Origin of the sequence: Martinezella multihospitum, assembly GCF_900094585.1 — a bacterium.
Taxonomy (GTDB): Bacteria; Pseudomonadota; Alphaproteobacteria; order Rhizobiales; family Rhizobiaceae; genus Rhizobium; species Rhizobium multihospitium.
This window is the reverse complement of sequence record NZ_FMAG01000001.1, coordinates 113742-572057: the sequence shown is the minus strand read 5'-3', so window position 1 is coordinate 572057 and position 458316 is coordinate 113742. Positions and strand designations below refer to the sequence as shown.

Genomic DNA, 458316 nt, shown 5'->3' with positions numbered 1-458316 from the left:
GATCGCGTCTGGGCATCGGAGAGGTGCGCGAGGCGCGACGGATTCGAGAGCACTTCTCGAGGGAGATCGACCGATTGTTCCGCAACGACGTAGTTGTGGTTCTTCCGACATTGGCAACAAGCCCGCCAAAGCGGGATGCCGGACCGCAAAGCTTCGCAGCGTTTCGTTCCGCCTGCATCAAGTTTCTCTGTCTGTCAGGCTTAAGCGGTTGTCCGCAACTGACGTTTCCGCTCGCCAATTGCGATGGGAATAGTTCATCGTCGTTGCTGGGCGCAAGAAGTGCAGACAGGATGCTAATGGCAGTCGGGAAACGATTACATATTGGGTGAAAAGCAAATATCGCCTCAGAAAACGGACGGGTTGCTGTTCGTTTGAAAACATTGAAAACTTGAGAATAGTCAAATTGGTGCGTGGATGCCTCATTGATATCGCGGTGCGACAGCAAGATATATTGGCATTTCGAATCCGTGGGCCGTCGGTTCTGAATTCTTCAAGAGTTATTGATATTTCCAGTCATCCGAAGCGAGCTGTTATCCAAAAAGCCCATTGCGTTAGAACTAACAAATATAGTGACTGATGAGAGCCAGTTTCGGAAAAAACCTCTGACAATTGACACATTGGTTCCGCCATTGTGGCTGTGGCATCGTAAAGTTGGCTTAGCTCACATACTGCTTATATGGGAATTTACTCAGCTTGAGGCTGGCACCATTCTTTCTGTCGACAATTATTTGAAGGAGGATGTCACAATGGCTGTTGATCGTGAGCTTTTTGAAACGTCGGCCGGCGGATATATTGTTTCGACGACCATGATCTCATTAAATCATCCGTCTGCAGCCATGATGAGACGCAAATCCGAAAACGTTCTGCGTTTAAAAGCTGATGGAAAATCAACCGATGACATAGCACGAGAGGCTGGCGTTAGCCGATCGACGGTAACGAGAATCCTCCGCTATGTTGAAAGAGCGGCCGCTAGTTAGCTGACGTCTAGCCCAGCGAAAGATGGCTGAAGGTCCCGAGGAGTGTTGTCATATAAACCTGCCGTCAGTGAGTGGGGTGTTCATTTGTGCCGCTGTTCCCCCCAGCTTCGCGTTTCGTCGTAACCCTCCTTCGATATCGATAAAGCAAGTTCGTCTTTGGGTTCTTGGGCACCCGAACGGATCAACGTCAAATGGAAATACGGGTCAGAATGTTGTAAAACTTGACAGTACAACCCGTTCAACTGCCAAATGACATGTCCATCGGTCCGCGCGAAGGAGCTCAGTGGTCATGATCGGTGCTTGCTGGTATTGGCAGCCGTATGTTCCGATCCCGCAGAGACTGTCGGTCTCTGCGGACGAGCATGAAGTGGGGTAACGTTTCAGCGTGCGACGCCTGGTGTTGTGTGTGCCCTCACGATGGCGTCCGCTTCCTTTCCGTATAGCTCCTCGAAATGATCGAAGGTCCTGGAAAAATAACCAATGCCCTGCGTCGCCGAGCGCAACGCTCGCGCCAGATCGTCAAGTGCGCCGCCGGGAACGAGCGCCCGGAAGATGTCCCATCCCTTGGCGGTCTCATCGCGGTCGAAGCCGAGAACCTGGCCGTTGAGAGAAGAGACGATCTGGACGAGGCTGCCCGAACAGACCGACGGAATGTGAATCTCGCTGCGGAAGACCGGCTGCATCAAGACGGTCGATCCTTCGGAAAGCGCCTGACGCACCCCCATTTTCGACGCAGTGCGGAAGGCGTGTTCCGAACTGTCGACGGTATGGTGCTGACCATCTGACAGCATTACGCCGACATCGATGACCTCGAAGCCGAGCGGTCCTTTCTCCATCGCTTCGCGCGCGCCCGCTTCGACGGCAGGGATGTAATTGCGCGGAACGGTGCCGCCCTTGACGGTTTCGCCAAAGGTGAAACCCTGGCCGCGCCCGTTGGGGTGAATGCTCAGCTTCACATCCGCGAATTGCCCGGCACCGCCGGTCTGTTTGCGATGGCGGTAATGAACCTCCGATGGCTTCGTGATCGTCTCGCGATAGATCGGGCTGGGCGTTCGGTCCGTCACTGAGATATGAAAGACATCGGACAGCGTTCGGCAGAGGTCACGCAGATGTACGGGCCCTTGGGCGCGGACGAGTTGTGCGCCCGTGCCTTCCTCATGCAGGACCTTCAGACCGCGGTCCGTCTCGGAGAGTTTTGTCAGCGTTTCGGAAAGCTTGTTTTCATCGCGCTCGCTGCCTGGAATTAGGATCCTTTCGAACATCGGCGTGGGCGGTTCCGTCCATTCAGGCGGGGCGACCACCGCGCCGGGGGTCAACAGCGAAGGGACGGGCAGATGGTCGGACTTGACCGTCGCGAAGACATCCCCAGGCGCAGGCACAACCGCCGAATTGGAGTGCCCGTTTGCGAGATTTTGCACGGCGCCGAGGTTGGAGCCGCCCAGCGATGCGCCCTGCCGCAGTCCATCACCAAAAGCGCGCAGGAGCACCGTCTTGCCGACATTCTGGCGATAATAGGCATGAAAACTCACGGCCGTCAGCTTGCCTTCATCGACAGTTCCAGCATGAGCGAGACGCTGGCGAAGAACCTCTACCGGCGGCGCCTCGTGGCGTAGCGCCTTCATCAGCCTCTTCATGCCGTTGCCGTGACTTGCAGCACCGAACAAGACCGGGATAATCCTGTTTTCCCTGAGAACCCGTGATAAAATGGCGTAGAGCGCGTCGCTGGGTGGCTCGCGGTCTTCGATCAGTTCCTCGAGAAGCCAGTCATCCAATTCGGATAGGTGTTCCAGGAGCTCGGTACGCGCTTCGCGTTCGCGTTCGGCGGTGCTTTCAGGGATCGCGATCAGCGCCGAAGTCTGCCCTTCCCGGTAGCGCCACGCCCGTTCCGAAATCAGATCGCAACTGCCTACGATCCTGTCCCCCTCTCGGATCGGGACCTGACGAAGCAAAAGGGTGTGGTTGGCGTAGTCCTGAAGTGCGGCGATCAGGTCCCTCAGCCGCCCTCTCGGTTCGTCCATCCGGTTGACAAAGAGGATGCAAGGCGTCCCCGAGGCTTCGATTATCCGCAGATAGGGCGCGGCGAGCACAGCCTCTTCGGGTGCTGATGAAACACACAGAATGCAGGCGTCGCTGGCAAGAAGCGCGTGCTGTGCATGAGCCAACGCTTCGTTGGGTCCTGGCGCGTCCAGCGCACACCACGCCTCGTTTCCGAAGGTGAATTCTGTGAGGTTCAATCCATAGGGAGAACTGGATTTTCTCGGCACCCCCTCCAAGGAGCCGAGCTTTTCAACGACTGTCGATTTTCCGGTCTGCGAAGGTCCAAGCACGGTAAAGCAGCGCATCGGTATTCCTCCAGCTGCGCAAACACAACTTTCAGCCATCATAGGATGCCCTGAACTGCGGCAAGGCGCCAGAGTATTGATTTCCGTGGCGATTTAACCCGGTTTCGCGTTTGGCTATGACCCAACCGAAAATTCAAACCCTCAATCTTTTCAAGGCATTGCCTCTGCCGAGGCGGGTTAGCGCAAAATGACAATCAGGGTCAAGAGCTCGCCGAGCTCAACACCCTCAGGGCTCAATCTCGGAAATTCGAAACTCGGTACCTGTATCGCGGACGATGTGGAGATCACGGATCATCTCGGCTGCATGCAAAAGGCCGTGGTGCCACTTCTCGTGCGGTACCCTCGTAGCTCCCGCTGAAACCGTGCGTATATAAATCAACGCATCCTTGCCTGGCACCGGCACGATGCCGAGTTCTTGCCGAAGCTGCCGGATCGCATCGACCGACCGATCCAGCAGATCGCTGACCTCGTTCGGAGACAGCTTCTCGACTTCATTTGCGGCTCGCACAAGATTGGCAATAAAATCTGTCGTGGCGCTCACAGTGATCCTAAGAATCGTAGCGAAATCTTCGCGTCAAAGTTGGCAGCCCGTCGAACAGAGTCAAGCCAAACTCTTCCGCAGTTGAGCCTAGATGAGGCGCGACCGAGGCATCGTACAATGCTGCGGAGCGATCAATTTCGACGGCGTCGCCAGATATATGGCGGCTATGCAAAAACTCCTAAGCACCCTGACGCTACCCAAGCCAAGCATGCACTGTCGCCAAGACGCTTTGTTTCATCTCGGCGATCCAGTTTCGAACTGTCTCGACGCGATCCATAATCCATCGGAGCCAGCGGTATGTCAGCAGTTTCTCGCGGCCCGCGTGAAACAGGCGCTCGACCAGCAGAAAGCTCATCAGATAGGCCAAGGCGATTATGACCAGTCCCGAGATCACATGGCCCCGGGCGATCACGACCAATGCACAAATCTTCAGGGGTTCGGCAATCGCCAGCGGAACGACAAACAGAACGAGTATAACGCCTCGCGGCAAAGAACCGACAAACTCGCCAAAATGCTTGACGATGGGGAGGGCGGCGAACCAGTTCACGAGCGGCCGGTACACCGGTCGGGCGACTTCGCTGATGATGACGAGTACAGCTATGATGAACCGCAAGGGCAGTAAAAGGACCTGCCAAGCAGATTGGCGTTGGTGTTTCATGACCATTTTCGAATGCCTGGAACCGCCATCAATCCGTTGACGCTATGCCGCCTGTTTGTTTTTCGCGAAAATTTGCCGTGTCATCTCAAATGCTTTCTTCCTATGAAGGATAGATCAGGTCGATCTTCTCAAAACAAGCTATTTGACACGCCACGGCGGGTTGATGCGATTTTGCCCGGCAAAATACAGCAGGACGCGATTTCCACCAGGATCAAACAACTCGGCTTCCCGCCAGAGCCAACTTTTATCTTCCGGCGGGCTTGTGAATTGAAGTCCTTTCTTCTACAGGTGGCTAACCGTCTCGTCCAAATTGTCACATTCAAAATATACCGTTGTCCCACCACCATTGCTCTCGCCTTGATGCAACGAGAACGTGCTATCGTCGTCTGGGCATAAGAAGCGGGCATAGTAAGGACGTGCGTTGACCACGGGCTTGAGACCAAGAGTGCAACAAAAGTTCCAGCCTGCATCGAGGTCAGGCATCGTTACCGTCACTTGATTCTATCGCATCATCTATGGCCTCCAGAACTAGCCGCTTGTTGCCGTAATATATAGGCAAAGGGCACTGCGTCATGCAGCCACCGTGAGCAACCAAGTTCAAGGGGAGCGCAGGGATATTTCGATCGTGGACATACGCGCTCCTGCGACCATTACCAGGCACCAATCAGGGGGTTGCCGATGAGCGAGCGGTACGACGCTGGATTTGCCATCCTGATGCCGCACTGTGATAGATGTCTGCATCTTCCTGGGAGATTTCCGGAACCAGTTCGCGGCGAGGCTGGCAAGATCTCCAATCATCGGATTCTTGCGCCAATCTGCGAAGCGTCGGCTCGTTGCATCAGGTTCGGAACGGTAGAAGAAGTCGCCGGACTGACTCAAATCATTGATGGACGGGCGCATGGATGAGAGCGGCCGCTGAAACATCTTCGGCAGTATCACCAAACCTGGCATGCTCTGTGAGAAAGCGGGGGCCATGAAATCGATCGCCCAATCGTCAGCCTCGACCCAGCAGTGGAAATTCTCGCCAGCGCCAGAGACGTAACCATCCTCGCGCTGGTCTGCGAAAAGGATGTACTTTCCGTCGAGATTGTAAGCTGCCAGCCCGCTTTTTGCCTTTGCCTTGACCTTGAAGTGGTGTTCCAAGATGAAGGCTCCGAAAGTGCTGAAATACATCGAAGCGGTGGCGGGATTGGCGTTTTCGTTGACCAGCAGGCTGTTGATGACCCGGTAGATCCGATTGTAGTCGCTTTGCGTGATCAACATGATCTTTCACCCTAAACCCATGACTTGTGTCGTCCCCTAAGTGACGGCGGCGATCATGTAAACAGAACATGTGACTGCATCGTCATTTATGAGCAAGCCCCATTGCAGGCACCGGGTTGAATGTCAGATGCGGCGCTCAATATCCCTAACCGCATAGACGGCAGGACGGGACAGAATACTATGAACGGAAAGACTTTTTCGTGCCTCTTTTGTGACATTGCGCACGAATCGGATTTCGTGCGCTCCCGTTTTTGAAAGTACCGAACTGATTGCGTTCCTCGATTCCTCGCCGATCCGTCGCGGTCATGTTCAGATCATCCCTCGCGGTCACTTCAATTATTTCGACGATCTGCCAGTCGATCTTGCAAGCGAGATCGTTCGCACGGGACAGAGGATTGCTCGCGCCCAAAAGAAACTTTACGGCGTGGATCGTGCCGCTTTCCTTTTTTCTGGAGGCGATATTCCTCATGCCCACGCCCACGTTGTACCCATGCATGAGAAAACTGACCTAACATCCAGGCTATACATCGCCGAGGAGGCGCTCACGTTCAGGCCAATGCCAACAGCTTCATTAGGGGAACTGGAAGCTGTAGCCGAAGAACTGAGGCCGATAGTCGAGTTGCTGTGAGCATCGAATGCGATGCGAAAGGTCCTTAGCTGCAGCACCAAGGGCCGCTTTAAGAGGAATGATCACCTCTGCAGGATTCTCATGCTCATTGTTATCGCCATTTTGATTGTAAGCACTTCCCTTGACGGTTGACGTGCATGGCGTTGCTTGCACACGCAGGCCGAGAATAGCCCGGAGCTCTAGCACTTAATGAGGCTCATCTATCGGTATGTGCAGTGGGGCGCCCGCTTTTTCGGCCGCTGCTCGCAGCCGCTTGTCTCTTGTCCACAAGGCTGCTTTCTGCTCAAGGAGAACGGACGCTAGCAGATGGGCATCTGTGTAGCCAATACCCATGCTGAAAATGCCATATCGGTCGATCATCGTCATGACTTCGTCGTGCGTGGCGACAACAGCTCCGCGCTGAGCTGCCAAAAAAGCCATGACGCTGCTGCGATCCAGAAGGCTGCCAAGGGCCAGCTCGCCGATCACGCTCGGATGGCAAAGTAGTCGATCGTCTTCGATTATCCTTCGTAACTCGGCATCGCCATGTCGGAAATGATCAATCCAGATCGAGGTGTCTATTAATATCACTTAACCGCCGGGCTCCGACGGCGCGGGGCTGCCTCGGCATCCGGCATGGTTCCCCCAAGAGCGATGAGGCGTTTTCCAGACTCCACGCGAACCAGCGTCTCCAACGCCTGGCGGACGAGTGCTGCGGTTTCCTTGGTGCCGGTCAATGATCTAGCCCTGTCGATGAGGGCGTCGTCGAGATTGATGGTTGAGCGCATCAGCTGGCTTCCTTGTTGCAGCACTAGAAATAGCACCATTTGGTGATTAAATCTACGCCTGCCTCTGCTTCTGTGCACGGAACTGGTTTACAACTGTAAGGTAGCGCGACGCTCTCATCTCATAGGATATTGGAATTGAGCGGTGAAGTTGAAGCCAGTGCCATCGGTACCAGGGCTCGAAAACATTGCGAGCCCACGGTTCGAATCTCATCACCTCCAAATTATCCCTTTACCGTGATCAGCAGCCGAAATACGCCAGCGATAGTGAACGTCGACCTCACCGCCGATATGGGCCGAATGGACGGGAAAGGGCCTCCAATCGACAGCTTTGCGTCTTCACTACGGCTAGGCTAGCGTAGGGTACGAGCCATTAGGTACTTTATTGGAGATGAAAGCATGTTCACTCACATCATGATTGGAAGTAATGATTTGGAGCGAGCGAGACGCTTCTACGACGCCACTTTCGCTGCATTAGGGGGCAATTCCGGCGAGATGGATGCGAGAGGCAGACTGATCTATACCCATGAGGACGGTCGGCTGATGATCACGAAACCGATCGACGGCAAGCTGGCGACCGCTGCTAACGGCGGGACTATTGGAATAGCCGCCGCGACCCCCGATCATGTTCTCGCATGGCATGCCGCCGGTATCGCCCATGGCGGCACGGCGATCGAGAGCCCGCCCACGGAGCGTCCAAACGGGTCATTCGTCGCATATCTTCGCGACCCGGACGGAAACAAATTGACCGCGCGGACTCAGCCGACGACGTGAAATAGGCGCGTCAAGCGGCGCGCAGCAAACGGCGTGCTCGATGCTCAAGAGCCGAATGGGCGTGAGAATGCCGCCTTCGGGCGGGCCTCCGACATGGCAGTATCGTGCCCACCTTTTGCTGTTGCGACCTCTGCCGCTGCTTCCCAAAAGCTGCCATTCGATCATATCCGCAGGTGCTGACCGAAATGCCGCCGTTAAGGGACGCACGCTTCCAGGCTCATCATATTGTAAGCTGCCGCTTCTCACGGTCGAACATAAGCTTTTGGAGGCGAGCCGAAGGCAGACCTGAAAGCATGGCCGAATGCACTCTGCGACGTATAGCCAACCTTGCGCGAGATATTGGCGACTGTCTCATCACTGCGAGTCAGCGCCGCGCGAGCGATAGTGAGACGCCACGCTCGCACATAGGCGAGTGGTGGCTGTCCCACACGGCGCGTGAACTCTGCAGAAAAGGCAGCTCGCGACATACCCGCTACACTTGCGAGCTCGGCCACCGTCCACGGCTGAGCGACATCTCCGTGAATGAGGCGAAGCACCCGACCAAGCCGAGGATCCGACAGCGCGCCAAGCCATCCGATGTCGATCCGAGCGATACTGCCCGCATAGGTGCGGATTGCCTCCACCACCAAGACATCGGCGAGCCGCGCATTGACGATTTCGCTGCCGATGATATCGCGCTCGCCCTCATCATTGATCAGCCCAAGGATTGTCGCCATCGCGCCAGATGCAGCCGAGGATCGCGGGACGAAAAGGAAATCCGGCAGCATGTCGAGCAGGAAGTCTACATTTCCGGGGTCGAACGTGACGGTTCCCCCGATCGCAATTGTCTCGTCACCCCCAAGACGCGCAACATCGTTGCTCGTGCCATAGAAGGTTTGGCCATCGAGGGGCGGCACCTCCGGATCGCTGGCGACGGCATATGCCGTGCGCCCCAACAGGCAGACATCCCCTGCGCTCATGAGCTGGGGCGCCTGCGCCGGCAGCATCATCCAGCCGCTTCCCCGCAACAGCGCCACGAACTTGAGCCGGTCCAGCGCAGGAAATGTGAGAGCCCATCGTCCTGCCGCCTCCAGCCGGGTGCGGCGGCTCACCCTTGCGCCAAGAACGTTGAGGACATCCGAGAGAGGATCAGTCATAGTTTTAGACGATCGCGATAAACTGATGGATATTCAAGCATAGATCATCTTGAACCGAGTGCCTATCTTTGTCGATGACTTCAATGAAGGAGAACGACTTTGGGTATCGAAGGCAAGGTTGTCGCCATAACAGGCGCAAGTAGCGGGATCGGACGTGCGACGGCGAAACTGCTTGCGGAGCGAGGCGCTTTTGTCGTGCTTGGTGCGCGCCGCGAGGAAGCGCTCGCAGCGATCGTAGAGGAAATTACCGATGCAGGCGGCAAGGCCGTGCACAAGACGACCGACGTCCGCCAACGGAGCGACCTTGAAGCGCTTGTAGCCTTGGCAATTGCGCATGCCGGTAAGCTCGACGTCATTGTGAACAATGCCGGGATTGGCCCCATATCGCGTTTCGATGCACTCCGCGTCGAGGATTGGGACGCCATGATCGACGTCAATCTGCGTGGCACGCTCTACGGCGTGGCTGCGGCATTGCCGGTCTTCCAGCGTCAACAGTCGGGCCACGTCATCAACATCGTTTCGACCGCAGGCATCAAGATCCTGCCCACCATGGGCGTGTATGCTGCGACCAAGAACGCAGTACGGACCATCAGCGAAGCCTTGAGGCAGGAAGCGGGACCGCACCTGAGGGTTACCGAGATTTCGCCAGGGATGATCTCGACCGACTTTGCAAGCTCGATAACCGATCCAGCCGTGAAGTCTACAATTGAAGAACGTGCATCTAGTGTAGCTATCCCACCGGCTTCGATCGCTCGGGGCATCGCTTATGCTATCGAGCAACCGGCCGATGTGGACGTCGGCAGTATTGTCATACGACCGACAGCCCAGGATTGAATGTCTGATTTCGAATGAATCTCCGGCCTGGCCAATAGCCGTCTCTAGTCGGAGGCCGCTCTTTGCAGATGTGCTGCTGAACGGCAGCTATCTCTGATCGGGGCCTCGAAGCAGCCCGTCAGCTTCCAGCCCCAAATCGATCGTTCCAGCAAGCTCAAGTTCTTGAACTCGCATAATGAAAATATTGCAAAGGGAATTTTGTGATAACGGGATCGGCGGTTCGATTCCTTTCAAGAGCGCGGTAGTCAGAATTATCCATATGGACGAGATTGTGGGCTTGACCGTTTGTCGACTTTCAAACTCGCGTTCAACAGTAATGATATCTGTCGGAAAGTAACCGACGTCAGGCTTCCGACCAGAATCACTTCGCCTGCCGGTATCAATTGCGCATCCTAACGGCGGAATTGAACAATGCAGTCACTGTCTTCGTTTGCCACATACAAATATTGCTCGTTCGGATCGAGCGCAAAGAAGCGCGGTGTGCGGCCTTGCGATGCTTCCCAACCTCTGATGGCAAGCGCACCATCTTCGCCGACATCGAAGGCGGTGATGGAATCGTGCCCACGGTTAGAGGCGTAGAGAAAGCGTCCATCTCTGCTGATCTCGATCTCGGAAGCCCGGCTGTTGCCGACATAGGTCCGTGGCAGGGCGGATACGATGTCGCGGGGACCCATCCTGCCGGTCGCATCCTCGAAGTCATAGGTCGTAACTGTCGAGTCGAGTTCGTTCAGTACATAGGCAAGCGGTAGCTTGGGATGAAAGACAACGTGGCGCGGACCGGCATTTTCACGGCAGGGAGTCCGGTGCACCACCTCGAGCCTTCCGGTTTCGCAGTCGATCCTTGCAACCGAGATCTGATCGTTTCCCTTTTCGGGAACGACGATCCATCGTCCCGACGGAGAAAAGGGCGCATGATGCGGCCGTCCGTAATCCTGTTCGATCCTGTGCGGACCGAGCGTTCCCGGCAGTTCGCAGAGATCCGCCAGCGCAAGTAACTCGCCGTTCGATGAGATCGGCAGGCTGGCGAGGCTGTCGGTCCTGTAGTTCGGGACGACAAGCCAGCGCTGGGTAGGGTCTATCGCGAGGTGAACGGGGTTGCGTCCATGGGTCGATTGTTTGCAGAAAGGCACGATGTGGCCGCTTCCTGGCAAAATCCTGTAGGCGGTGACGAGGTCGAAATCGCCATGTACCGAATAAAGCACGTCAAGATATGGATGAAGCGCGAGGAAGGACGGATTTTCTTCCGTTGCCAGCACCTGGATCCTGGTCCATGCATCCGTCGCGCCATCCACCACATAGACGCTGATGCCTTCCCCGCGTGCGTTCCGCGCGCGGGTCGTCCGGCAACCGACATAGGCAAAGAGTGTCATATGGTCCTCGATGAGAGTGTTTCATTGCTTTCGGCAGCCGCCATGTCAGTGCCGGCGTCCTTGCCGGCAAGCACCAAGCGCGCCTGCGCTCGGTCAAGCTTGCCTTCCCATTGGGCGACGAAGACAGTGGCGACGGCATTGCCGATGAAGGATGTGACCGCACGCGCCTCGCCCATGAAGCGGTCGACGCCGATCAGAAGGCCGATGGCGGGGAGCGGGATCGTTCCGACGCTGGCGAGCGTCGCCGCAAGAGCGACGAAACCGCCTCCCGGCACGCCGCTCATGCCCTTCGACGTGAACGAGCCTATGAGCAGGATGACGATCTGCTGTGTCAAGGACAGCTCGATGTTCAAGGCTTGCGACAGAAACACGACGGCCATCGTCAGATAGATGCAGACGCCATCGATGTTGAAGGCATATCCCGTCGGCGCGACCAGCCCGACGATGGTCTTGTCGCATCCCAGGCGCTCGAGCTTCTGGAGAAGGCGCGGAAGAGCAGGCTCAGCGCTGCCGGCGCCAAGGACGATGACGATCTCATCCTTGAGGTAGACGACGAGACGCCAGATGCTGACGCCGGCGTAGCGGCTGATCGCCCCCAGCACGACGAAGATGAAGATCGCGCATGTGAGATAGAACGCGGCCATCAGCTTCAGATAGGGAATGAGGCTGGCCGCGCCGAATTTGCCGGTGGTGAACGCCATAGCCCCGAAAGCGCCGATCGGTGCAAGATACATCAGGAAGCTGACCATCTTGAAGAACAGGTCGGAGACTTGCTCGATGACGACGGTGAGCTGTTCGCTCGCGCGGCCGGCACGGGCAAGCGCGCATCCCGTCAGAACGGCGATGAATACGACCGGAAGAATTTCGCCGTTCACGAAGGCCGCAACGAAGGTATCCGGAATGATCTTGAGGAAGAAATCGACCAGATGCTGGGATTCTGCCGTTTTCGCAAAGCCCGCTACGGCGTCCGCCTTCAACGACGACGGATCGATGTTCATTCCGGCACCTGGCTCGATGATATGCGCAACGACAAGTCCGATGAACAATGCTGCGGTCGTCACGATCTCGAAGTAGAGGACCGTCGTCAGCCCGACCCGACCGAGTGCTTTCATATCGGACATCCTGGCGATGCCGATGACGATGATCGTGAAGATTACCGGCGCGACGACCATTTTCAGGAGCTTGATGAAGCCGTCGCCGAGTGGCTTCATATCGATGCCGAGGTCGGGGAAGAAATGTCCGACAAGAATACCGAGCACCGCGCCGATGATGACCTGAACGTATAACGGTTTGAGATATTTGCTGATGGCCATCTCTGCATCCTCCCATGCTCATATGCCAATAATTGGTTTTTATAGCATATAAAAGCAATATGGAAGAGTGGTTTTGAATTGAATCTGCGGGTCTACTTTGGTTTTTTAAATTATGATAACCTTTTCATACGGTTCGCCGCGCCAGCAATCGGCCAGCACTTTTCAAACCCTTGCGGATCGATTTCAGGATTGACGATTGGTCGCCGCCGCATGCCGGCAACATGTGACGGCAGGTGAGGTGCCGGTCGCGCTGACTGCGCGAAATGGTTCGGTCAGCGCAGGTGATGATCTTAGCGGGAGGCGACGATGAACAGCCGGGGAAACGGCAAAAGCACCGTGCCGTCAGGCATCACCGGATAGCTGTCTGCAAGGAGGCCCTTGTAGATCCCGAGATATTCGGCCTGTTCTTCGACCGACAGGCGGCTGAGGTAAGGCAGGAGCCCCGAACCCTTGAACCAGTCGACGATTCCATCCAGTGCGGTCAAGGGATGATTGTACGTCGTCCGCCAGATATCGATCTTTGCCGCATGCGGCTTCAGGATCGACCAATAGTCGGATGCGGACAAGATCGTCGTGCGCTCGCTATCGGCAGCCCGAAGACGGTCGACCCAGCGTCCGTCGGCGGCGGCGGTCCTCATGCCGACATGGGTCGGCTCGTTTAGATTATCAGGCATCTGGACGGCGAGCGTGCCGCCATCCCTCAGGAAGGTCATCAGGGTCGGAAGCAGCGTTTCATGATCGGGCAGCCATTGTAGGACGGCATTCGCAAACAGTAGGTCCTGCGATACAGCCGGCTTCCAGGAGGCGATGTCGGCGAGTTCGAAACGGCAAGAGGCAAGCCGCTTCCTGGCCGCTTCGATCATCTTCGGCGCCGCATCCATCCCGAGGATATCGGCCTGTGGAAAGCGCTCGATCAGCAGCTCGGTCGAATTGCCGGGACCGCAGCCGATATCGGTTATTCTGGTCGCATCCGCTACCGTCACGCGGGCCAGGAGATCCATGGCCGGACGGGTGCGATGATCTTCGAACTTGAGATATTGGGACGGCGACCAGGTGGCGGACATGGCGATGCTCCTTTTTCCATAGCCAATAAATTTGCATTTCTATATTTATAAATGCAATAATGCATCATCGAAATGCGGCAGGATATCCCATGCAAGCCAATCCCTTCGAACTATCCGAACAAGAACGCAACGAACTCGCCCCGAATGGTAGTATGCTTGCGGGTATCGCCGTTGGCCCGGCCGCCTCGGCGGTATGGTGCGTGCGCGATGCAGTCGGCGGGGAGCCGCGCGGCGTGACCGTCATGCTGGCGCGTGAGATCGCCCGGCGCTGCCTTCTTTCGCTGCAACTGGTGGAATTCGCCAGCTCGGGCGATATCGTCGCCAATGCCGACAAAGGCTCATGGACGCTTTCCTTCGTGCCGATCGACGATGAGCGGCGCAGGCTGGTTGCTGTTGGCCCGAACTATTATCTGGGTGTGAGCACCTATCTCACGCGCGCCGATGAGTTTCGCAGCGTGGCGGATGTCGACGCGAGCGGTGTCCGGGTCGCCGGAATTGCCGGAACCGCAACATTTCGCAGCGCCCAGAAGTCACTTCACCGCGCCTCCATAGAAGCGATCGTATCGCTCGACGAGGCGGTTGCCAGGTTTCGAAATCGCGAAATCGAAGCGCTTGCTCTCGGAAAAGAGTCTATTCTCAGTCTGCTTGCCGACTTGAAGGACTGCCACGCGGTGGAAGGCCATTTCCACGAAGCCGGAACCGCAGTCGTGGTGCCGAAGTCACATACTCACGCCCTGGTGGCAACCACGCGAATGATCGAGGCGATGAAAGTCGACGGCACGATCAGAAGAGTGTTCGATGAGAACGGGATGCCGCATGCAGCTGTTGCACCATGACGGTTTTCTTGTCTGTCAAATCCACCGAGGCCAGACTTTGCGCTACTCAGATATCGGATAAGGCCTTATTCTGATGGTGATTCAAGGATAACGAGTGCACCATAGATGCGAAGCAGCCAGCTCACGACGAATATTGCAAAGGAGATCGCTCAGTTGATCCGGTCCGGCGAGCTCAGGCCGGAGGAACATCTGAGTACCCAGGGGCTGGCGGACAAGTTCGGCGTATCCCGTTCGCCCGTGCGCGAGGCCATGCAGGTCCTGTTCGAGCAGGGGCTGCTGGAACAGAAACTGAATCGCGGCTTCTTCGTCTCGGCAACGGTGACCATCGAAGAGAACGATGCTCCCGACGATCAGCTCCCTGAAACGATGAGCGATTACCATCGGCTGGCCGAGGACTGGCTTACCGACCGCATTCCGGCTGATGTGACCGAGCAGATGCTTCGCGAGCGCTACGATCTGACCAAGGCGCAGCTCAACGACATTCTGGTGCGTGCCACCAGAGAGGGATGGGCCGAACGGAAACAGGGCTACGGCTGGCGATTGCTTCCTGTCGCCAAGACCGCGGAAGCTTTCGAGCAGATCTATCGCTTCCGCATGCTGATCGAACCGGCGGCAATGCTGGAGCCCACATTTGGGCCCGATCGCAAGATCATCGAGGAGCAGCGCCGCATCCAGGAGCGCATGTTGGCAACCGACATCAGGAACTTGCCGGCCGAACGGCTCCTGTACAATGGCTCGCTGTTTCATGAAGAGCTGATCAAGATGTCCGGCAATCCGTTCTTCCACATTTCACTGGTCCGGGTAAACCGGATGCGCCGCCTGCTCGAATATCGATCCAATGTCGATCGCGACCGATTGCACGTCCAGTGCCAGGAGCATCTCGCAATCCTGTCCCTACTGGAAAAAGGCGAAATCGTTGAGGCCTCTTATGCCATGCGCCGTCATCTCGGCGGCGCGCTGTCCCGCAAGTCTCCACTGCAATGGTCGCAGGGAGTGGCCGAGAGCCGCCGCGTGGAACTCGTAAAGTAGTCCACACCACGAAGAACCGGCTCGCGAGCGCTCCGATTGCACACCATTAACCGGTGATGACAAAATCCGTCAGCCCGCTCACAAGCGGTGTCGGCTCCTTCGTGACACTTGAGACGGATGCGCCCGCCGGCCCCTGCCAGAAGCGCGTCATCATGGCTGAGACCGCTACATCCGGTCCCGTGATCAAGGCAAGGACCGATCCATCCGCCTCATTGCGGACCCAGCCTTTCAATCCGAGCCGCGCCGCCTCGTTGCGGGTCCAGATGCGGAAGCCAACTCCCTGCACCTTGCCGACGATTCGCACCAAAGCGACAACGCGCTCGTCACGCATGACCGTCTCCTATCCGGCAACAAGAGTGAGGGCGGAAAGCGCTATGGCCGACGCAGGAAGTGCCGGCCCTCGGGCGGCATGAGTCATCAGATGCGTCGGTTGGCTTTATGAAAACATAAAACCAATAATTTGGTAGCTGATCCATCGTCGTCACTGTGTTCACTGGCTTTGCATAAAACTCTAATCCATTCTCTCGCCTAAAGGAAGAATGGGAATCTAGTTGGGCGAGGTAAGGGGGGAAGAATTAGAAAATTTGGTCGCCGCACAATAATAGTTTGCATTTATACATCTTAAAAGCCAATATGTCTCCGTAGTGATGGGCGGCGAGGAACGCTGTTGCCTTCCAGGGAGATTGATCACATGAAAATTATGGTTACGCCGTGCGACGGCATCGGGCCGGAGATCACCGCGGCAACTATGGAGGTCCTGCAGGCGACCGACAAAGCCTACGGGCTCGGGTTGACATACGACTACGAGGACACCGGTTTCGTCAGCCTCGAAAAGTACGGTACGACCTTGCGCGACGAGGTTCTGGAGCGTGCGCGTGGTTACGATGGCATCATTCTCGGGCCGCAGTCGCACATGGATTATCCGGCGCGCGACAAGGGTGGCGTCAATGTTTCCGCTGGCTTCCGCGTCAAGCTGGACCTTTATGCGAATGTTCGTCCGGCTCGCTCGCGTGACTTTCTGAACAATGCCAAGAAAATGGATCTCGTGATCATGCGCGAGGCGACCGAAGGGTTCTATCCGGATCGCAACATGGTTGCCGGCACGGGTGAGTTCATGCCGACGCCGGACGTCGCGCTTTCGGTGCGCAAGATCACGGCGCAAGCCTGCGAACGCATCGCTCGCCAGGCCTTCATCTTGGCGATGAAGCGAGACAAGCGCGTCACCGCCGTCCACAAGGCGAACAATTTCATCCTGACGGACGGCTTGTTCATGAAGCAGGTTCGCAAGGTCGCGGAGGAGTTTCCGGAGGTCAAGCTCAACGATTTCATCATCGATGCCATGGCCGCGCATCTGGTGCGCGATCCCTCACGCTTCGACGTGATCGTTACGACCAACTTCTATGCCGATATCCTGTCCGATCTCGCCAGCGAGCTATCCGGCAGTCTTGGGCTCGCCGGCTCGATCAATGCGAATGCCGAACTCGGTCTCGTCTGCGCACAGGCTCAACATGGGTCTGCTCCGGATATCCAGAACAAGAATATCGCCAATCCGACCTCGCTGATCCTGTCTGTTGGCATGATGCTGAGCTGGCTCGGGGAACAGCGCAAGCTCGCGAATTTCGAGGCAGCCGGCGCCGAGATCGAACGTGCGGTCGACGCGGTCCTGGCAAATCCTGCTAGCCGCACCCGTGACCTGGGCGGCACGGTCAATACCGACGCGTTCGGTACGCTGGTCGCACAGGCAATCCGCAATGACAGCGGTGCGAGGAAAGTCGCGAACGCATAGCGGCAATTGGTTTTCTGGCTGCATGCAGCCAGTCGAGCTGTTGAGGGGCGCGGAGTGTGCCCTTCAAACCGTCGCCCGGGGGAGACAGGTGTTCGGGCACATTCTTGGGAGAAGAAAATCATGAAAAACTATATGTCCCCGAAGGGGATCGCCATCACGGCTGCAGTCGTTTCGCTGCTGACATCGGCGGCATTGGCACAGGACGTTCCCGCAGGCTATCCGGCAGATTACGCCTCCATTATCGCGGCGGCGAAAAAAGAGGGAACCGTCTCGGTCTACACATCGACCGATGCCGCGCAGTCGCAAAAGCTGCAGGATGCATTCAGCAAGAAATACGGCATCAAGATAGCCTATAACGATCTTGGCACGAACGGTGCCTATAATCAGGTCATCTCGGAAGCGGCGGCAAAGCAGACCACGGCCGATGTCGTCTGGAGCTCCGCAATGGATCTTCAGATGACGCTCGTGCAGGACGGATATGCGGACGAATACGTCTCTCCGGAAGCGTCAAAACTGCCGGCCTGGGCCGACTACAAGAATCTGCTCTATGCAACGACCGTCGAACCGATCGGCGTTATTTTCAACACAAAGGCCTTGAGCGAGGACAAGCTTCCCAAGACCTACGCAGATATGATCACCTTTCTGAAGGCCAACAAGTCGACGCTGCAGGGCAAGGTGGCTACCTTCGATCCGGAAAAGAGCGGCTCGGGTTTTCTCCATCATTCGAACGACGCTCGCAACCGCAAGGATTTCTGGGATCTTGCCAAGGCAATGGGCGACGATGGCGCGAAGATCTACTCCAGCTCCGGTGGCATGAAGGAAACCGTCGTTTCCGGCGAAAACGTCATCGCCATCAATATCATCGGCAGCTATGCGCTGGATTGGGTCAAGGAAAGCCCGAACCTCGGCGTTCATTTCGCTACCGACTATACCCCGGCCTTTTCTCGCCTGATCCTGAAGACGAAGGATGCTCCGCATCCGAACGCGGCGAAACTATTCATCGACTTCATGCTTTCGTCCGAAGGCCAGTCGCTGCTGGCCGAAAGCGGTCTGCCGTCGGTTCGCCAAGACGTGACGAGCGGCCTCAATATCAAGACGCTCAATGACCGTGTCGGCGGCGGCCTGAAGCCTATCGCAGTCGATGAAGGCGTGCTGGAATACATGGATCAGATGAAGCGCGTCAAATTCCTCAACGACTGGAAGGCAGCCCTCGGCCGCTAATGCTTAACGGCTGCGGCGCTGATGGTGCCGCAGCCCCTCAGATGGATTCGAGAGGCACTGATGTCTACACAAGCACAGGCTCCGAGCGCGATTGCGGTCTCCGCAAAGTCCGCGCCAGCCGAAAAGAAGTATCCTCCGAAGATGCCGCGCGTGGGGAATGCCAACGCGTACCGGGTTATCGTGATTACGCTATTGGCGATTGCAGTGCTCACGCCGGTCGGCCTTATCGTCTACCAGAGCTTTCTCACGGCGCCGTTCTTCAGCCCTCGCGCCCGCTTCGGTCTCGATGCCTACCAATATGTCTTCACCGACAAGGCATTCTATCGGGCGCTCGGCACAACCGCTCTGTTTTCATTTGGGATGGTCGCAATCGCCGTTCCGCTCGGAGGTGTTCTCGCTTTCCTGATCACGCGTACGGACATCCGGCTCAGGCGTCTGCTGGAAATCCTCGTCCTGGTGCCGATGTTCATTTCGTCGATCGTACTCGCTTTCGGCTATACCGTTTCGGTCGGTCCCGCCGGTTTCGTTTCGATCTTCGTCCGCGATCTCGTCGGTTTCGTTCCGTGGAACATCTACAGTATCTGGGGCATGATCCTGATCGCCGGCCTCAGCCACGTTCCGAACGTCTATCTCTACGTTTCGGCGGCCATGCGCAATCTTCCGTCCGATCTTGAGGAAGCGGCGCGGACGACCGGCGCATCAATCTGGCGTGTATCGCGAGATGTCACCTTGCCGATGGTTCTGCCATCGCTGATCTTTGCTGCAGCTCTCAATATCCTGTTGGGTTTCGAAACCTTCGGCATCCCGCTCGTTCTCGGCGACCCGAACGGCATCATGGTGCTGACAACCTACATCTACAAACTGACGACCCTGTTCGGGACACCGACATATCAACTGATGGCCGTCGTTGCCGTGGTCCTCGTCCTGATCACCCTTCCGCTGGTCTGGATGCAACGCCGTCTGCTTCGCAACGCTCGCCGTTACGCGGCTCTCGGCGGTAAGGGGGCTCGTGTCGCAACCCTCAAGCTTGGGGCCAGCGGTCAGGCGATCGCCCTTGGCATCATCGGCTTCTGGCTATTCGTCTCGGTCGTTCTTCCAATCGGCGGCATCCTTGTGCGTGCGTTCGTCGATGCCTGGGGCGAGGGGGTAAACCTCTTCGATCATTTGACCGTTGCCAACTTCGCGCATCTGCTCGACGTACCCGCCTTGAAGAACGGTATCATCAACACGATCCTGCTTTCGGTTGTCGGCGGCGCTGTCGCCGTCGGAATCTATCTTCTCGTTGGGCTCGCAGGCCACCGGAACTGGGGCATGTCCAATACGGTTCTGGACTACATCGTCCTGCTGCCGCGTGCGCTTCCGGGTCTGGTCGTTGGCCTGGCGTTCTTCTGGGTGTTTCTGTTCGTGCCGTTCCTGACGCCGCTGCGTCCGACACTGGTCAGCCTGTTCGTTGCCTATGTCGTGGTCGGGCTTTCGTACGGCCTGCGTCTTCTTCAGGGAACGCTCCTGCAGGTCGCCCCGGAACTGGAAGAATCCGCCCGCACGACCGGTGCGACGATCGGACGGACCTGGAAGGATGTCGTCATTCCGATCGTTCGACCGGGCCTGGCCGGCGCCTGGGCCTTGATCATGATCATCTTTCTGCGGGAATACGCAACAGGTGTCTATCTCATGGGTGCTGGGACCGAGGTTATCGGTTCCCTCATGGTCTCACTGCTGCAGACCGGTGCAATGAACACTATCGCTGCGCTTTCCCTCATCAGCATCGTATTGACGGGTGCAGGCCTTGCCCTGGCACTCCGTCTGGGAGCAAAAATCCATGACTGAACTCGTCGTCAACAATGTCCAGAAATGGCTGGGCGGTCTGCAAATCCTGAAGGGTGCTTCGTTTACGGCGGAGCGGGGCAGCATCGTGGCACTGCTCGGCGCATCGGGCAGCGGCAAGACCACGCTTCTTCGCTGCGTCGCGGGCCTGGAGCAGCCGGAGGTCGGTACCATCGTCATCGGCGGCAAGACCGTGCTTGATGGCGAAAAGAAACTGGCTCTGCCACCCGAGCAACGCAATATCGGCTTGGTTTTTCAGTCCTATGCGCTATGGCCGCATCGCACTGTCAAAGAAAATGTCGGCTATGGTCTGAAGCTTCGCGGCGTGAACCCGACCGATATCGGCAATCGCGTTCGGGCAATCCTCGACCGCCTTGGCCTCGGTCATCTCGCAGACCGCTATCCGTCGCAGCTGTCCGGTGGCCAGCAGCAGCGCGTCGCGATTTGCCGCGCTCTGGTGTACGAACCGCGCGTGCTGCTCCTCGACGAGCCGCTGTCAAACCTCGATGCCAAGCTTCGCGAGGAGGCACGGTACTGGATTCGCAAGCTGATCCTCGATCTCGAAATCTGCGCGATCCTGGTGACGCATGACCAGAGCGAAGCACTGGCGGCTGCCGACAACATTCTTCTGCTGCAGGACGGCCGGATCGTCCAGCAGGGGGGACCGCAAGAAATTTATTCGAACCCGAACAGCTTCTACTCCGCGGATTTCCTTGGCGCGAACAACGTCGTCAAGGGCAAGATCCAGACGGTTACCGGCAAGGCGGCCACTATCGGCGGCAAGGGGTGGTCGCTGAACGGCATCGTCCGCGAAGCTTCCGGCCTCGCCCCGACTGAGGAGGCCCGGGCTGTTATCCGCGTTGAACAGATCAAGGTCACGGACGTTCCAGCAAATGACGGGATCGAAATGGATCTCGATGACAGCATCTATCTGGGCGACCGCTGGGAATACCGGCTCCGCCGCGGAGATTTCGTGGCAAAGGCGCATGGAACGAAACAGATGGCGACGGGCAGGGTGTGGGCACAGATCTCACCCGAAAGCGTCTGGGTCTTCGCTGACGCCCGGAAATAGGTCACGTCGAAGGCGGCCGCTTCTCCTCTCAAGGCGGCCGCCAGTTCCCCGGCAAAATAGCCAGAAAATCAGAGGTCATCATGCCCGCCACTCCTCGCATCGCGCTCATTCATGCGACACACATCGCCATGGAGCCGATCCATGCTTGTTTCGTGTCTGCGTGGCCTGAGGCAGACACGATCAATATTCTGGAGGACAGTCTGTCTCCTGATCGGGCAAAGGTTGCGGAGCTGACTGAGGCGCTGACGAAGCGGATCGTGGCACTTGCCGCCTATGGCGTTCAGGCGGGGAGCGATGCGGTTCTGTTTACCTGTTCCGCCTTCGGAAAAGCGATCGAAAAAGCGGCCGCTGAACTTCCCGTTCCCGTCCTGAAGCCAAATGAAGCAATGTTCGAAGCCGCGATCAGTCAGGGCGGGCGAACTGCGATGCTCTATACCTTTCCGCCGGCGCGCAAGGGCATGGAGGAGGAGTTTCTTGAGGAGGCCGCACGCTTGAAACCTTCGGCCAGGATCGAAAGCTTCCTGGTCGATGGTGCAATCGAGGCAATCCGTGGTGGCGATGTCGAAACCCATAACCGACTGGTCGCGAATGCCGCTGCCCGATTGCGGGGATTCGACGCGATCATGCTCGCCCATTTCTCGACTGCACGCGCGTTGGAGTCCGTGCGAGCCGTGACCAAAATTCCTGTGTTCAGCAGCCCGGATGCTGCTGTCGCAAAGCTACGGAAGCTCCTCGCTTAGCTTGGGAAGCTGCGCCGCATAATCGAAGGAGGAGGCCATGGCCATGATGGTGGGAAGACGTAAATTCGTTATCGGGGCACTGGGAGGAGCTGCGGTTCTTTGCTCGGGGCTTGACGTTCGCAGCGACGAGGCCACGCAGCTTTCGGCAGGTACTGAGCGGCCGAAATTCAGGGTGCTGGCAAATAGCTGCGACGCTCATTTTCATATTTATGACAGCCGTTTTCCGGCTGCGCCGAATGCCAGCCTCATCCCGCCCGACGCGACTGTGGAGGCCTATTCGAAGCTTCGCGACAGGCTGGGATTCGAGCGCAGCGTCATCGTGCAGCCCTCCACCTACGGCACCGACAATTCCTGTATGTTGTCGGCTCTCGGCAAGCTCGGTGCGAGAGCGAGGGGGATTGCCGTGGTCGACACGTCGGTAACCGACGAGACACTGAAACAGTTGGACAAGGCGGGCGTTCGCGGCATTCGCTTCAATCTCGGCCGCGCAGGCGCCACGACCGTGGCCATGATCGAACCCTTGTCCCGGCGGGTCGCCGAACTGGGATGGCATATTCAGCTCCACATGCCGGGAGACGATATCGCCGCCAATGCCGACCTTCTGACGCGATTGCCGGTGGCCGTGGTTTTTGATCATCTGGGGCGTATTCCCCAGCCCGCCGGCACTGGGCATCCCGCATTCGCGCTCATCGTCGCCATGCTGGAGAAAGAGAAAGCTTATGTGAAGCTTTCGAGCATCTACCAGGACACGAAGGTGGGGCCGCCATCCTACGAGGATATGGGCGTGCTGGCCCGCGCATATCTCAAAATGGCACCGGACAGAGTGCTCTGGGCTTCCGACTGGCCACATCCCTCACCGGGAAAATTCGGCAAGCCTGACGATGCGCTTCTGGTGGATCTCTGCGCGCAGTGGGCGTCCGACGATGCGATGCGCCAGAAGATCTTCGTCGATAACGCGGCCAAGCTCTACGGCTTCTGATCCGGCCGAAAGAAAGGAACTTCAATGCTATTAGGTGTGATTGCCGACGACTTCACGGGCGCAAGCGACATTGCGAATACCATCGCCAAGGGCTTGCAACCGCATGGCGGCCTGAAGACGGCGCAATTTCTGGGCATCCCGACGCAGCCGTCGCCGCAGGATGTTGAAGCGGGTGTGGTTGCGCTCAAGAGCCGGTCGATTCCCGTCGAAGAGGCCGTCGCCCAGTCCCTTGCGGCCCTCGACTGGCTGCTTGCCCAAGGATGCCAGCAGATTGTCTTCAAATATTGCTCGACGTTCGATTCGACCAAAGAGGGGAACATTGGGCCGGTCGCGGAAGCGCTTGCTACGGCGCTCGGAGTGCGTGGCGTCGTCGCATGCCCGGCGTTCCCGGGGGCCGGCCGAACCGTTTATATGGGACATTTGTTCGTCCAGGACCGCCTTCTGAATGAGTCTGGCCTGCAAAACCATCCTTTGACGCCAATGACCGACCCGGACATCCGCCGCTGGCTGGGCTATCAAACCAAATCGCCGGTCGGATTGGTCTCACACGGTGTCGTCAGGCAGGGAGATTTGGCGATCCGGGCGGCCCTCGCAACTGCCGAGAATACCGTGGTCATCGTCGACGCCATCTCGGACGAGGATCTCGTCAACATCGGTTCGGCTGTGCTTGGTCATCGGCTCGTCACCGGAGGATCGGGAATTGCACTGGGGCTGCCGGCAAATTTCATCAAGCGTGGCTTGGCCAAGGGAAATCTCGGTGCGGCAAATGGCGTCGACGGTCCCGAAGCGATTCTGGCGGGCAGTTGTTCCGGAGCGACGAGAGGCCAAATCGAACTGCACAAAGCAGATCATCCGGCATTTGCCATTGATGTCGACAAGGTTATGAGAGGAGAAACCACTTCGGAACATATCGTCGACTTTATCCGGTTGAATCAGGGTCGGGCGCCCTTGGCCTATTCCTCGGCTACACCTGAGGATGTGCGAGACATACAAGCTAAATATGGCCGGGAAATCGTAGCGGAAAAGCTCGATAGGCTATTTGCCGAAACCGCCCGAAAACTTGTCGCCTCCGGCGTCACCCGTTTGGTGATGGCGGGCGGCGAAACATCGGGCGCCGTGGTGTCGGCACTGGATCTCGGCGCTTTGACTATCGGGCAAGAAATCGATCCCGGAGTGCCTGTTCTGCTTTCTCACGGTGAAAAGCCCATCGCACTTGCGCTGAAGTCGGGAAATTTTGGCTCGCCTGACTTCTTCGCCAAAGCATTGAGGAGGTTGTCTGGCCGATGAGTTCTGAAAGCAAAGTCCGTGAGGATATTGTCCGCCTTTCCCGATCGCTTTTTGAGCGGGGTTTTTCTGTGGGATCGGCGGGAAACGTCAGCGCTGCCGTCGACGACGGCATATTGATGACACCGACGAACTCCTGCCTCGGCTTTCTGGATCCGGCGCAGATAAGCAAGGTCAGCCGTGATGGACGACATATGTCCGGCGACAAGCCATCGAAGGAGATCTTTCTCCATAATGCCTTCTACGAAACGCGGTCCGGAACCGGTGCGGTCGTACATTTGCATTCGACATTCGCGACGGCATTGTCCTGCCTGGAGGACACAAACCCGGACGACTGCATTCCGCCGTTGACACCCTATGTCGTGATGCGCGTCGGGCAGGTGAAGCTGATCCCCTACATCAGACCGGGAGATGAGAAGGCCGGTCAATTGATTCGCGAGCTCGGCGGACGCTACGCGGCAGTCTTGCTCGAAAATCACGGCCCCGTCGTCACGGGGAAGGACATTTGCTCGGCTGTTTATGCCGCCGAAGAACTCGAAGAGACAGCGAAGCTGCTTGTGCTATTGCGTGGTGCGCCAGCCAGGTTTCTCAGCGACGCGAATGTGGCCGAGCTGAAGGCTGTTTTCGCCGCGTATTAAATCGGCCGCGACACAGGGCCGGCAGTTTTGTTATGGAGGATTGGATGGATCGCGATGTTCCCATTCAGGCAGCGATATTCCGGCCGAAGGGCATGAAGGCCAATGACCGGGGCGGAGGCGCCCGCACCATTCCGCTTGTCACACGAAAGTGCGGGTCGGCGGACATGATCAACGGCATTACTGAGTTTGATCCTGGCGCCTCAATTCCCCTCCACAAGCACAATTGCGAGGAGAGTGTCATGGTACTGAATGGCGAAGCGATCGTTGAAATCGACGGTCAGCAACATCGTCTCGGCACCGATGACACGACCTGGATACCTGCACATGTGCCTCACCGCTTCATAAATGCATCCGACAGCCAAGCCATGCGGATATTCTGGACATATGCTTCGATAGATGCCACGCGAACGATGATCGCTACCGGCGAGGAACGTGCCATCGATGCTGAGCATGCCGCCAAAACTTCAAGAAGCTAAACATCGCATGGGCACGGATTTTGCAGGAAACCTTCGTTCTGTTCAAAATGGCTTAGGGCAGATCTCGCTTCGGCGCTCGTGGGATCATTTGGAAGCCAAGCTTGATTAATATAACCATAAAATGCAAATTCGTTCCATTTTCCGCTTTCGACGTTGGAATTTCCGTGCAGACACGTGAATAACGGCGAGGCGCTGCGAATTACGAGCTCGATCCTTCAGTATGACTGGGCAGCAATCGTGGGGTGATGACGACGCCATGTCACTGGCATTTTTGCCAGCCGGCAGACTTGCTCTCATGATGGGCGACCGTGATATAGGAGGCAACAGGCGTTGAATAGAAATCGATGGCAAGAAGTAGTTTAACACCGCAAATCAGCGGCAACATTATCGAGTTCGTGAAGACGAACGGCATGCGCAAGGGCCAGCATCTGCCCCTTCAGATGCTGGCCGATACTTTCCGCGTCTCGCGGGCGCCGATCATGAGCGCGCTACGCAGTCTTGAAAGCCGTGGCATCGTGCGCGCGGAGCCGAACCGCGGTTATTTTCTGGCAGTTGACGGTGAAAACCTCGACGCGCTCAGATCGGATAATGCGAAAGATGGCGATGGTGACGAAGCTATCTATTTCCGGATTGCCGAAGATCGCTTTTCGGGCAAGCTCGACGAACGCGTCAGCGAAAACGAGATGATGCGCCTGTATGATCTGCCGCGAAGCCGGTTGTTGAAAATCTTGCACCGAATTGCCGACGAAGGTTGGATCGAGCGGCTGCCCGGCAACGGCTGGTCGTTCCGCCAGACATTGACGTCGAGGCAGAGCTACGAGGACGGCTATGCTTTCCGCGCCGTCATCGAGCAGCAGGCCATGTTGTTACCAAGCTTCGAGCCCGATCCCGAAGGGTTCAGGCGTGCCCGCCAGATTCAGTCGGAGCTTGGTCAGGGTGGATATCAGACCTGGTCCCGTGCTGATATTTTCAAGGCGAACAACGAGTTTCACGAAATGCTCGTGGCTTGCTCGCGCAATGAGTTCTTCCTCGATGCGATCAAGCGCATAAATCGGCTTCGCCGGCTGATCGAGTATCATATCACGATCGACAGAAGCCGGCTGCCGCGGCAAACGGCCGAGCATTTGCATATTCTCGATCTGGTCGAAAATGGCCGCCGCAATGAGGCGGCGGCGTTTCTCTTCACCCACATCATGGGGGCAAGCCGCATCAAAACGCCTCAGGTGTGATCTAGATCCTTGAAAAGGATGCAGACGGGACTGCCGACGGCAAGGATGATCGATGCAGGCAAGAGATGTCCGGTTGCCTTGTCGATGCTGCAGGCAGTGATCGTATCGGTGTCCTCATTGGCGATCAGCAATGTCCGACCCTCCGGGAGCACGGCAAAGAAGCGCGGCGTCCTTCCTGCCGTGGCCCACGAGCCCAGGGGCGCCATGCGTCCTTCTTCGCCGATCGAGAAGGCTGCGATCGTGTCGCTGCCGCGATTTGAGACGTAGACGAAGCGACCGTCGTCGGAAACCGCGATTTCGGCACCGCGGCTGTTGCCGGTAAAGCTGTCGGCAAGCGAAGAGAGGATTTGGAACGGCTCGATGCTGCCCGTTGCCGGGTCGAAGCGATACGCCGCGACGGTCGAGTCCAGTTCGTTGATCACATAGGCAAGGCGTCCTTGCGGGTGAAAGGCGATGTGACGCGGGCCTGCGCCTTCCCGGGACTGGCAGGACGCCACTTCGGTCAGCATACCGGAGGCGTGGTCCAAACGATAAACGAGGATCTTATCCAATCCCTTGTCCGGCACTGCAATCCAGTTTCCCGACGGATCGAATTCCACCTGATGCGGTTTGGCGAAAGGCTGTTCGATCCGATGCGGGCCGATCTCCCCTTCGATGGTGGTCAGGTTCTCGACCGAATCAAGTCGCCCATCTTCCTGGCGGCGAAGAACGGCGAGCGTGGACGTGACGTGGTTTGCGACGATCAGGAACCGGTTCGATGGATCGAACGAGAGATGCACAGGGTTGCGTCCATTGGTCGATTGCTCATTCAGGAAGCTCAGGCACCCTGATGACGGATCGATGGAGAAAGCGCTGACGCGATCGGAATCGCCGTGAACCGTATAGAGGGAACGCCCTGTTCGATCGAAGGCGAGGAAGGAAGGGTTTTCCATCTCCAGGAGCTGACAATGCTCCCAGCTCAAATCCTGCGCCAGCCGATAGACGTTCAGCCCGTTGCCGCGCGCATTGCGAGCCTTGGTCGTGCGGGCGCCGACATAAGCGATCCTCGTCCTTTCTCCAGTCATGCGGACATCCTCCCTGAATGATGTGTCTAAAATCATAGCGCGGCACGCACATTGTCGCAATTGCATTTTATAATCATATTGTGTAAATAGGCCCATGTGCTTGGGTCGACCTCGAGCCGCCATCGATGCTTCTGGGAGGTAGCAATGACCGATACAGCGACAAGCGCGCTAGAAAAGACGACGATGCGGAAAGTCTTCTGGAGGATCGTCCCTTATACGTTCCTGCTTTATGTCATCTCGTATCTTGATCGCGCCAATCTCGGCTACGCGGCATTGCAGATGAATAAGGATCTCGCGCTGTCTGCCGAAGCCTTTGGCTTTGCGGGCGGCATCTTCTTCATCGGCTATTTCCTCTTCGAGGTGCCGAGCAATGTCGCCCTGCAGAAATACGGATCGCGCATCTGGATTTCGCGCATCCTGCTGACCTGGGGCGCGGTTGCCGTGCTGACCGGCTTTGCCCAGAACGCCATGCAGCTTTATATCCTGCGTTTTCTCCTCGGCGTAGCCGAAGCCGGTTTCTTTCCCGGCATCATCATCTATCTGACCTATTGGTTCCGTTCGAAAGAGCAGGCGACGACGGTGGCGTTCTTCACGGCCGCCATTCCCGTTTCCTATCTGATGGGTGCGCCACTCAGCACCTGGATCATGGACAATGTCAGCGGCTTCGGCCTTCCCGGATGGCGATGGATGCTCATCCTCGAAGGAGTTCCCGCAGTTGCAGCCGGCATCGTCAATTATTTCTACATGACCGACCGCCCCGAAAAGGCGAGATGGCTGACCGCAGAGGAGCGCGACTGGTTGACGAAGGAGCTGGCCGCCGATCATGCCAGCCGCAAGAACGTCAAGCATCTCGGGTTGTGGCAGGCGATTTCGAATCCGAAAGTGCTTTTCCTCTCGGCCATCTATTTCATCTATCAGGTCGGCAATCTCGGTATCGGGCTGTGGATGCCGCAGATCATCCAGAGCTTCGGCGCTGACCTCAGCCATTTCCAGATCGGCCTCGTGGCCATGGTTCCCTATGCGGTGGCCACTATCGCCATGGTCTTGTGGTCACGCAGTTCGGATCGCACCGGCGAACGTCAGAAGCACACCGCTGTGCCGCTGCTGATTGCCGGCATCGCGCTCGCGGCCACGGGTCTGACCCGCGATCCCTATATCGCAGTTACCCTCATTTCCGTGGCGCTTGCCGGTATCTATGCCTTCAAGTCGCCATTCTGGTCGTTGCCCGGCTTGTTCCTCAGCCGTTCGACTGCGGCGGTCTCGATTGCCGCCATCAATTCCATCGGCAATCTCGGAGGCTTCGTCGGGCCTTATGCCATGGGCGCGGCCAAGACATGGACCGGCAGTGCGCTTGGCGGCCTCATGTTTCTTGCGGCGCTTTTGCTGCTGTCCTTCCTGATGACCTGGTTCATGCGCGTCTCCAATGTGGAGGCGGCAGGCGAAGGCGATCCGTCCGGGCAATTCCATATCGGGCGCGCCAGGCAGCCCAAGGCGTGAGGCAGGGTTTTAGAGAATGACGACGATCAGCAAATTCGACGTGAACGGCATCGGGTACGATATCATCGATTTGCCGAAGGTGGCGGGCGATCTCCTCAAGCGGATGCCCTATATCCATCGCATCCTGCTGGAGAATGCGCTCCGGACGGGGGGAGACGACGCCGAACGTGCGAAATCGGCGATCATCGGCTGGCTCGACGAGGGCAGGAGCGAGGTCGAAATTCCCTTCCTGCCGAACCGTGTGCTGATGCATGATACGACCTGCGGGCCGGCACTCGTCGATATCGCGGGCATGCGCTCGACATTGGCCGAGGCCGGCAATGATCCGTCTCTGCTCAATCCGGTGGTGCCGGTGGATGTTTCGACGGATCATTCCGTCGCCGTCGACGCATTCGGCACGTCCGCCTCTCTCGAGCGGAACATGGTGCGGGAATATGAGCGCAATGCAGAGCGCTACAGCTTCATGAAATGGGCCACCAATACGCTCTCGGGCTTCAGGGTCCACCCCCCAGGTACGGGCATCATGCACACCCTCAATCTGGAGCGGCTTGCAACGGTCGTGACCGAGCAGCAGAAAGACGGCCGGCGCTGGGCCGTTCCCGATACGCTGATCGGCACGGACAGCCATACCCCGATGATCAACGGCATCGGCGTGCTTGCCTGGGGCGTCGGCGGCCTGGAGGCGGAAAGCGTCTTCTTCGGCATGCCGGTGACGCTGCGCGTACCGGATGTCGTCGGTGTCCGGCTGAGCGGTGGCCTGCGCGAAGGTGTGCTTGCCACCGATCTCGCTTTGGTGATCACACATCTGCTGCGCCAGATCGACCTGCAGGACAAGTTCGTCGAATTCTACGGGCCGGGCGTTTCGACGCTGACAGCAGGCGATCGTGCCGTCGTTGCCAACATGACGCCGGAGTTCGGCGGCAATAGCGGCTATTTCCCGATCGACGGCCACACGACACAATATTTGCGGGCGACGGGGCGAAGCGAGGATCACGTGGCTTTGGTCGAGCGATATGCCAGACGCGTTGGAATCTGGTTCGATCCGTCGTGCGAGCCACGATATACCTCCACACTCGAAATCGATCTCGCAAGCATCGAGCCGAGTCTTGCCGGTCCCCGGCGCCCCCAGGACCGCATCCCCGTCAGCGGGACGGTGCAAGCCATCGCCGGCATGAAGAAGGGATCGGTCGAGGTCGAGGGGCAGCCAAACAACGGCGCCGTCGCGATCGCCGCGATCACGAGCTGCACCAATACTTCCGATCCCCGGCTGCTTGTTGCCGCAGGGCTGCTTGCGCGCAAGGCGCGCGCCTATGGCTTACGTCCGCCGCATTGGGTGAAGACATCGCTGGCACCGGGCTCGCCGACCGCCGGGCGCTATCTCGAGCGCGCGGGTCTGCTTGAAGATCTTGAGGCGGTCGGCTTCGGCATCGTTGGTTATGGCTGCACCACATGCATCGGCAATTCCGGGCCGCTGACGGAGCCGGTCGCAAAAGCCATGGCCGAGCGCGGCATCTTGCCCGTGGCGGTGTTGTCGGGAAATCGGAATTTCCCCGGGCGCGTGCATCCGCAGCTGGAGGCAGGTTTTCTCGCATCTCCGCCGATGGTCGTCGCCTTCGCTCTGGCCGGTACCGTTGAACTTGACATATTGATGGACCCTCTCGGCCATTCCCGCGAAGGAAAGCCGGTCACGCTTTCGATGCTCTGGCCGAAGGCATCGGAGATCGACGCCGCCCTGGCACAGGCCGCGGACATCGCCGATTTCGCGCCCGCCTATGAAAAGGCCGAGGCCAGCAGGGCCTGGCAGGATTTGGATGCGCCGAACACGACGATTTTCCCATGGGATGAAAAATCGACCTATATTCGCCGGCCGCCCTTTGCGAGCTTCGGCAAGGGCACGTTGCTCGGCAATTATCAGGCCCATCCCATCCTGATCGTCGGCGACGACATCACCACCGATCATATCTCTCCGGCCGGGGCGGTCGCTGCTAAAAGCGACGCCGGGACCTATCTTGTCGAAAGGGGAGAGAACCCGACCGATCTTAACGTCTTCGCTTCCCGCCGCGGAAACTGGGAGGCCATGGTCCGCGGTCTGTTTACCAACAAGACCGTCCGCAACCTGATCGGTGTGGATATACCGCCGGGTTCGACCATCCATAACTCCTCAGGCAAGACAATGTCCCTATGGGAAGCGGCGCAACGTTATTCGCAGGAGGATCGATCCGTCGTCATCGTCGCCGGCGAGCGATACGGCATGGGATCATCGCGCGACTGGGCGGCGAAGGGTGTCGCCTTGCTCGGGACAAGGGCGGTTCTCGCTCTGAGCTTCGAGCGGATACATAGGTGGAACCTGATCGGCATGGGCGTCCTGCCGCTGCGGCTGCCGGATGGCTATGGTCCAAAGACGCTGGCGCTTGCGGCGAGTGATCTCATCGAGATCAATGCCGATCTGGCGTGCATAAAGCCGCGCTGCGATGTGAAGATCGTCGTAAAGCGGAAGGACGGACAGGACATTTGCCTGACGGCAACTGCTGCGATCGAAACCAGCGTCGAGGTCGATATTCTCCGGGCCGGGGGCATCCTGCCGCTGATGTTGAATAAGGCCGTTCGGAAGGCATCATAAACCGACGATCCCGAGGGAAGCGGAGATGCCGGGTTCTGCAGAGGGTCATGGTGTCGATTGCCAGCTGAAAATAACTCATTTGGCGCATTTGCGATCACCCGTTGCGCGCTCCCAACTTGTTGAAAGCATTGGTTTTGTTTGCTTTTGTAAGTTCGGATTGAAGTGTCCGACCGTGTCGAATCGAGGCGATAATCAACAGTGTTCTCTTCATTTCTCCTCGCTACGATTCGAGTAAGACCAACGGGCTTGTGGCATGAAACGAAGCGTCGGCATTTTATGTCCGATTGCGCAATGCAAACGAAATCTTTGCCCTATTAGCACGGCCTACAATTCAGGTCGGCCGCTGTCGGCTCAAACGATCATCAGACGAGTGCACCCTTAGGGAAACCAGCAGCTAGACAGTCGATAAACCTGCGAACGGCCGGAGGAAGACCACGGCGGGTGGTGAATACGAGGTGGACGAGACCCTTCATCCCATGCCAGGCGGGAAGGACCCGTACGAGCTTTCCCTCTTCCAGCGCCTGCCTGCATGTGTGATCGGGAAGAAGAGCGATACCCAGACCCGCCAGTGCGGCTGCCCTCACGGCCGTAAAGTCTGCACAGCCCATCCTCGGTTCATGCCTGAGCGTATGGGTTCGGCCATCATCCGTCTCGAGAAACCAGTTCACCTCGCCCTGGTCATCTGTGGTTGAAAGGGTAGGCTCGCTTGCCAAAGCTTCTATGTCTGCGATACGGCCGGCAATTCGCGGGCTTGCGACTAGGATGCGGATCGAGTTGCCTAGCGAGCGCATCGTTAGTGAGGCATCGCCATCTAACGAGGTTCGGACGCGCAATGCGACGTCGATCCGTTCATCGATGAGATTGACCGGACGGTCGATCGCCACGAGTTGCAGCCGCACCCTTGGATGCTGGGCCAAGAATTGCATTAGGAGGGATGAGATCGGTTCGACCAGCCCTGTCGGGCAACTCATCCGGATCAAACCATGCGGCTCTGATTGTGCCTCTGCGACGAGCGCTTCCGCGCGCTCGGCTTCCGCCAGCATTGCCTTGCAGCGTTCATAGAAGGATTGGCCGATGTCCGTCACCCGAAAGCGACGGCTCGACCGTTCGATCAGTCGTACTCCGAGCCGTTCCTCAAGCCCCGCTATCCGCCGGCTAAGCTTCGATTTCGGTTCGCGCAAAGCGCGCCCGGCGGCTGCGAACCCGCCGTAGGCGACGACCTCGGCAAAATAGACCAGATCATTCAGGTCAGATCTCATCATCGTTCTCCATTTGGAACGATGAGTATCAAATTTGCTGGCTATTGGCAGCATCGTTCTGCTGTCATGTTCCTTTCAACGGCAACGGGCCGCAACAAAGGAACATGACAGTGAGCAAGAAGTTTGAAAACAAGGTCGTAATCGTAACGGGCGGCACGAGCGGTATTGGTCTCGCAACGGCGAAGGCGTTATCGGTCGAAGGTGCATCCGTATTCATCACCGGACGCCGCAGAGAAGCACTCGATGCTGCCATCCAGGAGATCGGTGGGCGTGTCACTGGCGTGCAGGCTGACATGAGCAAGCTCGTCGATATCGATTGTCTATATGACGCCGTACAACAGAAGCACTCGCACATCGATGTGATTTTCGCGAATGCCGGCGGCGGCGAGATGGTACCTCTCGGCGCGATCACCGAAGAACACTACCAGAAGACATTCGACACCAACGTGAAAGGCACTCTGTTCACCGTTCAAAAGGCGCTCCCGCTCCTGCGTGATGGCGGCTCGATCGTTCTCACCTCATCGACGACGAGCATTTCCGGCACGCCTGCCTTCAGCGTCTACTCGGCAACCAAGGCTGCCGTGCGCAACTTTGCCCGCAACTGGATCCTCGATCTCAAGGATCGCCATATTCGCGTCAATGCAGTTAGTCCCGGCGTGACCGAGACAGCCGGTCTCAACGAACTCTTCGGCAATGGTGAGAGGGCGGAGAACACGAAAAATTATCTGGCGAGCCTCGTTCCTGCAGGCCGCATCGGGCAACCGGAAGAGATTGCCAAGGCCGTTCTCTTCCTGGCCTCCGACGACGCCAGTTTCATCAATGGCGTCGAGCTCTTCGTCGATGGGGGCCAGGTCCAGATCTGAGGCATGATCGCAAGGAGAATGACCATGGCGGATATTGCAACACTTCTCGATCGGAATCTGCAGGGAATCTTTGGGGAGGGCGACGCTGCCCTCCGCCGAAAAGTGGCCGACGAAATCCTTCACGAAGACGCCATATTCGTTGAACCGCACGGGACCTGCCGCGGCCGCGACGATATTGTCCGTATCGCCGGAATTATTCGCGCCATGCATCCGACATTCGCATACACCACAATCGCCGCGCCGGACGTTCTCCATGATCAGGCCGGGCGCGTGCAATGGGTGGCCGGTACGCCCGGCGAACTACCAGCATACGCAGGCACGGATTTCATCCTTGCGAAGGATGGCAAGATCGCAGCGATCTATCTGTTCTTCGACGGTGATCCGGATCCGACCGGCTCACCTATCGTGGCTTGAGGGTTCTCAATATACCCAAGAACGATCGCCGGGCGGGCTGCTTGGCGATCTTTTCACAAGAACGCTCTTTCGGATCGAGATCTAGTGAACACCCTCTCATAGCCAATCTGCGGCGCCAACTAGATGCAGCGATGGTCTGGTGCTCGAGGAAGCTACATCCACGGGGGCGAACGCAAAGCAACGCCTGCTCGCAAAGCTGACAAAACGCCTGGTGGGAAATCGCCCCTTGCTTCCGTCACGCGTACAGTTCACCGATCACGACGCTATTCACTCCTTGGAGTCACCTGGAATGAGATCCTTCCGCGGCGTAGAGGGAAGCGGTGGACGTCGTCGGAAAAAAGGGTCGAAAAACTTCTCGATAAGAGATTTCTTAGACTTGCTTGGCAATGTAATCGCCGACCTTGAAGGCACGCTTTTGTGTCCGATACAGATGACTAACCACACTCGATTAACGGGCCGCCGGTTCGGATCACATCAAGAGGTTACGAATATCGTTCCTATGGCGCGCAGCGGCCGGTTAGGTTTTCGAACAATGTGCCTGCTGGCTCGATGGGCTGTGCCGAATGAGACAGTCAGGCACGGCTGGTCGTGTCCATTTGATTGGTCCGTCATTAGTGGGTCTCTCCCGAAGGCTCAGTCTTCGGGAGAGACGGCCGGCAAGTCGCCAACGACGATCTCTTTCAGGCTGTGCCGGAGCGTTGCAACCTTGGTGGCACCATTTAGTCGCTCAAATTCTCGCTGCGCATCCTGCCAAAGAGGAGCCGCTCTCTCATGCAAGCGTCGGCCTTCGTCCGTGAGTTCAATGATACGAAGCCGCCCGTCCGCAGGTGACGGTTTGATCATGACGAAGCCATCGCGTTCCAGGAAGCCAACCATCTTTCCCATCGCAGTCCGTTCGATATCGAGCCGTTCGGCTAGAGCGTTGACAGCAGCACCTCCCGCTTCATCGAGAGCCGCCAGTGTCAGGAATTGCGTGATACGCAGTCCGACGGGCTCAAGATGGCTGTCGTAGAAGCGCGTAATCTGGCGGCTGGCCCTTCTCATGGCAAAGCAATTGCATTGATCGATTCCAAGCGGTTGGCTCTCCGACAACATGTCGTTTTCCTTTCGATTTCTAGTCGTCGCCTGTACCATAAAGCGCGAAGCCTGGGGATCGTGCCTTATGGTACGCGGTGTCTCCGCCGTCGTCGCGTTTAGATCAACCCGACTGGTGGGATGATGTAGCCAGGCACATCGGCTGCAAGCGTGCTCTTCAGAAGCGCGGTTCCCTGGTCGGCCATGACCTCGCTCTTGCCGGCGGCGAGTGCGTCATAGGTCTTGCGCACCACATCCTGTGGACTGGACTTCGGCACGTCGATGCCATTGGTCAGATCGGTATCGACGAAACCGACATGTAGTCCGAGTACCTCAATGCCGCGGTCGCGTAAGTGAAAGCGAAGCTGATTTGTATAGCTCCACGCCGCCGCCTTCGATGCGGCATAGGGTGTGAGATAGGGACGCGGCAACCACACGATGTCGGATAGAACATTGATGATGGCAGCATGCTGCTTGGACGACAGGATCCGGTCGAAGGCTTGCGTCACACGGGCCACGCCATAGTAATTGATATCGAACAACTGTTTCGACTGCACCTCGAAGTCACTGGCAAGAGGTCCGTCGATCAAAGCCGCGGTGCCTGCGTTGTTGATCAGGAGTGTCGTATCCCCAGCAATTTCGGCTGCGGCGGCAATCGAGACCGGGTCCGTGACGTCAATCCTGACGGGTGAGACTCCCGGCTCATCGAAGCCGCTTGTGTTGCGCATGCCTGCGTAGACCTTCTTTGCTCCGCGGCGAAGGGCTTCGCGCGCAAAGGCCAGGCCCAGGCCGCGATTAGCTCCGGTAATGAAGACGGTGGCGTTGTTGACGTCCATGACACAATACCTCTCTAAAGCCGCGGACCAGTGGATCTTGGCCCCATGCTGCCGCGGATGTTGGTTTAAAGAAAAAGGTCTTCCGATAGCTGGTCGGATAACGCCTCGCGAAGTCCTTTGGCGAGAGACAATGCAGCACCAAGCGGGCTCATCCGCACGCTGACGCGTGGCACCGAACCATCCTGGTTGCGGTCGACGACGACAGTCGCGTTCAGTTTCTCCCCGCTTGTCAGCACCGCCTCGTATTCGAGAAAGAGCCGCGAGCCGGCACTCTCCATAAAGATGGGATTCTGCGACGTGTAAAAGGTTCCAACCGTGTTTACGGCGAGCTTGATCTTGTCGCGTCCGGTGACCGCACCTCGCAGCACTGAGCTAGTAAGTTCCGCGTCGGCGGCTAGGTCGTCCAGAAACGGGTGACGTTCGCCTTGAATATTCGACATAGTTCAAACTCCTTGCCTCGACGACCGTCACGCAAAGGCTGTGCGATTGTTGGCGATGAATTGCTGGATCGAGAGTGCTGGCGCTCCCGTGATTTTCTCAACGGCATCGTTTGTGCCGGCGAAGATGCCATCACGATAGTTCTGGGCGACTTCGACCAGGTGCTGCACGAGGAAAGGTGGAAACTTGTAGAGATTTTCCATCTTATCCTTAAACACCTCGATCGAAGTCGGCGCATAGTCGATCTTTGCGCCAAGCACTTCGCTCATGGCGGCGGCGATCTCGGTATGGTTCATCTCGATCGGTCCATAGAGGGGATAAATCTTGCCTCCGTGCCCCGAAGGATTAGCCAGGAGATGGGCAATCACCCGGCCCTGATCGCCGCTGGCGATCGGTGCGTGGCGCCCGTCGGCAAAGGGAAACGCAATCCTTTTCGTGGCCCATATCTCCTTGGCAAAATGCGGATAGACAAGCCAGTCCGCAAAGAAGGTCGGGCGGAGATGCATTGTCGGAACATCGGACCAGTCGAAGACCCGCTCGGAAACCCAATGGTCTTGCGCCGCCTGGCTCGCCGATTCACGACGGGCCGAAATCTGCGACATGTTGACGATCGCGGCGACGCCGGCCTCTTTTGCTGCCTGTGCGAAGTAGGTGGCAGCACCAAGGATGCCCGGTGCGATCGGATGCAGGAAATAGGCCGATCGAACGCCTTCCATGGCAGCTCGGATGTCATCGATGTCGGTGAAGTCGCCGAAGGCGATATCAACTCCCCGCTGCCTAAGGGTCGCCGCCCGCTCATCGTCCGAACGCACATAGGCGCGCACCGACTTGCCCATCTTAAGTAATTCATCGATTGCGGCACCGCCGGTCCGTCCGGTCGCTCCGCTTACAAGTACCTTAGCCTCGCTCATAGCTTCTCTTCTTTCGCAAATAAGAGCATATGCTCGTACAAAGAAAAAAATAAGAGCATATACTCATATCGTCAATAGGGAGTATTTGCATTTTTGCAGAGGATCGTTTTTGGATCGGGTGTGAACCGGCGCCAAAGGCGCCGAATGACCGGGGTGGCGGGTTCGTTTCCGTTCAAGAGCGGAAGCCAATTTTCCGACATTACTCATCAAATTGCTAAGGACGATTTTGCCGAACACTCTGCCGGCTTCCATTCGGCGATGGGCATCCGAGGTGGTAGAGAGCGGATACCGCGCTCTAACGACGGGCTGAAGCTCTTTGCCCATCATTGGCAGTAAGCGAAACGTCTCGACAACGTTCCGCGCGCCGGCCTTAGGCCTATCCGCTTTCTTGGCAGACCATTTCTCAGTAAAATCCGTCACAATGATATGCTCTATAGCTTTGAGATGCATTGTGTTGGCCGCGACGCTATAAGCGCGGGGCGGGGATGAACTATGTCGTCGTCGGGACTGCAAAGGAAGTCGCCGAGTTTCTTGACGACCTCGCCCAGCATGCTGAACAAGATCTCGCTTTCCAGAAAGCGCTCGAGGAAAACCGTGCCCGCCGTGCCGCGGTGTTGACTGCAGCCAAGTCCACGTCGGTGAACTCTCCCGCCAAGGCCCCGCGGGCAAAGCCTGGTCCGAGAACAGCTAAGGTTAAAGTGGACGAATAAGGCGCGTCACCGACGCTTTTATCAGGAAGCGTGACGATTTCACCTTTCAGGCCAATCGCTTTTAATGGGATATCGATGTCCCAGTGCCGGTCAGAACTCCTCCCAGGTGCTGTTGCTGACAGCCACGGCAGCGGAGCCCTGAGCCTGGAATTGCGGCCGAACGCGTCGGCCCGGGGCCTGAGGCGTGGAATGGGCTTGGCGATTGATTGGCTTGGACGGCTCGGCGGTTCGCGCCGATCCGCCATAATTGAACTGCTCGAGCAACTGAAACAATGCGGCCGCTTCGCGTGCAAGACTATGACTAGCCGCCGTCTGCTCTTCCACCATGGCGGCATTCTTCTGCGTGCCTTGATCGACCGTGTCGACCGCGTGGCTGATCTCGTCCAGAGCCGTCGATTGCTCCCGTGCCGCTTCCACGATCGCCACGACGTTAGCGTCGATGTCCTGCACCTGGCTAGCGATCTCCTGCAGCGCTCCAGCCGCGTTGGTAACCAGAGCAACGCCATTGGCGACCTGGGCACCGGATGCGTTGATCAGCGTCTTGATCTCCTTTGCCGCCTTTGCCGATCGTTGTGCTAGTTCGCGGACCTCTTGCGCCACAACAGCAAAACCTTTGCCGGCGTCTCCAGCCCTTGCTGCCTCGACCCCGGCATTCAGCGCCAGAAGGTTCGTCTGGAATGCGATTTCATCGATGACTCCGATGATGCTCGAAATTTCGCGTGACGACGCCTCGATCTGATCCATGGCACCGATGGCATTGCGAACGACATCACCCGAATGCTCGGCATGATTGCGGGCCTGCGCAACAAGCTTGCCGGCTTCTTCGGCCCTGTTGCTGGATTTCTTTACAGTCGTCGTGATCTCGTCGAGCGCTGCCGCGGTCTCCTCGATAGAGGCCGCCTGCTGTTCAGTTCGCTTCGCGAGATCATCCGCGGCAACCCGCACCTCATTCGAACCAGAGGCAATCGCATGGGCATTTTCAGCGACCGTCGCCATGGCATGCTTCAGCTTTTCGGAGGCGCTGTTGAAGTCCGTTCGCAGCCGCTCGAGCGAAGGAATGAAAGCTTTCTCGATCTCTTGCGACAGGTCCCCCTCGGCGAGGTTGGTCAAACATCCGGCGAGTTGATTGACATTATCCACGCGGCTGGTCACGTCGGTGGCGAACTTGACAACTTTGAAAACCTTGCCGTTGAGGTCGAAAATCGGATTGTATGACGCCTGGATATAAACCTTCCGACCGCCTTTCCCCAGCCGCATGAATTCGTCGGCGACCAGTTCACCAGCGGCCAACTGCTTCCAGAAGTCGTGGTATGCGCTGGATTGGACATAGGACGGATCGCAGAATATCGAATGATGCTTGCCTTGAATGTCCGCAAGCGAATAGCCGAGCGCTGACAGGAAGTTTTCGTTGGCGGTCAGAATTTCTCCGGCCGTCGTGAATTCGATGACGGCCTGTGCTCGCGAGAGGGCCTCGATCTTACCGGAGTCCTCGGCCGTTTTCAGCTTACTCGCCGTGATATCGGTGGCGATCTTGACGACCTTGATCGGCTTGCCTCGACGGAAGACCGGATTATAAGAGGCTTCGATCCAGACCTCCTTGCCGCCTTTGCCAATACGCTTATACTGTTGCTGGTCGTAGTTTCCGGCCGCAAGTTTCGACCAAAATGCCTTGTATTCCGGTGATCGCGCATGTTCCGGCTCGACGAACATGCTGTGGTGCTTGCCTTTGATTTCCGAGAGTTCGTAGCCAAGAGTTCGACAAAATCGGTCGTTGGCGGTGAGAATTTTACCACTAAGATCGAATTCAATCACAGCCTGCGATTTCGATATTGCCGCAAGAACAGCGATAGCATCTGCGCCGCGATCGAAAATAATCACCGCGTTTCTCCTCACGATAATTCGGAATATATCAAGTTAAAATCTAATAGAAATTTACATTGTACCCATTAAATCAAGGTTAATCATAATTTAAATTGTTCTAATATTACTTTGATTTTTTAATACTCAATTATGGCCTGAGAGGGAATCCCCATCTGTCAAGGAGAGCCAATGCGGGGAAACCGCTACGCATTCATGAAGAATCGGGCCTCTCCGCAATTTGTGTAATTTAATCCGCTGTCGCCGATGGCATTGCTACAGGCACGTCCGCGTGCGAAATTGAAACAGTTTTCCGGTCTAGGGAGTTGATGATGCTACGCTCACTCATGACGATGGCTGGCTTGTTCACTTGCGTGACTTGCGAGCAGTATGTTTTCCGCCTGCGGTCGGAGCGACTGAAGTCGAAGTCGCTGGCAAATCCGCACTTGACGGGGATAACTCTTCGCTACTGAGAAAGATGCTGCAGGCGGGGCTGTCATTTTTGCAACACCTGCCAATTGCTTTAGTTTTCGAGCTTCTAATAGATGGACAGCCAGCGGGTTGGCAGTGTTACGGGATCGTAAGCTCAGTTTCGATAGGAGGCAATGCTTGTGGCTGTTCAGGATGCTTGGATCGCATTGCCTGCGCCGCAATGACGACGTCTTTGAGCCTTACGGGCCTTGGATCTGTGACGCCTTCGATCGCTTTGAGCGTGAGATTGAAGCGTTCTGCCGACGGTCCCGTTTTTCGGTGGCAATTTGAAGTCAAACCTGCAAGGCTCGGTCCAATCGTCTTAGCGCTGGACCAATCGTTCCAATTCTATATCTCGTCTGGCATCGGTGGTGTAGCATTGGTTCGAATCTATCAAGAGCAAAGCCTACTTTGCTACCGCAGCTGGAAGCGCGTCGATGAACGAACGGCGATCGCCGTGCTCACTGTCGCGACGTCCATGCGAGAGATTTTACAAAAGGCCAAGATCAATCAAGATAATACTGATAAGGCGGCGGGCGACGGCATTACCCACAAGACCGCACGTCATTTCCTTGAGCGCTGCTATAATGGCAATCTGCTGCGCTTCCCTGCGTAGGAAACTTCGGCGCTCAGGCGGCACGCAATGGCTCTTCATTGAACCCGGCAACACCAATGGCGTCGCAGACATCGTGCTTGCCGGTATAGGCTGTGAACCCCATGATAGTGTAGCTTGAGATCTTGAAGACAGGAGCTTCGAGGAATTGCACATGGCTGATGAGGAGACAGTCATAATCGGTGCAGGCCCCGCGGGTTTGGCATGCGCTGCGGCACTCCGGTCAAGAGGCTGCCGTTCTCTTATCCTTGAAGCGACGAACAGGCCCGGCGCGTCGTGGCGACGGCACTACGATCGTCTTCATCTCCATACTAACAAACATCACTCAGGGCTTCCGGGAAGACCGATGCCCGCCGGTTTTCCAAAATATCCGTCGCGACTGCAGGTTATCGAGTATCTTGAAAACTATGCGCGGGCAAACGACCTTCGAATTCTCATCGACAAAACCGTCGCGCGCGTGGCTAGAAAGACTGACTGGATTGTCGAGACCACCGATGGCGATGTGTTCGAAGCGAAAACTGTCGTGATCGCGACCGGTCTCTCGAGGGCTCCTGTCAGACCGCATTGGACCGGTCAGAACAGTTTTCCAGGAAACATTATTCACTCTTCCGAATACCGGAATGCTTCTGCCCTCGGCGCAGACCGGATCCTGGTCGTGGGATTCGGAAACTCGGCAGGAGAGATTGCGCTGGAATGTGCCGAGGCGGGTCTTGATGTTGCCATGTCGGTCCGCGGTCCGATCAATGTCGTTCCGAGGGAGATATTAGGTGTGACAAGCGCGACGATCGCGATCGTTCAACAACGCTTTCCGCACAGAATGGTCGATGCAGTTAACGCGCCTTTTCTACGTTTGCGCTACCGCGATATCGAGGACCTTGGTCTCAAGCGCTCCCAGAAAGGCCCTCTGACCACGATGATAGAGCAAGGCCGGACTCCCTTGATCGATATTGGTACCATCGCGAAAATCAGGGATGGTCGGATCAAGGTGTTCCCGGGCATCGAAATGTCGGACGGTGCGAGCGTGCTCTTCGCCGATGATCGATCGGCGAGGTTCGATGCGATTGTGCTGGCGACCGGCTATAGGCCATCTCTCGAAACATTTCTGCCGGATTTGGCGGACCGATTTTCGGATGCCGGGAAGCCGGCCAGGAATGAGCTTCAACCGGGAAAGGACAATCTGTACTTCTGCGGCTTCAATCCTGCCACGACAGGCCTGCTACGCCAGATCGGGATCGAGGCATTGCAAATCGCAAAGTCGATCGCAGCGACGGCCCGCGCGCAAATCGTTCCATCTGACGGAACTGAGGTGGCCCAAAACATATAGGTTGGCGCTGCTCAGCGGTCTCGGTCAGGATGGTCCGAAAACTCAGTTTAAATGCGCGGCGATCACAGCTTGATTGCTTGTCCAAGAAGACGGCAGCGCCAGTCAGGATGTGAATGAGCCTTTGCCCAGTGCTCGGCACTCGCGCGAGCAGATTGGAACATTATTCCACTTTGGCAGTTGATGATGGAGGATATTAAGGAGGATGCGCAAATGCGAAAGATAATTATTGCCTGCGCGGCCGCCATCACCATTGGTGCTTCCTTGCCTGTGGCTGCGGCAGCGGAGGAGGTAATCGTCGACGGGCCTTCCTACGATCAAGGCTATCGTCATCATCGCCATCACCATCCGTATGTTGCGCTAAGCGTTCGTGGCATCGCGGTCGGATCGGTTCGCGATCGTGACCGTTACGATCGCTACAGTGATCGCGGCCGATGCACGACAAGGAGCGTCACCCGCACAGATGAAAACGGCGATCAGGTCACCAAAACCATGAGGCGCTGTGAATAAATAGCCCCGACGCGGGGTTCCGGACCCAAGAACGTTGTTCGTGCGAAGACGCGGGCGCTTGCTCTGTACCCTATTGGCTTTATGGATGGGCCCCAGTGACGGCCGCATTCAACAGGATGCTACTGGAGCCTATCGACATTGACCTGGCGGGCTTCGGGAGGATGGTATTTTTCGCGTCCCCGACCTGAAGAGTTTTGCCAAACCGTTCAATCAGTCGACGCGGAGCATGCGGAGTAATCACTATAATCGCCCGCACTGCCGCCAGCGTTGAAATGCATTAATCGCACCTTATTTAGGTGCGCGTCCGCCTTTAAACGCTGGATGAGAACTAGACTGGACAGCCCATTAAAGCCGAGCGCCTCGTTCGTCGGCGGACGAGCGACCCGAATCCCGCCGAACGCCTTGCGGATTTCCTCCAACTGTCGGAACTCAGGCCGAGGTTGCAATCGCGGTCGCAAAGTCGCGGTAGGAGTGCAGCGGACGTCCGAGGATCGTGGTCAGCCGTTCGACGTCGCCGATCTCGGGGATCATGCCGTCGCTGACATAGCGCTCGGCCATCAGGCGCATCTCATAGGTAGTCCACTTCGGCATGAAGCTCGCCATGTTCTGCTCGAACCCGCTGGGGTCGTCGCCTCCATAAATAACCGGGCGGCCCAGCAGGTCCGACCAGATTTTGGCCACGTCCAGGCCTGTCAGCGTGTCGGGGCCGACCAAATTGATCGTCTCGATCGGCAGCTTGCCGGGAGCTTGAGTTGGTCCTGTATGGTCTCACCAGCATCAGGGGTGGCGGCCGCGATATAGATAAGACCAACTACGCGGGCGTCACGCCGGCGGCCGTATTGGTCGCGCCACCATAGGAATGACCAACGAGGATGGCGGGACTGCCGACGTAGCTGAGCGTACGCTTGATCTGTTGCTTGATCGCACATTTCAATTATGGCCGGACCTCGTTCCATTCATTCGGTCTGGAGCAAATTTGGGTCAGAACCGATTTTGCGAGCGATTGCTCCATCGCCCCTAATCCGATCAAATGAGAGTATAATGATGGCTGTGGAAGGCGAAGAGCTGGGAAGCGGTCAAGCACTTGATAATATTGCCGTGACTGCCTGTCTTGCCAGCGCCCAGCTCCCTATTACTTTTAGTAGAAAACGCATGCCGCTGGTAGCGGGTTCTATTGGAGGGACCGGAAATGATGCTCGAAGATCTATACCGCTTGTTACGCACCGGGCATGTTCAGGCGCAAGGTGTGGTCGATACGATGACGCAGCCGATCGTTGTCCTCGATCAGAGCCTTTGCGTCTCCACGGTGAACAACGCTTTCCTGAAAACGTTCAAGGTCGAGCGGGAGGATATTCTCGGCAACAATTTTTTTGACCTGGGCAATGGTCAGTGGGATATCCACGAGCTTCGACAGCTGATTGCCGCAGTCATTCCAAAAGCGGCTGCCGTGATCGGTTTCGAAGTGATGCATAATTTCCCGACGATTGGCCAGCGCACCTTCCTGGTCGATGCACGCCGTCTGGTTCATCCGGATGACAATAGCACCAACATCCTTGTCCTCTTCGACGATGTGACGGAAAGGCAGCGCCACGATGCCGAGAAGGATTTCATCATCTCGGAGACGCGACACCGCATGCGGAATCTTTTCGCGGTGGTTCGGTCTCTTGCGATGCGGATGAATGCGGAAGGTCTGACAGGCGTCGACTACCGCAACCGATTTCTGGATCGCCTCGAGGTCACTCTTCATGCCCAGGAGATTGCCGCCATCAATGAGACGACTGATTTTGAAACTATGCTGCAGCGATCGGTCGGCGAGTCTGGAAGGGGCCGTCTCCATTGTGAGGGCGCCGCCACCCCGGTCCCGGGTTCGAAGATCGTACCAATCAGTATGATGTTTCACGAGCTGGCGACCAATGCATTGAAATACGGCGCGCTATCGGCCCCGACGGGGGCATTGCATGTCAAATGGTGGCTGGAGGATGGACCGGAGAGCCGACCCCACTTCGTATGCCAATGGTGCGAAACGGGCGGCCCACCAGTCGTGCTGCCAAAGCAAAGTGGGTACGGCACCGAGCTGATTGAAGGCACCTGCCGACATCTTGGCGGAGCTGTGGAACTTAACTTCGCCCCAGAGGGTTTGGTTGCCATAATCAAGCTCCCCTGGGAAACTTCATGACCAAAGCTGAAAAAGGCGAAGTTGTAGGCAAGATCGTTCTTGTCGTGGAGGACGAGTTCTTTATTGCAATAGAGCTGGAAAGTGCGTTGACCAAGGCAGGATTCAAGGTCTTAGGCCCGGCGAGCTCCGTCAACCAAGCCCTTGGTCTGCTAAGAAAGCAACGTCCGGATGCTGCTGTCCTGGATGTCACACTCGGTAGCGAGAAAGTTACGCCTGTCGCTCAGCTTTTGAAGTCGTGGGGCGTACCGTTCATCCTCGCCAGTGCAAGCGATCCGGCGGAACTTGCAAGGTATACTGTTTTGGCTGGGGTTCTCAATCTCGGCAAGCCAACGGACATGAAGCACCTTGTCGAGGTGGTTCGTTCCCTGTGAGTTCTGCTACTCACGATGCTCAGGGATTACCTTCGCTATCTTTTGTCTGTTAAGGACACGTTGTGGACCAAGTTTCGACCAGGATCAGGCCAGTAGGAAAGATCTCTATCGTCGAGCGCGGCGGTTGCGATCCGCGCGCAGCCGATCATTTAAAGCAAGCCAGTTCCTGCATTGGAAACACGCCTCTCGCAATCGACGCGGCTCGCCGATTATCGCAACCAGACGGCCAGATCACGCAAAGCGAACCAATACTAATCCGGTTTTTCAAATCGAGAAAGTTATAGGTTGCATGCTGATTGATGAGATGACGGGTTTTTCTTCTCTCGGAATGCAGCTGACGTGCATGCGCATTCACGAAAAGGGCCTGGCTCATCTACCTACTCGGAGGAAGGGCGTCCCAAACGACACCTAGTGGATAAAGTCTCATGATCACCACCGATAGAGAGAACGCGCTGTGGGAAAAAGACGGCTGATCTCCGCCTTACGCCACATCAAACCGTCAAGGTGCGGGAAGACCTCATTCGTCCACTGCGATGACTGCCGAAGTCGGACTTGAAACGATTGGTAGGACGCTTCGCTGGTAAATCCTGCAAACCAAACAAAGACCGGCTCGCCCTCCCGGACAGGCAGTCGAGGAAAAGTGTTGGCGTTTTCTTCAGTAACGAACGTCGCTTCGATCCGTGCTCCTAACGTTTCGAGAAGTGGGCGCGCATCGCTATTGAAATAGGCGGCAAATGCGTTGGCTCCCTTCGGGGCCAGCGAACATGTGGTCGCTACGAGGATTCCCTCGCATGGCCGTTCGTCACCTAGCTCTTCCCGTCTCGGATTTGAGGAAAACGCGCTCGGGCCGATCGCCTTGAGAAGCAGAACATTGTCGGAATTCACCATCGTTGCATTGGCTGCATCCCCATATTCTTTCCACACAGGTCCATTGTAGAATGCCGCAAGCGCCTCGGCGCGAGCCTCCATGTTTGCAAATGAGCGAAGCCAAACAAAGGCATCGGGATCATCTGCGTCGCGGAATTGCCCCGCCAGCCCGATGCCTAGGACTTCCTGGGTTTCCACGAATTCCCGTTCGAATAAGTCGATCAATGTTTCGCGGGCGCCGGGGCGAAGGCGATATCGGCGTAGCTCGAAGAGAAAATGAGGCATGACTGCGATCTCCAAAACAGTTTAACTGACCTGTTCTTATTAACAGGTTGATTGACCTGTTTTGTCAAGCGACTATAAGGACACAAAGCGAGGAAAATATTTTGGCTGCCACACACCGCATCAATGACCCAGTCGGGACGCGCCGCAAGATCGTCGAAACGGCGTTTGAGTGCTTCTCCAGGAATGGCTATGGCGAAACGACGACACTTGATATCAAGCACGTGGCCGGGGTGACCGGCGGCGCTTTCTCGCATCATTTTCAGACCAAGAAGGAGCTTTGCCTTGCAGTTATTCGCGGTCCGCTGCGGGCTGCGATCGAAATCACCTGGATCAACCCCGTCGTTGGAGCCCCCGACACACTGGTTGGGATAGAGGACGCCTTTAGAGCCATAATCGCTGATCTGGGATCAACAATTTCGGGTTGCCCCTTAAACAATCTTGTTCTGGAACTTTCGGCGCAGGACGATGATTTGAGATCGGAAATGGCGATGATTTTCGATGAATGGCGGCAGGCAATTGCTCGGAAGTTCTCTCTCGATTTTGCGAGGATCGGTATTCTCGACGCTCAGCCAGATCATCTTGCAAGCCTTGTGATTGCTACCTATTCCGGGGCTATGACGATGGCAAAGGCCAGCCAGAACCCCGAGCCACTTCGCGATTGCTTGCAGCAACTTTCAAGCTTTCTGAAGCTAATCTATCGACCGCAAGGATGAGAGCGCGGGTAGTCGCGTCGCTTAATAACTGGTAGCCGGTGGTATCTCGCGACAAAACGTCAAAGGGAATTCGTCTGACGACGAACATAACACGTTAAATTTACTTGAGAAACTGGAGCTGGCGAAGGGATTCGAACCCTCGACCACAACCTTGGCAAGGGCTTTGAATCTCGGCGACTTCGAACTCGTTGCAATCATTGAGGAGATCCAGGACGAGTTGCCCTGTTATGGATATCGCCGCGGACCCACGAGCTTTTCCGAAACGATCTGCGCCTTGACCTCATCTTCGCGACGATAAGCCCTGCGAACGACGGGACGGTCTGGCCGCCGATATCTTGATGTCTACAGGGATAGTGCCAAAGGAGTGGATGGAACCTAATTTCGGTGGTATCTCGGGCGAGATTTGGAAAGTTGTTCTGATCTGAATTTCTCATTAAGCTTCTGAATTATTTAAATAAAATTCGATGATGATTCGCTAAATCTTCTGGGATATCATTCGCTCGGAAAATCATGTGTGTTAAGTCGAAACCGGATTACCGGCCAGCTGGAGCGCCTGGAGCCCGAGATATCTCCTTCTGCAGGTTTTCGTCGGTAAGCCGCTCGTCAGCGACGCCAAGGGATGTGGAAACATCCTTGCCGGTGTCGGTCCTGCCGTTATCGAACGCGGACTGGTGCCTATCGCTGGGTCTTCCCAGCCCCTACCAGGTGGATTGTAACCCCATGGGTTCGGTTCCCATTAGGAGCGTTCATTCGAGGTTTGCGTGGGGTGGGCGACCGGTCATTGTCCGAAACGGCCAGGTAGAAAGGGGTATGCGTTGTCGCTGATGCGACGTTCCAGTGCGTCGAGTACCAGATCCGCGGTTTTGGGAGCCGCCGCGATGCCGACATGCCCGTGGCCGAATGCGGCGATCAGGCCGGGATGGCGCGATAGCGGGCCGATTACCGGGAGCCCGTCGGGCGTGGATGGGCGATGTCCCATCCAGAGACGAAGGTTGGGTGTCTTGTCGGCGGCCAGATAGGGGTAGCTCGCCAGGGCATGCCGTTGCAGCACCTGCGCGCGCTCCCAATTCGGAGGCTTGTTCACGGTTGCAAGCTCGACCTGGCCCGAAAGGCGCAGGCCCATGTCGGTCGGCGTGTTGGCCATCCGACCCGTGCTCGGCATCACGGGAATTTCAAAGGGTGTTTGCCCTGATGTTACGGTCACATGATAGCCCCGTTCGCTCTGCATCGGAATGCGCACGCCGAGCGGGCGAAGCAGGCGGCCGGAATGTATGCCCGCGGCCACGACGATGCGGTCGGCAGATAGCGTCTCGCCACCCTCAAGTACCGCCTGCGGCATCACACCGTCCAGGATGGCTGTCACGGCGGACTGGTGGAATTGTACACCCCTTAGTCGCGCGGCTTCCACAATGCCGGCGACATAGCGTCCGGTGTCGCGGCAATGGGCACCGTTGACCACATGGACGGCGAACCGAAAGGGCGGACCGAGAGCCGGGAGCCTTTGCCGGATTTCGGTCTCGTCCCACTCCACATATGCAACGCCGTTTTCTCGGCGCAGCTCCCAGCTCAGCGCTTCCGCCTCGAAGGAAGCCCGGTCGGGATAGGCGTAGAGCAACCCTTTTTGAAGAACGAGCTGCTCCTGTCCGGTCTTTCGCGCGAGTTCCAGATGTCGCTCAGGGCCATCGTGCAGCAGGAAGTTCAGCAACTTTGCCGTCCGGCGCACACGGGTCTTGCTGGCGCCAGCCCATAAAAACCGCAGGAGCCATGGCGTCAGCTGCGGCAGCGATCTCCAATCGATCGTCAGCGGCCCATTTCGATCGAGGAGGAAGCCGGGAACCTTCCTCCACAGGCCGGGCATGCTCATCGGAATGATCGACGCCGGGCTGATCCAGCCGCCATTGCCGTAGCTTGCCCCGGCTTCGCTGCCCGGTGAGTTGCCGTCGCAAAGCGCGACATCCCAGCCCGCCTCCGCCAATCTCAACGCAGCGGTGGCACCGATAATGCCCGCGCCGACCACGATTACCTTGCCTGTCATTGCCGTTTTCGTCCTGCTCTCAGGAAAGTCCGCCATGGAAATGGCTGAGGAATTCTCGTGTTCGCGTCTCGCGAGGCTCGTTAATGACCTGGCGCGCATCTCCCGTCTCGACGACGAAACCGTCCTGCATGAAGATGACCGTATCGGCGACATCGCGAGCGAAGGCCATTTCGTGCGTGACGAGGATCATCGTCATGCCTTGCTCGGCAAGCTGACGGATGACCGCCAGAACCTCGCCGACCAGTGCAGGGTCGAGCGCAGAGGTGGCCTCATCAAACAGCATGACTTCCGGTTTCATGGCGAGCGCGCGCGCAATCGCCACGCGCTGCTTCTGCCCGCCCGAGAGCTGCTCCGGGCGCGCGTCGGCCTTCGCGACCAGGCCGACCTTGGCGAGAAGCTCCATCGCGACGGCCCGCGCGGAGTTCCTGTCCTGTTTCAACACGCTCACCGGTCCGACCATCACATTATCGATGACGCTCATATGCGGGAACAGATTGAAGTTCTGAAACACCATTCCTGTATTGGCACGGAAGGCCGCCAGATCGCGGTCGCGCATGGCAACCCGGCCTGCGGAAAAATCCATCCGCCTTCCGCCGATGGTGATGCAGCCTGCATCCGGCAATGACAGCAGATTGAGGCTGCGCAACAGGGTCGACTTTCCCGAGCCGCTTGGCCCGATCATCGCCACCACATGACCGCGCGGTACGGAAAGGTTGATGTCCTTCAAGACGTCGAGAGGACCGAAGGATTTCTTCAGGCCGACGACCTCGATCATCGCTTCTTCTGTGCCCGTTCTCTCTACCTTGCCATTCATGCCTTACGACCCTCCAGCCAGTGCGCCAGGCGTGTCATGGGGAATAGGACCGCCAGATAGACGAATGCAATCAAAGTGTAGGTTTCAAGCGGCCGGTAGGTAGCCGACGTTACGAGCTGACCTTGATAGAGCAGGTCGGGCACGGCAAGCACGGAGAGGAGCGAGGTGTTCTTGAGCTGCAGGACAGACTGGTTGACCAGCGGCGGCACCATGCGGCGCAATGCCTGCGGCAGGATGATCTTGGCCATCAACTGGCCTCGACGCATGCCGATCGCGCGGCCGGCATCCCATTGCCCGGCGTCGATCGAGACGATGCCGCCCCGAATGATCTCGGCATAGAATGCAGCGCCGTACATGGTAAGCGTGATGAAGGCTGCCATCGCAGGGGAGATCTGAATTCCGACCAGCATGGGCAAGGCATAATAACACCAGACCAGCTGCACGAGGACGGGCGTACAGCGAAACAGCTCCACGATCGTCATGATCGGAACGGTGACGATTTTCAGACCCGAAAGCCGGGCTAGAGCGAAGACCGTGCCGACAAGGATTCCGGAGATGATGGTCAGAACGGTAAAGCCGACCGTGTAACCCAAGCCTTGAAGAAACAGGCCGCGGTACTGCCAAAGGCTGGAAAAGTCCCATTGATATTGCATCACAGCGCGCTTTGTTCGGCCCGGTGGAAAGTCCGGGGAGAGGTTGAGGTGAAAAGCCACTCGCCCAATGTCAGGATGTCGAAGACGGGAAGGCCGAGAGCCGTCGCGATCGCCTGCGCAAAGGGCGGCATGTTGGTGCATTCCAGCACGATAGCGCCGACGGACGGATGCTCGGCGACGAGCTTGCGTGCAGCATCGACCACTTCGGCCTCCAGCGCCGCATGATCGTATGCCGCCGAGCCCTCGATGAGAGCGTGAAATGCCCCGTTGGCAGGCACGCCGCGCACGGGCACGGATGGATCGGCCCCGCAGGCTTCGAACACCTCGGGACCGAGGCTGGCTGCGTCATATGTTATCACGCCAGGACGTAGCCTCGCACCAAGTGCCATTTCGACCATGGGCAGTTGCATGAGGCTGGAGGCAGCGACCGGAACGCCCAGCGCCTCGGCCAGTTTTCGTTGGTGTCGCGCCATGAAGCCGCAGGAGGTGATAATCGCGCTGCAGCCCTCCGAGATCAGCTCTCGTCCGGCGGCGATGAAGTCTTCGACGAGACCCTCGCCGCCGGCACGGACGACGAGGGAAACGGACGCGCCGCGCACCTGGCGGAACCTGACCGGAAAGCGCCACGACCCAGCATGGCCGACATCGCCCTGCGGTCGCTCGAACGTCGTATCCAGCATGATGATGCCCAAGGCACCCGGAGAGACGGACATGGTCGAGCCTGTCAGAAGGTCAGGCTTGCAGGCAGCGTAGCCTTGTCGACACCCACGAGCGCGAGGCTATCGACAATCCAGCCCGAGACTTTGCCTTGGCCGCGGCGTTCCGCAAGCCAGGCATCGACATAGTCGCGGAATTCGCCATTCGGATCGCGGCGCACGCCGATCGTGGTCGGCTGACTTCCGTGAGGGTCCGGAATGATGAGTTTGACGTTTGGAGCGAGGTGTTTCGTCGTCACGACGGCAAGGAGCGCGACCTGAATGATGGCATCGGCGCGACCCGACTGAAGCGCCAGAATGGTCTCATCGGCAGATTTGAGCGCGACCAGCGTGCAGTTCGGCAGGTTCTTGCGGGCGAAGTTATCCTGCGTCGAGCCGAGGTCGACGGCCACCCGCATCTCCGGCTTGTTCATCTCTTCCCACTTCGTCACCTCCAGATCCTTGCGGGCAACGAGTGTGAAGGTATTGTCCATCAGCGCCTTGGTGAAGTCGACAACCTTGGCGCGCTCCGGACTGTTGCTGAGCCCGAACATGATGTCGATCTTGTTGCTCTGCAGATCGATCACGGAGTTGCCCCAGGTCGTCTCTACCAGTTCCAGCTTGACGCCGATATATTGCGCGAGGTCGTGTCCCATCGCGACGCAGAAACCTTCCCACTCTCCGGTTGCGAGATTCTTGTGATAATAAGGTTCGGTGCCTGCAAACACGCCGATCCGCAGCGCGCCACGCGCGCGGATCGCTTCGAGCGTCGGACCTTCGGTCGCTGCAAGAAGTGCGGAGGATGGAAGTAGCGCAGCAGCGCCGGCAAGCAGCACTGTCCTTCCGAAGTCACGTCTGTTCATGGTCATATCCCAGTTGATTGCTCGTTCCCTATTGCGCCTTGCGGGCGATCAATGCGTTTTCGCGATTGATTTTGTTGGAAAGCACGACCGAATAGGTCACGCTTTCGATTTCCTCGATCCGCGCAAGCTCGTCGATGAGCGCTTCCAGATCTTCCAAAAAATTGACGTTCACGCGGCAGAGAATGTTGGCCGGGCCGCTGATCGCGTCGGCGGTCAGGATCTCGGGATAGCCGCGCAATACCGCAAACAGCCTTTGCGTCGTGCGGAGGGCGGTGGTGATGAAGATGTAGGCCGAAACGCTTTGATCAATCTCGCGGCGGCCCACGATCGCACGATAGCCAAGGATGACGCCGCGACGTTCCAGCCGCTCGATACGCTCCTGGACACTTGAGCGTGCGAGACCGACGCGTCGCGCCAATTCGCTGGCCGTCACGCGTGCGTTTTCCTCCAGGATACTGAGCAGATTGCGGTCAATGCTGTCGCCGTAGTCCATGTCGTTCCCACTTTCTTTTGTGGGAAGACTGGGGCCAAATTTTCCCAAAGAAAAGCATTGAAAAATGGGTTCTTCATGACTTTTATTCATGCTGATCAACAGGAGCTTCGTCATGCGCCGTTTTCTGCCGTCCTTGAGCGCCCTGCATGCTTTCGATGCATCCGTGCGTCACTTGAGCTTTACCAAGGCTGCCGAGGACATGGGGATCACGCAAAGCGGCATCAGCCGGCAGATAAAAAACCTTGAGGATTTTCTTGGTCTTACCCTGTTCGAGCGAGCCGGCCCGAAGCTGATCCTGACGGAGGAGGGCGCGCGCTATTACGATGAGATTTCGCGTCTCCTCGACAAGTTGGAAGATGTCTCCATCGATGCCGTCCGCGGCCGAAAGGCGCAGAGCATGCTGAAGATCGGCTTTCCGCCGACATTGATGCGGCGCTGGGGCGCGGCGATGCTGACCGCCTTTGCAGCCGCGCATCCTCAAACATGGTTCGAGGTCTATCCCTGCCGTCATGATCTCGATTTCGCGGCATCCGAACTGGATCTTGCATTCGTGCGGGGCACGGGCAATTGGAGCGGAGCGCGCAGCCAGTTGCTCTTCGACGAGGAGTTGATCGTTGTGGGAGCGCCGAATGTGGTGCCGTTGCAAGGCCTGCCGAACGACGAGGCGCTGCTGGAATACCCGCTGATCCAGAATTCCAGCCGCCCGAGCCTGTGGCTGCACTGGCTGCGCGGGGCGGGCGTGCACTACAAGAGCCGCATTTATGGTCCGCGCTTGCCGAACTTCGATATGATCCTCGAATGTGCCATCGGCGGCATGGGGCTGGCGGTCGTTCCCGAGCTCCATGTGCGCACTGAACTTGCCGCAGGAATTCTGAAGCCCGCTCTAGGCAGGCTCCAGACATCGGGGGAAGGCTTTTATCTCTGCTTCCCGCAGGCGCGGATGAATTCGGCCAATGTCAGGATCTTCCGCGATTGGTTTGCTACCGAATTCACGCGCCGGCGGCAATTCCTGCCTCTGGCGTATCCCTTGGATCAAAAATAGGCCTTCTCCACCGGCTTTAGCTCGAGCGGATCCTCTCCGCGCTTCAGTAGCCAGGAATAGACCGGCGGTACCCGGTCCGCGATGGATTCGACATGAACGTCGATGAAACATGGTCCGTCGTCGTGAGCAAAGGCGGCCGCCAACGCGGCATCGAGTTCCGAAGCCGTTTTGGCCGTCCATGCCTTGAGACCATAGGCTTCCGCGATTGCCTGACCGCGCGGCGCCAGAAAATCCACGCCAAAGCACTGATTATGGCCTTTGAGCCGGTGGAGGCCCTTGATCCAGCCGAATGTCCCATTGTTGAAGAGGATAAGGATCGCCGGCACCTGCAGGCGCACCAGCGTTTCCAGTTCGCCGACCGTCATGCCGAACGATCCGTCACCGAAGAGACCGATCGGCCTCTTGGATGGATCGGCCCGCCAGGCGCCGACTGTGGCGGGAAGCGCTGAACCCAGGCCGCCAAAGGCACGTGGTATGGCAAAGCGGGTCTCACGATCATTGATTTTGAGGAAGCGCGTCATGTATGGGGTCGGCGTTCCTGCATCGGAGTAGATGAGTGCGGGCTTGCCGGAAGATTGCAGGGCTTGATTGAAAGCACGCACGGCACGCTCGGGCCGCAACGGAACCCGCTCGTCGCAAAGCGCCTCCTCCGCATGCTCCCAAAAGACTTGCCGGCGCCGGTTGAGCTCGCTGACCCAAGCTTCATGCCGGGCAGGCTCGATGCTTGCTTTCAGCTCCAGCAACTCCTTGAGGACCAGCAGGGCATCCCCCTGGATGGACAGCAGATTCTCATAGTTGTTTGCCATGATCTCCGGCGAGATGTCGATCTGCGCCAGCCGCCGGTTGAGCGTGATCCGCGGGAAGGTCCAGCCGATGGTGACGACCGAGCCGATGCGCGAGCCCACGAACAGCGTGAAATCGGAATGTTCAAGCGCCCAGTTCGCATGGGGATGATATCCGTTGTCGCCGATGACGCCGATCGCGAGGCGATGGTCATCATCGATTGCACCCTGGCCAGTCATCGTCGTGCACATCGGCACGTTGAATTTTTCGGCAAGCCGGGTGATCTCATCACCTGCGCGGGAGCGGTTCACCCCACCTCCCGCCACGATCAGCGGCCGCTCGGCCCTGGAGAGGAGCTCCAGCAGCTCTTGGAGTTTCGAGCATGGCGGCAGCGTTGGATAGGCAGGGAACGTGCGGCATTCCTCCTCGACATGCAGGGATATCCGGGTCAAGTCTATCTCGGCCAGCAGCATGTCCTCGGGAATCTGCAGATGCACCGCGCCAGGTTTGCCGGAGCAGGCGACACGGAAGGCGCGGCGGATGATTTCGGGCAGCTTTTCCGGCGTCTTTACCTGCACGGACAGCTTTGTGACAGGTTCGAACAGTTTCGCGCAGTCCAATTCCGTCAGGACGCCGCGCCCTTCGCCCGGCAGTGGGATGTCGATGGTCAGCAGGATTACCGGCACCGACGATCCGTTCGATTCAGCGACCGGCGGCAAGGAATACATCGCGCCCGCGCCCGATGGGCATTCAAACACGCCTGGCTTGTTGGTGAAGCGCCCATAAGCATCCGCCATGAAGCCGGCCGAGCGCTCATCGCGGGCCATCACATGCCGTATTTCGTCTTCGCGGTGCTGGAGTGCTTCATAGAGCGGTACGTTGGTATCTCCGGGGACGCCAAAGATCGTATCAACGCCGTATCCGATGAGCATGTCTACCAGAATGTCCGCACCGCGCATTCGTCTCTCCTGTGTCTCGCTGCGACGATCAGGATAATGAAGCAGAGGTTTGCCGGGGACCGGCAAATCGGCGGCTTGAAGCGGCGGTCGCCGGCAATCTGCCGGTCCCGTCCTTGAGATCGCATGGGGCTGCCCTGCGCCAAGCGCATCGCAATCATGAATCTGTTGAACGAAGGCAAGATGTTACGAAAGCATCCACCTCTCCATCATGAGCTGATTGCCAACTTGTTCCACTTGCTGCGCGAGGCGTTATTGATTGTTGTCGCGAAACGGTGAGGCGACCGATCCGCGCTTGATCAGGCCTGTTTTGATGGCAGTTCGCTCGACGGGCAGATCCTTGCCGTTCAGCCGCGAGATCAGACGCTCGGCCGCCTTCTTTCCCATCTCGTAGACGGGCTGGTCGACGACGGTGATCGGCGGTGTCGTGACGGTCGTCCAGTCCGCGTCCAGGAAGGAGATCATCGATATATCGCGCGGCATGGACAATCCCAGTTTTTGCAAGGTCTTGAAGACCCTGAGCCCGACGAGACTGTCTGACGAGATGATGGCGGTCGGGGGTGCCGCATCGTGCAGCAGGCTCTTGACGACATCATCCGTCCTTGGCTGATCGGTCGCGCCGAGCCGCACGTAATATCGCGCGTTCTCGATGCCCGCATCGGCCTGCTCCTTCAGCATGCCATCCACGCGTTCGCGCACGGCAGAATTGGAAATGCTGCGGCTATCGCCAAGGGGTTCGCTCCTGGCATCCATCGCCGATATATAGGCGATCCGCCTATGCCCCATGTCGAGAAGATGGCGGGTCGCGATCATGGCGGCATCGAAATCATCACCCGTCACGGCGTCGACGCCGAGCTCTGGAATGTTTCGGTCAAAGAGGACGAGAGGCACGCCGACGCGGCGTATGTCCTGAAGATGCTCCATCCGGTCGCAGCGTGCCGGTGTCACGATCAATCCATCGGCGCGCTTGCCGATGAGCAGGTCGACGGCCGACTTTTCCGCATCGAGTTCTTCACCGGAATTGGCAATGATCACATTGAAGCCGGCCATGCGCGCGGCATCGCTGATTCCTCGCACGGCAAGGCTGAAGAAGGCATTTTCGATATCGCCGACCACGACTCCGATGATGCCGGATTTGCCTGTCGTCATGCTACGGGCAAGTTCGTTCGGCCGGTATTCGAGTGCCGCCGCTGCGGCAAGCACCTGCTCGCGAACCTTGTCGCTGACGACGCCATAGCCGCCGAGCACGCGGGCAGCAGTTGCCTTCGAGACTTTAGCGACCCTGGCAACATCGGCGACGGTTACGGAGCGTTTCGAGGTGAGGGGCTCTTCCATGGGATGACGATTACAAGAGTTGTTGACGGACGGTCAATCTGAAGTTAACAAATAGCATTGAGACCGGTCTCTTTTTGCATGATACCGGTCTCTTGTCCAGAAAATCTCTTGCTGCCGTAAGGGGTGGAGATGCGGACGCGCATGCATGAATGCCGATAAGAGCATCCTTCAGAGCGGAGAACGAACATGAAATTATCCAGCATTTTCTCGGCAATCGCCGCGCCTCTGCGCGCCGGCGTGCTCGCCTATATCGTCGCGGCAAGCGTCGGCCCGGCGGTCGCCGCCGATAATCCCTATAATCTGATCGATCCGAACGTCATCAGCGTCGGCACGATGGGAGATTCCAAGCCCTACACCTTCACGACAGCCGATGGCCAATTCACCGGCTTCGATATCGAACTCTTTCTGAACGTCGTTTCCCGCATGGGCTTTCCCAAGGACAAGGTGACTTTCACCGGCCAGGAGTTCTCGGCTTTGCTGCCCTCCGTTGCCAATCAGCGTTTCGACGTCGCCGTCGCCGCAATCGGAACGACCGAGGCACGCAAGAAGACGGTCGATTTCTCCGATGGTTATCTCGCCGGCTATCTCTCGGTTCTGACATCGGATGCCTCGATCAAGGATGCAGCCGGCCTCAAAGGCAAGCGCCTCGGCGTCGTGCAGGGTACCTTGCAGGAGATCTATGCCACGAAGAATTTCGCGGGTACCGATCTCGTCAAATTTCCGGACAACAATTCTGCCGTGGCGGCGCTGAACAACGGCACCGTCGACGCGCATTTCCTCGATTATGAAGCAGCCAAACAATATGGCGAGCGCTATCCGGCATTGAAGATTGCCGTGAATATCCCATCCTTCGACGCACCAGCGGGCTTCGTCGTCCACAAGGGCAATGACGCCTTCCGTCTGGCGCTCAACAAGGCGTTGCACGAAGCGATGCAGGACGGCACCTGGAAGACGCTCTATGAGAAGTGGTTCCCCGGTTCGCCGATGCCTGATCAATATCTTCCCAAGAAGTAAGGCCGCGCCTCCGCCCGGCTTGCCGGGCGGAGGCATTAACCTGCCTGACGAATTTCATGGGGAATTGAATGGATTGGCTTGAAAATCTCCGTCGCAGCTTCCTCGATTGGGATGCGATGGCAGAAGTCCTGCCGAGCATGATCGCGGTCGGACTGAAGAACACACTGATTCTGGCGGCAGCCTCCACTGTGCTCGGCGTCATCATCGGCATGGTGCTGGCCGTCATGGGCATTTCGCAGTCGCGTTGGCTGCGCCTGCCGGCGCGCATCTACACCGATATCTTTCGCGGCCTGCCGGCGATCGTGACGATCCTCATCATCGGCCAGGGCTTTGCCCGCATCGGCCGCGAGATCTTCGGACCGTCGCCTTTTCCGCTTGGCATCATCGCGCTCAGCCTGATCGCAGGTGCCTATATCGGCGAGATCTTTCGATCTGGCATTCAAAGCGTCGAGCGGGGGCAGATGGAAGCCTGCCGCGCGCTGAGCATGAGCTACGGGCAGGGGATGCGGCTGATCGTCATTCCGCAAGGTGTGCGGCGCGTCCTGCCCGCCCTCGTCAATCAATTCATCGGCAACGTCAAGGATTCGAGCCTTGTCTACTTCCTGGGGCTGCTGGCATCAGAGCGCGAAATCTTTCGCGTCGGCCAGGATCAGGCTGTCGTGACGGGCAATCTCTCGCCTCTGCTGCTGGCCGGCATCTTCTATCTGGTCATCACCGTGCCGCTGACGCATCTCGTCAACTATATCGACGCGCGTCTGCGCCTCGGACGGCAGGGCCACAGTTCCGGCGCCACCAGCGGCCTTGTCGAGGTCGGCGAACTGGAAGCGGCGTCGGGTGCGGCGGCGCCCGATACTTCACGCTTCAAGGGCGGGGCCGTCAAGATCCGCGATCTCAGCATGTCCTATGGCGATCTCGAAGTGCTGAAGGGCATCGATCTCGATATAGCGAGGGGCACGGTGACCTGCATCATCGGGCCGTCCGGCTCAGGCAAGTCGACGCTGCTCCGGTGCCTCAATCGGCTGGTGGAGCCGAAGCGCGGTGACATCGAGCTCGATGGCGAAAGCATCCTGTCCATGAAGCCTGAAAGCTTGCGCCGCCGCGTCGGCATGGTATTCCAGCACTTCAATCTCTTTCCGGATCATACCGCGCTTGAAAACGTCATGCTGTCGCTGACGAAGATCAAGAGGATGCCGAAAGGCGAGGCGCGGCGGATTGCCGAGACCCGCCTGGCGGAAGTGGGACTTGCCGGGCGCAAGGACCACCGCCCTGCCGGTCTTTCCGGCGGCCAGCAGCAGCGCGTTGCCATTGCCCGCGCCCTTGCCATGGATCCGGAAGTCGTCCTCTTCGACGAGGTCACGAGTGCGCTCGATCCCGAGCTGGTCAAGGGCGTGCTCGACCTGATGGCCAATCTCGGGCGCCAGGGCATGACCATGGCCGTCGTTACCCACGAAATGGGATTTGCCCGCAGGGTCGCCGATCAGGTCGTCTTCATGGACGAAGGTCGCATCGTTGAAGCCGGTCTGCCGCAACAGATCTTCGACAATCCGCAAAGCGAACGGCTGAAACGCTTCCTCGCCGAGGTCCTCTGACAAACAAGGCCGGCGAGAAATCAGACGGCCCTTCGATCGTAACATTCCCTACTGACAAGGTTTTCCAACATGCATGCTCCCACTCGTTCTTCAAAAGTCGTTGTTGTCGGCGGCGGTATCTTCGGGGTTTCCACGGCCGTTCATCTGGCGCGGCTTGGCGTTCAGACAACGCTGATCAACGACGGCCCGCTGGCGAATGGCGCATCGGGCCGTTCGCTCGCCTGGCTCAATTCCGCAAGGCGTCGCTCCGATGCCTATCATCGGCTGCGTCTGGCCGGCATCGACCGCTATCGCACGATGTCCGCCAGATATCCGGATGCGGCATGGCTACGCTTTGACGGCGGCCTGACCTGGGATGCCGACGAAGCCGATAACGACATTGCCGCCGTCTTCGACTACGAGCGTGACCTTGGCTATCATGCCCAATTGCTGACGCCGAGTCAGATTGCGAAAGTGACGCCGGGCGTCGATGCAAGCGCCGTCACGCAGCAGGGCGCAATCTTCAATCCGGGCGAGGGCTGGGTCGATCTACCGTCCTTGATCGGCGTTCTTGCCGAAGAGTTTCGGGCATTGGGCGGCGAAATCGTCACCGATGCCGGCCGGGCAGCCGTCAAGGTAGAGGATGGCCGTGCCCAGGGCGTCACGACTGCGAATGGCGCCCGCTGGGCGGCCGATGCCGTATTGTTGGCGGCCGGCGGCGAGGTGCCGGCGATCGTTGCGGAAGCCGGCCCGCATATCGGCGACGATACGCCGATCGCTCTTCTCGTTCGGACGAAGCCGATCAAGCATCCCCTGAAGGCCGTGCTGAATACGCCGAAGGTTGCCATCCGTCCCACTCCTGACGGCGCTTTTGCGCTGGATTCGGCCTGGTCGGAAGAAGAGGTTATCGTAAAGGCCGACGGCAGCTATGAAATCAAGCCTTCGACGCTTGAAGGTCTGCTGCAGGAAGCCTCAAAGGTTTTGGAAGGGAACCCAAAGCTTGAAATCGGCGATTATGGCGTCGGTCCCAAGCCCATTCCGGGCGATGGCGAGCCGGTTTTCGGCGAGTTGCAGACGATCCCGGGCTATTTCGTTGCCTTCAGCCATAGTGGTGCCACTCTTGGCCTGATCGCCGGCGAACTGCTTGCCGACGAGATCGCCACCGGCAAGCGTCATCCGCTTCTGGCTGCTTTCCGGCCGGAACGCTTCGCCAGATAGTTTGATCGGAACGGCAGCCGACACGTTCACGAGTGTCCGTGACTGCCGTGAAAACATAGAGACAGAGCGGTTCAGAGATTCCGTGAAAAACTGAACCGCTCCCAGATATTGCAATCTGGCTCGGGCCTCGATTCCTGCCTTCTCCTGATACCGAGGATGTGGGCGGCGGTCAGGCATGCGGCGGCAGGGGAGCGCCGGCCAGTTTGGTCTTGATCCAATCCGAAATGCGGTAATAGCGGAGCGTCAGCTTCGGGCCGTAATTCATATAGAAGGGAGCCGCCGAAAGTGGCTCCAGCTTCAGCGACAGGTCTTTTTCCGGCACGCCTCTGGCCCATTCCGAGAGGATGCCGCCGAGCATGCTGCCTGTTGGCACGCCGCGGCCGGACAGGCCGGTCAGGGCCACGACGCCCGGCGCCAGATCGTAGAGGCGGGGGATGGTGCGGTACTGCATGTCCAGCTCACCAAACCAGAAATACTCCCAGCGGATCTCCTGTTTGATCTGCGGATGCAGCCATTTGAGCCGGTCGCTCATGACCTGCCGCGTATACTCCATGTCCCGGCCGCGCCGTCCCATCGGGAACATGGAGGCGACGATCCGGCCTTCGGCATTGTATTTGTAGACATAGATATCGCCACGTCCATCATGGATGGTGGTGTTGCGCGGCAGCACCGATAGCCGCTCGTCGTCGGAAAGCGGCTGGGTAGCGGCGACGAAGACCCTCTGGATCTTGAAGGTCTGGTCCAATTTCGGCCAGCCGCCGACGGTATAGGCGCCTGTCGCGAAGATCACCTTGTCGGCAATGACTTTCCCTTTTGGCGTGCTGATCGCCCAGCCGCCCGCCTCGCGCTTGCATCCGGTCACCGGTGAACCGGTGTGAATGACGCCACCTTCCTGGATGACCGCGCGTGCGAGACCGCGGGAATAACCGAGGGGGTTGAGATGCCCAGCTTCCTCATGCAGCCAACCGCCATGGAAGCGCGGGCTGCCGGTGATCGCGGCAACCTCGTCCCTGCCGATGGCCCGCGTTTTCGCGCCGACGGCATTGTAGGTGCGAACCTTCTCCTCCATCGTCTTCATCAGGCCGGGGTAAAGCGCGCCCATGACATAGCCGTTCTGCTGCCATTCGCATTGGATCTGGTACTGCCGGATCATGCTGGAGACGCGGTCGTTGGCGCGCGTCTGCCGGGCGATCAATCGCTCGGCCCAGGGCTCGCCCAGCATGGAGCGCAGTTCCGGCAGGCTGTAATGGGTGAAGGTCGGTGTGCAGTGTCCGGCGTTGCGGCCGGAGCCGCCGAAGCCGATTTCCTCCCTTTCGAGAAGCACGACGCTTGTGCCGCTCTTCGCGAGCTCAAGAGCGGTGGTCAGGCCCGTATAGCCACCGCCAACAATGCAGACATCTGCCTTGATCGTGCCCAGCAGCTCCGTTGTATCGGGCGCGGGGGCCGCCGTGGCATACCACAGGGTTGTTTTGAACGGCGAAAATTTCGTCATCCCGCATCCTCAGTGCAGATCGCTGCGGGCATCGAGCGCATCGCGCAGGCCGTCGCCGATGAAGTTGAAGCTGGTGACGGCGAGCGTGATGGCAACGCCCGGGACGATGGCCAGCCATGGTGCGCTGGCCAGATATTGCTGCGCGCCGTTCAGCATATTGCCCCAGCTCGGGAGCGGCGGTTGAATGCCGTAGCCGAGGAAGCTGACATAGGCTTCGAGCAGGATGGCGCGGGCGACTGTCAGCGTGGCGGCGACGATGATCGGGCCGATGGCGTTCGGCAGCAGTTCGCGAAACATGATCCATCTGTTGGAGAGGCCGAGCATGCGTGCGGCGAGTACGAAATCGCGTTCGCGCAAAGATCGCACCTCCGCCTCGACAATGCGTGCGGTCTCCATCCAGCTCGTCACCGCGATGATGACGGTGATCATGAAAGGGCTCGGTTTGATGAAGGCGGCCAGCGCCAGCAGCAGGAAGATGCCGGGAAAGGACAGAAAGGCATCCACGAAGCGCATCAGCACTGTCCCGATGCGCCCGCCGTAATAGCCGGCGACCACGCCGATCACCGTGCCGATCAGGGTGCTGAGCACCATCGCGAAGAAACCGACGAGCAGCGAAATCCGGCCTGCCATGAACAGGCGCACGGCAACGTCGCGTCCGAGCGGGTCGGTGCCGAAAATATGGTAGCCGGCCGTAAAGGGCGGTGCGAAACGAGCGCGGAGGTCGATATAGAGCTCGTCATAGGGAAGCAGCGACGGCCCCAGCAGGCAGGCAAGGACAATGAGCGTGATCATGGCCACGCCAAGGAGCGCGAGCCTATGGCGGACGAAACGCCGCAAGGTGCGATTTTGCCACCAGCGCGAATGCGAGAGCAGTGATTGCGAAAGGGTTGCGGGGGAGGAGGAAGACATGGCGTTTCTCCTAACCAAGCCGGACGCGCGGATCGACGAAGGCGACGAGCAGATCCGCAAGCAGATTGCCGATCAGCACGAAGATTGCCGAAAACATCAGGAGGCCCATGACGACCGGGTAGTCGCTGTAGCCGAGGCTATCGAGGAAAAGCCGCCCCATCCCCGGCCAGGTGAAGACGGTCTCCGCCACCAGAGCACCGCCGAGGATGGTCGGCAATTGCAGGCCGGCAAGCGTGATCATCGGCAATAGCGCGTTGCCGACGACATGGCGCATCAGGACGCGTCGAGGCGAGAGGCCCTTGGCCTTGGCGGTGCGCACGAAATCCTGGTTGATGACCTCGAGCGTGGCGGTGCGCATGTAGCGGCTCCAGACCGCGATATTGACGAGCGCAAGCACGAGGCTCGGCATGATCAGATGGATCGCATAGTCACCGAGCGAGCCATTGCCGACCGTATACATGTTACCGGCCGGCAGCCATTTCAGCTTCAGCGAGAAAATATAGATGGCAACGAGACCGAACCAGAAGGTCGGTATCGACAGCGCCACCATGGCGCCGACGGTGGCACTGTAATCGAAGATCGAATAGCGGCGGGTTGCCCCCTTGATGCCGATCCAGGTGCCGACCGCGATCGAGATCACCATCGATGTGCCCATCAGCAGCAGCGTGGCGAAGAGATGACCGAAAATAATCGACAGTACCGGCTGGTTGTCGCGGTAGGAGCGACCCCAGTCGCCCATCAGCAGATGTCTCAGCCAGTCGAGATATTGGATCGGCAGCGGCCGGTCGAGGCCCATCTGTGCGGCGATCCTGTCGAGCGCTTCCTTGGTCATGCCTGGCGTCAGCGTATATTGCGACAGCGGACCGCCGGGAGCGAGGGTAAGAACGGCAAAGCCGATCATCGATACGAGGAGCAGCAGCACCAGGCTCTGCCACAGGCGGCTCAGGAGATAGCGCAACATGGCATTCGTCTCCGATGGTTGCGGAATGGGAAGCGGCCAGCCCTTCGACGCTTCGGTCGAAGGGCTGGAACAAGCAGCCTATGCCTTGGCCCAATACCAGGTGGCCACATTCCAGCTGTCGATGCGCACGTTGATGTTGGGAGTGACGTTTTCGACCCCCACCTTATGGCCACGCACGGTCGCATACTGGAATAGCGGCAGGAAGGGCAGGTCGTGGCGCATGATCTCCTGGATCTTCTGGTAGACCTTCTTGCGTTCCTCCGGCACGAAGATCTGGCCGCCTTCCGCCAGGAGCTTGTCGACCTCCGGATTGGCGTATTGCCAGGAATTCTGGCCGGCCCCGCCCTTGGCGGTGATCGCCGTGGAGCGGAAATAATCCGAGGTGTCGGGATCGGAGCCGGTCTGGAAGTTGATGCCGACGATGACGGAATCGAACTTCGACATTGTCCAATAGTCGCCCCACATGACCGCCGGCGGCAGGTTGGAAATGGTGAGCTCCACGCCGATATCCTTGAAGGTCTGCTGCATGAACTGCTGCACCTGTTCACGGATATGATTGCCGGCGGTGGTGGAGTTTGTGAAGGAAAGCTTGACGCCGTCCTTCACGCGAATACCGTCGGGACCGGGCTTCCACCCGGCGTCGTCGAGGATCTTCTTGGCCTTGTCGGTGCTGAATTCCTGCTTCGGCAGGTCTGGATTGTAATAGAAGGACTGCTGCGGGATGTAGCTCTCGGTCGGTGTCGGCAGGCCGTAATAGAGCGCGTCGATGATCGTCTGCTTGTCGATCGCGTAATAGAGCGCCTCGCGCACCGCCGGGTCCTTGAATTGCGGCTTCTCCATGTTGAAGCCGACGGATTCGACCGTGGCGGCCGGAACGACGGCAACGGCCTTCCCATCCAGCCCCTTGGCCTCGTCATAGTGATCCGGGGTGATCCATTGCAGGCCGACGACGTCGATATCGCCGGTCTTGAACTGCGTATACAGCACCGTCAGGTCGGGAACATATTTGTAGACCAGCGTTTCGAGATAAGGGCCGGTGCCGAAATAGTCGGTATTGGCCGCGAGCGTGATGTGATCGCCGGGGACGCGCTCGACCCATTTGAACGGGCCGGTGCCGATAGGCGCATTGTTGAAAGGGGCGGTGTTCTTGTCCTTCTCCGCACCAAGGATATGCTTTGGCACGATGAAGGTCATGGCGAGGATCGACGGGTAGGGCGCAAACGGCTTTTCCATCCGCCAGGTGATTTCCGTCGGCGAGACGACGGTCAGGTCGCGCACCAGCTCGTGGCCGGTCTTGCGCCAGCTGCGGAAGTTCGGATCGACCATGAGTTCGAGGGTGAACTTGACGTCCTCGGCGCTGAACGGCGTGCCGTCATGCCACTTCACGCCATCGCGCAGCTTGATCTTCCAATGAAGGCCGTCGGCTGAGATGCCGCCGTTTTCGACCGTCGGGACTTCGGTTGCAAGCGAAGGGGTAAACTTGCCCTCCGGTGTGACGGTAAAGAGCGGATCGAAGACGCTGAAATGGATGCCCTCATCGACTTCGATGTGGATCAGGTGCGGATTGAAGACGGTCGGCTCCTGCGAGAAGCCGATGACAAGCTGGCCAGTCGGCTTGGCGGGCGGTGCCGCGAAAGCCTCGCCGCGACCGAGGATATTGGGCATGATCAACCCGGAGGCGCCGAGCGCCATCATGGTCAATGCCTGGCGGCGGGTTGGTTTCAGGAGGATGGTGTCATTTGCATTGGACATGATCGTTCCCCTTTTTGTTGGTAGGATTTCGGCTGTTCTTCTCTTTCGTCGTTGTACTGTCTGCTTGGTTCGGGCAGGTCAGAAACCACTGATCAGTTCGATCTTCGAACCGTCGTGGAAGCGGGAAAAGCGGAAGTTCTTGCGGTCGACCACCGGCGGCTTGCCAGTGACGATGTCGGCCATCAGCCGTCCGGCCGCTGGCCCGATGCCGAAGCCATGGCCGGAAAAGCCGGTGGCGATATGGAAGCCCGGAATGCTGTCGATCGCATCGATCACCGGCACGGCATCCGGCGTCACGTCGATATAGCCTGCCCAGCGCTGGGCGATCTCGGCCTTCTCGAAAACCGGAAAGGCCTTCTTGAGATTGACGAGTGCCGTGTTCGAAAGTTTGGTAGAGGGTTTGGGATCGAGGACGCGGCAATATTCGAAGGGACTTGCCTCATCCATCGCCCAACGATTGGGAATGCGCGCCTCGTCGAAGAACCGGCCGGAAACGCGGAAGTTCAGCGATCGCCATTCCTTCTTCAGCGCCGGCAGGAACTTGCTGGCGTAGCGGAAGGAATTCGGCACGATATCCACGATGTTTTCGTGGCCTGAAGCGATCGTGTAGCCGCCATCCTGACGCTTGCGCAGGGCAAAGCCGCTCGCCCAGATGGCTTGCTCGGGGCCGCCTTCCAGCGGCTTGGTGCGCAAGACCGAATTCATCACCTTCAACTGCGGCAGATCGAGCCCGAACATGCCGGCAAACAGGCTGGACCAGGCGCCGCCGGCAAGCACGACGGCCTTGCAGGCGATGGGGCCTCGCTCGGTGATCACACCGGAGATACGGCCGCCGGCCGTCTCGATGCCGCGTACGGCGCATTCGGTCAGAATGGAGGCCCCCTTGTCGCGGGCGGCCTCGGCAATGGCGGGGGCCGCTCGCTGCGGCTCGGCGCGGCCGTCGGCGGCGGTAAAGAGCGCACCCTTGAGGTCCATCTGCGCGCCGGGAAAGAGGTTCTTGAATTCGGCGCCGCTGATCATGCGGCTTTCCAGCTGGTAGCCTTCCAGATTGCGGTTCCAGCGCTCATGATCGGCATATTGCTTGTCGTCGGCGCAGGTGAAGATGATGCCGGCGCGCTTGTAGCCGGTGTCGCGGCCGGTACGTTTGTCGAGCGTGCTCCAGATGCGCAGGGCCTCCGCCATGAGAGGCACTTCGCGCGGATCGCGCCTGGAAATGCGCACCCAGCCCCAGTTGCGGCTCGATTGTTCCTGGCCGATGCCACCCTTCTCGCAAAGCGCGACCCGCAGGCCCCGCTCGGCCAGTTCCAGCGTCGTCGAGGTGCCGATGATGCCACCGCCGATGACGACGACGTCGACTTCCTTGGGCAGTTCCGCATCCCCGTGAACGGGGACGACATAGGGACCGGGCATGGTCAGAAAGACTCCTCTAACTGGCAATTGATAGTAAATTCGGCAACGCTTGCCTCGTTCGGCAGCTCGATCAGCATGGAAATGATGCGGGCGAGGTCGCGCGGATCGATCATCTCGCTATCAGGCTTGCTCGTAAGCCCGCGCGCCATGTCGGTCGCGACGAAGCCGGGGCAGATGGCGGTGGAGCGGATGCCAAGGTCAAAGCCGGTGTGGCGTATGGCATGGGCCAGCGCGACGGCCGCGAATTTGGAGACGGCATAAAGACCGGAGTTCGCGGACTTCACCCGCTTTCCCGAAAGCGAAGCGACGATGATGACCCGGCCGCGACCGCTTGAAGCAAGGGCGCTCCATGCGGATTTTGCAAGTCTTCGCGGTGCCTTGACGTTCACCTCGAGCAGATCGTCGAGGTCGGCGTCATCGGCTTCGATCACGGTCTTCGCGATGCCAATGCCGGCATTGGCGACGACGGCGTCGATGCGCCCGAAGGTGCGAAGCGTTTCTCCCGTCCAGCGATCGGATGCGTCCGCATCCGCAGCGTCATAGGCAAAGACGCCAACGCGGGTCGGGTCCGCCCAGGCGGGCATTTCAGGACGGCGCATGCCGAGCGAGAGCCGCCAGCCCCTGGCGCCCAGTTCCTCGGCGAGTGCGGCGCCGATCCCCCGGCTGGCACCGGATATCATTGCGACCCGTTCCTCACTCATGCTCATACCCGCTCTCCCATGGTGCGCCGGCTCACGATTGCGCGACGATGCGCCGATAGGTCCTGCGAAGGATGTCGATCAGCAGCCTGTGTTCGTCGTCGGTGATGTCGGAAAAGAATTCGCGTGATTGTTTGGTGACGATGGTGCGCACGCGTTTTGCCAGTTCGTGGCCCTTTTCCGTGATGTAGAGTTCCTGGGCGCGGCTGTCGTCCGCCGACGTCTCGCGCGTAAGGAGACCATGGGCTTCCATCTGCTCGATCAGCCTGCCGGTTGCGGAGCGGTCTTTCAGGATGATTTGGGCAATGGTGGAGGGCCGGATTCCCGGATTGTCGTCGACCAGGAACAGCGTGGTGATCTTTCCCGTTCCGCGGGCGACGTCCAGGCCTTCCAGCTTCTCATCCAGATCGCGTGAAACGGCGAGATTGATGCTGCGGATATAAAAGCTCAGCGTATCCTCAAGGACGTCTATATCGATGTCCTTCACGGAGGTCGGCGGGGCCTTGGTCGGCGGCATGGCTCGGAACCTTTGAAAGGCAACGAAACACGTTTCCCGCCACCTTCATGCCGTGGCAGGTTCATGATCGTCTGCGGCGGATCGTCGCTTGAAATCTCATGCTCATGAAAGGGCGGATAGTGGATAAATGCAACTATTTTTTCGCCCAATCAGATAAAAAATAATCAGCGCGGAAGGTTGCCTGTTTCTCAGGCATCAAACGTCGCTGGAACGTGCACGAATGGTGGTTATTGGGCAGAAGCGGGCCGCATCCGGCGCGGCTTGCGCCTCGTTCGGTGGAAGTTTCAGCCGACTGCTTCCCAGTCGCTGCCGGGGATGGCAGCCAACAGGCGTTGGGTATAGGCATGCGACGGCGCGCGGAAGATTTGCGAAGGCGGACCGCATTCGACGATCTCGCCCTTGAACATGACGGCGACTTCGTCGCAGATCTGGCTGGCGACGCGCAGATCGTGGGTAATGAAGATCATCGCCACCTTGGTATCCTGCTGGATTTCCGCAAGAAGCTTGAGGATTTGCGCCTGGATCGAGACATCGAGAGCGGAAACCGCCTCGTCGGCCACCAGCAGCACGGGGTCGAACATCAAGGCACGGGCGATGCCGACGCGCTGGCGCTGGCCACCGGAGAATTCATGGGGAAAGCGGTCAAAGGCACCTTCGTCGAGGCCGACGCGCTTGAGAAGACGCAGCGCCTTCGCCTTGGCCTCATGCATCGGCAGGCCGTGCGCCATCGGTCCGACGGTGAGAATGCGGCCGATCGTATGGCGCGGGTTTAGCGAGGCGAATGGATCTTGAAAGATCATCTGGATGTAAGGCCGCAATGGCCGGAACTCATCGTCTGACAGCGGAGCGATATCGCGGCCATCGAAGAGAATCCGACCGCTGTCCGAGCTCAGAAGCTTCAGCAGGACGCGGCCGAGCGAGGATTTTCCGGAGCCGGATTCACCGACCACTCCTAATGTGCGTCCTTTGCGGATCGAGAAGCTGACGTCGTTGACCGCCTGCACCGTCCGCGATTTCGACAGGAAGCCGCTTCCCGATCGATAGGTCTTGTTGAGTTTGTCGACTTCCAGCACCACGGGTGCTTCGGCAACGGTTTCGCGGCCGGCGGTCGTCATGCGGGGAACGGCTGCGATGAGACGCTGCGTGTAGGGATGAACAGGCGCATTCAGCACCTGTGCCGCCGGTCCCTGTTCGACGAGGTGCCCCTTCTCCATGACGATAACCCTGTCGGCAATCTCGGCGACCACGCCGAAATCATGGGTGATGAACATGACACTCATCTTCTTGCGCGCCTGTATCTTGCGGATCAATTCGAGGATCTGAGCCTGTGTCGTCACATCCAATGCCGTGGTCGGTTCGTCGGCGATCAGCACATCCGGATCGAGCGCCAGCGCCATGGCGATCATCACGCGCTGCCGCTGCCCGCCGGATAGCCGGAAGGGATATTGATGCTGGAGAAGATCCGGATCGGGCAGGCCGACTTCGCTGAGCAGCTCCTTCACCTTCTGTCGCCGGCTTTCCGGCGTGCCGATCTTATGGGCATCGAGAACCTCGATGATCTGGTCGCCGATCGTCATCAGTGGATTGAGTGCAGAGAGCGGGTCCTGGAAAATGATCGAAACCGCCCGTCCCCTGAGACTTCGAAGGATGGCGTCGTCAGCGCTTACAAGGTCCGCGCCCTTGAAGCAGATCGTACCGGCCGTTACCTTTATGATGGATGGCAGCAGGCCCATGATCGCGTTCGCAGTCACCGATTTCCCCGAACCGGATTCACCGATGATGCAAAGGATCTCGCCTTGCATCAGGTCGAAGGAGATATCCTGCACCGCATGCACGCGTTCCATGTTTTTCGGAAGGCTGACAGTCAGGCCGCGTACAGACAGTACCGGGTCGCTCGGCAGGACTATATTTTGAGTATCGGATGGGGTCATGGAAGGCCTCCTTGCTCTGAACCGGCGAACACGCCCTCTCAGTGAGAGCTCATGAATTGTCAGAAGCAAGAAGAATGCCGGTATTGCTGCCCGTAAGGCAAGCGAAGGAAATTAATCGGCGGACTTTTGCAGTCCATCACCCGCGCTTCAAGCGATCGGTCACAGCAACCTGCGGATATGGAAATCTCCCTCTATGCACATTTGCTATCGTTCAAACGGTTCGCCGAGTGAGGCTACACCATTGAGCTTCAGGAGCCGGCGATCTACGGAGATGATGCCAAGGACGATGATCGTCACGAGATAGGGCAGGCATGCGAGCAATTGCGAGGAAATTGCGAGCCCGCTGGCCTGTGCGGCAAGACCCATCAACGACACCGCACCAAACAGGCAGGCGCCTAAGAAAATCCTGGATGTCAGCCAGGTTCCAAAGACCACGAGGGCAATGGCAATCCAGCCCCGCCCGGCGATCATGCCGTCAGCCCAGAGCGGTGTATAGATCGTCGAGGCATATGCGCCGGCAAAGCCGGCCATCATGCCGCCAAATGCAACTGCCGCGAAGCGGATCGAGACAATGGGATAGCCGATGGCATGCGCGGCTTTCGGATTTTCGCCGACGGCGCGAAGAATAAGACCGACCTTGCTATAGGCAAACATCGCCCATATGCCGATCGTCACGACAAGCGAGATCCAGACGACGATATCCTGGCTGAAAAGGCCCCCGACGACCGGAATTTGTGAAAGCCCGGGAATTGCGATCTTTGGCAAGGTGGTGACGGTCAGGCTCTCATAACTCTTGCCAAACAGCGCGGAGAGGCCCTGGCCGAGAATGCCGAGGGCAAGACCGGCTGCAACCTGGTTCGCGTTGAAGCCCAGTGTGATACCGGCAAAAATCATGGAGAGGAGCACACTTCCGAGACCGGCCGCAAGAAAGGCGAGAAGATGACCGCCGCCATGATAAACGACAATGAACGCGATGACGGCGCCAATGGCCATCAAGCCCTCTACGCCAAGGTTCAAGACGCCCGCGCGCTCAGCAACAAGCTCGCCCAGGGCTGCCAGCAGAAACGGCGTTGCAGCGGCCAGCATGCCGGCAAGAATGAAATCGACGGCGCTCATGATGCGCTCCGGGCTGACGTGGGGCGCCAGACGATGCGATAGCGCACGAAGGCGACGGCGATAAGATAGATGAGGAGCAGGCTGCCCTGGAACACACGGACGGCTGCGATCGGTAGATTGGCGGAGACCATGGCGTTATCGCCACCGATATAGAGCGCTGCCATGATGATCGCGGAGACGACGATGCCGATTGGATTGAGGCCGCCAAGATAGGCAACGATGATTGCCGCATATCCATATCCGGTCGAGATCGAACGCTGCAGCTGGCCAAGCGGGCCGGCAACTTCGGCCGCGCCCGCAAGCCCGGCTGCCGCTCCGCCAATGATCAGCGACAGCCAGATTGCCCAGCTCTCCTTGAAGCCGGAATAGCTCGCCGCCCGGGGAGCAAGGCCGCCGACCTGCAATTTATACCCTGCGAAGCTCTTCTGCATGAAGACCCACGCCGCGATCGACAGTCCAGCAGCGAGGATAAGCGAGACATTGACGCGGGTTCCCTCGAACAGGATCGGCACCATCGCATCGTACTGGAACATGACCGATTGTGGGAAATTGAAGCCGCCCGGATCTTTCCATGGGCCGAGAAGAAGATAGTTGAGCAATTGCGCGGCAACGAAGCTCAGCATCAATGAGACGAGGATTTCATTGGCGTTGAGCCTGACGCGCCAGAAGGCAGTGAGAGACGCCCACAGAGCGCCGCCGAGAGTGCCGAGCAACAGCATTGCGGGCCACATCCATTGGCCCGTTGCCTGTGGCATCCAGATGGGTATGGCGGAGGCGAAGATTGCGCCGAGAATGAATTGGCCTTCGGCGCCGATATTGAAGACCTTCGCGCGAAAGCCGATTGCGAGACCCTGTGCGATCAGAAGCAGAGGGCCGGTCTTCAGCAATACCTCCGAGAATGAGGCCCACGAGACGAATGGTTCGATCAGCATGGCATAGACCACGGCTGCCGGATCGCGGCCCATCGCGACATAGAGGCCGAGATTGAGTGCGATGGTGACGACGAGAGCAATCGGCGGCGCAAGCAGCTTTGCGGCGAACGAGGCTCGATCGCGGCGGACCATGCTGGGGAGGATTGCAGAAAAGGGACGGCTCATGCGGATGCCTTTTCGCGCTGGGGCTGTGCGCCGATCATGTATCGGCCGATTTCTTCAGCTTTTGTATCGCGGGTGACGAGTGGCAGGCTCAGCGTGCCGTGGTAAAGGACCTGGATGACGTCGCTGAGCTCGAACAATTCCTCGAGCTCTTCCGATATGACGAGAATTGCCATGCCTTGATTGCGCAGCTCGATCAGCCGCTTGCGAATGGCGGAGGCCGCGCCGACATCGACGCCCCAGGTTGGTTGCGCAAGAAACAGCAATCTCGGGGCGAGCATGATTTCGCGGCCGACGATGAACTTCTGCAGGTTTCCTCCGGAAAGCGATCCGGCTTCAGCATCCGGACCGCGCGTGCGAACGTCATAATCCCGGATGCACTCGTTTGCGAAGTCCGTTGCCTTCGCCTTGTCGATGAGGCCATGCTTGACGAGCCTCATGGGATGGGCCGTCAGCAGGCTATTGAGCGTCAGCGACATTTCGGGAACGGCGCCATGGCCGAGCCGATCCTCCGGGACAAAGGCAAAGCCAAGCTTTCGACGGCTGGCGGCGTCGAGGTTGCCGACATCCTGCCCCATCATGAAGACCTGGTCGCGCTTGTCCCGGGGCAGTGGCGTTTCCCCTGAAATCAGGGCGGCAAGTTCCTTTTGCCCATTCCCGGAAATGCCGGCAATGCCGACAATCTCACCGCTGCGCACCGTCAGGCTGATGGTGGAGAGCGGCATGCCAAAAGGATCGTCCGGTCGGTAATCGAGACCGATGATTTCCAGGCGCTTTTCGCCCTCGGCCAAAGTCAAGGCCGGTATCGCTTCCGGCATGTCGCGGCCGATCATCATGCGGGCAAGATCATGGGCGTCATGCTCGCGCGGATCCACGTGCCCGGTCACGCGTCCGCCGCGCAGGATCGTGGCCCGGTCGCACAGGGATTGGATTTCTTCCAGCTTGTGCGAGATAAAGAGGATCGATACGCCGCCGTCGCGCAGCCGGCGCAGTGTGTGGAACAACTTCTCGACTGCTTGCGGCGGCAGGACCGATGTCGGCTCGTCGAGGATCAGCAGCTTCGGATCGGTCATCAGGCATCGGATGATTTCCACCCGTTGCCGCTCGCCGACCGACAGTTCGTGCACATGGGCCAGCGGATCGACTTCAAGTCCGAATTCATCGCCCAGCGTGCGGATGCGCCGCGCAAGGTCAGCCCTGCGGCCGGAGACGATCAGGCGGATATTTTCGACAACCGTCAGGCTCTCGAACAGGGAGAAATGCTGAAAGACCATCCCGATACCGGTACGCCGCGCCTCCGCGGGGGAGGCAAGGCTGAGCGGCTTCCCATGCCAGGCGATGGTTCCGTCGTCAGGTTGTTCGACGCCATAGATCAGCTTCATCAGGGTCGATTTGCCGGCGCCGTTTTCCCCGAGGATGGCATGGATCGAGCCCGGGGCTACGTCCAGATCGATATGCTCGTTGGCATGGACCTGGCCGTAGCTTTTGGAGATGCCGCGCAGCGACAGCAGCGGGATGGTCATGACTTGATTACTTCGGCAAAGGCGTCTTCACACCTTTGACATGCCAGTCCATCGCAACGATCTGCGCATCCGTCATTGTGGCGCCCGAAGCCGCTCCTTCGCTGCCATCGGCCTTGGTGATCGGGCCGGTGAATGGCGAAAAACTGCCGCCGGCGATCTTCGCTTCGACTTCCTTGATCTTCGCCATGGTCTCGGCCGGAATCGCCGGGCTCCAGTCGACGACTTCAACGACCTTGTCCGCGACGCCGAGGAACGCGTTGGCGCCCTTGAAGGTGCCGGCCAGATGGGCATCGACCGATGCCTTGAAGAATGGCGACCAGTCCGTGGAGATACAGCCGAGATAGGTTTTCGGCGCATATTTCTTCATCGAGGAGTTCAGATTGAAGGCGTAGACACCGGCAGCCTCGCAGGCGGATATGACCGAAGGCGTATCCTGTGCGTTCGAGAAGATCACGTCGCAACCCTGCGAGATCAAAGCCTTGGCCGCTTCCTGTTCCTTGGCCGGATCGAACCAGGAATTGACCCAGACGACCGATACTTCGATGTCCGGCTTCACTGCCTGCGCTCCGAGCGTGAAGGCGTTGATTGACGTGATCAGTTCGGGAATGGCGAAGGCGGAGACGGAACCGAGCTTGCCGGTCTTGGAAACGGCGGCTGCCGCCATGCCGAGGAGGTAGGTTCCCTGGAAATACTTGGCGGCGAAGGGCGAAAAGTTCGGCGCGACCTGGAAGCCGGAGGCATGCAGAACGGTCACCTTCGGGTTGCGGCGGGCAATCTGCAGCGCGCCGTTCTGATAACCGAACGAGCCGGCGATCAGGAAATGGTTTCCGTCGGCGACGGTCTTGTTCATGATGCGGTCCGCATCCGGGCCTTCGGCAATGTTCTCGATTACCGTGACCTTGACCTTGTCGCCATAGGCGGTCTTGATCGGATCAAGGCCCGCGGCCAGCGCATGTCCCCAGCCGACATCGCCGATCGGCGAGGGTACGACGAGCGTGATGCCGAGCGGTTCGGCGGCGGCGAAGGCGGAGCGGCCGGTGAAGGCCGTTGCGAGGCCTGCGACAGCCGCGCTCTTCATCAATGTTCTGCGGGTCAGATTTTTCTGCATCCCAGTTCCCCTTTTTGGTTTTTCAGAATTCTACTGTTGCAAGTGCCGCCTCGGCCGCGGCAAAGAGCGCGGCTTCGTCCAGTCCGGTGAATTCGCCGCCCTGCCAGACGATACGTCCGTTGATCATGGTCAGATCGGTGGGCATGCCGATCCCGACCTTGGCAATCAGGCTCAGCGGGTCATGCCGCGTCCCGACATAATCCATCCGTCGCGTATCGATCGCGAAGAGATCGGCCGCCATACCCGGAGCGAGACGGCCGATATCGGTGCGCCCGAGCAGGCTTGCGCCTCCGCTTGTCGCATATTGCAGGAAGGCGAGCGGGGTCGGAACCGCATGCGCGCGCGTCGAGGCCGTCAGGCACTGCAGCATGTAGGCGGAATGGATGCAGTGCATGAGATTCGAGTTGTCGTTCGATGCAGCTCCATCGCAGCCGAGGCCGATGCGCAGGCCGAAAGCCTGCATCGCCGGGATATCGGTCACTTCGGCGCCGACCAGATAGACCGGCTCCGGGCAATGGGAAACGCCGGTGCCGCTCGTCGCCATCTTGCGCAGCTCGTCATGCGTCAGTTCCCAGCAATGGGCGTAGAAGGCGTCGGGGCCGGCAAAGCCCAGTTCAGCGCAGTAGTCGACCGTGCGCATGCCATGCCGCGCCTCGATGACAGGGCTTTCGCCTTCGCCGACATGCGTGTGCATCTGCACGCCGCGATCGCGCGCCAGCGCAACCGACTCGACGAAGGTTTCGCGATAACAATTGACCGGCTGGCAGGGTGCGACCACCACCTGACGCATGCTGAAGGGTCCGGCATCGTGATAGCTGTCGATCAGCCGGGCGCAATCGGCGATGAATTCGTCCGTGGTTTCGAGCATGGCATCGGGGATGGTCGAGCCCTCGGACTTCGGCAGGGTGTTGCCGCCGCGGCCCGCGTGAAAGCGCATTCCGAGCAATTCCGCCGCCGCGAACTGGCGATCGATCAGGCGCTTGCCCGCATGGCGGGGAAAGCAATATTGATGGTCGAAAGCGGTCGTGCAGCCGTGCTTGATCATCTCGGCCATGGCGGTGACCGAAGAATGATAGAAGCAATCCTCCGTCAGTCGCGAGAAGATCGGATAGATCCGGTCGAGCCATTCGATGACCGAAAGCTTCGTCCAGTCGAGGTCGGCCCGGTTGCGCACGAAGCACTGAAAGAAGTGGTGATGGGTGTTGACGAGCCCCGGATAGACGAACCAGCCTGATGCGTCCCGTACGACGGTGCCCTCGGGTAACGCGTTCAGCGACAGGTTCTCACCGATCGCCTGGATCGCAGGGCCTTTGGTGAGCAGATCCACGTTCCGGCGCACGCTCGGCCCGTTGCCCTCATCGACGATAACAGCCGCACAATTCTTCAGGAGATAGCCGGTCATTCCATCATATCTCCCCTGCCGGATGCGGATCGGGTTTCAGCTCATGCAGGCGGTGAATGCCGGGCATTTCGATGAAGCCGGGCAGGCTGCGGATGGCGCGCATCCAGAGCCGGATCAAGGGATAGGGATCAAGCGGGATGCCGCCGTCAGGTGCAAGCGCCACATACGGAAAGCAGGCGATATCGGCGATCGTCGGCTCACTTGCTGCAAGGAACTGCAAGCCGCGCTCGCCCTGCGCGAAGAGGCCTGCCTCCAGCTCGCGCAATGCCGCGATCCCTTGAACCTGCAAAGCCTTGATGTCCCCAGGGCGCAGAAGCATTTCGTGAAGCCGCGCGCCGCCAAGGTTGGCGGTCAGGCGATGCGAAAAGGAGAGCCATTGCTGCACGCTCGCCATTTCTTGCGGCGAACCTTGGCCCAGCCATTCCGGTGCACCATTGGCAGCGAGATAGGCAAGCATTGCCGAGGATTCGGTCAGCACAAGATCGCCATCCTCGAGGATTGGGATGGAACCCGCCGGATTGAGCGCCACAAGCTCCGGCCCGCGATGCTCCGCGCCGGGATGGAAGTCGACCGGCCGGATTTCGAGCTTGATGCCCAGGATGGCGGCCATCAGCCGTACCTTGTAGCAACTCGGCGATAGAACATAATCGTAGAGCTTCATTGTGCGACCAACTGTGCGCCGTAGGTATAGTTATGGCGCTTGAGCCATCGCCGATAGGCGACCGAGGTTAGGTCGGCCCTTGTCGGAATTTCCATGCCGGGATCAAGCGGAAGAAGCGCGGGTATCTGGTTCTCGAGGATCGAGCGATCCTGCAGGAAGATCGTCTGTTGAAAGTGGATGAGGTCCGTCATCGGCGTTTCGTCGTCGAAGAGCGCCATCCACGGCCATACGTCGCACACGTCTTCGGCAAGAGGCTGGACGAACAGGGTTATCACGTCCCATTCGCTGGGGCGCGGAGGACAGGTCTTGTAGAGCACGGAACAGGTCGGGGCCGGTACGCGATACATGTACTCGGTCGTAATGCCGCCGGTCGCGGATTTCGCAGCCTGCGGCTGGTAGAATTTTACCTGCGTTGCCCAGACTTCATCGATGCTCTCGCGAATCTCGACCTTGTAGTTTTCAACTTCCGTATGCGGTTCCGCGCCAAGGATGTCGGTGTGGACGAAGGGAAAATGCGCGATGTCGAGAAAGTTTTCGACGGCGCGAAGCGGCGAGCAGCGCACGCGGACCACGCCGACATCGACGAAGCGCCGGCCCGGCTGATCGGCCTCCGGAATGGCGAAAAGCTCCTTATCCGGGTTCCCGAGGGAGGACCAGACATGGCCATACCGGACGCGGATGGGGAGGGCTCTTCCCTCGACAGTCGTCACCCTGGCCTTCCCGTCGTGATCGCGGCCGACCTTGATGGCCTCGCCCATTAAATAGGTCCTGGTTCCTTTTTCGCTGAGCTGGCTGAAGAGGCCGACCGGATACCATTCATCGATCATCGCGCCGCCTTTCATCGTGCACTCTCCTTTTGGCGCTCCTCCGCCGCGCGGCGGAGGGATTCGACAATCCTGGATGCCGCAAGGCGGTCTGCCGGGCCACGATCCGTTTCGATCATGAGAAGAATGAGCGTATGCTTTTCCTGAGGCGCCAGCAGCAGCGCGATCCATGGGAGTTCAGGCAGGCGGATCAGACTGTTCGCATCGATCTCTGCTCCCGCCGCAGCCTCGATCGCCGCGACATCCGTTTCCACGGTCAGGGAGCGCAGTGGCGTGAACTCGCCGAGTTGCGGAGGCTGCGTTGCCGGTTGTCCGACGGCTACCCATAAGATGCCGCCCGCGTCTTCGACTTGCTGGACGGCGACACGGATGGTTTCCGGGGGAACCAGATCGGGATGGGCGGGAATGCGAATGCATCCGCCTGACAGCGAATAGCTCCATCCGTGATAGATGCAGGACAGTGCCTCGCCGCGGACGAAGCCGTGCGACAATCTCATTCCGCGATGCGGACAGCGATCGGAAGATGCGGTTGCGCGGCCCGACTGACTGCGCCACAGGGCAATCGGGCCAACCGATGTCCAGGCCGGTATGACGGTTCCTGGTGGCAGATCAGAGGAAAGGGCGACTGGCGCCCAGGATCCGATCCCATCAAATGGCATAGCCTTAACTCTCTTAATTTCACCAATGGCTTAGCGCCGCTGGTCATAGGCAGGCGCCGATGCCCGCATCCCCGTAGTGTTTAAAGGTTTTGCATAAATAATTCGCATTGGCAACAATGATTAAATAAAAGGCAATAGATCAGGAATTCCTAAGATGCGACGGTTCGGCACTATCCATGACCCTGCGCTGAATCTCCTCGACCCAGACGTCGATCGGACCGAGTGAGCAGCCCATTTCCAGCATGTCGATCAATTCCACAGGTCCGGTGACCTCAAGCTCGATCCGGTCCGCATCAGAATGGAAGAATGTCTGCGAAAGTCCGAGCTTGCTGGCATGCCGCTGGATCCACGGAACGAATGAGGCTGCGTCGAGGTTGCCCAGTATCGTCATGCGTTCTCGAAATTCACCATGCAGTGTCTGCATCCGTCAACGACCCTCGCTTCATATCACGGTGGCAGAATAGCCGCTTCGTGCGTTTGCGAAAGGGGTCGCCTCATACAACAATGCTCCGCTGTCTTTACGACAGCGGAGTTTGGGTACGCATGAGGCTGTCAATTCTTGACCGTATCTTCCAGGAAGAAGCGACCGAGCGGGTTCTGATGGAAATTCTCGATGTTCTTGCGTGAGACGTTGATATAGGGGCTGTAGTAGAGGTCGATCCAGTTGACGTCGTCCTTCGCCATCTTCTGCAGATCGATATACATCTGCTCGCGCTTCTTCGGATCCAGCTCCAGCCGCGCCTTGGCGACGAGATCCTTTACCGCATCATTCTTGTAGTTGGTCATATAGTTGTTGTTGGAGTCGTGGCCGAGGACGAATGTCGTCTTCTGGTCCGGGTCGAGAATATCGTTGGTCCAGTAGTTGACGGAAATGTCGTAGTCGCCAGCGATAGTCATGTCCCATTCCTGGCTGGGGTCCACCTTTTGCAGGTCGGCGGTAATGCCAGCCTTGGCGAGTTGCTGTTGGACCAGCACGGCCGTCTGCTCATCCACTTCATCGCCGGCGCGAATGAGGTACTTTACGGTGAGATTGGAGACGCCTGCTGCCGAAAGCATCTGCTTGGCCTTCTCCGGATCGTAGGGGCGTTGCAGATTATCCGCATAGTAATACAAGGCGCCCTTTGGAATGTAGGAATTGGCGACGGTGCCCTGATGGAAGGTAACGGCATCGACGATCGCCTTCTTGTCGATCGCCATGTCCAGGGCCTGACGGACTTCCTTCTTGCCGAGGTCGCCATGGGCGTGGTTGATCAGCAGGTGATCCTCACGCGTGGAAGGATCGATCAGCACGTTGAGGTTCGGGTCCTTTTTCAGCTCCTCGACGCGCGAGAACGGCACGAAAATGGCGGTATCGAGCTGGCCGGCCTGCACGTTCAGCATCCGGGTGTTGTCGTCCGGTACCGAGATCCATTCGACGCCGTCGAGCTTCACGCGGTCGGCCTGCCAGAAATTCGGGTTCTTTTTCAGGATGATGCGATCGCCGCGCCGCCATTCCTCGACGAAGAAGGCCCCCGAAGCGATCGGCTTTTCGGCATAGGCGTCCGGCCCCATCGATTCCATCCCGGCCTTCGAGATCACCGATGCGTTCGGCAAGGCGAGTGTTGAAAGGAAAGGCGCCGAGGCGTGCTTGAGCTTGATCGTCAGAGTATGCGGATCGGTCGCAACCGCCGTATCGATCACCTTGTATGAGTCGCTCCACAGCGATGCCTTGTCGTCGCGGATGCGCAGCAGGCTGAAGGCTGCATCTTCCGCCGTCAGCGGCGAACCGTCCGAGAACTTGGCGTCACGCATCTTGAAGACATAGGTCAAGCCGTCAGCCGAGGCTGTCCAGCTCTCCGCGAGGCCCGGCTCCAGCTTCGTGCCCGTCTTGTCGACGCGCACCAGCACGTCGTAGACGTTGGAGAATACCCAGTTGTCGATATTCTGCGCCGTCTTGATCGGATCGAACGTCGTTGAATCCTCGCGGCGGCCGATGGTCAGCACGCCCGCAGCTTCGGCAAAGCTCGCGCTCAGCGTCAGGCCGGCGAGAATGGCGGCAAGCCCGATTGTCTTCCATTTGTTGGTCATGAATTCGTTCCCTTCGTTGTTATCGCATGCGTTTGGCTGATGGGGTCTGCCCGGCGGGTGCCGTATCGCGTTCGCCATGCAAGGGCTTGTCCGGATCGATATCGGGAATGGCTGCAATGAGCGCTGCGGTATAGGCATGCTTCGGGCGAGAGAAGATCTCCTGCGAGAGGCCTTCCTCGACGATCTCGCCGCGATACATCACGACGGTCCGCTCGCAAAGATCGCGCACGATGGCGAGGTCGTGAGCGATGAAGATCAAGGTCAGGTTCATTCTGCGCGTCAATTCGCGAAAGAGATCGATGATCTGCGCCTGGATGGTGACATCGAGGGCTGCCACGCATTCGTCGGCGATGATGAGCTTCGGGTCGACCGCAAGCGCCCTTGCAATGCCGGCGCGCTGGCATTGGCCGCCGCTCATGCTGCGCGGCTTGCGATCGGCGAATTCGCGCTCCAACCCGACGAGGTCGAGTAACTCGCCGATGCGTGCGGGGATGTCGGCCTTTGCAACCTTGCCATGGACCTTCAGCACTTCGGCAAGCGTCTGGCCGATCGTCAGCCGCGGGTTGAGCGCGTTGAACGGGTCCTGGAAGACCATGGCGGTTTCGCGCCGCAACCTGGCGAGGCCGGCGCTTTTCTGCTGAGTGAGATCGACACCGTCGAAAGTGACGTGACCGGAGGAAATCGGGGTAAGACCGAGAACGGCGCGCGCGAGCGTGCTCTTGCCGCTGCCGGACTCTCCGACAATGCCGACGGTCTCGCCCGGCATGACCTGCAGGCTGACGCCGGAAACGGCGCTGACAGTCTTTGCGCCGTTGCCCTTGAAGAGACCGCCGCCGACCTTGAAGCGTACATGCAGGTCATCGATTTCGAGCAGCGGCTTGGCTGATCTCTCCGGCCGGGTTGGCTCAGGCTGCGTCATCGCCGCTTCGTCGAGCAGGGAAGGGTGGCTGTTGATCAGATCGATCGTATAGGGATTTTCAGGTCGGCCGAGGATCGTCCTTTTGGGACCCTGTTCGAGCAGCTGGCCGCCGCGCATGACGGCGATCCTGTCGCAGGTCTGAGCGACGATGCCGAGATCATGGGTGATGAGGATGATCGAAAGTCCGCGCTTGTCGCGAATGTCGATCAGGAGCCGCAGGATCTGCGCCTGGATGGTGACATCGAGGGCCGTCGTCGGCTCATCGGCAATCAGGATCTTAGGGTTGCAGGAGAGTGCGACGCCGATCATGGCACGCTGCCGCATTCCGCCGGAAAACTCGTGCGGATAGCTGTCATACTGTCTTTTGGGATCGGGAAAGCCGACCTGCGCCAGGATCTCGGTCGCAGCTGCGCGGGCCTCGCGCGCCTTGAGACCCTGATGGTAGCGGATACCTTCGGCGATTTGGTCGCCGATGCGCATGACAGGGTCGAGATGGCTCGTCGGATTCTGGAAGATCATGCCGATCTCTCCGCCGCGCACCTCAAGCATCTCGGCATCGCTGATTTCCGTGAGCTCCCGCCCTTCGAGCCGGATGGAGCCGCTGTCGATCTTCAGAAGCGACGACGGCAGCAGCCGCACCAGCGAACGGCAGAGCAGGCTCTTGCCCGAGCCACTCTCGCCGACAAGGCCCAGAATCTCGCCCTTGCCGAGATCGAGCGAAACGCCGTCGATCAGCGTGCGTGCGCCACCGTCGAGACGGGCCTTGACCACCAGATCGCGAATGGAAAGGACAGGTGCGCTCATTCATGCACCCCGAGCAGTTCGCCGAGCGCATCGCCCAGCATGCTGAAGCCGAAGGCGAGGCAGACGATGGAAAGGCCGGGAAACAGCGTGATCCACCAGGCCGTGGTAATGAAGCTCTGGCCTTCCGCGACCATGACGCCCCATTCGGCAAGCGGCGGCTGAACGCCGAGGCCGAGATAGCTGACGGCCGCACCGCTCAGGAGCACGAGCACGGCATCCGACATGGAAAAGACAATCGAGCCGGCAATGGCGTTCGGCAGCAGGTGGCGGAACATGATCCTAGGCCGGCTGAAGCCGAGGCTGACGGCAGCAACGGCATAGTCGCTGTCCTTCAGCACAAGCATCTGCGCCCGGATCAGGCGCGCATAGGAGACCCAGCCGACCAGGGCCATGGCGATATAGAAGCTGCTCAGTCCTGGTCCCAGAATGGCGATGATCGACAGCATCAGCACCAGGAAGGGAAAGGCGAGAATGATATCGACGATGCGCATGAAGAGCGCATCGACAATGCCGCCGAAAAAGCCGGCGATGGTGCCGACCGTGGTGCCGATCAGAAACGGGAAGAGCACACCGATGACGGCGATCTGCAGATCGATGCGCACTCCCCATACGACGCGCGAAAGAATATCACGTCCGAAATTGTCCGTGCCGAACGGATGCAGGAACGACGGCGCCTGCAGGCGCATGTCGGCATTCTGGAAGATCGGATCATAGGGCGCGATGATTGGCGCTGAAATCGCCAGAAGAAGGAAGAACAGAAGGATGCCGCCGCCGAGCGTCAGCGTCAGGTGTTTTCCGAAGAGCCTGTTCCAGCCGGGGGAGGCGATAGCTGTCGTGTCGATGCTCATAGCTTCACCCGCGGATCGACGGCGACCGTAACGATATCGGCGAGGAAGCTGACCAGCACCGTGGCGCAGGCAAAGACCATCGCAACACCCTGAACGACCATGTAGTCGCGCGAGAAGATGGCGCGCACCAGCAACTGGCCCATGCCGGGTAGGGCAAAGACGCTTTCGACGACGACCGTACCGCCGATCAGCCAGCCGATGTTGACGGCGAGCAGATTGATTGTCGGCACCAGCGAGTTCGGTACGACATGCCGCCAGAAGACGATGCCCTCTGGCATGCCGCGGGCACGGGCCGCAGTCGCCACATCCGATTTCAAGGATTCGATCATCGCGGCCCGCAGGCTGCGGGTCAGCACGGTCGAAAGCGACAGCGCAACCGTCAGGGCCGGCAGGATGAGATGGGCAATCTTCTCGCCGATCGTCGAGCCGTAGCCCGAGACCGGCAGGATCCCGAGCTGGACGCTGAACAGGATGATCAGCATCAGCCCCAGCCAGAAGGGCGGAAAGCCGATGCCGAAGGTCGAGACGACGCGCACGATATGATCCGGCGCACGGCCGGCATTGCGCGCGGCAATCGCCGACATCGGCACTGCAATCAGGATCGACAGGATGACGCTCGAGACGACCAGCGCGATGGTCGGCTCGATCCGCGTCGAAATCAGCGGCAGCACGTCGATCTTGTAGAGAATCGATTTGCCCATCTCGCCATTGCCGAGATTCTTGATGAAATAGAAATATTGCAGCCACATCGGCTGATCGAGGCCGTATTGCGCACGAATGCTGGCAAGTGCCGCTGGTGTCGCGCGCGTGCCGAGAATATTGCGCGCGGGATCGCCGGGAATGAGGCGGACCAGAACGAAGGTGATGACGCTGATGCCGAAGAGGACAGGCAGGAACTGCAGCGGTCGCGTCAGTACGAATTTATAGCGATGCATGGCGGCGATCGCCCCCTTGTCGTCGGTGGGATTGGATCACCTTAGCTTGCATCAGCTTGTCCTATGCCGCGACAGGAAATCGAGGAGTGCCGGATAGTAGTCCTGCGGGTTCTCATAGAAGGGCATGTGGCTGGCATTGGCGAAGACCTTGAGTTCGGCATCCTTCAAGGCAAGCTTCATCCGGAGCGCACAGGCCGGCGTCAATTCGTCATGTTCGCCCGCCGTGATCAGTACCGGCATGGCAAGTTGCGGAAGGTCGGGAATGCGGTTCCAGTCCTTGAGATTGCCGATGTAGAGAAATTCGTTCGGCCCCTGCATCGTCTCGTAGGGACCCATGTTCCAATCGTCGAGCGAGCGGCGGACAGGTGCCGGCCATTCCGGCAGACGGCAGACATGGCGGTAGTTGAGGATGGTGACGGCGGCGAGATATTCGGGGTGATTATAGGTGCCTTGCGCCTCGTGCTTCTGCATCATCGCGACCGTTTCCGGCCCGAGTGCCGCGCGTAGCCGCTCCAGCTCGGAAATCAGATGCGGCATGTCGGCGACGGTATCTTCGAGGATCAGCGTCTCAAGGTTCTCGGGATAGGTCAGCGCATAGTCGATCGCCAGCCAGCCGCCCCAGGAGTGACCGAGCATATGAACCTTGCCGAGGTCGAGCGCCTTGCGGACGGTTTCAGTCTCCTCGACATAGCGGCCGATGGTCCAGAGGCTCTTGTCTGTGGGACGGTCGGAGGAGCCGGTGCCGAGCTGGTCGAAGGCAACGACCCTGTAACCCCTATCGATCAGGCAGGAGTGTGCCTCGCGCAGATAGTCGCAGGGCAGCCCGGGGCCGCCGTTCAGGCAGAAGACCGTCTCAGGCCCGCCGCCAAAGCTGTAGGCGACCACCTTGTAGCCATCGACCTCGACGACGTGCCGTGCCTCGGGCTGGATTTCACGCCACATTGACAACTCCGGCGAAAGATTCTGCTTGCTCAATATTTGAGCATGGCTAAATTTTTACCTTAAACCGCGCTCGGCACCAGCTATAAGAAGTGATAGGTTGGGAGGTCGCAGCCACAGACGGGAACCGCTGCATGTTCGATCAAATCGGGACCATCAGGCGCCAGTTCACGGCGCATCAGACGCTGGACGGCCGCATCGACCATATTTTCGAGGGCATGAAGGCAATCGGTTTCGAGGCCTTGATCTACGATTATACGCCGGTGCCTTACGATCTTGACGGCAAGATCATGATCCCGTCGCTTCTGAAGCTCAGGAACATCTCCGACGACATGTATGAATATTGGTTCGATCGCGGTTATTTCCGTATCGATCCTGTCCAGCAGGTGGCGCTACGCACTTCGGCGCCGTTTTTCTGGAACTATGATTCCGATGCCGATACGCTGATCAAGCGCTTCATGAGCGAGGATACGGTTCCTGTTGCGCGCTATTTGAGCGAGCGTGACATGTCGACGGGTGTGACTGTGCCGGTGCACATGCCGCGGGGCGATTATGCGACGGTCACCGGAATTCGTTTCGGCGCCAACAAGGAGTTCGAGCGTGATGCCCTGCGCTATATCGCTGATTTCAATCTGCTCGCCCATGTCTTTCACGAGACGGCCTATTCGCTCTTCGATGCCGCCGCGCTCAGTGTCGGCAAAATCCGGCTGACGGAGCGGGAGAGGGAGTGCCTGCGCTATTCCGCCGAGGGCTATTCCGCCAAGGAGATCTCGCGCATCATCGACCGCTCGGTGCCGACGGTCGTCATGCATCTCAATGCCGCGGCCAAGAAGCTCGGCGCCAAGAACCGCACGCAGGCCGTCGTTCGCGCCACGCATTATCGCCTGCTGGACGCGCAGCCATCCTATAACTTCTGATAGCTGCCGCACGCGTTGCGGTCACGTTATGGTCTCCACCGTCAAAGGCTGGAGATGGAGAGACACGTGGCCGCAATCCCGACGCAGGAAGCCTTTCTGCCCTTTCGCGAATACCGGACATGGTACCGCATCACCGGATCGCTCGCCTCCGGCAAGCTGCCGCTCGTCGTCGCCCATGGCGGGCCTGGCTGCACTCATGACTATGTCGATAGCTTCAAGGACATTGCCGAAATCGATGGCCGTGCCGTCATCCACTACGATCAGCTTGGCAACGGCAAGTCCACGCGACTGCCGGAGAAAGGACCTGACTTCTGGACGCCGGCCCTGTTCCTTGATGAACTGGATACGCTGCTGAAGCATCTCGGCATTCAGGATCGCTACGCTTTTCTCGGGCAGTCCTGGGGCGGTATGCTGGGTGCCGAACATGCGGTGCGTCGACCGAAAGGGCTGAAGGCGCTGGTGATCGCCAATTCGCCGGCCAACATGCACACCTGGGTCGCGGAAGCGAACCGGCTTCGCGAGGAGTTGCCACAAGATGTGCAGGACACGCTGCTGAGGCACGAAGAGGCCGGCACGATTACCGATCCGGAATATATCGCCGGTTCTCGCGTCTTCTACGATCGCCATGTCTGCCGCGTCGTGCCCTGGCCGGCGGAGGTCGCCCGCACCTTCGCCACCATGGACGAGGATAATACCGTTTACCGCAACATGAACGGCCCGACTGAGTTTCACGTCATCGGCACCATGAAGGACTGGACGATCGAAGACAGACTTTCCCTCATCGAGGCGCCGACCCTGCTGATCTCAGGCAAATACGACGAGGCGACCCCGCTGGTGGTCAAGCCCTATCTTGACCGCGTCAGGGGTTGCGAATGGGTGCTCTTCGAAAATTCAAGCCATATGCCGCATGTCGAAGAGAAGGATCTTTGCCTGAAGACGGTCTCGGGATTCCTGGAACGGCATGATTGATCGTTCTGCCTTAACGGCGCGTCCAACAGCGATCTCAGCTTCGCTTCTGCTCGCGCGGACCACTTCGCTCCTCAATGGAATAACGCGGCGTTCTAGATCGCTTTGTGGAGCATAGGACGGCCGTTGTCGAAACTCTTGCGTCCCCTTTTCCAGCCGGCAATCACCCGGGCGATCTCGCGCACGGCAGCGCGGGGGCCGGGGCTGTCGAGGAGCACGATCGTCGCTTCGCCGCCGGCCTGCAGACGCGCGCTGCCGTTAAGTTGGCTTGCTGCCATTTCGCTCACCATGTCGAAGACCAGGGCCATCTCGTCGTCGCGCGCGAGTTGAGCGACATTGGCATACAGATTGGCCATGCGGATTAGTGAAGCGTCGCCATAGGGCGTGAAAGGATTGAGAATATTGTTGGTCGCAATGGAGGTTACAACGCCCCTTTTTGCCAGCAGATGGGCTGGCGCGACGCCACGCGGGACCAGCCGGTCATGGCCGCGGCCCATCAGGAACAAATCGGTTGCCGGAAGCACCGACAGCGCAATCCTGGCTTCTGCGAGATTATCGGCGATGGCAAGGATCCGGGCGCTGGGCATGGCCGACAGATTGGTGACATGGCCGATCGATACGCGACCCTGCCAGCCATGGCGGAGCGTGGCGTCGATCACCTCGGGCAGATCGGTTCGATCCGGATCGAGACTGAAATCGAGATGAAAGTCGACCGGGACATTGTGTTTTGATGCCAGTGCGAAAATCATGTCCACGTGCCGGCTGGGGGATGAGTCCGTGTAAGGACAGCCGCCCACCAGATCCGCACCATCGGCAAGTGCCGTGTCGAGCATGTCGTATGTTTGCGGCTCGTTCGTGAGCCCATCCTGAGCGAAGGCGCAGATTTCGATATCGACCGCGAAGGCGTAATCCCTTCGGATGCGCTTGATTGCCTCGAAGGAACGGAAACCGGCGCGGGGATCGATCTCGACAAAGGTTCGCATTCTCGTCGTGCCGTGGGAAATCGCTTTCTCGACAATGCGTGCGGCTCGGGCATAAACGTCGCTTTCTTCGAAGCCCGCCTTGGCTTTGGCCGTTTCCCGTACGGCTTCGGCAAGCATGCCCTCGCAAATCGTGCAGCGATCGAGAATGCAGGCCTTGTCGAGATGAATATGTGTGTCGGCAAATCCGCCGAAAGCGAAGCTTCCCTTACCGTCGACGTCTGATATTGCATCGCACCGAATGTCGGGACCGATGGCTACAATCCGCTCACCCCGTACGGCTATGTCGACGAGATTGCCATCTTCCTCGACACGGATATTTCGGATGACGAGATCGAGCGGCGGCTCCACGGTATTCACAGCAGGATCGCGCCTCCGTCGCTGCGTGGATCATGCGCGCCGTCGAGCGCGCCATCTTCGCCAATGCGGATCACGCCGGCCTGGCCCCCAAGCGGGCTGACCGCGTCGATGGTCGAGATCTCATGACCCATGGCCGCGAGCGTGGAGACTGCTTCAATGCCGATATTTTCCTCGATCTTGAGGCTGTCGCGGCCGTCCGAGAAGGTGCGGCCGAGCAAGAACCGCGGGCGCGCGAGCGCTGCAGCCGGATCAAGGCCGTGGTCGATAAGCAGGCTGAGCAGCAGCGACAGCGTCTGCGGCTGACCGTCCGCGCCCTGTGTGCCGTAGATCAGATGCGGACGCCCGTCCTTCAGCGCAAGGCCTGGGTTGAGCGTATAGAAAGGACGTTTCCCCGGTTGGATGCAATTGGGATTTGCCGGATCGGTACTGAAAGCCGCCCCCCTGTTTTGCCAGAGGAGGCCGGTGTCGCCGATCACCACGCCACTGCCCCAGTCGAAATAGAGGCTTTGCAGCAGCGACGCACATCGTCCATCGGCGTCCACGGCGGCAAGCAGCGAGGTGTCTCCGTGTCGATAATCTTGTGGCCAGGGCAGGGCTCTTGCCGGATCGATCGCCGCAGCCTTGGCGGCAAGGCGCCGCGGATCGAGGAGGTGTTTCGAGATGTCCTCGGCGAAGCGTGGATCGGCGATCGCATGCCGATCGAGGAACGCCTGTTTCACGGCTTCGACCAGCGCATGATAATAGGCCGGGCTGTCGGGCCGGAAATCCGCCATCGGCAGATGGTCGAGCACACCCATGATGCCGAGGGTGGTTATTCCTTGCGTCGGTGGGGGTGGAGCAAGAAGTATCGTATCGCGATACGCCTGCTGGAGAGGAGCCGCGACATCAGTCCGCGTGGCGGCAAGATCCGCGGCCGAAAGCGGAGAGCCGGCCTCGGCAAGCCCGTTCACAATTCGACGGGCGAGAGCACCCTCATAAAATTCGCGGGTGCCGTGACGCGCTATGGCTTTGAGTGTTTGCGCAAGGGCGGGTTGATGCTGAATGCCGCCGGACCGGAAGAGCCCGGTGAAGCCGGGCCAGCCGTTTAGTTCATCGCGCCGGAATTCGTACCAGAACGCTTGCGACCTGCTAACTTCGAAGCCGTCGTCCGCCATTGCGATCGCGTCGTCGAGAAGGGCCGGCAATCGCTCCGTGCCGCCCCATGCCTCGGCGGAATAGGCAAGCGCTTTCTCCCAGCTATCCACGAGGCAGGCCGTCGTCAGGGTAGAGGCGGCGCCCCGTAAAGGTATGTCTCCACGAGGAATGGCCGCAGCCGCCTGCCCGATGCCAAGGAAAGTCTGTGCATTGCCTGTTTCGTCCGCCACCAGCCAGACCGCGTCGCCGCCGAGCCCGCAGAAATGGGGGTAGGTGACCGATAGGGCAGCTCCGGCGGCAATCAGCGCCTCAATCGCATTGCCGCCGCGTCTGAGCACTTTCGCGCCTGCTTCGCTGGCCTGCCAATGCGGTGTCGCAATCATGGCACGGGACGATGGCGAATTGGTTCGAGCGGTCTGTCTGGTGGAGGGAGTCATGAAATCGGCGGTCGCACCGATGGCGATGATGTTTTATTCGGCATTGGTAAATCCTGACGGCATGGTCTCGAACGCTAAGCATGCAATACCGATGCCATAAGGCGCAGCAGCTGCACGAGAATGACTTAAGCTATTGTATCTAATGAGAGTAAATCGGTTTCTTGTTGTTAGGGCGGCAAAGATGCCAAAGGCCGATCTTGCGCTCATACCCCAGCGAGTGCCTAGGAATTCGCGTGCTCTTGTATAGATGATGGAAAAAGTGGCGGTTCAGTCCCCAATGCAATCCGGAACACGCTGCTGTCGTTAGATGATGTGCTGGGCTATCTGCGAGTGCCATCCCCACTCTCCATCGCTGCGTATTACATCGTTATCTGCGCCGAAGTGATGCTCGGATGCATTTATCTTCGCCTCCTGCAATGAAGACGGTGATGAATGACTTTTTCAGCCATGAGAGGGGATGACAAAGCCGCCTGCTCTCCTATTCTCACGGCAGATCATTTCTTGGATATCGGCCAGCCGCCGATTTCGATCTTGACCGTTGGGAGGACGTCATGACGCGCACGGTGATTATCGGTGCAACGGGCCATATCGGCACCTATCTCGTGCCGCGGCTCGTGGAAGCGGGGCATAAGGTCGTGGCGATCAGCCGCGGTCAGGCTGAACCCTATTCGCCGAACAAGGCCTGGAATGATGTGGAGATGCAGGCGATGGATCGCGCTGCGATGGAGAAGGAGGGCAGCTTCGGTCCAGCCATTCGCGCCTTGAAGCCGGATATCGTCATCGACATGATCTGCTTCACGCTCGACAGCGCAAGGCATCTGACCGAGGCGCTCACCGATCATGTCGGCCATTTCCTGCATACGGGCACGATCTGGACTCATGGATTTTCGACCGTCGTGCCGACGCCGGAAGAGGCGCCGAAGCGGCCCTTCGGCGATTATGGCATCCAGAAAGCCGCGATCGAAGCGCATCTGCTTGAGGAAGCGCGCCGCAGGGGATTTCCCGCAACCCTGATCCATCCCGGCCATATTGTCGGCCCCGGCTGGGCGCCCCTCAATCCGGCCGGGCATTTCAATCTATCCGCCTTCGCGACTTTGGCTCGGGGTGAAACCCTCGTCCTGCCGAATTTCGGTCTGGAGACAGTCCACCACGTTCATGCCGACGACGTCGCGCAGATGTTCATGGGCGCCATCGCTAACTGGCGGGCCTCGACGGGAGAGGCTTTCCATGCGGTTTCAAGCGGTGCGCTGACGCTCAGAGGTTATGCAGAGGCCATGTCGCGCTGGTTCGGGCATGAGCCGCAGCTGGAATTCCTGCCCTATAGGGCATGGGCCGAAGGCCAGTCGGCGGAAGATGCGCAAGCGACCTGGGAGCATATTGCCAGAAGCCCGAATTGCTCGATCGCGAAGGCTGAAAGGCTGCTCGGCTACCGGCCCCGCTACACCTCGTTGCAGGCTGTTCAGGAAGCGGTTGCCTGGCTGATGGAAAAGGGCCGGATCGGCTGAAGCTCAGGCGCTCAGGCTTAAATCAGCTGGCCTTAAGCCAGGAATCGATGCCCCTGGCGGCCGCACGCCCGGTCGCAAAGCAGGCTGTTAGAAGATAGCCGCCGGTCGGCGCCTCCCAATCGATCATTTCTCCGGCAGCAAACATGCCGGGAAGTTTCTTCAGCATGTATCTCTCGTCGAGCTCATCCCAACGAATGCCGCCGGCAGACGAGATGGCCTCGGCAATGGGCCTTGGTCTCAACAACGGAATCGGCAAAGCCTTGATCAGGCGGGCAAGGGGTTCCGGATGCGAGAGAACGGTGGGATCGTCGAGCTCGCGCAAAAGGCCCGCCTTGACGCCCTCGATGCCGGCGCCTTTGCGCAGGCGATTGGAGAAACTGGCCTTGGGATCTTGCCGTGTCAGATCGCGCGCCAAGCGCTCCTCATCGCGTCCGGGTGCCAGATCGACAATGAGCGACGCCTCGCCCTTTTTTGCCAACCGGTCACGCAGGGCGGCGGCATGGGTGTAGACCAGGCTGCCCTCGATCCCCGTTTTCGAGATCACGAATTCGCCGGGAAAAGTTCCTACCTCCGACGTTGCTGTTACGGCTTTCAGTGGTTCGCCGGCAAAGCGCTCGCTGAAGGTCGCGCTCCAGGTGACGTCGAAACCGCAATTGGCCGGCTGGAACGTGGCGATGTCGATCCCTTTGTCGTGAAGCCAGCTGACCCATGCCGCATCCGATCCGAGCCGGGCATAGCTTGCACCGCCGAGTGCGAGCAAAACGGCGTCATGGTGCACGAGTTCGCGCCCCGTCGGTGTTTCAAAGACCAGACCATCATCCTCGAAGCCACACCAGCGATGCCGCGTCATAATGCTGACATCACGCGTCTCCAGCCTCGCCAGCCAGGCGCGCAGCAGCGGCGACGCCTTCATGACTTTCGGGAAGACGCGGCCGGAAGAGCCGACGAAGGTTTCCGTTCCCAGGCCTTCCGCCCAGGCTCTGATGTCATCGGGCTGGAAATCGTCAAGCGCTGTGCGCAATCGGGCCGAGGCAGCGCCGAAACGAGTGGCAAAAACGCTGTAGTCTTCCGAATGCGTGATGTTGAGACCGGATTTTCCGGCCAGCAGAAACTTGCGCGCCACCGTCGGCATGCTGTCATAGACCGCGATGCGATGGCCGAGCAGGGACAAGGTCTCTGCCGCCATCAATCCGGCAGGGCCGCCGCCAATGATTGCGATTTGCTTTTTGGTCATGCTCACCTGGTGCCGCTTGCCTAATGCTCTCTAGGGCCGGATGGGGTTCAAACGCAAGATCGTTGCCGTGTCCCGACTCACTCTCACCCTCATTCAGACGGTTACGGTGGCAGCGGGAATCCCGCATTTCCCGCCAGCATCCTTCGCCATATGCACATTTAAATCGATATAACCATATAGTTACTATCGCCCTCGATTTACCGGGGGCTGTCAACTTATGCGATGATCGGTTACTTATCGGCGTGGGGATGGGCTGCATAAGCCCCCATGAAATGCCGCCGGGAGCCATGATGTCAGAAGCCAAGACCGTGAAGCGCAGCGCAAAGAGTGCAGACCTTGCGAATGCAGAGCAAACCCCCTCGCGCGCAGCTTCGGAACGGCCCCGTCTCAGGGATGCGGAACGCACCAGCAAGGCGATTTTGGCTGCCGCAACCAAGGAATTTGCCGAGCGCGGCTATGGTGGTGCTCGCGTGGATGCCATCGCTGAACGAGCGAAAATCAACAAGCGGATGCTCTATCACTATTTCGGCGGCAAGGATGCGCTCTATGTCGCCGTTTTGGAAGGCAGCTATATCGCCATCCGCTCGGCGGAGGCGCGGCTCGATCTCTCGCATCGCTCGCCTGCCGACGGCATGCGGGAGCTGGTCGTCTTCACCTGGCAATATTTTCTGGATCACCCGGAATTCCTGGGAATCCTCAGCACGGAGAATATGCACAAGGCCCGCTTCCTGAAGCGTTCGGCACGTATTTTCGAGCTGCATTCGCCGCTGGTATCGGAGATCTCCGGCCTGCTCGACCGCGGCGCGGCAGCGGGCGTATTCCGCAATGACTGCGATCCGGTGAAGATCTATATGAGCATTGCGGCACTCGGCTCGTTCTTCCTGACGAACCGTTGGACGCTCTCGACGATCTTCCGCCGCAACCTCTCGGACAAGAGCGAAATCGACGCCTGGGGCGAGCATATCGTCGACGTGATTTTCACCTATCTGCGTCCCTAAAATCCCCCCGGCAACAAGCTCAGCAACGATAGATGATTGCCGCGGCGGCCATTGACGATGGCCGTTGACAGCATCGCCTCGCCGTGTCAGTTATGTAACTATATAGTTATTTACGGGAGGAATGACTTATGGCAACGAAGCCGATCGGCATCATCATGCACGGCATCACCGGTCGCATGGGCTACAATCAGCACCTCGTGCGCTCCATCCTGGCGATCCGCGAGCAGGGCGGTGTCCAGCTGTCGAACGGCGACAGGTTGATGCCCGAGCCGGTGCTCGTCGGCCGCAACGCCGAAAAGATCGAGGCGATCGCCCGCAAGCACGGCCTGTCGAAGACGACGACCGATCTCGACGCTGCTCTTGCCGATCCCAGCAATACGATCTTCTTCGATGCCGGTTCGACGCAGATGCGCGTTGAGCTTCTCGAAAAGGCGATTGCCGCCGGCAAGCATGTCTATTGCGAAAAGCCGATCTCCGAGACTCTTGAAGAGGCGTTGTCGGTAGCGGCTTCCGCCGAGCGTCGCGGCGTCAAGAACGGTGTCGTCCAGGACAAGCTGTTCCTGCCGGGGCTGCGCAAGATCGCCATGCTGCGCGACAGCGGCTTCTTCGGCAAGATCCTCTCCGTGCGCGGTGAATTCGGCTACTGGGTCTTCGAAGGCGATTGGGGGGTGAAGGCACAGCGCCCCTCGTGGAATTACCGCAAACGAGATGGCGGCGGCATGATCCTCGATATGCTGCCGCATTGGCGCTATGTGCTTGACAATCTGTTCGGCGAGGTCAAATCCGTCAGCTGCCTCGGCGCGACGCATATTCCAAGCCGCGTCGACGAGAACGGCAAGACCTATGTCGCCGATGCCGACGATGCCGCCTATGCTACCTTCGAGCTCGAAGGCGGCGTTATCGCGCATATCAACTCCTCATGGGCGGTCAGGGTTCGTCGTGACGATCTCGTCACCTTCCAGGTCGACGGCACCCATGGATCGGCCGTCTGCGGTCTGATGCGCTGCTGGACGCAGCATCGCGTCAATACGCCAAAACCTGTCTGGAACCCCGATCAGCCGCAGCCGATCAATTTCTTCGATACCTGGGAAGAGGTGCCGGATACGCAGGCCTTCGACAATGGCTTCAAGGCGCAGTGGGAGCAGTTCCTGTGCCATGTGGCCGAGGATGCGCCGTGGAAGTTCACGCTTCGCGAGGGTGCCAAGGGCGTGCAGCTTGCGGAGCTGGCACAGAAGAGCTGGGCGGAGCGTCGCTGGGTTGACGTGCCTTCCCTTTCGGCACGCTAGGAGGCTGATCTCATGGAGAGAAGCCTTCACCTGCCGAGGGCAGACGGCACCATTGCTGCCTTCACACCCGCCAACGAGCCTTTGACTGCGCCTGTGAGGCCGGCGGGCGGCCATCACTTCAATCGTGTGGCCTATGCGGCGGCGCATGTGGTGGTCGATGCGCTTGCGGACAACGATCCCTGGCTTGACCGCAATATCGACTGGGAGCGCACCATCGCCTTTCGCGAATATCTCTGGGGTCTCGGCCTCGGCGTAGCGGAAGCGATGGATACCGCGCAGCGCGGCATGGGTCTGGACTGGGCCGGCGCAAAAGAGCTGATTGCGCACGCGCAATCGGCTGCTCGCGGCCGGCCGGATGCCGTGATCGCGTATGGCGCCGGCACCGATCATCTTCAGCCTAGCCCTGATGTCACTATCGACGACGTCATCCGCGCCTATGAGGAACAGATCGCCTATGTGGAAGGGCAGGGCGGCCGCGTCATCCTGATGGCGAGCCGGGCGCTTGCCGCCGCCGCCAAGAGCCCGGACGATTATGTCAGGGTTTACGACCGCATCCTCGGTCAGGTCAAAGAACCCGTCATCATTCACTGGCTCGGTTCGATGTTCGACCCGGCGCTGGCGGGCTATTGGGGCTCGACCGACGACATGCTGGCCATGGAGACGGCGACAGCGATCATCAACCAGAACGCGGCCAAGGTCGATGGCGTAAAGATTTCGCTGCTTTCGGCGGAGAAGGAAATCGTCATGCGCCGCCGGCTCGATCCGTCGGTCAAGATGTATACCGGCGACGATTTCAACTACGCAGAACTGATCGCCGGTGACGAACAGGGCTACTCGCATGCGCTGCTCGGCATCTTCGATGCCATTGCGCCGGCGGCAAGCGCTGCTCTCGCGAAACTCGCCCAGAACGACCTCGACGCCTTCCATGCTATCCTGGCGCCGACCGTGCCGCTGTCACGCCATATCTTCAAGGCACCGACACGCTTCTATAAGACCGGCGTCGTCTTCCTCGCCTATCTCAACGGCTTCCAGGATCATTTCCAGATGCTCGGCGGTCAGCAGAGCGCCCGCTCGATACAGCATCTTTCGGAACTGTTCCGTCTGGCGGATACGGCGCGGGTGCTGCGCGATCCGGATCTGGCGACATATCGCATGAAGACGATCCTTGCGACCGTCGGCATCGATTAGCAGATAAGATCGGGGGAGGATCATCACGATGGCCATAGAGGGTCTGTCCATCAATCTGGCAACGGTGCGCCAGCAATATGACATGCGCCAGGCGGTGGAGGCCTGTTTGAAGCAGGATATCGTCGCGATCGCGCCCTGGCGCGATCAGGTGCACAAGATCGGGCTTTCGGAAGCTGCCCGCATCGTCGCCGATAATAAGCTGAAGGTGACCGGCCTTTGCCGCGGCGGCATGTTTCCCGCGGCAAGCGCCGAGGGCAGGGCGGCGGCGATCGACGACAACAAACGTGCGATCGACGAAGCGGCGGCGCTGAACGCCGATTGCCTCGTCCTTGTCGTCGGTGGCCTGCCGGAGGGATCGAAGGATATCGCCCATGCCCGCGAAATGGTGGCGGACGGCATCGCCGCGATCCTGCCGCATGCACGCAGCTCCGGAATTCCGATCGCGATCGAGCCGCTGCACCCGATGTATGCAGCCGACCGTGCCTGTGTGAACACACTGGAGCAGGCGCTGGATATCTGCGATCTGCTGGGTGAGGGCATCGGTGTCGCCATCGATGTCTATCATGTCTGGTGGGACCCGAAGCTTGACGAACAGATCGCGCGCGCCGGCGCCGGCGGACGTATTCTGGCACATCATATCTGCGACTGGCTGGTGCCGACCACGGATCTGCTGCTCGACCGCGGTATGATGGGCGATGGCGTCATCGACTTGAAGCGCATTCGCGCGGAGATCGAGAAGGCCGGCTTTTTCGGCCTGCAGGAAGTCGAGATTTTCTCCCAGAATAATTGGTGGAAGCGGCCGGGCGAGGAGGTTCTCTCCACCTGCATCGAGCGTTTTCGCACCGTTTGCTGAGCGGCAGTACTCCAGGATCGACAACAAAAAAACCGGGCCAGCAAGTGGCCCGGCTCTCTTTCGAAGTGATGACGTGACGGCTTATTCGGCCGAAACGATCTTGCCGCCTTCCCACTTGTAGAGCGAGAAGCTCTGCGAGGTGAGGTCGCCGGTTTCGCCATAGGTGACCTTGCCGATGGCAGTGTCGATCGGTTCGCCCTTCTTCAGGGCGGTGCCGACAGCTTCGGCGTCATCTGCCTTGCCGGCCTTTTCGATGCCGGCCTTCAGCACCTGCACGGCGGCATAGGCGTTCAGCGTGAAGGCTTCGGCCGGGATGTTGCGTGCCTTGAGAGCTGCGACGGCGCCCTGCGAATCCGGGTTCTTCAGCGCGTCGGATGCGTTGGTGAAGAGCGTGCCGGCAGCGGAATCGTTGGCGATTGCCCAGTATTCGGTGTTGGAAAGGCCGTCGCCGCCGATGATTTGCGCCTTGACGGAGATATCGTGCAGCTGGCGGGCCAGCAGACCTGCTTCCGGATGGTAACCGCCGAAGTAGATGACTTCGACACCAGCCTGCTTCAGCTTCGTCGTCAGGGCGCTGTAGTCCTTTTCGCCGGGGGTCAGCGAGTCATTGACGACTTCAGTGACGCCGCCCTTGTTGATCGCTGCTTTGAAGGCGTCCGCCAGACCCTTGCCGTAGGCACCCTTGTCGTTGAGGATGGCGATCTTCTTGTCCTTGAAGTTCTTCACGACATATTCGCCGGCAACCACGGCCTGCTGGTCATCGCGGCCACAGGTGCGGAAGATGTTCGTGAGACCGCGATTGGTCAGGTCCGGAGCGGTTGCGGTCGGCGTGACCATCAGGATGCCGTTTTCGCCAAGCGCGTCGGAAACCGGAATGGCAACGCCCGAGGTAACCGGGCCGACGACGAAGCGGATGCTGTCGCCGACGAAGCCGTTGGCGACGGACACGCCCTGCTTCGGATCGCCGGCATCATCGCCGAGCTTCAGGACGAGCTTCTGGCCGAGAACGCCGCCGCTCTTGTTGATTTCGTCGATGGCGGTCTGCGCGCCATTCTTGACCTGCTCGCCATAGGCCGCGACCGGGCCGGTCAGCGGCGCGATGAGGCCGATGGTGATGTCCGCATGCGCGAGAGGTGCGAAGGCCAGCGAAGCGACGAAGGTCGCGGCCGTCAATGTCTTCAGACTCATGGTAGCTCTCCTTGGATGGGCGCGGCAGCGCCCTTTGAACCCGCCCGCAATCACCTGTCTCGACGCGCAAACTGCCGTGAGGCGTTCTTTTTAAAGAGACAAAGCTGATATCGAAGCCGATGATCGCTTTCGGACATTTTTTGATCTCGAAAGCGCTCATGAGGGTATTTTCTGTAGGAATATTGCGACGATTCCGCAAGAAAATAACCGTCGCAAAGACAATTTTGACGATTTTTCGTGAATTTTCGTCGAGGGATGGTTGTTGTATCTCCGTCGCCAAAGCCTAAGTGATATGACGGCCCGATGGGTGTATCTAAAAGTGGAATCTTCCCCAGGGTCTATTCGCACGGGTTGTGTCGCGTGTTGTGGCATAGCACATGCTTGAGGGAGCCGGATGCCGCATGACGAAGAATGACGATGCAAAGATCTATTTCGACCTCTGGCGTCTGATCCCGGATGGCGATCCGATCGTCACCCATTCCAGCCGGCTTTTCCCCGTGCGTCGGGATGGCGAGCCGGCCATGCTCAAGCTCGCCGTCGCGCCCGAGGAAAAATGGGGTGCCGAGCTGATGGTCTGGTGGAATGGTGTTGGCGCCGCGCGCGTTCTTGAGCACAAGGACGATGCCATCCTGCTTGAGCGGGCGACAGGCCGTCTTTCCCTTGCAGACATGGCAAGGAATGGCCGGGACGACGAAGCGAGCTGCATCATCTGCGAGGCAGTTGCTAAGCTTCACGCACCTCGCGGGATATCCTTGCCGCCACTCATTCCTCTGTCCGATCGTTTCCGCGCGCTCGAAGCTGCGGTTCAGCGCGAAGGTGGTTCCTTCGTGCGGTCCGCGGTCGCGGCCCGCATGCTGCTATCGGAACCGCGTGACGTCGTGCCTTTGCATGGCGATATTCATCACGGCAATATTCTGGATTTCGCGGAGCGTGGCTGGCTTGCGATCGATCCCAAGGGCCTGGTGGGCGAGCGTTACTTCGACTACGCCAATCTGTTCTGCAATCCCGACCATGCCGTCGCGACGGCTCCCGGCCGCCTTGCGCGCCAGGTCAATGTCGTGTCGGCGGCGGCGGGGCTGAACCGCTTCCGCCTGTTGCAATGGATCGTCGCCTGGACGGGGCTGTCGGCTGCGTGGCTGATCGAGGACGGTCTCGACCAGCACGTTCCGGCCGCAATTCAGAGGGGACAGATCGCGGCGGCGGAACTCGACGGGGTCGGCATTGCATAAGAGCGAACGAATGGCGTCGTCTGGCGATCCTTTGAAACGCCGAGCCGCTCTAGTCGCCTAAGGCTCGACGCCAGGCTTGCCTATAGTGCCGCAATCCCCGCAAATCCGCGCGGATCGGCACATTTTCCATGGCGGAAGGTGGACGAATTCCCGTCAGCAGGGCCGCACCCTGGCTTGTCCCCGTCGAGCCCGGCAAGGCAATGACGTCCTTGCCGGTGACCGCAGCCAGTGCGAGGAGATAGGCACGGTTGAGAGCAAAGGGACCCTCGACGAAGATCGACCCCTTCGCGCCGATCAGGTCGAGACAGGCTTCCGTCATCATGGCGAGGTAGAGGCTGACGGCGGCAAGACGCTCGGTGGTATCCGTCGCGACATCGCCGACCCATTGCATTTTCCTGCCCGGAAAAGGGCCGGACCCATCGACCACGTTGGGCAGCAGCATGAGGTCTTTCTCGATCACCGCTTCAAGAGCGGCTTCAACCGCATCGGATGATGCGGGGCCGATTTCGACAGCCAGAATCTCGAATTCGCGGCCACCCATGAAGCGGGCTGATGGCACGGCACGGCCATAGGCATCGACATTGGCAAGCGCATCGCGCCGGGGATCGAGATGCTCCAGATCGCCGCCAACGCCAAAACTGATCACCCAGGTTCCCGTCGAGACGACGGCAAAGGGGGCTTCGTTTTCGACCAGATGGGGCAGAAGCGAGGCGTTGGAGTCGTGAATGCCGCAATAGACCGGCACCGGTTTCGTGAGACCCATATCCGCAGCGAGTGCCGGCAGGACCGGTCCAAGCGCGTCGAAAGCCGAACGGACCGGCGCCATCAGCCCGCGAATGCCAAGTGTGTCGACCAGAGATGAATAGCTTTGCGTCGTCGGGTTCCAGAGATCGGTATGGCAGCCAAGCGACGTCACCTCGTTGGCGGCGATGCCGGTCAGGCGGAATGCCCAGTATTGCGGATAGGTAAGGATCGTCGCGGCGCGGGCGAAATCGGCCGGAAAGGTGCTTTTCAGATAGTGGATTTGCGCGCCGACATTGAGGCCGACCGACAATCCAGGCGAAAATGTCTCGGCGAAGCCCGGGCGCAACCGCGCATAGGTGTCCTGAACTGCCTGGGGATAGCCGTGCTCATAGTCGAGAACCGGCATGGCGAGGCTGCCATCGGCTGAAAGCATCACAGCGGATGCGCCATGGGTGGTGATCGAAATGGCATCGAAGCCTGGCGCGCGGACAAAGCCCTTCAGTGCCGAGATGATGAAATCCCACAGCCCGTCAATATCGTAGTGCGGATAGGGGGCAGACTTCAGGACGCTGTTTGCGGTCCTGACGGCTGCAATCTCGGCACCCGTCCCCGCATCCAGCACAACGACCTTGGCGTTGGTCTTGCCGATGTCGATCACGGCGATATGACGGTAGGCTTTTTCGCTGTTCATGGCAGATGGAAGACCGTAATCAGATCGCTCTGAACCGGCGAGTTATCGGGGTTGGTCGCCATGATATCGGCCATATGTGCCCACCATCTCTTCATGACGGGGTGGTCCGGCAGGCTCGCCATGGCGTGATCCCTCGGCCGTGTCAGAACGCCGAAAAGCGTGTTCGTCTCGCGATCGAGGTGGATCGAATAGTCGCTGACGCCCGTCTGATGCAGCAGATCAACAAGCTCGGGCCAGATTTCGTCATGCCGCTTGCGGTATTCCGCTTCCATGCCTGGATTGAGCATCATCTTGAAGGCATGGCGTTCGAGAGCTGATGTCATTTGGAGCTCATGGTCCTGATGCGCCGGGCGACGATCGGCAGCGCGATGGTGATGATGAGGAGGAGGCCGATGAAGATCGACATGACGATGCCGGGGACATTGAGCAGGCCGAGGCCGAAGGTCACCAAGCCCATGACGAAGGCGGCGATGACGACGCCGCCGATCGTGCCTGAGCCGCCGAGGATCGATACGCCGCCGAGCACGACCATGGTGACGACTTCAAGCTCCCAGCCGAGCGCGATCGAGGGGCGCGTCGAGCCGAGGCGGGAGGTGAGGCAGACGGCGGCGATGCCGCTCATGATGCCGGTCAGCAGGAACAGGATGAATTTGACCCGTTCCACCGGAATGCCGGAAAAGCGCGCGGCAAAATCATTGTTGCCGATCGTATAGACCTGCCGGCCGAAGTTCGTCGCATGCAGCAGGATTGCAAAAGCGATCGCGAGCACGATGAAGAGCACGAATTCAAATGAGAAGACCCAGACGACATAGCCCTGGCCGAAATAGGCAAAGCTATCCGGATAGTTGCCATAGGCCTGATCGCCAAGCACGATGTAGGAAATGCCGCGAAACAGGCTCATCGTGCCGATGGTGACGACGATAGACGGCAATTTCAGCACGGAAACCAGGAAGCCGTTGAAGATGCCGCAGACAAGCCCGACGCCGATGCCGATCGCGACGAGGCCGGGCGTGTCGACACCCATTTGCGCGGCAGCGCCCATGGCCGTCGAGGCGAGCGCGATGATGGCTGCGACAGAGAGGTCGATTTCACCAGCAATCACGAGCAGCGCCATGGCAAAGGCGATCATCGCCTTTTCGGTGAAGTTGAAGGTCGCGTCCGAGAGATTGTAGGGGTCGAGGAAATAGGGCGAGGCCAGCGAATTGAAGATGAAGATCGCGACCGCGACGCCGAAGAGCAGTGTTTCCCAGCTCGCCATGATGCGCTTGAAGGGCGTGCCGAGACGATCCGGAATGGCGCGTTTTTCCGCAGTTGCCGCTTGCGAACCGTTGCTCATGCGCTTGCTCCCTGGCTGGCGGTGTCCTTTGCGGCCTGATCGCGCAAGATGATGCGGCCGCGATTGCGTTCGCGCCGGGCATTGAAGACGACGGCAAGGATGATGACGGTGCCCGAGATCGCCATCTGGGTGAACGGGGAGATACCGATGACCGGAAGCGCGTTCTTGATGACACCGAGGAAGAGGGCGCCGAGCACCGCGCCGGCGACCGAGCCGACACCGCCTGCGATCGAAATGCCGCCGATGACGCAGGCAGCCACACTATCGAGCTCGAAGCCGTTGGCGATATCGACATAGGCAACGGCATAGCGCGACACCCAGAGATAGCCGCTGAGCCCGGCAAGCGCGCCGGAGAGAACGAAGGCCAGGAAGCGTGTCCAGCCGACATCGATGCCGGCGTAAACCGCCGCCACCGGATTGCCGCCGCTCGCATAGGCCGAGCGGCCGAACTGCGTATAGCGCAACACCAGATACATCATCAGCACGATCGCGATGCCGATCCAGGCAAGCACAGGCAGGCCGAGAAGCGGCGTGCGCGGCACGTTCAGGAAGATCGGCGTGAACTGGTGCGCATTGACCCAGGCGCCACCCGACAGCACGAAGGCCATGCCGCGATAGATCGTCAGGGTGCCGAGCGTGACGACGATCGGCGGGATTTCCAAAGCCCAGACGAGATAGCCGTTGATGGCGCCGAGAACTGCACCCATCAGGATTGCCGTGATGACGAGGGCGATCAGCGGAATATCGGGATAGGCGGCGTTCAGCATCGCGACCGCCATGCCCGTCAGCGCCAGATTGGCGGCGACGGACAGGTCGATCGACTTCGTCAGGATGACCGTCATCTGGGCGAGCGCCAGGATGATGAGGATCGAGGTGTCGTTGAAGATATTGGCGAGATTGGCGGGCTCGGCAAAGCCGGCCGCGCGCGTCGCAAAACCGGCGATCATCACGACGATGATGATGGCAAGCAGTGTTTCGCGCTTTTTGAGGATGCGTGGCATCCCGTCCTCCCTATGCATTTCCCGTGGCGGCGCGCACCAGCGTTTCCGGCGTCAACCCTTCGCGCTCGAAAAGGCCAGCGGACAGGCCTTCCTTCATGACGAGCACACGATCCGACATGCCGAGGATCTCGGGCAGTTCGGAGGAGATCATGATGATGCTGAGGCCTTCGGCCGCCAGCTCGCTGATGAAGCCATGGACGGCGGCCTTCGAGCCGATGTCGATCCCCTTGGTGGGCTCGTCGAGAATGATGATCTTCGGCTGCGTCGCGAGCCACTTGCCGATGACCACCTTCTGCTGGTTGCCGCCGGAGAGCGTGCCGACCGGTACGGAAAGCGCGGCCGCGCGCAGGTCGAGCCGTTCGGCATATTTACGGGCAAGCGCGAACTCATTGGCCGCCTTCAGGAAGCCCTTGCGCGAGGTGCGGCCGAGCGAGGGCAGCGACATGTTCTGATAGATCGGCATCGGCAGCGCCAGGCCATGGCGGCCGCGCTCTTCCGGCACGTAGACGATGCCGGCGCCAATGGCGTCCTGCGGCGAGCGCACCTGGATTTCGCGGCCATCGAGCGCCAGGCGTCCGGACAGTGGTTTGGTGATGCCGAAGAGCGATTGGCAAAGCTCCGAGCGCCCGGCGCCGATCAGGCCGTAAACGCCGAGGATCTCGCCGCGCTTCAGCTTGAAGGAAATGTCGCGGAATTCCGTGCGGTGACAGTATTTGTCGACCTCGAGAACGGTATCGCCGATGGTAACGGGCACCTTCGGAAAGGCGTCCTTGACGTCGCGCCCAACCATCATGCGGACGATCTCGTCCTGTGGAGTCGACTTCAATTCGCCATGGCCGACGTCGCGGCCGTCGCGGAAGACGACGAAATTGTCGGCGATTTCATAGAGTTCGTCGAACTTGTGGCTGATGAACAGGATAGCCTTGCCCTTCGCCTTCAACCCCTCGACGATGCGGAAGAGATCGTCGATTTCCTTGCGGGACAGGGCGGCGGTGGGCTCGTCCATGATGACGATGCGGGCCTCGATCGACAAGGCGCGGGCGATTGCTACGAGATGGCGCTGCGCGATGGAGAGGTCTTTCAATCGGATTGTCGGATCGATGGCGCTTTCGAGGGATTGCAGAAGCTCTTTCGAGCGGCTGTTCATCGTCTTCCAGTCGATCGTGCGCCAGGATGTGCGCGGCGCGTGGCCGAGGAAGATGTTTTCGGCGACGGTCAATTCATCGAAGAGCACAGTTTCCTGATGAATGGCGGTAACGCCGGCATCGATGGCGGCCTGCGCATTGGCAAATGCCGTCGGCTTGCCGTCGACGAGGATCTCGCCCTCGTTCGGGCGGTAGATACCTGTCAAAATCTTGACGAGGGTGGATTTGCCGGCGCCGTTTTCGCCGATCAGGGCGGTCACCTTGCCGGGATAGAGCGAAATGCTGACGCCATCCAGCGCTTTGACGCCCGGAAAGATCTGGGAAATGCCGCGCATTTCCAGAATGGCCTGATTGTTCGCGGCTGGTGCGTCCGCGATGGAGCGTTGAAGGACTGTGGTCATCAGCAATGTACCGGATCAGTGAAACCAGGTCCGGCGGCTGATGCCGCCGGAGTGCTGCGAATGCTGGTATCGATCAGAAAACCTTGGAGAACTGATCGATGTTCGAGGCGTTGTAGACGAACGGATCGGCCATGGCGGCTTCGCCGTTTGCGTCGACCTTGATCTTGCCCATGCGGCCGGCATTGATCTCGCTGCCCGGCTTGCCGTCGGTCTCGCCCTTGACCAGGCGATAGGCGATCTGCGTTGCGGAATAGCCGAGATCGATCGGGTTCCAGATCGCAAATTCCTTCGTCGCGCCAGACTTGATCGCGCCCGCCATTTCGGACGGCAGTCCGAGACCGGTCACATAGACCTGGCCGATCTTGCCGGCATCCTTGACGGCCTGCGAAGCGGCGAGCACGCCGACGGTCGTCGGGGCGACGATGACTTTGACTTCCGGATGCGAGGTCAGGAGGCCCTGGGCTTCACGATAGCTCTTGTCGGAGAGATCGTCACCATAGACGGTCGTGACGAGGTTGAGGCCCGGGAAATCCTTGAGCTGCTTCTTCATCTCGCCGATCCAGATGTTCTGGTTGGTCGAGGTGGTCGTTGCCGACAGGATGGCGAAATTGCCCTTGCCGCCATCGAGATGATCCTTGGCGAGCGTCAGGCACATCTTGCCGATCAGCTCGTTGGACGAAGGGTTCAGCTGTAGGATGCGGCCGGCCTTGGCGACGCCGGAATCCCAGGAGATGACCTTGATGCCGCGCTGCGCCGCCTTCTTGAGCGCCGGGACGACTGCATCGGGATCATTGGCCGAAATCGCGATGGCATCGACACCCTGTGCGATCAGCGAATTGATCACTTCGATCTGGCCTTCGGCCGTGGTCGAGGTCGGGCCGGTATAGATCACTTGCACGCCGCCAAGATCCTTGGCGGCTTCCTGTGCGCCCTTGTTGGCGGCCTCGAAGAAGCCGTTGCCCAGCGACTTCACCACGAGACCGATCTTAATGTCCTTTGCGCTTGCAGCACCTGCGAAAAGCGTGGCCGCGAGTGCCACGCCGATCGCCAGTTTCTTTGCTATGTTCATGTCACTTCCTCCCAAAGTTGATAGGCTATGCTCACCCCATCGCCGCGTATTTTATGCGACCGACGGGGAATCCTCCTCGTCGGCCTCGGCCGAAACGTTTGCTATTACAAGCGATACGCCTGCATCCTCGATCATACGCACGGTCTCGGCGGTCACGCCGTCATCGGTGATGATGGTCGAAACCTGCTCGAGCGGGCAAAGGATCAGGCTGGAGCGCTGCCGGAACTTGCTGGAATCGACCATGAGGATGAGTTCGTCCGCCTGGCGCATCAGCTTCTGCTCGCTCTGGATCAGCAGGCCATCCGCTTCCATGATTCCAAGAGGGCCGACGCCCTGTGCGCCGAGAAACATCCGTCGTGCATAGAAATTGCGCGTGGTATCGTTGTCGAAAGGCGAAAGGATCAGGCTCTGCTCGCGATAGATCGCGCCGCCCGGCACCGTCACCGTATTTTTCGAGTGCTTGACCAGGTGTTCGGCGATCGCGAAGGAGTTGGTCATCACCTGCAGGCGGAAAGCCGAGATATAATGGACCAGCTGGAATGTCGTCGTGCCGCCATTGATAATGATGGCATCACCGGGGCTGCATAATTCTGCCGCCTTGCGCGCAATTGCGCGTTTCTTATCGATGTTGACGGATTCTGAGACGCGGAAGGGTCGACCGACGAGATTGCCGAGCTGCGGAGGATGGATCGATTCCGCTCCGCCACGTACGCGCCGGATCTTTCCCTGCACGTGCAGGGCAGCGATATCACGGCGTATGGTCGCCTCCGAAGCCTCGGTCAGCTCGGAAATATCCTGAATCGTCACGACGGACTTCTCCTGTACGGCGCTCAGAATAATGCGATGGCGTTCACGTTCGTGCATCGGCTCCTCCTTGATGGCGGTTATTTCGCAAATATGACAATGTGTCAATCACAAACGATCATAAACTTTCATATTGCATCGCAACATTATCGAATTTGATCGTTTTCGATTGACAAGGTGACTATACGTGAGCGATACCCTGCTCACAAAGGGCGGCTCCACTCATGATCCGATCCGCCCGCAAGACTTGATTCTTAAGGGAGGACGACATGGCGGCTGGTGTTCAGCTTCTGAAAAACCGTTGGGATGATGCATATGCAGCCGGTCTCGATGAACCGGGCAAGCTGCTCTATCGGTCGAATCTGCTCGGTGCCGACAAGCGTATCACCAATTACGGCGGCGGCAACACATCGGCCAAGGTCATGGAAACCGATCCGCTCTCCGGCGAAAAGGCTAGGGTGTTGTGGGTCAAGGGCTCCGGCGGCGATGTCGGCACCATCAAGCTCGATGGTTTCGCGACGCTCTATCAGGACAAGCTCGACAGCCTGAAGAACATCTACCAGGGCGTTGCCGACGAGGATCGCATGGTCGGCTTCCTGCCGCATTGCACCTTCAACCTCAACGCCCGCGCCGCTTCGATCGACACGCCACTGCATGGCTTCGTGCCGTTTACCCATGTCGACCACATGCACCCCGACGCCATCATCGCCATCGCCGCCTCGAAGAACTCGCGCGAGCTGACCCGTGAAATCTTCGGTGACGATATCGGCTGGCTACCCTGGCGCCGTCCGGGTTTCCAGCTCGGCCTCGACCTTGAAGCCTTCGTCAAGGCGCATCCGAACGCCAAGGGCGTCGTGCTCGAAAGCCACGGCCTCTTCACTTGGGCCAACGATGCCAAGGAATGCTACGAGCTGACGCTTGCCATCATCAACAAGGCGATCGAATGGTTCGCAGCCAAGACCGAAGGCAAGACCATTTTCGGCGGTGCTGTCACCCAGAGCCTGCCACAAGCGGAGCGCCGCGCGATCGCCGCCCGGCTGATGCCCGAGATCCGCGGCCGCATCGGCAAGGCCGAGCGCAAGCTCGGTGATTTCGATGATCAGGATGCCGTGCTGGAATTCGTCAACTCGAAGAACCTTCGGCCGCTCGGAGCGCTCGGCACCAGCTGCCCGGATCACTTCCTGCGCACCAAGATCCGCCCGTTGATCGTCGATTTCGATCCGGCCAAGCCCGATGTGGATGCAGTGATTGCCGGTCTGGACAAGGCGCTGGAAGACTACCGCGCCGACTACGCGCGCTACTATAATGATTGCAAGCATGACAATTCGCCCGCCATGCGCGACCCGAACCCCGTGATCTTCCTCGTTCCCGGCGTCGGCATGCTTTCGTTTGCGCGCGACAAGGCGACTGCCCGCATTGCCGGCGAGTTCTATGTCAACGCCATCAATGTCATGCGTGGGGCATCCACGGTTTCCGAATATCAGGGCCTGCCGGAACAGGAAGCCTTCGATATCGAATATTGGCTGCTGGAAGAGGCAAAGCTGCAGCGCATGCCGAAGCCGAAGAGTCTTGCCGGCAAGGTGGCCTTCGTCACCGGCGGCGCCGGCGGCATCGGCCGCGCCACGGCGGCACGCCTGGTGGGCGAGGGCGCTTGTGTCGTTCTGGCTGACATCGACCAGGCGGCGCTTGAGAGCACACAGGCCGATTTCGCCAAGAGATACGGCGCGGATGCGGTGCGTAGCGTCAAGCTCGACGTGACGAAGGAAGATGCCGTCATCTCCTCCTTTGCCGAGGCCTGCGTCGAATTCGGCGGCGTAGATATTCTGGTGTCCAACGCCGGCATCGCCTCGTCCGCACCGATCGAAAGCACCGAGCTTTCGATGTGGAACCGCAACATCGATATCCTCGCGACCGGCTATTTCCTCGTGTCGCGCGAAGCCTTCCGGCTGTTCCGCCGTCAGAATCTCGGTGGCAACGTCGTCTTCGTCGCTTCGAAGAACGGTCTGGCATCCTCGCCGAATGCCGCCGCCTATTGCACGGCAAAGGCTGCCGAGATTCATCTCGCCCGCTGCCTGGCGCTGGAAGGTGCTGAAGCCGGCATCCGCGTCAATACGGTCAATCCCGACGCCGTCCTGCGCGGCTCGAAGATCTGGAACGGCGAGTGGCGCGAACAGCGCGCTGCCTCCTCGAAGATCGAGGTGGACGAGCTGGAGGAACATTACCGCAAGCGCTCGATGCTGAAGCTTAATGTCTTCCCCGAGGACATTGCCGAGGCGATCTATTTCCTGGCTTCGGATCTTTCCGCGAAGTCGACAGGTAACATCATCAACGTCGACGCCGGTAACGCGCAGAGTTTTACGCGCTGATTGGCGGGGAGGCGGTAGCTTCAGGGCCATCCTCGTGGTTCGAGGCCCTGCCGCCTTCGCTTCGCTCTTGCGGCAGCGCACCTCACCATGAGGGTGGAGTAGCGATAGCGCAAACTGACGGGGAGATCAGCCCTCACCCTGAGGTGGCCCGTAGGGCCCTCGAAGGGCGAGGGCGGGTGATGGCCAGCAGGGTCATCGCACAGTAATGTTTCGAATGACGTATCTGGGAGGAATAAATGGCCGAATACAGGATTGCGCCGGATCTGGTCGCTGCGGAAAACGACAAGCGTGCCGCTGCGCTGAAATCCGATTATGAGGCGCTCGGCGCCTCGCTTGCCCGTCGCGGCGTAGACATAGAAGCCGTGACCAAGAAGGTTTCCGAATTCTTCGTTGCTGTTCCGTCCTGGGGCGTCGGCACCGGCGGCACGCGCTTTGCCCGTTTCCCGGGCACCGGCGAGCCGCGCGGCATCTTCGACAAGCTTGATGATTGCGCCGTCATTCAGCAGCTGACGCGGGCAACACCAAGGGTTTCGCTGCATATCCCCTGGGACAAGGCCGATCCGCGCGAACTGAAGGCGAAAGGCGATGCGCTCGGCCTCGGCTTCGACGCCATGAACTCCAACACCTTTTCCGATGCGCCCGGTCAGGCGCATTCCTACAAGTTCGGTTCGCTGAGCCATGTCGATGCGGCAACCCGCGCCCAGGCCGTCGAGCACAACATCGAATGCATCGAAATCGGCAAGGCGCTCGGCTCGAAGGTGCTGACGGTGTGGATCGGCGACGGCTCGAACTTCCCCGGCCAGACCAATTTCACCAAGGCGTTCGAGCGCTATCTTGCGGCCATGGCCGATATCTATAAGGCGCTGCCGGACGACTGGCGGCTTTTCTCCGAGCACAAGATGTACGAGCCGGCCTTCTATTCGACGGTCGTTCAGGATTGGGGCACCAACTACCTGATTGCGCAGACGCTCGGCCCCAAGGCGCATTGCCTCGTCGATCTCGGCCATCACGCGCCGAATACCAATATCGAAATGATCGTCGCGCGCCTCATCCAGTTCGGCAAGCTCGGCGGCTTCCACTTCAACGATTCCAAGTATGGCGACGACGATCTCGATGCCGGCGCCATCGAGCCCTATCGCCTGTTCCTCGTCTTCAATGAGCTTGTCGATGCCGAACGGCGCGGGATCAACGACTTCAACCCGGCGCATATGATCGACCAGTCGCACAATGTCACGGATCCGATCGAAAGCCTGATCTCCAGTGCCAACGAGATCCGCCGCGCCTATGCGCAGGCGCTGATCGTCGATCGAAAAGCACTGGACGGCTATCAGGATGCGAATGACGCGCTGATGGCGTCGGAGACGCTGAAGCGCGCTTATCGCGCCGATGTCGAACCGATCCTGGCCGAAGCACGCCGCCGCGCCGGCGGTGCCATCGATCCCGTCGCGACCTATAGGGCGAGTGGCTATCGCCGCAAGGTTGCCGGCGAACGCCCGGCCTCCGTCGCCGGCGGTGGCGGGATCATCTGAGGTTAGCGGGTGCCGCCACGCAATTACGTCGGCACCCGAGACTTACTTTTGCCGCGCTGGTTGCCGGAGTTCTGCCTCTCGCCAGGCAGACCAGCGGCGCCGCAATTCGCCTGGCCGAAGACCGTAACTTTCATCGAGCATATCGGCCTTAACAATCCGATCCGTGCGGAAATGCCGGAAGCCCTGGCGTAGCTCACACCATGCCACCAGAATGCGGCTCGTGTCGGAATAGCCGAGGATAACCGGCCACACGATCCTTGCAGTTTCCTCATCCGCATCGGAGCGGTAGCGCATCCGAAGTTTTCGCCCTTCGCGCACGGCGGTCCGCAGCATCTGCAGATCGACGCTCTCCTCTTCCATGTCCGGAATCACGGGTCTGGCGCCAACGCTTGGCTCAAGGACCAAGGGTCGCAAATGTGCGGGCACAATCGCGGTGATCTTGGCAACCACGTCGCGGGCGGCATTGGCGAGGATCTCGTCGCCACGCCCCGCAACCCACTGCGTGCCAAGGACGACCGCCTCGATCTCCTCGCGCGTCAACATCAACGGCGGCATGTCGTAATCGGGAGAGAGGAGATATCCGAAGCCCGCTTCGCCCTCGATCGGAACCCGCTGGCCCATCAAGTCGGCGACGTCGCGATAGACCGTGCGCTTGGAGACTTCGAGTTCATCCGCCAGCGCGGCAGCGGTCACCGGCCGGCTCGACCGGCGCAATATCTGTATGATCTGAAACAAACGGTCGGCGCGACGCATTCCTGCTGACTCCTGCTGCCAGTATGGTGGCAACAGGACTATGCGACAAGAGCCTTCGAGCCGCCAGCGACACAGCGGGCGGGACTTTTGAAGGAGTATTTAATGAAACTGGCATCCACGCGTCTGATCGCCTCAGACATCAAGAAAATGGTCGGCTTTTATGAGTTGGTCATAGGTCACCCGGCCGAGTGGCTGGCGCCCGTCTTTGCCGAGATCGTCACCCCCTCGGCGACGCTTGCGATCGGAAGTGCGGAGACCGTCGCGCTGTTCAAGGAAGGCAGCGCGGAACCCTGCGCCAATCGCTCAGTCATCATCGAATTCGAGGTTGACGATGTCGATGTCGAATTCGCAAGGCTGAAGGACAAGGTGGAGATCGTGCACGAACCGAAGCTGATGCCATGGGGCAATCGGGCAGGGCAGATCCGCGATCCCGAGGGAACGCTCATCAGCCTCTACACGCCTGTCACGGACTTTGCAAAGCAGCGCTTTGCGGGGCGCTGAGCGGAAAGGAGCCGCCGAAATCTTATGGTCGGGCAATGCCGTCTGTCTGCCGGCATTGCTCGTCTTCAGTCACGCCTTGGTGCCTTGTAAGGGCTGCTAACCGACGAAAATAGCTGCACATCTGTCATGGTCGTCAGGCAGATTGAAAATCACCTTCATGCACGGCAAGCGACGACGGTCGAAGCTGTGTTTTGTCGATTTGTGTCTATCGCATGCGCACTTTCGAGTGGCCCGGCGATGGGAATTGAGTATTGTCGATTGCAACGGCTCGCCATGATTTGGCGTTCGAGGCTGGCTTGAAAAGACAGAGCCCGTTGATAGGTGAGGAAAGACGATGACGACTGACATTAACGGTTTTGCCGGACGCCTGAAGCGCCGCGAGAACGGCGGCATGATCTCCGGCTGGGTCGGCATACCCGATCCGATGCTCGTCAACCATCTGGCGCAGGAAGATTTCGATACCGTTGTGCTCGATATGCAGCATGGCATGTGGAACATGGAATCTGCCGCCAACGGGATTGCCTATGTACGTCTGGCCGGCAAGCCGGCGATTGCCCGCATTCCCGTCGGCGATTTCGCCTCCGCCTCGCGGCTTCTCGATGCCGGCGCCTCTGCCATCATCGCGCCGATGATCAACTCTGCCGATGATGCGCGCGCCCTGGTGCAAGCGACGAAGTATCCGCCGCTCGGCGAGCGCAGCTGGGGGCCATCGCTGGCGCTCAATCATTTCGGCCTGCCTGCCGAAGACTATCTGCAGAACGCCAACAGCCTGACCGTCACCATCGCCATGGTCGAAACCCGCATGGCGCTTGATGCGATCGACGAGATCCTCGCCGTCGACGGCATCGACGGCATCTTCGTTGGCCCGTCGGATCTTTCGATCGCGCTGTCTAACGGCGCGCGGCTGGCACCGGACAGCGCTGCGATCGATCAGGCGCTTGCAACCGCGCTGGCACGCTGCCGCGCCCATGGCAAACTGATCTGCGCCTTCGGCGGCGATGGTGCACGCGCTGGAGAATATCTGAAGCTCGGCCTCGATCTGGTCATCGCCGGCACGGAAACGGCGCAGCTGCGCGCCGGCGCACGCACGGCCATTCAGGCTGCGCGAAAAGGCGCTGGTTCATAATCGGCTGGGATAAAAGCTGCCCGAGGTATTCCACGGGCAGCGGTGGTTGCGCTAGGGCCGGATGATTTTAGGTCTGTTCGACCTAAAATCTGAATCCGCTCTAGTTCACCAGCTTGACATAGCAGGGCCGGTAGGTCTCCGTACCGCAGCCGCCACCGACGGCTTGCGCCGGCGTAATTGTGTTTTGGATGGCGATTGCCGCGAGTGCGACGGCAATGACGGTCAATACGGTCTTGGTATATTTGTCCATGAGCTTCCCCTAACGATAGAATTCCTAACGACATGCACCTTAAAATTGCCTTCCTGAATGCTGGCTGAATATCGATGCTTAAGGTTGTGTCCTGATGTCGCGTGACACTATCGGATAACAGCCCAAACACGCACGTCTCCCCTCGTCGACTTTGATCGCAGCCTGTGCTTGCATCGTCACCCGCCTGCGGGCATTCTCGCGCCGATATGGCGGAGCGGAATGATTTGGCGAAGGTGCAGGGATTGGCGGTAGGACGCGGCTTGCGTCGCGATGTAGGTCAGCGCGTGACCTTGCGAACCGTGGCTACGGCTCTCGGTCTTTCGGTCACGACAGTCAGCCGTGCCCTCAAGGAAGGCCCAGAGGTCAATCGCGAGACCATCGAGCTGGTCAAGCGTGTGGCCGGTGAACTCGGTTATCGCCCCAATCTCGGCGGCATCAACCTGCGCACCGGCAAGACCCATGCGATCGGCATCGTGCTGCCTTTCGGCCGCGAGGGCGAGATGAACATCGTCGTCGCCTCGCTGATCGAGGGCGCTTCACGCTATATGAAGGCACGCGGGTATCGGACCACCATCGTCCCGCAGCTCCAGGCCGACGATCCGCTGGCGACCGTGCGCGATATCGTCGAGGAGGGATCGGTCGACGGCATCGTCATCACCCATACGACCCCGCAGGACGATCGCGTCAAATATCTGCTCGAGGTCGGCATGCCCTTTGTCACCTTCGGGCGAACCGAACTCCTGAGTGTTCACCCGAGCATCGATCTCGATCATGAAGTGATCGGCGCGGAGGCTGCGCGTCTTCTGCTTGATGCCGGCCACGACAAGCCGCTGCTGATCGCGCCCAGCCAGCAATTCACTTACAGCCTGCAATTCGTAAGGGGCTGGCGCAGGACTTTTGCCGAGCGTCACCTCGATGTGCCTGATGATGGCATCCATTTCACCACGGCCACACCCGACAATGGTCGCGAGATGGCAAAGCACATAGCAGCGCAGAATCCGGCAGCGACGGCCGCCTTCGTCGCCAGCGAAGAGGCTGCTCTCGGTTTCCTCGCAGGCCTGCGCGATGCCGGGCGGCAGGCCGGCAAGGACTTCGCGCTGATCACCTATGGCGGCACCGCGCTGCCCGATTTCTTCAACCCGCCTTTGAGTACCTTCCACTATTCGAACCATGCCATAGGCGAGCGATTGGCCGCCTTCCTGCATCGGGCAATTGCCGGCGAAAATCCGGCCGATCTGCGCGAAGTCGTCCGAGCCGCTTTCGTCGATCACCAGAGCCAGTCACGTCACGTTTGAAGAATGTTGATGCTTGCCGGATGAGCAGGCGCCGAGAAAGTATTCGTAACGTTACGAATTTGTAGATTGAGCAATATTGAACATTAATCGACCAGAAAATAGTCGATTGACAGTCTCCCTTTTTTCCATAATCGTAACGTTACGAATTGCCGGTTTCGAGCGAGGAGGCTCGTCGGCAAGGCTCATTTGTTCAGGTGCGGGAGGCTCTGCTCAGGGCAGGTCCGTATTGCAAGGGAGGATGACGTGAGCGAAGGATCGCTTTTTTTCGGATCGCCTATTTGGACCTTCAATTGGAATCCGCCGTATCAGGCGCCGTTGCGGCGCCTCGCTGCCACGGGCTGCAAGGGTTTCGAGCTCACTGCCTGGTCGGTGGAGATGCTGAGCTACTACACGCCCGAAACGATCCGCGAGTTGAAGGGGATTGCAGACGGAGAGGGGCTGGTGCTCACCAACTTCTTCTTCAACCTGCCGTTCAGCCGTGCCCCTGGTGCTGCCGTCTCGACTGTCGATCTCGAAGGTTACAAGCGCGGCATGGATGTCGCGGCTGCCATCGGCACGCCGATCGTCACCAGCATGACGCCCTATCCGTTTCAATCCGACGTCAAGCCGATCCTGCAGCGACCGATTTCGCAGGAATGGAGTGCGGCCGTCGAACCGCAATGGGATTGGACGGGCGAATATGATGCCGTGGTCGAAGGTTTTGCCCGAGCTTGCGAGATTGCCGCCGCGGCGGGTCTCAAGGTCGCGATCGAGCCGCATCCCTATCGCTGGGTCAGCTCCGGTCAGGGCATGCTGCGCCTGATCGAACGCACAGGTGTTGCCAATCTCGGCCTGAACTTCGATCCGAGCCACCTCTTTCCGGCCGGCGACATGCCGCATTATGTCGTGCTGGCGCTCGGCGATAGGATCTTCAACACGCACTTTTCCGACAATGAGGGCCACACCAACGCCCATTGGCGGCCCGGACGCGGCAAGATCGACTGGAAGGCGATCTTCGCGGCGCTCAAGGCCATCGGCTATTCCGGCCCGATCACGCTGGAGCTGGAAGATGCGCCGGGTGCGTCGCATTGGACCCATTTCCGCGAAGCGACGGCTGAATTCGACGACGAAATGCGGCGCGGCATGAACTATCTGCGCACTGCTGCCGCCGAACTCGATATCACCATCTCCTAGAGGCAAGCCAATGAGCAACGAACCCATGAAAGTCGGCATTGTCGGCGCCGGCAATATCAGCGCCACCTATGTCGCGACCCTGCATATGTTTGATTTCATTCGCGTGAAGTCGGTCTATGATCTCTATCGCGAGCCTGCCCGCAAACTTGCCGAGCAGTTCGGCATCGAAGCCGTTGCGCTCGATGCGATGCTTTCCGATCCGGAAATCGGCCTGATCATCAACCTGACGACGCCCGTCTCGCATTATGCCATCAGCAAGAAGGCGCTGCTTGCCGGCAAGCATGTCTATTCGGAGAAGCCGCTTGGCGTCTCCATGGCGGAAGCCGAAGAGCTGATGTCGATCGCGCGGGCAGGGGACCTGCGGCTCGGCTGCGCGCCCGACACCTTCCTCGGTGGCGGCCATCAGTTGACGCGGCGGCTGCTGGATGAGGGCCGCATCGGCAAGACGATTTCGGCCACCGCCATGCTGTTGTTGCCAGGCCACGAGCATTGGCATCCCAATCCAGCCTTCTTCTACGGTCGCGGCGGCGGGCCGATGCTCGATGTCGGCCCCTATTACGTCACGAACCTCATCGCCTTGCTCGGTCCCGTGCGTGAGGTCTTCGGCACCGCGAAGATCACCCGCATCGAACGTACGGTGAAGACCGATCCTCGGCGTGGCGAGACGATCAAGGTATTGGTGCCGACGCATCTGACCGGCGTCATGGAATTCCATAGCGGCGCGACCGTTACCATCGCCACCAGCTTCGATGTTATCAAGCACAAGCACAATCAGATCGAGCTTTACGGCTCCGAAGGGACCATGGTGACGCCGGATCCGAACAATTTCAGCGGCAAGGTCGACATTTTTCGCGATGGCGACGATGCGTGGAGGGAGATCCCCGTCGATCACCCTTATACGGAGGGCGTGCCCGGCCATCTCGGTCTGCGCGGATTGGGCGCGGCGGAGATGGTGGATTCCCTTCGCTCGGGACGCCAGCATCGGGTATCGTCGGAACTGGCTTTCCATGCCCTCGAGGTGATGACGGCATTCGAGCGTTCGGCGCAATCGCGTTCTGCGGTTGCAATCCACAGTAGTTGCGGTCGCCCCGACCCAATACCGCGCACAATAAATGAGGGACGTTTCTCATTGAGTGCGCTATAGAGTTGAGAAAATGCGGTCCTTTTGGACTGCGGGCTTGACGAAGGGGCAATGCCTGAGGAAGCATTGCTCACTTGCTGCAGGGAACGGAGGCCTTGCCGCACAGTTTGGAGGATCAGGAGATTCGGCATCCGATGTCTGGAGACGGCGGCGGCTGAAGAAAGGCGTTTGAAGAACGCCGTCAAAGGAGGAGGAACGCATGCGCAAATTGATGATGGCATTGGTCGGCGCCACGGCGCTGGTCGCGGCGAGCGTGACCGGCGCTCTGGCCGAAGGCAAGAAGGCCGAAGTTCTGCATTGGTGGACTTCGGGCGGTGAAGCCGCAGCCGTGAAGGAACTGGCCAAGGCCTTCAACGCTGCTGGCGGCGAATGGGTCGATACCGCAATTGCCGGCTCCGGCTCGACTGCTCGTCCGATCGGCATCAACCGCATCATCGGCGGCAATCCGCCGACGGCCATGCAGTTCAACACCGGCACGCAGATGAACGAACTGGCCCAGCAGGGTCTGCTGCGGCCCCTCGACGATCTTGCCAAGGAGCAGGATTGGAAATCCGTCCTGACACCATCCTTCTATCAGGCCATCCAGTTCCAGGGCCATATCTACGGCGCTCCCATCAACGACCACGGCCAGAACTGGGTCTTCTATTCCAAGGCCGTCTTCACCAAGGCCGGCGTGACGGAAGAGCCGAAGACCTGGGATGAAATGTTTGCCGCGCTCGACAAGATCAAGGCCGCCGGCCTGATCCCGGTCGCTGTCGGCGGCCAGCCCTGGCAGCTGCAGTCGATGTTCAACGCCATCCTGCTCGGCGAGGGCGGCAAGGATCTTTATGCCAAGGTCTGGAAGGATCTCGACACCGATGCCGTCAAGTCCGACAAGTTCAAGCATGTGGCGGAAGTTTTCGCCAAGCTGCGCAACTATCAGGACGCAGGCAGCCCGAACCGAGACTGGAACGTCGCGACCGGCATGCTGATCGACGGCAAGGCCGGTATCCAGTTCATGGGCGACTGGGCCAAGGGTGAATTCATCCATGCCGGTCTCGTCGCCGACAAGGATTTCGGCTGCATTCTCGGACCGGGCGAATCCAACTTCATGATGGGTGGCGACATCTTCGTCTTCCCTGTCCTTAAGGATAAGACGGCCACCGACGCCCAGACCCTGCTCGCAACGGTCATTATGTCGAAGGAGGGCCAGCTCGCCTTCAACTCCAAGAAGGGTTCCGTACCCGTGCGTCTCGACGTCGATACGTCGAAGCTCGACGCCTGCGCCCAGAAGGGCCTGAACGCGCTCAAGGACCCGAGCCGCCAGATCCTGGCGCCCGACGTGCTGACCCCGCAGGACATCGTCCAGACCGAAGGCGATCTCATTGCTCAATACTGGACGACGCCCAGCATGACGGCGGACCAGTTCGCCACGCAGTTTGCGCAGGTCATCGAACAGGCGAAGTAAGCTTCGATCGACATCCATGCGGCGGCAGGCTCGCCTGCCGCCGGCTTCCATGAATGCTGAGGAGGAGCGCGCCCATGAGCAGCCCAGATACAAGCGCCACCGCCGTAAAGGCGGCTGTCGCGCCTGCGAGCGTCAGCCGCAGGAAGATGCATATTTCGCCCTATGTGGCCCTGTTTCCGGCTTTCGCCATCGTGCTTCTCGCCTATGTCGTCACGGTCGTCTGGAACATCTGGATATCGTTCACGGACAGCAAGGTGCTGCCGGTCAACATATTCGTCGGGACCAAGCAGTATGAGCGGCTTTTCTCGACGGCGCGCTGGCTACTGTCGCTGCAGAACGTCGTCGTCTTCGGTATTCTCTTCATCGCCGGCTGTCTGATCCTCGGCTTCCTTCTAGCCGTCGCGCTCGATCAGAAGGTTCGCTTCGAAAATACCTTCCGGACGATCTTCCTCTATCCCTTTGCCATGTCCTTCATCGTGACCGGGCTCGTATGGCAATGGATCATGAATCCGACGCTCGGCCTGCAAAAGGTTGCCGACAGTGTCGGCTTCACCTGGTTCCGCTTCGACTGGATCGTCCAGAGCGATCTCGCGCTTTATGTCATCGTGCTTGCCGGCATCTGGCAATCGTCCGGGCTTGTCATGGCGATCATGCTCGCGGGCCTGCGCGGCGTCGACCGGGAATTATGGAAGGCGACGCGCATCGACGGCATACCGAGCTGGCGGGTCTATCTTCATATCGTCATCCCGATTCTGAGACCGACCATCATCACCGCCAGCGTGCTTCTGGCGATTGCCGTCGTCAGGGTCTACGAATTGGTTCTGGCGACCACCGGCGGCGGTCCGGGGATCTCGACCGAAGTGCCCGGGAAATTCATCATGGATTACCTGTTCGGGCGCGGCAATATTGGCCTTGCAACCGGGGCATCGACCGTCATGTTCGTCACCGTGGTCATTCTGGTGACGCCGTGGCTCTATTATGAATATTTCCGCGAAAAGCCGAGGGGGAACTGATGACGACGCCATCTTCCGTCACTGGTGCTATGCAGGGTCCGACCGGCCGCAAGCCGCAGCATCTGACCCCTGGACGCATCGGCCTTTATCTCTTTCTCGTCCTCGCGGCCCTGTTCTTCCTGCTGCCGCTTTACGTGATGCTCGTCACCTCGTTCAAATCCATGCCGGAGATCCGCCAGGGCAACATCTTCGCCTTTCCGCAAATGTGGACGGCGGATGCCTGGGTGCAGGCATGGAGCACGGCCTGTACCGGGCTTGAATGCGGCGGTATCAGCGTCGGCTTCTGGAACTCGGTGAAGATCCTGATTCCGAGCATGATCCTGTCGATCCTGATCTCGTCGCTCACCGGCTACGCTCTGTCATTCTGGCGGGTCAAAGGGGCAAACGTGCTCTTTGCCATCCTGCTGCTCGGTGCTTTCATCCCCTACCAGGTCTTCATCTACCCGCTGGTCCTGATCTATCGCGACGTCGGCATCTATTCGACGCTGCCCTGCATCATCATCACCCACACGGTCTTCGGCCTGCCGGTGCTGACGCTGCTGTTCCGCAACTATTATTCGAGCCTGCCGATGGAGCTCTTCAAGGCAGCTCGCATCGATGGCGCGGGGCTGTGGCAGATCTTCTTCCGGCTGATGATTCCGATGTCGATCCCGATCCTGGTGGTTGCAGCGATCCTGCAGGTGACCGGCATTTGGAACGACTTCCTCTTCGGCGTGGTTTTCGCCGGCCGGGAAAACTTCCCCATGACCGTGCAGCTCAACAACATCGTCAACTCCACCCAGGGCGAGAAGCTCTACAACGTCAACATGGCGGCGACCATCCTCACCGCTCTGGTTCCGCTGATCGTCTATTTCGGCTCGGGCCGCTGGTTCGTGCGCGGCATCACCGCCGGCGCAGTCAAGGGATAGTTCATGGCCAATGTTTCCATTCGCGAACTTGCAATCGATTTCGGCAGCGTCAGCGTCCTGAAATCGCTCAATCTCGAGATACAATCCGGCGAGTTCATCGTGCTGCTTGGCCCTTCCGGCTGCGGCAAGTCGACCTTGCTCAACGCCATTGCCGGGCTGACCGATATTACCGACGGCCAGATCTGGATCGGTGACAAGAACGTGACCTGGGAAGAGCCGAAGGATCGCGGTATCGGCATGGTGTTCCAGTCCTATGCGCTTTATCCGACGATGACCGTCGAAGGAAATCTCTCCTTCGGGCTGCGCATTGCCGGCATGGCGAAGGGCGAGATCGCCCAGCGTGTCGACCGCGCCGTGCAGATCCTGCAGATCGACCCCTTGCGCAAGCGGCGACCGGGAGAGCTTTCCGGCGGCCAGCGCCAGCGCGTCGCCATCGGCCGTGCGCTCGTGCGTGACGTCGATGTCTTCCTGTTCGACGAGCCGCTCTCCAACCTCGACGCCAAGCTCAGGACCGAGCTGCGCGTCGAGCTGAAGCGCCTGCATAGCGGCCTCGGTTCCACCATGATCTATGTCACGCACGACCAGATCGAGGCGCTGACGCTCGCGGATCGCATCGCCGTCATGAGCGGCGGCGTCATCCAGCAATTCGCCACGCCGAAGGAGATCTATCGCCGCCCGGTCAATCGCTTCGTTGCCGGTTTCGTCGGTTCGCCGTCGATGAATTTCCTGTCCGGGCAGGTGACAAGCAATGGCGGCGTTCCGGCTTTCACCTTACCCGATGGCCGGACGATCGATCTTAACGGCTACGATTTTTCCGGCACACCCGGTGAAGGCCGCAAGGCGACGCTTGGTGTCCGGCCCGAACAAATGCAGTTCCAGCCTGCGGGCGGGCGGGCCGCCAGCCTGCCGGCGACCTTCACCATCGTCGAGCCCATGGGCTCGGACAATCTGATCTGGGGTCAGGTGGGCAGTGAGACGCTGTCGGTCCGCATCGATGCCGATGAGGATGTCACGCTCGACACCGAGCAGCCGGTTTATTTCCAGCCGGCGCTCGCATCATTGTTCGGTGAAGACGGGCAGCGTCTATAAGATGCGGTGCCGCGCGTTGGACGAAACGCGCGGCACAATCTTCATGCCCTGACTTCGAAGACCATGTTGAATGGCGTTTCAGTCGCCTTGCGGAAATGCGAATAGCCTGCATCCATGGCGACCTTGCGCAGTTTCAGCTCGCCAGCCTGCGCGCCCAGGCCCAGCCCGACTTCCTGCGACAGCGAGGCCGGTGTGCAGATCATCGTTGAAGCGCCGTAGTAGACGCGGCCGACGGGGTTGAGATTGTCCTTCAGGCAATCATGCGCGAAGGGCTCGACGATCATCCACGTGCCGTCATCGGCGAGGGTTTCCTTGATGTGTTTGCCGGCGCCGACGGGATCGCCCATGTCGTGCAGGCAATCGAACATCGCCACAAGATCGTAGTCGGCAGCCGGGAAGTCCTTGGCGGTCGCCTGCTCGAAAGTGATGCGGCCCGCAACGCCTGCTTCTTGCGCCGCAGCTTTCGCTCGTTCGATGGACGGGAGATGGTAGTCGAAGCCGAAGAAGGTCGAGTTCGGATAGGCTTCCGCCATCAGGATGGTCGAGGCGCCGTGGCCGCAGCCGACATCGGCGACGATCGCGCCGGCCTCGAGCTTTTCCTGCATGCCGTCGAGCGCCGGTATCCATTCCGCAATGAGATGGCTGTTGTAGCCAGGCCGGAAAAAACGCTCGGTGCCGCGGAACAGGCAGGCGCTGTGCTCATGCCAGCCGAGGCCGCTGCCGGTCTTGAAGGCGTTGACGACCTTCGGTTCGTCGATCCACATGGACTGGACGACATCGAAGGCGCCTGCGAAGAAGGCAGGGCTGTTTTCCTCCGCAAATACCATCGCCTGTTCCGGCGTCAGGTAGAAGCGCTCGGTCTTGTCGTCATAACTGACATAGTCGGCGGCTGCCTGGGCTGACAGCCATTCGCGCACATAGCGCTCTTTCACACCGACTTTGTCGGCCAAATCAGCCGAAGTTCTCGGCGTTCCGTCAGCCATGGCCTTGAACAGGCCCAAATGGTCTCCGAGCGTCACCAGCACGCCGGAGACCGCCGCGCCGAGATCGCCGACCAGGCGCCCGACAAGGGTATCGAGTTTCTGCATATCAGGTTCGCGCATGACATCCTCCCATCAGAATTGATGCAGCGTTCCGTCACGATGTATTCGGATTGGGAAAGATACTCCCAGGCTGGAGGGCAGGCAATTACGCCATCCGGCTGAACACGCCAGGCCCTCGCCTTGAAAGATGGCGCAACCTATTGATGTGATGCGTTATTTTGGAGACCTAAAAGGTACCGGGCGCCTCAGCCGGCGCGCGCCAGTTCCTTTTCCAGAACCGAGAGTAGGCGCGGATCGTCGGCGGTTACGTCGGGCGCAAAGCGGGCTGCAACCTTGCCGTCGCGGCCGATCAGGAATTTCTCGAAATTCCAGACGATGCCGCCGTTTTCGCCGGTGTGCAGGCCGCGTTCGGCCAGGCGGACGCGCATCGGACCGTCGCCGGTCGTCTCGACGCCTGAGGCGATGAGATTGTTATAGAGCGGATGGCGCGCTTCGCCTGTGACGGCGATCTTGGAGAACATCGGGAACTGCACGTCGTAGGTCAGCGTGCAGAAGTCCAGAATCTCTTTGTCGGTACCCGGCTCCTGGCCCTTGAAATCATTGGCCGGGAAGCCGGCGATGACGAGGCCTTCGCCGCGCTTGTCCTCATAGAGCTTTTCCAGCCCTTCGTACTGCACCGTCAGGCCGCATTTGGACGCGACATTGACGACCATGATGACCTTGCCGCGATAGTCGGCAAGCGTCGTATCGCTACCGTCGATCCTCTTTACCGGAATATCGAGCACGTTATCGGTCATATCATTCACTCCAGATGAGATGGAAAACAGGATGCCGATATTTGCCCGGAATTCGGTGGCGTCAAGGTCAGAATGCGCCTCAGGCGGCCTCTTCCATTCGAACCAGATGGCCCTGCGAGACTTCGCGGTAGTGTCGCGCAGGTGGCTGATAGCCGACGGGGCGCACTGGGCTCTTCAACTCGTCGACTGCGAGGTTGCGCCGGATGCCGCGCCGTGACGGATCCGGCACCGGAACTGCCGCCATCAGCTTCTTGGTGTAGGGGTGCTGCGGATTTTCGAACACGGAAGCGCGGGGGCCGATCTCGACGATTTCGCCAAGATACATGACCGCAACGCGATGGCTGACACGCTCCACCACGGCCATGTCGTGCGAGATGAAGAGATAGGAGAGATTGAGACTCTGCTGCAGATCCATCAGCAGATTGCAGACCTGCGCCTTGATCGACACGTCGAGCGCCGAAACGCTTTCGTCGGCAACGATCACCTTCGGATCAAGGGCAAGTGCGCGGGCGATGCAGATGCGCTGGCGCTGACCGCCCGAAAATTCGTGCGGATAACGGCTCATCATATCGGCTTTCAGGCCGACGCGTTCCAGAAGATCGGCCGCCTTTTCCCGCGCTTCGGCACGTGAGCCCAAGCGATGTTCGATGAAGGGCTCGGCGACTGCCGCCCCGATCGTCATGCGCGGATTAAGGCTCGCGAACGGGTCCTGGAAAATCATCTGGATGCTGCGGCGCATCCGGCGCAGATCGGGCGTATTGAGCTTCATCACGTCATAACCGTCGAGGCGAACCTCGCCGGATTTGGGGTTGATGAGGCGCATGATGGAGCGCCCCGTCGTCGACTTCCCACAGCCGGATTCGCCGACCAGCGACAGCGTTTCCCCCTGGGCGAGATCGAAGGAGACATTTTCGACCGCATGGATGGCGCCTGTAGGGCGGGCAAGCAGGCCGCCGCGGAGGTCGAACCGCGTAACGAGGTTTTTCACTTCAAGGACCGGCGTTTTGCCGTGATCGACGGTATCCGCGAGCGCCTTCGGTTCGCTGCGTTCGCCGGTGCTCGCGTCCAAGACCGGGAAGCGCAGCGGCTGCGGCTGGTCCTTCATCGAACCGAGACGCGGCACGGCTGACAGCAGGGCGCGAGTATAGGGATGCTGGCCGCGATGGAAGATATCGTCGGTCTTGCCGGTCTCCACCGCCTCGCCGCGATACATGACGATGGTGCGATCGGAAATTTCAGCGACGACGCCCATGTCGTGGGTGATGAAGAGGACGGACATACCTTCCTCTTCCTGCAGCACCTTGATGAGGTCGAGAATCTGCCCTTGGATGGTCACGTCGAGCGCGGTCGTCGGCTCGTCGGCGATCAGGAGTTTCGGGCGACTAGCAAGCGCCATCGCGATCATCACACGCTGGCGCATGCCGCCGGAAAACTGGTGCGGATATTCGTCGAAGCGCGAGGACGCGTTGGGGATGCGCACCTTCTCGAGCAGACGGATCGTTTCCGCCTTCGCCTCGGCCCTGGAAATGTTGCCGTGGCAGGTGAGCGCCTCGGAAATCTGCCGGCCGATGGTGAAGATCGGATTGAGAGAAGTCATCGGCTCCTGGAAGATCATGGCGACATCCTTGCCGCGCACCTTGCGCATCTCGGCCTCCGGCAATGTCAGCAGATCGCGGCCGTTGAGCCTGACTGCGCCCTCGATGCGGCTGTTGGCCCTTGCAAGCAGCCGCATGATCGAAAGCGACGTCACGCTCTTGCCCGAACCGCTTTCGCCGACGATGGCGACCGTTTCCCCCGGCATGACATCGAAGGAAATGTCCTTCACGACCTCACGCCACTCGCCATCGACGAGAAACGACGTGGTGAGATTGGAGACAGAAAGAACAGGCTGGGAGCCTGGGTTGGTCGTTCGAGCTGCAATGGTCGGCATGAAGTTCCCTTTTATGATTTTACCATTGGTCAGGCTTCAATTGAGGTTACTCACGATAGAGCTGCCATCGTCGCACGGGAAGCCGAGGGTCGGCCTTCGGCCACCCTTTTGGCCTCAAGTGCAGCAATCTTCTCGTCTATCTCGCGGCGGTCGATCATGCCGCTTGGATTCTGGCGCGTCGGCATGGTCTCGGCGACATGGAGATAACGCTCCTGCGCGACCGCATAGAGCCGCTCCAACTCGGCAAGCGGATCGGCGTTGTCGTCGACGCGGATGTTCAGCCAAGCGTAATCCTGATCGCGGTGGATGACGAGTGCGGCCGATTGTTTGCCGCGCTTGTCGCCGCCGGCATATTCGCCAGCGCGCATGGCTTCGAGCAGCCGTTCAGCCAGCGGCTTTCCTTCGGTCTTCTTGAAGGTTGCAAGCGTTTCTGCAATCACCTGCGGTCCGGCGAGCATATTGCCGGCGACCGACACGTTGTCATCGACCAGATGGCCCGCCCAATCGATGCACTTGGCGCCGGTGAAGGCAGCGTTGTTGCCCTTGCCGTCGATCAGATGGAACTGACGCTGCTCGCGGCCCTCGTCACGGGCGCTCAGTGTTTCGAGAATCTCGCCGGGTGCATGGCCTGATGCCAGCATCGCCAGTCCATCGATGCCATAGAGCGGGCTGGCAAAGGCCTGCGTCGCAACCGCGCCGATGCCGCCACGGATATGCGGCACAATGCTGCCGACCGCAAAGAAGCGCGTGGCGACGGCGATGGCGAGATGTCCGGTTTCCGGCTCTCGGGCAACGATCGACCAGGTCATCGGCTCTATCTCCCAACGGCGTAGGCTTGCATCAAACGCGGAGTTGCTGCAGCGCGCAAGAGACCATCCGCGTCACGCCGCGCTGCGGTAAGCCGCCCCACGGTCCATTCCGGCGCGACGGTCAACTGGTGGCCCTTCTTTCGGAGCTTATCCAGCACATCGGCGCTGAAATTCGCCTCTGCTGTCAGGCCGCCCGGTTCGCGGGTGCGCGGATAAAAGGAGCTCGGGAAATGCGTGCTGTGGAACAGCGGCTTGTCGATCGCTTCCTGCAGGTTCAGCCCGTGATGGACATAGCGCAGGAAGAAGGCGAGCTGCCATTGTTCCTGCTGATCGCCGCCGGGCGTGCCGAAGGCGAGGGTCGGGCGCCCCTCATGCAGTGCCATCGTCGGGGTCAGCGTCGTGCGCGGCCGTTTGCCTGGTGCGAGCGAGGAGGGCAGGCCCTGCTGCAGCCAGAACATCTGGGCGCGAGAATTGAGGCAGAAGCCGAGGCCGGGAATGATCGGCGAGGATTGCAGCCAGCCGCCCGATGGCGTCACCGACACCATGTTGCCCTCGCGGTCGATGACATCGATATGCACGGTGTCGCCGCGCTTTTCGGTGAGATGCGACATGGTCGGCTCATAGACCGGGCCGCTCTTGGCCTCCGGCGCTTCGAGCATCTTCATGGTGAGATCGTATTGGCTCTCGAAGCCCGACAGCTTGCCGGGCCGCAAGGCAAGCGACGCCTCTGGCGAAATCAGCCCGCGGCGCTCGTCGGCATAGGCATCCGACAGCAGGGCTTCCAGCGGTACACGCGTGAAATTCGGGTCGCCGTAATAGACCTCGCGGTCGGCAAAGGCGAGCTTCATGGCTTCGGTGACCGTATGGACGAAGTCCGCACCGGCGGGGTCCATGCTGGCGAGATCAAAGCCCTTGAGCAGCGACAGCGTCTGCAGGAAGACAGGACCTTGACCCCAGGGGCCGATCTTGGCGACCGTCCAGCCATGATAGTCATAGGTTCGCGGCTCTTCGATGGTGGCGCGCCAGTTGGCCATGTCCTCGGCGGTCAGCACGCCCTTGTGGCGGGCGCCGCTCGCATCCATGACCTCGGTCTTGCTGACATAGCTGTCGATCGCTTCTGCAACGAAACCGCGGTAATAGGCATCGCGCGCCGCCTCGATTTGGGCTTCGCGGTCGCTCTTGCTTTCGGCTTCCGCGACGACGCGCTTCCAGGTTTCGGCGAGAACCGGGTTCTTGAAGTTGGACCAGGGTTCCGGGGCGGAGCCTCCGGGGAGCCAGGTCTCGTAGGATGTCGGCCATTCCTTGCGATAGAAATCGGCAAGCCCTGCGATGGTGGCGGAAACGCGCGGCAGGACGGGATGGCCCTTTTCGGCATAATGGATCGCCGGTTCCAGCACGTCGCGGACGGTCAGCCGGCCGTAATCGCGCAGCATCAGCATCCAGCCGTCGAAGGCTCCGGGGATGACGGTCGCAAGCAGGCCATCGCCGGGGATCAGCTTCAATCCCTCGCGCGTGTAATGCTCGATCGTTGCGCCTGCCGGCGCCGGTGCCTGGGCGCAGATGACCTCGATCTTGTCCTTCTTCTTCGAATAGAGGATGGCCGGCATGTCGCCGCCCGGCCCACAGAGATGCGGCTCGACGATCTGCAGCACGAAGCCGGTCGCAACGGCGGCGTCGAAGGCATTGCCGCCCTTTTCGAGAATGCTCATGCCGACGGCGGAGGCGATCCAGTGCGTCGAGGTGACGACGCCGAAGGTGCCGAGGATTTCGGGGCGGGTGGTGAATGCGGTCATTGGGGGCATCCTTTTCAGTTTATTCATGCTTCGCGCGGGTCGAGCGCATCGCGCAGACCGTCGCCGAGGAGATTGAAGCCGATTACGACGAGGAAAATGGCGGCACCCGGCCACATGGCCATCCAGGGCGCCTGTTCGAGATAGTTCTTGGCGACATTGAGCATCGAGCCCCAGCTGGGAGCCGGCGGCTGCTGGCCGAGCCCGAGGAAGGAGAGGCTGGCCTCGGCAATGATGGCGGTCGCGATGGTGAGCGTCGCCTGCACGAGGATCGGAGCAAAGACGTTCGGCAGGATATAGCGGGTGATGATGCTGAAGTGGCGCAGACCGATCGAGCGGGCGCCCTCGACATAATCCTCCGTCTTGACCGCCAGCACCTGGCCGCGCGTCAGCCGCACGAAGACTGGCGTTGCCGAAAGCCCGATCGCGATCATCGCGTTGGTGAGGCTCGGGCCGAGGAAGGCGGCAAGCGCAATGGCGGTGATGAGGAACGGCATCGCCAGAAAGGCTTCGGTGATGCGTGAGATGATCTGGTCGATCCAGCCGCCGTAATAGCCGGAGATCAGGCCGAAGGGTACGCCGATCGCGACCGCGATGGCGACCGAGAAGATACCGGCCATCAGCGATGCCCGCGCGCCCCAGATCATGCGGGAAAGAATGTCCCGGCCGAGGTCGTCGGTGCCGAGCCAGTGGGCGGCCGACGGTGCCTTGCGGATTGCCGACCAGCTGGTCGCGACCGGATCAGGGATCGGCAGCAGCGGCGCGAGCGCAGCAAGCACGGTAAAGAACAGAATGATGGCAAGCCCGACCAGTGCCCCCTTGTTGGCCTTCAGCTTTCGCCAGGCCCGATTGGGAGCGCGTTTGGCGGAGGGGGGCGCCGCGGCCGTCTGAACGATCGTGCTCATAGGGCTGCCCTCATGCGCGGATTGAGGAGGACATAGAGAATGTCGGCAATGAGGTTCATGGCGATGAAGCCGATCGCCGTGCAAAGCACCACGCCCTGGACGACGGCGTAATCCCGGTTGAAGACCGCATCGACGATCAGCTTGCCGAAGCCGGGAATGGTGAAGATCTGCTCGGTGAGCACGGCACCGGCGAGGAGTTCGCCGAACAGCAGAGCGCTGACTGTCACGATGGGCAGGACGGCATTGCGGAAGCTGTGCTGCAGCACCACGACTGCTTCCGGCAGGCCCTTGGCACGGGCGGTGCGGATATAGTCGGCGCTGAGCACGCTCAGCATCGAGGAACGGGTATGGCGCATCAACGTTGCAGCCAGCGCATTGCCAAGCACGAATGACGGCATCAGCATCGTCTGGATCGAACGCCAGGGATCTTCGAAGAACGGCTGATATCCCGAGGCCGGCAGCCAATGGAGCTTCACCGAAACCAGCAGGATCAGCATGATGCCGAGCCAGAAGTTCGGCACGGACAGACCGCAGAGGGCGACAATATTGGCGAGAAAGTCGATGAAGCTATTCTTCTTCACTGCCGCCAATATGCCCATGGGAATGCCGATGGCGAAGGCGAAGATCATCGACATGACGGCGAGCTGGATGGTGACCGGCAGCTTTTCGGCGACAAGCGTCAGCACCGGTTGGTTGGTGCGCAGCGAAACGCCGAGATCGCCCTTCGCGACACCCTGCAGCCAGTAGCCATATTGATAGATGACCGGGTCGTTCAGGCGATATTTCTCGCGCAGCAACTCCAGCACCTGCGGGTCGCGCTCCTCGCCTGCCATGGCGAGCACCGGATCGCCAGGCAGAAGCTTCTGTAGCGAGAAGACGAAGATCGAAATGATCAGCAGCGTCGGTATGGCGACGAGCAGCCTCTTTCCGATATAGCTATACATGGGCAGTTCCTTGCCGCGATGTCGAATGTGAAAGCGCCATGCGGGAAGGAGCCCGCACGGCACTCGTAGCTCAGCCGCTCTTCTTTACGCCAACAAGGCGGATCATGCCGTCCGGAGAAGGCACGAAGCCGGAGATTTTCTTGTTGTAGGCCCAGATCCAGGCCTGATGCCCGAGGAAGATGATCGGCAGATCCTGGTTGAGGATGGCCTCGGCCGCATCGTATTTCTGCTTGCGCACGGCATTGTCCTGCGACTGGCGCGCTTCAAGCAGCAGCTTGTCGACCTCCGGATTGCTGTATTTGGAATCGTTGAGGCCGGCGCCCGTCGTCACGAACTGCTGGATGTTGCCGTCTGGATCGGAGCGGCCGGACCAGTCGGATCGGCTGAGCTGGTAGTTGCCGCTCGACTGCGCGTCGAGCAGCGTCGCGAATTCGGTCGTCTTCAGCGTCACGTCGAAGCCCGCTTCTGCGACCATCGACTGGATGATCTGCATCATCTGCATCGAGACAGGATTGTTGGCGACGGCAAGCTCGACCGGGATGCGGTCGAAGCCCGCCTCCTTGATCAGGGCCTTGGCCTTGTCGACATCGCGGGCGGGCACCGGAACATCCTTGTCGAACCAGGGGCTGTTGGGTGCGAATGGCTGGTTGCCGGCAAGCCCGGTACCGTCAAAGACGATCTGCATGGCCGCCTCGCGGTCGATCGCCAGCGAAAAGGCCTGACGCAGGCGCTTGTCCTTGCCCATCGGATTGTCAGCGCGAGCGCCGTTGCCGACATTGGCGTAGACGCCGAGCCAGCCGGTGCCGACAGCATCGGCATAGACGAGATTGGGATCGCCCTTGACCGTGCCGGCATCGGACGCCGCGACACGCTCGATCATGTCGAGATCGCCGGAGCGCAGGTTTGCGAGGCGAACGGTCGTGTCGGGGATAGGCAAGTATGTCACCTTGTCGATGAAGATCTTGTCCTTGTTCCAGTAATCCTGGAATTTTTCGAGCACGATGCGGTCCTGCTGCACGCGCTCGACGAATTTGAACGGGCCGGAGCAGACGGGATGATCGCCGAATTTCGCGCCGGCAGCCTTTGCCGCAGTCGGTGAGACCATCATGCCGGAGCGGTCGGAAAGCTGCGCAAGCAGCGTAACGTCGGGCGCTTTCAAGGTGAAGGTGACTTCGTACTCGCCTGTGGCGTCAACCTTGGCGACGGAGGAAAGTTCGCTCTTGCGACGTGACTCCGGCATGGTCTGATAGCGCTGGATATTGTCGACGACAGCTTGAGCGTTGAATGGCGTCTCATCCTGGAATTTGACACCCTGGCGCAGCTCCATGACGAGCTGCTTGCCGTCCGCAGACCATTTCCAGGATGTGGCAAGCTGCGGCACGAATTGCAGGTCCGGCGTCACGTCGACGAGCTTGTCGCAGAGCGCGGTATAGACGATGCGGCCGACGAAGGTGCGGGATTGTGCGGGATCCAGCGCATCCGCATCGTCCTGCAGGCCGATCTTCAGTTCGACGGCTAGGGACGGTAGCGCGATGAGGGCGCCGGCGGCAAGCGATGCCATGAATTTGGCGATCTTCATTCTGTTCTCCTGTTTATAGTTTTCGTTCTTTGCAGTCTCGACCGGTTTCCTCTCCGGTCGTGATCTGGCGTGGGCGGGACTTTTGGTTAGCCCACTTCCTCAGTCAGCGGTTCCTCAACTTGCCGCGCATCCAGCGAGGTGACGCGGATCAGGCTTTCCTGCAGCATCAGTAAATGTTCGCGCATGGCCTCGGCCGCCTTCATCGGATTGCGCGCCGCGATCGCGTCGATGATCGTCCTATGCTGGGCATAGGACACAGGGCGTGTCTTGTTGATGCTGCGGGCCAATTCGCGAATGGTTTGCCAGGCCTCGTCCTGACGAACGTGGTTGATGACGTCGAAAATGGTCAAGAAGAACTGGTTGCCGGCGCTTTGCGCGATCAGCCGATGCAGCGCGCCGTCCCAAAGCTCACGGCTGTCTGCGTCGTCGCTGGCGGTGATTTTCTTTGCCAGCTCATACATGCGTTCGATGTCGTCGGGCTTGGCGCGCATGGCGGCGAGCTGGGCCAGCTGCGGCTCGATGCGCAGACGGACTTCCATGACCTCCATGAGATCCGTGCCGGCGACAAGCGTGCTGACATGCTGGCTCCAGTCGTCCGGGCGCTGGCCGACATAGGTTCCGGACCCCTGGCGTCGCCAGACGCGGCCTTCCGCTTCCAGCACCTCAAGCGCCCGCCGGATCGCGCGCCGGCTGACACCCAGCGTCTCCGACAGAGCTCGCTCGGTCGGCAGCTTTCCGTCCGCCGGGAGATCGGCCGAATTCAAAAGCCCACGGAGCCTTTCCAGGGCATGAACCGAATTCTCCGGAAGGCTGTTGATTGCCATATCGAGAGGTGAACCAATTTGAAATTGGTCCAATAGAAGTTGAACTCGCTCGCCTCGTCAAGCGCTTTTTTGTGCAACTTCGGCAATGCACAATGTTTGTGCGCGGCGCGAAAAGGCGGCCCGTGAAACCTGGTCGCCTTTCTGGAATGATGAAACAATCAAAGTCGAGTTTCTCAACCCTTGCCGGGCTGTTCAGCGACCGGTGGCGCGTGCCGAAAGCATCGTCTCGGGCATGAAATCGAAATCCTTGTCGAAGGGATAAGTCGGTTTCGTCTTGCGCAGCCGCGGCAGGCGCTCGACGAACTGATCGACGACACCGGGGGACAGCGCCATCAGGTTCGGATTGGCGATCGGCGCCAGCTCCGGCGAGAGGTAACCCGATTTGACGACGATGATCTTCGCCTTCAGCGGATCGAGGCCGAGGCGGGTGAAATCGACGATGTTGTGATAGGGGCGGCGCCTGGCCGACAGGACGAGGTTGATGCCGCCGATGGAGACGACGGCCTGCCTGTCGCTCGCTTCCGTAGTATCCAGCAGATGCCTGACCGTGAAGTTGCCTTTGACTGGCTTGCTGCCTTTGGTGTCGAGCGATGCGCCGACCGATAGATCAAGGGTGGCGCCAAGGCCGGCGGTATAGCAGGCTTCCGTCGCGGTCTTGTCGGCTATGCCGGCGAAAATGACGCCTTCTGCACCCTTGGCAATCAGTTCCGCCAGCACATCGGCGCGATCACCGACGCCGCCGCCCGTCGGATTGTCTCCGGATTCCGCCAGAACCACGGGTGCAGTCGCGCTTGCAACGGATCTTTCGACGCATTCCTCGATCGAGCCGGTCTCGCAGCCGAAAACGAAATCCTCGCGGGCATCCCAGTAGGCTTGCGCCAGTCGTTTCGCCTCGCGTTCGAGCGCGGCGCGATCCGTGCCGGTCATGATGGCGGCAGCAGTTGCGCGAGGCTCGTCGGCCCAGACATAGCCGACCATCAGCGATGCATCCCAGACGCCGTCGATGGCGTCGATGCCGGGCAGCATGTCGTAAAGGCTCTTGGCCGGCTCGTCGACGGTGCTGGTACGTTCGCCGGGCAAGACTACGGGGATCGGTGCCCAGAGCAGGATCGGCTTCACCCCGGTCTTCAGGCTTTCCGTCAGCATCTTGACGGCGCGGCGCATGGTCTCCTCGACATCGATATGCGGCGCCGTGCGATAGGTGGAATACATGTCGAGCGCATCAATGATGCGCTGGGTGACATTGCCATGCAGGTCGTAGCTGGCAGAAACCATGCAGTCGTCGCCGACGATGGCGCGGGCAGCGCTGATCCAGTCGCCTTCGGCATCTTCCATGCCTTCGACATACATGGCGCCGTGCATGGCGAGATAGAGCCCATCGAGCGGCAGCAGCGTCTTCAGGCCTTCCAGAAACTCGGCCTTGAACGCCTCGTAGGTATGGCGGGCGACTGGACCGCCGGCGATCGCTCGCGCATGGATGGTCGGCAGAAATTCGCCGTCATAGTCTTTGAGGAAGGCGAAGTAGGGTGCTGCGGTCATCTCCGCGCCGCGCAGGACGCGAAAATCCTTCTCTTCGTTCAGGACGGGATTGTAGGTGCTGCATTCGATGTGAATGCCTCCGACGGCGATGCGCATGGGAACCTCAATAGGGGTTGGGACCAATCAGAAAATTATGGGCGGCAATGCTGGCAGCGCCTCGTGCCCAGACATCGCTATCGACACGCTGCGTGCGGATCGGCGTCTGGCCGGCATAGCGCGGCAATACGTTCGCCTCGACCGCCTGCCGCATGACGGTGCCGAAGAGGCTATCAAACCGGCCTTCGACATGGGTGATCAGGATCAGGCCGGGATCGTTGAACTGGATGAGATGCGCAATCGCAAGCCCAAGCGCGCTGCCGGCGCGATGCAGGATGCGGATCGCGGCAGCATTGCCGAGTGATGCCTCCGTCTCCAGGTCATCGAGGGATTGGCAGGCGAGACCCTCCGACTTTGCCATTTCCTTGATCGCCTTCAGCGAGGCCACGGTATCGAGGCAGCCGCGCTTGCCGCAGCGGCAGGGCGAGCCATTGGGCTCGATGGTGCAATGAGCGATCTCGCCGGCGCCGCCGTGATTGCCGCGGTAGAGCTTGCCGCCGACGAAATGGGCACAGCCGATACCGTCATCGAAGGAAACGACGCTGAAGTTCTGTACGTCGCGCGCGCTGCCGAACAGCTTTTCGCTGACGGCGACCGCCTTGGCGTCGTTTTCGATAAACGTGTCGATGCCGGTTTTCTGCCTAATGATACCGGCAAGCGGCACGTCCTGCCAGCCGAGCAGCGTGGATTTGACACAGCTCGCCTGCTTTTCATCGACGAAGCCGGAAAGTGCGATGCCGAGGCCGGAAAGCTTTCGTCCGGCATCGTTGCATTCGGCAAGCAATTTCGGCAGCGTGTCGGCGATCATCGCGGCAATGACATCAGGATCACGCGACAGCGGCATCGTCTGGCGAGCGACGATATTGCCGTTGAAATCGCTGAGCACCAGCGGTGCCGGGTCTTCGAGCAGCGAAATTCCACCGAAGAAGGCGCCTTCCGGATGCAAGTCCAGCAGGATCGACGGGCGGCCCTGTCCGTAAATCGTTTCCGTCTCCCGCAAGACGCCGAGGGAAATCAGATCGCGCGCAATCCCGCTCATCGCAGCCTTGCTCAGCCCCATGGACGCTGCCAGAACCGTGCGGCTGGAAGGGCCTGATTGGCTGATGACCCGCAAAAGCTGCTGCTGGGAGGACGTTAGCAATTCGACGTACCACCTGGATTCGTGCTTGTTTTGCGGAGAATAAGTTCAGAAAATAAACAAAGCAACCATATTTGGTTTCGTCGCAGACCTAATTATGCCGCGCCGCAATATATTGGAAGAGCGCACCGATTGCTCGATCTGTTTTGTGAAAGGCGGCAGTCCAGGCGCCGCCCTTGGGTGATTTGGTGAAATATGTTCGCGTTTAAGCAGTTGACATCGACCTGCATCAATATGCAAAGCTTATCATAACGATTCAGCCGGCGCTCGCCCTCCAATCGTCTCGTCCCTAGACTTTGATCCCAGAAGTTAAGCGCTCGACCATGGCCGTTATGGCGGCATGTGCATTTTTCCGATCCCGGGTGCAGCAGTCAGAAAGGAATGCCATGTCCAGCACGGTCGATCATTCGAGACGCCCGTTGGTCATCGTCTCGATCATGCTTGCGACCTTCATGGTCGCCATCGAAGCGACCATCGTCGCGACCGCCATGCCGCGCATCGTCGGCCAGCTCGGCGGCTTCACCTATTATAGCTGGGTCTTTTCCGCCTTTCTGCTGGCGCAATCCACCACCACCGTCATCTATGGCAAGCTTTCCGATATTTTCGGCCGCAAACCCATGCTGATCGGCGGCATCATCATCTTTCTCATCGGCTCGACGCTCGCCGGCTTCGCCTGGTCGATGGCTTCCCTGATCGTTTTCAGGCTGCTGCAGGGCCTCGGCGCCGGCGCTATCCAGCCTGTCACGATGACCGTCGTCGGCGATCTCTACAAGCTCGAAGAGCGAGCCAAAGTGCAAGGCGCGCTTGCCAGCGTCTGGGCGATCTCCGCTGTCATCGGCCCGCTTGCCGGCGGCATCATCGTCGACAATCTTTCCTGGGCCTGGATCTTTTGGATCAATCTGCCGCTTGGCGTCCTTGCCATCGCCGGGTTCATGATCTTTCTGCACGAGTCCATCACGCCGCGCGAGGCGAAGATCGATTATCTCGGCACGATCCTGTTCTCGATATCGATCGTATCGCTGCTCGTCATCCTGACGGAGACCGATGCAGGTTTTGCGGTTCTCTGTCCGCTGGCGATCGTCTTTATCGTTACCGGCATCCTGTTCCTGTGGCAGGAGCGTCGCGCGCCGGAGCCGATCATCTCGATCGCATTATGGAGCAGACGTCTGATCGCGACCAGCAACGCCGCCACCCTGCTTGCCGGCATGGCCCTGATCGGCTTGACGACCGTTCTGCCGATCTATGTTCAGGGTGTCCTTGGTCGTTCGCCGCTTGAGGCCGGCTTTACGCTGACGATGCTGATCGTCGGCTGGCCGCTGGCCGTGATGCTGGCGAGCCGGTTCTTCCGCACCTTCGGCATCCGCAACACCCTGCGCGCCGGCAGTCTCATGTTTCCGTTCGGCTCGCTCTTCCTGCTGTTCCTGACGCCGGAGAGCAGCCCGGTGATCGCCGGCATCGGCTCATTCCTGATGGGCTTTGGCATGGGTCTCATCAGCCTTACGAGCGTCGTGCTGGTGCAGGAAAGCGTCGAATGGTCGATGCGCGGCAGCGCCACGGCCTCGATCATCTTCTCGCGCAGCCTCGGCAACACGCTTGGCGCAACCGCGCTCGGCGCGATCATGAATGTCGGCATCGCGCATTATGGCAGCGGCGAGCTTGCAACGAGGCTGCACGATATCCTCAATCAGCCCACTGGCCTTTCCGATCTCGGCACCGATCCCGCGATCAGAAGCGTCTTCGATGCGGCATTGCACTGGAGCTTCTGGGGTGTCGTCATCGTCGCCCTGACGACCTGCGTGACCATCTGGCTGATCCCGGTCACGCGAGATGCGGGTCGCGGATCGTCGGCGCCCAAGGCGGATGCACAGGAGGCGATGACCCATTAGCGCAAATCCAGTGTAGCCGGGACAGTGCGTGATCTGTCAGAAGCCGTAGTCGCGCGCGAGCCAGGCTTCCAGCAGGTTTCGCGATGCCTTGATTGCGGCGTCCGTATCCTGCGCGACGATGGCGTTGAGGATCGCCTTGTGAAGGGGCAGGGAGCGTTTTTGGCCCTCGGCTATGTCCTCATGGCCGGAAAGTGTGCGATTGGCGTAGATCCCGACGGCGATCAGATCGATCAGCTGCGAATAGATCATGTTGTGGGTGGCAGCGAAGATCGCCGTATGGAAGCGCAGGTCGGCATCGGCATTGCTGTTGACGTCGCCGATGGTGGACGCCATCTCCTCGTAGGCGGAATTGATCGCCGCAATGTCGCTCTCGGTGCGGCGCAGCGCTGCGCGTGCGGTTGCCTCCGGCTCGAGCGCCAGGCGCAGGTCCTTGATCGAACGCATGATCTCCACGGAGGGGCCGGTCTCGTAGTACCAGACCATGACATCCGTATCGAGATGATGCCAGTTGGAGCGCTCCTTGACGCGCGTGCCGACGCGGGTCTTGATCTCGACCAATCCCTTGCCGGCAAGGCACTTCATCGCTTCGCGGATGACCGTGCGGCTGATGCCGAATTGCTCGACCAGGTCCGGCTCGTTCGGCAGTGTCGCGCCGACCGGATAGTCTCCGCCGACGATGCGGCGGCCGAGTTCGTGGACGAAATAGCCGAAGACGCCGCGCCGCGGGATCGTACCGTATTTTCGCACAAAGGCATCGAAAGGCGACTGCGTTACGATCAGTTTCGACTCCGGGGTAGCCCTAGAGGTCATTGCGTCCTGGCCATGTTTCATTATGCGGGGCTCTCGTTCCTTATTGATGCGCCGTTCGTAAGAACAATCATCAGCCTACGTCGATTTGTGAGGCTTCTTGCTGGTATCTCGGCCAGTTTGGGGCTGTTCCATATTGATGTTGTATCGATCCCATTGTTCTTCCCGCGGCATTTTCCAGCGAAAACCCTAGCATGTCTTGCGTATGCATGCCTACTGGCGCCGAATTGATCGATCTGTTCACCAATTTGAACATGCTGCTGCGTTTCGCCTCGGGCCTATTGGGATCGGCAGCGGTGATCAAATTGCGCACCAGCCGCTAAGCGAAACGTGATCGCTTAATCGATTGATGGGACAATTTCGGCTATCGTAAACGTTATCGAACCGGTTAAATGCAGGCGGGATGCGAGGCGGATTCGGAGTTGCTGATCCATGAATGACATGTCCACACCTGGGCAAAGGGAGAAGGTGCGGGAGGCGGGCTCGCGCTCGCTGTTGATCGCATTGCTTGTGGCCGGTGCCTTCTTCATGGAAAATCTGGACGGTACGGTCATCGCGACTGCCTTGCCGCAAATGGCCGTTTCGTTCGGTGCGCGCCCAGTCGACCTCAATATCGGCATGAGTGCCTATCTTCTGACCCTCGGCGTCTTCATTCCAATCAGCGGCTGGATCAGCGATCGTTTCGGCGCGCGTCTTGTCTTCACGACGGCTGTTATCATCTTCACGCTCGCCTCCGTCCTCTGTGGTTTTGCCAATGGCGTCGGCTCCTTCGTTGCCATGCGTATCCTGCAGGGCATTGGTGGGGCGATGATGGTGCCGGTGGGCCGTCTTGTGGTCTTGAACAATACGCCGAAGGACAAGCTGATCTCGGCCATTGCGACGATCACCTGGCCGGCGCTGGTGGCGCCGATCCTTGGGCCGCCGCTCGGCGGCTTCATCACCGACCATGCAAGCTGGCGCTGGATCTTCTTCCTCAACCTTCCGCTCGGCATTCTGGCATTCATCTTCGCGCTCATGCTCATTCCGGAAACGAAAAGCACGGCGCGCCCGCCTTTCGACTGGATCGGCTTCGTCGTCAGCGGCATTGGCCTTGCGAGCCTGATGTATGGGTTGGAACTGATCGGGCGCCCTGATCCTGTCTGGCTGGAAGCCTGGGCCTATGTGATCGTCGGCTTTGTCCTGCTGGCCATCGCCGTCTTTCATTTTCTCCGCACGGAACATCCGCTCATCGATCTCTCGGGGCTGAAGCTGCCGACGTTCGCCATCACCATCTCTGGCGGATCGCTGTTCCGCACCGCCATCGGCGCAGTGCCCTTTCTGCTGCCGCTGATGTTTCAGGTCGGCTTCGGGCTCAGCGCCTTCCATGCCGGCATGCTGACGCTCGCCGTTTTTGCCGGCAATCTGGCGATGAAGCCGGCAACAACGCCCATTCTGCGACGTTTCGGTTTCAAGCCGGTGCTGATCGTCAATGGTCTTCTGAATGCCGTTTTCATCGCTGCCTGTGCGCTGTTTTCGCCCGACACGCCTCTCTGGTTCATCGTGCCGGTGCTGTTCATCGGCGGCATGTGCCGGTCGATGCATTTTACCGCACTCAACACGATCGCTTTTGCCGATATCCCGCCGGGGCAGATGACGGGTGCCAACACGCTGTTCAGCACCGTCTTTCAGCTGACGATGGGCATGGGCATCGCTGTTGGCGCGATCGGCATCCGCATCGGGCAGGCGATCAGCGCGCCGCTCGGAGTAGGGGGCATCGTCGCCATCGAGTTCCGTCTGGCTTTCGTGCTGCTCGGTATCATCGCGCTACTCGCCGTGCTGGATTGCTTGCCGCTTGACCGCAAGGCAGGCGATAACGTGTCGCGCAAGCCGAAGCAGGGCGCGAGGAAGGCGGCGTAGCGATGTCTTTTTCCGATGCGTTCAGTGCGGATATTGGATGAGATTGTAGTGCAGCAATATCGCGGGTATCGCCATCAGGATGATCAGAAGCATTGCCACGCTTGCGGCGCGCACCATCTTCATCCGGCGGGCGCGCTGACCGGTCCAATCATATACTGCCATAATGAGCCCCTCCTTCTCCTTGATTATTAGAAAGGCAAGAAATGGAACGCCAGTCAATATCGGCAATAGCGAGCTAAATAATAAGCATTATCTAATATATTGCAGATGAAGAGTGTTTATTGACCTTAAGAGGGCCATCGAACTTCATCTGCGGGGCCTAAAGATCGTTTTATGATGCCGGCCCACACGATATAACGGACAAGGATTTCGTCCCTGTGTCAGCGGGACGCCGGCTGCTTTGGAAAAGAGGAAAAGGCAATGAGCAAGATGCGTGCCCTGGTTTTGGAGCGTCAGCATGAACTGGCGATCCGTGATATCGATCTGCCGCAGGAGGTCGGGCCGGGTGAGGTGAAGATCAAGATCCATACGGTCGGCGTTTGCGGGTCGGATGTGCACTATTACACCCACGGAAAGATCGGCCCCTTCATCGTCAACGAGCCGATGGTGCTCGGGCACGAGGCGGCAGGGATCGTGGTGGAAGTCGGCACAGGCGTGACGCATCTGAAGGTCGGTGACCGGGTCTGCATGGAGCCCGGCATTCCCGATGCCAATTCCAAGGCCAGCCGTCTCGGCATGTACAATGTCGATCCGGCCGTCACCTTCTGGGCGACGCCACCGATTCATGGCGTGCTGACCCCATTCGTCGTGCATCCGGCCAACTACACCTTCAAGCTGCCCGATAATGTCAGCTTTGCGGAAGGGGCGATGGTCGAGCCCTTTGCCGTCGGCATGCAGGCGGCCACTAAGGCCCGCATCACGCCGGGCGACACTGCTGTCGTGCTTGGTGCCGGCCCGATCGGCATCATGGTTGCGGTTGCAGCCCTTGCCGGTGGTTGCGCGCGGGCGATCGTCGCTGATCTCGCCCAGCCGAAGCTCGATATCGCCGCGCAGTATCAGGGTGTCATTCCGGTCAATATCCGAGAGAAGAACCTCGTCGAGGAAGTCGATCGCCTGACCGATGGCTGGGGTGCGGATGTCGTCTTCGAATGCTCAGGCTCGCCAAAGGCCTGGGAAACGGTCATGGCGCTGCCGCGTCCCGGCGGCGTCATCGTCGCGGTCGGCCTGCCGGTCAATCCGGTCGGCTTCGATGTTTCCACGGCGTCGACCAAGGAGATCCGCATCGAGACGGTCTTCCGCTATGCGCATCAATATGAGCGTTCCATCGCGCTGATTGCTTCCGGCCGCGTCGATCTCAAGCCCTTGATCTCTGAGACCTTCACTTTCGAGGATTCCATCAAGGCCTTCGATCGCGCCGTCGAAGCCAGGCCGACAGACGTCAAATTGCAGATCGTTCTCGAGCAGTAAGCTCCGGTCTTCAGATCGCCTTGCCATGGGTTCGAGATCGTATCCCGTCTCGGCAAGGCGATGTTTTCCCTCAGTTTCACATCCCCCATAGACGGCCCAGCGGAAGCGATGCTAGTAGCCTTAAACAAAGGGAATAGGCTTTAACGCCGTGAAACGGGAAGGACTGCCGTGCCGCACGACGTTGCATTGATCGCATTGATTGCCGCCGGCTTCGTGTTCGCGGCTATTTTCGGCTATCTGGCCGACAGGCTGCATCTGCCGCCGCTGGTCGGCTATCTGGTGGCCGGCGTCATCATAGGCTCGTCCACCCCAGGTTTCGTCGCCGATGTTTCGCTGGCATCGCAGTTGGCGGAGATTGGCGTCATCCTGCTGATGTTCGGCGTGGGCCTGCATTTCTCCGCCGCGGATTTGCTGGCGGTACGCGGCGTCGCCATCCCCGGCGCCATCGGTCAGATAGCGATCGCGACGCTGCTCGGCGTGGGCTTGACCTCGCTATGGGGCTGGAGTGTGGGTGCCGGCGTGGTCTTTGGCCTCAGCCTTGCCGTTGCCAGTACGGTCGTGCTTTTGAAGGCGCTGGAGGAGCGCAATCTCGTGAGTTCGACCAATGGCCGTGTCGCCGTCGGCTGGTTGATCGTCGAGGACCTGGCCATGGTGCTTGCGCTCGTGCTCCTGCCGGCCTTTGCCGGTGTTCTGGGCGGTCATGCGGATGCCGGCGGCCATGCCGCTTCCGGCTCGATCTGGCTGACGATCGGCATGACGCTTCTCAAGGTCGCAGCCTTTGCGGCTGTCGCGATCTTCCTCGGCCCGCGTGTGGTGCCATGGCTCCTGACCTCGGTTGCGCGCACGGGTTCGCGCGAACTGTTCACGCTGTCGGTTCTGGCCATCGCGCTCGGCATCGCCTTTGGTGCGGCAGAAATCTTCGGTGTGTCCTTTGCGCTCGGCGCCTTCTTTGCCGGCCTTGTGATGAGTGAATCCCATCTCAGCCACAGGGCGGCGGCCGACTCGCTACCGCTGCAGAATGCCTTTTCGGTTCTGTTCTTCGTGTCCGTCGGCATGCTCTTCGATCCGACGGTTCTGATCCGCGAACCGTTGATGATTATCGGCGTGCTTGCGCTGATCATGCTTGGCAAGGCGTTGATCGCCTTCGGCGTCGTGCTGCTGCTGCGCTATCCCGCCAGCATCGGCTTTGCGGTTGCGGCGGGACTGGCGCAGATCGGCGAATTCTCCTTTATTCTCGCCGGACTTGGTGTCTCGCTCGGGCTGCTGACGCGGGAAGGACAGGATCTCATCCTTGCCGGCGCGATCCTGTCGATCACGCTCAATCCGCTCGCCTTTTACGCCACCGAGAAGCTGGAGAAATGGGCCTTCGCCCGCTGGCCGTTCCTGGCGAACAAGTACGGCATGGCGAAGCAGGAGGGCTTGCGCCGCGAACTGACCGCCATCAACAAGCAGCGCGAGGAGCGGGATCGCCAGCATCATCTCGAGATCGAGCAGCTCATCGAAACCTTCCCGATGTTTGCCGAGCTTGATGACAACGCGCATGAGGAGCTGCTGCTGCTCTTCCGGCCGCGGTCGGCTTCGCCCGGCGACAGGGTTATCCGCACCGGCGATCGTGGCGACAGCATGTTCTTCATCGCTTCGGGTGCTGTCGAAGTGCAGCTGGAAGACGACGAGATTCCGCTCGGCGCCGGCGCCTTCTTCGGTGAAATGGCGCTGTTGACGGGCGCACGCCGAACCGCGGATGTGGTCGCTGTCGACTTCTGTCAGCTTTTCGTGCTGGAGCGCCGCGACTTCAACCTTTTCATGTCGCGGCATCCGCAACTGCGTGCGGCCGTGAGCCGCATGGCGCGGGAGCGACAGGAGAGCAACGTATCGCGCCAGCGGCGCGACCTCTCGCAGGATGCAAGTTGATCGCAGGTTGATGTCTTATTTGCGCTTCAACCAGCTTTTCGAAACGCGGCAGGCCATGGTGTAGGCGGGGTCGAAGACGTTGCCGACATCATAGCGTACGACCTGGCCGAGCAGGTGGCTGGCTGCGGTCTTGTCGAGACCGTAATCGGAGCCGAGCCAGCGCAGCATTTCGCTGGTGGCATGCTGCAGGGCCTGGTCGAGGGGCCGGGCATTGCCGATGGTGAAGATATCCTCCGCCGTCTCGCCGCGCGGCCAGATGATCGCCCTTTTCTTTTCGACGCTGAGGCGCACCGTCACTTCGAAAGTGGTCTCGATACCGGTACCGACGATCTCGCCATCTCCTTGCACCGCATGGCAATCGCCGAGGAAAAAGAGCGCGCCAGGCGTCGATACCGGAAACCAGATGGTCGTCCCTGGCCCAAGCAGTCGATAATCCATGTTGCCGCCGAATTCGCCGCTGGTGGCGGTCGATATGGCCTGGCCGAGCGATGGCGCGACCCCGAAGCAGCCGATCATCGGCGACAGTGGCAGAACAAGCGCTTCGAGGCCCGCGACGGGTTCGGCAAGTCGTGCCGTCAGGGCTTCTCGATCGATCTGCCAGTACACCTTCTTGCTCGCCGGCAAGTCGCGCACGTCATGCGGGTCGACGACGTTGCTCGCCACCACACTGCGGGTAAAACCGGTGTCGCGTATCGGCACCATGGCGAGAATCTCGACCTTGAGACTGTCGCCCGGCTCTGCTCCCTCGACGAAGATCGGCCCGTTCATCGGGTTCGGCCCCGAGATGCGGTTGATATCGTGCTTGTCATATCCGGCGGCATCAAGGGTTTCGGTGACGACGGTATCGCCATCGGCGACATGCAGGGCCGGCGGCAGTGTGCCGATGACGTTGTGATAGGTGTCGGGAACGAAACGATGAGTCGCCATTGCCTTGTCAGCCTTCCGAGCAAATTGAGTCGTCCGACCTTAAGCTGCTCTTATGCCAACGAAAAGACGGACGACTACGGATAAGCCCAGGCTTGTTCAGTTAGCCGGAAGGCCGCCGAGATAGACCACGCTGCGCGATTGCAGCTTCCCAAGCAGAGCGGCGAGAGCAGGATCTGGAAAACGGCGCTCGAAAGGGGCCGCCCACGCGATGTCGTCAGCGTGAAGATGCATGGGCTCCTGCTTGGCGCCGGCCTTCTCCGTGAAGAAAGACGGATCGTCGAGGCCGGAGACCACTCTTTTCATCAGGCGGGCAAGGGCATCGTGGTCAACGGCGTAGAGATCGATGCCGTTGGCGGAGGCCATTTCCGCCATTGTGACGAGCGGAGCGGCAGCAAATATGTGATAGTGGAGCGCCCGGGAGCGGCGGGCCATCTCTAGCGGCAGGGTTCCATCCGGCTGGATCTGCTTTGCGCCGATCCTGAAGCTCTCCACCCCCCAATCGAACAGGTCTTTCCGGTTGGCGGCAATTCCGGCCGCTGTGGCGGTAAATCCCGCCCAGTAGCGATGGTTGTTGCGAGCGTCGCTTTTGTCGCTTCGCTGTTCATAATAGGCGATGTTGTAGGAGGCGACATCGGCAAGCCAGCCCGAAATCCTGGATCGTTCGTCGGAAGGGATTGCCTCATCGCTGTGGATCTTGAGCCAAGCAACGGCGAAGGAGCCGAGCATCCAGTCCTGCACATAGACGGCCTGGTTCGTGGAGGCGCCGTCAGACAGGGCCTTCGCAAAGGCAAAACTGTCTAGAAAGTGCGCCGCGCAACCGGCAACGGCCGTATCGCCGGTGCTTCTATAGCGGTCGGCCATCTCGATGACAGCGCCGGCTGCTGAGCGCAGATTGCTGGTTGCATCGTCATAGGCCTGCTTGCGCTTGGGATCGATGATCGAATGGGCGGCATCCGTGTAGTAGTCGGACATGGTAAGGGTTGCAGGCAATTGCGGCGGCATGGGGCATGGGAATGCTGCCTGTGCCTTGACGGCAGAAACCGGCTCGTCCCATGGGCTGCGCAAGGCTGCGGCCGCCTGTCCTTGGGTTACAGTCGCGAACATCAGGACTGTTGCGAGAATGATGGGCTTCTTGAAAAGATTTCGGAGGCGAGACATTGGACACCATGCGTGTGAGTGTTCGTCCTATGCATGGAGCACTATTGCGCGATTGATGGCGATTTTGCGTTGCGCGCGACCTTGTTTATACGCCTGCTCGCAGCTGCTGATCGCGGCCGTAGCTAAGCAAAATGATCGCGAAATGCCTGTGGCGTCGTCCCGAATTTCCGCATGAAATTGCGCCGCATGGTTTCTTCCGAACTGAAGCCGCAGCGCATGCGCGCCTGGTACACGCTCAGGCCCTCTTCCAGAAGGCGGCGGGCGGCCTCGATGCGGATTTCCTCCACGGCGCGGGCAGGTGTTCGCCCGGTCGCTTTCAGATAGTGGCGCGAGAAGCTGCGTGCGCTCATATTGGCCTGCTCGGCAAGCGTCGGCAGGGAAAGATCGGAGCGCAGATTGTCCATGATCCAGCCATGCAGACGGTCGAAGCGTTCGCCACCGTCCTGAAGCTTCAGCGCCGCACTGAACTGCGCCTGGCCACCTGGACGCTTGAGGAAGACGACGAGTTCGCGAGCCACGGAAAGCGCCAGCGAACGGCCAAGATCGGCCTCGATCAAGGCGAGCGCGAGATCGATGCCGGCAGTCACGCCGGCGGAACTCCATATCTGCCCGTCCTGGACGAAGATCGGATCAGACTCAAGCTTCACTTGCGGAAAGCGCCTGGCGAATTCTTCGCAACGATTCCAATGGGTCGCTGCCCGCCGTCCGTCCAGAAGACCGGCTTCTGCAAGCAGAAAGGCGCCGCTGCAGACCGAGGCTATCCGTCTGGCATTCGCGGCACGCCGGCGTACCCATTCGATCAGGCCGAGGTTCTCGCAGGCTCTATTGACACCCCAGCCGCCGGCGATGATCAAGGTGTCGAGCGGGGTATCGGTACTGCTGAGTGGGGCGGCCGTGAGTGCGAGACCCGAGCTCGTTTGGGTCTGTGTGCTTTCCGCGACCACGATGGCCTCATAGGGTTTCGGCCGATCGCGCTCATGCGCCGCCTCGTTGGCGCTGGTGAAAACCTGCAGCGGACCGGTAATGTCAAGCAGCTGGGCGTTGTCGAAGGCAAGAATTTCGATGCGGCGCATGATTGGCAAGAAATGACGGTGGTTTGGCAAATATGCCAGATCGTTGTCGCATAGGCTCGGAAAAGTCAATTATCGGAGACATGTCATGACCATTCGCTTCGGCCTGCTTGCCTTTCCAGGCGTCCAGCAACTCGATCTGACCGCACCCTATGAGGTATTCGCCTCGATGGATGATGCGGAGGTGCATCTCGTGTGGAAGGACACGTCGTCCATCGTGTCGGCAACGAAGCTGGTGTTGCAGCCGACGACGGCGTTTGCCGAATGCCCGCCGCTCGATGTGATCTGCGTGCCTGGCGGCGTTGGCGTCAATGTACTGCTGGAGGATGCGGCCGTCTTGAGCTTCATCCGGGAACAGGCGGCCCAAGCCCGCTTCGTGACATCGGTGTGCACCGGTTCTCTCGTCCTCGGAGCCGCCGACCTGCTCAAGGGCAAGAAGGCCACGACCCATTGGAATGCACTTGATTTCCTCGAAAGTTTCGGAGCCGTTGTCACGCCGGGGCGCGTCGTGCGGGATGGCAATCTCTTCACTGCAGGCGGTGTTACTGCCGGCATCGATTTCGGATTGACGATTGTTGCCGCCTTGCGCGGTCGGGAGGAGGCCGAAGCGATCCAATTGTCGCTGGAATACGCGCCAGAACCGCCATTTCATTCCGGCTTACCCGAGACGGCCAGCGCTGAGGTGTTGGCCAGAACCAAGGAACGGCTTGCCGGCTCGAGGATGGCGCGGCAGGCGATCATCGCTCGCCTTGCGGCGGCTGGACATGAGCCTGAATGAACATCGACTTGTCCACCGGCACTGTCACCTCTATGAAACGGAGCACCGATAGGGAAGCGATCATCGGTTGATCGTGTCGAGGCAATGATGGGCAGGCGGATGAATGGAATTCCGGTCTCACGTCGCCTATCATACTTGACACAAATAGCTTTTCTGCGACCGTGGTATCACCATAGCGTCCACGGCCTTGCGGGGAAAAGGCTTATTTGATGAACGAATTCCGATCATTTCGCCGCATATCCTGCTTCGTCATGGCAATGACCGTTCTGATAGGCGCAGGCCTCGGGTCGATATCGCAAGCTGCAGCCGCCGAAGCCTCCGAGATCACACCGCAGACAAAGGCTTCGAGCGAGCAGATCGAGAAGCTGATCGGCACTTTGCGTGACAGCGGCGCCGTGTCCGGAGCCGATCTGTTGCAACGCCGTTCCGGTTTCGAGAAGCTCATGGCATCGGCGCCAGGTCCAGCGCGTGTCCAGATACGGCGTGTCGACGCCAACGGTGTGGATGGTGATCTGATCTGGCCGGCGCGGTTGCATCATCCGATCGGGCGGCGTGCCATTCTCTATTTGCATGGCGGCGGCTTCTATAGCGGCTCGCTTCGCACGCACGCCAACATAGCCGGTTCGCTCGCCAAGGCGGCCTCGGCCGACGTCCTGCTGATCGACTATCGCCTCGCGCCCGAAAATCGCTTTCCCGCGCAAAGAGACGATGCCATTGCGGCTTATCGCTGGCTTCTGACATCGGGATACAAGGCCGGCAACATCATTATCGTCGGCGAGTCGGTTGGCGCAACTCTGGCCATCGAGGTCGTTTTGAACCAGCTTAGGCTGAGTGGTCCGCTTCCCGCCGCCGTGGTCGCGATGAGCCCGATTACCGACTTCGCCGCAACGGGCGCTTCCCTGGCCGCCAACGTCGCAAGCGATCCTTTCATGAACAAGGCCGAGTTGACCCTCATCCACGATGCGTTCGCGCGTGACCGTCCTCTCGCCGATCCCGACATATCGCCGCTCTATGGCAATGTCTCCGGGTTTCCTCCGTTGTTGATCCAGGTCGGCGCTCGCGAAGCACTGCTTGATGACAGCACGCGGTTCGCAGACAAGGTACGCCAGGCGGGCGGCAATGTGAGTATGGAAGTCTGGCCTGGAATGATCCATCAATGGCAGATTTTCCCGTTCTGGCTCGACGATGCGAGGAAATCGAACGAACGCGTTGCGCAGTTCGCGATCGCGCATTTTGTCGATAAGCCCATGCAATAGCTCGCACAACTGGTCGAGCTCAATCTGATTGCGAAAATGTCTGCTCTTCTGCGGTGCCTCATCAAGCGTGCTCGGCGGATTGGGCTATAGCGCCTAATTATTTATCGCAATAAATAATCGCGGATCAAATTTTTATATGGACAAGGCAGGGGAAAGCCATTATGCATATCAATGTCGCGATAATAAATCGCACGATAAATTTAAGTGGAGATTGAAATGAGCCAGTCGATCCCTCAAGCTACTCGTCGGGGCGTTATGACAGCCGGGCTTGGCCTTGTCGCCGCTGCAGCTGCCAGCCCCTTCGCTCAACCTGCACAAGCCTCTACAAAGCAATCAACTTCGAAAGGTAAGGACACAATGAGCAGCAGCACAATCACCACCAAGGACGGTACTGAGATCTTCTACAAGGATTGGGGAACGGGCCAGCCAGTCGTCTTCCATCACGGATGGCCCCTGAGCTCCGACGATTGGGACGCCCAGATGCTATTCTTCCTTCACCAGGGCTACCGCGTCATCGCCCATGACCGTCGCGGCCATGGCCGCTCCAGCCAGACGGCAACCGGCAACGAGATGGATACCTATGCCGCTGATGTGGCGGCTCTTGCCGAGCATCTCGATCTCAAGGGCGCCATCCATGTCGGCCATTCGACAGGCGGCGGTGAAGTTGCGCGCTATGTCGCCCAGTATGGCGGCCATGGCCGTGTTTCCAAGGCCGTGCTGATCGGCGCCGTACCGCCGATCATGGTCAAGTCCGACAAGAACCCCGGCGGCCTGCCGCTGGAAGTTTTTGATGGCTTCCGTGCGGCACTTGCGGCCAACCGTGCTCAGTTCTTCCGCGATATTCCGGCGGGACCGTTCTACGGTTTTAATCGTCCCGGCGCCGCTGTTTCGCAGGGCGTTATCGATAATTGGTGGCGCCAGGGCATGATGGGCGGCACCAAGGCCCATTACGATTGCATCAAGGCCTTTTCGGAAACAGACTTCACCGAAGACCTGAAGAAGATCGAAGTCCCGACTCTCGTCATGCATGGCGACGACGATCAGATCGTTCCGATCGCCGACTCCGCCGAGCTTTCCATCAAGCTCCTGAAGAACGGCACACTGAAGGTCTACAAGGGCCTTCCGCACGGCATGGCGACTACGCATGCGGACGTTATCAACGCCGACCTGCTGGCCTTCTTCAAGTCCTGATGATCTTAGGGCGGTTCGGCTTTTCACGAAACCTCCGGACCGCTCTATCTCCTTGTGTTTACGAAATCCCAGGGCGAGCGCCCGCCAAAAAGGCGGGCGCTTCACAGCCTGCCGGGTGCTGGTGACAGCCCTTGCTGCTTCAGCTGTCGAGTTTCAACGACAGTTGAACGGCGCGCGGCAAGGGCGGTAGCGGCCGGCTGATTTCAACGCGGCGCGTCCATGTGGCGCGCCGTTCCTGCTCGCGCTCCCGAAGGGCCTTCGAGACAGCGACAAAGGTCATTGCACGTTCGATGACTTGTTCTGCCTTGGTCATGGAAATCTCCATTTGTTCACTTTATGTTCTCATGTAAAGTTCCAAAAGTCAAGTAAGACCGCGTTCGGTGCCTGAGCCGCCGATAGGCATGGCGGCTTTCCAATGAAAACGCTAACCAGCGAGCCTAATTCCCTTGTAATTTAAGGGTGATTTTCGGCCGAGCTGATCAATCAGAAAATGTAGCCTTGCCTTTGCCCTATTTCATACCTATGTTCTTATGGTCGATCTTGCTTGATGATCTTTGTTTGCCCGGAAGCGTGGCGCGAATTTTCTTTCAATTTCGGTTTGTAATACTGCCGAAAACGGTTTTCGGCGGAACGAAATCCTATGTCTAATTGAAAGGAATCCGCTATGAGTTCAGGAACCGTAAAGTGGTTCAACAGCGCCAAGGGCTTCGGCTTCATTCAGCCTGAAGATGGCGCAACAGATGTGTTCGTTCACATTTCCGCCGTTGAGCGCGCGGGTATGAATGCTCTCGCAGAGGGTCAGAAGGTTAGCTATGAGCTGGTGCGTGATCGCAAGACCGGCAAAAGCTCCGCTGATAATCTGAGAGCAATCTAATTGTCACTCATCTTGCTGACCACGGATGTACTGGCAGCAATGATTTGATTGACGGAGAAGGTCGGGTTTATGGCCCGGCCTTTTGTATTTCTGCGACCCATCTGCAAGGGGATGCGATGAGCAGAATGAAATATTCAGTTGGAGACATCGTCGCCCTGAAGGCCGATCTCAACCGGCTGAAAGCGGCTCCGAGACTATGTCGGATCATAAACACACTGCCCTCCGACTCAGACGAGATCCATTATCAGGTGCGCTTTTTGGACGAGAGTTTCGAGCGACGTATCTCGTCGACCGAAATCGAGAAGTTGAGCACGGATCCAACTGCCGATGATCAAGGATCAACTCCTCGCAAACAGGAGCCATGGCTCAAACCTCTCGCGATAGGTGGAAAAGGCAAGCATTCCGTCAAGACATAAAGCGTCACAGAGCACACTATGGAAAGGGTATGTTTTGCAGGTTTTTGTAAGAGATAATGATATTGATCAAGCCTTGCGCGTGCTCAAGAAGAAGATGATCCGAGATGGTGTATTCCGCGAGATAAAGATACGCTCGGCCTACTTAAAGCCATCCGAGCGTCGCGCTTTAGAAAAGGCGCAAGCCATTCGACGGCAGCGCAAGCTGCTGCGGAAAAAGCTGCAAAGAGATGGCTTGCTGCCTAAAAGTAATCGCAGCAGGAGCGCAAGTCGTTAGCATCTAGACATTTGTCCTCGTTCGGTATTTCGCAGAAAGGAGCGATCATGTCAGCTACCAAGGAACAGTTCTTCAGGAAGACCGCAGCTCTCAGTAATGATAAAGCCACAATTACCGACAACGCAGCAAAGACCATTGTCGCGGCAGAGAACTCAGCGCGTGAAAAGAAAACAGAGGCTTTACGAGCTCTTCGCCTGCAACAACAAGCAATGGCCGAACCGAAGGCAGAAAAGTCAATAAAAGCACGGAAAAAACCTATACGGCGTGGTAAAGCGTGAGCTCGCTGTTGTTTATCCACCACGATGAATGATACGCAGACAATTCGGCTGCGGAAGCCGACAGTGATAGTTTAAAATCCCAATCGCTCTCGTCGCTCGACGTCTTTGGCGTTGAGAATGGCGCAATAAGCTTTCGCCTCCTTCTCAGTCAGAATACTCAAAATCCAATGTGCGGGCTGAGCGGCTCTTCTTGTGAAAATATCATACACAGTCCATGTGCAGTCACGCTCCTGGCCAACCGCGTATCTGAGCGTAACCTTCGACATGTGCCACCCATGAAGGATGGTGGCGGAACGATTTCCGTGTCACATCGATCAGTTTCAGTCTATCAGTTATCCGATGTCCCGAGAAGGTGAATTCATGATTACGCTTCCGCTGCTCGAAAACATATTTTCTCAAGGCGACAGAAATGGTGACAATGGGAAATAATTTTTCCAAACACTTGAATTCTTCGGAACAATGGACTACATTTTCCGAAATGGCATTGTTGGTGAGCGCCAAGTAAATTTGGAGGCTCGCAGTGTCTTAGTCGCTTTCGTCTTCTGACCACGGATGTACTGGCATTGGTGCGGAGGCGATGTCGGGAAGGTCGGCGCGATTTCGCTCCGGCCTTTTTTGTTGCCGGCAGCTCAGGGAGGCAACATGAGTGCATATAAGCTCAATCGGCAAAATAAGCCTTTGTCCAAGGCCGAGAAGGCAGCGATTGTCACGAATGAATCTGCGTGGGCCATTATTCACAACGAAGAGGCTGCGCGGGAAAGCAAGACTGAGCGGCTCCGCAAGGAAAGACTGGCCAGGGAAGGATCCGAGCCATTGGCCGAGAAGCCAAAGAGCAAGCCGAGGCCCAGAAGTAGAGGCTGACTGGTCGTCGAAGTCCAATCCGACACATATCCGTCATGCGGGCGGACCTGATCTCAACGAACGTCAAGTCAGCGCCCGGTCATGATTGACAACGAGCAACGGGCTTCCGTTTTCAGCATCATTGACGATGCAGATTGATCTCGCTCGTCACGACCGATTTGCCTGAGCTTAGATCCTTATCGATGGTCCGTAGCGTCAGCTGGCTGTTGCCTTGCCTGCGGATGGTCATATTGGCATCGCGATCGCCATTGACGAGGCGTGCCCAGCGCACCGCCAGATTGATGACATTGCCCTGCCTGCTACCCGATAGCTGTGACGTCGCACCGGATGGGCCGGTATAGGTGCCGAAATATCGGTTTCCGCGCGTCGTGAGCTGGGCCGAGATCGCGCGACTGATGATGAGAAGGCCGCGGCAATTTCCCCTCATCGCAATCGAGGAGCCAGGTGCGCTGATGCTGAATTTGCAGGAAACATTGATCGGCGAGTCGCCGATCTTCCGAAGTACCTTGCCGGTTCCTGTCCAGCTGCCGTTCAGCGGCTTCAGAAATCCGCTTTCATCGGCGGCGGCAGGTGTTGCCAGGCAAATCGTGGCAAGGAAGGCGAGAAGGCACGCTTGATGACGCATCATATCAATCCCTTCATCAGACTGGCTAGGAACGTCGCAGACACATGCGCGGTTCCCAGGCAGTCAGAGCCAGTTGATGCGCTTCAGAATATAGAGGGTGACGATGGAGGTGACGGCGACCAATATGACGATGATGACGAAGGCCCAGGTGTCGTTGACGCCTGGAATGCCGCCGACATTCATGCCGAACAGACCGGCGACGACACTTGGTGGCAGCAACAATGCGGCAAGCGCTGCAAGCCTGTTGGAGTTGCGCGCAATGCGTTCGCTGATGACGGTCGAAAGGTCATCGTGCAGGATGCCCGTCCGGTCGCGGATCGCATCGAGATATTCGATGCAGCGCATCAGCTTGTCGATGACCTCACGCATGCGAAGCTTGTCGCGTTCGGCAAGCCAGGGAGCGTCGTCATGTTCGATGCGGTTAAGGGCATCGCGCTGAGGTGAGAGATAGCGTCTTAGCTGCACGGCGCGTCTGCGAAGCAGCTTCAGGCGTTCGCGGACCTCGGCAGCCTCGCCGTGGAAAATCAGTTCATCCAGCTCGTCAACTTCCTCATCCATCTGATCAAGAACGGGCTCCAGGTCCCTCACGAGCTTGTCGCTGACGAGCGCCAGCAGCTCGCCGGTGCGCTTCGGCCCCTTGCCCTTTTCTAACGCTTGGCGAATGTCGCGAAGGGCGGTGATGTAGTGGCCGCTGTCGCGAAGCGTCACGACGCGATTCTCATCCACCCAGGCATGCAGGGGCACGAGATCCAGATCCTCGGCCGCCTCTTCGGCGTCGTCGGGTGGGGCTGCGCAGACGCCGCGAAGAATGATCAGCAAGCCATCATCGACCGGCTCGACGCGCGGACGCGATTCATCCTCGAGGAGCGCATCGGCGACAAGCGGATCGAAGCCGCCATTGTGCGCTACCCACGCCGCCGCGGCGTTATGATCGCGCTCGAGGTGAACCCAGAGAATTCCGTCTGTCGGCTTCCAGCTCTGCAGGCCGGCCGCGCCGATCTCGCGACAGCTGCCATTGCCGTCGAGAAGGACGGCGAAACGTATGCCGGGCTCGGCGCCGTAGCTCAAGTGAACCTTCCGGCTCTCGATCTCCATCCGCTCCCATCCTCCCCCGGGTGTAAAAGGAAAGCGAAATCATGCAGCTATTTTCAATAGTTCTAGCACTGAGAGCGTTAAGGTGAAACCGGAGTTTAGGGCGAATGATCGGCTATGATGCCGGACCGCTCATTCTGCTGCCGCCGTGAGATAACCGTCGATGATCGTACGGATCTCGGCCCGGCAGGAGCCGCAATTGGTTCCGGCATTAAGCTCCTTGCCGACGGCTTCGACACTGTGACAGCCGCCGCGAATGGCCGCGACGATCTGATTGACGCCGACGCTGAAGCAGGAGCAGACCGTCGCACCGGCGTCGATCGCATCGGCTCCCGGTCTGCCTGCGACCAGCGCAAATCGTTTCCTGAGATCGCCGTGCGATGCCGTAAGCTGCGCGATCGCCCAATTTCTGGCGACTGCGACGGGCTGGCGGGCGACGAATAGGGCTGCAAGCAGCTGTTCGCCATCGAAGAAGGCAAGGCGCAGGTCTCCGGAGGCCTCATCGGCATAGCCGAGCGGTTCAAGGTCAACTGGTATATCGAATGTCGCGCGGCACCAGCCGATCCAGTCGTCCGGCGCCAGATCGAACGCAAGCTCTGTCCGCCAGCCGCCATCGGCCTTGGCGAGCGCCCAATAGGCGCTGTCGAGATCGCGCGGCTTTGCTGCGGAAATTGCGAAGCAATAATGCGAGGCCTGGAAGCGGTGCGCACGGACCGCGACATTCTTCGAAGCCGGCTGGCCGGAAACGGGGTCCGTGAGCGGAGCGACTACGGCATCGACGCGGGCTTTGGCAGCAAAACTGTCATTCCAGTGCATGGGCACGAACAGGCTGCCGCGCGCCTGCCGCTCCGTCACCAAAGCGCGGACGATCACCTTGCCGTGCGGGCTCTCGATCTCGACCAGGCCGGCATCCGCGACACCGATCTCGATCGCGTCACGCGGATGGATTTCGGCGAAGGGCTCGGCGATGTGGCCCGATAGGCGGGCACTCTTGCCAGTCCGTGTCATCGTATGCCAGTGATCGCGAACGCGCCCGGTATTGAGTGTCAGGGGAAAGCGGCTATCGGTTCGATCGGTTGCCGGCGGCTCTATGGCGACGAAGCGTGCCTTGCGATCGGGATGATAAAATCCGCCATCTGCGAAGAAGCGTGTGACCTTCGGCGTCGCTCCGGCGGGCTGTGGCCACTGGAAAGGCTGAAGGGCATCATAGTCTTCCATCGCGATCGCGTCATAAGCGCCGATGTCGAAATCGCGGCTGCCCTCGTTTTCGAAGCCGGAAAGGCCTGCGTGCTCGGCGAAGATCTGCGCATTCGTCCGAAAGGAGAAGGCTTGGGAAAATCCCATGCGGCGGCCGACTTCGGCCATTTGCCACCAGTCGGGTCTGGCTTCGCCTGGAGCTGCGAGAAACTGCCGCTGCCTCGAAATCCGCCGTTCGGAATTGGTGACGGTGCCGTCCTTTTCGCCCCAGCCGAGCGAAGGCAGCAGCACATGCGCATGCCGCGTCGTGTCCGTCTCGCGCAACACGTCGGAGACGACGACGAAGGGGCAGGCCTTGATGGCCGCCTCGACGGCATCGGCGTCCGGCATCGAGACGACCGGATTGGTCGCCATGATCCACAATGCCTTGATACGGCCATCGGCGACGGCGCGAAACATGTCGACCGCCTTCAATCCTGGCTTTCCGGCAATCCCTGACGACTGCCAGAAGCGCTGCACCCGATCGCGATCCCCGGCATTCTCGATCGCCATGTGAGCGGCGAGCATGTTGGCGAGACCGCCGACCTCGCGGCCGCCCATGGCGTTCGGCTGGCCGGTCAGCGAGAACGGTCCCATGCCGGGCCGGCCGATGCGGCCGGTCGCGAGGTGGCAATTGATGATGGCGTTGACCTTGTCGGTGCCGGATGAGGATTGGTTGACGCCCTGGCTGTAGCAGGTGACGACCTTCTCGGTTTGGGCAAACAGCCGGTAGAATTCGCGAAGCTGCATGGCGGGCAGGCCGGTCAGCTCAAGCGCCCGATTGAACGACACGGAGCTGGCGGCGGCGAAAGCCTCGGCAAAGCCGCCGGTGTGCTCGGCAATGTAATTCTGGTCGATCGTGTTGCTTGTGATCAGATGCTCGAAGAGACCCAGGAAAAGCGCAACGTCGCCATCCGGCCGGATCGCCAGATGCAGATCGGCGATATCGCAGGTCATGGTCCGGCGCGGGTCGATGACGACGATCTTCATCGCCGGTCGTGCCGCCTTTGCCGCCGCCAGCCGTTGATAGATAACGGGATGGCACCAGGCGAGATTGGAGCCGGTAAGGATGACGAGATCAGCGAGCTCGATATCCTCGTAAGTACCGGGCACCGTGTCCGAGCCGAAGGCGCGGCGATGGCCGGCAACCGAGGACGACATGCAGAGCCGCGAGTTCGTATCGATATTGCCCGAGCCGATGAAGCCCTTCATCAGCTTGTTGGCGACATAATAATCCTCCGTCAGCAGCTGACCGGAAACATAGAAGGCAACGGCGTCAGGGCCGTGCTCGGCAATCGTCTCGCCGAAGCGGTTCGCAACAAGGTCGAGCGCCTCGTCCCAACTCGCTCTTTCACCTTGGATTTCCGGATAGAGCAGACGGCCGTCGAGATCGATCGTTTCGGCAAGCGCCGAGCCCTTCGAGCAGAGGCGCCCGAAGTTGGAAGGGTGGTCAGGATCGCCTTTGACGGAGACCTTGCCGCTGTCGTCGACCCTGGCAATGACGCCGCAGCCGACGCCGCAATAGGGGCAGGTGGTTTTGGTTTCAACGGACATGGATTGTGTCCGTGAAGCTCAGAAGATGTGGCGAAATACCCCCCTCTGTCAGCTTTGCTGACATCTCCCCTACAAGGGGGGAGATTGGTTGGAGCAAGAGGCTGCCTTCATCGAACCAAAACGAAGAATTCGGCGATAGTGGCGCCATATGATCTCCCCCCGTGTGGGGGAGATGTCCCGAAGGGACAGAGGGGGGTATTTTCCCGCGCACTGTCATCCTCACTCCGCCGCCATCATCTGACTTTCGAGCGCGATGAAGAGCGCCCCGTCCTCGTTGCGGACGGGAATGGTCCGCACTTCACCCTGGTCGGCGCCAAGCGCCTTGCCGGTTTCGAGCGAAATCACCCAGTTGTGCAGCGGGCAGGTCACCGATGCACCATGAACGATCCCTTGGCTGAGGGGGCCGCCCTTGTGCGGGCAATGATCCTCGATGGCAAAGACCTCGTTTTCCGCGGTGCGGAAGACCGCAATCTTGCCCTGTGGGGTTTTCACGCAGCGCGCGCCGCGTAGAGGAATGTCCGAGATATCGCCGATTGCATGCCAGGTTTCCTTTGGCCAGGTTGTCATGTTCATTTCCTCACTCGGCGGCCTGCGGGAAGCCGACTGTCGCCATCGGCTTGAATTCATGCTTGTCCTTGCCGGAGACGCGCTCCGACCAGGGATCGACCTGCGCGAATTTCTGGCTGAAGACGAAGCGGTCGTAGTAGGCCTTGCGCTTCTCGTGATCCTGCATGATCTGGCGGCGGACCTCGTCGAGACCGATGCGCTTGGCCCATTTGTAGATGCGTTCGAGATAGCGGCCCTGCTCGCGATACATCTGCGTCAGCGCGACGATATGCTCCAGCGCTTCATCCTCGGTCTTGACGAGGCCCAGGATCTCCGTGCCCTTGATGTCGAGGCCGGCGGCACCGGCAAAATGGATCTCGAAGCCGCTATCGACGCAGATGACGCCGATATCTTTGCAGGTCGCTTCGGCGCAGTTTCGCGGACAGCCGGAGACGGCCATCTTGAGCTTGGCCGGCGTCCAGGAGCCCCACATGAATTTCTCGATGCGGATGCCGAGGCCGGTCGAATCCTGCGTGCCGAAGCGGCACCAGTCGGAGCCGACACAGGTCTTCACCGTGCGCAGGCCCTTGGCATAGGCTTGCCCCGAGATGAAGCCGGCCTTGCCGAGATCAGCCCAGACGGCGGGCAGATCCTCCTTGTGAATGCCAAGCAGATCGATGCGCTGGCCACCGGTCACCTTCACCATCGGGATCTCGAACTTGTCGACGACATCGGCGATGGCGCGCAGCTCGTTCGAACTGGTAACGCCGCCCCACATGCGCGGCACCACGGAATAGGTGCCGTCCTTCTGGATATTGGCATGCACGCGTTCATTGATGAACCGAGACTGGTAGTCGTCGGCATATTCGTCCGGCCAGTCACAGACGAGGTAATAGTTCAGGGCCGGGCGGCATTTCGCGCAGCCGCAGGAAGTCTTCCATTCAAGCTCCTGCATAACGGCAGGAATGGTCTTCAACCCTTTGGCTTTTATCAATCTTCTGACATCGTCGTGGCCAAGCTCGGTGCAAGTGCACATCGGCTGGACGGCTTTCGGATTGTAGGCATCGCCAAGGGTGATTGACATCAGCTGTTCGACGAGGCCCGTACAGGAGCCGCAGGAGGCCGACGCCTTCGTGTGGGCGCGCACGTCGTCGAGCGATGTCAGGCCCTTGGCCGTAATGGTTGAGGTGATCTTGCCCTTGCAGACGCCGTTGCAGCCACAGATTTCCGCATCATCCGGCAAGGCTGCAACGGCCGCCATAGGGTCCAGTGGCGACCCTCCCTGATAGGCCTGGCCGAAAATCAGGGTTTCGCGCATCTGCGAGATATCGGTCGCCTTCTTCTTCAGATCGTTGAACCAGGCGCCGTCGGCCGTCTCGCCGTAAAGCACGGTGCCGATGATCCTGTTGTCCTTCAGCACGAGGCGCTTGTAGACCCCGGCTGTCGCGTCGCGCAGGACAATCTCCTCGCGGTCGTCGCCATCGGCGAAGTCGCCGAGCGAAAACAGGTCGATGCCGGTGACCTTCAGCTTCGTCGGCGTGTCCGAGTGTACGAAGGCGGCACCGGCTTCTCCTGCCAGATGTGAGGCGGCCACACGTGCCATTTCGTAGAGGGGTGCGACGAGGCCATAGACAATGCCGCCGACCTCGGCGCATTCGCCGAGCGCCATGATGGAGCCATCCGAGGTCTGCATGCCGTCATCGACGACGATGCCGCGGTTGACGGCAATGCCTGCCTCCTTGGCAAGGCCGATATTGGGGCGAATGCCGACGGCCATGACGACGAGCGTGGCCGGGATCACGCGTCCATCGTCAAGTTCGATCCCCTCGACCTTGCCGTCGCCGATGATCGCCTTGGTGTTGGCCTTGGTGATGACCTTGATGCCGCGCGCCTCGACGGCCTTTTGCAGCAGATAGCCGGCGGCCGGATCGAGCTGGCGTTCCATCAGCGTGGGCTGCACATGGAGAACGGTGACATCCATTCCGCGCAGGCTAAGGCCGGCTGCCGCTTCGAGACCAAGCAGGCCGCCGCCGATGACAACGGCCTTCTCGCGCGATTGCGCGGCAAGCAGCATCGCCTGTACGTCGTCGAGGTCGCGATAGGTGATGACCCCGCGCAATTCCTTGCCCGGAACCGGAATGATGAAGGGGACTGAGCCGGTCGCGATGACAAGCTTGTCGTAGCTCTCGGTCACGCCGTGATCGGAGGTGACCGTCTTTGCCACCCGGTCGATGGCGACGATCTTGTGCCCCTTGTAGAGCGTGATGCCGTGCTTGATGTACCAGCCGTCGCCGTGGATGATGATCTGCTCGAAGTCCTTTTCGCCCGAGAGGACCGGCGACAGCATGATGCGATCGTAATTGACGCGCGGTTCGGCGTTGAAAATCGTGACCTGATAGAGATCCGGCGCCTTTTCCAGAAGGTGCTCCAGCATGCGCCCCGGGGCCATGCCATTACCGATGATGACGAGTTTCTGGGTCATGGTGTCACTCCGCGGCTTCGACAAAGCGGTGGCGTTCGTAGAGGAACTTCAGCACGGCCTCGCGGCATTTGAGGTAGGTTCTGTCGGACGCAAGCTCGATGCGGTTGCGCGGCCGCGCGATCGGCACTTCGAGGATATCGCCGATATGGGCGGCAGGCCCGTTGGTCATCATGACGATGCGGTCGGAGAGCAGCACGGCCTCGTCGACATCATGGGTGATCATCACCATCGTGCTGCCGAGGCGAGCGTGGATTTCCATCACCGCATCCTGCAGATGGGCGCGGGTGAGCGCGTCCAGCGCGCCGAAAGGTTCATCGAGCAGCAGGATCTTCGGCTGCATGGCAAGCGCCCGGGCAATGCCGACGCGCTGCTTCATGCCGCCGGAGATTTCCGAAGGTCGCTTATCCTTGGCATGCGCCATCTGCACGAGATCGAGATTGCGCATGACCCAATCATGACGCTCGGCCTTGGTCTTCGTGCCGCGAAACACCTTCGAGACTGCGAGATTGACATTCTCGTAGACGCTGAGCCATGGCAGCAGGCTGTGGTTCTGGAAAACGACGGCCCGATCCGGACCCGGCGCATTGACCTCGCGATTTTCGAGCAGGACTGCCCCGGCAGAGACTGGCGTCAGACCGGCAATGAGGTTCAGCAGGGTCGACTTGCCACAGCCGGAGTGACCGATGATCGAGACGAATTCGCCCTTGTCGATGACGAGTTCGATGCCCTTCAGGACTTCGGCCCGCTGGCCGCCGCGATCGAAATATTTGTCGATGTGATCGAGCTTCAGATAGGCGCTCATCAGGGTCTCCTCAATTGCCGGTCATGCCGCGGGTGACGATGGCGCCGAGCCCCGCGACCAGACGGTCGAGGACGAAGCCGGTGATGCCGATATAGGCCAGCGCCACGATGATGTCGGGCAGGCGCGACGAGTTCCACGCGTCCCAGATGAAAAAGCCGATGCCGACGCCGCCGGTCAGCATTTCGGCGGCGACGATCGCAAGCCAGGAAAGCCCGGCGCCGATGCGCAGTCCGGTGAAGATGTAGGGAGCGGCGGCCGGCACCATGATGCGGAAGAAGAATTCGATCTGGTTCAGCCGCAGCACCTTGGCGACGTTGCGATAATCCTGCGGAATATTGCGAACACCGACCGCCGTGTTGATGATGACGGGCCAGATCGAAGTGATAAAGATCACGAAGATCGCCGAAGGGTTGGAATTCTGGAAGGCCGCGAGCGAGAGTGGCAGCCAGGCAAGCGGCGGCACCGTGCGCAGCACCTGGAAGATCGGGTCGAGGCCGCGCATCGCCCAGACCGATTGCCCGATTACCGCGCCGATCAGCACGCCGGCAACGGCGGCAAGGCCGAAGCCATAGGCGACGCGCTGCAGCGAGACGAGCACGCGCCATGCAAGCCCGATATCCTGCGGCCCATTATAGAAAAAGGGATAGACGATGAGGTCGTAGCTCTCCTGCCAGACCTGCGAAGGCGGCGGCAGGCTGGCGCCTGGCTGCTCACAGAGCAGTTGCCAGATAGCGAGCAGAAGCACCAGGACTACCAGGGGCGGCAGGACGCTGCGCAAGACAGCAAACCCCATTTGACTGATGTCGATGCGGCGGGCAGGGCGAGTTGAGAGGGTCACGACCTGGCTCTTGGATGCCGTTGTTGCTGTCGGATTGGCTGTTTGTTTACGAGCGAGTGCGGACATTTGTTCAAATCCTTGAAACTTGCGCGACGAGGAAAGCGCGGTAGCCCCTCACCCCGGCCCTCTCCCCGTTGAAACGGGGAGAGGGGGATGAAGAGCTCGGAGCCGAGTCGGCAGCTGAAGGCGAGAGGAAGGCTGCGGGTGCGTCTTGTTCCTTCTCCCCGCGCGCGGGGAGAAGGTGGCCGACAGGCCGGATGAGGGGCTTTAGGGCCGAATAGCAAGCCATCACGACGCCACCTTGATCGAGAGGCTTTCGAGGTAGGCAGTCGGGTTTTCGGGATCGAAGACCTTGCCGTCGAAGAAGGTTTCCTTGCCGCGAGAGGTCGATGCCGGAATGTCCGACGCGGCTACGCCGATATCCTTGGCGGCGTCGCGCCAGATGTCCTGGCGGTTGACCTGGCCGACCAGTGTCTTGATGTCGGTATTGGGAGCGAACTTGCCCCAGCGGATGTTCTCGGCGATGAACCAGGCATCATGGCTCTGATAGGGGTAGGAAACGCCGCCCTTCCAGAACTTCATGTAAAGATCGGTGCCCTTGGCGACCCGGCCGTTGCCATAGTTGATGTCGCCCTTGAGGCGGCCGAGCACATCCTTGGGCGGCACGTTGAACCATTGCCGTTTGCCTAGAATGGTGGCCATCTCCTCCTTGTTATCCATGCTATCGCACCATTGCTGGGCTTCCATGATGGCCATCAGCAGGGCCTTGGCGGCATTCGGGTTCTTCTCGATCCAGTCAGCACGCATGCCGAGGGCTTTTTCCGGATGGCCTTTCCAGATCTCGCCGGTCGTGCAGGCGGTAAAGCCGATGCCCTGGTTGACGAGCTGTTCGTTCCAGGGTTCGCCAACACAGAAGACGTCCATGTTGCCAACCTTCATGTTCGCCACCATCTGTGGTGGCGGCACGACAATGGTCGAGACGTCCTTGTCGGGATGGATGCCGCCGGCGGCCAGCCAATAGCGGATCCACAGATCATGCGTGCCGCCCGGGAAGGTCATGGCCGCCTTGATCTCCTTGCCTGCGGCTCTTTTCGCGTCGAAGGCGGCTTTGAGCTTGGATGCGTCCAGCTGGACGCCGGTTTCTGCATATTCCTTTGCGACCGAGATGCCCTGGCTGTCGTAGTTGAGGCGGGCGAGGATCGCCATCGGCACGGGTTGGTTGTTCTGCGTCACCTTGCCGGTATGCATGAGGTAGGGGAGTGGCGAGAGGATATGGGCGCCGTCGATGCCGTTCGCCGCGCCGCCAAGCACGAGGTTATCGCGCGTCGCGCCCCAGGAGGCCTGCTTGGCGACATCCGTGTCGGGAAGGCCGTGCTTTTCGAACAGGCCCTTTTCCTTGGCGATAACCAGCGGTGCGGCATCCGTCAGGGCGATGTAGCCAAGCTTGACCCCCGACACTTCCGGTCCCGAGGTTGCTGCGAAGGCACCGGAAGGGAAGGCCGCTTTGACCGCGCCGATCAGGGCTGCCGTGGCGGATGTCTTCAAAAGGTTGCGGCGCGTAACACCACCGGACAGGATCTTCTTCACTTGCAGTTTCCCCTTGTTTTGCTCGTGACGCATGGATTTCGGACATAAAAAAACGCCGCTCGGTCGATGCGGCCCGGGACAGAAAAGGAATCCCCGGGGGCAAGAACCTTGCGACGTCGATGTCTTTGGCGAGCGCGTTTTCCGCGCATTGCGTGCCTCGATCGCCGTTGATCGGGGCGAAATTAGATAAGCAAGCCGCGTGCCAGTTTTTCACGGCGATGTCATGGCATTGTAATTACTCGATTATTTAGGAGGATGGTTCGACGGCTCGCTTTGCGGGCAGTTGCGATTTCTGCAAATATTTTGAGCGGATGCCGCTCGCTCGGCTTTCGATCCTGCGCTTATTCTGTGCAGCGCAGCATAACTGGAGGCTAGATGTCGTCGCTCGAAGACCGCGTCGCGCTTGTCGTTTTCACGGCAAATCCGGCGACATAGGCGGCGATCTCCGCTGGATCGAAGATATGGCCGTCCATGAAGCGGTCGCCATCCCCGTCGCCCTCGATACGGATATCGGCATCATCGGGTGACGCCTCGTTGCCGAGCGCCAGCCGATAGAGGTCAGAACGGTAGGCCGAGGCTGCCATCTTCATGTTCTGCTCGGAAAATGCGCTTTGCCCCCAGCGTATCATCTGGCTGAAGATCCAAAGCGCCTGGCTCGGACGCGGATAGTTGGCAAAGCCGCCATGGAAACTGAAATATCTGTCGATGATGCGGCGATGGCCCCTCGCATCAAGATTGAATTCGCCCGCCAGCACATGGCGGATGATGTGCACGGGGGCCGCGATATAGCGCTGATCGGCAAGCGCTTCGGCGAGGGCATCATGATTTTCCGCCCGGTCGCACCAGCGCGCTGCCGCGTCGAGTGCCACGATGAGGCGGGAAACGGTTTCGGGATGGCTTTCGGCCCATTCCGGGCGCATGCCGATCACCTTTTCCGGCGCGGAGGGCCAGATATCCTGTTTGGCCGCGACGATGCGGCCGACGCCACGTTCGGATGCGACCATGTTCCAGGGTGCGCCGACGCAGAAGCCATCGATGGCGCCGGCAGCAAGCGCATCGGATGTGAGAGGCGGCGGCACGACGACCAGCTTCACGTCCCGGTCCGGATCGATGCCGCCGGCGGCCAGCCAATAGCGGAATTCGTAATTATGCGACGAGAAGGGATAGGTCATGCCAAGCGTCGGCGGCTGCTCCCCGCGCGCCTTCATGGTGTCGACCACTGTCGCAAGTGCCTGCGAATTTTCCAGTGCGCTTGCCTGATCGGAGAGACCTGTTTCTTCGCACATGCGGTCGAACAGTCGCGTCGACAGAGTGATGGCGTTGCCGCCGCAACCGAGAGAGAATGGCGTAATCGTGGGCGAGGGGTTCGAGCCCAGCCCGAGCATCGCCGCGACCGGCATCGGCGAGAGCATATGGGCGATGTCGAACTGGCGAAAGGCAAGCCGGTCGCGGACATTGGCCCAGGAGACGTCCTTGACGAGATCGAGGGCGATCCCCTCCTTGCGGGCGAAGCCGAACTCGGCAGCCGCAATCAGGACAGATGCATCAACGAGCGGAATGAAGCCTGCGCGCAATGTACGCGGGCCTTCGCTGGTAATCTGGGCAGGCGCCGAAGGATTGCTGTCGCCCACCTGTCGGGCTTTGGCGGAACGGGCTGCTTGCACTCTCATATTCACTCCGATGCCTCCCCTCTCAAGGCGGCGGGCAAGATGGGGCTCAGTACGCTCACATCAGCAACCCCGCTGCCGTCACGACGCTTTGCGCGATCTCGGACATCTTCTTCTTCTCGTTCATGGCCGTCTGTCGCAGCAGCGCGAAGGCTTCGTCTTCCGAAAGGCCGCGCATCTTCATCAAGATACCCTTGGCCCGCTCGACGATCTTGCGCTCTTCAAGCGCCGACTTGGCGTCCGCCAGCTCTCGCTGCAGCCGGCTGAAGGCATTGAAGCGGCTGACAGCCATATCGAGGATCGGCTTGACCCGTTCCTTCTTGAGGCCGTCGACGATATAGGCCGATACGCCGGCCTCGACTGCCGCTTCGATCGAGGCGGTGTCGGAGCGATCGACGAACATGGCGATGGGCCGCCCTACCGTCCGCGTCAGCTGAAACAGATGCTCCATCATGTCGCGATTCGGATTTTCGAGATCGATAATGATGACGTCGGGACGAAGCGTCTCGATCGTGCGTGCGACGCCCTGCACTTCGTGGATGACCGTCACCCGCGCATGGCCAGCCTCCCGCAAACCCTCCTCGATGATCGAGGCGCGGATCGCATTTTCATCGATCACAAGAATGGTCAGATCGAGACGGCTCATGCCGTCTTTATGACGCAATGCAGCAAAGCGGGCAAGGGCCGTTCGATGAAATATTAGGCGAATTAAAATTCGGCCTAAATTTTGATCATATCAGTTGCCTTCTGGCTAATTTCTCAGCAGTTCTGCCAGTAGGCCGCGATACTGAAGGTGCCGGCATCCCTCGCGAGCTTGCTCTTGAGGAAGGTGCGGATGGCGCGGGCCTGTTTTTGCTCACATGCGGCCCAGACAAAGGTATCGGGATCGGTTGCAGGCACGATCTCGCGCAGGATGCGTTCAAGCGTATCCGTCGCCCCGGCAGCGGCGCCATTGCGATGCAGCCAGGTAATATCCATCGATGCGCTTGATGTCAGCGGCTGCTCTTCTTGTTTGCCGGCGACCTCGAGAACGATGCGCAGCTCGGCATCGGCAGGCACGGAGGCTGCGATGCGAGCAATGGCCGGCAGCGCGGTTTCGTCGCCAGCAAGAATGAGCTTGCGCGCCGCCGGCACGCCGCCGCCACCGGGGCCGATCAAGCCGGCACGATCGCCGCGGCGCGCAGTCATCGCCCAGGTCGCTCCCGGCACGTTGTCGCCTTCATGCACGACGAAATCGATGTTCATCTCGCCGCGGTCAAGATCGATGCTGCGGATTGTATAGGCGCGGATGGTCAGCGCATCATCGCTCTTCGGCCAATGGATGCGGCCGTCCGGCTCCGTATGTGGCCAGACCGGCTCGCGGCCCTTCGGCGGAATGAGGAGGCGCACATGCAGGCCGCCCTCGACGAAATGCTTGGCGTCATCGGTTGCCACTACGACACGGCGCATATGCGGGGTAATGTCGTAGGCATCGACGACGCTGATCTCGCGGAAGTTCGGTATGGCAGACGGCTGCGGCCCATCGGCCCAGCTGAGGGCGAGTGTGTTGCTGGTGGAGAGTTCGAACAGGTTTTCGGCGACCATGCTGCGGATCGTGAAGAGCATGGCTGCCGTGGGGCAACGCAGCTTGATGTCGAGACGATCGTTGCTGACGGCGATATCGGCGCTGCCGATGACGGTCTCGAGACGGGCGCCGGCCTCGCTCCGCGTGATGGTGACATGTTCGGCAAAACGCGCGCAGAACTGCTCCAGCAACTGACCGGCATCCTTGTGGGTCGCCACGCCGCAAGCGGTGAAATCCCTTGCATGCATCATTTCTTTGTCTCCTTGCGGGTCAGGAACCAGATGAGATAGGGGCCGCCGATCAGGGCCGCGAACAGGCCGACGGGAACCTCATAGGGAAAGATCACAATGCGCGACAGCCAATCGGCCAGCACGAGCAGCATGGCGCCAAGCAACAAGCTCGCGCCCAACTGTTTGACGGTGCTGCGAAAGCCGATGAGGCGCCCAAGATGCGGCGCGATCAGCCCGGTCAGGCTGAGTGGGCCGACGAGGAAAGAGGGGATCGCAGTCAGGAGGGCCGCAAGAACCGCCAGAGTGAGGCGGCTTGCCGCAACCGAGAGGCCGACGGAGCGCGAAACGTCGCCGCCGAGCGGCAGCACATCGAACCACCGTCGCAGGACGGGCAATACCGGAATGAGGAGGGCGGCCGAAATGATGCCGGTCCAGGCTTCGAAGGAGCCGGCCCGATTGGTGGAGCCTGACAGCCAGGTCAGCAGGAGATAGGCGCGCAGATCGCCGCGAGAGAGAACAACCGAGACGATTGCCATGCAGAGGGCGCCGATGGCGACGCCCGAAAGCAGCAGTCGCTCGGGGTCGAAGCTGCCGCGCGCGCTGAATGCCATCATGGCAAGGAATGCAATCAGTGCGCCGACCGTCATTGCCGTAATCGTGATGGCCGGTGACGGAAATGCAAAGAGGAAGAGCGCGATCGTCAGGCCCGCACCGCCGCCGGCGCTCACACCCAGGACCTCAGGGCTTGCGAGCGGATTAGCGGTGAGGCGCTGCATGATAAAGCCAGCTGCGGCGAGCATCGCGCCGGCCGTCGCCGCAACGACGGTGCGCGGCAGGCGGAAAGGCAGAAGTTCCCGGAACTGGCTGCCGATCGCCACGTGCCAGCCATCGAAGCTGCGCCCGACCGACAGAACAAAAAGGATCAGGAGAACGAAGCCGAGCGCAAGCAAAGCAAGCGCTCGTCCCGGTGCTGCGATAGTCAGCCGTGCCCGAGGACCGCCATCGGCGCGGAGCGGATTGCCGGAATGCAGGCGCCGCGGAAGCAGCAATAGGAGCGGTCCGCCAAGGAGCGCGGTCGCTGCTCCCGTCGGAGCGAGATCGGTGAACCCCGGCGAAAGGAGCTGCACCGCGCAATCCGTCAGAAACAGGAGGCCGGCGCCGGCGATGGGGGCGGCGATCAGCAGCTGCCGGGTGCGCCGCGCGCCGCAGAATCTGGCAATGTGAGGTGCGGCAAGCCCAAGAAAGCCGATGATGCCGACCTGCGCCGTCACCGAAGCCGCCAGCCAGACGGCAAGCGCCAGAACGGCGAGGCGCATGCCGTGCAATGCAAGGCCGAGGTTCTTGGCGCTGCTGTCGTCCAGGCTCATCACTGTCAAAGGACGGACCAATATCAATGCGGCGGCAAAGCCGATGACCAGACGCGGCGCGAGCGTGATGACGCCATCCCAGCTTTGCTGGTTCAGCGCGCCCGCGCCCCAGATGAAGACGGACATGGCATATTCGCCGCGTGCGAGAATGATCGTGACGCTAAGTGCGGTTGCAACCAACGTCACCATCATGCCGCATAGCGCCACCGTCACCGGGTCGAGACCACGCCGCCAGCTCAATGCCAGAACGATCAGGACCGCCGCGAGCCCGCCGGCAAAGGCGGAGATCTCCCGCGGCAGGCCGATCAGCAACGGAAAGAGCCCGACGGCGATCGTCATCGCCAGCTGCGAGCCGGCGGCGATCCCGAGTGTCGAGGCGTCGGCGATCGGATTGCGCAGCACCCTTTGCAACAGAGCACCGGAAAGGCCGAGTGCCGCGCCGGCGATGACTGCGATCATCGAGCGCGGCAACAGGCTATCGATCAACAGGATATGGTTGAGGGTCGCCGCCTCGTGCACATCGGCAGCAAGCTGTGGCCGCAGGAAGAGGAGCGCCGCAAAGGCAAGGGCACAGATGGCACCGAGCAGGGCGCCATTGCGTGCCAGCGATTTGTCTTGGGCAATCACAGGCCGATCAACCATTCCATGCACGGTTGAGCCCTCCTGCAAGGAGATCGGCGAAGCGTTCTGCCGCCGACAGCGCGCCATAGGGATTGATCGAGCCGAGCATGAGGACACGACCTTGCCGTACCGGCGGAAGCGCATTCCAGAATGCGCTTTGCTGGAGTTCCGCCAGAGCTTCGGCCGGATGCGGTGGGATGAGGACGATCCAGGCGTCCGGCATGGCGGCGAGTCGCTCGATGCCGACGGGTGCGGTCGCCGAATAACTCGTCAAGTCCGGCCAGGCATTGGTCAGGCCGGTGCGGGTCAGAACTTCCCCGAACATGCTGTCGGAGCCGAAGACACGAAAGTGCCTGGCGTCGCCCAGATTGATGGGCAGGATCGGCCGATGATCGCCCTTGCTGAAACTGGCGCGATAGGCTTCGAGCTTTTCGCGCGTGGCATCGACGAGGGCACGACCGGTCGTAAGTCCGAGCCGCTCGCCGATCGCAAGCGTTGCCTGCTCGGAACGTTGATAGGGGCTTGCTCCGGGCTGATAAATGGCATGGCTCTCGACCGGTGCGATCAGCCGCATGCGATCGTCGGCCCAGGCGTAGAAATTGGAATTGAAGATCAGATCCGGCCTGGCGGAATAAAGGACTTCGAAATTCGGCGTGCCTCGCAGCCCGAGATCGGCAACGCCCGCTGGAATGATGGGGGTGACGGCAACGTCTCGGAATTGCAGCAGTTCGGTACCGGCAACCACATTGGCGCCGATCGCCAGCAGGGTTTCCAGAATGGCCCAATCGAGCGTCGCCACACGCGGGCTCGTCGCCGCGCGCGCCGGCGTCAGGCCGGCAGTCGCGCCCGCTCCTGCCATCGCAAGGAACTGTCTTCGCGACAGTTTATGAGCGTTTCCTGCGGTCATGGGAAATAGCCGACCAGGCTGCAGCACGGTGGCTGGGCAAGCATCCCCGCGCCGAAGCGGTAAATTCGCTGCAGCCACTGCGTCGTCATGCGTAAACGTTGCCTTCGATTTGAAACGAGTTCGAGGATTGCCTTGTGGCAATCCCCGGCTCTTTGCCATGATCGAGAATGAAAGTATACTTTAATCCTCAACTTACCACTTCTTGCTGAGCTTGAAGGTGATGGTTCTCGCCTCGCCGTAACCGCAGACATTCTCGCCGGCGCAACCCGAGACATATTCCTTGTCGAACAGGTTCGAGACGTTGAGTGCAGCACCCCAACCCTTCTTCTCGTAGCGGATACCCGCATCGAAGAGCGTTGCCGAAGGTACGCGCAGCGTATTGGCCTGGTCTGCCCAGGACTTGCCCTGGTAGCGCACGCCGGCGCCGATGCTGAGCCCTTCGAGGGCATCGCTCGTGAAGGCGTAGTCGAGCCAGAGGGATGCGGTGGAATTCGGCACCAGATAAGGCGAGTTGCCGATGATGGAGGAGTCGAGGTCCTTGGTGATCGTCAGATCAGTGTAGGAGTAGGAGCCAAGCAGCTTCCAATTGTCATCCAGATTGACCTTGCCTTCGAATTCGACACCGCGCGAGCGGACCTCGCCGACCTGGCGCTGCAGGAAGGTGACCGGATCGGTCAGCGCCATGTTCTTGCGGTCTATCTGGAAGATGGACGCCGTGAACAGGCCGTCGATGAAGTCGGGCTCATACTTGATGCCGGCTTCATACTGCTCGCCCTTTTCCGGGGTCAGGCCGCCGCCGGTAACACTGGTGCCGATCAGAGGATTGAAGAAGGTGCCGGCGCTGACATAGGGTGTGATGCCGTTGGAAAACTCGTAAGCGAGGCCCGCGCGGCCGCTTGGCGCTGATGCGTTCGACTTGTAGCTCGTGCCGACCTTCGAGTCGGAATTGGTGTCGACGAAGTCGTAACGGCCGTTGAGGGTCACCAGCCAACCATCGCCGAAGCGCATCTGGTCTTGCGTGTAGATGCCGAGCTGCTGTTGCGTCATGACCTGATTGAGGTAGACGAAGTTGGTTCCCTGCGGCGTGCCGTAGACCGGGTTGGTGGCGCTGATCGGGTTGGCGCCGCAGCAGGCCTGGATCTGGTCGAGGCGGTAGATCGAATAGTCGGTGCCGATCAGGAAATCATGGCTGATCGGGCCGGTGTCGAATTTGTTTTCCGCGCGGGTGTCGACGGAGAAGGTATCGACCTTGGAGCGCTCGAAGAAGCCGATGCGGTTCAGCATGTAGTTCGGATCGTTATAGCCCGGGCTGAGCGGATTGCCGTCGACATAGCCGTTCAGATAGGGGCCTTCCTCGCGCTTGTAGAGGTGACCGTAGCGCGCGTTCTGCGACACGGTCCAGCCGCCGTCGAAGTCGTGCGAGAATTCGTAGCCGAGCATCTGCTGGGCATATTTGAGATTGTCGATGCTGCGTTCGCCATAGAAGGCATCGCGCTTGATCTTGCCGAATGGCGCATCGACGACGGTGCCGACATAGGGGAAGAAACCGTTGCCGCTGTGGATTTCGTCAAGGCCGCTCAGCATGGCAAAGACGGTCAGCTTAGTGGATTCATCCGGCGAAATGGTGACCTGCGGCATGATGAAGCCACGCAGATCGTGGGTGCCGTCGCTATAGGTGTCGCCGCCGGCAATCTTGCCGGTCAGGCGATAGCGATAGACGCCATCGGCCGAAAGCTTGTCGGAGAAGTCGAAGCCGACGAAGGCATTGCCGAGGTTGTTGATGCCGATCTCGGTCGAATACTGGGGAGTGTCCGTCGGTTCTTTGCGGACCATGTTGACGAGGCCGCCCGGATTGGCGCCGCCGTAAAGCACGGAAGAGGGGCCTTTCAGCACTTCAACGCGTTCGAGCATGTAAGGATCGATCTGGAAGCCGCCGAAGCCGTAGCTGTAGAGCGTGAGGCCATTCATGAAGACGCCGCTCTGCGTCGCGTCGAAGCCGCGAATGTAGAACCAGTCGGTATCGCCATCATTGCCGAAAGGCTGTGCGGTGACGCCGGGCGTATAGCGCAGCGCTTCGTCCACCTTGTTGGTGATGCCGCGATCCTGCATTTCCTGCTGGCCGATGACCGAGACCGATTGCGGTACTTCGGTGATCGGCGTGTCGGATTTCGAGCCCGCCGTGGTCTTCTTGGCGACATAACCCTTGACCGGCGCGGTGCCGCTGTCTTCGCTCTTCTGCTGCGAACCCTGGATGACCAGAGGCTGCAGCTCCGTCGGCGTTTCCTGCGCCATGACCTTGGAGCCTGCCAGCAGCGCGATAATGGCTACGCCCGTCGCCATGAGCCGCGCTCGCGATACGTCCTGCTTCAATCCTTGCATTTCCGTCAATTGTCCCGAATTCTTGCGCCCGTTCGGCTCTGCAGCCGATCCCTCGATAAGATGAGCAATTAACTCATATTTACAGATGCGGCTTGTCTGTCACGAGGGAAATTGAATGTTTTTGGGCAATTCTCCGCAAAATGTACAATTGCTCGCGGACTGTGGTTTTCAGGCAAGCTTGCTGCGCTTCCAGCTGGCCGGCGCAGTGCCGACATTCTTGCGGAAGACGCGGGTGAAATGCGCTTGGTCGGCAAAACCGGTTTCGACGGCGACCGTCGTTAGCGGCATTTCGCGGTTCAGAAGAAGCTGCTTGGCCCGTTCGAGCCTCGCCTGCGTTTGCCATTGATGCGGCGGCAGGCCCGTCGACGCCTTGAAGGCGTGGCTGAAATGCGATTGCGAGAGGCCGGTTAGCGCCGCCAGTTCCTCGAGCCGGATGGCCCGGGTGCAATGCTCTTCGATATAGTCGACCGCGCGCCGCAGCTGCCAGGTGGCCAGGCCGCTGCGCTTGCGGGGCTGGGTTCCGCGCAACTGCAACACGTCGATCAAAAGCGACAGCGTCAGGCCATCGCCGTAGAGATCGTGCAAGGGCTCGGGGTTTTCGCATTCGGCGGCGATGAGTTCGGCGAGCGCCATCATCCGCGGGTCGTTGAAGTGCAGCTGCGGCCGGTCGAGCCGCGCCGGATCGATATTTTCCATCAGGCGCTGGCTGAGGATCTCCGCATCGAAGTGAATATCAAGGTGGCGCACGAATTCGACGTCTGCCATATCCACCCAGAGCTCCATGCCGGCGGGGATATAGGAGATGCGGCCGCTATCGTATTCCTGAAGGCGGCCCTGCGCGCGTGGCGACGGTCGAACGTTGGTCGTGCCGGCGCCGCGTTGTTCCAGAAGGATGAACAGGCGCGGATCGCGCGCCACATAATATCCACCGGCCTGTGCGGCACAATTGACGTTCCAGATATCGGCAACCATGCCGTTCCAATAGCGGCGATGCAGGCCGCCGATGACGGAAAAGCCTCCTATCTTGTTCTGCATTCTTGGCTGAAATGTCATTTGCAGCTTCCGGTGTCGCTCCGCGCAACAATCCTTCAGATTAAACTCAAGTTATTATAGCAAGGCCGCGAGGATGGCAATCAAGAGCTTCCGATGTGAGGCGGCGTTTCTGAGTCGTTTCGACCGCAGCCCGGAACAACGCGCCGAATTGACGATTGTAGATACTGAACGGCAAGCCTATCCGCTCGTTTTGAGCTCTGAGAGACAACGCCCGCTTGAAATTTCGCTCGTCTTCCGCCACCTGTGCGGCGCGACTTTTTTTATTCCCAGGAGACTAGACGCTTATGACGACCACCACCGCAGAAAATACCGCCGAGAGCCACGTCTTCGAGGCCGACGTTGCCCGCCTTCTGCACATGATGGTTCACTCGGTTTACTCGGACAAGGATGTCTTCCTGCGCGAGTTGATCTCGAACGCGGCCGATGCCTGCGAGAAGCTGCGCTACGAGGCGATCGCGCACCCCGGCCTGCTCGCGAACGATCCCGACAGCCGCATCCTGCTGACGCTCGATGCCGATGGCGGCAAGCTCATCGTCGAGGACAACGGCATCGGCATGAGCCGCGACGAGATGATCGAGGCGCTCGGCACCATCGCCCGTTCGGGTACGCGTGCCTTCATGGAACGCATCGAGGCCAACAAGCAGGGCGAGGGCGCGCAGCTCATCGGCCAGTTCGGCGTCGGCTTCTATTCCTGCTTCATGGTTGCCGATCGCGTCGACGTCATCTCGCGTCGGGCAGGCGCCGAGGATGCCTGGCTCTGGTCTTCCGACGGCAAGGGCGGCTACAGCGTTGCGCCCGTCGACGTAAGCGAGGCGCCGGCGCGCGGCACCCGTATCACGCTGCACCTGATGGACGACGCCAAGAGCTATGCCTCGCGCTGGAGCGTCGAGCGCATCGTCAAGGAACAGTCCGGCCATGTGCCTGTGCCGATCAAGATCGCCGAGAAGCCCGGCGAGGAAGCGACGCAGCTCACCGACGGCACCGCGCTCTGGACCAAGTCGAAGAACGATATCACGCCTGAGGAGTATACCGATTTCTATCGCGGCGTGTCCGGTCAGTACGACGAGCCGGCGCTGACGGTGCATTTCCGCGCCGAAGGCCGCCATGAATATTCGGCGCTTGCCTTCGTTCCCGGCTCGCAGCCCTTCGATCTCTTCGATCCGAATCGCAAGGGCCGCATGAAGCTCTATGTAAAGCGCGTCTTCATCACGGACGAGGCGGAATTGCTGCCGGGCTATCTTCGCTTCGTGCGCGGTCTTGTCGACACGTCCGACCTACCGCTCAACGTCTCGCGCGAGATGATCCAGGAAAGCGCGATCCTGACCGCGATCCGCAAGGGCGTCACCAATCGCATCATCACGGCGATCGAGAAGCAGGCGGAAAGCGATCACGATGCCTTCCTGAAAATCTGGGAGAATTTCGGCAGCCTCATCAAGGAAGGCCTCTACGAGGACTTCGAGCGTCGCTCGCAGCTTCTGGCGCTCTCGCGCTTCCGCACGACGGCGTCTGGCGACGGCTATCGTTCGCTCGCCGATTACGTTCGGGATGCCAAGGAAGGCCAGCAGTCGATCTATTATCTCGTCGGCGGCAGCCTGGAACAGCTGAAGGCATCGCCGCAGCTCGAAGGCTTCCGTGCCCGCGGCATCGAAGTGCTGCTGCTCACCGATTCCGTCGACAGTTTCTGGGTGACGAATGCGCCGGAATTCGAAGGCAAGAGCTTCAAGTCGATCACGCAAGGCTCTGCCGATCTCGCCCAATTCAAGAAGCAGGATGAAGACAGGCCGGAAAGCGAAAGCGCGCCCGCCGACGTGCAGGCCTTCCTCGACTATGCCAAGCAGAAGCTTGCCGACGAGGTATCCGATGTCCGCGCCTCCGATCGCCTGATCGAAAGCGCCGTCTGCCTCGTTGCCTCCGAACAGGGCTATGACCGTCAGCTTGAGAAGATCTTGCAGGGGGCTGGTCGCCTTCAGTCCGGTGCCAAGCCGATCCTCGAAATCAATATGGATCACCCGGTCGTCAAGGCGATTGCCGCCAAGGCGGATGCGCCGTCCTTGCGCGACGATGCCGCCTTCCTCTTGCTCGATCAGGCCCGTGTTCTGGACGGCGACAAGCCTGCCGATCCCCGTGCCTTCGCCGAACGACTGGCGCGGCTGATGGAAAAAGCGCTGCAGTAATCCCATGGAGATCGGCACGGTTCGAAGCAGTCGTGCCGATCTGCTTCCCAGAGGTTTGCGATGGCGCCCGATTTTCTACAGCTCAGAAAACTTGTCTAGAAAAATCATCTTTTCGTTGCGGTGTGAGAATTCTTCTTCTATAGAGGACGCAGATTGGCTTGATATCGTCCAGCCACGTAAGCGTTAACGTCACTCAACGCGTATGATCGAACGGCTCTGCGGCTTCGGTCTGCGCGACTGTGTCCTGCGGATCGAGATCGAGGCGCCTCGAAAGGACACCCATGGATACCCCCCATAATTCCAACCCGGCCATCTCCGCACCGAAGATCGAGCGCGTGCGCCACGAGCTGAAGCGACGTTCCCTGACGGTCACGGCCATCGAGAACATCACGCCCGGCATGCTGCGCATTCGGCTGGCCAGCGAGGATCTTGCCGATTTCGTCAGCCTGGCGCCCGATGACCACATCAAGGTGATGGTGCCAGGCGCTGGCGAGGAGATGGAGCGGCGCGACTATACGCCTCGCCATTACGACACCGCGGCCCGGACGCTTGTCATCGATTTTGCCGTCCACGAGGCCGGGCCGGCTACGCAATGGGCGCTCGATGCTTCCGTCGGTGACAGGCTGGAAATCGGCGGTCCGCGCGGCTCGGCCGTCGTGTCCGCCGATATCGAGAACTGGCTGCTGATCGGCGACGAGACGGCCCTGCCGGCGATTGGCCGCCGTATTGAAGAGGCACGAGCCGGTGCGCGCATAACGGCGATCGCCGCGGTTGCCGATGCGCGCGAACATCAGGCATTTCAAACCGACGCGCAGCTGGATATGCGCTGGGCATATCGGCCTCTCTCGGAAGCAGCGGATCCGTCCTCGCTCTTGAAGATATTGCAGTCGATCGATCTGGTGCCCGGCACCTTCGTCTGGATCGCCGCCGAGGCTTCCGTCACGCGCGCTTTGCGCTCCTACCTCGTCGAGGAGCGCGGCTATCCGCTGAGCTGGATCAAGGCATCCGGCTATTGGGTCAAGGGCAAGGCGGACGCGACGGAGAAATTCGATTGAACGTGGGACGCAGGCGGCAGGACGCCACCTGCTCATCCTAATATGATAGGTCAGGCATCTTGCCGGAACAGGCTGCTGCCCCATTTCATGGCGCAATTGTCCCGCAAGTGGACAAGGCGTTCCGCGATAAGGTTGGGTTCACCGAAACTGCATTCCGGGCAGATTTCGACTTCCTAAATTGCGTGGGATCACCGAAGGTTAGGTGCGAAGCGAGAACGGCGGACGATACCGTTGACGATCGCTTTGCAGGTTCATGGCGCCGAGCGGGAGGCGGTGCTTTGGGCGTCATGTAAATCCCTGCCGTACGCGACGGCCAATGTTGAGGATCGACGCAAGGTGCTTGCCGTCCCGAAAGACCCGCCGCAGACATTCGTTGCGTTGATGCTGTCGGCGCTTCGCAAGGCCTTCGTCGGCATCGCCCTGGCGAGCGCCGCCATCAATGTGCTGGCGCTGACTGGCTCCTTCTTCATGCTGCAGGTTTATGATCGGGTCATTCCGAGCCATAGCCTGCCGACGCTGTCCGGTCTCGTCATCATCGTCGTGACCCTTTATCTGTTTCAGGGCGTGATTGAATTCCTGCGCTCCATGCTGCTTGTGCGTATCGGCATGTCGCTGGACGAACGTCTAAACAGAAAAGTCTTCGGCGCACTGCTATTCCTGCCGAGCAAAAAACAGACGTCGGACGATGGGCTGCAATCCGTGCGTGATCTTGAGCAGATCCGCTCCTTCCTCTCCGGCAGTGGCTCGACGGCGCTGTTCGATCTGCCTTGGGTGCCGTTCTATCTGATCCTTTGTTTTCTGTTCCATTTCTGGATCGGCTTCACCGCCCTGTGCGGTGCCTTCTTGCTCGTCGGTATTACCGTAGCTGCCGAAATACTCTCGCGTCGACCGGCGCTGGAGGCGGCCAGGTCTTCGGCGGCGCGTCTCGGTTTTGCTCAGGCTGCGCGGCGGAACTGGGAGGCCGCTGTCGCCATGGGGTTCTCCGGTCGGCTTACCGAAAAATGGGCTGTCATGAACGAGGATTATCTCAGGCATCAGCTGACAGCGAGCACCCGCGTCGGCGCGCTGACCATTGCCGCGAAGATCGCGCGCATGATGCTGCAATCCGGTGTCCTTGCCGTCGGCGCAATCCTCGTCATTCGTCAGGAAGCGACGGGAGGCATCATCATCGCGAGTTCGATCCTGGTCACGCGGGCGCTGGCGCCCGTCGAGCTTGCGATCGGCCAGTGGAAAGGCTTTGTGGCTGCGCGCCAGGGCTGGACACGGCTTGCTGCACTCCTCGATGCAGCGCCGCCCGAGAAGCAGGCCTTCGCATTGCCTGCGCCGTCGCGCGAGCTCAGCGTCGAGAATATTACCGTTACGTCGCCCGGCAGCCGCGATCTTATCCTGCGCAATATCTCGTTCAAAATATCGGCGGGGACGATACTTGGCGTCATCGGCCCGAGCGCATCGGGCAAGTCTTCGCTGGCACGTGCGGTTGCCGGCTTGTGGCCGGTTGCAATCGGCGCCGTGCGGCTCGATCGTGCGGCACTTTTGCAGTGGGATACCGACGAGCTCGGGCAGCATGTCGGCTATCTGCCGCAGGATGTAGACCTCTTCGATGGCACGATCGCCGAGAATATTTCGCGTTTTGCCGAGGACATGCGAACCGAGCCGATCATCGCGGCGGCGAAGGCGGCGGGTGTCTACGACATGATCGTCAAGCTCCCGGATGGCTTCGATACCAAGATCGGCGAAGGCGGATCGCGCCTTTCGGCCGGACAAAGGCAGCGTATCGCTCTGGCGAGGGCGCTTTACGGCGATCCCTTTCTGGTGGTTCTCGACGAGCCGAATTCCAATCTGGATGCGGAAGGTGAGGCGGCACTGACAGCGGCTCTCGCAGGGGTGAAGGACAGGGGCGGCATTGCGATCGTCATTGCCCACCGGCCAAGCGCTCTTGCCGCTGCCGATACGGTCATGATCGTTGCCGGCGGCCAGGTCCAGGCATTTGGGCCGAAGAAGGACATCCTCGGCCCGTCGCCCAAGCAGGTCGGAACGACGCATTTTGCCGTTGCCGGCGGGGAGACGCACGGATGATCGACAAGGCTTCGCCATCGACCGAACGGACGATCCGCCGCCTGTCGCTGCTGGTGATGGCGGCCATCCTGCTGCTGTTCGGCGTCATGGGCGGTCTTGCCGCCGCAACAAAGATTGCCGGTGCGGTCGTCACCTCCGGCACGCTCGTCGTCGACAGCTATGTGAAACCGGTGAAGCACCTGAAGGGCGGGATCGCCCGTGCGATCCTGGTGAAGAACGGTGATCATGTCGCCGCCGGCCAGGTGCTCGTCCGGCTTGACGACACCCAGACCAGAGCCAATCTCTCGATCATCCGCAAACGGCTCAACGAACTCTCCGCACGCACGGCGCGTCTGGCGGCGGAGCGCGACGGCCGGCAGGATATCGACTTTCCGGCCGATCTGCTCTCGTCTGCGGATAATGCTGACGTGGCGGCTATTCTGGCAGGCGAGCGCCGGCTCTTTCGCGATCGTCAGATATCGCGCGACGGGCAGAAATCGCAGCTTCACGAGCGCATTCAGCAGCTCGGGCAGGAGATTGACGGTCTCGTCGCGCAGGAAGAAGGTAAACGCCAGGAGATCGCGCTCATCGCCAAGGAGCTCGGCAGTCTTCAAGGCCTGCTCAATCAGGGTATCATTTCGGCGACGAAGGTCTATTCGCTCCAGCGGGAAAGTGCTTCGCTGAACGGCGATCTCGGAAACCTCGTCTCGTCCATCGCCCAGACCAAGGGCAAAATTGCGGAAACCGAGCTGCAGATCCTGCAGATCGATGCCGACCGCAGTTCGGAGGTTTCCGATCAGCTGCGCCAGGCCGAGAGCGATAGCGGCCAGTTTGCCGAGCGCCTTATCGCCGCCGAGGACGATCTGAAGCGCATCGACATCAAGGCGCCGCAGGCGGGGATCGTCGATCAGCTGAGCATCCATGCCGAAGGGGCGGTCATTTCACCGGCAGAGGCGATCCTGCAGATCGTTCCGGACAAGGACGCGCTGGTCGCAGAGCTCAAACTTGCGCCGCAGGATATCGATCAGATTACCGCAGGGCAGGCGGTATCCTTGCGTTTTCCTGCCTTCAATCAGCGGATCACGCCGGAACTGAACGGGCAGGTCGATACCATTTCCGCGGATCTGGCGACGGACCAGCGTTCGGGGCAAAGCTATTATGTCGTGCGGGCAAAGGTGGCAAAGCCGGAATGGGATCGGCTGGGGCAGCTTACGCCGCTGCCCGGCATGCCTGTGGAGGCATTTCTGCAAACGGGCCAGCGAAGCGTCCTTGCCTATCTGACAAAGCCGATGACCGACCAGATCAGGCGGGCGTTCAAAGAGGATTAGGCATATATATGCATCGGCTCAGAGTTGTGATGCGCGGGAGCGCCGTTGCTCACAGCGATCAATTGCGCAGCGGTCGATGCAAACGCTTCGTCGCCTGACTTTTGAGGAGGGACGGCATGGATCGTTTTACCGGCGGTTGCTTATGTGGCGACGTTCGATTTGTGGTATCGGGGCGGCCTTACCGGGTTGGCCTTTGTCACTGTCTCGACTGCCGCAAACATCATGGCGCGCTTTTTCACGCCTCTGCGATATTTCCGCAGGACGCGGTCAAGATCGAAGGCGAAGCGCGTGATTATGCCGGGCGTTTCTTCTGCTCCCGCTGCGGCTCGTCGGTTTTCGCCCGCACCGCGGATGAAATCGAGATAAGTCTGGGTTCCCTGGATGCTCCCGACCAACTAAAGCCCACTTACGAGCTATGGACCATCCGTCGCGAATCGTGGCTGCCGCCGTTTCCGCTCGATAAGCGATACACACGCGATCGCGAGGGTACGACCCGCTTCGAGGAATAGCTCTCACTGAGATTGGCTTCGGCCGGGTCAATCCGTCCGAGGCACCCGCTTTAACTCATTCCTTGTTCGATGCGGTCAGATATGCCAGTCCGTTGTGTGGGCGGATTGAGATGAGGCGGCAAGCTGGGCGTTATGATCGTCCAGGGAATAGGCCTTGATATAGTCGATCTTCATCTCCGACCCATTCGGGAGGCCGTCAGTCGGGGTACCGGCCACGCCGCCGACGGCGAGATCGACCAGCATGTACATCGGCCCGTGCATATCGGCCGGCGTGTCGGCATGGGCAACGGCAACATCGTCGAAATACCAGACGATCTGGTCCTTGTCCCAGAGCACGCCGTAATTGTGGAAGCCATCGGTACTTGGCACTTCCACCGGGATAGACGTCTTCGTATGCTCGCCGGTGGCATTCGAATGAACCGTCACATTGACCGTGGTCGGATTTTGTCCGCGCATTTCCACCACGTCGAGTTCCGGTGGCCAGGAGCCATCCTCCGGCAGCAGCCAGAAAGCGGGCCAGACGCCCTGGTTATGCGGCATCTCCGCCCGCATTTCGAAATAGCCGTAGGTCTGCGAGAAGGTGGATTGGGTAGTGAGAAGGCCCGACGTGTAATCATGGTTCTCGACGATCGACTTCAAGGCGTCCGGCGTCTGTTTCGCCGTGATCGTCAGAATGCCGTCGGAGACGGAAAAGGGGTTTGCAGATGCGGTCGGTGCATAAGACGGATTGATGTACCACTGTAGTTCGTCATTCAGGCTGCTGCCCTTGTCCGGCGCCCAGGAATATTTAGCATCCCAGGTACCTTGCGTTCCCTCGTGCAGCGAGAGCGTGTTGAATTCATCCGAAAAGGTCTGCGTCAGCGACGATCTGTCGAGCCCGAGCTGAAACTGGTCTTCATGCAGATCGGAGATGGTCTTGTTGGCGAAGACCAGGCTTTCGCCATTGCCGAGATCGAGCCGGACATTGGCACCTTCCTGGGTGGAATGGCTGACAACTTGATCGAACGACGTCAGGCCATACTGATTGAGCCTGACCTTGTCGTCATCGCTGAAATCGGTGATGAGGTCGCTGCCATTGCCCTTGCTGATGATGAAGGTATCGGCCCCGCCGCCGCCTGTCAGCACGTCGTTGCCGGCCCCGCCATCGATGGTCTGACTGCCGCTGCCGCCGGTGATGATATTGTCGGCGTCATTGCCATAGGCATGACGGTTGTTGCCGGTGACCGTAAGATTTTCGAAATTTTCGGGCAGCGTATAATCCATCCAGGTATTGATGGTATCGATGCCGGCATTGGGCGCCTCATAGGCGTGATTGATGCTGGAGTAGAGATAGTAGATATCGTCGCCGGTGCCGCCCATCATCGTCACGTTGACGGAGGCGTCGCCCCACATGGAGTCGTTGCCGGCGGTGCCGTTAAGCACCGGGCCAGAGCCGGTGGCGGAAAAGAAGCCTGTCGACGTATCGCTATAGTAAAGTGGCTGTCCAAGGGCATTCAAAACTGAATTGGGCATGAGAATCCTCTTCCTTTGTGCCGGACGACATCCTCCACCGAGCTAATATTTCTCCCCACTCATATGCATCAAATAGCGTGCATTGTTTTTCTGCCCACCCCCGACGGCAAGTTTTTTCGCCAAGCTATCCAAAAGCGCGGCTTGAGGCATTTGCGCGCATCGGCTTGAGGCAGGAGACGCGGTTGCTCACCGCGTCTCCAAATTCAGATTTTAGAGCGCGGCCTTCACTTTGGCGGCAACCTCCGGATTTACCCATGTCGTCCAGATGTCTTCATGGTTCTTCAGGAAGTATCGGGCGGTGTCTTCGTTGGTGCCCTGGTTATCCGTCTGCCAGGCAAGGACGCCATTCACCACGTCATTCGTCCATTTCCGCTTCTTCAGATAATCCATCGCAATCCCGGCCTTTTCAGCAAACCGCTTGGTAACGACGGTATAGACTTCAGAGACGGGATAGGAATTGACCTTCGGGTTGGCACAGTCCATGACCGAAGTGCACGCATCCCATTCGGCCTTGTCATGGGGCACGCCGAAGGAGAGGCGCACCATCGGATACTTGCCGAGGATAGCGGTCGGCGACCAATAGTAGCCAAGCCAGCCTGTCTTCTTTTCGAAGGCATTGGCGATCGTGCCGTCAAGAGCGGCAGCAGAGCCGGTCTCGACGATTTCAAACCCCTTCTTTTCGCCGTCGAGCGCCCGGAAGAGATTGCCGAGCGACGCCTGGCACTGCCAGCCGGGCGGGCAATTGTAGATGACGCCCTTTTTCGGATCGTCCGGCGCGGGGAAGAGTTCCGGGTGTTCCAGCGCCTGCTGGACGGTCTTGATATCGGGATGGGCGTCGGCCAGGAATTTCGGAATCCACCAGCCGTCCTGACCGCCATCGGAAAGAATGCCGGCCGCGACGACCAGCCGGCCCTCGGAAACTGCCTGATCCAGCGGCGTGCGTACTGCATTGATCCACAGTTCTGGGGCGACGTCCGGCTGGCCCTTTTCGTTCATCGAGGTGAAGGTCGGCAGCGTGTCGCCCGTCACGAGCTCGACCGAGCAGCCATAGCCTTCCTGGAGGATGATCTTGTCGACATTTGCCGCAACGCCGGCCGACGCCCAGTTCATTTCGGCGATCGAGACCGAACCGCAATCGGCATGTGCGGCGCCGGCAAAGGTATAGAGTGCTGCAGCGAAAACGGCGGCAGCAATATGCTTCTTCATGTAAGACCTCCAGGTCCTGATGTTGCTGTTGTCGAAGGATGTCGCGGGTGAAGCCGTCGATCTTTTCCTTCGCTCTTGCGATGCCCCGGCCGCGTAACGGCAACGAAGGGGCAAACCCGGACAGTCAAAGCCGCCGGGGCGCATCCGGATTACTGCCACATCGATCCAGGTGCCATGTGTTGGCGGGATGAAGTTTTAAGTTTTCCCACAGGAAATGACCGGATGCTACCGAGCGGACCTGCGCGCGAACTGCGGAGGGGCAGGCAGTTCCGTTGGCGACCACGATGATATCGAAGGCTTCAGCTTTCTTTCGGCCCCCTGTGGCGATGCCCTCCTGGGTAGAACACTTTCCGGCTTTGCAGCTATTGTCTTCAAGGCGTTCGAGGATACATCGCAGCATGTTGAAGCAATCAGGAGTTTCATATGCGGAAGATCATTCTGATCGGTATTGTGGCATTCGGATTTGCCGTGCCAAGCTATGCACAGATATCAAACGACCAAATGGAATTGGCTTATAATTCGGCACGCAATCAGCTTGGCGTGCTGAAATATTGCCAGAACGCGGGTCACATCGATGGGGCCGCAGTCGAGACCCAGACGAAAATGCTCGCTCTCATACCGGCACCCTCCGATACGGCCAAAGGCGACGCGGCCGAGCAAGAGGGCGAAAAGGGTAAGATTTCTGCCATGGGCGTGAACCAGGACCTTGTAGCTATCACGAAAGCGCAGAACGTGACTGAAAAGCAGTTTTGCGAAACCGTTGCAAATGCGGTGAAGCAGGCTGGCGCGCAACTTCCAAAATGAGATGCCAAACTGCGACGGTGCGAGCCGTCGCAGTTTGTTGGTGGAATACGCGGCTGGCGAAGCCGTTTTGAAGGCTATCGTGTGACCACCTGGTCGGAGCGTGCCGGCATTCTGGTCCGGCGGTTGTCGGCTGGACGATCTTCTGGCTGCTCTTTGCGATAACCAGATGCACGTGAGATTTACCAATCTCATTACGCTGCGGACGATGCTTCAGACCGGAAAAAAACGCGATTGGTTGACGGTATTGCGTTGACCGGCAATGTCGTGAATTGGTCCGCCACCTCAGATATTATCCAATAGTTCGGCCTTTCCCAGATCTCGGTAACGGTGGACCAGGGAATTCCCGCCGATCCCTATTCGGATGCGACTTAAGATCCATCATCGAAAACGCGAATTCAGCCCGACCAGGCGATATTCTGCGGAATTTTCCAAGGCGACGAGATGGATCGGACAATCCTAGTCCCCATAGCGTAAGTGCGTCCCCGATCTTTGTCCTTTCACTTTTATATCTATCGAAATTTACAGATATGAGCATAAATACTCGCGAATTTTTCTAGCAATCCCGCGCCGCATATAGCCTAATGCGTGCGCAGATAATGTGAATATCAAGTTTATCGCATACCATGCCAAGGTAACGGCAATCTAAAGTTGTATTATCTCAAATTAGGAAAAGAAGACGTGTCACGGGCGAAGGGCGCCTCTCATAAATGGACGCTGGCATTGGTCCTGGCAGAGCCCTTCGAGCCATCCGGTAATATGCCTGCCTATTTTATTGCCGATGAACGAACCACGAATTGGGTGTGGTTCCGCCAATCAAATCACCATTAACCCTTCGCTTGCCGATGTCTTCGTTCTGAGAAGGGATGCAGTCACAGTTGTTCAAACCACGCATAAGCGTTGAAGGGGAGCTTGAATTCATGGTGCCGCAGGGAAGAAGAAAGATTGCCATCATCGGAGGCGGCGTGGCCTCCATCACTGCTGCCTATGCGCTGACGGAACAACCGGGATGGCAGGAAAAATACGATATAACCGTCTACCAGCGTGGATGGCGGCTCGGCGGCAAATGCGCCAGCGGACGCAATCGCGAAATAGCCAATCGGATCGAAGAGCATGGCCTGCACATTTGGGCCGGATTTTATGACAATGCCTTTCGTCTGATCCGCTCATGTTATGATGAACTTGTTGCTTTGAAGCTGAGATCTCCGGAGGATCCGCTCGGCACCGTGGAGAAGGCGCTCAAGCCGCTTAATACATTCATTCTCAGCGAGGAGGGGGTCGGAAACCCAAGGGAAGAATGGCGGCCCTGGTATATCGAGTTTCCGGCCAACAATCTGGTTCCCGGCTCGGGCGGAGTGCTGCCGCAGCCCTTCGATTATTTCAAGATGGTCGCCGAATTTCTGGCCGGCCAGATTGACAAAGTCGGAGATGCCTTGCCGCTGCCGCGCCAGGTGACGGGTGTCGGCGGCTACCAGACGCCGGTTCATCAGCTCGTGGCCTATGCTCAGACGATGCCCAACGATGCTCGCCTGCATACCGCGCAGAATGGCAATGAGCTGAAGGAGATTCTCGATGGCATCCGGATCTGGCTCGAAGGTATCAAGCCGGGAGAGTGGATCAATGATGATACTGCACGCCGGGTCTATTTCATGCTGGACCTCGGGACAGCCTTTGCGATGGGCATGGTCGCAGATCAGGTATTCATGCGTGGCTTCGATTCCATCGACGGCATGGAATGCTCCGCATGGCTTCTGAAGCATGACGCATCCGAGCAAGCCGTGGCATCGTCGGTATTCCGCAGCTGCTACGACTACGTCTTCGGCTATCCGGGCGGCATATGCACGGACCGCGGTGTCGGTGCAGGCACCGCGATGCGCGGGCTCCTGCGCCTGGCCTTCACCTACAAGCAGGCCCTGTTCTTCAAGATGCAGGCCGGCATGGGCGACACCATATTTGGGCCATACTATCAAGTGCTCAAACAGCGCGGTGTGAAGTTCTGCTTCTTCAACGCCGTCACCAATCTTGCGCTGTCGGCATCACGCGACACCGTTGCGAGGATCGACCTCGTTGAACAGGCACGCATCATATCAGGCTCCTATGAACCGCTGTTCGACGTCGCGGGTCTGCCATGCTGGCCTTCGGAGCCGGATTGGCTGCAACTGGTCGATGGCGAGAAGTTGCGCGAGAGCGGAATAGATTTTGAATCGGAGAAAACTGCCGCGGTCGGCACACCGAAGAGCCTTCATCAGGGAGTCGATTTCGACGACGTCATTCTCGGCGCATCGCTCGCTTCCCTTGCTCCGATGACGAGCGAACTGGCCGCCGCATCTCCTTGCTGGAAGCTGATGCTCCAGAAGGTAGAGACGGTCGCAACCTGCGCGGTGCAATTCTGGCTCAACAAGCCGACGTCTGAGACGGGCTGGCCAGGTCTGGTGAAGACCCACAATCAATATAGTCCCTTCGATCCGGCTACATTGCAGACGGTCATGACCGGCTTCGCCGAACCGCTCGACACCTGGGCCGACATGAGCCATCTGCTGATCCGCGAGACCTGGCCGGGTCCGGCTCCCCGATCGATTGCGTATTTTTGCTCGCCTTCGAGAGATGCCGACGACACGGCGCCGTCGATGCAGGATCAGGCGGAACAATGGGCCGATGACTATCTGACGGCAATCTGGCCGGATACCCTGACCGCCGATGGCAAGTTTGACAAAGATCTGCTTGTCTCTCTCAAGGGGCAATCCGGGGCGGAACGCTTCGCCAATCAGTATTTTCGACAGAATTTCTACGGCTCGGAGCGATATGTTCTCTCGGTGCCGGGTTCTGTCTACTATCGGCTGGCGCCCGATGAATCGGGGTTCACCAATCTCGTGCTGGCGGGCGACTGGACACGTTGTGGCATCAATGCGGGCTGCGTCGAAGCCGCAACAATCTCCGGTCTTGCCGCCGCCAGGATATTCACAGGTTCGACGGAGCCGATCTACGGAGAGTTCGATCTGGTGCCGGATGCGCTGCCTGTGCCGGCATTGCTGTCTTCGATCACCGCCCCCCATGCGAATTGGCCGCTCACACCCGCCTTTCTCCGAGGCTCAATGGAAGGCGTCTTCAGCTTTCATGCCCTGCCTGTCGAACAGGTGAAGCAATTGCTTCCACCAGGCCTCGTGCTGTCGCGACAATCGGTGACGTCTGCAACCACGCATCCGGTCACATTCCTGTTCAACAGGCAGACCAATGTGCGCGCGAGCTTCCTGCCGCAATTCCTTGGCTTCAAGACCTATCTTGAGAATATAGTCGCCATCAATTGCGTGGAGATCGCCGGCGGCGACGGTACGGTCTTCAGTTTTCTGCCTGCCCTGTTTCTCGATAATAGCCTCGCCACCTACTCCGGCCGACTCTTCTACGGCCTTGCCAAGCAGCTGGCGAAGAATACGCAGGTCGGGTCGACATACAGTACGGCAACCGAGGAAAATGCGCCGGTCTGGTCGATGCGGTATTTCGATTACGCGCCGATCTCGCGGCTTGTCGAGCTCGGCAATATCGGCCTTGTCCGGGCATTGCTGGATACGCCGATCCTGACCCCTCGCGGCAATGGCAGCTGGCAGGCGATGGCATTCGATTTTTCGGTCGGCTCGGCATTTGCCGTGCCCGTCGCGACGCAGCTCGATATTTTCCCGACCAATGGTATCGGCTTGCCCGCAGGGCGGCTCATGTCACCACCGTTCAGGGCACAACCCGAAGAAAATGGCCTGCCGGGAGCTTTCCGCTGCTGGACCGATTGGACGCTCAGCAATCCCTTCGATTCCGCACGTGTCAAAGCGGTTGCAGCTGCCCAAAAGTATTTCGACTTCAATTGGCAGCAAACATGAGGAAGTGAGAGCCATGCTGTCGCCGGAGGAGATACCGCACCCAACGATGGACCATGATCTGCCGGAGCGCCGCCAGGTCACCGTTCTTTTTGCCGATATTGTCGATTACACAGGCCTTGCCCTGCGTTTCGATCCGGAAGATCTGCGGGAGCTCCTCCAGCGATATTATGCTCTTGCGAAGAACGAAATCGAGGCGTCGGGCGGTATCGTTGCGGAATATCTGGCCGATGGAATCGTCGCTCATTTCGGCGTGCCCATCGCCTATCAGGATGCGGCTGATCGCGCAGTTCAAGCGGGCAAGCATATCGTCAGGAAAGCTGGCGAGATATGTGGAATGGATTACAGGCTTTCCGTGCGGGTGGGGGTCGCGACCGGGCTCGTGGTTGCCGAGTTCGACGGCATCAATTCCAAGATTACCGGTGCGAGCGGCGTTCTTGCCGCTCGCTTGCAGGCATCGGCCGAGCCGGGATCGGTCTACATCTCCGATCTGACACGTCGGCTCCTGCGGCGGGAAACGGAGGCTCATTTCGTCGGGGATATCGCTCTCAAGGGCTTTTCCAAGCCGGAGCCTGTCTGGCGCCTGGATCTCGAGGATACGAAACGATTGGCAGGCGATGGCTTTCCGTTTTTTGGGCGAGCCGCGGAATTGTCGAAGCTGGCTCTGGCATGGGATACGGTGCTGAAGACCGGTCGAGCCACCCCGCTTTCCATTCTTTCCGGCCGGCCCGGCATCGGCAAAAGCCGCATATTGCGAGAGCATGGCCTGCATTGCCCCACCGGACAGAAGAGTATCGTGCTGCAGGCGGCGGAGCGGCAAAGCAATACGGCACTCTATCCCGTCGTCGAGTGGCTCAAGCTCGACGATCGCGTTTCTCTCGGAACGGACGATGCCGAGTATCTGCGCGCGCTCTGCCAGCCGGAAACCGCCATGGGATTGCATCTAAGAGAGGCGCCTGGTGCCATTCGCCAGGGGACGTTCGATGCCCTTTGCGCGTCTTTTCGCAGGATTGCAAAGGCAGGCCCGATCCAGATCATCATCGAAGACCTGCAATGGCTGGATCCCAGCACACTTCAGCTGATTGTGAGATTGCTGACGGATCTGGAAGATTGCCCCATCCAGTGGCTTGCGAGCGGCCGGCCCGAATTTGCCGATAGCCCCGTAAAGCTTCAGAGCCTGGTGCTGAACATTGGCGAGTTGAGTTCCGCCGAATGTCACGAAGCGGTTTCCAGTTGCGGCGGTGAGGGTATCACTTCCGTGCTGGCGGATGAGATCGTCGGAAAGTCCGAAGGCGTTCCCCTTTTTCTCGAGCATCTTCTTCGAGAACTCAACGAGGGACGCATATCGGGTCGCGAGACAGTTCCTGAAACGCTGGTCGGAGCGCTTGTCGCGTGGATCGACAGCACAGGATCGGCACGGCGCATCGCTCAATGCGCCTCTGTCGTTGGGCGCCATTTTGACGAGGCGATGCTGGGTCAGGTCTCGGGCCTTTCCCATCAGGATTTGAATGCCGACATTGAGCGCCTCTGCAAAGCAGAGATTTTCCAACGCGAGAATGCCTCCTTCTTGAGTTTCCGGCACGATCTGATCCGAGACGCGGCCTACAGCACTTTGCTGCGCAAGCGGCGAGAGAGTCTTCATAGGCGGGTCGCCTGGGTTCATATGCAAGGCAATCCGCATGTTGGCGATAAGGCCATGGCGGAAATTGCCTATCATCATGAGGCGGCCGGCGATTATACCCTTGCTGCGGAGTATAGACACAGGATCGGCAGATACACGACGGCTCTCGGCGCCTTCGCCGAGGGCGAAAGTCAGCTCCGTCATGCCCTGGACCTGCTCGTGCGAGCCGAGCGAAACGGCGTTGACGTCGAGCATCGGCAGGCGAACCTCCTGATCGACCTGGCTGCAAACCTGATGCAAACGCGTGGTTTTACCGGCCGGGAAGTGCTGGAAACCTATATGAAAAGCCTGGCGCATCTGGAAAAGATCAATCGGGTGGGCGGCGACAGCCTTTCCATTTTCTGGGGGATCTTTACCTATCAGGTCTTGATCGGTCACACCAAAGACGCAGCGATGACCGTTTCTAGAATGGAGGCCGTGCTTCGCCGTCTGCCGGAAAGAGAAAGGCTCTCGGAGCATACGCTGTCCGTATTGGGAACCAGAAACGGTATTCAGTTCTATTCCGGGCAGTTTCATGCCCAGCTGGCGACCCTGGAGAAGATCAAGGCCCACTATAAATTCGAGTTTCACGCACCTCTTGCGGCCAAGTATGGGATGGATCTATTCGCGACGGCGCATGCGTTCTCGCCGCATTCGGCAGCCATTGCCGGCCAGTTTGCGCGAGCACGCGATCTCGTCATTGAGGCAGACGCGCATCAATCTGTGCTCGACATCCCCCTCATGCTGCCATTCATCGATATCTGGGGTGGAGTGGCATTGGGCTATCTTGGTGATTTCGATCTCGCATTGGCCCGCATGGAAAGGGGTATCGCGCTTGCAGACAGGCAGGGTGCCGCATTTTGGTCGGCGACCGGCAGGATGTGGCAGGCGGTCACCGAGTTCGAAGCCACGGGCAATCCTTCGAGCCGGTCGAGAATGGAACAGGCGCTTGCAGTCCAAAAGCTCATGGGCGTGGGCATCGGCATCCCCTACTGGTCAGCAAAATTGGCGGCTGCCTATGCGATGAACGGCGACGATCAACGTGCGCTGGAATACAGCAGGGAAGCGCTTGCAGGCTCGCCCGGCACTTCGGAAGGTGTGTGGCGGGCGGAGCGGCAGCGACTGAGCGGTTTTGTGCATGAGCGGGCAGGCCGTGTCGACAAGGCGCTCAGTTTCTACAACCTGGCCGCTCGAACGGCATCCAAGCAGTCGGCGGTGCTATGGGAACTCCGCGCGAGAAAGGCAATCGCGAATCTCGCGCCGCGTGATGAGTTGAACCATCTTCGGCTAACAATGCTCTCCAGGGAAATCGGTCCGGCCGACGCCCGGGAGGACCAGGCGGCAATATCAGCAATGGTTTGATGCCGCGGCCTCCGAATTTCGTATCCGCGCATAGGCTCGTCATTGCGGTCCTCTCTAACGCGAAGGTCTCCTCGACATATATCTTCGACCGGATGGAACAGATTGAAGCGTCCAAATCAAAAATCGCGGAAAAGCGTATCTGTGCCGCCTTATGTGAGGCACCGCACAGAGCGGAGCGGCTAATGTCGATCTGCTGATGAAGTCAACCGATGCCGCGCGGCATCCAAACTTCATCGGATATCACCATGTTAGAGCACGTCACAAGCGACATTGGCCTGGCTTCGCCTGGCCTTGGCATGCCTTGGCTGCAGGAGCACGCCGCTTCCCTCATTGAACTGACGGTTTCGCGCCGTTTTCAACTTCTTGGCTTGTCGGAAAGCAAGGGCCGCGAGCTGCGCAAGATCCTCGATATGCTGGAACAGTCTGATCGGATTGTTTTCGATGGCAGCGGCAAATCGGATGCCTGCGCCGTAAGTCTTATCGACGTCAGCGATGATCTGACACTCGGCATGTTCAGCTATGTTCGGTCCTCATCGCCCGCCATTGCGATCGTCGGCCGTGATCTACCCGACGTCGAAAAGCTGTTTGCCTGTGGTTTCGTCGATTACATCACATACCCGTTCAGCCCCCAGGAAATCCGACGGCGGCTTTTCACGCTATCGACGGCGATGCCGGAGGCGACGTTCTCCACTGGGTCGAGCACCGATCCCGTGGTGCAGGCGGCATGCAGGACGCTGGAAGCCAACATCGCCAACCCGGTGACGGTCGATGAGTTGGCGGTCACGCTTGGGACCAATCGCAACACGTTGAACAGGGCCTTCAATCAGGCATTCGGCGTCGGGCCGATCACCTGGCTGCGTCAGCGCCGCTGCGAGATCGCGGCACAACTTCTGCGGGATGGTTCCGAGAGTATCCTGAACATCGCGCTGACTGTCGGCTATGGCGATCCCAACAATTTCTCGACTGCATTTCGCCGGTTCTACAGCCATGGGCCGATGGAGTTTCGCAAGAAAATGTCAGGCGCAAAGAATTTAGGTACGGCCTCAAAGGCAAGCCGAAGCGATGCCGTCTAGTGTCTGATTGCCGGCTAGGGCTAGGCGCTTCATCGAAACACGAGAGGACAAGTGCACAATGGTAACCGAGAACATCAGGCTCAACTTCGTAAATTTTTCCCGAGACACGAACAATTCCAGCATTCTCATTTTCCAGCAGAATGTCGCGGAATCGTTCGGTGAAATCGCAGTCGCCTGGAAGGTGATCAGGAATTGCGGCCGCCTTGACCGCCATCCTTTCAACTTCCCGCTGCAGTTCCAGGTTTCAGCCAAGGATAGCTGGGGCAACTATACACCACAGCTGACGGCCTATGACGGGCAGGCGTTCGACATGACCCTCGACAATTCCGGCGACGTGTTGTCCCTGTCGAAGAACAGCGCGACCTCCCCGAACGAAGTCGAAGTGCGTAATCAGCTCAAGCAGGGCGCCATCAGTGCGTGCATCTTCAAGGATGGCAAGCTTCTGGCCACGAAGACCAACATGGCTCCCGGCCAAAAGGCGGTTTTCCAGTTCCAGCCGCGTATCTATATCGGCGTCGTCAGCCAGGTCAACGAAGGTCAGGTCATCGATTCCGCGATCATCAGTCAGGCCAATACCGAGATCAATCTCTTCGGCATCACCAGCGCCGATATCGTCATGACCGGCGGCGGCCCCGGCCCAAACTCGTCCCCGTTCGAATTCCACCTGGAAAATATCAACCAGTAAACCTCCGTCATCTCGGCGAGGTGACCATTGATCCGGGATACCAGGCCAGCAATCAGCGGGTATCCCGGTTTTCTTTCGCGAACGAGAGGAGAGCCGTGACCATGAGCACGAAGATAAAGATGAAACTTCCAAAGGCAAAATCCACCTCGGAGCCGACGTCGGAAGGCCGGGACGATCAGATTGATCCGGCTTCCACCTCCGATGATGGCGGCTCAGCCGACATCGATGTCGGTACGATGACAGACAAGACTCCCGTCACTGCAAGCGGCAATACAGCAGCTAGCACGAGCGCCAAACATCCGGGCCGCTCGAAGCAAGTTGGAACGGTCACGAAGACATGGATCTCGGGCGGTTACGCTGGGACAGGCAGGGACAGAGTCCGGGTTGATGCAACCTATGCCGCTACAAGGGACATCAGAACCGGCATGACCAATATCGGGTCGGATAGCTTCAAGCTGACAATAACCGACCTGAACAGCAATGTCAGTTCGACAATTGGGCACTATCCATTCTCGAATACAGATTGGACGGAGATCCCCGTTCCGGATACCGGTGATTTCGATGTCAGGGGCAACGTCAAGATCGACGTGCAGACCTCTGGGAAGATGATGCGCGTACAGTTCCACGTCAACACAGCCAGTGATATTTCCGACATCGGCTACATATTCGTGTTCGATGTTCCGGAGGATGCGCAGTTCGTTGACGAGACGTCGAACGAACCGTCGTCGTAACCGCCATGCGAACTTGGTTGACCTACGAGAATGGCTCTCTCAATCCGCATGTCAGCCGCGTGGGCATTTTCTGGGATGTTTCCGAGATGATGCCCGGCATCATCCCGATATTGTGGGCGGCGATTGAGCGATGCCGTTATGGGTGGCATCACCCGCTCTGCATAGGTTGGGCTCCGACATTCCTGATCCGCGACAGCGATGGGAATGAATGCCCGCTCCAGCCAGGTCGCGACAATGCCGAAACCGGGACCCGGATAGACGGGCCACATGGCGGCGAGTTCAAGTCCGGGCTCCTCCTGAGCCAGAGCACGCCGCGGCCCGACTTGTCGCTTTGCATTTGCCGGGACAATCGCCCGATGGCCGAATTGCCGCTCGGGCAAGTCGGTTCGTGGGCGTTGCTCATGCCCGATCGCCTGAAATTTCAGATCGATTGCCGAACGCAATTGCAAGGCCGGGTCACAGATACAAACGGTGCGCCCTTTGCTTTGGGCGGCCTGAATGCCTTGAGGGTTCAGCTTCGCGGCGGCACGCCCGGTCCCAGGGCAACGCCGCTCACCTTTATCTCGTACCGTGCGGAGCCAGCCTGATCCGATCCACCTCTGAAAATGATAGAAAGGGTTGTCCAATGCCAAGCAGTTATTTCGTCTACACGATCATATTTTCCCGTACGCAAAATAGCGTCCGCTTCATAGAATTCCAAAAGAGAGCAAAAGCAAACTTCTTTCACACCAGGGGAGGGAGAGTTTACCAGCGAGGCACGCCGTTCGACCTGCACGGCGCAACAAAATTCGCGCTGCCAGGCGGGGGATTCGAAGGCGATGACTGGGATGACGATAATGAGGTCTACCAGAACTGCGAAAGGGAATTTACCGAGGAGTGCGGACGACTGATCAGCTTTATCAATGGTGACGAGATCGCTAGCGACGACGACGATGATGAGGTCATCGATGCGGAGGTATTTCTGAAACGGTGGCCGGTTAACATTCAGGCGCAACCGGAAATAGCTGGCTATGCCGCAATGTATGTCAAGGTGCCCGACAACCAGCTCGAAGTCGTCCGCGACTATATTGCAGAATGTTTTGGGCAACGCGATCAGGCGGTAGCGCAAATCGTCAACGGGCAAATTCGAAGATACTCACAGATCGCGCAGAGGTTTCCGATGGCTCCGATGGACGATGAGTTGGTCCTGGCGCAGCCAGCAATCCACGAGATCAGGCAGGACGGCTTTAACAATAACCAATGGATCCAGGATCTTTCCGGAGATTCGGACACCAACTGGTTTGCCGAGATCATCAAAGCTCTTGAGACCATTGATGGTTGAGGGATGCGGACATGACCGGCCACACCGAGATTCAGGAATGGCGCGACATCCCGCATAACAACCGGAACGAAGAAATCGTGATCCGTTTCCGCATTTCCTATGAGGATGCGGGTCGCCACTCTGTGCAAAACGTCGCTGCCGAGATTTTCCGGGCGGTGCTGCCGCTTGAAACAAATGTGATCGAAGGCCTGCGCTTCGATCACGATACTCCGTTCCGCGTGGCGTTTGCCGGCGGCCGCAAGGTTCACGGCTGGCTTCGCTGGCGCACCGGGCTCGACGTGCAATATTCGCAGCAGATCCTTGGCAGGATCGAAATGGAGGAGACAGATGATGTCGATTATTGGAACTATATCGGCTTCATGATCTGCTTCGGCAATACGCGCCCGGTTCCGCCGACACCGCCCGTTCCACCGCCAGATGACGATCCGCCGGTGCCTGGGCCGCTGCCGATCCCGGATCCCGCGGAAGGCATGGCGATCGCCGATGCGCATCTGGAAGCGGGCGAGCTCTTCCCTTTCGTCTACATCAAGCCATGGCCGAAACTGGCGGCTGATCGCGTCGGGCAGCGGTTCATGACAGTGCCTGCGTCCGCCGCTGCCAGCGCATTCTATACGAAACTAAAGGGCGCTGATCCCGCAACCAAGTGCGAAGCGGCCGTAACCTTCATCGATGATACGATATCGCCGGAGACGGGCGGCGGGCCAAGCGAGCCCTTCGTTACGCCGATGCGGCCGCTTGCCCCGCCTTACCAGAGCTTTCGGCATTTTCCGCAGCATCTAAGAAAGGACTGCACCTATGCCGCTCTCGACAGCTGGGTCGAGGAGCAGTTCGAAAGCTGGGACGATCTGGCCAAAGAGCTGCAGTCGACGGACGCCCAGACGGCGCTGACCGATATCTGGAACTCGGCAATCGCGCTGATGATCACGCTCGGCTATGACCATAGCTGGTTTTCCGATCTGATCCGGCTGCTGCAGGTCACGCATCTCATCAACTGGGTGCTGGCTTTCCATGCCTCGCATCCGAAACTCGACGACGATCCCGCGCCGAGACCATCCGATGCGGCGCTTTCGTGCGCGCTCAATGCGGTGATGATCCTGCCCGCCGATATTTTTCCTGTCGATCCGCCGCCAACCCCCGCCGATCCTCCGGCCATCCAGCTCTATGCCGTCGGCGCCATCCGCACCGTGCATTATAAGCCCGGGCGTTATGCGCTCGGAGATATAGAGCGCATCGAAACCGTGATTTCGGGAGAAACGCGTCAGGAGATACGCCGCAATCTGCGACGTACGGAAACCGTCGAAGACGATGAGACATCGAGCGACAGCACCAGCAATTTCGGACGGGATACGACGACCGCCGATCTGATCAATCAGGTGCAGAAGACATTATCGGACCGTGTTTCGACCACAACGATCAACAATTACGAAACCGACTACGGGCAACCGACCACCAATTCCATGAAGGTCACCGGCAATTGGTGGGTACAGGAGCAACCCGCTGGCGGTTATCTGCAGGACATTTCGAAATTTGCCCGCGATATCATCGATCGCTCGGTCAAGGCTCTGCGCCGTGAATCGGTGTTACGCCGCAGCAGCCGGGTGTTTGAAGAGCTGGAAACCACCCAGACGCGGACCTTGTCGAACTCGGGCAGCGACGGCAATCTTCAGGTGGTATTCTGCTGGGTGAACCGGGCTTATCATCTTCAAACCCGAGCCAGCCGGGACAGATTGGTCTTCGAGATGTTCATCGACAATCCCGGCGCGTATCTGGCGGAGGCGATTGCCCGATACCATGACCTGAGGCTCGTAGCGCCACCGTCTCCCGCGAGCATGGGCATAACCTCCTATGCCAGCCTCTCGCCGGAGCCGTCCAAATCGGGCTCGACATCGGTTTATTATCTCGATGCCTTCGCGGCCTATGGCATAGCTCCGGATGGACCGCCGCCGCCAGCCTTTCGCATCATCAGCAGCGGGTTCAAATCCCGAAATCCGCTGTCGGATGCCGAGCTGGAGGTGCCGGAAGGCTACACGCCGTCCACGGCAACGGTCAGCGTCAGCAGTTTCATCGCCAATCCGACGGCGCAGGCGACGATCAGCGGCGTGATCCTGACTGCGAAGCAGGACGGCACGATCACGACGTTCACAGGGGATCTGACGGGCGCTTCCGCGCAATATGCCGATCGGCTGCGGGCATCGATCCTGTGCAGTCCGTCGCCAAAGACGCCGTCGTCTGCCGGCGTACCTCTAACCAGCGAGATCAGGGCAGGGGAGGGCGATGCGCCGGCACCGGATACATCTCCGGCGGAGGGAGCTGCGGAATTCGATAGCTATTATGCAACGAGCATCGAGATCGAATGCTCACGTAGCGCTGCGACGCTCGCCAATTGGCAAATGGCGACCTACCGGAAAATCCAGGCCGCCTATCAGGCCGCCATGGATGACTATCACGCGGCGTTGGCGGCCCAGAAAAAGCTGCTGGAGGCCGAGAACCCCAAGCTCCTTACGCAGATTGTCCAGGAGCAGATGGTTCAGGCTGCCATCGCGCTGTTTGCCCGTGCAACGCTTACGGCGCCGGCCGATGGCGCAGGCAGGGAGACATCAACCAATTTCGAGCCGCGCTATTTTCAGTTCCTTCGCCATGCGTTCGACTGGGACGGAATGGCAGTCGAGCTGATCCAGGACCCTGCAACAGACCCATATCTCAGCGAGGGACAGACTGCATTGATCTCGCTGTTTTCGCCCAGTCTCTATTTGCGGGATCTGCTGCGCGCCAAACGCGCGCATCTCTTGCTATCCGTCAGACCGGAGTCCGCAAGGATGGTTCTGCTTGCTTTCCGGACCGGCCAGATCTGGCCTTGTGCCGAGGAACTGACCCCTTGCATGGCCGCTGATATGAGCGCCGTCGATCTTCTGCTGGAGCAGACGGACGAGGCATCCAAGATCGCTCATGACAGTTGGTCGATCACCGTTCCGACAGCGATGGTCGCATTGTCGCACGATAATCCATTTTCATGATTGTAGGAGTGCTGGATGTTGCCACCTTCGTTTATTCCGCCCGTCTTTCCGGGGAATTTTCCTGGGCAGGAGCCTCGCCATCATTTCTTCCCGCATTCGCGTCCGGGAGTTCACGATGGCGTGCCCGTCGGGGCCATCATCATTTTCCCCGGTGAGATCCTGCAGCAGACGCAGACCTTGACGTCGGCCATGACGGATCTGCGTTACATGCCATGGATGATCTGTGATGGCTCCAGCCTGCTGAAGACTGAGTATCCGGAGCTTTATCGCGTGATCGGCGATCTTTACGGACCGGATGGAGACGACAAATTCAAGCTGCCGGACTACCGTGGCTATTTTCTGCGCGGCGTCGACCTCGAAAAGTCGCTGGACAAGGACGAGCGTCACGCGCCCCCAGGTCCGGCCGTCAATTCACGAGGTGTCGGCTCGACTCAGATGGATGCGCTGCGGGAGCACATGCATAGGCTGAACATGACCGCTCAGTTCGTGACGCCGCAGGAAAATCCGCCCGTGAATTTCGAAGTAGCCACAACTTCGCCGTTGACGCAGACCGGCGATATCTATCCGCAAAAGGAGGTGCGCGTCAGCAAGACTGAAACGCGCGCCGTCAATATTGCCGTCAACTGGCTGATAAAGACGAAATAAAATGAGGCAACCTCAATTTTCACTCAGCAACGCGTTCGGCTGGAGGATCGTCAGCTTCTGTCGGCCGGCTTCCAGAATCCCCGCGCGCTTCAAGGCGGAGATGGAGCGGCTGACTTCTTCGCGACTGGCGCCGATGGAGCCGGCGATCTCGGCATGGGTCGGAAACTTCGCTAGCTGTCCATTCGGCTTGAACATGCCGCTTTCCAGCGCCATGCGCGCCACATAGGCTTTCAGACGCTTGTCCACGCTTTGACTGGTCAACTGATAACTGTGCCTAGTCAATCTGCGGATACGTTCGGCCATATCGATCATGACCCGCTGCCGCACCAACGGTATCGTCTCCAACAATTTCAGAAACGCCTGTCGTTTTACGACGATCAGGCAAGAGGCGGTTTTTGCATAAACCGAAAGCGAACGCTTGCCGCCGTCAATGGCAGAGATTTCTCCAAAATAGTCATGGGTATTGAGCCGGGTAAAGATAAGCTCCCGGCCGTCCTGATCGAGATAGAGAGCCAACAGCAATCCGGATCGCAGAAAGTAGACCTCGCCGCTTGTATCGTCCTGGTTGAACACGATCTGGCCCGGCGAATAGACTCTGGTCCAAAAATCGTGGGCGTCGAGCGCGACACTTTCGAGTGCCACATCGGCAAAAAGGGGGCAGCTGAGTAATTGACCAATATCGGCCACTTGTCGTTCCGTGCTTATCCAAATAATTGAATTTCAAGAGAAATACCAATCGAACAACCTGCTTGCAATATCGATCCTGCTTAGTCACGATAAAACTTGCATCACCAGAGCGCCTTACCAGCAAAAGGCACCTTGCAGCCAATTTCAACACTGCAAGCCAGAAAAAACAGCCGCGTTTGAAACACGATCCGGCTATCAGATCTGACTTAGAGGGCCGCTGAATTCAATGCAGAGAGCTGTCTTGTCACCGCCATTCCGCGCCGGCTGGCCTGGGCGAGATTGAAACGGATTTCCGCCTGTCTTTGCATAAACGCACCACAATGCCTTTAGTCTAGTGTTTTTATAGACAATTATCATGCCGTTCAGTCTGCGCGATGTCGAGTGGCCAATTGGCCGCATGATTGATGCCGCGGCGGCCAAAATAGGGACGGGATATGAGAAAAAGGCATTCAAGCGCGAAGACTATCGGGCGAAGCAAGATCGGCATTGCCCTGGCATTTTCTTTTCTGACGATGATAGGCACGGCCGCAAACGCTGCATCCGATACGACAAAGCCGGTCGATGGGGGCACTCTCAATGTTGGATTGGCAACGGATGCTTCCATCATCGACCCATCGATCACGGGTAGTTCTGTCACGGCATTGATTACCCGCAATATCGTCGACTCGCTTGTGGGGCAGGCCGAAGACAACAAGTTCACGCCGTGGCTTGCAGAAAGCTGGGACATCAGCGGCGACAATACCGTCTACACATTCCATCTGCGTCAGGGCGTGACATTCAGCGATGGTACCCCGCTCGATGCAGCCGCAGTCAAATACAATTTTGATCGCATTCTCGATCCGAAGACGACATCGAGCTATGCCAAATCGCTGCTCGGACCGATCGACAAGATCGAAGCGCCGGATAGCCGTACGGTCGTGATCCGCTATCGCCAGTCCTTCGCGCCCTTGCTGCAAGGGTTGAGCCTCCCCTATCTGGGTATCCAGTCATCGGCCTATCTTCAGAAGACGCAGAGCACGACGAATACGGTCATCGGATCGGGTCCTTACGTGCTCGACAATTTTACCAAGGGCAGCGGCAGCAAGCTGAGCCGTCGCGCAGACTACAATTGGGGTCCTGGCTATGCCGCGCATAAAGGGGCGGCCCATTTCGATCAGATCGTCTTCAAATATCTGCCGGAGGCTTCCGTGCGCCTCGGTGCGCTGGCAAGCGGTCAGCTGCAGGCGATCGACGCTGTGCCGCCGGCAAACTATCGTTCCGTTCAGGGTAACGGCAAGCTGCAGGTGGTGACGCGGGAAAACCCAGGCGTCAACAGTGCCTATTTCCTGAACACCTCGAAGGGTCCGTTTCAGGACGTGAAAGTGCGCCAGGCTTTCCAGAGCGCGGTCAATGGGCCGGCCGCGGTTAAGGCCGCCTTTTTCGGAACATTGAAGCCGGCCGACAACATCCTCGGTCCGTCGACACTCTATTATGACAAGGACATTCCCCGGTCATGGGGCTTTGATCTTGGCAAAGCCAACCGTCTGCTCGACGAGGCGGGCTGGTCGCAGAAGGACGCGGACGGTGTCCGCAAGAAGGACGGAAACCGGCTGACCCTGCATTATGTCTATGACAGTACCTCGCTTGCCGCGACGGAAGTGACGCTGGCACAGGCGGTTCAATATCAGGTTCGGCAGGCGGGCTTCGATTTGCAGCTCGATCCGGTCGATGCCGGCGGCTGGACGGCCCGCACCAATGCCAATGACTACGATCTCGTGTCCTTCTTTTACGTGCGCGCCGAGCCGGACATCCTGCGAACGGTATTTCACTCCGCCTACATTCCGCCCAGCGGCCAGAATGCATCTCGGGTCAAGAGCCTCGACGAAAAGCTGACCAAGGCAGTCGGAGCATCGGATGCCGAGCGCAAGAAGCTCTATGCCGAGATACAGAAGGAAGTGATCGATCAGGCCTATGCCGTGCCGCTTTTCGTTGCCGCCTACCAGCTTGGCGCCTCGAAGGATCTGCACGGCATTTCCTGGGCCACCAATGCGAAGCCGAATTTCTACGATGCCTGGCTGGATCGCTAAGCTCTTCCAGACCGCTGTGCGGCGGATCGGGGTAATCGTTGCCGTGCTCTGGGGTGCGGCAACGATTGCCTTTATTGCCGTGAAGCTTATTCCCGGCGATCCAGTCGCGATATTGACTGGCGGAGAAAACGTAGTCGACGAGGCCGAACGGGCCGCATTGGTGCATCAATATGGCCTCGATCAGCCACTGGTGCTGCAATATGCTGATTACATCGGCAAGGCTCTGAGCGGTGATTTTGGAGAAAGCTATCAATATAGGCAGCCCGTTTCGCAGGTGATCTACGAGGCGGCGGGGCCGACATTGCAGCTTGCCGGAAGCGCGATCATGCTTGCTCTTCTTCTGGCGATCAGCGTGGCTCTCGCGACGGCCGGTCGTCGTAGAAGCCTGACGCTGCTGTCCTCGGGAATAGAATTGATCCTTCTGAGCACGCCCGTTTATTGGATCGGCATTGTCTTATTGTCGGTCTTCAGCTTCAATCTCGAATGGTTTCCGGTCACAGGCAATGATGGACCATCGGCGCTTGTGCTGCCTGCGATTGCCTTGAGCCTGCCGCTCGCCGCACTCTTGAGTCAAGTATTGCGCGATGGTCTGGAAGAGGCGCTGGCCCAGCCGTTCTCGCTGACGGTCCGGACGCGCGGCGTCGGCGAGACGGTCTTGCGTGTCAGACATGGCCTGCGGCACGCCGCACTGGCGGCCTCGACCCTTACCGGCACATTGCTCGCCAGTACCCTTGGCGGCTCGATCCTGACCGAGACGGTGTTCGGCCGTTCGGGAATAGGGCAGATCACTCTTCAGGCGATCAAGACCCGCGACATGCCGTTGATCCTCGGTCTGGTGATGCTGTCTGCCCTTGTCTTCGTCATCGTCAATCTGCTGGTCGATGCTTTCTACCTTTTGATCGATCCACGTCTAAGGAGGACAGGCCTTTGAGCGATGTCGTTTTGGCTGAGAGCGGGCGGGAACGCCGCGTTGCGCGCAGACGCCCTGTCTGGCTGTCTTTCGGACTGCTTGTCCCCTTCGCCTTCGTGGTCGTTCTTTGTGTTGCGGTATGGGCGCCACAATGGCTTTCTGCTCTCGATCCCGAGGCCGTCGATCCCAGTGCGATCCTGTTGCCGCCTGATGGGCAACACTGGTTTGGAACGGACGAACTGGGCAGGGATCTGTTTTCGCGTGTGGTTTACGGAACCTCGCAATCCCTGACCATCGGCATCGGCGCGACCCTGATTGCCAGTCTCGGCGGTATCATGTTGGGCACGACGGCTGCACTGGCTCCAAGGCCGATCGGCCGGCTTCTCTTGCGCATCATCGATATCCTGCTTGCCTTTCCGGAAATGCTGCTTGCTCTGCTGGTGATCGCGGTGCTTGGGCGCGGGCCTGCCAATACGCTCTTGGCGGTCGGGCTTGCCAGCATCGCCGGCTATGCCCGGCTGATCCGCTCGCAGGTGCTTCACATCAAGCTGTCGGGCTATGTCGAACATGCCGTGGCACTCGGCGAGCATCCGTGGACGATCATCAGCCGGCATATCGTGCCCAACGCCATCCGGCCGCTCCTCATCCTCGCGACGGTTGGCGTAGGGAGTTCGGTACTGTCCGCTTCGGCCTTGAGCTTCCTCGGCCTGGGCGTCGTGCCCCCCGTGGCTGAATGGGGCGCGCTCCTCGCCAACGGTCGCAATTTTCTCGACATTGCGCCCTGGACCAGCCTGTTGCCGGCAACGGTGGTCGCGCTTTCGGTCATTTCGATCACGCTCCTGGGCCGTCGATTGCAGACCCTTCTCGCAACGGGAGATCTGCGATGAATATTCAGTCCGGCCTGCGAGACTTTCGGACCGCCGCTTCCGAGCCGTCCCAGCTGCTTGCGATCAAAGGGTTGAATGTGGCCTTTCAGACCCCGCAAGGCCGCGTGAACGCGGTTCGCGACCTGTCGCTGCAGATCGCGCCCGGCGAGATCTTCGCATTGGTTGGCGAATCCGGCTCCGGAAAATCGGTAACGGCCCGGGCGATTGTCGGTCTCGCCGGATCGCACTCCGTGGTAAAAGCCGACCGGATGGAACTGACCGCGCATGACGGCCGGCCGCTAAACCTCCTCGATCTGCCGGAAAAAGCCTGGCGCCATGTGCGTGGTCGCGAAATCGGTTTCATTCTCCAGGATGCGCTCGTATCGCTCGATCCCTTGAGGACCGTCGGTCGCGAAATCGCCGAACCCATCCTCACGCATCGACTGGCACCACGCTCGCTCGTATCGCAACATGTCGTTGAATTGCTGGAACGCGTCGGCGTTCCCGAGCCGGATTTGCGGATGGGGCAGTATGCGCATCAATTGTCCGGCGGATTGCGGCAAAGGGCATTGATTGCCTCCGCCCTTGCCGGCCAGCCGCGCTTGCTCGTCGCCGATGAACCGACGACGGCGCTGGATGTCAGCGTCCAGAAAAGAGTGCTCGCCATCTTCAAGGAACTGGCCGCTGCCGGCCATGGCATCCTCCTGATCACGCATGATCTCTCCGTTGCAGCCCAGCTCGCCGATCGGGTCGCCGTGATGCAAAAGGGCCAGCTGGTGGAAATAGGCCCGGCGCGCAGCGTTCTGTCAGATCCACAGCACGACTACACCCGGCAGCTCCTGGCAGCCGTGCCGACAGCGGCCAATCGCGGTCGCCGCCTCAGCGCAGCGGATACGCCCTTGCCGCTGCGGGAGCCCGTTCGCTCGGGTGAGCGTTTGCTGGAAATACGCAACGTATCGATGAGCTTCAGGCACACGGATGGCAGTCTTTTGCGCGCCGTCAGCGATGTATCGCTTCATATCGGCAGCGGCGAAACGCTGGGCGTGGTCGGTGAATCCGGCTCGGGCAAGACCACGCTCGGCAAGATTGCGCTTGCGCTGCAGCAGCCGGATGCGGGGGAGGTGCTGTATGAGGGACGACCGTGGAGCGCACTTTCCGAACGCATGCGCCGCCCCCTCCGAGCCGGAATACAGACGATCAGCCAGGACCCGCTGAGCTCCTTCAATCCGCGCTTCACCGTCGAGCGCATCATCGAGCAACCGCTGCTACTTCATGGCGGTCTCGGCAGATCGGAGCGCCGCGAGAAGATCATCGGTCTGCTGGATCTGGTCGGGTTGCCGCCGGATTTGCTCGCCCGGCGGCCGACCGCACTTTCCGGTGGCCAGCGCCAGCGCGTATCGATCGCCCAGGCTCTTGCGGCTGCGCCGAAGCTTTTGATTTGCGACGAGCCCGTTTCGGCACTCGACGTCACGACGCAAGCCCAGGTTCTGGATCTATTGGTCGATCTGCAGGCAAGGCTCGGCCTGTCGATGATGTTCATTTCGCATGATCTGGGGGTGATCCAGCATATCAGCCACCGGATCGTCGTCATGAAGCAGGGAGCGATCGTCGAGGCTGGATCTGTCGAAGAGGTCTTCGGACGGCCTCGCCATGCCTATACGCGCGAACTTATTGCATCCGTGCCGAGGTTTTCGCGCTAATAAAGATCTGGCCGTAATGTAGGCGGCCTCATTCTTTACGTCTCCTTGCCGCCGGCAAAAATGGCCGGTTTCGGCCTAACTGCTGTCGGTGCGCTATCCTTGAGAAGCATCACGCCGTCAAACTGCTCGACATTGGGTTCATAATATCTGCCAGAACGCACTGAAGCAGAGGCCGCCGGCGTTGCCGCGAGGATCGTTGGCGACCAGCGTTTGGCTGGAAAAGCCGCTGCCGCTGATCTTGCCGTCACCAGGCGGCAAGAGGGATTGTTGATGCTGCCTTTCTGGGAGCCATCATTCAAATGATCGCCGGCCAGCCTCGCCCCCAGGCCTTCGTTTCCAGGGCGAGATTGCATCGTCTGCCTATTTGATAATCCGAGCTGTGCATTGCTCGCTCCGTTGGTGAGCGACTTTTGCAATATCATGCACACTTAATTGGTCTGTAGTTGCAGTTTTCAATATAAGTGAAATTTAAGTAACAATTAATAATACGAATTAAATGATATATTTGGCAATCATATATTTTGTGTATAGTCTACAAAAATACCTTGTTAAGTCCGATGGCGATTATGTTAATTGAACATTATGAAAGTGTAATGCTTATCGCTACATAAATTATATGATGCGCCGGTGTGAAATTGACGCTATTGTTTCAAAGTAACTCAGATTCTTGAGGGCCGAGACGATAAGGTGGGGCGCATAATGTTGCGGGGAGCAGAGATGAATGGGATGGCGTTGTTCGCGCTCATAAGGCGTGCCGATAGGCGCTTGCCCATATTGGCAAATCGACCGAGCGGAGGATTGTGATGGCCGGCCGGACTACCACCGCCGCCGGCTCAGGCACACTGCAGGAGCGTTACGGCGACTGGATGCTTACCATCGTCAATCAGGGAGCTGCCGATCATGCGCGGCCGCACTATGCGATTTCTTACACGCTGTATGATCTGCAGACGAACACACCGGTACTTTCGATCGAACTCACTCCCGAGGGTGGGAGCCTGAGGGGTATGCTGGCCTTGCCGCTGGGGCTGTATCTGCGGAGCGGTCGGCTGCCGCGGGGCGACGAAGCTGCTTTGGGTCTGGCTCAGCCGTTCGGTGCGGCTTCTTCGCGCGGCTGTCCGGTCGAGCTGAAGCTCAATGCAGCCATGATTGCCAGCTTGCGGCGGCGGCGCAGCCTCCGCGTGATGCTGGCGGCGACCGATACGGGTCGTGATGTGAGCTACGTCATTTCGCTCAATGGGTTTGCCGAGGCTCTCAGCCGGGCGCTCTCCATTGTCGATCCTTACGCCGCAAGAGCCGACATCGGATCGGGCTTGACCCTTCAGTAGCAGGTCGGAATTCGGGCGGGGTTGCCCATGGGATTGGCCGTGCCGCCAACCGCACGCATTTCCGTCGCTCCGGCGACATGCTCGAATTCCGATGTCAAGTTTCCCGGGTAATGCTTGCGAGCAATGTCCGGCGTGCCTCGCTCAGATGCGCCGTGCAGGTCTGGCTAATTTTCCTCTGGTCTCTTGAGAGAATCGCATCGATGTAAGCCAGATGCTGGTACACGGCCGCTTCATTGCGGATGCGCTCGTCCTTCTTGTTCCATTGATAATGGTAGAAGAAAATCAGCGAGATGACGTGGTAGAATTCGGTGACGAAGCGGTTGCTGGAAGCGCTGTTGATTAAGCGGTGCAATTGCTCGTCGAGAAGCGAGAACCGGTGATAATCGGTCTCGATCGTCTCCAGCAGCTCAAGATGCTCGGTCCGCAGTCTGCGCAGCTCGTTCCAGCTCGGGTCGCCGTCGTCGAGTTCCGCAAAGCGCATGACGGACCGCATTTCGAAAATTTCGCGGATATCGGAAAGCTCGTTGGCGAATTCCAGCGTCATGCCGCGGAAGACCCATTTGCCACCGGCTTCGCGCTCCAGCAGGCCAAAATGCCGGAAGCTCTGCAGAAACTCGCGGATCGTCGTCGTGGACACGCTGAATTGCCGCGCGAGCTGAAGCGCATTGATTGCCTGACCCGGACCGCTGTCGGATTGGAGTATCCATGTCAGGAAGGCGCGTTCGACCGTCAATGTCGGCGAGATGGTCTCTGCTTCGGGATAGAGCTCGGATGGTTCTGCCTGCCGCAGCACTATCCTGTCCCTGGAAAGAAGGCCGCTCTCCGTCGCAGCCGCCAGGCACTTGCGGACCGTCGTCCTGCTGGTGCCGAGGGTTCGGCCGATCTCGCGTTCCGAGCCAAGAGAGCGGCCGTGACCGACCGATTGCACGTGGCGCAGGAACTCGTTGAACTGCCGTTTGAAGAGGTTTTCAGAACGCATGCCGGCCCGATCTCATTGGTTTTTTAAACAAAAAATACCACTTTAAATCGATCGCCTCAACCGTGTAGATTCCACCCCAGGCTAGGGAGGATAGCTCGGGAATGAGACCAGCACATCTCGTTGCTCATTGGCGCCGCCGGGAAGATGGCGTCGCATGAGCTACACTTTTGATTTCGAGGGCCTGCTTCCCTATTGGGATCAGTTTGCGGAAGGCGTCTGGCTGACCATCCAGCTTTCGGTGGCCGCAACCATTGCGGGGTTCGTGCTGGGCACGTTCTGTGCGATCGCACGGACCAGCGGCTCGGCGATGCTGAAGACAGTCGTTGGCGCCTATGTCGACGTCATTCGCAATACACCGCTGCTGGTGCAGCTGTTCATCATCTATTTCGGCATCGCCACGCTTGGCTTGCGCATTCCGGCCAATGTCGCTGCGATCATCGCGCTCGTCGTCAACATCGGCGCCTATGTCTGCGAGATCATGCGTGCCGGCATTGAAGCGGTCCCGAAGGCTCAGATCGAGGCGGCCGAATGTCTTGGGCTTTCGCCTGCGCAAACCTACTGGCATGTCATTCTTCAGCCGGCGGTCGAACGGGTCTATCCAGCGCTCGTCAGCCAGTTCGTGCTGCTCATGCTCGCATCGTCGATCACGTCGCAGATTTCGGCCGAAGAGCTGACGGCAGCGGCCAACCGCATTCAGTCCGACACCTTCCTGTCCTTCGAGACCTACATCGTCGTCGGTGCCCTCTACTTGGCGCTGTCCTTCCTCATGCGGTGGGCGCTTCTCGGAGTAGGTTTCGTGGTTTTCAAGCGCCAGCGCAAGCTCGGCACGGCCCTGTGAGGAGGATCCTATGCCTACTTTCGGCCTGACACAGTTCATCTTTCTGCTCGAAGCGGCCGTCTGGACGCTCGCATTGTCGGCGCTTGGCTTCGTTGGCGGCGGTTTGGTCGGCTTTGTCGTCGCCCTGGCGCGGATTTCGCCCAGCCGCATCATTCGCTGGACCGCGACGGCCTATGTGCAGTTGATCCAGGGAACGCCTCTCCTGGTGCTGCTCTTCATCGTCTATTTCGGGCTCAGCATTGCCGGGTTCAACAATCTTCCGGCCTTGCTGGCGGCCGGCGTCGCGATCACGCTCTACACTTCGGCCTTTCTTGCCGAGATCTGGCGCGGTTCGATCCGGTCGATCGCCAAAACGCAATGGGAGGCCGCGGAATGTCTTGGCCTCTCGCGCTGGCAGCGCATGACACGGGTCATTCTTCCCCAGTCTCTGCGCATCGCGACGCCACCCACGGTCGGCTTCCTCGTTCAGGTGATAAAGAACACGTCGCTCGCCTCGGCGATCGGTTTTGTCGAGCTCGCGCAGGCCGGCAAACTGATCAACAACTCCACCTTCCAGCCCTTCAGCATCTTCATGGTGGTCGCCGCAATCTATTTCGCCATCTGCTTCCCGCTCACGCTCGCCAGCCGGAAGCTGGAAAGGAAATTGAATGTCTCCAATCGTTAGACTATCCGATGTCCGCAAGAGCTTTGGCGCGCTGCAGGTCCTGAACGGTGTCTCCTTCTCGGTCGAACCCGGCGAGGTGGTCGCCATCATCGGACAGTCCGGCTCGGGCAAGTCGACGGCTTTGCGATGCATCGATGCGCTGGAGACCATTCAGGGCGGTGAGATCGAGGTTTGCGGGCACAAGATCCATTCGTCGGATCTCGACAAACGCGCACTTCGCCGCGACGTTGGCATCGTCTTCCAAAGCTATAACCTGTTCCCGCATCTGACCGTCCTGGAAAACGCTTCGCTGGCGCTGACCTGCGTCAAGAAGCTGAGCAAGGCCGAAGCCCGGGATATATCGCTCGACTGTCTCGGCCGGGTAGGGCTTGCCGAGAAAGCCTCTTTCTACCCGGAGCAATTGTCCGGCGGCCAGCAGCAGCGAGCTGCTATCGCCCGGTCATTGGCCATGCAGCCGCAAGTCATGCTGTTCGACGAAGTCACATCCGCGCTTGATCCGCAGCTGACCGGCGAAGTGCTGAAGGTCATCGAAAACCTGGCGCGCGGCGGCATGACGATGATCCTCGTCACCCATGAGATGGCTTTTGCCCGGAAGGTGGCGAGCAACGTCCTGTACATGCATCTCGGTAGGGTCTGGGAGCATGGCCCCGCGGCCCTGCTCGATGCCCCCCAGACCGAGGAATTGCGCAGTTTCGTCGGCAACGGACTTTGAGCAGCACGGGCAGCGAAACCCAATCAAAATTAAATCGGAGGAGAACCATGAAGCGCCGTCATATTCTAGCAGCCACCGCACTTGCGATCCTGGGCACGTTCGCCAGCCATGCGCAGGCAGATGCCCTTGCGGATATCCAGGCCCGGAAAAAGGTCCTTATCGCCCTTGATCTCGGCTCGCCGCCCTTCGGCATGATCGATGCCAACATGCAGCCCTATGGCTCTGATGTCGAAGTTGCCAAGCTTCTTGCCGAGCAGCTCGGCCAGCCGCTTGATATCGTCCAGGTGACCAGCCCCAACCGCATTCCTTATCTGCAGACGGGCAAGGCGGATATGGTCATCGCCTCGCTCAGCGTGACGGACGAGCGCAAGAGGGTCATCGACTATTCAAAGCCCTATGGTGTGATCCAATCGGTCATCGCTGCGCCTGCCGGCCAGACCATCAAGACCATGGCCGACCTGAAGGGTAAGCGCATCGGCACCACGCGCGGCAGTGTCAACGACAAGGAAGTCACCAAAGTCAACGACGGCTCGGAAATCGTGCGTTACGATGACGACGCCACTCTGGTCACGGCACTCGTCAGCGGCCAGGTCGATGTGATGGCGACATCGCCGCAAATCATGAAGGCGGCCAACGAGCGCAATCCGGCGTCGAAGTTCGAGGTGAAGATGGTACTCAAGGTATTCCCCTATGCCATAGGCATCCGCAAGGGCGAGGCTGCCTTGAAGCAGCGGCTCGACAAGTTTGTCGACGAGAATCTCGCGACCGGCAAACTCAACGAAATCTACAAGAAGTACAACGGCGTCGACCTGCCGGCCGACATCGCCACCCTGAACTGATCTGTTTCCAGTGAACCGGGCACGAGCGTCCGGTTCACTCCCCCAATCCGGAAAAGGTATCGTCACGTGAAAGCCCTGTTGATCGAAAGTGAAGGTGTCAGCCGTTTCACCGATGTCGCTCGCCCGCAGCTCGGGAACGGCGATGTTCGTATCGCCGTCCGCCATGTCGGCATCTGCGGCAGTGATCTCAACACGTTTCGAGGTCTCAACCCGCTGGTGGAGCTGCCGCGCATTCCTGGGCACGAAATCGGTGGCGAGATCATCGAGGTCGGATCGAACGTCCCGTCCGTCTATCAACCGGGGCGGCGCGTCATCGTTCTTCCCTATACCAGTTGCGGCACTTGCTCTTCCTGCCGGAAGGGTCGCGTGAATGCCTGCCGCTACAATCGGACGCTTGGCGTCCAGCAGGATGGCGGGCTTGCCGAAGAGATCGTTCTTCCCGCGGAGAAGGTGATTCTGAACGACACGCTCGATCCTCGCTTTCTTGCTTTGGTCGAGCCGCTATCGGTAGGCTTCCATGCGGTGGCGCGGGGCCGCGTTTCGCCGAGCGATCGCATTGTCGTGCTGGGCTGCGGCATGATCGGCATGGGCGTGGTCATCGGAGCCGTTGCTCGTGGAGCCGAGGTGATTGCCGTCGATCTCAGCCCGGAAAAGACCGCGCTGGCAAAACAGTTTGGGGCTCGCCACACAATCAATGCCGGCACGGAGGATGTCGGGGCGCGCATCGTGGAGCTGACGAGCGATCAGGGCGTCGATGTGGCCTTCGAGGCGGTCGGTCTTCCGGAAACCTTTCGCCAGGCGATCGATCTGGCCGGCTTTTGCGGGCGCGTCGTCTATGTCGGCTACGCCAAGGCGCCCGTCACCTATCAGACACAAATGTTCAATCTCAAGGAGTTGGATATCATGGGGTCGCGCAACGCGACCAGGTCCGATTTCGATGCGGTGATCGCTTATCTCGAGACGATCGGCGACCGCGCCGCCTCGCTTATTTCCAAGGTCATACCCTTCGCCGAGGCCGAAGGCGCATTGCCTTTTTGGGACAAGAACCGCGATGTTTTGAAGGTCATTGTCGAAAGATGAATACGCAAGCATACATGAAATCTCCAACCGCGCTTCCCGACTGGCATGGCGCATTCCGACTGGACGGGCAGCGCGCGCTGGTGACCGGCGGAGGCAGTGGACTAGGCCTCGCAATCGCGCGTTGCCTCGCCGCCTCCGGCGCAGAAGTGGTACTGGCTGGCCGCAGGGCAGATCTTATCGAGGATGCGGCGGCATCGATCGGTCCCCAGGCGAAATCAGCACCCCTCGACCTTCGTGATCTTGCTTCGATCAAGGCTTTCGCTGCCCGTATCGAGGAGATGCATGGCCCGGTCGATATCGTCGTCAACAATGCCGGGAACACGGTGAAGAAGCCGTTCGAGGAATCCAATATTGCCGACTTCGACGAAGTCATGGACGTCCACGTTCGCGGCGCGCTGGAACTGACCCGGCAATTCCTGCCCGGCCAGATCGCAAGGGGGCATGGCAGCGTGCTCTTTACCGCGTCCATGACATCCTTCATCGGCCAGCCCCTGGTCATGGGCTATACGACAGCAAAAACGGCGCTGACAGGTGCCGTGCGCGGGCTTTCGGCCGAGTTCGCCGGCCGAGGAATCCGTGTCAACGCCGTCGCGCCCGGCTGGATCGATACCGACCTCTTCCAGAAGGCGACGGCCAACGATCCGGCCCGCCGCGCCAAAATCATGGGCCGCATCCAGATGAACCGTCTCGGCTCGGCCGAGGAAATCGGCTGGACATGTGCTTTCCTCGCATCGCCTGCCGCCGGTTACATCACCGGCCAGACCATTATCGTCGACGGCGGTGCCGTCATCGGCTTCTAAGAATTGCAATTAAGGGAGGTTTCCCGATGGATACCACAGCGACCTATTCAACTGACGCCGATCTGTTCCGCGCGTTGAAAACCGAGCTTTTTACCGCTGTCGTCGGCGACATCCTCGACACGCTTGGCCATCGTCGACAGTTCCTGCCCGCCGGTATCAAGCCTCTGAGCGACGACATGAAAATCGCCGGCCGCGCGATGCCGGTGCTCGAGGCCGATGTCTTCTCGGACGGGCAGGGCTCCTTTGGCCCGCTCGCTGACAAGCCGTTCGGCATCATGTTCGAAGCGCTGGATTCGCTGAAGCCGGGCGACGTCTATATTGCCACGGGTTCGTCGCTTCGCTACGCGCTTTGGGGCGGTTTGATGTCGACGAGAGCCATCCATCTTAAGGCGGCAGGTGCGATCCTCGACGGTTACGTGCGCGATGCCGGTGAAATCGAGCGGCTCGGCTTCCCGGCCTTCTCCCGCGGGATCTATGCGCAGGATCAGGGGCCTCGTGGCAAGGTCATCGACTACAATACGCCGATCGAAATCGAAGGTGTCCGCATCGAACCCGGTGATCTGCTCTATGGCGACCGCGAAGGCGTTCTCGTCATCCCGAAGGCGGTCGAAAAGGAAGCGATTTCGCTCGCGCTGGAAAAGGTGCGTACAGAAAACAAGGTGGCGGAGGCAATCCGCGGCGGCATGAGCACGGTCGAAGCCTTCGCGACGTTTGGGGTGATGTAAGCTCATGGGCTCTGGCGTGCCGCTAACACATGCCGATGATCCGCGGCTGCTGCTGCTTTCGGAAAAGGACAATGTTCTTGTCTGTCGCGAGGATATTTCCGCAGGAGAACGCATTCGCGTCGGAGACCGGGAGGTGACACTCGCAAAGACGATTCCGCGCGGTCACAAGATCGCCAGGCATGAAATCGCGCCGGGCGCCAAGGTCTACAAATACGGCGCGCCGATCGGTTCCGCCATTGCGCCGATCGCGCCCGGCGATCATGTCCACGTGCACAATGTCAAGAGCGATTACACGCCGAGCCACTTCTTCGACATCCAGGAGGTTATCAAAAAATGACCCTGCAAGGCTATCTGCGGCCGGATGGTCGCAAAGGCATCCGCAATATCGTCGCCGTCGCCTATCTGGTGGAATGTGCCCACCACGTCGGACGTCAGATCATCTCGGCTTTCGACGAGCAGGAGGTTCATCTCATCGGCTTCCCCGGCTGTTTTCCCAATGCCTACGCACAACGGATGATGGAGCGGCTTTGTACCCATCCGAATATCGGGGCGGTTCTGCTGCTGTCGCTCGGCTGTGAAAGCTTCAACAAATACTCGCTATCCAAAATCATCGAGGAGAGCGGCAGGCCGGTGAAGACACTGACCATCCAGAACGATGGCGGCACGCGCAGCACGATTGCGGCCGGTCGTGCCTGGGTGAGCGAGCAGCTCGAAAATCTGGCGTGCGATTTACGGGTGCCGATGGATATCAGCGAGCTGATCGTCGGGACGGTTTGCGGCGGGTCGGACGGAACGAGCGGGATTACCGGCAATCCGGCAGCGGGCCGGGCTTTCGATTCGCTGGTAGCGGCCGGGGCTACATGCATTTTCGAGGAAACCGGTGAGCTCATTGGCTGCGAGGAAATCATGGCCGACCGTGCGGTCACGCCGGAACTTGCCGACGAGCTTCGTGCGGCAGTTGCCAAGGCGGCACGCTACTACGCCACGCTCGGCTACGGCAGCTTTGCACCGGGCAACGCCGATGGTGGGCTGACGACGATCGAAGAGAAATCGATGGGCGCCTATGCCAAATCGGGGGCGTCGCCGATCTCCGGCCTGATCAAGCCCGGTGATATTCCGCCGCGTGGCGGTCTTTACCTGATGGACGTGGTGCCTGATGGCGAGGTGAGGTTCGGCTTCCCGAATATTTCCGACAATGCCGAAATTGTCGAGATGATCGCCTCCGGCTGTCACATGGTGTTCTTTGTCACCGGCCGCGGCTCGGTCTCAGGCTCGGCAATCTCCCCGGTGATCAAGATCTGCGCCAATCCGGATACCTACCGCCGGCTGGAGGAAGACATGGATGTCGATGCCGGCCGTATCCTTGAGGGACGAGCAAGCCTTGATGAGGTCGGCCAGGAAATCGTGACGCTTCTGCAGGATGTTGCCGGTGGCAAACCGACGAAGTCGGAAGGTCTCGGCCATCAGGAGTTCATCCTGACCTACAAGTCCTTCGAGCCGATCGGTCCGGCATGCCTGCCGGTCTAGAGTGTGTCGGATTTAGGCTGAAGCATATCAGGCATGTCTTGATATGCGGCGCAATGATGTAGGTCGAAGGCTTTAGGAACTTCGTCGACACGGCGTCATATTGCATTGCCTGTCAGCTTGAAGCTGACGTCCTCCAATAGGGGACAGCCGTAGTCTTCAGCGTGCCACGTTCCGCCGTGTCGCGGGTTTCTTACCCATGACGTAGCCCGAGCCAAGGCTTTTGGCACGTGCGCCGACATCCAGGCAATTTGGTGGTTGTTGACAAAAATAGGATCGCATAAGCTGTCTTATATTATCGTTAATCCAAGCGGAGGAGAGATCATGCCATCCATGCGCCCAGGACCGGAAAGCCGACGCCTATTGCCGCGTCAAATCAGCGAACTCGTCGTCTTCGATATCGCCACATCGACGGCGCGTGTGATTTACGAAACCGGCGAGCTCATTGAAGCGCCCAATTGGTCGCCTGATGGCAAGTGGCTGATCTATAATGGCGACGGCCGTCTCTTCCGCATCTCTCCGGACGGTCTGGATGGCCCGCATCGCATCAACACGGTACCGGTCGAGAACCTGAACAACGACCATGTCGTATCGCCGGACGGTCGCTCCTTTTTCGTCAGCGCCAATGACGGCCATCTCTATCAGGTGCCGTTCGAGGGCGGCGCTCCGCGCCGTGTCTCCAATGAACACGGGGCTTCACGCGGCTTCAAATATTACCTGCATGGCATTTCGCCTGACGGCGCAACGCTCGCCTATATCGGGCTGGAGCGCCGCGAGGGCGGCGGCATCTTCACGCGTGTCTGCACCATTCCTTCAGCAGGCGGTGAAGACGTATTCCTGACCGATGGTGCCTGCCCGGTCGACGGATCCGAATTCTCGCCGGATGGAGAATGGATCTATTTCAATTCCGAAGCCGCCGCGACTCAGCCCGGACATGCACAGGCTTTCCGTATGCGCCTCGACGGCTCCGGGCTGGAGCAGCTGACGCATGACGAGCGGGTAAACTGGTTCCCGCATCCCACACCCAATGGCCACGATCTCGTCTATCTGAGTTATCCGGTGGGAACGATCGGCCACCCCGCAGACAAGGATGTCATCCTCCGGCTCATGCCCGCCGAAGGCGGCAAGGCGCGCGACCTCGATGCCTTCAATGGCGGACAGGGCACGATCAACGTGAATTCCTGGGCGCCGGATTCCAGCGCCTTCGCCTATGTTCGTTATCCGGTGGCGGCGGGCTGACAGGCTTGCCGGGATAGCCTAGCTGCGAATAGTCGAATTCGAACTTTGGCGGATCAGAAGATCCGGTTCGATCAGGGTGACGCGGGGCGGCGGCAAATCCGCCTCCGCGCCGATCAGATCGACGACGCGCTCGACGGCCATGGCCGATACACGCTCTACATTGTAGTCGACCGTCGAGATTGGCGTCACTGCATATTCACCGAACTCGATATTGTCGAAGCCCATGAGCGCGACGTCGTCGGGGACGCGAATGCCGTTGCGGGCGCAATAGCGCAAGACGCCCAGCGCCAGTGAATCATTGGTCGCGAAGATGGCTGATGCGCCGAGCCGCTGGCTGAAGATCGCATCCGCGGCCCAATAGCCATGTGCGACCGAGTGGCCGCTCGGCTTGATAAACAGCGCGGTATCGATGTCTGCGCCGGCATCCCGATACGCCTGCATATAGCCCTCGAGCTTTTCCGAATTGCCGAGCTTCGTGCCGCCATCGATGATGACGATACGGCGGTGGCCACTGCCGAGAAGATGCGCAACCGCCTTGTAGGCCCCCATCCGTTCGTCCATGCAGACGGCATCGATGCCGGCATCCGGATCGCCGACGAGAAGCACGACGGGATAATTGCGCGCGCGCAGCTTGCGGATATGATCCAGTCGCCGATGGCTGCACGGAAAGACCAGCATGCCGTCGGCGCGCCTGGCCCGGAAGGTCTCGATCATCCTCTCTTCGACTGCGATGTCGTTGTTCGATGTCGCGAAAAGGGTCGTATAGCCCCGTTTGGAAAGCTCGCCCTCCACGGCCTGCGCCACGGCTGTCAGCACGGGATTGGAAAGGTCGGTCAGGATGAGCCCGATCGATCGGGTTTCCCGCCGCACCAAAGACGTGGCGACGTAATTGGGCAGGTAGTTCAGCTCGCGCGCCACATCCGCGATGAGGGTGCGGGTCTCAGGCGGGATGCGCGAGCTGCCCCGCAAAGCCAGCGACACGGTATTCACCGAAAATCCGGTCTTATCGGCGATGTCCTTCAAGCGCGCCGCAGGCTTTGCCATGCAAATTCGACTCCCGTCACACCGTTTGCTGTTTCAGAGCGGCGATCGCTCTGTATTGCAGGCAATCCGGCGCCATTTCCATCAATTCGATCCTGTTACCATCCGGATCTTCAATCCATGCGCCACGATTCCCGTCAAGTCCGGACTTGATGGGCGAGGTGAGCGCAATTCCAGCCTTCTCCAGCTTTGCCGCCGCTATATCGAGATTGTCAATCGTCAGGCATAGATGGTTGGTGCCGTTGGCATTCGGCCCGGGAGCACGATCGCCTTCTGCGCCGGGGAAGAGTTCGAGAAATTGAAGATCGGTGATGCGCAGATAGACGATCCACGGCGTCCCGTCATCGCGCACCAGCCTGTGCATTTCCCGAAGGCCGAGGCGATCGCGATAGAAATCGAGTGAGGTGCCGAGGTCCTTGACCTTGATGGCGAGGTGACCGAGGCCGGTAATGTGATCCATGATATAGCTCCAAAGGATTGTTTTAGCGATAATATCGCGTGGGTGGAAAGTAATGCTTTTGAGGCTTCCGTTTGGACGGCCAGCCTGATGGCTCGAACCTGATATCCGCTAGTCCCAGAGCGGCGCCCCAGGCGGGTCGATCGCCCGTGAACTTTGCGGCAGGGCGTCGATCGCCTCGATATCGGCGGTGGTCAGATCAAGTTCATGTGCCAGCCAGTTCGAGCGAATGCGTTCCGCCTTCGACGAGGTCGGGATTGCCGCATAGCCTTTGGAGAGTTCGTAGGCGAGCGCCACCTGTTCGACGGTTGCCCCATGTCGCTCCGCAATCGCCCGCATCTGCTCGATATCGCCCATACGGCCCTGCGCGATCGGTTGATAGCAGGTGACAAGGATGTCGCGTTCCTGGCAATAGACGGCAATTTTTCGGTTCTGGAACAAGGGGTTGAGCTCAATCTGGTTGGTCGCGACGGCTCCTTTGCCGAGAAGCGTCTCGGCCTTTTCCAGGAGGGCAATGGTAAAGTTCGAGACGCCGATCATGCGCGTCAGCCCCATCTCCCGAGCCTCGGCGATTTGCTCGAGATAGCCTCCCGGTTCGATGCGGTCATAGGGTGGCGGCCAGTGGATCAGGGTCAGGTCGACCCGATCGACGCCGATGGTTTCCAAGCTTTTACGCAGAGAAGGCAGCAATTTTCCGGGGTCGAGATTGTCCACCTTGATCTTCGTCGTAACGAAGATCTCCTCCCGTTTCAGCCTGCTTTGCCGCATTGCCTCGCCAACACTGGCCTCCGTGCCATAAGACTGCGCCGTGTCGAGGTGGCGATAGCCCGTTTCGAGGGCACAGAGGATTGCAGCGACGCCGTCGGTGCCCGTTCTCCCCCAAGTCCCGAAGCCCAGCCGTGGAATCGAAGCTGTCATGATGTCTCCTCCAAAAGACCCCGATCGGCAAATACCTGCTTGACGCCCATCGAGAAGGCGTTAGTATTAACGTTAATATCAGGATGTGCAAGCGCTGGAGGAAGCGGCACAGGCTGATCGGGAGGAAAATCGATGGCATTGAGATGGAGCCGGGTCACCCCGCAGCTTGCGCTCGCGCCTGCCGTACTGATCACGGTCGTCGCGTTCATCGGATCGATCGTCTGGACCGTCGTGCTTTCGTTCACCCGCAGCCGGCGTCTTCCTGATTACGAGATCGACTGGTCCAATCCATTCCGCCAGTACACCAGACTGTTTGCCGATGCGGGCTGGGAGATATCGCTTCGCAATCTGATCGTGCTGGCAATCGGTAGCGCGCTTGCGATTGTGTTGGGCTTCATTCTTGCCGCCATGATCGAACGGGAACGGCGCGGCGAGGATGTGTTTCGGACCGTTTTCCTTTATCCGCTCGCCGTCTCGCTGATCGTCACGGGCGTTGCCTGGCGCTGGATTTTCAATCCGCAGCTCGGGCTTGAAAATTTCCTGCATGGCATCGGCCTTACTGGCGTCAGCTTCAATTGGTTGAATGATGGGCAGACGGCGATGTATGCGATCATTCTCGCATCTGTCTGGCAAAGCTCCGGCTTCTACATGGCGCTCATGCTCGCCGGCCTGAAGGGCATCAATCAGGAGATCTGGAGTGCCGCACGCATCGATGGCGTCAGCCTCTGGCGTGTCTATCTCGAAGTCATCATCCCGATGATGAAATTCACCTTCCTCACTTGCGCAATCCTGCTCTCCCTCGGCGTCATCAAGGCTTACGACATCATCGTCGCGATGACCAATGGCGGTCCCGGCCAATCCACCTGGCTGCCGGCCTATTTCACCATCAAGGCGATGACGGAGAAGAGCAATCTCGGCTACGCGTCGGCTGCAGCCTCGATGATGCTTGTCGTGACGCTGGTGATCTTCCTGCCCCTGGTTGCGTTGACCGTCTGGCAGCAGCGTGCCGCTCGCAAAGGAGGTCGCGCATGAGCGATATCGCCACCGCCAGACCTTCGGTCGTTGCTGCTGAAGCACCGGTGGAGGTCATGTTCCCCAGAGCGAAGAAGCGTATCAAGGGTCGCTCGATCGCAGTGCTTGTCTTCCTCTCCATGGCGGCACTCTTCTTCTGCGTGCCGCTCTATGTGCTCGTCGTCACCTCGTTCAAGTCGATGGACCAGATCCGTGAGGGTGCCATTTTCTCGCTGCCGCGGGAATGGACGATCGAACCTTGGATCTATGCCTGGAGCCAGGCCTGCTCCGGCATCACCTGCACTGGCCTTCGCGGCGGCTTCTGGAACTCCGTCGCAATCCTGTTTCCGTCGTTGATTGCCTCGATTTCACTATCGGCCGTGACCGGCTATGCCCTCGCGCTGTGGAATGTCAGGTGGACAGGTGCATTCCTGTTTCTTCTGTTTCTCTGTGCCTTCGTGCCGTTTCAGATCATCATGTATCCGCTGATCGTCATCACGGTCGGTATGGGAATCTACGGCTCGCTCTGGGCAGTTGCCTTCATCCATACCGTGTTGTCCATGCCCGTTCTCACGCTGATCTTTCGGAACTACTACAAGGATATTCCCGCCGATCTCACCAAAGCGGCAATCATGGACTCCGGCTCGTTCTGGCAGATCTTCATCGAGATCATCCTGCCGATGTCGGGCAATATCCTGATCGTCGTCCTGATCATGCAGGTCACGCACATCTGGAACGACTATCTGATCGGCGTGACGTTCGGCGGGCTTGGTGCGGCGCCGATGACGGTCAACCTCGCGAACATGGTGACGGTATCGACGGGCACGGTTGCCTATAATGCCAATATGGCCGCGGCGCTGCTGACCGCCATTCCGCCTCTGTTCATCTACTTCCTTCTCGGCAAGTTCTTCGTGCAGGGAATCTCAGCCGGCGCGATCAAGGGTTAGGGCAACGGATGCCAAGTGTTTCCTTCGAGCATATCGTCAAGAAATTTGGTGAGGTCAAAGTCCTCACCGGTCTCAATCTCGCGATCGATCACAGTGATTTTCTCGTGCTGCTCGGCCCGTCCGGCTGCGGAAAGACCACATTGCTGAACCTGCTGGCGGGCCTTGCCGACGTCTCCAGCGGACGCATCATGATCGGCGAACGCGACGTCACCGAGCTCGATCCCAAGGATCGCGGACTGGCGATGGTCTTCCAGTCCTATGCGCTTTACCCGACGAAGACGGTGGAGGGGAACCTGCGCTTCGGCCTGTCGGCGCTGAAGCTGCCGCGGGAAGAGGCTGATCGGCGGATCAAATGGGCGGCGGGCCTGCTGCAGCTCGAATCTCTGATGAGCCGCAAGCCGGCGCAGCTTTCCGGCGGCCAGCGCCAGCGCGTCGCTATCGGGCGAGCCCTGGTCAAGCATGCCGACGTGCTTCTTTTCGACGAGCCACTGTCCAACCTCGATGCCAAGCTTCGCACCGAAATGCGGCTCGAGATCAAGAAGCTGCACGAGGAGCTCAGGCCGACCGTCGTCTACGTCACGCATGATCAGATCGAAGCGATGACCATGGCGACCAAGATTGCCGTGATGAATGGCGGCGCGATCCAGCAGTTCGGTACGCCCGACGAGGTCTACGAACAGCCGGCGAATCTGTTCGTCGCCGGCTTCATCGGCTCGCCCGCAATGAATCTCGTCGAAGCCAGGGTCGCGCGGGATGGGGACCGATTGAGCGCGATCGCGGCTGACGGCCGGCGCTTCGATCTTTCCGGCTATGACTATTGCGCCCAGCATCCGCTCCATGACCAGCCGATCATCATCGGCATGCGGCCCGAGCATTTCGTGATTGGTCATGTATCGTCTCCTGTCGCCTGCTCGCTGGAGCTGCCGGTGCGTATCGTCGAGCGCACGGGGTCCGACGCGATCCTGTCGCTTAGCTTCGGCTCCTCGCTGATCGCGGTGCGCATCGAGCCGGATCGCGCTGCCAGGCTGAGCCCCGGCGAGCTCGTTACCGTGACCTATCCCAGGACAAAATTGAATCTTTTCGACGCCCAGAGCGGGCGGCGGCTCTAGTGGGAGGAACGCATGCTGAAAAACTGGAAAAAGGCATGGCTCGTGGCGGCGATCGCCATCTGCCCGATGATCGTTCACGCCGAGGACCTGGTCATCTACCAGAAATGGTCGTCACCGGCTGAGGTCGCTGCTCTTAACGTCCTGAAGAAGGCGGCGGAGGAGAAGGGGATCAAGTGGATCGATATCACCATCCCGCATGATACCGGCTCCAACGTCAATCTCATGAACCTGGTAACGGGCGGCCAGCCTCCGAATGTGTTTTCCGAAAACAATCCCGCCGTTTACCGCGATCTGACGAATATGGGGCTCGGCCGTCCGCTGACCGACGTCTTCAAGGCGGATGGAGCACTGGACAAGTTTCCGCCCTCGGTCACCAAGTCGATCACCGTCGACGACCAGATCATGAAGATCCCGCTCGGTATCCATATCGACGGCATGCTCTATTACAATATCGAGGCGGCGAAGAAGGCCGGCGTCGATCCTTCGAAATGGACGTCGCTGGACGAAATGTACGCCGATTTCGACAAGATCAGGAAGGCCGGCATCGTGCCGCTGGCGCTCGGCGCGCAGCAATGGCAGGTCGGCTATCTCACCCATACCTTGGTCGCCAGCGTCGGCGGCGCCGATCTCTTTATGAGGATCTACGGACCGAAGCCGGATGAGGCCGCACTCGATGCGCCGGAGCTTCGAACCGCGTTCGAGTGGCTGCGCAAGTTCCAGCAGGCTTCCGACCCGGGTTCCGTCAATCGCGACTGGAACATGACCACCAACATGGTGATCGAGGGACAGGCGCTCATGCAGATCCATGGCGACTGGATGAAGGGCGAGTGGCGCGCGGCCGGCAAGCAAGCCGGCAAGGACTTCGGCTGCCTTCAGATCCCCGGCGCAAAGGCGCTGTCCGTGACGGTCGACGCCTGGGGTCTCCTCGGCAAGCAGTCGGCGGAAAAAGATGCCGCGGAAGTCGAGTTCGCCAAGCTCATCGTCGATCCGAAGATCAATGCCGCTTTCGCGGCGGCAAAAGGCTCGACGCCCGTGCGCACGGATGTCGATCCATCGACACTGGACGCCTGCTCCAGGAATGTCCTCGACATGCTGAAGGACCCCGCGCACCAGGTGCAGAACCCTCACTCGATGGTCGATGCAGACTGGCAGTCGGCGATATGGGAAGTTGCTTTCAACTACTGGAGCAAGCCGGACATGACGGTGGATGAGGCGGTCGCAGCGCTCAAGGAGCAATACGAGGCGATTCTCAAATAACGACCGAAAACATGACGCTCGTCATGGCGGCAAGCTTTCTTGCCGCCGACGGCGAATAGGAACGGAAGGTGAGATAGACATGGATACAAGACTTCTCGATGAAGATGCCGTCATGCAGATCTGCTTCGTCACGGACAATGTGGTGAAATCAGCGCAATGGTTTTCCGATCTGACGGGAAAACCCATGCCCAAGGAGGGCAAGGCTGCGGAGCCTGATGTGGCGCAGGCAATTTACGACGGCAAGCCTGCCGCCGTCGGCTGCCGCATCATGATGTTCAAGTTCAGAAATATCGACGTCGAGTTCCTTCAGCCTGGGCCGGAGAAAAGCGCTTGGCGCGACCTGCTGGAGGAAAAGGGGGCGGGCTGCCATCATATCGCGTTCCGCACCCGCAATCTGACGAAGCGCAATGCCTTTCTCGAGGGCAAGGGCCATCAGCTCCTGCAGCGTGGTGAATTCGACGGCGGTCATGGGCGCTATGCCTATTACGATACCGTCAAGGACCTTGGTGTCATGGTCGAGTTGCTCGAATTCGACAAGGACAAGGAGCCGCAAGGCTGATTTATGCCGGCCCTTCCCGGCGAAGGGCCGACCAGTTCCGATGTTCATCCCCAGAGAGCAGATCCATGGCTTATCCGATCGCGTATCAACTGTACTCATCGAGGAACTTCCCGCCGCTTCACGCGCAGTTTCCCCTGCTGAAATCCCTGGGCTATGACGCGATCGAGCCGTGGCTGCCGGCCTATGAAAGCGATCCCGCGCTGTTGCGGCGGCAGATCGATGATGCGGGCCTTGCCTGCTTCGGATTTCATATGCCGCTGAAAGGGTTGGTCGCCGAGCCGGATCGCTTCATCGAGATCGCACAGACGCTCGGCGCGACCTACATGATCCCGCCTTTCGTACCGAAGGAGGAGCGTATCGATACCGCCGATTATTGGCAGGGGATCGGCGAGCAGCTTGCGCAGGGCGCCGAACGTGCGGCGCGGCGCGGCTTGAAGGTTGCCTGGCACAACCATGATTTCGAATATGTCCCCCTCGCGGACGGGTCGAGGCCGATCGATCACATTTTCGGTGCCGGTGATGAGGTCTTGTTCGAGATCGACTGCGGCTGGATCACGCGCGCCGGTGCCGATCCTGCTGCCGAACTGGAGCTCTATGCCGATCGTATTATCGCTATCCAGACCAAGGATATGGCGCCTCTCGGAACGACGATCGACGACGGCTGGGCCGCGACGGGCGACGGCATCATCGACTGGGCAGCACTGGTTCCATACTTCCGTAAGACCCGGGCGGATCACATTGTTGCGGAGCACGACAATCCCTCCGATTGGCAGCGCTTTGCCAAGCGATCGATCGATCATATCCGCTCGCTCGGCTTGTAGAGGGCAGCAAGGTGAAGATCGTCGACGTCAAATGTGCCGTCATCGGCTCGAGCCCCGTTATTCGCATAGTCACCGATGCCGGTATCGACGGTTATGCGCAGGCGGAAACCTGGAAGCCGTTCCTGAAGCCCTACATTCTCGCGTTCCGGGATGCGCTCATCGGCCTTGATCCGACGGACGTCGAACGTGTGATGCTGCGCATCCGGCAGCGCGGTGGCTTCAAGCCCTGGGGGGCGGTCGTCAGCATTATCGAGATAGCGCTTTGGGACATTGCCGGCAAGGCGGCGGGTGTACCGATCTACAAGCTTCTGGGCGGCAAGGTACGGGATCGTGTTCGCGTCTATAATGGTGCGGTCCGCGAGCCGATGACCGGCTTCATGCCGGAGGATTATGCCAGGAGCTGCCGCGTAATGAAGGCGGCAGGTGAGGGCTTCACTATCGTCAAACAGCCGATCGGGTTTCACAGCCGCATGCGGGTCGAGGTGCCGGATTTCTTCTATGGCGATCCGGAAGCCGGCGGAATGCATGGCGCCCATGACCGCGGCCTGCTCACCGAACGCGGTCTGAAGCATATGGTCGCCTGCGTTGTCGCGATGAAGGAGGAACTGGGTGACGGGATCGGCCTCGCACTCGATTGCGGCCCCGGCTGGACGGTGCCGGATGCGATCCGCTTTGCAAGGGCGGTCGAGCCGTTCAATCTTGTCTGGCTGGAAGACATGCTGACCGGCGATTATTCGCCCTTCGTCAATGCGGACGTCTATCGTGATCTCACCTTGTCGACATCGACACCGATCCATACCGGCGAGCAGATCTATCTCAGGCAGAACTTCAAGCCACTTATCGAAAGTAAGGCGGTCAATATCATCGGCCCCGATCCCTGCGATGTCGGCGGTATCGCCGAACTCAAATGGATCGCCGAGTATGCCGATCTGCATGGTATCCTGATGGCCCCGCACGGAACGGCCAATGGTTTGTTGGGACTTGCCGCTCTCGTCCAGGTCTGTGCAGCGCTCCCGCACAATTATGTCGCCTTTGAATATACCGTCGGCGATCCGGCCTGGTGGTACGATATCGTCGATGGGCTGCCGGCGCCTTTGGTCGTAGATGGCCACATCGCGGTTTGGGATACTCCTGGCCTAGGGGTGACGCTGAATGCGGAAAAGGCGAGGCCTTATCTGACAGACGAAGATCATATGTTTTTTGATTGAGCTTCTTTAGAGCGGCGGCAGATCAACACCGGTCGCAAGATGCGCCTTGGCCACGCGACTGAAAAAACGGACCGCTGCCCCATTAATGGTGTGCGGGAGGGGCCGGCTTCGGCACGACAATGCATCCCATTCCAGCCACTATTTGGCGTCCGTGATATTTTTAAAGACGCAAGTTCGTCGCCCACCTCTTCAGCCGGTTGACATTTGTTGCGCCCCATCTAGCTGGCCGCAGCGTAGAAAGAGATTTTCCAATTCTCATGCCTTCAGAGATCACTGTTCCTTTTAATCTACTATTTTTATGGACAATATTTGCATTATCGAAAACGCATGCGATCTTCGGAAGGGATGAGAATGAGTGCGCCCAAACTCGTCGGCATTGCCGGCAGCTTCAACAGGCCGTCGAAGACTTACGCGCTGGTCCAGACCGTCGCGGATTTGGCAATCGAGCGATATGGCTTCTCAAGCAAGGTCTATGATCTGCATGATGTTGGTGCGTCCCTCGGCGCCGCTCAGTGGCGCAAGGATCTCGATGACCAGGCGAAAGGCGTGATCGACGATATCGTCTCATCGGATGCGCTGATTATCGGTTCGCCGACGTTCAAGGGATCCTATCCAGGGCTGTTCAAGCATCTGATCGACCTTATCGATCCACACGAGCTGCGCGCCAAGCCGATCATCATCACCGCGACGGGCGGTGGAGACAGGCATGCGCTGATGGTGGAACATCAGCTGCGGCCGCTCTTCGGCTTCTTCATGGCACACACCCTGCCAACCGCTGTCTATGCGTCTGATCGTGATTTTACCGACTACAAGGTCTCTTCGGAGCCGCTGGCCAGCCGGATCAATGAAGTCGTCGGTGAGCTCTCGGCTTTCTTCCCGCATTCGGTAAGGGTGCTCGCTGCGGCCGAATGATGGGCTGATGGACAAATTGCCTTCGACCGCCTCGGATCTATCAACCAAATGGAGGGTTACATGAAGTGGAATGTCATTAGCCGCCTGAAGACGATTTTCGCTGGACGCGCGTTGCGGGATGCGGATGGACGCATCCAGCCGGTTGATCGGCCCGAGTCCACCGAGCGAGAGCTCTCCGCGCGCGACTACGAGATCTACTATTGGTGTACATCCCCCGCGCCTTGGCATTGAAGGGATGCGCCTTTGATTTCCTGTCGCAAGCTTTGTGTTCGATCTTTCTCGTGAGGCTTACATGACCAGAGTACTGATTGTGCCTGGCCTTTTCGGCTCGGGCGAGGGGCATTGGCAGCGCTATTGGCTGCAGGATCATCACGACGTCCGGCTCGTCGAGCAGGACGACTGGGACTTTCCCAATCTCGGCAGCTGGATGGAAAAATTGGAAGCCGCGCTGGAAGAGGCGGGTGAAGCCTATATCGTCGCACATAGTCTGGGCTGCGTGCTGACGGCGAGGTTGGCTGGCCGCCAGGCTGCGCGAAGGGTCAAAGGCGCGCTGCTCGTCGCGCCCTGCGATATTCCGGTGACGGAAGCCCTGCATGCCGGACATCTGTCCTTCGGCACCATGCCGACCGAAACGCTGCCTTTTCCCAGCATGACGGTCGGGAGTTTGAACGACATCTATATGAGCCTCGACCGGCTCGGCATGTTCGGACGGCTCTGGAATTCGGATGTCCGCAATATCGGTCTTGCCGGGCATATCAATGTAGCGAGCGGTTTCGGGCGCTGGGCAAGCGGTTACGGCTTCCTCGAAATGCTGAAGGCGCGCAGTAGGCATCGCAGGCCACAAGGGTTTTCAGCGGCAATCGCGGCGTCCATTTAAAAGAAGGGCTTTTCATATCGGACATTCGACGCCATTGTGCGGCGGATTTTTCTTCTCGCCTTTTGGCCGCCATCCCAAGCGCGCGCCAGGGCATGTTCTTTGGAGGTAAGACAATGAGTTTGCGCATCAACGATATCGCACCGGATTTTACGGCGGAGACGACGCAGGGCGAGATTCAGTTCCACGATTGGGTTGGTAATGGTTGGGCCGTCCTCTTCTCGCATCCGAAGAACTTCACGCCGGTCTGCACGACGGAACTCGGCGCGATGGCCGGCCTCGAAGGCGAATTCCGCAAGCGCGGCGTCAAGATCATCGGCATTTCCGTCGATCCCGTGGAGAGCCATGGTCGCTGGAAGAACGACATCAAGACGGCGACCGGCTTCGACGTCGACTATCCGCTGATCGGCGACAAGGACCTGAAGGTCGCCAAGCTCTATGACATGCTGCCGGCAGGCGCCGGCGAAAGCTCGGAAGGCCGCACGCCTGCCGACAACGCTACGGTTCGCTCCGTCTTCGTCATCGGCCCCGACAAGAAGATCAAGCTGATCCTTACCTATCCGATGACGACGGGCCGCAACTTCGGCGAAATCCTGAGGGCGATCGACTCGATCCAGCTGACATCGAAGCATCAGGTCGCGACCCCGGCAAACTGGCAGCAGGGCGAAGACGTCATCATCACCGCCGCTGTTTCCAACGAAGACGCGATTACCCGTTTCGGCTCGTTCGATACGGTATTGCCCTATCTGCGCAAGACCCGTCAGCCGACCGCCTGATCGGCGTCAAGATTCATGTTTCCGATGAATGCGATGCGGCCGAAACGGCTGCATCGCTTTTTCAAAGGCTGACATTCTCGCGCAGGAAATCCAGCAATGCGCGCACACGGGCCGGCAAGGGGCCGCCCTGGCCGATATAGACGGCATGGAATTCCTCGGTATCGCCTGGATTGAGCTCTTCCAGCACCGGCTGCAAGCGACCGGCCGCGATATCCGATTTGACGGTAAAGGCGGCAAGACGCGCCAGGCCGGCACCCGCAAGCGCAAGATGCCGCATGGCTTCGCCGTCGCCAACCTGCAGGCTGCGCGCGGCGGGGATCGTCGCAACCTCGCTATCAACCAGCAACGGCCAGCCTTCGATCGTCCGAGAATAGGCAAAGCCAATTCGGCAATGCTTTGCCAGCTCGGCGGAGGAGCGCGGCAAGCCATGCCGTCGCAGGTAATCCGGCGAGGCGACGATGATGTTTCGTGTTGCTCCCAGCTTGCGGGCCGTGAGGCTGGAACTTTTCAGTGGCCCGGCCCGGATCGCGACATCGGCGCGCTCTTCCATCAGGTCGACGATCCGATCGGTATGGAAGATCTCCAGCGAAACATTGGGATGCAGCGCCATGAAGCCCGGAATGAGTGGAGCCAGGACATGATTGCCGAAGGAGCCGCTCGTGTTGATGCGGATATGTCCGGCAACCTGCTCTCCCGCCGATGCATGGCGCTCGGCTTCGGCGATATTGGCAAGGATGGCGACGCTGCGCTCGAAGAAAGCGCAGCCCTCTGGGGTGAGCTGCAGCCGTCTTGTCGAGCGATGGATAAGACGTGAGCCGAGGCGCTTTTCAAGTCTCGTAATGAGTTTGCTGACGGCAGACGGCGTCATTCGGCAAGCTGTGGCCGCGGCGGTGAAGCCGCCCAGTTCCACGGCGCGCACGAAGACTTCCATTTCACCGGAACGATTGATCTCTTGACGGCTCATGATGAATTGAAATCATAAATCTGTTTCTTTTCGGCAATCTATATCATCTTAATCAAAGGGTCTATCTCTCGGTAAAACCTAAGGAGATAGGCAATGGACTACAGAAATCTCGGTGCTTCAGGCTTGCGTGTTCCCGTGCTCAGTTTCGGCGCCGGCACCTTTGGCGGCCGCGGGCCTCTCTTCAGCGCCTGGGGCTCGACGGATGCGGCGGAAGCGCGGCGTCTGGTCGACATCTGCCTGGAGGCGGGCGTCAATCTTTTCGACACTGCCGATGTCTATTCGGCCGGCGCCTCGGAGGAGGTGCTTGGCGAGGCGATCCGGGGCAGGCGCGATGCTGTCCTGATCTCGACGAAGACAGCTTTGCCGACGGGCGATGGACCGGCCGACTGGGGCAGCTCGCGCTCGCGCCTGATCAAATCGGTCGAAGCTGCCCTGCGCCGGCTCGGGACAGATTACATCGACCTCTTGCAACTGCATGCTTTCGACGCCTCGACGCCGATTGAGGAAACGCTCTCAACCCTTGATCAACTCGTGAGGGCGGGAAAGATCCGTTATATCGGTGCCTCCAACTTCTCCGGCTGGGAACTGATGAAATCGCTCGCTGTTTCCGAGAAGCACTCCTATGTGCGCCATGTCGCCCATCAGGTCTATTATTCGCTCGCCGGTCGCGATTACGAATGGGAGCTGATGCCGCTAGCTGCGGATCAGAATGTCGGCGCCCTTGTCTGGAGCCCGTTGGCATGGGGCAGGCTCACTGGCAAGATTCGTCGCGGACAGCCATTGCCGAAGACGAGCCGGCTGCACGAAACCGCGACCTTCGGCCCACCCGTCGATGACGAAAAGCTGTTCGATATTGTCGATGTGCTGGATGAGATTGCTGTCGAGACTGGGAAGAGCGTGCCGCAAATCGCCATCAACTGGCTACTGAGCCGGCCGACGGTCGCAAGCGTCATCATCGGCGCGCGCAACGAAGAGCAGTTGCGGCAGAATCTCGGCGCGGTCGGCTGGACGCTATCGAAAGAGCAGATCGAGAGGCTGGACAAGGTGAGCGAGATGACGGCTCCCTATCCCTATTTTCCCTATCGGCGACAAGAAGGCTTCGCCAGACTCAACCCGCCGCTGGTTTGACGCGGCAGGCGATCCCGATGATGGCGGCGAAGCAGGCGAATGCTCCGCCGCCGGATGAAACTTAACGGCCACCCTCGATCTTGCGGTGGCGCTGGTTCCGGCCGCTTTCGCCGTAGGGGTAGGCGGCGGGTTGCGGCGCGCTGACCCCGTTCAGCCGATCCATCTCCGCCTCCGTCAGCGTAAGCTTGGCGGCGCCGAGATTGTCGGCAAGCTGCTCGGACGTGCGGGCGCCGAGGATGACTGAAGTCACCGCCGGGCGTGCTGCCGTCCAGGCAAGCGCTACCTGTGCCATGGTCACGTCTCGTGCCTTGGCGATCTCCTCGACGGTGGCGATGATTGCCCAGGTCCGCTCCTGCGCATTGCGCGGCGCAAAGGATTCGCTGCCGCGATTGGGATTTTCTCCAAGTCTTGTGGCGCCGGTCGGCATTTCGTCGCGCTTGTATTTGCCGGTCAGCCATCCGCCGCCGAGCGGTGACCAGGGAAGCAGGCCCATGCCGGCATCGAGGCAGGCATCGACGATCTCGAGCTCGATGTCGCGGATCAGCAGATTATATTGCGGCTGCAGCGTCACCGGACGCGTATATCCGCGCGCCTTGGCGATCTCAGCGGCCTTGGCGATATGCCAGCCGACATAGTTGGAGAAGCCGTAGTAGCCGATCTTGCCGGCGCGCACGGCGTCATCGAGAAAGCGCAATGTCTCCTCGATCGGCGTCAAGGCGTCCCAGGCATGCATCTGGTAGAGATCGATATGGTCGAGCCCTAGACGACGCAGCGAATCATCCAGGGCTTGGCCCAGATGCCGGCGTGAAAGACCGATGTCGTTCGGCCCGTTACCCATCGGAAAGCGGCCCTTGGTGGCGATGACGGCCTGCCGGGCCTCGGTCGGACGAGCCTTCAGCCAGCGGCCGATGATCTCTTCCGACTTGCCTGCACTATAGACGTCGGCGGTGTCGATGAAATTGCCGCCCCATGCGAAATAGTCGTCGAGAAGCCTGTGCGACGCGGCTTCGTCCGCTTCCGCGCCGAAAGTCATGGTGCCAAGGCAATAGGCCGTGACAACGGCCCCGCTTGGGCCGAGCTTGCGATAATCCATTCCTGCCTCCTCTGAACGGAGCGCTGGTGCCCGATCGGCAAAGCTGTCGGGAAAGCCGCAGGCTCCGTGATCCATAGCAATGTGGTGCTTGAGACGGCCTCCACCGTCGATGGGGTTCGACGCTCGGCGTTTGACCGCCGCGGCCGCAGAAGGAGCATAACCAATCATCCCATGATTACCAAGCGCATTCGTTGCCTGACCGGGCCTGCTTGGGTAAAATTCTCCGTGATGATTCTTCTCTCGCCGAATGCCTCCCTTCATGGATGAAACGCCGACAAGCCGCATGCTTTCCTGGGCACGCAACTCCACGATCTATCGCCTCGAACGCCGGATGATGACGGAGAAGCAGCTGTCCGATGCGATCGCCAAGAAAGCGAAACAGAAATTCGGGGATATCAGCGAGGCGCAGATCAAGGCGCTTGCCGATTTCGCGGTCAAATTCGCCTACGAGCTGAAGGTGCTCGATGATGTCGCCTTTGCCGAGATCAGCACGCGCTCGGCGGTTCGTTCCGGCAAATCGAAGAAAGCCATCGCCTTCAAGCTTGCATCCAAAGGCATTGCCGGCGAAACCGTCGTCGCGGCCGTGGAGGAGGTCGACGATCTCCACTCCGCCGTCATCTTTGCCAGGAAGCGTGGCTTCGGGCCGTTCCGGCGTGGCGATCTCGACGAGAAGCGCAAGGCAAAGGAACTATCCGCCTTCGCCCGCAACGGCTTTAGCTTTGCGATCGGCAAACGGGTTTTCGATATGGAGCGAGAGGATGCCGAAGAACTATTGCTGTCGGCCTCTGCTTTCTGAGGTCCGATGCTCATTGAAATAGCCAAGGTCACCGGCTAGTTTCGCCGCACTTGAGCAGGGTAGGGCGCGCAGGGGAAATTCGTGAAGGCAGATATTCGATCACTTGCAGCGGCGATTGCCATTGCCTCCTTGCCGATGACGGCGCACGCCGATTGGCAGGCGGTGGAGACGACCAAGACCTACGCGATTTCAGGAACATCGGGTGCTGAGCTCTACGATTCGATCGGCGAGCGCGGCCCGTTGCTTGGGCCGAAAGTGAGGGCGATTGCCCATACCGATTTCAAGCTCACCTGGACGCGGAAATACGAGCCGCAGCCGGATGGCGCCTGCACGATCACCGTCAACATACCGAAGCTGATCATCACCTACACTTTACCGAAACCTTCGGCGCAATTGCCGGCTTCGACCCGCAAAAGCTGGCAGAAATTCATTGCCGGCGTCGAGGCGCACGAGCGGGTGCATGGCGGCTTCATCAAGGACATGGTCAAGGAAATCGAGGCGATGAGCGTCGGTTTTTCTGTGCCCGACGATCCGAGATGCAGCAAGATCCGCACGGAACTGACGAAGCGGCTCGGCGAAATCTCCAATAAGGAGCGGCGGCGAAACAGCGACTTCGACAAGGTCGAGTTCAGCGATGGCGGCAATCTCCAGCAGCTCGTTTTGAAGCTTGTAAGGGAAGAATAGGCCGGGAAAGCGCAGCCGATCGCATGCTTTCGGCTGCGCCCGATCGAAGTGGCTTAGCGGCCCTTCTGTTTCCGCCATTCGGCGAATTTCTGCTTCGGCGCGTCGCTGGTCGCGGGATAGAGGCCGATAATGGTCGCGCCGTTCAGGACTTCTTCGGTGACGAAGTCCTCATAGGCCGTCATTTCTACGGTCTCCGTGGCAATCTCATCGGCGAGGTGCGCCGGAATGACGATGACACCCTCATTGTCGCCGACGAGAACGTCTCCAGGGAACACCGCGACATCGCCGCAGCCGATCGGGCCGTTGATCTCAATCGCCTGATGCAGCGTCAGGTTTGTCGGGGCCGACGGACGGTGATGATAGGAAGGGATGTCGAGAGCGGCGATTTCCGGGCTATCGCGGAAGCCGCCATCGGTGACGACACCGGCGACGCCGCGCACCTGCAGACGCGAGATCAGGATCGAGCCAGCCGATGCGGCGCGCGCATCCTTGCGGCTGTCCATGACCAGCACGAAGCCGGGCGGGCATTGTTCGACGGCGGCGCGTTGCGGATGTTCCGGGTTGCGGAAGACTTCAAGCGTGTTCAGGTCCTCGCGCGCCGGAATATAGCGGAGCGTAAAGGCCTGGCCGACCATGTTTGCCTTCTTCGGCGAAAGCGGCCGGACGTCCTGGATGAACTGGTTGCGCAAGCCTCGTCTGAAGAGGGCAGTGGCGATCGTCGGCGTCGCGACGCCCATCAGCTTGTCGCGCGTCTCTTTGTTCAGCACGTAATTGCTCATGCGATATATCCTCTGTGATCAGTAGATGTCGGGTTCGCCCGGCGTCGGGCCGAAGCTGGTTTCCAGAAAGTCGAAGTCGCAGCCGGTGTCGGCCTGCGCCACATGGCGTGAGAACATCCAGCCATAGCCGCGGCCGAATTTTTCCGCTGGCTTGGTCCAGGCATCGCGCCGCCGCTGCAACTCGTCCTCGTCAACAAGCATGTCGATGCGACGTGCCTCAAGATCGAGGCGAATGATATCGCCGTTGCGCAGCAGCGCCAGCGGGCCGCCGACATGGGATTCCGGCGAGACATGCAGAATGCATGCGCCATAGCTGGTGCCGCTCATGCGGGCATCGGAGAGGCGGAGCATGTCCCTGTGGCCCTTTTTCAGGAGCGCCTTCGGGATCGGAAGCATGCCCCATTCGGGCATGCCGGGACCGCCCTGCGGGCCGGCGCCGCGCAGCACCATGACGTGATCGGGCGTGATGTCGAGATCTTCATTGTCGACCGCCGCCTTCATCTCCGGATAGCTGTCAAAGACGAGTGCCGGACCCTGGTGCTTGTGAAAGCGCGGATCGCAGGCGGCCGGCTTGATGACGGCGCCGGTCGGCGCAAGGTTGCCCTTCAACACCGCAAGCGACCCTTCGTGATAGACCGGATTGTCGAGCGAACGGATGACATCGTCATTGTAGCATTTCGCCCCCTCAAGCGTTTCGCCGAGGGTGACGCCGGAGACGGTCAGCGCCGAAAGGTCGAGCTTCGAGGAGAGCTTCGCCATTAGCGCGCGCAGGCCGCCGGCATAGTAGAAATCCTCCATCAGATAGGCTTTGCCCGTCGGCCTGATATTGGCAAGCACCGGCGTCGTCCGTCCCGCCTTGTCGAGATCGTCCAGCGAGAGGTTGGTGCCGGCACGCCGGGCCATCGCGATCAAATGCACGACGGCATTGGTGGAACAGCCCGTCGCCATCGCGACAGCGACGGCATTGTTGACGGCGGCCTGCGTGACGATTTTCGAGGGAACGAGATCTTCCCAAACCATTTCGACGATGCGCCGACCGACAGCTGACGACATGCGGATATGATTGGCGTCCGGGGCAGGGATCGAGCTTGCGCCGGGGAGGGTCAAGCCAAGCGCCTCGGCGATCGCTGTCATCGTGCTTGCCGTGCCCATGGTCATGCAGTGACCATAGGAGCGGGCAATACCGGCCTCGACATCGACCCATTCCTTCTCGGAGATGGTGCCGGCGCGGCGCTCGTCCCAGAATTTCCAGGCGTCGGAACCGGAGCCCAGATATTCGCCGCGATAATTACCGCGCAGCATCGGGCCGGCGGGCAGATAGATCATCGGCAGTCCCATGGAGAGCGCGCCCATGACGAGACCGGGAGTGGTCTTGTCGCAGCCGCCCATCAGCACGGCGCCGTCGACCGGATGCGAGCGCAAGAGTTCTTCTGCTTCCATCGCCAGCATGTTGCGATAGAGCATGGTCGTCGGCTTCACATAACTTTCAGACAACGACAGTGCGGGCAGCTCCAAAGGAAAGCCGCCAGCCTGCAGGATGCCGCGCTTCACATCCTCGACGCGATGCTTGAAATGGGCATGACACGGGTTGGCATCGGACCAGGTATTGAGGATGGCGATGACGGGCTTGTCCCCCCATTCTTCGGGCGCATAGCCCATCTGCATGGTGCGGGAGCGATGCCCCGAGCTTCTGAGATCGTCCGGTGCGAACCATCTGGCGCTGCGCAGTTCCGAGGGCTTTTTCCTGCTGTTCATTGTATTTAAGCCTTGTATTCAAATGTTGGTCGAAAGAATAAATCCGTGCGCCGCATCATTCCTTCATGCCCCATTTTAGCAGGGTGCGGCGCTCGATCGTCTGAAAAACCAGGTTTTCGACAATAAGCCCGATGACGATGACAGTCAGCAGGCCGGCAAAGACCGAGGGGATATCGAGAAGATTGCGGTTTTCGAAGATGAACCAGCCGAGACCGCCCTGACCGGAGGAGACGCCGAAGACGAGTTCGGCTGCGATCAGCGTGCGCCAGGAAAAGGCCCAGCCGATTTTCAGGCCGGTCAGGATCGACGGGAAGGCGGCGGGGATCAGGATACGGAAGACATAGGAGAGTCCGGTCAGCCCGTAATTGGCACCGACCATGCGCAAGGTGCGCGAGACGCCGAGAAAGCCGGCATGTGTGTTCAGCGCGACAGCCCATAGGACGGAATGGATAAGCACGAAGACGAGGCTCGCCGGGCCGAGGCCGAACCAGATGAGGGCGAGCGGCAAGAGCGAGATGGCCGGCAGCGGATTGAACATTGCCGTCATGGTTTCGAGGAAATCGGTGCCGATGCGGGTGTTGATCGCAACGACCGTCAGCGCGGCGGCGAGCACCGTTCCCGAGACGTAGCCTGTCACCAGTATTTTCAGCGTGGTCCAGATGCGAGCCGGCAGCACACCATCGGCGAAACGGTCGTAAAGCGCTGTCAAGGTGTCGCTGAGCGTCGGAAACAGCAGCGGATTGTCGAGATGCCGGGCATAGGCTTCCCAGATGACGGCGAGGACGACGATCAGCAACGACTTGCGGAACAGGCCCGACTGCCAGAGGAGCTCCATTGTGCCGAGCTTCTGCTCGACAGCTGCGATATGGCCAGCGGCTTCCGTTGTCTGTGGAGCAAGAATGATCTGCGGCGTGCTCATAGCTTACTCCCTGTGTCCCTGCTCGGCAAAGAGCATGTGATGGATCTCCTGCTCCAGTTTCGCGGCAGCGGCAGGGTCGTCGCGAACGGTTTCCACATCGCGCACTTCGGCCTTGACGCGGCCGGGATGCGGCGACAGCAAAAGGATACGGTTGGAGATCTTGATCGCCTCGGCGATCGAGTGCGTCACGAAGATGACGGTGAAACGGGTATCCTCCCAGAGCTGCAGGAGTTCGTCCTGCATCTGCCGGCGGGTAAGGGCATCGAGCGCTGCGAAGGGCTCGTCCATCAGCAGAATATCGGGCTGCATGGCCATGCCGCGGGCAATCGCGACACGCTGTTTCATGCCGCCTGACAGCATGTGCGGATAGGTGTCGACCGCACGGGTGAGCTTGACCTTTTCGATATAATCCCGGGCGATGGCCTCGGCTTCGCCGCGCGATAAGCGGCGGGCTGTCGTCAGCGGGAACATGACGTTTTCCAGCACCGTCTTCCAGGGCAGTAGCTGGTCGAATTCCTGGAAGACCATCATGCGGTCAGCACCGGGTTTCTTGACCTGTTGTCCCTTGATCTCGATGCGGCCCGCGGTCGGTGTCATATAGCCGCCGATCGCCTTCAGCAGAGTCGATTTTCCGCAGCCGGAAGGTCCCAGGAGGACGAAGCGGTCCGACTGGGCAACCGAAAAACTGACGTTTTCCGTTGCTGTGATGAGCAGGTTCGGCGTCTTGTAGCGAAGCGTTACCTTGTCGACATTCAGAAGCTGTGTTGCGGTCATCGTTTCCGTCATCGGCATGTCGGCGTGCGTTTTTGCCTGAAGCATGAGCCTTCTCCGAGGGGTGGCTTGAAGGCGGCATTCGCGCCGCCCTCAGGATTAGTTGCCATTAAGATCGGCTGCTTCCGGCAGGTAATAGTCGGTCCACGCCTTGGGCATGGTCTTCAGCGTGCCGATCTTGTAGAGATGGGTCGCGAACTTCATGGTTCCCTGCGGGTCCATGCGGAACTCCATCATGTGCGGCTCGTTGAGGATAGCCAGAAGGTCGTCGACGCTTGTCTTGTCGCCGCTGACGGTCTTGTAGGCTTCCACCGCCGACTTCGGATCCTTTTTGATGAGATCGATAGCCTCGGCGGTCGCCTCGCGCACCGCCTTGATGATGGTCGGGTTGGCGCTTGCGAACTGGGTCGTGGTGAAAAAAGTGCCCTGGGTCAGCTCGCCGCCGATGATGTCGCGGGAATCGACGACCTTGTGAACGCCCGGCTGTTTCAGTTCGAGATATTGAAAGGGCGGGGCGGAGAAGTGGTTCTTGACCTCGTGAGTCTGATTGGCAAGCGCTGCCATTGCATCCGGATGGCCAAGCTGCACCGTATTGGCGTCGAATTTGTGCACCTGGTCGTCGCCATACATTTGCGCGGCAGCCATCTGCAGCAGAATTGCCTGCGTCGAGACGCCGACGGTCGGCACGGCGATCTTGTCGCCCGGCTGAATATCCTTCAACGACTGGATGCGTGGGTCGCGCGAAACCATGATGACCGGCTGGGCCGAATTGGTGACGATGCCCTTGACCTTGCCTCGAGTGCGGTCCCAAAGCAGCAGGAGATTGCCTGTGCCGGTATTGACGATGTCGACGTTGCCGGACAGCAGGGCGTCGGTCTGTGCGCCGCCGCCGCTGAAGGTGCGCCATTCCACCTTGACGCCCTGAAGGCCATCGGCCGCCGCATGCTTCTCGATCAGCTTCTGCGTCTCCATCACATGGCTGGCGAGATAAAGAATGCCCGGCTGGCGCGTGATCGAAATGTCTGTCTTTTCGGCCGCGCCGGCCGAAAAGGTGCCTGCGACCACCATGCCGACCGCAGTCAGACAGCGAAGAAATCCTCTCATGTGCTCCTCCCGATTGGTCCAACCCTTGAGAAATGAAGTTGGCTTAAACCAACTAAAGCACTAATGTATCAGTGCATCAAGCCCCGAACTGTGCTTAATGAGCAAACGCTCTCGATCAGAAAGGCCGCCAGTGAAGCTCAACCCGAAAGAATTCGCCCTTGATCGCTCCCGTCAGGTGGGACCTCAGATCCTGGAGATCCTGCGATCGCGCATTCTTTCGATGAGCCTGCCGCCAACGACGGTCCTGTCGCGCATCTCGCTGCAAAGCGAATTCAATGTCAGTCAGACCCCCGTGCGCGATGCCCTGATCCGGCTTGAGGAGGAGGGGTTGGTGGAGGTCTATCCGCAATATGCGACGGTTGTTGCGAGGATCGATATCCGCAACGCGACCGAGGCGCATTTCTTGCGATTATCGATCGAACTGGAGGCGGTCCGCAGGCTGGCCGTCGAATCACCTGCAGAAACCGCAGCAATCCTCGAAGGCATCCTGGCTCGCCAGAAGCATGTGGTGTCACAGGAAACCTATGATCTCTTCGATGTGCTCGACAAGGATTTCCATCGCGTTCTCTATGAGCGGGCCGGCATTCTCGGCCTGTGGTCGACCGTCCGGCGCCAGAGCGTGCATCTCGACCGGCTACGCATGCTCAACCTGCCGATGCCGGGCAAGCTCGAACAGATCATTGTCGACCATCAAGCGGTGGTCGATGCCGTCCGCTCGGCCGATGCGGAGGCGGCCGTCGCTGCTTTGCGCCGGCATTTGTCAGGCACCTTGTCGATCGTCGATCTCATTTGCGAACAATACCCGGATTATGTGAGCCGCTAGGCCCGAACTTCGCTGGCTGTTCCGTTAGGGTTGGCTATGGCGTCAGCAAAGGATTGATGTCGCCGGCAATCCAGTCGCCACTAGAACTCATCGAAGGCATCATGACAGTGATAGCCTGAAGGTGTATATTTTCGCTTCACCACTCAGGGAGGTGATGATGGAAGCGCTCAATAGCCTTGTCATTGATCTCCTGGTTTTCCTGAAAGCCGGTCCGCGACCTTATCGCGAGGTCATGGATGCGTGGCGGACGAGTTGTCCCCGATTGCCCATCTGGGAGGATGCGGTGGATCTTGGTCTTGTTGAACGAGAGCAAGACTTTGTCGTCCTCACCGAAGCGGGAAGGAAACTGCTGCCATCGTAAAATGGCAATTCCTGCCGATCGGCCAGATAGACTTCGCCTGGAGTGGCGTCATTTCTCCGGTAGTGTCGTGCTGCCTTGATTGGCTGGAGCATTTCAGCTCTTCGGACAGTCTTGAGATGTGGAGCGTGCTGGCGCCCGCATTGGCTTGCACCTCGCTTCATGCGACAAGATTCATAGAGAAACAGATCATGGAGTTCGCTTGACCATCGGGCTTGCGCATGCAGAGCTGATTGCGGTTCTGACGGCCGTCACGGGCAGTGATCCACGGGTCATGACGGTGCGGTCGGGTGATGCCTTGCCATCCGGCCCGTTCGAGCTCGGGCATCGCACGCTGCAGAGCGGATTGCGCGAATGGGTTCAGGAGCAGACCGCCCATCCGGTCGGCTATCTGGAGCAGCTCTATACCTTTGCCGATCGCGATCGAAACAATGAAATTCTCGGCGGTCGCACGATTTCGATCAGCTATCTCGGGCTCGTGCGCGAACAGGCGGCACCCGGCGGCGGGATGCCGGGCTGGCACGGCTGGTATGAATATCTTCCCTGGGAGGATCATCGAGATGGCCGGCCGGGCATAGTCGATGACATCGCCGCTCGCCTCGCGCCATGGATCGACGAAGACGCGATGCGCCGTGGCCAGCGTCGCCGTCGCGCCGATTTCGATTTCGGGCTGAATGGGGCTGTCTGGAACGAGGATCTTGTCCTGCAGCGCTATGAATTGCTCTACGAAGCACGTCTCGTCGCCGAGGCGGGCTGCGATCTCAAGCATAATTTCGGCAGGTCGATGTTTGCCGATCACCGCCGCATCCTTGCGACCGGCATGGCGCGGCTCAGGGCCAAGATCAAGTACCGTCCCGTCGTCTTCGAACTCATGCCAGAGAATTTTACGCTGCTACAATTGCAGAAAACCGTGGAGGCGCTGGCCGGACTGACGCTGCACAAGCAGAATTTCCGCCGGCTGATCGAGCAGCAGGAACTGGTCGAGGAAACCGGTGGCACGGAAAGCGAGACCGGTGGGCGTCCGGCCAAGCTTTTCCGCTTCCGCCGCGCCGTCCTCGAAGAACGTGAATTCGCCGGAACGAAATTACCGCTCTCCCGCAATTGACATATGCTCACGCTGAGAATATCTATTTGTTTATGATATACTCAAAATGAGTATAATAAGGAGCCGGCCATGAATCTTCCCATATCCGCATCCTCCCTTTACGATCGTGTCAGCCGCGTCATCCCGAAAGCCGAATGGCTGTCGTTCCAGGATGATGTCGAGGCGATCCTCGAATTGAAGCGACGGCACAACGCCGTCATTCTCGCCCATAACTACCAGACGCCGGAGATTTTCCATGGCGTTGCCGATATCGTTGGCGATAGCCTGGCGCTTGCCCGCAAGGCGGTCGAAGTCGATGCCGATATCATCGTCCTTGCCGGCGTGCATTTCATGGCCGAGACGGCCAAGCTGCTGAACCCGGAAAAGACGGTGCTGATCCCTGATCTGGAGGCCGGCTGTTCGCTGGCGGAATCGATCACGCCCGAGGATATCGCCCTGCTGCGCCAGGCCCATCCCGGTGTTCCGGTGGTCACCTACGTCAATACGTCGGCGGCGGTGAAGGCGGCTTCGGATATCTGCTGCACCTCCGGCAATGCCCGGCAAGTGGTGGAATCGCTCGGTGTACCCAAGGTGCTGATGCTCCCGGACGAATATCTGGCGCGCAACGTCGCGCGGGAAACCAATGTCGAGCTTATCGCCTGGCATGGCCATTGCGAGGTTCACGAACTCTTCACGGCAGATGATATCCGTCAGCTGCGCGAGAATTATCCGGGCGTGACCGTGCTCGCGCACCCGGAATGCCCGCCCGATGTCGTCGAGGCAGCGGATTTCGCCGGCTCTACCGCCGTCATGTCCGATTATGTCGGCAAGAAGCATCCGTCCCGCGTCGTTCTCCTGACCGAATGTTCGATGAGCGACAATGTCGCCGTGCATCACCCCGATGTGGAGTTCATCCGCCCCTGCAATCTTTGCCCGCACATGAAGCGGATTACGCTCGGCAATATCCGCAAGGCTTTGGAAGAGGGGCGGCATGAGGTGACGGTCGATCCGGCAATTGCCGCCGACGCCCGCCGCGCTGTGGAAAGGATGCTGGCGATATGAGCGAGATTCTCGAAGACTTGAGCGGCCGTATCGTCATCGTCGGGAGCGGCCTTGCCGGGCTGATGACCGCTTTGACATTGGCGCCCGAACCGACCGTGATCGTCACCCGCGCCTTGATCGGTGCGGAGACCTCAAGCGCCTGGGCCCAGGGCGGCATCGCCGCCAGCATAGGCGAGGGCGATAGTCCCGCGTTGCATCTCGCCGATACGCTTGCGGCCGGCGACGGGCTCTGCGACGCGAAGGTCGCGGCAAGGATTGTTGCCGAAGCCCCCGCCGCCATTGCCGCGCTGGAGCGTGCCGGCGTCGAGTTCGATCGCGATGTTACTGGCGAATTGTCCCTCGGCCTTGAAGCCGCCCACTCGCTTCGTCGCATCGTACACTCCAAAGGAGATGGTTCGGGTGCAGCCATTGTCCGCGCACTGGCCGAGGCAGTAGCCCGTACGCCGTCGATCACGGTGCTGGAGGGCTATCAGGCACAGCGGCTGCTGCTCGATGGCGATCGTGTCGCCGGCCTTCTGTGCCTCAGCGACAAGGGCAGCGCCGTGCTGCCGTCCTCCCGCATTGTCCTCGCTACAGGCGGCATCGGCGGCCTGTTCGATGCAACCACCAACCCAGTCGGCAATTTCGGGCAGGGGATTGCGCTTGCGGCAAGGGCTGGCGCGCGGCTTGCCGATATGGAGTTTGTGCAATTCCATCCGACGGCGCTCGATAGCCGCAGGCGCCCGCTGGCGCTTGTCAGCGAAGCGGTTCGCGGCGAAGGCGCTCTGCTCGTCAATGAAAGCGGCGAGCGCTTCATGGCGGGTGTCGAGGGTGCCGAGCTTGCGCCGCGCGATATCGTCGCTCGTGCCATCAGCGCGGAAATCGCCCGCGGCGGCAAGGTATTCCTCGATGCGCGCAATGCTCTCGGCACTCGCTTCGCCACGCGCTTTCCAGTGATCGAAGCGCTTTGCCGCGAGGTGGGCGTCGACCCGGCGAGCGATCCCATCCCTGTGCGTCCGGCCGTTCACTATCATATGGGCGGCGTGGCGACCGACGAGAATGGCCGCAGTTCGGTTCCGGGTCTCTGGGTCGTGGGCGAGGCGGCGTCTACGGGGCTGCATGGCGCCAACCGTCTCGCCAGCAATTCTCTGCTGGAAGCAGCCGTCATGGGTATGAGAGCGGCGCGCGATATTGCCGGCACCGACTCAGTGGCAGCAAGACTGCCGAAGCATCTTCCCGAGACGATTGCACCGGATGCGGCACTCGTTCGGCCGATCGTGTCGCGGCATCTCGGTGTCTTGCGCAATGCCGGTGCCATCCATGGCGCGATCGCGGCGCTCCTGCCGCTTTGCGAGAGCGAAGGACCGGGCGCCGATCCGGCGCTTGTCGCATTGTTGATCGCCGTCTTCGCAAGTCTCAGGACGGAATCGCGCGGAGCCCATGCCCGCACGGACTTTCCGTTGAAGCTGCCATATGCGCAGCGCCGCATGATGAATCTCTCCGACGCCCTGGATATCGCCAGGTCCGTCACCCCCTATTCCCTCGCAAGGAGTGCCTGACATGACGCTTGCTCCCCTCCCACGCCTGATCGTCGAACCGCTGGTGCGCAATGCCCTTGTCGAAGATCTCGGCCTTGCCGGCGACGTCACATCGACGGCCGTTATTCCGGCGGAACATCGCTCCCGTGTCGCGATGGTGACGCGTCAGGCGGGCGTTGTTGCAGGTCTCGATGCCTCTGAACTTGCCTTCCAGCTGGTCGATCCCGCCATTGTCATGACCCGTCACGTGCCCGATGGTGCGAAGGTTGGTGCCGGCGAGGTCATCGCGACGATAGAAGGGCCGTCCCGCAGCCTGCTGACGGCCGAGCGGACTGCGCTCAATTTCCTGGGCCATCTCTCCGGCATTGCCTCCGTGACCGGCAGCATCGTCGAGGCGATCGCCGGCACGAAGGCCTCGATCGTCTGCACGCGCAAGACGACACCGGGTCTCCGGGCCTTGGAAAAATACGCCGTGCGCGCCGGCGGGGGTATGAATCATCGTTTCGCGCTCTATGACGCGGTATTGATCAAGGACAATCACGTCGCAATTGCCGGCGGCATCGCCGAGGCCATCGGCCGTGCCAAGGCGGGCGTGGGTCATATGGTCAAGATCGAGGTCGAGGTGGACACACTGGCGCAGCTTCGCGAAGCCATGCAGGAAGGCGTCGATGCCGTGCTGCTCGACAATATGACGCCGAATCAACTGCGCGAGGCGGTCGATATCGTCGGCGGCCGGGCCATTACCGAAGCCTCCGGCCGCATCACGCCGGCAACGGCCGCCGCGATCGCCGCGTCCGGCGTCGATCTCATATCCGTCGGCTGGCTGACACACAGTGCGCCAACGCTCGATATCGGGCTGGACTGGAGGGCGGCAACCTGAGGCGCGAGGCGCTGTCGTTGCGGCGATCCTGTTACAGCAACAAGGGACAAACTCTCGAATCCAAGTCGCAAGGAGCAATGTGAATGGGGTAAAATGTATATACAAAAGAGCTCCTTCCTTTGTATAGATTGGTCCTTGAGTACCGAATTCCCCCAGGAGGAGCGCAGGATGAGCGGTGACAGAACCGGCGATGGATTCGCCGAGCGCAGAACCATAGACAGGATACCGGAGAGCGAGCGACATGGTTTCCCGAGAGACCAGTTCACGCTCTGGTTTGGAGCGAACCTGCAGATCACGGCGGTTCTGGATGGCGCGCTTGCCGTCGTGTTTGGCGCGGAGGCAATGACCGCGATCGTGGGTCTGGCCGTCGGCAACATCCTCGGCGGCATCGTGATGGCCCTCCATTCGGCACAGGGGCCGCGCCTCGGGCTGCCACAGATGATCAGCAGCCGTGCGCAGTTCGGCGTCAAAGGCGCGACCCTTCCGTTGCTTCTGGTCATCCTGATGTATCTGGGCTTTGCTGCGACCGGCACGGTGCTGGCCGGCCAGGCCATGAACCTTCTTCTCGGCATATCCAATCCGGCCGTCGGCATGGTGATCTTCGGCGTGCTCAGCGCCGTGATCGCGCTCATCGGCTATAAGGTCATCCACATCATGGGGCGGATCGCGACGGTCATCAGCATCGTCGGCTTTGCCTACCTAGCCTATCAGCTGTTCCACCAATACGACATTCAAGCCGCCTTCGGTCAAAAGCCTGCGACGTTGGCGACCTTCCTACTGGCCGTGTCGCTCTCGGCCGGATGGCAGCTGACCTATGCACCTTACGTTGCCGACTATTCGCGTTACCTTCCGTCCTCCACGCCGGATGGCAAGGCATTCCTCTATACGCTGCTCGGCTCGGCGATCGCCTCGCAGCTTGCCATGACATTCGGCGTTCTTGTCGCGGCCGTTGGCGCAAAATTCCTTTCGAACCAGGTCGGCTTTCTTGGCACCCTGGCCGGGCAAGGCGCTGTTCTCGTTTATATCGTCATCATCTGCGGCAAGCTGACGATCAATTGCCTGAACGCCTATGGCGGCTTCATGGCAATCCTTACGACCTTTACCTCGTTCAGCAGCCAGACCCGGATTTCCAGTGGCGCGAGGGCGCTCTATATCGTCGGGTTCGTCGCCCTATCGGTGCTGATCGCCGTGCTCGCAAGCGCGGATTTCCTCGCGGCGTTCAAGAATTTCGTGCTGATGCTGCTGGCGGTCTTCGTGCCCTGGAGCGCGATCAATCTCATCGACTACTACCTCATCTCGAAGGAGAAGGTGGATATTCCGGCCCTTTACGATCCGTCGGGCCGTTATGGCGCCTACAATTGGACCGCGCTCGGATGCTATGTCCTCGGCGTCGTCGTGCAGATCCCGTTCCTCAATCAGCCTCTCTATGAAGGGCCGATTGCGGTCGCGCTCAATGATGCCGATATCTCGTGGGCCGTCAGCCTGGTCGTGACCGCCGTCGTTTATTACGCCCTGCAGCGCAATGCGAAGGTCGCCCCAAGCGAGATGATCCTGGAAGCCACGGCCCGAAGCTAGCAGAACTCTTCTATGGGTTTCGGCCGGCTACCTCCTGCAGGTTGCCGGCCGCCTCGGTGAGCGAGGTGAGGATTGACGGCCCGGGGGTCAGACGATGACCGGCACTTGGGCGCCATCCATGCTGATCACGACGCCGGTCACATAGCTCGCCTTGGCCGAGCTCAGGAAGGCGACGACATTGGCGATATCGGCAGGGCTTGCCATGCGGCCGATCGGGATGCGCTTCAGCGCATCGGCAAGCGCTTCTTCTTCGGTCGAGCCTGAGATCTTCGCCGCCGCCTTCAGGCCTTCGGCGACACGATCCGTCTCCGTGAGGCCGGGATTGAGGCCGACGACCCGCACGCCCTTGCCGGCATAGGCATTGGCGAGTCCGACGCTTGCGAGCATGAGGGCGGCATTGGCCGATCCGCCGGCCAGATGCACGGGCGAGGCGATCTTGCCGCCATTGCCGATAATGTTGATGACGGCACCCGTGCCGCGCGCGCCCATGCGTTTGATGACAGGATCGATGACGTTGATGTAGGAAAAATACTTCGCATCCATCGCGGCACGCCAGATGGCCGGCGTCAGCTCGTCCGCCGGCGTGCGTGCGGCGGCACCCGCGCTGTTGACGAGAATATCGATCGGGCCGATGTCCTGCTCGACTTTCTCCACCACGGCCAGCGCCTGTTCATCGGAGATCAGGTCGGCGGCATAGCCGCGGGCACCAGGAAGCCGGGAGAGTGCGGCATCGATATTGGCTTGCGAGCGCGAGCAGATCGCGACACGCGCGCCCTCCTGCAGGAAGAGTTCGGCGCAGGCATAGCCGATGCCCTTCGAACCGCCTGTGATCAGAACGACTTTATCCTTGAGACCAAGGTCCATGAGAATCTCTCCGAGATGGTTTGCTGGGGCCGCAAGCTACGTCCCGAAGTTATCCTCGTACAGGCTCGCCGTCGTCACAGCTTGGTGACCGGGTGCCGATACTTACGAAAGACGCTTGGCCTTCAGCACTGAAACGGCCGTCTCGCTGTTATGGACATAGTCGTTGGCATCCGGCTGACGCTGCACGAGCAGAATGAACAGCAGGTCGGTCAGCATCAGCTGCGCGTCGCGGGCGGTGATCGCCGAGGAGCGGACGCGATCCTCATCGCCGACGGTGTGCAGGCAAATATCGGCCACGCGGGTCAGCGGGTTGTCCTGCAGTCCGGTGACGGCGATGACGGTCGCCTGGCGCTGGCTTGCCAGTTCCGCAATCCGCAGCGTCTCGATGCTGGCACCTGAGTAAGACAGCGCGAAGAGCAGGTCATCCGGCCCAAGCGTCGACGCATTGGCCATCTGGACATGGCTGTCGCTATCATGCAGCACGTTACGGCCGAGCTTCATCAGCTTGTAGGAAAAATCGCGGGCCACCAGCGACGAGGCGCCGACACCAGCAAGATGGATGCGCCTTGCATCGTGGAGCGCCTCGAGCGCTTTCTCGATGTCGGCTTCGTTATTGACGGAAATGGTCTGCTGCATCGCCTGCATCTTGCTGCCGAGCAGCTTCTGCAGGATCGTCAGATAGCCGTCGCCCACCTCGATCGTGCCGTGGATCATGCCGGCCGGCGCCTGCCATTCCTGCGCCTTGGCCTCGCTGACGGCCAGCTTCAGCTCTTGATAGCCGGCATAGCCGAGCTTCTGGCTGAATTTCACGACGCTCGACTGGCTGCGGCCGGTTTCGACCGCAAGTGCTGCCGAGGACAGGCGCAACATCTGGTCGGGATTGTCGATGATGAATTGCCCGATCTGGCGATCGGCTGGTGCCATGGTCTCAAGCTGCGCGCTGATCTTTTTCAGGATAGACATTTGGTCCTTTGGGTGTCCTTCCAGCCATCGAGGCGATTCACGCGGGCAGGGCGAACGCCGAAAATAGCATCCCGTTCAAGCGCGGCAACCTTGCTTCGCATGATCGGACACTATCACAGCAAATTGGAATAAAAAATTCCAAATCCCGTTGACAGTATGGAATTGGCGAATAGTCTTTGGTGAGTGGATCAGGGACTTGTGGTGTCCCTGTCTTTTTCCGCAATGGATTTTCATCATGGACAGACTTCGCATCTCCGGCGGCAAAAGGTTGCAGGGCGCTGTCACCATAGCCGGCGCCAAGAACGCCGCCTTGCCGCAGATCGCCGCGGCGCTGCTAAGCCAGCATCCACTGGAATTGACCAACCTGCCGGCGGTCAGCGACGTCGAGAACATGCTGGGTGTCATTGCGCTCCATGGCGCGAAGGTGGCGCGGGGGCCGCATGGCACGACGATCGATGCGAGCGATATCGTCTCGAAGGAGACGTCCTACGATACCGTCAGGCGCATGCGGGCGACCGTGCTGGTGCTGGCGCCGCTACTTGCCCGTTTCGGTCATGCGCGTGTTTCGCTTCCCGGCGGCTGCGCCATCGGCGCGCGGCCCGTCGATATGCACATCAAGGCTCTGGCGACGCTCGGTGCCGATATCGCGATCGAAAGCGGTCTCATCGTCGCCTCGGCGTCGAACGGGCTGAAAGGGGCGCGGATCGTGCTGAGTTCGCCATCCGTCGGCGCGACGGAGACGGCAATGATGGCCGCCTGTGCCGCCAAGGGCGAAACCGAGATCCTGAATGCCGCCCGCGAGCCGGAAGTGGCGGATCTGGCGGTGTGCCTTGGCGCCATGGGTGCGCGGATCGAGGGGGCGGGCACGCATCGGATTCTGATCGACGGCGACACCAGCTGGCGCGCCGCCAGGCATCATGGCATCCCCGACCGCATAGAGGCCGGCACCTATGCCGTGGCGGCGGCGATCACCGGCGGCCAGCTCGAGCTCATCCATGCCCGGCTGGAAAATCTCGCCTCTGTCGTCCAGGCGCTCGAGGCCATGGGTGTCAGCGTCTGGCCGAGCGATCGCGGACTGGTCGTTTCCAGGGATGGCCCGCTTAAAGGTGCCGATATCACCACGGAACCCTATCCGGGCTTCCCGACGGACCTGCAGGCGCAGTTCATGGCGCTGGCCTGCTGCGCGGAGGGGGCGTCGCTGATCCGCGAGACGGTATTCGAAAACCGCTTCATGCACGTACCGGAGCTGACGCGGCTCGGCGCCAACATCACACTTCAGGGGACGACGGCGCTGGTGCGCGGTGGGGCGCCGCTCAAAGGGGCACAGGTGATGGCGACGGACCTCCGCGCCTCCGTCTCGCTGGTTCTCGCCGCCCTCGTGTCGGAAGGCGAAACTATCGTCAACCGCGTCTATCATCTCGACCGCGGCTACGAGCAGCTCGATCGCAAGCTCCGGCTCTGCGGCGCCGATATCGAACGGCTGATGTCATGACCGCTGCAGTGGAAAACGCTTCCCATTTTCTTGGCATCGATGGCGGTGGCACCGGCTGCCGGGCGCGTATAGAGGATGCCGAAGGCACGGTTCTAGGGCAGGGATTGTCCGGGCCGGCAACGACCCGTCTTGGCATTCCCGAAGCATGGGCATCGATTTCGCGTGCCTTCGATGCCGCCATCGAAGAAGCGGGGTTGAGTGCCGCCGATATTGGGCGCATCCACGCCGGCGTTGGGCTGGCGGGGATCGGCCGGAAGGGTGCGCTTGCTGCCCTCGAGGCGATAGAACACCCCTTCGCCAGCATCGATTTCATCAGCGACGGCGCGGGCGCCTGCCTCGGAGCCCATTCCGGACGCGATGGCGCCATCGTCATCGCGGGGACGGGTTCGATTGGCCTCGGCCTCGTCGAAGGACGGCAATTGCGCGTCGGCGGTTATGGCTTTCCGATCTCGGACGAGGGCAGCGGCGCTTATCTTGGGCTGAAGGCCGTGCAGCTTGCGCTGCGTGCCCATGATGGCCGCGAACAGAAGACGGCGCTGCTCGCCGAGATCATGCAGCGCTTTCAGAATGACCCAATGGAGGCGGTCGCCTGGATGGATCGGGCCTCCGCCACGGATTACGCGGCTCTGGCCCCCATGGTCCTCCGTCACGCCGATCAGGGCGATGCTGCCGCACGGCGGATCGTGCAAAGCGCGGCCGGCCATATCGACACGCTGATCCGCACTTTGTTCGAGAAGGGCGCGCCGCGTGTCTGCCTCCTTGGTGGGCTCGCTAGTCCGCTGGAGCCTTGGCTTTCGCCGGATGTGCGCCGGCGCTTGAAACCCATCGACGGTGACGCCGTATCCGGTGCGATCATTCTGGCAAGACGGGCTATTTGCGGTTCTCGAACTGAATGACCATGGGGATGCAATAAACGTCTTTCTCTTTCCTCTTGATTCCATCGAAAGCAAGTCCTATTTTGACTATATATGGTCATTTTAGATTGAGAGCCGTAATGTCGACAATTAGCGTAGCAGAGGCAAAGGCAGGCTTTGCCAATCTGGTCGATGAAGCTGCCAACGGTGATTTTGTCACCATCACGCGCCACGGGAAGCCCGCTGCCGTGCTTGTGTCAGTCGAAGCAGCCGAGGCCGCAAAGAAGGCTTTGGAGAAACCAAGGCCGAATTTCGGGGATTTCCTGCTCACCTTTCCCGGTGGGGTCGATCTGGATCGAAACTCCTCAAAAATGAGAGACGTTGATTTGTGACAGAGTACCTGCTCGACACGAATATCATCAGCAGGTTTGCGCCGGATAAGGTGCCGCCCTCCGATGCCATCCGGATCTGGTTCCACAGTCAGGGCGAAGCCGATGCGCTTTTTCTGTCGGCCATGTCTGTCTCGGAGATCGAAAAGGGAATACGCTCCCTTCATCGTCGTGGCGGGACTGAGCGAGCCAAGCGTCTTTCTAACTGGCTCGATTTCATTACCGACAGTTTTAGTGACCGTATCCTACCCATGGATACGGTCGTCGCGCGGATTGCCGGCGCTCTGGAAGATGACGCCCTAAGCAAGGGCCACAATCCCGGCCTCGGCGACATTATCATTGCAGCGACGGCGCGAGCTTATGACCTGACCGTCATTACCGAGAACTTACGGCATTTCCAGCCGCTCGACGTATCGGTTGATCTTCCGGCGGTTTTCAGATCGGAATGATCGCTACCTCCATATTGAATAGCAATCAGCGCGATGATGGCGACATCTACGAATAAACTGACCGATCTGGAGCTGCAGCGCTAGCTGGCGTGGTCGGTAAATCACACTTACCGCTGTGTACTGTCGTCGCATAATCGCAGTGGCGAATTTGCGCGGGAAGAGTGGAATATTTTATTCCTTTCTGGATTGACGGAAGGAATAAACGGACATAATGTTAACCAAGGTAAGCAGGGAGTGGGCAGGGAATGAAGCCGAAAAGGCCGTCCGAGCCCAGGTTGATATTAATCGGCCATCTGACTGAAAACCGATCTTTGCTGTGGTGTGTTCGGTACTAAAATGATCGAACGTGCCGCTGTGACCTATTGATATCGAAGCGTTATTCGCGAGCAGGCCCATGACAGAGCAGAAGTTGATATCCGAGCTGGAGCAGTTGGTTTCCGAAGGGCGCAATCCCAACACGATGCATATCGATCTGCTGCCGACCTTCGATATCCTGCGCGAAATCAACTATGAGGATCAGACGGTGCCCGTCGCCGTCGAGAAGGTCATTCCGGCGATTGCCGCCGCCGTCAATCAGATCGTCGCCGCCTTCCAGAAGGGCGGCCGGTTGGTCTATATGGGCGCGGGTACCAGCGGCCGTCTCGGTGTGCTCGATGCCTCCGAATGCCCGCCCACTTTCAGCGTGCCGCCGGAGATGGTCGTCGGCCTCATTGCCGGTGGCCCTGATGCGCTGCGGCGCTCGATCGAAGGCGCGGAAGACGATCCGGTACAGGGGCGCCAGGCGCTGGAAGAGGTCAATCTGAGCAAGGATGATGTCGTCGTCGGCATCGCCGTCAGCGGCCGCACGCCCTACGTCATCGGTGGCTTGAATTATGCCAAGAGCATCGGCGCCTTTACGGTGGCGCTATCCTGCAATCCGAATTCCATCATCGCCGGCATTGCCGATCTGGCGATCTCGCCGGTTGTCGGCCCGGAAATCCTGACCGGCTCGACCCGTCTGAAGTCCGGCACGGCGCAGAAACTCATCCTCAACATGCTGACGACCGCCAGCATGATCCGTATCGGCAAGAGCTATCAGAACCTGATGGTCGATGTCAGCGCCAGCAACAAGAAGCTGGTGGCTCGCGCCTCGCGCATCGTCATGCAGGCGACGGGCTGCACCCAGCAGGAAGCGCGGCGCGTACTCGATCTGACCGGCAACGACGTCAAGCTTGCCATTCTCATGGAAATTACCGGGATGGGCATTGAAGAAGCCCGCACGGCATTGCAAAACGCTGATGGATTCCTGCGCAAGGCCATTAACGCCAAGACTGCTTGAAGCAACCGCTGCGGCATGCTGCAACGGCAATCAACGGGCCAAAATCGGCCGGGGACATTTAAAAAATTTGGAGGACTGACAGTGGAAGGGAATTTTGGAAAGAAGCTGATTTCAGGCGTGGCGCTGGCCCTGGGGCTTGGGTTGGCGACGGTCGCGATGCCGGTCGAGGCGGCGACGCTGCACATGGCGTGGTCACAGGATGCGACGGGGCTTGATCCGCACAAGCAGACGGCCTTCTCCTCCATCCGCCTGCTGGAACTGATCTACGAGCCGCTTGTTCGCCTCGATGGCAATCTGCAGATCGTGCCCGGTGTTGCCGAAAGCTGGCAGTTCTCGCCCGATGGCAAGCAATTGACCTTCAAGCTTAACGCCAAGGCAAAGTTCCAGAACGGCGCGGCCGTGACCTCGGCTGACGTCAAGGCCTCCTTCCAGCGCATCCTCGATCAGGCGACCGGTGCGGTTGCCCGTGCCAACTTCCTGTCGATATCAAGCATCGATACGCCCGACGCCAATACCGTGGTCTTCAACCTGTCGCAGCCCGACGCTCCGATCCTGACCTCCATGACGAGCCTCAACGCTGCCGTCGTTCCGGCCAGTGAAATCACCGCCGGCACGATCGGCACGAAGGCGATCGGCTCCGGCCCCTTCAAGCTCGACAGCTGGGTTCCGAACTCCAAGGAAGTCCTGAGCGCCAACAAGGATTGGGCAGGCGGCGCCACCGGCGTCGACGGCATCAACATCAGCGTGTTGCCCGATGAAACCGCGATTCTCGCATCGCTGCGCACCGGCCAGATCGATTTCGCGCTGCTGAATGACCCGCTCGTGGCAACGCTGGTGCCGAAAGAGCCGAAGCTGCAGCTTACCCGCACGCCGATCCTCTCCTACAACGTCCTGCAGCTCAATCCCTCCCGCAAGCCGATGGATCAGCTGGCGGTGCGCCAGGCGATCTCCTGCGCCATCGACCGCAAGGACGTGATGGATACGGCCGCCCTCGGCGAGGGCAAGGTGACCGGGCCGCTGACGATGCCGCTCTATGCGACCGATCCTAGCAAGCTTTTCTGCTATACGCGCGATGTCGCCAAGGCGAAGAAGCTGATGGCCGATGCCGGCTTTGCCAACGGCTTTTCCGCAACTGTGATCGCCGCAACCGGCGAACCGCCGACGGCGACTGCGGAGGCGCAGGTCATCCAGTCGCAGCTTGCCGAAATCGGCATCAAGCTCGACATCAAGGTGATGGAACTCAACGTCTATGTCGACACCTGGCTCAAGGGCAATTTCGACATGGCGGTGGCTCTGAACGGCGGCAGCGCCGACCCTTATTCGATGTATAACCGTTACTGGACCAAGTCGGGCAACCTGCAGAAGGTCGCCAACTACATCGACGATACGCTCGACAGCCTGATGCAGAAGGGTCGTGCCGAAACCGATCCGGCCAAGCGCAAGGAAATCTTCGCGGAATTCGAAAAGCATCTCGCCGAGGTCTCGCCCTGGATCTGGCTCTATACGGCCTATGGCTACACGGCCGAGCAGAAGAATGTCGAGGGCTTCGTGCCGACGCCGACCGGCTCGCTGTTTGGCCTCAGCAAGGTGTCGATCAAGTAACGGCAGTCGGGATTGATAGCATTTCCCTCGTAAGCGATCTTATGGAAATGCTCTATCTCTTTGTTTTTATGCAGTTTCAGCCATGAACTCATATCTTGGTTTAGCTGAAATTGTTTTAGGGGAATTGTAATGTCGTATCTGACGCGCCGGCTGATGACATTCCCGCTGATCATGCTGGGCGTGTCCATCTTCGTCTTCGTCGCTATCCGGCTGGTGCCGGGCGATGCGATTACGGCGATGCTCGGAACCAATGCGGGCCTGCTGACGCCGGAGCAGCGGCAGGCCCTTGCCGCCTATTTCGGCATCGATCAATCCTGGCCAATCCAGTATTGGCATTGGTTGCTCGGGGTCTTCCAGGGCAATCTCGGCATCTCCGTCACCTATGGCAAGCCGGTCCTCGATATCATCCTGGAGCGGTTCCCGCTGACGCTTGAGCTTGCGCTGCTCTCCATGGTGATCGCGCTTGCCATCGGCCTGCCTGCCGGCGTCTTTGCCGCCACGCGAAACGAAAAGCTGTCCGATCTTCTCGTGCGCATCGTCGCCATGATCGGGCAGTCAACGCCGAATTTCGTTCTCGGGCTGTTGCTGATCTATGCTCTGTCCGCCGGCTTCGGCGTGCTGCCGACCATGGGCGCCTTCACCCCCCTTTGGGAGAACCCGATCGAAAACCTCGGCCAGATGATCCTGCCGGCATTAACGCTTGGTTTTGCCTTTGCCGCGTCCGTGACCCGCGTCGTGCGCTCCGCCATGCTCGATGTCCTGAGCGACGATTATGTACGCACCGCCCGCAGCCGTGGCGTTCCGGCGCGCGGCGTCATCTGGCGGCATGCACTGCCGAATGCGTTGATCCCGGTGGTGACGCTGAGCGGCGTCGAATTCGGCTATCTGCTCGGCGGCGCCGTGTTGGTCGAGCAGATCTATGCGCTACCCGGCCTCGGTCGCCTGGTGCTGGATGCGATCCAGCAGCGTGACTATGCCTTGGTCCAAGGCTGCGTCCTGTTCATCGCGCTCAATTTCATGGTGGTCAATCTATTGGTCGATCTTGCCTATGTCGCGCTCGATCCGCGCGTCCGTCTCGGAGAAGGCTGATGCGGATCGTCAAGGCCATTTTTTCACACATGAGCGGCCGGATCGGCGGCGTCATCGTGCTCGTCTACATCGTCATTGCCATCCTTGGCATGCTTGGCCTGACGCCGCATGATCCCGTGGCACGCAATGCACTGGCACGCCTGCAATCGCCCAGTTATGCCTATTGGATGGGCACGGACCTGCTGGGACGCGACGTGGCCAGCCGCTTGATGAACGGCATCGGCGAGTCCTTTACCGTCGCCTTCTTTTCAGTTGCGCTCGCGACTCTGATTGGCACTGTGCTCGGCCTGACCGCCGCATGGTCGGGCAAGCGCTGGGATGGCGTCATCATGCGACTGATGGATGTGCTTTTGGCTTTTCCGGCGATCCTGCTGGCGCTGCTCATCATCGCCATAGTCGGTCCCGGAACCTGGACCAGCGTCGCTGCGATTGCGATCGTCTATACGCCGATCTTTACCCGCGTCGTGCGTGGGCCGGCGTTGTCGCTGAAGGGGCGCGATTTCGTCGATGCCGCTCGCACTTTCGGCAGCGGTACGTCCTATATCCTGACGCGGCATCTGCTGCTCAATCTCGTGGCTCCCTTGACCGTGCAGGTGACACTGGCGCTCGCCTGGTCTCTGCTGACGGAGGCGGGTCTGAGCTTTCTCGGTCTGGGAACGCAGCCGCCGGCCTCGTCACTGGGTCTGATGCTGAGCGACAGTCGCAATCTCATGGAAACAGCGCCCTGGCTGCTGATCTTTCCCGGCGTGACCATCATGATATCCATTCTCGGCTTCAACCTGCTTGGCGACGCGCTGCGCGATATTTTCGATCCGAAGATGCGGAGGTCGACGGTATGACGCCGCTTCTTTCCGTTTCCAATCTCAGCGTCGGTTTCGGACGCAACCCCGACGCCAATCCCATCGTTCGCGGTGTCAGCTTCGATCTTGAAGCTGGCGAGACGTTGGCGATCGTCGGCGAGAGCGGCTCGGGCAAGTCGGTCACGGCACTGTCGATCAATCGTCTGGTCGATTTCGGCGGCGGCCGCATTACCAGCGGCTCGATCCGGCTCAAGCGCGCCGATAACAGCATTCTGGATCTGACCAAGGCGAGTGAGGCGGAACTGACCAAGATCCGTGGCGGCGAGATCGGCGTGATCTTCCAGGAGCCGATGACCTCTCTCAACCCGGTTCTGACGATCGGCACGCAGATCGAGGAATCGTTCCGGCTGCATCGCGGCCTGACGGGAAGCCAGGCGAAGGCGGCGGCCAAGGATGCACTGGATCGTGTGCGCATTCCGGATGCGGCGCGGCGGCTGACCTATTGCCCGAACCAGCTCTCCGGCGGCATGTTGCAGCGCGTGATGATCGCGACCGCACTTGCCTGCAATCCCCGCCTTCTGATCGCCGACGAGCCGACAACGGCGCTTGATGTCACCGTGCAGGCGCAGATCATGGCCTTGCTTGCCGAATTGAAGCGCGAAACCGGCATGTCGATGATCTTCATCACCCATGACATCGGCCTTGTTGCCGGCATTGCCGACAAGGTGATGGTGATGCAGGCCGGCCAGGCGGTGGAGCAGGGCGAGCTTAATCAGATCCTCGATCATCCCAAGCATCCCTACACCCAGCACCTTCTGCATTCGGTGCCGCATTTCGCCTCGGGACAGGCAGCGCGCAGCGATTTCCAGCGCGAAGGCCCATCCTCCAAGCCGGCACTGAAGGTGGAAGGCTTGACCGTCCGTTTTCCGGTGAAGGGCGGCTTCCTGCGCCGATCGGCTGGTGCGGTACATGCGGTCGAAGGCGTCGGTTTCGACCTGATGCCGGGAGAGACGCTGGCGATCGTCGGCGAGAGCGGTTCGGGCAAGTCGACCACCGCAAGAGCGATCCTGGGGCTCGTCAAATCGACGCGCGGCACCTTCACGACGACTGCCGGCAAAGCGGCAGATCGCACCAGCGCGGTGCAGATGGTCTTCCAGAACCCTTATGCCTCACTCAATCCGCGCCTGCGTGTCGACACCATCCTTGCCGAACCCGTCATCGCATCCGGCGCGCGTGTTTCGGCCCAAACGCGCGAGCGCATGCTTATGCTGTTGAAGCGCGTGGGATTGCCGGAAAACGCCTTGGAGCGCTATCCGCATGAATTTTCCGGCGGTCAGCGCCAGAGGCTTTGCATCGCACGTGCCCTGATGCTCAATCCTTCCGTGCTGGTGCTCGACGAGGCGGTTTCGGCGCTTGACGTTTCCGTTCAGGCGCAGGTCCTGGAATTGCTGATCGAGTTGCAGCGCGAATACGGGCTCGCCTATCTCTTCATCTCGCATGACATGGCCGTCGTGGAACGCATCGCCCATCGCATCGCGGTGATCTATGCCGGGCAGATCGTCGAGATCGGCGATGCCGCCTCCGTCTTGTCGGAGCCCAAGCATTCCTATACCAGGCGGTTGATCGCGGCGGTTCCGACGGTTGCGCGACGCAAGGAAAACTTCACGCTCGACACCCGCCAGGTTCCGTCGCTGGTGCGCCCGCTGGGCTTCGAGCCTGATGTTCCCGAGTGGCGTCGCTTTGCGCCGGATCACATCGCCCTGGCGGAAGCCTGAGCGAGGTCAAAGGGAGGCGAGATGGCAGCAGGGGGGAGCATGCAGTTTCAGGAGCGTTTCGATCGGGCTTTCATGCCGCTCGAGCAATCGGTTGCAACCGCGCGCATCCCCGGCGGCGTGCTGGGCATGGTCGATCTCGATGGTATCAGGCAGGTTCGTGCCGTCGGCTCGGCGCAAAAGGTGCCTGCCGTCAGGCCGATGCTGGTCGATACCTGGTTCGATCTTGCGTCGCTTACCAAGGTCATTTTCACGACGCCGCGGATTCTTGCTCTGGCCGAGGCCGGTATCATCGATCTTGATGCTCCGTTGATCGAACTTCTGCCCGATCTGCGTCAGTATAGTGCCGAGGCATGGGAACGAAAGGTAACATTCCGCCAATGCCTCGGACATCAGACGCCATTCCCGGCGGTCGAGCCGATCTACACCTATGGTCGCGACCCCGACCTCCTGCGCAGCTTCATCCTGCAGCGCGAATGGCGCGCCGGCGCGCCTGTCTATTCCGATATCAACTTCATCCTGCTTGGCTTCGCGCTGGAGCGGCTTAGCAAAAAGACAATTCGCGCCATGGATCCGGGGCCGGGATTTGCCTTCTCCGCGCCGCCTGAATTGGCTGCTGCAACGGAAGACTGCACTTGGCGTCACCGTATGCTGTCGGGCGAGGTCCATGACGATAATTGTTCGGCGCTGCAGGGCGCCGGTCATGCCGGCCTGTTCGGAACGGCGGACGCAATCCTCGATTTTGCCAAAGGCCTGCTCGACGGCAGCGGCGCATCTGCACAGTCGATCGCCCTGATGCGGACACCTCTTTCGGCAACGCGCACCCATGGCTGGGAGCGACCCCACGACGGCTGGCACGGTGGCGCGCTCTGCTCGCCGGGCACGATCGGGCATACCGGCTTTACCGGTGTGGCCCTCTGGGTCGATTTCGATCGGGGCAGGGCCTGGACCTTGCTTACCAACCGCATTCATCCGACACGTCACTTCGATAGCGGCATTCTCGCGCTTCGCCAGGCCGTCAGCGATCTCGTCAACGCAGCATAGGAGCCTGACCATGGAACCAATCTGGGCAGTCGGTCTGATGACCGGAACCGTCCTCGACGGCAATATCGATGTTGCCATGCTGAAGACGGACGGTGAACGCGTCGAGGAATTCGGCCCCTATGTTCTGGCTCCCTACCCCAGCTGGATTCGGGAACTGCTGGAAGAGACGCTGCGGCAGGCACGCACATGGAATTTCGAGGGGCCTGAACCGGCGATCTTCAAGGCGGCCGAGGAGGCCTTGACGCGGGCTCAATCGGAAGCCGTGAAGGAGCTCGTCGAAAGCAACGGCATGACGATGGCCGATATCGGTGTCGTTGGCTTCCATGGCCAGACCGTGCTGCATCGCGCACCGCAGAAGGACAGGCTCGGGCAGACGCGCCAGCTTGGCGATGGCGAGCTGATGCGTTCGATCCTTGGCACCAAGGTCGCTTATGACTTCCGCTCGGCAGACATGCGCGCCGGCGGGCAGGGCGCACCGCTCGCGGCGGCCTATCATACCGCGCTGCTGCGCGGGGCGGGCGCTGCTGGCGAGGCGGCCATTCTCAACCTCGGCGGCGTTGCCAATGTCACCTGGTGGGACGGAGAGGGCAATTTCGTTGCTTTCGATACCGGCCCGGCCAATGCGCCACTCAATGATTTCATCAAATCCCACGGACTTGGCGAGATGGACCGCGACGGTGCGCTTGGACGTGCCGGCAAGGTAGATGAAGCGCGACTCGAGCGGTTGCTGCAGCATCCCTATCTCACGGCACCCTATCCGAAGTCGCTGGATCGTTTCGACTTCGGCGCCTCCATGGCCGATGGCCTCAGTCCGGAAGATGGCGCCGCCACGCTCTCGGCCTTTACGGCAAGCGCCGTCGGCAAGGCGCTGGACCTGCTGCCGCGCAGGCCGAGCAAGGTCGTCGTCAGCGGCGGCGGCCGGCACAATCCGACGATCATGTCGATGCTGAAGAGCAGGGCCGGCGTCGAGCCGATCTTTGCCGAAGACCTCGGCTGGCGCGGCGACGCTGTCGAGGCGGAGTGCTTTGCGTTTCTTGCTGTACGTGTTCTGCGCGGCCTGCCGATCAGCTTTCCCGGCACGACGGGCGTGCCGGCGCCGATGCGCGGCGGCTGCCTCGCGGAGTAGCAGCCTGCGCGCTGGCTATCGCTTCGGAGGTTTTCGCCTTTGTCCATCGATGCTATGAAGGGGCCGCGAATTTGCGATCTGTTGGTCTCGGACGGATATCGCTTAAATGGCAGGCAGGCATTATCGGGCAGGCTTCGTCGGCATCATCGTCGCTTTTGCGATCGCATTTGCCATTGACGGTGCTGCTTTCAGACCTGCGAGAGCCCAACCGGAATGGAGTGTCGCACCACCTGTTTGCATTTCCGGACCGCTGACGACGGAGACGGGTCAAACGCTGTGCCTGCGCAAGGACAGCTACAATCGCGATCTCTGCACGGCCATCGAATATTTCGCGCATGCCAACCATCTGCCGCCGGATTATCTGGCGCGGCTCGTCTGGCGCGAAAGCCTGTTTCGCTCCGATGCCGTCAGTCCCAAAGGCGCGCGCGGCATCGCGCAGTTCATGCCTGGAACGGCGAAGCTGCGTGGCGTGCGCGACAGCTATGATGCGCTAGAAGCGCTCGGCAAGGCGGCGACCTATCTTGATGAATTGCGCGATCGTTTCGGCAATTTGGGATTGGCTGCCGCTGCCTATAACGCCGGCGAAGCCGGTCTTGCCAATTTCCTGAATTCGGGTGGGCTTCCCTATGAGACGCGCAACTATGTGAGCGCGATCACTGCCCATAGTGTCGAGGAATGGCGCGATGATCCGCCCGATATAGCAGCTCCCGTACTGGATAAGAGCAGGCCGTTTGTCGATTCCTGCGTCGCGCTTGCGCAGAGCCGGCGCCTGAAACCCATTCCCTTGGAACAGGAGCGGCCGTGGGCGCCCTGGGGCGCGCAATTGGCCGAGCATTTTCAGTTGGATGCCGCTCGCCGCCTGTTTACCGCAAATATAAGAAAACTGCCGTCACCGCTGAATACGGAGAAGCCGTTGATCGTGCGGCAGCGCAATGCCGATTTCGGCCGTCGTGTCCGTTATGCGGCGCGCATTCCGCGGCAAACACGGGAGGAAGCGGATGCCGTTTGCACGCAGGTCCGGCAGCAGGGCGGCTCCTGTCTCGTCTTCAAGAACTAGCGTTGCGCATAGCTCCATCACGCTTTGTGATTGTTTGATTTTCTGTCGCCTGATTGTGCTTTACTCCCTGATGTCGCAAGCTTATTTCTTGTAAGCCCGGCCTTTGGGAGGAAGCCGTTTGGGTAGCCAAAGGAGCGTATGATGGCGCAAAAGCGTGAAGTCCCCGGTATTCGTCCCTATAACAGCCCCGCCGGCGGTTGGGGCGCGTTGAAAGCCACGGCCAATGCGGTGCGTGAGCAGATGGACATCACCGAGGCGCCTGGTCTTCTGCTGCGCACCAACAAGCCCACGGGCTTCGATTGCCCCGGCTGTGCCTGGCCCGACAAGGAGCACACCTCCACCTTCCAGTTCTGTGAAAACGGCGCCAAGGCCGTCACCTGGGAAGCGACGAACAAGCGCGTGACGCCGGAATTCTTCGCCGAACATACAGTCAGCGAGCTTCTGACCTGGAGCGACTACGAACTGGAGAATTCCGGCCGACTGACCCATCCGATGGTCTACGACCGGGCATCCGATACCTATCAGCCAATTGCCTGGGAAGACGCCTTTGCCCGCATCGGCGAGGTCATGCGGAGCCAGCCCGATCCGGATATGGTCGAATTTTACACCTCCGGCCGTGCTTCCAACGAGGCGGCCTTCCTCTTCCAGATCTTTGCCCGCGAATACGGCACCAACAATTTTCCCGACTGCTCGAACATGTGCCACGAGGCGACAAGCGTCGGCCTGCCGCAATCGATCGGCATCGGCAAGGGCACCGTCTCGCTCGACGACTTCGATGAATGCGATCTGATCATCTCCATGGGGCACAATCCCGGCACCAATCATCCGCGCATGATGGGAACGCTGCATGAATGCTCGCGCCGCGGCGTGCCGATCATCGTCTTCAACCCGCTGAAGGAGCGGGCGCTGGAGCGTTTCACCGATCCGCAGGATCCGATCGAGATGGGAACCTTCGGCTCTACGCGGATCGCCTCATCCTATTATCAAGTCAAGATCGGTGGCGATGCCGCCGCGCTGAAGGGCATCATGAAAGCGGTTCTGGCGCTGGCCGAAACGTCGCCAGACGTTCTCGATCATGCCTTCATCGCTGAACACACCACTGGCTTCGATACTCTTGTTGCCGATATCAAACAGACTGAGTGGACCGATATCGAGCGGGTCTCTGGTCTTGCCCGCGCCGATCTGGAGCGGGTGGCCGCTGTTTATGCGAAGTCGAAGGCAACGATCGTCGCCTATGGCATGGGCATCACCCAGCATGCCAAGGGAACGGCCAATGTCCAGCAGATCGCCAATCTCTTGTTGCTGCGCGGCAATTTCGGCAGGCCGGGCGCCGGCATTTGCCCGCTGCGCGGCCATTCCAACGTGCAGGGCAATCGTACCGTCGGGATCACCGAGAAGCCGACGCCAGCCCTGATCGAAGGCATCGAACGGGCGTTCGGCTTCACGTCGCCGGCCCATCATGGTCATGATGCCGTTGCCGCCATGCAGGCAATGGCAGAGGGACGTTCGAAAGTGTTGCTCTGCCTCGGCGGCAACTTCTCGATCGCGCTTCCCGATCCGGCGCTGTGCGCCGAGGCGATGCGCAAGCTCGATCTTGCTGTCCATATGAACACCAAGCTCAATCGCTCCAATCTCTTGATCGGTAAGGAATCCTTCCTGTTCCCCGTGCTTGGCCGTACCGAGCAGGACATTCAGGCGACCGGCGCTCAATCGGTGACGATCGAGGATTCGATGTCGATGGTGCATGCCTCGCGCGGTCGGCTGAAGCCGGCCTCCGATCAGCTGCGTTCCGAGCCTGCTATCGTTGCCGCGATGGCGCAGGCGACCCTGCCGAATAGCAAGGTCGCCTGGATGGAGCTCATCACCGACTATGATCTGATCCGCGACAAGATCGAAATCGTCTATCCGGATTTCGCCGACTACAATGAGCGTATCCGCGTGCCGGGTGGCTTCCGCCTTCCCATCGGGCCGACGGAGCGTGTCTGGAAGACACCGTCCGGCAAGGCGGAGTTCAAGCTCTTTGATGGTCTGAACGAAGACATCTCGCTTTCGGATAAGAGCATCCTCAAACTCGCGACGATCCGCAGCCATGACCAGTACAACACGACCATCTATGGCCTGGACGACCGCTATCGCGGCGTATTCGGCCGTCGTGACGTGCTGTTCATGAACGACAAGGACCTGCGTGCCAATGGACTGGAACACGGGGATCTCGTCGAGATCGAGACGGCGCTTCCTTCGGGGGCCAAGCGATTGCTGCAGTTGACGGCGATTTCCTACGATATTTCGGAGGGCTCTGTCGCCGCCTATTATCCCGAAGCGAACTGCCTGATCCCGCTCGACTATCAGGACAAGGAAAGCGGCACGCCATCCTACAAGTCCATTCCGGTCCACATCAGCAAGGCGGCTTGATATCAACCTTCTTACGCAAGCGAACTACCGCAACCTTCCTCCCTGCTTGTCGAAATAGCGCCGCCGCTCGGGCGGGCAATGCAGATGGAGCGTGTCGCCGCGCTCGATCTGCGGTCCGTCGCGATATTCGGCAATGATAGGCTGACCGTCCTCTGTCTGGCAGTAGAGATAACGCGTACCGCCCAGATATTCGGTGACGTCGACCGTGACCTGCACGGAATCGTCCGCATTTGACGCAACGACGAAATGTTCGGGGCGCATGCCAAGCAGGATCTTTTCTCCCGCCGATGGCTTAGTGTGTGCAAGGTCGACCTTGATGCCAGTGTTTCCGACCTTCGCCGTCCGGTCATCGGACCAAGTAGCTTCGATCATGTTCATCCTCGGCGAGCCGATGAAGCCGGCCACGAAACTGTTGGCCGGATCCTCATAGACTTCGCGCGGGCTGCCGACTTGCTCGATCCGGCCATCTCTCAGCACGACGATCTTGTCGGCGAGCGTCATAGCCTCGGTCTGGTCGTGGGTGACATAGATCATCGTATTGCCGAGTTCGCGATGCAGTCGGGCGATTTCGATGCGCATGGAAACGCGCAGTTCCGCATCGAGATTGGAGAGCGGCTCGTCGAAGAGAAAGACATCCGGCTCGCGAACGATGGCACGGCCAATGGCGACACGCTGGCGCTGGCCGCCGGAGAGCTGTCCTGGGCGGCGGTCCAAGAGATGATCGATCTTGAGGATCGCCGCGGCGGAACGCACGCGCCTTTCGATTTCGGATGCGTCGGTCCGCGCCATTTTCAGGCCGAAACCGAGATTGTCGCGAACGCTCATATGCGGATAGAGCGCATAGGACTGGAAGACCATGGCGATGCCGCGCTCGGACGGGTCGAGATCGGTAACGTCCCGGCCCTTGATGGCGATTTCGCCGTCGGTGACCTCCTCCAGTCCGGCAATCATGCGCAGCAGCGTGGACTTGCCGCAGCCGGAGGGGCCGACGAAGACGACGAAGGCGCCTTCCGGTATGTCGAGGTCGATGCCATGTATGACCTCCAGCCCGCCGAAGCTCTTGCGGACGCCGGTCAGGCGCATTCCCTTCTTCGTCATGTCAGGCTCCGTGACGCAACTGGTCGGCGCGGACCCAGACGAGCATTTCGCCGGGCTCGCGGTTGTCCCAGAGATGATAGGGGACGAAACGGGCTGTAGAAGGGGTGCCCTTCGGCGGTGTCGTCCGATAGAGATCGGAGCCCCAGTCGGCCGTCTCGCGCGTGACGGCGACATCGAGCGCGACCGCCCCTTCCAGCGCGGCGATTTCTGTCGTTTTGGCCGATGCCGGATTGCTGGAAAGCGAAATGCCGTTGAGATCGTGACCGTTATCCGTGGTCTCGACGCAATAGACAAGCGGCCCGCGCATCAGGGCAGCACGCCCGGCGTCCTGGCGGACTTTCGGGTTGGCAAACAGCGTGCGGGGGATGAGCGGAAGGGTGAGGTCGACATGGTCGCCCGCCTGCCACTCCCGCTCAATACGGGCGTAGCCATCAACGGTGATCGGTGCCAGATCGACCGGCGCACCATTGATTGCAAGCGTCGCGCCATCGGCCCATTCGGGAATACGCAGCGACAGCGCAAATTTGGCGGCGCGATCGGGGCTAACGTCGAAGCGGATTGCGCCGTCCCAAGGATAACGTGTCGTCTGGGAAAGCTGCACCGTCAGGCCGCCGGCGAGCGGCACACGGGCCTTGCTCTCGCCGTAGAGATGGACGGCGATCTCGTTGTCGGCGGCCGCATACATGTAGGAGCCGACGGAGGCGAGCAGGCGCGCGATGTTCGGCGGGCAGCAAGGGCAATGGTGCCAGGTCCAGCGATGATGCTTGCCGGCGCTTTCCAGCGGATTTTCGTAGAAGAAGGTCTTGCCGTCCTGCGACAGGCCCGCCATGGCACCGTTATAGAGCGCCACTTCCATGATGTCGGCATAGCGGCGGTTCGGTCCGCGGCCGAGCATGCGATTGGCCCAGAAGACCAGACCGACAGAGGCGCAGGTCTCGGCGTAGGCGCTTTCGTTCGGTAGATCGTAATAGTCGGTAAAGCCCTCATTGGAGGCCGCCGGCCCGATGCCGCCGGTCACATACATCTGCTTGGTCGTCAGATCGTCCCAGAGTGCTTCGAGTGCGGCGGTCAGCGTATCGTCATTATATTCGGTGGCGATATCGGCCATGCCGGAATAGAGGTACATGGCGCGCACGGCATGGCCGACGACCTTCGCCTGGTCGCGCACCGGCAAGTGCGATTGGCTGTATTCATAGGTCTTCTGTACGAAATTCTTGGGGTCGCGGCCGTCGCGAAGCGCTTCATCGGTGAAAAAATGCGGTTCCTGGCCGCGCTCGTCGATGAAGTATTTGGCGAGATCGAGGTACTTCTTCTCGCCAGTGACGCGAGCGAGCTTGACGAGCGCGAGCTCCACTTCCTCATGGCCGCAATAGCCGCGCAGCTGGCCCTCGTCATGGCCGAAGACGGTGATCATGTAATCGGCAAAGCGGCTCATGATGTCGAGCAGCTTGCGCTTGCCCGTTGCCTGGTAATAGGCGACGGCCGCCTCGATCAGATGGCCGGCGCAATAAAGTTCGTGATGATCGCGCAGATTCGTCCAGCGGCGGCCGGGCTGGACGCGCTGGAACCACGCGTTCAGATAGCCATCCTTCTCCTGCATCCTTTCATACATGTCGATGATGGCATCCGCACGCGCTTCCAGCTCCGCATTGGGGCGGCGATAGAGGGAATAGGCGATGGTTTCGATCGATTTACCGAGGTCGCTGTCCCAGAACATCTGTGTGGAGCCCGACCATGTCTGCAGTGGAATGACGATGCCAGGGCTTGGTTGGTCGACGTCGATGGCCTTGATCATGCCGGCCTCGACGCAACGGTCGAGCAGCGTCGTTGCGGTGGAATTGCAGATGGCATCCTGGCGGGCGCCGAAAAGGCCAGCGAGCTCGACATTCGGAACGGGCAGGGGGCGAAACTGGCGGTTTTGCTTGTCAGACATGGCTTTGATCCTTGCTTAAAGGGTTATTTCACCGCGCCGGCCATCAGCCCGCGCATATAGTAGCGTTGCAGAAGCAGAAAGACGATGACGCAGGGGATGGTCATGACGGCGATGCCGGCCTGGACCGCACCCCAGTTGACGGCGCCGAGGCGGCCGGTCCTGACGGCGATCATCAGCACCGGCAGGGTGAATTTCTCGTTGCTCGACAGGAGCACCAGGGCCGCCAGGAACTCGTTCCAGGCATTGAGGAAGGCAAAGATCGCAACGGTCGCAACACCCGGCAGTACCAGTGGGAAGAGGACGCGGAACAGCAGTTTCAAATCGCGCGCGCCGTCGATACGCGCGGCCTCCTCGATTTCCTTCGGCACGGCGTCAAAGGCATTGCGCATCATGAAGACCGAAAAGGGAAGCTGCAGCGTTACATAGACGAGCGTCAGCCCAATCAGCGAATTGTTGAGGCCGAGCCTCGCCAGAATGATGAAGAGCGGCGTCAGGATCGACTGAAAGGGGATCATCAGCGTCGCGATGATCAGGATGAAGAGCGCGCCCTTGAAGGGGAAATGATAGCGCGAGAAGCCATAGCCGGCGAGCAGGCTGACGATGACGGTCAGAAGCACGGTTGCGACCGAGACGAAAAGCGAGTTCAGCGTATGCTGCACCACGCCGGCGCCGAAGCCGTCGAGCGAGCGATAGGCATCGAAGCTGAAGCCGGTCGTCGGCCATGGCGGCAGTGGTGGAAGGCTCGCCTCGGTTCCATGCCGGAACGACGACAGCAGTGCGATGGCGAATGGTGCGAAGAAGAAGATGACGATGATGACGCCGATGCCGTGATAGCCGATGCCATCTAAGAGCTTGCGCCTTGCGCGGCGTTCCTTTGCCGTAGTTGTGGTTTGGGTCATGGCTTGTCCTCCCCGACGCGCAGCAGCCAGAGCTGGACGATGCTGATCAGCACCAGGATGACGAGGAGGGCGATCGAGAGCGCCGCGCCATAGCCGAGGTTGAAGGACACGAAGGACTGGTTGAAGATGTAATAGACGACGGAAATCATGCGGTTTTGCGGGCCGCCTGATGTCATGATGTAGAATTGGTCGAAGGCAAGCACCGAGCCGGTAATGGATATGATCAGCGCGAGCGCGATCGTGCGGCGCATCAGTGGCAGGGTCAGATGCCGGAAGCGCTGCCAGCGCTTGGCGCCATCGATCCGGGCGGCCTCGGTCAGCTCGGAAGGGATTGCCTGCAGGCCGGTCAGCAGAATGATCATGGTGAAGCCAGCGATCTTCCAGACCACCATGACGATGATTGTTGCGAATGCCATGTCGAAATCGGCAAGCAGGTTCGGCCTCTTGTCGACGAGGCCAAGCGCCAGCGCGACCGGCGCGAAGAAGCCGGCGTCAACATTGGCAAGCCAGACCCAGAGCAGCGACGCCGTCGCCAGCCCGACAACGACGGGAAGGAAGATGATCGTCCGGTAGAAGCCGACGAAGGGCCGATGCTTTTCCACGAAGAAGGCGAGCGGAAAGGCGACTGCGAAGATCGCAATGGTGACGACGACGGTGTAATAGGCGGTGAAGCGCAGGGCTGCCATGAAGCGCATGTCGGAGACCATGCGGATATAATTGCCGAAGCCGATCCAGCGCGGATTGCCGAGCAATGGCCAGTTGTGGAAGCTCATCCAAAAGGTAAAGACCACCGGCAGGACGAAGAAGACGATAACGAGCGCCATGGCCGGCGCGATATAGAGAAACCCGTGCCAACTGGCACGCCGTCGCCGTTTTCGCGGACGCGCGGTTGCGATAGCTCCAGGGCCGGCCATGGAATGCTCCCGATATTGCGATGGAGGAACCGGGGAGCACAAAGCTCCCCGGCGCGGGTGAGTTTACTACTGTTGGGCGTTGTCGATGATCGACTGCATCTCCGATTGGGCATTGGAGAAAGCGCCATCGACATCGCTTCCGAAGATGGCCGCATTGGTAAAGCCTGCCCAGGGGCCGTTGGCGCTGTTGATCAGGTCGTTGAACTGCAGCGTATAGGGCGTCTTGGCGACGGCGATCGCCTTCAGGCCGACCTGCATGCGCGGATCGAGACCCTGCAGCACCTGATCGGCAATGTCGCCGCGTGTCGGCAGGCTGCCGTATTTCGCCATGATCTTCTGTCCCTCGAGCGAATAGGTGTATTCGAGGAACTTCTTCACCGCATCGAGCTTCTTCGTGCCCTTGGAGATGACGAAATTGTCGCCACCGGCAAAGGAGGACGGCTTGCCGTCGACGCCGGGGATCAGCGTCACGCCGAAATGGATATCGGGATATTGCGTGATCAGCGTGCCGATCGAGAAGGCACCGATGCTCTGCTGGCCGATCTTGCCATTGCTGATGCTGAGGAAATTGGCGCCGGTATCGCTTGCGGCTCCTGCCGGTACGAGATCCTTCTTGACCATGTCGCGATAGAAGCCCACAGCTTTGCGCATTTGCGGCGTGTCGAGGGTCGCCTTCTTGCCGTCTTCGGAAAGAATGTCGGCGCCTGCGCCCCAGACGAGCGGCGTGAAGGTGAAGATCATGCAGCCGCCGCAGCCGCCGCCGGAGAAATAGAAGCCGTAGGTATCGCCGCCGAGCGCGCGGATCTTTTCGGCATTCTGCTCGATCTCCTCCCAGGTGGCCGGCGCCTTTTCCGGGTCGAGGCCGGCCTTCTTGTAGAGATCCTTGTTCCAGGCGAAGACCGAGGTCTCGACCGAGAGCGGCAGGCCGTAGATATGGCCGTCATAGGTGCCGAGCTTCACATGCGAGGGCGAGAGCGAGTTGAAATAGGGCAGGCTCTTCGCCCAATCGGTCAGATCTGCCAGCTGGCCGGCGGCCGCAAAAGCGGGCGTATAGATGAGGTCCATCGACAAGGCGTCAGGCGCCTGACCGCCGGCAATGGCGGTCGCGTATTTCTGCACGAGTTCCCCGAATGGCACTTCGGTCAGCGTCACCTTGTCGTCATGACCGGCATTATAGGCTTCGACGACCTTCTTGAAGGAATCGCCAATCCCGCTTCGAACCCACATGGAGATGTTTTCGGCGGATGCGGCGGATGCAAGGCACAAGGATATGAGGCCTGTTGCGGCCAAAAATCGCTTCATCATGTTCTCCTCCCATGGGGCAACTCCCATTGCCCCTTTTCCTTTAATCAACGACCGGGGCTTCCCCCGCATGATTGCCGTACGATAAGCTCGCATGGCAAAGTTCTGATGCCAGGTTCGACGCTGCGTCCTTCTGCAAGCGCGAGAACCGTTAGCCCGGCCTCGCGGCCAAGCGCCTTGAGATTCATGTCGACCGTCGTCAGCGGCGGCCTCGTCTGTGCGGCGACGATCTCCCAATTGTCGAAACCGACCACCGAGACATCCTCCGGCACCCGTACGCCGCGCTCGCGCAGCGCATCGACGACCGCGCGGGCGATCTGGTCGTTGCCGCAGAAGATTGCATCCGGCTTCGCTCCGACCGTACTCCAGAGCTGTGCCACGGCGTCGTGACCCCAGGCCTCGGACCACATACCGTACATGACCGGCAACTCGTCTCCGGCGAGATCGCGATAGGCTCTGGCGCGCTCCCTGACTGAAACGAAGCTTTCAGGGCCGGTCACATGGGCGATCCGGCATCGGCCGAGCCCTTGCAACCATTCGACAGCAAGGGCCGCCCCCTGATAATCGTCTGCGCAAAAGGTGACGCTTCCCGGTGCGCCTTCAGTGAAGGCATAGATAACCGGGACCGGCAGATTGGACAGATCCACCGGCAGGCGGCGGTCGATCCGCTTCCCCGAGGCGATGATGCCGTCCACATGCTTGTCCAACATGGCGTCCACATGAACCTTTCCAAGTGCCGGATCGTCCTCGATCGTGCAAAGAAAGACCGAGACGCCGTGATCGACGAGTGCTTCCGTGATGCCGGCCATGACCGGCAGCGTGAAACGCCCGTATGTATCGTTGGTCAGAAGACCGATCGTAAACGTGCGATTGCTGAGCAATCCTTTGGCGAGCGCATTTGGACGGAAGCCGATGTCGGCGGCGGCACGCTTGACCCTTTCGCGGGTTTCGTCGCCCATGCGGCCGGTATTGTTCAAGGCTTTCGATGCCGTCGAAATGCTCACACCCGCAGCCGCCGCGACGTCGTGAATCGTTGCACGTCCGCTCTTCGCACGCTGGTTTTCCAGATGTCTTCTCCCATTCGAGTTTCCATGAGAAAAGCTTTTCTCAGCGCAGGAGTCAACTAGAGAAAAGCTTTTCTCAAAAATTTCTCCGTTGAGGAGAATGAGGCGGCGAAAAGCAGGGCGGGGGGCTCGCGGGCCATGTTGAAAAGTGTGTTGAGCACCAGACCGATGTCAGGTCGGAGACTTGAAGAGGGCGCGGTCTTTCATCACCGGCCCTCGTGGTTCGAGGCTCCGGCCTTCAGCCTGCGCGCCTCACCATGAGCAACCATTAGATCAAGCAGTCCATGGGATATTTCTGGCAAGAACGGTGTTGACGTAGATCACGAGTTTTCTAGCGCAGACGACAAGGGCACATTGAGCTAGCTTGCTACGACGAGAACCAGTGTTATGTGATGACGTCCGCTCCATCCTCACCCTGAGGTGCGGAGCCTCGAATAGCGAGGATGGCCCAGGTTTCCGATAAAAAGCGGCGGCTGAGACGCTGCCGGTCCTGCCGCCGCGTAAGTTTTAGATTGTTGTTAGTTTTAGCCGATGGTCATCAGGCTCGCATTGCCGCCGGCAGCCGCGGTGTTGATCGACGTCGTTACCTCTTCAAGCAGCCAGTTGAGGCAATAGGCATCGGCACTTTCGGCGATCTCGTCGCTCGAAGCTGCCTGAGTGAGAACCAGCGGGCCGGGAATAGCCGAAATCACTTTGACCGCCTGCTGTACCCGCTCGGCATCGCCCTCGATCAGGGCGCCGGCAAACGGTCCATCCGCGGCCCAGTCCTTCGACCAGGAAATGCGGTTTGCGATATCCGCAGGCAGGCCACGAAGCTCGTCCTGCAAGCCCGATGCCGCATCGATGACGATCGAATTGCCTGTCGCAAGCCCTGCGGTGATCTGGATATGCAGGCCAAGCGCCGTCTGCGGCGCAAGCAGGATCCTGCCGCGCGGATGCAGTGCGTAGAGGTTCAGCTCGCCGACCGGGCCTTGCAGCTCGATGTTGAAGCCGAGTGACGATTGAGCGGCGACGGCACGTACTTGCTTTGCAGCACCTTTGCTTTCGAGCCAGGCGATAAACTGTTGTGCGGCCGGATCGGCGTGGACGGAGGCATCGCGCAACGCTTCGGTCGAGGAGGCGACAAGGCGACGCAGATACATTGGTCCGCCGGCCTTCGGGCCGGTGCCGGAAAGACCGCGGCCGCCGAAGGGCTGGACGCCGACGACGGCGCCGATGATATTGCGGTTGACATAGAGGTTGCCGGCGCGAACGCGCCCGGTGACATGGGCGATCGTATCGTCAAGCCGGGTGTGCAGGCCGAAGGTCAGGCCGTAGCCAGAATCATTGATATCGCCGATGAGCTTGTCCAGTCCCTTGCGCTTGTAACGCATGATGTGCAGGACCGGGCCGAACACTTCGCGCTTCAGATCGCTCAGCTTCTTCAGCTCGATGATAGTGGGAGCGACGAATGTGCCCTTTCCGGCGCTGGTCGGAAGGTCGAGCTGTTCGACGTTGCAGCCAAGCTTGCGCATGCGCTCGATATGCTCGTCGATCCCCCGCTTGGCGTTGTCGTCGATGACTGGACCGATATCGACGGCAAGCCTGTCCGTCTTGCCGACCGAGAGTTCGCGCAACGCACCGCGCAGCATGGTCAGCGTGCGATCTGCCACTTCCTCCTGCAAGCAAAGGACGCGCAGGGCCGAGCAGCGCTGGCCGGCGCTGTCGAAAGCCGAAGCGATGACATCGCCGACGACCTGTTCGGCCAGAGCCGAGGAGTCGACGATCATGCCGTTCTGCCCGCCGGTTTCGGCGATAAGGGGGATCGGCTTGCCGAATTTGGAGAGCCGTTCGGCAAGCTGTGCCTGGATCAGGCGAGCAACCTCCGTCGAGCCGGTAAACATGACACCGGCCGTTTCCGGTGCGCCGACGAGGGCTGCACCCATTCTGCCGCTGCCGGGAACAAATTGCAGAACATCACGCGGAATGCCGGCCTCATGCAGGATGCGGACACCCTGGGCGGCAATCAGCGGCGTATTGCCGGCGGGCTTTGCGACGACAGGATTGCCGGCAACCAAGGCGGCTGCGACCTGGCCGGAGAAGATCGCCAATGGGAAATTCCAGGGGCTGATGCAGACGATGGGGCCGAGCGGAACGCTCTCCGGCTTCAGTACCTTGCGTGCCTGCGCGGCGTAGTAGCGAAGGAAGTCGATGGCTTCGCGGATTTCACCGACGGCGTTCGCAGCCGATTTGCCGGCTTCGCGGATGGTCAGGCCGACGAGAACAGGCATCTCGCTCTGCATGAGATCGGCAGCGCGCTCGAGGATCGCGGCGCGCTCATTGGGGCTCACCACTGCCCAGCGTTCGGCAGCGGCGGCCGCAAGCCGCATGACGTCGGGTGCATCCTGCGGCTCAAGCTCGGTGACATGGCCGACGACATCGGCGTGGTCGGCCGGGTTTAGAACAGCGCGAGCCACGCCGCGTTCGGAATCGTCGGCCAGAAGCGGCTTGGCAACCCAGTCTCTCGCTGCCGAAGCTTGCAACTGCGTAGATAGATCGGTGAGTGCCGTTTCATTCGAGAGGTCGACGCCGGCGGAATTCTGCCGCGTTGCGCCGAACAGATCGACCGGGAGCACGATCTTGTCGTGCTGCGCGCCGACGACGGTCATGGCGCGTACGCGCTCGACGGGATCGGCGATCAGCTCGGATACGGGAACGGCTGGATCGGCGATCTTGTTGACGAACGACGAGTTGGCGCCGTTTTCGAGCAGGCGGCGAACAAGATAGGCAAGCAGCGTTTCATGGGTGCCGACCGGGGCATAGATCCGGCAGGGGCGATTGAGATTTTCGGCGCCAACCACTTCTTCATAAAGCGGCTCGCCCATGCCATGCAGGCACTGGAATTCATATTTGCCGACCGCAAAGTCGTCTCCGGCCATCTGGTAGATGGTGGCCAGGCTCTGGGCATTGTGGGTCGCGAATTGCGGGAAGATCACGTCGGTTGCCGAAAGCAGCTTCTTGGCGCAGGCGACATAGGAGACGTCGGTATAGATCTTGCGGGTATAGACGGGAAAGCCTTCGAGGCCGTCGAGCTGCGCGCGTTTGATCTCCGCATCCCAATAGGCACCCTTGACGAGGCGGACCATCAGGCGATGCCCGGAGCGGCGGGCAAGGTCGATGATGAAATCGAGCACGAAGGGGCAGCGCTTGCCGTAGGCCTGCACGACGAAGCCGATGCCGTCCCAGCCGGAAAGATCCGGATCGAGGCACAGTTCTTCCAAAAGGTCGAGCGAGAGTTCGAGGCGATCCGCTTCTTCGGCGTCGATGTTGAGCCCGATATTGTAGTCCTTGGCGATCAGCGCCAGCGCCTTCACCTTCGGCAGAAGTTCGCCCATGACCCTGTCGGCCTGCGAGCGCGTGTAGCGCGGATGCAGTGCGGAGAGCTTGATGGAGATGCCGGGGCCTTCATAGATGCCGCGGCCGGCCGAGGTCTTGCCGATCGCATGGATGGCGTTTTCATAGTCGCGATAGTAGCGCTCGGCATCGGCATGGGTCGTCGCGGCTTCGCCGAGCATATCGTAGGAATAGCGGAAGCCCTTCGCTTCCAGCGCGCGGGCACGCTTCAATGCTTCGTCGATCGTTTCACCGGTGACGAACTGCTCGCCCATCATGCGCATGGCCATGTCGACACCACGGCGGATGACCGGCTCGCCGGCACGGGCGATCAGCTTCGTCAGCGACGCGGAAAGGCCGCTCTCGTTGACGGTCGATGTCAGCTTGCCGGTGACGACGAGACCCCAGGTGGCAGCGTTGACGAACATCGAGCGGCCGCCGCCGATATGAGACTTCCAGTCGCCGCCGGCGATCTTGTCGCGGATCAGCGCATCGCGGGTTGCCGTGTCAGGAATGCGCAGCAATGCCTCGGCGAGGCACATCAGCGCGACGCCTTCCTGGCTCGAAAGCGAATATTCCTGCACCAGTCCTTCGACGCCGTCGCCCTTGTGCTTGGCGCGCAGCGCTTCGATCAGCGCCTTGGCCGTCTTCTTTGCAGCTTCACGCGTCGCGTCTGGCAGGGTCGCCGCCTCGACGAGGAAGGGCAGGCACTCGGTCTCGGGGCGTCTATAGGCTGAAGTGATCGCCTGGCGGAGCGGGCTCTGCGCGCGGATGGGTGGCGCGAAATGCGAAAATGGGGTGGCGTCTGGAGCTGGTTCTTCAGTAGCGAGCTTGGCAGAGACAGTCATGATAACCTCAAGGTGCAAGGGTCCCGATGGCTTGAGTGGACGTCAGCGAAATCGCCACCCGCAGCCCTCCCGTTGCTTCGACGGGAACATACTTCATTCCAAAAAAGCGTTCCGCCTTGAAACTGCGGCTTTCCAGTCATATTGAACTTCAGTAGCGCTTATTTCAAATAGGAATGCCTTCGAAAATGACAAAATCTAGTGAAATTGACCAGTTCGATCAAAAGATCCTCGATGCGCTGGTGGAGGATGGCCGCATGTCGATCACCGAGCTCTCCGAGCGGGTCGGCCTTTCCAAGACTCCCTGCCAGGCACGCCTGAAGAAACTGATCGATTCCGGTTATATCGACGGCTTCAAGGCCATCCTCAATCCGATCAAGCTTGGCCTCGATCACGTCGCCTTTGCCGAAGTGAAGCTGACGGATACCCGTGAGGAGGCCTTACTCAGCTTCAACAATGCCATCAAGAAAATCAAGGAAATCGAAGAGTGCCACATGATCGCCGGCCGCTTCGATTATCTCCTCAAGGTGCGGACCTCCGATATTCGCCGCTACCGCATCGTGCTCGGCGAGAAGATTTCCAGCCTGCCTTTTGTGGCCAGCACTTCGACCAATGTGGTGATGCAGTCGGTCAAGGAAAACTGGTCCTAAATCCGCGTTCTATTTCATACACTTCGCTGCGCATCTGATGAGGTTGCCGTTCTTCAACTCATCTTGCCGGCTAAACAATGACCTAGATTTCGCCATTCGAATCGGATCATTGCGAGGTGCTAAAATGAGTAGAATGGAGTACGCATGGAGACCAGTGCAGGCGATCGCGACCTTGTCGAGGTCATGAAACGGTACTTTGTGGTGAAGGCCGAAGTCGAGGAAATGAAGCTTCGCCTGGAGGCGGCAAGGCGGGAGAGCGGCGAAGAGATCGACGCATTCTACAATCCGCGCACCAATCTGAATCACGCCGCCGATATCATTCGTTCGCATGCTCTCAAGCAGGAAATGGCACGTCTGATGGAGTGGGCCGAAGCCTGGGGGCGGCAGAGCCTGTCGTCAAACGGGGCCTGACGGTCGATAAGAACCGCCAGACCACGATCATGAAATCGGGTTGTTCAGCTATCCGATTTCAACTTTCCTGTCGTCACCCAGGACTCCTTCGAAATTGCCGTGGTGATGATTTCCACTGATTCCGGCGGCCAGACGAGCGTTTCGCGAGCCGCTCTCGTCATCTCCCTGTGCGCGGAGCAGCGCCTTTGGTACGAATAACGGAAGTATGGCTGTCGGATAGTGCCCGTAGTCAGCATCATGTTCGTTGCTCTTGTCCAGATCGGACAATGCCGCAAGTGACCCGACAAAATGTTGGTCGCAAAGAATTCAGGTACGCGCGCAAAGGCAAGCCCAGACGACAATCGATAGAATTCTGGTGTTGGCGATGGCCAAAGGTCTCAAACACGCTAGGAGGTCATGCTTGTGACGATGCCTGAAGACATCAAATTCAGCCTTATCAATCATTCCCGCAAAACGGGCGATTCTTGCGGAGGCTATTGAAATGACCGAGCAGAATTATGCGCCTCTGTCGCTTGTCGTCAGATTGCCTCTCGCGAGTTCATTCCATGATACCAGCGTGCAACTGCAGGATTGCAGTGTCGCGGTGACCCTCGATCTCGCCGGCGGCCCCAAGACTGCTGTGAGCGAACCGGAACCAATCGGTACATTCAATGGTTTGCCGGTGATGGCGCAAGTTCGCTTTAGCTACGACTATAACCGCAGCGAGAATGAACTTACCATTCATGGCAATGATGACCGTACGCACGATCAGCTCCAGATCACGACATTCCTGCACAGCAACGCCAAGCAGCTCTCCAGCGGCACACAACGACCAGAGTTTCATACGACCCCGAACGATGTCGGGATCAACCATCCCATCACCAACATCTGGGCGGATCATGTCGTGAAAACGCCACCGCTCGATCATCTGTTGCAGGCGGAGGCTCGTCGCTGCAATGACCTGCTGGTCGATACCGCTATCGAGGGTGGCGTGGACAGCGTTTCCGAACTCGGGACAGCCCCGATTGTTACCCTCGACAATCTCGCCGACTACGAGCGCATGTATGGCAGGCCGGTCACAACGGCGGCTGCGGCCGATAAGGTTGCGGAGATTGCCGAGATGCAGGCCATCATATCATCCACCTATGTCGGTGTTGTCACCTGGCGAGCGCGTCGCAACTTCGCCAACGTCATCGGCAGTACGCGCGATCCAAAAGTGGGAAGGTCTTCATGGATTCGTTTGTGGAAGGAAAAATGCAACAAGGGAGAAAAGCCCGAACGTTGCACATCTCACAATTGGTTCAGCAACCAGCGTCGTGACTGCCACGGCAGTCTCGTCGGTGGGCATGTTATTCCGGGAACGGACGCACTAAAGGAACCGGATGGCGCGAGGGTTTTCATTTTTCCCATCTGCAAGACGCATAACGCCAACGACGATTGCTACATGCATGCGGTCCGCAACACAAAAGGAGTCCAGCTAAGATACGGGCCTGTACCGCCTGGTACTTTCCTGGCGGAGGAGACACCTGAGGTGTGACTTTCTCCCGAAAGCAGGCTGAAGCTCTCATCAGCGAGACGTCGACGCATTCTGTCGTCCGCGCCGCAATCTGAACCGTGCTGTCGATATCGTCCGTTCTCGCTTTCAAGCAGGAGATGGCGCGTCTGATGGGTTGCGCCGACGCCCGGAGGCGGCGGAGACTGACGCCAAACGAGGCCTGACGGTCGACTAAAAGCCGCCAGGCCACGATCATGAAATCGGATCGTTTCAGCTATCCGATTTCAGCTTTCCTGCGGTTGCCCAGGACTCCTTCGAAATCTCGGTGATGATGATTTCCACCGATTCCGGCGGGCAGACGAGCGTTTCGACGGCGGCCCTGGTCGCTTCGCGAACGAAAGCGCGCTTCTGGTCCTGTGTGCGGCCGGGATGCATTTCCAAGCGCAGGATGGGCATGGCAACTCCTTGAGAGACTTATCGCCTGACATTAGGCACCAAGGACTATCTTGCAAAACCAATTGGCGATAAATACGCTCCTATTTGCTTCATTCCGAACCATTAGGTATGCAATCATGGACAAGTTGGCCGGAATGTCGATGTTCGTCAGGGTGGTCGAGCATGGCAGCTTCGCTGCCGCGGCCGATATCAGCCAGGTGTCGTCGGCCATGGTCGCCAAGCATGTGAGGACGATCGAACAGCGGCTTGGTGCACGCCTGCTTCACCGCACCACGCGCCGTCACCAATTGACCGAGGTCGGCAAGCTCTATTACGAGCGCTGCAAGACGGTGCTGGCGGAGGTGGAGCTTGCCGAGCAATCGGCATCCGAGCTGCAATCGGCGCCACGTGGGCGCCTGCGGCTCGTAGCTCCCGTCAGTTTCGGGACGCAAAGCCTCGTGCCGGCGCTTGTCGACTATCTGCATGAGAATCTCGAGGTCAGCGTCGATCTGGCGCTCGACAATAATCCGCATGATCTGATCGGTGAAGGTTACGAACTCGGCATCCATATAGGCGATCTGACGGACACCAATCTTGTGGCGCGTCCACTAAAACCCTATCGGCGTATTCTCGCGGCATCGCCGGATTATCTGGATCGCTGCGGTAGGCCGCAAAGCCCCGAGGATCTCGTCGATCACATGTGCCTTGGCCATTCCTACTGGCGTCTTCAGGGGCGCTGGCATCTCGTCGGTCCGGACGGGGAAACGCGCGAGATCGCCATCAAGGGCAGGTTCACCACCAATCAGGGCGGCGCTCTGCGTGTTGCCGCCCTGCACGGAGCCGGTATTGCGTTGCAGCCGGAACTGCTTTTGGCTGCCGATCTCGATGCCGGCCGTCTTGAGCCGGTATTGCCGCAATGGTCGTACAAGCCGACACCGATGCATCTGGTTTATGCGCCGGACCGGCGTCCGACGGCCATGCTGCGCAGCGTCATCGATTTTCTCGTTGCTCGCTTCGGCTGATATTCCTCCTCTTTCATCAGCTGCAAATCCATGATCAAATCTGATCATCGGGTTGGAAAATGAGGGAAGCGTGGCCAAGGTTACGTTGAAGGATGTGGCGGCGGCCGCGGGTGTGGGAGCAGCCACCGTCGAGCGTGCGCTCAACGGCCGCGGCAATGTGTTGCCGGAGACGGCGGAAAAGATATTCATTGCGGCCAAGCGGCTCGGCTACCGCATGCCACTTGCTGGCACCAGGCATGGTCTGGTGCGCATCGAAGTCGTGTTGCTCCGGCCTGAGACTTATTTCTACTCTAGGCTCAATCGTGCTTTCGAGCGCATCGCCGCCTTGCTCGACAAGGATATCCAGATCCAGCGGACCTTTGCCAGGGAAGATGATCCCGCCGACTTCTCGCGCCATATCGCCAATCCCCAGGCACGGCGCTCTGCCTTGATCGTCGTTGCGCCCGATCATCCCGATGTTGTCGGCAGCGTCCGCAAGGCTGCCAGCGGCGGCATTCCTGTCGTGCAGATCATGACGCGGCCGGCGCTGGAACTGCCTTACGTCGGCATCGACAATGAGGCGGCCGGTCGCACCGCTGCCTTCTACATGGCGCGGATGCAGGCCAATATCTCCGGTACTTTCGTCGCGCTCTGCCACAGCGGCGCTTACGAGAACCACAAGGCACGCATCCGCGGCTTTTCCAACTATCTGCTCGATCATGCGAACCCATCGCATCGCTTCGTCGAAGTCATGTTCGATGAGGACGATGAAATGAAGACGATCGAGCTGCTGACGAGCGCCTTCGCCAGATATACCGACATTGCCGGCCTCTATAGCGCCGGCGGCGACAATGCCGCGATCGCGACGGTTCTGCGCCGATATCGTCAACGGCCGGTCTTCTGGGTCGGGCATGAATTGTCCGATGCGACGCGCGCCTATCTCAAAGAGGACCTGATGACGATCGTTCTCGACCAGGCTCCGGAAGTTCAGGCCCGGCGTGCCATCGATCTGACACTGAAGCGGCTGGGCCTGATCGACACCGATATCGACCCCGATCCGGTCCGCTTTCTGACGATTACGGCCGAAGGTCTCTGATTCAGGCTTGCCGCAGCTCCGGGTTTCGCGCCCTTTGCAGCCTATTTGCTAACGGAGATCAGCCAGTCGCGAAATGTCTCCGCTTCGCTGGAAAGGCGGTCTGCCGGCAGCAGCCAATAGCTCTTGTCTATATCCAACGGTGTGTCGAACAGGATGATCAACGTGCCATTGGCCAGCTCGTCCGAAATCAAGGTGCTCGGACAGAGCCCGATACCCTGACCGCCGATAACGGATCCGATCATCAATCCGAAATCGGCAAAGACCGGACCGGGTTTCAAGGGCCGATAGATATTCTCAAGCGCGAACCAACGCGTCCAGGCGGCCGTCGTTTCATCGTGCAGAAGATCCAGACCGAGAAGATCGGTCGGCTTCTCGATCGGTCCGTGGCGGCGTTCATACTCCACGGAACAGGTTGGCCGCGTTTCGGCGGGCAACAGGGAAACCGCATTGACCGCTGGCCTTGGTCCATGGCGGATCAACAGATCGACGCTCGCCGCCTCCGGCGTCCTCGCATCGAGTGCGTAGACGATATTGATCTGAATTTCGGGGTATTCCTTCTTGAATGCCTGCAATCGCGGTATCAGCCAGCGCGTGGCGACGGAAGCAATACAGGCCACGCTGACCGGCCGATTATTGCTGGCAAACCGCAGCTGTCGGGCGGCGATATCGATATGTCCGAGGCCAGTTGCAACGGCAGCCCCGAATTCACGGCCGGCCATCGTTGCCGTGACACCACGGGCATGACGCGTGAAGAGCTTGATGCCGAGCCATTCCTCCAGGGTACGCACATGCTGGCTGACACCCGCGGCTGTGAGATTGAGTTCAGCCGCCGCCTTGGCAAAACTCTCGTGGCGAATGGCCGCCTCGAAGGCGCGAAGGGAGGCAAGCGGGACATGTTGCATTCTGTTAGGCTAAGTAAGACTTAGTCAAAGCGCAAGCCCGATCACCGTTGCGCAAGGATCTGGTATCCTTACAGTGCTGCCGAAACGAATGTCTTCTTGTCAGATCGGTGAGGAATGAAAGCCGCCATGAACAGTATTTTCGATATGCCCGCTCCCGCCGATGCCGAGGAGCGGCGCGGCAAGCCACCCGTTGTCGTGTATCCGAACGGAACTCTGCCGCCGGCCGACATGGATGTGCTGCGGGCGGCAAGGCAAACCATGACCAAGATGGCCGAAATCATCGTGCCCCCGCGCGAAGGCGGCAGTTTTCGCGTGCCGAAGGGACATTTCTTCCGGATCGTCAGCGTGGAGGGCGCGCAGGTTGGCGATCTCAATCTGTGGAATATAGAGGATCTTTCGGAGCGCTTCTTCAGCGGCAAAACGCGGGCTTTGCACGCCACCCATGTCGGTGTCGGCGATCGGCTGTGGAGCACGTTGCCCTATCTGCGGCCGATGGCGACGATCACCCATGATACGCTTGGCTGGTATGGCTGGGACGCGGATGGGGCAGGCGTTCACGACGTCATCGGCACGCGCTGTGATCCCTACACGAACCGGCTATTGAAAGGCGATGACTATCACCATTGCTGCCATTCGAACCTGTCACGGGCGCTCGCCAAGGAAATGAACATCCCCATCCAGGAGGCGGAGTTCCACGTTCACGACGTGCTGAATGTCTTCATGTGCACGGGTTTCACCCGCGACACGCACCAATATTTCATGAAGGCAAGCCCGGTGCGGCCGGGTGATTTCATCGAGTTCTTCGCGGAGATCGATCTTCTTGGCGCGCTCTCAGCCTGTCCGGGCGGCGACTGCGGCAGCGAGCATTCGAGCGATACTGTGCCCTGTTATCCGCTGCTGGTCGAAATCTGGCGGCCCGAGCCCGAAAGTCTTGTCGGGCGAATATTTCCCGAGCGCAATGCCTATCCAAGGACGCATGGGCTATAATTTGCCGGCCTAAAACAGTTTGCCGACGGTTTTGGCCGCCGGCAAATCCAAATCGTTCATCAAACGATGCGCCCATTCAGGACGATGCATCGTTGACCGGTTAGTTACAAACGCGAATGCGCTCGTAGTGCCAGCCGTCATCATACTGGTTCTGAACCTGACGGTCCTCGAACCAGCATCTCGGCGGCGGCGGGGCGACTTCGTAAACCGGGCCTCTATTGGCAAGGGCGCCGCCGACGATCAGTCCGCCGAGGAGACCTGCGGCGACACCGCCGGCGATCGCGCCACCATTGCCATGGTGGTGATGGCGACGCCAATCGTCATGGCCGCGCCAGTCGCCGCGATAGGGCGGGCGACCGTCGTAATACTGCGCCTGTGCGCTGCTGACGGGCGCCAGTGCGCCACCTACGACCGTAGCGGCCAGCAGAACCGTAAGAACCGTCTTCTTTATCATGACTACCTCCAAAGCAGCCTTTGTGCTCAGCGAATACGCGAGCCATTTAATCAACGTCTTAAGCATGATTATGTTCAGCTGAATATTTTATGAATGTGCCGTTCATCAGGCAACAGACCATAAAAATCGGGCTCTGCATGGCGTTTGGTCGAGCGATCTTGTCAATTTGGAGGCAATCGTCGTGTCGCATCGATCCATTCGAGCGTTCGCGATTCGGGGTCATGATTGCGTGTGATGTCGGTGACGACCGCAGCGATATCAGCACCGTGTTCGAATACACCGGCAAGGCGTTCGACGCTCAGGCCGCCGATTGCCACAAGCGGCCGATTACCGATGCGGGCTTTCCATTGGCCGATGCGTTCCAGACCCTGCGGTGCCCAGGGCATGGCCTTGAGAATGGTTGGATAGATCGGCCCAAGCGCTATGTAGTCGGGTTCGGCCGCAAGCGCCACCGTCAGTTCCGCCTCGTCGTGCGTCGAGAGCCCAAGCTTCAATCCGGCTGTGCGAAGAGCAGCGAGATCGGCAGAGGCGAGATCCTCCTGGCCGAGATGAATAAAGTCGCAGCCCTCCTCGATCGCCAGCTGCCAATAGTCGTTGACGATCAATTGGCACTCATGCGCGGCGCAAATTGCCTTCGATTCGCGAATTTCCGCGCGAATGTTGGAGGTTGGGCGATCCTTGATGCGCAACTGCACCAGCTTGACGCCGAGCGGCACCAGACGCCTGATCCAGGCGGCGCTATCGACGATCAGATAGAAGGAGTCGAGTCTCACGAGAAAACTGCCTTTCCAATGACGGGTGTCGATGGCACGGCCATGTCGCGCGGCTCCAGCATGCCGGCGCCAAATGCCTGTCTGCCGGCATCAATCGCCTTGGCGAAGGCTTCCGCCATCGCTATCGGGTCGCCGGCGCCGGCAACGGCTGTGTTCAAGAGCACGGCATCGAAACCTAGCTCTATGACGGTGGTCGCGTGCGACGGCCTGCCGATACCGGCATCCACGATCAGCGGCACCTCGGGAAAATGCGCCCGCATCGAGCGCAGGGCGGAGAGATTGAGCGGTCCCGCCGCTGTTCCGATTGGCGCGCACCAGGGCATCAGTACCTTGCATCCGGCTTCCAGCAGCCGCTCGGCGACGACGAGATCGTCCGTCGTATAAGGAAAGACCTCGAATCCCTCGTCGGCAAGGATTCTCGCCGCTTCCACCAGCGCGAAGACGTCGGGCTGCAGTGTATCGTGGTTGCCGATCACCTCGAGCTTGATCCAGTTGGTCCGAAACACTTCGCGCGCCATTTTCGCGGTCAGGACCGCCTCGGATACGCCGTGGCAGCCGGCGGTATTGGGAAGGACGCGAACGCCGAGCTCGCGAATCATCTCGAAGAATGCGCCGCCATTGCGCCCTCCCGCGGTTTCCCGGCGCAGCGATACGGTCACGATCCCCGTTTGCGAACGTTTGACCGCTTCCGCCAGCACCGCCGGGGAGGGGTAGCGTGCCGTGCCGAGAAGGAGGCGCGATGCGATTTGGGTTCCATAGAGTTCAAGCACGGGTCAACCTCCTTGCATTGGAGTGAGGATTTCGATCCTGTCGTCGTCGGTCAGGGTATGGTTATCGCGCTCGTCGCTATGGACGAGCTCGCCGTTGACGGCGGTTGCCAGCCATTCGCCCTCATATTCGAGTACTGTGAGAAGCTGCGAGAGCGTGATTGCTTCGACAATCTGGGCTTCGCCATTGATGATCAGGCGCATTGGCGGCTCCTGTTGTTGTGTCTGCAAAAGATGAGATCGGCGGCTTCTTCGGCCATCGCCGGCGCCAGCAGGAAGCCGTGACGATAAAGGCCGTTGACGAAGACGGTCCCTCCCTCGCGCGTTACGCGGGGAAGATTGTCAGGAAAGGCAGGGCGGATGCCGGCGTCTGTTTCGACCACGGTGGCTTCGGCAAAGGCCGGGTGCAGCGCATAGGCTGCGTTCAAGAGCTCCATCAGCGAACGGGCGGTGATCGGTCCATTGAAGTCGGTCTCGATCATCGTGGCGCCGATCATGAACAGGCCTTTGCCGCGCGGCACGATATAGACGGGAAAACGTGGATGCAGCAGGCGGACGGGCCGCGAAAGGGAGAGCTCGTCACTTTGCAGATAGAGCATTTCGCCCCGCACGCCGCGCAAATCGCGGAGGTGGCCGATGCGGGCCGCACCCGTGCAGTCGACGACTTCAGAGAAGCTATCGTCGTCCACGAGCTCGTCGATAAAGGTGACGCCTTTTGCAGACAGGTTGTCCTTCAATGATTGCAGGATCTCGCGGGGATCGAGATGCGCTTCCTGCGGAAAGATCAGGCCCTGGCGGAACCGGCCGGCGAGCGAAGGCTCAAGGGCGGCGATTTTGTCTTCGTCCACCCAGCGATAGTCCGCCGTGCGGCTGGCGAATCGCTTCAGCTCGTTTTGATCGCGGTTCGGCGCAACGACGAGCGTTCCATTGCGGACGATCTTGCCCGGCAGGATTGCGTCCCACCGATCGGCGGAATCACGACCGCGTTCCAGCACAGCCTCATCGGCGCTTTCCCGCTCGCACCATGGCGCCAGCATGCCGCCGGCAAGCCAGGAGGCGGCGCGGCGGAAGTTCTGGCTTGGGTCCGAGATTGTGACTTCAGCCCCGCGCCGGATCAGCTCGTGGGCGACCGTGAGGCCGGCAACGCCGGCCCCTTTGACGAGGACCCGCATGTCACTCGGCCGGATGCGAGGCGGTATCGATCGGCATGTAGAGATCACCGCCCTCCCGATACTTGGCCGCCATGGCTTCCAACCCTTCCTTCTGCGCTTCGGCGCGGATGTCGTGCGAAATCCGCATCGAGCAGAATTTCGGGCCGCACATCGAGCAGAAATGCGCGACCTTGTGGGCTTCCTTCGGCAGGGTTTCGTCGTGGAAGCTGCGGGCAGTATCGGGATCGAGCGACAGGTTGAACTGGTCTTCCCAGCGGAATTCGAAGCGGGCGCGCGACAATGCGTCGTCGCGGACCTGAGCGGCCGGGTGACCCTTGGCGAGATCGGCCGCGTGAGCGGCGATCTTGTAGGTGATGACGCCGGTTTTGACGTCGTTGCGATCCGGCAGCCCCAGATGCTCTTTCGGGGTGACGTAGCAGAGCATGGCCGTGCCGAACCAGCCGATCATGGCGGCTCCAATTCCCGAGGTAATGTGATCGTAGCCTGGCGCGATATCCGTCGTCAGCGGCCCGAGCGTGTAGAAGGGCGCTTCGCCGCAGACGGCCAGCTGCTTGTCCATATTTTCCTTGATCTTGTGCATCGGCACGTGGCCCGGGCCTTCGATCATCACCTGACAATCCCTAGCCCAGGCGATCTTCGTCAGTTCGCCGAGCGTTTCGAGTTCCGCGAACTGTGCGGCGTCGTTGGCATCGGCTATCGAACCCGGCCGCAGGCCGTCGCCGAGCGAGAAGGAGACGTCATAGGCGCGGCAGATATCGCAGATTTCCTCGAAATGCTCGTAGAGGAAGCTCTCGCGATGGTGATGGAGACACCACTTGGCCATGATCGAGCCGCCGCGGGAGACGATGCCGGTGACGCGATTGACGGTCAGCGGGATGTAGTGCAGCCGGACGCCGGCATGGATGGTGAAATAGTCGACGCCCTGTTCGGCCTGTTCGATCAGCGTGTCGCGATAGATTTCCCAGGTCAGGTCTTCGGCAATGCCGCCGACCTTTTCCAGCGCCTGGTAGAGCGGCACCGTGCCGATCGGCAGCGGCGAATTGCGGATGATCCATTCGCGGATGTTGTGGATGTTGCGGCCGGTCGACAGATCCATGACGGTATCGGCGCCCCAGCGGGCGGCCCAGACCATCTTTTCGACTTCTTCCGCCATGGAGGAGGTGACAGCGGAGTTGCCGATATTGGCGTTGATCTTCACCAGGAAGTTCCGGCCGATGATCATCGGTTCGCTTTCCGGATGATTGATGTTGGCCGGAATGATCGCGCGACCGGCTGCGACTTCCTGGCGGACGAATTCCGGCGTGACGTGATCGGGAATATGGGCGCCGAAGCTCTCGCCATCGCGAATCAGGGCTTCGGCCTTTGCCTTGCGGCCAAGATTTTCGCGGATCGCGATGAATTCCATTTCCGGGGTGATGATGCCGGCGCGCGCATAGGCGAGCTGGGTGACGGCCTTGCCGTCCTTGGCGCGCAGCGGCTGGCGCTTGGCCGGAAATTCCGGTGTCAGCCGCTCGCCGGTGACGAAGCCGTTGTCTTCGGGGCGCACATGCCGGCCGTCATAGGCCTCAACGTCGCCGCGGGCGAGCACCCAGTCGCGGCGCAGCTGAGGCAGGCCCTGTTCGATGCGGATGTCGGCGCCCTCGACCGTATACGGACCCGAGGAATCGTAGACAACGACGGGCGGTTCACCCGATGTCGGGTGAACGCTGATCTCGCGCATTGGCACACGGATGTCGGCGTGGATCTCGCCGGCGACATGGATTTTTCGCGAGGCCGGCATCGGGCCGGTGGTAACTGTCGGGGTGAGGTTCTTTGCGGCAATGTTCATGGTTTGAGGCTCCAAGTTGCAGTTGGAGACCCAGTCAATCAGCCGGAATGATGAAAAGACGCCGGCATGGAATCCAGGCGGGAATCCGAAGCCATCGAGCGCTTGCACCGTCCCTACGCCAGTATGAACTGGATCAGGTTCAACGGGTCACTGCGCCCACAATCGGCAAAGCCGCATTGTTCAGCAGTATCTCAGCCCCTTGCCGGGACCCCCCTGGTGAATGTCAAAAGGCTATGCCTTACTCTTGTCCTCTGTCAACCCCGCAGCGACGGTCGCATTTTTCGGGAGATTGACCATAGCCGCGTCCGACGAATTGCAACTTTATCGTGTGGATTGTTGTGCCGACCTGCCGCGCCTCAATAACGTGGTGCGGTATTGCCGACGAAGCGATGAGGGCCGGTATGGGAAAGCTTGCTGGCGGTATCGAGCCAGATCTTGCCGCCGAGGGCTCGCCAGCGATGACAGAAGGCGAAGTCCTCGCTGAGATAGATCCCCGTTCCCTCCTCGACCATGCACTCGAACAGGGCGTATTGCGTGCTGGGCGAGCGTTTGGTGCTGGGATAAGCGTGGATTGCGTTGTAGCGCAGCTCCGGATAGGCGGCGATCATTCTTTCTATGACGCTGCGCTTGATCAGAAGCATGCCGGTGCCTGCATAGACGGCGCTGACGAAATCGCCTTCACGCTCTGCAATCTGGCCGACAAGCGGAGTGCCGACATAGTGAAGTGCGGCTGCTGCAAGTGTTTCGCCGTCTGCTGAATTGATGCGGGCCGCCGTTTCCCAATCATAATCCTTGATCGGATACATGGCGGCGACCACATCCTTATCGGCTTCCAGCAGCCTCATGACCTGATCAGGCTCGAAGCTGATGTCGGCGTCGATGAAAAGCATATGGGTCGCCGCCGTATCGTTCAGGAAGGACGAAACAAGCGTGTTTCGGCTGCGGGTAATCAGGGCGTCATTGCCGAGCAGAGCAAGCGTCAGCTGTATGCCTGCCTGCGCCCCGGTCTGCATCAGTGAGAAAATGGACTGCATATAGTCCTTGGTGACGAGGCCGCCGAAGCAGGGGGTCGCTATGAAGATCAGCCGGTTCTCATTCATTCGCGATTTTCCCTCTCCGATGGCGCGACTCGCCGGAATCTAGGGAAATTCAATATTTCTGTGTGTAGCGAATTATTGAATTTTATTGCTGATCTTTGCTCAAGCCGACTGGCCAGAGCCTCCCAGCCATTTTTCCGTGGAATTACCGATGGCTGCGCCATGACCGGATTGGGTTGCCATGCGGACATCGATCGCCGACATCGTGCCGGCCTCAGATGGAGCGACGGTCCTGACCGGCAGGTGTTTTCATGAATAGGGACATCTTCGCGATCCTTGCCGGATGCTGCCATGGCCTGCGGTCGCGAGTTGCATTTAAGCAACAGCGGCCAAGACTAACGCCTCGGCGGCCTTCATATAATTGACAAACATACGGGCTGTTTGTAAATCCAATACAGGACATAAGTTGTCTTACGGTCGAGCAATCGGCCGGATCGGTAGAGGCATTTCAAAACCTTTTACCGCGGGGGTAATCATGAAGGTTCGAGGGGACTCAAGCCAACATCAGGTGCGTATTTGCCGGGCTGCCCGGTCGTGTTTGGATCAAACCGATCTCCAGGGTGGTGTTCCAGTTCTGCGCTCGCGGTAAAATAGAAATGCATAATACAACCAGGAGTTTAATAATGAACATCAAGAGCCTTCTTCTCGGCTCCGCTGCTGCTCTGGCAGCAGTATCCGGTGCCCACGCAGCAGACGCGATCGTCGCCGCTGAGCCGGAGCCGCTGGAATACGTCCGCATCTGCGACGCATACGGTGCTGGCTACTTCTTCATTCCGGGCACGGAAACCTGCCTCAAGATCGGCGGCCGCGTCCGTACCGAAGGCGAATGGTACGATGCCTACAACCCGAACAGCAAGAACGGTACGCTGTGGCATACCCGCGCCGAGCTGAGCGTCGATACCGCGACCGACACCGAATACGGCCCGCTGAAGACCAACACGGTCATCCGTTGGGACTGGAACGACGGCAACTCGACCTCCACCAAGCTGCTGTTCGCCAACATCAGCCTCGGTGGCTTCCTCGTCGGTAAGGCCGACTCGCAGTATAACTCCTACATCGGTTATGCCGGCGACGTCATCAACGACGACGTGATCTATGACGGCCCGTACGAACTCAACCAGTTGACCTACAACTACGATGCCGGCAACGGCTTCACGGCTGTGATCTCGGTTGAAGACTCGAACTCCAGCGGCTCCGACGCTTCCTACGGCGCAAGCTGGTGGTCTGACGACAAGGGCAACCATTATGCTCCTGACGTTGTTGCCGGTGCTGGCTTCAAGTCCGGCGCATGGGGCTTCAAGGTCGTTGGCGGTTACGACTCGATCGTCGAAGAAGGCGCTGTCAAGGCTCGTGTCGATGCTGACTTCGGCACCTTCTCGGCCTTCTTGATGGGCGGCTGGAACACCAACGGCGACAAGCTCAACAAGTATGCAGGCACCAACCTCGATCGTTCGGCTTGCCCCGTTAACGATCCGTCGAAGTGCGGCTGGGGTGACTGGGCAGTTTGGGGCGGCGTTGGCGTTCCGATCAACGAAAAGCTGAAGTGGAACCTCCAGCTCGCCTACACCGACTCGAAGATCTTTGCCGCAACCACCAACGTCAAGTGGAACCCGGTCAAGAACCTGCTCATCGAGCCGGAAGTCTCCTACACCAACTTCGATTCTGTGAACCAGGATCAGTGGGCTGGTATCCTGCGCTTCGAGCGTAGCTTCTAATATTGAATTACCCGGCTCAATGCCGGGTAAGAGAAGCCTGGCGTTCCAATCCGTCAGGCTTCTTTCATCGATCGGTTGACCTCCGATCAAAGCAAAGGATCTGGCTTTCCCTCCGGATCCTTTTTTGTTTCCAGCTTTTGGAAATCGGTTCAACTCCCGGCAGAGGCTCGGAACCGCTCTCGTTGTTCTCTTGAATTCCGACGGGAAAGCCGCTGTGCGCTTTTCCCGGAATCGTCAGATCGCGGTAATCGCCAGCTCCTGCGTCTGGGCCAGCGGGAACCACGTCTTCAGCACCATCCTTATGAACATCTGTCCACATGGGACCAGTTCGAAACTGCCCCGGTCGAGCGTCCATTCGGTGATCAGGCCGCCGATGACGGCTGTCAGAGCGGAAGCGGCCGTATCCGGCGTCCAGGGAGCCGGAAGTTTCGTCTTTTCATCCATCAGCGTGAAAATGCGTTCGAAATTTTCATGCATGTCATGCCGGAACGAGCTCGCCCGGCTTGTCGTCCCGTCGCAAAATGCCATGTCGAGATGCATCATCACCTTCAACATGCTGCGCTTGCGCGGATCACCGTGAACATCGTCGAATATCGCAGCTATCGTATCGGCGATCAGGTCGAGAGGATTAGGCGGCAGCTCCTTGGACATTCGCTCCGCCAATTCCTGAAACGGCTGCTGGGCTTCGTCGCGAATCGCGAACATCAGCCCCTGCTTGTTTTTGAAATGCCAGTGCACTGCCCCCCGGGTGACACCGGCGGCTGCGGCTATCTCTTCCAGGCTGACATTCTCGTAGCCTTTGTCGAGGAACAGAGCCTTTGCAGACTGCAAAATCTCGCTCCTCGTTTCCGCCGCCTCCTCCTTAGTTCGCCTCATTCACCTCTCCACAGAAACCGATGTTCAAGCTGTGCCCCTCTTCTTCGTATTCTTTTCCATCAATGTCATTCGTTGCTGGAGCCCATATACCAGCAATGCTCAACAGAGTGGCGGAATTTATATTATTCCCTAAAAATCGAGGAAGGAAATCGCAACAGGATGTGTTCGTCAAGCGTCTATAAGCCACGCGCAAGTTTCCTTGTGCAATTTCCCCACGTTGGGAAGTGAAAATCGAAAATGTGCAGATGCCAATATAGCCATGATGGCGACATACATATTGGTGGGGTGATCCCGGGTACGCCTGCTCTGGAAAAGACGCATCGGTCAAGTTGGGGCGGAAGATGCGTTTGATCGGCGGCGTTCGCAAATCCATCCGCGCATATCGATTGTGTTCAAGTCGCGTACGCATAAGCCATCCGAGTTCCTCTCAACGCTCGTATCTGGAGGCCCCAATGACGAGCATCTACTCGATCTCATCGAGCAATTATTATCAATACCAGACCTCGCGCTCGAAAGCGTCGACGTCTGACGATTCCATCGCATCCCTGCTGTCCGACAGCTCCTCCGGCAATTCGTCGGGTAGTTCTTCCGGCACGAGTTCCTCTTCCTCGTCCTCTTCGGACGATCAGTCGCAGATTGCCTCGGCAGAGCAGCTCGTCGCGCAGCTGATGAACTTGATTCTCAATCTGCAAGCCGGCATGGGCAGCGATAGCTCGACGTCGGGATCCGACAGCAATTCCAGCAGTTCGACATCAAGTACTCAGCAGACTTCCGCAACCGGCAGCCAGGACAACAGCCAAAGCGATATGATCAGCGCCATGGATAGCAATGGCGACGGCAATATCACCGAAGCGGAATTCGTGGCCGCACGTCCGTCGGACGTCAGCGAAACCCAGGCACAGCAGTTGTTCCAGAGCTTCGACACCGGCAATACCGGCTCCCTCACCGAAGCGCAGCTTGCGAAAGCCATGCAGGCAGGCCAGCAGCAACCCCCACCACCACCGGGTGGCCAGATGAGCGACGCTGACCTCTCTGCCGCGTTTTCCTCCATGGATACGAACGGCGACGGCAGCGTCAGCGAATCCGAATTCGTGGCTGCCCGTCCTTCCGACGTAAGCGAAGACCAGGCAACGTCGCTGTTCAAGAGCCTCGACACGTCCGGTTCCGGGTCGTTGACGCAGACCCAGTTCGAACAGGCCATGAAGGCGCAGCAACCGCAGATGCCGGATTTCGGAAGCCTCTACTCGACCAATGAGCAGGATTTGACGACGACGAGCGATCTGCTGACGCTCTGATCGGACAAGAACTTTAGTAATTGATCATGCGAAGTGCCGGCAAACCCGGGCAGAAGAGATTGAAACTTCTGCCTCCGGGTGAGCTGGCTCTTCTTTTCCTGCTTGGCAGATGACCTTTGGGCTTGGAAAGAAAATTCGAAAAGCCTTGATCTGCAAGCGACGGAATTCGGCAAGTGCGGCGTTCAATCCTTGTGAGCCTGTGTTTGATGTCGAAGGATGATACGCTGACCGAGATGCTGCGATCTGAGTGGCGCCGCTTGCCGGAGTTGACGGCGAGGCGGGATTTGCTGGCCAAAAGGCCAAGGCCCGCATGTCATACCGGTATCGCAGGAAACTGGAGCGGTAGCGATTGTCGATGAAGTGGGATCGCGCGCCCAAGAGTGGCGACCCGGATGAGGACCTGCTCGGTCGCATCGCTGCGGGCGACGTTTCGGCGATGCGTATGATGATAACACGGCAGTTGCCGCGCATTGTTGCCGTGGCAACCCGCATGCTTGGCGATGCCGTCGAGGCCGAAGATGTGGCGCAGGAAACATTCCTGCGCGTCTGGCGGAATGCCGGCGGCTGGCGCCAGGGCAATGCCCGCTTCAGCACCTGGGTGCACCGCGTAGCGACCAACCTTTGTTATGATCGCCTGCGGCGTCGCAAGGACGTTCTTGCCGAGCATCCACCCGATGTCGAGTATGAAGGTCCGGCGCCGGATGCGGGTTTGATGAGCGAGGACGATCCGTCCAGGCGCGTGGAGCGGGCCATGCAGATGATCGCGCCCAGGCAGCGCGAGGCGATCATTCTGGTTTACTATCAGGCGCTGTCGAATGCCGAGGCAGCTGAGATCATGGATGTCAGCGTCGACGCACTGGAAAGCCTGCTTGCACGTGGAAGGCGCTCCTTGCAGGTGCTTTTATTGAAGGAACAGGGCGATGGTTGAGAATATCGCAGATCCGATGAATGCCGAACGGTTTGAAGCGCTGACCGCGGCCTATGGCGGCGATATCGGCCGATGGCCGCAGGCTGAACGCGCGGCCGCACGGGATTTTGCCAAGAACTCCACCGCCGCAGAAACGCTTGCGCGCGCGGCCGATCTGGATGCGTTGCTCGACACCTACGTCGTGAAGCCTCGCCACGCCGGCCTTGAAGAGCGAATTCTCGCAAAGCTCGTTCGCCGCCTGACGATACGAAACTGGTTCCGCTTCGGCTCGGCCGGCATCGGCCTCGTGGGGGTCGGCATAGCCGGCGCGCTTGCCGGCAGTATCGTCATCGCCGTCTTGGCCCCGAGCTTGACGTCCGATACCTCAGTCGTTTCCGACGGAACCGCGACCATGTTCGGCGACATAGGGCCGGACGCGGGTATAGCGCAGCAGGACAGCCAATGACGGATCGCAGCTTTCGAATAGTGGTCATTTTTCTTTTGGTGCTGAATACGTTCCTGGTCGGAGCATTGGCCGGCGGCGGGCTGACCTGGATACGCAAGACGCAGGCGCGGGCCGGAATGATGCCGCTGGCCGGCGAGCAATTGCCTTCGGCGCAGAAGAAGGCTCTGCGCGCGGCGCTCAACGAGGCCCGCAAGGACGAGCGTGAGATCATTCTCGAGGCACAGCAGGCCAAAGTCGACGCCGCCTCCATTCTTGGGCAGCCGACGCTGGATAAGGAGGCACTCTCGGCTGCGCTGGCGAGGGCACGCGACGCCGATATCGCCTTGAGAGCGAAACTGGAGCAGCGTGCCGTCGATTTTGCAGCAGGGCTTTCCTACGACGAGCGTCGGGCACTGGCGGAAAGCCTGGTTCGACGCAGCATGCCCAAGGCCGCTGCCACAAAATGATCACACTTGCCGAGCGACGGATCGAAACCAAGCCTACGTTAAAGGAGCATGTTTGATGCAGGAGTTGGCAAGGCCATGGCCCAGCAGTCCAATGATGTTTATGCCGCGCTCGCTCTTTCCCGCTTTGGGTTAGGCGCAGACCACAACGGCACCACGTCGATCGCATCGGATCCGCGCGGCGCATTGCTGGAAGAAATCACCGAGCGCTTCGTTCCGGTTCCAGTCGGGCCGCAACTGCAATCGACGGCCGATCTTCTCGTTTCTCTCTACGCATTCCAGGAACAGCGTAAGGAAGCCAGACAGCAGGCCGCGGCCGCTGTTGCCGCCGTGCCGCAGGACAAGCAGATGCAAGGCCCGCAGCAGCCGCAGAAGCCGCCGCTACAGCCTTCGGGCGCTATGGCAGGGCAGCCGAGCAATCAGTCCCAGCCGAATAACCAGGCCATGGCGGCTGTCATCGGCAAGGCAGTCGAGAAGCTGGAAAAGCCCGCCATGCCTTACCTTCCACAGCAGGTCCTGCTGGCGGAAGTGGATGCCCGCTTCAACGGCACCATCCGGCAGCCATTGATCGGTTTTGGCGAGCGGCTTGCCATGTTCTGGGCAAACCATTTCGCGGTCGCTGTCTCGAAGAGCGAGGAAGTTCATATCGTTGCCGGCGCCTTCGAGCGCGAAGCGATCCGACCGCACGTCTTTGGGCGTTTCGCCGATATGCTGCTCGCCGTCGAGACCCATCCGGCCATGCTTGGCTATCTCGACAACCAGCAGTCGATCGGGCCAAACTCCAAGGCCAATACCAACAAGAAGCGCGGTCTCAACGAAAATCTCGCCCGCGAGACGCTGGAGCTCCACACGCTCGGCGTCAATGGCGGCTACACGCAGACCGACGTGACGACGCTTGCCAAGATCATCACCGGCTGGACGGTGGCGCGCGCCGAGGGCAAGCTCGGAACACCCGGCACCTTCGTCTTCAATGCCGGTGCCCACGAGCCCGGCGACCAGACGCTGCTAGGCCTGACCTATGCCGACAATGGCGTCGGGCAGGGGCGCGAAGCGCTGCGCGATCTCGCCCACCATCCGGCAACAGCGCAGCATATCGCCACCAAGCTCGTCCGGCATTTCGTCGCCGATACGCCGCCACCGGCGCTGGTGCAGACGGTCGCTGCGACCTTCAGCAAGACGGACGGCGATCTTTCGGCGGTTTATCGTGCGCTCATAAGCTCCGAAGATGCATGGAACCCGACGCTGTCGAAGGTTCGCTCGCCACTGGAATTCATGACTGCACTTCTGCGGGCAAGCGGCGAGACGCCGAAGCCGAATGTCATCCTCGGCGCGTTGACCGCGATGGGCCAACCCTTCTGGGCGCCGGCCGGCCCCAACGGCTTTGCCGATACCGTCGATGTCTGGGCCTCCAGCGAGAGCCTCAGCATGCGCATGGATGTTGCCAATATGATCGCCAATGCGGTGCCGCCTCAGATCGATCCGCGCCGCTTCGTTTCAGATAGCCTCGGGCCGCTTCTCTCGAAGGAAACGCTGCAGGCGGTATCGCGCGCGGAGACCCGCAATCAGGGTCTGACGATCGCTTATCTCTCTCCCGAATTTCAAAGGCGCTGACTATGACCTGCGAACTCATGACCCCCACCCGTCGTGCCGTGCTTGGCGCTTCCGGCGCCCTGTTTGCCTGGGCCTTCATCCCACGTTTCGCTCACGCCGCCGGCGGTCGCGACCCGCGCTTCATCACCATCATCCTGCGCGGCGCGCTTGACGGTCTGACGGCTGTCCCACCTGTCGGCGATCCCGATTATCAGACCCTGCGGCAGTCGATCGCCATGACGACGAGCGGCCCCGAGGCCGCTCTTCCGCTCGACAGCTTCTTTGCGCTGCATCCGTCGATGCCGAATTTCAATCGGCTCTATAGGGCGGGGCAGGCGGCCGTCGTCCATGCCAGTGCAACGCCCTATCGCGACCGCTCGCATTTCGACGGGCAGGATGTTTTGGAGTCCGGCTATGAGATGCCCGGCCGCGTTGACTCCGGCTGGCTGAACCGGATGCTTGAAGGACTGCCGAAGGGCGACAAGGTTTCGCCTGGAGCATCAGAGATCCGCGGACTCTCCGTCGGCGCCAATGCACCGCTCGTCATCCGCGGCAAGGCGCCGGTGCTCGGCTGGTCACCCTCGAACCTGCAGCCGGTCAGCGACGACCTGCCGCCGCGGCTGATGGACCTCTACAATCACACCGACCCGCTTTTTGCAAAAATCCTGGCCGAGGGCATTTCGACCGGCAAGATCGCCGCCGGCCTCGACGTCAAGGCGAGGGGCGGCCCAGGCGACCCGACGGGCATGGAGCAGATGGCAAGAGGCGCCGCGCGTCTTCTCGCACAGGATGATGGTCCCCGCGTCGCGGCCCTTGCTTTCGAAGGATGGGACACCCATGCCGGCGAGGTGGATCGCCTCAACAAGCTCCTTGTCGGGCTCGACAATTCTTTTGCCGCGTTTCAGCAGGAGCTTGGCCCGGCCTGGAAGGATACGGCCATCTTCGTTGCGACCGAATTTGGCCGCACCGCGCAGGTCAACGGCACGCAGGGCACGGATCACGGCACCGGAACCGCCGCCTTCCTCGCCGGCGGCGCGATCAAGGGTGGGCGGGTGATCGCCGATTGGCCCGGTCTCAAGCAGGCGCAGCTGCGCGACGGCCGTGATCTTGCCGCCACCACGGATCTGCGCGCCGTCGTCAAGGGCATTGCGGTCGATCTGCTAGGCGCCTCGCCAGCCGCCTTGATGCGCGATGTCTTTCCCGGATCCGACCATGTCCTGCCGATGAAAGGGCTGATCGTCTGATCGGTGCACCAGCGGCCCGGTGTTAAGGGCCGCTGCCTTCAAATAGAGATTGCCGGACAACGAAGTTGGCGCATAGATCGGGCACTGCGCGGTGAGGCCCGTTTCATGAATGCGAGGGACCGCTTTGGGTCGGCAAGCGATCTATGTCCTGGCCAAACACGCCAAATCTGGAAGCCGGCGAAATCAGGTGAGAGCTGCATGCGGCGGGAGGGCGCCGCTACGCCTCTCTCGCGCTGCGGAGAGGGTGGCGACCAGGCAGGCCAAGGCAAGCGCAACAGCGCCAAGCACCGGCAAACTGCGATAGCCATATCCACTCTCAAGCAGTGCGGCACCGACGCTTGCTGCGATCGCAATGCCGATATTGAAGCCTGACGGGATGAGCGAGGAAGCCAGGCTTGGCGCATCGGCAGTCCACATCAGGATGCGAGCCTGGATAGGGGTACCGATGGCGAAATTCAGAGCCCCCCAAATGAAAATCGTCAGGCTCATCAGCAAGGGATAGGGGCTGACTAGGTAAAGGACAACAAGCACCACAGCTTGAACGGCGAGCATGACAATCAGCGACGGCATCAGCTTCCAATCCGACAGCCGGCCGCCGATGAAAACGCCCAGTGTTGCCCCGACGCCATTGAGCAGGAGGACCCAGGGAATAAGCATGGCATCAAGGCCCGTCACTTCCCGCAGGAGCGGTGTTATGTAGGTAAACGGCACCATCTGTCCGATCATCAAAGCGAGCATCATGATGAGGGACGTCCAGACCTGTTGGCGCCCAAGAACGCGCACTTCACGGCTCAAGTGGCCGGATTGCTGAGATTCTGCTTTCGTTTGTGGGATCAAGGCCCATATCGCGACCAATGCGAGGATGCCGACCAGGGTCATTGCCCAAAAAGTCGTGCGCCATCCCCAAAGCCCGCCGATCGCCGCGCCGACCGGGACACCGATAATATTCGAGACGGTCAAGCCAGCGAGGATCATGGAGACTGCGCGTCCTCGAAACGCCTGAGGGACGAGGCCGACTGCAACCACCATGGCAATGCCGAAATAGGCGCCGTGAGCGATGGCCGTCGCAACACGGAAGAGGAGCATGGTAGCGAAGTCAGGTGCGAGCGCACAGGCGATTTGCCCCAGGCAAAAGGCGATCGTCAGGGCGACCAGAATGGCCCGGCGCGAAACCTGCCGCGTCGCCATGGTGAGGAACGGTCCGCCGACCGCAATTCCCAACGCATAGCCGGAAACCAGATAGCCGGCAAAAGGGATGGAGACGCCTAAGCCCTCAGCGACGTCTGGGAGAATGCCGGCAATGACAAACTCGGTCGTGCCGAAAGCAAACGCAGCCAGAAACAAGGCGAAGAGGGGTAAGGGCACATCCAGCTCCGATATAAAGGAATAAGGATTTCTTTATATCGCTATGAAGGAGACATCAAGCACGAGTTGTCGTCGGTGGCATTCTCGATATAACGCCAGTTCTTTCGGATGGCTTCGAGCCGGGTGGACATGCACCAATTCGTGGTCCGATCGCTTGACAAGCAAAGAATGTTTGTGAAGTTTGGCTGTCATGAGTGAGGTGGCTGATTGGTTATCTTATACAAGTCCGATCAGTCGGAAAAACGCTGCCGAGGCGGTGTTTGAGGATATTCGTTCGGCGATAACATCGGGGCGGTTGGCGGTCGGGACACGGCTGCCCGCCGAGGCGCAGCTTGCGACGCGTTACGGTGTCAGCCGCCCAATCATTCGCGAGGCGCTTCGATCGCTGCAGACACTTGGCCTGACCCAGACGCGCACGGGCAGCGGCACCTACGTCGTCACTTCCATGCCGGGTCCGGAGCTGCGCTATGGCGGCTATTCCGCCCGCGACCTGATTGAAGCTCGACCCTTCATCGAGGTTCCTGCGGCCGGTTGGGCGGCGCTACGGCGCACCGAGCAGCAGTTGGCGCGCCTGTTTGAACTCTGCGATGAGATGGATCGGGAAGAAGACCCTTTGAAATGGGTGAACTTGGACTCGGAATTTCATTCGACGATCGCGGAATCATCGGGAAATGCCGTCTTTGCCAAGATCGTCGCGGATGCTCGTGATGCGCTGATGCGGCAATCGGAGCTGGTCAATATGATGGCGCAGCGCCGCGTGGCCTCGAATGTGGAGCACCGCCGCATCGTCGAGGCGATTGCGGCGGGATCGGAAGAGGAGGCCATCGCGGCGATGGAAGCCCATCTCGGTCAGGTCAAGCAGGTGGTGACCACCATCATCGGCGAGGGGCAGCCGCCTCATTGAGAGCGGCGGGCAGATTGGCAAGGCGCTCCGGCCGTAGCGCCTCGAAGAGCTGCTCGGCGGTCAGATATCCATGATCCAGCACGATTTCCGGCACTGTGCGTCCCGTTGCCAGCGCCTCGCGGGCAACTTTGGTTGCCGCCTGATAGCCGATCAACGGATTGAGCGCCGTGGCAAGGCCGATCGATTCCTGCAGGCGCTGTGCCATCAGAGCCGGATTGGCCGTGATGCCATTGACGCAGCGTTCGGCAAGGATATGGCAGGCCGCGGTCAGATGCATGATGCTTTCCGACAATGAACGCACGATGATGGGTTCGAAGGCATTGAGCTGCAGCTGGCCGGCTTCCGCCGCCATGGTGACGGTGATGTCGTTGCCGATGACGGAGAAGGCCACCTGGTTGACCATTTCCGGGATCACCGGATTGACCTTGCCGGGCATGATGCTCGAGCCCGCCTGCATTGCCGGCAGCGTGATTTCGCCGATGCCGGCCCGCGGCCCGGAAGAGAGCAGACGCAGGTCGTTGCAGGTCTTCGACAGCTTAACCGCAACGCGCTTCAGCACGCCAGAGAGGTGGACGAAGGCGCCAGGATCCTGCGTCGCCTCGATGAGATCGCTTGCCGTGACCAGGGGACGGCCTGTCAATTGGGCCAGGTGAGTGCAGGCAAGTGCTGCGTAGCCGGCAGGCGCGTTAAGGCCGGTGCCGATGGCGGTGGCGCCGAGATTGACCTCATGCAGGAGGGCTGCCGATTCGATCAGGCGGGACCGGTCTTCCCCTAGCATCACGGCGAAGGTTCTGAATTCCTGACCAAGTGTCATCGGCACCGCATCCTGCAATTGCGTGCGGCCGACTTTCAAAACGCCGTCGAACTCCTTGGCCTTGCGCTCGAAAGCCTCCTGCAGCGTTTCCATTGCGGCTGCCAGGCCGTCGATCGCTTCGATCAGCGCGACATTGACGGCCGTCGGATAGGCGTCGTTGGTCGATTGGCTGAGATTGACGTGATCGTTCGGGTGAAGGTGAGCATAGTCACCTTTTGTATGTCCGAGCAGCTCGAGCGCGCGATTGGCGATGACCTCGTTGGCGTTCATGTTGGTGGAGGTGCCGGCACCACCCTGGATGACATCGACGACGAATTGCTCGTGCAGCTCGCCGGCACGGATTTCGCGGCAGGCGCGCACGATGGCGTCAAGCCTCTCCTTGCTGAGCAAGCCAAGTTCGTGATTGGCAAGTGCGGCTGCTTCCTTGACGAAGGCCAGGCCGCGGATGAGATGCGTATAGCGACCGATCGGCGTTCCCGTGACCGGGAAATTCTCGACCGCTCTTGCCGTGTGCACCCCCCAATAAACCTCAGCCGGAATATCCTTTTCGCCTAGCAGGTCATACTCGCTTCGCGTCGTGACCACATTATCCTCCTATGGTCGAAATCATGTCATATCTGTCAAGCTGTATGACAGATTTTGATGTTGTTATCTGCTGCACCTAATTGCGTCAATAAGGTGGCGGCCGGCTTGACAGGGCGGTGTCTCTATCACTAAGAGGAAAAAATCTGTCATACAGCATTACAGCATGACCGGTGCTCGTTAGACTCGATCGCTGGCCTTGTGAAGGCAAACGGCATCCTGGCGGGTGCAAACCAGCACCCCGGACCCGTCCACGGACGAACGGCTCAAGGGAGGAGCAATGTCAGTCGACCCCATTCAGAATATCCCGGCAGATCGCCGGCCACCGGCCAATGAGGACCTTGGCTATCATAAGGCGCTGAAGCCGCGGCAGATCCAGATGATCGCCATCGGCGGCGCGATCGGCACCGGCCTTTTCCTCGGCGCCGGCGGTCGGCTTGCTGCCGCAGGCCCGGCCCTGATCTTCGTCTATGCGCTTTGCGGCTTCTTTGCCTTCCTGGTGCTGCGTGCACTTGGCGAGCTCATCATGCACCGCCCAAGCTCGGGCTCCTTCGTCTCCTATGCCCGTGAATTCTACGGCGAGAAGATGGCCTTTGCTGTGGGATGGATGTACTGGCTGAACTGGGCCATGACCTCGGTTGCCGACGTCACGGCCGTCGCCCTCTACATGAACTTTTTCAAGCACTATGTTCCCTGGCTCGCTGGCATCGATCAATGGGTCTTTGCGCTGATCGCGCTGATGGTCGTGCTGGCCATGAATCTTCTGTCGGTGAAGGTTTTCGGTGAGCTCGAATTCTGGTTCAGCCTGGTCAAGGTTCTGGCGCTGGTCAGCTTCCTCGTCATCGGCATCTATTTCGTCGTCTCCGGCACCCCGATTGCCGGTCATTCGGCTGGCTTCAGCATCATCAGCGATAGCGGCGGCTTCTTCCCCAACGGTATCCTGCCCGCCTTCGTCATCATACAGGGCGTGGTTTTTGCCTATGCCTCGATCGAGCTCATCGGCACGACAGCCGGCGAAACGGAAGATCCGCGCAAGGTCATGCCGGGCGCGATCCGCACTGTCGTCGCGCGACTGCTGATCTTCTATGTCGGCTCGGTTCTATTATTGTCGCTGCTGCTGCCTTACACGGCCTACAAGGCCGGCGAGAGCCCCTTCGTCACCTTCTTCGGGACGATCGGCATCCAAGGCGCCGACATCATCATGAACCTCGTGGTGCTGACCGCTGTTCTTTCCTCGCTCAATGCGGGCTTGTATTCAACCGGCCGCATCCTGCACTCGATGGCGGTCTCTGGTTCGGCGCCGGCGGCGCTCGCCAAGATGAACAAGGCTGGCGTCCCCTATGGCGGCATCGCTGTCACGGCCGCCGTCACCGTTATCGGCGTGGCGCTGAACGCCGTCGTGCCGTCGTCGGCTTTCGAGATTGCGCTTAATCTTTCGGCGCTCGGCATTATCTCTGCATGGGGCGTGATCGTGCTATGCCAGCTGAAGCTCTGGAAGCTTTCGAAGCGTGGCGAGATGGTGCGTCCGGATTTCCGTATGTTCGGTGCGCCTTATACCGGTATCCTGACGCTTGTCTTCCTCTTCGCGGTGCTCGTATTGATGGCGCTCGACTATCCCGTCGGAACCTGGACGATCGCGTCCCTCATCCTGATTGCACCGGCTCTGGTTATCGGCTGGTATCTGCTGCGTGATCGCATTTATCGGCTCGCGGTAGAGCGGGGCCAGGCGTGACGGGCGGAAAGGTCAATCCGCTGGTGGCAGTCATTGCCACCGGCGGCACCATCGCGAGCGAGCGTACCGCCAGCGGCGCCAGCAGACCGTCATTGACGGGAGAGAGCCTTCTGGCGCTCCTGCCCGATATGCCTGTCGATCTCAAGCCCATCGAGCTGATGGCAAAGGATTCGGCAAGCCTCACGCTCGCCGACATGCAGGAAATTAGCGACAAGGTCGGCGAACTGCTTGACGATGCAGCCGTCGGCGGTGTCGTCATCCTGCACGGTACGGATGCGATGGAAGAAACGGCGCTGCTCGTCCACCTGCAGCACGCATTGACCAAGCCGGTCGTGTTTACCGGCGCACAGTTCACTGCCGATCATCCGAAGGCTGACGGACCTGCCAATCTTGCCGCTGCCGTTGCGGCCGCTATCGATCCGGTCAATGGGCGGCGCGGCGTGCTCGTCTGTTTCGGTGGCCGCTTGCTGCCGGCCTGGGGGCTCTACAAACACTCTTCGGATGTTGCTGACGCTTTCCGGCAATCGCGGCCGCTCGAAAATCCGGCCAGCCCACGCCTTGTGCCGCTGCTTGATAACGTCCGCGTTGATGTCGTGGCAATCTATCCAGGCTGTGACTCTGTGCATGTGGATGCAAGCCTCCGGGCCGATGCCCATGGCATTGTTCTGGCCGCCCTCGGCTCGGGCAATGCCAATCCGCGTCTGGTCGAAGCCATCAGGCGCTGCGCCAGTGTCGGTGTGCCTGTCGTGGTATCAAGCCGGGTGCCGGATGGACTGCTTGTCTCAAGCTATGGCGGTGGCGGTGGTGGGCATGATCTTGCCGATGCCGGCGCCGTTCATTCAGCGACGCTGCGGCCGGGGCAGGCGAGAATCCTGCTGGCCGCCCTTGTCGCATCCGGCGCTGGCGCCGAGGCAATCACACAAGCATTCGCCGATTTCTCAGGTGATGCTACATCCTGATCTCGCGTCATGTCGTGAACTCATAAAAGCGGGCCGCTCGTAGATTGACGGCGCGGCCCGAAGTTCGACTGGAGAGTGTAATCGTCAAGCCGAATGTGCGGCCTTGGCGACGACGACGGGGATCAAGAGATCACCCCAGTTGCCGTTGCCGCCATGGTGGCGGGCCGAGCGGACGAGCTCGACGGAGACACCGGCCTCGACGGCATTCATGACGGCCTGGTTGAGGCGATGCAGCTCATTGGCCAGCATGCGGATGACCGCCTGCTGATAGGCATTCATGGTGAGAGATTGTTCTTCTGCTCTCTCGCGAACGCGGGCTATCGATGCCATTTCATTCTCCTCCTATGATCACGATATCACTCTGCTGCTGGCTTGAACTGGGCATGCTCGGTCGATCCGTGCATGGCCGTCGTCGATGATTGGCCGCCGGTAATCGCTAGCGACACCGCATCGAAATAGCCGGTGCCTACTTCGCGCTGATGCTTGGTGGCGGTGTAGCCATTGGCCTCGGCCGCGAATTCGGCCTGCTGCAGCTCGGAATAGGCGGCCATCTGGCGGGCCTTGTAGCCGCGTGCAAGCTCGAACATGCCGAAATTCAGCTGGTGGAAGCCGGCAAGCGTGATGAACTGGAACTTGTAGCCCATCGCGCCTAGCTCGCGTTGGAACTTGGCGATCGTTGCGTCATCCAGGTTCTTCTTCCAATTGAAGGATGGCGAGCAATTATAGGCGAGCAGCTTGCCGGGATGGACGCGATGTACGCCTTCGGCAAATTTACGCGCTTGCTCCAGATCCGGCTTCGATGTTTCGCACCAGATGAGATCGCAATGCGGCGCATAGGCGACGGCGCGGGCGATGCAAGGCTCGATGCCGTTGCGCACCTGATAGAAGCCTTCCACCGTGCGGCCGGCGTCGTAATCGACGAAGGGCTGGTCGCGCTCATCGATATCGGACGTCAGAAGCTTTGCAGCTTCGGCATCTGTGCGCGCAACGACCAGGGTTGGCACACCCATGACGTCGGCAGCGAGCCGGGCCGCATTCAGATTGCGGATATGGGCCGCCGTCGGGATTAGAACCTTGCCACCAAGATGGCCGCACTTCTTCTCCGAGGCCAGTTGATCCTCGAAATGGACGCCGGCAGCGCCCGCTTCTATATAGGCCTTCATAATCTCGAAGGCATTGAGGGGGCCGCCGAAGCCTGCCTCGGCGTCAGCAACGATCGGTGCAAACCAGGTGTCGACGGAAAGCCCTTTGCCTTCCGCAGTCTCGATCTGGTCGGCGCGTTGCAGCGTGCGATTGATACGCTTGGCTAGTTCCGGGCCTGCATTGGCAGGATAAAGGGACTGGTCAGGGTACATGGCCGAGGCCGTATTAGCGTCGGCGGCAACCTGCCATCCCGAGAGATAGATCGCCTTCAAACCGGCGCGGACCATCTGCATGGCCTGGTTGCCGGAGAGCGCGCCAAGCGCATTGACGAAATCTTCCTTGTGAATGAGCTGCCAGAGGCGGTTTGCACCCATCTCGGCCAGCGAATGGCGGATGGCGATCGATCCGCGCAACCGCTCCACATCCGCCGCCTGATAGGGGCGCTCGATGCCATCGAAGCGCCCGGCAGGCGCGCTGGGAACCAGTTTGTAAAAATCTGTCATGCGATTCTCCCGATATTTCCTTTCGATCCTTCGATCGATCTCGATTGCGTGACTATTTTTACAACATCGATGCTGCAAGAGCGAGAGAAACTGAAAAATGCCGTTAGATAAAAGGGTTATGATGTGCTACCGTTAACAGTGATCTTCGGTAAAATTGTAAATCTTGTAAATTATTGCCCGCTGGAGAATTGTAAAAGGTATGACACATGGTTGAGCGCAAGATCTTTGCCGGTCCGAAGGTTCGGCGCATCCGTATGGGCCTCGGTCTGACGCAGACGACGATGGCACAGGCGCTTGATATCTCCCCGTCCTATCTCAACCTCATCGAGCGCAATCAGCGGCCTCTGACCGTGCAACTGCTATTGAAGCTGTCGGCGGTCTATAAGGTCGACCTCGACGAGCTGCAGGGCGGAGAGACCGGCAGTGCAGGGCAATTGCGCGAAGTTTTCGCCGATCCGTTGCTGTCAGGCGAGATCCCCGGCGATCAGGAGCTGATTGAGCTCGCCGAAGCTGCGCCGAATGCGGCAAACGGCTTGATCCGGCTTTATCGTGCCTATCGCGAACAGACTGCAAGACTGTCCGATCTCGCCGAGCTTCTGGGCCGCGAGGGCCGGGTTGCCGAGGTCGCCGGACCGCGCCTGCCGTTCGACGAGGTTCACGATCGCCTGCAGTCGCGTCCGAATTTCTTTGCTCGCATCGAAGATGCCGCAGAAATCTTCCATGAACGCCTGTCGCCCGGCGACGATATGGTCGGTGCGTTGAAGACGTGGATGAAGGGCGCGCATGGCATCGCGGTGCGCCTGTTGCCGGTGCACGCCATACCCGGTCTGCGTCGGCGCTACGACCGGCATTCGATGCGGCTTTTCCTGTCGGAGCGTTTGTCGCCCTTCGATCAGATTCGGGAGATCGCGACGGAAGTCTCTCTTTTGGCCCTACGCGAGGAGATCGCCGCCGAACTCAATGCTCTTGCGCTTTCGACGCCCGAGGCCAATCGCATCGCCCGTTTCGAGCTGGCGCGCTACGCTTCCCATGCGCTTCTGATGCCGTATGGCGCCTATCTCTCGGCAGCGCAGCGAATGCATTATGATATCGATGGTCTCGGTGTCCGTTTCGGCGTTTCTTACGAGCAAGCCGCCACGCGGCTGACCAGCTTGCAACGTCCGAGCGCATCCGGCATCCCGTTTTTCCTGATGGAAATCGACAATGCAGGCCATCGCCTGCGCAAGGCGGGCGCCCAAGGCTTTCCGCAGGCGCGCTTCGGCGGCGGTTGTCCGAAGCTCAATATCCATGCCGCTTTCGCACAGCCCGGACAGATATTGGTGGACGCTACCCAGATGCCCGACGGAGCCGGCTTTCTGACCGTATCACGAACGATCGAGGGGCCGCGGGCCGACTTTGGCGAAAGGGTGCGTCGCACCGCACTTCTGATCGGCTGCGATATCGCCCATCGCGACGAGGTGGTCTATGGGAAGGCGCTGGGTACCAATCAGGTCAGGATCGGCCCTGCCTGTCGCCTATGCGAGCGCCAGGGCTGTCTGGCGAGAGCCGAACCGCCGGTCACGCGCCCGCTTGGTCTCGATGAAATGGCGGCCGGTCTGAGTGTGTTCGATTTTCAGTGACTGCATTGATTATCACCGTTCGAAAGAAGGCCGGGCCGCCAAGCCCCGCCTCCTCTTTTCTCCGGTCGTACAGCCAAATCAGGCATAAAGCCCGAATTGTGCATTATGCAGACGCGCATAAGCGCCGCGGCGGGCAAGCAGCTCGTCATGCGACCCCTGTTCGACAATGCCGTTGTCGCCCATGACGATGATGCGGTCCGCATTGCGGATCGTCGACAGCCGGTGAGCGACGACCAGGGTTGTGCGCCCTTTCGCAAGCTCCAATAGAGCCTGCTGGATCGCGTATTCGGTCGCGGTATCGAGCGCGGACGTGGCCTCATCGAGAATGAGGATCGGCGGATCTTTCAGGAAGATACGGGCGATCGCAAGACGCTGCTTCTGGCCGCCGGAAAGCTTGACGCCGCGCTCGCCCGTGGGGGTGTCGAGGCCGGCGGGCAGGGAGCGGATGAATTCGTCGAGCGAAGCGCGTTCGAGCGCTTTCAGGATATCGTCGTCCGTCGCGCCGAGCTTTCCATAGGCGATGTTCTCGCGAATGGTCGAGCCGAACAGGAAGACGTCCTGCTGCACGATACCGATCTGACTGCGCAGCGACGCTTGCGTCATGTCGCGGATATCGATGCCGTCGATCGTGATACTGCCGGCCGTTACGTCATAGAAGCGGGGTAGCAGCGAGCAGATCGTCGTCTTGCCGGTGCCTGACGCGCCGACGAAAGCGACGGTCTCGCCGGGCGCGATCGTGAGAGAAAGATCGCGGAAGATCGCAACTTGGTCGGAATAGCCGAAACCGATATGGTTGTAGGCGATATCGCCCTTCAGATGATCGACCGCGATCGCATTCGGTCGGTCGGCAAGATCGGGTTCCGTATCGATCAGCGACAGGAAGCGTTTGAAGCCGGCAATGCCTTTGGGATAGGTCTCGATGACAGAGGTGATCTTGTCGATCGGGCGGAAGAAGACATTGATGAGCAGCAGGAAGCTGATGAAGCCGCCATAGCTCAGCTCGCCCGATATGACGAACCAGGTTCCCGCCATCATCACGACGAGCTGCACGAGGCGCGTGCTGAAATAGCTGAGCGCGATGCTCGCCGTCATATAGGCATAGCCGTCGAGCTTGGTCGCCTTGTAATCCTCGTTGTCACTGGCAAAGAGCTGGCTTTCATAGCGCTCATTGGCAAAAGCCTTGACCACGCGGATGCCGCCGACGGTTTCCTGCATCCGCGTATTGAAGTTGCCGACCTTGCCGAACAGGCTGCGCGAATTCAGCGTCATCTTCGAGCCGTAGCGGCTGACGAGCCAGGTCATGAACGGCACGATGGTCGTCGTCAGCAAGGCAAGCTTCCAATGGACGCTGAACATCAGCAGGAAGGCGCCGATGAAGGTCATGATCGCGATGAACAGGTCCTCGGGGCCATGGTGGGCAATCTCGCCCACTTCCTCGAGATCCTTGGTGACGTGGGTAATCAGATGGCCGGTGCGGTTGTTGTCGAAATAGCGGAAGGAGAGCTTCTGGATATGATCGAAGGCCTGGCGGCGCATGTCGGACTCGATCGAGATACCGAGCGCATGGCCCCAATAGTTGACGATCGCCGAAAGGCCGGTCGCCACCGCATAAACGACGAGCAGGAGAGCGGCAGTCGCGAAGATCAGACCCCAGTCGCGGCCGGGCAGCAGTTGGTCGACGAAGACCTTGACGGCCAGCGGAAAGCCAAGCTCGAGAAGGCCGGCAAGCACGGCGCAGCCGAAATCGAGGAAGAACAGCGTCCTGTAGCGGGCGTAATAGGAAAAGAAACGACGAAGCATGATGAATGCCCTCCGTGGGCACTGAAGAGGATAGGAGAGACAAGAACGGACCGAACGACAGCCCGAATTCGGCGTTGCCGTTCAGCGTCAGTGGGTGCCGAAATTTCTCATCTGGCGATCCTCCTGCTTGAGTCGCGCGATTGGTATAACCGACGGGTGCAACCTTGTCACCATCCACGGCGATGGGTAACCGCTGCCCGGCTGAGACCACGGCTTGGAGGCGGAAAGATGTGCGTTTCGAATGGAGGAGCTGCTCCGTGACAGATCTCTGCCGGTGATGATGAACCGCACTATATGCTGAGGAGAATGTGTCTCGTCCGGGTTTTCAAAGCGAGTGGGATCGGCGGATCACGTCGGCCCGCGTCGGTGCCCCGGATCGTCCCCCAAACGACTCGCACTTGATGGCGGCAGCGATAGAGGAAAAGCGGATTGCATCCGCAGGCATCATCCCTTCCGCGATTGCGAGAGCGAAGGCGCCGTGGAAGATGTCTCCTGCGGCAAGCGTGTCGACGGACTTGACGGAAATGGTCGGGCAATGCGCGACGGCGTTGCTTTGCTCGTCGAACCAATAGCTGCCGGCCGCTCCCGCCGTCACGCAGATGAAAGCATGATCGAAGCTTTGTTTCAGAAGCTGCGTCATCTCGGACACATCGCTTGTTCCCGTCAGGCGCTGCGCAGCCGGTTCGGAGAAAACAATATGGGTCGCTTCCGGCGCCAGTTGTTCGATGATGCCGTCAGGAGCCACGTCGCCGTCGAGTATGGCCGGCTTGCCCATCGCTCTGGCAGCTTTGAGAACCTGCAGTGCCAGTGCCGGCCAGCGAACGTCCACCAGCACGGCACCGAATGCAGCCATATCCTCTGCCGTGAATTCCTTCGCCGTATGGTGCAGTTTCGGATCGTAGAAGGGGACGATCAGCCTTTCGCCGTCATCGTCCACCAGGATGGTCGAAACGGCGGAACGGGCACCTTCCACCCGCGACATGCCGCCGACATCGATGCCAGCGGCATCCAGATCGCGGATAATGCGCTCGCCGGTATCGTCGCGGCCAACGGCACCCCACAGGCTCGCCTCGCCACCGAGCCGGACAATGGCATAGGCAGCGCTGGAGGCCATGCCTTCCGCGATCTGCAGCATGTCATAAGGCAAAACCTTTCCCTGACCCTGCGGAAGGGTGCGGACGCGAAAGAGCGTATCCAGAACGGCAGCGCCGACGCATAGAACATGCCTGGATTGAGCGACCGGTGGATCGAAGATCGATGGATCGTTCAAAGCCGCTTTCCGCTTGCCTTGTCGAAAAGATGGATGCTTGCTGGGTCGATGGCGATTTCGATCTTGTCGCCGAAGCGGATGTTCAGCCGCTCGCGGAACAGGCAGGAGACTTCTTCGCCGCCGCAATCGAGCTTGGCATAGATCTCAGATCCGGTGCCTTCGACAATGCCGACTCGGGCCGACAGGCCGCTTGTCGCAGCACGGATATGTTCGGGCCGGATGCCATAGACGAGCGGACGGCCACCGTGCTCAGCAATGGGAAGGCCTTCCGGCAAGGGCAGGATGAGGCCCTTGTCGCTGCGGAAGACACCTTCCTCGATCCTGCCGTCGATGAAGTTCATCGACGGCGAGCCGATAAAGCCTGCGACGAACAGGTTGGCCGGGCGGTCGTAGAGATCGAGCGGCGCGCCGACCTGCTCGATGAGGCCGCCGTGAAGCACGACGATCTTGTCGGCCATGGTCATCGCCTCGACTTGGTCATGCGTCACGTAGATCGTCGTCGTGCCGATGCGCTGATGCATGGACTTGATCTCGCCGCGCATCTGCACGCGCAGCTTTGCGTCGAGATTGGAAAGGGGTTCGTCGAACAGGAAGACTTGAGGATCGCGGACCAGTGCGCGCCCCATGGCGACGCGCTGGCGCTGGCCGCCGGAAAGCTGGCGAGGCAGACGATCCAGCAGATTTTCGAGGCCGAGGACGGCGGCCGCCTTCTGTACCTTGGCGGCGATTTCGGCAGCGTCCGCCTTTTTCAGCTTCAGCGCAAAGCCCATGTTTTCGGCGACCGTCATATGCGGATAGAGCGCATAGTTCTGGAAGACCATCGCGATGTCGCGATCGCGCGCAGGCAAATGGCTGACTTCGCGCCGGCCGATGCGGATCTCGCCATCGCTGACCTCTTCGAGCCCGGCGATCATGCGCAGCAGCGTGGACTTGCCGCAGCCCGAGGGGCCGACGAGGACGACGAATTCGCCATCGGCGATATCGACGCTGATGTCGTGAATGACCTTCACCTGGCCGTAGCGCTTCTGGATATTCTGTATATTGACGTGTGCCATGAATGTGATCCTGTCCAAAAGGTGAGGCGGGTCATTTGACGGCGCCGGCCGTCAGGCCGGCGATGATCTGGCGTTGTGCGAACATCGTCAGCACGAGAACCGGCAGCGTTACGATCAAGGCGGCCGCCGCAAGCGGTCCCCAGCTCACCTGCTCGAAAGAGAGCATGTTGTAGACGGCGACGGGCAGTGTGCGGGTCTCGCGGCTCGCAAGGACGATGCCGAAGACGAAGTTGTTCCACGAGAAGATGACCGAGAGAATGAAGGCAACGACGATGCCGGGCCGGGCGATCGGCAGGGCGACGAGGCGGAAGACCTGCCAGGGCGTCGCGCCATCGATGCTTGCAGCCTCTTCGAGTTCCATCGGCGTCGTCTCGAAATAACCGATCATGATCCAGACGACGATTGGGACTGTGACGACGAGATGGATGATGATCTGCGGCCAGAGCGTTCCGAGCAGATTGAGCCATTGAAACAGCAGGAACAGCGGGATGAGGAAGGATAGGCCCGGCGTCATGCGGGCGATCATGATGACGACGGCGGATTTCTCAGCCTTCAGCCGCGCAATGCCATAACCAGCCGGCACGCCGATGATGAGTGCGAGAAGGGTCGCTGCCCCCGTCACGAGTATGGAGTTCCAGAAATAGAGAAAGAAGTTGTTTTCCTGGAAGACATTGACGTAGTTCGCCCAGGCGAAACGATCCGGAATGAGTATTGGCGGATAGGCGCCGTTGTCGATTTCGTATTTTAGCGACAGCGAGATCATCCAGAGAAAAAACAGAATAACGGGCGAGACGATGACCAGCGCCACGAAGAACAGGCCGATGCGGTTGAGTGTCGAACGCTTCATCTCAATGTCCCTCCGCATCCGTCCATTTCGTCCGTTGCCGCATCATCAGGAGCATGAAGGAAAGCGCGACGATGAGGATGAAGAACACCACTGCCATGGCCGAGCCATAGCCGATGTCGTAATAGGAAAAGGCGGTGTTGTAGAGGTAGATGTTGATGGTCTCGGACGCCGTTCCGGGACCGCCCTGCGTCATCGCGTAGATGATGTCGAAGCTCTTGATCGCGTCGATGCCGCGGATGATGACGGCGATCATCAGGAAGGGCGAAATCATCGGCAGCGTCAGATAGCGGAACTTCTGCCAGGCATTGGCGCCATCGATTTCGGCACTTTCGTAAGGCTCGCGCGGCACGGAGGCGAGACCGCCGAGCACGATCAGCATGACCAGCGGTGTCCATTGCCACACCTCTACCAGCACGAGCGAGGGGATGACGCTCGCCTGATTGTAGATCCACTCCTGCGGCCCGATGCCCACAAGCGACAGCAGATAGTTGAGCACGCCGAGCTGTGGGTGGAACATCATGGTCCAGACGAGGGCAACGGCAACCGGTGTCGCCATCATCGGCATGACGAAGATGCCGCGCAGGAAACCGCGCAGCGGAAAATTTGCATCGAAGATCAGTGCGGCCAGCGTTCCGAAGATCAATGGACCGACGACGGATAGCACGGTGTAGAGAACCGTATGCCATAGCGATTCCCAGAAGCGCGCGTCGGTCGCCAGCCGGACATAATTGTCCCAGCCGACGAAGCTCTGCGATTGGCCGAGCGTCCATTTGTTCACGCTCATCCAAAGGGTGAAAACCCAGGGAAAGACGATGACGGCGGCAATCACGATCAGCGCGGGAACGACGAAGGGCCAGTAGTTGGGAGCAAGCCTTTGCGGCTTGCTCCTTCCCGCAGTTGCCTTCGCTGTGGTATCTTCGATGCTCACGGAGGCCATTATCCCTCGCTTCGTGCCAGAACCGGCTCGAACTGCGCGGTTGCAGTCTTAAGTTCGGCTGCCGGATCTGCGCCGCCGATCATGTTCGTCAGCGCGACGCCATAGATGTCGCGGAACTCGGTGACCGGAATGATGACGGGCAGAGCGAGTTGCGAAACCTTGGCGGAGCCGGCAACGGCGTCCAGCCAGGCGCCCGGCATCTTCACGCCTTCGCGAACCTTCTGATCCTCCAGGATGGACTGGCGGAAGGGAACGCCGGCGCCAGCCTGCAGGAGGCGCGCGCCCATGTCGTGCGAGATCGCCCATTGGCAGAAGAGATAAGCCGCTTCCTTCTTCTGGCTGGCGGCCGTCACGCCGATGCCGTCGCCGGTGGTGGCGGCCGCCTGCGCATTCGGGCCTTTCGGCATGACGCCGTAGCCGACCTGGCCGACCACGCGGGATTTTTCCGGGTTTTCGATCGGCGGCGCAAAGCCGACGCCATCGAGCCACATGCCGATCTTGCCCTGCAGGAAGGCCGATTGCGCTTCCGCCCAGTTGAAACCGGAAACGCCGGGAGGTGCCGAATTCGTCATCAGGCGCTGATAGAGCTTGGCGGCATCCACGGCCCCTTGCGACTCCGTCTGCAGCTTGCCGTCGGCCGAAAGCGGCGTCGTGCCATGGCCGAGCATGAAGGTCGTCCACACCGGCGCATTGGCGTTCTTCAGGCCACGGGCGACGAAGCCGTAGGTGTTGGTCGATTTATCCGTCAGCGCCTCGGCGGCCTTGATCATGTCGTCGAAGGTTTCCGGGTAAGCGAGGCCCTTCTTCTCGAACAGGGCCTTGTTCCAGTAGACGATCCAGTAGTCGACCGAGAAGGGCAGGGAGCGCATGACGCCTGCGGAGTCCTTGGCGAACTTCAGACCTGCCTCGGCGAAGTCGCTCTCCGTCAGCGAGGGATCGGTCAGCGACGGGTCTTTCATGAAACCGCTGATATCGGCGAGCCAGCCGCCTTTTTCGAACTGACGCTTCTGGACGTGGTAGCTCAGGTGCACGACATCGAAGCTTGGCTTGCCGGAGCTGAGCTCGATCGTGGTCTTCTGGCGCTGCTGTTGCTCGGGCGTTGCCTCGGCATTGACCTTGATGCCGGTCAGCGCCTCGAACTCGCTCAGATATTTGAGGATCGTTTCGCTGCGTGGGCTCTTGATCAGATTGACTTCGAGCGTCGTGCCGGAAAAGCGCTTCCAGTCGACGGCTGCCGAGGCGGTGCGTACACCGAGAAGGCTTGCCGCGCCGAGTGCTGCCGTGCCGGCCATGAAGCCGCGACGTGTCGGATTGAAAAATGACGATGACATGCTGTTCCTCCTCCTTTGGCCGAAAATCTCCTCATTCGCGGCCTTGTTATTCGAACCTGTTCACATCTTCAGCGCGCGATCCCGTGCTCCTCCAATGTGCGATACGAGAGCGGCAACGGCCTCATCGGCTGATCGTCGCTCGATTGCTTCAAGCACTTTCAAATGTTCTTCCATGACAGGGCCGACATGGCCGTTGATGCGGAACCTGTCCTGGCTGATCAGCCGCATCTTGATCGAATTGACTCGATAGGCATTCGAGATGATCGTATTGCCGAGTGCGTCGATGAACGCGTCATGCATGCCCCAATCCACCGACTGCGCGTGAAGCTCCAGCTCTGCGGAATTGTCGCCGGAGCGGATGGCATCGGCGATATCGCGATGGTCCTTCAGAAGCTTGGTGATCGTCTCGTCCGATGCCGAATGGGTAAAGAGCGCGACGGCTTCCTTCTCCAGAAAAAGACGAAGCTGGAAGGCTTCGCGGATCAGGTCCAGATCGATATGGGCGATCTGCAATCCGCGCTGCGGAACCGTCTTGATCAGCCCTTCGGCCTCCAGGCGCGGGATCAATTCGCGGATCGCGCCAAGCGTCAGTCCCGTCAGCTCGACGAGCCGCCGCTGCGAGATGAATTGCCCTGGCCGAACGTCGCGCGCCAAAAGATGGCGCGTGAAGCTCTCATAGGCCTTCTCTCTCAACGTCGGCTGTTCGCCTGGTCCGTCCATCGGCAGCTCCAGACTGATCGGTTAGGCTGCCCTGGCGCGAAACAAGGCGCCGAAGGCAGCAAAGAGCGTATCAGAATCTTGACTGTTCAATGCCACGAGTGGCGGGCGCACGGCAAGCCAGCTATCGTCCTCTGTCAACCGGGCGAGAATGGCCTTGATCGAAGGAATGATCGGATAGTTCAGCAGCTGTTCGACGAAACGCTCGACATTGGCGTCGTCGATGCCCTTTTCCGCCATGGCCTGGACTTCGCGGGGAAGGAGGTTCGCCATGCCGGAGATCGCACCCTGTCCGCCGAGGCGAACGCCACGGGCCAGATGCCGCTCGTCCCCGATCAGAATGATGAGATCGCCATGGGTCCTCAGCAGCTCCTCGGTATAGGGCCAATCGCCGGAAGAATCCTTGACGCCGACGACGACATCCGGAAATGCCGTGCGCAGGCGACCAACGAGGGAAATGGAGAGCGGCACCATCGTTACCGACGGAATATTGTAGACGATCACGTCGCGGGCATGTGTGCCCAGCATGGTGAAAACGGCCGCGAACCATTTGAAGAGGCCGTCGTCGCTGACGTTCTTGAAATAGGACGGCGGAGCCAGAAGGATGTTGCGGACACCTTGCGCCAGCGCCTGTCCAGCCTGGGCCGCGGCATCTTCGGCGGCATCGACGAGCACGCCCATGACGATCTGTTCAGGCGCGATACCGGCGGCAATCATGGCAGCCAGAACCTGCTGGCGCTCCTGCATGCCGATCGAGGCGCCTTCGCCTGTCGTGCCGAAGAGCGTGATGCTTCTGCAGCCGTTGGAAAGGCAATGTTTCGCCTGCTCGATCACGCCTGGGATCGCGATCTCGCCATCCGCATCGAAGGGTGTTGCCAGGGCGGCCGACAGGCCAAAATTCTCACTCATCCGATCCTCCCGATCTTGTGGGATCAGTGCATATCACACTGACATGTTAGTTGTAAAGTCAAGTTGGTTTCAGTGACGCATATGTGATTTACTGATGTGGGGAAGAGGATCGCGAAGGAACTCCCGCCGCGACGAATATCGGATGTGCAGCGTGCTTTTGCCGTCGAATTCCGCGGAGCGGACCATGTTGAGCTTGACCGTGTGGAGCAAGCACGATCAGCGATGTCGCAATGGTATCGCCTGTCAGCCTGGCGGGGTGCTAATTCCCGACAGGCACGTAGTCGAGTCCGCCATCGATCTTTGACGGCCGGCCATCGAGAAAGAGTTCGCCGATACGAGGTGCGGAGCGGGCGATGACCTTGCCGCGCTTGACGACGGCAAGACGATTGGGTTTCAGGCGGAGCGCTTCCAGCGTGTCGACGGCTTGCAGCACGACAAGATCGGCATTGCAACCCTTCTCCAAGCCGTAGCCCTCGAGCCCGAGCGTCTTGGCGGAGTTGACGGTGAGTGCGTCGAAGATCTTCTTCTTGTCTTCGACACCCGCCATCTGCGCCACATGGATCGCCATGTGGCCGACCTCCAGCATGTCGCCGGAGCCCATCGAGTACCAGGGGTCCATCACGCAATCATGGCCGAAGGAGACGTTGAGCCCGGCGTCCATCAACTCGCGCACGCGCGTCATGCCGCGCCGCTTGGGATAGGTATCATGCCGGCCCTGCAGCATGATGTTGATCAGCGGGTTGGGGATGACGTTGATCTTCGCTTCCGCCATCAGCGGGATGAGCTTGGAGACGTAGTAATTATCCATCGAATGCATCGAGGTCAGATGCGAGCCGGCGACACGACCCTGTAGCCCGAAGCGGACCGTTTCGGCCGCCAGCGTTTCGATATGGCGCGACAGCGGATCGTCAGTCTCGTCGCAATGCATGTCGACGGGGAGGCCGCGATCGGCCGCAATCCGGCAAAGCGCTTCGACCGAGGCTCTGCCTTCTTCCATCGTGCGTTCGAAATGCGGGATGCCGCCGACGATGTCGACGCCCATGTCGAGCGCACGCTCAAGCGAGGCTACGCCATCCCTGGCGCGATAATAGCCATCCTGCGGGAAGGCGACGAGCTGCAGGTCGATATAGGGCTTGACCCTTTCCTTCACCTCCAGAAGCGCCTCGGCGGTCACGAGTTTCGGATCGGAGGTGTCGACATGACTGCGGATGAAGAGCAGCCCTTGCGTCACGGCGAGATCGCAATAGCGCAATGCGCGATCGACAAGTTCTTCCTTGGTCACGATCGGGCGCAGTTCGCCCCAGAGAGCGATACCTTCGAGCAGCGTGCCTGACACGTTCATCCGCGGGAGGCCGAGCGAAAGCGTGGCATCCATATGGAAATGCGGATCGACGAAGGGCGGGCTGACCAGCCGGTCGGTCGCGTCGATCACTTCCTTTGCCTCTGCCGCGATTGCGGCTTCGATTGCTGCGATCTTGCCATCCTTGACCGCGATATCGATGCCCTTGCGGCCATCGGGCAGATTGGCATTGCGAATGATCAGATCGAACATGAAAGGCTCCTCGGATTATCTTTCGCCGCGGCGATAGGGTTGCATCAGCGCCTGCGGCACGCGGGCACGCCTGCTCATGACGGCAAGGGCGACGATGGACAGGATATACGGCGTCATCAGAAAAATCTGGTAAGGCACCCCCTGCACCGCGGTTTGCAGCCGTAGCTGGAACGCGTCGAAGAAGGCAAAGAGCAGGGCGCCGAACAATGCCCGTCCTGGCCGCCAGGACGAAAAGACGACCAGCGCGATGCAGATCCAGCCGCGGCCCTGCACCATGGTCGGAAAGAAGCTGTTGAAGGCCGAAAGCGTCAGGAAGGCGCCGCCCATGCCCATCAGGGCGCTACCGGCGATGATGGCGCCATAGCGGATCCTCATGGGGTTGAGGCCCTGTGCCTCGGCCGCATGCGGGTTTTCACCCGTCATGCGGATCGCAAGCCCTACCGGCGTGCGGAAGATGAGATAGGCCATGACCAGCGCCACCAGGATCGCAAGGTAAGTCGGGGCGGTCTGCGTGAAGAGAGCGGGGCCGATGAAGGGAAGGGTCGACAGCCCGGGAATGGCGATTGGCTGGAAGGGCGTGATGGTCGGCGGTGTTCCGGCAACCGGCACGATCAGCCGGAAGACGTAGTAACTGAAGCTGGATGCGAAAAGCGTGACGCCGAGGCCTGAAACATGCTGCGACAGGCCGAGTGTTACGGTAAGTGCCGAATGCAGCAGCCCGAAAACTCCGCCGGCGATTGCCGCGATCAGAAGGCCGGTCCATAAATCCGCGCCATGATAGACGGAGAGCCAGCCGATCATTGCACCGAAGGTCATGATGCCCTCGATGCCGAGATTGAGAACGCCGGCCCGCTCGCAAAGCAGCGCGCCGAGCGTGCCGAAGATCAGCGGCGTTGCAATCCGCAGCACGGCAGCCCAAAGCCCGGCCGATGCAATGATGTCGACCAGCGTGCTCATCGGCGGATCCTGTATTGCGTGAAGAACAAGGCGATCAGCATGGTCAGCAGCGATAAGGCGACCGTGACGTCGGCAATATACGTGGGAATGCCGAGGCTGCGGCTCATGCCGTCAGCGCCGACGAACATCGTCGCGGTAAAGATCGCCGCAAGAACGACGCCAAGCGGGTTGAGGTTCGCAAGCATCGCAACAACGATGCCGGCATAGCCGAAGCCGGGGGACAGATCGGTCGTGACATAACCTTTGACGCCCATGACTTCGATGGCACCGGCAAGGCCGGCAAGCCCGCCCGAAAGACAGGCGACCTTGACGAGGGTCGAGCCGAGGCGAACGCCGGCAAAAACGGCGCCTGACGGGTTGAGGCCTGCCGCCCGCGACTGCATGCCGAAGACGGTGCGCGACTGGATGAAATAGACGATCGCCGCGATAACGATCGCGATTGCAAAACCGATGTGAAGGCGCGAGCGGGCGATCAGCTTTGGCAGCATGGCGTGATCGACAAGGGCCTGAGATTGCGGCCAGCCGAATGCCGTCGGGTCTTTCAGCACGCCGTCGATCAGCATGGAGACGAAGAGAACGGCGATGAAATTCAGGATGAGGCTGGTGACGACCTCATCGACAGAAAAGCGCAGCCGCAGCCATAGCGGCACGAGGATCAATATCATCCCGGCCATGGCGCCGATCATCATCAATAACGGAATGAGGATGGGGCCGGGCAAGCCAGCGAGCATTTTCGACCCGAAGGCTGCAACAGCGATGGCACCGAAATAGAATTGACCCTCGGCACCGATGTTCCAGAGGCGGGCGCGGAACGCCACTGCGGCGGCAAGCCCCGTTAGAATCAACGGTGTCGCGCGGGTCAGCGTCTCCGTTGCTGAAAGCCGAGAGCCGAAAGCGCCCAAAAGGATCCTGCGATAGGCTTCGAGGATCGGAGCACCGGCAATCGCTATCAGGATGCCGGCCAAGGCGAGCGCTGCGACGATCGCGAGCAGAGGGGCAAGGATCATCATGTAGATTGGGCGGTGTTCGCGCCGTTCAAACCGCATTGTCGGCTCCGCTCTTCTCTTTCCATTCTCCGGCCATCATCAGGCCCAAGAGGCGCGCATCCGCTTCATCTGCATCGACTGGTGCAGAGAGACGGCCGCCGACGATCGCCTGAATGCGATCGGCCAAGGCAATGACTTCATCCAGGTCTTCCGAAATCAGCAGAACGGCGGTGCCCTGGCGACGGGCTTCCAGAATGCGCTCATGAACGGCGGCGACTGCGCCTTCGTCCAGTCCTCGCGCCGGCTGGGCGGCAATAAGGATACGCGGTCGTTCGTAAAGGTTGCGGCCAAGGATCAGCTTCTGCATGTTGCCGCCTGACAGTAGCCGGATGCGGCTCGCTGCGTTGCCGCCGCGCACATCGAATGTCTCGATGATCCTTTGTGCAAAGGCCATGCCGGCGCTGCGATCGACCAGGCCGTGCTTCGAATAGGCAGGCAGGCGCTCCAGCACGGCATTTTCCCAGATCGCCATTTCGCCGATTGCGCCATCGCGGTTTCGGTCTTCGGGAATGCGCCCGATGCCTGCACTGATGATTTCAGTTACGTCGAGATCGCCGACAGGCTCCCCAAACAATAGAAGCTCGCCGGATAAACGGGCGAGCGTGCCCGACAGGATCTGGCCTAAAGTCGCCTGTCCATTGCCAGATACACCGATGATGCCGAGAATCTCACCGGCGCGCAGATGAAAGCTAACGCGTTTCAATCGTTCGACACCGCCAACCCTTGCGGTGATATTACGAGCTTCCAGCGCAACTTCACCCGGTGTCGACGCTTCGCGGGTCGGGCGCGTCACGCGATGCCCGACCATAAGCTCGGCAAGCTCGGATTTGCTGGTCTCGACCGCTCGGCGCTCGGCGGCGACCTTGCCACCGCGCAGGACGACGATGCGATCGGCCGTGGCCATGACCTCATCGAGCTTGTGGGAGATGAAGATCAGGGAGAGGCCTTGCGCGGCCATCTGCTTCAACGTCGAGAACAGCTTCTCTGCTTCGATCTGTGTCAGAACCGCGGTCGGCTCGTCGAGGATCAGGATGCGGGCATCGTTGTAGAGCGCTTTCAGGATTTCTACCCGCTGCTGTTCGCCGACCGAGAGATCGCCGAGGCGCGCATCGGGATCGACCTTCAGGCCGAAACGCTCGGAGATCGCCAGTAATTTCTTGCGGGCTGTCGTTGTTTGAGAGTTGAGCGACCAGAGTTTTTCCGTGCCGGTCATGACGTTTTCCAGCACGGTCAGATTGGGCGCGAGCGAGAAGTGCTGATGGACCATGCCGATGCCAGCCCGGATCGCGGCGCGTGGCTTGCCCGGCGGCAACTCCGTGTCATCCACGAGGATGCGTCCGGTATCGGGTACATAGTGGCCAAAAAGGATGCTCATCAGTGTTGTCTTGCCGGCACCGTTTTCGCCGAGCAGAGCGATGATCTCGCCTTTCGCCAAGGTGAGGGAAATATTGTCGTTGGCAAGGGTGCTGCCGAAGCGCTTGCTGACGCCTTCGATGGTGAGAACGGGTGCGGTCATGTCGGGAAACCTGCGATCGGAAAGCGGTGCTGCCAACGTTGTTCTGCTTCCAGTTCGGCGGCAAGGCGAAGCAGCAAGGCTTCTTCGCCCATCGGCGCCATTATCTGGATCGGCAAGGGCATTCCGTCGGCATCTTCGCCGAAGGGCAGGGTCAGTGCCGGAAAGCCGGAAATATTGGCGAGAGACGCAAAGGGGGCAAAAGCCGTCATGCGTTCGAGGTGCAATTCGGTGTCGGAATGATCGGTCGGAAAGGATCCGATGGGTGGGGGCGCCGTCGCCAGCATCGGCATGATGATAACGTCCACCGCGTCGAAAATATCCCAGAGAATGCGGCTCGCCTGAACGGCTCCATTGAGCGAGCCCCAGAGCTTCGTCGCCGTCAACGCGCGTCCGCGCGTAATGAACGCCTGTGTCATTGGCTCGGCAGCAAGCATATCCAGCCCGAGATCGTCGACCAAGCCGGCGATATTGACGGAAATGATATCTCCAAAGGCACGGGCACTGGCCTGAACCGCGTTTTCCGTTTGCTTCCAGGCGAGGGGAACGAGATCGTTCCCGCGCTTTTCGAGAAAGCCGGCAGCGGCTTCGATGGCCTTAGCCCGATCGGCTGCAATCGGGTAATTCGTTCCGGCATCTGAAAGGACCCCGACCCGAAGCCGGCCCAATTCGAGAGCCGGCGCGGCGATTTCGGCAAACGGTCCTCTTGTCCTGCCCCGCACCGCATCGAATATCCGCGTGGCATCGCGCACGGAACGCGTGACCGCCAATTCGCTGGCGATGCCGCCAAGATGATTTCCGAAGGAGGGGCCGGCTGGCACCGCACCGCGCGTCGGCTTCAGTCCGACGAGGCCGCAACAGGCAGCCGGCACGCGGATGGAGCCGCCTGCGTCCGTCGCATGGGCGATCGCCACGATGCCAGCGGCGACTGCAGCCGCCGCACCGCCTGAGGAACCACCGGCCGTCCTGCTTGGATCCAGCGGGTTTCGACAGATGGGTCCGATTACAGGCTCGGAGGTAAGCGAGAAGCCGAATTCAGGGCTGGTGCTCAATCCGAATACGCAGAGCCCGGCATTGCGGAAACGGGCCGCCAGATCGCTGTCTGCGCCTTTGCCTGCGCGGCTGAAGAGGCGCGACCCGGCCGTGACAGGCAGTCCCGCAAAGGGGCCGCCAAGATCCTTCGCTACAGTCGGTACACCCGCAAACGGCCGCAGTGCAAAGCGCTCAGGATCTTTCGATGCCTCCTGATCCAGGGCGTGCGCGGTTGCCAGCCCCAGTTCAGGGTCAAGATAGGTGATGGCGCCAAGCTCTTCATGCTTGGCGCAGGCGGCAAGCGTTGCCTGCATGACATCGATGCAGGCAAGCTTTCCCGACTTGATGGCGCCGGCCAGTTCCGTGGCGTCGGCGAAGGAGGCGCTGCTCATGATCGAGACAAGCGCTTACTTCGGCTGGTCCATGACCTTCGGCACTTCGAAGGCGCCCGACTTGATGTCGGCGCGAACCTTCTCCATCGCCGCTTCTGCTTCCGCTGGCGCCACGCCCTTGACGTAGACGATGTCGCTGCCGCCTTCCTTCATCAGCCCGTAGGCCGTGTAATTGCGGCCGACCGGCTTGCCGGCGGCAACATCGGCGATCGCAGCATTGAGAATGGGACGGAAGTACCACATGGCATTGGCAAAGACGGTATCGGGGTAGCGTGGCGTGTAATCGATCAGCGATCCCACGGATTTGATGTGGCGTTCCTTGGCGGCATCGGCCGTGCCGATGCGTTCTCCGAAGAGAACGTCGGCTCCGGCATCGATCTGGGCAAGACCGGCTTCGCGAGCCTTCGGCGGATCGAAGAACGTGCCGATAAAGGAGACGAGGTGCTTGCAGTCGGGATTGACTGCCTTGACGCCGGCAGCGAAGGCATTGATCAGCATGTTGACTTCGGGGATCGGGATGGCACCGACGGAACCGACGACGTTTGACTTGGTCATCTTGCCGGCCAGCATGCCAGCGAGATAGGCTCCATCATAATTCCAGGTGCCAAAGACTCCGAAATTGCTCCCCGTCGCCTCGCCGCTGGAGCCCAGCACGAAAGCCGTCTCCGGGTAATCGGCCGCAACCTGACGCGCTTCCTTCTCTACGGCATAGGCCTCGCCGATAATCAGCTTGTTGCCCTGTTCGGCATATTCGCGCATGGCACGCGGATAGTCGGTGCCTGAAACGCCCTCCGAAAAGACGTATTCGATGACACCTTCCTTCGCCGCATCCTGGAGTGCCTTGTGAAGACAGGAATTCCAGGCGTTTTCGACCGGCGAGGCGTGTATGCCCGCGACCTTGAGCGGCGCGGCGGCGCGAGCGGCTGGCGCCAGCGCGCTGACGCCAAGGGCTATGCCGGACGCTATGACTGCACGGCGTGATAGTATGATTTCATTGGTCATTTTTCAGTTCCCCTGCTTTTTGATCATTTGGTAAAAATCATAGAAGGGGGCTAAAAAAGTGTCAAGCAATAGGCGTGCCCAAATAATATGCGAAAACATTCCATGGCAGTGTGCAGCATGCATCAATGAGCAGTCCAGGCGGCCCGTTATGCTATGACTCATGGGCTGTAATCGGTTGCGACTTGACCGGCAAACGCATCAGCCTGCGATGCGTTCGATCATATGCGCGATGGCTGCGCGATAGCGATCTGCATCGCCGCCTGCATCGACGGCAAGGGCAGCACGATCGAATGCGGCAGACAGGATATCGGCAAGCGCAGCGACGGGGATATCTGACCCTTGACCGCGACTGAGCGCTGCTTCCAAGCCGTGCTTCAGCGTGAGCGTGGTGGTTTCCTCGTCCAGCTGCTTCATGTCGACAAAGCCAAGGACGGTTGGTCCTTCAATCAGCAGAAGTCGCGTACGGCCAAAGGTTCGCATTGCATCGAGATAGGCATTGCTGCCGGCGATCAGGGCTGCGCGTGGCGCAAGATGATCAGGGGTTGCCTTCTCTATGGCGCGTGTCACCGCCAGCGCTTCCTCCGTGACGACTGCGCGAAACAGCGCGCGCTTGTCCTCGAAATGATGATAGAGCGCGCCGCGGGTAATGCCGGCGGCAGCGACGATCTCCGGCGTCGAGGTCTCGGCATAGCCCTTTTCCACGAACAAAGCGCGTGCAGCCGCGATGAGTGCGGCCTTGGTCTTTTCGGTTCTTTCACGATTGGAGCGTGGATCTTGCATGCATGCAGCCTGTATGTTATTTGAAAAGAATACAGGCAGATTGTATGTCTTTTCGGGGAGGAAGTGAAGCATGAAGGTAACGAGCTATTATCCTGTCATCATGACTGAGCAGGTGGCGGAAACTGCAGCCTTCTACATCGAGCATTTCGGGTTTCAGGAAAACTTCGCAAGCGATTGGTACGTCCATCTGCAATCGGCTGAAGACAGCGGTATCAATCTCGCCATTCTGGATGGCCGGCATGAGACGATCCCGACAAAAGGGCGAGGCCAGGTGGCCGGACTATTGCTCAATTTCGAAGTGGAAGACGTCGACGCGGTCCATGACCGCCTGCAGGCGGCCGGCCTGCCGATCCTGCTCGCCATCCGTGACGAGGATTTCGGTCAACGTCATTTCATAACATCCGATCCGAACGGCGTCTTGATCGACATCATCAAGCCGATACCGCCAAGCGCGGAATTCGCATCTCTCTATGCCGAGGATGCGTTGCCGCAGGATCGCTAAGGTGCTGGGCGCAATCGATAAAATAGAGCGCTGCAACTCTATCTTTGATTAACTAGGTCGCTTCACCCAATATTTCGGTTTTCATGCGACAAAGCCGGCCAGAGGTAAGGTGACCCATGCAAGAGCTCCCGGTTTCGTCAAAAATCATCAAATCAGTCTATTTCCGCCCGGATGACGGGCGGCTTTATATCCGCTTCAAAAACGGCGAGGAACGTCAATTTACCGGCGTTCCGCAGAAAGCGGCGATCGCCATGGTGAAGGCGCCGTCGCCCGGCCAGCACTATATCGAGCATATCCGCACCCAGTTCGAACGCGTCGCTTGAAGCGCGAGCCGCCGGCTGACTAGCGTTTTCGCTATGAAAGGGCTGGTTCGTTGTTTCCGTCACGAGTTCCATGGGCGGAATAAGCTTTGTTTCTCGGCGCATTGATAAACGCTGAGTTGCGCTATCTATATCAATCATAATCATCTTTCAGGGAGGAAGAGGCGTGATTGATGAGAAGCAGCTTATTTCCAAGATCACCTGGAGGCTTATGCCCTTTCTGGGCATCCTCTATCTGATCGCCTATATCGATCGCCAGAACGTCAGTTACGCCAAGCTTGAGATGGTCGATGCGCTTGGCATGAGCGAATATGCCTATGGCCTTGGCGCGTCGCTGTTCTTCATCGGCTATTTCATCTTCGAGGTGCCGAGCAACCTGCTTCTCGACAGGTTCGGAGCCAGCAGGTGGTTCGCGCGCATCCTGATCTCCTGGGGAGCGGTCACGGTCGCGCTGGCCTATACGCAGAATGCGACCATGTTCTATATTCTTCGCTTCCTGCTCGGCGCCTGCGAGGCCGGCTTCTTTCCGGGCGTGCTCTATCTGCTAACCCTTTGGTATCCCTCGGCCTATCGCGGCACGATGGTCGGGCTTTTCATGATCTTCAGCGCCTTTGCCAATGCGATCGGCGCGCCGCTTGGTGGTGTGCTGCTGGACCTGAATGGCCTTTATGGTATTGCCGGCTGGCAATGGGTCTTCCTGGTGACCGGTATCCCAGCCATTATTGCCGGCTTCATCACCCTGTTTTATCTGCCGGATCTGCCGTCCAAGGCGCTGTTCCTAGACGATACGGAAAAGAACTGGCTGAAGGATCGGATCGCGGCGGAAAATTCCGGCATGGAGCAGAACGCCGCCGACGGCTTCAAGGCGCTGATCAATCCGCGCGTATTGCTGATGTCGCTTTGCTATATCGGTTTCCCGTTGGCCGCCTATGGCCTCAGCTACTGGCTGCCGACCATCGTCAAGAATTTCGGTGTCAGCAACACGACGAACGGATTCCTGAACATCATCCCCTGGCTTCTCGTCGCCATCGCGCTTTATGCCGTGCCGCGGGCAGCGGACAAGGCGGAGTCCAAGACGCCCTATATCGTCATTCCCGCGCTCGTCGGCGCCGTGAGCCTGGTCTTATCCGCCGTTATTCCAGACCATACGCTGCAGTTTGCTTTCCTCTCCATTGCCGCCGCCGGCATCTTCGCAGGCCAGCCGGTATTCTGGAGCCTTCCCTCGCGCTTCCTGCAGGGAGCGGGGGCTGCCGCAGGCCTTGCCGCGATCAACTCCGTCGGCAATCTCGGCGGCTTCATCGCCCAGAACGTCGTCCCTTGGATCAAGGATTCCACAGGAAGCACGATCGCACCGATGTTCTTCCTGGCTGCCTGCCTTCTGATTGCGGTGCTGTTGGTCCTTGTGATCGGACGCATGATACCGCGTGCGCCGCGGCCGGAAGATCTTGGCAATCCGAACGCAGCCCGCGTGAAGTGATTGCGCTCAGGTTTGCAAAGGCAGCTTCCAAATGAGAAGGGCGGCCTGATGGCCGCCCCAGTTTTTCAGGTGACGCTGATAGCAAGCTCACGCAAAGGCGTAGGAGCCGTCCGGGCGCTTGGGCACGCGCCGTTGCCAATGGATGTAGCCATCCTCTTCCATTGCCTTTTCATCCATCTCGACACCCCAGCCCGGCCGGTCGGGACGAAGCTCGAGATAGCCGTCCTTCGGCAGATAGGGATCGACGACATAGCGGGTTTCGCCCTGTCGCTGCTCGACCTCGTTGCCGCCATAGACGTAGGCCTGACCCTTCGGCAGACGATATTCGAGGATCTTGAAGTTCTGCGCGGCGGCCGAGAAATGCACGTTGACGGCGGTCGCGAGCGGTCCCATCGGGTTGTGCGGAGCAACGCCGACGAAATGCGCCTCGGCGATCGTCGCGATGCGCCGCATCTCGCTGATGCCGCCGACGACGCAGATATCCGGCTGGATGAGGTCGGCGCCCTTGACCTGCAGCAGACGCAGGAACTCGTTGCGATTATAGAGGGATTCGCCCGTCGCGAGCACGCAATTGAGGCCCTGCTTCAATTCACCCCACATCTCGATGTTTTCGGGGCGCAACGGCTCTTCGTAAAAGAGCGGGTCATAAGGTGCGAGCGCATTGCCGAGCTGGCGGGCTGCAACCGGCTCGAAGATCTTCGCATGGGCGTCAAAGGCGATCTCATAGTCGTCGCGCACGGTTTCGCGCAGCGAGCGGAAATAGTCGGCCGATGCCTTGACGACATTACCCCAGCGATGGGCGTGCATGTCGATGCGCCAGGGGCTGAGCTTGAAGGCGGTAAAGCCCCATTCGGCGTTCAGACGGTCGAGCTCATCGCGTGCAGCCGGCGCATCCGGTGCGGTATAGACACCGGCATAGACCTTGACGCGATCACGCACTGCGCCGCCAAGCAGCTTATAGACTGGGACATTGAGGGCTTTGGCCGAGAGGTCCCAAAGGCAATGGTCGAGCGCGGAAATCGCCGAAAGGCCAAGCGCGCCTGGCGGGAAGCGGCTTTGCTGGATCAGCAGGTTGACAAGATAGTCGATGCGGCTTGGATCCTGGCCGGCGAGAAAGCCATAGAGATAGTCGAGGATCGGCGGCAATGCCAAATCGGGGCCGTGATTGTAGCACTCGCCCCAGCCGGTCAGTCCGTCATCCGTATCCAGTGCCACGATGACGCGCGGGCGATCCTTGTCGCGGGTCACGAATACCCGCATGCGGTCGATCTTCATCTTCTCTTCCTTCTATCGATTGACATGAATGCGGCATGGGAGCTGCCGCAGGTGGGGAGATCGTTGCCGCGTCGCGGCGAAGCCTGGTCCGTAGCAAATGGGCATTACGGCATTGTCGAACGAAGCCATCACGCCGCGCTCCCGTTCTTCACGGTTTCGGGCTCGACATAGCGGAAGCGCCGCGAGCGATCCCTGTCGCGAGGGTCGGGGCGCGGGATCGCCGAAATCAGCGCTTGCGTATAGGCATGTTCGGGTGAGTTGCAGACCTTGTCGGCATCGCCGACCTCGACCAGGCGCCCCTTGTACATGACACCGACGCGGTCGCACATGTAGCGGATGACGCCGATATCATGGCTGATGAAGATATAGGCGAGGCCAAGTTCGTCCTGCAGGCGCATCAACAGATCGAGCACCTGGGAGCGCACGGAAACATCGAGAGCCGATGTTGCCTCGTCGGCGACGATCACGCGCGGATTAAGGGTTATGGCGCGGGCGATGCCGATGCGCTGGCGCTGACCGCCGGAAAAGGCATGGGGATAGCGTTCGCGCGCCCTTGGGTCTAGCCCGACCTGTTCCATCAGATGACAAACGCGCTCGTCGAGCGCCCGGCCTTTGGCGATGCCGTTGACGAGCAATGGCTCGCCGATAATCTGCGAGACGGTCATGCGCGGGTTAAGCGAACCGAACGGGTCCTGGAACACCATGCGCAATTCGCGGCGCGCTGTCGCAAGGGCCGTCCCCTTGGCGCTTGCCAAGTCGGTGACGTCGCCATCGGCGCGGCGATAGAGAATTTCGCCTGCACTCGGATCAATAAGGCGCATGATCGAGCGACCCATCGTGGTCTTGCCTGACCCGCTCTCGCCGACAATGCCGAGCGTTTCGCGCGGCAAAAGCGAGATCGAGACATCATCGAGGGCACGGACCTCGCCGAAGGCCATCGACACATTGCGCAATTCGAGGATCGGGGCTGCCGCTCTGTCGAGCGGCGGTCGCGCCAGACGGATTTCCGCCTTCCTTTCGAGCTTCAGCACCGAGCCGATCAGCATGCGGGTATAATCATCCTTCGGCGCATGGAAGATCTGCTCGACCGGACCGTATTCCCTAACGACGCCATTGTGCATGACGAGCACTTCGTCAGCGATCTGCGCGACCACGCCCATGTCGTGGGTGATGAACAGCACCGCCATGCCGTTGGCCTTCTGCAGCCGGGCAATGAGGTCGAGGATTTCGGCCTGTGTGGTCACGTCGAGTGCGGTTGTCGGCTCGTCGGCGATCAGAAGCTGCGGCTTGCAGGCGAGCGCCATGGCAATCATGGCGCGCTGACGCATGCCGCCCGAATATTGAAAAGCGTAACGGTCGATCGCCTTTTCTGGCGAGGGGATTTCCACCTGTTTCAAAATTGAGATCGCCTCGGCGCGTGCCTCGGCCTTGCTCATCTTCGTGTGGAGGCGCAGCGCCTCCATGATCTGGTCACCGACTGTATGGACCGGCGAGAGAGACGCCATCGGCTCCTGAAAGATCATGGCGATGTCACGCCCGCGGATCGACCTGATCTGCCGCCCGCGCGGATTGAGCTTGACGAGATCAACCGAGCTGCCGCTGGCTCCATTCAGGACAATGGAGCCGCCGGTGATGCGGCCGGGGGCATCGACGATCTGCAGGATCGAGCGTGCGGTGACCGACTTGCCCGAGCCGCTCTCGCCGACGACGCAGAGCGTCTTTCCGGGCTCGATGGCGAAGGAGAGATTGTCGACCGCGCGAAACGTGCCGGTTCTTAAAGGAAAGTCGACGGTCAGGTTTTTGACCTGCAGCAATGGGCGGGCGGTGTTCATGGAAACGATATCGGTCATGCCCGCCTCATTTGTTGTAGGGATCGGCCGCATCGCGCAGGCCATCGCCGAGAAGGTTGAGCGCCATGACGGCAATGACGACGGCGACACCCGGCAGGAACAGCCACGGCGCGGTTGCGATCGAGCGGATGTTCTGAGCCTCGCGCAGCAGCACGCCCCAGGAAACGGTCGGCGGCTGCAGGCCGAGCCCCAGGAAGGAGAGGGATGTCTCCGCCAGGATCATCGCCGGTACCGCAAGCGTGATGGAAGCGATGATGTGGCTCGCAAAACTCGGCAGCATATGGCGGAAGATGATGCGCCCTTCGCTGGCGCCGTCGAGTCTGGCCGCGGCGACGAACTCTTCCGTTCGCAGCGACAGGAAGCGGCCGCGCACGACGCGGGCAAGCTGCGCCCAGCCGGTCAGAGACAGGATGATCGTGATCATCATATATTGCAGTGCCGCCGGCCAGCCTTGCGGCAGTGCTGCCGCCATGGCGAGCCAGATCGGAATGGTTGGCAGCGACAGCACGAAATCGATCAAGCGTTGGATGAAGAAATCGAGCTTTCCGCCGTAATAGCCTGAAATTCCTCCTAGAACGATGCCGAGCAGGAGCGAGAAGAACACGCCGACGAGGCCGATCGATAGCGAAATCTGCGCGCCTTGGACGGTACGGCTGAAGACGTCGCGGCCGAGCCGATCTGCACCGAACAACAAAAGCGGTGTCGTCTTGTCCGTGGTGGCCAGCAGGTGAATGTTGCTCGTGAAGAGGCCGAGCACGGAATATTCGTAACCGCGACCGAACAAGCTGATGGAGACACGCTTCGTCGTGTCCTCCTTGAAGATCGCCGCAAGCGTTTCGGGATCGCGAGTTAGCTTCAGCGGGTAATAGTGTAGCCCAACGGAGAAGCCGTTCTCCGTATCGATGAAATGCACCCTTTGCGGCGGGTGGAAGGTCGCACGCGCATTTTGCTGATTGGGATCGTTGATGGCAAAGAATCCTGGCACGATCGCCACGATGTACATCAGCACGGTAACGACGAGGGCGACCATCGCGAGCTTATGGCGACGGAATGCCCACCAGATCAGCTGCCATTGCGAGGCGACTGCGTTGCGGTCAGGGCGCAGGTTTGTGACGGCGATATCGGCCATGGGCTGCTCCTATTCCAACCGGATGCGGGGATCGACGAGGGCAAGCAGAATGTCACTGATGAGTGACCCGATCAGCGTCAGCGCGCAGATCAAAAGCACGAAGGCACCGGCGAGATACATGTCCTGCGCCATCAAGGCCTGGAGAAGCAGTGGCGCCGCCGTCGGCAGGTTGAGAACGATCGCAACGACCACGGATCCGGAAATGAGATTGGGCAGCAGCCATGCGATCGTCGAGATGAACGGATTGAGCGCGATGCGCAGCGGATATTTGACCAGCAGCCGAAACTCGGAGAGGCCTTTAGCGCGGGCCGTCGTCACATAGGGTTTCGGCAGCTCGTCGAGCATGTTGGCGCGCATGACGCGGATGAGGCTTGCGGTCGACGAAACGGCAAGTATGACGACCGGTAGCCACAGATGCGAGAGGAGATCCAGCATCTTGGCGATACTCCAGGGTGCCGTCTCGAATTCGGAGGAGAAGAGACCGCCGACATCCTGGCCGAACTCGACCGCTGCGACATACATCAGCACCAGCGCCAGCAGGAAGGAGGGAATGGCAAGGCCTAAAAAGGTGAAGGCGGTAAAGAAATAATCGCCGATCGAATATTTCTTGACGGCGGAATAGACGCCGATCGGCAGCGCGATCGCCCAAGTGGCGATCAGTGCCGCAAGCGCCAGAATGAGTGTCAGCGCCATGCGCTCCCAGATGAGGCCGGAGACAGGCTGCTGCCATTCGAACGAGATACCGAAATCGCCGCGCGAAAGAATGCCCCACATCCATTTCAGATATTGGATGAGCATCGGTTGATCGAGGCCGAAGCGTTCGCGCAATTGCGCGGCCGTGTTCTGATCGACCACTTCATTCGAGGAGGCGAGCGTGGCGATATAGGTCGTTACATAGTCGCCTGGAGGGAGCTGGATCAGCACGAAGGCTAGGAAGCTGATGGCGAAAAGGGATGGGATCATCCATAAAAGGCGTTTTCCGATGAAGACCAGCATGGCTGTTTCTCGCAGTGAGTGCTGCCACGGGCAGCTCCGCATCATGGAAAGCGCCGCCCACGGAAGGCGGCGCTTTATCGGCGTAATCAACTGGTGAAGAAGAATTGCTGCGGCATGGCCGGTCCCGGATTGGGCCAGGACCAGCTATCTGGCTGCTTTTCCGGAACATTGCGCAGGTTGTTGCGGATGATGCCGAAGCCGCCGACTGCAAGGCAAAGCCCAACGGTTTCAAACTCTTCGGCTGCGATGTCAAAAATCTGCTTCATGACGGCGCCACGCTTGTCGAGATCGGCTGTCGAGCGGGCCTCGTCGAAGAGTTTCATGCGCTTCTTCTGGCTTTCCGGCGGCTCCTCGCCCTGCTTGCCATTCGATGTGTACCAGACCGACCATGGAATGGCGTAGCGCGACCCCTGCGGATGGAAGGCGAAGAAGTCACGCGGATCGAGCATCGGGTCGAGACCGCCGGGGCCTGGCCAGACCTGGGCATCATGGGCGTTGTCGTCGCCACGGGTGTAGTAGAGCGCGCGCTCGATTGTGTTGACCTTCATGTCGACGCCGATCTGAGCCCAATGCGCCTTCACCAGTTCGAGAGCATCGACCAGATCGGGATAGAGGGTCGGTATGACGTCTACGGCGAAAAAGACTTTCTGGCCATCCGGCCTCAGGCGGAAGCCGTTTGCATCCTTCTTGCCGTAGCCGGCCTGATCGAGCATGGCGCCAGCCTTGTCGGGATCGTAGTTGGTGAATTGGCGGGCATATTTTTCATTGTACCAGGGATGCTCCGGTCGCGGTCCGGCCTGATATCCCTCGCTCTGGCCGAAATAGACGATGTCGATTATTTCCTGCCGATTGATCCCGAGCGAGAGCGCCTGCCGGACCGACTTGTCGGCAAACATCTTGCGCATGGCCGGATCTTTATGGGTGATATTGAAGTAGATCTGGCATTGCTGAGATGTGGAAGGGATAAGGGTTAGAAGGCGATAGTCACCTTTCTTCATGTTCTGCGAGAGCGTCGGCTTGTTGGCGAGCACGCTGATATGGCGCTCCTGAATATCGATCTTGCCGGAAATGACGTTCAGCATCAGCGATTCCACGTCCTGCGAGATGCCGAAATTGATCTCGTCGACATAGGGAAGCTGGTTGCCTGATGTATCTACCTGCCAGAAGTATGGGTTGCGGGTCATGACGACGCGGGTCGCACCACCGGTATAGGGTTCCTTGACGACCCACGGATCGAGCGTCGGCTTATCCGGATTGCCCCAGCGCGAGGGAATTTCGATGTCGCCGCAGCGGGCGCGGAAAAGTTCGGGCCAACTGCTGACGCCAGCCTTCTTCGCATCCTCGGCGACGTTCGGATTGTATTTAGGCAGGAACTGGCTGCAATAGTGCTTCGGAAACAGCGTCGGATGCTGGCCGAGCGGCGTTGCGAGATTTTCCAGATAGAGCGCGTTCGGAGCGGCAAAGGTGAATTTCACCGTATGGTCATCGATCTTCGTGACATCGACTGCCTTGCCGGCAACGGACAGCTGAGCCGGCGTCGCGCTATAGAGATCGGTATTCTTGACGCAGTCCTCGATGGCGAAAACGACGTCATCTGCCGTGAATGGCTGGCCGTCGGACCAGCGTGCGCCTTGAATGAGATAGAAGGTGAATTGCGAGGCGTCGGCATTGACGTCCCAGCGCTCGGCGAGGTTCGGCAGGACCTGAGTGAACTCAAGGTTCCAGCGCACCAGGCTTTGATTGCCCACCATGCGCAGAATGCCGTTATGGTCGGACGAACCTCGCAGGCCGCGTCGCAGGGTGCCGCCATAAGTGCCGACTTTTTCGTAAGGGGTGACGACCATCGGCTTCTTCGGCAATCGGTCGGCCAGCGGCGGCAGCTTGCCATCCTTGACGAGCGCAGCCAGCGCGGGTGCCTCGCCACCTGCATCGGCGGCGTTGACACGTCCGGCCAGAGACAGGGCTGCCATTCCCGCCATGCCGCCGAGGACGGCACGCCTGCTCACGCCGCGGGACAATATTTCATCGCGCATCGAATCCCTCCCGTTTTGACTTCGGCCGGGCTTTGCCTCGGCCGATGCGACAGGCTCCCGTCCCGTCGCCATGCACCCCTCTGGCGCAGCGTCGAGACCATATTACGTTCTCAGATAATTACAAGAGTTGACAGATTTTTACAGATTTAGTAGCCCTGTCGCGCAGGAAATGCGCTATGGCTGTCGCTGGCCGGCATTCATGAAGGACGATGATGAAACTCTCTGTCGCCAACGATTCCGGCATGGGCGCGACGCGCTTCGGCGACATCATCTATGAGAGGATCGTCGCCATGATCGCGGATGGAACCTTTCCGGTGAATGAGCGACTGCCGGCGGAAGCGAAGCTCGCGGAAATGTTCGGCGCGTCACGACCTGTTGTGCGTGACGCTCTGGAGCGGCTGCGCATGGACGGTTTGATCGTGTCGCGCAAGGGGTCGGGTTCCTATGTCAGGCAAAGGCCGGATTCCTCGGTCCTGAAAATGGTGCCTGTAGGATCGCTTGCCGATGTCCAGCGCTTTTTCGAATTTCGCGCCGGGCTTGAGGCCGAGGCGGCCGAACTCGCAGCACGCAACTGGCAGGCGGCCGACAAGGAACGGATCACATTAGCACTTCAGAAGATCGAACAATGTCTTGGCGAAGGCCGCCTTGGTGCTGAAGAGGATCAGGAGCTGCACGACGCCATTGCGATCGCGACCGGCAATCAGTTCCATATCACCGTCCGCGAATTGTTCCGGCCGCATTTCGCCATCGGTCATTCCGTGACCCGTAGCCTCAGCCTCAAGCGGACGCCCGAGCAGATCCGCAGTGTTCAGGACGAGCATGCCGTCATCGTACAGGCAATTTTCGCGCGGCAGGAGACCGAGGCTCACGATGCCATGAAGCGACATATCTTGAATGCACGCGCCCGCATGTTCCAGGGCGTATAGGAAATTGGATGAGGCGAAGGCGAGGTGATGGCTTCTTTACGCCTCCTCGTTTGCGTCTCGATGGATGACAAAGGGTAAGGGTAGGAAGATGAGCATTGAAACCATGCGGCAGGTGCTGACCGGCGTTTCCGGTGTTCCGGTCACGGCCTATGATGGAAGTGGCGAGGTGGAACCGCACGTCACCGCTCAGGTCTATCAGCGGGTAGCGGCTGCCGGCATTCACAATATCGTTGCAGCGGGCAATACGGGCGAATTCTATGCGCTCACTCCGGGAGAGATCCGCCGTGTCCACGAAGCTGCGATCAAGGGTGTCGACGGCAAGGCGCCGGTGACGGCGGCAATCGGCCGTTCGTTGCGCGAGGCGATCCAGATGGCGAAGGAGGCTGCCTCGATCGGCGCCTCTGCCGTCATGTCGCATCAGCCGGTGGATCCGTTCGCCGCACCCGGCTCGCAGATCGACTATTTTCGCGATCTGGCGGAGGCTTCGCCGCTCCCGCTCGTCGCCTATGTCCGTGCCGAAGGCTTCAGCGTCGACGACATGGTCCGTCTGGCCGGCCACGGCAATATTGCCGGCATCAAGTTTGCGACGACGGATCTGATGCTACTTTCACGGGCGATCGCAGCTTCCGATCCGAACGGCGCACTATTCGTCTGCGGCCTCGCTGAAAGCTGGGCTCCGACATTCGCTGCCGCCGGCGCAAGGGGCTTCACTTCGGGCCTCGTCAATGTTGCTCCGAAGTTGTCGCTTGCTGTGCATGCGGCTTTGGAGAAGGGCGATTTTGCCGCTGCCCGCGCCATCGTCAACAAGCTCGAACCCTTCGAACGCATGCGCACCAAGTTCCGCAACGGAACAAACGTTACCGTCGTCAAGGAGGCCGTCACCTATTCCGGCCTGACGGTCGGCCCCGTTCGCGTTCCAGGCGTGCCGCAGCTCGATGTGAAGGACCGCGAGGAGCTGTTTGCCTTGTTGCGCAATTGGCGGGAAGCAGGCGAACTTGCCATCGCCTGATGCCGGTATCCGGCGGTGGTGACCTCTTCGTGAACCGAACTTAATGTTCGAAAGTACATCGCTGCCAGACAGTCCGAACGCAACAAAGCAGCCTGCTTCATACATATATGACAAGGGATATCGCATATATGTCAGTGGCTTGGCGACTGGTGTTGCCTGAAATGATTTTGGCCGACCCGTCAGCTTTCGCTGGGGTCGGCCGTTCGTTGGAGCGGACCAAACCTTCGAGCCCAGTCTCTACTTTGCCTCGTTCGATGCAGGCAGATTTTCGACGGCGGTCAGGATCTTGTAGACCGACGAAACGCGTGCAGGGATCGGAAAGTTCCTGTTTGCCAGCAGGACGATGCCGACCTGCCGCGCGGGAATGAAGGCCGCATAGGCGCCGAAGCCGTTCGTCGAGCCTGTCTTGTTCAAGAGGACATCCTTGCGCGGCGGCTGCGGCGGATCGAGGCGGGTGATCTTATGCGGCTCGAGTGCCATGTCGGACGAATTGCCGGCGAGCAGCCGGGCGAGCGTCGTTGGATAGGCATAGATCTCCCAACCGAGCGCCTGTGTCGTGTTGTCGACGCTATAATGGCCGATATGCGTGGCATCGATCGCCTTCTGAAGTGTGGCGTCGAGCTTTGCTTCGCCCATATTCGCTTCAAGAAAGGCAAGCATGTCGGAGGCGGTGGTCTTGATGCCGTAGGCCTGCGTATCGAGAACGCCGGGATTGACGCGGATCGGCTTGCCCTGCTTCGAATAGCCATAGGCATAGTTGCTCATCTCAGCCGGTGGAACGCGGACATAGGTGTGGCTGAGGCCGAGACCGGAAAGAATTTTTTCCTGTATCAGGGTATCGAACGACTGGCCCATGGCCTGCGCTGCCAGATAACCGAACAGGCCGATGCTGGGGTTGGAATATTGCCGATACGTGCCAGGCGCAAAGGAAGGATGCCAGTTGCGATAATAGGCAACCATCTTGTCCTGATCCGTCACGCCGTTGGGGAACTGCAGAGGCAGACCGCCGGCCGAATACGTGCCGAGATCGAGGAGGCTGATCTTGTCGAAGCTGGTGCCTGCAAGTTCCGGCATATATTTCGTCGCCTTGTCGGAAAAGGAGAGCTTTCCGCTGATCTGGGCGTAGGAGCCAAGGGCCGCCGTAAAGGTCTTGCTGATGGAGCCGAGTTCGAAGATCGTGTCGTTCGTCACCTTCTGGCCGCTCTCCTTCGAGGCGACGCCGTAATTGAAGATGTAGCGCTTGCCCTTGACGGTAATCGCGATCGCCATGCCCGGCACGTCGTTATCCTTCATGAGCGGACGAATGATCTCGTTGACGGCTCGCTCCAGCTGCTCTCGGTCATTGCCTTCGGCGGCATGGGCGCCGATCCCATAGAAAAGGCAGCCAGCGACGATACCGAGCTTCTGCAAAGAATTGGTGCGTATATTCAAGATGATATCCTCAATGTGATGATCGACCGTGCAGGATCGCACGGTCGAAAAGGAAGCGATGATTGGCGGCGGCTGTTATCCGGCGCGTATGATCTCAGATCGCCGCAGCGATCCGGCCGATCTCGGCAATAATGGCGTTGCGTTCGCCGGCTGCGATTTCTGGTATCTCGCAATAGGCTGTTACGAGGATCGGCGCGCGGTTTGCTGGCCACAGCACCGCGATGTCATTGGCGTTGCCGGCCTTGTCGCCGTTTGTTCCCGTCTTGTCGCCAACCAGCCAATCCTTCGGAAGGCCGGCGCGCAGGCGCACATCACCCGTCTTGTTGGTGATCAGCCAGGCGGCCAGCTGCGATCTCGAGGCGGCTGTCAGCACATCGGTGAACAGAAGCCGCCGCAGGTTTTCCAGCATGGCCGAAGCCGTCGTCGTATCGCGCTGATCGTCCGGAGTGTCGTGGTAGTTCAATGTGGGCTCCGTGCGATCGAGGCGGGTGATCTCGTCGCCCATGCTGCGGCAGAAGGTCGTGATCGCCTCCGGGCCGCCGAAGCTCGCAAGCAGGAGATTCCCGGCCGTGTTGTCGCTGAGCGTGACGGCTGCCGCACAGAGTTCGGCAATGGTCATACCCGTTTCACCCGCATGCTCTTTGGTCGCGGGCGAGCCGTCGACAAGGTCGCTTTTCGCGTAGCGAATACGTCGATCGAGCTTCTCTTCTCCCTTGTCGACGCGGGCAAGCACCAGAGCTGCGGCCAATGCCTTGAAGGTGCTGCACATCAGGATGCGCTCGCCAGCACGATGCTCGATGCGCTTGCCGCTTGCCATGTCGAGAATGCTGACGCATATGCGGCCCGGATGCTTGCTGTCGAGTGCGGCAAGCTGGGCTTCACCCGCGTTATCGTCTGCGGTGCGTCCAACCGTGCTCAGCCCCGCCAGAACAGGTAGCGTAAGCAAGCTGCCGGCAAGGCTTTGCCGGCGCGACAATAAAATCGTCATCACGTTTCCACTTCGATTGATGTTGAGCAAAGAGGTGCGTTTTGGGCCTCGTGGACATCATTGAGACCCTGCAAATCACCCTGCGAGGCGGACTATGGCTCTGCTTGGTGCCCTAGACAAACGATCAATTGTCGGCTTAGACATGAGAAAAACTTGGCCTTGGGACATAAATGGACATCTCACAGCTGCCACTGAACGCCTTGCGCGTCTTCGAGGCCTCGGCGCGGCATTGCAGCTTCACGCGGGCGGGTCTCGAACTCCGGGTCACGCAGACAGCCATCAGCCATCAGGTCAAGGCGCTGGAGGACGTGCTGGGCGTGACCCTTTTCAAGCGCCTGCCGCGCGGCCTGGCGCTGACCGATGAGGGGCACGCACTGCTGCCGGTGCTGACCGATGCCTTTCGCCGCATGAGCGCCACGCTCAGCCAGCTGGAGGAGGGGAATTTTGCCGAGATCCTGACGATCGGCGTGGTCGGGACTTTCGCGATCGGCTGGCTCCTGCCGCGCCTCGGCAGCTTCAAGGCGCAGCACCCGCATGTCGATCTGCGCCTGAAGACCAACAACAACCGCGCCGACATGGTGCTCGACGGGCTGGATTTCTTCCTGCGCTTCGGCGATGGCGCCTGGCACGGGACTGAGGCTATCCATTTGATGGATGCCCCCCTATCTCCCGTTTGCAGGCCCGATATAGGTGAACGCTTGCGCACGCCTGCCGATCTCGCCGATGTCGAGCTTTTGCGATCCTACCGGATCGACGAATGGGCGCTCTGGTTCAGGGCTGCGGGCCTGCAGCCTCCCCATCTTCGCGGCTGGATGTTCGATTCGTCGCTGACGCTGGTGGAGGCGGCTGCGCGAGGCGTCGGCGTCGCGCTCGTGCCTGTCGCCATGTTTTCTCATGACATCGAGGCCGGCAGGATCATGCAGCCGTTCCAGATTACCGCGATGACCGGCAGCTACTGGCTGACACGACTGAAATCGCGAGCGGAGACGGCATCGATGAAGGTGTTTCGCCAATGGCTGCTCGCGGAAGTCGAGGAGATCCCGGGCTAGACGGGTGGCAAAACGGCCCCGGACTATGTCCGGAGCCGTCTCATCGAAAGCGCTGACGATGTCGTCGTCAGTTACCTTAGCTGGCGAGCTTCAACCTGACAGCGCCTGTCCGTGTTCCCGAACGCACCGTCTTGAACCGCCCGACGAGACCGGCGAGTTCGTTGCTGATATCGGCGAGGTGCCGCGTCGAGGCATTCGTCTCTTCCATGAGCGCGACATTCTGCTGGGTCATCTGATCCATGTTGCGGACGGCGGAGTTGATCTCGCTGATGCCGACGGCCTGTTCCTGCGTCGAGCGGGCGATGGCGCCGACATTCCTGTCGATGGAAGCGACCTGATTGCCGATCAGGGCCAGTGCCTCGCCGGTCCGGTTGACCAGTTCGACGCCGCGGCGCACGTCATTCGACGACCTGTCGATCAGATCCTTGATTTCCTTTGCGGCGGTCGCCGAACGTTGAGCCAGTTCGCGGACTTCCTGCGCGACGACGGCGAAACCCTTGCCCTGTTCGCCAGCTCTCGCCGCCTCGACGCCGGCATTCAGCGCGAGAAGGTTCGTCTGGAAGGCAATGTCGTCGATGACGGAGATGATGTCGGTCATCTTGCGCGACGAGGTTTCGATATCGCCCATGGCGGACACGGCCTGCTGCACGACCTCGCGCGAGCGTTCCGCTTCCGAGGCGGATTCCTTGACGATTGCCTGAACCTCGCGCGTCCGCTCGGCGGTCTGTTCCGAAATCGTGGTGATCTGGTCGATCGCAGCAGCACTTTCCTCGAGTGCGGATGCTTGCTGTTCCGTGCGCCTTGCCATGTTGTCGGCGGCAGACGAGATCGAACCGGCTTCGTCGCGAACGCGAGTCACCGAATCTTCGATGCGCTGCATTGCAGTGCCGAGGGATGCGAGCGACCCGTTGTAGTTGCTCTTCAGAACCTCGAACTCTGCCGAAAGGGCTTCTGTGATATCAGCCGTCAGGTCTCCGTTCGCAAGGCCGTTCAGCGCACGGTCGAGTGCGTTGAGGGCGCGCTCCTGCTCGCGCTGTGCAGCAGCCCGCTCGGATTCCGCGCGGTCGCGCTCATCGGCGAGCACCTGCAGGTAAACCGAAATGCCGTAATCCATGTCGACGAGGGCAGCCTTGACGATCGCCGACAGCCGCCGGGACAGGGCTTGTTCATGCTTACGCTGCATGAAACCATTGAGCTGCTGCGCGACGATCGATCGCACCATCCCTTCGAGGATCAAGGCGTAGCCGCCAATATACCAGCGCGGCTCGAGGCCGAGGCGGGCATGGGTCCTGCCGACCGCCGAGACCGCTTCGACATAATCAGGTCCGTATTTGCCTGACGCGATCGTCTTCCAATGGTCCTGCTGCTTGGATTTGGCGTGGTGCACATGCTGCTGAGACGAGAAGTATTTCGACATCGCCGGATGTTTGACGATCTTCTCGTAAAAGGTATCGAGAGAGCCTTTGACGGCGGCTTCGATAGTCGGCTGCAGCTCCGAAAGAGCCTGCCTGGCATCCTGTCCCAGTCCAACAAAGTCGAGCCGGTCGTCCAGCTCGTCCATTTTCGATGCGCGCACCATAATCTGCTCCAAGAAAGAAATTACAAGCAGTTAGGGCACAGTCATGGTTAAAAATTCATTAGATTTTCACCTCATTTTCGAGGCGCAGCTGATCGTATTGCATGTGGTGGTTGCAGCCATACTCGTCGCAACGTCATTGCTCGCTCCGATGTCATCTGCTAAACGCTGTGGTCATCACGTATCTCGCCACGGGGCCATCGGCATGGGGAATTTCAAGTCAGCAGATAGATAAGCCGCAACAGCTTTTTGTTGTTGCGGCGTGCTGTCGAACTCATTCCCATTGATGCCAGTGGCAGGCGCCGCCCGATCTCTCGTTCGAGCGGAATTTTCTCATGTCAGACATACGCCCGTCATGGGCCTACTCGCTGCCGGCGGCACTGCTGTTGATGGCGCCTTTTGATATCCTCGCCTCGCTGGCCATGGATATCTATCTTCCCGTCGTGCCGTCGATGCCCGGCATTCTCAACACGACACCTGCGGTGATCCAGCTGACGCTGAGCCTCTATATGATCATGCTGGGTCTCGGACAGGTCGTGTTCGGCCCTCTTTCGGATCGCATCGGCCGTCGCCCAGTCCTGCTTTCCGGCGCGGCTCTGTTTGCCGCCGCTTCTCTCGGAGCGGCCCTGTCATGGGGTGCGCCTGTCTTCGTGCTATGCCGCCTGCTGCAGGCCATAGGCGCGTCGGCCGCCTTGGTCGCGACTTTCGCGACCGTGCGGGATGTCTACGGCAATCGTCCGGAACAGGCCATTATCTATGCCACATTCGGCTCGATCCTGTCCTTCGTGCCGGCCCTTGGGCCGATAGCCGGAGCGATGATTGCCGACCAGTTCGGATGGCGTGCCATCTTCATGGTGCTCGCGATGCTGATGCTTCCTGCAAGTCTCCATGCCATGGTGAAATGGCACGAAACGTGCCCCGAGGGCGCCACCGGTCCACGGCGTTCCATATGGCCGATCTTTAAGAGCCGATCGTTCTGGACCTATACGCTGGCCTTCAGTGCGGGGATGGGCACATTCTTCGTATTCTTCTCGACTGCTCCGCGCGTGCTGATCGGCCGGGCCGGCTATTCCGAGCTCGGCTTCAGCATCGCATTTGCAACGGTTGCCGTCGTGATGATCATGACGGCACGCTTTGCCCGATTGTTTGTCGAAAAATGGGGCGTTGCGGGCTGCGTTGCACGGGGCATGGGGCTGCTTCTTATCGGTGCGGCAGCCCTTGCTTTCGGTCAGCTCTACGGGGCGCCGTCCTTCGCAAGCTTCGTGCTTCCGATGTGGATCATGGCGGTCGGCATCGTCTTTACGGGATCGGTGACGGCGAATGGAGCGTTGGCGGAGTTCGGCGATATCGCCGGATCGGCAGTGGCGTTTTATTTCTGCATTCAGAGTCTGATCGTAAGTCTTGCCGGGACACTGGCGGTCACTGCGCTGGATGGTGATAGCGCGTGGCCTCTGGTCGCCTTTGCCACGCTGATGGCGTTGCTGGTGCTGGCAGCGCTTCATCTGTTACGGCGTCATGATGCCCTGGCTTGATTTGCCGAGCTTACGCCGCTCACTAGGTAAAATCTGAAACGGCCGCCCGCGAAAGCTGGCTTTCGCGGGCGGTCAATTTCGTTTCTTCCGTTTCCTGCTTTATGCGCGCGACCGTCCTAGCGCCACCCTAAGGCCGGCGCGACATGCGTCAGGATGCTTTCGATGACATGGGCGTTGTAATCGACTCCGAGCTGGTTCGGCACGGTCAGAAGCAGCGTATCCGCGGCGGCGATAGCTTCGTCCTTTGCGAGCTGTTCGATCAGTACATCCGGCTCTGCGGCATAGCTGCGGCCGAAGATGGCGCGCGTCTTCTCATCGATGAAGCCGACCTTGTCGTCATCCTGGCCGCTGTGGCCGAAATAGGCGCGGTCGAGATCGTTCACCAGCGCGAAGATGCTGCGGCTGACTGAGACCCGCGATTCGCGCTTGTGTCCGGCTTCCTTCCAGGCCTCGCGATAGAGCCTGATCTGGTCTGCCTGCTGGACGTGGAAGGGCAGGCCGCTTTCATCGTCCTTCAGCGTCGAGCTCTGCAGGTTCATGCCGAGTTTTGCTGCCCATACGGCCGTGGCATTGGAGCCGGCACCCCACCAGATCCGCTCGCGCAAGCCCTCGGAGTAAGGTTCGAGGCGCAGCAGGCCGGGCGGGTTCGGGAACATCGGCCGCGGATTGGGCTGTGCGAAGCCTTCGCCGCGCAGGAGGTCGAGGAGCACTTCCGTATGTCTGCGGCCCATGTCGGCGTCGCTTTCGCCTTCCATCGGCGTATAGCCGAAGTGGCGCCAGCCATCGATCACCTGTTCCGGCGAGCCGCGGCTGATGCCGAGCTGCAGACGGCCGCCAGCGATGAGATCGGCAGCGCCCGCATCCTCGGCCATGTAGAACGGGTTTTCGTAACGCATGTCGATGACGGCAGTGCCGGTTTCGATGCGGCTGGTCTTGGCGCCGACGGCTGCCAGCAGCGGGAAGGGAGATGCGAGCTGACGTGCGAAATGATGTACGCGAAAATAGGCGCCATCCGCGCCCAGTTGCTCGGCTGCGACGGCCAGATCAATCGACTGTAGCAGCGTGTCGGCTGCCGAGCGCGTCTGCGATTGCGGCGATGGCGTCCAGTGGCCGAAGGAAAGGAAACCGATCTTTTTCATGGTGCTATCCTAACTATATCCGGTTAACACGGCTCGATTTTTGCGTCATGCATGCCGACGGAGCTGCAAGCCGAATGTATTGGTTGTTCCGTCTTCATGTCATGGCGCATAAGGGCCGCAACTTCATGCGCCTATATGTGCACGGATGTAACTGGATGGAACAGCGCAATCTGTGAACTGATCGTCAATGACGATAGAGGCACCGGAAACGGATGAGGCCTTGACTATTCCGTGGATTCAATTTGCTCGTTTTGATGGCAATCGGCTCGTAATTCTCGTTGCCCGCCTTCGTCGTATTGAAGGCGTCCAGAGGGGCAAGAATCGCGCGGCGGTCGGCGTCCGATGGGCTCTCTAGGACCGAAATGGTGACGCCCGACATGGTTGCATTCTTCTTCGGCATGGTTTTCTGCGTGTCTTCTAACATGAACAAATTTTAAGGAACACGTTAACAATCGGATAACGCACCGCACCGAAACTGCCGCGCGTGTGAGTGCATCTCTCGCTTTCAATGTCCTTGAAACAAGAAATGGCAGGAAACTATGTTTGCAAGAAATTTCGCCCCCGCTCTGGTCTTCGTCGCATTCAGCGCCGGTATCGCGCATGCGGAAGTGCCCGTCCGTATCGATCAATTCGATCACTGGGGTGCATATTCTTATAAGTCCGGCGACAGCGTCAGTTGCTATGTTTTATCGAGGCCGGTCGCGCAGCAGCCCGCCAGTGTCGACCATGGCGATAACTTCTTCATCGTCTCGCGCCTGTCTCCCGGGGACAAGCTGGTTCCGGAAGCCGCGATGGGCTATGACCTGAAAGACGGCGCGCCGATGACGGCGACGGTCGGTGACAAGACATTCCCGATGTTTACGAAAGACCGGCACGGCTGGGTAAGGAACGAATCGCAGGAGCCGACCATGGTCAACGCCATGAAAGGCGGCGCGCAGCTGCAGCTGCAGGCAACCTCGAAGCGAGGCACCGAGACGAGCTATTCCTACTCTCTCTCTGGCATTACGGCCGCATTGAAACGGATAGAGACTTGCCGGTGAGACCGGCGGCGTTCGAGGATTTCTCGGCGATTTCGTTGCGGCGGGTTGTGTAGCGGCTGATCGGATTGGCGTCTTCTCATTCCGCGGAGAAGGCGCCAGCCAGGGCTTTCGAACTGATATCTCTTGTGAAATCAAAAATCCTGATATAAATGAAATCTGTTGATGGGGAATTCAGGATTCGATGAAGCGTGGCTTTCTGACAATTTATGCGGGTGAGAACGCTGCGGTCTTCAGGGCGCTTTCGGCGCCGGCGCGCGTTGACATGCTGAAGCTGCTCTGCGCCAGGGGTTCGCTGAATGTCAACGAGATCGCCCGGGAACTGGACCTGCCGCAATCCACCGTCGCAACAGGCATCATGATCCTGGAGGAGGCCGGTCTTGTCGAGACCAAGGCCGCAAAAGCGCGTAAGGGCTACCAGAAGATCTGCACCGCGCTTTACGACGAAATCCTGTTGAGCTTCGAGGATCAGGCCTTCAAGCATGATGAGGACGTGATCGAAGTCGCCATGCCGATCGGCCTCTATACGAGCTGCGAGACGCACGCGCCATGCGGTCTGTGTTCCACCGAAGGCGTCATCGGTCTGCTCGATGTTCCCGACTATTTCCTCGATCCGCAGCGCATGCAGGCCGGTCTTCTCTGGTTCGGCCGCGGCCATGTCGAATATAAATTCCCGAACAATGCCAAGATCTTGAACAGGAACGTCAATGCCATCGAATTCTCGATGGAGCTCTCATCCGAAGTGCCTGGCACCAATCCGGATTGGCCGTCCGACATCACCGTCTGGATCAACGGCGTCGCTGTCGGCACGTGGACCTCTCCCGGCGATTATGGTGACAAGCGCGGGGCCTTCACGCCAAGCTGGTGGAAGCTGGAAGGTTCTCAATACGGCAAGCTCAAGACCTGGCGAATCTCGAAGAAGGGCACGTTCATCGACGGGGTTGCCGCTTCCGATGTGACGATCGATGACCTTGCCATCAGTCAACACTCCTCGATCCGCCTGCGGATCGGGATCGCCGATGATGCGCGCAACACCGGTGGCGTCAATATCTTCGGCCGCGGTTTCGGCAATTACGGCCGCGATATCCTCATGCGCATCGATTTGGCGCAATAGTATCGTAATTTATGATACATAGCATGTTGTCGGAGCTAAATTCCGATAAGTCATATTTTTTATAAGTATTTGATTTTGTGGCGAACTTTTTCACTCTGCAAGTGCTGCGCCCGAGGCTTTTGCGATATTTTCCGTCCTGAGTGCGTTGACGACCTTCCAAAAGTGTATCAAGATCAAGGTATAAAAACGAAATATCTGATATATATGGGAGGAAGGCCGTGAAGGCGCATGTGATCGTCCATCGTGATTTCCGAATTGCCGACATCGATGATCGGCTTTACAGCTCTTTTCTGGAGCATCTGGGCAGGGCGATCTATGGCGGTATCTATGAGCCGGGTCATCCGACCGCCGATGAGCACGGATTTCGCAAGGATGTGATCGAGCTCGTGCGCGAGCTCAACTCGCCTTATTGTCGTTATCCCGGCGGCAATTTCGTTTCCGCCTATAACTGGGAAGACGGGGTGGGGCCTCGTTCCGAACGGCCGGTGCGTCTCGACCTTGCCTGGCGGACACGCGAGGCTAATCAGATCGGCGTCAATGAATTCGTCGATTGGTGCAAGAAGGCCAACACCAAGCCGATGCTTGCGGTTAACCTCGGCTCGCGCGGGCTGGATGCGGCGAGAAACTTCCTCGAATATTGCAATCATCCGGGCGGCACCTATTGGTCGGATCTGCGGCGCAAGCACGGCTGGGCCGATCCGCACGGCGTGAAGCTCTGGTGCCTTGGCAATGAGATGGACGGCCCTTGGCAGGTTGGTCACAAATCCGCCTATGAATATGGACGCCTGGCCGATGAGACTGCCAAGGCCATGCGCGGCTTCGACAAGTCGCTTGAACTCGTCGTTTGCGGCTCGTCCAATTCCGATATGAAGACCTATCCCGATTGGGAGGCCGAGGTCCTCGATCAATGCTATGACAGCGCCGACCATATCTCGCTGCACATGTATTTCGCCAATCGCGAAAAGAACACGCTGAATTATCTCGCCAAGGCCGAGAAGCTCGACCGCTATATCGTCACCATTGGCGGGGTCATCGACTATATCAAGGCGAAGAAACGCTCGAAGAAGACGATCGGCATTTCCTTCGATGAGTGGAATGTCTGGTATCACTCCAACCAGCAGGACAAGGAGATTCTGGCCCGCGACGAATGGCCGGATGCACCGCATCTGCTCGAGGATGTCTATAATTTCGAGGACGTGCTGCAGGTCGGCGGCATTCTCAATACCTTCATTCGCCGCTCGGATCGCGTTCGCATCGCCTGTATCGCCCAGCTCGTCAACGTCATCGCCCCGATCATGACGGAAGACGGCGGCCCGGCATGGCGGCAGACCATTTACTATCCGCTCTATTTCGCCTCGAAATACGGCCGCGGCTACGCGCTGCGTCTGGTTACCGACGGCCCGACCTATGACAGTGACGAGGCCGATGACGTACCCTATCTCGATGTGTCGGCCGTCCACGATGAGCTCGGCAAAATGGTCACGCTGTTCGTCGTCAACCGTCACCCCGACAGCGCGCTCGATCTCGACACGCGTCTCGAAGGCTTTGCCGGAGCCCGTGTCGTCGAGCAGCATGAGATGGTTCATAGCGATCTGCGGGCAGTCAACACGGCAGCCCAGCCGAACGCAGTCGTCCCGACCAAGACAGGCGATGCCAATATCGAGGATGGCCGGCTTCGTGCCACGCTGAAGCCGCTATCATACACGGTAATCCGGCTGGCGGTCTGACGCCTTGCCGCCGGGGTAATGCAACCCCGGCACCGAAAACGGTCGAACGGTCGCGAGGAGGCGGCCGACGGCCTGTTGCAGGCCCGGATGCCGCACGCAGCTTGCGCGGCCAGCCGGGAAAAGGGGTGAAAATCGCGGTCTGCTCACCATCGTTTGAGTGTCCGCGCAGTCGATAAAAATGGGAGGAGATCATGCAGCAGTGGAAGAAGCTTGCCTTCGGCGTCGCACTGGCCACGTTCGGCCTCATTGCGGCGGCCAAGGCTCAAGATTACACCGCCTTGCCTCGCAAGGAGACCTTGATCGTCGAAAATCCTGAGGGGACGATCAAGAACCCCGGCTGGTTCAACGTCTGGGTCAATGGCGGCGGCGGCGTTTCGACCGGCATTCAGCAATTGACCATGGACACGCTCTGGTACATCGATCCGGAGAAGGGCCTGGGCGGTTCGGCCTGGGACAATTCCCTTGCTGCCGACAAGCCGCAATATAATGACGATTTCACCCAGATGACGGTGAAATTGCGCAAGGGCATCTACTGGAGCGACGGCGTCGAATTCACCGCCGATGACGTGGTCTACACCGTCAAGACGCAGATGGACCATCCGGGCATGAACTGGAGCGCGGCCTTCTCGGTCCAGGTTGCCAGCGTCGAAGCGACGGATCCCTATACGGTCGTCTTCAAGCTGAAAAAGCCGAATTCGCGCTTCCATGCGATCTTCACCGTTCGCTGGAACGGCGCCTGGATCATGCCGAAGCATGTCTTCGAAAAGGTTGCCGATCCGGTTCGCTATGATTTCGCCAATCCCGTTTCGCTCGGCGCCTACAAGCTGAAGGCCTTCGATCCGCAGGGAAAATGGTACACCTGGGAGAAGCGCGACGACTGGCAGCGCACCTCGCTTGCCCGCTTCGGCGAGCCGGCTCCGAAATATGTGAGCTATGTCGATCCTGGTCCGCCGGATAAGCGCACCATCGCGCAGCTCGAGCACAATCTCGATATCATTCACGACAACACGCCGGAAGGCATGTTCACGCTGAAGGAGAAGTCGAAGACGGTCGAAAGCTGGTTCCCCGGCTTCCCCTTCGCCCATCCCGATCCGACGCTGCCTGCAGTGATCTTCAACACGCAGGATCCACTGTTCCAGAATCCGGATGTTCGCTGGGCGCTGGCACTGCTCATCGATATCAAGGCCGTCGATATGGCGAGCTACCGCGGGGCGGCCACGCTTTCCGCGCTTGGTGTGCCGCCGACGGCAATCGCCATGACGGATTATCAGGCGCCGATGCAGGATTGGCTGAAGAATTTCGAAATTGATACGGGCAAGCGCAAGATCAAGCCTTATGATCCGACGATCGGCCAGCAGGTCGCCGACCTGCTGCGCAAACAGCCGAAGTACAAGGATCAGATCCCGACCGATCCGGCCGCGATCAGCAGCGCCTTCGGCTATGGCTGGTGGAAACCCGATCCGCAAGCGGCCGCTGAGCTTTTGGAAAAGGCCGGCTTCAAAAAGGCAGGCGGCAAATGGATGACGCCGGATGGCCAGCCGTTCAAGATCCGGATGACGGTCGAGGGCGACACCCGCTCGGTCTTCACCCGCGCCGGAACGTTGATTGCACAGCAATGGGCTGCCTTCGGCATCGACGCCAAAGCCGTTCCGTCCTCGGCCGTCTGGCAGGGTCTGGCGACCGGCGACTTCCAGTGCGCCATCGCCTGGAGCGTCGAGACCTGGGGCGGCGATCCCGATCTGTCCTTCTTCCTCGACAGCTGGCATTCGGATTTCGTTGCCAAGAAGGGTGAGAACCAGGCGGCTCGCAACTGGCAGCGCTGGTCCAATCCGGATCTGGACAAGATCATCGAGAACATCCGCCGCATCAGCGCCGATGATCCGAAGGGCATCGAACTCGGCAAGGACTATCTGAAGCTGGTTGCACAGCAAATGCCGACCATTCCTCTGATGTCCTATAACGTCTTCACCTCCATGGATACGACCTACTGGAAGGGCTACCCGACCATTGCCGACCCTTATACGGACCCCGTTCCCAATTGGGCGAACTCCCGGTTGATGATGGTCAAGCTGAAGCCGGCCCAGCCCTGATTTCTCCCGACCCCGATGCGGCAATCGCCGCATCGGGCACCTTTCGCCGGACACTAGGCACGTCCGGCGAATCTTTTGAATTGATGATGAAGCGCAAGCAGCGAGGAAGACGGCGGCATGACGTCCTATCCAGTTTTCGTATTGAAACGATTTGGCCAATTCCTGCTCGTTGTCTTCCTCGGCATTTCCGCGACGTTCTTCATCACTCATATGACGCCGATCGATCCCGTCGAGGAAAGCATCGGCGCCATCCAGCAAATGGGGGCATCCGATCCCCGTGCCGTCGAGCTGATGCGCCAGTCGCTCAGAGAACTCTATGGTCTCGAGGGCTCCATCTGGCAGCAATATCTGCATTTCTGGGGGCGTCTTGCGACCGGTGATCTCGGGCCATCGCTCTCTGCATTTCCCACGCCCGTTTCCGCCATCATCATGAGGGCGCTCCCCTGGACGATCGGCCTGATGACCGTTTCCGTCATCATCACATTCCTGCTCGGCAATATGATCGGCGCGCTCGCAGGCTATTACCGCAAAAGCACGATACTGAAGGCCGTCAGCCTCGTTTTCATCGCGATGCAGCCGATCCCCTATTATATCCTGGCCTTCGTTCTCATCATCCTCTTCGGCTATGTCTGGCCGATCCTGCCGATCAATGGCGGCTATGAGATGAACACCAATCTGCAGCTGTCCTTTGCATTGGTGCTCGATATTCTGCGCCATTCCATCCTGCCGGCGCTCTCGCTGATCCTGGTCGGGACGGGTGGCTGGCTGATCGGGATGCGGGCGCTCGTCTCCAATATCATCACCGAGGACTATGTGGTTTTCGCCGAGCTGGGCGGCGTGCCGAAGCGCAAGATCCTGCGCTCCTATATCGCCCGTAATGCCATGGTGCCGCAGTTTACCGGCCTTGCCATGTCGCTCGGCGCCGTCTTCAACGGCACGGTCATTACGGAGATCGTCTTCGGCTATCCCGGCATCGGCAATCTGCTGATTTCGGCCGTGCATGCCGGCGACTACAGCCTCGTGTTGGGGCTCAGCGCGCTCTCGATCGCCGGTGTCGCCGCCGCGGTCTTCATCATCGACATATTGGGTCCGCTGATCGACCCGCGCATCAAGGTGGAGTAGGCCATGCTGACGATCGTTCGCGACCTTGCTCGCCAGAATATGGAATTCCTTTTTGGTCTCCTGCTGCTCGCCATCATCGTCGGGCTGGTGATCCTGTCTTATTTCTCACCCTATGGCCCTTCCGATCTCTATCTGCTGCCGCCGGATATGCCGCCGGACGGGCAATACTGGCTGGGTACGACATCACGCGGTCAGGATGTTTTCTGGCAGCTCACGACAGCGCTCCGCAACACGCTTTATTTCGGCATCGGCGTCGCCATTCTGTCGCGCATCATTTCGCTGGTGGTGGGGCTGGTGGCGGGCTATGCCGGCGGTGCAGTCGATCGCGCGCTGATGGCGATCAATGACAGCATCATGGTCATTCCGCAATTTCCGCTGCTGATCCTGTTCTATTTCGTGCTCAAGGACGAAATGACGTGGACGGTGCTGATCGTCGTCATGGCATCGCTCGGCTGGTCCTATGACGCGCGCCTGATCCGCTCGGTGGCGATCAGCCTGAAGACGCGGCCATTTACCACGCAGAGCGTCTATTCGGGCATGAGTATGTCCAAGATCCTCGTCCAGGAGCATCTGCCCTATGTGCTGCCGATCGTCTTCGCCACGACGATGAACAACATGATCTGGTCGATCGGCATGGAGATCACGCTGTCGGTGCTCGGTTTCACCGACATCGAGACACCGACCATGGGCATGATGATCTATTGGGCCAATGCACATTCGGCGCTGATTGCCGGTACATGGTGGTGGGTCGCAGCGCCGGTGGCCGCCATCGTCGTGCTGTTCATGGCGCTCTTCCTGCTGTCAATGTCGATGAATGAATACAACGATCCCCGCAGTCGCTTGAACAGGATGGGAGGCTAGGCATGGAGGCTGTCGTCGAAGTCAACAACCTCAAGGCCTATTACCGGGCCTTCCTTTACGGCGTCGATCGCGAAGTGCGGGCGGTTGACGATGTCAGCCTGTCGATCGGCCGCGGCGAGATTTACGGGGTTGCCGGTGAATCGAGCAGCGGCAAGACGACGCTGATCAAGACCATCGCGGGCGCCATCCGGCCGCCGCTTCGCGTCGTCTCCGGCGCTGTCAAGTTCCACTTCAACAGCGGCACCCAGGATATCTACGCGATGACGCCGGAGCAGCGGGCGTCACTTCGCTGGCGCCATCTCTCCTACATCATGCAGGGATCGATGAATGTGCTCAATCCTGTGCGGCGCATCCGGCACTCGTTCACGGATTTTGCCTTCCGACACATGAAAGCCGATCGCGGCACGTTCTTCGACCGGGTTGGCACACATCTCCAACGACTGAAGCTCGACGCGCATCTCCTCGATGCCTATCCGCATGAATTGTCCGGCGGCATGCGCCAGCGCATGACGATCGCGCTCGCCACCATCCTGACGCCGGAATTCATCATCGCCGATGAGCCGACGACGGCGCTCGATGTCATCGTCCAGCGCGACGTGCTGTCGATGATCCGCGAGATCCAGCGCGAGATGGGTTCGTCCTTCCTGTTCGTGACCCATGACATGGGCGTTCACGCCGCCGTTTCCGATCGTATCGGCATCGTTTATGCCGGAAGGCTGGTGGAGGAGGCGCCGACACGCAAGCTTTTCCAGCTGCCGCTGCATCCCTATACGCAGCATCTGGTCGCAAGCCTTCCGCGGATTGGCGATGCCTCCACGCGCCCCTCGCTTGAGGGCAGGCCGCCCAATCTCGCCATGCCACCGGAGGGATGCCGCTTTCACCCTCGCTGTCCGAAGCGCATGGACATCTGCAGCCGCGAAGCGCCGCCCATGGTGACCGTCGAGCCGGATCGGCGCGTGGCCTGCTTCGCGGTGACGGGAGGAGCGCGATGAACGATCTTCTTTCTCTGTCGCATGTCAGCAAGATCTACCGGCAGGGCGGCATGCTCAGCCGTCGCCAGATCGTGGCGGTTCGCGATGTCAGTCTGAGCCTGGGAGAGGAGCCGGAAATCCTCTCCATCGTCGGCGAGTCGGGCTCGGGAAAATCCACCATTGCGGCGATGATCCTCGGCCAGACGGCGCCGACATCGGGGGATCTCCTCTTTCGCGGCAAGCCCGTCGCCATTCACGGACGGTCCGAGCGCCGGGCCTTCATGCGCGAGGTGCAGCCGGTTCTTCAGAACCCGTTCGAGGCATTCAACCCGCTCAAGAGGGTCGACCGGTATCTCTTTGAAACAGCAAAAAGTTTTGCGCCTGCCGGCGCGCGGCCAAACCGAGCCGATGTCGAGCGCATGGCCGACGAGGCGCTCGCCCACATCGGCCTGACGCTTGCCGAGATTAAGGGGCGCTTTCCGCATGAGCTGTCCGGCGGCCAGTTGCAACGAACGGCCATCGCGCGGGCGCTCATTCCGCAACCGCGGCTGCTGGTGGCCGACGAGCCGGTCTCGATGGTCGATGCTTCGCTGAGAATGGCGATCGTCAATCTCTTCGGTCAGCTGAAGAAGGAACTCGGGCTCTCGATCATCTACATCACCCATGATCTGGCGACCGCCTACTATATCAGCGATCGCATCATCATCATGAAGAAGGGCGAGATCGTCGAGCAGGGTGGCGCACGTGCGGTCCTCGACAATCCGCAACATCCCTATTCACGGGCTTTGAAGGAGGCCGTCTTGTCCACCACGCCTGAGATGGAGCCGGTGCTTGGCTGATTGGAGCATTCCCAGGAAAAGTGCGTAGCGATTTTCCGTCCGGAATGCGTGAAACCAAAAGGCGCTTAAGCCGCCTTTAGCGCGAGATTCGCGTTGAGAGAATGATGGACGACAAGGTGCGTTCGACGCCGTCGATCGTGCCGATCTCGTCGATCAGCTGATCCAGTTCGGAAATCGAAGGTGCTGCGACGATGGCGATCAGATCGAACGTGCCGCTGACGGAATGAAGCGTTGTTACCTGTGGGATAGCGTCCAGAGACGCCGTCACCGCCGCCAGCGCCTTCGGCGCAATGGTAATCAGCACGTGCGCGCGAATGAGGCCAGAAAGATAGGTCTCCGACAGGCGAAGGCCGTAGCCTGATATCACGCCTTCGCGCTCCAGCCGTTCGAGCCTCGCCTGGACCGTGGTGCGCGACAGAGACAGCTTTTTGGCAAGCGTCGCAACCGGCATCCGGGCATTCTGGCCGAGCAAGGCAATCAGTTCGCGGTCTTTATCTGTAACCTGCATGCCGTTTCCTGCATTTTGCGAAACTGTGTCGTCATATTGATTATATTTATACAACGAAATGCGTTTTTCGTCGCTATGAATCGTTCAACTCCTGCCTACACTTATAAAAATCTTATCAATGAAATGCAGGGGAATCATATGAAAGACATAGTGGTCATCGGTGCAGGCAAGATCGGTGGGGCGATCGCTCTGATGTTGGCCGAAACGGGCGATTACAAGGTCGTCGTCGCCGACCGTAGCCAGGAGCAGCTCGACAAGATCGATCGTCACCCTGCAATTTCCACCGGTGCCGTCGACATTGCCGACCGCACCGGTCTGGTCGGCGTCCTGAAGGGCAAGTTTGCCGTTTTGTCGGCAGCACCGTTCCATCTCACGGGTTTTGTCGCGGAAGCGGCGCTTGAAGCCGGCGTTCACTATCTCGACCTCACGGAAGACGTCGCCACCACAAAGAAGGTGGAAGAGCTGGCTGAGGGTGCGAGCACCGCCTTCATCCCGCAATGCGGCCTGGCGCCGGGCTTCATCTCGATCGTTGCCAATGATCTCGCCAAGCGTTTCGACAGTCTCGACAGCGTGCGCATGCGCGTCGGCGCGCTGCCGCAATATCCCTCCAACGCTCTGAACTATAATCTGACCTGGAGCACGGACGGTCTGATCAACGAATATATCGAGCCCTGCGAAGCGATCGTCGAAGGCAAGCTCGTGACCGTTCCGGCCATGGAAGAGCGCGAAGAGTTTTCGCTCGACGGCGTCACCTATGAGGCCTTCAACACCTCGGGCGGTCTCGGCACGCTCGCCAAGACGCTGGCCGGTCGCGTGCGCACGATGAACTACCGCACCATCCGCTACCCTGGCCATCAGGCCATCATCAAGGCGCTGCTCAACGACCTGAACCTCAAGAACCGCCGCGATGTTCTGAAGGATCTCTTCGAAAATGCGCTGCCTGCCACCATGCAGGACGTCGTTGTTGTCTTCGTCACCGTCTGCGGCTGGCGCGAGGGCCGCTATATGCAGGAGACCTATGCCAACAAGGTCTATGCGGGCATCGTCGCGGGCAAAAAGATGAGCGCGATCCAGATCACAACGGCCGCCGGCATCACCACCGTGCTCGATCTCCTCGCTCAGGGTAAGCTGCCGACGAAGGGATTCGTCTGCCAGGAAGAAATCGATCTCGGCGATTTCCTCGCCAATCGCTTCGGCCAGGTTTACAGCCTTGAAAAGATCAGGATGAGAGAAGCCGTCTAAGTGGCTATTCTTCCTAGTGTTTTTATATGTGGCGCCTTCGGGCGCCACATATGTTTTGGCCGTTGGAAACGGCTGCGCAGCGACTAGGCGATAAGCCGTTCGAGGACCTCGACTGGATGCGGGATGGTTTGGCGATCGATCTTGGCGACCTGAGAGCGACAGGAAAAGCCAGTCGCCATGACCACGGTCTGATTGCCGTTCTCGGCAATCCTGTCCTGCCAGCTCATCGCGTAAAGCTTTTCCGAGATGGCGCGATTGCGCACCTCGTGGCCGAAGGTGCCGGCCATACCGCAGCAGCCGACATCGGCCATATCGAGCTTGATCCCCAATATTTCGAACACTGTGGACCATTGCTTGAGCGCGGCCGGCGCGTTCGTCCGCTCCGTGCAATGGGCAAGCAGCGTGAAGCGTTCTTGCTGCGAAGCCTGTGGCTGCGGCAACCGCTCGAGATTGGCCGCAAGCCATTCCTGAAGCAGCAGCACCGATGCCTGCAGCCGGGCGAAGGGCAAAGCGGCATATTCGCTGCGATAGGTCAGCGTCATCGACGGATCGATGCCGACAAGCGTGATGCCCAGCTCTGAGATACGATCGAGATAATCCCGCGATTTCGCTGCCGCTTTCTCGAAACGACCGAGATAGCCATGCACGTGCAGGGCCTTGCCGTTGCCTTGCGAGGCGGCGAGCCAAGGTTTGAAGCCCATCTTCAGCGCGAGCTTGAGAGCGGCGATGACGACAGCCGGATCGAAATGGGTCGAGAAGACATCGGCAATGATAACGACCGCCTGACCTCGTTCGTTCGTTGAGAGCTTCGCCAGACGCTCCGGCGTGGCGATGCGCACGCCGAGACGAGCGGCTTCCCGTTCGAGCGATATTGCAGGCATAGCCGGAAGTACGGTGAGGCCGGCAAGGCGCGTCAAAGCCTGGCCCACGCTGGATAGGGTGAGCAGATTGTAGCCGGACTTGAAGCGCGCCATCACCGGCAAAGTCGTCTCGATGGCCGCGACGATCGGGTCCTTCAGCGGCCTAAGGTAACGACCGTAATAGAGCTCGAGGAACTTCGAGCGGAAGGCCGGGACGCTGACCTTGACGGGACATTGGCCTGCGCAGGCCTTGCAGGCGAGGCAGGTGTCCATTGCCGCCCGCACCTCGTGAGAGAAGTCGTTGCGATTGGCGGGATTGAGCGAGTTGAGCATCCGTCGCAAGAGATTGCCGAAGGGGTTGGCGCGGCGCAGCACTTGTGCCTCGCGCTTCGGATCGACCTGCCGCTCCGCAAGCAGGCGCAGCCATTCGCGCATCAGTGCAGCGCGGCCCTTCGGCGAATAGCGCCGATCGCCCGTCGCCTTGAAGGAAGGGCACATCGGGCTTGTGGCGTCGAAATCGAAACAGGCGCCGTTGCCGTTGCAATGGGCCGCATTGTCGAAGGCAGCGCGGATATCATTGCCGATGACGCGATCAAAGTCACCACGCAGTGATACGTCATCGATTTTCAGCAGTGGACGAGATGCGCCGGATGCGATCTTGCCGGGATTGAGGCGATCTTCCGGATCGAACGTGCGCTTGACGTCCTGCAGGCTGGGATAGAGATCGCCGAAGAATTCCGGGACGTACTCAGAGCGCACGCCTTTGCCATGCTCGCCCCAGAGCACGCCGCCATATTTGCGGGTGAGAGCTACGACGCCGTCGCTGATCTTCCGCACGAGCGGCTGATGGTCGGCGCGGGTGAGATCAAGCGCAGGGCGGACATGCAGCACGCCGGCATCGACATGGCCGAACATGCCGTAATCCAGCTCCGCGGCATCGAGAAGCGCGCGGAATTCTCTTATGTAGGCGGCCAAATGCTCGGGCGGAACGGCGGTGTCCTCGACGAAAGGCACCGGCCGTACCGGCCCTTCGACATTGCCGAGAAGGCCAACGGCACGCTTGCGCATCGACCAGATTGCTTCGATCTCGGCCCTTTCTCGGGCGATCGTATAGCCCTTGTGGCGCGGGGTCGAGCTGTTATCGAGGGCGGCGGTCACATCCGCCAGCTTGCGTGCTAGCTCGTCTCGATCATCGGCCAGCACCTCGACGATATTGATGCCATTGGCGACACCAGATGCATCCTCGGGAAAGAAGCGGGCAATGCCGCTCCAGACGATGTCGCCCTTGGCAAGACCCAGCACCTTCTCGTCGACCGTCTCGACCGAGGCGACCTTCAGCGCCACCAGCCGCCGCGCATCCTCGAGCGCCGTGTTGAAATCCCCATAGCGGATGTTGATGAGGGCTGATTGCGCCGGGATCGGCAGCACGTTAAGCTCAGCTTCGGCGATCATGGCAAGCGTGCCTTCCGACCCGCAGAGCACTGCATTGAGATCGAAACGGCCGTCCTCGCGGCGGATATGGGCAAGATCGTAGCCGGTCATGTAGCGGTTGAGCTTGGGGAAGGTTGCCGCGATCAGCTCGCTTTTATCCCTGGCGATCGCATCGACCACCCGGTGAATTTCGCCGATCCGATCCTTGCGTGCCTTGATCTGCTCCAGTTCGGCCTCGCCAAGAGGGCGCGACCACCAGTTGGTGCCGTCGCAGAGCACCAAGTGAAGGCCGAGAATGTGATTGCTGGTCTTGCCGTAGAGGCATGAGCCCTGACCGCAGGCATCGGTGGAGATCATGCCGCCGATCGTGGCGCGGTTGGAGGTGGAAAGCTCTGGTGCGAAGAACAGCCCATAGGGCTTCAGCGCCTTGTTGAGCTGATCCTTGACGACGCCGGCCTCGACTCGGGCGATCTTCCGAACCGGGTCGATCTCCAGAATACGGTTCATATGCCGGGAGCAGTCGATGACGATGCCAGAGGTCAGCGATTGCCCGTTCGTCCCGGTGCCGCCCCCGCGTGGGGTGATGGCAAGATCGGAAAAGGCAGGCTCGGATATGGCTGTGGCGATGCGCTTCAGGTCATCGGCGCCGCGCGGATAGAGGATTGCCGCGGGCTTAAGCTGATAGATCGAGTTGTCGGTCGAGGCGACCGTCCGCGCGCCGTCATCCGTCTCCACATCGCCCTGAAAGCCCAATGCCGACAGCCGACGCCCGAGCGCGCCGATCTGCTGCTTGTGGCTATCTTTCGCCGAAACGAGGCGTGGTATCATGATGCGAAGGCTTCCGGAGTTCTATCCGATGAGTAGAGCATTTCCGCTTTTAAACAGAATTATGGAAATGCTCTATCTCTTTGTTTTCACGCAATTCAGGACGCGGAACCGTTTTGCGCTTCTGCTGGAATTGCCTTAGCGCCGGAGAGCTGCGCAGGCCCGCTCGATACGGTCGAGGGCTTCGACGAGATCGGCCTCCGACGTCGCATAGGAAATGCGGAAATAGGGCGACAATCCGAAGGCGGAGCCGGGCACGACGGCGACATGGGCTTCATCGAGCAGGTAGGCGCAGAAGTCCGCATCCGTTTCGATCGGCTTTCCGGATGGCGTGGTTTTTCCCAACACGCCGCCGCAGCCCGAGAATGTGTAGAAGGCGCCTTCCGGCACTAGGCAATCCAGACCCTCAATGGCGTTCAGCCTGTTGACGACGAGATCGCGTCGACGCTGGAAGCTTGCCTTGCGACCCTCCAGAAAATCCTGCGGACCATTGAGCGCGGCAACGGCTGCCGCCTGGCTGACCGAGGATGGGCAGGAGGTTGCCTGGCTCTGGATAACGGCCATGGCCTTGATGAGAGCCTTCGGGCCACCGGCATAGCCGATGCGCCAGCCGGTCATGGCATAGGCCTTCGAAACGCCGTTGACCGTCAAGGTCCGGCTCTTGAGGCTCGGCTCGATCGCGACGGGCGTCGTGAAACGAAAGCCGTCATAGACGATATGCTCGTACATGTCGTCGACCATCAGCCAAACATGCGGATGACGCTGCAACACCTCGATCAGCGGCCGATAATCGGCCTCCGAATAGGCCGCTCCCGATGGGTTCGACGGCGAATTCAAAAGCAGCCAGCGCGTCTTCGGCGTGATCGCCTTTTCTAGCTGATCAGCCTTCAGGCGAAAACCGACCTTGGCATCGCAAGGGATCAGCACGGGCACGCCGCCGCAGATCTCGACAATATCGGAATAGGAGGTCCAGTAAGGCGTCGGGATGATGACTTCATCGCCCGGGTTGATCGACGCCATGAAAGCGTTGAACAGGATCTGCTTGGCACCCGTCGCGACGGTAATTTCGTCGAGCGCGTAGTCGATGCCGTTCTCGCGCTTGAATTTCGCGGCGATCGCCTTCTTCAGCTCCGGCGTGCCGTCGAGCGCGGTATATTTCGTTTCGCCACGGTCGATGGCAGCCTTGGCGGCTTCCTTCACATTGTCGGGCGTATCGAAATCAGGCTCGCCGGCGCCGAGAATAATGACAGGCAGACCTTCCCGCTTCATCGCATTGGCGCGGGCGCCAATCTGAAGAATGGTGGAAACGCCGATGGAGGCGATCCGCGAAGCGGGCTTGAAGCCCGCCTCTTCGATTTTCGTGGCGATCGTCATGGCGTTACTCGATGTCGAAGGAGACACCCTGCGCCAGCGGCAGGGCCTTGGAGTAGTTCACGGTGTTGGTCGCCCGACGCATATAGGCTCTCCAGGCGTCGGAGCCGGATTCGCGGCCGCCGCCGGTTTCCTTCTCGCCGCCGAATGCGCCGCCGATTTCCGCACCGGAGGTGCCGATATTGACATTGGCGATGCCGCAATCGGAACCGTCTGCTGCGAGGAAGCGCTCGGATTCCTGCATATCGCGGGTGAAGATCGAGGACGACAGGCCGGCCGCAACCGCATTGTGTTCGTCGATAACGGCGTCGAAATCGTTATAGGGCATGACGTAGAGGATAGGCGCGAAGGTCTCTTCCATCACCGGACCCGCCTGCTTCGGCATTTCCACCAGCGCCGGCTTTGCATAATAGCCGTCGGCATAGCCGACATCGATCCGCTCGCCGCCGGTGACGGAGCCGCCATGAGCCTTCGCCTCGGCAATCGCCTTCTGCATGTTGTCGAACGCTGCCTTGTCGATCAGGGGGCCGACGAGCGCGGAAGAGTGCAGGGGATCGCCGACCGAAACGCTCTGATAGGCCTTCTTCAGCCGCGGTACGAGCTGGTCGTATACGCTCTTGTGGACGAAGAGACGGCGCAGCGTCGTGCAGCGCTGGCCGGCTGTGCCCATGGCGCCGAAGGCGATGGCGCGAAGCGCCATGTCGAGATCGGCCGACGGGCAGACGATGCCGGCATTGTTGCCGCCGAGTTCGAGAATGGCGCGGGCAAAGCGCTTGGCAAGCCGCGGCCCGACTTCACGACCCATGCGGGTCGAGCCGGTTGCGGAGACGAGCGGCACCTTCGGGTGGTCGACGAGGATTTCGCCGATCGTACGATCGCCGATCAGAACCTGCGAAAGACCTTCTGGCGCGTCACCGAAGCGGGCAAGCGCGCGGTCGAGGATCACCTGCGAGGCAAGAGCGGTCAGTGGCGTCTTTTCCGATGGCTTCCAGATGACGGCGTCGCCGCAGATCAGCGCGAGCGCCGCGTTCCACGACCAGACCGCGACCGGGAAGTTGAAGGCCGAGATGATGCCGACAACGCCGAGGGGATGCCAGGTTTCCATCATGCGGTGGCCTGGGCGTTCGGTCGCGATGGTCAGGCCGTAGAGCTGGCGGGAGAGGCCGACTGCGAAATCGCAGATGTCGATCATTTCCTGCACTTCGCCGAGACCCTCGGAGCGGATCTTGCCGGCTTCGATCGAAACGAGACGGCCGAGATCGTCCTTGGCGGCACGCAATTCTTCGCCGAGCAGGCGCACCAGTTCGCCGCGCTTCGGGGCCGGCACGAGGCGCCAGGCGCGGAATGCGACATGGGCCTTCTCGATTTTCTTTGCCGCTTCATCGGCCGAAACCGTCTTGAGGCTGCCGATCTTCTCGCCGGTGACCGGGGAGTAGGAGGACATGTCGCCCTCAGTATAGAGCGCCTTGTCGACGCCGAGCTTTTCGAGAATGGCGGCAGCTTCGGCTGCAACGGAAGGGGTCTTGGCTGCGATGTTCATCGTTTGAAACTCCACTTGTCTTTAATCCCGATGGCGAGCGGCTGTTATCGCCGCATCACCTCACTCGGCGGCGTCTTGTTTGGAAAGTGCCCGCAGGCAGGCGTCGATCGATGCCTGTTCGATGCCGGCATAATGATCGAATTCGTTCAGCACCTTCATGCCGAGATCGGCTTCGAAGCGCTGCTGGTTCGGGCTGGCGACGAAGTCCTGTTGTGCGCCGTCGCCGAGATTGGACTGGAAGATGCCGGCGGCGCTGACGGGGAGGAAATCCTCGTAGACGATCGGGTCGAACTGGACGAGGCCCTTCTCGATCAGCGCGCCGATATCGCCATGGCTTGTTGCGGCAGTTTTGCCCTTGGCTGTCAGTGAGTAGGTGAAATAGCCGAAGCCTTCGGCACGGATTGCCGCCCAATCATCCGGGAAGCCGGCAAAACTTTGCGTGAGTGCTGCTTCATAATCGCGTGCGTTCGAACCGTCTGCCGCCGGGCACACGATCTTGCGGGATTGATCGAGCAGCCGGTCGTAAAACGCACGACCCTTCGGCGTCAGTGCAATGCCGCGTTGCTCGATCTCGCCAAAGCGGGCAGTGTGCGAACCTTCTTCCCATACGCCATCGGCATTGCGGAAGGAGACTGGCTCTTCAAGGGCCTTGAACGAGGTCTGGCGCAGCAGGATCGGGCAAGCGCGTGTCGGCGGACCTTCGACGACAGCCTTCGGTGCGATATCGTAATCCGGCATCAGGGCCTGCACCTGATCGATATCCAGGGTGCGCGGTGTCAGATGATTGATGTGCGGGCCCTTGAACGACACGACGTCGGCGATCAGGCGATGGGCGTCGTGGAGGCGGTGGTACATGGAGGCATCGACATTGGCTTCGTCATGCCAGCGGAAGGTTTCCAGCACTTCGCTGACGAAGCGCTGGGCATCGTCGTTGTTCAGGCCGCCATCACGCTCGGCCTTTTCTGTGAGCGCAATGGCTCCATCAGTGAAAATCTGGCGCTTGGCGAGAATGTCCGCGGCGGCCTTGCGGAGGTCTTCGTCGGCAATCAGATCGAGGCGCAGCAGCGAAGTGAAAACGCGGAAGGGATTGCGCTTCAGCTCCGCATCGCCGATCGGGCGAAATGCGGTCGAATGCACAGGCACGCCCGCGGTCGACAGATCGTAATAGCCGACCGGGTACATGCCCATGACGGCGAAGACGCGCGCCATCATCGCAAGCTCTGCAGCAGTGCCAAGCCGGATGGCGCCGTGCCGCTCCTCGGAGATGCGATCGAGATAATCGGTTGCCTTCAGCCGCTCCTTGAGCTTGGGCTGCGCGGCGAGCGTCTCATCGTTGACGCGGGCGACAAGTTCCATGAGTGTGCCATAGGCGGGAACTTCTTCGCGATACATCGCCGACATGGCGGCGGAAAAAGCGCTGCGAATATCGCTGGTCGAGACGTGGTCAGGCTTCATGTGCGATCTCTTCCTGAAAGGCTACATCATTCCTGTATTGCAGAATATATCTTGTTTGGCAGCCGGTGTTGTGAGAGAGAATTCTAACTTGATGCGAAAATGGAATGAACATGCGTCGTCGTCTCATCCCTGACATCGTCAATCTGCAGGCCTTCGAATGCGCGGCGCGTCACCAGAATTTTTCGCGCGCGGCGGAAGAGCTCAATCTTACCCAAAGCGCCGTCAGCCGTCAGATCAGCGATCTCGAGCAGCAGACAGGTTTGAAATTGTTCGAGCGCGTTCGCCAGCGCGTCGTGCTGTCCGAGGCCGGACTTCGGCTGTTGCCGGAGGTCAAGGACCTGCTTCTGCGCTCGGAGCGGCTGATGATCGGCGCCGTTGCCGCCGGCCAGATGAAACTGTCGCTCAAGGTCGCGACCTTGCCGACCTTCGGCACGCGCTGGCTGGTGCCGCGCCTTGGTCGGTTTCTGGACGAACATCGCGATGTCGCGATCACGGTGGAATCCCGGTCCAAGCCCTTCAACTTCGACGAGGATAATTTCGATCTCGCCATCCACTACGGCCTGCCGGCCTGGGCCGGCGCTGTTGCGACCTTTCTCTGCAACGAGACCGTTCTGCCCGTCGCCAGCCGCGAGCTTGCCGGGCGGCTGGGTCTGATCTCGCCGGCTGAGCTATCGGGAGCACCGCTGCTGCATCTGACGACCCGCCCGAAGCTCTGGGCGCAATGGTTCGATCTGCAGGCGTTGTCGACGGAGAATGCCTATCCCGGCGCACGCTTCGACCAGTTTTCCATGATCATCGCAGCGGCCATCGCCGAGCTCGGCGTGGCGCTTCTGCCGACCTATCTGATCGAGGATGAGCTCAAGGCCGGCACGCTTCTGCCGCTGTTTAATCTGCCGATGCCGACCGAGAACAGCTATTACGTCGTCATGCCGGAAAAGAAGCAGACGAACGAGACGGCGACATTATTTCAAGATTGGCTGCTGAGTGAGGTGACGCCGCAATCGCAGATGATAATGCCGCGCTGATTTGCGTCTGATGATGCGAGGAAAAAATCGTCGCAGGCGAGCCAATCCGAATGAATTTGAATCGCTGGGCGTTCAAGGCGGTTTTTCATTTGGAGTGCAAGAACACCCGGACGGCCCGGATCGCTCTGCTGATAGAATAGTGTCCTGCGACTTAGACATCCGCGTCGGATAGGAGGAAGCTTTGCCAAACTATGTTTTGCTGCCCGAAGCCGCTGCACTGCTTGCCGGCGCCAACAGGGTACTTGTCATCGGCTGCTCCGGCGGCGGCAAGACGACCTATTCCCAGAAGATCGCGACTACATTCGGTTTGGAGTTTCAATCGCTCGATCGGGACGTCCGATGGCTACCGGGTTGGAAAGAGCGCGAAAGGGATGAGCAGCGGTCGATGATCGTCGAGCTGGCGCGACGGGAGAGGTGGGTCATGGATGGCAGCGGCGCATCCACTTTTGATCTGAGATTGCCGCGCACCGATCTCGTCCTTTGGGTTCGAGTGCCGAGGCATGTTGCATTATTTGGTCTGGCGAAGCGGGTTTCACGGCACTATGGAACAGTTCGCCCTGCTATGGCCGAAGGTTGCCCTGAACCGCTGCCAGATAGGGCTTTCCTCTCCTATATCTGGAATTTCGAGAGGAAATATGCGCCTCTGTTCGTTCGAAGTATCGACCTGCATGGGCCACAAGTGCCCGTCGCCCTTTTGAATTCGCACGGCGAAATGGACCGGCTGCTAAGGCTTGCGCGCAACAGCGGCTGAGGGGCAGCGGCGATGCGCTGGCCAAGTCTACAGTAACGGCCGAGAATCATGTTTGAATGCAGAAGGTAGGTCATGGACTATGGCCACAAGTCGTTTCCAACGAGGGCGGGGCAATGACGACAAGCGAACAGACGGAATTGGAAGATATCGTCTTCAAGAGCGCTTTGCTGATGTCGCTTCTCCGGCGCTGGGATGAGATTGCGCTGCCAGATTGCTGGCTGGTGGCAGGAGCCGTTGCCCAGACCGTTTGGAACGATGCCTTCGGATTGCCTCTGTCTCATGGAATCAATGACGTCGACATTGTTTATTTCGATGCCGATGATTTGTCTGAACAAGCGGAGGCCGTTCATGCCGCTCGGGTCCGCGCGATGTTTCCGGATTTAACGGTCTGGATCGATGTAAAGAACGAAGCCAGGGTTCACTGCTGGTACGAAGCGAAGTTCGGATACCCGATCCCACCTTATAAATCGACCCTGGACGCTATCACCACTTTTCCGACCACGGCAACCGCCGTGGGATTGCGTTCCAATGGCCACGGTCGTCTGGATTATTGTGCTCCGTTCGGTCTTTCCGATCTGCTGAATGGCGTCGTGCGCCCCAACAAGACGCAGATCACGCGGGCGATCTATGAGCAGAAAGCCAATCGCTGGATTGCGGTCTGGCCGAGGCTGACGGTCGTAGGTTGGAACGGCTGAAGAGTTTCGAGGCGCAGCCGCGCGATTTCCGACCCGATGTCAGATCGTGTCGAATATGGCCGATGCTACGATGACTTCCGTACCCGCGAGGCCGACCGAACAGAAGAGCGTCGTGTCGAGAGACGACGTTCTACCGGCAGCATGACCGGCGACTATTGCCGCAAGATCGAGAATTCGCTCCTCGTGCATGGTTCCGCAAAGGAAAAATGGGGACGTATAGGCGCGCGTTTGCTCGGGAGAATCCGTGGCGATGATGCTGGCTATGTCAGCGACGTCCACGCCGAGTTCATGCCCCATGAGCGTCTTCGGGCCGATCGTATTGATATGAACGCCGGCCTTTAATTCTGAAGCATCGATCACCGGCATGTCGCTGCTTGTTGCGCATAACACGATATCGGCATCGGCCACGGCTTTTGCGGCACTTGTAACCGGTTCAACGGCAATACCGAGTTCCAATTGCATCTCTTCAGCGAAGGCGGCGCAGTTTCTCGGGTTTCGGCTGAAGACCCGGGCAGAGCCAATGTCGCGAACGGCGGCAGCGGCAATGAGCTGCGTTCGCGCCTGCGCGCCACTGCCAATGATGCCGACCATGCTGGCGGCGGGAACGCTGAGGTGGCGGATGGCCACGCCTCCAATCGCGCCCGTCCTGATCTGGCCGAGCCGTTCGCCCAAGATGACGCCCTGCAGTTCAGCGGTGTCGGCACGCCAAACAGCGACGATTTGTGAATGCCGCCCGCCGGCAAAGGTCTCGTAGGCGCGAAAGCCGGCCAGCGGCCGTTCGCCATCGATGCCGCCGACCGTAAACACGATGTCTCCACGATCGGGAAAGGAGACATGATGCCGGGGTGGGGACACCAGCTCGCCCGCTGCCTTGGCTCGGAAAGCTGCTTCCAAGGCATCGATTGCCCCACGCATGACTGCGGAAGGGCATAAATCCTCGTCTTTCAATATCTTCATTGCGGGTCGACCTCCGTGTGTCCGGCCACTCTGCAACCTCAAGAGCACTTGAGGTCAATAGCGGCCGGCAACAGCAGGTCTGAAAACGATAGACGCAGGGATCGATCAGCATGAATTATGTAGCTGGACCTATCTGCGTCTCATAACCGTTCTTATGATGCTGCCATCCTGGCGTTCCGCATTGCCCAGCTCTTCAGGCGCAGGCCATTGAGTTTAATGAAGCCCTCGGCGTCGTGGTGGTCGTATGCTCCGGAGCTTTCCTCGAAGGTGACGAGATCGGTCGAGTAGAGCGAGGCGGGCGAGGTGCGCGCGATCACATTGGCTGAACCCTTGTAGAGCCTGAGCGTCACTTCGCCGCTGACATGGATTTGGCTCCGGTCTATCAAAGCCTGCAGCATTTCCCGCTCGGGAGAATACCAAAACCCGTTATAGATCAGCGCGGCGTAGCGGGGCATGATCTCGTCCTTCAAATGTGCAGCGGCGCGGTCGAGCGTGATGGATTCGATCCCGCGATGGGCGGCGAGCAGGATCGTGCCACCGGGAGTTTCGTAAACGCCGCGCGATTTCATCCCGACGAAACGGTTCTCGACGAGATCGATCCTGCCGATCCCATGCCTGCCGCCCAATTCGTTGAGCTTCGTCAGGAGTGCCGCTGGTGCCATTGCTTCGCCATTCAGGGAAACCGCATCGCCCTTTTCAAAACCGATGACGACGATCTCCGGCTCGTCCGGTGCCTCCAGAGGGTCGACAGTGCGCTGATAGATATAGGATGGCGCGATTTCGGCGGGGTCTTCCAGAATCTTGCCCTCGGTGGACGTGTGCAGGAGATTTGCGTCGGTCGAAAAAGGGGCCTCGCCGCGCTTATCTGTCGGCACGGGAATTTGATGTGCTTCGGCGTATTCGATCAACTGGGTGCGCGATTGGATGGCCCATTCGCGCCATGGCGCGATGATCTTGATCGATGGATCGAGCGCATTGGCCGCCAGTTCGAAACGCACCTGATCATTGCCCTTGCCTGTGGAGCCGTGGGCAATGGCATCGGCTCCCACCTCCCGTGCGATATCGATGAGATGCTTGGCGATGAGCGGGCGGGCGATGGAGGAGCCGAGGAGATATTGCCCCTCATAGAGCGCGTTTGCCCGGAACATCGGGAAAACGAAATCCCGAACGAATTCCTCGCGGACATCCTCGATCCTGATATCTGTCACGCCCAATTGCTCGGCCTTTCGGCGGGCGGGCTCAAGCTCCTCGCCCTGGCCAAGGTCGGCGGTAAAGGTCACGACTTCGCAGCCGTAGGTTTGCCGCAGCCATTTCAGGATGATGGATGTGTCGAGCCCTCCGGAATAGGCGAGCACGACTTTCTTGAGCTTTTGCGACATCGACTTCCGTCTCCATGTTGACGGATGAAACGATAGGCCAATCCTCGCGCAATGAGCTTGCAAAGACTTCAAGAATACGAGACGATTTGGCATATTATGCCACTTCATTGGCAATGGGAGCCATATTGTGTTACCGAATCTGGATGAGATCGATCGGCGTATCCTCAAGGTGCTGCAGCGTGACGGACGCATTTCCAATGTCGATCTTGCGAAGGAAGTGGGGTTGTCGCCGTCCCCCTGTCTTCGCCGCGTGCGATTGCTGGAAGACGCAGGCATCATCGATCGCTACGTTGCCGTTCTGGACCCGACAAAGGTGGGTGCGGGCCTCACCGTGTTTGCCCGCGTCTGGTTCAAGACGCAGGATGCGCAAGTCACCCTGCAATTCGCGGAGGCTGTCAGGCGGTTTCCCGAAGTCATGGAATGTTATCTGACCACGGGAGAATGTGATGCCGTCTTGCGCATCGTCACGGCTGATCTGCACAGCTACTGGCGGTTTCAGGCCGACCACTTGACTCGTATCCCGAGCGTATTGAACGTCAAGACAGATGTGCCGATGGAAACATTGAAGCGAAGCTTCGAGCTGCCTTTGGCCTCGTAGTATTGCAGCCAGCTGTCGGCCAACCACAACGGCAGCGAAATGCCGTTCAGCTCATGGAGCCGATGCCGGCCTGCTCGGGCCTTGGCGGGCATAGCGGACCAGCAGGACAATAGATGTTTGGAGAGCGAGATGAGCATATTCGAAACGGCAATGCGGGCGGCCAGCTCGGTTCTCGCAAGCCGCTTTCCGGGCAATTCCTTTGCCTTTGCCTCGGGGTCGATCATACGAGGCGAGGGAAGAAAGGGCTCTGATATCGATCTGGTCGTGGTCTTTGATCGGCTCGAAACCGCTTGGCGCGAAACGTTTCTCGAAGGCGACTTTCCATTCGAAGTGTTTGTTCACGACCCGGAGACGCTCAGCTGGTTTTTCGAGAGCGATATTGCGCGCGGCTATCCTGTTATCATTCATATGGTTGCGACCGGCCAGATCCTCGGGCCAAATCCGGACAAGGGGCAGGTCTGGAGAGATTATGCTGTCGACATCCTCCGTGCCGGCCCGCCAGAGCTGGAAGGTGAGAAGCTGAGTGCCTTGAAATATCAGATCACCGATCTTCTCGATGACCTGCATGGAGAGCGGGCAGCTCCAGAGGTACGCGCGATTGCCGCGCTGCTCTACCAGCCTTTAGCCGACCTTATGCTGCTCGGACGAGGAAGATGGTCGGGCAGGGGCAAATGGATTCCCCGCCTGCTTCGTGAGCTGGATCGGGACCTAGCCGATAGCTTCGACGATGCCTTCGGGCGGGCTTCAGCGGGAGAGGTGGAGGCATTGTGCAACCTCACACGTCGCGAACTGGACCGGCATGGCGGACCGTTTTTCGCGGGTGACAAGCGCACGGCATCGCAACAGGCGAGACGAAAGAGCCTTGTGGAGCTAGGCTGATTGTTGTGTGTCGATCGGAAATTTTAAGCTTGAAATTCTTCATCGCGACGCTAACACATTCCTATCGGGTCGCTGCGGATTTTGCAGGATAGACGCGAAGTGAACTCGGGAGGAGGAGGCCGCCATGAAGATGCATCCGCTGAAGGGGCCGAACCGGCTGAAGCTCGGTGTTTTTTCCGCCAATGCGGATGGCGGCCTTGCCATCACCGACGTGCCGGAGCGCTGGACGGCAGGCTGGCAGGATAATCTGACCGCAGCACAGATTGCCGACCGGGCGGGGCTCGAATTCTTTTTGCCGATTGCGCGCTGGCGCGGTTTCGGCGGTAAGAACCGCGTGCGCGAATGGTCGTTCGAGACCTTTACCTGGGCGGCCGCGCTATCTGCCGCGACCGAGCAGATCGGCCTGTTCATGACGGTGCACGTGCCGCTCGTCCATCCCCTTTATGCTGCCAAGTCGCTTGCGACTGTCGATCATATCAGCCAGGGGCGGGCGGGGCTGAACATTGTCTGCGGCTGGAACCCGAAGGAGTTCGGCATGTTCGGCGTGCCGCTCGTCGAAAAGGGCTACGACCAGGCAGCCGAATGGCTCGAAATCGTCGAGCAGCTCTACGCCTCCGATGAGCCGATCGACTATGCAGGCAGCTACTATAATCTGAAAGAAGCCGTCAGCCGGCCGGCAAGCCTGCAGGCACCGAGGCCGGTGACGATGAATGCGGCTTTCGGCGGCCCCGGCCGGGATTTTGCCGCCGCGCATTGCGACTATCTCTTCACCACCTTTACCGAGATCGACGAGGCTGGAAAGCATGTGGCTGATATCGCCGGGCGGGCGGCAGGCAAAGGCAGGCAGGTCGGCGTTTATACCGTCTGTCACGTCGTCTGCCGCGAGACGCAGGCAGAGGCAGAAGATTACTATACGCGCTATGCCGTGACCATGGCCGATCACGCTGCCGTCGATCAGCACATGGCTGGCAAGAAGGAGTTCTCTCAATCCCATGATCGCGAGGCCTATGACCGCTATCGCCAGCGTTTTGCCGGTGGAGCAGGCAGCTATCCGCTGATTGGCACGCCGCAGCGCATTGCCGAAGAAATGATCGCCATTGCCGAGCAAGGCTATGCCGGCATCGCCTTGTCCTTCGTCAACTATACGCAGGAACTGCCCTATTTCTGCGATCGGGTGCTTCCGATTCTGAAGAAGGCTGGGCTCCGGCTGGGGTGAATCGCCGTTTCGATGCTTCGCGCCGCCGCTGCTCGCGGGAATGTGATCATCCTTCAATGACGACTTGGTTATCCGGCCAAGGCTGATTTTCCGGGCCGCTCGCGGTGATGTCGCTTTCATGCAGCGGCGTCGCAGGTGCGACATGTGTGCAACGCAGCAAAAAACGTGAGGTCAAGGGGTTTACAAGCGTGGCCCCGGATGGGATTCTTTTAGGCGAAGGGTGCTGCTTGATTTGAAGCGGCGTCATTCCCTTCAATCGGATGCCGTCAATCTTGGCTCCGATGCGCCGCTATCTTGCTGGTGCTTAACCGAACAAAATCAATCCGAAGCCGGAATGCGGTTGTTCCCGTGTCTGGCTGTTGCCTTGGTGCGCCCTGAACATCACGAGATCAGGGTAAAGAGAATGCGGGCTTTAACATGGGCTTCAAGTCGAAACGCGTCCTTCGCGGCGTTCTTGGTCTCCTTGCGAGTGTCAGCTTGCCACAGGTTACCAAAGCCAGCGACCTGATGATCTGGTCGCCGGTCAAATTGGCGCCGCGAACATATAAGACGACGCTCGGCTTTCGGCTGCCGATGGCTTGGGACGTGAGTGCAGGCATGGATTTGGGCCTGGGTGGAGCGGGCAGCGGTGCGATCTTGCGCAGTAGCAGCCTGGCAACGCTCTGGGGCACGGCAATCGACGATCACAAGCGCTTTTCGACCGTATGGCGTCGCGAAGTCTCCGTGAGGGTGGACACTCTCAACAGCACGGGAACGCTTTGCCTCGAGCGCTCGCGGAGCTGGACGGTGTCGGAAAATCTGGACATGAGCACTTCGAGGTCGCTGAACGTAAATTACGCGGGCACTCGGAATGCGGCAAACTCCATTACCGCGACACAAGCCGTTACCATTGCCGTTCCCTGGACGGGAATGTCCTTATCTGCGATCGGCAATCTGAAGGACGTCGGCAGCGTCTTTTCCAGCACAGTCTCGTTTCAGCAGCCTTTGGCGCCGAACCTCAATTTCTCGGCCTCCTTCGCCGATCCGCAGACTTTGACACCGGCTGGCAATGTGCGCCTGGACTACCGCATCAAATGGTAGATTCGCGAGGTTTCTAAGTTCGGCCTTTTGCATGTCGAGGCCGGGAACAAATGCCTCTCGCGGAAGTTTAGAACGGGCAGGACATCGATCTTGCTCGAGGTGTCATGACCTCGCGAAGCCTGCCGCTGGTTCAACTCCCTGCCGGCGGCAGGCTTAGCGTCGAGTAGAGAACTCAGTCGGCGGGTCCAGTCGCCTCCGTCGGCGATTTGATCGTTATGTCGGGCTCGGCAAGCCTGGCCTTCAGCTTCGAGACGACATCGTGCCGGACATCTGACCAGGACGAGGTGATCGCCCAGTATTCGATGTTGAGCACGGCTTGATCGACGGCCAGCTCGTCGAGAAAAACCTTCGGTGAGGGTGTGGTCTTGATGCGCTGATCCGCTTTCAAGATGTCGAGGATTGTCTTGCGGGCAAGATCGATGTCGACTTTCTCATCCATGGCAACGGACAATTGCTGTCGGCGATCCGGCTCGCGGCTGTGGTTGATGATGGGCGTGTTCCAGAGCGTCGAATTCGGCGCCATCAGATAGAGGCCGTCAGCCGTCCTCATCTCCGTCGCGAAGAGCCCGATCTCCTTGATGTAGCCTTTGACGTTCGTCGTCTCGATATATTCGCCGACCCGGAATGGCCGCAGGATCAGCAGCATGATGCCGGCGGCGATATTTTGAAGCGTGCCTTGCAGGGCCAGGCCGATCGCCAGGCCGGCAGCGCCGAGAGCGGCGATGATGGAGGCTGTCTGAACACCGAACTGGCCAAGGACGGTGATGAAGACAAGGATGAGCAAGCTGTAGTGCAAGACATTTTGGAAGAAGCTCGCGAGCGTTTCGTCTATGCCGCGAATGCGTGAGATGACGCGATAGGCCGAGCGGCTGATAATGCCCGCAAGAAGCCAGCCGCCGATCAGAAGAATGATCGCGCCAAGAAGTGAAAATCCATATTGAACCGCGAGCGCCGAGGCCTGATCGAGTGCCGTCCGGGTCGCAACGACGATATTGGTCGTTTGATCGTCCATGTCAAAACTCCATCTTTCCCAGAGAGCCAAATGAGAAGTCGCGTTTTTTGTTCCCGGCGATCGGGCGTGTGAAACTCAACCGTTTCAATGGATTGTGCGGGCCGGTTCCTATGCCGGGGCGTCAGGCGCCGTGCTTTGCCTGATGCGGGCCTATGGTGGCAGCTGCGGCGTAATGAGCTTTCTTCTGCTCGTACATGCCGAGATCTGCGCGCTTGATCATGGCTTCCATGGTTTCGCCGGGCAGGCTCGTGGCAACGCCGATGGAGACGCTGAGTGGCGCGCTCGAATAGAACTGATTGTTGATCTTCAGCAGTTCGTTGATCGTCTCGACCATCGCGGCAACCGCGATTTCATCGGCGCCCGGCATGAGAACGGCAAATTCGTCGCCGCCGATGCGGGCGGCGTGGTTCGGCAGGGAGACGACGCTGTTCAGCACCTCGCCCATGCGGCGCAGCAGCGCGTCGCCTGCATCGTGGCCGCTCTCGTCATTGGCCTCCTTCAGGCCGTTCAGATCGAGAATGATGGCCGATACCGGCCGAAGGGATTTGCGCTCCAGCCTGTTGAGCTCCTCCATATAGAAGGCACGGTTGTAGAGCCTGGTGAGTACGTCGTGCTTGCCGAGATATTCGAGATAGGCTTCCGCCTTCTTGCGCGCCGTAATATCGGTCAGCGCTACCTGCACCAGCGACCAGTCGTTCTCGTAACCGGGAAAGACGGAAAACTGCAGGAGGACGTGGCGTTCCGATCCGTCGAGCGCGTAGTTCAACACCTCACGCTGATGGAAGAGGCGGCCGTTCCACAATTCCACCAATTGCCCGCGAAAATGCTTCTCCATGTCATCGCGGAACACTTCACCGATCCTGTGGTGCAGGGTCTGGCGATCCGGCGCGCAGAAGAGATCGAGCGTTGCCTGATTGACGTCAAGCACACTGATTTCGCTCATGCATTGCTGGACGAATTCCGGATGCACGTCGAGAAATACCTGGAAGTCGACGATGCCGCGATGCCGGATCTCATCGAGCAGGATCTTGATGCGGCTGAAATCCTCGACCCACAGGGAAACGGGCGAATGCTCGAACATGCCCTCGGCATAGCGGCGCTGCCGCTCTTCCTGCCGTCTCGCCTCCTCGCGGGCCGTCACGTCTTCCGTCGTCAGCAGCAACCGGCTCCAGGAGGTCTCATGGCCCGGCAGGATGACGCCGCGAAGCTGGATGTCGAGCCGTTTGCCGCCAAGAGAATAGTTGATCGCCGTGCCGGAAAATTCGGTCTTGCCTTCCCAGAGCGCGACAAGCTCGTTGACATGGCTGTGCAGCATCTCGTCCCGGAAGACCCGCGAAAGGCTTCCGACAAGCATCTCGAAGGACGGCGCCTCGAAGAGCTCCAGTGTCCTGGCATTGACGGCAAGAAGCTTGATCCTTTGCGAGCAGGACGCGACGCGCTGCACGTCGGCGAGCAGATAGGAACGCAGGTCCGTCACGCCTTCCGCACGCCAGAGTTCGAACTGCTCCTTGACGCCGCTGAAATCCTCCAGCCACATGGCGACGGGGGCAAGGTCGAAAACGGTGCTGCTGAAGTCCTGGGCGTTCATCATGATTCCCTGCGCCGGCAATAAAAGTCAGGATGCGAAATGCAAAAACCGGCCGTTCGCTAAGTTCTGCTTAACGAGCATTGGTAAACCTTGCGTTGATACCAGGCAGCGGGTCAAGCCGGACAATCAATACCGGTTTCTTTTCAACTCATTCTTGTTGAAATTGTGCCCAAAATGGCTCTCCAGTTCAATCGCAGCCCAATTTGGTAGCGCACATTGCCGTCACGTCTTCAAAAAACGCTCGAAGGCTTTGAGGGTCTTTTCGCTGACGTGGTGTTCGATGCCCTCGGCATCATTCCTCGCCGTATCAGGATCGACGCCAAGACGGCAAAGGACGGCCTCGACGATCTCATGGCGCCGACGGGTCGCCACCGCCAGGCGGTGCCCTTCTTCAGTCAGGAACACGCCACGATAGGGGCGCTGCGTGATCAGGTTCTCCTCGGCGAGCCGCTTGAGCATTTTTGCAACCGTCGGCTGCGTTACTCCCAGTCTTTGCGCAATATCGGTCTGGCGCGCTTCGCCGGCATGTTCTATCAGATCGGCGATGAGTTCGACGTAATCTTCCATCAATTCCGTGCGTCGGTCGTCGCGGCTTTTCTGAAAGGCCTCGGCGTGCGTCTCGATCTCGGTCGAAGAAAGACGGCTTTCCGGGGCGGCAGGCAATCTCGTCAAGGCGGCTCATCTCCCTCATGATTAAGAGTCGTGTAATGATGTTTAGCCTCGACTATAAATAATTCAACGACGTTATGAAACCCCGGCGGCCGATCCCGGCCAGCCGCGAAATCGAAATTCCTGTGTTTCAATTGGCTCGTCGTGCCGCGCCTTCAGGCGCGCAACAGCGGCAGCAGTTGCTCACCTTGCCGCTTTATTTCCAAGAGATAGGGTGTGTCCGAAAGAACGAAATGCGTGATGCCGAGATCGCGATATTTACGCAGGGAGTTGGCGACATCCTCTGGCGAGCCGACCAGCCAGGTGGTGCCGGCGCCGCCGCCGCCGAACTTGCCCGGCGCGGTATAGAGGTTGTCGTCAAGCACGTCGCCGCGCGCGGCAAGATCGAACAGTCGTTTCTGGCCCACTGCGATCGATTGCCGGTGATCGTTCCAGCCGACGCCCTTATTCTCAGCCATCTCGGCGACTTTCGCCTCGGCATCGGTCCAGGCCTGCTCCGTCGTGTCGCGCACCAGCGTCGTAATGCGCAGCCCGAATTCCAGCGGCGGCAGATCGCGATCAAGATCTCTGCTTAGTGCCTTGAGCCGGCTGATCCGCTCAGCGATGTCGGCGAGTGGCTCGCCCCAGAAAAGCTGAACATCGGCCTCCGTGGCGGAAACGCGTTCTGCAGCATCCGACGCACCACCGAAATAGAGCCTGGGATGCAGGCGTTTACCGCGAGGCTCGATGCGCGGCGCGGCCGTGGATTCGTTGACGCGAAAGTGTTCCCCCTCATAGGTGACATTCTCTTCGGTCCAGAGCTTGCGCGTGAGGCGCATGAACTCCTTGGTGCGGCCGTAGCGATGCGCCTGATCGCCCTCGCTGTCGCCATAGGCGGCAAGATTGTCCTTGCCGGAAACGATGTTGACGCGCACGCGACCACCGCTCAGTTGATCAAGCGTTGCGGCCGCAGAGGCGAAATGCGCCGGCCGCCAGTAGCCGGGGCGGATTGCGATGAGCGGCTCGAAGCTGGTGGTCCGTGCCGCCAGTGCGGCCGCGACGGTGAAGGTGTCGGGTCGGCCCCAGCCCGTTCCGATCAATGCGCCCTTCCAGCCGTGATCCTCCAACGCCTTGGCATGGCTGGTCAGGGTTTCGAGGCTGTTGTGGTTTTCCACGGCGGAATCGCCACGGTGGCCCGGCTTGACGTCATTGGGGATGTACCAGAGAAATTCGCTGTTATCGCTCATGCCTGTGCCTGTGCCTGTGCCTGTCGGTCTGTCTGTATTGATATGGGATTTGTGGTGGGGAGAGCCGTCATCAATGCTCGGCTCACCGCTCTGGCGTCTAAAGCTTGCCCTTCCATGGCACGAGAACCGCTTCGAGAATGCGGACGGCGGTCGAGAAGGCGAAGGCGCAGACCGCAATGATGCCGATGCCGACGAAGACGACGTCGGTGGCAAGGAACTGCGACGCCGACATGATCATAAAGCCAATGCCGCGGGTCGAGGCGATGAGTTCGGCCGCCACCAAAGTTCCCCAGCCGATGCCGAAGGCGATCCGGATACCCGTCAGGATTTCCGGCAGCGCAGAAGGCAGGACGACGTTGAAGAAAAGCTGCAGCCGGTTGGCGCCGAGAGACCGTGCGGCATTGACCCGCTCCAGCGGCAGCGAACGGACGCCGGCGTGGGCGGACAGGCAGATCGGCGCGAACATGGCGAGCACGAGAAGGGTGATCTTCGAGGTCTCGCCGATGCCGAGCCATATGATCATCAGCGGCAGATAGGAAAGGGGCGGCAGCGGCCAATAGAATTCGATCGGCGTATCGAGAATTCCCTTTGCCCAGCGGTTGAGGCCCATCAGCAGACCGACAGGAATGCCGACCCCGATCGCGACGGCCGCGGCGACAACGATGCGGAACAGGCTTGCCAATATATGTTCGGAAAGCGAAGCGCCGGCATAGCCATCGCGGTAGACAACGCCGATCTGGGTCAGCACTTCATCGGGGCGGGGCAGGAAGAGATGAGATACCAGGCCGAGCTTGGTGACGAGCCACCATAATAAGAGGCAGACGATTGCGGTCGCGATGCTGATGGCGATGGTGGGCTTCTCGCCCACACCGAAACTTGGAACGCGAACCAGCTTCGGTTGCGCTTCCCTTGGAGAGACGGCAATCGGGCGCGTTTCGATGATGTCACTCATGCCACGCTCCTGATGTTGTCAGCGCTGTGGAGGATAGCGCGGATTTCTTCCCGAAGGCTGCTGAACTCAGGCGACGAGACGATCGCCTTCGTATCGCGGTTGGCAGCGAAGCGATGAACGAAATCAAGCTCGAAGCGGGCAACGATGCGCCCCGGTCTCGGAGACATGACAAGCACCTCAGTGCCGAGAAACAAAGCCTCCTCGATCGAATGCGTGATGAAGAAGATGCGCTTGTCGGTTCTGGTCCAGACCGAGATCAGCAGTTCCTGCATCTGCTCGCGCGTCAGGCTGTCGAGAGCGCCGAATGGTTCGTCCATCAGCAGGATATCCGGATCCGTGGCGAGCGCCCGGGCAATGCCGACGCGCTGGCGCATGCCGCCCGACAGTTCGTAGGGCAGGGCATTGGCAAAATCGCTCAGGCCGACAAGCCGTAGCAGCTCCGATGCGCGATCCCGGCGTTCCCGCCTGCCCAGCCCGGCAAATTGCAGGCCGAGGGCCACATTATCGATCACGGATTTCCATGGCAGCAGCGAATCCTTCTGGAAGACGACACCGCGATCCGCGCCGGGACCCGAAACCGGCCTGCCGTCGAGCGTGATCTTTCCCTCCGACAGCGGCAGGAAGCCGGCGATCGCATTGAGCAGGGTGGATTTGCCGCAGCCGGATGCGCCAAGCGCCACAACGATACCGCGCTCGGGAATGTTAAAGGAAACGCGATCGAGCGCGTGAACGGTTCTGCCGTCACGCGCTGCAAAGAAGACGCTGGCATGGTCGACTTGAAGCATGGGCTCTCTCGATATTGCGACGCCGGCGCGGCAAGCGCGCCGGCGCCAGGAAGGATCAGTTGCTCGCGCTGACAAGCGCGTCGGCGGTGACGAACGCGCCGTAGTTCGGCAGAACCTCGGAGACCTTTCCCTGGCTCTTCAGGAAGGTTGCCGTGTCCTTGAGGATCTTGGCCGCGCCGGATTGATCGCTGCCGCCGAGCCAAGCGGCCGATGCCTGCACGTCGGGCGTCAGCAGAGTGAGGTTCTTCAGCGCTGCCGCCTGCTGGTCTGCCGTGCCGCCCAGCAGCTTGGCAAGTGCCTTGGCGTTGTCGCTATCCGGTCCCCAGGCGGCCTTATCGGCTGCGAACGAGGCGTAGTATTTATTGATCACCGAGGCATAGGCCTTCAGAAACTGCGGGTTGTCTGCTGCGAATTTCGAGGTTGCGACCCAGGCGGAAAACGTCGGGGCACCCTTGTCGGCGACGTCCTTGGATGTCACCAGCACCTTGCCGTTCTTCTTCAGCTCGGTGAGCGCCGGGTCCCAGACGAAGCCGCCGTCGATATCGCCGCGATTGTAGCTTGCGACGATTTCCGGCTGCGGGATGGCAAAGACCTGCACGTCCTTTTCGCTCAAGCCAAGGGACTTGATGAGGGCGAGCAGCTGATAGTGGTCGGTGGAGACCGGTGCTGCCGCGAGCTTCTTTCCCTTCAGATCGGCAAGCGTGTTGATGCCGGAGCCATTGCGCACCACCAGAGCTTCATCGACGCCCGAGATGGACGAGAGGTAAAAGGCCTTCACCTCGAGTCCGCGTGAAGCAGCAGCGGCAAACGGGCTGGAGCCGACATAGCCGATCTGGACGTCGCCGGATGCGATGGCGGCGAAGATCTCTGCTCCGGAATTGAACTTGCGGAAGTCGATCTCATAGCCCGTCTCCCTCGCGAAATCGCCATTGGCGATCGCGACCGAGGAGGGCAGGGCGTCGGTCTGATAGGCGACGACGACCTTCTTGTCGGCAGCGGCCGCGCCGGCCGCCATGGAAATGCTGGCGAGACCCAAAACGGCCGCAGCGATCATTGTGTTGAATTTCATGACTAGTCCCCTTGGCCGGATCAGATTTTCCGGCGGTTCCCTGAATGCAATGCGCAGAGCCTAGCGAAATCGGGGACAGGATCGATAGAAATAGCAAACTATTTTTATAGACTATAATAGGAATTGTTTGTCCGAATTGACGAAGACGACAGGGCTGGCATCTTTCCGGTGGAGGAAGCCGATATGGATATCGGCGCTCATGAACTCGCCAAAATCCTGAACTCCGGTTGGCATCGGTCATTCCAGCGGCAAAGCGAAAGCTCCGCTGGCGTAACCGGCGCTTTCGCGCTCGTTGAGATCGATCTGGCCTCTTTCCGCCAGAATCGGCACAGCGATATTATGCTGCGCCTCATTCATTTCCTGCGCGGTGACGAGCGTTCCTCCCCGTTCGAGGGCGGCTGCGTAGGCGGCACGCTGCTCTTCATGAAAGAAGATGTCCGTCAATGCATCCAGAAAGCCCATGTGATCGGTCGGTGAGGTATCGGGCCGGTTGCCCGGTGTCATGGTGATCGTGTCCTTCGGGATATCGATGTATTCCATGTGCTGATGCGGATCTTCGCCATTCCGCTTGCGCTGATCCTGAGCAATATCGATCTAAAGGAAGGTGGCGGCGGTGGCATGCATTGAGCACCGCAACGATCGATGCTCTCGCAGGGGACGGTTGGCTGACTAGGTCATCCGCCGCAAAAGCGCGATGAGAGCGTCGGTATTGTCATGGGTTTCAAGCGAGAGCAAATGCTTGTCCGCAAGCTCAGCAATCGCCAAGGCGACTTCACGTTCCGACCATCCCGCCAAGGTCGCGGCACTCAGCAACTCTCGAAAAGCGGCTTGCAGTGCGTCCTGGCAGCGGATTTCCCGGTCGGGATCATCATCGGTCACGAATGGTCGTGCGATATAGGGCATGATTGAAAGGTGAACTGATTTGCGGGTTTTGGCAATCTATTGCGTTCAATCGCTGTCGCTTAGGCCTTCTTTGCATGGTGAGAGGCGTCGCAGCCCGTCAGATGATCGATGGTTCGCGGTGTAACTGCCCGACGCCGCGTTCTCCTCCTATCAGGCGTAGTCTCAACAGGTGCTCGATCATGTCATTGAAGGCCGCGGCGGCGTCCATCGGTGCCGCTTTGGGTCACTGCCGATTTTTTCCGCATCCGGCGAAAGAAAAAGAAAGCTGTTTCTTAAATAACTTAAAATCTATGTTTTTTATAGACTATGTGATCGATGGTCGGCATTGAGCGCAAACATGGATGAAACGGCATGTCTTATCTCCTTAGCCTCCTCGACAAGAGCCCCATTGAACAGGGGCTCAATGCCACCGATGCGCTCGGTGCCACCGCGCGCTTGGCTGTCCGGGCCGAAGAACTTGGCTACCATCGCTTCTGGGTCGCAGAGCACCACAACATGGCGAACCTCGCGAGCTCGGCGCCGGAAGTTCTGATCGCTTACCTTCTGGCCAGAACCTCGAAGATCCGCCTCGGCTCCGGCGGTGTGATGCTGCAGCACTACAGCGCCTATAAGGTTGCGGAGGCCTTCAATCTCCTGGCTTCACTGGCTCCCGGCCGCATCGATCTCGGCGTTGGCAAAGCGCCGGGCGGATTTCCGCTCTCGACCCGGGCGCTGCAGCGCGCCTTCGATCCCGAGAAGAAGCCGGACTTTGCCGAGCAACTCTCCGACATCAACACCTACCTTGCTGCCGATCCTCATTCCGATGGCGCGCTGGCCACGCCTTTCCCGCCGCGCTCACCAGAACGCTTCCTCCTTGGTGCAAGCGTGGAAAGTGCGAAACTTGCCGCGGAGAAGGGCTGGAGGCTGGTGTTCGCCGGCCATCTGAATGGCGACCCGGAAAACCTGCAGAAGACCTTTGAAGCCTATGAGCAGGCTACCGGCGGCAAGGTGCCGATCCTGGCGCTGGCAGCCTTCGCTGCCGAAAGCGAGGCCCATGCCCGCGAGCGTGTCGGTCAGCTGCGCATCGTCAAGCTTTTCCTGCCCAACGGCCAGAGCGTCAATGTTGGCACCCAGGAACAGGCGTCGGAATTCGCGCGTCAGGCGGGCTTTGCTGATTTCCGAACCGAGGAGAAGGTGCCGGGCGTGCTGCATGGCACGGCAGCACAGATCCGCGACGAGCTCGACACGCTCCACCGCCGCTACGGCATTGAGGAATTCGTACTCGACACGCCGGCGCTGACGGCAGCCGAACGGCTCAACTCAATCGAATTGCTCGCCAAAGAGCGCCTTTCCCTCGTTGCCTGAACGCTATCCCAGGAGGATCATCATGGCTCAAAAACACGTCACCTTCGGTATCATGCTGCAAGGCCCCGGCGGCCACATGAATGCCTGGAAGCATCCGAGCGTCCCGGCCGACGCCAGCACCAATCTGAACTTCTTCGTCAAGACGGCCCGCAAGGCCGAAGAGGCCGGCATCGCCTTCGCCTTCGTCGCGGACGGACTTTATATCAACGAGCAATCGATCCCGCATTTCCTCAATCGCTTCGAGCCGCTGACCATTCTGTCCGCGCTTGCCGCCTTCACAACGAAGCTTGGCCTCGTGGGCACGGTCTCGACCTCTTATAGCGATCCCTTCACCATCGCCCGGCAGTTCGCCTCGCTCGATCTCATCAGTGGCGGCCGTGCCGGCTGGAATGCAGTGACGTCGCCGCTCGAAGGCTCCGGCCGCAACTATAGCCGCGAACATCCGGAACACGAGCTGCGCTACGAGATCGCCGACGAATATCTCGATGCGATCAAGGGTTTGTGGGATTCCTGGGACGACGATGCTTTCGTGCGCGACCGCGAGACCGGCATTTATGCCGACAAATCCAAGCTGCATCGCCTGAACCACAAGGGTCGGTTCTTCCGCATCGAAGGCCCCCTCAATATCGGCCGCTCCAGACAGGGCCAGCCGGTGGTGTTCCAGGCCGGTGCTTCCGATTCCGGCATCCGGCTCGCCGGCAAGCACGCCGATGCGGTCTTTACCAATGGCGGGCCGCTGGAAGATGCGAAGACCTTCTACAAGCAGGTGAAGCAGAGCGCGATCGCGCATGGCCGCAGTGCCGCCGATGTCGGCATCTTTCCCGGTATCGGCCCGATCGTCGGCGCGACGCAGGAGGAGGCTGATGCCAAGTACCGGGCGATCCGCAACCTCGTCACAATCGAGGAAGCGCTCGTCTATCTCGGCCGCTTCTTCGATCATCACGACTTCAGCGTCTATCCGCTGGATGAGCCATTCCCCGATCTGGGTGACATCGGCCGCAACAACTTCCGCGCCACGACCGACCGCATCAAGAAGACCGCGCGTGAGAAGGGGCTGACCTTGCGCGAAGTCGCGCTCGATGCTGCCACGCCGCGCACCTCCTTCATCGGCACGGCCGGGCACATTGCCAATGAAATCATCCGCTGGGTGGACGAAGAGGGCGCTGACGGCTTCATTCTCGGCTTTCCGGTGATCGGCGAAGGCTTCGACGACTTCTCCAGGCATGTCCTGCCGATCCTGACCGAGCGGGGCTATTTCGATCCCACTTTGAAAGGCGAGACGTTGCGCGATCACCTTGGCCTGCCGTTCCGCGAAAGCCGCTATGCCGCAGACATCGAGCCCGCAAGGGCCATCGGCGCTTGAGCCAGGACGATCACCATGAACGCCATCATCAAGACCCCTTCAGTCGCAGATCAAATCGAGACAGGGATCGCCGCCTATCTCGATGAGATCATCGCGCTCAGGCATGATCTGCATCAATATCCCGAACTCGCCTTTCAAGAGCATCGCACCGCCAAGAAGGTGGCCTCGTTGCTTGTGGAATGGGGCTACGACGTCGCAACAGGTATCGCCGGTACCGGCGTGGTCGCGACCCTGAGGCGGGGCAATGGCAACCGCAGTATCGGAATCCGCGCCGACATGGATGCCTTGCCGATCGAGGAGGCGTCCGGTCTCGAGTATCAGAGTGCCAATCCCGGCGTCATGCATGCCTGCGGTCACGACGGACATACATCGATCCTGCTGGCTGCCGCCCGTTATCTCGCCGAAAGCGGCAATTTCAGTGGCACCTTGCGGTTGATATTCCAGCCAGCCGAGGAGATTGGCGCGGGTGCACGCAAGATGCTGTCGGAAGGGCTTTTCGATCGCTTTCCGGTCGATGCCGTCTTCGGCCTGCACAATTGGCCTGATGTCCCGACGGGGCAGTTCGGCTTTGTTGCCGGCCCGGCGATGGCCTCGGTCGACAAGGCGGTCATCAAGATCGTCGGAAAGGGCGGGCACGGTGCCGAGCCGCATCGTGCGGTCGATCCGGTGCTGGCTTCGGCCTCATTCATCACGGCCCTGCAAAGCGTCGTCTCGCGCAATATCGACCCTCAGGAGATGGCAGTCGCGACGGTCGGCTCCATTCATGCAGGTTCGGCTTCGAATGTCATCCCGGAAAGCGTGGAGATGAAGCTGACCATGCGTGCCTACAATGAGACCGTCCGTGCCAGGTTGCAGGAGCGAATTCCCGCACTGGCGCGCGCGCAGGCGGAAAGCTTCGGTGCTGTGGCTGAAGTCGATTACCGTCTCGGTTTTCCCGCGCTCGTCAATCATGCCGAGGAAACAGAATTCGCCCGCAATGTTGCCTTGCAGGCGCTTGGAGGTGCTGCCGTCGAGGCGGATTTCCGGCCGCGGACGGCGAGCGAAGACTTTGCGTTCCTGCTGCAGGCCAAGCCCGGGAGCTACCTCTTCGTCGGCAATGGCGACAGCGCGCCGCTGCATAGCGCCCGCTACGATTTCAACGACGCCATCATCGCGCCGGCAGCCCGCTACTGGGTGCGGCTCGCCGAAGCTTTCCTCGCGAATGACAACGGGTGACGAACGACATGAGCGACACGTTTCTTTATACGACCACATTGGACCCGCGCGCCAAGCCGTTGATCGACGAGCTGATCCATGAGTACGACAGCCGCTACGGCAACTATTTCAGTGCCGAAGGGGCCGCGGCGGAACTCAATCGCTATCCGCCGGAGGCCTTTGCGCCGCCGCACGGCAACTTCCTGCTCCTGTTGCGTGATGGCGAGGCGATCGGCGGCGGTGCGTTCAAGCATTACGACGATCGGACCGCCGAGTTCAAACGCATCTGGACACGGCATGATCTGCGACGCCAGGGGCTGGCGCGTGCGGTACTCGTCGAACTGGAAGCGCAGGCCGTGCGGCAAGGTTACCACCGCATCTATCTGACGACCGGTTTTCGCCAACCCGAGGCCGTGGGTCTTTATCTCAGCAATGGCTATACGGCGCTCTTCGATACCTCGGTCGATCCGGAGGTCCACAAGATCCTGCCTTTCGAGAAAGATGTCAGTCATCTGGCTCTGCACGATGTCGCTGACCTCTCGGGTTCCCGGCAACGTCTGGTCGCCGCCGGCAGGTAAGGGCGAGCCGGATCAATCACAATCATAAGGGGTAAGCATCATGGCGCTGACGACGGATTTTGCGGGTGTCGATCGAGGCACTGGAGTCGCCGAGACGAACACAGACTATTCGCGCTATCGCATCGTGCCGGCAAGACATCCCGGACGCGCGGCCGGCACGATCTTTGCCGCGCTCGTCATAGCGGTCGCCCTCTATTCCACCTTCACCAATCCGAGATGGGGCTGGGGTGTCTTCGCCGAGTGGTTCTTTGCGGAGCCGGTGCTGGTTGGCCTTGGCAGGACGTTGCTTCTGACGGCACTTGCGGCGGTGTCGGGCTCCATTCTCGGAACGGCATTGGCGCTGGCGCGCGTATCGAAGTCGCCGTTGCTGGCAAGCCTCTCCTGGGGTTATATCTGGCTGCTGCGTTCGATCCCGATGATCGTGCTGCTGCTGGTTCTCAACAATCTCGGCTATCTCTATGAAACTATTAGCATCGGAGTTCCGTTCACCGACAAGGTGCTGTTCGATTATCCGACCACGCAGCTGCTCACGCCGTTTGCTGCGGCCTTTCTCGGTCTGACGCTGAACCAGTCCGCTTTCTTTGCCGAAATCGTGCGCGGCGGCATTCTGTCGGTCGATCAAGGTCAGCTGGAAGCGGCCGCTTCTCTCGGCCTGTCTCGCCGCCGTCAGGCGTTCCGCATCGTCCTGCCGCAGGCGATGCGCTCCATCCTCCCCACGGGTTTCAACGAGATCATCGGCCTCGCCAAGAGCACGTCCATGGTCTACGTTCTCGCGCTGCCGGAGCTGTTCTACACGGTGCAGGTCATCTATCGCCGCAATCTGGAAGTCATTCCGCTGCTGATGGTTGCGACGGTCTGGTATCTCGTCATCATGACGGTGCTGTCGATCGCGCAGCACTATATCGAGCGTTATTTCTCCAAAGGCGCGGTGCGCAATCCGACACCCTTGCCGTTCCAGGCATTCTTTCAACGCCTCCAGCGGCCGCTGCCTGCCGCCACGGCTGACACCAGGTCGGACGCCGGGGCACTCGCCGCTTTTCGCAGTGTGACGGATCTTCGTGCCAAGGGCGGTGCTGTGCGCATCCATGGCATTTCGAAGAGCTTCGGCACGCTGAAGGTCCTGGACGATGTCGAGCTTAACCTGCCCGCCGGCAGCGTCACGGCCATTATTGGCCCGTCGGGCTCGGGGAAATCGACGCTGCTGCGCGCCATCAATCATCTCGAGCGCGTCGACAGCGGCTTCATCTCAGTGGACGGTGAGCTTGTCGGCTACGCGCAGAAGGGCGACGTGCTCTATGAACTCAAGGAGAAGGATATTCTGAAGCGCCGAACTGACATCGGTATGGTCTTCCAGAACTTTAACTTGTTTCCGCATCTCACTGTTTTGGAAAACATTATCGAGGCGCCGATACAGGTGCGGGGATTGGATCGGGATGAAGCTATCGCCTTCGCCAGGGAATTGCTCGCCCGTGTCGGTCTCAGCGACAAGATCGATGCCTATCCCCGCCAGCTCTCCGGTGGCCAGCAGCAGCGCGTCGCCATCGCTCGCGCTTTGGCACTGCGGCCGAAGGTCCTTCTCTTCGACGAGCCGACCTCCGCACTCGATCCTGAGCTCGTTGGCGAAGTGCTCGATGTGATCAAGGAGCTTGCCCGCACCGGCACGACGCTCGTCATCGTCACCCACGAGATCGGCTTTGCCCGCGAGGTCGCCGATAGCATCGTCTTCATGGAGGGCGGCCACGTTATCGAAGTCGGCCCACCGCAGATTCTCAGTGATGCGAGACATCCGCGTACCCGCGCTTTCCTCGCCAAGGTTCTCTAGCAGTCGCAGGCAGGCATTCGACGCCGTGATGCAGCAGGCGTCCGGATCATCACAACAATACGAACAACTTATAATTGAAACGGAGTAGGGAAATGACATTCATGGAGAGAGCAAAGTATGTCGTTGCCGGCGTTCTGACGGCGGTAGCGATGAGCTGGACACCCGCGATTGCGGCCGAAAAGTTCAATCTGAGCCCGGATACCTCCAATCGCATCAGGGCGGAAAAGGATGAGGTGGCGGTCAAGGCGATCGTGCCGAACTTCAAATTCGTCAATCCCGGCAAGTTCACTGTCGCGATCAGCCCTTGGGATCCGCCGATCGCGACCTATGCGACCGATGCCAAGACCGTCGTGGGTGGCGATCCGGATATCGCGCAGCTGCTTGCGGATTCCCTCGGCCTTCAGCTGGAGCTGGTGCCCGTTGCCTGGGAGGATTGGCCGCTTGGCGTTTCCTCCGGCAAGTACGATGCAGTCATTTCCAACGTAACGGTCACCGAAGAGCGCAAGGAGAAGTTCGATTTCTCCACCTATCGCAAGGATGTGCTCGGCTTCTACGTGAAGGCCGATAGCAAGATCACCTCGATCAAGGAGCCGAAGGATGTCGCGGGTCTCAAGGTGATCACTGGCGCCGGTACCAACCAGGAGAAGATCATCCTCGAATGGGATCGTCAGAATGTCGCGGCAGGCCTGAAGCCGATCGAGGTTCAATATTACGACGACCGCGCCGCCGCCGATCTCGCGCTGCAGTCCGGTCGCGCCGATGTCGAATTCAATCCGAATGCGACGCAGGCCTATAACGCCTCCATCAACGGCACCAGAAAGCTCGTCGGCATCGTTTCCGGCGGCTGGCCGCTGACGGCCGAAATCGCGGTGACGACGAAGAAGGGCGCCGGCCTTGCCGATGCCGTTACCCTTGCGCTCAACGATCTGATCAAGAACGGCAAGTATGGCGAAGTGCTGAAGCGCTGGAGCCTGACTGCCGAAGGGATCGATCAATCCAAGACCAACCCTGCGGGCCTGCCGAAGAGCGGTTCGTAAGGTTGGTCGGGCGGACCGGCGTCAGTGGGGCTCACGCCGGTCCGCTCCCATCCATCTCAAATGGAGATACAGGTTCCGTGACCATCCGCACTATTTTCAGAACTGCGCTTGCTGCCGCAGCGGCTATTGCCTTGACCGGTCTTGCTCCGGCCATGGCCGCCGAAGATTTCGATCTGAGCCCGGAGCAGCCCGGACGCATCCACGCGGCGCGAGACGAAACGGCGCTCGCCGCTATTCCGAAGGATTTCAAGTTCGTCACACCAGGCACATTCACCGTGGCGGTCGCGCCAGGCGGTCCGCCGCTTGCGACCTATGCGACGGACGCCAAGACTGTCGTCGGCGCCGATCCAGATTATGCCAATGCCGTTGCCGATGCGCTCGGCCTGAAGCTCGAGCTTGTCCCGGTCGCCTGGATCGACTGGCCGCTCGGGCTGACCTCGGGCAAATATGATGCCGTCATCTCCAATGTCGGCGTCACCGAGCAGCGCAAGGAGAAGTTCGATTTCTCCACCTATCGACAGGGCCTGCACGGTTTCTTCGTCAAGACCGACAGCAAGATCGTGTCGATCAAGGAGCCGAAGGATGCCGCCGGCCTGCGCATCATCGTCGGCGCCGGTACCAATCAGGAGCGCATCCTGCTGAAATGGAGCGACGAGGATGTCAAAGCCGGCCTGAAGCCGATCGAGCTGCAATATTACGATGATGATGCGGCAAGCCTCCTGGCTCTCCAGTCGGATCGCGCCGATGTCATCGTACAGCCGCACGCCCAGCTCGTCTACATCGCCGCTCGTGACAAGAACATCAAGCGCGTGGGTACGCTGAGCGCCGGTTGGCCGGATCGCTCGGATGTCGCGATCACCACACGCAAGGGCAGCGGTCTCGCAGCGGCGCTCACCATCGCAACAAACGGACTGATCAAGGATGGCACCTACGCCAGGATCCTCGACCATTGGCATCTTGCCGAAGAAGCCTTGCCGAAGTCGGAAACCAATCCGCCGGGCCTGCCGAAATTTTGAGGAGACAGCTGAATGAGCAGCCATGCCGCATCGATCAGCCATATCGGCTTCCTGACGCCAGGAAACTACCCGGACGAGGACCCGCTCGCCGGCCTGGAACAGACCCTGCAATTGCTTGAATACGGGGAAGGGAGGGGTTTCAACAGCGCCTGGGTTCGCCAGCGGCATTTGGAGCCCGGCATTTCCTCGGCGAGTGCCTTTCTGGCGGCTGCAACGCAGCGCACGCGCCACATCGAGCTTGGCACCGCCGTCATACCCATCGGCTACGAAAGCCCGTATCGGCTTGCCGAGGATCTGGCGACCGTGGATGTGCTCTCGCGCGGACGCTTGAATATCGGTCTGAGCGCTGGTCGGCCGCTGCATGCGGATCTGATCGGGCCGCTTGCTTTCGATGGCGATTGGGAGAGCCACGATTTCTCCCATCAAAGGGTGCTGCGCTTTGCCGACAATCTGAGGGGCGCCTATCTCGGTAATCAGGAGACGGTGATCAAGACGCCATTCGGTCCGCAGCGTCCGCGGCTTCAGCCCTATGCGAAGGGTCTGATCGATCGCATCTGGTATGGCGGCGGTTCGCTGCGCTCGGCCGAATGGGCCGGCCGCAATGGCTTCAATCTCTTGATCGGCAATGTCACGACGGGCGAGCAGACAGACGATTTCTTCGTCGCGCAATCGCGCCAGCTGGAAACCTATCGCGCTTCCGGCGGTGACACGAGGCGGGTGGCGCTCGGCCGGGTCATCGTACCCTTCGACAGCGCCGATGCGATCACCCGCAAACGCTATACAGACTATGCCGCCGGCCGCTACGAGCGCACGCTTTCGCCGCAGGGCGAACGGCGCACGCTTTTCGCCCGCGATATCGTCGGCTCGTCGGATGAGATACTGGAGCGCCTGCGCAAAGATCCGATCCTGCCCCATGTCAGCGAATTCCGGCTGGAGCTGCCCTACGAATTTCATGATGAGGAATATCGCCAGATCATCCATGACTTCGTGACGCTGATCGCTCCGGAGCTTGGCTGGAAGGAGACTGCGCTTCTGCGCCGATCCGCATCCTGAGGGCTGTGGCCGCCCCACATCCGCAATGTTGGATCGACGGGCTCTACGCCCGTCAGGTCCGGTTCGCTTCTGTCCTGAAGACGGTCGGACTATAGCGTCGGTTAGCAGGCGAGAGAGGTGGCGGTGTCCTTTCCTTTCAGAATCCGCTCGGCAAGATGCTGCGCTTCCTCCCGGGAAGAGACGATTTCCATTCTTATACCGAATGCCTTCGTCGCAAGGCTCATCTGCAGCTGCATGGCGGCACGCTTGATTGCGCTTGCCTCAATGCCGATGACTGCCTTGCAAACCGTCGCAAGCGCCGCCTTGTTCTTCTTCAGCCATATGCCGCGGGCCTTGCGATCCTCGTGCTCTTCCGTGTGCTCGTCGCCTTCCATGATCACGACGAAAGGCATTGAAAGGGCAAGCAGGGTATCCATCTCCCGCTCCCATTGTTTCGAATAGCCCGGGTGCACGGAGGCAGCGGAATGGCGCACGATCGGCCATAGGGAAACATCGTGAAAGGCGAAGTCGGTTGGATCGATTGTCATATCAGCCTCCTCAGGCAATCTTATCGGTCACGGCAGCAAATAGCATCGCCGCACCGCGTTCCGATGTGTCGATGGCGCAGGCCGCCCGCTCGCGCATGTCGGCCTCGTAATCCAGCAGCGCCGTGCAGGCCGTCTTCGGCTCCCTGCCGGCCTCGGCCAGGATTTGGGCCAGCATGCGTGCGTCTTCGAGTGCGGTATTGGCGCCAAGTCCGCCGGCAGGGCTCATCGCATGAATGGCATCCCCCAGGAGGGTCACTGGACCGAACGGCCAAAGGGCGTCGGGGCGCCCGACTCTGACCGAGAGCGTAGCAACGGCAGTCGGTTTGCTCCGGCTGATGATCTGCTTCAGCTCCGGATGCCAGCCGCGCATGGCAGTTCTGAGCAAGACGGGCAGATCTTGGGTATGGTCATATGTTTCCAGTCCCAGCCTTTGGCGGGGGCCGATCAGTGCCCAATAGAGATAATCGGTGACCGGCGTCAGCTTGCAATCGGGCGCGAGACCGGCGGCGAGCTTCGATAAGTGGTCGCCGAACCGCATGAGATCGAAGATTGCCGTGCACCCATCGGCAAAGATCACCGTCGTTCCGTCTCCAAGCAGATCGGCGGCATCGTTCAGCGGTATTTCGCTCTTGCCGTAGACACAAATGGAACCCGTATCCGCCGGCTCGGCATAGGGCGCCAACTGGTGTCGCACCCGTGAGTTCACACCATCGGCACCGACGAGCAGGTTGCAGGAAACCGAGGCGGCACCTTCGAAATGTACCTCGACACGCCCGTCATCCATGCAGCGATAGCGCGTGAAGGCATGTCCGAAATGAACGTGATCCTCGATCCCCGACATCAGGATTTCGCGAAGGGTGAGGCGATTGACGCTCAGATCGCCGTCGTCGTCATTCTCGCCGGTATCCCAGTTCGTCGGGGTGCGGCCCGTAACCGGCAGAAGCTGAGGGGTCAGGAAGCACGCGGATCGAGGGCTCGTCGAGGCGGTCGCTCGAAAGAGGTCAAACAGAGCGGTCGGCAGGCATGACGCCAGCGCTTGCTGTCCGTTTGTGTCGATGCGGATGCGATAACCTTGCAAGCGGCTATCGGCGGCCGGATCGCGCTCATACACGTCAAAACGGATGCCGGCGCGCTTCAACCCCTGTGCAAGGCACAAGCCACCGAGGCCCGCGCCGATGATGACGATATGAAAGTCCTGCATGGTCTTCTATTCCATTCACTGGTCGATTTCGATCTTGCCAGAGAAAGATAGCCTGAGGACGCCAGAGCGTGATAACGACATTCGGTCTTTAAATGTTGTAAAGCGGCCAAACGAAACATGGACATCGAAGATATTGGCGACCGTCTCGACGGGCCGCCGCTGATCGCCTTCTGGGGATCGGATGAACCGGGTAGCGCCTTCCGTCTCGGCACTCAGGAATATGATTGGCACGTGCATGGCCGCGGGCAGCTTTTCTGCATCGAAAGCGGGCTCGTCCGTGTCGATACACCTGATGGTTCCTGGCTATTGCCGCCGCAGCGTGCGGGCTGGATTCCGCCCGGTGTCATGCACAAAGCGGCGATCAACGGCGTGCTGAGCGGCTGGGGCATCCTGCTGACACCGGACGCCAGCGCCGGATTGCCGGCGACACCCTGTGTTCTGAGCGTGAGCGAGGTTTTGCGGGCATTGGTGCGCCGCGCGGCGACATGGCACTGGGAGGAAAAGCTCTCACCGCAGCAGCGTCGTCTCGCAGCCGTTTTGCTGGACGAGGTTCGGGCCGCACCGCGCGAAAGCCTGCATTTGCCTATGCCGGCGGACCGGCGCGCTTTGCGCATCGCGGAAGCCGTACTGCAGGAACCGGCCAGCGAGGAGACCCTTCATGCGCTGGCGCTGCGGGCGGGAGTATCCGAACGATCCGCCAGGCGGCTCTTCAATGTCGAAACCGGCATGTCCTTCGCCCATTGGCGGCAGCAGGCGCGCTTGCTGCTTGCGCTTGAATATCTGAGTGCGGGCAAACCGATCGCCGAGGTGGCGGACAGCCTGGGATATGCGAGTGCCAGCAGCTTCATCGCCATGTTCAGGAAGGCATTCGGCCTGTCGCCGCGCCGCTACCTCTCCGTTCAGAAGTCCTGAGGTGAAATGTTGCAAAGGGCGCCGACTTGTCGATCGGCGCCCATAGATAGCCTAGGCGGCTACCCGGCGAGGCCGGAGGGCGAGCAGGCGCAGCGCATTCATGGTCACCAGTACGGTTGCGCCGGTATCGGCGAGGATCGCCGGCCAGAGACCGGTGATGCCGACGATCGTGGTCACCAGGAACACACCCTTCAGGCCGAGCGCGATGGTGATGTTCTGGCCGATATTGCTCATCGTCCGCTTGGAAAGATCGATCATCTCGATGACATCGCCGACACGGCCATGCAGCACGGCGGCATCCGCGGTCTCCAGCGCAACGTCGGTCCCTCCGCCCATGGCGATCCCGACATCGGCTGCCGCGAGAGCAGGCGCGTCGTTGATGCCGTCGCCGACCTTGGCAACGCAAAAACCCTGCCGCTTCAGGTCGCCGACGATCCGCTGTTTATCCTCGGGCAGGAGCTGCGCCCTGACCTCGATGCCGAGCGTCTTGCCGATTGCCTGCGCCGTACGCTGGTTATCGCCCGTCAGCATGATCGTCTTGATGCCGGCATCGGCCAGCGCCTTGAGACCGGCGGCCGTATCTGCCCGCGGCTCGTCGCGCATGGCGAGCAGACCGGCGGCGCTCCCCTTGGCGACGACAACGGAAACGGTTTTTCCTTCGTCGTTGAGCGCAGCGATCCGGGCTAACTGCTCGGCGGTCAGCGAAACCTTGTCGGCAGCTGCCTGCGGCGACCCGAGGAACACGTCGATACCCTCGACGGTGCCGCTCACGCCCTTGCCGCCGATTGCCTTGGCATCGATGATCTGAGGGATATCCGTTCCGGCTTCAGCCGCGCGGTCGAGGATGGCGCGGGCGAGCGGGTGGCTGGAGCCGGTTTCGAGCGCGGCTGCCAATCGCAGCACCTCGTTATCGCTCATGCCGAGACCGACGATATCGGTGACTTTTGGCTTGCCCTCGGTGAGAGTCCCGGTCTTGTCGAAAGCGACGGCGGTGACCTTGCCGATATTTTCGAGCACGGCGCCGCCCTTCAGCAACAGGCCGCGGCGAGCGCCTGACGAGAGCGAGGCTGCGATTGCCGCCGGCGTCGAGATGACGAGGGCGCAGGGGCAACCGATCAGCAGGATCGCCAGGCCCTTGTAGACCCATTCACTCCAGCCGCCGCCCAGGAACAGAGGCGGGATGACGGCGACGAGTGCGCCGACAACGACGACACCTGGCGTGTAATAGCGGGAGAAGCGATCGATGAAACGCTCGGTGGGAGCCTTCGATTCCTGCGCCTCTTCAACCAGCTTGACGACGCGGGCGATGGTATTGTCGGATGCCGCTGCTGTTACTCGGACGCGCAGTGCAGCGTCGCCGTTGACCGTGCCGGCAAAGACGGTTGCATCCACGCCCTTGCGTACAGGCGTGCTTTCGCCCGTCACCGGCGCCTCGTCGATGGCGCTTTCGCCGGAAAGGATGACGCCGTCGGCGGGAATGCGGTCGCCCGGACGAACCAGGATGGTGGCGCCGACGGCAAGGCTTTCGGCCTGCACTTCGCGGGTCTTGCCATTCTCCTCAAGAAGGGCGGTTTTGGGCACCAGATCCGTCAGGGACTGGATGCTGGCGCGCGCCTTGCCGGCGGCGACGCCTTCCAGCAACTCGCCGATCAGGAACAGGAAGACGACGGCTGCGGCTTCTTCGCTAGCACCGATGATAACGGCGCCGATGGCCGCGATCGTCATCAGCATTTCGATCGAGAACGGCGTTCCGACCCGTGCGGCCATGAAGGCGCGCTTGGCGATCGGCAACAAGCCCACAAGCATGGCGGCCGTAAAGATCCAGACATCCAGTGCAGGAACCAGCTTGCCGATCCCCCAGGCAACGGCAAGCGCCAAGCCACTGGCAATGGTTAGGCGACCCTTGGCGGATTTCCACCACGGTCCGGTGGTCGGCGCATGATCGTGACCATGAAGGCCAGCAACCGCGGCATCAGGCACTTCAGAGGCGTGGCTATGACCGGAATGATCATGTCGATGGCCGGCGGCGCCATGATCGTGGTCTCCGTGATCATGATCATGGTGGTGATCGTGGTCGTGCCCGGCGTGGTCATGATCGTGATTATGGGCATCCGATTTGTGATCGTGATGATCATGTCCGCAGCCGCAGGCATGGTTGCTCTCTTCGACCTTTGGCGCGGCGGCATTGCTTTGCGGCAGCGGGAAAACCTTGTAGCCCAGTCCCGTGACCCGCTTGGCGATATTGGGCAGCAGATCGGGATCGCCCTGATGCTTGACCGTCATGGTGCCTGCGGTGACCGAGACGGAAACATCCTCGACACCCTGCAGCCGGCGAACGGCTGTGTCGATTTTCGCAGCGCATGAAGCGCAATCCATGCCCTCTACGCGATAGCGGCTCTGTTGTGTTGTCGACGTCATGTTTCGGTTCCAAATTTTCTCTTGGAACCACTGCTACATCCTCTAGTAACTAGAGGGACAAGAGCAATTCTGCGAATTTTTGCGTAATCGCTCGCAGGGAGCGGCCATCGAGCTGGCCGTGCTCCGTGATGCCGCTCCACTTCCCTGCGCCGGTTGCTACGCCATGGCGCGGGGAGGTCTATAGCTTCAGCAAAACCTTTCCTGCCTTGCCGGGCGCCAGCGAGGATTTCACCGCTTCCGCGATCTCCGTGATGTCATAGGACGCTTCCACCGGCAGCTTGACTTCGCCGGAAGCGACGCGCGTGATCAATTCGGTGATCAGCCGCCGGCGCTCTTCCGCCGGCATTGCGGCGCTGACTTTGGTGCCCCAGAAGCCCTTGATCGTGAGCTGTTTGAAGATGACGGCCCTTGAGGCGATCTGCATCGGCTTGCCGGCCGCGGTGCCGAAGGAAACCAGCAGGCCGTTTTCACCAAGGAGATCGGCCAGGTCGTTGCTAGCAACACCACCGACGGAGTCCACCGCGGCGCGAATCTGCGCGTCGCCGACCATGGCACGCACCTTTGCCTTCCAATCGGTCGCGGCAGTCGAGACGGCGTTGCCGATGCCGAATGCGGACAGCTCGTCGATGCCGCCATCGCGCCGAACGAGATTGATCATGTGTATGCCGCGGCTGCGGGCCAGCATGGCAAGGGTCTTGCCGACCGCGCCATTTGCGGCATTCTGCATGATCCAGTCGCCGCGCTCGACATTGAGGGATTCCAGCAGCGAAATGGCGCTAAACGGCATGGCGATCAGCTGTGCTGCGGCTTCGTCGGAAATCACGTCGGGCACTGGAACAAGGCTTGCCGCCGGCGCGGTGAATTGTTCGGCCCAGGTGCCATGGACTCCAGCCGCGACGACCCGCTTGCCGATCAATGTCTTGTCGACACCCGGTCCGACGGCATCGACGAAACCGACCGCTTCGCTGCCGCCGATGGCTGGCAAAATCGGCTTGTAGCCATAGGCGCCACGCACGGTCCAAAGATCGTGATTGTGGATGGGGGAGAGGATGGTGCGAATGCGCACGTCTCCGGCGGCGGGCTCCGGCAATGGCATGTCGGCCAGATAAAGGACCGCAGCCGGATCGCCGAAGACATCGTGGATGGCACTGCGCATTTTATTTTCCTTGCGTGTTGACATGCTGGTTCTGCTTTGGATCAAATGCTGCCGGGTGCCGAAAGGGCTTGTTCGGTGGCGAGCATGGCCTGGTCGAGCGGTGTCTTGTCTTTTCCAAGTTTGGCCAGGATCGCTGCCCCGAGCCAGAGGCTGTAGAGCGAACGAGCCGTCTTCTCGGGGATGCAGGACGGTGAAATCGAACCGTCCTCGCGCCCCTCGGTGATTGTTTTGGTGAGGCGGCGAATGAGATCCTCGACGCCGCCGAGCAGGATCACGCGCATATTATCCGAAAGATCGGAGATCTCGGCGGCAAGCTTTACGACCAGGCACCGATCGGCAAGGCTGGCCGTATTGCCATCGGAAAGCCAGGCATCCCAATAGTGCATCAGGCGCTGGCGGCCATTGCCCTTCCAGCCGAAGAGCGCATCGAGCCTCTCCGCATAGTCAGAGCAATATTGCTTCAGCAGGGCGCAGCCGAAGGCCTCCTTGGACGCGAAATAGTAGTAGAATGAGCCCTTCGGCACGGCGCTCTGTTCGAGCAGCTCCTTCAGGCCCACGCCTCCGAAACCCTTGCGCAGCACCAGTTCCCGCCCGATCGCAAGAATATGGCTCCGAGTCAGCTCTGATTTCTTCTTCGTCATCATGAGCGGTCCGTAACAAATAATCGACCGGTCGTCTATAAACCCGATGTTGTTCGCTGTCAGATCAGTGCGAGGGCAGCAAGCGAGAGGATCAAGGCCGGAAACATCACGAGAGCGCCGATCCTCAGGAAAGCCAGTGCTCCCATGTGGAGCCCTTCGCGGCGAAGAGCGGCAAGCCAGAGGATGGTGGCGAGCGAGCCGGTTACCGACAGGTTGGGTCCGAGATCGACGCCGATCAGCACAGCGCCGGCAATGGAATCAGGAACATGGGCTGCCTGTACGGCGCTGCCGGCGAAAAGGCCGGCCGGCAGATTGTTGACGAGGTTGGAGACGATCGCAACGGAAAGCCCGGCAGCTCCGACCGCCTGTGTCTGTGACTGAGCCGCCAGCAGTGCCAGCTTTTCGGAGAGAAGAGCGGTGAGGCCGGTGTGATTGACAGCCTCGACGATCACGAAGAGGCCCGCAACCAGAGGTATTACGCTCCAGCTTATGCCACGAAGCGTCTCCAGCGGATTTTGCCGGGTAAGGGCGAGAACGATGACGGTCGTGAGGAGGCCTGCGACAAATGTCGGGATGCCGAGATCGAAATTCATGGCCGACGCCACGATCAGAATGAGGGCGGTGACCACGAGTCCCCATCCTGCCAGCCGGGCGCTGTGGGAGAGGAGAGGCTGTCCGACATCGCGGGAGATCGTGTCTTCCGCCAGTGCACGTCGCTGCGTCCAGTAAAGACAGGCGAAGGTGACGATGATCGAAACGATGGATGGCAGCAGGAAGGTCTGCATCCAACGCGACAGGGGTGGCATCTCGCCGCCGGCGAAGATGACCAGATTGGCCGGATTGGAGATCGGGAGCACGAAGCTCGCGGCATTGGCGATGAAGGCGCAGACCAGCAGATATGGCATGGGGTCCTTCACCCGCGCCGCACGGCAGGCTGCGTAAACGGCCGGCGTAAGCACGACGGCGGTTGCGTCATTCGACAGGAATACCGTTACGACCACGCCGACAACATAGACGAGTACGAACAGCCGGCGAGGAGAGCCCCTGGCATGTGAAGTGGCGATCGCCGCCACCCAGTCGAAGAGCCCTTCGCGCCGCGCGAGCTCCGACAGCAGCATCATGCCGATCAGGAACAGATAGACATCGAATCCTTTGGATATACCCGCCCATACGTCGGCCGGGCCGATGAGCCGGAGGGCGACAAGAAGTGCTGCGCCGAGAACCGCCCAGATCGCTTCCGGCCATCGGAATGGGCGTGTGACGACACCGAGGGCGGTCAGGCCGGCGATGCTCCAGGTGATGGCGGATTCGGTCATTCAACTCGTCTTGGATTTGAGGTCGGAGCGGGTATGTAGCATCACTGCGGGGCAGCGCAAACCGTAACCACGCTGTGTCTCGACAGAATTCCTGCACGATATGCCCGCTATGCCTTCTTCGCTGTGGTCGCTTTCCTTGCCGTATCGTCGTGCGATTTATCGGCTCGCTCGACGAGGACGGAACATTCTGCGTGGCGGATGACATATTCGACCGTCGAACCGAATATGCGATCGATAATATCGGAGGTATGCGTCGCAAGAATGATGAGGTCGGCCTTCTTCTCCTTGGCGACGGTCAGCAGCGTCTTCGATGCCGTGCCCATGCGCACATCGACGGAGGCGGTAATGCCAAGACGCCTGCACAGAGCATCGAGTTTTTCCTCAGCCTCCGTGATCACTGAAACAGCCCAATCGTCTGGGCTTTCGCGCCCGGAGGGGAAACGCTCGATAACGTGCGCGACCGTCAATTCGCCGCCTGGAGATAAAAGTGCCTGAGACGTTCGCAACAAGCGTTCGGCGCGCTCGCGCGAGCCCAGCCCAATTGCGCAAATGATCTTGTCATACATTGCATTCTCCCAAAACGTCTCGGCCCGAAGCAGTTCTTCGGCGTCGCTTGCAATCTCTCCGGTTAAACTTGCCCGGACAAGCAAACGCGTATCCAACACATCGATAACGGTGGCATCCGTCAAGTCTCGTTGCCGGTATGATGCAAACCTTATATATCTATAGGCCCTCGTCTGTGTGCCCTGGGTCGATGATTGCTCGTCTTGCAGTCGGCGCGGTCCATTCGATCGGGTGATTCGCCAGCTTGGCACTAAGTTTACCGCAATAGAGGTCAAATGGTCGCGGGTTTCATCTCCGACCGGATGGTGAGCGGCGGTGGATTCGCGCTTCCCGAACAGACGTCAGAATCGAGGAAAATTGCTGCAGTGCAAACGGTTTAGCTGCCGGACGATGAGACGCCACTATCACAACAACCTAGAAATATCATGGGCTTCTGCGTCAATCTGACATGGCTGTGGCGAAGCCCTGCGACATCCTGCACGCTTTTGCGCAGTGCACAAACTGCCTTAGAACCATGTCGCGAACAACTTGCCATGGGATCAACCCATCGGCGAGACGGGCGCTGCTATTCTTGTCGCTGACAAGAGGCAGAAAGCCAGTCATATTGGGGCTCCGATATCGTCGATTGCGGCAAGTGCGTTCTGGGTTCGACGAAAGATTGATGGTCTGCAATGTAGATCATTCGATCTTTACTGGTCGGCGGACCCTCCTTGATGACACTGACTTGGAAAGGACGGGCTCACGTGACAGCCTCCTCCGCCACCGATGGAATGTTGGAAAGACGCAAGGTTGCGAACCCACCTGCGTCGGAGAGTTTGATTATCGACAAGGCGGCGAAGGAACCGATGGCCGCAAAGTGTCGCGGCCTCGGCCTTGCATCAGCGCTGCTCTGCCTGTCTTCCCTCGGATGGATCGGCCAGGCAGCAATGCTTGCGGTCGGTGTTGGGGCGATCAGTCGAGGTGGCGGCGTCGGCGAGGTTGCGGTTCCAGCCGCGGTGGTTGCGGGTATCGGCGTCCTGCGGGCCTGTCTGGATGCGGCGGGTGGCCGGCTCGCATTTCTCGCCGCGCGCCGGGAGCTGAGCTCGCAGCGCTTAGCCGCAGCTGCAGCTCTTGCCGCACGTTCCCCGCTCGACAGCGGCAGGCCGGCATCCGGCTTGGCGGCAAGTGTGCTGGGCGAGCAGGCGGAGGCGGTCGTTCCCTATCTCGCGCGCTTCCGTCCGACCCGCATGAGAGCAAGCCTGGTGCCGCTCGTCATGCTCATCTGTATCCTGCCGATTTCCTGGCTGGCAGCGCTGATCCTCGCGCTTTGCGCGCCGCTCATTCCGATTTTCATGGCGTTGATCGGCTGGCGCGCCAAGGCCGCCAGCGAGAAGCAGCTTGCCGAGACCGGCGGCATCAATGTCTTTTTGCTCGATCGCCTTCGCGGCCTTGCGACCATTCGCGCGCTCGACGCCGTCGATCTTACGGCCCGGCGCCTGCGTGCCGATGCGGACTCGCTGCGGCTGCGCACCATGGCTGTGTTGAGGATCGCATTCCTGTCTTCGGCCGTACTCGAATTCTTCGCAGCGCTCGGCGTTGCCGCGACGGCCGTCTATGTCGGCTTCAGCCTCCTGGGCTCGATCGAAATCGGCACCTGGGATGGTCGTCTCACATTGACGCAGGGTCTCTTCATCCTGCTGCTGGCGCCTGCCTTCTTCGAGCCGCTGCGGGAGCTATCCGCCGTTTGGCATGACCGCGCCAATGGCGAGGCGGCACTTTCGGCCTTGAGAGAGCTGGCATCATCGCGCCAAACCATTCTCGGCGGCGCCGACCTGCAATCGTCGACGCCGACAAGCGAGGCCTTCGTCGATATCGAAGCACTGGTCTTTCGCCATATGCAGGAGCGAGACGCCGCAATCGATCATTTCGATCTTTCTATCGAGGCCGGGGAGCATGTGGCGCTCTGGGGTGCCAGCGGCTCGGGCAAGACCACGCTTCTGTCGCTGATTGCTGGTCTTGCGCGACAGGAGGCCGGTGCCATCAGGATCGGCGGCATCCCGCTGCGTGACGACACGGCCGATGCGTTGCGCCACCGCATGGCGTGGATCGGTCAATCGCCGCATATCTTTGCCGGCAGCGTCATACGCAATATTAGCCTGGGGCGCGGCAACATCGACGCTCCCGCCGTCGCTTCGGCTCTCGAAGGCGTTGCTCTCGATCGGGTCTTTACTCCGGAACGGATAGCTGCGGTCGGTGAGGGAGGGCTCGGTCTTTCCGGTGGCGAGGCGCTGAGACTGGCGCTGGCGCGCATGATGGTCGATGAACGGGCCGATATCATTCTCGCGGACGAACCGACCGCTCATCTCGATGCACGGACGGCCGCCGCAGTCACGGATACGCTGCTCGCGCTCGCCAAGGGCCGCGTCCTGATCGTCGCCACGCATGATCCCGTGCTTGCCGCGCGAATGGATCGCATCGTCCGGCTCGATGAGCGGGCGCGGAGGGCAGCGGCATGAAGACGTCGCTCAAGACCCTTCTACCGTTGGTCAGGCTATTCTGGGTCGAGCGTGGCGCGAGCCTTGCTCTCGGCGCCGGCTTGTCCGTGCTGGCCATGCTCGCCGGCGGCGGGCTGCTGGGACTGTCCGGCTGGTTCATCACCGCTTCGGCCTTTGCCGGCCTGACGGTCGCGAGTGCTGCGGTTTTCGACGTCTTTATGCCGTCGGCCGGCATACGCCTGCTCGCAATCGGCCGGACGGCTGCTCGATACGGCGAGCGGCTTGTTACGCATGACGCGACCCTCAGGGTTCTTGCCGCCTTGCGCGAGAGGTTGTTTCGCGGCTGGGCGGAGCCTTCCGCGGCTGCGGCGATGATCCGCCGGCCGGCAAAGCTGCTGTTCCGCCTGACGAATGATGTCGATGCGCTTGATTCCCTCTATCTGCGCGTGCTTGTGCCAGCCGTAGTTGCGGTTCTCGCCGCTATTGCAGTGACGATCGCGCTCTGTTTCATCGATCCGTCGTTCGGCGTCATGACAGGGCTGTGGCTTGTCGCGCTCTGTCTTGGTCTTTCTATTGTCGCGGCGCGTCTGGCGCTGAAGCCAGGGCGTCGCCGCGCCCACGCGATGGAAGCATTGCGTGCCCGGATTGTCGACCTTGTTGCCGGTCAGACCGATCTGGCGATGGCCGGACAGCTGCAGGCACAACGGGCGGCGATCGTCGAAGCGGATCAGCGATTGGCGGAGGCTGACAGCGCCTTGAATAGAATCGACAGTGGTGTTGCTGCGGGCTTTTCTCTCGGATCGACATTCTTGTTGACGACGACGCTGCTTGTGGTTGCCCTGCTTGCCAAGCAGGGAACGATTGGCGCGCCTGCCGCCGCCTTCGCGCTGCTTATCGCCTTCGCCGCCACGGAACCTTTTGCGGCTCTTAGACGAGGGGCGCTGGAACTTGGACGAACCCTACTGGCCGCAAGGCGCATCGCGCCTCGATTGAACCCGGCCGCCGCTCCCATGCCGCGGGTTGAACCGGTCGCCGGCTACGCCTTCCAACTCAGCGCTGTCGCCGCCGGACGCGAGGGAGCTTTCCGCCCAGTCCTCAGCGATCTGTCTCTATCACTGCCGGTCGGCGAACGGCTGGCGGTCGTGGGTGAAAGCGGCGTCGGCAAATCGACGTTGCTGGCCCTGCTGGCGGGCGAGATTGCCGCGACGAGCGGCTCGGTGGCTCGTCAAGCTGCTGCGACGCTGATGCAGCGTAGTGAGCTGTTTCGAGACACGGTGCGGGGCAATCTGAAGCTGGCGGCGCCTCATGCAGACGACAATCGGCTGCGCGATGCGCTCGCAACGGCCGGCTTACTTGACGACATCGACGCACTCCCTCATGGCCTTTCAACGCGTCTCGGCGAAGGCGGCAGTGGCCTCTCCGGTGGTCAGCTTCGCCGGCTGGCGCTCGCAAGGCTCCTGCTGCGCGATACGCCGCTCTGGCTTCTCGATGAGCCGACGGAAGGCCTCGACGCCGCCACGGCCCGTGCCGTGCTCGCTCGACTGGCCTCAGTGGTCGATGGGCGCAGTCTCGTCATCGCCACGCATATCCGCCGTGAGGCTGCCTTGGCAGACCGCATCGTCGCTCTGGACGACGGTCGCATCGTCGCCATGGCTGCACGCGGCACATCGGAATTCGAAATGCTTCTCGATCGGCTGCGGCCGGATTGAGGGGTAGTCAACATGCCCGCGGCGCGTCGAATGGCGCCGCATTCCTGTCAGACACACCGTAGGGGGTGGGAGAAAGACTATGGAACTCGATATCGTGGCGCTGTCGCGCCTGCAGTTCGCCATGACGGCGCTGTATCACTTCTTATTCGTGCCGCTGACGCTCGGCCTTTCCGTGCTGCTTGCCATCATGGAGACGACCTACGTCATGACGGGTCGCCAGATCTGGCGACAGATGACGAAGTTCTGGGGGACGCTCTTCGGCATCAACTTCGTGCTCGGCGTCGCCACCGGCATTGTGATGGAATTCCAGTTCGGCATGAACTGGAGCTATTACAGCTATTATGTCGGCGATATTTTTGGTGCGCCGCTGGCGATCGAAGGATTGATGGCTTTCTTCCTCGAGGCGACCTTCGTCGGCCTGTTCTTTTTCGGCTGGGACAAGCTGTCGAAAGTCGGCCATCTGGTCGCGACCTGGGCTGTGGCGCTTGGTTCGAATTTCTCGGCCTTGTGGATCCTGATCGCCAATGGCTGGATGCAGAACCCGGCAGGCTCGGCGCTCAACCCGCAGACCATGCGCATGGAGATTGTCAGTTTCTTCGACGTCGTCTTCAATCCGGTGGCGCAGGCGAAATTCGTTCACACCGTCTCGGCGGGCTACGTCTGTGCCTCGGTCTTCGTGCTTGGTGTCTCAGCCTGGTATCTTCTGAAGGGCCGCAGCGTCGAGCTGGCGAAGCGCTCGATGACGGTTGCCGCATCCTTCGGCCTGGCTTCGGCGCTTTCGGTCGTCGTGCTTGGCGATGAAAGCGGCTATCTGACGACCGAGCATCAGAAGATGAAGCTCGCGGCAATTGAGGCGATGTGGAAGACCGAACCGGCGCCGGCCGCCTTCACCGCCTTCGGCTTTCCAGACCAGGAGGCCCGCGAGACGCACTATGCCATTCATATTCCATGGGCCATGGGCCTGATCGGGACGCGATCGCTGACGACGGAAATCCCTGGCATCGACAAGCTCGAAGAACAGGCCAAGGACCGTATTCGCGAGGGCATCAAGGCCTATGATGCGCTGGTGAAGATCCGCGCTGCCAAGCCGGCAACGCCCGGCGAAGTCTCGCAGGACGTGGCCACCGCGCGCACCTCCTTCGAGGATATCGGCCATGAGCTCGGTTATGCTCTGTTGCTCAAGCGCTATATCGACGATCCACGCCAGGCAACGGAGGAGCAGATCGCGCAGGCCGCTCGCGATACCATTCCGAATGTGCCGACGCTCTTCTGGTCCTTCCGCATCATGGTCGGCCTTGGGATGTTCTTCATCCTGCTGATGACGGTCTTCTTCTGGCTTTCGGCGCGGCGGAAACTGGATCGATATCCGCTGCTGCTGAGGATCGCGGTTTTCGCCATTCCTCTGCCCTGGGTCGCCATCGAGCTTGGCTGGGTCGTTGCGGAATTCGGCCGTCAGCCGTGGATCATCGAAGGCGTGCTGCCGACGGCCGCGGCCGTCTCCAATCTCGGCGCCGGCACTGTGCTTCTCACCATCCTTGGCTTTGCCGCGCTCTACACCGTCCTCATCGTCATCGAGATGACGCTGATGATCAAGGCGATCCGCAAAGGCCCCGAACCGGACGACGAACCGGAGGCCAAGCTGATTTCCGAAAACCTCGTTCCGGCTGCGGAGTGACCTGCCATGATCCTGCATGAATTGATCGACTATGAAACCCTGCGCATCATCTGGTGGCTGCTTCTCGGCGTGCTTCTGATCGGCTTTGCCGTCACCGACGGCTTCGACCTCGGCGTCGGCACGCTCCTTCCCTTCGTCGCCAAGACGGATACGGAGCGGCGCATCGCCATCAACTCGATCGGCGCGACCTGGGAAGGCAACCAGGTCTGGCTGATCCTCGGCGGCGGGGCGATTTTCGCCGCTTGGCCTCCACTCTATGCCGTATCCTTTTCCGGCTTCTATCTCGCGATGTTTGTAATCCTGTTTGCCCTGATCCTGCGGCCGGTTGCGTTCAAATACCGTTCCAAGCGCGATAGCGCCCGCTGGAAGACGGGCTGGGACTGGGCCTTGTTCATTGGCGGTTTCGTTCCATCGCTGATCTTCGGCGTGGCGGTCGGTAACGTGCTCCAGGGTGTGCCCTTCCGCTTCGACGACGATATGCGCATCTTCTACGAAGGCTCCTTCTTCGCGCTTCTGAACCCCTATGCGCTCCTCTGTGGCCTGCTGTCGGTTGCCATGCTGGTCATGCACGGTGCCGCCTGGCTTCTCGTGAAGACGGATGGGGTTGTTGCCGAACGCGCGCGTCGGTTCGGCATCGTGGCGGCCCTGGCCGTAATCGTGCTCTTTGCGCTCGGCGGCCTGTTCCTTTGGATTGATATAGACGGCTATCGCATCGCCAGTGCAATCGATGTCGAAGGCCCGTCCAATCCGCTTCTGAAGACGGTCGAACACAGCGCGGGCGCATGGCTTGCCAACTACGGCAGCCATCCATGGATGATGATCGCACCGGCTCTTGGCTTCGTGGGGGCAGCAGCGGCCTTGCTTGCCATGCTCGGCCGGCGCGAAGTGACCGTGCTGCTGTTCAGCAAGCTTGCCATCTTCGGCATCATCTCGACCGTGGGCTTGTCGATGTTTCCCTTCATCCTGCCGTCGTCGCTCGATCCGCGCTCCAGCCTCACGGTCTGGGACGCTTCGTCCAGTCATCTGACGCTGTTCATCATGCTCGTCGTCACCATCATCTTCCTGCCGATCGTGCTCGCCTATACCGCATGGGTCTATCGCGTGCTGTGGGGCAAGGTCGATGAGGAGACGGTCAACGACAAGAGCGGTCACGCCTACTGATCTGTAAGGAGATTTCGCATGTGGTACTTTGCCTGGCTTCTCGGCTTCCCTCTCGCGGCAGCATTCGCCGTCCTCAACGCAATGTGGTACGAGCTGGTGGATGATCAAGCGAAAGCGAAAGCCGCGGGCGCTCAAGAAAAATGAGCGAGACATCCCATCCTTGATGGAACTTTGCCATATGATCGGCACGCCGGCCCAAAACCGACGTGCCGCGCTTGCAAGGACGAATCGCGATAACAGGGATATAGGCCTTCGGGTTTCTCGATGCCGAGGCGATCAAACAGCTTTGTCATGCCGTCAATTACGGGAACATCGGCTGGCCAAGGCATTCATGGATCGAGAATATTGCAGCATTTGGTGTTCTCGGGGATGAAAAGTGGGGCCGATAGCTCCACATAGCGGGAATTGTATGCAATAATATGCAATCAATGTCGGCCGGAGTTTCAGCTCAGGTCCGGTCTCGTGCGGAGCATGAAATGAAAGACTGGCATCCCGATCTCAGCCGCTCCTCCAGCCCCCGCTACATTGCCATAGCCGACCTGATCGAGATGGATTTGCGCAGCGGCGTTCTTGCTGCCGGCGACAGGCTGCCGCCGCAACGCGCGCTCGCCAAGCGTCTCAACATCGATTTTACGACCGTTGCGCGCGGCTACGTCGAGGCGCAGAAGCGTGGGCTGGTGGATTCCCATGTTGGACGCGGGACGTTCGTGACCGGCAGGCAGGGGAGGGAGCGCCGAAATTTCGCTCTCGACGCTGCTTCCGATCCGCGTCGTGCATCCGCGATCGATTTTTCGATGAATCTGCCGCCAGAACCGAGCGATCCGGATCTTCTTGCTCGCATGCAGGAGGGCATGTCGGCCGTAGCGGTCGATCTTATTCCCTTGCTGCGGTATCAGGGATTTGGCGGCATGGTTATGGACAAGGAGGCTGCCGCAACCTGGCTCAGCCGCCGCGGTCTCACCCCGGCGCAGGAGCGCATCTTCGTAACACCCGGCGCGCACCCGGCCTTGCTGGCAATCTTTGGCCTCTTGGCCAAGCCAGGCGAAACCGTGCTTTCTGAAAATATCACCTATCCCGGCATGCGTTCGATTGCGGCGCAGCTGCGGCTCAATCTCTCAGGCCTGGCGATGGATGACGAAGGTGTCTTGCCGGAAGCCTTTGAAGAAAGCTGCGAGCGCCTGCGACCGAAGGCGCTTTACCTCAACCCGACACTGCAGAATCCAACGACGCTGACGATTCCGCAGGCGCGGCGCGAAGCCATTGCCGCGATTGCCCGCAAATATCGTGTGCCGATCATCGAGGACGATGCTTATGGCTTCATTCCGCTGGATGCGCCAGCGCCAATGGCTGCAATCGCACCGGAGCTGACCTGGCATATCGGTGGGTTGGCGAAGTGCATCGGTGCGGGGTTGCGCCTAGCCTTCGTCGTGGCACCGGACACGCGGTCGATATGGCCCTTCGTGAGTGCGATGCGGAGCAGCAATGTCATGGCGTCGCCGCTCAATATGGCGCTTGCGACGCGCTGGATCAAAGACGGTACCGCCGATGGCATTCTGCGTTTCATTCGCGCAGAGGCCGCCGCCCGCCAGGAGATGGTTGCTGACATATTGCCATCAGGCAGCTATCGGGCCGATCCCATCAGTTTCAACATCTGGCTGCCGCTCGGTAGCGGCTGGACGCGGGCCACCTTCGGTAGCCATATGCGCGATGCAGGTATCGGCGTTGTCGCAAGCGACGCCTTCACGGTAGACGGCATGGCGCCGGAGGCCGTGCGCGTTTGCCTCGGTGGCCCAATAGGCCGCGAGACCTTGAAGGGTGCATTGAATTTCATGGCGCATGCGCTGCAGGGGCCACCGGAATTGGCCGCCTCCTTTTTCTAGCCTTCGGGCGCAACATCGCTATTGATTGGAGGGGCGCAGGCTCCGTACCGCACCTATTCCCTTCATTTGCCGAAATTGCCGCTGCGTCATTCTGCCAAATGGACGTATAGAATGCATTCATTATATTTATATTGAATGCATGCAATCTGACTATTGATTGCTTGCCCTTGGAAGATTGATTCAGGAGTGATGCTGTCATGGATGCCGAATATCCGCCGCTGAGTCCACTGAAGACCGGCCTTCGTTGTCGTTGCCCGCGTTGCGGGCAGGGGCGATTGTTCGATGGGTTCTTGACCCTTCGCAAGCAATGCGAAGCATGTGATCTCGACTATTCCTTCGCGGATCCCGCCGATGGACCGGCTTTCTTCGTCATCTGCTTTGCCTGCATCCCGAGCGTGCTTCTCGGCGTCTGGCTGGAGGTGGCGTTCTCGGCGCCAGTCTGGGTGCAGTTTCTGGTGACTGGCCCCTTCATGCTGGCGACCTGCATTCCGCCATTGCGACCGTTGAAGGGATGGCTGGTTGCGAGCCAGTACTTCTACAAGGCCGAGGAAGGCAAGCTTGTTCGCTTGCCGGAGGCGGACGTGCCTCATGCAACAAATTGAGGCTTCCTGCCGCCAAGGACCGAAGCCGAGTTTGCTAAAGAAGGCTGAGGCGATCAGGAGAAGATCACCAAGCTGATTTTCTCGGCTTGGCATGGCTTGACCCCTTTCATTGCCTGCGTCTCGGAATCCTCCGGATATTAAATTCGGCGGCGATGGCTATTGCCTAGTTTCAATTAGCCTATCCTCTTGACGGATATCCTACAAGTCAATAGGTTGCGCGCCATGTCCCGAGGAGCTTGGGTTTCATGGTCGGAAAAGTCATTCAGCCTTTGACGCGCGCACCGTTGCTGCATGTCTCCGTGCAGGAGAGTTTGCGCAGCTATATCGCCGACAACAGTCTTGAGGCGGGCACGATACTGCCGGCCGAGGGGGAGCTCGCGGCGCAATTGGGCGTCAGCCGCAATTCTCTGCGCGAAGGTATCAAGGCGCTGGAATCCCTCGGTGTACTGGAGACGCGCCGCGGCATCGGCATCTTCGTCAAGGCATTCTCCTTCGCGCCGCTGCTCGACAATCTCGCCTACGGGCTCGGTGATGCGCTGCGGCACATGGAGGAGGTGCTGGAAATCCGCCGCACGCTCGAAGTGGGCCTGATCGGCAAGACGCTCGACATGATCGGACCTGAGGATCTGGCGGAACTGCGCGCCACGACCGACCGCATGCGTGCCCACGCCGAACGTGGCGAACCCTTTGCCGAAGACGATCAGCTCTTTCATCGCCTGCTGTTTCGCTGCCAGGGCAACGAGACCTTCGTTCGTCTGATCGATGTCTTCTGGCTCGCATTCTACAAGGCGTCCCGCTTCTTCGATCTCGACGATGTCGACCCCATGGCCACCTGGCGTGACCATGAGGCGATCGTCGATGCGCTGGAATCCAAAAATCTCAAGGAGGTGCGCATGCGCCTCGACCGCCATTACGAGGGAATTTCGCAGGTGATCGCCAACAACAAGAAGAAATAGCGATCGCAAACACGGGAGGAGGATCATCATGAGGAAAGCTTTTCATCTGCCGGCAATCGCGTTGGGAGCGTTGCTGTCGGCAACTGCGATGCCTGTCTTAGGCGGCGTGGCCGCATCTGCCGCCGCTGCAACCATGTCTGGGGGCTTCGATGTCGGCCCTGGCGGCTTCCAGGGCAACTTCAATCCGCTGGCGGCAACCGCCGGTCTCACTTGGCTCAGCACCTATTTCGAGCCGCTGGTCAGCTACGATGAAAAGCTGCAGAAGATCGTCGGCGTGCTTGCATCCTCCTATGAGGTGAGCCCAGATCAGCTGACCTATAGGTTCAGGCTTGCCGATGCCAAGTGGCACGACGGCAAGGCCTTCACGGCCAAGGACGCCAAATTCACCATCGATCTTGCGGCCAATGCCAAGACCGGCTCGATCTTTGCCGCCCGTTTTAAACTCCTGTCATCCGTCGAGACGCCGGACGATCATACGCTTGTCATCAAGCTCTCCGCGCCTTCGGCGAGCCTGCTCGATACGCTGGCCAAGATCATGGTTCTGCCCGAACATGCGCTTGCGGCCGTGCCCGTCGATCAGCTCGCGAAGAGCACGTGGTGGTCGACGTCGCCCATCGGGACGGGGCCATTCAAATTCGTCAAATATGTGCAGGATCAATATGTCGAGCTGACAGCCAATCCGGATTATCGCGGCGGCAAGCCGGTTCTCGATCGGCTGATCAATCGCTATTTCGCCAATCCGGCCGCGGCAATCTCGGCGCTGCGGGCAGGCGAGATCCAGTTCACCTATGTCGATTCCAACGATGTTCCGACCTTCAAGGACGACAAGTCCTTTGAGGTCATCGAGGGCGATTCCTTCGTCGTCAATTATCTGGGCTTCAACCAGGATTCGCCGCTGTGGAAGGATCTTCGCGTCCGTCAGGCCGTCATGTACGCCATCAATCGCGATGCGATCATCAAGAGCCTCTATGGCGGCGCGGCAAAGCCGGCCAATTGCGCTTATGTCGCCAATCAGCTGGTTCCGAATGGTATCGAAGCCTATCCCTACGATCCGGCCAAGGCCAAGCAATTGCTCGATGAAGCCGGCTGGGTCGAGATCAACGGCGACAAGCCGATCACCTTGCTGACCTATTATAACACGCCGCTTGCGACGAACGTCTTGGCGGCCGTGCAGGCAATGCTGGCGCAGGTCGGTATCAATGTCGTGCCGCGCGCCGTCGATGCACCGACTTATAATGGTATCGTGCTCAACCCCAATGCCGACGCATCGCAGTTCCAGCTCGTCTATGCCGGCCTGCAGAACGGGCCAGATCCAAGCAACATCAACACCGGGCTCAACGAAAAACAGATCCCGCCGGCGGGTGCCAATGTGGTGAGGGCGCGCATGCCCGATCTGACCAAGGCGCTCGATGCCGCCATTGCCGAGACGGACGCCGGCAAGCGCGATCAGCGCTACCAGGATGTCTGCAAGATCATGAACAAGGACCTGCCCTGGGCGACCATGTGGGTGGCGAACCGCTATGGCGTGGTTTCGTCCAAGGTGAAGGATTTCATTTGGACGCCGGCGCCCGGCGGTGGCCCCTACATCGCGCATCCCGAAGCGTGGAAGCTCTCAAACTAGGTTTTGAGCCGGCCGCAGATTCTGTGGCCGGCGCCTTCCTTGAAACGCAGGTTCGATATGCTTCACTATGGTCTCAGGCGTCTTGTAATCGGCATCGGCATGCTCGTCGCCTTGAGCATGCTGGTCTTTGTGTTGTTGCGGTTGACGCCGGGCGATCCGATCGATGCCTATATCGACCCGAGCACGCCTTTATCTCCCGCTGCCATGGCCGATTTGCGTGAGCGCCTCGGGCTGGATCGGCCGCTGCCGCTGCAATATGTCGGCTGGCTGCTGCAGGCGCTGCAAGGCAATCTCGGCTATTCCGTCAAGCGGCTGGATCAGCCTGTTCTGACGCTGGTTCTGTCTCGTATCGGTCCGACGGTGCTGCTGATGGGCTCGGCCCTGATCATGGCGATCGTCGCCGGCATTGCCGCAGGCGTCATCGGTGCCGTCAGACGCAATTCGGTCACGGATATCTCGCTCTCCGTGCTGGCGCTCGCCGGCATATCGAGCCCTGCCTTTCTGAGCGCGCTTCTTGGTCTTTATATCTTTGCCGTGCGTCTCGGCTGGCTGCCCTCGGGCGGCATGCTGACGCCCGGCGAGGATTTTTCCATCGGCGACCTGCTTTGGCATCTCATCCTGCCGGCTTCGCTTCTGGCGATTGCTCAAGCCGCACTCATCATGCGCTATATGCGGGCGTCGCTGCTGGAAGTCCTCAATCAGGATTATGTGCGGACGGCGCGGGCCAAGGGCGTGTTCGAATTCTGGGTGATCGTCAAGCATGCCCTGCGCAATGCGCTCCTGCCCGTGGTGACGGTCATCGGCTCGACCATAGGGCTGGCGATCGGCGGCGCGATCTTCATCGAAAGCGTCTTCAACTGGCCGGGCATGGGCCTGCTGCTCGTCGATGCGGTCACGTCGCGCGACTATCCCGTCATCATGGGGGCGACGCTTGTCATTGGCGCCTGCGTCATCATCGTCAACCTGCTGACCGACTTCGCGTATGCGGTGATCGATCCGCGCATCAAGGTGGGCTGAGCGATGCTGGCACGAACCGAACGACCAAGCCACGGCCCGTTTGCCCGGGCATTCGATCGCTTCCGGCTGAATGGTGCCGCCCTCTTCGGCGTCTGCATTGCCGTGCCGTTATTGGTGCTAATCGCCACATATCCGCTATGGTGGCGGTTCCAGCCCAACGATATCGATCTCCTGGCCATGAACGCGCCGCCCAATGCGACGCACTGGTTCGGAACGGACGGCGTCGGGCGTGACGTCTTTGCCAGGGTGCTCGAAGGCGGCCGGATATCGCTGATGGTTGCGGCAGGTTCCACAGTCATTTCGGCCATTATCGGCTTTCTGTTCGGCTTCGTGTCTGCCTTTGCCGGCCGCTGGGCGGATGCGCTCAGCATGCGCTTCGTCGATCTCGTCATGACCTTGCCGCCGGTGATCTTCCTGCTGGTGCTGGCCTCCATCACCGGCACCGGCATCTTGCCGACGATAGCAGTCATATCGCTTCTGTCCTGGCCGCTGCTGGCCCGCATGGTGCGCTCAAGGCTGCTCGAACTGCGTGAACGTGATTTTGTGACGGCCGCGCGTGGCATGGGCGCCGGGCTGCCGCACCTGCTGCTGCGCCACGGCATGCCGAACTGCATCGATATTCTGGTGGTCTACGCCACGACGCAGGTCGCCAATGCGATCCTCTTGGAGGCCGGGCTTTCCTTTCTCGGTCTCGGCATCGCACCGCCCGCGGCGAGCTGGGGCAATATGCTGAATGCTGCCCGCTCCACCGCCGTTCTCGAGCAATATCCCTGGCAATGGCTGTTTCCCGGCGCGGCGCTGGTTTTGGCCGTCCTTGCCATCAATTTCATCGGCGACGGGCTGAGGGATGCCTTCGATCCGCGTGCCGAGCTTCGTTGAACCCAGGAAAGAAAGAGACAATGAGTAAATTCAAGGGCGTGGTGCCTCCCGTCGTAACGCCGCTGAACGACGATTTCACCGTGGATTACCCATCCTATACGAGGGTGCTGGAGCATCTCATCGACGGCGGCTGCCACGGCGTCTTCGTGCTGGGCTCCACCAGCGAAGTCGTCTTCCACGACGAAAAGACGCGGCGCGAGATTATCGAGCATTCCGCCAAGGTCGTGAACGGTCGGGTGCCGCTGCTGGTTGGCGTCATCGACCCCACGACAGACCGCGTGATCGCGCATTCGAAAATCGCCAAGGCGGCCGGCGCCGACGCCGTCGTGGTCACCGCTCCGTTCTACACGGTGACCAGCCAGTCCGAGATATTGGATCACTTCCGCTACATAAGAGATGCCGTCGATGTACCGCTTGTGGCCTATGACATCCCGGTCTGCGTGAATGTAAAACTGCAACGCCAGACGGTGGTGACGCTCGCAAAGGAGAGGACCATCATCGGATTGAAGGATTCCAGTGGCGATGACGGGAATTTCCGCTATGCGCTGCTCGATCTTGCCGATCATAAGGATATCTTCCTGATGACGGGCTCCGAAATCGTCGTCGACAATGCACTTCTGATGGGCGCGCATGGCGTGGTGCCCGGTATCGCCAACGTCGATCCTCATGGCTATGTGCGGCTATGGGATGCCGCACAGCGCGGTGACTGGGCCGCGGCCCGGCGCGAGCAGGAAAGGCTTTGCCGCCTGTTCGAGATCGTCTGGGTCGCACAGGGCCGCGTCAGCGGCGGTGCGGCCGGCATCGGTGCCTTCAAGACGGCGATGAAGAGCCTCGGCATCATCGATACCGCGGTCATGCCCCGTCCGCGCGCGGCTCTGAATGCCGAGGAGACAGCCAGGATCGATGTGATCCTGAAAAATACGGGGCTGCTGTAGTTATGATAGCGCCGGCTGCCCAACCCGTTCTCGATATCAGGGGACTCAGGACCGTCTTCCGCACCCGCGGCGGCGAGTTGACCGCGGTGCGGGATATCGACCTGACCATCGACGCGGGCGAGACGCTGGCGCTGGTCGGCGAGTCCGGTTCGGGCAAGTCGGTGACGAGCCTTTCCGTGATGCGGCTTCTGACGCGCAATGTTGGGAAGATCGCGGCCGGCAGCATCAGGCTGCGGGACAGGCAGGGTATCGTCAGCGATCTTGCGGCGTTGGACGACAGCCGTATGCGTGAGATCCGCGGCGGCGATATCGGCATGGTGTTTCAGGAGCCGATGTCGAGCCTCAATCCGGTGCTGACAATCGGCGATCAGATTGCCGAGCCGATCCGCATCCACCGCAAGGCTGATCGTGCAACAGCGATACGTGAGGCGATCGCGCTGTTGGAGAGCGTCGGAATTCCCGATGCGAAACGCCGCGTCAGGCAATATCCGCATGAATTGTCCGGCGGCATGCGCCAGCGCGCAACCATTGCCATGGCGCTTGCCTGCGATCCTGTACTGCTGATCGCGGACGAGCCGACGACGGCGCTCGACGTCACGATACAGGCACAGATCCTCGATCTCCTGCAGCGGCTGCAGCGGGAGCGCGGCATGGCGATCCTATTCGTCACGCATAATCTCGGCGTGGTGGCAGAGATCGCCGATCGCGTTGCCGTCATGTATGCCGGCCGGATCGTCGAGGAAGGGCCGACGGAAGCGGTGTTCCGCAATCCGAAACACCCCTATACGCGCGGCCTTTTGGCTTCCATGCCGCGGCTCGGTGAGGCAACGCGGATGCGGCAGGCCGGAGAGCCGCTATACGCCATTCCCGGCGTCGTGCCGGGGCTGACACGAATGCCTTCCGGCTGCGCTTTCGCGCCGCGTTGCGCCCATGCGATCCCGGCTTGCAGCGGAGCGGTGCCGTTTCTCGAAACTGTCGACGCAAGCCATGCGAGCCGCTGCATCCGTTGGCGGGAGATTTAGATGACCGAAGCGTTCGTCTCCGTTCGCGATCTCGCCAAGGACTATGTGTCCCGCGGCGCAAGGCTTTCCATCCTTCGTGATATCTCTTTCGACATCGGGAGAGGCGAAGTGGTGGGTCTCGTCGGCGAATCCGGCAGTGGCAAGACGACGATCGGCAGGTCCATCCTGCGCTTGATCGAGCCATCGGCGGGCAGCGTACGCTTCGACGGCACGGAAATGACCGGGCTTGGCGCTGGCGATCTCAGGCGCATGAGACCGCGCATGCAGTATATTTTTCAGGATCCCTTCGCCAGCCTGTCGCCGCGCATGACCATCGGCGAGATATTGACTGAAGGTCTGAAGATCCAGCGCATCGGCAGCCGTCTCGATCGGCTGGATCGGGCGCGTGCGGCCCTTGAACAGGTGGATCTGCCGGCGGATGCCATCAATCGCTATGCCCATGAATTTTCTGGCGGCCAGCGCCAGCGGATTGGCATTGCGCGCGCACTTGCGCTCGGGCCGGAATTTCTCGTCGCCGATGAACCCGTCTCGGCACTGGATGTCTCCATTCAGGCACAGGTCATCAATCTGCTGCGCGGCCTTCAACAGCGGCTGGCGCTCACCATGCTCTTCATCTCGCATGATCTCGCCGTGGTGGAATATCTCTGCGACCGCGTCATCGTGCTTTATCTCGGGCGGATCATGGAGATTGCTGCAAGCGCCGATCTCTACGCCAGACCGTCCCATCCCTATACGCGTGCCTTGTTATCAGCCATCCCTTCGCCGGACCTTGCCACCAAACGCGACCGGCAGATCCTGAAGGGCGATATTCCAAGTCCGGCAAACCCGCCGAGCGGCTGTGTCTTCCGCACGCGCTGTCCCCATGCTCTTGACGCTTGCGCCACCACAATTCCGCAATTGCGGGAAGTCGCGCCGGGGCAGTTCAAGGCCTGTATTCGCGACGACCTCGACTGATCCGGTTTACTGCCGGAAGAGCAATTTTGGCGATGCAGTTCGTCATGCCGCACTGCACATTTGACCAAAGATACCACCTTTCATGTCAAAAAAGTATCGGTTTGGCGTACAAGGCGTAGTAGCGGCCGGCGGCTATGAGGGGTAGGGTTACCACATAGAAGACACGATGGCCTCTGGGAGGAGGCGCCGTAACCGTAACAACGCGGACGGAGGAAAGGAGGCTTGCCGATGAATCCCGATTTGGAAGTGGTCGCGATCGGCAGCGGAGAATCCTTCAAGGCCTGGGAGCACGGCTATCCCTACCGTACCGTTCGCTGGCATTTCCATCCCGAATATGAAATCCACCATGTCGTTGCGACAACAGGCCAATATTTCATCGGCGACTTCATCGGGGAGTTCGAGCCCGGTAACCTGGTACTCACGGGGCCGAACCTGCCGCATAATTGGGTAAGCGATGTGCCCGCCGGCGTCACCCTGCCGCTGCGCTGCCGCGTGCTGCAATTTTCCGAATCCTTCTTTGCCGATGCGAGCAAGGTCTTTCCCGAACTATCGGCCTGCGCCGGCATATTGGAGACAAGCCGACGCGGGGCGCTCTTCACGCCCGAGACGGCCGCCATCGTCGGCCCGATCCTCGGCGAACTGGTCGAGGCATCAGGTATCCGCCGCATCGAACTCTTCATGAATATTCTCGATGCGATGAGCCGTGCCGAGGGCACGCGCACGCTCGCCAGCGCCGGTTATCAGCCGGATCCTTCCGGCTTCATGTCGGCGGGGGTCAATCAGGCCCTGGCCTATATCAACGCGCATCTAACCGAGCCATTCAGCGAATGCGATCTCGCCGAACTGACCGGCCAGAGCCCGAGCGCCTTTTCCCGCAGCTTCCGCCGCCATACGGGGATGGCGCTGGTCCAATATGTCAATCGGCTGCGCATCAACTTCGCCTGCCATCTGCTGATGAGCAAGGCTGACATGACGATCACCGACATCTGCTTTGCGGCAGGCTTCAACAATATCTCGAACTTCAATCGGCGTTTTCTGGATCAGAAGGACATGGCGCCTTCCCGCTTCAGATCGCTCTTGGCACAGCACGCACGCGCGGTGGAGGCCGCCTAAAAGGGGAGGACAGGGAGGAAATATAGAATTCGGGGCAAGCGAACGGGCAGGCATCTTTGCCGCTCGAAGGAGAAGGCTTGTCCAAAATTTACCGCCGCGTCGGTCTGTCGACCGTTCTCGGCAAACCGCCAAACAAGAGCATCGCGTGCGGACAGCCGTGATGATCGAGGGAAACTATTACCATTTGGAACGGAGAAATTCCAATGAACCATTTCGCACTGAAAATCGCAGGCGCTGCCGTGCTTGCCGCCGGTCTTCTGACAGGCACTTCCGCTTTCGCGCAGTCGGCTAAAGTGACGGACGCAACCGTCGCCTTCCTGATGCCCGACCAAAGCTCCACGCGTTACGAAGAGCATGACTTCCCCGGCTTCCAGGCCGAGATGAAGAAGCTCTGCGCCGGCTGCAAGGTGATCTACCAGAACGCCAATGGCGATGCTTCGCGCCAGCAGCAGCAGTTCAATTCGGCGATCTCGCAGGGTGCAAAGGCGATCGTGCTCGATCCGGTGGACTCCACGGCTGCCGCCTCGCTGGTGAAGCTGGCGCAGAGCCAGGGCGTGAAGGTCATCGCCTATGACCGCCCGATCCCATCGGCTGCCGCAGACTATTACGTCTCCTTCAACAATGAAGAGATCGGCAAGATGATCGCGAAGTCGCTGGTCGATCATCTGAAGTCGAAGGGCGTGAAGGCGGGCGATGGCGGCCTTCTCGAGATCAACGGTTCGCCGACGGATGCTGCTGCCGGCCTGATCAAGAAGGGCATCCATGCCGGTCTGGCCGATGGCGGCTATCCGGTGCTTGCCGAATTCGACACGCCGGAATGGGCACCGCCGAAGGCACAGCAATGGGCAAGCGGCCAGATCACCCGCTTCGGCAAGAAGATCCTCGGTGTCGTTGCCGCAAATGACGGTACGGGCGGTGCAGCCGTCGCCGCCTTCAAGGCGGCCGGCTACGATCCCGTCCCGCCGGTCACGGGCAATGACGCGACCATCGCCGGCCTGCAGCTCATCATTTCCGGCGACCAGTACAATACGATCTCCAAGCCGAGCGAGATCGTGGCTGCGGCCGCTGCCAATGTCGCGATCGAATTGCTCTCGGGCGAGACGCCGAAGGCCGATACGAAGCTCTTCGACACGCCGACCAAGCTCTTCACTCCGGCGCTGGTCACCTCCGAGAACCTGAAGGCGGAGATCATCGACAAGGCCGTCAACGGCAAGCCGATCCAGACGCCGGCACAGCTCTGCAACGACCGTTACGCCGATGGCTGCAAGAAGCTCGGCATCGGTAGCTAAGATCTGCTCCTCCCGGTCTCCGGCCGCTTCGGCGGCCGGAGGCAAAACGCATTCGATCGCATTTCAACCCGAGAAGGTGGCCTGTCATGAGTGACGCTTCCGATCCCAGAGCCCCTGACGGCGAGCTTGTCCTCAGCCTGAAGGGGATCTCCAAACACTTCGGCGCCGTCTCGGCACTGACCGATATTAACCTCGATGTGCATGCCGGCGAAGTCGTGGCGCTGGTCGGCGACAATGGTGCCGGTAAATCGACGCTCGTCAAGGTTCTGGCCGGTGTCCATCAACCGAGTGCAGGCACGATCACATTCCGCGGCAAGCAAGTCACGCTTAGCGATCCAGCAACCGCGCTCGACCTCGGCATTGCCACGGTCTTCCAGGATCTGGCGCTCTGCGAGAACCTCGATGTCGTCGCCAACATTTTCCTCGGCCGGGAACTGAGCCCGCTGAAGCTCGACGAGACTGCGATGGAGGTTCGAGCCTGGACGCTGCTCAACGAGCTCGCGGCGCGCATCCCGAGCGTGCGCATCCCGATCGCATCGCTTTCCGGCGGCCAGCGGCAGACGGTGGCGATCGCCCGATCGCTGCTGCTCGAGCCGAAGCTCATCATGCTCGACGAGCCGACCGCAGCCCTTGGCGTCGCACAGACCGCCGAGGTGCTGAACCTCATCGAACGCGTCCGCGACAAGGGACTCGGCGTCATCATGATCAGCCACAATATGGAGGATGTGCGCGCCGTCGCCGACCGTATCGTCGTTCTCCGTCTCGGCCGCAACAACGGCATCTTCTATCCCGACACGTCAAATCAGGAACTCGTCAGCGCCATCACCGGAGCCACGGAAAATGCGGTGTCGCGACGCGCGGGGCGGCGCCAGACCCAGCAGGAAATGAGAGAAGGGGGCCAGCCATGAGCCAGGACAGCAAGCAATCCACCCTGCTGCTCGACCGCAGCGACGTCCGCGTCAACCATGACACCGGGTTTGCGGCCACCATCCGCTCCTCCATCGACAAGGTGCGCTCCGGCGATCTCGGCTCCTTGCCCGTCGTCGTCGGTCTCGTCATCATCTGGACAGTGTTCGGCACGCTCAATCCCACCTTCCTGTCCAGCAATAACCTCGCCAACCTGTTATTCGACGCCTCGACCGTCGGCATCATTTCGCTTGGCATCGTCTGCGTATTGATGGTCGGCGAAATCGATCTTTCGGTCGGATCGATCAGCGGTTTTGCTTCGGCCATGGTCGGTATGCTCTGGGTGAACGAAGGCTGGCCTGTGGCTTTGGCGATCCTGGCCGCACTCGTCGTCGGCGGCGTGATCGGTGCCATCTACGCCGTGCTGTTCAACCGGCTGGGCATGCCGAGCTTCGTCGCCACATTGGCGGGCCTTCTCGCCGTGCTTGGCATGCAGCTCTATCTGCTTGGCGCGACAGGCTCGATCAATCTACCCTATGGTTCGGCCATCGTGAATTTCGGCCAGCTTCTGGTCATTCCCCGCCCGCTCGCCTATGTCTTCGCGCTCATTCCGGGTGCCGTCATGCTGGTTGCGGGTCTTGGCGCGGTGCGGCGGCGCAAGCTGGCAAATCTATCGACACCGTCTGTTGGCGGCCTGCTGATAAAGGCAGCAGTCATCACCGTGGCTCTGGAATTCGTTGCCTTCTATCTCAATCAGGATCGCGGCATTCCCTGGATGTTCGCCCTGTTCGTGGTGCTGGTCATCGTCATGGACTATGCCCTGACGCGCACGCAATGGGGCCGGTCTATGTCTGCCGTCGGCGGCAATCGCGAGGCTGCTCGCCGCGCGGGTATCAATGTCCGGCGGATCTACACCAGCGCCTTCGTGCTATGCGCCATGTTCGCAGCGCTCGGCGGCGTGCTGGCGGCGGCGCGTCTGGCATCGGCCAGCCAGCAGGCAGGCACCGGCGATGTCAATCTGAACGCGATCGCCGCAGCCGTCATCGGCGGCACCAGCCTCTTCGGCGGACGTGGCAGCGCCTATTCGGCTCTGCTCGGCATCATCGTCATCCAGTCGATCGCGAGCGGCCTCACCATGCTCGATCTGTCGTCGGCGCTTCGCTACATGATAACAGGCGCAGTTCTTGCCATTGCCGTCATCGTCGACTCGCTCGCCCGCCGTTCCCGCGCCTCACATGGGCGCGGCTGATTTCTTCAAGAAGGTAAGGATTGTCATGAGACAGGATTTCGCCGGCAAAGTCGCCGCCATCACCGGGGCTGCGTCTGGAATTGGCCTGGAATGCGCCAGATCACTATTGAACGAGGGCGCCCGCGTCGCCCTCGTCGACCGGGCCGAAGACAGCCTGAAAAGCCTCTGCACCGAATTAGGCCCGAACGCCTTTCCCGTCGTAGTCGATCTCCTGAACCCCGAGAGCGTGGCAACGATGCTGCCGCAGATCCTCGGCAAGTTCGGCAAGCTTGATATCTTCCATGCCAATGCCGGCGCCTATATCGGCGGCGAAGTGGCGGAAGGTGATCCCGATGCCTGGGACCGGATGCTGGATCTCAATATCAACGCGGCGTTCCGTTCGGTCCGCATGGTGCTGCCGCACATGATCGAGCGCAAGACCGGCGATATCATCATGACCAGCTCGATCGCCGGTCTGGTGCCGGTGGTCTGGGAGCCGATCTACACGGCCTCCAAGCATGCCGTTCAGGCTTTCACGCATACGGTTCGCCGTCAGGTCGCCAAGCACGGCATCCGCGTCGGCGCCGTGGCACCGGGGCCGGTGGTGACGGCGCTGATCAGCGACTGGCCACAGGCCAAACTGGACGAAGCGATTGCCGCCGGCGGTCTGATGGAGGCGACGGAAGTGGCGGAGGCGGTCGTCTTCATGCTATCGAGACCGCGTAACATCGTAATCCGGGATCTGGTGATCCTGCCCTTGAGTACGGATCTCTGATGACGACACCCTATTTCATCGGCATCGATGTCGGCACCGGCAGCGCCCGGGCCGGAGTGTTCGATGCGTATGGCCATATGCTTGCCGCCGCCAAGCGGCCGATCACCATCTGGCACGAGGCCGGCAGCATCGTCGAACAGTCGAGCGAGCAGATATGGAAGGCGGTTTGCGACAGCGTCAAAGAAGCTGTCGCAACGGCGAAGATCGCAGCTGCTGACGTCGCCGGCATCGGCTTCGACGCGACGTGCTCGCTAGTCGCGGTCAAGGCCGATGGCCAGCCCGTGGCTGTGGGGCCATCGGGCGATGCCGATCGCAATATCATCGTCTGGATGGATCATCGCGCCGCCGGCGAGGCGGCGGAGATCAATGCTGGAAACCATGCGGTGCTACGTTATGTCGGCGGCCGCATCTCGCCCGAGATGGAGACGCCGAAACTTCTCTGGCTGAAGCGGAACCTGCCGCAATCCTTCGCCGCTGCGGATCATTTCTTCGATCTGGCCGACTATCTGACCTGGCGTGCGACGGGCTCGCTGCAGAGATCCGTGTGCACGGTCACCTGCAAATGGACCTATCTTGCCCATGAGAAGTGTTGGGACGCCGAGTATTTCAAGAATATCGGCCTCGGCGAGCTGGCGGACGAGGGTTTCGCGCGGATCGGCACGGAGATCGTGGAGCCGGGTACTGCTTTGGGTGAGGGCCTGAACGAAACCGCGGCGCATGATCTCGGCCTTGCCATTAGCACGCCAGTCGGCGCGTCGCTGATCGATGCCCATGCCGGTGGCGTCGGCACACTCGGCGGGCAGGGAGAAGATGGCAAGGCCGATGTCAGGAACCGGCTCGCCTATATCTTCGGCACCTCGGCCTGCTCGATGGCATCGAGCGAAGGGGCAGTCTTTGTCGATGGCGTCTGGGGTCCTTATTATTCGGCCATGGTGCTTGGCCTCTGGTTGACCGAAGGTGGGCAATCTGCGGCTGGTGCGGCGATCGATCATCTCGTCACCATGCATCCGGCAACCGGCGAAGCTCGCGAAAAGGCCAAAGCGGAAGGACTTTCGTTGGTTGCGTGGCTTGACCGGCAGGCCATGAAGACAAGCAGCAACGTGTCTGACGCTGTGAAGCTCGCACACTCCATTCAGGTCGTTCCCGAGTTTCTCGGCAACCGATCGCCCTATGCCGATCCCGATGCCCGCGCCGTCATCTCCGGCCTCGGGCTGGAAACCGGCGTCGATGATCTCGTCTCGCTCTATGTGGCCGGCCTTTGCGGCATCGGCTACGGCCTCAAGCAATTGCTGGAAAAGCTGGCGCAGGATGGGATTGCCTGCGATCTCATCATTGCCAGTGGCGGCGCTGCGCAAAGCGGCCTTGTGCGGCAGCTTCTGGCGGATACGACTGGTAGACCGGTCGCTGTCGCGGATACAGAGGAGCCGGTTTTGCTCGGTGCTGCCATGCTTGGTGCCACGGCCGGCAGGCATTGTGGTTCACTCGTCGAAGCCATGGCCACCATGTCGCGATTGGCGAAAAGGTTCCAGCCGGCGGATGGTGCCGTCGAGGCGCTGCATGCACGGCGTTACGAAGCTTTCGAGCTGCTGCAATCGGCAGATCGCAGCATCCGGGCCTTGATGGCGTCGTAAGCCCCGCCATCAGCCGCGATAGCGCAGCGCTTCCAGCACCACCGCGAAGGCGGAGGACGGCTGGCGGCGGCTCGGATAATAGAGATGGTAGCCCGTCCAGGGCGGGCACCACTCCTCAAGCACACGAACAAGCCGGCCGCTTTCGATATCTGGCTGTACAAGATCATAGGGCGCATAGGCTAATCCATAGCCGTCGACCGCGGCGGCCAGAACCTGCCGGATGCCGTTGAATGTCATCTGGCCGTCGACACGTACCCGCAGCTCGTCGCTGCCCTTTTCGAATTCCCAGACATAATTGCCGCCATGGGTCGGAAGACGCAGGTTGATGCATTTATGAGCGGTGAGATCTGGAGGGATGAGCGGTTTATTGCGCCCTTCGAAGTAGGACGGAGCGCCGACCACCGCAAAAGCCTGATCGGGGGCGATGCGGACGGCGATCATGCCGTTGGCGACCGTCTGGCCGAGGCGCACGCCGGCGTCGAAGCGCTCCGCCACGATATCGGTGAGGCCGTAATCGTTGATGATCTCGACATGGATGTCGGGATAATCCTGAAGCACACGGGCGAGCTTCGGCCAGATATAGGTATCGACGGCATAGTCGACCGCGGTGATCCTGATGGTGCCGGCCGGCTTTTCGCGCAGCTCGGTGACGGCGAAGAGCTCAGCTTCGATTTCCTGGAAGCGCGGCGTCAGCGATTGCAGCAACCGCTCTCCGGCCGGTGTCGGACTCACGCTTCGCGTCGTGCGAGTCAAAAGCCTGACGCCCATGCGCTCTTCGAGCTGCCGCACCGTATGGCTGAGTGCCGATTGCGAAACGCCCAGCTGTGCCGCTGCCCGGGTGAAGCTGCGCTCCCTGGCAACCGCGAGGAAGAACAGCAGGTCGTTGACGTTTTCGCGCAGCATCTATGAGTACCTCTCATATGTCTGGCGATGCACTTATCACGGAATGAACGAGTAACATAGCGCCCGCAAGGGAGTGAAGGGCTGATGACCAGCGTCAGCATGCGTTCCGGTGCTTCGGTCAGCCACAGCAACAAGCGGCATTTATCGGTTTCGGTCATAAGTCTATGCGGGCGTGATCCACTACTGCTCTGAAAATTGTGGGCTAGATTAGCCCTATACAGTCGAGCCATTGCGGCTCATCGCAAGAAAGGGTGTCATCATGGATATCAAGAGGAACGGGACGCAGCCATCGGGCAAAGGTCCTTCGGACTGGTTCACCGGTACGGTGCGCATAGATCCGGTCTTTGCCGCCAATGACGCGCGGCGAGCTGCGGCCGGCAGCGTCACATTTGAACCCGGCGCCAGGACTGCGTGGCATACCCATCCGCGCGGCCAGACCTTGATCGTCACCGCCGGTTTCGGTCTCGTTCAGCGTGAGGGCGGCCCGATCGAGGAGATCCGCCCCGGAGATGTCGTCTGGTTCGAGCCGGGCGAGAAGCACTGGCATGGCGCTTCGCCGACGACAGCCATGACCCACATCGCCATCCAGGAGCATCTCGACGGCAAGGTGGTGGATTGGATGGAGCATGTGACGGACGAGCAGTATCAGGGAAAATGAGGTCGAAGACGATGGTGGAAGGTATCAAGGACAAGGTCGTCGTCATCACAGGCGCCAGCAGCGGCCTCGGTGAAGCGGCCGCTCGCCGTCTTGCCAAGGATGGCGCCAAGCTCGTTCTCGGCGCGCGGCGTCTCGACCGCTTGCAGGCGCTCGCAAAAGAGCTCTCGCTGGGCGAGGACGCGGTCGTCCAGACGGATGTAACAGATTGTGCGCAGGTGAAGGCGCTCGTGGACCATGCTGTCAGGCAGAATGGCCGCATCGACGTGCTGATCAACAATGCCGGTCTTATGCCGAGCTCGATGCTGGAACGCCTTCACGTCGAGGAATGGGACCGGATGATCGACGTCAACATCAAGGGCGTGCTCTACGGCATCGCCGCCGCTCTGCCTTACATGAGGGACCAGAAGAGCGGACATATCATCAACGTCGCCTCGGTGGCCGGGCATAAGGTCGGGCCGGGCGGCGCCGTCTACTCGGCGACGAAGCATGCCGTGCGCGCATTGTCAGAAGGGCTTCGCCAGGAGACGAAAGCATACAATATCCGCACGACGATCATTTCGCCTGGCGCGGTCGCGACCGAGCTGCCCAATACGATCACCGATCCGGACGTGGCTGCCCGCATCAACGAGGTCTATAAGGGCGCCATATCGCCGGAGGCATTTGCCAGCACTGTGGCTTTCGCCATAAGTCAGCCGCAAGACGTCGATATCAACGAAATCCTGTTTCGCCCGACGGCACAGGTCTACTAAGTGAAACAACCGGCCGGCGAGGCATTTGTGATCTCGCAGGCCAGGTCAAACGGGGATGGAAGAAGAACTCATGATTCGGCTTGTGATTGGCGCGGCACTCGCGCTTGCAGCGCTGACGTGGTCCAATGCACAATGCATGCAGATGCCGACGGGCTTTTCCTTGCCGTCGAGCAGCGTATTTGCGGCTGATTGATCCTCGTAGCTTCCGGTAGATGTCGCCATCGCGGCGGTGCTGGCCGTAGGCAGATAAGCATTCGGTTGCATCGCCGCATAATCTCGATCCATTGGCACGAATCGAGGATATCCGATGACCTCTGCTGAGCGTCCCATGCCGAGCGAAGCCGGCATCTTGCAGTTTATGGAGATCTGCGATTCCTTCTATCCGCCGGATGCGGTAACGGCCTCCATCGCGCAACAGCGCCAATGGTATGACGCATTGTGCGCCCGTTTCGATCGCGCTTTGCCCGAGGGAATGCAGACTAGGGATGACTTCGTATCCGGAACTATCCCCATCCGGCATTACAGGCCCGCCAGTATCCGCACCAAAACGCACCTGCTTTATCTCCATGGTGGCGGTTTCGTCGTCGGCTCGCTCGAGAGCCATCATGCGATTTGTGCCGAGATTGCCGATCATGTTGGTGCCGAGCTGATTTCCGTCGATTATCGGCTGGCGCCGGAATGTCGCTGGCCGGCACAGACCGACGACTGCTTCAGGGTTCTCAAACAGCTGCTTGCCGAGAAGAAGTCAGTTGTGCTGATCGGCGACAGCGCCGGCGGCAATCTCGCGGCAGGGCTGGCGGTACGGGCGAATGCCGAGGGGCTTTCAGGCATTGCCGGCCAGATCTTGATTTATCCAGCGCTTGGCGGTGATCTCGTCTCCGGCTCCTATCAGGAAATGGCCGATGCGCCGGGCCTGACGACGGCCGATGTCGCTTATTATCGTAGCGTCCTGCAGGCTCCATCAGGCAATCCGGTCGCCGAGCCGCTTACTTTGTCATCCGTGGCTGGCCTTCCACCCGCCTTCATCACCGTGGCCCATTACGATCCTCTGCGCGATGACGGCCGCAACTATGCGGCCCGTCTGGCGCAGGCTGGCATCGAGGTCTGGTTCCGCGAGGAGCCGCAGATGGTGCATGCATGGCTGCGGGCACGGCATATGAGCGAAGGCGCGCGCGCCGGCTTTGCCGCCATATGCGCGGCGGCAAGCCGGTTTGCTGGCTCTCGCTGACCTACATCAGGTCGCGGGCGATCCGCTTCTCTTCGAATACCTTCTCGAAAATCTGGGTTTCGCCCTCGTAGGCAGCCACCGAGGCGCTGATGACCCAGTCCTTCGCCGTGCAGGATATGGACGATGTCGCCACCGTGCGAACGAACCAGCCGGGACGGCTCATATCGCAGGTCCATGTCGAGATGCCGCTCATCGACAGCGGGTCGTCCGGTGCGATCGACCAGACCTCTTCGCGCAGCTGCCGCGTGGAAAGTCCGGTGCCAGGATGTTCGGAAAGACCGGTATCCTCCTGAATTTCATAGCGGGTTTGGCCTGCCGAGAGATCGCGCACCACCTGCCGTTTCGTCGAGCCGGGCGCATGTTCGATATATTTCGGCAGAGGATCGGGGTTGTCGGGCTGCTTGATGTCGATAAGCTCATGTGCGCCAAGCTGTGGTAAGGCAAGCCCGATGGAGGCGAGATCGATCGTCAGCCCCGGATCTTCCGGTGGCGGCAGGACCATCGGCCAATAGGCCGTCGACAGCGACAGACGGATGCGGTGTCCCTTGCGGAAACGATAGCCGCAGGCATCGAGCGTCACAGTTACTTGGACCCGCTGACTCTTAATCAGCGGTTCCGGCGCGGCATTGCCGTCGCGATGAGCGAGGTTAAGCACGCCGAAGGAAACGCGGGTTGCCGCGCCGTCCGGATGGATATCGACAAGCCTGGCGCAGAGATTCGCAGTTTCGGCATCACACCGCAATGTCAACGTGACGACCGGGCGGCCGAGATAATCGTGATCCTCGACCAGTGGCGCGGTCTGGAAAGTGAGCGACCCGGCATCGTCGACGCGCTGATCGATTGCCATCTCCGCATCCGGCTTCAGGGTAAACCATTCGCCGGAGGCCGTGCCTGTGTCGAGCGGCGAACGGAGATAGACGGGATGTTCCGGCGCATGCGGGATTGGCATGCCTTCCATTAGCGTGCCGAACTGCTCGACATAGAAGCACTGCATGTCCGGCTGCTGCCATTCGCGCTTGGCGATCCAGAAACCGGGATCGAAGTCGCGGCGTTTGGCGGGTTTGGCCGCATCGAGAATATAGGCGCGCACCGATGGCATCGCCTCGGCACCGTTGCGCTCGCCGCGCAGCCAATGATTCCACCAGGCGATGGCTTCTTCGTGGAAATCGGCCCGCGGCTTCGGCCAGGCGAAATGCGGATATTTATGCACCCACGGGCCGATCAGCGCCTTCGCCTTATCACCGAGCCCTTCGACCGCCAGCAGCGGCGTGTTGCGATAGCCGTCAGCCCAGCCGGCAATGACGATGGCGGGGATATCGAAGCCTGCAAAATCTTCGCAAATCGACCCATGCCGCCAGAAATCATCGCGGCGCTGGTGCTGCAGCCACTCCTCCATGAAGAAGGGTTCCTGCTCCAGGCGCTCCAGCCACATATCGCGCCAATCGTCGCCGACGATGGCCGGATCGGGTGAGCGTGATTGATAGCCGAGCATGGTCGCCGCCCAGGAAAGCTGGGCGGAGAGATGGCAGCCGTTCTTGTAATGGATGTCGTCATTGTAGCGATCGACCGTCGAGGCGATCGAAATCACCGCCTTCAGCGCTGGAGGCTTCAGGGCCGCCACCTGCAGGCAGTTGAAGCCGCCCCAGGAAATACCCATCATGCCGACCGAGCCGTTCGACCAGGGCTGGGCGGCAATCCAGGCGATCAGCTCGCAGGCATTGGCAAGCTCCAGCTCTGTATATTCGCCGTCGATGATGCCGCTGGACTCTCCGGAGCCTCTTATATCGACGCGCACGCCGGCAATCCCGGCTGCAGCGAAGACCGGGTAGGTGGATTCATCGCGGGGGCTCGTCCCGTCGCGCTTTCGATAGGGCAGGAACTCGAAGACCGCCGGCACGGGATCGCTCTCCGCGCCATCCGGCATCCAGATGCGTGCGGCGAGCCGCGTTCCGTCCTTCAGGGTGATCCACTGATTTTCGATGGTGGTGAAGCTGCGCTCAGCCATGATCATATATCCCGAAGAGGTTTAGGCATTAAACCATACACGGCTGCCGATGTAGCCGTTGGACATATCGTTGCCGATATCGTCGACATATCCCTTCAGCGTTTTCGAAGAGGCCATGATGTAGTCGTTGAAGACGGGCAGGATCAGGCCACCATCGTCTCGCACCATCAGCGCCAGTTGTCGATAAAGCACCTTGCGCTTGGCCTCATCGAGCTCGGACCGCGCCTGCAGTACCAACTTGTCGAAGTCGGGACGCTTGAAGCGCGTATCGTTCCACTCGGCGGTCGAAAGATAGGAGGTCGAGTAACGCGAGTCCTGCGTCGGACGGCCGCCCCAGAAGGAGGCGCAGAAAGGCTGCTTGTTCCACACATTGGTCCAGTAGCCGTCTTCCGGTTCGCGCTTGACGTCGATCGTGATGCCGGCCTTGCGCGCGCTTTGCTGGAACAGGATCGCCGCATCCACGGCGCCCGGAAAGGCTGCGTCTGAGGTGAGCAGCTGAACAGGGCGGTCGAGGCCCGATTTCTTGAAGTGGAAGGCGGCCTTGTCCGGATCATAAGGGCGCTGCTCGATATCGGTCGGGGCGAGGGCGTAGTTGGAATTGACCGGATAGTCGTTGCCGATCGTGCCATAGCCGCCTAGGACCTTGTCGAGGATCGACTGTCGATCGATGGCATATTTCAGCGCAAGCCGAAGATCGGCATTGTCGAACGGCGCCGTATCGCAATGCATCAGGAAGCAATAGAAGCCCTTGCCGGCATTCCGGACGATCTCCACGGTCGGTGCCCGCTGCAGCATCGGGACGGTCTTCGGGTCGACATTGTTGACGAAATGGACCTGACCGGAGGCGAGCGCTGCAATGCGCGCGGTGTTGTCGTTGATGACGAGGATTTCGACGCTGTCGACGAAACCGCGGTCGGAACGCCAATCTTTCGGGTTCTTCTCGAAGGTGGCGCGAACGCCGGGTTCGAAGCTTTTCAGAATGTAAGGGCCGGTGCCGACGGCCGCCGCCGGCTTTTCGACGCCACCCTTCGGTTGGATGATCAGGTGGTAGTCGGTCAAAAGCAGGGGCAGATCCGCATTGCCTTCGGAAAGCGTCAGAACAAGGTCGCCCGCCTTTTCCTCAATGCCTGTAATCGAGGCCAGCAGGCCGAGGGCACCGGATTGCGAATTTTTGTCCGCATGCCGCTTCAACGTTGCGACGATATCGGCGACGGTCATCTTGCTGCCGTCATGAAACTGCACGTCGTTGCGAATTTTGAAGGTCCAGACGGAGGCGTCCGCCGATGGCGTCCAGGAGGTTGCCAGCGACGGCAGGGGAGCGCCAGTCTTGGGATCGGATTCGACGAGCGTATCGCCCCACAGGCGGCCGATGACGAACAGCACGGAGGCGCTATAGGTTGCCGGGTCGAGCGCATCGCTGGTGGCGCCACCCTTGAGGCCGAGTTTCAGATGACCACCACGCTTTGCTTCCTGCGCGCGGGCATCGCGCGGCATCAGGAGGCCGGAGGCGAGGGCCGGTAATGCGCCCAGCGCGGCTGCGCCGCCGAGGAAGTGGCGGCGGCCGATTTTCAGCTGCGAAGATTGATCCTTTTCATGCGTCATGACAGTTCCCTCGTTTTCCATTTTGTAGGTGAGAACGTAGAGGTCGGGCCGGCTCACGCAATTTCGCGACTTGACGCATCTTTAAGCGAGTTTACGCTATTCGTCTTCAAGACGGAGCCACCGATGCCTCACCTGGTCGAGAACCTCAAAATTGCCTGCGCCACGCAGCGCTCCATTTCGCATCTGTGCCGTGCAATCGATATCAACCGGCAACAATTCAACCGGTACATCAACGGCCAGACGAGACCGTCTGCCCATAATCTGGCGCGCATCGCCAAATATTTCGATCTTGATGCAGCCGACTTTAGCCTCGCTCCAAAGCTGTTTCGCGAACGTCTTCGCAAACCTGCCCTCGGTGTCAACGAAGGTTCCGATCTCCTCAAAGCGTTTCCCGGAAACCTGACCGCGCTCAGGCGTCACATCGGCTATTTCCAGACCTATCATCGCTCGCCATCCTGGCCTGGAATGGTTGTCTGCTCGTGCAGCCGTCTGATCGAGCAGGGTGGGCTGGTGCACGTCAAGTCGATGGAGCGTCTGCGAGACCCTGGAAACGGCATACAGCAATTCTCGAAATATGTGGGTTTGGCGGCGTTTTATCGAAACCGTATCTTCATCACGGAGCGTGTCGTCGGCGCGAATTCCATGTTGTCGCAGACGATCCTCCTGCCGTTCGACGAGCACCAGCGCGTCTATCTGCGCGGAACGACAATGGGTGTCTCCTGGCGAAGGGAAAACCTCCCCTATGCGTCACGAATGATCTGGCGGCATGTGGGTGCCGAGCCGGACCTGCGTGAACTTCTGTCGCGCTGCGGACCTCTGCCGCTGTCGTCGCGCCAGTTGCCGCCGACGGTGCGCTCATTCCTCGCCGATCCATCGGCCGAAGTCTATGCAGTGCCGGCAGAGTATTGACGACGCCCATTGCCGAACGCGGTCTTCGGTTGCAAGACGGTAAAATTCTCGAAATCGGATAAGAAGTCGTACCTTTACCAAATATATTAAGGGTCGCTTTATAAGAATGCTGTCTATCATTGCGTTCGAGGACGCATGCTTTGCCATTTGGGGGCGCGTAGATGCTTTTCTCTACGAGAACGGATATAGATTCGAGCCTGCTTACTTGCCTTGACGATCTGTTTCGCCAGGAAGCAAAGATCAATTTGGACCGCAACGCAGACATTCCCGATGCCGTTTCGGTCAACCGGGTCTTGAATTTCATCAAGCACTGGTGGAGCGAAACCGGAGAGGAGATGGATGTCAATGTATTCTATCGTCATCGCACCCTTGAAGCCCTCGGCTTTGCAATCTCCAATCACGAAGACCTGTCGGCTTCGCCGAAAATCATAAAGCTCCGAGGCGGTGACGAGTCGGCGCCGTTGCTTCTATTTGCCGGGGGCGCCAGCTGCTTTCTGGAAATGCAGCAACTCATTCAGGAAATCCGTTTTCCAGGACCAATCCTTGGCGTCGCGCTGACTGCCTTCCATCGCGATCGACAAAATCCGGCAACGGTAGAAGACGAGATTCAAAGTACGCTGAGAGCGCTGCAGGCAGCAGGGATCAGCAAGCCTTATCGTTTGCTCGGTTATTCGTTTGGCGGAGTTTTCGCCTTGGAGCTTGCGCGCGTCCTGCGCGCGCAAGGGCAAAAGGTTGCGTTCCTTGGGATGCTCGATACCCCGTTCGGTGAGCAGGAATGGCCACTGATGATCTGGGGCAGGTTCATGTGGCAACGTTGGCAAAGAGCCCGGAGCAGAAAGAAGAACCTGACAAAGACCGGCCCTCAGCCACGCCCTCAAGCATCGGCAGAAGCCAGCCGGACGGCTATAGAGCGACGGGAATATCTCGCGAAAAAGCTGAAACCCCTCTCGTTCCGCTATGCTGACCCACATGCGGCCTATTATCCGGAGCTGGCGCCGCAATGGATGGGGGGCTATCCCCCGCTTTATGATGCGGCCGCCAGACAACTGCTGCGCATGAAAGGTCTTTACAAGCCAAGACGTTACGAGGGGGAGCTGACCTTTTATCGCAGTCTGCAAGGCTCTCCGGTCGACTGCGATCCAAAATCCATATGGGGGCGCTTTCTTGTTCATGCGGACTGGGTGGATGTTCCCGGCAATCACCAGAGCATGATCGTCGGGCGCAATGCCGCCGCGCTGGCCCGCGAACTGAACCAGCGTCTCGCAGGCTGATCTCTTCACTGACATGGAAGCGAGCAAGGGCTGAGACGTTAGATCAAGGACGGAGAGCGCCTAGTTTCCGGCACTCTCCATTTTCCGTGTTGTCAGCACACGCTCCAGCCAGCCGATCTCCATTTCCGGCACGGATTTCAACAACAGGTCAGTGTAATCGTCGAAAGGTGGCGATAGCGCTTCTGACTTCGGGCCGAAACGGACGAGCTTGCCGCGATGCATCACCGCAACGCTATCGGCGATGGCGCGCACGATCGCGATGTCGTGGGTGATGAAGACATAGGAGAGATGGGCCTCTTCCTGCAGCTTCAGCAGCAGTTTCAGAATGCCTTCGGCAACCAGCGGGTCGAGCGCCGATGTCGGCTCGTCGCAGAGGATGAGTTCCGGCTTCGCCGCAAGCGCGCGGGCGATGGCGACGCGCTGCTTCTGGCCGCCGGAAAGCTCGGCCGGATAGCGGTCGATGAAGCCGTTGCCCATCTCGATCTGATCGAGCAGCTCCTTCACACGCGCCGTCTTTGCAGCGCCGCGGAGGCCGTCATAGAAAGTCAGCGGGCGGCCGATGATATCGCGCACGGTCTGGCGCGGGTTCATGGCGGTATCCGCCATCTGATAGATCAGTTGGATACGACGCAATTCTTCCCGAGAGCGGCTTTTCAAGGCCGGCGTCAGCGCTTTGCCGTCGAAGGAAATCTGCCCATCGCTCGGCGGCAAAAGGCCGGTGATGACGCGGGCGAGCGTCGATTTGCCAGAGCCTGACTCGCCGACTACTGCCAGCGTCTGACCTTTAGGAACGTGTAGAGAAACATCGTGCAATACCTTGAAACCATTCGAATATTGCGCGCTGATATTCTCCACTTTCAGAAGCGCGCTCGTCTGATCGGCGGCTTCCGCACGGGCCTCCTGGCGAACGTTGACGAGGGCACGGGTATAGTCCTGTCGCGGCTCCTCGATGATCTGCTGGACGCTGCCATATTCCACCGTCTTGCCGTGCCTGAGCACCATGATGTCATCGGAAATCTGGGCGACGACGGCGAGATCATGGGTGATGTAGAGCGCTGCTGTATGGGTCTCCTCGATGGCATGCTTGATCGCCGCCAGCACATCGATTTGTGTTGTCACGTCGAGCGCGGTCGTCGGCTCGTCGAAGACGATCAGTTCCGGGTTGGAGCACAGTGCCATCGCGGTCATGGCACGCTGCAGCTGACCGCCGGAGACCTGATGCGGGTAGCGGTCCCCGAAGGTTTCCGGATTGGGCAGGCCAAGCACCTGGAAAAGATAGAGCGCCCGCTTCCTTGCCTCGTCCTTCGACATCAGGCGATGCTTGACAGTGGCTTCGATCACCTGATCGCCTAGCCGGTGCGCCGGGTTGAAGGCAGCGGCCGCCGATTGCGCGACATAGCAGACCCGCGCGCCGCGGACCTTGCGGATGCCCGACTTGCCAAGCGGCAGGATGTCGACGCCGTCAAGCAGCACCTGGCCGCCGGTAATCTCGGCGCCGCCGCGGCCATAGGCGAGGGCGGAAAGGCCGATGGTGGACTTGCCGGCGCCGGACTCGCCAATCAGCCCGAGCACCTTGCCTTTCTGCAGGTCGAAAGAGACGCCATCGACGATGGTGACGCGCTTCGGCGGCTCGCCGGGCGGATAGCTGGTTGCCTCGATTTTGAGGTCGCGAACGGAAAGAAGCTCAGGCATCGCCACGCCCTCCCTTGAGGCTGGAGGTGCGCCTTAGAAGCCAGTCGACCACCAGATTGACACAGATTGCCAGCGCCGCGATGGCGGAACCCGGCACGAGGGCGGCGGAGATGCCGAAGATGATGCCGTCCTTGTTGTCCTTGACCATACCGCCCCAGTCGGCCGCCGGCGGCTGAATGCCGAGGCCGAGGAAGGAGAGGGTGGAGAGGAACAGGATGGAGAAAGCAAAGCGCAGACCGAATTCCGCCAGCAGTGGTGACAGCGTATTCGGCAGGATCTCGCGGAAGATGATCCAGATCTTGCCTTCGCCGCGCAGCTTGGCTGCTTCCACGAACTCCATGACAGCGACGTCGAGCGCCACGGCGCGGCCGAGGCGATAGACGCGGGTGGAATCGAGGATCGCCATGACGAGGATCAGCACGATCAGGTTCTGCGGCAGGACGGCAAGCACCACGAGCGCGAAGATCAGCGTCGGGATCGACATCATCAGGTCGTTGAAGCGCGAGAAGACCGTGTCGATCCATCCGCGCGAGACGGCGGCGGTGAAGCTCAGGATGATGCCGAGCGAGAACGAGATGATGGTTGCCGCCAGCGCGACGAACAGCGTCGTGCGGGTGCCGTAAATCAGACGCGACAGGATATCGCGGCCGAGATTGTCGAGGCCGAAGAAATATTGCGCATCGGCCGGCTGCCAGACATTGCCGACAACTTCCGTCTCGCCGAAAGGGGCGATCCAGGGAGCAAAGATCGCGCAGATGAAGGCGATCAGGATTCCGATGATGCCGATCCAGGCGGTGATGGGGATATCTCTCAATCTCATCGCGGATGCCTCAGACGCGGGTTGGCGACGATGGCGAGAATATCGGCCGTCATGTTGAGAAAGATGTAGACGGCGGCGAAGATCAGGCCGCAGGCCTGGACGACAGGCATGTCGCGCACCGTCACCGCATCGACCATATACTGGCCCATGCCAGGATAGACGAAGACGACTTCCACGACGACGACGCCGACGATCAGATAGGCAAGGTTTAAGGCGATGACGTTGATGATCGGCGCCAGCGCATTGGGGGCGGCGTGCTTGACGATGGCGCGGAAGGCGGAAAGGCCCTTCAGCTCGGCAGTTTCCATGTAGGCCGACGACATGACGGAGAGAATGGCAGCTCGCGTCATACGCATCATGTGCGCAAGCACGACCAGAACAAGGGTCGCCGTCGGCAGGGCGATCGCCTTCAGCCGGTCGATGAAGCCCATGCCGTCGAAGACCGTCGCCGGGAAGGTCGCGACACCGAATTTCACCGAGAAGAACATGATGAGGAGATAGCCGATGAAGAATTCCGGCAGCGAGATCGCCGCCAGCGAAACGACATTGATGATCTTGTCGGGCATGCGGTTGCGGAAGTGGACCGCCAACATGCCCAGGCAGACAGCCAGCGGCACCGAAATCAAGGCGGCAAAGCCGGCGAGAAACAAGGAGTTGCCGAGCCGCTTGCCGATCTGCTCGCCGACGGAATTCTTACTGGCCCAGGAGGTGCCGAAGTCTCCCTGCACGGCATTGCCGAGCCATTGCACATAGCGGGTGACCACGGGCCGGTTGAGGCCAAGCTCCTCGCGGATATTGGCGACGGCCTGCGGCGTTGCCGATTGCCCAAGATAGGTGGTGGCAAAATCGCCGGGCAGGGCTTCGAGCCCGCCGAAGATCAGAACGGAGACCGCAAAGAGCAGGATGATACTGAGCACGCAACGCTCGATAATAAGGGATAGCAGCGGAAAGCGCTGCTTGAACCTCAACCCGGGCAGAACGGTTCCGGGAGGTGAATTGGACATGGCCGATGCCTCGCACTGAGAGCGGCTCCAAGTTTCATGGGAATCGCTAAGCCGCTCAATCTTGTTGTTTTACGCAATTCCGGACGAAAAACAGCTGCGCTTTTTTCCAGGAATTGCTTGAAACGTCGGGAGGACCGCGAAAGGTTTTCACGGTCCTGGCTGTGTCAGAGATGAGGGCGTTTTCGCCCGGCTTCGGGCATCAGGCGTCCAGCCAGACGCGGGTCGCGACGTAGCCGTTCGACATGTCGTTGCCGATATCGTGAACGTAGCCCTTCACTTGCTTGGTGGAGGCGTTCACGAAATCGTTGAACATCGGCAAGATGACACCGCCTTCGTCGCGCACCATCATCGCCATGGCGCGGTAAAGCTCCTTGCGCTTGGCCTCGTCCAATTCGGATCGGGCCTGAAGCAAGAGCTTGTCGAAGTCGGGGCGCTTGAACCGCGTGTCGTTCCAGTCCGCCGTCGAGAGATAGGCGGTGGAATACATCTGGTCCTGCGTCGGCCGTCCGCCCCAGTAGGAGGTGGAGAAGGGCTGGACGTTCCAGACATTCGTCCAGTAGCCATCGCCCGGCTCGCGCTTGACCTCGATGTTGATCCCGGCCTTCTTGCAGCTTTCCTGATAGAGGACGGCCGCGTCGACGGCGCCGGGGAAGGCGACTTCGGAGGTGCGTAGCAAGACCGAGCCGCTGTGGCCGGACTTCTTGTAGTGGAAGGAGGCCTTGTCCGGATCATAGGCGCGCTGCTCGATGCCTTCGGGGAAGAGGGCATAGGTGCTGTTGATCGGGAAATCGTTGCCGACCTTGCCGTAGCCGCCGAGGATCTTCTTGACCATCGTCTCGCGGTCCATGGCGTATTTCAGCGCCAGACGCAGGTCGTTATTGTCGAAGGGCGTCTTGTCGCAATGCATGATGAAGACATAATGGCCGCGGCCGGCGGTGGCCAGGATCTCGACAGTTGGCGCGCGCTTCAGAAGATCCACGGTCTTCGGGTCGACGCGGTTGATGTAATGGACCTGACCGGACGAAAGCGCCGCAATACGCGCCGTCGCATCGTTCATGCAGATGATCTCGACCGAATCGACGAAGCCGCGGTCCGTGCGCCAGTCGTCCTTGTTGCGCTCGAAGGTGGCGCGCACGCCGGGCTCGAAGCTGACCTGCTTGTAGGGGCCGGTGCCGATCGAGGCTAAGGGATCATCATAGCCGCCATTCGGCTGGATGACGAGGTGGTAGTCGGTCAGAAGCAACGGCATGTCGGCGTTGCCTTCGGTCAGCGTCAACACGAGATTGTCGCCGTCGGCCTTGATCTCCTTGATCGACTTCATGACGCCGAGGGCGCCCGATTCCGATTTCGCATCGGTGTGACGCTTGAGCGTGGCGACGACGTCGTCGATCGTCAGGTCCTTGCCATTGTGGAACTTGACGCCCTTGCGGATCTTGAAGGTCCAGGTGGCGGCATCCTTCGAGGGTTCCCAGGATTCTGCGAGCGAAGGCACGGCAGCGCCCGTCAGCGGGTGGGATTCCACCAGCATGTCGCCCCAGCAACGGCCGATGCAGAACATCACCTGCGACAGGAATTTTGCCGGGTCTTTTGAATCGGTTGCTGCACCGCCTTCAAGACCAAGCTTCAGATGGCCGCCGCGCTTCGGCTCGGCTGCCATTGCACTTTCGGTAAAGAGCTTGTCGGCGAGCGCCAAAGTCACGCCGGCTGCCATTGCGCGTCCCATGAATTCGCGGCGGTTAAGCCCGCCCGCGGTGACGCGGCTTGCTAGGTATTTCGTGTAGTCGTTCATTCCCCTGTTCCTTCTTCTTGCCGTGTTGACAAAACTCCCGGGCAAGCCACTTCAGGTCTCGGTTCCTCTTCCGCCTGAAGCCTGTTGCCCGCGATCATGCGGGAAGATGTCGCGGTTGCCGCCGCCCCTATTTTCCTTTCCAGATTGGGGCTCGCTTCTCCGCGAAAGCCCGTGCGCCTTCCAATTGATCTTCGCTCGAATAGAGAGTGTCGACGGTTGCAAACTGCCGTTTGGTGATCTTGTTCATGGCAGTCTGAAACGTCGAACCCTCCGCTTCACGAACGATTTCCTTGATCGCCGCGTAGACGAGCGGTGGCCCGCTTGCGAGCAGGCGGGCGAGTTCCCAGGCCCTGTCCATCAGCTTGTCGGCCATGACGATCTCGTTGACGAAGCCCCAGCGATGCGCTTCCTCGACATTGAGCCAGCGGCCTGTCAGCAGCATGTCCATGGCGATGTGATAGGGGATGCGCTTCGGCAGCTTGATCGATGCTGCGTCGGCGACGGTACCCGAGCGGATCTCAGGCAAAGCGAACGTCGCGTGCGGGGCGGCGATGATAAGATCAGTCGACAGCGCGATTTCCAGCCCGCCGCCGCAACAGATGCCGTTGACAGTGCAGATGACCGGTTTGTTGAGATCGCGCAACTCCTGGAGGCCGCCGAAGCCGCCGACGCCATAGTCGCCGTCGACAGCGTCGCCGGCTGCCGCAGCCTTCAAATCCCAGCCGGCAGAAAAGAATTTTTCGCCCGCGCCGGTGATGATAGCGACGCGCAGATCTGGATTGTCGCGGAAGTCGCGAAAGATCAGCCCCATCTGGCGGCTGGTTGCCAGGTCGATGGCGTTCGCCTTCGGTCTGTCGATGGTGACCTCGAGGATGCCGTCTTCGTGCCGGGTTCGAATGGGGTCTTGCAACTTCTGCTACCTCCTTCGCCGGATGAGAGCATCCGCGGCAACGACACCGCGAGAATCTGGTAGGACCATCAATGGATTAATGTCCAGTTCTTCAAGCTGTGCGGCATTCTTTACGACATATTCTGCCGCTGATACGACGGCGTCGGCAACGATTTCGAGGCTGCTGCCTGTATTGCCGCGATAACCTTCGATCAATTTCCGCACCTTCAATCGTGAAATCCTGTCCAAGACCTCGGCTTTCGTCACCGGCAGCGGCAAAACGACGGAATCTTCAAGCAGTTCCACTAGAATTCCGCCTGCACCGATCGTCAGGGTCAGGCCGACGACCGGATCGCGCACCGCTCCGACGATCAGCTCCGCGACGGGACGGTCGATCATCCGCTCGACGAGGAATCCGCTCGCAACAGCGGTCATGCCTTCGGCGGCATCTCTGACGGCCTTCCTATCCCATAGGTTGAGTTTGACGGCGCCGATATCGGATTTATGCTCGACGCCGAGTGCCTTGAGCGCGACCGGGAAACCAAGCTGCTCGGCGCAGTCTGCCGCCTCATTTGCCGTCTCGGCAGTCTTGCCGCGTGGGACAGCAAGGCCCGCTGTCGCAAGCTCCGCCTTGGCGGCAGCTTCGCTCAGGGTCTCAATCTCACCAGCAGCGGCGGGAACGTTGAGGAGCGGCAAAGGCTGCGGCCTATTCCATGCCTTGGCAATGCCGCTGGCGATATCCGCCGCCGCCAGTGCCTCGCTGATACCGCAGAGCGGCACGATGCCGCTTTCGATCAGCCGTTGGGCGATCGCCTCCGGCAGGTTTTCGGGCAAGGTCGCCAGAATGCCGGCACGGGCACCCGTTTGTCTCGCGGCGGCGGCAACGGCCGCAACGGTGATCATCCAGTCTGCGCCGTCGCAACGATCCTCGCGCGGGAAATCGAGGACAAGCAGGTTAAGCGCGTAGCCGCCAGCGAACATGGCGCTGAAAGCCTCTGCCTGGCGCTCCAGATCGCCCCAGACGAAGGTGTGGTAGTCGAGCGGATTGGAAAGCGTCACCATCGGGCCGAGACTTGCGCGGAGCGCAGGCAGCTGTTCGGCGTTCAGGGCACGGAATTCGATGGTCCTGCCGACGGCGGCGTCAGCCATCAGCGAGGCCTCGCCGCCCGAACAGCTCATCGAGGAGATGGCATTGCTTTCGAGCGGGCCGACGACATGCAGGAGCTTCAGCGTTTCGATGAGTTCCGGCAGCGTCGAAACGCGGCCGATGCCGAGACGATCGAGCAGCGCGCCGGCAACCGCGTCGCTGCCGGCAAGCGAGGCCGTGTGCGAAACGGTGGCGCGCTGCGCCTGTTCGGATTTTCCAACCTTTAGGGCGACGACGGGCTTTTTCAGCTCTCGCGCCCGTGTGGCGAGCGCTTCCAGCGCCCGGATGTCGCCGAAGCCTTCAATGTGCAGTCCGACGGCCGTAACACGGGGATCTTCGAGAACGGCCCGGGCAAGATCCGAAAGCCCGGTCTGGGCCTGATTGCCTGCGGTCATGAGATAGCTGATCGGCAAGCCGCGCCGCTGCATGCTCAAGTTGATGGCGATGTTGGAGGACTGGGTGAGGATCGCAACGCCGCGCTCTGTGCGGATAATGCCATGCTGATCCGGCCAGAGCAGGGCACCATCGAGGCCATTGATCATGCCATAGCAATTCGGCCCGACGATCGGCATGCTACCTGCGGCCTCGACCAGCGCCTGCTGCAGATCCGCACCGTCAGACAGTTCTGCAACCGCCTCGCTGAACCCCGAAGCGTAGCAGACGGCACCGCCGGCGCCTCTTGCGGCGAGGTCCCGAACGATCTCGATTGTCAACGTCCTGTTGACGCCGATGAAGGCTGCATCCGGCGCATCGGGTAGATCCGTCACCGACCGATAGCAGCGGCGGCCAAGCACGCTGTCCTGTGTCGGGTGCACCGGCCAGATCTCGCCGGCAAATCCCATGAGATCGCATTGCTCGATGACGCGCCGTGCCTCGCGGCCGCCGAAGACGGCGATCGTTCTGGGTCTGATGAGGCGGTCGAGCGAGCGTTGCGTCATAGGCTCATGCTCCGAACGGCCGAAGCAGGTCGCGGCTGATGATGTGCCGCTGGATTTCCGACGTTCCGTCCCAGATGCGCTCGACGCGCGCATCGCGCCAAAAGCGAGCGAGGGGAAGATCGTCCATCAATCCCATGCCGCCGAAAATCTGGATTGCCTCGTCGGTGACGCGGGCAAGCATTTCCGAGGCGTAGAGCTTGGCCGATGCGATCTCGCGATTGGCGGGGATGCCGGCATCGAGCTTCCAGGCGGCCGATAGCGTCAGCAGGTCCGCTGCGTCGATCTCGGTGATCATGTCGGCAAGCTTGAAGGAGACGCCCTGATTGGCGCCGATCGGCTTGCCGAACTGCTTGCGCTCGGCGGCATAGGGCAGGGCCAGATCGAAGACGCGGCGCGCTCGGCCCACGCAGGTGGCGGCCACCGTCAAGCGGGTTCCATAGAGCCACTGATTGGCAAGATCGAAACCGCGATGGATTTCGCCGAGCACCTGCGACTTCGGCAGGCGGCAATCGGTGAAGTTCAGGATGCAGTTGTGATAGCCACGATGGGAAACCGAGTCGTAGCCCTTCAGAATATCGAAGCCCGGCGTGCCGCGATCGACCAGGAAGGCGGTAATCTTCTTCTTGACGCCACGGTGCGTGTCTTCCTCGCCGGTTGCCGCAAAGACGATCACGAAATCAGCGACATCGGCATGCGAGATGAAATGCTTCGTGCCGTTGAGCACGAAATCATCGCCATCCTGCCTTGCCGCGCATTTCATGCCGCGCATGTCGGAACCGGCGTCCGGTTCGGTAATGGCAAGCGCATCGACGCGCTCGCCACGCACCGCCGGCAGGAGATAGCGCTCGCGTTGCTCGCCCTCGCAAGCCATCAGAATGCCGGAGGGGCGACCGAAGAACACCGTCAGCGCCATCGAGCCACGGCCGAGTTCACGCTCGACCAGCGTGAAGGTCAGGTGATCGAGGCCGGCGCCACCGATTTCCTCGGGAAAGCCGCAGGCATAGAAACCAAGCTCGATGCATTTGCGCTTGATATCCTGCCCAAGATCTGAGGGCACGATGCCGGTGCGCTCGACCTCGTTTTCGTGCGGATAGATCTCCGTCTCCACGAAGTCCCTGACCGTCTTGACGATCATCTCCTGTTCTTCGCTGAGTCCGAAATTCACGATCGCTTCCTCCTAGCGTTTTTGTCCCACATGACGGCCGGCTCCCTCCGGCGTGGCCAAGGCTGCATGCGCGTCGGCAATCGGCCTCAGCTTTGCCAGCACTTCCTCCGGTGCGGCAACGGCTCGACCTGCTTTCGCGTCGACATGCAGCAGCATCTGTTCGGCGGTGGCGATCAGGTCGCCACTCGCGCTGTCGTGCAGTGTATGGAACACATGCAGCCGCTTTTCGTCGGAGCCGAGGATCTGCGCGGTCGAATGGATGGCCTGTCCGAGCTTGGCCTCGCCGATGTGGCGGATATGCGTTTCCACCGTGTAGTAGCTGTGGCCGCGCTCGACATAGGCAAGATCGACACCGATCAGCCGCAACAGCGCGTCCGACGTATCGCCGAACACCTGCAGATAGCGATGCTCAGTCATATGGCCGTTATAGTCGACCCATGCCGGGCTGACCTTGGTGTCGATCAGGCGTAGCGGCTTTGTAACGTCCAGGCTCTGCTTCTCGCCGCCACCCGCAGCCCAGAGATGCTGCTCGAATTCCTTCAGCAGCTTGCCGGCACCCCAGCCGTTGCCGCCATGGCTGGCCTTCAGGCTTTGGAAGATGCCGACGAGGTTTTCGTCGCGGATGCGCTCGAGTTCGCGGATCGACAGGCCATCGGCCTGTTCATCCGACTGCTGGCCGATCTTTTCGACAAGCGCATCGTCGAGATCGACGACGTCCATCAGCTTCGTCCAGTTCCACTGCAATGCCGGGCCGAACTGCGCCAGGAAGTGCCGCATACCCGCTTCGCCACCGGCGATGCGATAGGTCTGGAACAGGCCCATCTGCGCCCAGCGCAGGCCGAAGGAGTAGCGGATGACATCGTCAAGCGTCTCGACGGTGCAGATATCGTCCTTGATCAGCCACAGTGCCTCGCGCCAGAGCGCTTCCAGCAGGCGATCGCCGACGAAAGCTTCGATCTCCTTGGCGATATGCACGCCCTTCATGCCGATGGGCGGCAGGCGGTCCATCGCCGCCTTGATTGTCGCTGCACTGGTCTTTTCGCCGCCGACGATCTCGACGAGCGGCAGGAGGTAGACGGGATTATAGGGGTGAGCGACGAAGAGGCGCTCTGGGTGACGCATGTCGCGCTGCAGGTCGGTCGGCAGAAGACCCGACGTCGACGAGCCGATCAGCGCGTCGGGCTTTGCGGCGGCATCGATCTGCGTCAGCACGTTGCGCTTGAGATCCAGCCGCTCCGGCACGCTTTCCTGGATCCAGTCGGCATCGGCGACGGCTGCCTCCAGCGTATCCCGGAATGTCAGCTTGCCACGTGGTGGAAGCGGCGCGCCGGTCAGCATCGCATAGGCCTTTTCGGCATTGGCAAGCACTTCGCCGACGATGCGGGTCGCTTCCGGATGCGGATCGTAGACATCGACATCGATGCCGGCCAGCAGGAAACGGGCGATCCATCCGCCGCCGATGACGCCGCCGCCGATACAGGCCGCCTTGTTGATCTTGGTCATCGGGGCCTCAGCGCTTCGTCAGTTTCAGTTTCTTGCGGACATCTTCGGGGCCGATGATGCGGGCGCCCATGCCTTCGACCACCTGCACTGCCTTTTCGACGAGCTGCGCATTGGTCGCGAGCATGCCTTTTCCGGCATAAAGATTGTCTTCCAGCCCGACGCGGACATTGCCGCCGGCAAGGATCGCAGCCGCCGGATAGGCCATCGCGTTGCGACCGATGGAAAAGGCCGAGAAGGTCCAGCTTTTGGGAACGTTATTGACCATCGCCATAAAGGTGTTCAGGTCGTCGGGCGCCCCCCAGGGGATGCCCATGCAGAGCTGGATCAGGACCGGATCTTCGATCAGGCCCTCCTCGGCAAGTTGTTTGGCAAACCAGAGATGACCGGTATCGAAGGCCTCGATCTCCGGGCGGACGCCCAGATCGGTCATCTTCTTTGCCATGGCCCTCAGCATCGAGGGCGTGTTGGTCATGACATAATCGCCGAGGCTGAAGTTCATCGTGCCGCAATCGAGCGTGCAGATCTCGGGCAGGCATTCGGCAACATGGCTCACGCGTTCGGAGGCGCCGGCCATGTCCGTGCCCTTGTCGTTCAGGGGCAACGGGCGTTCGACATCGCCGAAAATCAGGTCACCGCCCATGCCGGCTGTCAGGTTCAGAACGACATCGATATCGGCGGAACGGATACGGTCGGTGACTTCCCTGTAGAGCTCATTGCGGCGGCTGGCAGCGCCCGTTTCGGGATCGCGGACATGGCAGTGAACCACTGCCGCTCCAGCCTTGGCGGCGTCGATCGCGGAGTCGGCGATCTGCTTGGGAGTGATCGGAACATGGCTGGATTTCGAAACCGTGTCGCCTGCACCGGTCACGGCACAGGTGATGAAGACATCGCGATTCATCGCAAGAGGCATTTTTGTTCTCCCTCGTATTGATAGCATTACGAGCCATGAAACGCCTTCATGCTTTGCATTATCGGAAGCATATAATACAGTTTCGGAATTCTCGAAGGAATGCGCAATGCTGACATCGGCCAATGAGACGCTCGACATCGACCTTTTGATCCTTCCAGAGACGAACCTGATCCTGATTGCTTCGGTGATCGAGCCGTTGCGCGGGGCTAATCGCATTTCTGGAGCGGAGCTTTATCGCTGGCGTCTGTTCACGCCGGATGGCTCACCGGCGGAAACCACGAGCCTTATCCCGGTGCCGGCCTGCTCCAACTTTCGTCCGACATCGGACACGACACCGCTTTTCGTGCTCGCCAGCTACAATTGGCGGCGCAGCGCCACGCAGGCGCTGAAGATGCAGCTGTCGCAAACCGCCCGCCACCGCTCGATGGTCGCCGGCATCGAGTCCGGCACCTGGCTGCTTGCCGAAGCGAGCCTGCTCGACAATGTCTCCGCTGCCGTCCACTGGGAGGATTACGATGATTTCGCGCTCGCCTATCCGCAGGTACGTGCGGTCAGGGATCGCTACGTCATCGATGGCAAGCGGATCACCACAGCGGGTTCGTTACCGACGGTCGATCTCATGCTGGAGCTTATCCGGCGGCGGCAAGGCTATTCATTGGCGCTCGAAGTCAGCCGTCTTTTCATCTACGAGCCGGCGAGCACGCAGAGTGCTGCGGAACTTTCGCCGTCGACGGCCGGTCTGCGCATGCGCGATCCGCGCGTGGCCCAGGCGATCCGTCTGATGGAGGATCATATCGAGCAGCCGCTGGTGCTGACACGTCTTGCCCGTCGCATCGGCGTTAGCGCGCGCCATCTGCAGGCGCTTTTTCAGGAAAGCATCGGCGCGCCGCCGCATGTGCATTATCTGGCGCTGAGGCTCAATGCGGCCCGGCGCAAGGTCATCGAGACGAAGGATTCGTTCGCCGAGATCGCGGCAGCAACCGGCTTCAATTCGGCATCGGCTTTTTCTCGCAGCTACCGCGCCAGCTTTTCGGAAAGTCCGTCTGGCACGCGCCGCAGGCTGCGCCGACGTGTTACGGTTGCAGCAGAGCCGACATAGGCTGGAAGGCCTCGCGCACCATTTCCGCCAGCTCTCTGATCGCCTCGCTCGAATGATAGGGATTGCGGCGAAGTACGACACGCGAAGAATCGACCGGCGGAAAGCCATCGTCGTTGGTCAGCTCGCGGCAGCCATGCGGAATATTGCTGCGCGACAGCGTCGTCACGGCAAGCCCGGCGGAAACGGCATTCTTTAAACCAGAACTCGTATCGGCAATGAAGGCGATACGATAACGGCGCCCGATTTGCTCCAGTGATTTCAGGGCGAAATCGCGACACCATGTCGAATCCCGATAAACAGCGATGGGCAGCGGTGTCGCCTCATGCACACGATGGACCAACGATGTCACCCAGACCGTTGGGTCGACACAGAGAACTTCGCCTTTGCTCTGGTTGTTCCAGTCGAAGACGACGGCCAGATCCAGCTCATCTTTTTCCAGCGCGGCCAGGTTATGTGCCGTGTAATCGCAGGAAACGGTGACTTCGACGGCCGGATGCCTGACGGCGAAAGCGGCCAGGGCGGCGGGAAGAATGGTCTGGCTGTATTCCTCTGGAATGCCGATCCGGACCGGTCCGTCCAGCGGCTTCATGCGGATATTCGCCGCCGCCTCGTTCAAGAGCTCGATCACCCGCTGCGCGTAGGGAAGCAATTGAATGCCGGCGCGAGTAAGAACGGCCCCGCGAGCGCTCCTTTCGAAGAGCGTTTCACCGATCGTATCCTCGAGCCGCTTGATCTGGGCGCTGACGGCCGATTGGGTGCGACCGATCCGCTGCGCCGCGGTAGAAAAATTGGTCGTCTCGGTGATGACGAGAAAGGTCCGCAGCAGGTCGCTTTCGATAGGTTCGCGCATCGCAGGTCACAAATATTTCTGATAGCTACTATCTCTACTATTCGTTTGCCTGATGTCAAATATCGGCGCACACAGGGGGCGTTCCTTCGTTCCTCGAGTCCATACATGACATTCCAGCTTCCGGCCCGCTCCGCTTTTGCCAGCGATTATGAGAGGGGCGTTATACTTGTGGCGACAGCAATGCTTGCGTGGAGCTGCAGCGGCATCTACGCGCGCCTGCTGACCACGGACATATGGACGGCGATCGCCTGGCGATCGCTGTTCGGCGGCCTGTTTCTGCTGATTCCCAGCTTTTTCCTCGAAGGTGGGTTTTCCAGGCGGCAATGGGCATCGATCTTTCATCCTGCCGGGCTGGCGATGCTGGTCTGCCAGACCATCAGCCAGGCGTGCTTCATCGGCGCGCTTTACACGACCACGGTCGCGAACGTGACCATGATCTATGCGACCGCGCCGTTCATCGCTGCGTTCCTCAGCTGGAGCATGCTGAAGGAGCGGGTCGCGAAGCGGACCTTGATCGCCGGCGGCATCTGCCTCGTCGGCGTCGCCGTCATCGTTGCCTCATCGATCGGCGGCGGCACGGGCATCGGCGATCTTCTGGCGCTCGGCATGACGGTCACCTTCGCTCTCATCATCGTCATCCCGCGCATGGACCCCAGCATTCCGATCCTGCCCTCAAGCGTCGTCAGCGGGCTTTTGACATTCGTCGTCTTCGTGCCCTTTGCCTCGACAAGCTCGGTGGACGTTCACAGCTGGCTTCTGCTCGCCGCTTTCGGGGCGACGAATTTCGCGCTCGCTTTCGTCCTCTTCCTGTTCGGTTCGAGAAAAATGCCGGCCGCCGATGCGGCTCTGATCAGTTCGATGGAGATCGTGCTGACGCCATTCTGGGTCTGGCTATTTTTCTCGGAGATGCCGCCGCTTGCCACCTTTGTCGGCGGGGCGATCATCTTTGCGACGATCGTCTGGCATACGGCCATCGACCTCAAGCATAGCCGCCGCCGTCGTGCGCCGGTCTAGTGGCTACAGCTATGAGCTCGCAGCCCAAGCGGAGTCCCTCGGTCGTCAATTAGCCGCCGGGACGGAGCAGTCGTCGTCGTCCTGGTCACCGGATTGCTTGCTGCAGCTCAGATAATTTTGGAAATCCTTTACTCTGCTCTGTGTTAGGCCAGTGAGACAGGCATTGAAGTTCATAGCATTGATACTACCGCCAGCAGTTCGGACAGTGGTGAGCGCGCATTCGGCATCGCGAAACACCACCCATTTCTTTTGCGCATCGACGAGCAGCTTCGTTGTGTCGTCGTCACCCTTCAGGCGCGCTTCCATTTCCTTGTAGAGCTTGTTCAATTGCCCATCGACTTGCTTAAGGTCGTTTTGAGAGCATTCGGTGAGTTCGGCCTGACTGTGCGCTTTCTTGTAGCAGGCTTCATCCGCATGCACGACCGGCGATGACAAGACTGTAACGGCCGCCAACGCCGTTCCGATATATCGGTTCAGATCGCGCATCCGCTTTCCCCCTGATTGATCTGCAATGCGTAAACTTACGATGTTGTGCGTTTCACCGCATCCAAGAAAGCTATCCCGCTTCTGTCTGCTCGGAATTTTATAGACTCAAAAGAGTGGTAGCTATGGTTGTTGCCCTCTATCCGAGATTGTTCTCCAGTTGTGGTTAACGACCGCCGCAAGGTTTCGGCAGCAGCCGAAGCCGCTGCCGGCCAACGAGATTCCTTAATAGCTTGGCTGCAATCAGAGATGAAAATATACCATGTAATATAGTGAATTATTGAATTTTTCTAATGTTATGCATTAGAGTTTTGCCTCTTGACAGACCGTCTAGAGCGCCGCTGTTCTGCAACAAAATGTAACAACTCATAACACCGCGTTACGTCCGAATCGGTATATTCCGCTCGTATTCAAACGAGAGGTCACTTGATGCAGGCGAACCATGTACCGTCCCCCTCGGAGGCTGATGTGCTGATCTGTCTCGATAACCAGCAGGTCGCGTCCCGCATTGGCTCGGTTCTCGCGGAGCAGGGATTGTCGGTGGCCGCCATACCGGCGACGGGCATTCAGGAATGGTTTGAGCCGAACGGCTGCAAGCTCGTCGTCACGCATACGGCGATGATCGGCGATGTGCGTACGCGGCTGAATTTGCCGATCGTCAATCTTGAAGCGTTCATCTTCGATCGCCCGGATCATGTGGCCGAGGGCGCTGCGCGTCAGTTCGATGGCGAGGCATTTATCAAGCGGGTATTTTCCGTTATGAGCGGCACTCAAAGGCGCGCGGCTGAGTGATCTGAGCCAGCCGGCGCCTCGGGTATCCCCTACAGCCGTTGCTGGCTGGCTTTGTCGAAGAAATGCAGGTTTGGGGTCTTCACGGAGAGCTGCACCTTCTGGCCAGGCGTCAGTTCGGCCCGCTCTCTCATCACCCAGGTCAATTCCTTGCCTTCTAGATCGAGCGCGACATGCGTTTCCGAGCCCGTAGGTTCCACGACCGTGACGGTTGCCGTTACACCGCCTTCGGAGGCGAAGGAAATATCCTCGGGGCGCACGCCGAGAACGACCTCTCGGCCATCCGACTGGACTGGGGCGTTCGAAAGTTCGATGTGGGTACCGGTCGGCAATACCAGTGCTGAAGAGGCCCCACCCGTGATCTTGCCCTCAAGAAAGTTCATGGCGGGCGAGCCGAGGAAGCCGGCGACGAAGATATTTTTCGGGCGATCGTAAAGTTCGAGCGGCGAGCCGACTTGTTCCACCTTTCCGCCCTGTAGCACGACGATCTTGTCGGCCATGGTCATGGCCTCGATCTGGTCGTGGGTCACGTAGACGATTGTCGTCTTCAGGCGCTGATGCAATGCCTTGATCTCGGCGCGCATCTTCACGCGCAGCTTGGCGTCCAGATTGGAAAGCGGCTCGTCGAAGAGGAAGACCTTCGGGTCGCGCACGATGGCGCGGCCCATGGCGACGCGTTGGCGCTGGCCGCCGGAAAGCTGGGCAGGCTTGCGATCCAATAATGGCTGTAGGCCCAGAATCTTGGCGGCCTCGCCGACCTTCTCGTCAATTTCGGCGCGCTTTGCGCCGGCGAGCTGCAGCGCAAAGCCCATATTCTGCGCCACCGTCATCTGCGGATAGAGCGCGTAATTCTGGAAGACCATGGCGATGTCGCGATCTTTCGGCGGCAGGTCGTTGACGACGCGGCCGCCGATCGAGATTTCACCGCCAGTGATATCCTCCAGCCCTGCGATCATGCGCAGCAGCGTGGACTTGCCGCAGCCGGAGGGGCCGACGAGAATGACGAATTCGCCGTCCGAGATCTCCACATCGACGCCATGGATGATGTTTACGGCGCCGTAGGACTTCCTGACGTTCTTGATGGTCAATCCGGACATGACATTCTTTCCCTGAAGATCGATCAATGCTTCTTGCGGATGCGGAGTGCCTGGTATGGCTTGCCCGGCAGTTCTACGCCGAAGGCGGCATCCGCCTTGCCGCCGCGCACGATGGCGCCATGGCGCGTCGGATGCGGGATCGGCGCTTCCACCTTCTTCGCGGGCGTAATCGTCATTTCCCAGGTGTCGATGATGTCGACATCATAGTCGGTTCCGTCCTTCGGCAGCCCGGTGGACCAGATGACCGGCTGGTGCTCGCCGAGATAGATGTAGCTGACATCGCCGTCGCGGGCGCCGGAAACGCGGGTCCATGGCCATTCGCCGAACGAGGCCATCGGCTCGAGGCCGTTGACGACATCCTGCTCCAGGAGATCGCGCAGGAAGCCGATGCGCTTCCAGGCCTCGCCGCGTAGTTCGCCGCCCTTTGCCCACCAGATCAGATCCTCCGGATGCGAATAGGTTTCACCATGGCCGGCATAGCCGCCGCGCATTACCGTGAGCCAGAAACGATGCGTCAGTTCCTCGGCCGTCAGGTTGCCCCAGGATTGGATGATGTTGCCTTCATATTCCGGCTCATCGTTGACGACGGGCTTGCCATAGGCCTCGCGCCATTCCTGCGTGCGCTTCACGTCCCAGTTCTGAATGCAGGTATGCGTCACCCACGGCTTGCGATGATCGAAGTTCATCGTCGGCTCGCCGTTGTGGATCGACTTCAGATGGCCATAGGGATCGTTCTCTTCGAGAATGTGAAAATAGCGGTCCCACTGCTGCAGCGGCTTGGTATCGAGAAGGAAGTCGTACTCGTTGGCAAGCGCCCACCAGACATTGCGATAGGCGGCAAGGCGCGCCGCGAGATAGGCGACGTAGCGGAAATCCTGCTCTGCCGACATATCGGCATAGCCCCAGCGATCATAGGGGTGGAACATGATGATATCGGCCTCGATGCCGAGATCGCAGAGGGCCGCGACCTGCTTTTCGAAATGGCGGAACAGGATGGGGTTCGGCCGATCGAAGTCTTCCTTGCCGTCGGCGCCCTTTTCGAAGCAGGCGTAGAGCGGTTCGTTGACGTTGTAGGGATAGTCCTTGGGGAACACACCCATGCGGATCTTGTTGAAGCGCGACTTCTTCAGCGTTTCGAGCGTCTGGGACTGCATGTCGAGCGGCTGGTGCGTCCAGGCATAGCAGGTGGTGCCGAAGGACAGGAACGGCTTGCCGTCGGCATAGGCGAAGTGGAACTTGTTGTGGACATGCACGGGGCCGTGGTTGCCTTCGGACGGCTTGGTCGCAACGAAGGAGCCGGTCTTGCCGTCCAGTTCCGAAGTCTTCGAGCGTGTGCGGAACGACCAATCGCCTTCATTGTCGGGCATGAACCGAACGCGATAGACGCCGTCGCCGTCATAGAAGCCGGGCACGCGGACCTCGCGGCTGTTCTGGCTGAAAACGGCATCGAATGCCACATCGAGATAGGGATTGCCGCCGGAAGGGCCGTTGAAGGCCGCTTCGAAGACTCCCCATTTTTCGACGGACGCGTTGGACATGATGTTCTCCTCGGAAGATGTATGGATGGCTCGACCACTCAGCCCTTGACCGCGCCGGAGGTGAGGCCGGAGACGAAGTAGCGCTGGAAGATCAGATAAACGATGGTGGCCGGCAGCACGGTCATGACGATTGCGGCATTCAACTGGCCGTAATCATTGGAAAACTGGCCCTGGAAGGACATGAGCCCGAGCGGCAGCGTCCACATATGCTGGTCCTGCAGCAGCACGAGCGCCATGGCGAATTCGTTCCACGTCGAGACGAAATCCAGGATCAGCAGCGCGGCAAGCACCGGCAGGCAGACCGGCAGGAAAATCCGGCGGAAGATGGTGAAATGGCTTGCGCCATCGATCAGGGCGGCTTCCGACAGCTCCTTCGGAATGCCTTTGAAGAAGCCGTGCAGAATGAACACCTGATAGGGCACGCCGAAGGCGATGTAGGGCAGGATCACGCCAGGATAGGTGTCGATCAGCCCGAGCGAATTGACCAGCGTGAACAGCGGCGCCAGCATCACCTGGAACGGGATCATGGTTCCAAAAACGATGGCGAGCAGCAGCAGCTTGCTGAACCGCATACGGATTTTGGCGAGTGCATAGGCAGCCATAGCCGAGAGGATAAGCCCGAGGGGTACCTTGATCACGGTGATGATGGCGCTGTTCAGGAAGGCGTTGGCGAAATTGCCGCGGCCCCAGGCGCTCGAATAATTCTCGAAGGCCGGATCGAGCGGCGGCATGAAGGCGCCGGTGGACGTCACGTCAGCCTGTGTCTTCAGCGAGGTGAAGACGATGAAGACGAAAGGCGCGAGCCAGATCGAGGCGACGATAAGTAGCGCGATCCACAAGCCGATCAGGACAGGGTCGCGCTTGCGCTTTGCCGGTATGATGGTCTCGAAGTCGTCCGACATGGATGTTGCCGATGCTGCCGTCATTGCTCGGCCTCCTCATGCTTCTGCGTCCAGCGCAGGTAGGGAATGACGACGACGATGGTGATGAGCAGCAGGACGACCGAGATCGCAGCGCCGCGGCCGAAATCGAAGATCTGCATGGCCTGCGTGAAGGCCCAAAGCGCCAACATCTGCGTGGATTGCGCCGGACCGCCGCCGGTCAGGCCGTAGACGATATCGAAGGCCTTCAGCGAGGAGATGACCGATAGCACCAGCACGATGGTCAGTGTCGTGCGCAGCGCGGGCAGGGTCACGTAGCGGAAGATGTTCCAGCGCCCGGCGCCGTCGATGCGCGCCGCCTCGACCAGCGTCTGCGAAACATTCTGCAGGCCGGCGAGAAACAGGACCATCGAAAAGCCGACGGACTGCCACAGAAAGGCGACGAAGACCGAATAGAGTGCGATGTCCTTGTCGCCGAGCCAGTCCTGGATCCAGTCCTGCAGTCCCATCGATGTCAGGATTTCGGTAAAGAGACCGAAGAAGGGATCGTACATCCATTTCCACATGGTCGCGACCGCGATCGGGGCGATGATGACCGGGAGGTAGAAGATGGCGCGGAAGGTATTTCGGGCAAAAAGCTTCTGATTGAGGCTCAGTGCCAGCAACAAGCCGACCATGGGCGGAAAGATCACGCACATGATCGTCCAGATCACCGTGTTGCGGAAAGCGACCCAGAAGACCGGGTCCTGCGTAAAGATATACTGGTAGTTCGCCAGGCCGACGAAGGGGCGTTGCGGATCGAGCCCGTTCCATTTCTGGAAGCTCAGCACCACAACGTTCAGCATCGGGTAAAGCGCGAAAATCGCGTAGATCAGCATGGCCGGCGCAAGCAGGATCACTGCCTGAACGCGCGCATCATGTGTTCGATTGCGGAGTGACATTCTCATTGCTCCCGGCGGCGGCTGGCACGTGGGCATCGAAGGGAGGGAGGCCGTCCGCCGCTATTGGCAATCGGAGTGGCGGCCTCCCTCGAGAGATCAGGTGCGACCGGCGATGAAGGTCTGCAGCTGCTTGGCGGCATCGGCCGGCTGGATGTTGCCGGAGGCGACATCGTTGATCACCCGGAAGTATTCGGTGGTCACGTCGAGCGGGAAGGCCTGGTCGCCGTTCATGTAAACCTTGCTGTAAGTCTTGAAGATATCCAGCCACTTCGCCTCAAGCGGCTTCTGGTCGGTATACTGGACATTCTTGTTGACCGAGATCGAGCTGATCTGGCCGACGAGATCCTGCTGCACCTTGGTCGACAGGAAATAGTCGAGGAATTTTGCAGCAAGGTCCGGATTCTTGCTCTTGGTGCTGACGTAATTATATTCGGCAAAGCCGTAAAGGCGATTGGTGTTCGTCGGGAATGGCACGACGCCATAGTCATCGAGATTGACCTTGCTGCCGCTCAACTGGCTGACCAGCCAGTCGCCTTCGAGCATCATCGCAGCACGGCCGGCGACGAACAGCGTGTAGGACTGCTGGTTGCTGATGCCCATGAAAGGCTTCAGCGTGTAGTCCTTGGTCCACTTGGCGAATTCGGTGAAGGCATCGGTTGCGCAGGGCTCCTTCGTCCAGTCTGCCTTCATGGCCATCAGCGCGTCGTGCTTGTCTGCGCCGCATTTGGTTTCGAGCAGCACGTCCATCAGGCGCATGACGTGCCAGTTGACCGAGCCGCCGAAGGTGAAGGCCGGAATGCCTGCTGCCTTGAGCTTGTCCGCTGCCGCAAGCAGCTCTTCATAGGTCTTCGGCTCCCCCGTGATGCCGGCCTTCTGGAAAAGCTTCTTGTTGTAATAGATCGCTTCACCCTTGAAGGTGAAGGGAACACCGTGCTTGCCGCCTGGATAGAGATCGGCAAAGGCGGCGGCGGACGGGAGCAGCTCGTCGTTCCACTTGTACTGGGTGTAGTATTTGTCGAGCGGCAGCGACAGGCCCGCCTTCACATATTCGCCGCCGAGGCCAAGACCGGCCCAGCTGAAATAGATATCCGGGCCTTTGCTGGAGCCTGCGGCCACGCGCAGGGCGGTCTTGTGTTCATCGACGCCGCGCTGGACGATTTCGACATGGGTGCCGGGATTGGCGGCCTCGAAGTCTTTCGCGACCTTCTTCAGCGCGCCGTTTGCCGCGCCGTTGTCGAAGTTCAGCGTCCACAGCGTCAGGTCTTCCGCGGCAACATTGGTCGCCGAAAAAGCGGCCGCCGCCATCGCGGCGGCGCCGAACCAACGCGCATATTTCGAGTTGATAGCCATCTCCCGTCCTCCTCTGAGCAAAGCTGAGGGCGGTTTTGACAAATCGTTGTCAACATGTCAACTGGTATGATGAGCTTATCAGCGGGATCACATGAAGTGATCGTGAAAGCAGGCCATGACGACGACGGCCGACGCCGCGCCGGGATCCATGTGTCCCAAGGCTCGATCGCCGAGGCGCGAAGACCGGCCTTTTGCCGCGACCATATCTTTGGTGGCTTCTGCACCCACTTCACCGGCTTTGAGGGCTGCGGCCAAACAGTCTGCAAGCGAAAGCCCTCGATCCCGAGCAGTGCGGCAGGCCGCGGCGGCGGGCGCCCAGGCATCGACCATGGTCTTCTCGCCGACGTCTGCCTTCCCCCGATCCTGGATACCCTTGGCGAAGGCTGCAAATATTTCGATCATATCGTCGTCGTTGAGCGAGGCCTTCCCCTTGGCGAAAGCGCCCGCACGCATCAAGGCCGTCGCATAGAGCGGCCCGGATGAAGCGCCCACCGCATTGAGGAAGGATTTCGCGGCCGTGTTGAAGACCAGCGTCGGGTCGGATGCCGATGAATCCAGCTCCGAAACGGCCTTTGCGGCGGCGGCAAAGCCGAGCTCCATGGCGATGCCGTGATCGGCATCGCCGATCACGCCGTCCAGCTCGCAGAGACGATCCTTTTCGCGCGCCATCGCCTCGGCGATGCGCACGAACAGCGCCGTCAGGTCTTCCGTTGTAATCGTCGTCATGGCAGCGCCTCGCCGGAGCGGAACATGGCGCAATCGCAGGGATGATCGATCAATCGCTGCAGCTCGTCATCCAGATGCATGAGGGTGATCGAGGCACCGGCCATTTCGAGCGACGTGCAATAGTTGCCGACCAGCGACAGGTGAATGACGAGGCCGGCCTCGTCGAGCATCGACTTTAGCTTGCGCATCATGATGTAGAGCTCCATGAGCGGCGTCGAGCCGAGCGAATTGACGAGCACGGCAACCCGGTCGCCGCGCGCCGGCTTCATTTCGCCGAGGATCTTGCCGACGAGTTCGCTCGTCACCTCGTCCGCCGATCGCATCGGCCCGCGGGCGACGCCGGGCTCGCCATGGATGCCCATGCCGATCTCCATCTCGTCGGCGCCGATCTCGAAATTCGGCTTGCGGGTCTGTGGCAGTGAGCAGGGCGAAAGCGCGACGCCCATCGTATAGGTGCGTTCGTTGGCGAAGCGTGCCACGCGTTGGACATCGTCGAAACCATACATCAGATCGCAGGCGGCACCTGCGGCCTTGAAGATGAAGACGTTGCCGGCGACACCGCGGCGCCGTTCCTTCTGGTTGACCGGTGCAGAGGCGATGTCGTCCGTCGTCAGCACGGTACGAACCTCGATGTCGTCCATGGCGAGCATTTCCGCTGCCATGTCGAAATTCATGACGTCGCCGGCATAGTTGCCGTACATGAACAGCACGCCGGCACCGCCATCGACGGCCTTTGCGCATTCGATGATCGGATCGGGCGGCGGTGAGGCGAAGACATTGCCGATGGCGGCGGCATCGGCCAGCCCCTTGCCGACAAAGCCGAGAAACGTCGGCTCGTGTCCGGACCCGCCGCCGATGACCAGGCCGACCTTGCCGGTCCGTGGACCATGGTTTGCCACGATCGAACGCGGCGATCCCTCGACAGCGCGCAGATGGCGCGGATGAGCCGCCAAAATGCCGGCCAGCATCTCATCGACGGCGGCGGCACCCTCGTTGATCAATTTCTTCGTCTTCACGCCGATACTCCCAAATCATTGCGATTGTTGGGACTAACTTGCGCGTCTGCGAATGAAGGTCAATCCATCAAAGTCGCGGAAGCGGTGCTATAGGCATCAAGCGTGAGCCTCGTATTTCCGGGCTGCTCCAGCAGGCGGAACCTTCCCAGCTGGATCTGTTGCGAGGCAGCTGTGATGTTGACCAAATGAAGCTGTCGAGCCTCTCCGGGCCGGGTGGTGATGAAGGAGAGCACGGCGGTCTGATCGGACGACAGACACTCCCGCCACTGGCTGCCGGCGAGGCGAGACAAGGTGGAGACGACGTTAAAAAGCGGTCGTGTGGCTCCCGTTGCCGATGGCTCCTTTTCTCCGGCGATCAGGCCGAAAGGCCCGGTCAGGGCCGAAAGCGTCAGGCATTCCAATCCGGCATCGAGGACGCGGGCGGCATAGCCGAGTGCAAAGGCCTCGCCAAAGCGGGCATTGTGCCGCGGATCGGTGTTGGCCATGGCGATGCGAGAGCCATGGGGATTGTCCATGGTTCGGCTGCCATAGGGGTTCTGTCGCATCGGTATGGTCGAGGGGCCGATACGGTAAGGCTTGTCGCCGTAGATGGCGCGCACGGAACGCGTGATGAAAGGCAATGCTTCCAGCGTCTGCATGACGCTGAGATCGTCCGCCGCATGGACGATCGGATTGGTGCAATGGGTGACGAAGCCGAGCGTATCGGCGGGGACCCGTTTGCGATTGAGTTCGGTGAAATAGCTCAGCATGCCGCCGCCAAGACGGATGTGGGGGAAGGCGGCGTGAGCTGCGGCATAAACCTCTTCGAGAGGCGGGCATTCGGGCCATTTGCTGCCCGGCGGCGTCGACTGTCGGTCGACCGAAGGCGATACGACGATAGCGTCGGGCTTGAAACCGGCGTCGTGCATCAAGGTCGTGATTTGCTGCGCTTCGGCAAGCGGAGCAAGGCGGCAGGGCAATGCGACTTCCAGAGTCGATCGTCCGGCATGAACTGCTGCGATGGCCGCAAAGGATTTGAGAGCATCAATGCCGTGGCCGGCGTCGGGGTCGAAGTGGAAGAGCAATTCCTGCGGCGCGATTTCGGCAAGCAAACCACGAGCAGCGAGCGTTGCTTCGGCTTCTTCGGGCGTAACGATGAGCCCGATCGCAGGCATGGTGCCGGATGTTTCTCCCAGGCTCAACTTGATCGGGCGCTCATCCGCGACCAATGCCGGCGTGACGGTAGCACGACGCATATCGCCTATTGAAAGAACGATCCGTTGCCGCATGGGCTCGCCGGCCGGAATGCGATAGGGCCAGGGCAGGGCAAGCGGGCGAACATAGGTCTTGTAGGAGGCATCCGACCAGTTGCGCTGGTCTTCCATTTCGAATGTGTCCCCCTCCATGCGACACTCGGCCGTGACATTGGACGTTACGCCATGCGTAATCGCCCGCATGTCCTTGAAGGGTTGCCATGGTTCGATCAGATCGGGAAAATGTGTGCTCTCGCGGCCGCCATCGACATGCTCGACCGACACTGGCATGCCGGCAACGCCAACGATCGGATGCAGGATGCAGAAGCCGCAGCGGTTGGTTTCGAAGCCGGTGGCTGAACGCGCTTCCGCCTCGAAGGTCAGCGCTTCGCCCGCTTCCGCACGAATCTGTACATTGATTGCGAGCTCGGTATTTTCAGGGCCTGAACAGCGTGCGAGGTAGCTGACGAAGAAGGCATTGTCGCGTTGATCGATCTGCAAATCCTCGATGTCGGGTGCATAGGTGCCCCAATCGCGATCGCGAACCAGATAGGAAACTGCCCGTAAGACTTCGGCGCCGTCATAGCAAATCGAACGCAGATTGCCGTCCTTGAAGTCGGCGGCAAGCCTGCCGGCGGTCAACCGCACAGGCGGCATTTCTCTCTCTCGTGTGCCATAGAGCTCGAATGGGTCGCTCTCGGTCGTCATCACAACATGGCTCCGATATCGACCGGGCGCCGGCTCGCCGCACTCTCATAGGCAGCCTCGACAAGCGCTAGCGTCTTGAGATTGTCAGCGCCTGAGGTGGAGGTTTCGCCGCCATTGGCAAGACGGTCGGTCCAATGCTGCTGGATCGCCAGGACGCTCTCCTGAATATTGTGCCAGGGACGCGAGGCCCAGGACAGAAGCTGGGGTGACGCATCGGATACAGCCACGCCATCGGGACCGCTAACCTCAAGGCGATAGCCCTGCGACAGCCGAATGCTACCCTTCGTGCCGTCGAGTTCGATCAGGGTCTCGGGGAAAGGCTCCGTCGCGAGCTTGGAGGCGTAGCTGACGTCGACGATCGATGTCGCGCCATTGTCGTGATCGAGCAGGATGGTGGCGACATCCTCGCCCTTGATCTTCGGATTGACCCGCTTGGTGCGGGCCGTCAATGAAGAAACGTCGCCGAGGATGAAGCGGGCGATGTCGAGCGTATGAATGCCGAGATCCTCGATGATGAACCGTTCGCCTTCGGCCAGGTAAGGCTGGCCCGAAAACACGTCGTAGCCGGAGCGGAAGGAGAAACGTCCCCAGAAGGGCTCGCCGATCACGCCCGACTGCAGGACCGTCTTGACGGCCTGAATGGGCGTCTGCCAGCGGAAGTTCTCATGCACCATCAGCGGCACGCCGGCCGCAGCGCAGGCTGCGACCATGGCCTTGGCATCGCTCAACGTCTTTGCGAAGGGCTTCTGGCAGATCGCCGGGATCTTGTGGGAGGCAGCCATGTCCACCAGGGCGCGATGGCTCTGCACCGTCGTTGCGATGTCGACGAAATCGAAGCCGCCGTCGGCAAACATGGCGGCGGCATCCGCGTAGCGACGCTCGATGCCGAACTGGTCGCCGACGATGTCAAGCCGCTCCGGGTCGCGGTCGCAGATGGCGACGATGCTGGCGCCTTCGACGTCTTGCCACGCATGCATCTGATTGATCGCGAAGAAGCCGCAACCGATCAATGCGCCCTTGAGTTCTGCCATTTCAGCCTGCCTTTGCCATTTGCATGAGAGTTACGCGCTGCTGGAGGCGCCGTTGCGCCTGATCCACGACGACAGCGATGATGATGACAAATCCCTTGATCACCATCTGCCAGAAGGATGAGACGCCCATCATCACGAGGCCGTCCGAAAGGATGCCGATGACGAAGGCGCCGATGATCGTGCCGCCTATGGTGCCACGGCCGCCCGACATGGAGGTGCCGCCGAGCACGGCTGCCGCGATCGCGTTCAGCTCGAAGCTTTCGCCGGTTGCCGGATGCGCCGCCATCAGCTCCGACGATATGACGATCCCGACGATGGCAGCACAGAGGCCTGAGAACATGTAGACGAAGATCTTGACCACATCGACGCGGATGCCGGACATGCGCGCGGCGCGCTCGTTTCCGCCGACGGCGAAGATGTGCCGGCCGATCGGCGTCGAGCGGGCGACATAGGCGGCGAGTAGCGCCAGCACGATCAGGATCCAGATGGAAACGGGTAGACCAAGCATACGGCCGGCGCCGAAGATGTCGAAGCCGGTCGTATCATATTCCGGCCGGCCCACCAGGTTCGGGAAGGTCTGCCCGTCGGACGACAGGAGCGCGAGGCCGCGGGCGATATAGAGCGTTCCGAGCGTGGCGATGAAGGGCGCGACGTTGAGCTTTGTGATGAGCAGCCCGTTGATGAGCCCGATCAGCAGCCCGACGGCCAGTGTGATGAGAATGATCTCGTAGATGTTGAAGTAGACGGTATATCCGATCGGCAGTTCGACGCCGTTCAGGATGAGGGCGCCGGCCACCATGCCGCAAAGGCCGACGATCGAGCCGACCGACAGATCGATCCCGCCGGTGACGATCACGAAGGTCATGCCCATGGCGAGAAAGGCGTTGAGCGCGACATGCTTCGACATCAGGATGATGTTGGCGGTCGAGGTGAAGTTCGGTGCAAAGATCGCAAAGAAGATGACGACGGCAAACAGCGCGATGAAGGTCCTGAGCTTCATCAGCGTCAGGAGAACGGAGCCGTTCGAGCGATTGGTCGCAAAGGCGGAGGACGTATCTGCGGTCATGACGCGAGTTTCCCTGTATGTCCGTGTCCCTTGGCGGATGCCGCGATGATGGCCTCTTCCGTCGCTTCGCTTCTGTCGAGAACAGTCACCAGTTTGCCGTTGCTCAGCACTGCGATGCGGTCTGAAAGTGCCATGACCTCTTCAAGGTCGGAGGTTGAAAACAAGATTGCCAGGCCATTGCCGGCGAGCCTGCGCATGGTGCGGAAGACGTCGGCCTTGGCGCCGACATCGATGCCGCGGCTCGGCTCGTCCATCAAAAGCACCTTCGGGTCGGTCATCAGAGCCTTGCCGATGACGACCTTCTGCTGGTTGCCGCCGGACATGGAGGTGACCTCGAAATCGGGATTGGGCGCCTTGATCGAGAGATCACGGATCATCTCGCGGATGGCATTTTTTTCGGCACCCGGATCGATATGAAAAAACAGCCTGGCGAAGCGGCCGAGGCTCGCAAGCGTCAAATTGCTGGCGATGGACAGGACCTGCACCAGTCCTTCGCGCTGACGGTCCTCCGGGATCAGTGCAAGGCCTTGCCGGATGCGTCTGGTGGTGTCGCGTGCGCGAACCTCGACCCCATCGATATAGATCCGCCCGGTCGAATGCATATGCCGGCCCATGACGCATTCGAAGAACTCGCTGCGTCCGGCCCCCATCAGGCCGTAGATGCCGAGAATTTCGCCGGCGCGCACCGACAGCGAGACATGATCGACGGCAAGGCCGCCCGTGCGTCTGGGCAGGCTGATCTCCTCGGCACGGAAGGCTTCCTTGCCGATCGCATGGCCTCCGTCCTTGGCAAAATCCTTGGCATCGGATCCGATCATCGAGCGGACGATCCATTTCGTATCGATATCGCGAACCATGGCTTGGCCGGTGATCTGCCCGTCGCGCAGCACGGTGATGTAGTCGCCGATGCGCATCAGCTCTTCCAGCCGGTGTGAGATATAGACGATCGCGACGCCTTGAGCTTTCAGTTCTGCGATAACCTTGAACAGAATGTCGACTTCCGCCGCGGATAGCGCCGATGTCGGCTCGTCCATGATCAGGATGCGGGCATCAAGCGAGATGGCCTTGGCGATCTCGACAAGCTGCTGCTGCCCGATCGGCAGATCCTCCACCATGGTTTCGGCGCCTATGCCGGCATCGAGCCGATCCAGAAACTCGTTGGCCCTTGCGACCTGTGCCTTGTGATCGATACCGAAGATGCCGCGGGTGATTTCGCGCGTGGCGAAGATGTTCTCGGCCACCGTCATGTTGGCAAAGAGATTGAGCTCCTGGAAGATCATGCCGATGCCGCGAGCCTGCGCGTCGGCCGGACTGCCGAAGGAGACTTCCTCGCCCTCGAGCAGGATGCGGCCCGAAGTCGGCCGTTCGACGCCGGCGATGATCTTCATCAGGGTAGACTTGCCGGCACCGTTTTCGCCGACGAGCACATTGACCGCGCCGCGGTGCAGCTCGAGGTTGGCGTGCCTGACGGCGACGATGCCGGAATAGACCTTGGAAACGTCCTCCAGGCGCAGGATGATGTCGTTGCTTGGCGTTTCGCTCATGGTCATTGCCCCAATGTCAGGGCTGAAGGGGTGATCAAGGGAAGCTGACCGGATGGCGGCAGCGGAAACGCACCCGTTACGGTGACCGTCTTTCCAATCAGCCCGTCGCGTGGCAGAGCTGCCAGAAAGGATGAGTTTGCCTTCTCATTGAAGGCTTTGCCAAATTGAGCCCATTCGATCTGGTTCCTGAATTCGTTGAAGTCCAGGAAATCCAGCGCGTCGCGCAGCGCCGTGCCGCGGATCGCCGGGCCGATCTGCACCTTCGCATCCGCCTTGCCGTCGCCATCCACATCGACGTCGAGGGTTCCGGCGCGCGAGGCGGTATCGGCAGCCACGATCTTGCCGCTCAGCTTGACGGCATAGGTCCAGGGCGATGAGGCCTGTTTTCGCGGATTTCCGTATTTCGCGCCGGCATCGTCCGGATTCGCGGCTATGGCCTGCAACACCGTCTTGATGTCGCCCGCGCGTTTATCGATGGCGGGCAGTACCTGGGATTGCCAGATCGCCTCCACCTTGGCTGCGGGGTCGAAGGCACTCTTTGCCGCCGCTGCCGCCTTCTCTTCGGGCGTCGGCGTCTTGATAATCTTGCAGCCGGGCAATGCCGCGGCCAAAACAAGGGCCACGAGCGCGCCTCTGGTCCTCAACATGCAATGCACCTCGATCTCGCAGGAAAGACATCAGGAGAGCGCGGTTTTCCGCGCTCCCCAACCCAGAGCGTGATGCCGAAAAGTGTAGGCGGTTTTCGGACGACATCATGCTCTACTTCTCTGATTCTAGAGCGGATTCAGATTTTAGGTCGAACAGACCTAAAATCATCCGGCTCTAGTGGTCCGCCATCAGTTCTTCAGTGCGAAGGTTTCAAGCTTGTCGGCGTTGTCGGCATTGATGAGGACGCAATCCATCAATTGCTTCTCATCCTTCGGCACCGTCTTGTTCTTGATGTAGGCGTCGGCCTGTTCGACCGCCTTCTGGGCCTGGGCGTAAGCCGGCTGCATGACCGTCGCCTTGATGCCGCCCGCCTTGATCGAGTCGCGCACATCGTTGGAACCATCGAAGCCGACGACGATCACATCCTTGCGGCCGGCGGCCTGCAGTGCGGCAATCGCGCCCATCGCCATGGTGTCGTTGCCCGAGATCACGCCCTTGATATCCGGATTTGCCTGCAGGATGGTTTCCATCTTGGCGTAGGCCTCGGTCTGGCTCCAGTTTGCCGACTGTTTGGCGACCAGCTTCAGGTCCGGATAGTCGTCGATGACGTCGTGATAGCCCTGCGAGCGGATGCCGGCATTGGTATCGGCTTCGCGGCCGACGAGTTCGGCATAATTGCCCTTCTCGCCCATCAGCTTGACGAATTCCTGCGCGCCGAGCTGCGCGCCCTGGTAATTGTTGGAAACGATCTGGGCGACGGCGATGCCGGTGACGTTGATTTCGCGGTCGATGAGGAAGGAGGGGATGCCTGCATCCTTGGCCTTCTTCAGGGCAGCGACCGTCGCATCCGCGCCGGCATTGTCGAGGATGATGGCCTTGGCGCCGCGTCCAATCGCCGTGTCGATGACTTCCGATTGCTTGTTGGCATCGTCGTCATGCGTCATGACGAGTGTCTCGTAACCCAGCTCCTTTGCTTTGGCCTCGGCCCCGACCGCCTCTGCCTTGAAGAATGGATTGTCGAAGGCCGGTGTGATGATGGCGATCAGATCGGCGGCGAAAGCCGGCATTGCCGTGCCCAGCGCCAGTGCGCCGGTGAAGGCTGCAAGTGTCAGTCTGCGTGTCAGTTTCATGGTCTCCTCCCAGTTATGAAACAGGCCCTGTTCCCGGCAGGGCAGTAAGGGGAGGGCGACGCCCTCCCCGGGGACGTCGATCAGGTGATGCGACGGATGCTTTCTGCGATCTCCTGCGGCTCGAAGACCTTCTTCCAGTCGTCG

415 protein-coding genes, 4 pseudogenes and 1 riboswitch (2 of these 420 running past the window's edge) are annotated in these 458316 nt (G+C 59.9%); of the genes and pseudogenes, 205 read left to right on the top strand and 214 right to left on the bottom strand.

Annotated elements, in window-relative coordinates:
• Both GA0061103_RS02580 and GA0061103_RS35310 read left to right on the top strand, forming a co-directional pair.
• On the top strand, positions 1 to 329 hold the 3' portion of the coding sequence (locus GA0061103_RS02580) for an amidase family protein (RefSeq protein WP_425349453.1). Its footprint begins 808 nt before the window's first position; 329 of the gene's 1137 nt are visible here — the last part of the coding sequence; the start codon falls outside the window, past its left edge; the stop codon is at positions 327 to 329.
• Between the two features lie 240 nt (positions 330 to 569).
• On the top strand, positions 570 to 977 hold the full coding sequence (locus tag GA0061103_RS35310; protein ID WP_245304635.1) for a helix-turn-helix domain-containing protein: 408 nt from the start codon (positions 570 to 572) through the stop codon (positions 975 to 977).
• Positions 978 to 1357: 380 nt separating this feature from the next.
• On the opposite strand, the gene GA0061103_RS02570 is transcribed toward GA0061103_RS35310, so the two are convergent.
• The 5 genes and pseudogenes from GA0061103_RS02570 to GA0061103_RS02550 all read right to left on the bottom strand — a co-directional run bounded on the left by GA0061103_RS02570 (position 1358) and on the right by GA0061103_RS02550 (position 5781).
• On the bottom strand, positions 1358 to 3319 hold the full coding sequence (locus GA0061103_RS02570) for an elongation factor G (RefSeq protein WP_092706794.1): 1962 nt from the start codon (positions 3317 to 3319) through the stop codon (positions 1358 to 1360).
• A 226-nt stretch (positions 3320 to 3545) separates the two neighbouring features.
• Positions 3546 to 3860: a hypothetical protein gene (locus tag GA0061103_RS02565; protein ID WP_092706792.1), complete on the bottom strand. Its 315-nt coding sequence runs from the start codon at positions 3858 to 3860 to the stop codon at positions 3546 to 3548.
• Between the two features lie 193 nt (positions 3861 to 4053).
• Positions 4054 to 4518, bottom strand: a complete 465-nt coding sequence (locus GA0061103_RS02560) for a hypothetical protein (RefSeq protein WP_245304634.1) — start codon at positions 4516 to 4518, stop codon at positions 4054 to 4056.
• A 138-nt stretch (positions 4519 to 4656) separates the two neighbouring features.
• Positions 4657 to 5001 (bottom strand): annotated as a pseudogene (locus GA0061103_RS35305) (VOC family protein).
• Positions 5002 to 5168: 167 nt separating this feature from the next.
• Positions 5169 to 5781 (bottom strand): annotated as a pseudogene (locus GA0061103_RS02550) (DUF2026 family protein).
• Positions 5782 to 5992: 211 nt separating this feature from the next.
• Between GA0061103_RS02550 and GA0061103_RS02545 the strand changes: the two are divergent.
• Positions 5993 to 6409: an HIT family protein gene (locus tag GA0061103_RS02545; RefSeq protein WP_208603472.1), complete on the top strand. Its 417-nt coding sequence runs from the start codon at positions 5993 to 5995 to the stop codon at positions 6407 to 6409.
• A gap of 186 nt (positions 6410 to 6595) precedes the next feature.
• Here GA0061103_RS02545 and GA0061103_RS02540 read toward each other — a convergent pair whose 3' ends face one another.
• Positions 6596 to 6979 (bottom strand): type II toxin-antitoxin system VapC family toxin, encoded by a 384-nt coding sequence (locus tag GA0061103_RS02540; RefSeq protein ID WP_092706788.1) that lies wholly within the window; start codon positions 6977 to 6979, stop codon positions 6596 to 6598.
• Positions 6976 to 7176, bottom strand: a complete 201-nt coding sequence (locus tag GA0061103_RS02535; protein WP_092708543.1) for a type II toxin-antitoxin system VapB family antitoxin — start codon at positions 7174 to 7176, stop codon at positions 6976 to 6978. The genes GA0061103_RS02540 and GA0061103_RS02535 overlap by 4 nt, the downstream gene beginning before the upstream one ends.
• Before the next feature lie 396 nt (positions 7177 to 7572).
• Between GA0061103_RS02535 and GA0061103_RS02530 the strand changes: the two genes are divergently transcribed.
• Positions 7573 to 7947, top strand: coding sequence for a VOC family protein (locus tag GA0061103_RS02530; RefSeq protein WP_092706786.1), 375 nt, complete (start codon positions 7573 to 7575; stop codon positions 7945 to 7947).
• A 242-nt stretch (positions 7948 to 8189) separates the two neighbouring features.
• On the opposite strand, the gene GA0061103_RS02525 is transcribed toward GA0061103_RS02530, so the two are convergent.
• Positions 8190 to 9083 carry an AraC family transcriptional regulator gene (locus GA0061103_RS02525; protein WP_092706784.1) on the bottom strand — a complete coding sequence of 298 codons (894 nt, stop codon included), beginning with the start codon at positions 9081 to 9083 and terminating at the stop codon, positions 8190 to 8192.
• A 99-nt stretch (positions 9084 to 9182) separates the two neighbouring features.
• Between GA0061103_RS02525 and GA0061103_RS02520 the strand changes: the two genes are divergently transcribed.
• A complete protein-coding gene (locus tag GA0061103_RS02520) occupies positions 9183 to 9917 on the top strand; it encodes an SDR family oxidoreductase (protein WP_092706783.1) in 735 nt (244 codons plus the stop codon).
• A 392-nt stretch (positions 9918 to 10309) separates the two neighbouring features.
• Here GA0061103_RS02520 and GA0061103_RS02515 read toward each other — a convergent pair whose 3' ends face one another.
• From GA0061103_RS02515 to tam, 3 genes are all read right to left on the bottom strand, one after another.
• On the bottom strand, positions 10310 to 11287 hold the full coding sequence (locus GA0061103_RS02515; RefSeq protein ID WP_092706781.1) for a lactonase family protein: 978 nt from the start codon (positions 11285 to 11287) through the stop codon (positions 10310 to 10312).
• On the bottom strand, positions 11284 to 12600 hold the full coding sequence (dctA, locus tag GA0061103_RS02510; RefSeq protein WP_092706779.1) for a C4-dicarboxylate transporter DctA: 1317 nt from the start codon (positions 12598 to 12600) through the stop codon (positions 11284 to 11286). The genes GA0061103_RS02515 and dctA overlap by 4 nt, the downstream gene beginning before the upstream one ends.
• A 290-nt stretch (positions 12601 to 12890) precedes the next feature.
• Positions 12891 to 13664: a trans-aconitate 2-methyltransferase gene (gene tam / locus GA0061103_RS02505; protein WP_092706777.1), complete on the bottom strand. Its 774-nt coding sequence runs from the start codon at positions 13662 to 13664 to the stop codon at positions 12891 to 12893.
• A gap of 89 nt (positions 13665 to 13753) precedes the next feature.
• Between tam and GA0061103_RS02500 the strand changes: the two genes are divergently transcribed.
• Together GA0061103_RS02500 and GA0061103_RS02495 are read left to right on the top strand one after the other, a co-directional pair.
• A complete protein-coding gene (locus tag GA0061103_RS02500; RefSeq protein WP_167376511.1) occupies positions 13754 to 14500 on the top strand; it encodes a transporter substrate-binding domain-containing protein in 747 nt (248 codons plus the stop codon).
• 105 nt (positions 14501 to 14605) lie between these two features.
• On the top strand, positions 14606 to 15529 hold the full coding sequence (locus tag GA0061103_RS02495) for a GntR family transcriptional regulator (RefSeq protein WP_092706772.1): 924 nt from the start codon (positions 14606 to 14608) through the stop codon (positions 15527 to 15529).
• A gap of 46 nt (positions 15530 to 15575) precedes the next feature.
• Here the strand turns inward: GA0061103_RS02495 and GA0061103_RS02490 are convergent, their stop codons facing one another.
• Positions 15576 to 15860 (bottom strand): acylphosphatase, encoded by a 285-nt coding sequence (locus GA0061103_RS02490; RefSeq protein WP_092706770.1) that lies wholly within the window; start codon positions 15858 to 15860, stop codon positions 15576 to 15578.
• A gap of 360 nt (positions 15861 to 16220) precedes the next feature.
• Here GA0061103_RS02490 and GA0061103_RS02485 point away from each other — a divergent pair, with 360 nt between their 5' ends.
• From GA0061103_RS02485 to GA0061103_RS02440, 10 genes are all read left to right on the top strand, one after another.
• Entirely contained in the window at positions 16221 to 17315 is a 1095-nt protein-coding gene (locus GA0061103_RS02485; protein WP_092706768.1) for an isocitrate/isopropylmalate dehydrogenase family protein, read from the top strand.
• A gap of 120 nt (positions 17316 to 17435) precedes the next feature.
• Positions 17436 to 18536 carry an ABC transporter substrate-binding protein gene (locus GA0061103_RS02480; protein WP_092706766.1) on the top strand — a complete coding sequence of 367 codons (1101 nt, stop codon included), beginning with the start codon at positions 17436 to 17438 and terminating at the stop codon, positions 18534 to 18536.
• Between the two features lie 60 nt (positions 18537 to 18596).
• Entirely contained in the window at positions 18597 to 20363 is a 1767-nt protein-coding gene (locus GA0061103_RS02475; RefSeq protein ID WP_092706764.1) for an ABC transporter permease, read from the top strand.
• Positions 20356 to 21432: an ABC transporter ATP-binding protein gene (locus GA0061103_RS02470; RefSeq protein ID WP_092706762.1), complete on the top strand. Its 1077-nt coding sequence runs from the start codon at positions 20356 to 20358 to the stop codon at positions 21430 to 21432. The genes GA0061103_RS02475 and GA0061103_RS02470 overlap by 8 nt, the downstream gene beginning before the upstream one ends.
• An 80-nt stretch (positions 21433 to 21512) precedes the next feature.
• Complete coding sequence (locus GA0061103_RS02465) at positions 21513 to 22172, top strand: aspartate/glutamate racemase family protein (RefSeq protein ID WP_092706760.1); 660 nt, start codon at positions 21513 to 21515, stop codon at positions 22170 to 22172.
• Positions 22173 to 22209: 37 nt separating this feature from the next.
• Positions 22210 to 23151 carry an amidohydrolase family protein gene (locus GA0061103_RS02460; protein WP_245304633.1) on the top strand — a complete coding sequence of 314 codons (942 nt, stop codon included), beginning with the start codon at positions 22210 to 22212 and terminating at the stop codon, positions 23149 to 23151.
• A gap of 24 nt (positions 23152 to 23175) precedes the next feature.
• A complete protein-coding gene (gene otnK / locus GA0061103_RS02455; RefSeq protein WP_092706758.1) occupies positions 23176 to 24438 on the top strand; it encodes a 3-oxo-tetronate kinase in 1263 nt (420 codons plus the stop codon).
• Positions 24435 to 25073: a 3-oxo-tetronate 4-phosphate decarboxylase gene (otnC, locus tag GA0061103_RS02450; protein ID WP_092706756.1), complete on the top strand. Its 639-nt coding sequence runs from the start codon at positions 24435 to 24437 to the stop codon at positions 25071 to 25073. Before otnK ends, otnC begins: the two co-directional genes overlap by 4 nt.
• A gap of 44 nt (positions 25074 to 25117) precedes the next feature.
• Complete coding sequence (locus GA0061103_RS02445; RefSeq protein ID WP_092706754.1) at positions 25118 to 25549, top strand: cupin domain-containing protein; 432 nt, start codon at positions 25118 to 25120, stop codon at positions 25547 to 25549.
• 344 nt (positions 25550 to 25893) lie between these two features.
• The gene (locus GA0061103_RS02440) at positions 25894 to 26778 is read left to right on the top strand and encodes a GntR family transcriptional regulator (protein WP_092706752.1); all 885 of its coding nucleotides are present in this window, start codon (positions 25894 to 25896) and stop codon (positions 26776 to 26778) included.
• Here the strand turns inward: GA0061103_RS02440 and GA0061103_RS02435 are convergent.
• Positions 26769 to 27842, bottom strand: coding sequence for a lactonase family protein (locus GA0061103_RS02435; protein WP_092706750.1), 1074 nt, complete (start codon positions 27840 to 27842; stop codon positions 26769 to 26771). The two genes, GA0061103_RS02440 and GA0061103_RS02435, sit on opposite strands and share 10 nt — an antisense overlap.
• Positions 27843 to 27986: 144 nt before the next feature.
• Between GA0061103_RS02435 and GA0061103_RS02430 the strand changes: the two genes are divergently transcribed.
• Together GA0061103_RS02430 and acnA are read left to right on the top strand one after the other, a co-directional pair.
• The gene (locus GA0061103_RS02430) at positions 27987 to 29339 is read left to right on the top strand and encodes an MFS transporter (protein WP_092706748.1); all 1353 of its coding nucleotides are present in this window, start codon (positions 27987 to 27989) and stop codon (positions 29337 to 29339) included.
• Positions 29340 to 29355: 16 nt separating this feature from the next.
• Positions 29356 to 31959 carry an aconitate hydratase AcnA gene (gene acnA / locus GA0061103_RS02425; protein WP_092706746.1) on the top strand — a complete coding sequence of 868 codons (2604 nt, stop codon included), beginning with the start codon at positions 29356 to 29358 and terminating at the stop codon, positions 31957 to 31959.
• Positions 31960 to 32321: 362 nt separating this feature from the next.
• Here acnA and GA0061103_RS02420 read toward each other — a convergent pair whose 3' ends face one another.
• A complete protein-coding gene (locus GA0061103_RS02420) occupies positions 32322 to 33221 on the bottom strand; it encodes a LysR substrate-binding domain-containing protein (RefSeq protein ID WP_208603471.1) in 900 nt (299 codons plus the stop codon).
• A gap of 107 nt (positions 33222 to 33328) precedes the next feature.
• Between GA0061103_RS02420 and GA0061103_RS02415 the strand changes: the two genes are divergently transcribed.
• Together GA0061103_RS02415 and GA0061103_RS02410 are read left to right on the top strand one after the other, a co-directional pair.
• The gene (locus GA0061103_RS02415; protein ID WP_092706742.1) at positions 33329 to 34081 is read left to right on the top strand and encodes an SDR family NAD(P)-dependent oxidoreductase; all 753 of its coding nucleotides are present in this window, start codon (positions 33329 to 33331) and stop codon (positions 34079 to 34081) included.
• 24 nt (positions 34082 to 34105) lie between these two features.
• On the top strand, positions 34106 to 34495 hold the full coding sequence (locus GA0061103_RS02410; RefSeq protein ID WP_092706740.1) for a nuclear transport factor 2-like protein: 390 nt from the start codon (positions 34106 to 34108) through the stop codon (positions 34493 to 34495).
• A gap of 633 nt (positions 34496 to 35128) precedes the next feature.
• Here GA0061103_RS02410 and GA0061103_RS02405 read toward each other — a convergent pair.
• The 5 genes from GA0061103_RS02405 to GA0061103_RS02385 form a co-directional block, all read right to left on the bottom strand.
• Complete coding sequence (locus GA0061103_RS02405) at positions 35129 to 35590, bottom strand: MarR family winged helix-turn-helix transcriptional regulator (RefSeq protein ID WP_092706738.1); 462 nt, start codon at positions 35588 to 35590, stop codon at positions 35129 to 35131.
• A gap of 98 nt (positions 35591 to 35688) precedes the next feature.
• Positions 35689 to 36405, bottom strand: coding sequence for an SDR family oxidoreductase (locus GA0061103_RS02400; RefSeq protein WP_092706736.1), 717 nt, complete (start codon positions 36403 to 36405; stop codon positions 35689 to 35691).
• Positions 36406 to 36470: 65 nt separating this feature from the next.
• Positions 36471 to 36845 carry a hypothetical protein gene (locus GA0061103_RS02395; protein ID WP_092706735.1) on the bottom strand — a complete coding sequence of 125 codons (375 nt, stop codon included), beginning with the start codon at positions 36843 to 36845 and terminating at the stop codon, positions 36471 to 36473.
• A gap of 27 nt (positions 36846 to 36872) precedes the next feature.
• Entirely contained in the window at positions 36873 to 37754 is an 882-nt protein-coding gene (locus GA0061103_RS02390; RefSeq protein WP_092706733.1) for an NmrA family NAD(P)-binding protein, read from the bottom strand.
• 63 nt (positions 37755 to 37817) lie between these two features.
• The gene (locus GA0061103_RS02385; protein ID WP_245304693.1) at positions 37818 to 38078 is read right to left on the bottom strand and encodes a zinc-binding dehydrogenase; all 261 of its coding nucleotides are present in this window, start codon (positions 38076 to 38078) and stop codon (positions 37818 to 37820) included.
• Positions 38079 to 38239: 161 nt separating this feature from the next.
• Between GA0061103_RS02385 and GA0061103_RS02380 the strand changes: the two genes are divergently transcribed.
• Positions 38240 to 38464, top strand: coding sequence for a hypothetical protein (locus tag GA0061103_RS02380; protein ID WP_141694413.1), 225 nt, complete (start codon positions 38240 to 38242; stop codon positions 38462 to 38464).
• A 90-nt stretch (positions 38465 to 38554) separates the two neighbouring features.
• On the opposite strand, the gene GA0061103_RS02375 is transcribed toward GA0061103_RS02380, so the two are convergent.
• Positions 38555 to 40342, bottom strand: coding sequence for a methyl-accepting chemotaxis protein (locus GA0061103_RS02375; RefSeq protein WP_092706727.1), 1788 nt, complete (start codon positions 40340 to 40342; stop codon positions 38555 to 38557).
• Between the two features lie 697 nt (positions 40343 to 41039).
• On the opposite strand from GA0061103_RS02375, the gene GA0061103_RS02370 reads away from it, so the two are divergent.
• The 3 genes from GA0061103_RS02370 (at position 41040) to GA0061103_RS02360 (ending at position 43236) form a co-directional block, all read left to right on the top strand.
• Positions 41040 to 41408, top strand: coding sequence for a hypothetical protein (locus GA0061103_RS02370; RefSeq protein ID WP_141694412.1), 369 nt, complete (start codon positions 41040 to 41042; stop codon positions 41406 to 41408).
• A gap of 151 nt (positions 41409 to 41559) precedes the next feature.
• Complete coding sequence (locus GA0061103_RS02365) at positions 41560 to 42729, top strand: flavin-containing monooxygenase (protein WP_092706723.1); 1170 nt, start codon at positions 41560 to 41562, stop codon at positions 42727 to 42729.
• Between the two features lie 210 nt (positions 42730 to 42939).
• The gene (locus tag GA0061103_RS02360; protein ID WP_141694411.1) at positions 42940 to 43236 is read left to right on the top strand and encodes a hypothetical protein; all 297 of its coding nucleotides are present in this window, start codon (positions 42940 to 42942) and stop codon (positions 43234 to 43236) included.
• A 429-nt stretch (positions 43237 to 43665) separates the two neighbouring features.
• Here GA0061103_RS02360 and GA0061103_RS02355 read toward each other — a convergent pair.
• A pseudogene (locus GA0061103_RS02355) lies at positions 43666 to 43986 on the bottom strand (NmrA/HSCARG family protein); the annotation flags it as partial.
• A 61-nt stretch (positions 43987 to 44047) separates the two neighbouring features.
• Positions 44048 to 44170 carry a hypothetical protein gene (locus GA0061103_RS35645; RefSeq protein ID WP_425349452.1) on the bottom strand — a complete coding sequence of 41 codons (123 nt, stop codon included), beginning with the start codon at positions 44168 to 44170 and terminating at the stop codon, positions 44048 to 44050.
• A gap of 255 nt (positions 44171 to 44425) precedes the next feature.
• Here GA0061103_RS35645 and GA0061103_RS02345 point away from each other — a divergent pair, with 255 nt between their 5' ends.
• Together GA0061103_RS02345 and GA0061103_RS02340 are read left to right on the top strand one after the other, a co-directional pair.
• Complete coding sequence (locus GA0061103_RS02345) at positions 44426 to 45412, top strand: PAS domain-containing protein (RefSeq protein ID WP_092706719.1); 987 nt, start codon at positions 44426 to 44428, stop codon at positions 45410 to 45412.
• Positions 45409 to 45783, top strand: coding sequence for a response regulator (locus GA0061103_RS02340; protein WP_092706718.1), 375 nt, complete (start codon positions 45409 to 45411; stop codon positions 45781 to 45783). The genes GA0061103_RS02345 and GA0061103_RS02340 overlap by 4 nt, the downstream gene beginning before the upstream one ends.
• Positions 45784 to 45928: 145 nt before the next feature.
• On the opposite strand, the gene GA0061103_RS34670 is transcribed toward GA0061103_RS02340, so the two are convergent.
• On the bottom strand, positions 45929 to 46156 hold the full coding sequence (locus tag GA0061103_RS34670; protein WP_141694410.1) for a hypothetical protein: 228 nt from the start codon (positions 46154 to 46156) through the stop codon (positions 45929 to 45931).
• Between the two features lie 56 nt (positions 46157 to 46212).
• Positions 46213 to 46935, bottom strand: coding sequence for an NIPSNAP family protein (locus GA0061103_RS02335; protein ID WP_092706716.1), 723 nt, complete (start codon positions 46933 to 46935; stop codon positions 46213 to 46215).
• Positions 46936 to 47036: 101 nt separating this feature from the next.
• On the opposite strand from GA0061103_RS02335, the gene GA0061103_RS02330 reads away from it, so the two are divergent.
• On the top strand, positions 47037 to 47648 hold the full coding sequence (locus GA0061103_RS02330) for a TetR/AcrR family transcriptional regulator (protein WP_141694409.1): 612 nt from the start codon (positions 47037 to 47039) through the stop codon (positions 47646 to 47648).
• Positions 47649 to 48214: 566 nt separating this feature from the next.
• Positions 48215 to 48331 (top strand): annotated as a pseudogene (locus GA0061103_RS34665) (4-oxalomesaconate tautomerase); the annotation flags it as partial.
• Between the two features lie 95 nt (positions 48332 to 48426).
• Here GA0061103_RS34665 and GA0061103_RS02325 read toward each other — a convergent pair.
• Genes GA0061103_RS02325 through GA0061103_RS02300 form a run of 6 tightly spaced genes read right to left on the bottom strand, consistent with a single transcriptional unit; the run spans position 48427 to position 53315 of the window.
• Positions 48427 to 49683 carry an NAD(P)/FAD-dependent oxidoreductase gene (locus GA0061103_RS02325; RefSeq protein WP_092706712.1) on the bottom strand — a complete coding sequence of 419 codons (1257 nt, stop codon included), beginning with the start codon at positions 49681 to 49683 and terminating at the stop codon, positions 48427 to 48429.
• Positions 49684 to 49702: 19 nt separating this feature from the next.
• The gene (locus GA0061103_RS02320) at positions 49703 to 50497 is read right to left on the bottom strand and encodes an amino acid ABC transporter ATP-binding protein (RefSeq protein ID WP_092706710.1); all 795 of its coding nucleotides are present in this window, start codon (positions 50495 to 50497) and stop codon (positions 49703 to 49705) included.
• Positions 50494 to 51150 carry an amino acid ABC transporter permease gene (locus tag GA0061103_RS02315; RefSeq protein ID WP_092706708.1) on the bottom strand — a complete coding sequence of 219 codons (657 nt, stop codon included), beginning with the start codon at positions 51148 to 51150 and terminating at the stop codon, positions 50494 to 50496. The genes GA0061103_RS02320 and GA0061103_RS02315 overlap by 4 nt, the downstream gene beginning before the upstream one ends.
• On the bottom strand, positions 51150 to 51863 hold the full coding sequence (locus GA0061103_RS02310; protein ID WP_092706706.1) for an aspartate/glutamate racemase family protein: 714 nt from the start codon (positions 51861 to 51863) through the stop codon (positions 51150 to 51152). The genes GA0061103_RS02315 and GA0061103_RS02310 overlap by 1 nt, the downstream gene beginning before the upstream one ends.
• 11 nt (positions 51864 to 51874) lie before the next feature.
• Entirely contained in the window at positions 51875 to 52708 is an 834-nt protein-coding gene (locus GA0061103_RS02305) for a transporter substrate-binding domain-containing protein (RefSeq protein ID WP_092708538.1), read from the bottom strand.
• Between the two features lie 28 nt (positions 52709 to 52736).
• Positions 52737 to 53315 (bottom strand): Lrp/AsnC family transcriptional regulator, encoded by a 579-nt coding sequence (locus GA0061103_RS02300; RefSeq protein WP_245304632.1) that lies wholly within the window; start codon positions 53313 to 53315, stop codon positions 52737 to 52739.
• On the opposite strand from GA0061103_RS02300, the gene GA0061103_RS02295 reads away from it, so the two are divergent.
• Entirely contained in the window at positions 53314 to 54243 is a 930-nt protein-coding gene (locus GA0061103_RS02295) for a LysR substrate-binding domain-containing protein (RefSeq protein WP_245304631.1), read from the top strand. The genes GA0061103_RS02300 and GA0061103_RS02295 overlap by 2 nt on opposite strands.
• On the opposite strand, the gene GA0061103_RS02290 is transcribed toward GA0061103_RS02295, so the two are convergent.
• Together GA0061103_RS02290 and GA0061103_RS02285 are read right to left on the bottom strand one after the other, a co-directional pair.
• Entirely contained in the window at positions 54234 to 55985 is a 1752-nt protein-coding gene (locus GA0061103_RS02290; protein WP_092706700.1) for a thiamine pyrophosphate-binding protein, read from the bottom strand. The two genes, GA0061103_RS02295 and GA0061103_RS02290, sit on opposite strands and share 10 nt — an antisense overlap.
• A 249-nt stretch (positions 55986 to 56234) precedes the next feature.
• Positions 56235 to 57317: a LacI family DNA-binding transcriptional regulator gene (locus GA0061103_RS02285; RefSeq protein WP_092706698.1), complete on the bottom strand. Its 1083-nt coding sequence runs from the start codon at positions 57315 to 57317 to the stop codon at positions 56235 to 56237.
• A 186-nt stretch (positions 57318 to 57503) separates the two neighbouring features.
• On the opposite strand from GA0061103_RS02285, the gene GA0061103_RS02280 reads away from it, so the two are divergent.
• The 3 genes from GA0061103_RS02280 to GA0061103_RS02270 all read left to right on the top strand — a co-directional run bounded on the left by GA0061103_RS02280 (position 57504) and on the right by GA0061103_RS02270 (position 61117).
• Positions 57504 to 58331: an ABC transporter substrate-binding protein gene (locus GA0061103_RS02280; protein ID WP_092706696.1), complete on the top strand. Its 828-nt coding sequence runs from the start codon at positions 57504 to 57506 to the stop codon at positions 58329 to 58331.
• Positions 58332 to 58399: 68 nt separating this feature from the next.
• Positions 58400 to 59920 (top strand): amino acid ABC transporter permease/ATP-binding protein, encoded by a 1521-nt coding sequence (locus tag GA0061103_RS35545; protein ID WP_092706694.1) that lies wholly within the window; start codon positions 58400 to 58402, stop codon positions 59918 to 59920.
• Positions 59921 to 59989: 69 nt separating this feature from the next.
• Positions 59990 to 61117 carry an NAD(P)/FAD-dependent oxidoreductase gene (locus GA0061103_RS02270; protein WP_092706692.1) on the top strand — a complete coding sequence of 376 codons (1128 nt, stop codon included), beginning with the start codon at positions 59990 to 59992 and terminating at the stop codon, positions 61115 to 61117.
• 169 nt (positions 61118 to 61286) lie between these two features.
• Here the strand turns inward: GA0061103_RS02270 and GA0061103_RS02265 are convergent, their stop codons facing one another.
• The 22 genes from GA0061103_RS02265 to GA0061103_RS02160 form a co-directional block, all read right to left on the bottom strand.
• The gene (locus GA0061103_RS02265) at positions 61287 to 62609 is read right to left on the bottom strand and encodes an NAD(P)/FAD-dependent oxidoreductase (RefSeq protein WP_092706690.1); all 1323 of its coding nucleotides are present in this window, start codon (positions 62607 to 62609) and stop codon (positions 61287 to 61289) included.
• 9 nt (positions 62610 to 62618) lie between these two features.
• Entirely contained in the window at positions 62619 to 63518 is a 900-nt protein-coding gene (locus GA0061103_RS02260; RefSeq protein ID WP_092706688.1) for an ABC transporter permease, read from the bottom strand.
• 10 nt (positions 63519 to 63528) lie between these two features.
• Positions 63529 to 64479 (bottom strand): ABC transporter permease, encoded by a 951-nt coding sequence (locus tag GA0061103_RS02255; protein WP_092706687.1) that lies wholly within the window; start codon positions 64477 to 64479, stop codon positions 63529 to 63531.
• A gap of 78 nt (positions 64480 to 64557) precedes the next feature.
• Entirely contained in the window at positions 64558 to 66231 is a 1674-nt protein-coding gene (locus GA0061103_RS02250; RefSeq protein WP_092706685.1) for a peptide ABC transporter substrate-binding protein, read from the bottom strand.
• Positions 66232 to 66309: 78 nt separating this feature from the next.
• Positions 66310 to 67641, bottom strand: a complete 1332-nt coding sequence (locus GA0061103_RS02245; protein WP_092706683.1) for an NAD(P)/FAD-dependent oxidoreductase — start codon at positions 67639 to 67641, stop codon at positions 66310 to 66312.
• A gap of 2 nt (positions 67642 to 67643) precedes the next feature.
• Positions 67644 to 68342, bottom strand: a complete 699-nt coding sequence (locus GA0061103_RS02240; protein ID WP_092708535.1) for an SDR family NAD(P)-dependent oxidoreductase — start codon at positions 68340 to 68342, stop codon at positions 67644 to 67646.
• A 31-nt stretch (positions 68343 to 68373) separates the two neighbouring features.
• Positions 68374 to 68856: a MarR family winged helix-turn-helix transcriptional regulator gene (locus tag GA0061103_RS02235; protein WP_092706681.1), complete on the bottom strand. Its 483-nt coding sequence runs from the start codon at positions 68854 to 68856 to the stop codon at positions 68374 to 68376.
• Between the two features lie 284 nt (positions 68857 to 69140).
• A complete protein-coding gene (locus tag GA0061103_RS02230) occupies positions 69141 to 70787 on the bottom strand; it encodes an ABC transporter ATP-binding protein (protein ID WP_092706679.1) in 1647 nt (548 codons plus the stop codon).
• Positions 70788 to 70991: 204 nt separating this feature from the next.
• Positions 70992 to 71903, bottom strand: a complete 912-nt coding sequence (locus GA0061103_RS02225; RefSeq protein WP_092706677.1) for an ABC transporter permease — start codon at positions 71901 to 71903, stop codon at positions 70992 to 70994.
• Positions 71900 to 73000 (bottom strand): ABC transporter permease, encoded by a 1101-nt coding sequence (locus GA0061103_RS02220; protein WP_092706675.1) that lies wholly within the window; start codon positions 72998 to 73000, stop codon positions 71900 to 71902. Before GA0061103_RS02220 ends, GA0061103_RS02225 begins: the two co-directional genes overlap by 4 nt.
• Positions 72997 to 74520, bottom strand: a complete 1524-nt coding sequence (locus GA0061103_RS02215; RefSeq protein WP_092706673.1) for an ABC transporter ATP-binding protein — start codon at positions 74518 to 74520, stop codon at positions 72997 to 72999. Before GA0061103_RS02215 ends, GA0061103_RS02220 begins: the two co-directional genes overlap by 4 nt.
• A 7-nt stretch (positions 74521 to 74527) precedes the next feature.
• A complete protein-coding gene (locus GA0061103_RS02210; protein WP_092706671.1) occupies positions 74528 to 75628 on the bottom strand; it encodes a BMP family ABC transporter substrate-binding protein in 1101 nt (366 codons plus the stop codon).
• A 22-nt stretch (positions 75629 to 75650) separates the two neighbouring features.
• Positions 75651 to 77030, bottom strand: coding sequence for an amidohydrolase (locus tag GA0061103_RS02205; protein WP_092706669.1), 1380 nt, complete (start codon positions 77028 to 77030; stop codon positions 75651 to 75653).
• A 4-nt stretch (positions 77031 to 77034) separates the two neighbouring features.
• A complete protein-coding gene (locus tag GA0061103_RS02200; protein WP_092706667.1) occupies positions 77035 to 77691 on the bottom strand; it encodes a glutathione S-transferase family protein in 657 nt (218 codons plus the stop codon).
• On the bottom strand, positions 77688 to 78533 hold the full coding sequence (locus GA0061103_RS02195) for an aromatic ring-hydroxylating oxygenase subunit alpha (RefSeq protein ID WP_092706665.1): 846 nt from the start codon (positions 78531 to 78533) through the stop codon (positions 77688 to 77690). Before GA0061103_RS02195 ends, GA0061103_RS02200 begins: the two co-directional genes overlap by 4 nt.
• Entirely contained in the window at positions 78530 to 79174 is a 645-nt protein-coding gene (locus GA0061103_RS02190) for a Rieske (2Fe-2S) protein (protein ID WP_092706663.1), read from the bottom strand. The genes GA0061103_RS02195 and GA0061103_RS02190 overlap by 4 nt, the downstream gene beginning before the upstream one ends.
• A gap of 139 nt (positions 79175 to 79313) precedes the next feature.
• Positions 79314 to 79565 (bottom strand): acylphosphatase, encoded by a 252-nt coding sequence (locus GA0061103_RS02185; protein ID WP_245304630.1) that lies wholly within the window; start codon positions 79563 to 79565, stop codon positions 79314 to 79316.
• Between the two features lie 161 nt (positions 79566 to 79726).
• Complete coding sequence (locus tag GA0061103_RS02180) at positions 79727 to 81241, bottom strand: ABC transporter substrate-binding protein (RefSeq protein WP_092706659.1); 1515 nt, start codon at positions 81239 to 81241, stop codon at positions 79727 to 79729.
• 19 nt (positions 81242 to 81260) lie between these two features.
• Complete coding sequence (locus GA0061103_RS02175; protein ID WP_092706657.1) at positions 81261 to 82964, bottom strand: dipeptide ABC transporter ATP-binding protein; 1704 nt, start codon at positions 82962 to 82964, stop codon at positions 81261 to 81263.
• Positions 82961 to 83812: an ABC transporter permease gene (locus GA0061103_RS02170; protein ID WP_092706655.1), complete on the bottom strand. Its 852-nt coding sequence runs from the start codon at positions 83810 to 83812 to the stop codon at positions 82961 to 82963. The genes GA0061103_RS02175 and GA0061103_RS02170 overlap by 4 nt, the downstream gene beginning before the upstream one ends.
• On the bottom strand, positions 83809 to 84747 hold the full coding sequence (locus tag GA0061103_RS02165) for an ABC transporter permease (RefSeq protein WP_092706653.1): 939 nt from the start codon (positions 84745 to 84747) through the stop codon (positions 83809 to 83811). The genes GA0061103_RS02170 and GA0061103_RS02165 overlap by 4 nt, the downstream gene beginning before the upstream one ends.
• A 51-nt stretch (positions 84748 to 84798) precedes the next feature.
• Positions 84799 to 85689 (bottom strand): proline iminopeptidase-family hydrolase, encoded by an 891-nt coding sequence (locus tag GA0061103_RS02160; protein WP_092706651.1) that lies wholly within the window; start codon positions 85687 to 85689, stop codon positions 84799 to 84801.
• Between the two features lie 131 nt (positions 85690 to 85820).
• Between GA0061103_RS02160 and GA0061103_RS02155 the strand changes: the two genes are divergently transcribed.
• Positions 85821 to 86603, top strand: coding sequence for a LuxR family transcriptional regulator (locus GA0061103_RS02155; RefSeq protein ID WP_092706649.1), 783 nt, complete (start codon positions 85821 to 85823; stop codon positions 86601 to 86603).
• A gap of 54 nt (positions 86604 to 86657) precedes the next feature.
• A complete protein-coding gene (locus GA0061103_RS02150) occupies positions 86658 to 87572 on the top strand; it encodes a proline iminopeptidase-family hydrolase (RefSeq protein ID WP_167376510.1) in 915 nt (304 codons plus the stop codon).
• A 92-nt stretch (positions 87573 to 87664) separates the two neighbouring features.
• On the opposite strand, the gene GA0061103_RS02145 is transcribed toward GA0061103_RS02150, so the two are convergent.
• Positions 87665 to 88909 (bottom strand): amidohydrolase family protein, encoded by a 1245-nt coding sequence (locus GA0061103_RS02145; protein ID WP_092706647.1) that lies wholly within the window; start codon positions 88907 to 88909, stop codon positions 87665 to 87667.
• Positions 88906 to 90480: a gamma-glutamyltransferase family protein gene (locus GA0061103_RS02140; protein WP_092706646.1), complete on the bottom strand. Its 1575-nt coding sequence runs from the start codon at positions 90478 to 90480 to the stop codon at positions 88906 to 88908. The genes GA0061103_RS02145 and GA0061103_RS02140 overlap by 4 nt, the downstream gene beginning before the upstream one ends.
• A 551-nt stretch (positions 90481 to 91031) precedes the next feature.
• Here GA0061103_RS02140 and GA0061103_RS02135 point away from each other — a divergent pair.
• Positions 91032 to 91985, top strand: a complete 954-nt coding sequence (locus GA0061103_RS02135) for an NAD-dependent epimerase/dehydratase family protein (RefSeq protein ID WP_092706645.1) — start codon at positions 91032 to 91034, stop codon at positions 91983 to 91985.
• 22 nt (positions 91986 to 92007) lie between these two features.
• Here GA0061103_RS02135 and GA0061103_RS02130 read toward each other — a convergent pair whose 3' ends face one another.
• On the bottom strand, positions 92008 to 93219 hold the full coding sequence (locus tag GA0061103_RS02130; RefSeq protein ID WP_092706643.1) for a TIGR03862 family flavoprotein: 1212 nt from the start codon (positions 93217 to 93219) through the stop codon (positions 92008 to 92010).
• Between the two features lie 290 nt (positions 93220 to 93509).
• Here GA0061103_RS02130 and GA0061103_RS02125 point away from each other — a divergent pair, with 290 nt between their 5' ends.
• The 4 genes from GA0061103_RS02125 (at position 93510) to GA0061103_RS02110 (ending at position 97544) form a co-directional block, all read left to right on the top strand.
• Positions 93510 to 94217: a TetR/AcrR family transcriptional regulator gene (locus GA0061103_RS02125; protein WP_092708532.1), complete on the top strand. Its 708-nt coding sequence runs from the start codon at positions 93510 to 93512 to the stop codon at positions 94215 to 94217.
• 128 nt (positions 94218 to 94345) lie between these two features.
• Positions 94346 to 95503: a Gfo/Idh/MocA family protein gene (locus tag GA0061103_RS02120; RefSeq protein ID WP_092706641.1), complete on the top strand. Its 1158-nt coding sequence runs from the start codon at positions 94346 to 94348 to the stop codon at positions 95501 to 95503.
• A 12-nt stretch (positions 95504 to 95515) separates the two neighbouring features.
• Positions 95516 to 96691 carry a dihydrodipicolinate synthase family protein gene (locus tag GA0061103_RS02115; protein ID WP_092706639.1) on the top strand — a complete coding sequence of 392 codons (1176 nt, stop codon included), beginning with the start codon at positions 95516 to 95518 and terminating at the stop codon, positions 96689 to 96691.
• A gap of 28 nt (positions 96692 to 96719) precedes the next feature.
• A complete protein-coding gene (locus GA0061103_RS02110; protein WP_092706637.1) occupies positions 96720 to 97544 on the top strand; it encodes a sugar phosphate isomerase/epimerase family protein in 825 nt (274 codons plus the stop codon).
• Between the two features lie 81 nt (positions 97545 to 97625).
• On the opposite strand, the gene GA0061103_RS02105 is transcribed toward GA0061103_RS02110, so the two are convergent.
• The gene (locus GA0061103_RS02105) at positions 97626 to 98732 is read right to left on the bottom strand and encodes a branched-chain amino acid ABC transporter substrate-binding protein (protein WP_092706635.1); all 1107 of its coding nucleotides are present in this window, start codon (positions 98730 to 98732) and stop codon (positions 97626 to 97628) included.
• Positions 98733 to 99133: 401 nt separating this feature from the next.
• On the opposite strand from GA0061103_RS02105, the gene GA0061103_RS02100 reads away from it, so the two are divergent.
• On the top strand, positions 99134 to 99961 hold the full coding sequence (locus GA0061103_RS02100) for an aminoglycoside phosphotransferase family protein (protein WP_092706633.1): 828 nt from the start codon (positions 99134 to 99136) through the stop codon (positions 99959 to 99961).
• A gap of 49 nt (positions 99962 to 100010) precedes the next feature.
• Here the strand turns inward: GA0061103_RS02100 and GA0061103_RS02095 are convergent, their stop codons facing one another.
• From GA0061103_RS02095 to GA0061103_RS02065, 7 genes are all read right to left on the bottom strand, one after another.
• On the bottom strand, positions 100011 to 101396 hold the full coding sequence (locus GA0061103_RS02095) for an FGGY-family carbohydrate kinase (RefSeq protein ID WP_092706631.1): 1386 nt from the start codon (positions 101394 to 101396) through the stop codon (positions 100011 to 100013).
• The gene (rhaM, locus tag GA0061103_RS02090; protein ID WP_092706629.1) at positions 101393 to 101719 is read right to left on the bottom strand and encodes an L-rhamnose mutarotase; all 327 of its coding nucleotides are present in this window, start codon (positions 101717 to 101719) and stop codon (positions 101393 to 101395) included. Before rhaM ends, GA0061103_RS02095 begins: the two co-directional genes overlap by 4 nt.
• On the bottom strand, positions 101716 to 102732 hold the full coding sequence (locus GA0061103_RS02085; protein ID WP_092706627.1) for an ABC transporter permease: 1017 nt from the start codon (positions 102730 to 102732) through the stop codon (positions 101716 to 101718). The genes rhaM and GA0061103_RS02085 overlap by 4 nt, the downstream gene beginning before the upstream one ends.
• On the bottom strand, positions 102729 to 103733 hold the full coding sequence (locus GA0061103_RS02080) for an ABC transporter permease (RefSeq protein ID WP_092706625.1): 1005 nt from the start codon (positions 103731 to 103733) through the stop codon (positions 102729 to 102731). The genes GA0061103_RS02085 and GA0061103_RS02080 overlap by 4 nt, the downstream gene beginning before the upstream one ends.
• Before the next feature lie 10 nt (positions 103734 to 103743).
• On the bottom strand, positions 103744 to 105279 hold the full coding sequence (locus GA0061103_RS02075; RefSeq protein ID WP_092706623.1) for a sugar ABC transporter ATP-binding protein: 1536 nt from the start codon (positions 105277 to 105279) through the stop codon (positions 103744 to 103746).
• 73 nt (positions 105280 to 105352) lie between these two features.
• Positions 105353 to 106348 (bottom strand): rhamnose ABC transporter substrate-binding protein, encoded by a 996-nt coding sequence (gene rhaS / locus GA0061103_RS02070; RefSeq protein WP_092706622.1) that lies wholly within the window; start codon positions 106346 to 106348, stop codon positions 105353 to 105355.
• Between the two features lie 51 nt (positions 106349 to 106399).
• Positions 106400 to 107212: a DeoR/GlpR family DNA-binding transcription regulator gene (locus GA0061103_RS02065; protein ID WP_092706620.1), complete on the bottom strand. Its 813-nt coding sequence runs from the start codon at positions 107210 to 107212 to the stop codon at positions 106400 to 106402.
• Between the two features lie 209 nt (positions 107213 to 107421).
• On the opposite strand from GA0061103_RS02065, the gene GA0061103_RS02060 reads away from it, so the two are divergent.
• Together GA0061103_RS02060 and rhaI are read left to right on the top strand one after the other, a co-directional pair.
• Entirely contained in the window at positions 107422 to 109518 is a 2097-nt protein-coding gene (locus tag GA0061103_RS02060) for a bifunctional rhamnulose-1-phosphate aldolase/short-chain dehydrogenase (protein WP_092706618.1), read from the top strand.
• A gap of 236 nt (positions 109519 to 109754) precedes the next feature.
• Positions 109755 to 111047, top strand: a complete 1293-nt coding sequence (gene rhaI / locus GA0061103_RS02055) for an L-rhamnose catabolism isomerase (RefSeq protein WP_092706616.1) — start codon at positions 109755 to 109757, stop codon at positions 111045 to 111047.
• 42 nt (positions 111048 to 111089) lie between these two features.
• Here rhaI and GA0061103_RS02050 read toward each other — a convergent pair whose 3' ends face one another.
• The gene (locus GA0061103_RS02050) at positions 111090 to 111800 is read right to left on the bottom strand and encodes a helix-turn-helix transcriptional regulator (protein ID WP_092706614.1); all 711 of its coding nucleotides are present in this window, start codon (positions 111798 to 111800) and stop codon (positions 111090 to 111092) included.
• A 102-nt stretch (positions 111801 to 111902) separates the two neighbouring features.
• Here GA0061103_RS02050 and GA0061103_RS02045 point away from each other — a divergent pair, with 102 nt between their 5' ends.
• Positions 111903 to 112301 carry a VOC family protein gene (locus GA0061103_RS02045; protein WP_092706612.1) on the top strand — a complete coding sequence of 133 codons (399 nt, stop codon included), beginning with the start codon at positions 111903 to 111905 and terminating at the stop codon, positions 112299 to 112301.
• Between the two features lie 334 nt (positions 112302 to 112635).
• The gene (locus tag GA0061103_RS02040) at positions 112636 to 113427 is read left to right on the top strand and encodes an HpcH/HpaI aldolase family protein (protein ID WP_092706610.1); all 792 of its coding nucleotides are present in this window, start codon (positions 112636 to 112638) and stop codon (positions 113425 to 113427) included.
• Positions 113428 to 113527: 100 nt separating this feature from the next.
• Here GA0061103_RS02040 and GA0061103_RS34945 read toward each other — a convergent pair whose 3' ends face one another.
• Positions 113528 to 113677 (bottom strand): hypothetical protein, encoded by a 150-nt coding sequence (locus tag GA0061103_RS34945; protein ID WP_167376509.1) that lies wholly within the window; start codon positions 113675 to 113677, stop codon positions 113528 to 113530.
• A gap of 260 nt (positions 113678 to 113937) precedes the next feature.
• Here GA0061103_RS34945 and GA0061103_RS02035 point away from each other — a divergent pair, with 260 nt between their 5' ends.
• From GA0061103_RS02035 to GA0061103_RS02005, 7 genes are all read left to right on the top strand, one after another.
• Positions 113938 to 114972, top strand: coding sequence for a LacI family transcriptional regulator (locus tag GA0061103_RS02035; protein ID WP_162747691.1), 1035 nt, complete (start codon positions 113938 to 113940; stop codon positions 114970 to 114972).
• 243 nt (positions 114973 to 115215) lie between these two features.
• Positions 115216 to 116145, top strand: coding sequence for a sugar phosphate isomerase/epimerase family protein (locus GA0061103_RS02030; protein ID WP_141694408.1), 930 nt, complete (start codon positions 115216 to 115218; stop codon positions 116143 to 116145).
• A 10-nt stretch (positions 116146 to 116155) separates the two neighbouring features.
• The gene (locus GA0061103_RS02025; protein ID WP_092706604.1) at positions 116156 to 117289 is read left to right on the top strand and encodes a Gfo/Idh/MocA family protein; all 1134 of its coding nucleotides are present in this window, start codon (positions 116156 to 116158) and stop codon (positions 117287 to 117289) included.
• Between the two features lie 196 nt (positions 117290 to 117485).
• Positions 117486 to 118733 (top strand): ABC transporter substrate-binding protein, encoded by a 1248-nt coding sequence (locus GA0061103_RS02020; protein WP_245304629.1) that lies wholly within the window; start codon positions 117486 to 117488, stop codon positions 118731 to 118733.
• A 146-nt stretch (positions 118734 to 118879) separates the two neighbouring features.
• On the top strand, positions 118880 to 119746 hold the full coding sequence (locus GA0061103_RS02015) for a carbohydrate ABC transporter permease (RefSeq protein ID WP_245304691.1): 867 nt from the start codon (positions 118880 to 118882) through the stop codon (positions 119744 to 119746).
• Positions 119746 to 120654, top strand: a complete 909-nt coding sequence (locus tag GA0061103_RS02010; RefSeq protein WP_092706600.1) for a carbohydrate ABC transporter permease — start codon at positions 119746 to 119748, stop codon at positions 120652 to 120654. Before GA0061103_RS02015 ends, GA0061103_RS02010 begins: the two co-directional genes overlap by 1 nt.
• Positions 120655 to 120657: 3 nt before the next feature.
• Positions 120658 to 121743 (top strand): ABC transporter ATP-binding protein, encoded by a 1086-nt coding sequence (locus GA0061103_RS02005; protein WP_092706598.1) that lies wholly within the window; start codon positions 120658 to 120660, stop codon positions 121741 to 121743.
• A gap of 41 nt (positions 121744 to 121784) precedes the next feature.
• Here GA0061103_RS02005 and GA0061103_RS02000 read toward each other — a convergent pair whose 3' ends face one another.
• The 11 genes from GA0061103_RS02000 to GA0061103_RS01950 all read right to left on the bottom strand — a co-directional run bounded on the left by GA0061103_RS02000 (position 121785) and on the right by GA0061103_RS01950 (position 135140).
• Positions 121785 to 122846 (bottom strand): class I SAM-dependent methyltransferase, encoded by a 1062-nt coding sequence (locus tag GA0061103_RS02000; protein ID WP_092706596.1) that lies wholly within the window; start codon positions 122844 to 122846, stop codon positions 121785 to 121787.
• 185 nt (positions 122847 to 123031) lie between these two features.
• A complete protein-coding gene (locus tag GA0061103_RS01995; RefSeq protein ID WP_092706594.1) occupies positions 123032 to 123583 on the bottom strand; it encodes a glutathione peroxidase in 552 nt (183 codons plus the stop codon).
• Positions 123584 to 123662: 79 nt separating this feature from the next.
• Positions 123663 to 125513 carry an ABC transporter ATP-binding protein gene (locus GA0061103_RS01990; RefSeq protein ID WP_092706592.1) on the bottom strand — a complete coding sequence of 617 codons (1851 nt, stop codon included), beginning with the start codon at positions 125511 to 125513 and terminating at the stop codon, positions 123663 to 123665.
• A 50-nt stretch (positions 125514 to 125563) separates the two neighbouring features.
• Complete coding sequence (locus GA0061103_RS01985; protein WP_092706590.1) at positions 125564 to 126322, bottom strand: DUF1028 domain-containing protein; 759 nt, start codon at positions 126320 to 126322, stop codon at positions 125564 to 125566.
• Positions 126323 to 126327: 5 nt separating this feature from the next.
• A complete protein-coding gene (locus GA0061103_RS01980; RefSeq protein WP_092706588.1) occupies positions 126328 to 128115 on the bottom strand; it encodes a gamma-glutamyltransferase family protein in 1788 nt (595 codons plus the stop codon).
• A 23-nt stretch (positions 128116 to 128138) separates the two neighbouring features.
• Positions 128139 to 129017 (bottom strand): ABC transporter permease, encoded by an 879-nt coding sequence (locus tag GA0061103_RS01975; RefSeq protein WP_092706586.1) that lies wholly within the window; start codon positions 129015 to 129017, stop codon positions 128139 to 128141.
• Positions 129014 to 129961: an ABC transporter permease gene (locus tag GA0061103_RS01970; RefSeq protein ID WP_092706584.1), complete on the bottom strand. Its 948-nt coding sequence runs from the start codon at positions 129959 to 129961 to the stop codon at positions 129014 to 129016. Before GA0061103_RS01970 ends, GA0061103_RS01975 begins: the two co-directional genes overlap by 4 nt.
• Before the next feature lie 70 nt (positions 129962 to 130031).
• The gene (locus tag GA0061103_RS01965) at positions 130032 to 131540 is read right to left on the bottom strand and encodes an ABC transporter substrate-binding protein (RefSeq protein WP_092706582.1); all 1509 of its coding nucleotides are present in this window, start codon (positions 131538 to 131540) and stop codon (positions 130032 to 130034) included.
• Positions 131541 to 131626: 86 nt separating this feature from the next.
• Positions 131627 to 132364, bottom strand: coding sequence for a FadR/GntR family transcriptional regulator (locus GA0061103_RS01960; protein ID WP_092706580.1), 738 nt, complete (start codon positions 132362 to 132364; stop codon positions 131627 to 131629).
• 192 nt (positions 132365 to 132556) lie between these two features.
• The gene (locus tag GA0061103_RS01955) at positions 132557 to 133999 is read right to left on the bottom strand and encodes a M81 family metallopeptidase (protein ID WP_092706578.1); all 1443 of its coding nucleotides are present in this window, start codon (positions 133997 to 133999) and stop codon (positions 132557 to 132559) included.
• A 7-nt stretch (positions 134000 to 134006) separates the two neighbouring features.
• Positions 134007 to 135140, bottom strand: a complete 1134-nt coding sequence (locus tag GA0061103_RS01950; RefSeq protein ID WP_092706576.1) for an ROK family transcriptional regulator — start codon at positions 135138 to 135140, stop codon at positions 134007 to 134009.
• A 383-nt stretch (positions 135141 to 135523) separates the two neighbouring features.
• Here GA0061103_RS01950 and GA0061103_RS01945 point away from each other — a divergent pair, with 383 nt between their 5' ends.
• Complete coding sequence (locus GA0061103_RS01945) at positions 135524 to 137023, top strand: MDR family MFS transporter (protein ID WP_092706574.1); 1500 nt, start codon at positions 135524 to 135526, stop codon at positions 137021 to 137023.
• 36 nt (positions 137024 to 137059) lie between these two features.
• On the opposite strand, the gene GA0061103_RS01940 is transcribed toward GA0061103_RS01945, so the two are convergent.
• Positions 137060 to 137833, bottom strand: a complete 774-nt coding sequence (locus GA0061103_RS01940; RefSeq protein ID WP_245304628.1) for a FadR/GntR family transcriptional regulator — start codon at positions 137831 to 137833, stop codon at positions 137060 to 137062.
• A gap of 429 nt (positions 137834 to 138262) precedes the next feature.
• Between GA0061103_RS01940 and GA0061103_RS01935 the strand changes: the two genes are divergently transcribed.
• A complete protein-coding gene (locus tag GA0061103_RS01935; RefSeq protein ID WP_208603470.1) occupies positions 138263 to 139726 on the top strand; it encodes a DHA2 family efflux MFS transporter permease subunit in 1464 nt (487 codons plus the stop codon).
• A 21-nt stretch (positions 139727 to 139747) separates the two neighbouring features.
• Here the strand turns inward: GA0061103_RS01935 and GA0061103_RS34940 are convergent, their stop codons facing one another.
• Positions 139748 to 139888 carry a hypothetical protein gene (locus tag GA0061103_RS34940; RefSeq protein ID WP_162747693.1) on the bottom strand — a complete coding sequence of 47 codons (141 nt, stop codon included), beginning with the start codon at positions 139886 to 139888 and terminating at the stop codon, positions 139748 to 139750.
• Positions 139889 to 140146: 258 nt separating this feature from the next.
• On the opposite strand from GA0061103_RS34940, the gene GA0061103_RS01930 reads away from it, so the two are divergent.
• Positions 140147 to 141193 carry an NAD(P)-dependent alcohol dehydrogenase gene (locus GA0061103_RS01930; protein WP_092706570.1) on the top strand — a complete coding sequence of 349 codons (1047 nt, stop codon included), beginning with the start codon at positions 140147 to 140149 and terminating at the stop codon, positions 141191 to 141193.
• Positions 141194 to 141361: 168 nt separating this feature from the next.
• Positions 141362 to 143104, top strand: coding sequence for a cation:proton antiporter domain-containing protein (locus GA0061103_RS01925; protein ID WP_092706568.1), 1743 nt, complete (start codon positions 141362 to 141364; stop codon positions 143102 to 143104).
• Between the two features lie 15 nt (positions 143105 to 143119).
• On the opposite strand, the gene GA0061103_RS01920 is transcribed toward GA0061103_RS01925, so the two are convergent.
• The 3 genes from GA0061103_RS01920 to GA0061103_RS01910 all read right to left on the bottom strand — a co-directional run bounded on the left by GA0061103_RS01920 (position 143120) and on the right by GA0061103_RS01910 (position 146262).
• A complete protein-coding gene (locus GA0061103_RS01920) occupies positions 143120 to 144031 on the bottom strand; it encodes an acetamidase/formamidase family protein (protein WP_092706566.1) in 912 nt (303 codons plus the stop codon).
• A gap of 96 nt (positions 144032 to 144127) precedes the next feature.
• The gene (locus GA0061103_RS01915) at positions 144128 to 145189 is read right to left on the bottom strand and encodes an alginate lyase family protein (RefSeq protein WP_092706564.1); all 1062 of its coding nucleotides are present in this window, start codon (positions 145187 to 145189) and stop codon (positions 144128 to 144130) included.
• Positions 145190 to 145311: 122 nt separating this feature from the next.
• The gene (locus GA0061103_RS01910) at positions 145312 to 146262 is read right to left on the bottom strand and encodes a GlxA family transcriptional regulator (RefSeq protein WP_092706562.1); all 951 of its coding nucleotides are present in this window, start codon (positions 146260 to 146262) and stop codon (positions 145312 to 145314) included.
• Positions 146263 to 146347: 85 nt separating this feature from the next.
• On the opposite strand from GA0061103_RS01910, the gene GA0061103_RS01905 reads away from it, so the two are divergent.
• The 3 genes from GA0061103_RS01905 (at position 146348) to GA0061103_RS01895 (ending at position 149484) form a co-directional block, all read left to right on the top strand.
• On the top strand, positions 146348 to 147037 hold the full coding sequence (locus GA0061103_RS01905) for a DJ-1/PfpI family protein (RefSeq protein ID WP_092706560.1): 690 nt from the start codon (positions 146348 to 146350) through the stop codon (positions 147035 to 147037).
• A gap of 257 nt (positions 147038 to 147294) precedes the next feature.
• The gene (locus GA0061103_RS01900) at positions 147295 to 148293 is read left to right on the top strand and encodes an alpha/beta hydrolase (RefSeq protein WP_092708523.1); all 999 of its coding nucleotides are present in this window, start codon (positions 147295 to 147297) and stop codon (positions 148291 to 148293) included.
• A 357-nt stretch (positions 148294 to 148650) separates the two neighbouring features.
• Positions 148651 to 149484 (top strand): alpha/beta fold hydrolase, encoded by an 834-nt coding sequence (locus tag GA0061103_RS01895; protein WP_208603469.1) that lies wholly within the window; start codon positions 148651 to 148653, stop codon positions 149482 to 149484.
• 139 nt (positions 149485 to 149623) lie between these two features.
• Here the strand turns inward: GA0061103_RS01895 and GA0061103_RS34935 are convergent, their stop codons facing one another.
• Positions 149624 to 149797: a hypothetical protein gene (locus GA0061103_RS34935; RefSeq protein WP_015342656.1), complete on the bottom strand. Its 174-nt coding sequence runs from the start codon at positions 149795 to 149797 to the stop codon at positions 149624 to 149626.
• Positions 149798 to 150148: 351 nt separating this feature from the next.
• Between GA0061103_RS34935 and GA0061103_RS01885 the strand changes: the two genes are divergently transcribed.
• The 4 genes from GA0061103_RS01885 to GA0061103_RS01870 all read left to right on the top strand — a co-directional run bounded on the left by GA0061103_RS01885 (position 150149) and on the right by GA0061103_RS01870 (position 151326).
• Positions 150149 to 150358: a cold-shock protein gene (locus GA0061103_RS01885; RefSeq protein ID WP_092706556.1), complete on the top strand. Its 210-nt coding sequence runs from the start codon at positions 150149 to 150151 to the stop codon at positions 150356 to 150358.
• A 116-nt stretch (positions 150359 to 150474) separates the two neighbouring features.
• A complete protein-coding gene (locus tag GA0061103_RS01880) occupies positions 150475 to 150774 on the top strand; it encodes a hypothetical protein (protein ID WP_092706554.1) in 300 nt (99 codons plus the stop codon).
• 34 nt (positions 150775 to 150808) lie between these two features.
• Entirely contained in the window at positions 150809 to 151048 is a 240-nt protein-coding gene (gene rpsU / locus GA0061103_RS01875) for a 30S ribosomal protein S21 (RefSeq protein WP_092706552.1), read from the top strand.
• Between the two features lie 47 nt (positions 151049 to 151095).
• A complete protein-coding gene (locus GA0061103_RS01870) occupies positions 151096 to 151326 on the top strand; it encodes a hypothetical protein (RefSeq protein WP_092706551.1) in 231 nt (76 codons plus the stop codon).
• Positions 151327 to 152305: 979 nt separating this feature from the next.
• On the opposite strand, the gene GA0061103_RS01855 is transcribed toward GA0061103_RS01870, so the two are convergent.
• The 15 genes from GA0061103_RS01855 to GA0061103_RS01785 form a co-directional block, all read right to left on the bottom strand.
• Complete coding sequence (locus tag GA0061103_RS01855; RefSeq protein ID WP_425349451.1) at positions 152306 to 152815, bottom strand: hypothetical protein; 510 nt, start codon at positions 152813 to 152815, stop codon at positions 152306 to 152308.
• Positions 152816 to 152875: 60 nt separating this feature from the next.
• Positions 152876 to 153907, bottom strand: coding sequence for a CorA family divalent cation transporter (locus GA0061103_RS01850; RefSeq protein WP_092706545.1), 1032 nt, complete (start codon positions 153905 to 153907; stop codon positions 152876 to 152878).
• Between the two features lie 129 nt (positions 153908 to 154036).
• Entirely contained in the window at positions 154037 to 156694 is a 2658-nt protein-coding gene (locus GA0061103_RS01845; protein WP_092706543.1) for a nitrate reductase, read from the bottom strand.
• A gap of 219 nt (positions 156695 to 156913) precedes the next feature.
• Positions 156914 to 157261, bottom strand: coding sequence for a nitrite reductase small subunit NirD (gene nirD, locus GA0061103_RS01840; RefSeq protein WP_092706541.1), 348 nt, complete (start codon positions 157259 to 157261; stop codon positions 156914 to 156916).
• A 10-nt stretch (positions 157262 to 157271) separates the two neighbouring features.
• On the bottom strand, positions 157272 to 159722 hold the full coding sequence (gene nirB / locus GA0061103_RS01835) for a nitrite reductase large subunit NirB (protein WP_092706539.1): 2451 nt from the start codon (positions 159720 to 159722) through the stop codon (positions 157272 to 157274).
• Between the two features lie 4 nt (positions 159723 to 159726).
• A complete protein-coding gene (locus GA0061103_RS01830) occupies positions 159727 to 160524 on the bottom strand; it encodes an ABC transporter ATP-binding protein (protein ID WP_092706537.1) in 798 nt (265 codons plus the stop codon).
• A gap of 10 nt (positions 160525 to 160534) precedes the next feature.
• Positions 160535 to 161428 carry a nitrate ABC transporter permease gene (gene ntrB / locus GA0061103_RS01825; RefSeq protein WP_092706535.1) on the bottom strand — a complete coding sequence of 298 codons (894 nt, stop codon included), beginning with the start codon at positions 161426 to 161428 and terminating at the stop codon, positions 160535 to 160537.
• A 222-nt stretch (positions 161429 to 161650) separates the two neighbouring features.
• Positions 161651 to 162982, bottom strand: a complete 1332-nt coding sequence (locus tag GA0061103_RS01820) for a CmpA/NrtA family ABC transporter substrate-binding protein (RefSeq protein WP_208603468.1) — start codon at positions 162980 to 162982, stop codon at positions 161651 to 161653.
• Between the two features lie 338 nt (positions 162983 to 163320).
• A complete protein-coding gene (locus GA0061103_RS01815; RefSeq protein WP_092706531.1) occupies positions 163321 to 164619 on the bottom strand; it encodes a CmpA/NrtA family ABC transporter substrate-binding protein in 1299 nt (432 codons plus the stop codon).
• Positions 164620 to 164674: 55 nt separating this feature from the next.
• Entirely contained in the window at positions 164675 to 165262 is a 588-nt protein-coding gene (locus GA0061103_RS01810) for an ANTAR domain-containing response regulator (protein WP_092706529.1), read from the bottom strand.
• A gap of 113 nt (positions 165263 to 165375) precedes the next feature.
• Positions 165376 to 166431, bottom strand: a complete 1056-nt coding sequence (locus GA0061103_RS01805; protein WP_092706527.1) for a siderophore-interacting protein — start codon at positions 166429 to 166431, stop codon at positions 165376 to 165378.
• A complete protein-coding gene (gene fhuB, locus GA0061103_RS01800; protein ID WP_092706525.1) occupies positions 166428 to 168419 on the bottom strand; it encodes a Fe(3+)-hydroxamate ABC transporter permease FhuB in 1992 nt (663 codons plus the stop codon). The genes GA0061103_RS01805 and fhuB overlap by 4 nt, the downstream gene beginning before the upstream one ends.
• Positions 168412 to 169305 carry an ABC transporter substrate-binding protein gene (locus tag GA0061103_RS01795; protein WP_092706523.1) on the bottom strand — a complete coding sequence of 298 codons (894 nt, stop codon included), beginning with the start codon at positions 169303 to 169305 and terminating at the stop codon, positions 168412 to 168414. Before GA0061103_RS01795 ends, fhuB begins: the two co-directional genes overlap by 8 nt.
• A 192-nt stretch (positions 169306 to 169497) precedes the next feature.
• Positions 169498 to 171693 carry a TonB-dependent siderophore receptor gene (locus tag GA0061103_RS01790; protein WP_483423511.1) on the bottom strand — a complete coding sequence of 732 codons (2196 nt, stop codon included), beginning with the start codon at positions 171691 to 171693 and terminating at the stop codon, positions 169498 to 169500.
• A gap of 159 nt (positions 171694 to 171852) precedes the next feature.
• Positions 171853 to 172737: an AraC family transcriptional regulator gene (locus GA0061103_RS01785; RefSeq protein ID WP_092706521.1), complete on the bottom strand. Its 885-nt coding sequence runs from the start codon at positions 172735 to 172737 to the stop codon at positions 171853 to 171855.
• A gap of 284 nt (positions 172738 to 173021) precedes the next feature.
• Between GA0061103_RS01785 and htpG the strand changes: the two genes are divergently transcribed.
• From htpG to GA0061103_RS01760, 5 genes are all read left to right on the top strand, one after another.
• Complete coding sequence (htpG, locus tag GA0061103_RS01780) at positions 173022 to 174911, top strand: molecular chaperone HtpG (RefSeq protein ID WP_092706519.1); 1890 nt, start codon at positions 173022 to 173024, stop codon at positions 174909 to 174911.
• Positions 174912 to 175192: 281 nt separating this feature from the next.
• Complete coding sequence (locus GA0061103_RS01775) at positions 175193 to 175966, top strand: siderophore-interacting protein (RefSeq protein WP_092706517.1); 774 nt, start codon at positions 175193 to 175195, stop codon at positions 175964 to 175966.
• Positions 175967 to 176302: 336 nt separating this feature from the next.
• Positions 176303 to 178042, top strand: a complete 1740-nt coding sequence (locus GA0061103_RS01770; RefSeq protein WP_092708515.1) for a type I secretion system permease/ATPase — start codon at positions 176303 to 176305, stop codon at positions 178040 to 178042.
• Positions 178039 to 179349: an HlyD family type I secretion periplasmic adaptor subunit gene (locus GA0061103_RS01765; RefSeq protein ID WP_092706515.1), complete on the top strand. Its 1311-nt coding sequence runs from the start codon at positions 178039 to 178041 to the stop codon at positions 179347 to 179349. The genes GA0061103_RS01770 and GA0061103_RS01765 overlap by 4 nt, the downstream gene beginning before the upstream one ends.
• A 116-nt stretch (positions 179350 to 179465) precedes the next feature.
• Entirely contained in the window at positions 179466 to 179858 is a 393-nt protein-coding gene (locus tag GA0061103_RS01760; protein ID WP_092706513.1) for a GFA family protein, read from the top strand.
• A gap of 75 nt (positions 179859 to 179933) precedes the next feature.
• Here the strand turns inward: GA0061103_RS01760 and eglC are convergent, their stop codons facing one another.
• Together eglC and GA0061103_RS01750 are read right to left on the bottom strand one after the other, a co-directional pair.
• Positions 179934 to 181370: an endo-1,3-1,4-beta-glycanase EglC gene (eglC, locus tag GA0061103_RS01755; protein ID WP_092706511.1), complete on the bottom strand. Its 1437-nt coding sequence runs from the start codon at positions 181368 to 181370 to the stop codon at positions 179934 to 179936.
• Between the two features lie 210 nt (positions 181371 to 181580).
• Positions 181581 to 182576 carry an ABC transporter substrate-binding protein gene (locus GA0061103_RS01750; RefSeq protein ID WP_092706509.1) on the bottom strand — a complete coding sequence of 332 codons (996 nt, stop codon included), beginning with the start codon at positions 182574 to 182576 and terminating at the stop codon, positions 181581 to 181583.
• A gap of 423 nt (positions 182577 to 182999) precedes the next feature.
• On the opposite strand from GA0061103_RS01750, the gene GA0061103_RS01745 reads away from it, so the two are divergent.
• Entirely contained in the window at positions 183000 to 183380 is a 381-nt protein-coding gene (locus GA0061103_RS01745) for a pore-forming ESAT-6 family protein (protein WP_092706507.1), read from the top strand.
• 191 nt (positions 183381 to 183571) lie between these two features.
• Here GA0061103_RS01745 and GA0061103_RS35640 read toward each other — a convergent pair whose 3' ends face one another.
• Positions 183572 to 183721: a YcxB family protein gene (locus tag GA0061103_RS35640; RefSeq protein WP_425349466.1), complete on the bottom strand. Its 150-nt coding sequence runs from the start codon at positions 183719 to 183721 to the stop codon at positions 183572 to 183574.
• Between the two features lie 522 nt (positions 183722 to 184243).
• Between GA0061103_RS35640 and GA0061103_RS01740 the strand changes: the two genes are divergently transcribed.
• The 9 genes from GA0061103_RS01740 to GA0061103_RS01695 all read left to right on the top strand — a co-directional run bounded on the left by GA0061103_RS01740 (position 184244) and on the right by GA0061103_RS01695 (position 197731).
• Complete coding sequence (locus GA0061103_RS01740; RefSeq protein WP_092706505.1) at positions 184244 to 187243, top strand: NAD(P)-binding protein; 3000 nt, start codon at positions 184244 to 184246, stop codon at positions 187241 to 187243.
• Positions 187244 to 187256: 13 nt separating this feature from the next.
• Positions 187257 to 190262: an AAA family ATPase gene (locus tag GA0061103_RS01735; RefSeq protein ID WP_167376508.1), complete on the top strand. Its 3006-nt coding sequence runs from the start codon at positions 187257 to 187259 to the stop codon at positions 190260 to 190262.
• Positions 190263 to 190507: 245 nt separating this feature from the next.
• Positions 190508 to 191335, top strand: coding sequence for a helix-turn-helix domain-containing protein (locus tag GA0061103_RS35290; protein WP_245304626.1), 828 nt, complete (start codon positions 190508 to 190510; stop codon positions 191333 to 191335).
• 58 nt (positions 191336 to 191393) lie between these two features.
• A complete protein-coding gene (locus GA0061103_RS01720; protein ID WP_092706499.1) occupies positions 191394 to 192020 on the top strand; it encodes a hypothetical protein in 627 nt (208 codons plus the stop codon).
• Between the two features lie 95 nt (positions 192021 to 192115).
• Entirely contained in the window at positions 192116 to 192751 is a 636-nt protein-coding gene (locus tag GA0061103_RS01715; protein ID WP_141694407.1) for a hypothetical protein, read from the top strand.
• Positions 192752 to 192837: 86 nt separating this feature from the next.
• Positions 192838 to 193338 (top strand): hypothetical protein, encoded by a 501-nt coding sequence (locus GA0061103_RS01710; RefSeq protein WP_141694406.1) that lies wholly within the window; start codon positions 192838 to 192840, stop codon positions 193336 to 193338.
• 38 nt (positions 193339 to 193376) lie between these two features.
• Positions 193377 to 194072: a hypothetical protein gene (locus tag GA0061103_RS01705; protein WP_092706493.1), complete on the top strand. Its 696-nt coding sequence runs from the start codon at positions 193377 to 193379 to the stop codon at positions 194070 to 194072.
• An 11-nt stretch (positions 194073 to 194083) separates the two neighbouring features.
• Positions 194084 to 197086 (top strand): hypothetical protein, encoded by a 3003-nt coding sequence (locus GA0061103_RS01700; protein ID WP_092706491.1) that lies wholly within the window; start codon positions 194084 to 194086, stop codon positions 197084 to 197086.
• A gap of 15 nt (positions 197087 to 197101) precedes the next feature.
• Positions 197102 to 197731 carry a phage tail protein gene (locus GA0061103_RS01695; RefSeq protein WP_092706489.1) on the top strand — a complete coding sequence of 210 codons (630 nt, stop codon included), beginning with the start codon at positions 197102 to 197104 and terminating at the stop codon, positions 197729 to 197731.
• A gap of 12 nt (positions 197732 to 197743) precedes the next feature.
• Here the strand turns inward: GA0061103_RS01695 and GA0061103_RS01690 are convergent, their stop codons facing one another.
• Complete coding sequence (locus GA0061103_RS01690) at positions 197744 to 198418, bottom strand: Crp/Fnr family transcriptional regulator (protein WP_092706487.1); 675 nt, start codon at positions 198416 to 198418, stop codon at positions 197744 to 197746.
• A gap of 434 nt (positions 198419 to 198852) precedes the next feature.
• On the opposite strand from GA0061103_RS01690, the gene GA0061103_RS01685 reads away from it, so the two are divergent.
• The 4 genes from GA0061103_RS01685 to GA0061103_RS01670 are packed head-to-tail and all read left to right on the top strand — an operon-like array spanning position 198853 to position 203960.
• Positions 198853 to 200484 carry an ABC transporter substrate-binding protein gene (locus GA0061103_RS01685; RefSeq protein WP_245304625.1) on the top strand — a complete coding sequence of 544 codons (1632 nt, stop codon included), beginning with the start codon at positions 198853 to 198855 and terminating at the stop codon, positions 200482 to 200484.
• A complete protein-coding gene (locus tag GA0061103_RS01680) occupies positions 200465 to 201415 on the top strand; it encodes an ABC transporter permease (protein ID WP_092706485.1) in 951 nt (316 codons plus the stop codon). The genes GA0061103_RS01685 and GA0061103_RS01680 overlap by 20 nt, the downstream gene beginning before the upstream one ends.
• The gene (locus GA0061103_RS01675; protein WP_092706483.1) at positions 201412 to 202281 is read left to right on the top strand and encodes an ABC transporter permease; all 870 of its coding nucleotides are present in this window, start codon (positions 201412 to 201414) and stop codon (positions 202279 to 202281) included. Before GA0061103_RS01680 ends, GA0061103_RS01675 begins: the two co-directional genes overlap by 4 nt.
• Positions 202278 to 203960 (top strand): dipeptide ABC transporter ATP-binding protein, encoded by a 1683-nt coding sequence (locus tag GA0061103_RS01670; RefSeq protein WP_092706481.1) that lies wholly within the window; start codon positions 202278 to 202280, stop codon positions 203958 to 203960. The genes GA0061103_RS01675 and GA0061103_RS01670 overlap by 4 nt, the downstream gene beginning before the upstream one ends.
• A gap of 35 nt (positions 203961 to 203995) precedes the next feature.
• On the opposite strand, the gene GA0061103_RS01665 is transcribed toward GA0061103_RS01670, so the two are convergent.
• Entirely contained in the window at positions 203996 to 204382 is a 387-nt protein-coding gene (locus tag GA0061103_RS01665; RefSeq protein WP_092706479.1) for a hypothetical protein, read from the bottom strand.
• A 381-nt stretch (positions 204383 to 204763) separates the two neighbouring features.
• Between GA0061103_RS01665 and GA0061103_RS01660 the strand changes: the two genes are divergently transcribed.
• Positions 204764 to 205285 (top strand): invasion associated locus B family protein, encoded by a 522-nt coding sequence (locus GA0061103_RS01660; protein ID WP_092706477.1) that lies wholly within the window; start codon positions 204764 to 204766, stop codon positions 205283 to 205285.
• Positions 205286 to 205379: 94 nt separating this feature from the next.
• Here the strand turns inward: GA0061103_RS01660 and GA0061103_RS01655 are convergent, their stop codons facing one another.
• Entirely contained in the window at positions 205380 to 206264 is an 885-nt protein-coding gene (locus tag GA0061103_RS01655; RefSeq protein ID WP_092706476.1) for a GntR family transcriptional regulator, read from the bottom strand.
• Between the two features lie 154 nt (positions 206265 to 206418).
• Here GA0061103_RS01655 and GA0061103_RS01650 point away from each other — a divergent pair, with 154 nt between their 5' ends.
• The 10 genes from GA0061103_RS01650 (at position 206419) to GA0061103_RS01605 (ending at position 214685) form a co-directional block, all read left to right on the top strand.
• Complete coding sequence (locus tag GA0061103_RS01650) at positions 206419 to 207102, top strand: amino acid ABC transporter permease (RefSeq protein WP_092706474.1); 684 nt, start codon at positions 206419 to 206421, stop codon at positions 207100 to 207102.
• A 10-nt stretch (positions 207103 to 207112) separates the two neighbouring features.
• A complete protein-coding gene (locus GA0061103_RS01645; protein ID WP_092706472.1) occupies positions 207113 to 207766 on the top strand; it encodes an amino acid ABC transporter permease in 654 nt (217 codons plus the stop codon).
• Positions 207750 to 208478: an amino acid ABC transporter ATP-binding protein gene (locus tag GA0061103_RS01640; protein ID WP_092706470.1), complete on the top strand. Its 729-nt coding sequence runs from the start codon at positions 207750 to 207752 to the stop codon at positions 208476 to 208478. The genes GA0061103_RS01645 and GA0061103_RS01640 overlap by 17 nt, the downstream gene beginning before the upstream one ends.
• A 47-nt stretch (positions 208479 to 208525) precedes the next feature.
• Positions 208526 to 209317, top strand: coding sequence for a transporter substrate-binding domain-containing protein (locus GA0061103_RS01635; RefSeq protein ID WP_092706468.1), 792 nt, complete (start codon positions 208526 to 208528; stop codon positions 209315 to 209317).
• A gap of 66 nt (positions 209318 to 209383) precedes the next feature.
• Complete coding sequence (locus GA0061103_RS01630; RefSeq protein WP_092706466.1) at positions 209384 to 210397, top strand: zinc-binding alcohol dehydrogenase family protein; 1014 nt, start codon at positions 209384 to 209386, stop codon at positions 210395 to 210397.
• Between the two features lie 14 nt (positions 210398 to 210411).
• Positions 210412 to 211197 carry an SDR family NAD(P)-dependent oxidoreductase gene (locus GA0061103_RS01625; protein ID WP_092708506.1) on the top strand — a complete coding sequence of 262 codons (786 nt, stop codon included), beginning with the start codon at positions 210412 to 210414 and terminating at the stop codon, positions 211195 to 211197.
• Positions 211198 to 211223: 26 nt separating this feature from the next.
• Positions 211224 to 211922, top strand: a complete 699-nt coding sequence (locus tag GA0061103_RS01620; protein ID WP_092706464.1) for an RraA family protein — start codon at positions 211224 to 211226, stop codon at positions 211920 to 211922.
• 4 nt (positions 211923 to 211926) lie between these two features.
• Positions 211927 to 212259 carry a UxaA family hydrolase gene (locus tag GA0061103_RS01615; protein WP_092706462.1) on the top strand — a complete coding sequence of 111 codons (333 nt, stop codon included), beginning with the start codon at positions 211927 to 211929 and terminating at the stop codon, positions 212257 to 212259.
• A complete protein-coding gene (locus tag GA0061103_RS01610; protein WP_092706460.1) occupies positions 212256 to 213449 on the top strand; it encodes a UxaA family hydrolase in 1194 nt (397 codons plus the stop codon). The genes GA0061103_RS01615 and GA0061103_RS01610 overlap by 4 nt, the downstream gene beginning before the upstream one ends.
• A gap of 321 nt (positions 213450 to 213770) precedes the next feature.
• The gene (locus GA0061103_RS01605; protein ID WP_245304624.1) at positions 213771 to 214685 is read left to right on the top strand and encodes a TolB family protein; all 915 of its coding nucleotides are present in this window, start codon (positions 213771 to 213773) and stop codon (positions 214683 to 214685) included.
• An 18-nt stretch (positions 214686 to 214703) separates the two neighbouring features.
• Here GA0061103_RS01605 and GA0061103_RS01600 read toward each other — a convergent pair whose 3' ends face one another.
• The 3 genes from GA0061103_RS01600 to GA0061103_RS01590 all read right to left on the bottom strand — a co-directional run bounded on the left by GA0061103_RS01600 (position 214704) and on the right by GA0061103_RS01590 (position 217101).
• The gene (locus tag GA0061103_RS01600) at positions 214704 to 215729 is read right to left on the bottom strand and encodes a LacI family DNA-binding transcriptional regulator (RefSeq protein WP_092706458.1); all 1026 of its coding nucleotides are present in this window, start codon (positions 215727 to 215729) and stop codon (positions 214704 to 214706) included.
• 16 nt (positions 215730 to 215745) lie between these two features.
• Positions 215746 to 216186 carry a VOC family protein gene (locus GA0061103_RS01595; RefSeq protein WP_092706456.1) on the bottom strand — a complete coding sequence of 147 codons (441 nt, stop codon included), beginning with the start codon at positions 216184 to 216186 and terminating at the stop codon, positions 215746 to 215748.
• Between the two features lie 108 nt (positions 216187 to 216294).
• A complete protein-coding gene (locus GA0061103_RS01590; RefSeq protein ID WP_092706454.1) occupies positions 216295 to 217101 on the bottom strand; it encodes a 2,5-diketo-D-gluconic acid reductase B in 807 nt (268 codons plus the stop codon).
• Between the two features lie 132 nt (positions 217102 to 217233).
• Between GA0061103_RS01590 and GA0061103_RS01585 the strand changes: the two genes are divergently transcribed.
• The 11 genes from GA0061103_RS01585 to GA0061103_RS01540 all read left to right on the top strand — a co-directional run bounded on the left by GA0061103_RS01585 (position 217234) and on the right by GA0061103_RS01540 (position 226575).
• The gene (locus GA0061103_RS01585) at positions 217234 to 218133 is read left to right on the top strand and encodes a carbohydrate ABC transporter permease (RefSeq protein ID WP_092706452.1); all 900 of its coding nucleotides are present in this window, start codon (positions 217234 to 217236) and stop codon (positions 218131 to 218133) included.
• Positions 218130 to 219059: a carbohydrate ABC transporter permease gene (locus GA0061103_RS01580; RefSeq protein WP_092706450.1), complete on the top strand. Its 930-nt coding sequence runs from the start codon at positions 218130 to 218132 to the stop codon at positions 219057 to 219059. Before GA0061103_RS01585 ends, GA0061103_RS01580 begins: the two co-directional genes overlap by 4 nt.
• 8 nt (positions 219060 to 219067) lie before the next feature.
• Positions 219068 to 220168: an ABC transporter ATP-binding protein gene (locus GA0061103_RS01575; RefSeq protein WP_092706449.1), complete on the top strand. Its 1101-nt coding sequence runs from the start codon at positions 219068 to 219070 to the stop codon at positions 220166 to 220168.
• 12 nt (positions 220169 to 220180) lie between these two features.
• Positions 220181 to 221425, top strand: coding sequence for an ABC transporter substrate-binding protein (locus GA0061103_RS01570; RefSeq protein ID WP_092706447.1), 1245 nt, complete (start codon positions 220181 to 220183; stop codon positions 221423 to 221425).
• A 79-nt stretch (positions 221426 to 221504) separates the two neighbouring features.
• On the top strand, positions 221505 to 221984 hold the full coding sequence (locus GA0061103_RS01565) for a VOC family protein (RefSeq protein WP_092706445.1): 480 nt from the start codon (positions 221505 to 221507) through the stop codon (positions 221982 to 221984).
• 65 nt (positions 221985 to 222049) lie between these two features.
• The gene (locus GA0061103_RS01560; RefSeq protein WP_092706443.1) at positions 222050 to 222805 is read left to right on the top strand and encodes a sugar phosphate isomerase/epimerase family protein; all 756 of its coding nucleotides are present in this window, start codon (positions 222050 to 222052) and stop codon (positions 222803 to 222805) included.
• Between the two features lie 11 nt (positions 222806 to 222816).
• Entirely contained in the window at positions 222817 to 224013 is a 1197-nt protein-coding gene (locus tag GA0061103_RS01555) for a mandelate racemase/muconate lactonizing enzyme family protein (RefSeq protein WP_092706441.1), read from the top strand.
• A gap of 351 nt (positions 224014 to 224364) precedes the next feature.
• Entirely contained in the window at positions 224365 to 224925 is a 561-nt protein-coding gene (gene msuE, locus GA0061103_RS01550) for an FMN reductase (protein ID WP_092706439.1), read from the top strand.
• A gap of 60 nt (positions 224926 to 224985) precedes the next feature.
• The gene (locus GA0061103_RS34930) at positions 224986 to 225156 is read left to right on the top strand and encodes a hypothetical protein (RefSeq protein WP_167376507.1); all 171 of its coding nucleotides are present in this window, start codon (positions 224986 to 224988) and stop codon (positions 225154 to 225156) included.
• Positions 225157 to 225217: 61 nt separating this feature from the next.
• Positions 225218 to 225802 carry an RBBP9/YdeN family alpha/beta hydrolase gene (locus GA0061103_RS01545; RefSeq protein ID WP_092706437.1) on the top strand — a complete coding sequence of 195 codons (585 nt, stop codon included), beginning with the start codon at positions 225218 to 225220 and terminating at the stop codon, positions 225800 to 225802.
• Between the two features lie 113 nt (positions 225803 to 225915).
• Positions 225916 to 226575 carry a peroxiredoxin gene (locus GA0061103_RS01540; RefSeq protein ID WP_092706435.1) on the top strand — a complete coding sequence of 220 codons (660 nt, stop codon included), beginning with the start codon at positions 225916 to 225918 and terminating at the stop codon, positions 226573 to 226575.
• A gap of 61 nt (positions 226576 to 226636) precedes the next feature.
• Here GA0061103_RS01540 and GA0061103_RS01535 read toward each other — a convergent pair whose 3' ends face one another.
• The gene (locus GA0061103_RS01535; RefSeq protein WP_092706433.1) at positions 226637 to 227539 is read right to left on the bottom strand and encodes a LysR family transcriptional regulator; all 903 of its coding nucleotides are present in this window, start codon (positions 227537 to 227539) and stop codon (positions 226637 to 226639) included.
• A gap of 93 nt (positions 227540 to 227632) precedes the next feature.
• Here GA0061103_RS01535 and GA0061103_RS01530 point away from each other — a divergent pair, with 93 nt between their 5' ends.
• On the top strand, positions 227633 to 228667 hold the full coding sequence (locus GA0061103_RS01530) for an aldo/keto reductase (RefSeq protein WP_092706431.1): 1035 nt from the start codon (positions 227633 to 227635) through the stop codon (positions 228665 to 228667).
• A gap of 61 nt (positions 228668 to 228728) precedes the next feature.
• On the opposite strand, the gene GA0061103_RS01525 is transcribed toward GA0061103_RS01530, so the two are convergent.
• On the bottom strand, positions 228729 to 229760 hold the full coding sequence (locus tag GA0061103_RS01525; RefSeq protein ID WP_092706430.1) for an aldo/keto reductase: 1032 nt from the start codon (positions 229758 to 229760) through the stop codon (positions 228729 to 228731).
• A gap of 259 nt (positions 229761 to 230019) precedes the next feature.
• Between GA0061103_RS01525 and recX the strand changes: the two genes are divergently transcribed.
• Both recX and GA0061103_RS01515 read left to right on the top strand, forming a co-directional pair.
• Complete coding sequence (gene recX / locus GA0061103_RS01520) at positions 230020 to 230556, top strand: recombination regulator RecX (protein ID WP_092706428.1); 537 nt, start codon at positions 230020 to 230022, stop codon at positions 230554 to 230556.
• 135 nt (positions 230557 to 230691) lie between these two features.
• Positions 230692 to 231240 (top strand): DUF922 domain-containing Zn-dependent protease, encoded by a 549-nt coding sequence (locus GA0061103_RS01515; RefSeq protein WP_167376534.1) that lies wholly within the window; start codon positions 230692 to 230694, stop codon positions 231238 to 231240.
• Positions 231241 to 231293: 53 nt separating this feature from the next.
• On the opposite strand, the gene GA0061103_RS01510 is transcribed toward GA0061103_RS01515, so the two are convergent.
• From GA0061103_RS01510 to GA0061103_RS01490, 5 genes are read right to left on the bottom strand one after another with little or no spacing between them, the layout of a single operon-like run.
• Positions 231294 to 232019, bottom strand: coding sequence for a ribonuclease activity regulator RraA (locus tag GA0061103_RS01510; RefSeq protein ID WP_092706424.1), 726 nt, complete (start codon positions 232017 to 232019; stop codon positions 231294 to 231296).
• 18 nt (positions 232020 to 232037) lie between these two features.
• The gene (araD, locus tag GA0061103_RS01505; protein WP_092706422.1) at positions 232038 to 233774 is read right to left on the bottom strand and encodes an L-arabinonate dehydratase; all 1737 of its coding nucleotides are present in this window, start codon (positions 233772 to 233774) and stop codon (positions 232038 to 232040) included.
• A gap of 55 nt (positions 233775 to 233829) precedes the next feature.
• Entirely contained in the window at positions 233830 to 234693 is an 864-nt protein-coding gene (locus GA0061103_RS01500; RefSeq protein WP_092706420.1) for an ABC transporter permease, read from the bottom strand.
• A gap of 3 nt (positions 234694 to 234696) precedes the next feature.
• On the bottom strand, positions 234697 to 235512 hold the full coding sequence (locus GA0061103_RS01495; protein WP_092706418.1) for an ABC transporter ATP-binding protein: 816 nt from the start codon (positions 235510 to 235512) through the stop codon (positions 234697 to 234699).
• A gap of 51 nt (positions 235513 to 235563) precedes the next feature.
• The gene (locus GA0061103_RS01490; protein ID WP_092706416.1) at positions 235564 to 236568 is read right to left on the bottom strand and encodes an ABC transporter substrate-binding protein; all 1005 of its coding nucleotides are present in this window, start codon (positions 236566 to 236568) and stop codon (positions 235564 to 235566) included.
• 130 nt (positions 236569 to 236698) lie between these two features.
• Between GA0061103_RS01490 and GA0061103_RS01485 the strand changes: the two genes are divergently transcribed.
• From GA0061103_RS01485 to GA0061103_RS01455, 7 genes are all read left to right on the top strand, one after another.
• Entirely contained in the window at positions 236699 to 237391 is a 693-nt protein-coding gene (locus tag GA0061103_RS01485) for a GntR family transcriptional regulator (RefSeq protein ID WP_092706414.1), read from the top strand.
• Between the two features lie 154 nt (positions 237392 to 237545).
• Positions 237546 to 237752 carry a hypothetical protein gene (locus GA0061103_RS01480; protein ID WP_245304623.1) on the top strand — a complete coding sequence of 69 codons (207 nt, stop codon included), beginning with the start codon at positions 237546 to 237548 and terminating at the stop codon, positions 237750 to 237752.
• Between the two features lie 199 nt (positions 237753 to 237951).
• The gene (locus GA0061103_RS01475; RefSeq protein ID WP_092706410.1) at positions 237952 to 238854 is read left to right on the top strand and encodes an NUDIX hydrolase; all 903 of its coding nucleotides are present in this window, start codon (positions 237952 to 237954) and stop codon (positions 238852 to 238854) included.
• Positions 238855 to 238923: 69 nt separating this feature from the next.
• Positions 238924 to 239895 (top strand): quinolinate synthase NadA, encoded by a 972-nt coding sequence (gene nadA, locus GA0061103_RS01470; protein ID WP_092706408.1) that lies wholly within the window; start codon positions 238924 to 238926, stop codon positions 239893 to 239895.
• A complete protein-coding gene (locus GA0061103_RS01465) occupies positions 239892 to 241433 on the top strand; it encodes an L-aspartate oxidase (RefSeq protein ID WP_092706406.1) in 1542 nt (513 codons plus the stop codon). Before nadA ends, GA0061103_RS01465 begins: the two co-directional genes overlap by 4 nt.
• Before the next feature lies 1 nt (position 241434).
• Positions 241435 to 242292, top strand: coding sequence for a carboxylating nicotinate-nucleotide diphosphorylase (gene nadC / locus GA0061103_RS01460; protein ID WP_092706404.1), 858 nt, complete (start codon positions 241435 to 241437; stop codon positions 242290 to 242292).
• A gap of 168 nt (positions 242293 to 242460) precedes the next feature.
• Positions 242461 to 243867: a purine-cytosine permease family protein gene (locus GA0061103_RS01455; protein ID WP_092706402.1), complete on the top strand. Its 1407-nt coding sequence runs from the start codon at positions 242461 to 242463 to the stop codon at positions 243865 to 243867.
• A gap of 87 nt (positions 243868 to 243954) precedes the next feature.
• On the opposite strand, the gene GA0061103_RS01450 is transcribed toward GA0061103_RS01455, so the two are convergent.
• Both GA0061103_RS01450 and GA0061103_RS01445 read right to left on the bottom strand, forming a co-directional pair.
• Complete coding sequence (locus GA0061103_RS01450) at positions 243955 to 244731, bottom strand: SDR family oxidoreductase (RefSeq protein WP_092706400.1); 777 nt, start codon at positions 244729 to 244731, stop codon at positions 243955 to 243957.
• 102 nt (positions 244732 to 244833) lie between these two features.
• Positions 244834 to 245694, bottom strand: coding sequence for a MurR/RpiR family transcriptional regulator (locus GA0061103_RS01445; protein WP_092706399.1), 861 nt, complete (start codon positions 245692 to 245694; stop codon positions 244834 to 244836).
• A gap of 235 nt (positions 245695 to 245929) precedes the next feature.
• Here GA0061103_RS01445 and murA point away from each other — a divergent pair, with 235 nt between their 5' ends.
• The 13 genes from murA to GA0061103_RS01380 all read left to right on the top strand — a co-directional run bounded on the left by murA (position 245930) and on the right by GA0061103_RS01380 (position 261098).
• On the top strand, positions 245930 to 247186 hold the full coding sequence (murA, locus tag GA0061103_RS01440) for a UDP-N-acetylglucosamine 1-carboxyvinyltransferase (protein ID WP_092706397.1): 1257 nt from the start codon (positions 245930 to 245932) through the stop codon (positions 247184 to 247186).
• A complete protein-coding gene (locus GA0061103_RS01435) occupies positions 247183 to 248082 on the top strand; it encodes a glucosamine kinase nucleotide-binding domain-containing protein (RefSeq protein WP_092706395.1) in 900 nt (299 codons plus the stop codon). Before murA ends, GA0061103_RS01435 begins: the two co-directional genes overlap by 4 nt.
• A 98-nt stretch (positions 248083 to 248180) precedes the next feature.
• Positions 248181 to 248432: a type II toxin-antitoxin system Phd/YefM family antitoxin gene (locus GA0061103_RS01430; protein ID WP_092706393.1), complete on the top strand. Its 252-nt coding sequence runs from the start codon at positions 248181 to 248183 to the stop codon at positions 248430 to 248432.
• Positions 248429 to 248878, top strand: coding sequence for a type II toxin-antitoxin system VapC family toxin (locus tag GA0061103_RS01425; RefSeq protein ID WP_092706391.1), 450 nt, complete (start codon positions 248429 to 248431; stop codon positions 248876 to 248878). The genes GA0061103_RS01430 and GA0061103_RS01425 overlap by 4 nt, the downstream gene beginning before the upstream one ends.
• A gap of 394 nt (positions 248879 to 249272) precedes the next feature.
• Positions 249273 to 250196, top strand: coding sequence for an N-acetylmuramic acid 6-phosphate etherase (gene murQ / locus GA0061103_RS01420; RefSeq protein ID WP_092706389.1), 924 nt, complete (start codon positions 249273 to 249275; stop codon positions 250194 to 250196).
• 156 nt (positions 250197 to 250352) lie between these two features.
• Positions 250353 to 251798: an ABC transporter substrate-binding protein gene (locus tag GA0061103_RS01415; protein WP_245304690.1), complete on the top strand. Its 1446-nt coding sequence runs from the start codon at positions 250353 to 250355 to the stop codon at positions 251796 to 251798.
• Between the two features lie 129 nt (positions 251799 to 251927).
• Positions 251928 to 252887 carry an ABC transporter permease gene (locus GA0061103_RS01410; RefSeq protein WP_092706385.1) on the top strand — a complete coding sequence of 320 codons (960 nt, stop codon included), beginning with the start codon at positions 251928 to 251930 and terminating at the stop codon, positions 252885 to 252887.
• Positions 252887 to 253726 carry an ABC transporter permease gene (locus GA0061103_RS01405; protein WP_092706383.1) on the top strand — a complete coding sequence of 280 codons (840 nt, stop codon included), beginning with the start codon at positions 252887 to 252889 and terminating at the stop codon, positions 253724 to 253726. The genes GA0061103_RS01410 and GA0061103_RS01405 overlap by 1 nt, the downstream gene beginning before the upstream one ends.
• Positions 253723 to 255462, top strand: coding sequence for an ABC transporter ATP-binding protein (locus GA0061103_RS01400; protein ID WP_092706381.1), 1740 nt, complete (start codon positions 253723 to 253725; stop codon positions 255460 to 255462). The genes GA0061103_RS01405 and GA0061103_RS01400 overlap by 4 nt, the downstream gene beginning before the upstream one ends.
• 21 nt (positions 255463 to 255483) lie before the next feature.
• The gene (locus GA0061103_RS01395) at positions 255484 to 256503 is read left to right on the top strand and encodes a serine hydrolase domain-containing protein (protein WP_092706379.1); all 1020 of its coding nucleotides are present in this window, start codon (positions 255484 to 255486) and stop codon (positions 256501 to 256503) included.
• Positions 256504 to 256513: 10 nt separating this feature from the next.
• The gene (locus GA0061103_RS01390; protein WP_092706377.1) at positions 256514 to 257629 is read left to right on the top strand and encodes an anhydro-N-acetylmuramic acid kinase; all 1116 of its coding nucleotides are present in this window, start codon (positions 256514 to 256516) and stop codon (positions 257627 to 257629) included.
• Positions 257630 to 257735: 106 nt separating this feature from the next.
• Positions 257736 to 258686, top strand: coding sequence for a lytic transglycosylase domain-containing protein (locus tag GA0061103_RS01385; RefSeq protein WP_092706375.1), 951 nt, complete (start codon positions 257736 to 257738; stop codon positions 258684 to 258686).
• 141 nt (positions 258687 to 258827) lie between these two features.
• Positions 258828 to 261098, top strand: a complete 2271-nt coding sequence (locus tag GA0061103_RS01380) for an FdhF/YdeP family oxidoreductase (protein WP_092708500.1) — start codon at positions 258828 to 258830, stop codon at positions 261096 to 261098.
• A 24-nt stretch (positions 261099 to 261122) separates the two neighbouring features.
• Here GA0061103_RS01380 and GA0061103_RS01375 read toward each other — a convergent pair whose 3' ends face one another.
• The 7 genes from GA0061103_RS01375 to putA all read right to left on the bottom strand — a co-directional run bounded on the left by GA0061103_RS01375 (position 261123) and on the right by putA (position 272528).
• A complete protein-coding gene (locus GA0061103_RS01375; RefSeq protein ID WP_092706373.1) occupies positions 261123 to 262196 on the bottom strand; it encodes an ABC transporter ATP-binding protein in 1074 nt (357 codons plus the stop codon).
• Between the two features lies 1 nt (position 262197).
• Positions 262198 to 264129 (bottom strand): glycoside hydrolase family 127 protein, encoded by a 1932-nt coding sequence (locus GA0061103_RS01370; RefSeq protein ID WP_092706371.1) that lies wholly within the window; start codon positions 264127 to 264129, stop codon positions 262198 to 262200.
• Between the two features lie 23 nt (positions 264130 to 264152).
• A complete protein-coding gene (locus GA0061103_RS01365; protein WP_092706369.1) occupies positions 264153 to 265028 on the bottom strand; it encodes a carbohydrate ABC transporter permease in 876 nt (291 codons plus the stop codon).
• Complete coding sequence (locus GA0061103_RS01360) at positions 265025 to 265942, bottom strand: carbohydrate ABC transporter permease (RefSeq protein WP_092706367.1); 918 nt, start codon at positions 265940 to 265942, stop codon at positions 265025 to 265027. Before GA0061103_RS01360 ends, GA0061103_RS01365 begins: the two co-directional genes overlap by 4 nt.
• A 66-nt stretch (positions 265943 to 266008) precedes the next feature.
• Positions 266009 to 267247 carry an ABC transporter substrate-binding protein gene (locus tag GA0061103_RS01355; RefSeq protein WP_092708497.1) on the bottom strand — a complete coding sequence of 413 codons (1239 nt, stop codon included), beginning with the start codon at positions 267245 to 267247 and terminating at the stop codon, positions 266009 to 266011.
• 44 nt (positions 267248 to 267291) lie between these two features.
• A complete protein-coding gene (locus GA0061103_RS01350; protein ID WP_425349448.1) occupies positions 267292 to 268248 on the bottom strand; it encodes a LacI family DNA-binding transcriptional regulator in 957 nt (318 codons plus the stop codon).
• Positions 268249 to 268832: 584 nt separating this feature from the next.
• Positions 268833 to 272528: a trifunctional transcriptional regulator/proline dehydrogenase/L-glutamate gamma-semialdehyde dehydrogenase gene (gene putA, locus GA0061103_RS01345; RefSeq protein WP_092706363.1), complete on the bottom strand. Its 3696-nt coding sequence runs from the start codon at positions 272526 to 272528 to the stop codon at positions 268833 to 268835.
• 185 nt (positions 272529 to 272713) lie between these two features.
• On the opposite strand from putA, the gene GA0061103_RS01340 reads away from it, so the two are divergent.
• From GA0061103_RS01340 to GA0061103_RS01325, 3 genes are all read left to right on the top strand, one after another.
• Positions 272714 to 273175, top strand: coding sequence for an Lrp/AsnC family transcriptional regulator (locus tag GA0061103_RS01340; protein WP_015342703.1), 462 nt, complete (start codon positions 272714 to 272716; stop codon positions 273173 to 273175).
• A 144-nt stretch (positions 273176 to 273319) separates the two neighbouring features.
• Positions 273320 to 273586, top strand: a complete 267-nt coding sequence (locus GA0061103_RS01335; protein WP_092706361.1) for a hypothetical protein — start codon at positions 273320 to 273322, stop codon at positions 273584 to 273586.
• Between the two features lie 481 nt (positions 273587 to 274067).
• Positions 274068 to 275102: a hypothetical protein gene (locus GA0061103_RS01325; RefSeq protein WP_092706359.1), complete on the top strand. Its 1035-nt coding sequence runs from the start codon at positions 274068 to 274070 to the stop codon at positions 275100 to 275102.
• A 228-nt stretch (positions 275103 to 275330) separates the two neighbouring features.
• Here GA0061103_RS01325 and GA0061103_RS01320 read toward each other — a convergent pair whose 3' ends face one another.
• Positions 275331 to 275516: a 4-oxalocrotonate tautomerase gene (locus GA0061103_RS01320; RefSeq protein WP_092706357.1), complete on the bottom strand. Its 186-nt coding sequence runs from the start codon at positions 275514 to 275516 to the stop codon at positions 275331 to 275333.
• 116 nt (positions 275517 to 275632) lie between these two features.
• Here GA0061103_RS01320 and GA0061103_RS01315 point away from each other — a divergent pair, with 116 nt between their 5' ends.
• Together GA0061103_RS01315 and GA0061103_RS01310 are read left to right on the top strand one after the other, a co-directional pair.
• A complete protein-coding gene (locus GA0061103_RS01315; protein ID WP_092706355.1) occupies positions 275633 to 276517 on the top strand; it encodes a LysR family transcriptional regulator in 885 nt (294 codons plus the stop codon).
• Between the two features lie 70 nt (positions 276518 to 276587).
• Positions 276588 to 277592 (top strand): LacI family DNA-binding transcriptional regulator, encoded by a 1005-nt coding sequence (locus tag GA0061103_RS01310; RefSeq protein WP_092706353.1) that lies wholly within the window; start codon positions 276588 to 276590, stop codon positions 277590 to 277592.
• A 41-nt stretch (positions 277593 to 277633) separates the two neighbouring features.
• Here GA0061103_RS01310 and GA0061103_RS01305 read toward each other — a convergent pair whose 3' ends face one another.
• Positions 277634 to 278494: a LysR substrate-binding domain-containing protein gene (locus tag GA0061103_RS01305; RefSeq protein ID WP_092706351.1), complete on the bottom strand. Its 861-nt coding sequence runs from the start codon at positions 278492 to 278494 to the stop codon at positions 277634 to 277636.
• Positions 278495 to 278620: 126 nt separating this feature from the next.
• Here GA0061103_RS01305 and GA0061103_RS01300 point away from each other — a divergent pair, with 126 nt between their 5' ends.
• Positions 278621 to 279481 carry an urea carboxylase-associated family protein gene (locus tag GA0061103_RS01300; RefSeq protein WP_092706349.1) on the top strand — a complete coding sequence of 287 codons (861 nt, stop codon included), beginning with the start codon at positions 278621 to 278623 and terminating at the stop codon, positions 279479 to 279481.
• A 100-nt stretch (positions 279482 to 279581) separates the two neighbouring features.
• Here the strand turns inward: GA0061103_RS01300 and GA0061103_RS01295 are convergent, their stop codons facing one another.
• From GA0061103_RS01295 to GA0061103_RS01265, 7 genes are all read right to left on the bottom strand, one after another.
• Positions 279582 to 279935, bottom strand: coding sequence for a hypothetical protein (locus tag GA0061103_RS01295; RefSeq protein WP_092706347.1), 354 nt, complete (start codon positions 279933 to 279935; stop codon positions 279582 to 279584).
• A 161-nt stretch (positions 279936 to 280096) separates the two neighbouring features.
• Positions 280097 to 280708, bottom strand: a complete 612-nt coding sequence (locus tag GA0061103_RS01290; protein WP_092706345.1) for a thiamine phosphate synthase — start codon at positions 280706 to 280708, stop codon at positions 280097 to 280099.
• On the bottom strand, positions 280705 to 281478 hold the full coding sequence (locus GA0061103_RS01285; protein WP_092706343.1) for a thiazole synthase: 774 nt from the start codon (positions 281476 to 281478) through the stop codon (positions 280705 to 280707). The genes GA0061103_RS01290 and GA0061103_RS01285 overlap by 4 nt, the downstream gene beginning before the upstream one ends.
• Positions 281479 to 281481: 3 nt before the next feature.
• Entirely contained in the window at positions 281482 to 281679 is a 198-nt protein-coding gene (gene thiS, locus GA0061103_RS01280) for a sulfur carrier protein ThiS (protein ID WP_092706341.1), read from the bottom strand.
• A complete protein-coding gene (thiO, locus tag GA0061103_RS01275; RefSeq protein ID WP_092706339.1) occupies positions 281670 to 282647 on the bottom strand; it encodes a glycine oxidase ThiO in 978 nt (325 codons plus the stop codon). The genes thiS and thiO overlap by 10 nt, the downstream gene beginning before the upstream one ends.
• Before the next feature lies 1 nt (position 282648).
• Positions 282649 to 284475 (bottom strand): phosphomethylpyrimidine synthase ThiC, encoded by a 1827-nt coding sequence (gene thiC / locus GA0061103_RS01270; RefSeq protein WP_092708491.1) that lies wholly within the window; start codon positions 284473 to 284475, stop codon positions 282649 to 282651.
• A gap of 92 nt (positions 284476 to 284567) precedes the next feature.
• Positions 284568 to 284700, bottom strand: a riboswitch (TPP riboswitch).
• Positions 284701 to 284831: 131 nt separating this feature from the next.
• Positions 284832 to 285575, bottom strand: coding sequence for a hypothetical protein (locus GA0061103_RS01265; protein WP_092706337.1), 744 nt, complete (start codon positions 285573 to 285575; stop codon positions 284832 to 284834).
• 620 nt (positions 285576 to 286195) lie between these two features.
• On the opposite strand from GA0061103_RS01265, the gene GA0061103_RS01260 reads away from it, so the two are divergent.
• A complete protein-coding gene (locus tag GA0061103_RS01260; protein WP_092706335.1) occupies positions 286196 to 287287 on the top strand; it encodes a porin in 1092 nt (363 codons plus the stop codon).
• A gap of 234 nt (positions 287288 to 287521) precedes the next feature.
• Here GA0061103_RS01260 and GA0061103_RS01255 read toward each other — a convergent pair whose 3' ends face one another.
• Complete coding sequence (locus GA0061103_RS01255; protein ID WP_092706333.1) at positions 287522 to 288163, bottom strand: TetR family transcriptional regulator; 642 nt, start codon at positions 288161 to 288163, stop codon at positions 287522 to 287524.
• 452 nt (positions 288164 to 288615) lie between these two features.
• On the opposite strand from GA0061103_RS01255, the gene GA0061103_RS01250 reads away from it, so the two are divergent.
• From GA0061103_RS01250 to GA0061103_RS01225, 6 genes are all read left to right on the top strand, one after another.
• Entirely contained in the window at positions 288616 to 289458 is an 843-nt protein-coding gene (locus GA0061103_RS01250; protein ID WP_092706331.1) for an EF-hand domain-containing protein, read from the top strand.
• 355 nt (positions 289459 to 289813) lie between these two features.
• Positions 289814 to 290386 (top strand): RNA polymerase sigma factor, encoded by a 573-nt coding sequence (locus GA0061103_RS01245; RefSeq protein WP_092706329.1) that lies wholly within the window; start codon positions 289814 to 289816, stop codon positions 290384 to 290386.
• Positions 290379 to 290831 carry a hypothetical protein gene (locus GA0061103_RS01240; RefSeq protein WP_092706327.1) on the top strand — a complete coding sequence of 151 codons (453 nt, stop codon included), beginning with the start codon at positions 290379 to 290381 and terminating at the stop codon, positions 290829 to 290831. The genes GA0061103_RS01245 and GA0061103_RS01240 overlap by 8 nt, the downstream gene beginning before the upstream one ends.
• Positions 290828 to 291277: a periplasmic heavy metal sensor gene (locus tag GA0061103_RS01235; RefSeq protein WP_092706325.1), complete on the top strand. Its 450-nt coding sequence runs from the start codon at positions 290828 to 290830 to the stop codon at positions 291275 to 291277. Before GA0061103_RS01240 ends, GA0061103_RS01235 begins: the two co-directional genes overlap by 4 nt.
• 75 nt (positions 291278 to 291352) lie before the next feature.
• Positions 291353 to 292885, top strand: a complete 1533-nt coding sequence (locus tag GA0061103_RS01230; RefSeq protein ID WP_092708488.1) for a DUF1800 domain-containing protein — start codon at positions 291353 to 291355, stop codon at positions 292883 to 292885.
• Positions 292886 to 292887: 2 nt separating this feature from the next.
• Entirely contained in the window at positions 292888 to 294108 is a 1221-nt protein-coding gene (locus GA0061103_RS01225; RefSeq protein ID WP_092706323.1) for a DUF1501 domain-containing protein, read from the top strand.
• A gap of 183 nt (positions 294109 to 294291) precedes the next feature.
• On the opposite strand, the gene GA0061103_RS01220 is transcribed toward GA0061103_RS01225, so the two are convergent.
• Positions 294292 to 295473 carry an MFS transporter gene (locus GA0061103_RS01220; RefSeq protein ID WP_092706321.1) on the bottom strand — a complete coding sequence of 394 codons (1182 nt, stop codon included), beginning with the start codon at positions 295471 to 295473 and terminating at the stop codon, positions 294292 to 294294.
• 190 nt (positions 295474 to 295663) lie between these two features.
• Between GA0061103_RS01220 and GA0061103_RS01215 the strand changes: the two genes are divergently transcribed.
• Positions 295664 to 296377 carry a FadR/GntR family transcriptional regulator gene (locus GA0061103_RS01215; protein ID WP_092706319.1) on the top strand — a complete coding sequence of 238 codons (714 nt, stop codon included), beginning with the start codon at positions 295664 to 295666 and terminating at the stop codon, positions 296375 to 296377.
• On the opposite strand, the gene GA0061103_RS01210 is transcribed toward GA0061103_RS01215, so the two are convergent.
• Positions 296349 to 297776, bottom strand: coding sequence for an aspartate ammonia-lyase (locus GA0061103_RS01210; protein ID WP_092706317.1), 1428 nt, complete (start codon positions 297774 to 297776; stop codon positions 296349 to 296351). The genes GA0061103_RS01215 and GA0061103_RS01210 overlap by 29 nt on opposite strands.
• Positions 297777 to 298053: 277 nt before the next feature.
• On the opposite strand from GA0061103_RS01210, the gene GA0061103_RS01205 reads away from it, so the two are divergent.
• Both GA0061103_RS01205 and GA0061103_RS01200 read left to right on the top strand, forming a co-directional pair.
• On the top strand, positions 298054 to 299505 hold the full coding sequence (locus GA0061103_RS01205; protein WP_092706315.1) for an amino acid permease: 1452 nt from the start codon (positions 298054 to 298056) through the stop codon (positions 299503 to 299505).
• Entirely contained in the window at positions 299502 to 300464 is a 963-nt protein-coding gene (locus GA0061103_RS01200) for an asparaginase domain-containing protein (protein ID WP_092706313.1), read from the top strand. Before GA0061103_RS01205 ends, GA0061103_RS01200 begins: the two co-directional genes overlap by 4 nt.
• A gap of 84 nt (positions 300465 to 300548) precedes the next feature.
• Here the strand turns inward: GA0061103_RS01200 and GA0061103_RS01195 are convergent, their stop codons facing one another.
• Positions 300549 to 300794 (bottom strand): SMc00767 family acetate metabolism repressor, encoded by a 246-nt coding sequence (locus tag GA0061103_RS01195; RefSeq protein WP_092706311.1) that lies wholly within the window; start codon positions 300792 to 300794, stop codon positions 300549 to 300551.
• A gap of 26 nt (positions 300795 to 300820) precedes the next feature.
• A complete protein-coding gene (gene aceA, locus GA0061103_RS01190) occupies positions 300821 to 302110 on the bottom strand; it encodes an isocitrate lyase (RefSeq protein WP_092706309.1) in 1290 nt (429 codons plus the stop codon).
• Positions 302111 to 302316: 206 nt separating this feature from the next.
• Between aceA and GA0061103_RS01185 the strand changes: the two genes are divergently transcribed.
• Complete coding sequence (locus GA0061103_RS01185) at positions 302317 to 303729, top strand: helix-turn-helix domain-containing protein (RefSeq protein WP_092706307.1); 1413 nt, start codon at positions 302317 to 302319, stop codon at positions 303727 to 303729.
• A 78-nt stretch (positions 303730 to 303807) separates the two neighbouring features.
• Here the strand turns inward: GA0061103_RS01185 and GA0061103_RS01180 are convergent, their stop codons facing one another.
• The 15 genes from GA0061103_RS01180 to GA0061103_RS01110 form a co-directional block, all read right to left on the bottom strand.
• The gene (locus GA0061103_RS01180; RefSeq protein WP_092706305.1) at positions 303808 to 305529 is read right to left on the bottom strand and encodes an ABC transporter ATP-binding protein; all 1722 of its coding nucleotides are present in this window, start codon (positions 305527 to 305529) and stop codon (positions 303808 to 303810) included.
• A 325-nt stretch (positions 305530 to 305854) separates the two neighbouring features.
• Entirely contained in the window at positions 305855 to 306799 is a 945-nt protein-coding gene (locus GA0061103_RS01175) for a sugar kinase (RefSeq protein WP_092706303.1), read from the bottom strand.
• The gene (locus GA0061103_RS01170) at positions 306796 to 307854 is read right to left on the bottom strand and encodes an ABC transporter ATP-binding protein (RefSeq protein ID WP_092706302.1); all 1059 of its coding nucleotides are present in this window, start codon (positions 307852 to 307854) and stop codon (positions 306796 to 306798) included. The genes GA0061103_RS01175 and GA0061103_RS01170 overlap by 4 nt, the downstream gene beginning before the upstream one ends.
• 31 nt (positions 307855 to 307885) lie before the next feature.
• Positions 307886 to 308701 (bottom strand): carbohydrate ABC transporter permease, encoded by an 816-nt coding sequence (locus GA0061103_RS01165; RefSeq protein ID WP_092706300.1) that lies wholly within the window; start codon positions 308699 to 308701, stop codon positions 307886 to 307888.
• A gap of 1 nt (position 308702) precedes the next feature.
• A complete protein-coding gene (locus tag GA0061103_RS01160; protein WP_092706298.1) occupies positions 308703 to 309638 on the bottom strand; it encodes a carbohydrate ABC transporter permease in 936 nt (311 codons plus the stop codon).
• Positions 309638 to 310969 carry an ABC transporter substrate-binding protein gene (locus GA0061103_RS01155; RefSeq protein WP_092706296.1) on the bottom strand — a complete coding sequence of 444 codons (1332 nt, stop codon included), beginning with the start codon at positions 310967 to 310969 and terminating at the stop codon, positions 309638 to 309640. Before GA0061103_RS01155 ends, GA0061103_RS01160 begins: the two co-directional genes overlap by 1 nt.
• Before the next feature lie 60 nt (positions 310970 to 311029).
• Entirely contained in the window at positions 311030 to 311689 is a 660-nt protein-coding gene (locus GA0061103_RS01150) for a GntR family transcriptional regulator (protein ID WP_092706295.1), read from the bottom strand.
• 21 nt (positions 311690 to 311710) lie between these two features.
• Positions 311711 to 312595: a dihydrodipicolinate synthase family protein gene (locus GA0061103_RS01145; protein WP_092706293.1), complete on the bottom strand. Its 885-nt coding sequence runs from the start codon at positions 312593 to 312595 to the stop codon at positions 311711 to 311713.
• A gap of 259 nt (positions 312596 to 312854) precedes the next feature.
• Entirely contained in the window at positions 312855 to 314147 is a 1293-nt protein-coding gene (locus GA0061103_RS01140) for an amidohydrolase family protein (RefSeq protein ID WP_092706291.1), read from the bottom strand.
• Positions 314148 to 314162: 15 nt separating this feature from the next.
• Complete coding sequence (locus tag GA0061103_RS01135; RefSeq protein WP_092706289.1) at positions 314163 to 315104, bottom strand: ABC transporter permease; 942 nt, start codon at positions 315102 to 315104, stop codon at positions 314163 to 314165.
• Entirely contained in the window at positions 315101 to 316150 is a 1050-nt protein-coding gene (locus GA0061103_RS01130) for an ABC transporter permease (RefSeq protein ID WP_092706287.1), read from the bottom strand. Before GA0061103_RS01130 ends, GA0061103_RS01135 begins: the two co-directional genes overlap by 4 nt.
• Positions 316140 to 317666, bottom strand: a complete 1527-nt coding sequence (locus GA0061103_RS01125) for an ABC transporter ATP-binding protein (protein ID WP_092708485.1) — start codon at positions 317664 to 317666, stop codon at positions 316140 to 316142. The genes GA0061103_RS01130 and GA0061103_RS01125 overlap by 11 nt, the downstream gene beginning before the upstream one ends.
• Positions 317663 to 319087 (bottom strand): amidase, encoded by a 1425-nt coding sequence (locus GA0061103_RS01120; protein ID WP_092706285.1) that lies wholly within the window; start codon positions 319085 to 319087, stop codon positions 317663 to 317665. The genes GA0061103_RS01125 and GA0061103_RS01120 overlap by 4 nt, the downstream gene beginning before the upstream one ends.
• A gap of 15 nt (positions 319088 to 319102) precedes the next feature.
• Entirely contained in the window at positions 319103 to 320089 is a 987-nt protein-coding gene (locus GA0061103_RS01115; protein WP_092706283.1) for a BMP family protein, read from the bottom strand.
• A 198-nt stretch (positions 320090 to 320287) separates the two neighbouring features.
• Positions 320288 to 320869, bottom strand: coding sequence for a TetR/AcrR family transcriptional regulator (locus GA0061103_RS01110; RefSeq protein ID WP_092708482.1), 582 nt, complete (start codon positions 320867 to 320869; stop codon positions 320288 to 320290).
• Between the two features lie 70 nt (positions 320870 to 320939).
• Between GA0061103_RS01110 and GA0061103_RS01105 the strand changes: the two genes are divergently transcribed.
• The 3 genes from GA0061103_RS01105 (at position 320940) to GA0061103_RS01095 (ending at position 323168) form a co-directional block, all read left to right on the top strand.
• Complete coding sequence (locus GA0061103_RS01105; RefSeq protein ID WP_092706281.1) at positions 320940 to 321371, top strand: VOC family protein; 432 nt, start codon at positions 320940 to 320942, stop codon at positions 321369 to 321371.
• 116 nt (positions 321372 to 321487) lie between these two features.
• Positions 321488 to 321694 carry a KTSC domain-containing protein gene (locus tag GA0061103_RS01100; protein WP_092706279.1) on the top strand — a complete coding sequence of 69 codons (207 nt, stop codon included), beginning with the start codon at positions 321488 to 321490 and terminating at the stop codon, positions 321692 to 321694.
• A 163-nt stretch (positions 321695 to 321857) separates the two neighbouring features.
• Complete coding sequence (locus GA0061103_RS01095; protein ID WP_092706278.1) at positions 321858 to 323168, top strand: MFS transporter; 1311 nt, start codon at positions 321858 to 321860, stop codon at positions 323166 to 323168.
• A gap of 87 nt (positions 323169 to 323255) precedes the next feature.
• Here the strand turns inward: GA0061103_RS01095 and GA0061103_RS01090 are convergent, their stop codons facing one another.
• From GA0061103_RS01090 to GA0061103_RS01070, 5 genes are all read right to left on the bottom strand, one after another.
• A complete protein-coding gene (locus GA0061103_RS01090; protein ID WP_092706276.1) occupies positions 323256 to 324443 on the bottom strand; it encodes a galactarate dehydratase in 1188 nt (395 codons plus the stop codon).
• 128 nt (positions 324444 to 324571) lie between these two features.
• The gene (locus tag GA0061103_RS01085; protein WP_092706274.1) at positions 324572 to 326293 is read right to left on the bottom strand and encodes an ABC transporter ATP-binding protein; all 1722 of its coding nucleotides are present in this window, start codon (positions 326291 to 326293) and stop codon (positions 324572 to 324574) included.
• A 7-nt stretch (positions 326294 to 326300) separates the two neighbouring features.
• The gene (locus GA0061103_RS01080) at positions 326301 to 327422 is read right to left on the bottom strand and encodes an ABC transporter permease (protein WP_092706272.1); all 1122 of its coding nucleotides are present in this window, start codon (positions 327420 to 327422) and stop codon (positions 326301 to 326303) included.
• A 9-nt stretch (positions 327423 to 327431) separates the two neighbouring features.
• A complete protein-coding gene (locus GA0061103_RS01075) occupies positions 327432 to 328418 on the bottom strand; it encodes an ABC transporter permease (protein ID WP_075854106.1) in 987 nt (328 codons plus the stop codon).
• An 86-nt stretch (positions 328419 to 328504) separates the two neighbouring features.
• Positions 328505 to 330451 carry an ABC transporter substrate-binding protein gene (locus tag GA0061103_RS01070; RefSeq protein WP_092706271.1) on the bottom strand — a complete coding sequence of 649 codons (1947 nt, stop codon included), beginning with the start codon at positions 330449 to 330451 and terminating at the stop codon, positions 328505 to 328507.
• A gap of 212 nt (positions 330452 to 330663) precedes the next feature.
• Between GA0061103_RS01070 and GA0061103_RS01065 the strand changes: the two genes are divergently transcribed.
• Positions 330664 to 331377: a FadR/GntR family transcriptional regulator gene (locus tag GA0061103_RS01065; protein WP_092708479.1), complete on the top strand. Its 714-nt coding sequence runs from the start codon at positions 330664 to 330666 to the stop codon at positions 331375 to 331377.
• An 88-nt stretch (positions 331378 to 331465) separates the two neighbouring features.
• Positions 331466 to 332386: a dihydrodipicolinate synthase family protein gene (locus tag GA0061103_RS01060; RefSeq protein ID WP_092706269.1), complete on the top strand. Its 921-nt coding sequence runs from the start codon at positions 331466 to 331468 to the stop codon at positions 332384 to 332386.
• A gap of 237 nt (positions 332387 to 332623) precedes the next feature.
• Here GA0061103_RS01060 and ampC read toward each other — a convergent pair whose 3' ends face one another.
• Both ampC and bla read right to left on the bottom strand, forming a co-directional pair.
• A complete protein-coding gene (gene ampC / locus GA0061103_RS01055; protein ID WP_167376533.1) occupies positions 332624 to 333811 on the bottom strand; it encodes a class C beta-lactamase in 1188 nt (395 codons plus the stop codon).
• 100 nt (positions 333812 to 333911) lie between these two features.
• On the bottom strand, positions 333912 to 334805 hold the full coding sequence (bla, locus tag GA0061103_RS01050; protein ID WP_092706267.1) for a class A beta-lactamase: 894 nt from the start codon (positions 334803 to 334805) through the stop codon (positions 333912 to 333914).
• A 170-nt stretch (positions 334806 to 334975) separates the two neighbouring features.
• On the opposite strand from bla, the gene GA0061103_RS01045 reads away from it, so the two are divergent.
• Positions 334976 to 335854, top strand: a complete 879-nt coding sequence (locus GA0061103_RS01045; RefSeq protein ID WP_092706265.1) for a LysR family transcriptional regulator — start codon at positions 334976 to 334978, stop codon at positions 335852 to 335854.
• A gap of 76 nt (positions 335855 to 335930) precedes the next feature.
• On the opposite strand, the gene GA0061103_RS01040 is transcribed toward GA0061103_RS01045, so the two are convergent.
• Positions 335931 to 337433: a globin-coupled sensor protein gene (locus GA0061103_RS01040; RefSeq protein ID WP_092706263.1), complete on the bottom strand. Its 1503-nt coding sequence runs from the start codon at positions 337431 to 337433 to the stop codon at positions 335931 to 335933.
• Between the two features lie 332 nt (positions 337434 to 337765).
• On the opposite strand from GA0061103_RS01040, the gene cml reads away from it, so the two are divergent.
• Positions 337766 to 338962, top strand: coding sequence for a CmlA/FloR family chloramphenicol efflux MFS transporter (cml, locus tag GA0061103_RS01035; protein WP_092706261.1), 1197 nt, complete (start codon positions 337766 to 337768; stop codon positions 338960 to 338962).
• Between the two features lie 116 nt (positions 338963 to 339078).
• On the opposite strand, the gene GA0061103_RS01030 is transcribed toward cml, so the two are convergent.
• The gene (locus GA0061103_RS01030; protein ID WP_092706259.1) at positions 339079 to 340101 is read right to left on the bottom strand and encodes an LLM class flavin-dependent oxidoreductase; all 1023 of its coding nucleotides are present in this window, start codon (positions 340099 to 340101) and stop codon (positions 339079 to 339081) included.
• Between the two features lie 184 nt (positions 340102 to 340285).
• Positions 340286 to 340501, bottom strand: a complete 216-nt coding sequence (locus GA0061103_RS01025) for a hypothetical protein (protein ID WP_092706257.1) — start codon at positions 340499 to 340501, stop codon at positions 340286 to 340288.
• 139 nt (positions 340502 to 340640) lie between these two features.
• Between GA0061103_RS01025 and GA0061103_RS01020 the strand changes: the two genes are divergently transcribed.
• The 8 genes from GA0061103_RS01020 (at position 340641) to GA0061103_RS00985 (ending at position 349862) form a co-directional block, all read left to right on the top strand.
• Entirely contained in the window at positions 340641 to 341141 is a 501-nt protein-coding gene (locus GA0061103_RS01020; RefSeq protein ID WP_092706255.1) for an invasion associated locus B family protein, read from the top strand.
• A 181-nt stretch (positions 341142 to 341322) separates the two neighbouring features.
• Positions 341323 to 342252 carry an ArsR/SmtB family transcription factor gene (locus tag GA0061103_RS01015; protein ID WP_092706253.1) on the top strand — a complete coding sequence of 310 codons (930 nt, stop codon included), beginning with the start codon at positions 341323 to 341325 and terminating at the stop codon, positions 342250 to 342252.
• Between the two features lie 218 nt (positions 342253 to 342470).
• Positions 342471 to 343979: an arabinosylfuranosidase ArfA gene (gene arfA / locus GA0061103_RS01010; RefSeq protein WP_092706251.1), complete on the top strand. Its 1509-nt coding sequence runs from the start codon at positions 342471 to 342473 to the stop codon at positions 343977 to 343979.
• A gap of 191 nt (positions 343980 to 344170) precedes the next feature.
• Positions 344171 to 346069 (top strand): ABC transporter substrate-binding protein, encoded by a 1899-nt coding sequence (locus GA0061103_RS01005; RefSeq protein WP_092706249.1) that lies wholly within the window; start codon positions 344171 to 344173, stop codon positions 346067 to 346069.
• Between the two features lie 117 nt (positions 346070 to 346186).
• Entirely contained in the window at positions 346187 to 347191 is a 1005-nt protein-coding gene (locus tag GA0061103_RS01000) for an ABC transporter permease (protein WP_092706247.1), read from the top strand.
• A gap of 3 nt (positions 347192 to 347194) precedes the next feature.
• The gene (locus GA0061103_RS00995; RefSeq protein WP_092706245.1) at positions 347195 to 348052 is read left to right on the top strand and encodes an ABC transporter permease; all 858 of its coding nucleotides are present in this window, start codon (positions 347195 to 347197) and stop codon (positions 348050 to 348052) included.
• A gap of 2 nt (positions 348053 to 348054) precedes the next feature.
• Positions 348055 to 349044 (top strand): ABC transporter ATP-binding protein, encoded by a 990-nt coding sequence (locus tag GA0061103_RS00990; RefSeq protein ID WP_092706243.1) that lies wholly within the window; start codon positions 348055 to 348057, stop codon positions 349042 to 349044.
• Entirely contained in the window at positions 349041 to 349862 is an 822-nt protein-coding gene (locus GA0061103_RS00985) for an ABC transporter ATP-binding protein (RefSeq protein ID WP_092706241.1), read from the top strand. Before GA0061103_RS00990 ends, GA0061103_RS00985 begins: the two co-directional genes overlap by 4 nt.
• A gap of 76 nt (positions 349863 to 349938) precedes the next feature.
• Here GA0061103_RS00985 and GA0061103_RS00980 read toward each other — a convergent pair whose 3' ends face one another.
• Positions 349939 to 350370 carry an Lrp/AsnC family transcriptional regulator gene (locus GA0061103_RS00980; RefSeq protein WP_092706239.1) on the bottom strand — a complete coding sequence of 144 codons (432 nt, stop codon included), beginning with the start codon at positions 350368 to 350370 and terminating at the stop codon, positions 349939 to 349941.
• A gap of 138 nt (positions 350371 to 350508) precedes the next feature.
• Between GA0061103_RS00980 and GA0061103_RS00975 the strand changes: the two genes are divergently transcribed.
• A complete protein-coding gene (locus tag GA0061103_RS00975) occupies positions 350509 to 351612 on the top strand; it encodes a saccharopine dehydrogenase family protein (protein WP_092706237.1) in 1104 nt (367 codons plus the stop codon).
• A gap of 83 nt (positions 351613 to 351695) precedes the next feature.
• Here GA0061103_RS00975 and ydiJ read toward each other — a convergent pair whose 3' ends face one another.
• The 4 genes from ydiJ to hglS all read right to left on the bottom strand — a co-directional run bounded on the left by ydiJ (position 351696) and on the right by hglS (position 359094).
• Positions 351696 to 354731 carry a D-2-hydroxyglutarate dehydrogenase YdiJ gene (ydiJ, locus tag GA0061103_RS00970; RefSeq protein ID WP_092706235.1) on the bottom strand — a complete coding sequence of 1012 codons (3036 nt, stop codon included), beginning with the start codon at positions 354729 to 354731 and terminating at the stop codon, positions 351696 to 351698.
• A 135-nt stretch (positions 354732 to 354866) separates the two neighbouring features.
• Entirely contained in the window at positions 354867 to 356102 is a 1236-nt protein-coding gene (locus tag GA0061103_RS00965) for a pyridoxal phosphate-dependent aminotransferase (protein ID WP_092706233.1), read from the bottom strand.
• A gap of 4 nt (positions 356103 to 356106) precedes the next feature.
• A complete protein-coding gene (amaB, locus tag GA0061103_RS00960; RefSeq protein WP_092706231.1) occupies positions 356107 to 357639 on the bottom strand; it encodes an L-piperidine-6-carboxylate dehydrogenase in 1533 nt (510 codons plus the stop codon).
• 60 nt (positions 357640 to 357699) lie between these two features.
• Positions 357700 to 359094: a 2-oxoadipate dioxygenase/decarboxylase HglS gene (hglS, locus tag GA0061103_RS00955; protein WP_092706230.1), complete on the bottom strand. Its 1395-nt coding sequence runs from the start codon at positions 359092 to 359094 to the stop codon at positions 357700 to 357702.
• Between the two features lie 104 nt (positions 359095 to 359198).
• Between hglS and GA0061103_RS00950 the strand changes: the two genes are divergently transcribed.
• The 3 genes from GA0061103_RS00950 (at position 359199) to GA0061103_RS00940 (ending at position 361565) form a co-directional block, all read left to right on the top strand.
• Entirely contained in the window at positions 359199 to 360119 is a 921-nt protein-coding gene (locus GA0061103_RS00950; RefSeq protein WP_092706228.1) for a LysR family transcriptional regulator, read from the top strand.
• A 181-nt stretch (positions 360120 to 360300) separates the two neighbouring features.
• On the top strand, positions 360301 to 360870 hold the full coding sequence (locus GA0061103_RS00945; RefSeq protein WP_092706226.1) for a P-loop NTPase family protein: 570 nt from the start codon (positions 360301 to 360303) through the stop codon (positions 360868 to 360870).
• Between the two features lie 137 nt (positions 360871 to 361007).
• Positions 361008 to 361565, top strand: a complete 558-nt coding sequence (locus tag GA0061103_RS00940) for a nucleotidyltransferase family protein (protein ID WP_342587955.1) — start codon at positions 361008 to 361010, stop codon at positions 361563 to 361565.
• 39 nt (positions 361566 to 361604) lie between these two features.
• Here the strand turns inward: GA0061103_RS00940 and GA0061103_RS00935 are convergent, their stop codons facing one another.
• Together GA0061103_RS00935 and GA0061103_RS00930 are read right to left on the bottom strand one after the other, a co-directional pair.
• Positions 361605 to 362522 (bottom strand): ornithine cyclodeaminase family protein, encoded by a 918-nt coding sequence (locus GA0061103_RS00935; RefSeq protein WP_092706222.1) that lies wholly within the window; start codon positions 362520 to 362522, stop codon positions 361605 to 361607.
• A gap of 152 nt (positions 362523 to 362674) precedes the next feature.
• Positions 362675 to 363901: an argininosuccinate synthase gene (locus tag GA0061103_RS00930; RefSeq protein ID WP_092706220.1), complete on the bottom strand. Its 1227-nt coding sequence runs from the start codon at positions 363899 to 363901 to the stop codon at positions 362675 to 362677.
• Between the two features lie 127 nt (positions 363902 to 364028).
• On the opposite strand from GA0061103_RS00930, the gene GA0061103_RS00925 reads away from it, so the two are divergent.
• The 4 genes from GA0061103_RS00925 to GA0061103_RS00910 all read left to right on the top strand — a co-directional run bounded on the left by GA0061103_RS00925 (position 364029) and on the right by GA0061103_RS00910 (position 367674).
• Entirely contained in the window at positions 364029 to 364499 is a 471-nt protein-coding gene (locus GA0061103_RS00925) for an Lrp/AsnC family transcriptional regulator (RefSeq protein WP_092706218.1), read from the top strand.
• Positions 364500 to 364628: 129 nt separating this feature from the next.
• Positions 364629 to 365378 (top strand): nucleotidyltransferase domain-containing protein, encoded by a 750-nt coding sequence (locus GA0061103_RS00920; RefSeq protein ID WP_092706216.1) that lies wholly within the window; start codon positions 364629 to 364631, stop codon positions 365376 to 365378.
• A 124-nt stretch (positions 365379 to 365502) separates the two neighbouring features.
• Positions 365503 to 366594 (top strand): LLM class flavin-dependent oxidoreductase, encoded by a 1092-nt coding sequence (locus GA0061103_RS00915; RefSeq protein ID WP_092706214.1) that lies wholly within the window; start codon positions 365503 to 365505, stop codon positions 366592 to 366594.
• A gap of 417 nt (positions 366595 to 367011) precedes the next feature.
• Positions 367012 to 367674 (top strand): hypothetical protein, encoded by a 663-nt coding sequence (locus GA0061103_RS00910; RefSeq protein ID WP_092706212.1) that lies wholly within the window; start codon positions 367012 to 367014, stop codon positions 367672 to 367674.
• Between the two features lie 172 nt (positions 367675 to 367846).
• Here the strand turns inward: GA0061103_RS00910 and GA0061103_RS00905 are convergent, their stop codons facing one another.
• From GA0061103_RS00905 to GA0061103_RS00865, 9 genes are all read right to left on the bottom strand, one after another.
• Positions 367847 to 368686 carry a mechanosensitive ion channel family protein gene (locus GA0061103_RS00905; protein WP_092706210.1) on the bottom strand — a complete coding sequence of 280 codons (840 nt, stop codon included), beginning with the start codon at positions 368684 to 368686 and terminating at the stop codon, positions 367847 to 367849.
• Positions 368687 to 368807: 121 nt separating this feature from the next.
• On the bottom strand, positions 368808 to 370277 hold the full coding sequence (locus tag GA0061103_RS00900) for a sensor domain-containing diguanylate cyclase (RefSeq protein ID WP_245304622.1): 1470 nt from the start codon (positions 370275 to 370277) through the stop codon (positions 368808 to 368810).
• Between the two features lie 219 nt (positions 370278 to 370496).
• Positions 370497 to 370946, bottom strand: a complete 450-nt coding sequence (mntR, locus tag GA0061103_RS00895; RefSeq protein ID WP_092706206.1) for a manganese-binding transcriptional regulator MntR — start codon at positions 370944 to 370946, stop codon at positions 370497 to 370499.
• Positions 370947 to 371098: 152 nt separating this feature from the next.
• A complete protein-coding gene (locus tag GA0061103_RS00890) occupies positions 371099 to 372169 on the bottom strand; it encodes an LLM class flavin-dependent oxidoreductase (RefSeq protein ID WP_092706205.1) in 1071 nt (356 codons plus the stop codon).
• Between the two features lie 97 nt (positions 372170 to 372266).
• Positions 372267 to 373121 carry an ABC transporter permease subunit gene (locus tag GA0061103_RS00885; RefSeq protein WP_092706203.1) on the bottom strand — a complete coding sequence of 285 codons (855 nt, stop codon included), beginning with the start codon at positions 373119 to 373121 and terminating at the stop codon, positions 372267 to 372269.
• Positions 373118 to 373906 carry a taurine ABC transporter ATP-binding protein gene (locus GA0061103_RS00880; protein ID WP_092706201.1) on the bottom strand — a complete coding sequence of 263 codons (789 nt, stop codon included), beginning with the start codon at positions 373904 to 373906 and terminating at the stop codon, positions 373118 to 373120. Before GA0061103_RS00880 ends, GA0061103_RS00885 begins: the two co-directional genes overlap by 4 nt.
• A gap of 55 nt (positions 373907 to 373961) precedes the next feature.
• Positions 373962 to 374960, bottom strand: coding sequence for a taurine ABC transporter substrate-binding protein (tauA, locus tag GA0061103_RS00875; protein ID WP_425349465.1), 999 nt, complete (start codon positions 374958 to 374960; stop codon positions 373962 to 373964).
• A 252-nt stretch (positions 374961 to 375212) separates the two neighbouring features.
• A complete protein-coding gene (locus tag GA0061103_RS00870) occupies positions 375213 to 375515 on the bottom strand; it encodes a hypothetical protein (protein WP_208603466.1) in 303 nt (100 codons plus the stop codon).
• A gap of 129 nt (positions 375516 to 375644) precedes the next feature.
• Positions 375645 to 375854 (bottom strand): hypothetical protein, encoded by a 210-nt coding sequence (locus tag GA0061103_RS00865; protein WP_245304621.1) that lies wholly within the window; start codon positions 375852 to 375854, stop codon positions 375645 to 375647.
• Between the two features lie 203 nt (positions 375855 to 376057).
• On the opposite strand from GA0061103_RS00865, the gene GA0061103_RS34925 reads away from it, so the two are divergent.
• From GA0061103_RS34925 to GA0061103_RS00825, 9 genes are all read left to right on the top strand, one after another.
• Complete coding sequence (locus GA0061103_RS34925; protein WP_167376506.1) at positions 376058 to 376207, top strand: hypothetical protein; 150 nt, start codon at positions 376058 to 376060, stop codon at positions 376205 to 376207.
• A gap of 22 nt (positions 376208 to 376229) precedes the next feature.
• The gene (locus GA0061103_RS00860; protein ID WP_092706195.1) at positions 376230 to 377222 is read left to right on the top strand and encodes an LLM class flavin-dependent oxidoreductase; all 993 of its coding nucleotides are present in this window, start codon (positions 376230 to 376232) and stop codon (positions 377220 to 377222) included.
• A 22-nt stretch (positions 377223 to 377244) separates the two neighbouring features.
• Positions 377245 to 378585 (top strand): LLM class flavin-dependent oxidoreductase, encoded by a 1341-nt coding sequence (locus GA0061103_RS00855; protein WP_092706193.1) that lies wholly within the window; start codon positions 377245 to 377247, stop codon positions 378583 to 378585.
• A gap of 15 nt (positions 378586 to 378600) precedes the next feature.
• Positions 378601 to 379800, top strand: coding sequence for a M20 aminoacylase family protein (locus GA0061103_RS00850; protein WP_092706191.1), 1200 nt, complete (start codon positions 378601 to 378603; stop codon positions 379798 to 379800).
• An 8-nt stretch (positions 379801 to 379808) separates the two neighbouring features.
• Complete coding sequence (locus GA0061103_RS00845; protein ID WP_092708474.1) at positions 379809 to 380357, top strand: GNAT family N-acetyltransferase; 549 nt, start codon at positions 379809 to 379811, stop codon at positions 380355 to 380357.
• A 40-nt stretch (positions 380358 to 380397) separates the two neighbouring features.
• Positions 380398 to 382179, top strand: a complete 1782-nt coding sequence (locus GA0061103_RS35540; RefSeq protein ID WP_092706189.1) for an amino acid ABC transporter permease/ATP-binding protein — start codon at positions 380398 to 380400, stop codon at positions 382177 to 382179.
• A gap of 92 nt (positions 382180 to 382271) precedes the next feature.
• Positions 382272 to 383216 carry an ABC transporter substrate-binding protein gene (locus GA0061103_RS00835; RefSeq protein WP_092706187.1) on the top strand — a complete coding sequence of 315 codons (945 nt, stop codon included), beginning with the start codon at positions 382272 to 382274 and terminating at the stop codon, positions 383214 to 383216.
• 77 nt (positions 383217 to 383293) lie between these two features.
• On the top strand, positions 383294 to 384232 hold the full coding sequence (locus tag GA0061103_RS00830) for an ABC transporter substrate-binding protein (RefSeq protein WP_092706185.1): 939 nt from the start codon (positions 383294 to 383296) through the stop codon (positions 384230 to 384232).
• A gap of 12 nt (positions 384233 to 384244) precedes the next feature.
• Entirely contained in the window at positions 384245 to 385285 is a 1041-nt protein-coding gene (locus GA0061103_RS00825; protein WP_092706183.1) for an LLM class flavin-dependent oxidoreductase, read from the top strand.
• A gap of 101 nt (positions 385286 to 385386) precedes the next feature.
• On the opposite strand, the gene GA0061103_RS00820 is transcribed toward GA0061103_RS00825, so the two are convergent.
• A complete protein-coding gene (locus GA0061103_RS00820; RefSeq protein ID WP_092706181.1) occupies positions 385387 to 385812 on the bottom strand; it encodes a hypothetical protein in 426 nt (141 codons plus the stop codon).
• Between the two features lie 10 nt (positions 385813 to 385822).
• A complete protein-coding gene (locus GA0061103_RS00815) occupies positions 385823 to 387013 on the bottom strand; it encodes an FAD-dependent oxidoreductase (RefSeq protein ID WP_092706179.1) in 1191 nt (396 codons plus the stop codon).
• A gap of 117 nt (positions 387014 to 387130) precedes the next feature.
• Here GA0061103_RS00815 and GA0061103_RS00810 point away from each other — a divergent pair, with 117 nt between their 5' ends.
• Positions 387131 to 387925, top strand: a complete 795-nt coding sequence (locus GA0061103_RS00810) for an AraC family transcriptional regulator (protein ID WP_092706177.1) — start codon at positions 387131 to 387133, stop codon at positions 387923 to 387925.
• Between the two features lie 51 nt (positions 387926 to 387976).
• Here the strand turns inward: GA0061103_RS00810 and GA0061103_RS00805 are convergent, their stop codons facing one another.
• From GA0061103_RS00805 to GA0061103_RS00785, 5 genes are all read right to left on the bottom strand, one after another.
• The gene (locus GA0061103_RS00805) at positions 387977 to 390343 is read right to left on the bottom strand and encodes a heavy metal translocating P-type ATPase (RefSeq protein ID WP_092706175.1); all 2367 of its coding nucleotides are present in this window, start codon (positions 390341 to 390343) and stop codon (positions 387977 to 387979) included.
• Between the two features lie 178 nt (positions 390344 to 390521).
• A complete protein-coding gene (locus GA0061103_RS00800; RefSeq protein WP_092706173.1) occupies positions 390522 to 391499 on the bottom strand; it encodes a zinc-binding dehydrogenase in 978 nt (325 codons plus the stop codon).
• A 41-nt stretch (positions 391500 to 391540) separates the two neighbouring features.
• Positions 391541 to 392143 carry a TetR/AcrR family transcriptional regulator gene (locus GA0061103_RS00795; protein WP_092706171.1) on the bottom strand — a complete coding sequence of 201 codons (603 nt, stop codon included), beginning with the start codon at positions 392141 to 392143 and terminating at the stop codon, positions 391541 to 391543.
• Between the two features lie 56 nt (positions 392144 to 392199).
• Positions 392200 to 393456: an arsenic transporter gene (locus GA0061103_RS00790; RefSeq protein ID WP_092706169.1), complete on the bottom strand. Its 1257-nt coding sequence runs from the start codon at positions 393454 to 393456 to the stop codon at positions 392200 to 392202.
• 107 nt (positions 393457 to 393563) lie between these two features.
• The gene (locus GA0061103_RS00785) at positions 393564 to 394022 is read right to left on the bottom strand and encodes a universal stress protein (RefSeq protein ID WP_092708472.1); all 459 of its coding nucleotides are present in this window, start codon (positions 394020 to 394022) and stop codon (positions 393564 to 393566) included.
• Positions 394023 to 394865: 843 nt separating this feature from the next.
• On the opposite strand from GA0061103_RS00785, the gene cydD reads away from it, so the two are divergent.
• The 20 genes from cydD to GA0061103_RS00685 all read left to right on the top strand — a co-directional run bounded on the left by cydD (position 394866) and on the right by GA0061103_RS00685 (position 417847).
• Positions 394866 to 396515, top strand: a complete 1650-nt coding sequence (gene cydD / locus GA0061103_RS00780; protein WP_425349464.1) for a thiol reductant ABC exporter subunit CydD — start codon at positions 394866 to 394868, stop codon at positions 396513 to 396515.
• Positions 396512 to 398203: a thiol reductant ABC exporter subunit CydC gene (gene cydC, locus GA0061103_RS00775; RefSeq protein ID WP_092706167.1), complete on the top strand. Its 1692-nt coding sequence runs from the start codon at positions 396512 to 396514 to the stop codon at positions 398201 to 398203. The genes cydD and cydC overlap by 4 nt, the downstream gene beginning before the upstream one ends.
• Positions 398204 to 398282: 79 nt before the next feature.
• Positions 398283 to 399878: a cytochrome ubiquinol oxidase subunit I gene (locus tag GA0061103_RS00770; protein ID WP_092706165.1), complete on the top strand. Its 1596-nt coding sequence runs from the start codon at positions 398283 to 398285 to the stop codon at positions 399876 to 399878.
• Positions 399879 to 399884: 6 nt separating this feature from the next.
• Positions 399885 to 401039: a cytochrome d ubiquinol oxidase subunit II gene (gene cydB / locus GA0061103_RS00765; RefSeq protein WP_092706163.1), complete on the top strand. Its 1155-nt coding sequence runs from the start codon at positions 399885 to 399887 to the stop codon at positions 401037 to 401039.
• Between the two features lie 18 nt (positions 401040 to 401057).
• Positions 401058 to 401183, top strand: a complete 126-nt coding sequence (gene cydX, locus GA0061103_RS00760) for a cytochrome bd-I oxidase subunit CydX (protein ID WP_092706161.1) — start codon at positions 401058 to 401060, stop codon at positions 401181 to 401183.
• Between the two features lie 332 nt (positions 401184 to 401515).
• Positions 401516 to 402919 (top strand): aminotransferase-like domain-containing protein, encoded by a 1404-nt coding sequence (locus GA0061103_RS00755; protein ID WP_092706159.1) that lies wholly within the window; start codon positions 401516 to 401518, stop codon positions 402917 to 402919.
• 197 nt (positions 402920 to 403116) lie between these two features.
• Positions 403117 to 403521 (top strand): DUF983 domain-containing protein, encoded by a 405-nt coding sequence (locus GA0061103_RS00750; protein WP_092706158.1) that lies wholly within the window; start codon positions 403117 to 403119, stop codon positions 403519 to 403521.
• A gap of 245 nt (positions 403522 to 403766) precedes the next feature.
• Positions 403767 to 404477, top strand: a complete 711-nt coding sequence (locus tag GA0061103_RS00745; protein WP_092706156.1) for a FadR/GntR family transcriptional regulator — start codon at positions 403767 to 403769, stop codon at positions 404475 to 404477.
• Positions 404478 to 404505: 28 nt separating this feature from the next.
• Positions 404506 to 406098, top strand: coding sequence for an ABC transporter substrate-binding protein (locus GA0061103_RS00740; protein ID WP_092706155.1), 1593 nt, complete (start codon positions 404506 to 404508; stop codon positions 406096 to 406098).
• Between the two features lie 57 nt (positions 406099 to 406155).
• A complete protein-coding gene (locus GA0061103_RS00735) occupies positions 406156 to 407115 on the top strand; it encodes an ABC transporter permease (RefSeq protein WP_092708466.1) in 960 nt (319 codons plus the stop codon).
• A 3-nt stretch (positions 407116 to 407118) separates the two neighbouring features.
• Positions 407119 to 407994 (top strand): ABC transporter permease, encoded by an 876-nt coding sequence (locus GA0061103_RS00730; RefSeq protein ID WP_092706154.1) that lies wholly within the window; start codon positions 407119 to 407121, stop codon positions 407992 to 407994.
• A 20-nt stretch (positions 407995 to 408014) separates the two neighbouring features.
• Positions 408015 to 408929, top strand: coding sequence for a dihydrodipicolinate synthase family protein (locus GA0061103_RS00725; RefSeq protein WP_092706153.1), 915 nt, complete (start codon positions 408015 to 408017; stop codon positions 408927 to 408929).
• Positions 408930 to 408931: 2 nt separating this feature from the next.
• Positions 408932 to 409951: an ABC transporter ATP-binding protein gene (locus tag GA0061103_RS00720; RefSeq protein ID WP_425349446.1), complete on the top strand. Its 1020-nt coding sequence runs from the start codon at positions 408932 to 408934 to the stop codon at positions 409949 to 409951.
• On the top strand, positions 409952 to 410905 hold the full coding sequence (locus GA0061103_RS00715) for an ABC transporter ATP-binding protein (protein ID WP_092706152.1): 954 nt from the start codon (positions 409952 to 409954) through the stop codon (positions 410903 to 410905).
• A gap of 228 nt (positions 410906 to 411133) precedes the next feature.
• A complete protein-coding gene (locus tag GA0061103_RS00710) occupies positions 411134 to 412018 on the top strand; it encodes an AraC family transcriptional regulator (protein ID WP_092706151.1) in 885 nt (294 codons plus the stop codon).
• A gap of 203 nt (positions 412019 to 412221) precedes the next feature.
• Positions 412222 to 413307, top strand: a complete 1086-nt coding sequence (locus tag GA0061103_RS00705) for an ABC transporter substrate-binding protein (protein WP_092706150.1) — start codon at positions 412222 to 412224, stop codon at positions 413305 to 413307.
• A gap of 86 nt (positions 413308 to 413393) precedes the next feature.
• The gene (locus GA0061103_RS00700) at positions 413394 to 414215 is read left to right on the top strand and encodes an ATP-binding cassette domain-containing protein (protein WP_092706149.1); all 822 of its coding nucleotides are present in this window, start codon (positions 413394 to 413396) and stop codon (positions 414213 to 414215) included.
• Positions 414212 to 415462 (top strand): sugar ABC transporter permease, encoded by a 1251-nt coding sequence (locus tag GA0061103_RS00695; RefSeq protein WP_092706147.1) that lies wholly within the window; start codon positions 414212 to 414214, stop codon positions 415460 to 415462. The genes GA0061103_RS00700 and GA0061103_RS00695 overlap by 4 nt, the downstream gene beginning before the upstream one ends.
• Positions 415463 to 415487: 25 nt before the next feature.
• Entirely contained in the window at positions 415488 to 416216 is a 729-nt protein-coding gene (locus tag GA0061103_RS00690) for an SDR family oxidoreductase (RefSeq protein WP_092708460.1), read from the top strand.
• Positions 416216 to 417847 (top strand): FGGY-family carbohydrate kinase, encoded by a 1632-nt coding sequence (locus GA0061103_RS00685; RefSeq protein ID WP_092706145.1) that lies wholly within the window; start codon positions 416216 to 416218, stop codon positions 417845 to 417847. The genes GA0061103_RS00690 and GA0061103_RS00685 overlap by 1 nt, the downstream gene beginning before the upstream one ends.
• A gap of 9 nt (positions 417848 to 417856) precedes the next feature.
• Here GA0061103_RS00685 and GA0061103_RS00680 read toward each other — a convergent pair whose 3' ends face one another.
• Positions 417857 to 418750 (bottom strand): LysR family transcriptional regulator, encoded by an 894-nt coding sequence (locus GA0061103_RS00680; protein WP_092706143.1) that lies wholly within the window; start codon positions 418748 to 418750, stop codon positions 417857 to 417859.
• Between the two features lie 259 nt (positions 418751 to 419009).
• Here GA0061103_RS00680 and GA0061103_RS00675 point away from each other — a divergent pair, with 259 nt between their 5' ends.
• The 3 genes from GA0061103_RS00675 to GA0061103_RS00665 all read left to right on the top strand — a co-directional run bounded on the left by GA0061103_RS00675 (position 419010) and on the right by GA0061103_RS00665 (position 421385).
• Entirely contained in the window at positions 419010 to 419408 is a 399-nt protein-coding gene (locus GA0061103_RS00675) for a (R)-mandelonitrile lyase (RefSeq protein ID WP_092706141.1), read from the top strand.
• A gap of 11 nt (positions 419409 to 419419) precedes the next feature.
• Complete coding sequence (locus GA0061103_RS00670) at positions 419420 to 420157, top strand: SDR family oxidoreductase (protein ID WP_092708457.1); 738 nt, start codon at positions 419420 to 419422, stop codon at positions 420155 to 420157.
• A gap of 307 nt (positions 420158 to 420464) precedes the next feature.
• Entirely contained in the window at positions 420465 to 421385 is a 921-nt protein-coding gene (locus GA0061103_RS00665) for an alpha/beta hydrolase (RefSeq protein ID WP_092706139.1), read from the top strand.
• Between the two features lies 1 nt (position 421386).
• On the opposite strand, the gene GA0061103_RS00660 is transcribed toward GA0061103_RS00665, so the two are convergent.
• Together GA0061103_RS00660 and GA0061103_RS00655 are read right to left on the bottom strand one after the other, a co-directional pair.
• Positions 421387 to 423390, bottom strand: coding sequence for a CocE/NonD family hydrolase (locus tag GA0061103_RS00660; protein WP_092708453.1), 2004 nt, complete (start codon positions 423388 to 423390; stop codon positions 421387 to 421389).
• A 21-nt stretch (positions 423391 to 423411) separates the two neighbouring features.
• On the bottom strand, positions 423412 to 424992 hold the full coding sequence (locus GA0061103_RS00655) for an ABC transporter substrate-binding protein (protein WP_092706137.1): 1581 nt from the start codon (positions 424990 to 424992) through the stop codon (positions 423412 to 423414).
• A 123-nt stretch (positions 424993 to 425115) separates the two neighbouring features.
• Here GA0061103_RS00655 and GA0061103_RS00650 point away from each other — a divergent pair, with 123 nt between their 5' ends.
• Both GA0061103_RS00650 and GA0061103_RS00645 read left to right on the top strand, forming a co-directional pair.
• The gene (locus GA0061103_RS00650; RefSeq protein WP_092706135.1) at positions 425116 to 425901 is read left to right on the top strand and encodes a helix-turn-helix domain-containing protein; all 786 of its coding nucleotides are present in this window, start codon (positions 425116 to 425118) and stop codon (positions 425899 to 425901) included.
• Between the two features lie 161 nt (positions 425902 to 426062).
• The gene (locus tag GA0061103_RS00645; protein ID WP_092706133.1) at positions 426063 to 427172 is read left to right on the top strand and encodes a thioesterase domain-containing protein; all 1110 of its coding nucleotides are present in this window, start codon (positions 426063 to 426065) and stop codon (positions 427170 to 427172) included.
• A 60-nt stretch (positions 427173 to 427232) separates the two neighbouring features.
• On the opposite strand, the gene GA0061103_RS00640 is transcribed toward GA0061103_RS00645, so the two are convergent.
• The 9 genes from GA0061103_RS00640 to bcoG all read right to left on the bottom strand — a co-directional run bounded on the left by GA0061103_RS00640 (position 427233) and on the right by bcoG (position 439029).
• Positions 427233 to 428864, bottom strand: coding sequence for an ABC transporter ATP-binding protein (locus tag GA0061103_RS00640; RefSeq protein WP_092706131.1), 1632 nt, complete (start codon positions 428862 to 428864; stop codon positions 427233 to 427235).
• Positions 428857 to 429684 (bottom strand): ABC transporter permease, encoded by an 828-nt coding sequence (locus tag GA0061103_RS00635; RefSeq protein WP_092706129.1) that lies wholly within the window; start codon positions 429682 to 429684, stop codon positions 428857 to 428859. Before GA0061103_RS00635 ends, GA0061103_RS00640 begins: the two co-directional genes overlap by 8 nt.
• A complete protein-coding gene (locus tag GA0061103_RS00630) occupies positions 429681 to 430688 on the bottom strand; it encodes an ABC transporter permease (RefSeq protein WP_092706127.1) in 1008 nt (335 codons plus the stop codon). Before GA0061103_RS00630 ends, GA0061103_RS00635 begins: the two co-directional genes overlap by 4 nt.
• Before the next feature lie 199 nt (positions 430689 to 430887).
• The gene (locus tag GA0061103_RS00625; protein ID WP_092706125.1) at positions 430888 to 432477 is read right to left on the bottom strand and encodes an ABC transporter substrate-binding protein; all 1590 of its coding nucleotides are present in this window, start codon (positions 432475 to 432477) and stop codon (positions 430888 to 430890) included.
• A gap of 127 nt (positions 432478 to 432604) precedes the next feature.
• Positions 432605 to 433387, bottom strand: coding sequence for a carnitinyl-CoA dehydratase (locus GA0061103_RS00620; protein WP_092706123.1), 783 nt, complete (start codon positions 433385 to 433387; stop codon positions 432605 to 432607).
• A 6-nt stretch (positions 433388 to 433393) separates the two neighbouring features.
• A complete protein-coding gene (locus GA0061103_RS00615; RefSeq protein ID WP_092706122.1) occupies positions 433394 to 435451 on the bottom strand; it encodes an acetate--CoA ligase family protein in 2058 nt (685 codons plus the stop codon).
• 4 nt (positions 435452 to 435455) lie between these two features.
• Positions 435456 to 436616: an acyl-CoA dehydrogenase family protein gene (locus GA0061103_RS00610; protein ID WP_092706120.1), complete on the bottom strand. Its 1161-nt coding sequence runs from the start codon at positions 436614 to 436616 to the stop codon at positions 435456 to 435458.
• Positions 436617 to 436628: 12 nt separating this feature from the next.
• The gene (locus GA0061103_RS00605) at positions 436629 to 438119 is read right to left on the bottom strand and encodes a carnitine 3-dehydrogenase (protein WP_092706118.1); all 1491 of its coding nucleotides are present in this window, start codon (positions 438117 to 438119) and stop codon (positions 436629 to 436631) included.
• Between the two features lie 7 nt (positions 438120 to 438126).
• The gene (gene bcoG / locus GA0061103_RS00600; RefSeq protein WP_092706116.1) at positions 438127 to 439029 is read right to left on the bottom strand and encodes a 3-dehydrocarnitine:acetyl-CoA trimethylamine transferase BcoG; all 903 of its coding nucleotides are present in this window, start codon (positions 439027 to 439029) and stop codon (positions 438127 to 438129) included.
• 106 nt (positions 439030 to 439135) lie between these two features.
• On the opposite strand from bcoG, the gene GA0061103_RS00595 reads away from it, so the two are divergent.
• Positions 439136 to 440128: a GlxA family transcriptional regulator gene (locus GA0061103_RS00595; RefSeq protein ID WP_092706114.1), complete on the top strand. Its 993-nt coding sequence runs from the start codon at positions 439136 to 439138 to the stop codon at positions 440126 to 440128.
• Here the strand turns inward: GA0061103_RS00595 and GA0061103_RS00590 are convergent.
• Positions 440103 to 440978, bottom strand: a complete 876-nt coding sequence (locus GA0061103_RS00590) for a LysR substrate-binding domain-containing protein (RefSeq protein ID WP_092706112.1) — start codon at positions 440976 to 440978, stop codon at positions 440103 to 440105. The genes GA0061103_RS00595 and GA0061103_RS00590 overlap by 26 nt on opposite strands.
• Before the next feature lie 105 nt (positions 440979 to 441083).
• Here GA0061103_RS00590 and GA0061103_RS00585 point away from each other — a divergent pair, with 105 nt between their 5' ends.
• On the top strand, positions 441084 to 441992 hold the full coding sequence (locus GA0061103_RS00585) for a DMT family transporter (RefSeq protein WP_092706110.1): 909 nt from the start codon (positions 441084 to 441086) through the stop codon (positions 441990 to 441992).
• A 45-nt stretch (positions 441993 to 442037) separates the two neighbouring features.
• On the opposite strand, the gene GA0061103_RS00580 is transcribed toward GA0061103_RS00585, so the two are convergent.
• Positions 442038 to 442478, bottom strand: a complete 441-nt coding sequence (locus GA0061103_RS00580; RefSeq protein WP_092706108.1) for a lysozyme inhibitor LprI family protein — start codon at positions 442476 to 442478, stop codon at positions 442038 to 442040.
• A gap of 426 nt (positions 442479 to 442904) precedes the next feature.
• Between GA0061103_RS00580 and GA0061103_RS00575 the strand changes: the two genes are divergently transcribed.
• A complete protein-coding gene (locus tag GA0061103_RS00575; protein ID WP_092706106.1) occupies positions 442905 to 443267 on the top strand; it encodes a hypothetical protein in 363 nt (120 codons plus the stop codon).
• A gap of 29 nt (positions 443268 to 443296) precedes the next feature.
• Here GA0061103_RS00575 and GA0061103_RS00570 read toward each other — a convergent pair whose 3' ends face one another.
• The 14 genes from GA0061103_RS00570 to GA0061103_RS00500 all read right to left on the bottom strand — a co-directional run.
• Entirely contained in the window at positions 443297 to 444361 is a 1065-nt protein-coding gene (locus GA0061103_RS00570; RefSeq protein WP_092708450.1) for an ABC transporter ATP-binding protein, read from the bottom strand.
• Positions 444362 to 444384: 23 nt separating this feature from the next.
• Positions 444385 to 445899, bottom strand: coding sequence for a DUF5060 domain-containing protein (locus GA0061103_RS00565; protein ID WP_092706105.1), 1515 nt, complete (start codon positions 445897 to 445899; stop codon positions 444385 to 444387).
• Positions 445900 to 445937: 38 nt separating this feature from the next.
• Positions 445938 to 446825 (bottom strand): carbohydrate ABC transporter permease, encoded by an 888-nt coding sequence (locus tag GA0061103_RS00560; protein ID WP_092706103.1) that lies wholly within the window; start codon positions 446823 to 446825, stop codon positions 445938 to 445940.
• Positions 446822 to 447721: a carbohydrate ABC transporter permease gene (locus GA0061103_RS00555; RefSeq protein WP_092706101.1), complete on the bottom strand. Its 900-nt coding sequence runs from the start codon at positions 447719 to 447721 to the stop codon at positions 446822 to 446824. Before GA0061103_RS00555 ends, GA0061103_RS00560 begins: the two co-directional genes overlap by 4 nt.
• Before the next feature lie 96 nt (positions 447722 to 447817).
• Complete coding sequence (locus tag GA0061103_RS00550; RefSeq protein ID WP_092706099.1) at positions 447818 to 449071, bottom strand: ABC transporter substrate-binding protein; 1254 nt, start codon at positions 449069 to 449071, stop codon at positions 447818 to 447820.
• Between the two features lie 87 nt (positions 449072 to 449158).
• Positions 449159 to 449797, bottom strand: coding sequence for a dihydroxyacetone kinase subunit DhaL (gene dhaL / locus GA0061103_RS00545; protein ID WP_092706097.1), 639 nt, complete (start codon positions 449795 to 449797; stop codon positions 449159 to 449161).
• Complete coding sequence (locus tag GA0061103_RS00540; RefSeq protein ID WP_092706095.1) at positions 449794 to 450813, bottom strand: dihydroxyacetone kinase subunit DhaK; 1020 nt, start codon at positions 450811 to 450813, stop codon at positions 449794 to 449796. The genes dhaL and GA0061103_RS00540 overlap by 4 nt, the downstream gene beginning before the upstream one ends.
• 59 nt (positions 450814 to 450872) lie before the next feature.
• Complete coding sequence (gene apnL / locus GA0061103_RS00535; RefSeq protein ID WP_092706093.1) at positions 450873 to 452753, bottom strand: D-apionate lactonase; 1881 nt, start codon at positions 452751 to 452753, stop codon at positions 450873 to 450875.
• A complete protein-coding gene (locus GA0061103_RS00530) occupies positions 452753 to 453784 on the bottom strand; it encodes a Gfo/Idh/MocA family protein (RefSeq protein ID WP_092706091.1) in 1032 nt (343 codons plus the stop codon). The genes apnL and GA0061103_RS00530 overlap by 1 nt, the downstream gene beginning before the upstream one ends.
• Before the next feature lies 1 nt (position 453785).
• Complete coding sequence (locus tag GA0061103_RS00525; RefSeq protein ID WP_092706089.1) at positions 453786 to 454850, bottom strand: ABC transporter permease; 1065 nt, start codon at positions 454848 to 454850, stop codon at positions 453786 to 453788.
• The gene (locus tag GA0061103_RS00520; RefSeq protein WP_092706087.1) at positions 454847 to 456400 is read right to left on the bottom strand and encodes a sugar ABC transporter ATP-binding protein; all 1554 of its coding nucleotides are present in this window, start codon (positions 456398 to 456400) and stop codon (positions 454847 to 454849) included. The genes GA0061103_RS00525 and GA0061103_RS00520 overlap by 4 nt, the downstream gene beginning before the upstream one ends.
• The gene (locus GA0061103_RS00515; protein ID WP_092708447.1) at positions 456397 to 457041 is read right to left on the bottom strand and encodes a DUF2291 family protein; all 645 of its coding nucleotides are present in this window, start codon (positions 457039 to 457041) and stop codon (positions 456397 to 456399) included. Before GA0061103_RS00515 ends, GA0061103_RS00520 begins: the two co-directional genes overlap by 4 nt.
• 189 nt (positions 457042 to 457230) lie before the next feature.
• Positions 457231 to 458172, bottom strand: a complete 942-nt coding sequence (locus tag GA0061103_RS00505) for a D-ribose ABC transporter substrate-binding protein (protein WP_092706083.1) — start codon at positions 458170 to 458172, stop codon at positions 457231 to 457233.
• An 80-nt stretch (positions 458173 to 458252) separates the two neighbouring features.
• On the bottom strand, positions 458253 to 458316 hold the end of the coding sequence (locus GA0061103_RS00500) for a phosphogluconate dehydrogenase C-terminal domain-containing protein (RefSeq protein WP_092706081.1). It continues 764 nt past the right edge of the window; only the last 64 of its 828 coding nucleotides appear in the window; its start codon lies beyond the right edge, outside the window — the gene reads right to left on this strand; it ends in the stop codon at positions 458253 to 458255.

Excerpts from the sequence above, each read along its gene's own strand:
- tam (WP_092706777.1), bottom strand. The coding sequence starts at position 13,664 with ATGTCCGCCACCTGGTCGCCGTCCCAATATCTCAAGTTCGAAGATCAT.
- GA0061103_RS00855 (WP_092706193.1), top strand. The coding sequence starts at position 377,245 with ATGGCTCAAAAACACGTCACCTTCGGTATCATGCTGCAAGGCCCCGGC.
- GA0061103_RS00750 (WP_092706158.1), top strand. The coding sequence starts at position 403,117 with ATGGATGCCGAATATCCGCCGCTGAGTCCACTGAAGACCGGCCTTCGT.
- GA0061103_RS01635 (WP_092706468.1), top strand. The coding sequence starts at position 208,526 with ATGAAGCGCCGTCATATTCTAGCAGCCACCGCACTTGCGATCCTGGGC.
- GA0061103_RS02345 (WP_092706719.1), top strand. The coding sequence starts at position 44,426 with ATGATGCTCGAAGATCTATACCGCTTGTTACGCACCGGGCATGTTCAG.
- GA0061103_RS01575 (WP_092706449.1), top strand. The coding sequence starts at position 219,068 with ATGCCAAGTGTTTCCTTCGAGCATATCGTCAAGAAATTTGGTGAGGTC.
- GA0061103_RS00715 (WP_092706152.1), top strand. The coding sequence starts at position 409,952 with ATGACCGAAGCGTTCGTCTCCGTTCGCGATCTCGCCAAGGACTATGTG.
- GA0061103_RS02470 (WP_092706762.1), top strand. The coding sequence starts at position 20,356 with ATGACTGAACTCGTCGTCAACAATGTCCAGAAATGGCTGGGCGGTCTG.
- GA0061103_RS01940 (WP_245304628.1), bottom strand. The coding sequence starts at position 137,833 with ATGACCTCTAGGGCTACCCCGGAGTCGAAACTGATCGTAACGCAGTCG.
- GA0061103_RS02310 (WP_092706706.1), bottom strand. The coding sequence starts at position 51,863 with ATGTCCGTCTCTCCGGGTGCCTTGGGCATCATCATGCTGGATACGACG.
- GA0061103_RS02210 (WP_092706671.1), bottom strand. The coding sequence starts at position 75,628 with ATGCAGAAAAATCTGACCCGCAGAACATTGATGAAGAGCGCGGCTGTC.
- GA0061103_RS01110 (WP_092708482.1), bottom strand. The coding sequence starts at position 320,869 with ATGCAAGATCCACGCTCCAATCGTGAAAGAACCGAAAAGACCAAGGCC.
- GA0061103_RS02400 (WP_092706736.1), bottom strand. The coding sequence starts at position 36,405 with ATGGACGTCAACAACGCCACCGTCTTCATTACCGGAGCTAATCGCGGC.
- GA0061103_RS00520 (WP_092706087.1), bottom strand. The coding sequence starts at position 456,400 with ATGACCATGAGCGAAACGCCAAGCAACGACATCATCCTGCGCCTGGAG.
- GA0061103_RS01120 (WP_092706285.1), bottom strand. The coding sequence starts at position 319,087 with ATGAGCAGCGCCTCCTTCGCCGACGCCACGGAACTGGCCGGCGCCATC.
- GA0061103_RS02220 (WP_092706675.1), bottom strand. The coding sequence starts at position 73,000 with ATGAGCCGTCCCTTTTCTGCAATCCTCCCCAGCATGGTCCGCCGCGAT.
- GA0061103_RS01335 (WP_092706361.1), top strand. The coding sequence starts at position 273,320 with ATGGAGACCAGTGCAGGCGATCGCGACCTTGTCGAGGTCATGAAACGG.
- GA0061103_RS00755 (WP_092706159.1), top strand. The coding sequence starts at position 401,516 with ATGAAAGACTGGCATCCCGATCTCAGCCGCTCCTCCAGCCCCCGCTAC.
- GA0061103_RS00700 (WP_092706149.1), top strand. The coding sequence starts at position 413,394 with ATGAGTGACGCTTCCGATCCCAGAGCCCCTGACGGCGAGCTTGTCCTC.
- GA0061103_RS01395 (WP_092706379.1), top strand. The coding sequence starts at position 255,484 with ATGGCAGCAGGGGGGAGCATGCAGTTTCAGGAGCGTTTCGATCGGGCT.
- GA0061103_RS01945 (WP_092706574.1), top strand. The coding sequence starts at position 135,524 with ATGTCCAGCACGGTCGATCATTCGAGACGCCCGTTGGTCATCGTCTCG.
- GA0061103_RS01595 (WP_092706456.1), bottom strand. The coding sequence starts at position 216,186 with ATGGATCACATTACCGGCCTCGGTCACCTCGCCATCAAGGTCAAGGAC.
- GA0061103_RS02465 (WP_092706760.1), top strand. The coding sequence starts at position 21,513 with ATGCCCGCCACTCCTCGCATCGCGCTCATTCATGCGACACACATCGCC.
- GA0061103_RS01150 (WP_092706295.1), bottom strand. The coding sequence starts at position 311,689 with ATGGACGGACCAGGCGAACAGCCGACGTTGAGAGAGAAGGCCTATGAG.
- GA0061103_RS01580 (WP_092706450.1), top strand. The coding sequence starts at position 218,130 with ATGAGCGATATCGCCACCGCCAGACCTTCGGTCGTTGCTGCTGAAGCA.
- GA0061103_RS00930 (WP_092706220.1), bottom strand. The coding sequence starts at position 363,901 with ATGTCGCAAAAGCTCAAGAAAGTCGTGCTCGCCTATTCCGGAGGGCTC.
- GA0061103_RS00595 (WP_092706114.1), top strand. The coding sequence starts at position 439,136 with ATGCTGACATCGGCCAATGAGACGCTCGACATCGACCTTTTGATCCTT.
- GA0061103_RS02005 (WP_092706598.1), top strand. The coding sequence starts at position 120,658 with ATGGCCAATGTTTCCATTCGCGAACTTGCAATCGATTTCGGCAGCGTC.
- GA0061103_RS01920 (WP_092706566.1), bottom strand. The coding sequence starts at position 144,031 with ATGGCGACTCATCGTTTCGTTCCCGACACCTATCACAACGTCATCGGC.
- GA0061103_RS01100 (WP_092706279.1), top strand. The coding sequence starts at position 321,488 with ATGCAAGAGCTCCCGGTTTCGTCAAAAATCATCAAATCAGTCTATTTC.
- GA0061103_RS02045 (WP_092706612.1), top strand. The coding sequence starts at position 111,903 with ATGAAACTGGCATCCACGCGTCTGATCGCCTCAGACATCAAGAAAATG.
- GA0061103_RS02060 (WP_092706618.1), top strand. The coding sequence starts at position 107,422 with ATGGCGGCTGGTGTTCAGCTTCTGAAAAACCGTTGGGATGATGCATAT.
- GA0061103_RS00660 (WP_092708453.1), bottom strand. The coding sequence starts at position 423,390 with ATGGCTGAGCGCAGCTTCACCACCATCGAAAATCAGTGGATCACCCTG.
- GA0061103_RS02325 (WP_092706712.1), bottom strand. The coding sequence starts at position 49,683 with ATGACAGGCAAGGTAATCGTGGTCGGCGCGGGCATTATCGGTGCCACC.
- GA0061103_RS01360 (WP_092706367.1), bottom strand. The coding sequence starts at position 265,942 with ATGGCCGGCCCTGGAGCTATCGCAACCGCGCGTCCGCGAAAACGGCGA.
- bcoG (WP_092706116.1), bottom strand. The coding sequence starts at position 439,029 with ATGCCTCTTGCGATGAATCGCGATGTCTTCATCACCTGTGCCGTGACC.
- GA0061103_RS02065 (WP_092706620.1), bottom strand. The coding sequence starts at position 107,212 with ATGCACGAACGTGAACGCCATCGCATTATTCTGAGCGCCGTACAGGAG.
- GA0061103_RS02050 (WP_092706614.1), bottom strand. The coding sequence starts at position 111,800 with ATGCGTCGCGCCGACCGTTTGTTTCAGATCATACAGATATTGCGCCGG.
- GA0061103_RS00675 (WP_092706141.1), top strand. The coding sequence starts at position 419,010 with ATGGATATCAAGAGGAACGGGACGCAGCCATCGGGCAAAGGTCCTTCG.
- GA0061103_RS00975 (WP_092706237.1), top strand. The coding sequence starts at position 350,509 with ATGAAAGACATAGTGGTCATCGGTGCAGGCAAGATCGGTGGGGCGATC.
- nirB (WP_092706539.1), bottom strand. The coding sequence starts at position 159,722 with ATGACCCAGAAACTCGTCATCATCGGTAATGGCATGGCCCCGGGGCGC.
- GA0061103_RS01670 (WP_092706481.1), top strand. The coding sequence starts at position 202,278 with ATGAATATTCAGTCCGGCCTGCGAGACTTTCGGACCGCCGCTTCCGAG.
- GA0061103_RS00995 (WP_092706245.1), top strand. The coding sequence starts at position 347,195 with ATGCTGACGATCGTTCGCGACCTTGCTCGCCAGAATATGGAATTCCTT.
- GA0061103_RS01965 (WP_092706582.1), bottom strand. The coding sequence starts at position 131,540 with ATGAAGATCGCCAAATTCATGGCATCGCTTGCCGCCGGCGCCCTCATC.
- GA0061103_RS02480 (WP_092706766.1), top strand. The coding sequence starts at position 17,436 with ATGAAAAACTATATGTCCCCGAAGGGGATCGCCATCACGGCTGCAGTC.
- GA0061103_RS01400 (WP_092706381.1), top strand. The coding sequence starts at position 253,723 with ATGACGCCGCTTCTTTCCGTTTCCAATCTCAGCGTCGGTTTCGGACGC.
- thiS (WP_092706341.1), bottom strand. The coding sequence starts at position 281,679 with ATGCGCCTGATCATCAATGGCGAAGCCCAGATTGTCGAAGCAATCACG.
- GA0061103_RS00580 (WP_092706108.1), bottom strand. The coding sequence starts at position 442,478 with ATGCGCGATCTGAACCGATATATCGGAACGGCGTTGGCGGCCGTTACA.
- GA0061103_RS01020 (WP_092706255.1), top strand. The coding sequence starts at position 340,641 with ATGTTTGCAAGAAATTTCGCCCCCGCTCTGGTCTTCGTCGCATTCAGC.
- GA0061103_RS01655 (WP_092706476.1), bottom strand. The coding sequence starts at position 206,264 with ATGCGTTCTGAAAACCTCTTCAAACGGCAGTTCAACGAGTTCCTGCGC.
- GA0061103_RS01370 (WP_092706371.1), bottom strand. The coding sequence starts at position 264,129 with ATGTCTGACAAGCAAAACCGCCAGTTTCGCCCCCTGCCCGTTCCGAAT.
- GA0061103_RS01955 (WP_092706578.1), bottom strand. The coding sequence starts at position 133,999 with ATGCGCATCGCCGTCGGAGGCATTCACATCGAATGCAGCACCTACAAT.
- GA0061103_RS00950 (WP_092706228.1), top strand. The coding sequence starts at position 359,199 with ATGAACATGCGTCGTCGTCTCATCCCTGACATCGTCAATCTGCAGGCC.
- GA0061103_RS01685 (WP_245304625.1), top strand. The coding sequence starts at position 198,853 with ATGAGAAAAAGGCATTCAAGCGCGAAGACTATCGGGCGAAGCAAGATC.
- GA0061103_RS02260 (WP_092706688.1), bottom strand. The coding sequence starts at position 63,518 with ATGTCTTCCTCCTCCCCCGCAACCCTTTCGCAATCACTGCTCTCGCAT.
- GA0061103_RS02335 (WP_092706716.1), bottom strand. The coding sequence starts at position 46,935 with ATGCCTCATTTTCTCTTCGAGCTACGCCGATATCGCCTTCGCCCCGGC.
- GA0061103_RS02240 (WP_092708535.1), bottom strand. The coding sequence starts at position 68,342 with ATGAGTGAGGAACGGGTCGCAATGATATCCGGTGCCAGCCGGGGGATC.
- thiO (WP_092706339.1), bottom strand. The coding sequence starts at position 282,647 with ATGCGGGTCCTCGTCAAAGGGGCCGGCGTTGCCGGCCTCACGGTCGCC.
- GA0061103_RS02255 (WP_092706687.1), bottom strand. The coding sequence starts at position 64,479 with ATGTTGCGCTATCTCCTGAGCCGCCTGTGGCAGAGCCTGGTGCTGCTG.
- rhaM (WP_092706629.1), bottom strand. The coding sequence starts at position 101,719 with ATGACATCAGCTCTCGAACGCCATGCCTTCAAGATGATGCTCAATCCA.
- GA0061103_RS35290 (WP_245304626.1), top strand. The coding sequence starts at position 190,508 with ATGTTAGAGCACGTCACAAGCGACATTGGCCTGGCTTCGCCTGGCCTT.
- recX (WP_092706428.1), top strand. The coding sequence starts at position 230,020 with ATGGATGAAACGCCGACAAGCCGCATGCTTTCCTGGGCACGCAACTCC.
- GA0061103_RS02365 (WP_092706723.1), top strand. The coding sequence starts at position 41,560 with ATGGCTGATGAGGAGACAGTCATAATCGGTGCAGGCCCCGCGGGTTTG.
- GA0061103_RS34935 (WP_015342656.1), bottom strand. The coding sequence starts at position 149,797 with ATGACCAAGGCAGAACAAGTCATCGAACGTGCAATGACCTTTGTCGCT.
- amaB (WP_092706231.1), bottom strand. The coding sequence starts at position 357,639 with ATGAACATCGCAGCCAAGACCCCTTCCGTTGCAGCCGAAGCTGCCGCC.
- GA0061103_RS02390 (WP_092706733.1), bottom strand. The coding sequence starts at position 37,754 with ATGAGCGAGGCTAAGGTACTTGTAAGCGGAGCGACCGGACGGACCGGC.
- GA0061103_RS00860 (WP_092706195.1), top strand. The coding sequence starts at position 376,230 with ATGTCTTATCTCCTTAGCCTCCTCGACAAGAGCCCCATTGAACAGGGG.
- GA0061103_RS00885 (WP_092706203.1), bottom strand. The coding sequence starts at position 373,121 with ATGAGTGACATCATCGAAACGCGCCCGATTGCCGTCTCTCCAAGGGAA.
- GA0061103_RS01680 (WP_092706485.1), top strand. The coding sequence starts at position 200,465 with ATGCCTGGCTGGATCGCTAAGCTCTTCCAGACCGCTGTGCGGCGGATC.
- GA0061103_RS01605 (WP_245304624.1), top strand. The coding sequence starts at position 213,771 with ATGCCATCCATGCGCCCAGGACCGGAAAGCCGACGCCTATTGCCGCGT.
- GA0061103_RS02485 (WP_092706768.1), top strand. The coding sequence starts at position 16,221 with ATGAAAATTATGGTTACGCCGTGCGACGGCATCGGGCCGGAGATCACC.
- GA0061103_RS00920 (WP_092706216.1), top strand. The coding sequence starts at position 364,629 with ATGAGCATATTCGAAACGGCAATGCGGGCGGCCAGCTCGGTTCTCGCA.
- GA0061103_RS01525 (WP_092706430.1), bottom strand. The coding sequence starts at position 229,760 with ATGGATTATCGCAAGCTCGGCCCAAGCGGGGCCGTTGTCACGGCCTAT.
- GA0061103_RS01565 (WP_092706445.1), top strand. The coding sequence starts at position 221,505 with ATGGATACAAGACTTCTCGATGAAGATGCCGTCATGCAGATCTGCTTC.
- GA0061103_RS01155 (WP_092706296.1), bottom strand. The coding sequence starts at position 310,969 with ATGTCATCGTCATTTTTCAATCCGACACGTCGCGGCTTCATGGCCGGC.
- GA0061103_RS00845 (WP_092708474.1), top strand. The coding sequence starts at position 379,809 with ATGAGCGACACGTTTCTTTATACGACCACATTGGACCCGCGCGCCAAG.
- GA0061103_RS00685 (WP_092706145.1), top strand. The coding sequence starts at position 416,216 with ATGACGACACCCTATTTCATCGGCATCGATGTCGGCACCGGCAGCGCC.
- GA0061103_RS02140 (WP_092706646.1), bottom strand. The coding sequence starts at position 90,480 with ATGACTCCCTCCACCAGACAGACCGCTCGAACCAATTCGCCATCGTCC.
- GA0061103_RS01075 (WP_075854106.1), bottom strand. The coding sequence starts at position 328,418 with ATGCTGGTCTTCATCGGAAAACGCCTTTTATGGATGATCCCATCCCTT.
- GA0061103_RS01115 (WP_092706283.1), bottom strand. The coding sequence starts at position 320,089 with ATGACCAATGAAATCATACTATCACGCCGTGCAGTCATAGCGTCCGGC.
- GA0061103_RS00910 (WP_092706212.1), top strand. The coding sequence starts at position 367,012 with ATGGGCTTCAAGTCGAAACGCGTCCTTCGCGGCGTTCTTGGTCTCCTT.
- GA0061103_RS01805 (WP_092706527.1), bottom strand. The coding sequence starts at position 166,431 with ATGATGCATGCAAGGGATTTCACCGCTTGCGGCGTGGCGACCCACAAG.
- GA0061103_RS02460 (WP_245304633.1), top strand. The coding sequence starts at position 22,210 with ATGGCCATGATGGTGGGAAGACGTAAATTCGTTATCGGGGCACTGGGA.
- GA0061103_RS01995 (WP_092706594.1), bottom strand. The coding sequence starts at position 123,583 with ATGACCGATAACGTGCTCGATATTCCGGTAAAGAGGATCGACGGTAGC.
- GA0061103_RS01620 (WP_092706464.1), top strand. The coding sequence starts at position 211,224 with ATGGATACCACAGCGACCTATTCAACTGACGCCGATCTGTTCCGCGCG.
- GA0061103_RS00565 (WP_092706105.1), bottom strand. The coding sequence starts at position 445,899 with ATGTCCAACGCGTCCGTCGAAAAATGGGGAGTCTTCGAAGCGGCCTTC.
- GA0061103_RS34925 (WP_167376506.1), top strand. The coding sequence starts at position 376,058 with ATGTCATTGAAGGCCGCGGCGGCGTCCATCGGTGCCGCTTTGGGTCAC.
- GA0061103_RS02440 (WP_092706752.1), top strand. The coding sequence starts at position 25,894 with ATGGCAAGAAGTAGTTTAACACCGCAAATCAGCGGCAACATTATCGAG.
- cydD (WP_425349464.1), top strand. The coding sequence starts at position 394,866 with ATGGCCGCAAAGTGTCGCGGCCTCGGCCTTGCATCAGCGCTGCTCTGC.
- GA0061103_RS00505 (WP_092706083.1), bottom strand. The coding sequence starts at position 458,172 with ATGAAACTGACACGCAGACTGACACTTGCAGCCTTCACCGGCGCACTG.
- GA0061103_RS01650 (WP_092706474.1), top strand. The coding sequence starts at position 206,419 with ATGAGCTACACTTTTGATTTCGAGGGCCTGCTTCCCTATTGGGATCAG.
- htpG (WP_092706519.1), top strand. The coding sequence starts at position 173,022 with ATGACGACCACCACCGCAGAAAATACCGCCGAGAGCCACGTCTTCGAG.
- GA0061103_RS01815 (WP_092706531.1), bottom strand. The coding sequence starts at position 164,619 with ATGAGAGTGCAAGCAGCCCGTTCCGCCAAAGCCCGACAGGTGGGCGAC.
- GA0061103_RS01590 (WP_092706454.1), bottom strand. The coding sequence starts at position 217,101 with ATGACAGCTTCGATTCCACGGCTGGGCTTCGGGACTTGGGGGAGAACG.
- GA0061103_RS01160 (WP_092706298.1), bottom strand. The coding sequence starts at position 309,638 with ATGGCCTCCGTGAGCATCGAAGATACCACAGCGAAGGCAACTGCGGGA.
- GA0061103_RS01535 (WP_092706433.1), bottom strand. The coding sequence starts at position 227,539 with ATGAGCCGTCAAGAGATCAATCGTTCCGGTGAAATGGAAGTCTTCGTG.
- GA0061103_RS00710 (WP_092706151.1), top strand. The coding sequence starts at position 411,134 with ATGAATCCCGATTTGGAAGTGGTCGCGATCGGCAGCGGAGAATCCTTC.
- msuE (WP_092706439.1), top strand. The coding sequence starts at position 224,365 with ATGAGTGCGCCCAAACTCGTCGGCATTGCCGGCAGCTTCAACAGGCCG.
- GA0061103_RS02155 (WP_092706649.1), top strand. The coding sequence starts at position 85,821 with ATGTTCGATCAAATCGGGACCATCAGGCGCCAGTTCACGGCGCATCAG.
- GA0061103_RS02405 (WP_092706738.1), bottom strand. The coding sequence starts at position 35,590 with ATGTTGTCGGAGAGCCAACCGCTTGGAATCGATCAATGCAATTGCTTT.
- GA0061103_RS01170 (WP_092706302.1), bottom strand. The coding sequence starts at position 307,854 with ATGGCACACGTCAATATACAGAATATCCAGAAGCGCTACGGCCAGGTG.
- rhaI (WP_092706616.1), top strand. The coding sequence starts at position 109,755 with ATGGCCGAATACAGGATTGCGCCGGATCTGGTCGCTGCGGAAAACGAC.
- GA0061103_RS02170 (WP_092706655.1), bottom strand. The coding sequence starts at position 83,812 with ATGAGCATCGACACGACAGCTATCGCCTCCCCCGGCTGGAACAGGCTC.
- GA0061103_RS01135 (WP_092706289.1), bottom strand. The coding sequence starts at position 315,104 with ATGAGCACGCTGGTCGACATCATTGCATCGGCCGGGCTTTGGGCTGCC.
- GA0061103_RS02475 (WP_092706764.1), top strand. The coding sequence starts at position 18,597 with ATGTCTACACAAGCACAGGCTCCGAGCGCGATTGCGGTCTCCGCAAAG.
- GA0061103_RS01880 (WP_092706554.1), top strand. The coding sequence starts at position 150,475 with ATGAGCAGAATGAAATATTCAGTTGGAGACATCGTCGCCCTGAAGGCC.
- GA0061103_RS02000 (WP_092706596.1), bottom strand. The coding sequence starts at position 122,846 with ATGCGCGAACCTGATATGCAGAAACTCGATACCCTTGTCGGGCGCCTG.
- GA0061103_RS02290 (WP_092706700.1), bottom strand. The coding sequence starts at position 55,985 with ATGCGCGGTGCGGACATTCTGGTAGACATGCTCATCGGATACGGCGTT.
- GA0061103_RS00560 (WP_092706103.1), bottom strand. The coding sequence starts at position 446,825 with ATGACGGCAGCATCGGCAACATCCATGTCGGACGACTTCGAGACCATC.
- GA0061103_RS01540 (WP_092706435.1), top strand. The coding sequence starts at position 225,916 with ATGAGTTTGCGCATCAACGATATCGCACCGGATTTTACGGCGGAGACG.
- GA0061103_RS01040 (WP_092706263.1), bottom strand. The coding sequence starts at position 337,433 with ATGGTGCGCGCATCGAAAATGGACGAGCTGGACGACCGGCTCGACTTT.
- GA0061103_RS01375 (WP_092706373.1), bottom strand. The coding sequence starts at position 262,196 with ATGACGAAGAAGGGAATGCGCCTGACCGGCGTCCGCAAGAGCTTCGGC.
- GA0061103_RS02185 (WP_245304630.1), bottom strand. The coding sequence starts at position 79,565 with ATGACGATACTGGGCAACCTCGACGCAGCCTCATTCGTTCCGTGGATC.
- GA0061103_RS01105 (WP_092706281.1), top strand. The coding sequence starts at position 320,940 with ATGAAGGTAACGAGCTATTATCCTGTCATCATGACTGAGCAGGTGGCG.
- GA0061103_RS02360 (WP_141694411.1), top strand. The coding sequence starts at position 42,940 with ATGCGAAAGATAATTATTGCCTGCGCGGCCGCCATCACCATTGGTGCT.
- GA0061103_RS01760 (WP_092706513.1), top strand. The coding sequence starts at position 179,466 with ATGGATCGTTTTACCGGCGGTTGCTTATGTGGCGACGTTCGATTTGTG.
- GA0061103_RS01140 (WP_092706291.1), bottom strand. The coding sequence starts at position 314,147 with ATGTTCGATCTGATCATTCGCAATGCCAATCTGCCCGATGGCCGCAAG.
- GA0061103_RS02295 (WP_245304631.1), top strand. The coding sequence starts at position 53,314 with ATGCGCCGTTTTCTGCCGTCCTTGAGCGCCCTGCATGCTTTCGATGCA.
- GA0061103_RS02385 (WP_245304693.1), bottom strand. The coding sequence starts at position 38,078 with ATGGGCAAAGAGCTTCAGCCCGTCGTTAGAGCGCGGTATCCGCTCTCT.
- GA0061103_RS02270 (WP_092706692.1), top strand. The coding sequence starts at position 59,990 with ATGCATGCTCCCACTCGTTCTTCAAAAGTCGTTGTTGTCGGCGGCGGT.
- GA0061103_RS01495 (WP_092706418.1), bottom strand. The coding sequence starts at position 235,512 with ATGCTTCAGGCAAAAACGCACGCCGACATGCCGATGACGGAAACGATG.
- GA0061103_RS01145 (WP_092706293.1), bottom strand. The coding sequence starts at position 312,595 with ATGAGTGAGAATTTTGGCCTGTCGGCCGCCCTGGCAACACCCTTCGAT.
- GA0061103_RS01430 (WP_092706393.1), top strand. The coding sequence starts at position 248,181 with ATGTCGACAATTAGCGTAGCAGAGGCAAAGGCAGGCTTTGCCAATCTG.
- GA0061103_RS02410 (WP_092706740.1), top strand. The coding sequence starts at position 34,106 with ATGGCGGATATTGCAACACTTCTCGATCGGAATCTGCAGGGAATCTTT.
- GA0061103_RS00740 (WP_092706155.1), top strand. The coding sequence starts at position 404,506 with ATGAGGAAAGCTTTTCATCTGCCGGCAATCGCGTTGGGAGCGTTGCTG.
- GA0061103_RS00550 (WP_092706099.1), bottom strand. The coding sequence starts at position 449,071 with ATGGCTATCAACTCGAAATATGCGCGTTGGTTCGGCGCCGCCGCGATG.
- GA0061103_RS01560 (WP_092706443.1), top strand. The coding sequence starts at position 222,050 with ATGGCTTATCCGATCGCGTATCAACTGTACTCATCGAGGAACTTCCCG.
- GA0061103_RS00825 (WP_092706183.1), top strand. The coding sequence starts at position 384,245 with ATGAGCAGCCATGCCGCATCGATCAGCCATATCGGCTTCCTGACGCCA.
- GA0061103_RS02075 (WP_092706623.1), bottom strand. The coding sequence starts at position 105,279 with ATGACCACAGTCCTTCAACGCTCCATCGCGGACGCACCAGCCGCGAAC.
- GA0061103_RS01295 (WP_092706347.1), bottom strand. The coding sequence starts at position 279,935 with ATGATAAAGAAGACGGTTCTTACGGTTCTGCTGGCCGCTACGGTCGTA.
- GA0061103_RS02285 (WP_092706698.1), bottom strand. The coding sequence starts at position 57,317 with ATGGAAGAGCCCCTCACCTCGAAACGCTCCGTAACCGTCGCCGATGTT.
- eglC (WP_092706511.1), bottom strand. The coding sequence starts at position 181,370 with ATGCCCAATTCAGTTTTGAATGCCCTTGGACAGCCACTTTACTATAGC.
- GA0061103_RS01930 (WP_092706570.1), top strand. The coding sequence starts at position 140,147 with ATGAGCAAGATGCGTGCCCTGGTTTTGGAGCGTCAGCATGAACTGGCG.
- GA0061103_RS01625 (WP_092708506.1), top strand. The coding sequence starts at position 210,412 with ATGAAATCTCCAACCGCGCTTCCCGACTGGCATGGCGCATTCCGACTG.
- bla (WP_092706267.1), bottom strand. The coding sequence starts at position 334,805 with ATGACGATTTTATTGTCGCGCCGGCAAAGCCTTGCCGGCAGCTTGCTT.
- thiC (WP_092708491.1), bottom strand. The coding sequence starts at position 284,475 with ATGAACATTGCCGCAAAGAACCTCACCCCGACAGTTACCACCGGCCCG.
- GA0061103_RS02115 (WP_092706639.1), top strand. The coding sequence starts at position 95,516 with ATGGAGAGAAGCCTTCACCTGCCGAGGGCAGACGGCACCATTGCTGCC.
- GA0061103_RS00985 (WP_092706241.1), top strand. The coding sequence starts at position 349,041 with ATGAACGATCTTCTTTCTCTGTCGCATGTCAGCAAGATCTACCGGCAG.
- GA0061103_RS01600 (WP_092706458.1), bottom strand. The coding sequence starts at position 215,729 with ATGGCAAAGCCTGCGGCGCGCTTGAAGGACATCGCCGATAAGACCGGA.
- GA0061103_RS02010 (WP_092706600.1), top strand. The coding sequence starts at position 119,746 with ATGACGACGCCATCTTCCGTCACTGGTGCTATGCAGGGTCCGACCGGC.
- GA0061103_RS02235 (WP_092706681.1), bottom strand. The coding sequence starts at position 68,856 with ATGCCGCCGACCAAGGCCCCGCCGACCTCCGTGAAGGACATCGATATA.
- GA0061103_RS01870 (WP_092706551.1), top strand. The coding sequence starts at position 151,096 with ATGTCAGCTACCAAGGAACAGTTCTTCAGGAAGACCGCAGCTCTCAGT.
- GA0061103_RS01980 (WP_092706588.1), bottom strand. The coding sequence starts at position 128,115 with ATGACCGCATTCACCACCCGCCCCGAAATCCTCGGCACCTTCGGCGTC.
- GA0061103_RS02175 (WP_092706657.1), bottom strand. The coding sequence starts at position 82,964 with ATGAGCGCACCTGTCCTTTCCATTCGCGATCTGGTGGTCAAGGCCCGT.
- GA0061103_RS01740 (WP_092706505.1), top strand. The coding sequence starts at position 184,244 with ATGCAGTCACAGTTGTTCAAACCACGCATAAGCGTTGAAGGGGAGCTT.
- GA0061103_RS00640 (WP_092706131.1), bottom strand. The coding sequence starts at position 428,864 with ATGCCTGAGCTTCTTTCCGTTCGCGACCTCAAAATCGAGGCAACCAGC.
- GA0061103_RS01130 (WP_092706287.1), bottom strand. The coding sequence starts at position 316,150 with ATGCGGTTTGAACGGCGCGAACACCGCCCAATCTACATGATGATCCTT.
- GA0061103_RS00645 (WP_092706133.1), top strand. The coding sequence starts at position 426,063 with ATGCTTTTCTCTACGAGAACGGATATAGATTCGAGCCTGCTTACTTGC.
- GA0061103_RS01975 (WP_092706586.1), bottom strand. The coding sequence starts at position 129,017 with ATGAGCACGATCGTTCAGACGGCCGCGGCGCCCCCCTCCGCCAAACGC.
- GA0061103_RS02080 (WP_092706625.1), bottom strand. The coding sequence starts at position 103,733 with ATGCCACGCATCCTCAAAAAGCGCGAAACACTGCTTGCCATCATCATC.
- GA0061103_RS00725 (WP_092706153.1), top strand. The coding sequence starts at position 408,015 with ATGAGTAAATTCAAGGGCGTGGTGCCTCCCGTCGTAACGCCGCTGAAC.
- GA0061103_RS01340 (WP_015342703.1), top strand. The coding sequence starts at position 272,714 with ATGACAAAATCTAGTGAAATTGACCAGTTCGATCAAAAGATCCTCGAT.
- nadC (WP_092706404.1), top strand. The coding sequence starts at position 241,435 with ATGACGCTTGCTCCCCTCCCACGCCTGATCGTCGAACCGCTGGTGCGC.
- GA0061103_RS01390 (WP_092706377.1), top strand. The coding sequence starts at position 256,514 with ATGGAACCAATCTGGGCAGTCGGTCTGATGACCGGAACCGTCCTCGAC.
- GA0061103_RS01125 (WP_092708485.1), bottom strand. The coding sequence starts at position 317,666 with ATGACCGCACCCGTTCTCACCATCGAAGGCGTCAGCAAGCGCTTCGGC.
- GA0061103_RS01005 (WP_092706249.1), top strand. The coding sequence starts at position 344,171 with ATGCAGCAGTGGAAGAAGCTTGCCTTCGGCGTCGCACTGGCCACGTTC.
- GA0061103_RS01385 (WP_092706375.1), top strand. The coding sequence starts at position 257,736 with ATGGCAGGCAGGCATTATCGGGCAGGCTTCGTCGGCATCATCGTCGCT.
- GA0061103_RS00605 (WP_092706118.1), bottom strand. The coding sequence starts at position 438,119 with ATGACCAAGATCAACAAGGCGGCCTGTATCGGCGGCGGCGTCATCGGC.
- GA0061103_RS01735 (WP_167376508.1), top strand. The coding sequence starts at position 187,257 with ATGCTGTCGCCGGAGGAGATACCGCACCCAACGATGGACCATGATCTG.
- GA0061103_RS01610 (WP_092706460.1), top strand. The coding sequence starts at position 212,256 with ATGACCCTGCAAGGCTATCTGCGGCCGGATGGTCGCAAAGGCATCCGC.
- GA0061103_RS00705 (WP_092706150.1), top strand. The coding sequence starts at position 412,222 with ATGAACCATTTCGCACTGAAAATCGCAGGCGCTGCCGTGCTTGCCGCC.
- GA0061103_RS02095 (WP_092706631.1), bottom strand. The coding sequence starts at position 101,396 with ATGAACAGCGAAAAAGCCTACCGTCATATCGCCGTGATCGACATCGGC.
- GA0061103_RS00585 (WP_092706110.1), top strand. The coding sequence starts at position 441,084 with ATGACATTCCAGCTTCCGGCCCGCTCCGCTTTTGCCAGCGATTATGAG.
- GA0061103_RS34940 (WP_162747693.1), bottom strand. The coding sequence starts at position 139,888 with ATGGCAGTATATGATTGGACCGGTCAGCGCGCCCGCCGGATGAAGATG.
- GA0061103_RS01090 (WP_092706276.1), bottom strand. The coding sequence starts at position 324,443 with ATGAAGATCGACCGCATGCGGGTATTCGTGACCCGCGACAAGGATCGC.
- GA0061103_RS00870 (WP_208603466.1), bottom strand. The coding sequence starts at position 375,515 with ATGGAATACATCGATATCCCGAAGGACACGATCACCATGACACCGGGC.
- GA0061103_RS01700 (WP_092706491.1), top strand. The coding sequence starts at position 194,084 with ATGACCGGCCACACCGAGATTCAGGAATGGCGCGACATCCCGCATAAC.
- GA0061103_RS00990 (WP_092706243.1), top strand. The coding sequence starts at position 348,055 with ATGGAGGCTGTCGTCGAAGTCAACAACCTCAAGGCCTATTACCGGGCC.
- GA0061103_RS02445 (WP_092706754.1), top strand. The coding sequence starts at position 25,118 with ATGGATCGCGATGTTCCCATTCAGGCAGCGATATTCCGGCCGAAGGGC.
- GA0061103_RS00880 (WP_092706201.1), bottom strand. The coding sequence starts at position 373,906 with ATGCTTCAAGTCGACCATGCCAGCGTCTTCTTTGCAGCGCGTGACGGC.
- GA0061103_RS01180 (WP_092706305.1), bottom strand. The coding sequence starts at position 305,529 with ATGCTTCGTCGTTTCTTTTCCTATTACGCCCGCTACAGGACGCTGTTC.
- GA0061103_RS00695 (WP_092706147.1), top strand. The coding sequence starts at position 414,212 with ATGAGCCAGGACAGCAAGCAATCCACCCTGCTGCTCGACCGCAGCGAC.
- GA0061103_RS01255 (WP_092706333.1), bottom strand. The coding sequence starts at position 288,163 with ATGAGGCGAACTAAGGAGGAGGCGGCGGAAACGAGGAGCGAGATTTTG.
- GA0061103_RS01705 (WP_092706493.1), top strand. The coding sequence starts at position 193,377 with ATGCCAAGCAGTTATTTCGTCTACACGATCATATTTTCCCGTACGCAA.
- GA0061103_RS02040 (WP_092706610.1), top strand. The coding sequence starts at position 112,636 with ATGACGACTGACATTAACGGTTTTGCCGGACGCCTGAAGCGCCGCGAG.
- GA0061103_RS01165 (WP_092706300.1), bottom strand. The coding sequence starts at position 308,701 with ATGAAGCGTTCGACACTCAACCGCATCGGCCTGTTCTTCGTGGCGCTG.
- GA0061103_RS01615 (WP_092706462.1), top strand. The coding sequence starts at position 211,927 with ATGGGCTCTGGCGTGCCGCTAACACATGCCGATGATCCGCGGCTGCTG.
- GA0061103_RS01025 (WP_092706257.1), bottom strand. The coding sequence starts at position 340,501 with ATGCCGAAGAAGAATGCAACCATGTCGGGCGTCACCATTTCGGTCCTA.
- GA0061103_RS01380 (WP_092708500.1), top strand. The coding sequence starts at position 258,828 with ATGGCGCAAAAGCGTGAAGTCCCCGGTATTCGTCCCTATAACAGCCCC.
- GA0061103_RS00555 (WP_092706101.1), bottom strand. The coding sequence starts at position 447,721 with ATGTCACTCCGCAATCGAACACATGATGCGCGCGTTCAGGCAGTGATC.
- GA0061103_RS01365 (WP_092706369.1), bottom strand. The coding sequence starts at position 265,028 with ATGACCCAAACCACAACTACGGCAAAGGAACGCCGCGCAAGGCGCAAG.
- GA0061103_RS02250 (WP_092706685.1), bottom strand. The coding sequence starts at position 66,231 with ATGTCCAATGCAAATGACACCATCCTCCTGAAACCAACCCGCCGCCAG.
- GA0061103_RS01065 (WP_092708479.1), top strand. The coding sequence starts at position 330,664 with ATGAAACTCTCTGTCGCCAACGATTCCGGCATGGGCGCGACGCGCTTC.
- GA0061103_RS01910 (WP_092706562.1), bottom strand. The coding sequence starts at position 146,262 with ATGCGCCGCATCGAAATTCTTGCCTTCGACAACGCCCAGCTGCTTGAC.
- cydX (WP_092706161.1), top strand. The coding sequence starts at position 401,058 with ATGTGGTACTTTGCCTGGCTTCTCGGCTTCCCTCTCGCGGCAGCATTC.
- GA0061103_RS02135 (WP_092706645.1), top strand. The coding sequence starts at position 91,032 with ATGACGCGCACGGTGATTATCGGTGCAACGGGCCATATCGGCACCTAT.
- murQ (WP_092706389.1), top strand. The coding sequence starts at position 249,273 with ATGACAGAGCAGAAGTTGATATCCGAGCTGGAGCAGTTGGTTTCCGAA.
- GA0061103_RS01660 (WP_092706477.1), top strand. The coding sequence starts at position 204,764 with ATGGCCGGCCGGACTACCACCGCCGCCGGCTCAGGCACACTGCAGGAG.
- GA0061103_RS01775 (WP_092706517.1), top strand. The coding sequence starts at position 175,193 with ATGGATACCCCCCATAATTCCAACCCGGCCATCTCCGCACCGAAGATC.
- apnL (WP_092706093.1), bottom strand. The coding sequence starts at position 452,753 with ATGACGACCGAGAGCGACCCATTCGAGCTCTATGGCACACGAGAGAGA.
- GA0061103_RS02560 (WP_245304634.1), bottom strand. The coding sequence starts at position 4,518 with ATGAAACACCAACGCCAATCTGCTTGGCAGGTCCTTTTACTGCCCTTG.
- GA0061103_RS02300 (WP_245304632.1), bottom strand. The coding sequence starts at position 53,315 with ATGACGAAGCTCCTGTTGATCAGCATGAATAAAAGTCATGAAGAACCC.
- GA0061103_RS01500 (WP_092706420.1), bottom strand. The coding sequence starts at position 234,693 with ATGAGCACGCCGCAGATCATTCTTGCTCCACAGACAACGGAAGCCGCT.
- hglS (WP_092706230.1), bottom strand. The coding sequence starts at position 359,094 with ATGAAGCCTGACCACGTCTCGACCAGCGATATTCGCAGCGCTTTTTCC.
- dctA (WP_092706779.1), bottom strand. The coding sequence starts at position 12,600 with ATGGCCATCAGCAAATATCTCAAACCGTTATACGTTCAGGTCATCATC.
- GA0061103_RS00575 (WP_092706106.1), top strand. The coding sequence starts at position 442,905 with ATGCAGGCGAACCATGTACCGTCCCCCTCGGAGGCTGATGTGCTGATC.
- GA0061103_RS00680 (WP_092706143.1), bottom strand. The coding sequence starts at position 418,750 with ATGCTGCGCGAAAACGTCAACGACCTGCTGTTCTTCCTCGCGGTTGCC.
- GA0061103_RS02020 (WP_245304629.1), top strand. The coding sequence starts at position 117,486 with ATGCGCAAATTGATGATGGCATTGGTCGGCGCCACGGCGCTGGTCGCG.
- GA0061103_RS01990 (WP_092706592.1), bottom strand. The coding sequence starts at position 125,513 with ATGCCGACCATTGCAGCTCGAACGACCAACCCAGGCTCCCAGCCTGTT.
- GA0061103_RS02195 (WP_092706665.1), bottom strand. The coding sequence starts at position 78,533 with ATGAAAGGCGGCGCGATGATCGATGAATGGTATCCGGTCGGCCTCTTC.
- GA0061103_RS01665 (WP_092706479.1), bottom strand. The coding sequence starts at position 204,382 with ATGATATTGCAAAAGTCGCTCACCAACGGAGCGAGCAATGCACAGCTC.
- GA0061103_RS00850 (WP_092706191.1), top strand. The coding sequence starts at position 378,601 with ATGAACGCCATCATCAAGACCCCTTCAGTCGCAGATCAAATCGAGACA.
- GA0061103_RS01795 (WP_092706523.1), bottom strand. The coding sequence starts at position 169,305 with ATGACCGCAGGAAACGCTCATAAACTGTCGCGAAGACAGTTCCTTGCG.
- GA0061103_RS00980 (WP_092706239.1), bottom strand. The coding sequence starts at position 350,370 with ATGCAGGTTACAGATAAAGACCGCGAACTGATTGCCTTGCTCGGCCAG.
- rhaS (WP_092706622.1), bottom strand. The coding sequence starts at position 106,348 with ATGAACATAGCAAAGAAACTGGCGATCGGCGTGGCACTCGCGGCCACG.
- tauA (WP_425349465.1), bottom strand. The coding sequence starts at position 374,960 with ATGATCGCTGCGGCCGTTTTGGGTCTCGCCAGCATTTCCATGGCGGCC.
- GA0061103_RS01450 (WP_092706400.1), bottom strand. The coding sequence starts at position 244,731 with ATGGACCTTGGTCTCAAGGATAAAGTCGTTCTGATCACAGGCGGTTCG.
- GA0061103_RS02100 (WP_092706633.1), top strand. The coding sequence starts at position 99,134 with ATGACGAAGAATGACGATGCAAAGATCTATTTCGACCTCTGGCGTCTG.
- GA0061103_RS00630 (WP_092706127.1), bottom strand. The coding sequence starts at position 430,688 with ATGTCCAATTCACCTCCCGGAACCGTTCTGCCCGGGTTGAGGTTCAAG.
- aceA (WP_092706309.1), bottom strand. The coding sequence starts at position 302,110 with ATGACAGATTTTTACAAACTGGTTCCCAGCGCGCCTGCCGGGCGCTTC.
- GA0061103_RS02500 (WP_167376511.1), top strand. The coding sequence starts at position 13,754 with ATGCAAGCCAATCCCTTCGAACTATCCGAACAAGAACGCAACGAACTC.
- GA0061103_RS00570 (WP_092708450.1), bottom strand. The coding sequence starts at position 444,361 with ATGTCCGGATTGACCATCAAGAACGTCAGGAAGTCCTACGGCGCCGTA.
- cydC (WP_092706167.1), top strand. The coding sequence starts at position 396,512 with ATGAAGACGTCGCTCAAGACCCTTCTACCGTTGGTCAGGCTATTCTGG.
- GA0061103_RS01545 (WP_092706437.1), top strand. The coding sequence starts at position 225,218 with ATGACCAGAGTACTGATTGTGCCTGGCCTTTTCGGCTCGGGCGAGGGG.
- GA0061103_RS01850 (WP_092706545.1), bottom strand. The coding sequence starts at position 153,907 with ATGGAGATCGAGAGCCGGAAGGTTCACTTGAGCTACGGCGCCGAGCCC.
- GA0061103_RS01515 (WP_167376534.1), top strand. The coding sequence starts at position 230,692 with ATGACGGCGCACGCCGATTGGCAGGCGGTGGAGACGACCAAGACCTAC.
- GA0061103_RS02535 (WP_092708543.1), bottom strand. The coding sequence starts at position 7,176 with ATGCGCTCAACCATCAATCTCGACGACGCCCTCATCGACAGGGCTAGA.
- GA0061103_RS01185 (WP_092706307.1), top strand. The coding sequence starts at position 302,317 with ATGGTTGAGCGCAAGATCTTTGCCGGTCCGAAGGTTCGGCGCATCCGT.
- GA0061103_RS01045 (WP_092706265.1), top strand. The coding sequence starts at position 334,976 with ATGGACATCTCACAGCTGCCACTGAACGCCTTGCGCGTCTTCGAGGCC.
- GA0061103_RS00900 (WP_245304622.1), bottom strand. The coding sequence starts at position 370,277 with ATGATGAACGCCCAGGACTTCAGCAGCACCGTTTTCGACCTTGCCCCC.
- GA0061103_RS01205 (WP_092706315.1), top strand. The coding sequence starts at position 298,054 with ATGTCAGTCGACCCCATTCAGAATATCCCGGCAGATCGCCGGCCACCG.
- GA0061103_RS35540 (WP_092706189.1), top strand. The coding sequence starts at position 380,398 with ATGGCGCTGACGACGGATTTTGCGGGTGTCGATCGAGGCACTGGAGTC.
- ydiJ (WP_092706235.1), bottom strand. The coding sequence starts at position 354,731 with ATGATACCACGCCTCGTTTCGGCGAAAGATAGCCACAAGCAGCAGATC.
- GA0061103_RS02280 (WP_092706696.1), top strand. The coding sequence starts at position 57,504 with ATGAAATTATCCAGCATTTTCTCGGCAATCGCCGCGCCTCTGCGCGCC.
- GA0061103_RS02340 (WP_092706718.1), top strand. The coding sequence starts at position 45,409 with ATGACCAAAGCTGAAAAAGGCGAAGTTGTAGGCAAGATCGTTCTTGTC.
- GA0061103_RS01355 (WP_092708497.1), bottom strand. The coding sequence starts at position 267,247 with ATGATGAAGCGATTTTTGGCCGCAACAGGCCTCATATCCTTGTGCCTT.
- GA0061103_RS01640 (WP_092706470.1), top strand. The coding sequence starts at position 207,750 with ATGTCTCCAATCGTTAGACTATCCGATGTCCGCAAGAGCTTTGGCGCG.
- GA0061103_RS01250 (WP_092706331.1), top strand. The coding sequence starts at position 288,616 with ATGACGAGCATCTACTCGATCTCATCGAGCAATTATTATCAATACCAG.
- GA0061103_RS00730 (WP_092706154.1), top strand. The coding sequence starts at position 407,119 with ATGCTGGCACGAACCGAACGACCAAGCCACGGCCCGTTTGCCCGGGCA.
- GA0061103_RS00530 (WP_092706091.1), bottom strand. The coding sequence starts at position 453,784 with ATGGCAGAACTCAAGGGCGCATTGATCGGTTGCGGCTTCTTCGCGATC.
- nirD (WP_092706541.1), bottom strand. The coding sequence starts at position 157,261 with ATGACAACCTGGCCAAAGGAAACCTGGCATGCAATCGGCGATATCTCG.
- GA0061103_RS00810 (WP_092706177.1), top strand. The coding sequence starts at position 387,131 with ATGGACATCGAAGATATTGGCGACCGTCTCGACGGGCCGCCGCTGATC.
- otnK (WP_092706758.1), top strand. The coding sequence starts at position 23,176 with ATGCTATTAGGTGTGATTGCCGACGACTTCACGGGCGCAAGCGACATT.
- ntrB (WP_092706535.1), bottom strand. The coding sequence starts at position 161,428 with ATGTCCGCACTCGCTCGTAAACAAACAGCCAATCCGACAGCAACAACG.
- GA0061103_RS02200 (WP_092706667.1), bottom strand. The coding sequence starts at position 77,691 with ATGAAGCTCTACGATTATGTTCTATCGCCGAGTTGCTACAAGGTACGG.
- GA0061103_RS01305 (WP_092706351.1), bottom strand. The coding sequence starts at position 278,494 with ATGCAACATGTCCCGCTTGCCTCCCTTCGCGCCTTCGAGGCGGCCATT.
- GA0061103_RS01785 (WP_092706521.1), bottom strand. The coding sequence starts at position 172,737 with ATGACATTTCAGCCAAGAATGCAGAACAAGATAGGAGGCTTTTCCGTC.
- GA0061103_RS35545 (WP_092706694.1), top strand. The coding sequence starts at position 58,400 with ATGGATTGGCTTGAAAATCTCCGTCGCAGCTTCCTCGATTGGGATGCG.
- GA0061103_RS01230 (WP_092708488.1), top strand. The coding sequence starts at position 291,353 with ATGGCCCAGCAGTCCAATGATGTTTATGCCGCGCTCGCTCTTTCCCGC.
- GA0061103_RS02230 (WP_092706679.1), bottom strand. The coding sequence starts at position 70,787 with ATGACCCCATCCGATACTCAAAATATAGTCCTGCCGAGCGACCCGGTA.
- GA0061103_RS00800 (WP_092706173.1), bottom strand. The coding sequence starts at position 391,499 with ATGCGCAGTGCCATCCACGATGTCTTCGGCGATCCGGCTGCGGTCCTT.
- GA0061103_RS01745 (WP_092706507.1), top strand. The coding sequence starts at position 183,000 with ATGCGGAAGATCATTCTGATCGGTATTGTGGCATTCGGATTTGCCGTG.
- fhuB (WP_092706525.1), bottom strand. The coding sequence starts at position 168,419 with ATGGTTGATCGGCCTGTGATTGCCCAAGACAAATCGCTGGCACGCAAT.
- GA0061103_RS00735 (WP_092708466.1), top strand. The coding sequence starts at position 406,156 with ATGCTTCACTATGGTCTCAGGCGTCTTGTAATCGGCATCGGCATGCTC.
- GA0061103_RS00665 (WP_092706139.1), top strand. The coding sequence starts at position 420,465 with ATGACCTCTGCTGAGCGTCCCATGCCGAGCGAAGCCGGCATCTTGCAG.
- GA0061103_RS02515 (WP_092706781.1), bottom strand. The coding sequence starts at position 11,287 with ATGACACTCTTTGCCTATGTCGGTTGCCGGACGACCCGCGCGCGGAAC.
- GA0061103_RS00905 (WP_092706210.1), bottom strand. The coding sequence starts at position 368,686 with ATGGACGATCAAACGACCAATATCGTCGTTGCGACCCGGACGGCACTC.
- GA0061103_RS01905 (WP_092706560.1), top strand. The coding sequence starts at position 146,348 with ATGACCATTCGCTTCGGCCTGCTTGCCTTTCCAGGCGTCCAGCAACTC.
- GA0061103_RS01820 (WP_208603468.1), bottom strand. The coding sequence starts at position 162,982 with ATGCGTCACGAGCAAAACAAGGGGAAACTGCAAGTGAAGAAGATCCTG.
- GA0061103_RS01415 (WP_245304690.1), top strand. The coding sequence starts at position 250,353 with ATGCCGGTCGAGGCGGCGACGCTGCACATGGCGTGGTCACAGGATGCG.
- GA0061103_RS01215 (WP_092706319.1), top strand. The coding sequence starts at position 295,664 with ATGAGTGAGGTGGCTGATTGGTTATCTTATACAAGTCCGATCAGTCGG.
- GA0061103_RS34670 (WP_141694410.1), bottom strand. The coding sequence starts at position 46,156 with ATGAGCCAGGCCCTTTTCGTGAATGCGCATGCACGTCAGCTGCATTCC.
- GA0061103_RS00785 (WP_092708472.1), bottom strand. The coding sequence starts at position 394,022 with ATGTATGACAAGATCATTTGCGCAATTGGGCTGGGCTCGCGCGAGCGC.
- GA0061103_RS02015 (WP_245304691.1), top strand. The coding sequence starts at position 118,880 with ATGCATATTTCGCCCTATGTGGCCCTGTTTCCGGCTTTCGCCATCGTG.
- GA0061103_RS02320 (WP_092706710.1), bottom strand. The coding sequence starts at position 50,497 with ATGAATGGCAAGGTAGAGAGAACGGGCACAGAAGAAGCGATGATCGAG.
- GA0061103_RS02395 (WP_092706735.1), bottom strand. The coding sequence starts at position 36,845 with ATGTCGAATATTCAAGGCGAACGTCACCCGTTTCTGGACGACCTAGCC.
- GA0061103_RS01060 (WP_092706269.1), top strand. The coding sequence starts at position 331,466 with ATGAGCATTGAAACCATGCGGCAGGTGCTGACCGGCGTTTCCGGTGTT.
- GA0061103_RS01000 (WP_092706247.1), top strand. The coding sequence starts at position 346,187 with ATGACGTCCTATCCAGTTTTCGTATTGAAACGATTTGGCCAATTCCTG.
- GA0061103_RS00635 (WP_092706129.1), bottom strand. The coding sequence starts at position 429,684 with ATGAGATTGAGAGATATCCCCATCACCGCCTGGATCGGCATCATCGGA.
- GA0061103_RS01750 (WP_092706509.1), bottom strand. The coding sequence starts at position 182,576 with ATGAAGAAGCATATTGCTGCCGCCGTTTTCGCTGCAGCACTCTATACC.
- GA0061103_RS02315 (WP_092706708.1), bottom strand. The coding sequence starts at position 51,150 with ATGCAATATCAATGGGACTTTTCCAGCCTTTGGCAGTACCGCGGCCTG.
- GA0061103_RS01935 (WP_208603470.1), top strand. The coding sequence starts at position 138,263 with ATGAATGACATGTCCACACCTGGGCAAAGGGAGAAGGTGCGGGAGGCG.
- GA0061103_RS01510 (WP_092706424.1), bottom strand. The coding sequence starts at position 232,019 with ATGAGCAATTACGTGCTGAACAAAGAGACGCGCGACAAGCTGATGGGC.
- GA0061103_RS00835 (WP_092706187.1), top strand. The coding sequence starts at position 382,272 with ATGACATTCATGGAGAGAGCAAAGTATGTCGTTGCCGGCGTTCTGACG.
- GA0061103_RS02265 (WP_092706690.1), bottom strand. The coding sequence starts at position 62,609 with ATGACGAAATTTTCGCCGTTCAAAACAACCCTGTGGTATGCCACGGCG.
- GA0061103_RS00670 (WP_092708457.1), top strand. The coding sequence starts at position 419,420 with ATGGTGGAAGGTATCAAGGACAAGGTCGTCGTCATCACAGGCGCCAGC.
- GA0061103_RS01245 (WP_092706329.1), top strand. The coding sequence starts at position 289,814 with ATGAAGTGGGATCGCGCGCCCAAGAGTGGCGACCCGGATGAGGACCTG.
- GA0061103_RS00815 (WP_092706179.1), bottom strand. The coding sequence starts at position 387,013 with ATGCAGGACTTTCATATCGTCATCATCGGCGCGGGCCTCGGTGGCTTG.
- GA0061103_RS02430 (WP_092706748.1), top strand. The coding sequence starts at position 27,987 with ATGACCGATACAGCGACAAGCGCGCTAGAAAAGACGACGATGCGGAAA.
- acnA (WP_092706746.1), top strand. The coding sequence starts at position 29,356 with ATGACGACGATCAGCAAATTCGACGTGAACGGCATCGGGTACGATATC.
- GA0061103_RS02150 (WP_167376510.1), top strand. The coding sequence starts at position 86,658 with ATGGAGAGACACGTGGCCGCAATCCCGACGCAGGAAGCCTTTCTGCCC.
- GA0061103_RS01225 (WP_092706323.1), top strand. The coding sequence starts at position 292,888 with ATGACCTGCGAACTCATGACCCCCACCCGTCGTGCCGTGCTTGGCGCT.
- GA0061103_RS34945 (WP_167376509.1), bottom strand. The coding sequence starts at position 113,677 with ATGGACAAATATACCAAGACCGTATTGACCGTCATTGCCGTCGCACTC.
- cydB (WP_092706163.1), top strand. The coding sequence starts at position 399,885 with ATGATCCTGCATGAATTGATCGACTATGAAACCCTGCGCATCATCTGG.
- GA0061103_RS01265 (WP_092706337.1), bottom strand. The coding sequence starts at position 285,575 with ATGAATGAGAACCGGCTGATCTTCATAGCGACCCCCTGCTTCGGCGGC.
- GA0061103_RS00525 (WP_092706089.1), bottom strand. The coding sequence starts at position 454,850 with ATGACCGCAGATACGTCCTCCGCCTTTGCGACCAATCGCTCGAACGGC.
- GA0061103_RS01070 (WP_092706271.1), bottom strand. The coding sequence starts at position 330,451 with ATGCGCGATGAAATATTGTCCCGCGGCGTGAGCAGGCGTGCCGTCCTC.
- GA0061103_RS02085 (WP_092706627.1), bottom strand. The coding sequence starts at position 102,732 with ATGAGCAACGGTTCGCAAGCGGCAACTGCGGAAAAACGCGCCATTCCG.
- GA0061103_RS01325 (WP_092706359.1), top strand. The coding sequence starts at position 274,068 with ATGACCGAGCAGAATTATGCGCCTCTGTCGCTTGTCGTCAGATTGCCT.
- GA0061103_RS01195 (WP_092706311.1), bottom strand. The coding sequence starts at position 300,794 with ATGGCATCGATAGCCCGCGTTCGCGAGAGAGCAGAAGAACAATCTCTC.
- GA0061103_RS02380 (WP_141694413.1), top strand. The coding sequence starts at position 38,240 with ATGAACTATGTCGTCGTCGGGACTGCAAAGGAAGTCGCCGAGTTTCTT.
- GA0061103_RS00790 (WP_092706169.1), bottom strand. The coding sequence starts at position 393,456 with ATGACCGAATCCGCCATCACCTGGAGCATCGCCGGCCTGACCGCCCTC.
- GA0061103_RS01455 (WP_092706402.1), top strand. The coding sequence starts at position 242,461 with ATGAGCGGTGACAGAACCGGCGATGGATTCGCCGAGCGCAGAACCATA.
- GA0061103_RS00770 (WP_092706165.1), top strand. The coding sequence starts at position 398,283 with ATGGAACTCGATATCGTGGCGCTGTCGCGCCTGCAGTTCGCCATGACG.
- GA0061103_RS00650 (WP_092706135.1), top strand. The coding sequence starts at position 425,116 with ATGCCTCACCTGGTCGAGAACCTCAAAATTGCCTGCGCCACGCAGCGC.
- GA0061103_RS02105 (WP_092706635.1), bottom strand. The coding sequence starts at position 98,732 with ATGAGTCTGAAGACATTGACGGCCGCGACCTTCGTCGCTTCGCTGGCC.
- GA0061103_RS01915 (WP_092706564.1), bottom strand. The coding sequence starts at position 145,189 with ATGTCTCGCCTCCGAAATCTTTTCAAGAAGCCCATCATTCTCGCAACA.
- GA0061103_RS01315 (WP_092706355.1), top strand. The coding sequence starts at position 275,633 with ATGGACAAGTTGGCCGGAATGTCGATGTTCGTCAGGGTGGTCGAGCAT.
- otnC (WP_092706756.1), top strand. The coding sequence starts at position 24,435 with ATGAGTTCTGAAAGCAAAGTCCGTGAGGATATTGTCCGCCTTTCCCGA.
- putA (WP_092706363.1), bottom strand. The coding sequence starts at position 272,528 with ATGACTGTCTCTGCCAAGCTCGCTACTGAAGAACCAGCTCCAGACGCC.
- GA0061103_RS01435 (WP_092706395.1), top strand. The coding sequence starts at position 247,183 with ATGACCGCTGCAGTGGAAAACGCTTCCCATTTTCTTGGCATCGATGGC.
- GA0061103_RS01845 (WP_092706543.1), bottom strand. The coding sequence starts at position 156,694 with ATGTCCGTTGAAACCAAAACCACCTGCCCCTATTGCGGCGTCGGCTGC.
- GA0061103_RS00690 (WP_092708460.1), top strand. The coding sequence starts at position 415,488 with ATGAGACAGGATTTCGCCGGCAAAGTCGCCGCCATCACCGGGGCTGCG.
- GA0061103_RS01490 (WP_092706416.1), bottom strand. The coding sequence starts at position 236,568 with ATGAGAGGATTTCTTCGCTGTCTGACTGCGGTCGGCATGGTGGTCGCA.
- GA0061103_RS00590 (WP_092706112.1), bottom strand. The coding sequence starts at position 440,978 with ATGCGCGAACCTATCGAAAGCGACCTGCTGCGGACCTTTCTCGTCATC.
- GA0061103_RS02180 (WP_092706659.1), bottom strand. The coding sequence starts at position 81,241 with ATGACCAACAAATGGAAGACAATCGGGCTTGCCGCCATTCTCGCCGGC.
- GA0061103_RS01015 (WP_092706253.1), top strand. The coding sequence starts at position 341,323 with ATGAAGCGTGGCTTTCTGACAATTTATGCGGGTGAGAACGCTGCGGTC.
- GA0061103_RS01320 (WP_092706357.1), bottom strand. The coding sequence starts at position 275,516 with ATGCCCATCCTGCGCTTGGAAATGCATCCCGGCCGCACACAGGACCAG.
- GA0061103_RS01080 (WP_092706272.1), bottom strand. The coding sequence starts at position 327,422 with ATGGCCGATATCGCCGTCACAAACCTGCGCCCTGACCGCAACGCAGTC.
- GA0061103_RS01710 (WP_141694406.1), top strand. The coding sequence starts at position 192,838 with ATGATGCCCGGCATCATCCCGATATTGTGGGCGGCGATTGAGCGATGC.
- GA0061103_RS00625 (WP_092706125.1), bottom strand. The coding sequence starts at position 432,477 with ATGAACGACTACACGAAATACCTAGCAAGCCGCGTCACCGCGGGCGGG.
- GA0061103_RS02215 (WP_092706673.1), bottom strand. The coding sequence starts at position 74,520 with ATGACCATCCCGCTGCTGTCGCTGCGCGGCATCTCCAAAAGCTACGGC.
- GA0061103_RS02190 (WP_092706663.1), bottom strand. The coding sequence starts at position 79,174 with ATGCCATTTGATGGGATCGGATCCTGGGCGCCAGTCGCCCTTTCCTCT.
- GA0061103_RS01240 (WP_092706327.1), top strand. The coding sequence starts at position 290,379 with ATGGTTGAGAATATCGCAGATCCGATGAATGCCGAACGGTTTGAAGCG.
- GA0061103_RS01645 (WP_092706472.1), top strand. The coding sequence starts at position 207,113 with ATGCCTACTTTCGGCCTGACACAGTTCATCTTTCTGCTCGAAGCGGCC.
- GA0061103_RS01260 (WP_092706335.1), top strand. The coding sequence starts at position 286,196 with ATGAACATCAAGAGCCTTCTTCTCGGCTCCGCTGCTGCTCTGGCAGCA.
- GA0061103_RS00655 (WP_092706137.1), bottom strand. The coding sequence starts at position 424,992 with ATGACGCATGAAAAGGATCAATCTTCGCAGCTGAAAATCGGCCGCCGC.
- GA0061103_RS01530 (WP_092706431.1), top strand. The coding sequence starts at position 227,633 with ATGGACTACAGAAATCTCGGTGCTTCAGGCTTGCGTGTTCCCGTGCTC.
- GA0061103_RS01900 (WP_092708523.1), top strand. The coding sequence starts at position 147,295 with ATGACCGTTCTGATAGGCGCAGGCCTCGGGTCGATATCGCAAGCTGCA.
- GA0061103_RS01085 (WP_092706274.1), bottom strand. The coding sequence starts at position 326,293 with ATGACCGATATCGTTTCCATGAACACCGCCCGCCCATTGCTGCAGGTC.
- GA0061103_RS02435 (WP_092706750.1), bottom strand. The coding sequence starts at position 27,842 with ATGACTGGAGAAAGGACGAGGATCGCTTATGTCGGCGCCCGCACGACC.
- GA0061103_RS01895 (WP_208603469.1), top strand. The coding sequence starts at position 148,651 with ATGAGCAGCAGCACAATCACCACCAAGGACGGTACTGAGATCTTCTAC.
- GA0061103_RS02130 (WP_092706643.1), bottom strand. The coding sequence starts at position 93,219 with ATGACCAAAAAGCAAATCGCAATCATTGGCGGCGGCCCTGCCGGATTG.
- murA (WP_092706397.1), top strand. The coding sequence starts at position 245,930 with ATGGACAGACTTCGCATCTCCGGCGGCAAAAGGTTGCAGGGCGCTGTC.
- GA0061103_RS02110 (WP_092706637.1), top strand. The coding sequence starts at position 96,720 with ATGGCCATAGAGGGTCTGTCCATCAATCTGGCAACGGTGCGCCAGCAA.
- GA0061103_RS01570 (WP_092706447.1), top strand. The coding sequence starts at position 220,181 with ATGCTGAAAAACTGGAAAAAGGCATGGCTCGTGGCGGCGATCGCCATC.
- GA0061103_RS00805 (WP_092706175.1), bottom strand. The coding sequence starts at position 390,343 with ATGACGTCGACAACACAACAGAGCCGCTATCGCGTAGAGGGCATGGAT.
- GA0061103_RS02205 (WP_092706669.1), bottom strand. The coding sequence starts at position 77,030 with ATGACCGGCTATCTCCTGAAGAATTGTGCGGCTGTTATCGTCGATGAG.
- GA0061103_RS01885 (WP_092706556.1), top strand. The coding sequence starts at position 150,149 with ATGAGTTCAGGAACCGTAAAGTGGTTCAACAGCGCCAAGGGCTTCGGC.
- GA0061103_RS01985 (WP_092706590.1), bottom strand. The coding sequence starts at position 126,322 with ATGACCTGGTCGATCGTTGCCCGAGAGCCGGAAACCGGACATCTCGCC.
- GA0061103_RS02305 (WP_092708538.1), bottom strand. The coding sequence starts at position 52,708 with ATGAACAGACGTGACTTCGGAAGGACAGTGCTGCTTGCCGGCGCTGCT.
- GA0061103_RS02570 (WP_092706794.1), bottom strand. The coding sequence starts at position 3,319 with ATGCGCTGCTTTACCGTGCTTGGACCTTCGCAGACCGGAAAATCGACA.
- GA0061103_RS01030 (WP_092706259.1), bottom strand. The coding sequence starts at position 340,101 with ATGAAAAAGATCGGTTTCCTTTCCTTCGGCCACTGGACGCCATCGCCG.
- GA0061103_RS02025 (WP_092706604.1), top strand. The coding sequence starts at position 116,156 with ATGAGCAACGAACCCATGAAAGTCGGCATTGTCGGCGCCGGCAATATC.
- GA0061103_RS01405 (WP_092706383.1), top strand. The coding sequence starts at position 252,887 with ATGCGGATCGTCAAGGCCATTTTTTCACACATGAGCGGCCGGATCGGC.
- GA0061103_RS01830 (WP_092706537.1), bottom strand. The coding sequence starts at position 160,524 with ATGAGCGCCTATCTGAAGCTCGATCACATCGACAAATATTTCGATCGC.
- GA0061103_RS34930 (WP_167376507.1), top strand. The coding sequence starts at position 224,986 with ATGAAGTGGAATGTCATTAGCCGCCTGAAGACGATTTTCGCTGGACGC.
- GA0061103_RS02120 (WP_092706641.1), top strand. The coding sequence starts at position 94,346 with ATGGCAACGAAGCCGATCGGCATCATCATGCACGGCATCACCGGTCGC.
- GA0061103_RS00745 (WP_092706156.1), top strand. The coding sequence starts at position 403,767 with ATGGTCGGAAAAGTCATTCAGCCTTTGACGCGCGCACCGTTGCTGCAT.
- GA0061103_RS01810 (WP_092706529.1), bottom strand. The coding sequence starts at position 165,262 with ATGAGCCGTCTCGATCTGACCATTCTTGTGATCGATGAAAATGCGATC.
- GA0061103_RS01235 (WP_092706325.1), top strand. The coding sequence starts at position 290,828 with ATGACGGATCGCAGCTTTCGAATAGTGGTCATTTTTCTTTTGGTGCTG.
- GA0061103_RS01585 (WP_092706452.1), top strand. The coding sequence starts at position 217,234 with ATGGCATTGAGATGGAGCCGGGTCACCCCGCAGCTTGCGCTCGCGCCT.
- GA0061103_RS01465 (WP_092706406.1), top strand. The coding sequence starts at position 239,892 with ATGAGCGAGATTCTCGAAGACTTGAGCGGCCGTATCGTCATCGTCGGG.
- araD (WP_092706422.1), bottom strand. The coding sequence starts at position 233,774 with ATGAACAGCAGGAAAAAGCCCTCGGAACTGCGCAGCGCCAGATGGTTC.
- GA0061103_RS00890 (WP_092706205.1), bottom strand. The coding sequence starts at position 372,169 with ATGAGCGATAACAGCGAATTTCTCTGGTACATCCCCAATGACGTCAAG.
- GA0061103_RS00515 (WP_092708447.1), bottom strand. The coding sequence starts at position 457,041 with ATGTTGAGGACCAGAGGCGCGCTCGTGGCCCTTGTTTTGGCCGCGGCA.
- GA0061103_RS01855 (WP_425349451.1), bottom strand. The coding sequence starts at position 152,815 with ATGATGCGTCATCAAGCGTGCCTTCTCGCCTTCCTTGCCACGATTTGC.
- cml (WP_092706261.1), top strand. The coding sequence starts at position 337,766 with ATGTCAGACATACGCCCGTCATGGGCCTACTCGCTGCCGGCGGCACTG.
- GA0061103_RS01480 (WP_245304623.1), top strand. The coding sequence starts at position 237,546 with ATGATGGAAGCGCTCAATAGCCTTGTCATTGATCTCCTGGTTTTCCTG.
- GA0061103_RS02245 (WP_092706683.1), bottom strand. The coding sequence starts at position 67,641 with ATGCCCGGTCCCTATGTCGTCCCCGTTCACGGGGATGCGGAACTGCCC.
- GA0061103_RS01970 (WP_092706584.1), bottom strand. The coding sequence starts at position 129,961 with ATGTATAGCTATATCGGAAAGAGGCTGCTCGTCGCCATACCGACGCTG.
- GA0061103_RS01960 (WP_092706580.1), bottom strand. The coding sequence starts at position 132,364 with ATGGCAATCAACAGCCTTCCGGAGAATTCGGTTCATGCCCTGGAAAGG.
- GA0061103_RS02225 (WP_092706677.1), bottom strand. The coding sequence starts at position 71,903 with ATGAGCGCCGTCGATTTCATTCTTGCCGGCATGCTGGCCGCTGCAACG.
- GA0061103_RS02125 (WP_092708532.1), top strand. The coding sequence starts at position 93,510 with ATGTCAGAAGCCAAGACCGTGAAGCGCAGCGCAAAGAGTGCAGACCTT.
- GA0061103_RS02160 (WP_092706651.1), bottom strand. The coding sequence starts at position 85,689 with ATGTGGCGTGAAATCCAGCCCGAGGCACGGCACGTCGTCGAGGTCGAT.
- GA0061103_RS00935 (WP_092706222.1), bottom strand. The coding sequence starts at position 362,522 with ATGAAGATATTGAAAGACGAGGATTTATGCCCTTCCGCAGTCATGCGT.
- GA0061103_RS01410 (WP_092706385.1), top strand. The coding sequence starts at position 251,928 with ATGTCGTATCTGACGCGCCGGCTGATGACATTCCCGCTGATCATGCTG.
- GA0061103_RS01765 (WP_092706515.1), top strand. The coding sequence starts at position 178,039 with ATGATCGACAAGGCTTCGCCATCGACCGAACGGACGATCCGCCGCCTG.
- GA0061103_RS01695 (WP_092706489.1), top strand. The coding sequence starts at position 197,102 with ATGTTGCCACCTTCGTTTATTCCGCCCGTCTTTCCGGGGAATTTTCCT.
- GA0061103_RS02525 (WP_092706784.1), bottom strand. The coding sequence starts at position 9,083 with ATGACTGATCCTCTCTCGGATGTCCTCAACGTTCTTGGCGCAAGGGTG.
- GA0061103_RS02165 (WP_092706653.1), bottom strand. The coding sequence starts at position 84,747 with ATGCATCGCTATAAATTCGTACTGACGCGACCGCTGCAGTTCCTGCCT.
- GA0061103_RS02420 (WP_208603471.1), bottom strand. The coding sequence starts at position 33,221 with ATGATGAGATCTGACCTGAATGATCTGGTCTATTTTGCCGAGGTCGTC.
- nadA (WP_092706408.1), top strand. The coding sequence starts at position 238,924 with ATGAATCTTCCCATATCCGCATCCTCCCTTTACGATCGTGTCAGCCGC.
- GA0061103_RS01720 (WP_092706499.1), top strand. The coding sequence starts at position 191,394 with ATGGTAACCGAGAACATCAGGCTCAACTTCGTAAATTTTTCCCGAGAC.
- GA0061103_RS00820 (WP_092706181.1), bottom strand. The coding sequence starts at position 385,812 with ATGACAATCGATCCAACCGACTTCGCCTTTCACGATGTTTCCCTATGG.
- GA0061103_RS02495 (WP_092706772.1), top strand. The coding sequence starts at position 14,606 with ATGCGAAGCAGCCAGCTCACGACGAATATTGCAAAGGAGATCGCTCAG.
- GA0061103_RS00795 (WP_092706171.1), bottom strand. The coding sequence starts at position 392,143 with ATGATGACGAAGAAGAAATCAGAGCTGACTCGGAGCCATATTCTTGCG.
- GA0061103_RS01300 (WP_092706349.1), top strand. The coding sequence starts at position 278,621 with ATGAACAGTATTTTCGATATGCCCGCTCCCGCCGATGCCGAGGAGCGG.
- GA0061103_RS00965 (WP_092706233.1), bottom strand. The coding sequence starts at position 356,102 with ATGACGATCGCCACGAAAATCGAAGAGGCGGGCTTCAAGCCCGCTTCG.
- GA0061103_RS00915 (WP_092706214.1), top strand. The coding sequence starts at position 365,503 with ATGAAGATGCATCCGCTGAAGGGGCCGAACCGGCTGAAGCTCGGTGTT.
- GA0061103_RS00720 (WP_425349446.1), top strand. The coding sequence starts at position 408,932 with ATGATAGCGCCGGCTGCCCAACCCGTTCTCGATATCAGGGGACTCAGG.
- GA0061103_RS02530 (WP_092706786.1), top strand. The coding sequence starts at position 7,573 with ATGTTCACTCACATCATGATTGGAAGTAATGATTTGGAGCGAGCGAGA.
- dhaL (WP_092706097.1), bottom strand. The coding sequence starts at position 449,797 with ATGACGACGATTACAACGGAAGACCTGACGGCGCTGTTCGTGCGCATC.
- GA0061103_RS00615 (WP_092706122.1), bottom strand. The coding sequence starts at position 435,451 with ATGACGCAACGCTCGCTCGACCGCCTCATCAGACCCAGAACGATCGCC.
- GA0061103_RS02490 (WP_092706770.1), bottom strand. The coding sequence starts at position 15,860 with ATGCGTGACGAGCGCGTTGTCGCTTTGGTGCGAATCGTCGGCAAGGTG.
- GA0061103_RS01445 (WP_092706399.1), bottom strand. The coding sequence starts at position 245,694 with ATGTCTATCCTGAAAAAGATCAGCGCGCAGCTTGAGACCATGGCACCA.